At 67.7% G+C, this 450470-nt stretch carries 422 protein-coding genes, 3 tRNA genes, 1 other RNA gene, 5 pseudogenes and 1 riboswitch (2 of these 432 cut by a window edge); of the genes and pseudogenes, 232 read left to right on the top strand and 199 right to left on the bottom strand.

Annotated features, from left to right (window positions below; genetic code table 11):
• Positions 1–710, top strand: the final stretch of a protein-coding gene (locus XAN126_RS0114940) for an amino acid permease (protein ID WP_024279393.1). 793 nt of this gene lie to the left of the window's left edge; 710 of the gene's 1503 nt are visible here — the last part of the coding sequence; its start codon lies off the left edge, out of view; the stop codon is at positions 708–710.
• A 43-nt stretch (positions 711–753) separates the two neighbouring features.
• On the opposite strand, the gene XAN126_RS0114945 is transcribed toward XAN126_RS0114940, so the two are convergent.
• The gene (locus XAN126_RS0114945; protein WP_024279394.1) at positions 754–1128 is read right to left on the bottom strand and encodes a hypothetical protein; all 375 of its coding nucleotides are present in this window, start codon (positions 1126–1128) and stop codon (positions 754–756) included.
• 299 nt (positions 1129–1427) lie between these two features.
• Here XAN126_RS0114945 and XAN126_RS0114950 point away from each other — a divergent pair, with 299 nt between their 5' ends.
• The 4 genes from XAN126_RS0114950 to XAN126_RS0114965 all read left to right on the top strand — a co-directional run bounded on the left by XAN126_RS0114950 (position 1428) and on the right by XAN126_RS0114965 (position 4716).
• Positions 1428–1787, top strand: coding sequence for a hypothetical protein (locus XAN126_RS0114950; protein ID WP_155982315.1), 360 nt, complete (start codon positions 1428–1430; stop codon positions 1785–1787).
• 172 nt (positions 1788–1959) lie between these two features.
• Entirely contained in the window at positions 1960–3363 is a 1404-nt protein-coding gene (pabB, locus tag XAN126_RS0114955; RefSeq protein ID WP_024279396.1) for an aminodeoxychorismate synthase component I, read from the top strand.
• Positions 3360–4151: an aminodeoxychorismate lyase gene (locus XAN126_RS0114960; RefSeq protein ID WP_024279397.1), complete on the top strand. Its 792-nt coding sequence runs from the start codon at positions 3360–3362 to the stop codon at positions 4149–4151. Before pabB ends, XAN126_RS0114960 begins: the two co-directional genes overlap by 4 nt.
• Before the next feature lie 10 nt (positions 4152–4161).
• The gene (locus XAN126_RS0114965; RefSeq protein WP_024279398.1) at positions 4162–4716 is read left to right on the top strand and encodes a GNAT family N-acetyltransferase; all 555 of its coding nucleotides are present in this window, start codon (positions 4162–4164) and stop codon (positions 4714–4716) included.
• Here XAN126_RS0114965 and XAN126_RS0114970 read toward each other — a convergent pair.
• The 4 genes from XAN126_RS0114970 to crtY are packed head-to-tail and all read right to left on the bottom strand — an operon-like array spanning position 4691 to position 9565.
• Entirely contained in the window at positions 4691–5956 is a 1266-nt protein-coding gene (locus XAN126_RS0114970) for a glycosyltransferase (RefSeq protein WP_024279399.1), read from the bottom strand. The two genes, XAN126_RS0114965 and XAN126_RS0114970, sit on opposite strands and share 26 nt — an antisense overlap.
• Positions 5953–6894, bottom strand: coding sequence for a phytoene/squalene synthase family protein (locus tag XAN126_RS0114975; protein WP_024279400.1), 942 nt, complete (start codon positions 6892–6894; stop codon positions 5953–5955). The genes XAN126_RS0114970 and XAN126_RS0114975 overlap by 4 nt, the downstream gene beginning before the upstream one ends.
• Positions 6891–8408 carry a phytoene desaturase gene (locus XAN126_RS0114980; RefSeq protein ID WP_024279401.1) on the bottom strand — a complete coding sequence of 506 codons (1518 nt, stop codon included), beginning with the start codon at positions 8406–8408 and terminating at the stop codon, positions 6891–6893. The genes XAN126_RS0114975 and XAN126_RS0114980 overlap by 4 nt, the downstream gene beginning before the upstream one ends.
• On the bottom strand, positions 8408–9565 hold the full coding sequence (gene crtY / locus XAN126_RS0114985; protein WP_024279402.1) for a lycopene beta-cyclase CrtY: 1158 nt from the start codon (positions 9563–9565) through the stop codon (positions 8408–8410). The genes XAN126_RS0114980 and crtY overlap by 1 nt, the downstream gene beginning before the upstream one ends.
• 242 nt (positions 9566–9807) lie before the next feature.
• Between crtY and XAN126_RS0114990 the strand changes: the two genes are divergently transcribed.
• The gene (locus XAN126_RS0114990) at positions 9808–10215 is read left to right on the top strand and encodes a DUF983 domain-containing protein (protein WP_024279403.1); all 408 of its coding nucleotides are present in this window, start codon (positions 9808–9810) and stop codon (positions 10213–10215) included.
• A 6-nt stretch (positions 10216–10221) separates the two neighbouring features.
• On the opposite strand, the gene XAN126_RS0114995 is transcribed toward XAN126_RS0114990, so the two are convergent.
• From XAN126_RS0114995 to XAN126_RS0115010, 4 genes are all read right to left on the bottom strand, one after another.
• A complete protein-coding gene (locus tag XAN126_RS0114995; RefSeq protein ID WP_024279404.1) occupies positions 10222–11628 on the bottom strand; it encodes a TRAP transporter large permease in 1407 nt (468 codons plus the stop codon).
• Between the two features lie 3 nt (positions 11629–11631).
• Positions 11632–12213 carry a TRAP transporter small permease gene (locus XAN126_RS0115000; protein ID WP_024279405.1) on the bottom strand — a complete coding sequence of 194 codons (582 nt, stop codon included), beginning with the start codon at positions 12211–12213 and terminating at the stop codon, positions 11632–11634.
• A gap of 264 nt (positions 12214–12477) precedes the next feature.
• Positions 12478–13467 (bottom strand): sialic acid TRAP transporter substrate-binding protein SiaP, encoded by a 990-nt coding sequence (locus XAN126_RS0115005; protein WP_029877228.1) that lies wholly within the window; start codon positions 13465–13467, stop codon positions 12478–12480.
• Between the two features lie 200 nt (positions 13468–13667).
• On the bottom strand, positions 13668–14978 hold the full coding sequence (locus XAN126_RS0115010) for an N-acetylmuramoyl-L-alanine amidase (protein ID WP_245272259.1): 1311 nt from the start codon (positions 14976–14978) through the stop codon (positions 13668–13670).
• Between the two features lie 728 nt (positions 14979–15706).
• On the opposite strand from XAN126_RS0115010, the gene XAN126_RS0115015 reads away from it, so the two are divergent.
• The 6 genes from XAN126_RS0115015 (at position 15707) to XAN126_RS0115040 (ending at position 27220) form a co-directional block, all read left to right on the top strand.
• Positions 15707–19018, top strand: coding sequence for a ribonuclease E/G (locus XAN126_RS0115015; protein WP_024279408.1), 3312 nt, complete (start codon positions 15707–15709; stop codon positions 19016–19018).
• Positions 19019–19445: 427 nt separating this feature from the next.
• Positions 19446–21869: a penicillin-binding protein 1A gene (locus XAN126_RS0115020; protein WP_024279409.1), complete on the top strand. Its 2424-nt coding sequence runs from the start codon at positions 19446–19448 to the stop codon at positions 21867–21869.
• Between the two features lie 359 nt (positions 21870–22228).
• On the top strand, positions 22229–24721 hold the full coding sequence (locus XAN126_RS0115025; protein WP_038226284.1) for an EAL domain-containing protein: 2493 nt from the start codon (positions 22229–22231) through the stop codon (positions 24719–24721).
• Positions 24722–24820: 99 nt separating this feature from the next.
• Positions 24821–25951 carry a peptide chain release factor 2 gene (gene prfB, locus XAN126_RS0115030; protein WP_024279410.1) on the top strand — a complete coding sequence of 377 codons (1131 nt, stop codon included), beginning with the start codon at positions 24821–24823 and terminating at the stop codon, positions 25949–25951.
• A 146-nt stretch (positions 25952–26097) separates the two neighbouring features.
• A complete protein-coding gene (locus XAN126_RS0115035; protein WP_024279411.1) occupies positions 26098–26526 on the top strand; it encodes a Rieske 2Fe-2S domain-containing protein in 429 nt (142 codons plus the stop codon).
• Between the two features lie 154 nt (positions 26527–26680).
• On the top strand, positions 26681–27220 hold the full coding sequence (locus XAN126_RS0115040) for a hypothetical protein (RefSeq protein WP_024279412.1): 540 nt from the start codon (positions 26681–26683) through the stop codon (positions 27218–27220).
• A 48-nt stretch (positions 27221–27268) separates the two neighbouring features.
• Here the strand turns inward: XAN126_RS0115040 and XAN126_RS0115045 are convergent, their stop codons facing one another.
• On the bottom strand, positions 27269–28177 hold the full coding sequence (locus XAN126_RS0115045) for a reverse transcriptase domain-containing protein (RefSeq protein WP_155982316.1): 909 nt from the start codon (positions 28175–28177) through the stop codon (positions 27269–27271).
• Positions 28178–28584: 407 nt separating this feature from the next.
• Complete coding sequence (locus tag XAN126_RS0115050; protein ID WP_024279414.1) at positions 28585–32313, bottom strand: vitamin B12-dependent ribonucleotide reductase; 3729 nt, start codon at positions 32311–32313, stop codon at positions 28585–28587.
• A gap of 626 nt (positions 32314–32939) precedes the next feature.
• On the opposite strand from XAN126_RS0115050, the gene XAN126_RS0115055 reads away from it, so the two are divergent.
• The 4 genes from XAN126_RS0115055 to sseA all read left to right on the top strand — a co-directional run bounded on the left by XAN126_RS0115055 (position 32940) and on the right by sseA (position 37946).
• Positions 32940–34286, top strand: coding sequence for an MFS transporter (locus XAN126_RS0115055; RefSeq protein WP_024279415.1), 1347 nt, complete (start codon positions 32940–32942; stop codon positions 34284–34286).
• Positions 34287–34377: 91 nt separating this feature from the next.
• On the top strand, positions 34378–35853 hold the full coding sequence (locus XAN126_RS0115060; RefSeq protein ID WP_024279416.1) for a deoxyribodipyrimidine photo-lyase: 1476 nt from the start codon (positions 34378–34380) through the stop codon (positions 35851–35853).
• Between the two features lie 124 nt (positions 35854–35977).
• Entirely contained in the window at positions 35978–37006 is a 1029-nt protein-coding gene (locus XAN126_RS0115065; protein ID WP_024279417.1) for a cysteine synthase A, read from the top strand.
• A gap of 67 nt (positions 37007–37073) precedes the next feature.
• Positions 37074–37946, top strand: coding sequence for a 3-mercaptopyruvate sulfurtransferase (gene sseA / locus XAN126_RS0115070; protein WP_024279418.1), 873 nt, complete (start codon positions 37074–37076; stop codon positions 37944–37946).
• 166 nt (positions 37947–38112) lie between these two features.
• Here sseA and XAN126_RS0115075 read toward each other — a convergent pair whose 3' ends face one another.
• The 3 genes from XAN126_RS0115075 to XAN126_RS0115085 all read right to left on the bottom strand — a co-directional run bounded on the left by XAN126_RS0115075 (position 38113) and on the right by XAN126_RS0115085 (position 40201).
• Positions 38113–38670 (bottom strand): HNH endonuclease, encoded by a 558-nt coding sequence (locus XAN126_RS0115075; RefSeq protein WP_081762648.1) that lies wholly within the window; start codon positions 38668–38670, stop codon positions 38113–38115.
• A 161-nt stretch (positions 38671–38831) separates the two neighbouring features.
• Positions 38832–39536: a prolyl oligopeptidase family serine peptidase gene (locus XAN126_RS0115080; protein WP_024279420.1), complete on the bottom strand. Its 705-nt coding sequence runs from the start codon at positions 39534–39536 to the stop codon at positions 38832–38834.
• A gap of 14 nt (positions 39537–39550) precedes the next feature.
• Positions 39551–40201 (bottom strand): DNA-3-methyladenine glycosylase, encoded by a 651-nt coding sequence (locus XAN126_RS0115085; protein WP_024279421.1) that lies wholly within the window; start codon positions 40199–40201, stop codon positions 39551–39553.
• 57 nt (positions 40202–40258) lie between these two features.
• Between XAN126_RS0115085 and gluQRS the strand changes: the two genes are divergently transcribed.
• On the top strand, positions 40259–41179 hold the full coding sequence (gluQRS, locus tag XAN126_RS0115090; protein WP_024279422.1) for a tRNA glutamyl-Q(34) synthetase GluQRS: 921 nt from the start codon (positions 40259–40261) through the stop codon (positions 41177–41179).
• Here the strand turns inward: gluQRS and XAN126_RS0115095 are convergent.
• From XAN126_RS0115095 to rpoZ, 3 genes are all read right to left on the bottom strand, one after another.
• The gene (locus tag XAN126_RS0115095; RefSeq protein WP_024279423.1) at positions 41158–42099 is read right to left on the bottom strand and encodes an AEC family transporter; all 942 of its coding nucleotides are present in this window, start codon (positions 42097–42099) and stop codon (positions 41158–41160) included. The two genes, gluQRS and XAN126_RS0115095, sit on opposite strands and share 22 nt — an antisense overlap.
• An 11-nt stretch (positions 42100–42110) precedes the next feature.
• Complete coding sequence (locus XAN126_RS0115100; protein WP_024279424.1) at positions 42111–42428, bottom strand: hypothetical protein; 318 nt, start codon at positions 42426–42428, stop codon at positions 42111–42113.
• Positions 42429–42773: 345 nt separating this feature from the next.
• Positions 42774–43163 (bottom strand): DNA-directed RNA polymerase subunit omega, encoded by a 390-nt coding sequence (gene rpoZ, locus XAN126_RS0115105; protein ID WP_024279425.1) that lies wholly within the window; start codon positions 43161–43163, stop codon positions 42774–42776.
• Positions 43164–43378: 215 nt separating this feature from the next.
• Here rpoZ and XAN126_RS0115110 point away from each other — a divergent pair, with 215 nt between their 5' ends.
• The gene (locus tag XAN126_RS0115110) at positions 43379–43987 is read left to right on the top strand and encodes an NYN domain-containing protein (protein ID WP_024279426.1); all 609 of its coding nucleotides are present in this window, start codon (positions 43379–43381) and stop codon (positions 43985–43987) included.
• A 20-nt stretch (positions 43988–44007) separates the two neighbouring features.
• Complete coding sequence (locus tag XAN126_RS0115115) at positions 44008–44664, top strand: uracil-DNA glycosylase (RefSeq protein WP_029877235.1); 657 nt, start codon at positions 44008–44010, stop codon at positions 44662–44664.
• Positions 44665–44682: 18 nt separating this feature from the next.
• Here the strand turns inward: XAN126_RS0115115 and XAN126_RS0115120 are convergent, their stop codons facing one another.
• Genes XAN126_RS0115120 through smpB form a run of 3 tightly spaced genes read right to left on the bottom strand, consistent with a single transcriptional unit; the run spans position 44683 to position 46146 of the window.
• A complete protein-coding gene (locus XAN126_RS0115120) occupies positions 44683–45255 on the bottom strand; it encodes a peroxiredoxin (RefSeq protein WP_024279428.1) in 573 nt (190 codons plus the stop codon).
• A complete protein-coding gene (locus XAN126_RS0115125; RefSeq protein WP_024279429.1) occupies positions 45252–45656 on the bottom strand; it encodes a VOC family protein in 405 nt (134 codons plus the stop codon). The genes XAN126_RS0115120 and XAN126_RS0115125 overlap by 4 nt, the downstream gene beginning before the upstream one ends.
• 13 nt (positions 45657–45669) lie before the next feature.
• Positions 45670–46146, bottom strand: a complete 477-nt coding sequence (gene smpB, locus XAN126_RS0115130) for an SsrA-binding protein SmpB (RefSeq protein ID WP_024279430.1) — start codon at positions 46144–46146, stop codon at positions 45670–45672.
• 9 nt (positions 46147–46155) lie between these two features.
• Between smpB and XAN126_RS29055 the strand changes: the two genes are divergently transcribed.
• A complete protein-coding gene (locus XAN126_RS29055; RefSeq protein WP_024279431.1) occupies positions 46156–46371 on the top strand; it encodes a hypothetical protein in 216 nt (71 codons plus the stop codon).
• A 116-nt stretch (positions 46372–46487) separates the two neighbouring features.
• On the opposite strand, the gene XAN126_RS0115140 is transcribed toward XAN126_RS29055, so the two are convergent.
• Both XAN126_RS0115140 and dapA read right to left on the bottom strand, forming a co-directional pair.
• The gene (locus tag XAN126_RS0115140; RefSeq protein WP_024279432.1) at positions 46488–46730 is read right to left on the bottom strand and encodes a hypothetical protein; all 243 of its coding nucleotides are present in this window, start codon (positions 46728–46730) and stop codon (positions 46488–46490) included.
• A gap of 24 nt (positions 46731–46754) precedes the next feature.
• Positions 46755–47645, bottom strand: coding sequence for a 4-hydroxy-tetrahydrodipicolinate synthase (gene dapA, locus XAN126_RS0115145; protein ID WP_024279433.1), 891 nt, complete (start codon positions 47643–47645; stop codon positions 46755–46757).
• Between the two features lie 381 nt (positions 47646–48026).
• On the opposite strand from dapA, the gene XAN126_RS0115150 reads away from it, so the two are divergent.
• Positions 48027–50354: a lytic transglycosylase domain-containing protein gene (locus tag XAN126_RS0115150; protein WP_029877236.1), complete on the top strand. Its 2328-nt coding sequence runs from the start codon at positions 48027–48029 to the stop codon at positions 50352–50354.
• A 7-nt stretch (positions 50355–50361) separates the two neighbouring features.
• Here XAN126_RS0115150 and XAN126_RS29380 read toward each other — a convergent pair whose 3' ends face one another.
• From XAN126_RS29380 to XAN126_RS0115180, 5 genes are all read right to left on the bottom strand, one after another.
• Complete coding sequence (locus XAN126_RS29380) at positions 50362–51000, bottom strand: hypothetical protein (protein ID WP_024279435.1); 639 nt, start codon at positions 50998–51000, stop codon at positions 50362–50364.
• Positions 51001–51097: 97 nt separating this feature from the next.
• Complete coding sequence (locus XAN126_RS0115165) at positions 51098–53290, bottom strand: OmpA family protein (RefSeq protein WP_155982318.1); 2193 nt, start codon at positions 53288–53290, stop codon at positions 51098–51100.
• A 142-nt stretch (positions 53291–53432) separates the two neighbouring features.
• The gene (locus XAN126_RS26405; RefSeq protein WP_024279437.1) at positions 53433–54752 is read right to left on the bottom strand and encodes a porin; all 1320 of its coding nucleotides are present in this window, start codon (positions 54750–54752) and stop codon (positions 53433–53435) included.
• Positions 54753–55139: 387 nt separating this feature from the next.
• The gene (locus tag XAN126_RS0115175) at positions 55140–56615 is read right to left on the bottom strand and encodes a porin (RefSeq protein ID WP_024279438.1); all 1476 of its coding nucleotides are present in this window, start codon (positions 56613–56615) and stop codon (positions 55140–55142) included.
• 594 nt (positions 56616–57209) lie between these two features.
• A complete protein-coding gene (locus tag XAN126_RS0115180; RefSeq protein WP_024279439.1) occupies positions 57210–58076 on the bottom strand; it encodes a DMT family transporter in 867 nt (288 codons plus the stop codon).
• Positions 58077–58220: 144 nt separating this feature from the next.
• Between XAN126_RS0115180 and XAN126_RS0115185 the strand changes: the two genes are divergently transcribed.
• On the top strand, positions 58221–59588 hold the full coding sequence (locus tag XAN126_RS0115185; protein ID WP_024279440.1) for a PLP-dependent aminotransferase family protein: 1368 nt from the start codon (positions 58221–58223) through the stop codon (positions 59586–59588).
• A gap of 9 nt (positions 59589–59597) precedes the next feature.
• Here the strand turns inward: XAN126_RS0115185 and XAN126_RS0115190 are convergent, their stop codons facing one another.
• Together XAN126_RS0115190 and XAN126_RS0115195 are read right to left on the bottom strand one after the other, a co-directional pair.
• Complete coding sequence (locus XAN126_RS0115190) at positions 59598–59972, bottom strand: VOC family protein (RefSeq protein ID WP_024279441.1); 375 nt, start codon at positions 59970–59972, stop codon at positions 59598–59600.
• A gap of 66 nt (positions 59973–60038) precedes the next feature.
• Entirely contained in the window at positions 60039–60734 is a 696-nt protein-coding gene (locus tag XAN126_RS0115195) for a YafY family protein (protein WP_024279442.1), read from the bottom strand.
• A 283-nt stretch (positions 60735–61017) separates the two neighbouring features.
• On the opposite strand from XAN126_RS0115195, the gene XAN126_RS0115200 reads away from it, so the two are divergent.
• The 9 genes from XAN126_RS0115200 (at position 61018) to XAN126_RS0115240 (ending at position 73099) form a co-directional block, all read left to right on the top strand.
• Positions 61018–62658 carry an ABC transporter substrate-binding protein gene (locus XAN126_RS0115200; protein ID WP_024279443.1) on the top strand — a complete coding sequence of 547 codons (1641 nt, stop codon included), beginning with the start codon at positions 61018–61020 and terminating at the stop codon, positions 62656–62658.
• Between the two features lie 4 nt (positions 62659–62662).
• A complete protein-coding gene (locus tag XAN126_RS0115205; RefSeq protein ID WP_024279444.1) occupies positions 62663–63694 on the top strand; it encodes an ABC transporter permease in 1032 nt (343 codons plus the stop codon).
• The gene (locus XAN126_RS0115210; protein WP_024279445.1) at positions 63691–64536 is read left to right on the top strand and encodes an ABC transporter permease; all 846 of its coding nucleotides are present in this window, start codon (positions 63691–63693) and stop codon (positions 64534–64536) included. The genes XAN126_RS0115205 and XAN126_RS0115210 overlap by 4 nt, the downstream gene beginning before the upstream one ends.
• Positions 64533–66176 (top strand): ABC transporter ATP-binding protein, encoded by a 1644-nt coding sequence (locus XAN126_RS0115215; RefSeq protein WP_024279446.1) that lies wholly within the window; start codon positions 64533–64535, stop codon positions 66174–66176. Before XAN126_RS0115210 ends, XAN126_RS0115215 begins: the two co-directional genes overlap by 4 nt.
• A gap of 28 nt (positions 66177–66204) precedes the next feature.
• Entirely contained in the window at positions 66205–68208 is a 2004-nt protein-coding gene (locus tag XAN126_RS0115220) for a hydantoinase/oxoprolinase family protein (RefSeq protein WP_024279447.1), read from the top strand.
• Positions 68205–69791, top strand: a complete 1587-nt coding sequence (locus XAN126_RS0115225; protein WP_024279448.1) for a hydantoinase B/oxoprolinase family protein — start codon at positions 68205–68207, stop codon at positions 69789–69791. The genes XAN126_RS0115220 and XAN126_RS0115225 overlap by 4 nt, the downstream gene beginning before the upstream one ends.
• 13 nt (positions 69792–69804) lie before the next feature.
• Positions 69805–71313 (top strand): PLP-dependent aminotransferase family protein, encoded by a 1509-nt coding sequence (locus XAN126_RS0115230; protein WP_197024045.1) that lies wholly within the window; start codon positions 69805–69807, stop codon positions 71311–71313.
• A gap of 92 nt (positions 71314–71405) precedes the next feature.
• Entirely contained in the window at positions 71406–72725 is a 1320-nt protein-coding gene (locus XAN126_RS0115235) for an aspartate aminotransferase family protein (protein WP_024279450.1), read from the top strand.
• Positions 72722–73099 carry a nuclear transport factor 2 family protein gene (locus XAN126_RS0115240; RefSeq protein WP_024279451.1) on the top strand — a complete coding sequence of 126 codons (378 nt, stop codon included), beginning with the start codon at positions 72722–72724 and terminating at the stop codon, positions 73097–73099. Before XAN126_RS0115235 ends, XAN126_RS0115240 begins: the two co-directional genes overlap by 4 nt.
• Here XAN126_RS0115240 and XAN126_RS0115245 read toward each other — a convergent pair.
• Complete coding sequence (locus tag XAN126_RS0115245; RefSeq protein WP_024279452.1) at positions 73075–74085, bottom strand: MFS transporter; 1011 nt, start codon at positions 74083–74085, stop codon at positions 73075–73077. The genes XAN126_RS0115240 and XAN126_RS0115245 overlap by 25 nt on opposite strands.
• Entirely contained in the window at positions 74009–74467 is a 459-nt protein-coding gene (locus tag XAN126_RS0115250; RefSeq protein WP_024279453.1) for a MerR family transcriptional regulator, read from the bottom strand. Before XAN126_RS0115250 ends, XAN126_RS0115245 begins: the two co-directional genes overlap by 77 nt.
• Positions 74468–74658: 191 nt before the next feature.
• Here XAN126_RS0115250 and trbG point away from each other — a divergent pair, with 191 nt between their 5' ends.
• The 7 genes and pseudogenes from trbG to XAN126_RS27820 form a co-directional block, all read left to right on the top strand.
• Positions 74659–75624 (top strand): P-type conjugative transfer protein TrbG, encoded by a 966-nt coding sequence (gene trbG, locus XAN126_RS0115255; RefSeq protein ID WP_081762848.1) that lies wholly within the window; start codon positions 74659–74661, stop codon positions 75622–75624.
• Positions 75621–76844 carry a TrbI/VirB10 family protein gene (locus XAN126_RS0115260; RefSeq protein WP_024279455.1) on the top strand — a complete coding sequence of 408 codons (1224 nt, stop codon included), beginning with the start codon at positions 75621–75623 and terminating at the stop codon, positions 76842–76844. The genes trbG and XAN126_RS0115260 overlap by 4 nt, the downstream gene beginning before the upstream one ends.
• A gap of 1 nt (position 76845) precedes the next feature.
• Complete coding sequence (locus tag XAN126_RS0115265) at positions 76846–77088, top strand: DUF2274 domain-containing protein (RefSeq protein WP_024279456.1); 243 nt, start codon at positions 76846–76848, stop codon at positions 77086–77088.
• Between the two features lie 126 nt (positions 77089–77214).
• Complete coding sequence (locus tag XAN126_RS0115270; protein ID WP_029877242.1) at positions 77215–77514, top strand: hypothetical protein; 300 nt, start codon at positions 77215–77217, stop codon at positions 77512–77514.
• Positions 77511–77867: a DUF6516 family protein gene (locus XAN126_RS0115275; protein WP_024279458.1), complete on the top strand. Its 357-nt coding sequence runs from the start codon at positions 77511–77513 to the stop codon at positions 77865–77867. Before XAN126_RS0115270 ends, XAN126_RS0115275 begins: the two co-directional genes overlap by 4 nt.
• The gene (locus tag XAN126_RS0115280) at positions 77864–78253 is read left to right on the top strand and encodes a helix-turn-helix domain-containing protein (RefSeq protein ID WP_024279459.1); all 390 of its coding nucleotides are present in this window, start codon (positions 77864–77866) and stop codon (positions 78251–78253) included. Before XAN126_RS0115275 ends, XAN126_RS0115280 begins: the two co-directional genes overlap by 4 nt.
• Positions 78250–79902: pseudogene (locus XAN126_RS27820) on the top strand (recombinase family protein); the annotation flags it as partial. The gene XAN126_RS0115280 and the pseudogene XAN126_RS27820, both read left to right, overlap by 4 nt.
• Here the strand turns inward: XAN126_RS27820 and XAN126_RS0115295 are convergent.
• The 7 genes from XAN126_RS0115295 to XAN126_RS0115325 all read right to left on the bottom strand — a co-directional run bounded on the left by XAN126_RS0115295 (position 79873) and on the right by XAN126_RS0115325 (position 86174).
• Positions 79873–79964, bottom strand: a tRNA-Ser gene (locus tag XAN126_RS0115295). The pseudogene XAN126_RS27820 and the gene XAN126_RS0115295 overlap by 30 nt on opposite strands.
• 143 nt (positions 79965–80107) lie before the next feature.
• The gene (locus XAN126_RS0115300) at positions 80108–82075 is read right to left on the bottom strand and encodes a tetratricopeptide repeat protein (protein WP_024279462.1); all 1968 of its coding nucleotides are present in this window, start codon (positions 82073–82075) and stop codon (positions 80108–80110) included.
• Between the two features lie 57 nt (positions 82076–82132).
• The gene (locus XAN126_RS0115305; RefSeq protein ID WP_024279463.1) at positions 82133–82846 is read right to left on the bottom strand and encodes a glutathione binding-like protein; all 714 of its coding nucleotides are present in this window, start codon (positions 82844–82846) and stop codon (positions 82133–82135) included.
• A 93-nt stretch (positions 82847–82939) separates the two neighbouring features.
• Positions 82940–83404: a GNAT family N-acetyltransferase gene (locus XAN126_RS0115310; RefSeq protein ID WP_024279464.1), complete on the bottom strand. Its 465-nt coding sequence runs from the start codon at positions 83402–83404 to the stop codon at positions 82940–82942.
• A 14-nt stretch (positions 83405–83418) separates the two neighbouring features.
• Positions 83419–84951, bottom strand: coding sequence for a glycosyltransferase family 39 protein (locus XAN126_RS0115315; protein ID WP_024279465.1), 1533 nt, complete (start codon positions 84949–84951; stop codon positions 83419–83421).
• Between the two features lie 104 nt (positions 84952–85055).
• Positions 85056–85346, bottom strand: a complete 291-nt coding sequence (locus tag XAN126_RS0115320; protein ID WP_024279466.1) for an acylphosphatase — start codon at positions 85344–85346, stop codon at positions 85056–85058.
• Between the two features lie 6 nt (positions 85347–85352).
• Entirely contained in the window at positions 85353–86174 is an 822-nt protein-coding gene (locus XAN126_RS0115325) for a cell envelope integrity EipB family protein (RefSeq protein ID WP_024279467.1), read from the bottom strand.
• 132 nt (positions 86175–86306) lie between these two features.
• Between XAN126_RS0115325 and XAN126_RS0115330 the strand changes: the two genes are divergently transcribed.
• The 4 genes from XAN126_RS0115330 to XAN126_RS0115345 all read left to right on the top strand — a co-directional run bounded on the left by XAN126_RS0115330 (position 86307) and on the right by XAN126_RS0115345 (position 89657).
• Positions 86307–86771: a RidA family protein gene (locus XAN126_RS0115330; RefSeq protein ID WP_024279468.1), complete on the top strand. Its 465-nt coding sequence runs from the start codon at positions 86307–86309 to the stop codon at positions 86769–86771.
• A gap of 12 nt (positions 86772–86783) precedes the next feature.
• The gene (locus XAN126_RS0115335) at positions 86784–87533 is read left to right on the top strand and encodes a glycerophosphodiester phosphodiesterase family protein (protein WP_024279469.1); all 750 of its coding nucleotides are present in this window, start codon (positions 86784–86786) and stop codon (positions 87531–87533) included.
• Positions 87534–87597: 64 nt separating this feature from the next.
• The gene (locus XAN126_RS0115340; RefSeq protein ID WP_024279470.1) at positions 87598–88770 is read left to right on the top strand and encodes a GNAT family N-acetyltransferase; all 1173 of its coding nucleotides are present in this window, start codon (positions 87598–87600) and stop codon (positions 88768–88770) included.
• Positions 88771–88886: 116 nt separating this feature from the next.
• The gene (locus tag XAN126_RS0115345; RefSeq protein WP_024279471.1) at positions 88887–89657 is read left to right on the top strand and encodes a proteasome-type protease; all 771 of its coding nucleotides are present in this window, start codon (positions 88887–88889) and stop codon (positions 89655–89657) included.
• An 81-nt stretch (positions 89658–89738) separates the two neighbouring features.
• On the opposite strand, the gene XAN126_RS0115350 is transcribed toward XAN126_RS0115345, so the two are convergent.
• The 5 genes from XAN126_RS0115350 to XAN126_RS0115370 form a co-directional block, all read right to left on the bottom strand.
• A complete protein-coding gene (locus tag XAN126_RS0115350; protein ID WP_024279472.1) occupies positions 89739–90197 on the bottom strand; it encodes a peptidylprolyl isomerase in 459 nt (152 codons plus the stop codon).
• A gap of 95 nt (positions 90198–90292) precedes the next feature.
• Complete coding sequence (locus tag XAN126_RS0115355) at positions 90293–90853, bottom strand: peptidylprolyl isomerase (protein WP_024279473.1); 561 nt, start codon at positions 90851–90853, stop codon at positions 90293–90295.
• Positions 90854–90923: 70 nt separating this feature from the next.
• On the bottom strand, positions 90924–91433 hold the full coding sequence (gene coaD / locus XAN126_RS0115360; protein ID WP_029877244.1) for a pantetheine-phosphate adenylyltransferase: 510 nt from the start codon (positions 91431–91433) through the stop codon (positions 90924–90926).
• Positions 91434–91522: 89 nt separating this feature from the next.
• Positions 91523–92239 carry a metal-dependent hydrolase gene (locus XAN126_RS0115365; RefSeq protein ID WP_024279475.1) on the bottom strand — a complete coding sequence of 239 codons (717 nt, stop codon included), beginning with the start codon at positions 92237–92239 and terminating at the stop codon, positions 91523–91525.
• Positions 92240–92353: 114 nt separating this feature from the next.
• Positions 92354–93085 (bottom strand): cytochrome c biogenesis protein CcdA, encoded by a 732-nt coding sequence (locus tag XAN126_RS0115370; RefSeq protein ID WP_024279476.1) that lies wholly within the window; start codon positions 93083–93085, stop codon positions 92354–92356.
• 183 nt (positions 93086–93268) lie between these two features.
• Here XAN126_RS0115370 and XAN126_RS0115375 point away from each other — a divergent pair, with 183 nt between their 5' ends.
• Positions 93269–94282, top strand: a complete 1014-nt coding sequence (locus XAN126_RS0115375) for a TIGR01620 family protein (RefSeq protein ID WP_024279477.1) — start codon at positions 93269–93271, stop codon at positions 94280–94282.
• Here XAN126_RS0115375 and XAN126_RS0115380 read toward each other — a convergent pair.
• The 4 genes from XAN126_RS0115380 to XAN126_RS0115395 all read right to left on the bottom strand — a co-directional run bounded on the left by XAN126_RS0115380 (position 94268) and on the right by XAN126_RS0115395 (position 98467).
• Complete coding sequence (locus XAN126_RS0115380) at positions 94268–94852, bottom strand: hypothetical protein (RefSeq protein WP_024279478.1); 585 nt, start codon at positions 94850–94852, stop codon at positions 94268–94270. The genes XAN126_RS0115375 and XAN126_RS0115380 overlap by 15 nt on opposite strands.
• Positions 94849–96021, bottom strand: coding sequence for a VWA domain-containing protein (locus tag XAN126_RS0115385; protein WP_024279479.1), 1173 nt, complete (start codon positions 96019–96021; stop codon positions 94849–94851). Before XAN126_RS0115385 ends, XAN126_RS0115380 begins: the two co-directional genes overlap by 4 nt.
• 218 nt (positions 96022–96239) lie before the next feature.
• Positions 96240–97391 (bottom strand): polysaccharide biosynthesis/export family protein, encoded by a 1152-nt coding sequence (locus XAN126_RS0115390; RefSeq protein ID WP_024279480.1) that lies wholly within the window; start codon positions 97389–97391, stop codon positions 96240–96242.
• A gap of 317 nt (positions 97392–97708) precedes the next feature.
• The gene (locus XAN126_RS0115395; RefSeq protein WP_245272260.1) at positions 97709–98467 is read right to left on the bottom strand and encodes a metallophosphoesterase family protein; all 759 of its coding nucleotides are present in this window, start codon (positions 98465–98467) and stop codon (positions 97709–97711) included.
• Positions 98468–98637: 170 nt separating this feature from the next.
• Between XAN126_RS0115395 and cbiB the strand changes: the two genes are divergently transcribed.
• Positions 98638–99603, top strand: coding sequence for an adenosylcobinamide-phosphate synthase CbiB (gene cbiB / locus XAN126_RS0115400; protein ID WP_024279482.1), 966 nt, complete (start codon positions 98638–98640; stop codon positions 99601–99603).
• A 4-nt stretch (positions 99604–99607) separates the two neighbouring features.
• Here the strand turns inward: cbiB and XAN126_RS0115405 are convergent, their stop codons facing one another.
• The 8 genes from XAN126_RS0115405 to XAN126_RS27225 form a co-directional block, all read right to left on the bottom strand.
• Positions 99608–101062 (bottom strand): cobyric acid synthase, encoded by a 1455-nt coding sequence (locus XAN126_RS0115405; RefSeq protein WP_029877247.1) that lies wholly within the window; start codon positions 101060–101062, stop codon positions 99608–99610.
• Positions 101062–101631 carry a cob(I)yrinic acid a,c-diamide adenosyltransferase gene (gene cobO / locus XAN126_RS0115410; protein ID WP_051460891.1) on the bottom strand — a complete coding sequence of 190 codons (570 nt, stop codon included), beginning with the start codon at positions 101629–101631 and terminating at the stop codon, positions 101062–101064. The genes XAN126_RS0115405 and cobO overlap by 1 nt, the downstream gene beginning before the upstream one ends.
• A 59-nt stretch (positions 101632–101690) precedes the next feature.
• Complete coding sequence (cobU, locus tag XAN126_RS0115415; protein ID WP_024279485.1) at positions 101691–102242, bottom strand: bifunctional adenosylcobinamide kinase/adenosylcobinamide-phosphate guanylyltransferase; 552 nt, start codon at positions 102240–102242, stop codon at positions 101691–101693.
• An 839-nt stretch (positions 102243–103081) separates the two neighbouring features.
• Positions 103082–104095, bottom strand: coding sequence for an ADP-glyceromanno-heptose 6-epimerase (rfaD, locus tag XAN126_RS0115420; RefSeq protein WP_024279486.1), 1014 nt, complete (start codon positions 104093–104095; stop codon positions 103082–103084).
• Positions 104096–104182: 87 nt separating this feature from the next.
• Entirely contained in the window at positions 104183–105193 is a 1011-nt protein-coding gene (gene waaC, locus XAN126_RS0115425) for a lipopolysaccharide heptosyltransferase I (RefSeq protein ID WP_024279487.1), read from the bottom strand.
• Positions 105190–106212 carry a lipopolysaccharide heptosyltransferase II gene (gene waaF / locus XAN126_RS0115430; protein ID WP_024279488.1) on the bottom strand — a complete coding sequence of 341 codons (1023 nt, stop codon included), beginning with the start codon at positions 106210–106212 and terminating at the stop codon, positions 105190–105192. The genes waaC and waaF overlap by 4 nt, the downstream gene beginning before the upstream one ends.
• A 100-nt stretch (positions 106213–106312) precedes the next feature.
• Positions 106313–106783: a phasin gene (locus XAN126_RS0115435; RefSeq protein ID WP_024279489.1), complete on the bottom strand. Its 471-nt coding sequence runs from the start codon at positions 106781–106783 to the stop codon at positions 106313–106315.
• Positions 106784–107025: 242 nt separating this feature from the next.
• Positions 107026–107568 (bottom strand): phasin family protein, encoded by a 543-nt coding sequence (locus XAN126_RS27225; protein ID WP_024279490.1) that lies wholly within the window; start codon positions 107566–107568, stop codon positions 107026–107028.
• 203 nt (positions 107569–107771) lie between these two features.
• On the opposite strand from XAN126_RS27225, the gene XAN126_RS26410 reads away from it, so the two are divergent.
• From XAN126_RS26410 to XAN126_RS0115465, 6 genes are all read left to right on the top strand, one after another.
• Positions 107772–110174 carry a PAS domain-containing protein gene (locus XAN126_RS26410; RefSeq protein ID WP_024279491.1) on the top strand — a complete coding sequence of 801 codons (2403 nt, stop codon included), beginning with the start codon at positions 107772–107774 and terminating at the stop codon, positions 110172–110174.
• Between the two features lie 199 nt (positions 110175–110373).
• Complete coding sequence (locus XAN126_RS27825) at positions 110374–110607, top strand: (2Fe-2S)-binding protein (RefSeq protein ID WP_081762651.1); 234 nt, start codon at positions 110374–110376, stop codon at positions 110605–110607.
• A gap of 127 nt (positions 110608–110734) precedes the next feature.
• The gene (bfr, locus tag XAN126_RS0115450; protein ID WP_024279492.1) at positions 110735–111217 is read left to right on the top strand and encodes a bacterioferritin; all 483 of its coding nucleotides are present in this window, start codon (positions 110735–110737) and stop codon (positions 111215–111217) included.
• A gap of 245 nt (positions 111218–111462) precedes the next feature.
• The gene (locus XAN126_RS0115455) at positions 111463–112488 is read left to right on the top strand and encodes an extracellular solute-binding protein (RefSeq protein WP_024279493.1); all 1026 of its coding nucleotides are present in this window, start codon (positions 111463–111465) and stop codon (positions 112486–112488) included.
• Positions 112489–112494: 6 nt separating this feature from the next.
• The gene (locus XAN126_RS0115460) at positions 112495–114216 is read left to right on the top strand and encodes an iron ABC transporter permease (protein ID WP_024279494.1); all 1722 of its coding nucleotides are present in this window, start codon (positions 112495–112497) and stop codon (positions 114214–114216) included.
• 137 nt (positions 114217–114353) lie between these two features.
• Positions 114354–116270, top strand: a complete 1917-nt coding sequence (locus XAN126_RS0115465) for an AsmA-like C-terminal region-containing protein (protein ID WP_024279495.1) — start codon at positions 114354–114356, stop codon at positions 116268–116270.
• Positions 116271–116361: 91 nt separating this feature from the next.
• Here the strand turns inward: XAN126_RS0115465 and XAN126_RS0115470 are convergent, their stop codons facing one another.
• The 6 genes from XAN126_RS0115470 to XAN126_RS0115495 all read right to left on the bottom strand — a co-directional run bounded on the left by XAN126_RS0115470 (position 116362) and on the right by XAN126_RS0115495 (position 123555).
• A complete protein-coding gene (locus tag XAN126_RS0115470; protein WP_024279496.1) occupies positions 116362–116913 on the bottom strand; it encodes an invasion-associated locus B family protein in 552 nt (183 codons plus the stop codon).
• A 206-nt stretch (positions 116914–117119) separates the two neighbouring features.
• Entirely contained in the window at positions 117120–119414 is a 2295-nt protein-coding gene (gene xdhB / locus XAN126_RS0115475) for a xanthine dehydrogenase molybdopterin binding subunit (RefSeq protein WP_024279497.1), read from the bottom strand.
• The gene (xdhA, locus tag XAN126_RS0115480) at positions 119411–120826 is read right to left on the bottom strand and encodes a xanthine dehydrogenase small subunit (RefSeq protein WP_024279498.1); all 1416 of its coding nucleotides are present in this window, start codon (positions 120824–120826) and stop codon (positions 119411–119413) included. Before xdhA ends, xdhB begins: the two co-directional genes overlap by 4 nt.
• A gap of 4 nt (positions 120827–120830) precedes the next feature.
• Positions 120831–121604, bottom strand: coding sequence for an ABC transporter permease (locus XAN126_RS0115485; protein WP_024279499.1), 774 nt, complete (start codon positions 121602–121604; stop codon positions 120831–120833).
• Positions 121605–121608: 4 nt separating this feature from the next.
• Positions 121609–122391, bottom strand: a complete 783-nt coding sequence (locus tag XAN126_RS0115490) for an ABC transporter ATP-binding protein (protein ID WP_024279500.1) — start codon at positions 122389–122391, stop codon at positions 121609–121611.
• 156 nt (positions 122392–122547) lie between these two features.
• Positions 122548–123555 (bottom strand): ABC transporter substrate-binding protein, encoded by a 1008-nt coding sequence (locus XAN126_RS0115495; RefSeq protein WP_029877250.1) that lies wholly within the window; start codon positions 123553–123555, stop codon positions 122548–122550.
• Between the two features lie 251 nt (positions 123556–123806).
• Between XAN126_RS0115495 and XAN126_RS0115500 the strand changes: the two genes are divergently transcribed.
• On the top strand, positions 123807–124985 hold the full coding sequence (locus XAN126_RS0115500) for a hypothetical protein (RefSeq protein WP_024279502.1): 1179 nt from the start codon (positions 123807–123809) through the stop codon (positions 124983–124985).
• A 6-nt stretch (positions 124986–124991) separates the two neighbouring features.
• On the opposite strand, the gene XAN126_RS29065 is transcribed toward XAN126_RS0115500, so the two are convergent.
• Both XAN126_RS29065 and XAN126_RS0115510 read right to left on the bottom strand, forming a co-directional pair.
• Entirely contained in the window at positions 124992–126017 is a 1026-nt protein-coding gene (locus XAN126_RS29065) for a FecR family protein (protein ID WP_024279503.1), read from the bottom strand.
• A 13-nt stretch (positions 126018–126030) separates the two neighbouring features.
• On the bottom strand, positions 126031–127353 hold the full coding sequence (locus XAN126_RS0115510; RefSeq protein ID WP_024279504.1) for a tetratricopeptide repeat protein: 1323 nt from the start codon (positions 127351–127353) through the stop codon (positions 126031–126033).
• A gap of 420 nt (positions 127354–127773) precedes the next feature.
• Here XAN126_RS0115510 and XAN126_RS0115515 point away from each other — a divergent pair, with 420 nt between their 5' ends.
• Complete coding sequence (locus tag XAN126_RS0115515; protein WP_024279505.1) at positions 127774–128706, top strand: ring-cleaving dioxygenase; 933 nt, start codon at positions 127774–127776, stop codon at positions 128704–128706.
• A 68-nt stretch (positions 128707–128774) separates the two neighbouring features.
• Complete coding sequence (locus XAN126_RS0115520; RefSeq protein WP_024279506.1) at positions 128775–129437, top strand: alpha/beta hydrolase; 663 nt, start codon at positions 128775–128777, stop codon at positions 129435–129437.
• Positions 129438–129453: 16 nt separating this feature from the next.
• Here XAN126_RS0115520 and XAN126_RS0115525 read toward each other — a convergent pair whose 3' ends face one another.
• From XAN126_RS0115525 to XAN126_RS0115540, 3 genes are all read right to left on the bottom strand, one after another.
• Positions 129454–130239: an SGNH/GDSL hydrolase family protein gene (locus XAN126_RS0115525; protein ID WP_024279507.1), complete on the bottom strand. Its 786-nt coding sequence runs from the start codon at positions 130237–130239 to the stop codon at positions 129454–129456.
• A gap of 118 nt (positions 130240–130357) precedes the next feature.
• Positions 130358–132034 carry a B12-binding domain-containing radical SAM protein gene (locus XAN126_RS0115530; protein ID WP_024279508.1) on the bottom strand — a complete coding sequence of 559 codons (1677 nt, stop codon included), beginning with the start codon at positions 132032–132034 and terminating at the stop codon, positions 130358–130360.
• A gap of 244 nt (positions 132035–132278) precedes the next feature.
• Entirely contained in the window at positions 132279–132932 is a 654-nt protein-coding gene (locus XAN126_RS0115540) for a hypothetical protein (RefSeq protein WP_024279510.1), read from the bottom strand.
• 421 nt (positions 132933–133353) lie between these two features.
• On the opposite strand from XAN126_RS0115540, the pseudogene XAN126_RS29070 reads away from it, so the two are divergent.
• The 8 genes and pseudogenes from XAN126_RS29070 to XAN126_RS0115570 all read left to right on the top strand — a co-directional run.
• A pseudogene (locus tag XAN126_RS29070) lies at positions 133354–133610 on the top strand (SOS response-associated peptidase); the annotation flags it as partial.
• A 224-nt stretch (positions 133611–133834) separates the two neighbouring features.
• Positions 133835–134875 carry a hypothetical protein gene (locus XAN126_RS28370; RefSeq protein ID WP_155982319.1) on the top strand — a complete coding sequence of 347 codons (1041 nt, stop codon included), beginning with the start codon at positions 133835–133837 and terminating at the stop codon, positions 134873–134875.
• A 618-nt stretch (positions 134876–135493) separates the two neighbouring features.
• Entirely contained in the window at positions 135494–137365 is a 1872-nt protein-coding gene (locus tag XAN126_RS27235; protein ID WP_155982320.1) for an AAA family ATPase, read from the top strand.
• A gap of 16 nt (positions 137366–137381) precedes the next feature.
• Entirely contained in the window at positions 137382–138494 is a 1113-nt protein-coding gene (locus XAN126_RS0115550; protein WP_024279512.1) for a tyrosine-type recombinase/integrase, read from the top strand.
• Positions 138495–138590: 96 nt separating this feature from the next.
• Positions 138591–141599, top strand: a complete 3009-nt coding sequence (locus XAN126_RS0115555) for a DEAD/DEAH box helicase family protein (RefSeq protein WP_024279513.1) — start codon at positions 138591–138593, stop codon at positions 141597–141599.
• On the top strand, positions 141599–144436 hold the full coding sequence (locus XAN126_RS0115560; RefSeq protein ID WP_024279514.1) for a site-specific DNA-methyltransferase: 2838 nt from the start codon (positions 141599–141601) through the stop codon (positions 144434–144436). The genes XAN126_RS0115555 and XAN126_RS0115560 overlap by 1 nt, the downstream gene beginning before the upstream one ends.
• On the top strand, positions 144433–144855 hold the full coding sequence (locus tag XAN126_RS0115565; RefSeq protein ID WP_024279515.1) for a DUF6508 domain-containing protein: 423 nt from the start codon (positions 144433–144435) through the stop codon (positions 144853–144855). The genes XAN126_RS0115560 and XAN126_RS0115565 overlap by 4 nt, the downstream gene beginning before the upstream one ends.
• Before the next feature lie 10 nt (positions 144856–144865).
• Positions 144866–146695, top strand: coding sequence for a 3'-5' exonuclease (locus XAN126_RS0115570; protein ID WP_024279516.1), 1830 nt, complete (start codon positions 144866–144868; stop codon positions 146693–146695).
• A 23-nt stretch (positions 146696–146718) separates the two neighbouring features.
• On the opposite strand, the gene XAN126_RS0115575 is transcribed toward XAN126_RS0115570, so the two are convergent.
• From XAN126_RS0115575 to XAN126_RS28740, 6 genes are all read right to left on the bottom strand, one after another.
• A complete protein-coding gene (locus XAN126_RS0115575; protein ID WP_024279517.1) occupies positions 146719–147909 on the bottom strand; it encodes an integrase arm-type DNA-binding domain-containing protein in 1191 nt (396 codons plus the stop codon).
• Between the two features lie 572 nt (positions 147910–148481).
• Complete coding sequence (locus XAN126_RS27835; RefSeq protein ID WP_081762654.1) at positions 148482–150416, bottom strand: AAA family ATPase; 1935 nt, start codon at positions 150414–150416, stop codon at positions 148482–148484.
• Complete coding sequence (locus tag XAN126_RS28375) at positions 150403–150924, bottom strand: ABC-three component system middle component 5 (protein ID WP_155982321.1); 522 nt, start codon at positions 150922–150924, stop codon at positions 150403–150405. Before XAN126_RS28375 ends, XAN126_RS27835 begins: the two co-directional genes overlap by 14 nt.
• A complete protein-coding gene (locus XAN126_RS28380; RefSeq protein WP_155982322.1) occupies positions 150921–151490 on the bottom strand; it encodes an ABC-three component system protein in 570 nt (189 codons plus the stop codon). Before XAN126_RS28380 ends, XAN126_RS28375 begins: the two co-directional genes overlap by 4 nt.
• Positions 151491–151505: 15 nt before the next feature.
• Entirely contained in the window at positions 151506–151712 is a 207-nt protein-coding gene (locus tag XAN126_RS28385) for a hypothetical protein (RefSeq protein WP_155982323.1), read from the bottom strand.
• A gap of 458 nt (positions 151713–152170) precedes the next feature.
• A complete protein-coding gene (locus tag XAN126_RS28740) occupies positions 152171–152431 on the bottom strand; it encodes a hypothetical protein (protein WP_197024046.1) in 261 nt (86 codons plus the stop codon).
• A gap of 19 nt (positions 152432–152450) precedes the next feature.
• Between XAN126_RS28740 and dnaN the strand changes: the two genes are divergently transcribed.
• From dnaN to XAN126_RS28390, 4 genes and pseudogenes are all read left to right on the top strand, one after another.
• Entirely contained in the window at positions 152451–153542 is a 1092-nt protein-coding gene (gene dnaN / locus XAN126_RS0115595; RefSeq protein WP_024279520.1) for a DNA polymerase III subunit beta, read from the top strand.
• Positions 153543–153544: 2 nt separating this feature from the next.
• Positions 153545–153688 (top strand): annotated as a pseudogene (locus tag XAN126_RS27845) (single-stranded DNA-binding protein); the annotation flags it as partial.
• Positions 153689–153850: 162 nt separating this feature from the next.
• Positions 153851–154189: a hypothetical protein gene (locus XAN126_RS0115605; protein WP_245272261.1), complete on the top strand. Its 339-nt coding sequence runs from the start codon at positions 153851–153853 to the stop codon at positions 154187–154189.
• Between the two features lie 155 nt (positions 154190–154344).
• Positions 154345–155075 (top strand): annotated as a pseudogene (locus tag XAN126_RS28390) (IS5 family transposase).
• Positions 155076–155089: 14 nt separating this feature from the next.
• On the opposite strand, the gene XAN126_RS0115620 reads toward XAN126_RS28390, so the two are convergent.
• Together XAN126_RS0115620 and XAN126_RS0115630 are read right to left on the bottom strand one after the other, a co-directional pair.
• Entirely contained in the window at positions 155090–155551 is a 462-nt protein-coding gene (locus tag XAN126_RS0115620) for a thermonuclease family protein (protein WP_197024047.1), read from the bottom strand.
• Positions 155552–156358: 807 nt separating this feature from the next.
• On the bottom strand, positions 156359–158017 hold the full coding sequence (locus XAN126_RS0115630; protein ID WP_024279526.1) for a Na/Pi cotransporter family protein: 1659 nt from the start codon (positions 158015–158017) through the stop codon (positions 156359–156361).
• 768 nt (positions 158018–158785) lie between these two features.
• On the opposite strand from XAN126_RS0115630, the gene XAN126_RS0115635 reads away from it, so the two are divergent.
• The 3 genes from XAN126_RS0115635 (at position 158786) to XAN126_RS28395 (ending at position 161374) form a co-directional block, all read left to right on the top strand.
• Positions 158786–159559: an SOS response-associated peptidase family protein gene (locus tag XAN126_RS0115635; RefSeq protein WP_024279527.1), complete on the top strand. Its 774-nt coding sequence runs from the start codon at positions 158786–158788 to the stop codon at positions 159557–159559.
• A 585-nt stretch (positions 159560–160144) separates the two neighbouring features.
• Entirely contained in the window at positions 160145–161017 is an 873-nt protein-coding gene (locus XAN126_RS27855) for a caspase family protein (protein WP_081762659.1), read from the top strand.
• 33 nt (positions 161018–161050) lie between these two features.
• Positions 161051–161374, top strand: coding sequence for a hypothetical protein (locus tag XAN126_RS28395; protein WP_155982325.1), 324 nt, complete (start codon positions 161051–161053; stop codon positions 161372–161374).
• Positions 161375–161653: 279 nt separating this feature from the next.
• On the opposite strand, the gene XAN126_RS0115645 is transcribed toward XAN126_RS28395, so the two are convergent.
• The 5 genes from XAN126_RS0115645 to XAN126_RS0115655 all read right to left on the bottom strand — a co-directional run bounded on the left by XAN126_RS0115645 (position 161654) and on the right by XAN126_RS0115655 (position 164866).
• Entirely contained in the window at positions 161654–161896 is a 243-nt protein-coding gene (locus XAN126_RS0115645) for a PsiF family protein (RefSeq protein ID WP_024279529.1), read from the bottom strand.
• Between the two features lie 418 nt (positions 161897–162314).
• Positions 162315–162974, bottom strand: coding sequence for a hypothetical protein (locus tag XAN126_RS28400; RefSeq protein WP_155982326.1), 660 nt, complete (start codon positions 162972–162974; stop codon positions 162315–162317).
• 2 nt (positions 162975–162976) lie between these two features.
• Positions 162977–163591, bottom strand: coding sequence for a hypothetical protein (locus XAN126_RS28405; RefSeq protein WP_155982327.1), 615 nt, complete (start codon positions 163589–163591; stop codon positions 162977–162979).
• Complete coding sequence (locus XAN126_RS28410) at positions 163584–164456, bottom strand: hypothetical protein (protein ID WP_155982328.1); 873 nt, start codon at positions 164454–164456, stop codon at positions 163584–163586. Before XAN126_RS28410 ends, XAN126_RS28405 begins: the two co-directional genes overlap by 8 nt.
• 334 nt (positions 164457–164790) lie before the next feature.
• Positions 164791–164866, bottom strand: a tRNA-Phe gene (locus XAN126_RS0115655).
• Positions 164867–165272: 406 nt separating this feature from the next.
• Between XAN126_RS0115655 and XAN126_RS0115660 the strand changes: the two genes are divergently transcribed.
• The 5 genes from XAN126_RS0115660 to glnT all read left to right on the top strand — a co-directional run bounded on the left by XAN126_RS0115660 (position 165273) and on the right by glnT (position 170526).
• Positions 165273–165929: an XRE family transcriptional regulator gene (locus XAN126_RS0115660; protein ID WP_024279530.1), complete on the top strand. Its 657-nt coding sequence runs from the start codon at positions 165273–165275 to the stop codon at positions 165927–165929.
• A gap of 148 nt (positions 165930–166077) precedes the next feature.
• On the top strand, positions 166078–166977 hold the full coding sequence (locus XAN126_RS0115665; protein WP_024279531.1) for a glutamine amidotransferase family protein: 900 nt from the start codon (positions 166078–166080) through the stop codon (positions 166975–166977).
• Positions 166974–167681, top strand: a complete 708-nt coding sequence (locus XAN126_RS0115670) for a protein glxC (RefSeq protein ID WP_024279532.1) — start codon at positions 166974–166976, stop codon at positions 167679–167681. The genes XAN126_RS0115665 and XAN126_RS0115670 overlap by 4 nt, the downstream gene beginning before the upstream one ends.
• Before the next feature lie 72 nt (positions 167682–167753).
• Complete coding sequence (locus tag XAN126_RS0115675; RefSeq protein WP_024279533.1) at positions 167754–169091, top strand: FMN-binding glutamate synthase family protein; 1338 nt, start codon at positions 167754–167756, stop codon at positions 169089–169091.
• Between the two features lie 79 nt (positions 169092–169170).
• Positions 169171–170526, top strand: a complete 1356-nt coding sequence (glnT, locus tag XAN126_RS0115680; RefSeq protein ID WP_245272262.1) for a type III glutamate--ammonia ligase — start codon at positions 169171–169173, stop codon at positions 170524–170526.
• Between the two features lie 73 nt (positions 170527–170599).
• Here the strand turns inward: glnT and XAN126_RS0115685 are convergent, their stop codons facing one another.
• The 4 genes from XAN126_RS0115685 to XAN126_RS0115700 form a co-directional block, all read right to left on the bottom strand.
• Positions 170600–171040, bottom strand: a complete 441-nt coding sequence (locus XAN126_RS0115685) for a cupin domain-containing protein (protein ID WP_024279535.1) — start codon at positions 171038–171040, stop codon at positions 170600–170602.
• A 159-nt stretch (positions 171041–171199) separates the two neighbouring features.
• The gene (locus tag XAN126_RS0115690; protein WP_024279536.1) at positions 171200–171811 is read right to left on the bottom strand and encodes an OmpA family protein; all 612 of its coding nucleotides are present in this window, start codon (positions 171809–171811) and stop codon (positions 171200–171202) included.
• 44 nt (positions 171812–171855) lie between these two features.
• Positions 171856–172203: a cysteine rich repeat-containing protein gene (locus XAN126_RS0115695; protein ID WP_051460615.1), complete on the bottom strand. Its 348-nt coding sequence runs from the start codon at positions 172201–172203 to the stop codon at positions 171856–171858.
• Positions 172204–172481: 278 nt separating this feature from the next.
• Positions 172482–173444, bottom strand: coding sequence for a LysR family transcriptional regulator (locus tag XAN126_RS0115700; protein WP_024279538.1), 963 nt, complete (start codon positions 173442–173444; stop codon positions 172482–172484).
• Positions 173445–173549: 105 nt separating this feature from the next.
• On the opposite strand from XAN126_RS0115700, the gene XAN126_RS0115705 reads away from it, so the two are divergent.
• The 12 genes from XAN126_RS0115705 to XAN126_RS0115760 all read left to right on the top strand — a co-directional run bounded on the left by XAN126_RS0115705 (position 173550) and on the right by XAN126_RS0115760 (position 186432).
• Positions 173550–174818: a sarcosine oxidase subunit beta family protein gene (locus tag XAN126_RS0115705; RefSeq protein WP_024279539.1), complete on the top strand. Its 1269-nt coding sequence runs from the start codon at positions 173550–173552 to the stop codon at positions 174816–174818.
• A gap of 179 nt (positions 174819–174997) precedes the next feature.
• On the top strand, positions 174998–175282 hold the full coding sequence (locus tag XAN126_RS0115710; protein ID WP_024279540.1) for a sarcosine oxidase subunit delta: 285 nt from the start codon (positions 174998–175000) through the stop codon (positions 175280–175282).
• Complete coding sequence (locus tag XAN126_RS0115715) at positions 175279–178233, top strand: sarcosine oxidase subunit alpha family protein (RefSeq protein ID WP_024279541.1); 2955 nt, start codon at positions 175279–175281, stop codon at positions 178231–178233. The genes XAN126_RS0115710 and XAN126_RS0115715 overlap by 4 nt, the downstream gene beginning before the upstream one ends.
• Positions 178226–178834, top strand: a complete 609-nt coding sequence (locus tag XAN126_RS0115720; RefSeq protein ID WP_024279542.1) for a sarcosine oxidase subunit gamma family protein — start codon at positions 178226–178228, stop codon at positions 178832–178834. Before XAN126_RS0115715 ends, XAN126_RS0115720 begins: the two co-directional genes overlap by 8 nt.
• A 91-nt stretch (positions 178835–178925) precedes the next feature.
• Complete coding sequence (gene purU, locus XAN126_RS0115725; protein ID WP_024279543.1) at positions 178926–179795, top strand: formyltetrahydrofolate deformylase; 870 nt, start codon at positions 178926–178928, stop codon at positions 179793–179795.
• A gap of 72 nt (positions 179796–179867) precedes the next feature.
• The gene (locus XAN126_RS0115730) at positions 179868–180086 is read left to right on the top strand and encodes a hypothetical protein (protein WP_024279544.1); all 219 of its coding nucleotides are present in this window, start codon (positions 179868–179870) and stop codon (positions 180084–180086) included.
• A gap of 191 nt (positions 180087–180277) precedes the next feature.
• The gene (gene atzF / locus XAN126_RS0115735; protein ID WP_024279545.1) at positions 180278–182062 is read left to right on the top strand and encodes an allophanate hydrolase; all 1785 of its coding nucleotides are present in this window, start codon (positions 180278–180280) and stop codon (positions 182060–182062) included.
• A gap of 116 nt (positions 182063–182178) precedes the next feature.
• A complete protein-coding gene (locus XAN126_RS0115740) occupies positions 182179–182469 on the top strand; it encodes a hypothetical protein (protein WP_024279546.1) in 291 nt (96 codons plus the stop codon).
• Entirely contained in the window at positions 182466–183206 is a 741-nt protein-coding gene (gene aztA / locus XAN126_RS0115745) for a zinc ABC transporter ATP-binding protein AztA (RefSeq protein ID WP_024279547.1), read from the top strand. The genes XAN126_RS0115740 and aztA overlap by 4 nt, the downstream gene beginning before the upstream one ends.
• Before the next feature lie 240 nt (positions 183207–183446).
• Positions 183447–184319 (top strand): metal ABC transporter permease, encoded by an 873-nt coding sequence (locus XAN126_RS0115750; protein WP_024279548.1) that lies wholly within the window; start codon positions 183447–183449, stop codon positions 184317–184319.
• Between the two features lie 11 nt (positions 184320–184330).
• Complete coding sequence (locus tag XAN126_RS0115755) at positions 184331–185305, top strand: zinc ABC transporter substrate-binding protein (protein ID WP_024279549.1); 975 nt, start codon at positions 184331–184333, stop codon at positions 185303–185305.
• Between the two features lie 62 nt (positions 185306–185367).
• Positions 185368–186432: a GTP-binding protein gene (locus XAN126_RS0115760; protein ID WP_024279550.1), complete on the top strand. Its 1065-nt coding sequence runs from the start codon at positions 185368–185370 to the stop codon at positions 186430–186432.
• A gap of 89 nt (positions 186433–186521) precedes the next feature.
• On the opposite strand, the gene XAN126_RS0115765 is transcribed toward XAN126_RS0115760, so the two are convergent.
• Both XAN126_RS0115765 and XAN126_RS0115770 read right to left on the bottom strand, forming a co-directional pair.
• Complete coding sequence (locus tag XAN126_RS0115765; protein ID WP_024279551.1) at positions 186522–187709, bottom strand: CaiB/BaiF CoA-transferase family protein; 1188 nt, start codon at positions 187707–187709, stop codon at positions 186522–186524.
• A 178-nt stretch (positions 187710–187887) separates the two neighbouring features.
• Complete coding sequence (locus tag XAN126_RS0115770; protein WP_024279552.1) at positions 187888–189081, bottom strand: acyl-CoA dehydrogenase; 1194 nt, start codon at positions 189079–189081, stop codon at positions 187888–187890.
• A gap of 239 nt (positions 189082–189320) precedes the next feature.
• Between XAN126_RS0115770 and XAN126_RS0115775 the strand changes: the two genes are divergently transcribed.
• Positions 189321–189890, top strand: coding sequence for a TetR/AcrR family transcriptional regulator (locus tag XAN126_RS0115775; protein WP_024279553.1), 570 nt, complete (start codon positions 189321–189323; stop codon positions 189888–189890).
• 7 nt (positions 189891–189897) lie between these two features.
• On the opposite strand, the gene miaA is transcribed toward XAN126_RS0115775, so the two are convergent.
• Positions 189898–190845 (bottom strand): tRNA (adenosine(37)-N6)-dimethylallyltransferase MiaA, encoded by a 948-nt coding sequence (miaA, locus tag XAN126_RS0115780; RefSeq protein ID WP_024279554.1) that lies wholly within the window; start codon positions 190843–190845, stop codon positions 189898–189900.
• Between miaA and serB the strand changes: the two genes are divergently transcribed.
• The gene (gene serB / locus XAN126_RS0115785; protein ID WP_024279555.1) at positions 190844–191743 is read left to right on the top strand and encodes a phosphoserine phosphatase SerB; all 900 of its coding nucleotides are present in this window, start codon (positions 190844–190846) and stop codon (positions 191741–191743) included. The two genes, miaA and serB, sit on opposite strands and share 2 nt — an antisense overlap.
• A gap of 213 nt (positions 191744–191956) precedes the next feature.
• Here the strand turns inward: serB and XAN126_RS26420 are convergent, their stop codons facing one another.
• Together XAN126_RS26420 and dctP are read right to left on the bottom strand one after the other, a co-directional pair.
• Entirely contained in the window at positions 191957–193132 is a 1176-nt protein-coding gene (locus XAN126_RS26420) for a DUF2865 domain-containing protein (RefSeq protein WP_081762849.1), read from the bottom strand.
• Between the two features lie 166 nt (positions 193133–193298).
• On the bottom strand, positions 193299–194387 hold the full coding sequence (gene dctP / locus XAN126_RS0115795; protein WP_024279557.1) for a TRAP transporter substrate-binding protein DctP: 1089 nt from the start codon (positions 194385–194387) through the stop codon (positions 193299–193301).
• 203 nt (positions 194388–194590) lie between these two features.
• On the opposite strand from dctP, the gene XAN126_RS0115800 reads away from it, so the two are divergent.
• Complete coding sequence (locus XAN126_RS0115800; protein WP_024279558.1) at positions 194591–195145, top strand: CreA family protein; 555 nt, start codon at positions 194591–194593, stop codon at positions 195143–195145.
• Between the two features lie 76 nt (positions 195146–195221).
• Here XAN126_RS0115800 and XAN126_RS0115805 read toward each other — a convergent pair whose 3' ends face one another.
• A complete protein-coding gene (locus XAN126_RS0115805) occupies positions 195222–195953 on the bottom strand; it encodes a carbonic anhydrase (RefSeq protein ID WP_024279559.1) in 732 nt (243 codons plus the stop codon).
• A 203-nt stretch (positions 195954–196156) separates the two neighbouring features.
• Positions 196157–196474: a hypothetical protein gene (locus XAN126_RS0115810; protein WP_024279560.1), complete on the bottom strand. Its 318-nt coding sequence runs from the start codon at positions 196472–196474 to the stop codon at positions 196157–196159.
• 398 nt (positions 196475–196872) lie between these two features.
• Here XAN126_RS0115810 and cysS point away from each other — a divergent pair, with 398 nt between their 5' ends.
• Genes cysS through cimA form a run of 4 tightly spaced genes read left to right on the top strand, consistent with a single transcriptional unit; the run spans position 196873 to position 200848 of the window.
• A complete protein-coding gene (gene cysS / locus XAN126_RS0115815; protein WP_024279561.1) occupies positions 196873–198261 on the top strand; it encodes a cysteine--tRNA ligase in 1389 nt (462 codons plus the stop codon).
• Positions 198258–198761, top strand: coding sequence for a GNAT family N-acetyltransferase (locus XAN126_RS0115820; protein ID WP_024279562.1), 504 nt, complete (start codon positions 198258–198260; stop codon positions 198759–198761). Before cysS ends, XAN126_RS0115820 begins: the two co-directional genes overlap by 4 nt.
• Positions 198742–199194 carry an endonuclease domain-containing protein gene (locus tag XAN126_RS26425; protein ID WP_024279563.1) on the top strand — a complete coding sequence of 151 codons (453 nt, stop codon included), beginning with the start codon at positions 198742–198744 and terminating at the stop codon, positions 199192–199194. The genes XAN126_RS0115820 and XAN126_RS26425 overlap by 20 nt, the downstream gene beginning before the upstream one ends.
• A gap of 55 nt (positions 199195–199249) precedes the next feature.
• Positions 199250–200848 (top strand): citramalate synthase, encoded by a 1599-nt coding sequence (gene cimA, locus XAN126_RS0115830; RefSeq protein WP_024279564.1) that lies wholly within the window; start codon positions 199250–199252, stop codon positions 200846–200848.
• Positions 200849–200941: 93 nt separating this feature from the next.
• Here the strand turns inward: cimA and thiC are convergent, their stop codons facing one another.
• Positions 200942–202816, bottom strand: a complete 1875-nt coding sequence (gene thiC, locus XAN126_RS0115835) for a phosphomethylpyrimidine synthase ThiC (protein ID WP_024279565.1) — start codon at positions 202814–202816, stop codon at positions 200942–200944.
• 81 nt (positions 202817–202897) lie between these two features.
• A riboswitch (TPP riboswitch) is annotated at positions 202898–203031 on the bottom strand.
• A gap of 153 nt (positions 203032–203184) precedes the next feature.
• On the opposite strand from thiC, the gene bioB reads away from it, so the two are divergent.
• Positions 203185–204144: a biotin synthase BioB gene (gene bioB / locus XAN126_RS0115840; protein WP_024279566.1), complete on the top strand. Its 960-nt coding sequence runs from the start codon at positions 203185–203187 to the stop codon at positions 204142–204144.
• Positions 204145–204372: 228 nt separating this feature from the next.
• Here bioB and XAN126_RS0115845 read toward each other — a convergent pair whose 3' ends face one another.
• The gene (locus tag XAN126_RS0115845) at positions 204373–204636 is read right to left on the bottom strand and encodes a hypothetical protein (RefSeq protein ID WP_024279567.1); all 264 of its coding nucleotides are present in this window, start codon (positions 204634–204636) and stop codon (positions 204373–204375) included.
• Positions 204637–204927: 291 nt separating this feature from the next.
• Here XAN126_RS0115845 and XAN126_RS0115850 point away from each other — a divergent pair, with 291 nt between their 5' ends.
• From XAN126_RS0115850 to XAN126_RS0115865, 4 genes are all read left to right on the top strand, one after another.
• Positions 204928–205722 carry a thymidylate synthase gene (locus XAN126_RS0115850; RefSeq protein WP_024279568.1) on the top strand — a complete coding sequence of 265 codons (795 nt, stop codon included), beginning with the start codon at positions 204928–204930 and terminating at the stop codon, positions 205720–205722.
• A gap of 23 nt (positions 205723–205745) precedes the next feature.
• A complete protein-coding gene (locus tag XAN126_RS0115855; RefSeq protein WP_024279569.1) occupies positions 205746–206345 on the top strand; it encodes an alpha/beta fold hydrolase in 600 nt (199 codons plus the stop codon).
• 183 nt (positions 206346–206528) lie between these two features.
• Positions 206529–207650 carry a DUF533 domain-containing protein gene (locus XAN126_RS29290; RefSeq protein ID WP_024279570.1) on the top strand — a complete coding sequence of 374 codons (1122 nt, stop codon included), beginning with the start codon at positions 206529–206531 and terminating at the stop codon, positions 207648–207650.
• A gap of 207 nt (positions 207651–207857) precedes the next feature.
• The gene (locus XAN126_RS0115865) at positions 207858–208766 is read left to right on the top strand and encodes a protein-methionine-sulfoxide reductase heme-binding subunit MsrQ (protein ID WP_024279571.1); all 909 of its coding nucleotides are present in this window, start codon (positions 207858–207860) and stop codon (positions 208764–208766) included.
• Positions 208767–209014: 248 nt separating this feature from the next.
• On the opposite strand, the gene XAN126_RS0115870 is transcribed toward XAN126_RS0115865, so the two are convergent.
• From XAN126_RS0115870 to XAN126_RS0115880, 3 genes are all read right to left on the bottom strand, one after another.
• Positions 209015–209521: an acetone carboxylase subunit gamma gene (locus XAN126_RS0115870; protein ID WP_024279572.1), complete on the bottom strand. Its 507-nt coding sequence runs from the start codon at positions 209519–209521 to the stop codon at positions 209015–209017.
• Between the two features lie 168 nt (positions 209522–209689).
• A complete protein-coding gene (locus tag XAN126_RS0115875) occupies positions 209690–212020 on the bottom strand; it encodes a hydantoinase B/oxoprolinase family protein (protein WP_024279573.1) in 2331 nt (776 codons plus the stop codon).
• A gap of 209 nt (positions 212021–212229) precedes the next feature.
• Positions 212230–214383 (bottom strand): hydantoinase/oxoprolinase family protein, encoded by a 2154-nt coding sequence (locus XAN126_RS0115880; protein ID WP_024279574.1) that lies wholly within the window; start codon positions 214381–214383, stop codon positions 212230–212232.
• Between the two features lie 427 nt (positions 214384–214810).
• Between XAN126_RS0115880 and XAN126_RS0115885 the strand changes: the two genes are divergently transcribed.
• Positions 214811–216715 (top strand): sigma-54-dependent Fis family transcriptional regulator, encoded by a 1905-nt coding sequence (locus tag XAN126_RS0115885; RefSeq protein WP_024279575.1) that lies wholly within the window; start codon positions 214811–214813, stop codon positions 216713–216715.
• Between the two features lie 95 nt (positions 216716–216810).
• Entirely contained in the window at positions 216811–217362 is a 552-nt protein-coding gene (locus XAN126_RS0115890) for a glutathione peroxidase (RefSeq protein WP_024279576.1), read from the top strand.
• Between the two features lie 40 nt (positions 217363–217402).
• On the opposite strand, the gene XAN126_RS0115895 is transcribed toward XAN126_RS0115890, so the two are convergent.
• Positions 217403–218344 carry an ornithine cyclodeaminase family protein gene (locus XAN126_RS0115895; RefSeq protein ID WP_024279577.1) on the bottom strand — a complete coding sequence of 314 codons (942 nt, stop codon included), beginning with the start codon at positions 218342–218344 and terminating at the stop codon, positions 217403–217405.
• A gap of 197 nt (positions 218345–218541) precedes the next feature.
• On the opposite strand from XAN126_RS0115895, the gene XAN126_RS0115900 reads away from it, so the two are divergent.
• The 3 genes from XAN126_RS0115900 (at position 218542) to ligD (ending at position 222520) form a co-directional block, all read left to right on the top strand.
• Complete coding sequence (locus tag XAN126_RS0115900; RefSeq protein ID WP_024279578.1) at positions 218542–218826, top strand: hypothetical protein; 285 nt, start codon at positions 218542–218544, stop codon at positions 218824–218826.
• Between the two features lie 223 nt (positions 218827–219049).
• Positions 219050–219928, top strand: a complete 879-nt coding sequence (locus tag XAN126_RS0115905) for a Ku protein (RefSeq protein WP_024279579.1) — start codon at positions 219050–219052, stop codon at positions 219926–219928.
• Between the two features lie 3 nt (positions 219929–219931).
• Positions 219932–222520, top strand: a complete 2589-nt coding sequence (gene ligD, locus XAN126_RS0115910; protein ID WP_024279580.1) for a DNA ligase D — start codon at positions 219932–219934, stop codon at positions 222518–222520.
• A 12-nt stretch (positions 222521–222532) separates the two neighbouring features.
• Here ligD and XAN126_RS0115915 read toward each other — a convergent pair whose 3' ends face one another.
• Genes XAN126_RS0115915 through XAN126_RS26430 form a run of 3 tightly spaced genes read right to left on the bottom strand, consistent with a single transcriptional unit; the run spans position 222533 to position 223755 of the window.
• Complete coding sequence (locus tag XAN126_RS0115915; protein ID WP_024279581.1) at positions 222533–223333, bottom strand: Ku protein; 801 nt, start codon at positions 223331–223333, stop codon at positions 222533–222535.
• A gap of 14 nt (positions 223334–223347) precedes the next feature.
• Complete coding sequence (locus XAN126_RS0115920; RefSeq protein WP_024279582.1) at positions 223348–223536, bottom strand: DUF3008 family protein; 189 nt, start codon at positions 223534–223536, stop codon at positions 223348–223350.
• A 12-nt stretch (positions 223537–223548) separates the two neighbouring features.
• A complete protein-coding gene (locus XAN126_RS26430; RefSeq protein WP_024279583.1) occupies positions 223549–223755 on the bottom strand; it encodes a DUF2934 domain-containing protein in 207 nt (68 codons plus the stop codon).
• 127 nt (positions 223756–223882) lie between these two features.
• On the opposite strand from XAN126_RS26430, the gene XAN126_RS0115930 reads away from it, so the two are divergent.
• Together XAN126_RS0115930 and eda are read left to right on the top strand one after the other, a co-directional pair.
• The gene (locus XAN126_RS0115930; protein WP_024279584.1) at positions 223883–225415 is read left to right on the top strand and encodes an aldehyde dehydrogenase family protein; all 1533 of its coding nucleotides are present in this window, start codon (positions 223883–223885) and stop codon (positions 225413–225415) included.
• Between the two features lie 65 nt (positions 225416–225480).
• Positions 225481–226128 (top strand): bifunctional 4-hydroxy-2-oxoglutarate aldolase/2-dehydro-3-deoxy-phosphogluconate aldolase, encoded by a 648-nt coding sequence (gene eda, locus XAN126_RS0115935; protein ID WP_024279585.1) that lies wholly within the window; start codon positions 225481–225483, stop codon positions 226126–226128.
• Positions 226129–226206: 78 nt separating this feature from the next.
• On the opposite strand, the gene accC is transcribed toward eda, so the two are convergent.
• The 5 genes from accC to XAN126_RS0115960 form a co-directional block, all read right to left on the bottom strand.
• Entirely contained in the window at positions 226207–227565 is a 1359-nt protein-coding gene (gene accC, locus XAN126_RS0115940) for an acetyl-CoA carboxylase biotin carboxylase subunit (protein WP_024279586.1), read from the bottom strand.
• 70 nt (positions 227566–227635) lie between these two features.
• A complete protein-coding gene (gene accB / locus XAN126_RS0115945; RefSeq protein WP_024279587.1) occupies positions 227636–228115 on the bottom strand; it encodes an acetyl-CoA carboxylase biotin carboxyl carrier protein in 480 nt (159 codons plus the stop codon).
• Positions 228116–228166: 51 nt separating this feature from the next.
• Positions 228167–228607 (bottom strand): type II 3-dehydroquinate dehydratase, encoded by a 441-nt coding sequence (aroQ, locus tag XAN126_RS0115950; protein ID WP_024279588.1) that lies wholly within the window; start codon positions 228605–228607, stop codon positions 228167–228169.
• Between the two features lie 143 nt (positions 228608–228750).
• On the bottom strand, positions 228751–229551 hold the full coding sequence (locus tag XAN126_RS0115955) for a DsbA family protein (protein ID WP_024279589.1): 801 nt from the start codon (positions 229549–229551) through the stop codon (positions 228751–228753).
• A 35-nt stretch (positions 229552–229586) separates the two neighbouring features.
• Positions 229587–230927 (bottom strand): M48 family metalloprotease, encoded by a 1341-nt coding sequence (locus XAN126_RS0115960; RefSeq protein ID WP_245272265.1) that lies wholly within the window; start codon positions 230925–230927, stop codon positions 229587–229589.
• Positions 230928–231288: 361 nt separating this feature from the next.
• Between XAN126_RS0115960 and XAN126_RS0115965 the strand changes: the two genes are divergently transcribed.
• Both XAN126_RS0115965 and aat read left to right on the top strand, forming a co-directional pair.
• Positions 231289–232458, top strand: coding sequence for an aminotransferase class I/II-fold pyridoxal phosphate-dependent enzyme (locus XAN126_RS0115965; RefSeq protein WP_029877265.1), 1170 nt, complete (start codon positions 231289–231291; stop codon positions 232456–232458).
• A gap of 115 nt (positions 232459–232573) precedes the next feature.
• On the top strand, positions 232574–233245 hold the full coding sequence (gene aat / locus XAN126_RS0115970) for a leucyl/phenylalanyl-tRNA--protein transferase (protein ID WP_024279592.1): 672 nt from the start codon (positions 232574–232576) through the stop codon (positions 233243–233245).
• On the opposite strand, the gene XAN126_RS0115975 is transcribed toward aat, so the two are convergent.
• The 4 genes from XAN126_RS0115975 to speB all read right to left on the bottom strand — a co-directional run bounded on the left by XAN126_RS0115975 (position 233182) and on the right by speB (position 236686).
• A complete protein-coding gene (locus tag XAN126_RS0115975) occupies positions 233182–233853 on the bottom strand; it encodes a DUF2155 domain-containing protein (RefSeq protein ID WP_024279593.1) in 672 nt (223 codons plus the stop codon). The genes aat and XAN126_RS0115975 overlap by 64 nt on opposite strands.
• A gap of 160 nt (positions 233854–234013) precedes the next feature.
• On the bottom strand, positions 234014–234424 hold the full coding sequence (locus XAN126_RS0115980; RefSeq protein ID WP_024279594.1) for an NADH:ubiquinone oxidoreductase subunit NDUFA12: 411 nt from the start codon (positions 234422–234424) through the stop codon (positions 234014–234016).
• Between the two features lie 82 nt (positions 234425–234506).
• Positions 234507–235604, bottom strand: a complete 1098-nt coding sequence (locus XAN126_RS0115985; RefSeq protein ID WP_024279595.1) for an ionic transporter — start codon at positions 235602–235604, stop codon at positions 234507–234509.
• 101 nt (positions 235605–235705) lie between these two features.
• Positions 235706–236686 (bottom strand): agmatinase, encoded by a 981-nt coding sequence (gene speB, locus XAN126_RS0115990; protein ID WP_024279596.1) that lies wholly within the window; start codon positions 236684–236686, stop codon positions 235706–235708.
• Between the two features lie 293 nt (positions 236687–236979).
• On the opposite strand from speB, the gene XAN126_RS27245 reads away from it, so the two are divergent.
• Positions 236980–238191 (top strand): GGDEF domain-containing protein, encoded by a 1212-nt coding sequence (locus tag XAN126_RS27245; protein ID WP_024279597.1) that lies wholly within the window; start codon positions 236980–236982, stop codon positions 238189–238191.
• A gap of 7 nt (positions 238192–238198) precedes the next feature.
• Here XAN126_RS27245 and XAN126_RS28415 read toward each other — a convergent pair whose 3' ends face one another.
• The 3 genes from XAN126_RS28415 to XAN126_RS0116020 all read right to left on the bottom strand — a co-directional run bounded on the left by XAN126_RS28415 (position 238199) and on the right by XAN126_RS0116020 (position 241077).
• On the bottom strand, positions 238199–239968 hold the full coding sequence (locus XAN126_RS28415) for a hypothetical protein (RefSeq protein WP_155982331.1): 1770 nt from the start codon (positions 239966–239968) through the stop codon (positions 238199–238201).
• A gap of 10 nt (positions 239969–239978) precedes the next feature.
• The gene (locus XAN126_RS0116015; RefSeq protein ID WP_024279600.1) at positions 239979–240518 is read right to left on the bottom strand and encodes a sigma factor-like helix-turn-helix DNA-binding protein; all 540 of its coding nucleotides are present in this window, start codon (positions 240516–240518) and stop codon (positions 239979–239981) included.
• Positions 240519–240681: 163 nt separating this feature from the next.
• Positions 240682–241077 (bottom strand): flagellar export protein FliJ, encoded by a 396-nt coding sequence (locus tag XAN126_RS0116020; protein ID WP_024279601.1) that lies wholly within the window; start codon positions 241075–241077, stop codon positions 240682–240684.
• Positions 241078–241545: 468 nt separating this feature from the next.
• Here XAN126_RS0116020 and XAN126_RS0116025 point away from each other — a divergent pair, with 468 nt between their 5' ends.
• On the top strand, positions 241546–242247 hold the full coding sequence (locus tag XAN126_RS0116025; protein WP_024279602.1) for a response regulator transcription factor CtrA: 702 nt from the start codon (positions 241546–241548) through the stop codon (positions 242245–242247).
• Between the two features lie 91 nt (positions 242248–242338).
• Here XAN126_RS0116025 and XAN126_RS0116030 read toward each other — a convergent pair whose 3' ends face one another.
• The 3 genes from XAN126_RS0116030 to XAN126_RS0116035 form a co-directional block, all read right to left on the bottom strand.
• Entirely contained in the window at positions 242339–242674 is a 336-nt protein-coding gene (locus XAN126_RS0116030) for a DUF305 domain-containing protein (RefSeq protein WP_245272379.1), read from the bottom strand.
• A gap of 185 nt (positions 242675–242859) precedes the next feature.
• Positions 242860–243315, bottom strand: coding sequence for a hypothetical protein (locus XAN126_RS28420; protein WP_155982332.1), 456 nt, complete (start codon positions 243313–243315; stop codon positions 242860–242862).
• Between the two features lie 22 nt (positions 243316–243337).
• Positions 243338–243991: a histidine phosphotransferase family protein gene (locus tag XAN126_RS0116035; protein WP_029877269.1), complete on the bottom strand. Its 654-nt coding sequence runs from the start codon at positions 243989–243991 to the stop codon at positions 243338–243340.
• 194 nt (positions 243992–244185) lie between these two features.
• Between XAN126_RS0116035 and cysQ the strand changes: the two genes are divergently transcribed.
• The 4 genes from cysQ (at position 244186) to XAN126_RS0116055 (ending at position 247770) form a co-directional block, all read left to right on the top strand.
• Positions 244186–245028, top strand: coding sequence for a 3'(2'),5'-bisphosphate nucleotidase CysQ (gene cysQ / locus XAN126_RS0116040; RefSeq protein WP_024279605.1), 843 nt, complete (start codon positions 244186–244188; stop codon positions 245026–245028).
• A 258-nt stretch (positions 245029–245286) separates the two neighbouring features.
• Complete coding sequence (locus XAN126_RS0116045) at positions 245287–245841, top strand: DUF1134 domain-containing protein (protein WP_197024119.1); 555 nt, start codon at positions 245287–245289, stop codon at positions 245839–245841.
• Between the two features lie 144 nt (positions 245842–245985).
• Positions 245986–247311: a hypothetical protein gene (locus XAN126_RS27250; RefSeq protein ID WP_024279607.1), complete on the top strand. Its 1326-nt coding sequence runs from the start codon at positions 245986–245988 to the stop codon at positions 247309–247311.
• Between the two features lie 48 nt (positions 247312–247359).
• Complete coding sequence (locus XAN126_RS0116055; RefSeq protein WP_024279608.1) at positions 247360–247770, top strand: DUF1801 domain-containing protein; 411 nt, start codon at positions 247360–247362, stop codon at positions 247768–247770.
• A 3-nt stretch (positions 247771–247773) separates the two neighbouring features.
• On the opposite strand, the gene XAN126_RS26435 is transcribed toward XAN126_RS0116055, so the two are convergent.
• A complete protein-coding gene (locus XAN126_RS26435) occupies positions 247774–248454 on the bottom strand; it encodes a DUF2865 domain-containing protein (RefSeq protein WP_245272380.1) in 681 nt (226 codons plus the stop codon).
• A 396-nt stretch (positions 248455–248850) separates the two neighbouring features.
• A complete protein-coding gene (locus XAN126_RS28425) occupies positions 248851–249012 on the bottom strand; it encodes a hypothetical protein (RefSeq protein ID WP_155982333.1) in 162 nt (53 codons plus the stop codon).
• Positions 249013–249286: 274 nt separating this feature from the next.
• Here XAN126_RS28425 and XAN126_RS0116070 point away from each other — a divergent pair, with 274 nt between their 5' ends.
• From XAN126_RS0116070 to XAN126_RS0116095, 6 genes are all read left to right on the top strand, one after another.
• Positions 249287–250216 (top strand): LysR family transcriptional regulator, encoded by a 930-nt coding sequence (locus tag XAN126_RS0116070; protein WP_024279610.1) that lies wholly within the window; start codon positions 249287–249289, stop codon positions 250214–250216.
• A gap of 272 nt (positions 250217–250488) precedes the next feature.
• Complete coding sequence (locus XAN126_RS0116075) at positions 250489–250983, top strand: formate dehydrogenase subunit gamma (RefSeq protein ID WP_024279611.1); 495 nt, start codon at positions 250489–250491, stop codon at positions 250981–250983.
• Positions 250983–252545, top strand: coding sequence for an NADH-quinone oxidoreductase subunit NuoF (locus XAN126_RS0116080; RefSeq protein ID WP_024279612.1), 1563 nt, complete (start codon positions 250983–250985; stop codon positions 252543–252545). Before XAN126_RS0116075 ends, XAN126_RS0116080 begins: the two co-directional genes overlap by 1 nt.
• Positions 252546–252562: 17 nt before the next feature.
• Positions 252563–255394: a formate dehydrogenase subunit alpha gene (fdhF, locus tag XAN126_RS0116085; RefSeq protein WP_024279613.1), complete on the top strand. Its 2832-nt coding sequence runs from the start codon at positions 252563–252565 to the stop codon at positions 255392–255394.
• Between the two features lie 68 nt (positions 255395–255462).
• The gene (gene fdhD / locus XAN126_RS0116090; RefSeq protein ID WP_081762664.1) at positions 255463–256329 is read left to right on the top strand and encodes a formate dehydrogenase accessory sulfurtransferase FdhD; all 867 of its coding nucleotides are present in this window, start codon (positions 255463–255465) and stop codon (positions 256327–256329) included.
• Positions 256319–256549 carry a formate dehydrogenase subunit delta gene (locus XAN126_RS0116095; RefSeq protein WP_024279615.1) on the top strand — a complete coding sequence of 77 codons (231 nt, stop codon included), beginning with the start codon at positions 256319–256321 and terminating at the stop codon, positions 256547–256549. The genes fdhD and XAN126_RS0116095 overlap by 11 nt, the downstream gene beginning before the upstream one ends.
• Positions 256550–256578: 29 nt before the next feature.
• Here XAN126_RS0116095 and XAN126_RS0116100 read toward each other — a convergent pair whose 3' ends face one another.
• From XAN126_RS0116100 to XAN126_RS0116130, 6 genes are all read right to left on the bottom strand, one after another.
• Complete coding sequence (locus XAN126_RS0116100) at positions 256579–257535, bottom strand: cation diffusion facilitator family transporter (protein ID WP_024279616.1); 957 nt, start codon at positions 257533–257535, stop codon at positions 256579–256581.
• 82 nt (positions 257536–257617) lie between these two features.
• Positions 257618–258391 (bottom strand): 3-oxoadipate enol-lactonase, encoded by a 774-nt coding sequence (gene pcaD, locus XAN126_RS0116105; protein WP_024279617.1) that lies wholly within the window; start codon positions 258389–258391, stop codon positions 257618–257620.
• Between the two features lie 89 nt (positions 258392–258480).
• The gene (locus tag XAN126_RS29085; RefSeq protein ID WP_024279618.1) at positions 258481–258867 is read right to left on the bottom strand and encodes a DUF3126 family protein; all 387 of its coding nucleotides are present in this window, start codon (positions 258865–258867) and stop codon (positions 258481–258483) included.
• Positions 258868–258936: 69 nt separating this feature from the next.
• Complete coding sequence (gene cysE / locus XAN126_RS0116120; protein WP_024279619.1) at positions 258937–259794, bottom strand: serine O-acetyltransferase; 858 nt, start codon at positions 259792–259794, stop codon at positions 258937–258939.
• Between the two features lie 105 nt (positions 259795–259899).
• Positions 259900–260652, bottom strand: coding sequence for an alpha/beta hydrolase (locus XAN126_RS0116125; protein ID WP_024279620.1), 753 nt, complete (start codon positions 260650–260652; stop codon positions 259900–259902).
• Positions 260580–261989, bottom strand: coding sequence for a hypothetical protein (locus XAN126_RS0116130; RefSeq protein WP_051460618.1), 1410 nt, complete (start codon positions 261987–261989; stop codon positions 260580–260582). Before XAN126_RS0116130 ends, XAN126_RS0116125 begins: the two co-directional genes overlap by 73 nt.
• A 208-nt stretch (positions 261990–262197) precedes the next feature.
• Between XAN126_RS0116130 and XAN126_RS0116135 the strand changes: the two genes are divergently transcribed.
• Genes XAN126_RS0116135 through XAN126_RS0116145 form a run of 3 tightly spaced genes read left to right on the top strand, consistent with a single transcriptional unit; the run spans position 262198 to position 266078 of the window.
• Entirely contained in the window at positions 262198–264030 is a 1833-nt protein-coding gene (locus XAN126_RS0116135) for a type I secretion system permease/ATPase (protein ID WP_081762665.1), read from the top strand.
• Between the two features lie 7 nt (positions 264031–264037).
• Positions 264038–265381: an HlyD family type I secretion periplasmic adaptor subunit gene (locus tag XAN126_RS0116140; protein ID WP_024279622.1), complete on the top strand. Its 1344-nt coding sequence runs from the start codon at positions 264038–264040 to the stop codon at positions 265379–265381.
• A 55-nt stretch (positions 265382–265436) separates the two neighbouring features.
• Positions 265437–266078: a glutathione S-transferase family protein gene (locus XAN126_RS0116145; RefSeq protein WP_245272266.1), complete on the top strand. Its 642-nt coding sequence runs from the start codon at positions 265437–265439 to the stop codon at positions 266076–266078.
• Between the two features lie 18 nt (positions 266079–266096).
• On the opposite strand, the gene XAN126_RS0116150 is transcribed toward XAN126_RS0116145, so the two are convergent.
• Both XAN126_RS0116150 and XAN126_RS0116155 read right to left on the bottom strand, forming a co-directional pair.
• The gene (locus tag XAN126_RS0116150) at positions 266097–266846 is read right to left on the bottom strand and encodes a sulfite exporter TauE/SafE family protein (RefSeq protein WP_024279624.1); all 750 of its coding nucleotides are present in this window, start codon (positions 266844–266846) and stop codon (positions 266097–266099) included.
• A 139-nt stretch (positions 266847–266985) separates the two neighbouring features.
• Positions 266986–267693, bottom strand: coding sequence for an aspartate/glutamate racemase family protein (locus XAN126_RS0116155; RefSeq protein WP_024279625.1), 708 nt, complete (start codon positions 267691–267693; stop codon positions 266986–266988).
• 253 nt (positions 267694–267946) lie between these two features.
• Here XAN126_RS0116155 and XAN126_RS0116160 point away from each other — a divergent pair, with 253 nt between their 5' ends.
• The 9 genes from XAN126_RS0116160 to XAN126_RS0116200 all read left to right on the top strand — a co-directional run bounded on the left by XAN126_RS0116160 (position 267947) and on the right by XAN126_RS0116200 (position 277142).
• Positions 267947–269641 (top strand): ABC transporter substrate-binding protein, encoded by a 1695-nt coding sequence (locus tag XAN126_RS0116160; protein ID WP_024279626.1) that lies wholly within the window; start codon positions 267947–267949, stop codon positions 269639–269641.
• A 212-nt stretch (positions 269642–269853) separates the two neighbouring features.
• Complete coding sequence (locus XAN126_RS0116165; RefSeq protein WP_024279627.1) at positions 269854–270798, top strand: ABC transporter permease; 945 nt, start codon at positions 269854–269856, stop codon at positions 270796–270798.
• Between the two features lie 8 nt (positions 270799–270806).
• The gene (locus XAN126_RS0116170) at positions 270807–271688 is read left to right on the top strand and encodes an ABC transporter permease (RefSeq protein WP_029557972.1); all 882 of its coding nucleotides are present in this window, start codon (positions 270807–270809) and stop codon (positions 271686–271688) included.
• Positions 271685–272746 carry an oligopeptide/dipeptide ABC transporter ATP-binding protein gene (locus tag XAN126_RS0116175; protein ID WP_024279629.1) on the top strand — a complete coding sequence of 354 codons (1062 nt, stop codon included), beginning with the start codon at positions 271685–271687 and terminating at the stop codon, positions 272744–272746. The genes XAN126_RS0116170 and XAN126_RS0116175 overlap by 4 nt, the downstream gene beginning before the upstream one ends.
• A complete protein-coding gene (locus XAN126_RS26440; protein ID WP_024279630.1) occupies positions 272743–272958 on the top strand; it encodes a hypothetical protein in 216 nt (71 codons plus the stop codon). The genes XAN126_RS0116175 and XAN126_RS26440 overlap by 4 nt, the downstream gene beginning before the upstream one ends.
• Positions 272955–274397 carry an Asp-tRNA(Asn)/Glu-tRNA(Gln) amidotransferase GatCAB subunit A gene (locus XAN126_RS0116185; protein WP_024279631.1) on the top strand — a complete coding sequence of 481 codons (1443 nt, stop codon included), beginning with the start codon at positions 272955–272957 and terminating at the stop codon, positions 274395–274397. Before XAN126_RS26440 ends, XAN126_RS0116185 begins: the two co-directional genes overlap by 4 nt.
• On the top strand, positions 274394–275422 hold the full coding sequence (locus XAN126_RS0116190; RefSeq protein ID WP_245272267.1) for an ABC transporter ATP-binding protein: 1029 nt from the start codon (positions 274394–274396) through the stop codon (positions 275420–275422). Before XAN126_RS0116185 ends, XAN126_RS0116190 begins: the two co-directional genes overlap by 4 nt.
• A complete protein-coding gene (locus tag XAN126_RS0116195) occupies positions 275422–276672 on the top strand; it encodes a Zn-dependent hydrolase (protein WP_024279633.1) in 1251 nt (416 codons plus the stop codon). The genes XAN126_RS0116190 and XAN126_RS0116195 overlap by 1 nt, the downstream gene beginning before the upstream one ends.
• A complete protein-coding gene (locus XAN126_RS0116200) occupies positions 276669–277142 on the top strand; it encodes an ureidoglycolate lyase (RefSeq protein ID WP_029877279.1) in 474 nt (157 codons plus the stop codon). Before XAN126_RS0116195 ends, XAN126_RS0116200 begins: the two co-directional genes overlap by 4 nt.
• A 6-nt stretch (positions 277143–277148) precedes the next feature.
• On the opposite strand, the gene XAN126_RS0116205 is transcribed toward XAN126_RS0116200, so the two are convergent.
• The 11 genes from XAN126_RS0116205 to XAN126_RS0116255 form a co-directional block, all read right to left on the bottom strand.
• Positions 277149–278312: an acyltransferase gene (locus tag XAN126_RS0116205; protein WP_024279635.1), complete on the bottom strand. Its 1164-nt coding sequence runs from the start codon at positions 278310–278312 to the stop codon at positions 277149–277151.
• 120 nt (positions 278313–278432) lie between these two features.
• On the bottom strand, positions 278433–279377 hold the full coding sequence (locus tag XAN126_RS0116210; RefSeq protein ID WP_024279636.1) for a nitronate monooxygenase: 945 nt from the start codon (positions 279375–279377) through the stop codon (positions 278433–278435).
• 56 nt (positions 279378–279433) lie between these two features.
• Complete coding sequence (locus tag XAN126_RS0116215; RefSeq protein WP_024279637.1) at positions 279434–280357, bottom strand: enoyl-CoA hydratase-related protein; 924 nt, start codon at positions 280355–280357, stop codon at positions 279434–279436.
• 3 nt (positions 280358–280360) lie between these two features.
• Positions 280361–281569 carry an acetyl-CoA C-acetyltransferase gene (locus tag XAN126_RS0116220; protein WP_024279638.1) on the bottom strand — a complete coding sequence of 403 codons (1209 nt, stop codon included), beginning with the start codon at positions 281567–281569 and terminating at the stop codon, positions 280361–280363.
• A 24-nt stretch (positions 281570–281593) separates the two neighbouring features.
• On the bottom strand, positions 281594–283399 hold the full coding sequence (locus XAN126_RS0116225; RefSeq protein ID WP_024279639.1) for an AMP-binding protein: 1806 nt from the start codon (positions 283397–283399) through the stop codon (positions 281594–281596).
• A 10-nt stretch (positions 283400–283409) separates the two neighbouring features.
• Complete coding sequence (locus XAN126_RS0116230) at positions 283410–284231, bottom strand: ABC transporter ATP-binding protein (RefSeq protein WP_024279640.1); 822 nt, start codon at positions 284229–284231, stop codon at positions 283410–283412.
• Between the two features lie 5 nt (positions 284232–284236).
• Entirely contained in the window at positions 284237–285418 is a 1182-nt protein-coding gene (locus tag XAN126_RS0116235; RefSeq protein ID WP_024279641.1) for an ABC transporter substrate-binding protein, read from the bottom strand.
• Positions 285419–285462: 44 nt separating this feature from the next.
• A complete protein-coding gene (locus XAN126_RS0116240; protein WP_024279642.1) occupies positions 285463–286506 on the bottom strand; it encodes a branched-chain amino acid ABC transporter permease in 1044 nt (347 codons plus the stop codon).
• Positions 286506–287384 carry a branched-chain amino acid ABC transporter permease gene (locus XAN126_RS0116245; RefSeq protein ID WP_029557956.1) on the bottom strand — a complete coding sequence of 293 codons (879 nt, stop codon included), beginning with the start codon at positions 287382–287384 and terminating at the stop codon, positions 286506–286508. The genes XAN126_RS0116240 and XAN126_RS0116245 overlap by 1 nt, the downstream gene beginning before the upstream one ends.
• On the bottom strand, positions 287384–288238 hold the full coding sequence (locus XAN126_RS0116250) for an ABC transporter ATP-binding protein (RefSeq protein WP_024279644.1): 855 nt from the start codon (positions 288236–288238) through the stop codon (positions 287384–287386). The genes XAN126_RS0116245 and XAN126_RS0116250 overlap by 1 nt, the downstream gene beginning before the upstream one ends.
• Before the next feature lie 126 nt (positions 288239–288364).
• Positions 288365–289126: an FCD domain-containing protein gene (locus XAN126_RS0116255; protein ID WP_024279645.1), complete on the bottom strand. Its 762-nt coding sequence runs from the start codon at positions 289124–289126 to the stop codon at positions 288365–288367.
• A 409-nt stretch (positions 289127–289535) separates the two neighbouring features.
• Here XAN126_RS0116255 and XAN126_RS0116260 point away from each other — a divergent pair, with 409 nt between their 5' ends.
• Both XAN126_RS0116260 and XAN126_RS26445 read left to right on the top strand, forming a co-directional pair.
• Entirely contained in the window at positions 289536–290147 is a 612-nt protein-coding gene (locus XAN126_RS0116260) for a hypothetical protein (protein ID WP_024279646.1), read from the top strand.
• A gap of 66 nt (positions 290148–290213) precedes the next feature.
• Positions 290214–290699, top strand: a complete 486-nt coding sequence (locus tag XAN126_RS26445) for a nuclear transport factor 2 family protein (protein WP_024279647.1) — start codon at positions 290214–290216, stop codon at positions 290697–290699.
• Positions 290700–290726: 27 nt separating this feature from the next.
• On the opposite strand, the gene XAN126_RS28750 is transcribed toward XAN126_RS26445, so the two are convergent.
• The 5 genes from XAN126_RS28750 to XAN126_RS0116285 form a co-directional block, all read right to left on the bottom strand.
• Positions 290727–290864 carry a hypothetical protein gene (locus XAN126_RS28750; protein WP_197024048.1) on the bottom strand — a complete coding sequence of 46 codons (138 nt, stop codon included), beginning with the start codon at positions 290862–290864 and terminating at the stop codon, positions 290727–290729.
• Between the two features lie 19 nt (positions 290865–290883).
• On the bottom strand, positions 290884–291198 hold the full coding sequence (locus XAN126_RS27865; RefSeq protein ID WP_081762668.1) for a BrnT family toxin: 315 nt from the start codon (positions 291196–291198) through the stop codon (positions 290884–290886).
• 148 nt (positions 291199–291346) lie between these two features.
• Positions 291347–292366 (bottom strand): ketol-acid reductoisomerase, encoded by a 1020-nt coding sequence (gene ilvC, locus XAN126_RS0116275; RefSeq protein ID WP_024279649.1) that lies wholly within the window; start codon positions 292364–292366, stop codon positions 291347–291349.
• Between the two features lie 162 nt (positions 292367–292528).
• Positions 292529–293044 (bottom strand): acetolactate synthase small subunit, encoded by a 516-nt coding sequence (ilvN, locus tag XAN126_RS0116280; RefSeq protein ID WP_024279650.1) that lies wholly within the window; start codon positions 293042–293044, stop codon positions 292529–292531.
• 130 nt (positions 293045–293174) lie between these two features.
• Positions 293175–294935, bottom strand: a complete 1761-nt coding sequence (locus tag XAN126_RS0116285) for an acetolactate synthase 3 large subunit (protein WP_024279651.1) — start codon at positions 294933–294935, stop codon at positions 293175–293177.
• Between the two features lie 426 nt (positions 294936–295361).
• On the opposite strand from XAN126_RS0116285, the gene XAN126_RS0116290 reads away from it, so the two are divergent.
• The 7 genes from XAN126_RS0116290 (at position 295362) to lpxK (ending at position 301079) form a co-directional block, all read left to right on the top strand.
• Entirely contained in the window at positions 295362–295844 is a 483-nt protein-coding gene (locus tag XAN126_RS0116290) for a hypothetical protein (protein ID WP_024279652.1), read from the top strand.
• 10 nt (positions 295845–295854) lie between these two features.
• Complete coding sequence (ubiA, locus tag XAN126_RS0116295; RefSeq protein ID WP_024279653.1) at positions 295855–296820, top strand: 4-hydroxybenzoate octaprenyltransferase; 966 nt, start codon at positions 295855–295857, stop codon at positions 296818–296820.
• 84 nt (positions 296821–296904) lie between these two features.
• Positions 296905–297756 carry a 3'(2'),5'-bisphosphate nucleotidase CysQ gene (locus XAN126_RS0116300; RefSeq protein ID WP_081762669.1) on the top strand — a complete coding sequence of 284 codons (852 nt, stop codon included), beginning with the start codon at positions 296905–296907 and terminating at the stop codon, positions 297754–297756.
• Positions 297753–297998: a DUF4170 domain-containing protein gene (locus tag XAN126_RS0116305; protein ID WP_024279655.1), complete on the top strand. Its 246-nt coding sequence runs from the start codon at positions 297753–297755 to the stop codon at positions 297996–297998. The genes XAN126_RS0116300 and XAN126_RS0116305 overlap by 4 nt, the downstream gene beginning before the upstream one ends.
• Positions 297999–298058: 60 nt before the next feature.
• Complete coding sequence (locus XAN126_RS0116310; protein WP_024279656.1) at positions 298059–298757, top strand: lysophospholipid acyltransferase family protein; 699 nt, start codon at positions 298059–298061, stop codon at positions 298755–298757.
• A gap of 10 nt (positions 298758–298767) precedes the next feature.
• Positions 298768–300063 (top strand): 3-deoxy-D-manno-octulosonic acid transferase, encoded by a 1296-nt coding sequence (locus XAN126_RS0116315; RefSeq protein ID WP_024279657.1) that lies wholly within the window; start codon positions 298768–298770, stop codon positions 300061–300063.
• Positions 300063–301079, top strand: coding sequence for a tetraacyldisaccharide 4'-kinase (gene lpxK / locus XAN126_RS0116320; protein ID WP_245272269.1), 1017 nt, complete (start codon positions 300063–300065; stop codon positions 301077–301079). Before XAN126_RS0116315 ends, lpxK begins: the two co-directional genes overlap by 1 nt.
• A gap of 12 nt (positions 301080–301091) precedes the next feature.
• Here the strand turns inward: lpxK and XAN126_RS0116325 are convergent, their stop codons facing one another.
• Positions 301092–301463 carry a DUF423 domain-containing protein gene (locus tag XAN126_RS0116325; RefSeq protein WP_024279659.1) on the bottom strand — a complete coding sequence of 124 codons (372 nt, stop codon included), beginning with the start codon at positions 301461–301463 and terminating at the stop codon, positions 301092–301094.
• A gap of 287 nt (positions 301464–301750) precedes the next feature.
• On the opposite strand from XAN126_RS0116325, the gene acs reads away from it, so the two are divergent.
• Positions 301751–303703 (top strand): acetate--CoA ligase, encoded by a 1953-nt coding sequence (gene acs / locus XAN126_RS0116330; RefSeq protein ID WP_024279660.1) that lies wholly within the window; start codon positions 301751–301753, stop codon positions 303701–303703.
• A 294-nt stretch (positions 303704–303997) separates the two neighbouring features.
• Here the strand turns inward: acs and XAN126_RS0116335 are convergent, their stop codons facing one another.
• The 3 genes from XAN126_RS0116335 to XAN126_RS0116345 form a co-directional block, all read right to left on the bottom strand.
• On the bottom strand, positions 303998–304270 hold the full coding sequence (locus tag XAN126_RS0116335; protein ID WP_024279661.1) for a hypothetical protein: 273 nt from the start codon (positions 304268–304270) through the stop codon (positions 303998–304000).
• 105 nt (positions 304271–304375) lie between these two features.
• On the bottom strand, positions 304376–304777 hold the full coding sequence (locus XAN126_RS0116340; protein WP_024279662.1) for a TIGR02301 family protein: 402 nt from the start codon (positions 304775–304777) through the stop codon (positions 304376–304378).
• Between the two features lie 59 nt (positions 304778–304836).
• On the bottom strand, positions 304837–305301 hold the full coding sequence (locus XAN126_RS0116345) for an NUDIX hydrolase (protein ID WP_024279663.1): 465 nt from the start codon (positions 305299–305301) through the stop codon (positions 304837–304839).
• 196 nt (positions 305302–305497) lie between these two features.
• On the opposite strand from XAN126_RS0116345, the gene XAN126_RS0116350 reads away from it, so the two are divergent.
• The 3 genes from XAN126_RS0116350 (at position 305498) to XAN126_RS0116360 (ending at position 307972) form a co-directional block, all read left to right on the top strand.
• Positions 305498–306061, top strand: coding sequence for an HD family hydrolase (locus XAN126_RS0116350; RefSeq protein ID WP_024279664.1), 564 nt, complete (start codon positions 305498–305500; stop codon positions 306059–306061).
• On the top strand, positions 306058–306564 hold the full coding sequence (locus XAN126_RS0116355) for a tyrosine phosphatase family protein (protein WP_024279665.1): 507 nt from the start codon (positions 306058–306060) through the stop codon (positions 306562–306564). The genes XAN126_RS0116350 and XAN126_RS0116355 overlap by 4 nt, the downstream gene beginning before the upstream one ends.
• 223 nt (positions 306565–306787) lie before the next feature.
• Positions 306788–307972 carry an MFS transporter gene (locus XAN126_RS0116360; protein WP_024279666.1) on the top strand — a complete coding sequence of 395 codons (1185 nt, stop codon included), beginning with the start codon at positions 306788–306790 and terminating at the stop codon, positions 307970–307972.
• Between the two features lie 5 nt (positions 307973–307977).
• Here the strand turns inward: XAN126_RS0116360 and XAN126_RS0116365 are convergent, their stop codons facing one another.
• On the bottom strand, positions 307978–308913 hold the full coding sequence (locus XAN126_RS0116365; RefSeq protein ID WP_024279667.1) for a methyltransferase domain-containing protein: 936 nt from the start codon (positions 308911–308913) through the stop codon (positions 307978–307980).
• Positions 308914–308990: 77 nt separating this feature from the next.
• Here XAN126_RS0116365 and XAN126_RS0116370 point away from each other — a divergent pair, with 77 nt between their 5' ends.
• The 4 genes from XAN126_RS0116370 (at position 308991) to XAN126_RS0116385 (ending at position 312608) form a co-directional block, all read left to right on the top strand.
• Complete coding sequence (locus tag XAN126_RS0116370; protein WP_024279668.1) at positions 308991–310040, top strand: ligase-associated DNA damage response exonuclease; 1050 nt, start codon at positions 308991–308993, stop codon at positions 310038–310040.
• Complete coding sequence (locus XAN126_RS0116375; RefSeq protein WP_024279669.1) at positions 310037–310333, top strand: GIY-YIG nuclease family protein; 297 nt, start codon at positions 310037–310039, stop codon at positions 310331–310333. The genes XAN126_RS0116370 and XAN126_RS0116375 overlap by 4 nt, the downstream gene beginning before the upstream one ends.
• Positions 310334–310531: 198 nt before the next feature.
• Positions 310532–312163 carry a cisplatin damage response ATP-dependent DNA ligase gene (locus XAN126_RS0116380; RefSeq protein ID WP_024279670.1) on the top strand — a complete coding sequence of 544 codons (1632 nt, stop codon included), beginning with the start codon at positions 310532–310534 and terminating at the stop codon, positions 312161–312163.
• Between the two features lie 34 nt (positions 312164–312197).
• The gene (locus XAN126_RS0116385) at positions 312198–312608 is read left to right on the top strand and encodes a hypothetical protein (RefSeq protein WP_024279671.1); all 411 of its coding nucleotides are present in this window, start codon (positions 312198–312200) and stop codon (positions 312606–312608) included.
• Between the two features lie 15 nt (positions 312609–312623).
• Here the strand turns inward: XAN126_RS0116385 and XAN126_RS0116390 are convergent, their stop codons facing one another.
• Entirely contained in the window at positions 312624–313310 is a 687-nt protein-coding gene (locus tag XAN126_RS0116390; RefSeq protein WP_024279672.1) for a helix-turn-helix transcriptional regulator, read from the bottom strand.
• Positions 313311–313547: 237 nt separating this feature from the next.
• On the opposite strand from XAN126_RS0116390, the gene XAN126_RS0116395 reads away from it, so the two are divergent.
• Positions 313548–313898 carry a DUF952 domain-containing protein gene (locus tag XAN126_RS0116395; protein WP_024279673.1) on the top strand — a complete coding sequence of 117 codons (351 nt, stop codon included), beginning with the start codon at positions 313548–313550 and terminating at the stop codon, positions 313896–313898.
• 84 nt (positions 313899–313982) lie between these two features.
• Here the strand turns inward: XAN126_RS0116395 and XAN126_RS0116400 are convergent, their stop codons facing one another.
• From XAN126_RS0116400 to XAN126_RS0116410, 3 genes are all read right to left on the bottom strand, one after another.
• On the bottom strand, positions 313983–315305 hold the full coding sequence (locus tag XAN126_RS0116400; RefSeq protein WP_024279674.1) for an MATE family efflux transporter: 1323 nt from the start codon (positions 315303–315305) through the stop codon (positions 313983–313985).
• Between the two features lie 4 nt (positions 315306–315309).
• Positions 315310–315579 (bottom strand): DUF6460 domain-containing protein, encoded by a 270-nt coding sequence (locus XAN126_RS0116405; RefSeq protein WP_024279675.1) that lies wholly within the window; start codon positions 315577–315579, stop codon positions 315310–315312.
• 66 nt (positions 315580–315645) lie between these two features.
• A complete protein-coding gene (locus XAN126_RS0116410) occupies positions 315646–316536 on the bottom strand; it encodes an alpha/beta hydrolase (protein WP_024279676.1) in 891 nt (296 codons plus the stop codon).
• A 415-nt stretch (positions 316537–316951) separates the two neighbouring features.
• Here XAN126_RS0116410 and ffh point away from each other — a divergent pair, with 415 nt between their 5' ends.
• From ffh to XAN126_RS0116425, 3 genes are all read left to right on the top strand, one after another.
• Positions 316952–318508: a signal recognition particle protein gene (ffh, locus tag XAN126_RS0116415; RefSeq protein ID WP_024279677.1), complete on the top strand. Its 1557-nt coding sequence runs from the start codon at positions 316952–316954 to the stop codon at positions 318506–318508.
• A gap of 89 nt (positions 318509–318597) precedes the next feature.
• Positions 318598–318972, top strand: coding sequence for a 30S ribosomal protein S16 (rpsP, locus tag XAN126_RS0116420; protein WP_024279678.1), 375 nt, complete (start codon positions 318598–318600; stop codon positions 318970–318972).
• A 232-nt stretch (positions 318973–319204) separates the two neighbouring features.
• Positions 319205–320701 carry a leucyl aminopeptidase gene (locus XAN126_RS0116425; RefSeq protein WP_024279679.1) on the top strand — a complete coding sequence of 499 codons (1497 nt, stop codon included), beginning with the start codon at positions 319205–319207 and terminating at the stop codon, positions 320699–320701.
• A gap of 258 nt (positions 320702–320959) precedes the next feature.
• Here the strand turns inward: XAN126_RS0116425 and XAN126_RS0116435 are convergent, their stop codons facing one another.
• Complete coding sequence (locus XAN126_RS0116435) at positions 320960–321262, bottom strand: hypothetical protein (protein WP_024279680.1); 303 nt, start codon at positions 321260–321262, stop codon at positions 320960–320962.
• A 17-nt stretch (positions 321263–321279) separates the two neighbouring features.
• Between XAN126_RS0116435 and XAN126_RS0116440 the strand changes: the two genes are divergently transcribed.
• Positions 321280–321732: a DNA polymerase III subunit chi gene (locus XAN126_RS0116440; protein ID WP_024279681.1), complete on the top strand. Its 453-nt coding sequence runs from the start codon at positions 321280–321282 to the stop codon at positions 321730–321732.
• Between the two features lie 188 nt (positions 321733–321920).
• Here the strand turns inward: XAN126_RS0116440 and XAN126_RS0116445 are convergent, their stop codons facing one another.
• Positions 321921–322370 carry a phage holin family protein gene (locus XAN126_RS0116445; protein WP_024279682.1) on the bottom strand — a complete coding sequence of 150 codons (450 nt, stop codon included), beginning with the start codon at positions 322368–322370 and terminating at the stop codon, positions 321921–321923.
• Entirely contained in the window at positions 322367–322621 is a 255-nt protein-coding gene (locus tag XAN126_RS0116450) for a hypothetical protein (protein ID WP_024279683.1), read from the bottom strand. The genes XAN126_RS0116445 and XAN126_RS0116450 overlap by 4 nt, the downstream gene beginning before the upstream one ends.
• Before the next feature lie 188 nt (positions 322622–322809).
• Here XAN126_RS0116450 and XAN126_RS0116455 point away from each other — a divergent pair, with 188 nt between their 5' ends.
• Positions 322810–323454 (top strand): 2-hydroxychromene-2-carboxylate isomerase, encoded by a 645-nt coding sequence (locus tag XAN126_RS0116455; protein WP_024279684.1) that lies wholly within the window; start codon positions 322810–322812, stop codon positions 323452–323454.
• A gap of 100 nt (positions 323455–323554) precedes the next feature.
• Positions 323555–324034, top strand: coding sequence for a hypothetical protein (locus tag XAN126_RS27260; RefSeq protein WP_155982334.1), 480 nt, complete (start codon positions 323555–323557; stop codon positions 324032–324034).
• Between the two features lie 261 nt (positions 324035–324295).
• On the opposite strand, the gene XAN126_RS0116465 is transcribed toward XAN126_RS27260, so the two are convergent.
• A complete protein-coding gene (locus XAN126_RS0116465) occupies positions 324296–325252 on the bottom strand; it encodes an alpha/beta hydrolase (RefSeq protein WP_024279686.1) in 957 nt (318 codons plus the stop codon).
• 123 nt (positions 325253–325375) lie between these two features.
• Here XAN126_RS0116465 and XAN126_RS0116470 point away from each other — a divergent pair, with 123 nt between their 5' ends.
• From XAN126_RS0116470 to XAN126_RS0116480, 3 genes are all read left to right on the top strand, one after another.
• Positions 325376–325849: a secondary thiamine-phosphate synthase enzyme YjbQ gene (locus tag XAN126_RS0116470; RefSeq protein WP_081762670.1), complete on the top strand. Its 474-nt coding sequence runs from the start codon at positions 325376–325378 to the stop codon at positions 325847–325849.
• A gap of 105 nt (positions 325850–325954) precedes the next feature.
• Complete coding sequence (locus XAN126_RS0116475; RefSeq protein WP_024279688.1) at positions 325955–326629, top strand: response regulator transcription factor; 675 nt, start codon at positions 325955–325957, stop codon at positions 326627–326629.
• 138 nt (positions 326630–326767) lie between these two features.
• Entirely contained in the window at positions 326768–328126 is a 1359-nt protein-coding gene (locus tag XAN126_RS0116480; protein WP_024279689.1) for an MFS transporter, read from the top strand.
• Positions 328127–328135: 9 nt separating this feature from the next.
• Here XAN126_RS0116480 and XAN126_RS0116485 read toward each other — a convergent pair whose 3' ends face one another.
• From XAN126_RS0116485 to leuS, 4 genes are all read right to left on the bottom strand, one after another.
• Positions 328136–328588, bottom strand: a complete 453-nt coding sequence (locus XAN126_RS0116485; protein WP_024279690.1) for a hypothetical protein — start codon at positions 328586–328588, stop codon at positions 328136–328138.
• 326 nt (positions 328589–328914) lie between these two features.
• Entirely contained in the window at positions 328915–329940 is a 1026-nt protein-coding gene (gene holA, locus XAN126_RS0116490) for a DNA polymerase III subunit delta (protein ID WP_024279691.1), read from the bottom strand.
• A gap of 4 nt (positions 329941–329944) precedes the next feature.
• Positions 329945–330529 carry an LPS assembly lipoprotein LptE gene (gene lptE / locus XAN126_RS0116495; protein ID WP_024279692.1) on the bottom strand — a complete coding sequence of 195 codons (585 nt, stop codon included), beginning with the start codon at positions 330527–330529 and terminating at the stop codon, positions 329945–329947.
• Positions 330516–333203, bottom strand: coding sequence for a leucine--tRNA ligase (gene leuS, locus XAN126_RS0116500; RefSeq protein ID WP_024279693.1), 2688 nt, complete (start codon positions 333201–333203; stop codon positions 330516–330518). The genes lptE and leuS overlap by 14 nt, the downstream gene beginning before the upstream one ends.
• A 417-nt stretch (positions 333204–333620) precedes the next feature.
• On the opposite strand from leuS, the gene XAN126_RS0116505 reads away from it, so the two are divergent.
• Positions 333621–335054 (top strand): sodium:proton antiporter, encoded by a 1434-nt coding sequence (locus tag XAN126_RS0116505; RefSeq protein WP_024279694.1) that lies wholly within the window; start codon positions 333621–333623, stop codon positions 335052–335054.
• A gap of 242 nt (positions 335055–335296) precedes the next feature.
• Here XAN126_RS0116505 and XAN126_RS0116510 read toward each other — a convergent pair whose 3' ends face one another.
• From XAN126_RS0116510 to fabD, 4 genes are all read right to left on the bottom strand, one after another.
• Positions 335297–336571, bottom strand: a complete 1275-nt coding sequence (locus tag XAN126_RS0116510; protein WP_024279695.1) for a cyclopropane-fatty-acyl-phospholipid synthase family protein — start codon at positions 336569–336571, stop codon at positions 335297–335299.
• Between the two features lie 193 nt (positions 336572–336764).
• Entirely contained in the window at positions 336765–339206 is a 2442-nt protein-coding gene (locus tag XAN126_RS0116515) for a hypothetical protein (RefSeq protein WP_155982335.1), read from the bottom strand.
• 185 nt (positions 339207–339391) lie between these two features.
• Positions 339392–340135, bottom strand: coding sequence for a 3-oxoacyl-[acyl-carrier-protein] reductase (gene fabG / locus XAN126_RS0116520; RefSeq protein ID WP_024279697.1), 744 nt, complete (start codon positions 340133–340135; stop codon positions 339392–339394).
• Positions 340136–340268: 133 nt separating this feature from the next.
• Complete coding sequence (fabD, locus tag XAN126_RS0116525; RefSeq protein ID WP_024279698.1) at positions 340269–341255, bottom strand: ACP S-malonyltransferase; 987 nt, start codon at positions 341253–341255, stop codon at positions 340269–340271.
• Positions 341256–341482: 227 nt separating this feature from the next.
• On the opposite strand from fabD, the gene XAN126_RS27265 reads away from it, so the two are divergent.
• The 6 genes from XAN126_RS27265 (at position 341483) to XAN126_RS0116555 (ending at position 346276) form a co-directional block, all read left to right on the top strand.
• Positions 341483–342553: a polysaccharide deacetylase family protein gene (locus XAN126_RS27265; RefSeq protein ID WP_155982336.1), complete on the top strand. Its 1071-nt coding sequence runs from the start codon at positions 341483–341485 to the stop codon at positions 342551–342553.
• A 494-nt stretch (positions 342554–343047) separates the two neighbouring features.
• Positions 343048–343500: a 30S ribosomal protein S6 gene (rpsF, locus tag XAN126_RS0116535; protein WP_024279700.1), complete on the top strand. Its 453-nt coding sequence runs from the start codon at positions 343048–343050 to the stop codon at positions 343498–343500.
• Entirely contained in the window at positions 343500–343766 is a 267-nt protein-coding gene (gene rpsR / locus XAN126_RS0116540) for a 30S ribosomal protein S18 (protein WP_024279701.1), read from the top strand. The genes rpsF and rpsR overlap by 1 nt, the downstream gene beginning before the upstream one ends.
• A 138-nt stretch (positions 343767–343904) precedes the next feature.
• Positions 343905–344858: a DUF2232 domain-containing protein gene (locus tag XAN126_RS0116545; RefSeq protein ID WP_024279702.1), complete on the top strand. Its 954-nt coding sequence runs from the start codon at positions 343905–343907 to the stop codon at positions 344856–344858.
• Positions 344859–344899: 41 nt separating this feature from the next.
• A complete protein-coding gene (gene rplI, locus XAN126_RS0116550; RefSeq protein WP_024279703.1) occupies positions 344900–345481 on the top strand; it encodes a 50S ribosomal protein L9 in 582 nt (193 codons plus the stop codon).
• A gap of 375 nt (positions 345482–345856) precedes the next feature.
• Positions 345857–346276, top strand: a complete 420-nt coding sequence (locus tag XAN126_RS0116555) for a hypothetical protein (RefSeq protein WP_024279704.1) — start codon at positions 345857–345859, stop codon at positions 346274–346276.
• A 20-nt stretch (positions 346277–346296) separates the two neighbouring features.
• Here XAN126_RS0116555 and XAN126_RS0116560 read toward each other — a convergent pair whose 3' ends face one another.
• Positions 346297–346626, bottom strand: coding sequence for an SMR family transporter (locus tag XAN126_RS0116560; protein ID WP_024279705.1), 330 nt, complete (start codon positions 346624–346626; stop codon positions 346297–346299).
• A gap of 174 nt (positions 346627–346800) precedes the next feature.
• Here XAN126_RS0116560 and XAN126_RS0116565 point away from each other — a divergent pair, with 174 nt between their 5' ends.
• From XAN126_RS0116565 to XAN126_RS0116590, 6 genes are all read left to right on the top strand, one after another.
• Positions 346801–347298, top strand: a complete 498-nt coding sequence (locus XAN126_RS0116565; protein WP_038226369.1) for a PaaI family thioesterase — start codon at positions 346801–346803, stop codon at positions 347296–347298.
• Positions 347298–348011, top strand: coding sequence for a DNA/RNA nuclease SfsA (gene sfsA / locus XAN126_RS0116570; RefSeq protein WP_024279707.1), 714 nt, complete (start codon positions 347298–347300; stop codon positions 348009–348011). The genes XAN126_RS0116565 and sfsA overlap by 1 nt, the downstream gene beginning before the upstream one ends.
• A gap of 94 nt (positions 348012–348105) precedes the next feature.
• On the top strand, positions 348106–349110 hold the full coding sequence (locus XAN126_RS0116575) for a L,D-transpeptidase (RefSeq protein WP_024279708.1): 1005 nt from the start codon (positions 348106–348108) through the stop codon (positions 349108–349110).
• Entirely contained in the window at positions 349110–349985 is an 876-nt protein-coding gene (gene mepA, locus XAN126_RS0116580) for a penicillin-insensitive murein endopeptidase (protein WP_024279709.1), read from the top strand. Before XAN126_RS0116575 ends, mepA begins: the two co-directional genes overlap by 1 nt.
• Positions 349986–350107: 122 nt before the next feature.
• Positions 350108–350395 (top strand): HdeA/HdeB family chaperone, encoded by a 288-nt coding sequence (locus XAN126_RS0116585; protein WP_024279710.1) that lies wholly within the window; start codon positions 350108–350110, stop codon positions 350393–350395.
• An 89-nt stretch (positions 350396–350484) separates the two neighbouring features.
• On the top strand, positions 350485–351396 hold the full coding sequence (locus tag XAN126_RS0116590) for an alpha/beta hydrolase (protein ID WP_024279711.1): 912 nt from the start codon (positions 350485–350487) through the stop codon (positions 351394–351396).
• 5 nt (positions 351397–351401) lie between these two features.
• On the opposite strand, the gene XAN126_RS0116595 is transcribed toward XAN126_RS0116590, so the two are convergent.
• On the bottom strand, positions 351402–351845 hold the full coding sequence (locus tag XAN126_RS0116595) for a nucleoside deaminase (RefSeq protein WP_024279712.1): 444 nt from the start codon (positions 351843–351845) through the stop codon (positions 351402–351404).
• 80 nt (positions 351846–351925) lie between these two features.
• Between XAN126_RS0116595 and XAN126_RS29295 the strand changes: the two genes are divergently transcribed.
• Complete coding sequence (locus tag XAN126_RS29295) at positions 351926–353908, top strand: pseudouridine synthase (RefSeq protein WP_024279713.1); 1983 nt, start codon at positions 351926–351928, stop codon at positions 353906–353908.
• 16 nt (positions 353909–353924) lie between these two features.
• Positions 353925–354476, top strand: coding sequence for a 16S rRNA (guanine(966)-N(2))-methyltransferase RsmD (gene rsmD, locus XAN126_RS0116605; RefSeq protein ID WP_024279714.1), 552 nt, complete (start codon positions 353925–353927; stop codon positions 354474–354476).
• A 9-nt stretch (positions 354477–354485) separates the two neighbouring features.
• Here the strand turns inward: rsmD and XAN126_RS0116610 are convergent, their stop codons facing one another.
• A complete protein-coding gene (locus tag XAN126_RS0116610; RefSeq protein ID WP_024279715.1) occupies positions 354486–354761 on the bottom strand; it encodes a metal-sensitive transcriptional regulator in 276 nt (91 codons plus the stop codon).
• 141 nt (positions 354762–354902) lie between these two features.
• Here XAN126_RS0116610 and XAN126_RS0116615 point away from each other — a divergent pair, with 141 nt between their 5' ends.
• From XAN126_RS0116615 to XAN126_RS0116635, 5 genes are all read left to right on the top strand, one after another.
• Positions 354903–357452, top strand: coding sequence for a heavy metal translocating P-type ATPase (locus XAN126_RS0116615; RefSeq protein ID WP_024279716.1), 2550 nt, complete (start codon positions 354903–354905; stop codon positions 357450–357452).
• 59 nt (positions 357453–357511) lie between these two features.
• On the top strand, positions 357512–358303 hold the full coding sequence (locus XAN126_RS0116620; RefSeq protein WP_024279717.1) for a ComF family protein: 792 nt from the start codon (positions 357512–357514) through the stop codon (positions 358301–358303).
• A gap of 63 nt (positions 358304–358366) precedes the next feature.
• Positions 358367–358621, top strand: a complete 255-nt coding sequence (gene grxC, locus XAN126_RS0116625) for a glutaredoxin 3 (protein WP_024279718.1) — start codon at positions 358367–358369, stop codon at positions 358619–358621.
• Positions 358622–358750: 129 nt separating this feature from the next.
• Positions 358751–359668: a carbon-nitrogen hydrolase family protein gene (locus tag XAN126_RS0116630; protein ID WP_024279719.1), complete on the top strand. Its 918-nt coding sequence runs from the start codon at positions 358751–358753 to the stop codon at positions 359666–359668.
• The gene (locus XAN126_RS0116635; RefSeq protein ID WP_024279720.1) at positions 359665–360168 is read left to right on the top strand and encodes a DUF1178 family protein; all 504 of its coding nucleotides are present in this window, start codon (positions 359665–359667) and stop codon (positions 360166–360168) included. The genes XAN126_RS0116630 and XAN126_RS0116635 overlap by 4 nt, the downstream gene beginning before the upstream one ends.
• 3 nt (positions 360169–360171) lie before the next feature.
• Here XAN126_RS0116635 and ubiG read toward each other — a convergent pair whose 3' ends face one another.
• The 13 genes from ubiG to tkt form a co-directional block, all read right to left on the bottom strand.
• The gene (gene ubiG, locus XAN126_RS0116640; protein WP_024279721.1) at positions 360172–360915 is read right to left on the bottom strand and encodes a bifunctional 2-polyprenyl-6-hydroxyphenol methylase/3-demethylubiquinol 3-O-methyltransferase UbiG; all 744 of its coding nucleotides are present in this window, start codon (positions 360913–360915) and stop codon (positions 360172–360174) included.
• A gap of 81 nt (positions 360916–360996) precedes the next feature.
• Positions 360997–362031 carry a tryptophan--tRNA ligase gene (gene trpS, locus XAN126_RS0116645; protein ID WP_024279722.1) on the bottom strand — a complete coding sequence of 345 codons (1035 nt, stop codon included), beginning with the start codon at positions 362029–362031 and terminating at the stop codon, positions 360997–360999.
• A 131-nt stretch (positions 362032–362162) separates the two neighbouring features.
• A complete protein-coding gene (locus XAN126_RS0116650; protein WP_024279723.1) occupies positions 362163–363704 on the bottom strand; it encodes a lipid II flippase MurJ in 1542 nt (513 codons plus the stop codon).
• Between the two features lie 156 nt (positions 363705–363860).
• Positions 363861–365783, bottom strand: a complete 1923-nt coding sequence (gene ftsH, locus XAN126_RS0116655; RefSeq protein WP_024279724.1) for an ATP-dependent zinc metalloprotease FtsH — start codon at positions 365781–365783, stop codon at positions 363861–363863.
• Between the two features lie 114 nt (positions 365784–365897).
• Positions 365898–366998: a tRNA lysidine(34) synthetase TilS gene (tilS, locus tag XAN126_RS0116660; protein ID WP_029877297.1), complete on the bottom strand. Its 1101-nt coding sequence runs from the start codon at positions 366996–366998 to the stop codon at positions 365898–365900.
• 5 nt (positions 366999–367003) lie between these two features.
• The gene (ybgF, locus tag XAN126_RS0116665; protein WP_024279726.1) at positions 367004–367960 is read right to left on the bottom strand and encodes a tol-pal system protein YbgF; all 957 of its coding nucleotides are present in this window, start codon (positions 367958–367960) and stop codon (positions 367004–367006) included.
• A 200-nt stretch (positions 367961–368160) separates the two neighbouring features.
• Positions 368161–368652 carry a peptidoglycan-associated lipoprotein Pal gene (pal, locus tag XAN126_RS0116670; protein ID WP_024279727.1) on the bottom strand — a complete coding sequence of 164 codons (492 nt, stop codon included), beginning with the start codon at positions 368650–368652 and terminating at the stop codon, positions 368161–368163.
• A gap of 407 nt (positions 368653–369059) precedes the next feature.
• Positions 369060–369950 (bottom strand): tetratricopeptide repeat protein, encoded by an 891-nt coding sequence (locus tag XAN126_RS0116675; RefSeq protein WP_197024049.1) that lies wholly within the window; start codon positions 369948–369950, stop codon positions 369060–369062.
• Between the two features lie 254 nt (positions 369951–370204).
• The gene (locus XAN126_RS26455) at positions 370205–370837 is read right to left on the bottom strand and encodes a thiamine phosphate synthase (RefSeq protein ID WP_024279729.1); all 633 of its coding nucleotides are present in this window, start codon (positions 370835–370837) and stop codon (positions 370205–370207) included.
• Positions 370838–370965: 128 nt separating this feature from the next.
• Complete coding sequence (locus XAN126_RS0116685; RefSeq protein WP_029877301.1) at positions 370966–371988, bottom strand: class I fructose-bisphosphate aldolase; 1023 nt, start codon at positions 371986–371988, stop codon at positions 370966–370968.
• 224 nt (positions 371989–372212) lie between these two features.
• Entirely contained in the window at positions 372213–373406 is a 1194-nt protein-coding gene (locus tag XAN126_RS0116690; protein WP_024279731.1) for a phosphoglycerate kinase, read from the bottom strand.
• Between the two features lie 21 nt (positions 373407–373427).
• Complete coding sequence (gap, locus tag XAN126_RS0116695; protein ID WP_024279732.1) at positions 373428–374435, bottom strand: type I glyceraldehyde-3-phosphate dehydrogenase; 1008 nt, start codon at positions 374433–374435, stop codon at positions 373428–373430.
• A 105-nt stretch (positions 374436–374540) separates the two neighbouring features.
• Positions 374541–376547 (bottom strand): transketolase, encoded by a 2007-nt coding sequence (tkt, locus tag XAN126_RS0116700; RefSeq protein WP_024279733.1) that lies wholly within the window; start codon positions 376545–376547, stop codon positions 374541–374543.
• A 374-nt stretch (positions 376548–376921) separates the two neighbouring features.
• Between tkt and XAN126_RS0116705 the strand changes: the two genes are divergently transcribed.
• The 6 genes from XAN126_RS0116705 to XAN126_RS0116725 all read left to right on the top strand — a co-directional run bounded on the left by XAN126_RS0116705 (position 376922) and on the right by XAN126_RS0116725 (position 380247).
• A complete protein-coding gene (locus XAN126_RS0116705) occupies positions 376922–377227 on the top strand; it encodes a DUF4164 domain-containing protein (protein WP_051460620.1) in 306 nt (101 codons plus the stop codon).
• A 4-nt stretch (positions 377228–377231) separates the two neighbouring features.
• Complete coding sequence (locus XAN126_RS0116710; RefSeq protein ID WP_024279734.1) at positions 377232–377615, top strand: cell division protein ZapA; 384 nt, start codon at positions 377232–377234, stop codon at positions 377613–377615.
• A 54-nt stretch (positions 377616–377669) separates the two neighbouring features.
• Positions 377670–377824, top strand: a non-coding RNA gene (gene ssrS, locus XAN126_RS27870) — 6S RNA.
• A 32-nt stretch (positions 377825–377856) separates the two neighbouring features.
• Positions 377857–378468, top strand: a complete 612-nt coding sequence (locus XAN126_RS0116715; RefSeq protein ID WP_024279735.1) for a 5-formyltetrahydrofolate cyclo-ligase — start codon at positions 377857–377859, stop codon at positions 378466–378468.
• 42 nt (positions 378469–378510) lie between these two features.
• Positions 378511–379332 (top strand): TIGR00282 family metallophosphoesterase, encoded by an 822-nt coding sequence (locus tag XAN126_RS0116720; protein WP_024279736.1) that lies wholly within the window; start codon positions 378511–378513, stop codon positions 379330–379332.
• Positions 379333–379500: 168 nt separating this feature from the next.
• Positions 379501–380247, top strand: a complete 747-nt coding sequence (locus tag XAN126_RS0116725) for a YebC/PmpR family DNA-binding transcriptional regulator (protein WP_024279737.1) — start codon at positions 379501–379503, stop codon at positions 380245–380247.
• Between the two features lie 96 nt (positions 380248–380343).
• Here the strand turns inward: XAN126_RS0116725 and XAN126_RS0116730 are convergent, their stop codons facing one another.
• Complete coding sequence (locus XAN126_RS0116730) at positions 380344–380784, bottom strand: MerR family DNA-binding transcriptional regulator (protein WP_024279738.1); 441 nt, start codon at positions 380782–380784, stop codon at positions 380344–380346.
• Between the two features lie 596 nt (positions 380785–381380).
• On the opposite strand from XAN126_RS0116730, the gene XAN126_RS0116735 reads away from it, so the two are divergent.
• The 4 genes from XAN126_RS0116735 (at position 381381) to ruvA (ending at position 385631) form a co-directional block, all read left to right on the top strand.
• Positions 381381–383963 carry a tetratricopeptide repeat protein gene (locus tag XAN126_RS0116735; RefSeq protein WP_024279739.1) on the top strand — a complete coding sequence of 861 codons (2583 nt, stop codon included), beginning with the start codon at positions 381381–381383 and terminating at the stop codon, positions 383961–383963.
• A gap of 65 nt (positions 383964–384028) precedes the next feature.
• Positions 384029–384538: a crossover junction endodeoxyribonuclease RuvC gene (ruvC, locus tag XAN126_RS0116740; RefSeq protein ID WP_024279740.1), complete on the top strand. Its 510-nt coding sequence runs from the start codon at positions 384029–384031 to the stop codon at positions 384536–384538.
• A 30-nt stretch (positions 384539–384568) separates the two neighbouring features.
• Entirely contained in the window at positions 384569–385000 is a 432-nt protein-coding gene (locus XAN126_RS0116745) for a DUF1772 domain-containing protein (RefSeq protein ID WP_081762672.1), read from the top strand.
• A 10-nt stretch (positions 385001–385010) separates the two neighbouring features.
• Entirely contained in the window at positions 385011–385631 is a 621-nt protein-coding gene (ruvA, locus tag XAN126_RS0116750; protein ID WP_024279742.1) for a Holliday junction branch migration protein RuvA, read from the top strand.
• 5 nt (positions 385632–385636) lie between these two features.
• Here the strand turns inward: ruvA and XAN126_RS0116755 are convergent, their stop codons facing one another.
• Positions 385637–386167, bottom strand: a complete 531-nt coding sequence (locus tag XAN126_RS0116755) for a flavin reductase family protein (RefSeq protein ID WP_024279743.1) — start codon at positions 386165–386167, stop codon at positions 385637–385639.
• A 168-nt stretch (positions 386168–386335) separates the two neighbouring features.
• Here XAN126_RS0116755 and ruvB point away from each other — a divergent pair, with 168 nt between their 5' ends.
• The 9 genes from ruvB to XAN126_RS0116800 all read left to right on the top strand — a co-directional run bounded on the left by ruvB (position 386336) and on the right by XAN126_RS0116800 (position 394112).
• Positions 386336–387367 carry a Holliday junction branch migration DNA helicase RuvB gene (ruvB, locus tag XAN126_RS0116760; RefSeq protein WP_024279744.1) on the top strand — a complete coding sequence of 344 codons (1032 nt, stop codon included), beginning with the start codon at positions 386336–386338 and terminating at the stop codon, positions 387365–387367.
• Between the two features lie 45 nt (positions 387368–387412).
• On the top strand, positions 387413–388045 hold the full coding sequence (locus XAN126_RS0116765; RefSeq protein WP_024279745.1) for a TetR/AcrR family transcriptional regulator: 633 nt from the start codon (positions 387413–387415) through the stop codon (positions 388043–388045).
• 83 nt (positions 388046–388128) lie between these two features.
• Positions 388129–388536 (top strand): DUF2852 domain-containing protein, encoded by a 408-nt coding sequence (locus XAN126_RS0116770; RefSeq protein ID WP_024279746.1) that lies wholly within the window; start codon positions 388129–388131, stop codon positions 388534–388536.
• Positions 388537–388661: 125 nt separating this feature from the next.
• Complete coding sequence (ybgC, locus tag XAN126_RS0116775; protein ID WP_024279747.1) at positions 388662–389171, top strand: tol-pal system-associated acyl-CoA thioesterase; 510 nt, start codon at positions 388662–388664, stop codon at positions 389169–389171.
• A gap of 298 nt (positions 389172–389469) precedes the next feature.
• Positions 389470–390276 carry a protein TolQ gene (gene tolQ / locus XAN126_RS0116780; protein WP_024279748.1) on the top strand — a complete coding sequence of 269 codons (807 nt, stop codon included), beginning with the start codon at positions 389470–389472 and terminating at the stop codon, positions 390274–390276.
• A 3-nt stretch (positions 390277–390279) separates the two neighbouring features.
• Positions 390280–390738: a protein TolR gene (gene tolR / locus XAN126_RS0116785; protein ID WP_024279749.1), complete on the top strand. Its 459-nt coding sequence runs from the start codon at positions 390280–390282 to the stop codon at positions 390736–390738.
• Positions 390739–390750: 12 nt separating this feature from the next.
• Entirely contained in the window at positions 390751–391698 is a 948-nt protein-coding gene (locus XAN126_RS0116790) for a hypothetical protein (RefSeq protein WP_024279750.1), read from the top strand.
• A 181-nt stretch (positions 391699–391879) separates the two neighbouring features.
• Positions 391880–393172, top strand: coding sequence for a Tol-Pal system beta propeller repeat protein TolB (gene tolB, locus XAN126_RS0116795; protein WP_029877303.1), 1293 nt, complete (start codon positions 391880–391882; stop codon positions 393170–393172).
• Positions 393173–393323: 151 nt separating this feature from the next.
• On the top strand, positions 393324–394112 hold the full coding sequence (locus tag XAN126_RS0116800; RefSeq protein WP_024279752.1) for an inositol monophosphatase family protein: 789 nt from the start codon (positions 393324–393326) through the stop codon (positions 394110–394112).
• 162 nt (positions 394113–394274) lie between these two features.
• Here XAN126_RS0116800 and mutL read toward each other — a convergent pair whose 3' ends face one another.
• Positions 394275–396122, bottom strand: coding sequence for a DNA mismatch repair endonuclease MutL (gene mutL, locus XAN126_RS0116805; protein ID WP_024279753.1), 1848 nt, complete (start codon positions 396120–396122; stop codon positions 394275–394277).
• A gap of 198 nt (positions 396123–396320) precedes the next feature.
• Between mutL and map the strand changes: the two genes are divergently transcribed.
• Together map and radC are read left to right on the top strand one after the other, a co-directional pair.
• Positions 396321–397148 (top strand): type I methionyl aminopeptidase, encoded by an 828-nt coding sequence (gene map / locus XAN126_RS0116810; protein ID WP_024279754.1) that lies wholly within the window; start codon positions 396321–396323, stop codon positions 397146–397148.
• Positions 397149–397157: 9 nt separating this feature from the next.
• On the top strand, positions 397158–397862 hold the full coding sequence (radC, locus tag XAN126_RS0116815) for a DNA repair protein RadC (protein ID WP_024279755.1): 705 nt from the start codon (positions 397158–397160) through the stop codon (positions 397860–397862).
• Between the two features lie 24 nt (positions 397863–397886).
• On the opposite strand, the gene XAN126_RS0116820 is transcribed toward radC, so the two are convergent.
• From XAN126_RS0116820 to petA, 4 genes are all read right to left on the bottom strand, one after another.
• Positions 397887–398423 (bottom strand): adenine phosphoribosyltransferase, encoded by a 537-nt coding sequence (locus XAN126_RS0116820; RefSeq protein WP_024279756.1) that lies wholly within the window; start codon positions 398421–398423, stop codon positions 397887–397889.
• Positions 398424–398593: 170 nt separating this feature from the next.
• Entirely contained in the window at positions 398594–399439 is an 846-nt protein-coding gene (locus tag XAN126_RS0116825) for a cytochrome c1 (RefSeq protein WP_024279757.1), read from the bottom strand.
• Positions 399440–399459: 20 nt separating this feature from the next.
• Positions 399460–400734, bottom strand: coding sequence for a cytochrome b/b6 (locus XAN126_RS0116830; protein WP_024279758.1), 1275 nt, complete (start codon positions 400732–400734; stop codon positions 399460–399462).
• 37 nt (positions 400735–400771) lie between these two features.
• Complete coding sequence (petA, locus tag XAN126_RS0116835; RefSeq protein WP_024279759.1) at positions 400772–401299, bottom strand: ubiquinol-cytochrome c reductase iron-sulfur subunit; 528 nt, start codon at positions 401297–401299, stop codon at positions 400772–400774.
• Positions 401300–401769: 470 nt separating this feature from the next.
• Here petA and XAN126_RS0116840 point away from each other — a divergent pair, with 470 nt between their 5' ends.
• The 5 genes from XAN126_RS0116840 (at position 401770) to XAN126_RS0116860 (ending at position 405851) form a co-directional block, all read left to right on the top strand.
• Positions 401770–402981 (top strand): beta-1,3-glucanase family protein, encoded by a 1212-nt coding sequence (locus tag XAN126_RS0116840; protein ID WP_024279760.1) that lies wholly within the window; start codon positions 401770–401772, stop codon positions 402979–402981.
• A gap of 42 nt (positions 402982–403023) precedes the next feature.
• On the top strand, positions 403024–403488 hold the full coding sequence (locus XAN126_RS0116845) for a tRNA (cytidine(34)-2'-O)-methyltransferase (RefSeq protein ID WP_024279761.1): 465 nt from the start codon (positions 403024–403026) through the stop codon (positions 403486–403488).
• Between the two features lie 80 nt (positions 403489–403568).
• The gene (gene hemF / locus XAN126_RS0116850) at positions 403569–404495 is read left to right on the top strand and encodes an oxygen-dependent coproporphyrinogen oxidase (RefSeq protein ID WP_245272270.1); all 927 of its coding nucleotides are present in this window, start codon (positions 403569–403571) and stop codon (positions 404493–404495) included.
• Between the two features lie 74 nt (positions 404496–404569).
• The gene (locus tag XAN126_RS0116855) at positions 404570–405574 is read left to right on the top strand and encodes a hypothetical protein (protein ID WP_155982338.1); all 1005 of its coding nucleotides are present in this window, start codon (positions 404570–404572) and stop codon (positions 405572–405574) included.
• Between the two features lie 67 nt (positions 405575–405641).
• A complete protein-coding gene (locus XAN126_RS0116860; RefSeq protein WP_024279764.1) occupies positions 405642–405851 on the top strand; it encodes a DUF2158 domain-containing protein in 210 nt (69 codons plus the stop codon).
• A 3-nt stretch (positions 405852–405854) separates the two neighbouring features.
• On the opposite strand, the gene XAN126_RS0116865 is transcribed toward XAN126_RS0116860, so the two are convergent.
• Genes XAN126_RS0116865 through XAN126_RS0116880 form a run of 4 tightly spaced genes read right to left on the bottom strand, consistent with a single transcriptional unit; the run spans position 405855 to position 408605 of the window.
• Positions 405855–407093, bottom strand: a complete 1239-nt coding sequence (locus XAN126_RS0116865) for a CCA tRNA nucleotidyltransferase (RefSeq protein ID WP_024279765.1) — start codon at positions 407091–407093, stop codon at positions 405855–405857.
• Positions 407090–407350, bottom strand: a complete 261-nt coding sequence (locus XAN126_RS0116870; protein WP_024279766.1) for a DUF6111 family protein — start codon at positions 407348–407350, stop codon at positions 407090–407092. The genes XAN126_RS0116865 and XAN126_RS0116870 overlap by 4 nt, the downstream gene beginning before the upstream one ends.
• On the bottom strand, positions 407350–408027 hold the full coding sequence (locus tag XAN126_RS0116875; RefSeq protein ID WP_024279767.1) for a CoA pyrophosphatase: 678 nt from the start codon (positions 408025–408027) through the stop codon (positions 407350–407352). Before XAN126_RS0116875 ends, XAN126_RS0116870 begins: the two co-directional genes overlap by 1 nt.
• Entirely contained in the window at positions 408027–408605 is a 579-nt protein-coding gene (locus tag XAN126_RS0116880) for a DUF1285 domain-containing protein (RefSeq protein WP_024279768.1), read from the bottom strand. Before XAN126_RS0116880 ends, XAN126_RS0116875 begins: the two co-directional genes overlap by 1 nt.
• Before the next feature lie 440 nt (positions 408606–409045).
• On the opposite strand from XAN126_RS0116880, the gene XAN126_RS0116885 reads away from it, so the two are divergent.
• The 5 genes from XAN126_RS0116885 (at position 409046) to XAN126_RS29300 (ending at position 416188) form a co-directional block, all read left to right on the top strand.
• Positions 409046–410047 (top strand): MoxR family ATPase, encoded by a 1002-nt coding sequence (locus tag XAN126_RS0116885; RefSeq protein ID WP_024279769.1) that lies wholly within the window; start codon positions 409046–409048, stop codon positions 410045–410047.
• Between the two features lie 20 nt (positions 410048–410067).
• Positions 410068–411045 (top strand): DUF58 domain-containing protein, encoded by a 978-nt coding sequence (locus XAN126_RS0116890; protein ID WP_038226378.1) that lies wholly within the window; start codon positions 410068–410070, stop codon positions 411043–411045.
• Positions 411045–413876 (top strand): DUF4159 domain-containing protein, encoded by a 2832-nt coding sequence (locus XAN126_RS0116895; protein WP_029877307.1) that lies wholly within the window; start codon positions 411045–411047, stop codon positions 413874–413876. The genes XAN126_RS0116890 and XAN126_RS0116895 overlap by 1 nt, the downstream gene beginning before the upstream one ends.
• A 16-nt stretch (positions 413877–413892) precedes the next feature.
• Positions 413893–415959, top strand: coding sequence for a membrane protein (locus XAN126_RS0116900; RefSeq protein ID WP_024279772.1), 2067 nt, complete (start codon positions 413893–413895; stop codon positions 415957–415959).
• Between the two features lie 94 nt (positions 415960–416053).
• Positions 416054–416188 (top strand): hypothetical protein, encoded by a 135-nt coding sequence (locus XAN126_RS29300; protein WP_280938290.1) that lies wholly within the window; start codon positions 416054–416056, stop codon positions 416186–416188.
• Positions 416189–416236: 48 nt separating this feature from the next.
• Here XAN126_RS29300 and XAN126_RS0116910 read toward each other — a convergent pair whose 3' ends face one another.
• The 3 genes from XAN126_RS0116910 to XAN126_RS0116920 are packed head-to-tail and all read right to left on the bottom strand — an operon-like array spanning position 416237 to position 419142.
• On the bottom strand, positions 416237–417052 hold the full coding sequence (locus XAN126_RS0116910) for an ABC transporter permease (RefSeq protein WP_024279773.1): 816 nt from the start codon (positions 417050–417052) through the stop codon (positions 416237–416239).
• Positions 417049–417966: an ABC transporter permease subunit gene (locus XAN126_RS0116915; RefSeq protein ID WP_024279774.1), complete on the bottom strand. Its 918-nt coding sequence runs from the start codon at positions 417964–417966 to the stop codon at positions 417049–417051. The genes XAN126_RS0116910 and XAN126_RS0116915 overlap by 4 nt, the downstream gene beginning before the upstream one ends.
• A gap of 9 nt (positions 417967–417975) precedes the next feature.
• The gene (locus XAN126_RS0116920) at positions 417976–419142 is read right to left on the bottom strand and encodes an ABC transporter ATP-binding protein (RefSeq protein ID WP_024279775.1); all 1167 of its coding nucleotides are present in this window, start codon (positions 419140–419142) and stop codon (positions 417976–417978) included.
• Between the two features lie 243 nt (positions 419143–419385).
• On the opposite strand from XAN126_RS0116920, the gene XAN126_RS0116925 reads away from it, so the two are divergent.
• The 10 genes and pseudogenes from XAN126_RS0116925 to XAN126_RS0116970 all read left to right on the top strand — a co-directional run bounded on the left by XAN126_RS0116925 (position 419386) and on the right by XAN126_RS0116970 (position 426840).
• Positions 419386–419460, top strand: a tRNA-Thr gene (locus XAN126_RS0116925).
• 90 nt (positions 419461–419550) lie between these two features.
• Positions 419551–420726 (top strand): DUF6538 domain-containing protein, encoded by a 1176-nt coding sequence (locus tag XAN126_RS29095; RefSeq protein WP_024279776.1) that lies wholly within the window; start codon positions 419551–419553, stop codon positions 420724–420726.
• Positions 420692–420964: a hypothetical protein gene (locus XAN126_RS0116935; RefSeq protein ID WP_348550910.1), complete on the top strand. Its 273-nt coding sequence runs from the start codon at positions 420692–420694 to the stop codon at positions 420962–420964. Before XAN126_RS29095 ends, XAN126_RS0116935 begins: the two co-directional genes overlap by 35 nt.
• A 29-nt stretch (positions 420965–420993) precedes the next feature.
• On the top strand, positions 420994–421545 hold the full coding sequence (locus tag XAN126_RS0116940) for a phage tail assembly chaperone (RefSeq protein ID WP_155982339.1): 552 nt from the start codon (positions 420994–420996) through the stop codon (positions 421543–421545).
• A gap of 36 nt (positions 421546–421581) precedes the next feature.
• Positions 421582–422202, top strand: a pseudogene (locus tag XAN126_RS0116945) (terminase TerL endonuclease subunit); the annotation flags it as partial.
• 125 nt (positions 422203–422327) lie between these two features.
• A complete protein-coding gene (locus XAN126_RS0116950) occupies positions 422328–422801 on the top strand; it encodes a branched-chain amino acid ABC transporter permease (protein ID WP_024279780.1) in 474 nt (157 codons plus the stop codon).
• A complete protein-coding gene (locus tag XAN126_RS0116955) occupies positions 422798–423748 on the top strand; it encodes a branched-chain amino acid ABC transporter permease (protein WP_024279781.1) in 951 nt (316 codons plus the stop codon). The genes XAN126_RS0116950 and XAN126_RS0116955 overlap by 4 nt, the downstream gene beginning before the upstream one ends.
• Positions 423745–424518: an ATP-binding cassette domain-containing protein gene (locus tag XAN126_RS0116960; RefSeq protein ID WP_024279782.1), complete on the top strand. Its 774-nt coding sequence runs from the start codon at positions 423745–423747 to the stop codon at positions 424516–424518. Before XAN126_RS0116955 ends, XAN126_RS0116960 begins: the two co-directional genes overlap by 4 nt.
• A complete protein-coding gene (locus XAN126_RS0116965; protein WP_024279783.1) occupies positions 424505–425215 on the top strand; it encodes an ATP-binding cassette domain-containing protein in 711 nt (236 codons plus the stop codon). Before XAN126_RS0116960 ends, XAN126_RS0116965 begins: the two co-directional genes overlap by 14 nt.
• A 71-nt stretch (positions 425216–425286) precedes the next feature.
• Positions 425287–426840: a PLP-dependent aminotransferase family protein gene (locus XAN126_RS0116970; RefSeq protein ID WP_024279784.1), complete on the top strand. Its 1554-nt coding sequence runs from the start codon at positions 425287–425289 to the stop codon at positions 426838–426840.
• A gap of 64 nt (positions 426841–426904) precedes the next feature.
• Here the strand turns inward: XAN126_RS0116970 and XAN126_RS0116975 are convergent, their stop codons facing one another.
• The 7 genes from XAN126_RS0116975 to XAN126_RS0117005 all read right to left on the bottom strand — a co-directional run bounded on the left by XAN126_RS0116975 (position 426905) and on the right by XAN126_RS0117005 (position 433526).
• Positions 426905–428083, bottom strand: a complete 1179-nt coding sequence (locus tag XAN126_RS0116975) for an iron-containing alcohol dehydrogenase (RefSeq protein ID WP_024279785.1) — start codon at positions 428081–428083, stop codon at positions 426905–426907.
• A 10-nt stretch (positions 428084–428093) separates the two neighbouring features.
• Positions 428094–429563 (bottom strand): aldehyde dehydrogenase, encoded by a 1470-nt coding sequence (locus tag XAN126_RS0116980; RefSeq protein WP_024279786.1) that lies wholly within the window; start codon positions 429561–429563, stop codon positions 428094–428096.
• A gap of 5 nt (positions 429564–429568) precedes the next feature.
• Complete coding sequence (locus XAN126_RS0116985; protein WP_024279787.1) at positions 429569–430438, bottom strand: alpha/beta fold hydrolase; 870 nt, start codon at positions 430436–430438, stop codon at positions 429569–429571.
• A complete protein-coding gene (locus XAN126_RS0116990) occupies positions 430431–431018 on the bottom strand; it encodes an amino acid synthesis family protein (RefSeq protein ID WP_024279788.1) in 588 nt (195 codons plus the stop codon). Before XAN126_RS0116990 ends, XAN126_RS0116985 begins: the two co-directional genes overlap by 8 nt.
• 74 nt (positions 431019–431092) lie before the next feature.
• Complete coding sequence (locus XAN126_RS0116995) at positions 431093–431821, bottom strand: amino acid ABC transporter ATP-binding protein (protein WP_024279789.1); 729 nt, start codon at positions 431819–431821, stop codon at positions 431093–431095.
• 49 nt (positions 431822–431870) lie between these two features.
• Complete coding sequence (locus XAN126_RS0117000) at positions 431871–432566, bottom strand: amino acid ABC transporter permease (RefSeq protein ID WP_024279790.1); 696 nt, start codon at positions 432564–432566, stop codon at positions 431871–431873.
• 93 nt (positions 432567–432659) lie between these two features.
• A complete protein-coding gene (locus XAN126_RS0117005; RefSeq protein WP_051460622.1) occupies positions 432660–433526 on the bottom strand; it encodes an ABC transporter substrate-binding protein in 867 nt (288 codons plus the stop codon).
• A gap of 164 nt (positions 433527–433690) precedes the next feature.
• On the opposite strand from XAN126_RS0117005, the gene XAN126_RS0117010 reads away from it, so the two are divergent.
• Positions 433691–434377, top strand: coding sequence for a GntR family transcriptional regulator (locus XAN126_RS0117010; protein WP_024279792.1), 687 nt, complete (start codon positions 433691–433693; stop codon positions 434375–434377).
• 247 nt (positions 434378–434624) lie between these two features.
• On the opposite strand, the gene XAN126_RS0117015 is transcribed toward XAN126_RS0117010, so the two are convergent.
• On the bottom strand, positions 434625–435602 hold the full coding sequence (locus XAN126_RS0117015; RefSeq protein ID WP_024279793.1) for a LysR family transcriptional regulator: 978 nt from the start codon (positions 435600–435602) through the stop codon (positions 434625–434627).
• Between the two features lie 455 nt (positions 435603–436057).
• Here XAN126_RS0117015 and glsA point away from each other — a divergent pair, with 455 nt between their 5' ends.
• From glsA to XAN126_RS0117080, 13 genes are all read left to right on the top strand, one after another.
• Positions 436058–437053: a glutaminase A gene (gene glsA, locus XAN126_RS0117020; RefSeq protein ID WP_024279794.1), complete on the top strand. Its 996-nt coding sequence runs from the start codon at positions 436058–436060 to the stop codon at positions 437051–437053.
• Between the two features lie 41 nt (positions 437054–437094).
• On the top strand, positions 437095–438750 hold the full coding sequence (locus tag XAN126_RS0117025) for an MFS transporter (RefSeq protein WP_155982341.1): 1656 nt from the start codon (positions 437095–437097) through the stop codon (positions 438748–438750).
• 513 nt (positions 438751–439263) lie between these two features.
• Entirely contained in the window at positions 439264–440184 is a 921-nt protein-coding gene (locus XAN126_RS0117030; protein ID WP_024279796.1) for a LysR family transcriptional regulator, read from the top strand.
• Positions 440185–440301: 117 nt separating this feature from the next.
• Entirely contained in the window at positions 440302–441108 is an 807-nt protein-coding gene (locus XAN126_RS0117035; RefSeq protein WP_024279797.1) for a carbon-nitrogen hydrolase family protein, read from the top strand.
• Between the two features lie 14 nt (positions 441109–441122).
• A complete protein-coding gene (locus tag XAN126_RS0117040; protein WP_024279798.1) occupies positions 441123–441791 on the top strand; it encodes an RraA family protein in 669 nt (222 codons plus the stop codon).
• Between the two features lie 77 nt (positions 441792–441868).
• Entirely contained in the window at positions 441869–442915 is a 1047-nt protein-coding gene (locus XAN126_RS0117045) for an ABC transporter substrate-binding protein (protein ID WP_024279799.1), read from the top strand.
• Between the two features lie 8 nt (positions 442916–442923).
• Entirely contained in the window at positions 442924–444018 is a 1095-nt protein-coding gene (locus tag XAN126_RS0117050) for an ABC transporter ATP-binding protein (protein ID WP_081762851.1), read from the top strand.
• Positions 444015–444890 carry an ABC transporter permease gene (locus XAN126_RS0117055; protein ID WP_024279801.1) on the top strand — a complete coding sequence of 292 codons (876 nt, stop codon included), beginning with the start codon at positions 444015–444017 and terminating at the stop codon, positions 444888–444890. Before XAN126_RS0117050 ends, XAN126_RS0117055 begins: the two co-directional genes overlap by 4 nt.
• A gap of 11 nt (positions 444891–444901) precedes the next feature.
• Positions 444902–445696, top strand: coding sequence for an ABC transporter permease (locus XAN126_RS0117060; protein WP_024279802.1), 795 nt, complete (start codon positions 444902–444904; stop codon positions 445694–445696).
• A gap of 99 nt (positions 445697–445795) precedes the next feature.
• The gene (locus XAN126_RS0117065; RefSeq protein ID WP_024279803.1) at positions 445796–446539 is read left to right on the top strand and encodes an aldolase/citrate lyase family protein; all 744 of its coding nucleotides are present in this window, start codon (positions 445796–445798) and stop codon (positions 446537–446539) included.
• Between the two features lie 32 nt (positions 446540–446571).
• Positions 446572–448617 (top strand): hydantoinase/oxoprolinase family protein, encoded by a 2046-nt coding sequence (locus tag XAN126_RS0117070; protein WP_024279804.1) that lies wholly within the window; start codon positions 446572–446574, stop codon positions 448615–448617.
• Positions 448618–448638: 21 nt separating this feature from the next.
• Entirely contained in the window at positions 448639–450333 is a 1695-nt protein-coding gene (locus XAN126_RS0117075) for a hydantoinase B/oxoprolinase family protein (protein ID WP_024279805.1), read from the top strand.
• Positions 450330–450470 carry the start of an Ldh family oxidoreductase gene (locus XAN126_RS0117080; protein ID WP_029877317.1) on the top strand. 891 nt of this gene lie beyond the right edge of the window, so the window shows 141 of its 1032 coding nt (coding positions 1–141); it begins with the start codon at positions 450330–450332; its stop codon lies off the right edge, out of view. Before XAN126_RS0117075 ends, XAN126_RS0117080 begins: the two co-directional genes overlap by 4 nt.

Below are 450470 nucleotides of genomic sequence, written 5' to 3' on the forward strand. Positions count from 1 at the left end.
CGACGCTCATCGTCTCCGCCTTCATGATCCTCTGGCTCAATTCCTCGGTGGCCAATGGCTCCTTCGGCCTCTCCACCTCACTGGAGCCGCTGCTGGACGGCTTCAAGGCCATCTATGGCGACGGGCTGGCGAAGCTTCTCGCGCTGGTGGCGGTGATCGGGCTCATCGCCTCGTTCCACACCATCATCTATGCCCAGGGCCGGCAGATCTATTCGCTGTCGCGAGCCGGCTACTTCCCGCGCGGCCTCTCCGTCACCCATGGCGGGCGCAAGACCCCGCATGTGGCCATGGTGGCCGGCGCGCTGGTCGGCCTCGTCATCATGCTCGGCATCTGGTTCGCGCTGGGGGCGGAAGCGGGCGCGGCGGCCATCGGCGGCACGCTGCTGAACATGGCGGTGTTCGGCGCCATGCTCTCCTACGTGATGCAGGCCATATCCTTCATCCTGATGCGGAAGAACATGCCGCACATCGAACGGCCCTATAAGAGCCCCTTCGGCATCCCGGGCGCGGTGGCGACCATCGTGATCGCCATCGTCACCATCTGGTTCCAGCTCTCCGACCCGATCTACCGCAATGGCGTAATCGGCGTGGCCATCTGGTTCGCAGCCGGCATCGCCTATTTCGGCATCTGGGGTCGGCACAAGCTGGTGCTCTCACCGGAGGAGGAGTTCGCCCTCTCCAAGGGCTCGGCCGAATACAAGAGCTACTGAAGGCGCCGCGGTCCGCCTTTCCCGGCGGACCGCACTGCCCGGATCAGACCACCGAAACCACGCGGAAGGTGTGCATCTCGTCGTCCTCGTGGACGGAGACATACTCGCCCACCTCGAACCGCTCGTCGCCGAAGCGGTAGCCGGCCTCGTCATCGTCGGCGCCGGAAATGTCGTAGCGAAACGCCCAGCTGCCGCCGGGCCGGCGCACCAGATGGCCCACCTCGTCGGCCTCATCGGGGCGAAACTTCACCACCCGGCAGCTGTCGCGGTGCTTGGCCCACTCCGCCGCATCGATGCGGCCGGCGCTGTCGAGGGGCGCCACGAAGCTGTAGCCGGAATTGCGGGCACCGTCCGGATGCCCCTTCTCACGGGCAAGCTCCATGCGGATCTGACGGAAGCCGTGCGGCAACTGGGTCATGCTTTTTTCTCCCCGACCTTGCGGCCTGTGGCTCCGTCCCGAGCGCGGACATCACGATGCGTTGACGGAAGCCTGATTCTCGCCCCGCCTCCCGGTGCGGCCATAGGCAGCAAGGCGGCGGAGTGCGATGATGATGTCGCCTCGAAGGGCAACGGGTGGAAATGTGATTTTCCCCGATCCGGCACGCAAGGCATTTGACCTTCCGCAACGCCGAAGTCTCACATCCGTGAAACGGTAAATCCAATGGGCGCTGGGGGCTGCTCAGGTCCGGGGGTCATCGTCAGACGGGAGAAATGGACATGAACGACTCGGTGATGTTCCAGGGTCTCGCCCGCGCGCTGTCGCCCGCCACGCCGCCTATGGCTTGGCCGGTCGCCGCGTGGAAGAACCTGTTCTTAGATTGCCCGATCGCGGTCAGCACGCATCTGCAGCAGTTCGTCGGCCGGCAGATGCAGGAGCAGATGGAGTTGCTCAGCCAGCTCTCGCGCGAGCAGAACCCGTCCGCCTTCGTCACCCGCGAAGCAGCCTTCCTGCAGCAGTCGGCTCTCGCGTGGAGCACCGAGCTGGTCGCGGTGGGCGAGATCGTCCAGTCCAAGCTGCTGAACGCCACCCAGGCCGAGCAGCCGGAAGACCAGCCGCCGTTCGCAAAGGCGGCCTGAGGTTTCCGGGTAAGCCGCATTTATCGTTTCCCCCGGTTTGCCGGTCGAATTCGTGTGGTGACCACCGGGCCGTCGGTCGCGGCACAGCCTGCGGCCTCTCGCCCGTCCGGATTGCCCCAGCGGCGTCGTGGCGCCATGGTGGGACCGAAGCGTTCTGAATCGGTCGCCCCCTGTGCTTATCGTTGAAATCCCGTACCGCGACCCGTTCGCCGCGTTCCAGGCCTTCGCCGACGCCCCCCACTGCGCCTTTCTCGACAGCGCTGCGGAGGGCGACGTGCGGGCGCGCTGGTCCTATATCGGCGCGGATCCCTATGCCTTCATCACCTCCGGCCCGGACGGCGTCCGGCTGAACGGCACCCTTGTGCCAGGAACGCCGTTCGACGTTCTGGCGCGCGCGCTCAATCCCGGCGATCTGCCGCCCTGCCTCGGCCCCTCCTCCGCGCCGGTACCGTTCCTCGGCGGCGCCATGGGCTATCTGGGCTATGAGCTGGGCCGGCATCTGGAGCGCCTGCCGCCGCCCCGGCCGGCGACGCCTTCCGTGCCCGAGATGGCCATGGGCCTCTACGACGCCATCCTCGCCTTCGACGGGTTGGAGAAGCGCGCCTTCATCGTCTCCAACGGCCGGCCCGAAACCGGCGATGCGGCCGAGGCCCGCGCCCAGCGCCGCGCGCAGGAGCTGTTCGACCGGCTCGCCACGGCACCCGCAGCGGCGCCCGCCCCCGATTTCAGCCGGACCGGCACGTTTGCGCCCGACCAGTCCCGCGCGGACGTGGAAGCGGAAGTGGCGCGGGTGATCGAATACATCCGCGCGGGCGACATCTTCCAGGCCAACCTCACCCACCAGATGCGCGCGAAGGTGCCGGAAGGCCTGACCGACCTTGCCCTCTACACCCGCCTGCGCGCGTTGAGCCCCTCCCCCTTCGCCGCCTTCCTGCGTGCCGGCGACGATCTCGCCGTGCTGTCCGCCTCGCCGGAGCGCTTCCTCTCCCTGTCCTCGGATGGGCGGGTGGAGACGCGCCCCATCAAGGGCACCCGCCGCCGCAGCGCCGATCCCGCTGAGGACAAGGCGCTGGCTAACGCGCTCCTCGCCTCGGTGAAGGACCGGGCGGAAAACCTCATGATCGTGGACCTGATGCGCAACGACCTCTCGCGGGTCTCGCAGGTGGGCAGCGTGAAGGTGCCAGTGCTCTGCGGGCTGGAGACGTTCGCCAGCGTCCATCACCTCGTCTCGGTCATCGACAGCCGGCTGAAGCCCGGCCTTGGCCCGGTGGACCTTTTGAAGGCCTGCTTCCCCGGCGGCTCCATCACCGGCGCGCCGAAGATCCGCGCCATGGAGATCATCCACGAGCTGGAGCCCACCCCGCGCGGGGTCTATTGCGGCTCGGTGGCGTGGATCGGCTTCGACGGAGCGATGGATTCCTCCATCGTCATCCGCACCATCACCCGCTCCGGCGACACGCTGCTGACCCAGGCGGGCGGCGGCATCGTCGCGGATTCCGATCCGGCGGACGAATATGAGGAGAGCCTCGTGAAGCTCTCGCCCATGCTGCGCGCGCTCTCGGGAGAGGGCCCATGAAGCTGTTCCTCGGCACCGGGCTGGTGGATGAGGCGGAGGCGACCGTCTCGCCGTTCGATCGCGGCTTCACTCTGGGCGACGGACTGTTCGAGACGCTGCGGGTGAAGGGGGGCCGGGTGCAGCGCATCGAGGCGCACCTTGCCCGCCTCGCGGCCGGCGCAGGGGTGCTGGGAATGCCCCTGCCGTCTCTCGACCTTGCCGAGGCGCTGGCACAGACCGCCGACGCCAATGGCCTGTCGGACGGCGTGCTGCGCCTCACCCTCACCCGCGGCACCGGCCCGCGCGGCGTGCTGCCGCCGGCCGAGCCGAAGCCCACTTTGGTCATCACCGCCGCACCCCTCTCCCCGCCCCTGCCAGCCGCGCGCCTCGTGATTGCGCAGGGCACGCGCCGAAACGATCGTTCCCCGCTCGCGCAGGTGAAGTCGCTGAACTATCTCGACGGCATCCTCGCCCGGCAGGAGGCCTCGCGACGCGGCGCGGACGATGCCATCCTGCTCAACACGCGCGATGGTGTGGCGGAAACGTCCATCGCCAACCTGTTCGTGGTCATCGACGGGGTGCTTGTCACGCCGCCTTTGTCCGAGGGCGTCCTGCCCGGCGTGATGCGGGCGGAGGTGATCGCCGCCGGAGCGCGGGAACGGCCGCTGACGGTGGAGGACCTAGCATCGGCCGAAGAAATCCTGCTCACCTCTGCGCTGGGCATCCGCTCTGTCGCATCGCTGGAGGGGCGCCCCCTCCCCTCCACAGTCGCAGCCGACCGCCTGCGCGGCCTGATCGAGGGCGCATGAGACGGCGACCATGAGCATACAGGCGCTCACCACCGCCCGCCTCACGCTGCGCCCGTGGCGGCCATCGGATCGCGATGGATTGTGGCGGATGCAGTCCGACCCGCGCACCATGGAATTCCTCATGCCGGTGGCCGACCGCACCGCGAGCGATGCAGTGGCCGATCGCGCCGAGGCGCATTTCGCCCGCCACGGCTTCGGCCTGTGGGTGGTGGAAGTGCCGGGCGTCACCGCCTTCGCCGGATATTGCGGGCTGGTGCATGTGCCCTATGCGGAGCACTTCACGCCGGCGGTGGAGATCGGCTGGCGCTTCGATCCCACCTTCTGGGGCCGGGGCTGTGCCACCGAGGCGGCGCGGGCGGCGCTGGATTTCGGGTTCGCGACGCTGGGGCTGGAGGAGATCGTCGCCATCACCGTTCCGGCCAACCTTCGCTCGCGGGCGGTGATGGAGCGGCTCGGCATGGTGCGGGACGAAGGCGGGGATTTCGATTTGCCGTCCACGCCGCCGGGACACCCGTTGCGGCGGCAGGTGCTTTACCGGCTCAGACGGTCACAAGCGCGGACCTGACCACCGCCGCCTCAATGAGATCGGCGGCATCGGTTACGCCGCGCCCGTGCGCCATCTCGGCCGCGATACGCCGGGCATTCTCGCCATAGCCCGGCTGTTCCAGCACCGCCCGGAGCGCTGCCGTAAGCCGCTTCTGGCTGGCGCGGCCGGCGGGCACGACCTCGGCCACACCGGCATAGGCGAGGCGCGCGGCCGTGGCCGGCTGCTCGAAGGCGATGGGCATGGCGACGAGCGGCACGCCCTCGGCCATGGCATCGAGCACCGTGTTCATGCCGCAATGAAGCACGGCCGCCGCACAGCGCTTCAGCACCTCCTGCTGGGGCACGAAGGCGCGCACCTCGGCGAGGTCGCTCAGCCGGCCAATCTCGGCCTGCGAAAGAAGCCCACCGTGGGCGATCAGCAAGCGCACGCCCACCTCCCGCGCCGCCAGCGCCACCTTGCGGAAGAGGTCCACCCGCGCCCCCTGCAGCGTGCCCAGCGAGCAGAAGACGAGGGGCTTGCCCTCTGCCTCCGGCAGCGGCGCCGTTGCGGCCGGGATGGCGGCGAGATCGCGCCAGGGGGCGCCATAGTGGAAGGTGGCGGGCAGTTCGGTGCGGGGAAAATCCAGCCCCTTCGGCATCTGCGCAACCGTCAGCAGCGGCGAGAACCCGCCGTCGGCGAACGGATCGAGGCCAAAGGCTTCGCCATGCCGCGCCAGCACCTTGCGCATGGACGACATCAGGAAATCAGTGACGCGATAACCGCCCTTGTTGCGAACGAGCGCCTTCTCCCCCGCCTCATAGGGCCACGGCACGAACGGCGGCGGCACGCCCACCTCGCGGTTCAGCAGCAGCGCCGTCGCGGTGGAGATCACCGGCAGGCCGAGATGGCGCGCCACGAGCGTGCCGGCGGCCTCCGTCTGGTCGGCGATCACCGCGTTCGCACCGATGTCGCGCAGCACGCCGGGCAGGTCTCGGCAGAGCATGTCTGTCTGCGCAGCGGTCGCGCGCAGCGTGCCGAGAAGGCCGAACAGGCCCGTGGGCTTGGCGAGGCGGTTCACATAGGTGTCGAGGGCGCCAGCGGGATAATCGCGCGCGCCCACCGCAGCGAAGCCCGCACCCTTGCCCTTCACCAGCCGCTCCGCATCCGCCATGTGGACGAAGGTGACGCGATGGCCCCGCGCGCCCAGTTCACGCGCCAGCACCAGCAAGGGGTTGTAGTGCCCCGGCAGCGGCGGGGCGACGACGGCGAAATGGGTCATCGCGGCCGGGTCCACAAATGCTTCGGGCGCGGCGGCTGGGGGCCGCTGCGGCGCGTGGCGAGGGCGAGGCCGATGCCATGCATGAGATAGCCGATCTTCTGCGCCTTGGTGGTGGAGACGCGCGCATCCCACGCCTGCGCTCCGCGCCGGCGCACCTCGGTGCCGATGGCGCGGTAGACGCAGCGGGCCGCACCCACGGCGGCGGCGGCGCGGAACGGCAAGGCGCCCATGCCGATCACCGCCTGTTCGTAATAGGGCTCGGCCACGTCGAGCAGGCGCGCGACGGCGGCAGCCACGTTGGCGCGGTGCTCGGGGTCGGCGATCCCGGCCTCGGGCACGCCTTCCATGTCGAGGAAGGTGCCCGGCACATAGATGCGGCCGATACCGGCATCCTCGATCACGTCGCGGGAGATGTTGGTGAGCTGGAAGCCGAGGCCGAGGTCGCTCGCCCGGTCCAGCACCACCTCGTCCCGCGCCCCCATGATCAGCGCCATCATCACCCCCACCACGCCGGCCACATGGTAGCAGTAGGTGAGCGTGTCATCGAGGGTGTCGTAGCGGCGGCCTTCCACATCCATGCGGAAGCCCTCGAGCAGATCGAGGGGGTGGCGCTCGGGAATGTCATTGCGCCGGACCACCTCGGCGAAGGCCGCGAAGGCGGGATGGGAGGACGGCACGCCGCGATAGGCCCGGCGGGTCTCCTCGAACAGGGCATCGAGCCGCTCGGCCGGCGTCTGGGCGCTCGCGATGCGGCCGTAGCCCAGCTCCTGCCCGTCCACCAGGTCGTCGCAGTGGCGGCACCACGCATAGAGCATCACCGCGTCTTCGCGCATGCGCGGGGCGAACAGCCGGGCGGCGGCGGCGAAGCTCTTGGAGCCCTTGGCGATGGCCTCCTCGCTTGCGCCCACCACATCCGGAGCGGCGTCCGCCCCGCTCATGCGGGCGACCGGGCGGGGATGCCGAGATCGGCGAGAATGAGGCCGGCCGTCGCCTTGGCCGAGCCCACCACCCCCGGCACGCCCGCGCCGGGATGGGTGCCGGCACCAGCGAAATAGAGGTTGGCGATCTTGTCGTCCCGGTTGTGCGGGCGGAACCACGCCGACTGGGTCAGGATCGGCTCCACCGAGAAGGCCGAACCGAGATGGGCGGAGAGTTCGTCGCGGAAGCCGAAGGGGGTGAGGATGCGCGTGGTGACGAGGCTTTCCTTCAGCCCCGGCAGCAGGCGCTGCTCCAGATGGCCGAGGATGCGGTCGCGATACTTCGGCCCCTCCACCTCCCAGTCGATGTCCGCCTTGCCGAGATGCGGCACAGGGGAGAGCACGTAGAAGGCGGTGGAGCCCTCCGGCGCCAGCGACTTGTCGGTCACGGTGGGCGCGTGGAGATAGAGCGAGAAATCGTCCGGCAGGCGCGGGCCCTTGAATATCTCGTCCACAAGGCCGCGATAGCGCGGGCCGAACAGCACCGTGTGGTGCTGGAGGTGGTCCCAGGTGCGGTTGGCGCCGAAATAGATGACGAACAGCGACATGGAATGCCGCTTCTTCGCGAGCTTGGCGCCCTCCGCCTTCCCCCGCGCGCTGTTGCGCATGAGGTGGGCATAGGTGTGCACCACGTCCGCGTTGGAGGCGACTAGGTCGAACGGGCGCATCTCCCCGCCGACGCGCACGCCGGTGGCGCGGTCGCCCTCCACGACGATCTCATCGACCTTGGCGGAGAGGTGGATGGTACCGCCGAGGTCGGTGAACAGCTTCACCATGCCGCGCACCAGCGCGCCGGTGCCGCCGCGAGGGAAGAACACGCCCCATTTGCGCTCCAGCGCATGGATGAGGGCGTAGATGGACGAGGTGGAGAAGGGATTTCCCCCCACCAGCAGCGAGTGGAAAGAAAAGGCCTCGCGCAGGTGCTCGTCCTGGATGAAGCTCGACACCATGGAATAGACCGAGCGCCACGCCTGGAGCTTCGCCAGCTGCGGCCCAGCCTTCATCATGTCCGAGAAATTCAGGAACGGCACGGCGCCGAGCTTGAGGTAGCCCTCCTCGAACACCGCCTTGGAATAGGCGAAGAAGCGCCGGTAGCCTTCCACATCAGCCGGGTTGAAGGCGGCGATCTGGGCGTCGAGGGCGGTCTGCTCGTTCACATAGTCGAACTGCCGGCCATCCGACCACAACAGCCGGTAGAAGGGCGAGACCGAGATCAGGTCCACATAGTCGCTGAGGCGCCGGCCGGCCGCCTCAGCGACCTCTTCCAGGCAGGAGGGATCGGTGATGACGGTCGGCCCGCCATCGAAGGTGAAGCCCTTGTCCTCGTAGACATAGGCCCGGCCACCGGGCTTGTCCCGCTGCTCGAAGATGGTGGTGGCGATGCCGGCCGCCTGCAGGCGGATGGCGAGAGCGAGCCCGCCGAAGCCGGACCCGATGACGGCGGCGCGGCGGGGAGACTTGGTGACGTCGAGCATTATCTGGGACCGGTCGCGGATTTCGTCTCGGGGAGGCAGGAAAGCGCCTTCAGCACCGATACGGGCGGACGGCCCGTAAGGATGCGTGCCTTGTCCTTGAAGGTGAGGCGATCCCCGTAGAAGCGTTGGATCAGGTCCTCGGGCAAGCGGTAAAAGCGCTCGAGGATGGCATAGCGGCGATCCGGCGCGGCCGCGCGGAACAGCATCCGGTTGAGCAGCCGGAAGAACCCGCGGCTCTCCCAGCGTCGGGCCGCGTGCTGGCGCACGAAGGCTGCGATCGCGGGGCCAGAGATATCCGGCAGCTCGCTCACGAGGTCCGCGAGTTCCAGTGCATCCGGCAGCGAATAGCCGGTGGTGGGGTGGAACAGCGCGGCGCGCAGCCCGACCCGCGCGACCCCCTGGGGCGCCTCGGCCAGGAAAGCGCCGATATCGCCGCCAAGGGCGATGGGCAGGACGCCTTCCTCTTCGCGCACCACGTGGTCGATCTCCCAGCCCTGCCCGGCGGCGTAGGCGGCGATGCGCCCGCGCAGGGTCTCGATGGGGAGCTCCGCGCCGCTGGAATAATAGGTGTCCTCGATCAGCACCGTCTGCGGATCGAGCGGCAGCACATAGACGAAGCGATAGCCGTCGATCTGCTCCACCCGCGCATCCATGATGAAAGGCCGGTGCAGGCCGTGCGGACGGGTGAGTTGCACCTCCTGGCCGAGGAACTTCTGAAAGCCGAGGTCAAGGTGGCGCGACGAAACCGGCCCGCGCCCGTCGATCACCGCCCCCGCATCGATGCGCTCGCCGCCGGAGAGGACGACATGGTCCGCCGCCACATGGGCCACCTTGGCGTTCAGGCGGATGGATGGATGGAGGCGCTCGTGGATCACCTGCGACATGCGCTCGGAGGTGATGGTGCCGTAATGGCCCTTGAGGATGCGCGAGTAGGCCGGGAAGTGCACGTCGTGCCCCATCCACACATGGGCGCGGAACGGGCTGAGGAAGGCGTGCTGCATGCGGCCGAAATCGCTGGAATGATAGGACCAGCTGTGGTTGCCGCCGACGCTTTCGCCGGCCTCCAGCAGCAGCACCCGCACGCGGCTGCGCCGTTCGGCGATGCGGGCGGCGATCAGGCAATTGGCGAGCCCGGCACCGACGAAAACGATATCCATGCCCGCCCCGTTCCGTTGCCCAATTCCCTTGGGTTGCGCCTCCTGAAACCCGAATAAAGGGCGGCCGGCCGCGTGTCACCCCCTGCATCAGCATGGATGCGGCCTGGTGCCGCTGCGACTCGGTCTCACTTGCGGGTGGCTCGGTCGAGACTTACCTCACGGGAGCACACTGCGCCGGCGAACAATCGCCCGACCCGCGTGACGCCGGATGGGCAGACGCCCGCACCGGCCCGGGAGAAGACATGAACGAACAACATTGGCCGAGGCTCTCGCCCCTTTCCACGGGCGTGAGAGGCCGTTGCCCCCGCTGCGGCGAGGGCCACCTTTTCAATGGCTTCCTGACGATTGCCCCGGGCTGCGAAGTCTGCGGGCTCGACTATTCCTTCGCCGATCCGGCGGATGGGCCGGCCTTCTTCGTCATGTGCTTCGCCTGCGTGCCGGCGGTTCTCTTCGCCATCTGGCTGGAGGTGGCCTTCCAGGCGCCCTACTGGGTCCACCTCGTGACCACGCTGCCCCTCTTGCTGCTCACCTGCATCCCGCCCCTGCGGCCGTTGAAGGGCTGGCTGGTGGCGAGCCAGTACTATTACAAGGCCGAGGAAGGCCGCCGCGTCATCGCCCCGTCCGCCCCCGAGGGACGGACGGGCGCCTGATCGCCCTCAGCGTCCGAGCCCCATGGCGTGGGGCAGCCAGAGGGTGAGGCCGGGAATGTAGGTGATCGCGAGCAGCGCGATCATCAACGGCACCAGCCAGGGCAGGATGGCCATGGTGGTGCGTTCCACCGAGAGCCGCGCCACCCGCGCCAGCACGAACAGCACCATGCCCAGCGGCGGGTGCAGCAGCCCGATCATCAGGTTCAGCGTCATGATGAGCCCGAAATGGATCGGGTCGATGCCGAGCTTGAGCACGATGGGCAGCAGGATCGGCACCAGGATCGTGATGGCCGCGATGGTGTCGATGAAGCAGCCCACGAACAGGATGAGCAGGTTGGCCAGCGCCAGGAACACCCACTTGTTCTGGGTGAAGCCGAGGATGGCGTCCGACAGCATCTGCGCCGCCTGGCTCGCCGTGAGCAGCCACGCGAAGATGGACGCCGCGGTGACGATGAACAGCACCGAGGCCGTCGTCTCGATGGTGTCGAAGGTCGCCTTCGCCAGCGTCTTCAGCGTCATGGAGCGGTAGCGCACCAGCCCCAGGAACAGCGACCAGATCACCGCCGCCACCGCCGCCTCGGTGGGCGTGAACCAGCCGAGGGTCATGCCACCGATGAGGATGACCGGCGTCATCAGCGCCATGACGGCGGAGAAGTCGAAATACCAGTCGAGGGCCACGAGCACCGCCAGCGCGATGAGCACCGCCTGGTTGGTGGAGAGCCCGAGGGCCATCATCACATAGACCGCCGCCGGGAACGCCAGCACGATCACCACCTCGACGCCGGCCGAGAGCAGCTTCCCCCATTCGAACGCCGCATCCGAGCCCCAGCCGTTGCGCCGGGCGAAATAGGCGACCGTCGCCATCATCAGCAGCGTCATCACGGCGCCGGGCACCACCCCGCCGAGGAAGAGCGCGCCGATGGAGACGTTGGCGAGCATTCCATAGATGACGAACGGCAGGCTGGGCGGAATGATCGGCCCGAGCGTCGCCGAGGCGGCGGTGACGCCCACCGAGAACTCCGTCGAATAGCCATGGTCCTTCATGGCCTTGATCTCGATGGTGCCGAGCCCGGCGGCATCGGCGATGGCGGTGCCGGACATGCCGGAGAAGATCACCGAGCCGATGATGTTCACCTGCCCCAGACCGCCCCGCATCCAGCCCACCAGCGCCACGGCGAAGGCATAGATGCGCCCGGTGACCCCGGCGATGTTCATGAGGTTGCCGGCGAGGATGAAGAACGGCACCGCCAGAAGCGGAAAGCTCTCCACGCCAGCGATCATGCGCTGGGCGATGACCACGTCCGGCACGGTGCCGCTGACGAGGATGTAGACGAGCGACGCGCCGGCCATGGCGATGGCCACCGGCACGCCGCAGAGCATCAGGAAAAGGAACCCGCCGACGAGCAGCCACATGGCTCAGTCCCCCTTGTGATCGTAGGTGCCTTCGAACGCCTCGGGGCGTTCGAGCACGCTGTAGCCGCGGCGGATATTGCCGATGGCGACCTGCACCGAGCGGATCAGCATCATCACGAAGCCGAACAGGACCGCGTAGTAGACGACGCTCTTCGGCGCATCGACCATCACCATGGGCTCGTCGCCGACGAGGGCGATGTAGCGCACCATCAGCCACACGCCGTAGGCGATGAAGCTGGTGCGCACGAGGTCCACGAACAGCGAGAGCACCCGCCCCGCCGGCTCTGGAATGAAACGGTAGATGAGATCCACCTGGATGTGCCGGGAGAGCCGCACGCACATGGCCGCGCCGATGAACACCACCGCCACGAGGCAATAGGTGGCGAGTTCCTCGGTCCACGAAAAGCTGTCGTTCAGCACGTAGCGGGTGAAGAACTGGGTGAAGACCAGCCCCGCCATGATCCAGAAAATGGCGAGGGTGATCCAGTCCTCGAAGGCGTAGCCGGAGAGGTCCACCTCCTCCTGCTGCTCGAACGTATGGGCGAGTTCCTCGCCGGTGACGCGGGTGTGGACTTCTTGGGCCATGAAGGGGTCCGGGCTGAGGGAACGGGAAGAAGAGGGAGCGCGACCGCGAGCGCGGACGACAGTCAGACCCTACCGGCCAGCCCGTTCGCCTCCCCTCTCCCCTTGCGGGAGAGGGGCCGGGGGTGAGGGGTAGCGGTGCCGGAGTGGTCAGGGACCTCGGCGGTTGGGACGAGCGGACACATCCCCCTCACCCCAGCCCTCTCCCGCAAGGGGAGAGGGAGCACTGCGGGACCACGGCGGGAGCAGGCGCCCCCGCCTGAGCCCTCACATGTTGCCCTTGATGGCCTGGATGCGGTCCCAGTCGGCCTTGCGATAGCCGAAGCTCTCGAAGGTGATGTTCTTCATCACGGTGTTGCGGAAGTCGTCCGTGTCCACCTCGATGACGGTGAGGCCCTTCTGCTTGAAGATGTCGAGCAGTTCCTTCTCCCGCTGCGCCACCTCGGCCGTGGCCTTGGCGGCCGCCTCCTGCGTGACCTCGGTGAAGATCTTCTGGTCCTCCGGCGAGAGCTTCTTCCACAGACTGCCGGAGATGATCGTGTTGAGGTGGTCCACGATGTGGCCGGTCAGCACGATATTCTTCTGCACCTCGTAGAATTTCTTCGCCTCGATGGTGGTGAGCGGATTTTCCTGCGCATCCACCGTGCCGTTCTGGAGAGCGAGATAGACCTCGGCGAAGGCGATGGGGGTGATGTTGGCGCCGCAGGCCTTGGGCATGGCGAGATAGGCGGGGGCATCCGGCACGCGGATCTTGAGGCCCTTCATCTCTGCGCAGGTCTTGAACGGCTTGTTCGAGGTGGACTGGCGCACGCCGTAATAGGTGACGGCGACGATATGGTTGCCGGTCTTGTCCTCGTAGCCCTTGGCGAGATCCTTGAACACGTCGCTCTTTGCGTAAGCGAGCAGGTGGTTCGCATCGCGGAAGGTGTAGGGGTAGTACGTGACGCCGATGGGCGGATAGGCCTTTCCGGCGAAGCTTGAGCCGGAGATGATCATGTCCACGGTGCCGAGCGTCAGCCCCTGGTTAATGTCACTCTCCTTGCCGAGCTGCGAGGAGGGATAGACATCGATCTGGTAGCGCCCGTTGGTGCGCTTGGCGATCTCGCCCGCGGCCCAGACGGAGGCGGTGTGGAAGGGCTCGGACGGCTCGTAGACATGCGCCCACTTGAGCTTGGTCTGGGCGCTGGCCGGCCCGCCGAGCGTGAAGGCAGCCGCAAGGGCGAGCGCGGCCGCAAGGCCACGGCGACGGTCGATCATCAATTTCCTCCCACACGGAATGCGGCGTCTTTGTCCGCTTTGTGCTTGATGCAGCGTGGTTGCCGGCCGGAGACTAAATCGTTTTGACTCTCGGCCGGACGCCGCTCTTCCCCATGGTACTCGGTCCAAAGCGCGGGGCAAGGCTCATGTCGACACGAGTCACATTTGCGCTTCTGACGCGCACACGGAGCCGCACTCGCCTAGCGGCCGGGAGCCGGCGCGCCGTCGTCCACCGCCTGATGCCCCGCCGCCCCCTTGTGCGCGAAGAACTGCGTGACACCTGCGGCGATGGCATCCGCCATGCGGTCGCGGCCGGCTTCGGAGGTGAGCTGCTTGAGGTCGTCGGGGCTCGACATGTAGCCGAGCTCCACCAGAACGGACGGCACGTCGTGGGCCCGCAGCACGCGGAAGCCGGCGGATTTCAAGGGCGTGCCATGCATCCGCGTCGCCGCCTTCATGCTGCCGACCAGCGTGCGGGCGAACAAGGCGGAGAAATTGCGCGTCTCCCGCTGAGCGAGGTCCACCAGAATGCCCGCGACCTCGTCGGTCTCGTCGGAGAGATCGACGCCGGCGATGAGGTCCGCCTTGTTCTCCTTATCAGCCAGATGGGCGGATTCGGTATCGCTGGCGGTCTCCGACAGGGTGTAGATGCTGGCGCCGCGCGCCCTGCCGTCGCCCCGGGCGAGCGCATCGGCATGGATGGAGATGAACAGGTCGGCCCGGTTGGCGCGGGCGATGCGCACCCGGTCGGCGAGCGGGATGAAGGTGTCGGTGGAGCGCGTCAGCACCACCCGGTAGCCGCCCGCTTTCTCCAGGCGGTCGCGCACGGCGAGGGCTGTTTCCAGCACGATGGTCTTCTCGACAAAGGCCGAATAGCCGGACGTGCCGGAATCGATGCCGCCGTGCCCGGGATCGATGACGACGACCGGGCGCGTGTCGCCGGCCGGCGGCGCGGCAACGGGCGCAGCCGGTAGCGCGGTGCGCTGTTCGGCTTCGGTGGCGATGGAACGGGCGAAGGCGTCCGCATCGGCCTTGACCAGATCCACCACGAGACGGGCCGGCTGGTCATCCACCGCATCCAGCACGAACGCCTTGTCGATGGCGACCGGTCCGGACACCTCCAGCACCATGCGCGCCTTGCCCGGGGCGAAGACGCCGAATCGGTAGGCCGTCACCAGCCCCCGTCGCAATTGGCTGGCCTCGGGCCTCAGGGCGAAGGTGACGTCGGAGAGGTCGAGAATCACCCGGGGCGGGTTGGCGAGGGTGAAGGCCCGGAAGGCCGGGGCACGGTCGAGGTCGACGATCAGGCGCGTGCGCTTGGCGTCGCCGGCGAGCCGCGCCTCACGCGCCAAAGCCGGTGCCGGTGCCGCTGCGCCCCCCTCCCCCTGCGCCCGGGCGAGGCCGGTGGCGAGTGCCACAAAAGTGAACAGGAACAAGAAAGCGGCAGCGCCGCGCAGCCCCCGTGGCGGGACAACGGACAAGGCGGCGGGGCCGGGCCGGCGTCGCATCATCGCAATCTCACCCTCGTTGGGGCTGCCCTTCGGCAGCATCCGGAGCGGGCCACAAGAGAGGGGCAGGCATAAGGCGGGGCGTGTAAACGAGCCGTTGACGGAGCGTTATAGCCGTCCGGCGCGAGGTTCAGGACGCATGATCCTTGCCAAGCGGGAAGTCGGGCGGGTAAGAAGGGAACCGTACACAGTTCGCGTTCCGGAACAGGCTCTTCGGCCCCGGTTGCCGCGGCTGCCGCAGGGTGTGTCGAGAATCCGGGCGGGTCGCTGCGCATGCGATAGCCCGGGATCAAGGCAACGCCCATTGCCGATGGCGGCACCCTCAGGGACGATCCCCCGTCACCGAGGACCCTTTAGGCAAGCGCCGGACCGGCGCGGGCGGCATGCCTCGAAGCCAGCTTTGCCGATGGTCCGCGAGGGGACGATCTGGGGAATCGGGCGAGTGTGTACCGTGGTCGGAACGAGGCGCCCGCCTCCGCCCCGGCCTGAACCCTTCATCGAGGAGCGGGTAGCCGAGGGCATGGATTTTTTTCCGCACGACATGCGCGCTGAGCGCGCTTCCGTGTGCCCCGCCCCCGAGCGTGCGAGCGACGCGCTTGGGCGTACCTGTGCCTCCCCTTCTTCCTCACGTCATCACATCCGGCGCCAGAACGGCGTCGCGGCAGCGCCCGCAGGGGTCGAGCCGCGGCCGTCGCGGAGCATTGCTCCCGGCGCCGTGAAGAGAGATTTCCATGGCCAACAAGATGCTCATCGATGCGACCCACCCGGAGGAGACCCGGGTCGTGGTCGTGCGCGGGAACCGGGTCGAAGAATTCGACTATGAGTCCGCATCCCGCAAGCAGTTGCGGGGCAACATCTATCTCGCCAAGGTGACGCGCGTTGAGCCGTCGCTCCAGGCGGCCTTCATCGAGTACGGCGGCAACCGCCACGGCTTCCTCGCCTTCAGCGAGATCCATCCCGACTATTACCAGATCCCGGTCGCCGACCGCCTCGCCCTGATCGAGGAGGAGGAGCGCGCCGCGCGCCTTGCCGAGGACGAGGCCGACCTCAAGGATCGCCGCCGCGAGCGCAGCCGCGCCAGGCGCTCCCAGCCGGACCAGAGCATCAGCACCGCCGTCGAGCCGGCGGAGCACCCGGTCCCCGAGGCCGGCGAGACGCTTGCCGCCGATGGGTTTGAAGTCGCTGAAGACGCGGCGCCCGCGCAGGACGCCGTGACCGAGACCCCCGCCGAGGCCGTGTCGGCTCCGTCCGAGCACCATGCCGAGCCGATGAGCGCGCTGGTCGCCCCCGCCGAGGCCGCGGAAGCCGCTGCCGCCGTGGTCGAGGCTGCCATGGACGCGCCGCTGGGCACCCCCCTCCCCGCCCCGCAGGAGCAGTTGGCGGATGACGAGGACGCCCTGCGTCGCCGCGAGGCAGCCGAGGGCGAGAGCGATCCCGCACCGATCCTCGAAGGCGAAGCGGTGATCCGCGAGGAGGTCGCCTTTACCTCCGCGCCGGGCGAGGACGAGGCGCCCCAGTCCGAGACCGACGAGGACGAGGACGAGGACGCCGAAGAGGACGAGGACGAGGACGAGGACGAGGACGAAGAGGATTCGGACGAGGCTTCGGAAGAGAAGGCCCCTGAGGAATCCGCGCGCGAGGAGCGCTCCAACGACGAGGAGCAGCCCCGCTCCCGCCGTCATCGCGGCCGCCGGCATGATCGCAAGCGCGACAAGGACGAGGACGAAGACGAGGACGACAGCGATGTCGACCAGATCGACGAGGAAGAGGAAATCGAGCACCTCGGCGCCGACGAGGACGCCCTCGAGGAGGTGCCGGAGCGCGCGCCGCAGCGCCGCGCCCGCAGCTACAAGATCCAGGAAGTCATCCGTCGCCGTCAGGTGATGCTGGTGCAGGTGGTCAAGGAAGAGCGCGGCAACAAGGGCGCGGCCCTCACCACCTACCTCTCCCTCGCCGGCCGCTATTCCGTGCTGATGCCCAACACCGCCCGTGGCGGCGGCATCTCCCGCAAGATCACCAATGCCGTTGACCGGAAGCGCCTGAAGGAAGTTGTGCAGGATCTGGAGGTGCCGGAAGGGATGGGCATCATCCTGCGCACCGCAGGCGCCAACCGCACCAAGACCGAGATCAAGCGAGACTTCGAATATCTCCTGCGGCTGTGGGAGACGGTGCGGGAGATGACGCTCTCCTCCACCGCGCCGAGCCTCGTCTACGAGGAAGGCTCGCTCATCAAGCGCGCCATCCGCGACCTCTACAACAAGGACATCGACGACATCCATGTCGCCGGCGAGGAGGGCTTCCGCGAGGCCCGCGACTTCATGCGCATGCTCATGCCGAGCCATGCGAAGTCGGTGATGCCCTATCGCGAGCCGCAGCCCATCTTCGCCCGCTATGGCGTGGAGCAGCAGCTCGATGCCATGTTCTCCCCCGTGGTGCAGCTGAAGAGCGGCGGCTACATCGTCATCAATCCCACCGAGGCGCTCGTCTCCATCGACGTGAACTCGGGCCGGGCGACCCGCGAGCACCATATCGAGGACACCGCCCTCAAGACGAACCTCGAAGCTTCCGAGGAAATCGCCCGCCAGCTGCGCCTGCGCGACCTTGCCGGCCTCATCGTGATCGATTTCATCGACATGGAGGAGAAGCGCAACAACCGGTCGGTGGAGCGCAAGCTCAAGGATTGCCTCAAGAACGACCGCGCCCGCATCCAGATCGGACGCATCTCGCACTTCGGCCTGCTGGAGATGTCGCGCCAGCGCATCCGCACCGGCGTGCTGGAGAGCTCCATCGAGGTGTGCCCGCACTGCGGCGGCACCGGGCACGTGCGCTCGGCGGCCTCCGTCTCGCTCCAGCTGCTGCGCGCTCTGGAAGAGCAGCTGCTGCGCTCGCAGACCCACAATCTCGTCGCCCGCACCCGCACCGAGGTGGCGCTCTACGTTCTGAACCAGAAGCGCGCTCATCTGCGCGAGCTGGAGGAGCGCTTCAGCGTCACCCTCTCCGTCGCGGCGGACGAGAGCGTCACCGGTCACCAGCCCTTCATTATCGAGAAGGGTGATCTGGCCGCCCCCGCGCCTGCCGCCCCGCGGCCGAGCACCGTGGTGCAGCCCGACTCCATCCTGCCCGACGAGGATTTCGTCGAGGAGGACGAGGAGGAGATCGTCGAGGAAGCCGAGATTGAAGCCGAGGCTGAGGCCGAGGCGTCCGAAGGCAATGGCGAGCGCTCCGACGAAGCCGGCCGCAAGCGTCGCCGCCGTCGCCGCCGGCGGCGGGGCGATCGCGAGGAAGGCCGCGAGAGCGCCGAGGGAGCCGAGGGCGAGGAGGAGGATGACACCTCCGCCGAAGGTGCCGAGGCCCAGGATCATGCCTCCGATGGCGCGCGCGACGACAGCGCCCGCGAGGATGACGAGCGTGACGACGAGGAGCGCGGCGAGGATGACCGCGCCGATGGCGAGCGTTCCGACGACGAGAACGGCGACCGCCGTCGCCGTCGCCGCGGTCGCCGGGGTGGACGCCGCAACCGCCGCGAGCGCGACGATGACGCTCCGGGAAGCGCTGACGGCGAGAGCGATGGCTCCGATGAGACCGACGACGAGCAGCCGGTGGCTGCAGAGTCTGAGGTCGCGGCAGCCCCCGTCACCGCGCCCACCTTTGCCGAAGCCCCTGCAGAAGCCCGGGCCGTGCCTGTCGCCGAAGTCCCCGCCACGCCGGCCCCTGCGCCCGAGCCGGTGGCGGAGAACGCCGAGGCGGCACCCCGCCGTCGTCGCTCCACCATTCGCGAGAAAGCGCCGGTGATCCTGTCCGAGGGCGGCATCGCCACCACGGCCGCGCCCGTTGCGGCGGAAGCCCCTTCTGAGCCGGCCGTCGAGCCCGCTCCTGAGGTGGCAGCTTCTGAGGCTGCGGCGCCCGATGCGGAAACGCCCGATGCCTCTGCCGCTGCCGAGCTTGCCCCGGCACCCGAGATGCCCGCCGCGCCGGCCGAAGAGACCGCGCCCCCCGCCAAGCCCCGCTCGGGCTGGTGGCAGCGCAAGCTGTTCGGCGGCTGACGGCCATCCGGCCTGACTTGTCCTGAATGTGAAAGGGCCTCCTTCGGGAGGCCCTTTTCATGTCGGGTGTCCGGTTCGGAGGGAGCCTTGCGTCCCTCAGCACCCTTCCGTCGCGAAGAGGCCACGTTTCGCCCCCATAGCGGTGGCCGTGCGAGTCCATGAGGGCAGACGCGGTGGGGGTCCGTGCAGACCCCTTTACCGTGACGGAGCGTCAAGGTCTGAGCGGGTGGGGTGAGCGGTTGCCTTGGGACTTCGCGTTTCCCAATGTAGTCGCTTCGCATCGACGCCAAGTCGGGTTATGGCAAGTCGCGCTCAGGCAGATCGCGGCCATGACGGAGCTGGCTGTCGTTGGTGGTCGGCTCGGACAGCGTGCGGTCAGTGCCCGGCTTAGGGCGTCCCTCGGGTTGCGGCGGGAGGAAGCTGCGAGATGCGGGTGATTTTGAGGTTCCTGGGTTTCCTGTTCGCGCTCGCGACGCTGGTGCTGCTGGCAGGCGCGGCGGGAGCAACCTATCTGGTCTGGAAATATTCCCAGGACCTGCCCGACTACTCCCAGTTGCAGAATTACGAACCGCCGGTCATGACGCGCGTCCATGCGGCGGACGGCGCGCTGGTAGCCGAGTATGCCAAGCAGCGGCGCCTCTATATTCCCATCCAGTCCGTGCCGCGGCTCGTGATCGAGGCGTTCCTCTCGGCCGAGGACAAGAATTTCTATGAGCACGGCGGCATCGATCCCACCGGCATCTTCCGTGCGGCACTGACCGCCGCGCAGAATTACGGCAAGAACGTCCGCGCCCAGGGCGCCTCCACCATCACCCAGCAGGTGGCCAAGAACTTCCTGCTCACCAACGAGCGCAGCCTCGACCGCAAGATCAAGGAGGCCCTCCTCGCCCTGCGCATCGAGCGGGCCTATTCCAAGGATCGCATCCTCGAGCTGTACCTGAACGAGATCTATCTCGGCATGGGCGCCTACGGCATTGCCGCGGCGGCGCTGGTCTATTTCGACAAGTCGGTGGACGAGCTGAACGTGCAGGAGGCGGCCTATCTCGCCGCCTTGCCGAAGGCGCCGTCCAACTACAACCCCTTCCGCGAGCGCAGCCGCGCCACCGACCGCCGCAACTGGGTGATCGATCGCATGGTGGAGAACGGCTTCGTCTCCCAGCAGGAGGGCGAGGCGGCCAAGAAGGCCCCGCTGGAGGTCACCCCCCGCGCCTCGGGCGCGCAGATCTTCGCCGCGGAATATTACGCGGAAGAGGTGCGTCGGCAGATCTATGAGCGCTACGGCGAGCGCAAGCTCTACGAAGGCGGCCTCTCCGTGCGCACGCCGCTCGATCCCAAGCTGCAGGTGCTGGCGAAGAAGACTCTCACCGACGGCATGGTGCGCTACGACGAGGAGCGCGGCTGGCGCAAGCCCGTTACCCACATCGAGCTCGTGCCCGGCGACGATTGGGGCGTGAAGTTGGGCGAAGTGCGGGAATGGACAGACATTCCCTGGCGCCTCGCCATCGTGCTCGACGTGAGCAAGGACAATGCCCGCATTGGTCTCCAGCCGTCGCGCACCAAGTCCGGCCAAAGGTCCATCGAGCGCGAGATCGGCCTGATCCCGGCCGAGGGTGCCAAGTGGACGCGCAAGCCCATCAACCAGGTGCTGAAGCCCGGAGACGTGGTCTATGTGGAGCCGCTCGGCGGCGCCGGTGGACAGTGGCGCCTGCGCCAGCCGCCCGGCGTCGAGGGCGCCATGGTGGTGATGGAGCCCACCACCGGCCGCGTGCTGGCCCTTTCCGGTGGCTTCTCCTACGACGAGAGCCAGTTCAACCGCGCCACCCAGGCCATGCGGCAGCCGGGCTCCTCGTTCAAGCCCATCGTCTACTCGGCCGCCCTGGACAACGGCTACACGCCGTCGACCATCGTCATCGACGCCCCGTTCGAGCTTGAGCAGCAGGGCCAGGAAACCTGGCGGCCGGAGAACTACTCCAAGAAATATTACGGCCCGCAGACGCTGCGCTTCGGCCTTGAGCAGTCGCGCAACGTGATGACGGTGCGCCTCGCCAACGACGTGGGCATGCCCATCATCGCCGAATACGCCAAGCGCTTCGGCATCTATGACGACATGCCGCCCTACCTCGCCATGGCGCTCGGCTCCGGCGAGACCACGCTGATGCGCATGACCGGGGCCTACGCCATGATCGCCAACGGCGGCCGCAAGGTGACGCCGTCGCTGATCGACCGCATCCAGGACCGCTATGGCCACACCATCTATCGCCACGATGAGCGCGAGTGCCGCGGCTGCGAGGCGACCAAGTGGGAGAACCAGCCCGAACCGTCGCTGATCGATCGGCGCCCGGTGGTGCTCGATCCCATGACCGCCTACCAGATCACCTCCATGATGGAGGGCGTGGTGCAGCGCGGCACGGGCACGGCGCTCAAGGAACTGGGCAAGCCCATCGCCGGCAAGACCGGCACGACCAACGACGAGAAGGACGCCTGGTTCATCGGCTTCACGCCGGAAATCGTGGTCGGCATCTATCTCGGCTACGACAAGCCCAGGCCCATGGGCAAGGGCTCCACCGGCGGCCTCCTCTCCGCGCCCATCGCGCGCGATTTCATGAAGGTGGCCATTGCCGATCGTCCGGCCATTCCGTTCCGGGTGCCTGCCGGCATCAAGCTGGTTCGCATCGACCGCAAGAGCGGACAGCGCACCAGCGCGGGCGACGGCAATGCCATCCTCGAAGCCTTCAAGCCGGGCACCGCCCCGCCTGACGGCTATTCGGTGGCTGGCTATGCCGGCACCGACGGGTCCAATCCCGAACCCGTCACGCCGGTGGCCCGAAGCGGCACCGGCGGCCTTTACTGAGGCTCTTGTCGTACTCCTGATGCTCCGCTGTCCCCTCCTTCGCGGCGGCAGCGGAGCCATAGGCCGGCCCTTGAGCGTGGCCGTGCGTCAGTATGCTGCAACGCCGGCGATGGCGGTCCTGCGGGGCCGTATCCGCAAGGCTTCTCAGCGGATGCGGTGCCATAGCGACCGCGTCCCGGGACGCCCCTGCGAGCCCGGATTTTGACGCAGATTAACCTCATTCTTGTACCGTTCCTGTACAAGCGCCCAGAGATAGGTAAGCTAGTCACGCATGTCACTGGGTAAGCTGAAGATGTTGCGGGCGGACGGCCCGATGGCGTCCTCTTGACGCTTGGGGCCCACGGCCGGGAGCTTCAGCCATGGACGGGAAAATGGCGGATCGCCCAGCAGCTGCCCGCGCCCAAGGCCGCGAGGCCGTTGTCTTCTTCGACACGAACAACCTCGTCACCTTCATCAACACGGCGGCCGAACGCCTGTGGGGATTGAGTCAGGCCGAGGCGATCGGGCGCGACGTGGGCGAACTCATCCCCGGCGCAAGCGAGGAACGCAGGGGGGAACTTCCCCTCTCCATCGTGCGTGACGACGGCTCGCTCCTGGAGGGAGTCGTCTCCGTCACCCGCGCCCAGCACAAGCGCGAAACCTATTACATCGCCTTCGTGCGCCCCGCGCTGAGCCCGGTGGCGCCGCAGATGAGCCTTAGAATCCTGGCCGCGGTCGCCGAAAAGACCGACCGGGGCGTCCTCGTCGCCGACGCGCACGGCAAGGTGATCTACGCCAACTCCGCGTTCCATGACATGCTGGACGCCGGTATTGAAGGGCCGACCGGCCTCACCCTGGCCGAACTGTTCTGCGGACGGCTCGGAAACGGCGGCTTCGCCGAACACATCAAAGACGCCATGGAACGGCGCATCTCCCTTGCGGAGGATGTCTCGCTCAAGGGCAAATCCGGAATGGAGGTCTGGGTGTCGGCAAACGTCACTCCGGTCATGGACCGCCAGACGGGCGAGCTGGAGCAGGTGGTCGCCGTCATCGCCGACATCACCCACACCCGGCTCGTGGAAGACTTGCAGCGCCAGGTGCTCGGCGCGCTGGCCGCCGATGCGCCCATTGCCGACATCATGGACATCCTGTGCCGCAAGGTGCAGGGCCTCGCGCCCGACGCGCTCTGCTCCATCCTCGGCGTCACCGCGGACGAGCGCCTCACCGTGCTCGCCGCCCCGAGCCTTCCGGCGGAATTTTCCGCTGCGGTGGAGGGGGTCGCCATCGGCCCCAAGAGCGGCAGCTGCGGCACGGCCGCCTTCCGCGGGGTGCCGGTGCTGGTGGAGGATATCGCCACCAGTCCCCTCTGGGAGGACTTCCAGGACCTGCCCATCCCGCCCGGCATCACCGGCTGCTGGTCCATCCCGGTGAAACTGCGCGGCGGCAAGGTGGCGGCCACCTTCGCCTTCTATTTCAAGACCGCGCGCGGCCCCACGCCGTGGCTTGAGAACGTCGTCGCCGCCTGCTCCGATCTCTGCGCGCTGGCGCTGGAGCGCTTCGAGGCCAAGAAGCGCATCGAGATGCTGGCCAACGTGGACACGCTGACCGGCCTCGCCAACCGGCGCCAGTTGCACGCGATCCTTGAGGAATTGCTGGTGGAGGCCCGCACGCTGGAGCAGCCGCTCGCCGTGCTCTACCTCGACATCGACCACTTCAAGGATGTGAACGAGACGCTCGGCCATTCCACCGGCGATGAGCTCCTGGTGGAGGTGTCGCGCCGGCTCAAGGCGCAGCTTCGCACCGGCGACGTGCTCGGACGGACCGGCGGCGACGAGTTCCTCATCATCGTGCACGACTGCACCGCGGAGGAGGCGGCCCGCATCGCCCGGCGGCTGCTGGAATATGTGGCGGCGCCCATCACCGCGCAGGCGCTCCACCTCACGATGTCCGCGTCGGTCGGCATCGCGCTCTTTCCCGAGCACGGAGCCGATGCGGAGACACTGCTCAAGCACGCAGATACCGCCGTGCATGAGGCCAAGCGCAAGGGGCGCGGCAAGTTCCATTTCTTCACCGAGGAGCTGAACCGGCGGGTGCTGGACCGGCTCGTGCTTTCGGTGGCGCTGCGCGAGGCGATCCAGAACCGCGCCCTGCGCCTCGTCTACCAGCCGCAGGTGCTGCTTGCGTCCGGCGCGCTCCATGGCGTCGAGGCGCTCTCGCGCTGGACGGATCCGATCCACGGCGATGTCCCCGCCACCCGCTTCATTCCGCTCGCCGAGGAATACGGCCTCATCGAGAGCATCGACGAATGGGCGGTGGAAACCGCCTGCCAGCGCATCGCTGCCTGGCGCGCGGAGGGCGTGGACGTCCCGCACGTCTCGGTGAACCTTTCGCCGCTCAGCTTTCGCGGCGGCGATATCGTCGGCTTCATCTCCGGGGCGCTGCGCGAGTACGACCTGAAGCCGTCGGACCTCAGGGTCGAGATCACCGAACGGGTGATGATGGACCAGCACCCGAACTCCTTCGCCACCGCGCGGGCCATCGAGGCGCTCGGCGTGCGCATCGCCATGGACGATTTCGGCACCGGCTATTCCAGCCTCAGCGCCCTCTCGCGCCTCCCCATCGCCGAGCTGAAGATCGACCGCTCCTTCATGCTCTCCATCGAGCAGGACCAGAATGCCCAGGCGCTGGCCACGGCGGTGATCCGCATCGGCCACAGCCTCGGCATGACCGTGGTGGCGGAGGGCGTGGAGACGCAGGCGCAGGCCGATCTCCTGCGATTCCTCGGTTGCCACGCGGCGCAGGGCTTCCTTTTCGCCCGTCCTATCGAAGCGGCGGACCTCGGCACTTGGCTCGCCGCGCAGCGAGCCCGGTGAGCCATTTCTCCGCCTGATCCCCTTCCCCGCCGGCCCGGCGTTTACACCCGCGCGCCCCGCCGCTATTTTCCGCGGCCCTCAGCCGGAGAAAGATGAGCCATGCGCGCGGAACTCGCCGCAAAAGTCGACGAGATCAAAGCCTCCCTCGACCTGTTGCGGTCCCACCTCGACGTGGACCGCTCGCGCCGGCGCCTGGCCGAACTCAACGCCATCGTTGAAGATCCCAAGCTCTGGGACGATCCCGAGCGGGCGCAGAAGCTGATGCAGGAACGCACCAGCTTGGAGGACGGTCTCGGCGCCATCGATCGGGTGGAGCGCGACCTTGCCGACAATATCGAGCTGATCGATCTCGGCGAGTCGGAAGGCGACGAGGGCGTGATCTCCGAGGCCGCAGCATCCCTCGACGGGCTGAAGGCGGAACTCGCGCGGCGCGAACTGGAGGCATTGCTGTCCGGCGAAGCCGATTCCAACGACAGCTACCTTGAAGTCCATGCCGGTGCCGGCGGCACCGACAGCCAGGACTGGGCGGAGATGCTCCTGCGCATGTACCGTCGCTGGTGCGAACGCCACGGCTTCAAGGTGGAGTTGATGGACGAGAGCCAGGGCGAGCAGGCCGGGCTGAAGTCCGCCACCATCCAGGTGAAGGGCCACAACGCCTACGGCTGGCTGAAGACCGAGGCGGGCGTGCACCGGCTGGTGCGCATTTCCCCGTTCGATTCCAACGCGCGGCGGCAGACGTCCTTCGCCTCGGTGGATGTCTATCCCGTGGTGGACGACCGCATCGTGGTGGACATCAAGGAAGCCGACGTGCGGGTGGACACCATGCGCTCCGGCGGCGCGGGCGGCCAGCACGTGAACAAGACGGAATCGGCGGTGCGCCTCACCCATATCCCCACCGGCATCGCCGTGGTGAGCGAGGGTGACCGCTCCCAGCACAAGAACCGCGCCACGGCCTGGAACATGCTGCGCGCCAAGCTCTACGACCTCGAGCTGAAGAAGCGCGAGGCGGAGGCCATGGCCGAGCAGGCGGCCAAGACCGACATCGGCTGGGGCCACCAGATCCGCTCCTACGTGCTCCAGCCCTATCAGCTGGTGAAGGACCTGCGCACCGGCGTCACCTCCGGCACGCCGCAGGAAGTGCTGGACGGCGATCTCGACCCCTTCATGCAGGCCGCTCTCGCCCAGCGCGCCTATGGCGGCGGGCCGGAGAGCGTCGACGACGTGGACTGAGTCTCCTCGCAGACATCAGTCCGGCCGACGGCTATCCCACTCCCGCGCGGGCTTTGTCGGAGACGCGACATTAGGGCCGCCGAGACGGCGGCTCGATTCTTGCTTAAGCTTTCCCGCCCCTGTTCGGGCTTGGGAAAGCTGTTGTGATGACCGAACTCTTCGCCATCTGCGCCACCTACGAGATTCAGGATGGCGACGCCCGCGGCTTCGTGCTCGCGCGGCTCGACGAGGACGGCAACAAGAAGGCGTGGCCGATCTTCATCGCCCGCCGCGGCAACAGCTTCCACGGCTACGAGAATGTCTGCCCGCACGAGGGCAAGCGGCTCGACGCCTATCCCGGCGAGTTCCTGGACCGCGAAGCCAATTTCCTCGCCTGCGGGCGACATCAGGCGAAGTTCGACCCCGACACCGGCGTCTGCTTCATTGGCCCCTGCAAGGGCAAGTCTCTCACCCCCATCGAGATCGTCGTGGATGACGGCGACGTCTGCCTCGTCAACGTCCCCCTCGCCGAGGAGGACGGCCTGGACGTGGAGGACCCCAACGAGATGCCCGAGGTGTTGATTACCGGCGATTGAGGCGCATCGCCTCCGCTGGACCAGAGGTCGTGTCCGAAGGGCACGGCAGACCGGGGCCTCGTGCCCGGTCCGGCCCTCCATGGCCGGCACACGAGGTTCTCCACGGCACGCCTTTTGGGGCACGCCCATAACGACCTCACCCAAGGAACTTCCCATGACCGCTGTTGCTGACACGCCTTTTGCCAAGCTGAGCACCGAGGGCCGCCTGCTGAAACCGACTCTCAACGCCGACACCCATGTGGCCGGCCGCTTTGGCTTCCGCGGCGAGATTTCCTATGACGGCCCGGAGACGGTGCTGAAGGAGGTGTTCTCGGTCGCCGAAGACGGCAAGCCCGCCATCGGCTTCCTCGCCGGCTCCATCACCAGCTACGAAGACCTGCCCAAGCTGGTGGAAACGCTCGGCGCCGCGCTCGATGCCGACGGCAAGTATTTCGTCTATATTTCGGACCTGCCCCAGGGCAACCGGTTGCTGATCCGCTTCGGCGACGTGAAGATCTTCGCCATCTTCATCGACGACACATCGGTCTACAACGAGCTGATCGACACCTTCTACGTGGACAAGGTGAAGCTCAAGAAGTTCGACACTGCCGCCAAGCTCGACGCCCTCGCCGACGTGGGGCTGAAGTATGATGAGGTCTCGAACTACAAGGAAGTGTCCTACGAGGACGGCCTGAGCATCAAGAACGCTGCCTGACAGGGCGATTTTCGGGGACGGAGGGCTGCCCCGCCTCCGTCTGCCGGGCTAACGGCCTTGAACGACCACCGTCGAGAGCGCTTTCGCGCTAGCGATGTCCCGGCTCTTCTGCACGTACAGCCGGAAGCGCCTCCGAATCTGCTCCTTCAGCTTCCTGACCTGTTTTATTGCCGGACGACCATCCACCTTCATGGTCGCCTCGATCTTCCGAACGTACGTCCAGAAAGTCCAGCCCGACTTGTCCTCGACCGTTTCGAAGTTGCGAACTCTCAGGAAGCGACAGTATAGATCCGAATAGTTGAACTGCTCGCAGATCTGAGCGACCGACGTGGTGGGATACCGGCGAGCCGCGGCGAAGGCTTCTCGCCTGGTTACGGCTGCGATCTTCTGGACCAAGCCGGACAGGGTGGAATCCCGGATCCTGACCTTGCACCCGTCATAGCTGAAGCCCAGGTACTCGAACCGCTTCGAGGGCCGAGCTTCGTCGACGTTGCGACAGTCCTGTCCCTTGTTCGCCGGGATGAAGCGGTGGATCGAAGTCTTGTCATCTGCGATGCGCAACGTGTCGCCGTAATCGCTGATCGAGAGAGAGATCCGCTCGACGAACGCCTTAGCATCGATGCCGTCGGCGGGGATGACGAACAAGATGTCGTCGCTGTAGCGCATGTAGACTCCGCCCTTTGCCTCGGCGAGACCCTTCATCTCCCGATCGAAGTCCAGCATGTACATGTTGGCAAGCAGATCGGAGATCGGAGTACCCTGCGGGATGCCGTAGGCCTCCGTCCGGACCTCGTTAATTCTCTCATGCTTCCCGCTATCGCCGAATACGATCTGCCGCATGGTCTCGGAATCGCACAGCCGCTTGGGGATTTTCAGTGGGTCGACAAGGTAGCCCTCGACCGGGCTAGTCCGACCGCTTACGGTCTTCCTCCCCCAGATTCCGAGGCGCCGGTACACCTCAAGTAGGTCGGCCTGGACATACTTCGTTAGGCTTCGGAACACCCGTGCCGATGTGCAACGCAGTCGAGTACGCTAGACGAGCAACCCTCATCGGGCTGTCGGCCATCCTGCCAGGATGTTTCGTCGATCCGACCACGGAGATGACCTTGACAATCATCAACCTGATCTTCGCGGCGAGCCTTGACAGGCTTAACTCGCAACTCGCAGGCCTTCACCTGCGATCCGTAAAAGGGGAAGCGGACCACTCGACTGAGCGGCGGTACTCGACCCCAATCCCATGGCGAACCTTCACAAGTGGCGGCCGCCGCGCCGCAGGCCAGTCCGCGCGTTTGGCGAACAGGCCTGCAGTTTAAACTCTGGATTGGAATTCCCAACTTTGGGTCTCCCTCTAAAGATAAAAACTCTCAGCTACACCCCGTCGTCCCACCGCAGGTGTCGCACTTCAGGCAGGTGCCGTTGCGCACCATGGTGAAGTTCATGCACTCGGGGCAGGCTTCGCCCTCATAGCCCTTGGCCTTGGCCTCGGCGCGAGCTTCGGCCTTGCGGGCCGTGGCGGACCAGGGGAGCGACTTCTCCATCAGGCTTTCGACCGCTGCCTCCAGGTGCTCCACTTCGGGCGAGGCCTCGGCGAGTTCGGCGGTGTCGGTCTTCAGCGCGGTCGCGCCGAGGGTGGTCGCACGGAGCATGGTCACGTTGTCGGTGCCCGAACGCGGCTCGGGGGCCACCGGCTGGGACACCAGCAGGTTCACGGTCTTGCCGCGCACGAGACCCTTGGAGACGATGCGGGCCGACGGATTGGTCGGCGCCTTGCCCTCGTCCACGCCCTTGCCGAGGGCGTCGAAGCCGGTCTCGGAGAGGTCCACGTGGCCGAGATCGTTGCGGCCGAGATAGCTCACCGCCAGCTCGCGGAACACATAGTCGAGCATGGAGGTGGCGTACTTGATGGTGTCGTTGCCCTGCACCGGGCCGGCGGGCTCGAAGCGGGTGAAGGTGAAGGCGTCCACATATTCCTCAAGCGGCACGCCGTATTGCAGGCCGAGCGAGATGGCGATGGCGAAGTTGTTGAGGAGCGAGCGGAGCGCCGCGCCCTCCTTGTGCATGTCGATGAAGATCTCGCCGAGGCGGCCGTCATCATATTCGCCGGTGCGCAGATAGACCTTGTGGCCGCCCACCACCGCCTTCTGGGTGTAGCCCTTGCGGCGGTCGGGCATCTTCTCCCGCTCGCGCACGCGGTGCTCGACGATGCGCTCCACCACCCGCTCGACGATCTTCTCCGTGACCGACGCGGTGCGGGCCGCGTTGGGCTGGGCGAGCACGGCGTCCAGCGCGTCGTCCTCGTCCTCCTCGTCCGCCACCAGCTGGGCGTTGAGGGGCTGGGAGAGCTTGGAACCGTCGCGATAGAGCGCGTTGGCCTTCAGCGCGAGGCGCCAGGAGAGCAGGTATGCCGCCTTGCAATCCTCGACGCTGGCGTCATTGGGCATGTTAATGGTCTTGGAGATGGCGCCCGTGATGAAGGGCTGCGCCGCCGCCATCATGCGGATGTGGCTCTCCACCGAGAGGTAGCGCTTGCCGATGCGGCCGCACGGGGAGGCGCAGTCGAACACCGGCAGGTGCTGCGGCTTGAGGAAGGGCGCGCCTTCCAGCGTCATCGCCCCGCAGACGTGCACGTTCGCGGCGTCGATGTCGGCCTTGGAGAAGCCGAGGAAGGCGAGCAGGTCGAACTTCGGGTCGGCAAGCTGGGCCGCCGGCACCTTCAGGCTGTTGGCGAGGAATTCCTCGCCGAACGTCCAGCGGTTGAAGGCGAACTTGATGTCGAACGCGGTCTTCACTGCGGCCTCGGCCTTGGCAATGGCCGCGTCGTCGAAGCCCTTGGCGCGCAGAGAGCCGTGGTTGATGGCTGGCGCGTTGGCGAGCGAGCCGTGGCCCACCGCATAGGCCTCGATCTCGGCGATCTCGGCTTCCTTGTAGCCGAGGGTGCGCAGCGCCTCGGGCACGGCGCGGTTGATGATCTTGAAGTAGCCGCCGCCGGCCAGCTTCTTGAACTTCACCAGCGCGAAGTCGGGCTCGATGCCGGTGGTGTCGCAGTCCATCACCAGGCCGATGGTGCCGGTGGGGGCGATCACCGAGACCTGCGCGTTGCGGTAGCCGTGCTTCTCGCCCAGCTCCAGCGCCTTGTCCCAGGCCGCGGTGGCATGGGCGACGAGGCGGGTGTCCGGGCAGGAGAGGTGATCGAGCGGCACCGGGGCGATGGAGAGGCCCTCATAGCCCTCGGCGATGCCGTGGGCGGCACGGCGGTGGTTGCGGATCACCCGCAGCATGGACTGCGCATTGGCCGAATAGGCCGAGAACGTGCCCAGCTCCTTCGCCATCTCGGCGGAGGTGGCGTAGCAGACGCCGGTCATGATGGCCGAGAGCGCACCGCAGATGGCACGGCCCTGCGGCGAGTCATAGGGAATGCCGCTCGTCATGAGCAGGCCGCCGATATTGGCGTAGCCGAGGCCCAGCGTGCGGTACTCGTAGGAGAGCTCGGCGATGCGGCGCGAGGGGAACTGCGCCATCAGCACGGAGATTTCCAGAACCACGGTCCACAGCCGCACGGCGTGCTCGTAGCTCTCGACGTCGAACCGCTTCTCGGCGTCGCGGAACTGCAGCAGGTTCAGCGAGGCGAGGTTGCAGGCCGTGTCGTCGAGGAACATGTATTCCGAGCACGGATTGGAGGCGCGGATTTCGCCGGCCGCCGGGCAGGTGTGCCAGTCGTTCACCGCGGTGTGGAACTGGATGCCGGGATCGGCGCAGTGCCACGCGGCCGAGCCGATCTTCTCCCACAGCTCGCGGGCCTTGATGGTCTTCGCCACCTTGCCGTCGGTGCGGCGGATGAGCTTCCAGTCCTCGTCGGCCTCGACAGCGCGCAGGAAGTCGTCGGTGACGCGGACGGAATTGTTGGAGTTCTGGCCGGCGACGGTGATGTACGCCTCGCCATCCCAATCGGTGTCGTAGATGGCGACATCGATGTCCTTGTAGCCCTGGCGGGCATACTGGATCACCCGGCGGATGGCAGCGTCGGCCACCGCCGCCTTGCGGGCGGCCTTGATCTCGCGCTTGAGAGCCGGGTTCTTCTCCGGGTCGAAGCAGTCGTCGCCATTGCCTTCGCAGTTCACACAGGCCTTGAGCACGGCCTTGAGGTGCTTGGCATTGAGCTTGGAGCCGGTGACGAGGGAGGAGACCTTCTGCTCCTCGATCACCTTCCAGTCCACATAGGCCTCGATATCCGGATGGTCGGCGTCGACCACCACCATCTTGGCGGCGCGGCGGGTGGTGCCGCCGGACTTGATGGCGCCCGCCGCGCGGTCGCCGATCTTGAGGAAGCTCATGAGGCCGGACGAGCGGCCGCCGCCGGACAGCTTCTCCCCCTCGCCGCGCAGCGCGGAGAAGTTGGAGCCGGTGCCGGAGCCGTACTTGAACAGGCGCGCCTCGCGCACCCACAGGTCCATGATGCCGCCGTCGCTCACCAGATCGTCGCTGACGGACTGGATGAAGCAGGCGTGCGGCTGGGGATGCTCATAGGCCGAGGTGGAGGCGGTCAGCTCGCCGGTCTGGTAGTCCACATAGAAGTGGCCCTGCCCCGGCCCGTCGATGCCGTAGGCCCAGAACAGGCCGGTGTTGAACCACTGCGGCGAGTTGGGCGCGGCCATCTGCATGGCGAGCATGTAGCAATGCTCGTCGAAGAAGGCCTGCGCGTCGGCCTCGCTGTCGAAATAGCCGCCCTTCCAGCCCCAGTAGGTCCAGGTGCCGGCCAGACGATCGAACACCTGCTTGGCCGAGGTCTCGCCGACAAGGCGCTCCTTCTCGGGCAGGCCCGCAAGCGCCTCGTGGTCGGCCACGGAACGCCACAGGAAGGAGGGGATGGAATTCTCCTCCACCTTCTTCAGGCGCGCGGGCACACCGGCCTTGCGGAAATATTTCTGGGCGAGGATGTCGGATGCGACCTGCGAGAACTGCGCAGGCACCTCGATGCCCTCCTGGCGGAAGACCACGGAGCCGTCGGGATTGCGGATCTCGCTCACGGTCTCGCGGAACGGAATGTCCGCGTAAGGGGAACGACCCTCTTGCGTGTAGCGGCGTTCAACGCGCATGACCGGTGCTCCTTCGGCTCGGCCCCGCTCGGGCCGATCAGTCTACAAGACGAATATGGCGGACGTGACAAACCGACGGGCATGGCGCAGCGCGCCGCGCCAGGCGGGTTGGAAATTCGCGGGTTCCGGGAGGCCCGCCAGCATCCACCGATACGTACCCGTGGGATGCCGGCTGCCGAGGACCGAACGCTAGTGCGAGTCTGGCCCGCCGGTCAAACCCCTCCTTGACACCATTTGGGGGCCATTGACCCCTCTTCCTACTATATATGGTGCCTACCCGCAGGTTATCAAATTCCTAACGGGCCTTGCGCCGGCTCGATTTTCACCAGTCTGTGACAGGCTGGAGCCCGGTGGCCGTAGCGGAGAAGTCATCACCGTCATCCACAGCTTGCGATGGGGGATGGGGATGATCGCCGCCGGGCCGCCATGCGCTGCCCGCAGGGCGGCCTCTCGCCGGCTCAGGACGCAAGCACTGGCGAAGGTGGACACAATAAATTATCAGAATCCGCAAACAGCCTGCGCGCCGGCCTTCTCTGCCCCCTGCCGTCGCGACAGAAAATTGCCGGACCCTTCAGCCGCCGCCAACGGCTCCCGGCCTTTACGGGGCGCAGTTGGAAAGTACCGGCATGTCCACGACCTTCGCCGCAGACGCGGTGCCTGCAGCCAATCCCCGCTCCCGCGTCATCCTCGCGAGCCTGATCGGCACCACCATCGAGTTTTACGACTTCTACGTCTACGCCACGGCGGCGGTGCTGGTGTTTCCGCACCTGTTCTTCCCGGCCGGCAATGACACGACGGCGCTCCTCGCCTCCTTCGCCATCTTCGGCGCGGCCATGGTGGCGCGTCCGCTCGGCGCCATCTTCTTCGGCCACCTCGGCGACAAGAAGGGCCGCAAGATCACGCTGGTGGGCGCGCTGCTCACCATGGGCATCGCCACCTTCCTCATCGGCCTGCTGCCCACCTTCCAGACCGCCGGCTGGTTCGCGCCCCTGCTGCTGGTGATCCTGCGCCTCGCCCAGGGCTTCGCGCTGGGCGGCGAGTGGAGCGGGGCGGCGCTGGTCGCGACCGAGAATGCGCCAGCGGGCAAGCGCGCCGTCTACGGCACCTTTCCGCAGCTCGGCGCCCCCATCGGCTTCATCATCGCCAACGGCCTGTTCCTCGCCATCGCGGCGCTCATGCCATCGAGCGATCCCTCCCGCCCGTCCGACGCCTTCCTGTCGTGGGGCTGGCGCCTGCCGTTCCTGTTCTCGGCGGTGATGGTGATCGTGGGCCTGTGGGTGCGCATGTCGCTGGTGGAGAGCCCGGCCTTCGCCAAGGCGCTGGAGCACGGCCGCATCCAGAAGCTGCCGCTGGCCGCAGCGTTCAAGACCCACTGGCGCGAGCTGATCCTCGGCACCTTCTACATGCTCGCGACCTACGTTCTGTTCTACCTGATGACCACCTTCTCGCTGAGCTACGGCCGCGCGCCCACGACGGCGGCGGTACCGGGACTCGGCTATGACTACCGCACCTTCGTGCTGATGATGATCGGCGGCGTGGTGTTCTTCGGCATCTTCACCCTGGTGTCCGGCCCCTGGGCCGACCGCTGGGGCCGCCGCCGCACGCTGATCGGCATCACAGCCGCCATCGTGCTGTTCGGCCTTTTGTGGGTGCCGATCCTCTCCGCCGGGCCGGTGGGCGTGATGGCATGGCTCATCATCGGCTTCACCCTGATGGGCCTCACCTTCGGTCCCATGGGCGCGCTGCTGCCGGAGCTGTTCCCGGCCAACGTGCGCTACACGGGCTCGGGCATCTCCTACAACGTCTCGTCCATCCTCGGCGCGGCGGTGGCCCCGTTCATCGCGGTGGCGCTGTGGAGCTATGGCGGCGGCAGCCCGTTCTGGGTCGGCGTCTATCTCTCCGTCATGGCGCTGCTCACGCTCACAGCCCTGCTCATCGGCAAGGAAACCCGCGACGTGAACATGGACCACTGAGGGCCTGACGCGCCGCACGTCACGCGCCTCTTGCGCCGGACGGGAAAAGGGAGTGAACCTCCCGGGTCCCGTCCGCGTAGGAAGGTGCGTCATGACAGCCGCTCCATCCCTCCTGTGGTTCCGCGACGATCTGCGCCTGGCCGATAACCCGGCGCTGAACGCCCTCGCCGAGGCCGGCGCGCCCATCGCCGCGCTCTACGTCCTCGACGAGGACAGCCCCCACATTCGCCCGCTCGGCGGCGCCGCCCGCTGGTGGCTCGCCCAATCCCTTCGGGCGCTCAGGGCAGACCTCTCCCATCATGGCATCCCCCTGATCCTGAGGCAGGGGCCGGCCACCCGCATCGTGCCGGAGGTGGCAGCCGCGCTGGGCGCCGCCACCGTCGCGTTCAATGATCGGGCGGGTGAGGCCGAGGGCAAGCTGGACCGGGCCATCACCGCCCGGCTGGCGGCCGAGGATCGCCGCGTGCTGTGCTTCTGCGCCCACCTGCTGCATCCACCCGGAACGGTGCTGGGCGGATCGGGGCGCATGCCGCGCACCTTCTCCTCTTTCCATCGCGCAGCCCTGCGCGAACGCGATCTCTCCCCGCCCCTTCCCGCCCCGAAGCGCCTCAAGGGCGTCACCCGTGCGCCGGAGGGCGACACGCTGGAGAGCTTCGCACTGGAGCCGGAAAAGCCAGACTGGGCCGGCGGGCTCCGCGCGGCATGGAGCGTGGGCGAGGCGGCGGCGCGGGAGCGGCTTTCCGCCTTCATCGCCCACGGCCTCAAGGGCTACGCCACCGGCCGCGACCGGCCGGACCTCGAGCACGTCTCCCGGCTCTCGCCGCACCTGCGGTTCGGCGAGATGTCCCCCCGCCAGATCCTCTTCGCCGTCCGCCACGCGTTGGACGCAGGCGAGGTGCCGGGAAGCGACGCGGCCAAGTTCGAGGCCGAACTCTACTGGCGGGAGTTTTCCTACCATCTCCTCGCCGAGGAGCCGGACATCGCCCGGCGCAACATCCAGCCGAGCTTCGACGCGTTCCCCTGGCGCGAGTGCTCCGGCGAATTGAAGGCGTGGCGGCGCGGCCTGACCGGCTATCCGCTGGTGGATGCGGGCATGCGCCAGCTCTGGCAGACGGGCTGGATGCACAACCGGGTGCGGATGGTGGTGGCCTCCTTCCTCGCCAAGCACCTACTCATCGACTGGCGCGCCGGCGAAGACTGGTTCTGGGACACACTGGTGGACGCGGACGCCGCCAACAATGCCGCGTCGTGGCAATGGGTCGCCGGCTCCGGCCTCGATGCCGCGCCCTATTTCCGCATCTTCAATCCGGTGATGCAGGGCGAGAAGTTCGATCCCGAAGGCACCTATGTGCGCACCTATGTGCCCGAGCTGAAGCGCCTGCCGGCGAAGCTCATCCACCACCCGTGGACCGCCCCGCAGGACACCCTCGCGGCCGCCGGCATCCGGCTGGGCCACACCTATCCCAAGCCCCTCGTGGACCACGCCGCCGCCCGCGACTGCGCCCTGCGCGCATTCGAACATCTGCGGCACGCGGCCCCCGCTGAAGCGCGCGCGGCCGTCCGCTGACGCCTCTTCCTGGCGCGATCCCATGAGTTTGCGCCGGCCCTGCAACGCCGCTATTGAGGGGAGACGCGCGCCGAGGCAGCATAGGGCCCATTAAATTTCACATTGCGATGAAGGTATTTCTTCCATGATCCGTAACGGCCTTGTGGACTCCATCGGAAACACACCCCTTATCCGTCTGAAGCGGGCCTCCGAGGAGACCGGCTGCGACATCCTCGGCAAGGCGGAGTTCCTCAATCCCGGCCAGTCGGTGAAGGACCGCGCGGCGCTCGGCATCATCCAGGATGCGGTGGCCCGCGGCGAGCTGAAGCCCGGCGGGGTGATCGTGGAGGGCACGGCCGGCAATACGGGAATCGGCCTCGCGCTGGTGGCCGCGCCGCTCGGCTTCCGCACCGTGATCGTCATTCCCGAGACCCAGTCCCAGGAAAAGAAGGACATGCTGCGGCTCGCCGGCGCGACGCTGGTGGAAGTGCCGGCCGTCGCCTACGCCAATCCCAACAATTACGTGAAGGTCTCCGGCCGCCTCGCCGAAGCGCTGGCCAAGACCGAGCCCAACGGTGCCATCTGGGCCAACCAGTTCGACAACGTGGCCAACCGGCAGGCCCATATCGACACCACGGGCCCGGAAATCTGGGAGCAGACGCAGGGCAAGGTGGACGGCTTCATCTGCGCCGTCGGCACCGGCGGCACGCTGGCCGGCATCGGCATGGCGCTGAAGGCCCGCAACAAGGACATCAAGATCGGCCTCGCCGATCCCATGGGCGCCGCGCTCTATTCCTACTACACCACCGGCGAACTGAAGGCCGAGGGCTCCTCCATCACCGAGGGCATCGGACAGGGGCGCATCACCGCCAACCTCGTCGACGCGCCGGTGGATGCCGCCTTCCAGATCCCGGACGAGGAGGCGCTGCCCGTGGTGTTCGACCTGCTGGAGCACGAGGGCCTGTGCCTCGGCGGCTCGTCGGGCGTGAACGTCGCCGGCGCCATCCGCCTCGCGAAGGAGCTGGGGCCGGGCCACACCATCGTGACCATCCTCTGCGACTATGGCACCCGCTACCAGTCGAAGCTGTTCAACCCCGAATTCCTGCGCTCCAAGAACCTGCCGGTGCCGGCGTGGCTGGAGCGCAAGGCCGAGGTGCCGAACGTCCTCGTCTGACGGCTTGACGCGGGGCGCGTTCCAGCCGAGGAAACCGCGCCCCCGCCCGAACGCGAGCGAGATCGTCATGAGCACTGCGTCCGAGACTACCCTGCCGGTGGACACCCCCGAGAGCCCCTTCGTCTCCACCGAGTGGCTCGCGGCCAATCTCGGCGCGCCGGACCTCGTGGTGGTGGACGCCTCCTGGCACATGCCGAATTCCGGCCGCAGCGGCGCCAAGGAATATCTCGCCGAGCACATTCCCGGCGCGGTGCATTTCGACATCGACACTATCGCCGACCACTCCACGCCCCTGCCCCACATGCTGCCGGACGCGCACAGCTTCGCGGTGGCGGTGGGGGCGCTGGGCATCGGGGATGGCTTGCGCGTTGTGGTCTATGATTCCGTCGGCCTGTTCTCCGCGCCGCGCGTGTGGTGGACCTTCCGCGCCTTCGGCGCGGGCGACGTGAAGCTGCTGGATGGCGGCCTGCCCAAGTGGAAGGCCGAAGGCCGCCCGCTGGAGGATGGCCCGGTGCGTCGTCTGCCGGCGAGCTTCACCCCGCGCTTCGACCATTCCCTCGTCGCCGACATCGAGCGGGTGGATCAGGCGCTCAAGACCGGCTCCGCGCAGGTGCTGGACGCCCGCCAGGACACCCGCTTCCGTGGCGAGGCTCCGGAGCCGCGCGAGGGCCTGCCCTCCGGGCATATGCCGGGAAGTTTCAACCTGCCGCACGGCCTGCTCGTGAAGGACGGACGCCTCGTGCCGCCGGCCGAGCTGCGCAAGGCCATCGACGGCTCCGGCCTCGACCTCGCGCGCCCGGTCATCACCTCGTGCGGCTCTGGCGTCTCCGCCGCCATCCTCTGGGTGGCGCTGGAGATGGTCGGCAAGCAGCCCCTCGCCCTCTATGACGGTTCGTGGACCGAATGGGGCGCGAGCGGCAAGGAGATCGCCGTCGGCTGACGGCGCGCAACCTGGAGCGGGGCCGCGCCTGCGGCAGCGTCGTTCTGAGCCTGTTCCAGCGGAGCCGGCTCCGGAACGTTTCGCATCCCAAATTGAACCGTGTCCGCGCTTGCGGGATCGCCGGCACACGCGCTGAAGCCGCCGGATCCCGGCGAGGCGACATCGCCTACGGATCGAGTTCAGTATCCCAGTAGAGATAGTCCATCCAGCTCTCATGCAGGTAGTTCGGCGGGAAATGCCGGCCGTTCTGATGGAGATCGTGGACGGAGGGCTGGAACGGCGTCTGGGCGGGCCACATCCCCGCATCCGCCGGCATATGGCCGCCCTTGCGCAGATTGCAGGGGGAGCAGGCGGCGACCACGTTCTCCCAGGTCGTCTGGCCTCCCTTCGAGCGCGGAATCACGTGGTCGAAGGTGAGATCCTCGCGGGAGCCGCAATACTGGCAGGAGAAGCGGTCGCGCAGGAAGACGTTAAAGCGGGTGAAGGCGGGCTGCCGGGTCGGCTTCACGAAGGTGCGCAGTGAAACGACGCTGGGCAGCCGGATTTCAAAGCCCGGACTTCGCACCGCCTTGTCGTAATATTCGACGATGTTCACCCGGTCGAGAAAGACCGCCTTGATGGCATCCTGCCAACTCCAGACCGACAGCGGGTAATAGCTCAACGGGCGGTAGTCCGCGTTGAGCACGAGCGCTGGCCAGGCACCTGGTGACAAAGCAGTGGTCAAGGACCGAACTCCTCGTCTTCGCACCCGAATCGCGCCTGACGATCCCGGTGCGCGGCGGATACTCTATATGCTCCGTGTCACTGTTGTGAAGCCGAGGCCAAACCACGGCCATTTCCGGGCATTTACTCGCTCCACGGCCAGTGCCTGCTTCCGTTACCGTCTCAGCGCGGCTTTGCTGCGAGGGACTCGGCGAGGAAGGCGCCACCATGGGCGAGGCCGCCATCGTCGATGCCGTGCCCGAGCCCCTGGCTGAGGTGCCACTCCACCGGCACGCCGGCATCGGCGAGGCCGCGGGCGGAGGCGAACAGGGCCTGGGCCGGTATCACTTCGTCCTCCGTGCCGTGCACCAGAAGGATGGGCGGGCGCGTGCGGAGTTGCAGGTCGCGCGGCACCCCGCCCGCAGCCTCCACCCACAGCCCCGAATAGGCGACGACGGCGGCCGGTGCGACGGCGGCGGTGGTCGCTATCTTCAGCGCCATCATCGCGCCCTGGCTGAAGCCGACCAGTGCCAGCCGCGACGGCGGCAGATCGTATTTCGCCAGCTCCACCTCCAGGAACGCCGCCAGCACGGGCGTCGCAGCCTCGGCACCGCGGGCCAGTTCGTGGGGGTCACGGAAGCTCAGCGGAAACCACTGCCGCCCCACCGGCGCCTCCCCGCAGGGGTCCGGCGCATGGGGCGAGATGAAGGCGGTGCCGGGGAGCAGATCAGCCCAGGCATTGCCGAGGTCGATGAGGTCGCGCCCGTCCGCGCCATAGCCGTGCAGCAGGACCACGAGGCTGTCGGGATCGCCGCCGTTTCGCGGGCGCAGGCGCGGGCCGTCGAGAACGGGCTCGTCGAGGGAAACGCCGTCGAGGGGAAAGGACATGGGGCACGCTCTTCTCAGGCCGGGGCGCCGAGGCGGGCGCGCCGCGCACCATAATACGCCCACAGCAGATGAGCCGCCACGCCACGCAGAGGCCGCCAATCCTCGGCGATGGCGCGCAGGCCGAGGGGCGTGCAGCGTCCACCCAGTTCGAACGCATCGCCCATCGCCACCTGGAGCGCGAGGTCGCCATGGGGAAAGGCATCGGCGCGGCCGAGGCAGAACAGGAGGTAGATGTCGGCGGTCCAAAGCCCTATGCCGGGCAGCCGCGTCATCACCTCGGCCGCGGCATCCGCCTCCATGCGCGCCACGGCCTCAAGGTCCACCTCGCCTTCCGCAAGAGCGCGGGCGATGCCGGTGAGGGTGCGGATCTTCGGTGCGGACAGACCAGCTGCGCGCAATGTCTCCACCGGCGCGGCCAGCATGGCCTCCACCGTGGGCGTCCCGCCCATCGCGGCCTCGAACCGGGCGGAGATAGCCCGCGCCGAGGCCACCGACAATTGCTGCGCGATCACCACCGCGCACAGGCCGGCGAAGCCGGGCGGCCGGCGGCGCAGGGCCGGGCGGCCGGCCACCTCCGCCACCGGAACGAGGCGATCATCAAGCTCCAGCAGTTGCGCGAAGGCGCGGTCGAACACGCCTTGGTCGGTGAGCAGCGGCTCCTTCATCACGCAAACCCACAGGCTTGTCTGTCACAACGGGATATCGCTCTAATAGCGGACGCCATGCCCCAGCCTCCCCTTCCCTTCGTCTGCCGCTTCGCACCGAGCCCCAACGGCCGGCTGCATCTCGGCCACGCCTTCTCAGCGCTGGTGAATGCCGAGGCGGCGGCCCGCACGGGCGGCACCTTCCTGCTGCGCATGGAGGACATCGACACCACCCGCTGTCGACCCGAATTCGAACAGGGCATCCTCGATGACCTCGCCTGGCTCGGCATCGTGCCCGCCGCACCGCCGCGGCGCCAGTCCGAGCACTTCGCGGACTATGCCAAAGCAATGGCGCGGCTGGTGGTCATGGGCCTCGTCTATCCCGCCTTCGAGAGCCGCTCCGACATCGCGCGCGCAGTGATCGAGGCCGAGGCGAAGCGGGGGCACCCGGCCCCACGGGACCCGGACGGGGCGCCACTTTATCCCTTCCTGCGCTCAGGGCTGTCCGATGGGGAGCGCGCGCAGCGGCGGGCGGCGGGCGAGCCCTATGTGCTGCGGCTCGACATGGCGGCGGCGATGGAGGCTATCGGCAACGGGCCGCTCTTCTGGCCGGAAGCCCGGGATCTGCCGGAAGGTCCGGCCGTCCCGGCGCCAGCCGATCCGGCGCAGTGGGGTGACGTGGTGCTGGCGCGGCGGGACGTGCCGACGTCCTATCATCTGTCAGTGGTGGTGGACGACGCGCTGCAGGGCATCACCCGCGTCATCCGCGGCATGGACCTGTTTCCCGCCACCTCGGTCCACGTTCTGCTGCAGCGGCTGCTTGGCCTTGCAACGCCGGTCTATCACCACCACCGGCTGATCCTCGACGGCAGCGGCCACAAACTCTCCAAGAGCAATTCGGCCACCAGCCTCCTGGCGCTCAGAAACTGCGGCGCGACACCAGACGACATCCGCGCGCGGCTGGGGCTCGATCCGCTTCAGCCGACCCCGAGGATGTAGAGCCAGAACGCCACGGTGACCACCGCAAGCCCCGTGGAGAGCGAGACTGCGCTGGTGGAGGTGGCCACCCCCACACCATAGCGCTGCGCCAAAAGATAGCCGTTGACGCCGCTCGGCATGGCCGCGAACAGCACCGCCACGCCGGCCCACACCGGCGGCATGCTGAAGACCATGGTGAGCGCAAACACCGCTGCCGGATGGACGATGAGCTTCAGGAAGCTGATGAGCGCCGAGGGCAGGAGATCGCCCCCCGCCATGCCGTAGCGCTTCAGCGACAGGCCGAGGGAGATGAGCGCGCAGGGCGTCGCGGCGGCGGAGAGAAGGTCGATCATCTGCTTCGGCACGCCCACGGCCTGGACGCCCACCACCTTGGCCAGCGCCCCGGCATAGATGCCGAGCAGGATGGGGTTGAAGGCGAGCGCCTTGCCGAGCCGCATCATGGTCGCGCGGGAGAAGCCGTGGCTGCCCTCCAGCATCACGGTAGCGGCCACCAGCATCACCGGCAGGTGGATAGCGATGAGCAGGAACAGCGGTACCGCTCCGGCCTCGCCATAGGCCTTCAGGATCAACGGCACGCCGACGAACACGGTGTTGGCCTGGCCCGCGGCGAAGCCGTGGATGACCGCCTCCTGCCGCCCCCGCCCGAACAGCCGCTCCGCCGCCACCATGGCGATGGCGAACACGAAGAAGGCGCCGGCGAAATAGGCGATCCAGTAGCCCCACGGCTGGGCCTCGGGCAGCTTTGATTCGGTCAGCGTCTTGAAGATGAGGACCGGCACAGACAGGCTGAACACGAACTCCGCCAGCCCGTCCGTCGCCCGTTCGCTGACGAGGCCGACCCGGGCGGAGATGTAGCCCACCAGCACCATGCCGAACACCGGCAGGACGATGACGGAAATGTCCGCAAGCGTGTTGAGCATGGCCGTTTCCGTCAGGCCGCCCGCATCTGCGCCGTCTCCTCGGCGGTCGTGAGGTCCGCCGTGCGGACGCCCACCATGACGCCGAGCCTCTGGCCGAGGCGTACGGCGACGGCCTCCTCCGCGGCGAACGCGATGGTGACGCTGAGGGTGTCTGCGTCCGTCCGGCAGTCGACGCGGCTGGGCAGGACGTCGTGGATCACGAACGGCTCAAGCAGACGCAGCAGCAGATTGGTTTCCGGCTCGGCCGCGACGGCGAGACGGTACGAAGACTGTTGGGGACGGACAGGGGAGGAGCCGTCGCGATGAGCGGCGGGTTCACGGCTGGACATAGGGGGCGATCCGGACTGGTGCGGGCCTTGCCGCGCAATTCTCTGGGCAGTCACCTGATGGGCCTGCCCCGGCGGAGGATCGCGCCGCGGCCGTCGACGGCCTCAGGCGCGCAAGTCTACCCGGCCGACAGGGTCGACCGGGCGAGGAATTCGCCGAAGGGCCGGAAGGTGGGCCGGCATATGGCATCCGGAACGAAGCATGGCGCGGACGTTAGGCTCCCCGGAAGGGGGCGTCAACCGATGGGCAAATCGTTTTAGCCGTGAAATGCCAATGACGGGCGCCCAAAACGCAAACGGCCGGGCAGTGCCCGGCCGCGAATGCTGGGTCCGTCGCCAAAGCGGCGATCAGCCCTCGTCGTCGTCGTTGTGCTCGGGCGGCACAAGGCCCTGCAGGCCGGCGAGCAGCTCTTCCTCGGTCATGCGGTCGAGCATGACATCGCTGTCCTCGCCACCGGAGCTGTCGCTGGACGCGATGAGCGGCACGGCCTCGGGCTCGGGCTCATCCACCTCGGTGTACTTCTGCAGCGAGTGGATGAGGTCTTCCTTGAGATCCTCGGGGCTCACGGTCTCGTCGGCGATCTCGCGCAGGGCGACGACAGGGTTCTTGTCGTTGTCCCGGTCGATGGTGATCTGCTGGCCGGACGAGATCATGCGCGCGCGGTGGGCGGCGAGCAGAACCAGCTCGAACCGGTTGTCCACCTTGTCGATGCAGTCTTCTACGGTGACACGGGCCATCGGCTCGTCACTCCCTTATGCGCGATGCGCACAGAATACAGGCCTTGAGAAGAGGGCGTCGATACAGCAATTCGGCCAAAGGGGCAACCCCGCCGGCCAAGCGCCGCGCCTTTTTCGCTTGCCTTGAACGGTTCTTCGTCGGAGAAAGGCGACAGGACGACGTGGTTTGCAGCCGTTCCCGTTCTGCCCTTCCCATTCCATCGGCGGACCTTTGTATGCAGGGCCAGGAAAAGATCGCTCTTCTCATTGATGGCGCCAACCTTTATTCCGCGACCAAGGCGTTGGGCTTCGATATCGACTACAAGCGGCTCCTCAAGGAGTTCCAGAGCCGCGGATACCTCCTTCGCGCGTTCTACTACACGACGCTGATCGAGGATCAGGAATATTCCTCCATCCGGCCGCTGCTCGATTGGCTGGATTACAACGGCTATTCGGTGGTCACCAAGCTCGCCCGCGAGTTCACGGACGCGCAGGGCCGGCGCCGCGTGCGCGGCAACATGGACATCGAGATCGCCGTGGACGCCATGGAGCTCGCCGAGCATGTGGACCACATCGTGCTGTTCTCCGGCGACGGCGACTTCCGCTCGCTGGTGGAGGCGCTGCAGCGCAAGGGTGTGCGGGTCTCGGTGGTGTCCACCATCTCCACCCAGCCGCCGCTGATCGCGGATGACCTGCGCCGTCAGGCGGACGTCTTCATCGATCTGGTGGACCTCCAGCCCAAGATCGGCCGCGACCCGTCCGAGCGGCAGGGCCGGATGCAGGAGACGCCCCGGTTCCTCGAGCGGCGCAGCGCCACGACCGCGGCCGGCGACAGCAACGACTGACGCCGCCGGTGTCCGCCAAGATGGCTGCCAAAGCGGCCGCCGCAGCCCCGGCCTCAGAGCCGGGGCGCGACTGCCCGCTGTGCCCGCGCCTCGTGGACTTCCGCGAGGAATGGCGGGCGAATGAACCCGCATGGCACAATGCGCCCGTGCCCGCCTTCGGTCCGGTCGACGCGCCGCTGCTGATCGTCGGCCTCGCGCCGGGCCTGCGGGGTGCCAATCGCACGGGCCGCCCGTTCACCGGCGACTATGCCGGCGACCTGCTCTACGCGACGCTGATCGAATACGGCTTCGCGCGTGGCCCCTATGCGGCGCACCCGGAAGATGGCCTGACCCTCACCGGCGCGCGCATCGTCAATGCCGTGCGCTGCGTGCCGCCCCAGAACAAGCCGACGCCCGAGGAAATCCGTACCTGCCGGCCCTTCCTCTCCGCCGCCATCGCCGAGATGCCGGCGCTCCGGGCCATCGTCACGCTGGGCAAGATCGCCCACGATTCGACCCTTGCCGCGCTCGGCCAGAAGGCCTCGCGGCTCAAGTTCGGCCATGGCGTCTCGGACGAGGTGGGCAGCGTGCGGCTGTTCGCGAGCTACCACTGCTCGCGCTACAACACGAACACCGGCGTGCTGACGCCCGAGATGTTCCGGTCCGTCTTTTCCGCCGTCCGCGCGAATCTGGGCTGAGCTGCCTGGGCTGAGTGCTCAACCCTCCCGCCCCCGGCGCAAATGGGCCAGCACGTCCGCCGCGTTCCGGTCCGGCGGGAACACCGGATAGAAGACGTGGCTGATCGCGCCCTCCTCGATGATGAGGGTGATGCGCTTCAGCAGCTTCGCGCCTTCCACCTCGAAGGTCGGCAGGCGGATGGCCGTGGTCAGCTCATGCCGATGATCGGAGAGCAGCGGGAATGGCAAATGGAGCCGCTCCACCGCCTCGCGCTGATAGTCGCTGTCCTGCAGGGACAGGCCGAACACATGCTCCACGCCGGCGTCGCGCAGATCGGCGAAGTGGTCGCGGAAGGCGCAGGATTGGGGCGTGCAGCCGCGCGCGCCGGGAATGGCGTTCCAGCCCTCCGGCAAGGGCTGGCCGGGCACGCCCGTGCGCGGATAGGCATAGACCACCGTCAGACCCGAAAGGCCGGACAGATCGATGTGCCGGCCGTCCGTCGCGGGGAGGTTGATGATGGGCAGCTCCAGCCCCGGCAGGTGCGCGGCGAGGCCGTCGTCTTCCGGCGACGGGAGGTCATCGGGCAGGCTTGTGTAGCCGGAAGTGCTCATGACGCGTCCCCCTGAGAGGTTTCGTAGGAGATGAATTCGAGCAGCGACCCGTCCGGATCGCGGAAATAGACGCTGGTGCCGTGGCCACGGGCGCCGAAGCGACGCACCGGGCCGAGTTCGGGCGTGATGCCATGAGCGGCGAGGTGCGCCACGGCCTCCGCGATCGGGCCATCCCAGCGGAAACACAGATCGGAATTGCCCGGCTGCACCGGCAGACGCGCCACCGGCACCGGATCGACGCCCGGCCCATGCAGGTTCAGCTGGCGGTCTCCGAAGCGGTAGGCGAAGCCCGTGCCCACCGTCACCACCTCCGCGCCGAGCACGGAGGCATAGAAGGCGTTGGAGCGGGCGAAATCGCTCACATGGACGACGCAATGGTCGAAGGCGATCTTGCCCGGCATGACGCCCCTTCCCTTACCCGCGCTCGCGCATCAGGCGCGCCTTGTCGCGCGCCCAGTCGCGTTCCTTGGACGCCTCGCGCTTGTCATGCGCCTTGCGGCCCTTGGCCAGCGCCAGCTCCACCTTGGCGCGACCGCGATCGTTGAAATAGATCTTGGTCGCCACCACGGTCATGCCCTCGCGCTCCACGGCCTGCCCGAGCTTGGCGATCTGCCGCTTGTGCAGCAGCAGCTTCCGCGGCCGGCGGGTCTCGTGGTTGAAGCGGTTGGCTTCCAGATATTCGGGGATATAGGCGTTGTAGAGCCACATCTCGCCCTCCTTCTGGGCGGCGTAGCTCTCGCCGATGGTCGCCTTGCCGTTGCGCAGGCTCTTCACCTCGGTGCCGGTGAGGGAGATGCCGGCCTCGAACGTCTCGCCCAGCTCGAAATCGAAGCGGGCGCGCCGGTTGTCGGCGGCGATCTTGCGGGGGGCTTCGGTCTTCTTGGATGTCATGATGGGGGAATGTGGTCGCAGCGCACCGCCGAAGCAAGCGGCAAGGGAATGGGCAGCCAGCCGTCAGGGGCGTCGGCGAGCGGTGTGGTAGATGCCGAGCACGGTGAGAAGGTCTTCCGCTGGTTCGATACGATAGACGATGACGTAAGGCCGCTGGCGGACAACCCATTCGCGGGTGCGATCTACCTCTCCACGCCGTCCGACATTGGGAGCGATCTGCAATAACGTAACCGCTTTTCGGATCTCGCCCAGGACTCGGGAGGCCGCAGCGGGATTATCCGCTGCTATGAAACTGTGAATCTCGTCGAGATGGCGCAGCGCGGGTGCCGCAAACCTGACCCTCACAGCCCGAAGCGAGCCCACACAGCAGCCATCTCCTGCTCGCTGACAAATTCCATCGTGCCCGCCTCGATGGCGCGGAGCGTCGCCTCGATTTGCGCCACCTGCTCCGGCGTCAGCCGGTAGTTCGCGGCGTCGTCATCCTGCTCGTGCGCGAGAGCGAGAAGCAGGGCCGCGGCGCGGTCCTGCTCGGCGTCGGGCAGCTTGCGGATTTCCGCTATGGCTTCATCCAGCAACTTGGTCATGGGCGAAGCATAGCAGATGCCGCCTCAGTTGATGAGGCCGGCCTGCACCATGGCGCTGCGCACCACGGCGCGGGTGGTCTCGGAGACCGGCACCATGGGGAGGCGCGCCTCCTCGCTCATCTTGCCGAGGAGCGAGAGGGCATACTTGGTGGGCGCCGGGTTGGTCTCCACGAACAGCGCCGTGTGCAGCGGCATCAGCTTGTCCTGGATCGCCAGCGCCGCCTTGAAGTCGCCCGCGAGGCAGGCCAGCTGGAACTCCGAGCACAGGCGCGGCGCGACGTTGGAGGCAACCGAGATGCAGCCGTGTCCGCCATGGGCCATGAAGCCGAGGGCGGTCGCATCCTCGCCCGAGAGCTGGATGAAGTCCGGCCCCAGCACCTGCCGCTGCAGCGACACGCGGGTCATGGAGGCGGTGGCGTCCTTCACGCCGGCGATGTTCTTGATCTCGAACAGCCGGGCCATGGTCTCGACCGACATGTCGATCACCGAGCGGCTCGGGATGTTGTAGATGAAGATCGGCAGGTCCACGGCGTCGGCGATCGCCTTGAAATGGCGATAGAGGCCTTCCTGCGTCGGCTTGTTGTAGTAGGGCGTCACCACGAGGAGCGCGTCGGCGCCGACCTTCTGGGCATGCTCGGCCAGCGCGACCGCCTCGGCGGTGTTGTTGGAGCCCGCGCCGGCCATGACCGGAACGCGGCCGGCGGCCTGCTCCACGGTCCATTCCACCACGCGGTTGTGCTCCTCATGGGAGACGGTGGGGCTTTCGCCCGTGGTGCCGACCGGGACGAGGCCGTGCGTCCCTTCGGATATCTGCCAGTCCACGAAGGCACGGAACGCCTTCTCGTCCAGCGCGCCGTCGCGGAACGGGGTGACGAGGGCGGTGAACGAGCCGCGGAAACGGGACGCAGACGGGATGGGCGACATGGCGAACGCCTTGGGTTCCTGGGAGCTTGTGGTTGGCCGGGACCTGCCGCGAACGACTGGCCCGGCGCCGCGCCGGCTCGGGAGAGCGGCGGGTGCGGACCTTGACCCTTATCCTTTTGCCGCCCGGCCGGAAAGGGGGATGCGCTGCTACGATCGTTGCCATGAGGGCAAAATGCCCTTCGGGAATGGTAGCAAACTGCCGCAAGGGGGTAGCCTGCGGCAGATTTGCCCCGGAACAACCGCCAAGGTCCCGAAAGCCGTGGTTTCGCCCGGTTTTCGGACTTCATTGAGGTTAGGGTTTCGTCAACGCCGGTGGCCGAACATGCGGGTGGGGGAATACGCCACCACAGCCCGCGCCCGCGAGGAAGCTTCATGTCGTCTGTCTCGAGCCTGATGTCCGTGAGCGCGCTTGCGCTCGCCCTCGCCTGGAGCGGGGCGATGCCGGCGGTTGCGGAATCCGCGCCGACACCCCCGGCCAAGCCGTCCGCGTCCACCTCCAAGGATTCGAAGTCGACCGACGCCAAGTCGAAGGATGCCCACGCCAAGGACGCGAAATCCAAGGACAGCAAGGCGGCTGATTCCAAGGCCAAGGATGCCAAGGCAAAGGACGCCAAGGCCAAGGACACGAAGTCCAAGGACGCGAAGTCGTCCACGCCTGCGAAGCCTGTCACGGCCGCAAAGCCCGCGGCGAGCAAGAGCGCGTCCACCAAGCCGTCCGCCGGCAAGCCCGCTGCGGCACGTGTTGCGCCCACCGTCCATCAGCCAGCGCCGACGGTCGGCGCGTCGTCCAGCATCCCCGGCGGCGACCTCGCCGCGTTGAAGGTCGCGGTGAACGCCGCCCGCAACGGCCGCGCCGCCGAGGCCATGGGTGCGGCCCAGCAGCTCGACGATCCGGTGGCGCGCACGCTGGTGACATGGCTCGTCATCCGCCATGCCCCCAACGATCTCGGCTTCAACGCCATCAACGAATTCATCCAGGAAAAGCCGGGCTGGCCAACCCAGTCCACCCTGCGCCGTCGCGCCGAGCGCGTGCTGTTCCAGGAAAACAAGGACCCGGCCAAGGCGCAGGCCTTCTTCGCCGATCAGGCGCCGCTCTCCGGCGAGGGCAAGGTGGCGCTCGCCCGCTATCTCGTCTCCATCGGCAAGCGGCAGGACGCGGCCGAGTGGGTGCGCGACGCCTGGCGCAACGACGAGCTGAACGAGCTCTTCGAGAGCAAGATCATCGACGAGTTCTCCGGCTTCCTGACCCGCGCCGACCACAAGCTCAGGGCCGACCACTTCAGCTACAAGCCGGACACCGACCGCGCCCTGCGCGCCGCCGCGCGCGCCGGTAGCGATATCGTGGCGCTCACCAAGGCGCGCATGGCGATCGCGCGCAAGGAGGCGAACGGCGAGAAGCTGCTCGGCCTCGTGCCGTTCACGCTGTCGAGCGACCCCGCCTATCTGTTCGCCAAGTCCCAGCTGCTGCGCCGGGCCGACAAGCCTCAGGAAGCGGCCCGCGCCCTGCTCGCCGGCTCCAGCTCCGATCAGGTGCTGGCGGACCCGGACGAATGGTGGATCGAACGCCGCCTCGTCGCGCGTGAACTGCTCGATGCCGGCGATTTCCAGACCGCCTACAAGGTCGCCGCCACAGGCGTGCCGCCACAGGCCGACAATTATCGGGCCGAGCAGCAATGGACCGCCGGCTGGATCGCCCTGCGCTTCCTGAAGGACCCCAGCCGGGCAGCCCAGCATTTCGCCAAGGTCGACGACGACCAGAAGCACCCCATCACGCTGTCGCGCGCCTATTACTGGCAGGCCCGCGCGGCCGAGGCGATGGGTGATCGTGGCCGGGCCAATGCCGGCTATCAGGCGGCGGCCAAATTCCCGGCGACCTATTACGGCCAGCTCTCGCGCACCAAGCTCGGCATGGCCCCCGTAGTGCTGCGCGGCGCACCCTCCCCGTCCTTCGGCGCGCGCGACACCTTTGCCCGCCTGGAGCCGGTGAAGGCGATCCACATGCTCTATGCCGTGGGCGCGCGCGACATCCCGCTGACCATCTATTACGACCTCGCCTGGCGGATGGAGGATTCGAGCCAGCTCGCCATGCTCGCGACACTGGCGGAATCCAACAGCGATCCGCGCGGCGCGCTGGTGGTGGGCAAGGAGGGACTTGCCGAGGGCCATCCGCTAGAGGCCGAGGCCTTCCCGACCTTCGGCCTGCCCAATTACAGCCCCATCGGCGACCCGGTGGACAAGGCGGCGGTCTATGCCATCGCCCGTCAGGAGAGCCAGTTCAATCCCGCCATCGTCTCCAGCGCCAAGGCCATGGGCTTCATGCAGGTGACGCCCGAGGCCGGCCGGCAGGTCGCCAAGACCACCGGCGTCGCCTATGACGAGCGCCGGCTCATGAGCGACCAGTCCTACAATGTGCAGTTCGGCGCCGCCGAGCTGGGCGAGTTGGTGGCGCAATATGGCGGCAATTACGTGCTGGCCTTCGCAGCCTATAACGCCGGGCGCGGCAGCGTCGCCAAGTGGATCGCCCGCTACGGCGACCCGCGCGACCCCGACGTGGACGTGGTGGACTGGGTGGAGTGCATCCCCTTCTCCGAGACCCGCAATTACGTGCAGCGAGTGATGGAGAACTACCAAGTCTACAAGGTGCGCTTCAACATCCCGAGCAAGCTCCAGATGGAAGCCGATCTGCGCGGCGGGCGCTGAGCCCGGCTCACCGCCGCCGACGCGGCGGCGGTGCTCCACCCTCGATGATGGCTTTCGCCTGCCCCATCCAGTCCTCTCGCTCGATGCGGCCGGGGAAGGCGAGATAGCTGCCGACCCAGGCGGCCTCTTCCGGCGTCCACGCGGCGATCTGCCGAAGATGGAAGATGCCGATCTCGTTGAGCCGCAGCTCGTTATGCGGGCCGATGCCCTTCAATTGCTTGAGATCATCCGCCCCCTCGCCCTCCGGCGCATCGAGGGCGGTCGGGCGCACCCCCGGCAGGCTCTCCGGCGGGCGCCGCCGGGCGCGCGGAGCGGGGCGGATCGGCGACTGCGTGGCCGGAGGCGGCGGCTCGTCTTCCTCCTCTTCATCCAGAGGCGGCACCGCATTCATGTCGGCGATGCCGAGCCGCGCGAACAGGTCCTGCTGGGGCGAGGGCGCGGGCTCGACCAGGACAGGCGGTTCCGGCTGGGGCTGAGGCGCGGCAGGAACGGACGGACGCTCCACGACGGCGGGAGGTGGCAGGACTTCGGTCTGCACCGGTGGTTCGGCTGGGCGGTGCTTCCGGCCGAGGCGATAGCCGACTGCCAGCGCGGCAGCGAAGACGAGGGTGAGGAGCAGGGCCACCTCGATGGCAAAGGCGGTCATGGCCGGCTCCCCCCATTCCGCCCCAGCGCGTAGCCGGTGGCGAGGCCGATCGCGGCCGCGCCGATCACGTAAGGCCAAAGAGCGATGGCGAGATAGATCATGGCGCGCGCTCCTTCACCTCGATCTCGATGCGCCGGTTGAGCGCCCTGCCCGCCTCGGTGTCGTTGGGCGCCACCGGCTGGCCGGAGCCGAGCCCTGCCGCCGTCAGCCGGTCGGAGGCTATGCCTTCCGCGGCAAGTGCGGCGACCACAGACTTCGCCCGCGCCTCCGACAGGCGCAGATTGGCCGCTCCATCGCCGACGCCGTCCGTATGGCCGGACACGCGCACCAGACTGTCCGGGCATCGCTTCAGAACGGCGGCAATACGATCCACGAGGCCGCGGCTCAGGGCATCGATGTCCGCAGTGGCGCCGACGAAACGGACCGTTCCCCGCGACAGCAGCTCGCCGACCAGCCGGCCGCATTCCGCGACGCTCACCGGCGGGGCGGGCGGGGCGAGCTGGAGCGCCGTCTCGATCACGAACGGCGGCCGCGCCGCGCGCTTGAGCGCGGCCTCCACCTCCCCGCCCACGGTCGCGTCGAGCACCGTTCCGCTCAGGCGCATCTGTGCATCGGCGACGCTCAGTTCGCCGGAGGAAAGACGGGACAGCTGAGCGAGCCCGGCGAGCACCGCATCGCGGAAGCCGGACGGCGCTCCGCCGCCGACCGCCGAGACGTCATTGACCTTTTCGCGCAGGAAATCGCGCTCCAGCGCGGTCTTGATGGCGACGTGCGCCGCCTCGTCCGGATAGAAGCCGGAGACGGTCAGCTCGCCTGCCTCCCGCCGCACCGAGAAGACGTAAGGCGAGATGGACGGCGGCCGCACGCCCCTGGCATCGACCGTGACGCCGGCCGGCGGCGTGCGTACCGCTTGCACCACGGCGAGATAGCCCGCGGAATCGGCCGCCTCGCCCGACAGCACCATCCGCGTGCCCGTCACCTCGGCCGAGCCGGCATGCATCCGGGCCAGCTGGGCGACGGCAAAGCTGGCGGCGCTCGCCCACACTTCGGGCGCCGGGCCACCGGAAGCGAGCTGCAGATCGTCGGCGACCGGCATGCCCTGAAAGCCCGAACGCGCGGCATCCAGCAGCAGGCGGCGGGCCTCTTCGGACGGCGCGAAGCCGGAAAGCTGCACCTGCTCGGGGTTGCGCTCGATCTGCCAGGTAAACGGGGAGGCGCGCGGCGGCTCGACCGCGAAGCGCACGATCTGGAAGCCCTCGGGCGGCTGCCGGCGCAGCGTGAGGAGGATGTCGAAGGAGGTGAAACTGGGCGCGACGCCCTCGATCGAAAGGGTCGAATCGGAGAGCGTCACCCGGCCCTCCGGAAGCTGGGCCAGGGCCGAGCCGGCAAAGCGCACCGCCCGCATCCAGAGCTCCGCGCTCGGCGCGCCGTCGGCGAGCAAAGTGTCGTCCTTGATGCCGATGCCCGGCACGGTCGAGGACAAGGCCTTTGCCACTTCGGCCCGCACCTCGGCCGAGGGAACGTAGCCGCTGAGCCGCAGCACCGTGCCATCGCGCACCGCCGACCACAGGAACGGGGCGGCGACCGGCGGGCGCACCTCGAAGCGCGCGAGCACCATGCCGCCGGGCAATGGGCCGTGCAGGGTCTGGGCCAGTTCATCATAGCTCGCGAGGTCGCGCGCCCGCCCCTCCAGCGCAATCGCGCCATCCGACAGGGTGAGCCGACCGGACGGCAGGCGCTTCAGCTGGCCGAGACCGAAGATGACCAGCGCGGCGAAATCACCGGGCGGTGCACCGCGGGCCCGCACCAGCCGGTTCTGCCCTGTCACCTGGTCCCCGCCGCTGCGGGCGGCCGCGACGATCCGCACCAGGCCATCGGCGGAGGGAACGTAGCCATCAACGGCGATCGTGCGTCCGTCCTTCACCGCGCTGAAGGTGAACGGGTGCCGCTCCGGCAACAGGGTGGTTGCGTCACGCACCACGCGAACGCCGAACAGGCCTTCCAGCGAGGCGCGCACCTTGGTCCGCGCCTCCTCGGCAAGGGCCTCGCCCTCCATGGTGGCATCGCGGCCCTGGAAGCGGGCGGAGGCCCAGGATTCCCCCGTGCGCGCGAGAACATCCCGCGCCGCCGAATCGAGATCGGCCTCGATGGGGCCGCGGGCGAATAGGATGGTGAAGACCGTAAGCGCGACGAGCGCTGCGAGGCCAGCCACCAGCGGCCACAGTCGCTGCCAGCCCTTGCCCCGGCGCGGCTGGACCTGCCGGAGCCCGTCCTCGCCCGCTCTTTTCACCTCGCCTTGCCGCACCACGCACACCCCGCTGTCCGCCCCGCTCTCGGGAGCCGGAAGGGGACTTCAGCATAATTCGCCGTCGCACCGGAAGCCTCGCGGGCGAAGACGGCATTAGAGGGGCGAGGCGGTGCGCCGGACGCCCTCAGAAATCGCGGGAGATGAACAGCAGCACCTGTTGCGCCCCCACCGAAGATTGCGCCGGCGAGAAGGGCGTTAGCCTGTAGTTCGTCGCGGCATTGGAATTGTAATCGTATTGTAGGGCAATTGTGAATTGCTTCACCGGCGTGAAGGCTAGGTAGCCGCCGACATTGAGGTTCGTGCCACCGGATGCGCCGTATGAGGCCTGCACGCCAGTATTGTTGAAGTCGTAGGCTGCATAGCCGCCGAAAAGGGCCGAACTCCAACGCTCGTTCCAATTGTGCAGGAACGAGGCCGTGGCGCTCCAGCCGGACACCTTGTGCACCTCGCCGAAGGCACCGAGGAAGGCGTCCGGCGGGTCGTAGGCCCCGGAGGGGTCCTGCAACCCCAGATAAGAGGTGGCGCCCTTCGCGTACGCCGCCTGGAGATAGAGCGTGTCGCCCTCGCCGAACGCGGGCAGGTTGAACATGGCGCCCGCCTGAAGCGCATAGCCCCAGCCGCCATTCACCGTGGCGAGGGGTGTGTCCAGCGTAGTCGCGCTGACCTGATGCAAGGCGCCGGACAGCTGGAGGGTCCCCCAGGACGCCTGAGATTTCAGGTTGGCCACCACGTCCGGAGCCCCCTCCCCGGCCTGGTAGTCAGCCGGGCCGAAGAGGCTGGGGCCGCGGGCAAGAATGCCGCTCTGGCGGTCCGCCGCGTCTTCCAGGGCGAGCGTCGTGCTGAGGCTCCGCGAGAACTCGTAGGTGTAGGCGATCAGGTTCAGGCGCGTATCGTCGCCAATGGTGGCGGCGTCGGTGCCGAACACGTTGGCGTTGCCGTAGAAATCGAAGAACGACTGGGTGTGGCCGACGGTGAAGCCGGCGAACTGCACGTAGATGTCGCGCAGGTCGAGCTGGGCGGATTTGTTCCCGGTCGGTGTGTTCGGGCCATCGGACCAAGGGTCGGACGTGCGCCACTGGTAGCGGGTTTCGAAATAGCTTCGAACGACACCATATTCCGTGTCGGTACGGGTATCGATGATGAGGGCGCCCGTGGCGATCGAATATGTCTTGTCGTAATTCGGCGGGTAGGCGGAATAGGTGTTGTAATAACCCTCGACCCAAAGGTATCCGCCGATACGCAGGCAGGTGTCTGTGCCCGGGATGAAGAAAAACCCCGGCCCTTGTGCCGTGCAGGCCCTCACGCGACCGTCGGTTGCAGGGGGCGAGAGCAAGTCCGCGGCCGCCGCCTGCCCCTGCGCCCAACCGTCCGCGATCCCGCCGACCGCTCCGAGAAGGATCAGGCAGGGGAGACAGCGCATTCGGATGGCGCGGGCGACCGGCATCGACCCCTCTCGCGGTACTCACAAGCGGCCAGCAGCGGGCTCAGCGTGTGCAGACGCGCAAATCCGTCGTTGCCAGCTCTAGATGCAATCACAGAACAACCCGCGCGGTCCGCGCTGGAAGCAGCAAAATGAAAACGCCGCGCCGCGATCCGCTCATCGCGGAAACGCAGCATAACGTGAAGTAGATTCGAGCGATGCCGAAATCATGCGGGCGCCAGAACTTGGTGGCGCGACCGGCAAATCAACGCGCACTGTAGGGCGCGACCTAGTCTCGCATGAAAGTCGTACTGGCTCACGAAGACGAAAAACTCCTGCAGGGTGCAGGAGTGCAGACAAAGAAGAACCCCGGTGGTTGCCCACCGGGGTTCTTCGTCCGATCGCGAAGGATCAGAAGTTGCGCTGCACCCGGATGCCGCCCGACCAGATGTCGGTGGAGCCGCCGCTGAGCGAACCGATGGTCTTGGACTTGCCGAGGCCATTGTTGTCGATCGCAGCGTACTGAGCGAGCGGGTTGGAGCCGTCAATGCTGGAGTACAGAACTTCGGCGCCGATATCGAGGTTCTTAACCGGCGACCAGATGGTGTTGAAACCAACCTGCCACATGTTGAAGTTCTGAGCGGCGACGATGTTGGTGGGAACCTCGTAGCCGAGGTAGCCAGCGTAGATCGCCGAACGCAGGCCGGGGGTCCAGTAGTGACGGAACTGACCCTGGACGGCCCAGCCGGTGGTGAGCGAGGGCTGACCGGTCAGGTCGGCCACGGCGTCAGCCACGGTGTAGAAGGCGCCCGTGGCGAACAGCGAACCACCGATCTGGGTCAGGCTGACGGAGCCGACCGAGGTGGAGCGCCCCTGGGCAGTGCCAGAGAGGCCAATGTAGGAGACCGCGCCCTGCTCATAGTTGGCCTGCAGGTAGAGGCTGTCGCCAGCGGCGAGCATCGGGAGCTTGAACTCCGCGTACGCGCCGAGAGCCCAGCCCCACTGGCTGGTGGTGCCCATGCCCGGGTAGAAGCCGGCATAGAGCGGAAGCTCGGCCACGACTTGGTGCAGGGCGCCAGAGAGCTGGACGCTACCCCAGGCACCATCATAGCGCAGGTTGGCGACGATGTCGGGAGCCTGCTGACCGCCCTGGTAGTTGGTGTAGGTCAGGCCGGTGGCGCTGGTGGAGACGTTGAAAACGGGCTGCGCGGTGGAGCCGGTCATCTGCACGCCGGTCGTGCGGTTGGCCGCGTCCTCAACCGACAGGGTCGCCGAGAAGCCGTTGCCGAACTGCGCGGTGTAAGCCAGCGTGGTGGTCCACATGTTCGAACCCGCATACGGGGTGGTCAGCATATAGCTGGTCCCGGTGTCGAAGAACGACTGCGTGTAACCGAACGTGAAGCCCGAGAACTGGATGAACGCGCGCTCGAAGTACGGGTTGTTCGCCGGACCGACGCCAGCGCCCGAAGACGAGTTCCACTCGATGCCGAAGCGCACGTAGGAGCGCAGCGTGCCGTAATCGGTCTGGGTGCGGGCATCGATATCCATGACGCCGCGGACGCGGGTCAGATAATCCGGATCATCACCGTCCTTGAAGGGATAGGCGAAAGTGCCAGCGCCGGGACCGTTGAAGTAGGTGCCGGTGTTGGAGGAGATGGCCGGGTTGAAGGTGCCGACGGAGTTCACATAAGTATCGAAGCGGGCGTAGCCGCCGATCTTGATGCAGGTGTCGGTGCCGGGGATGTAGAAGTAGCCCGCGCCGTAAGCAGAGCAGACCTTCACGTATTCAACCGGCTTTGCCTTGACAGGCAAGTCGGCGGCCTGGGCTCCAGCGACCGCGACGAGACCCGCCGCGCTGCCGAGGAGAAGGCTCTTCACCATCTTCATCGTGACCTCCAAGTTTGGTTCCGAGGGAGCGAGTTCCGCTTCGCCGGTGCGGCTGCACCCCGAGAGGGTTCTTGCCCCGATTCCCATTCCGCGTTCAGACCCCCCGAACGCGGACCGGTCGACCGGGGACTGCCCCCCTTCGTCGCAAAGCCAACATACAAAAGGCCAACCTGTGATCAATCCAAACCACGCCGTTCACGGCCTCGCGAGGGTGCTTTTCCAGCGGGTGTTGCAGGAATAGCACGCTGGGTCATGGCCTACCTCGATACCAAACCCCGGACCAGGAGCTGCGGGGGATGATTAGGGTTAAGCTATTGATCAAAATTGTGTATTTTTGCAACACTGGGCTCTGCGACGTGCTTGAACTGAACCATTGAGGCTGCCCGTTCTCTCCGGCCGGGGCACCCACCATGGTGCCGCCGTCTTGGACCGCTGAGCCGGCTCCGGACCCTCGCGCGGCCCCGGTCGGGGCGACGGCATAACGGCCTGGTGACCTGCGATTGCGGCAATCGTTTTCGCCGCCGAACCATACCGTGCAACGGTTTCCCTTATGGCAGCCCGGCTCGAATCGCGACGCCCAGTTCGCCCAGCCCTTCAGCGGTGGGCGAAGTGCCGGGCACCGGCCACGCACAGCACCACCACACCGGTGGCGGCGAGCATGGGCCACGCGATGCTCTCCCCCAGTACCGCAGCCGCCAGCATCAGCCCGAGGAAGGGCTGCAGCAGCTGCAACTGCCCGACCCCGGCGATTCCGCCCAGTGCGAGGCCGCGATACCAGAAGACGAATCCCACCAGCATGCTGAACACCGAGACGTAGGCGAGGCCCGCCCAGGCCGGCAGCCCGATTCCCGCCCAGCTGTCGGGGCGTACCGTCAGGGCGATCACCGCCATGAACGGCAACGCCAGCAGCAGCGCCCATGAGATGACCTGCCAGCCGCCCAGACGCCGCGAGAGGGTCGCGCCCTCGGCATAGCCGAGCCCGCAGAGCACGACGGCGCCGATCATCAGCAGGTTTCCGGACAGGGAGCCGTCCGCACTGCGTGACAGGGCGAATCCCGCCACGGTCGCCGCTCCGACGCAGGAGAACAGCCAGAACGCTGGCTTCGGCCGCTCACCGCCGCGGACCACGCCGAAGATGGCGGTCGCGAGCGGCAACAGGCCGATGAAGACGATGGAGTGCGCCGCCGTGATGTGCTGCAGCGCCAGTCCGGTAAGCAGCGGAAAGCCGACCACCACGCCGATGGCGACGATGGCGAGAGAGAGAAGGTCACCCGCGGCCGGCCGCACCTGGCGATGTGCCGCCAGAAATACCCCGGCGATGAGCGCGGCGATGACGGCCCGTGCGGAGGTGAGGAAGAGCGGCGAGAAGTCGGCGACGGCGAGCCGCGTCGCCGGCAACGAGCCGCTAAAGATGACGACGCCGAGAAATCCACTGCCCCAGCCGGCTACATTGCGTTCCATTGTGCCTCGCTTTCGCGGCCCGCGATACGCCCGCACCGGTAGCGGAGACAGCCACACTCACATACAATTCCGCTAAACTGTATTAGTTCACGGAGCCAAACAGTGGCCTTGCCAAAGCTCGCTACGACGCGCACCGAGGCCCTGATGGCGGAGATTTGGGGCCGCATCGCGGGCGGCGCCCTTACGCCCGGCGACCGGCTGCCGTCGGTCCGCCGCTTCGCCACGGCGATGGGCGTCTCTCCTTCCACGGTGGTGGAGGCCTATGACCGGCTGGAAGCGGAAGGTGTCATCCGCGCGCGCCGAGGCTCGGGCTTCTACGTGACGGGCGCGGGCCTGCCACGGCGCGATCCGCCGCTGATGGCGCTGGGCCAGACGGATGCGCCGCGCGCGCCCGATATCGACCCCTTCTGGGTGTCGAAGCAGTCGCTCGATGCCGGGCCGTCCGTGCTCAAGCCCGGCTGCGGCTGGCTGCCGGACGACTGGATGCCCGTCGCCGCCCTGCGGAAGGGTCTGCGAACGCTCGCCCGCACAGACGGCGCGCTGCTTACGGAATATGGCAGCACGCGCGGCCCGCTGGCGCTGCGCCGGCTGCTGCTGGGGCGGTTCGCGGAGGAGGGCATCGGTGCAACGCTCGACCAGGTAATGCTCACCGGTTCGGGCACGCAGGCCATCGATCTCGTCTGCCGGCTGCTGCTGCGGCCGGGCGATGCCGTGCTGGTGGATGACCCCTGCTATTTCAATTTCCATGCGCTGCTGCGCGCCCACTCCGTCCGTATCATCGGCGTGCCCATGACGCCCGCGGGGCCGGATCTTATCGCCTTCGAACAGGTCCTCGCGGAAGAATCGCCCCGCCTCTACATCACCAACTCCGCGCTCCAGAATCCGACCGGCGCCACCCTCTCCCCCCAGACGGCCCATCGTGTCCTGACGCTCGCGCAGGCGCGCGGGCTCACCATCGTAGAAGACGACATCTTCGCTGATTTCGAGCCGGCCTCCTCCCCCCGTCTCGCCATCCTCGACGGGCTGAGCCGGGTGATCCGCATCGGCAGCTTCTCCAAGACCCTCTCCTCGGCCATCCGCTGCGGCTACATCGCGGCACGGCCGGAGTGGATCGAGGCGTTGAGCGACCTGCAGATCGCCACCAGCTTCGGCGCCGTCAGTCCCGTGGCGGGCGAGCTGGTGGCTGGCATCCTGACCGGCGGCGGCTATCGCAAGCACATGGAGGAGGTGCGTCACCGCCTGACGCGCGCCCGGCTGGCGGCGGCCGAACAACTCGGCCGGCTCGGCATTGTCCCGTGGCTGATGCCGCGGGGCGGCTTCTATCTGTGGTGCCGCCTGCCGGAGGGGCTTGAGTCCGCGACGATCGCGGCACGTTGCCGGGGAGAAGGGGTGATCCTCGCCCCCGGCAACGTCTTCAGCGTGGCCCAGTCCGCCGGCGCGTTCCTGCGCTTCAACGTGGCGCAGATGAGCGATCCCAGGGTTCACGCGTCCCTGGCCCGGGCCATGGGGTGAGCCGGGCGCCTACATCTCCTCGTTCAGGGCATAGACGCGCAGACGGTGCCCGTCCGGATCGAGCGCGACGAAGCTTCGGCCGAATTCGAGGTCGATGGGCGGCAGGGCGATCGCAGCGCCCCTGGCCAGCCATTCGGCGTGCCTCGCATCGACCGCTTCGGGGGCATCCACCTTGAAGCCGATTTCACAGCCTCCGCCGGCGGCGACCGGCACAGGCTTCACGCCGCTGCGTCCCCACAGGCCGAGGCCCAGGCCCGACGGAAGGATGAACATGGCGAAGGTCGGGCTCGCCTCGACAGGCGGCGTTCCAAGGAGCGTCGCGTAGAAGGCGGCGCTCGCCGACGCATCGGCGACGTAGAGGAGAATGTTGTTCTTGCTGGCCATTTGCGGGTTCCTGTCGTGATGGACAGGCGAGACCCTAGTGTTCACCACTGCCAGATTCCGGCAGTATCACGCGTCCGGGCGGCCCTTTTTCTGCGCGATCCGCCATTGCTTCAACAGCGCCTGACGACGCGCGGGATAGCGCTCCTCCAGCAGGTCCGCGACGGCGATGCGGTCGGTGCGGAAGGAGCGGAAGTCCTGGCGCAGCTCGCACCACCCCAGCAGCACGCGCACATGGTCAAAGAAGGCCAGCGCGAATGGCCAGACGACACGCTGCGACGGCGCACCGGAACCGTCGCGATAGGACATCGACAGCTTGCGTTCCGTCCTGATCGCCTTTCTCAGAACCGCAGGATCGATTGCATCGGCCGGAATATCCGCACGCGGGGCGATCAGCAGGGAAGATGCGTCCAGTTCGTCCCGCAGGTCAGGCGGCAGCACGGCGGCGATGCGCGCCAGCGCGCTCAGGGCCGCATCGCGCAGGTGGCCGTCCGCCCGCTCCGCCACCCAGCGGGAGCCGAGGACGAGCGCCTCGATCTCCTCTGTAGAAAACATCAGCGGCGGCAGGAAGAAGCCGGGCTTCAGGACATAGCCGACGCCGGGCTCGCCCTCGATGGTCGCGCCCTGCGCCTGGAGGCTGGCGATGTCGCGGTAGAGGGTGCGGATGCTGACGCCGACCTCATCCGCCAGAACCTTGCCGCTCACCGGGCGACGATGGCGCCGCAAAGCGTGGAGGAGGTCGAGGAGGCGTTCCGAACGGGACATGCCCGCAAGTCTACACCGCCGCCTGCTGCCAGAAAGTGGCAGGTTGGCCATGCCGGCCCCAACGCGCAAAGGGTTGTGGATCCGCCATCAAATTTCACCATGCCCGAGGCTATTTTAGTGCCGAGGGTCCATCGCTGGCTCACGGCATCGGCCAATCTGGCACATTCTTTTGAGCCAATTCTGGACCTATCGATTAGCCGTAGAGCTGTCATGGTCTGAGCCAGAAAAAGATCCGAACGTCGAATGACGTCGAACCTTCCTTCCGACCAGAGGGGTCTGGACCATGAGTTTCGATCGCTTCGCCTTCACCAGAAGGCAGGGCCTGAAAGCCGTACTCGCGTCCGCAGCCGGAGGAGCCCTGGGTGCATTCGGGCGTCTTGATGCCGCGCAGGCACAGACCCGCGCCGAGACCCTGCGCCATGTGCTCGCCGGCACGGTGAACACCCTGGACCCGACCACGCCGGGCGCCACGCGCGAATCCTTTGGCCTCTCCACCGCCGTGTATGATCGCCTGGCCTCCTATGGCCGCAAGCAGGTCAACGGCTCCTGGGTCTTCGACTTCGACAACATCCGCGGCGAGCTGGCGGAGAAGATCGACCGCTCGGCCGACGGGCGCACCTTCACCTTCCACCTGCGCAAGGGTGCCACCTGGCACGATGGCGCCCCGGTCACGGCCGAGGACGTGAAATGGTCGCTTGATCGGGCCGTTTCGGCCAAGTCCCTCGCGGCAGGGCAGATCGCCACCGGCTCGCTGACGAAGCCGGAGCAGTTCAAGGTGGTCGGCGAGGGTGTGGTCGAGGTCTCCCTCGACCGGCCCGACCGGCTCGCGCTGGCCAATCTCGCGGTGCCGCTCTCGCCCATGTTCAACAGCACGCTGGCGCGTCGCAACGCCACTGCGGATGATCCGTGGGCGCAGAACTGGCTCAAGGAAAACACCGCCGGCGGCGGCGCCTATATGGTGGAGCAGTACAAGTCTGGCCAGCAGACCATCCTGAAGCGCAACGAGGCGTGGAAGAACGGTGCCGGCGGCGCCCTGCCCTACTTCAAGCGGGTGATCGCCCAGACCGTCCCGGAAGCCGCCACCCGCGCGAACCTTCTTGAGCGCGGCGACGCGGACATCGCCATCGATCTCCAGTCCAGCGACATCAGCGCGCTGGAGGCCCGCGGCAAGATCAAGCTGGTGGCGACGCCGCAGATCAACGGCTTCACCGCCATCGTGTTCAACACGCGCATGGCGCCGTTCGACAATCCCAAGGTGCGGGCCGCGGTCGCGGCGGCGCTGCCCTACGAGGCCATGTTCGAGGCCGCCCTGTTCCGCCGGGGCCGCCCCCTGTTCGGCGCCACGTGGACCGACGCGCCGAACGGCGCCTTCCCCCAGCCCCTGCCCTTCAGGACCGATGCCGCCAAGGCCAAGGCAATGCTGGCGGAAGCCGGCTTCCCTGACGGGTTCAAGACCACCTTCTCGTTCTCGGCGGGCGTCGCCGCCGTCGCCGAGCCCATGGCGACGCTGATCCGCGAAGCCCTCGGCGCAATCGGCGTGGATGTCTCCATCCAGAAGCTGCCCCCGGCCCAGATGGCCAGCATGGAAGTGGAGCGGCGGGTGCCGTTCTTCATTTCGGCCGGGACGGCCTGGCTGCCGGCGCCGGACTATTTCCTGCGCAACTATTTCACCGGCGACCACCGCTGGAACTTCAGCGGCTTCTCCAACCCGAAGCTGGACGCGCTGGCCCAGGCCGCGCGCTTCGAGGCCGACGCGGCCGCCTATGAGGCGACTTGTCGCCAGATGGTCGACATCGTGGCCCGCGACGTGCCCATGATCATGGTCTGGCAGCCCAACCAGGACGCGGTGATGGCGCCTGTCATCGACGGCTACACCTACTGGTTCCATGGGCAGGTGGATTACCGAGACCTGCGCAGGGCCTGAGGGCATGTCCACGCTGCTCAACATCGGTCGCAGGGTGGGGAGGCATCTTCTCGCCTCCCTGCCGGCGCTCTTCGGGGTGGTCCTGTTCACCTTCCTGCTGATGCGCGTGCTGCCGGGCGACCCGGCGGCGTTCTTCGCCTCCGGGCCGAATGCCGGACAGGCCGAGATGGCCCAGATCCGCGAGACGATGGGCCTCGACCGGCCCATTCCCGAGCAGTTCCTGCGCTATGTGGGCGATCTGGCCCGCGGCAATCTCGGGCAGTCCATGACCACCGGCCAGCCGGTGATCGCCGATCTCGCCGAGCGCATGCCCGCCTCGCTGGAACTGACGCTCTTTGCGCTGGTGCTGGCTTTGGCGCTGGCGCTGCCGCTCGGCATCGTCGCGGCGCTGCGGCCGAACTCGCTCATCGATCACGGGGTGCGCTTCCTCTGCACCCTCGGCGTGTGCGTGCCGACCTTCGTCACCGGCCTGCTGCTGATCTACGTCTTCTACTATCTGCTCGGCCTCGCGCCGGACCCGACGGGGCGCATCGATATCTTCGCGGCCCCGCCGCCGGGGATCACCGGCTTTCTGCTGGTCGACTTCCTCCTGGTGGGGGATCTGGCGGGCTGGAAGGCGGCCTTCGGGCAGTTGATCCTGCCGGCCTGCACCATGGCTCTTTTCGTGCTCGCGCCGCTGGCGCGCATGACACGGGCCTCGCTGCTGGCGGTGCTCGGCTCGGACTTCATCCGCACCGCGCGCTCGGTGGGCATGTCGGACTGGCGGGTTGTCGTGGTCTATGCGCTCAGGAACGCCCTGCTGCCGGTGCTGACCATCATCGGCATCGTCTTTTCCACCATGCTCGGCGCCAACGTGCTGGTCGAAAAAGTGTTTTCCTGGCCGGGCATCGGCTCCTACGCGCTCGACGCGCTGCTGGCCTCGGACTATGCGCCGGTGCAGGGCTTCGTGCTGCTCATCGCGGTCATCTTCGTGATGGTCAATCTCACCATCGATGTCCTCTACGGCATCGTCGATCCGCGGATCTCCCTGAAATGAGCGCCACGCTTCGCCATGCCGGATGGGTGCTGCGCGGCAACCCGGTGACGGCCGGCGCGGCGGCGGGCGCCCTGGTGCTCGTCACCATCGCCATCCTCGCGCCGTGGATCACCCCTTATGATCCCATCGCCTCCAACGTCCCCGTCGCGCTCCAGCCGCCCTCCGCGGCCCATTGGGCGGGCACCGACCAATTGGGCCGTGACATCTTCAGCCGCCTGATCGCCGCGACGCGGCTCGATCTCGGCATCGCCGTCTCCGCGGTGCTCCTGTCGTTCGTGGCAGGTGCCACCATCGGCGCCCTTTGCGGCTATGCCGGCGGCCGCATCGACCGGTATGTCGGGCGTCTGGTGGACGTGCTGATGGCCTTTCCCCTGTTCGTCCTGGCCATGGCGCTGGTGGCCGCGCTCGGCAACCGGGTGGAGAACATCGTCATCGCCACGGCCCTCATCAACCTGCCCTTTTACATCCGCTTCGCCCGCGCCGAGGTGAACGTGCGCCGCCATGCCGGCTGGGTGGAGGCCGCCCGTGCCGGCGGAGAAAGCCACGTCACCATCGTGCTCGCCTATCTGCTGCCCAACATCCTGCCGGCCATGGCGGTGCAGATCTCGCTCAATCTCGGCTGGGCCATCCTGAACGCGGCGGGCCTGTCCTTCCTCGGCCTCGGGGTGCAGGCCCCGACCCCGGAATGGGGGATCATGGTGGCCGAAGGCGCCCGCTTCATCGGCAACGGCCAATGGTGGCTGGTGGCCTTTCCCGGTCTAGCGCTGATGCTGGCCGTGCTGTGCTTCAACCTGCTCGGTGACGGCCTGCGCGACATCCTCGATCCGAGGATGCGCACATGAGCGGCCCCCTCCTCGACATCCAGAACCTGCACGTCGCCTTCAGCACCCGCGAGGGACTGGTGGAAGCGGTGCGCGGCATCGACCTCAAGCTCGCGCCGGGCGGCACGCTCGCGGTGGTGGGCGAGAGCGGCTCTGGCAAATCGGTCACCGCCTATGCGGTGACGCAGCTCCTGGATCGGGCCGCGCGCATCCCCAAGGGGCGCATCCTGTTCCGGGGCGAGGACATCACCCGCGCCGATCCGGCGCGGATGAAGGCCCTGCGCGGGGCCGCCATCTCCATGGTGTTCCAGAGCCCGCGCACCGCCCTCAACCCCATCCGCTCCATCGGCCTGCAGGTCATGGACGCGATTGCCGCCCATGAAAACCTGCCCAGGGCGGTGCTACGGGCCCGCGCGCTGGAGTTGCTGGAGGCGGTGCGGATCCGCGATGCGGACAAGAGGTTCGACGCCTATCCGGCGGAGCTATCGGGGGGCATGTGCCAGCGGGTGATGATCGCCATGGCCATCGCCTGCAACCCCTCCCTGCTCATCGCCGACGAGCCGACCACGGGCCTCGATGTCACCACCCAGAAGACGGTGATGGATCTCATCGCCGGGCTCACCGCCGAGCGCGGCATGGCGCTCATCCTCATCACCCACGATCTGGGGCTGGCCGCCAGCTATTGTCGGGATGTGATGGTGATGCAGCAGGGCCGCGTGGTCGAAGCCGCCCCCGCCGTCGACATCTTCCGACATCCCTCCCATCCCTATACCCGCAGGCTGGTGGCCGCCTCCCCCACGCCGACCTCCACCGTCGAAGAACTGGTGGGCGAAGCATCACGCGCCCCGCGCGCGATCCCGAGGGGCCCCCGCGAGGCGCGGGTGCTGCTCGATGTCTCGAACATCGTGAAGCGCTTCGACAGCACGCTGGCGGTGGAGGATGTCTCCCTCACCCTGAAAGCCGGCGAGAGCCTTGGCCTGGTGGGCGAATCCGGCTCGGGCAAGAGCACCCTGTCGCGCATCGTCTGCCGCCTCGCCGATGCGGACGGTGGACGGATCATGTTCGATGGGGTGGACATCGGCGCCATCCCTCTGCGGACGTTCCACGACTCCCCCTGGCGGCGCGAGATCCAGATCGTGTTCCAGGACCCGCACGAGAGCCTCAATCCCCGCTTCACCGCCTTCGAATGCATCGCCCGGCCAGTGCGGCGCCTCGCCAAGCTCACCGACGCCGCGCAGGTGAAGCGGCGAGTGGAGGAGGTGGCCGAACGCTGCGGCCTGTCGCGCGACCTGCTGACGCGCTTTCCCCATCAGCTATCCGGCGGCCAGAAGGCCCGCATCGGCATCGCCCGCGCCATTGCGGTTGAGCCGCGCCTCTTGGTGCTGGACGAGCCCACGGCGGCCCTCGACGTTTCCGTTCAGGCGGTGGTGCTGAAACTGCTCGACGATCTGCGGCATGACGAAGGGCTCTCGTTCCTCTTCGTCAGCCACGACCTCAACGTGGTGCGGATGATGTGCGAGCGCACCATCGTCATGCGTCACGGGCGCATCGTTGAAGAGGGGGAAAGCCACGCCCTCTTCCGCAATCCGCAGGCCGCCTACACCCGCGACCTGCTCGGCGCCATCCCCCATTTCGAACCCGTGCAGACCGCCACCGCCTGAGGCCGTGGCGAGGCAGGAGAGAACCGACGTGACGACGAGGCTATGGGACATCGGCACAGACATCGGCGGCACCTTCACCGATATCATCGCCGTCAGGCCCGACACCAATGAGACGCGGATCGCCAAGGTTCCTTCCCGACCCGACGCGCCCGTCACCGCCATGCTGGAAGCCCTGGCGGCGGTAGGCGTCGCGCCGGAAGCAGTGCGCCGCTTCGTCCATGGCACCACCCGCGTCACCAACGCGCTGGTGGAGGAGCGGCTGCCGCGGGTGGCGCTGGTGGCGACGGCCGGCTTCGAGGACGTGCTGGAAATCGCCCGCTACCGTCGCGAGGAACTCTACCGCCTCGACATCCGGCCCAAGGCGCTGCCGCTGGTGCCGGCGAGCCTGTGCTTCGGCATCTGCGAGCGCCTCGACCCCACCGGCAAGGTGATCGAGGCCCTGGACGCGGCCGAGATCGAGCGCCTCAAGGCGTGGCTCGTGGAGAACAAGGTCGAGAGCGTCGCGATCTGCCTGCTGCATTCCTATGCCAACCCGGAGCATGAAAAGCAGATCGCGGCGGCCATCGAAGGCGTGGTTCCGCACGTCTGCGTGTCGCACGAGATCAATCCCGAGGCGCGCGAGTACGAGCGCGCCTCCTCCACGGCCTTCAACGCGGCGGCCATGCCCATCGCCGTGGAATATCTCACCGAGCTGGAGCGCCGCCTGCCCATCGGCGCGGGCCTGCAGGTGTTCCATTCGGCCGGCGCCATGGTTCCCGTACCGGCGGTCAAGCGCCGACCGCTGGTGATGGCCATGTCCGGCCCCGCCGCCGGCGTGTCCGCCTCCGCCCGCATCGCCCGCACCCTCGACCGGCCGCGCGTGCTCACCTTCGACATGGGCGGCACCACCACCGACGTCTGCCTGATCGTCGATGGCGTCGCCGAGATGACCGACACCCGCATGATGGGCGGGCGCCCCCTGCGCCAGCCCATGCTCGCGGTGCATTCCATCGGCGCCGGTGGCGGCTCCATCGTCACGCTCGGACCGGGCGGCCTCGCGGTCGGGCCAAAGAGCGCGGGCTCCATGCCCGGGCCGGCCTGCTACGGGCGCGGCGGCGACCGGCCCACCATCACCGACGCCAATGCGGTGCTGGGCTATCTCGATCCCGAGGCGCGGCTCGGCGACACCATCCAGATCGACGTGGAGGCGGCGCGGCAAGTCATCGTGCCCATCGCCGCCGAACTGGGCTTGGGCATCACCGAGACCGCGCTGGGCATCGTCAAGGTGGCGGGTGCCGCCATGGCCCGGGCCCTGCGGCGCGTGACGGTCGAGCGGGGCGTGGACGGGCGCGACTGCACCCTGCTTGCGTTCGGCGGCGGCGGCCCCATGCATGCGGCGGGGCTCGCCGACATGTACGGCCTCTCGGAAATCATCGTGCCGGCCGCCTCCAGCGCGTTCTCGGCGCTCGGCTGCCTGACCGCCGACTTCTCCTTCCTCCAGCAGGGCACGGTGCGGATGCCGCTCGCCGACTTCCCGCACGCGGCCTTCGCGGCGCGGGTCGCGGAGCTGTCGGGCGAAGCGACCGGGCCGCTGCTGGCCAACGGCATCGCGCGGGAGGAGATCGCCGTGGAGCATGTGGCGCTGATGCGCTACAGCGCCCAGAGCGACAGCATTCCCATCCCCTTCGTAATGCCGCTGGACCTTGCGCGGCTCGAGGCCGACTTCCATCGCCGCCACCGCGACCTGTTCGGCTACGCGACGGACGAGGCGTGCGTCATCGAAGCCCTCCGCATCCAGGCGCTGAAGCCTTCGTCGGTTCCCTTCTCGCGTCCGGACGTGGGCCGCGCGCAGGGGACGGCGCGCACGCGCCTGTGCGTGTTCGACGCCTCCGGCCCCGTTGAGACGTCCATCCTGCCGCGCGAGACCTTGTCCGGCGTGGTCCATGGCCCGGCCATCATCGAGGATGCGTGGTCCACCGTGGTGGTGCCGCCCGGCTGGCAGGTTCGCCCCGACGATCTCGGCAATCTCTTCATGACGCGGAGCGCAGCATGAGCATCCTGGACCCCTTCGTCGTCGAAGTGATCCGCCACGGCCTTTCGGCAGCGGCGGAAGAGATGAGCCTCGTCATGACCCGCTCCGCGCGCTCGCCGCTGCTGCGGGAGGCCGGGGATCTTTCGTCCGCCATCATGGATGCGGCCGGCGGGCTCGTGGGACAGGGCCGGGACATCCCCATCCATCTCGGCGCCATGTGCTACACGGTCCCGGAACTCCTGAAGGTCTATCCCGCCACGACCATGCGGGAGGGCGATGCCATCGTCTACAACGTGGGCGCGCTCGGCGGGAATCACCTCAACGACGTGAAGGTCGCCCGCCCCGTGTTCGTGGACGGCCGGCTGGTGGCGTTCGCCCTCAGCCTTGCCCATTGGCCTGATGTGGGCGGCACCTGGCCGGGCAGCTATCTGGCAAAGGCGGTGGACACCTTCCAGGAGGCCATCCGCATTCCGCCGCTGCTGATCGCCGACACGGACGGCGTCAACCGCCCGGTGCTCGACTTCATCCTCGCCAATGTCCGCGACCCGGTGTCGTGCGAGGGCGACCTGCTGGCGCAGCTCGCGGCCACCAGCGCGGCCGAGCGGCGCATCCACGAAATGTGCGCGCAGCACGGCACCGACACCTTCGTCGCCGCGATGGCGCGCCTCCACGACCTCTCCGAAGCCGAGATGCGGGCGGCCATCGCCGACCTGCCGGACGGCACCTATGAGGGCGAGGATTTCCTCGATGACGGCGGGCCGGACGACGCCCCCTCGCGCATCCATGTGCGCATCGAGATTCGCGGCGACGAGGCCACGTTCGACCTCTCCGGCTCCGCCGACCGCGTCGCCACCTTCTGCAACACCACCCCCTTCATCGCCCGCTCCGCCGTGGTCTACGCGGCGCGCATCCTGAGCGGGCGTGACATGCAGCAGAATGCCGGCGCCCTGCGCCCGCTCACCATTCTCACCCGACCGGGCTCCATCCTGGAGCCGGGCTGGAAGGCGGCGGTGGCGGCCGGCAACCACGAGACCTCCATGCGGGTCGTGGATGCGGTGTTCCGGGCCATGGAGAACGTCATCCCCGAGCGCCTCTCGGCGGGTGGCCCCGCCACCTCCGGCCTCCTCGCCTTCGCCGAGCCCCTGCCGGACGAGAGCTGGCGGATGCTCTACGAGGTCCATGGCGGCGGCGAGGGCGCGCGGCACGACCGCGATGGCGCGCCGGCCACGCGCGTGCACCTCGCCAACACCTCCAACACCCCGGCCGAGGTGATCGAGGCCAACTACGCCATCCGCGTGGAACGCCAGTCCATCCGCCGGGGCGCCGGCGGGAAGGGCCGGCACGTGGGCGGCGACGGCATTGTGCGCAGCTACCGGGTGCTGGCGCCCTCCATGTGGTTGACCACCTGCGTGGAGCGCACGAAGATTCCGCCCTATGGCCTGCAAGGGGGAGAAGCGGGCGCGCCCTATGTCATCACCCTCGAGCGCGGCGGGGTCGTCTCGGCCCTGCCAGGCAAAGCCAACCTTCTGCTTGAGGCGGGCGATCTCGTCACCATAGAGGGATGCGGCGGGGGAGGCTTCGGGGCGCCCCCGCCTTCGAGCTGAGGAGCGCGTAACGGTGCCGAGCCAACCCAGGGAACGCCGCGCCGCCGGGCCTGCTGCCGCCGGGCGTCGCATTTCCATGGCGGGGCTCGGGCTGGACCGGAGTTCCGACCTGCCGCTCTACCAGCAGGTCGCCGCCCATCTGCGCAATCAGGTCCTGGACGGCCGGCTCAAGGCCGGCACGCGGCTGGCGGGGTCGCGCACGCTGGCGGAGGAGCTGGGGTGCTCGCGCGCCATCGTCCTCACCGCATTCGACCTTCTGTATTCGGAAGGCTACCTGCGCTCGGTGCCGCGCGGCGGCGTCGAGGTCGCGGCCGTGGCCAAGTCCTCGGGCGCGGCCGTGCCGGTCGCCGAAGCCGGGGTCGACGAGGACTGGCTGTCCGACGCCTGGCTGGCAGTACTGGAGACCGGCTACGAGTTCGACCTCGGTTCGCCCTTCAGCCCCGGCGCCCCGGACCTCTCCACCTTCCCGTTCGAAGTCTGGTCGCGCATGCTGCGCCAGAGCTGGGCGAACCCGCCCGCCTCGGCCTGCATCGACATGTCGCCGCTCGGCTGGGGACCGCTGCGCGAGGCGACGGCGGAATATCTCGGCGCGGTGCGCGGCCTGCTGTGCCAGCCGGATGAGGTGGTCATCACCTCCGCCAGCTCCGGCGCGCTCAACCTGTGCAGCCGGATGCTGCTCAATCCCGGCGACGAGGTGTGGGTGGAGGAGCCCGGCTTCATCGAGGCCCGCTGGAGCCTGAAGGCCGCCGGCGCGAAGCTGGTGCCCGTACCCGTGGACGACAAGGGGCTGGTGGTGGAGGAAGGCATCCGCCGCGCGCCCAACGCCAAGGTGGCCGTGGTGACGCCCTCGCACCAGTTTCCCCTCGGCGTGCCCATGGCGCTGGAGCGGCGGCAGGCGCTGCTGGAGTGGGCCAACCGGCACGGCAGCTGGATCATCGAGGACGACTACAATTCGGAATTCCGCCACCGCGGCAGCATGACGGCCTCCCTCAAGTCGCTCGATCGCTCGGGGCGGGTGGTCTATCTCGGGACGTTTTCCAAGGTCATGCTGCCGAGCCTGCGCATGGGCTATCTGGTGGCGAGCCCGCGCTTCGTCGACGCTTTCGGCCGGGGGCGCGCGCGGGTGGACGTGCATCCCGCAGGTACGGCCCAGCTCGCCCTCGTGCGGTTCCTGCGCGAAGGCCACCTGCTGCGCTACCTCAGACGCATGCGTAAGGTCTACGGGGAACGGCAGAAGGCGGTGATCGACGCTGTCGATGCGCTGCTGGGCGACAAGGTGGAAATCGCCTCGCTCCCCGCCGGCCTGCACCTGACGGCACAGTTCCGTCCGGGCCTTGCGGACCGCATCAGCGACACGGACATTTCGCGCCGCAGCCTGGGGACCGGTCATTTCGTACAGCCCCTCTCCCAATGCTACGTGGGGCCGGCGGACCGTCAGGGCCTCATCATCGGCTATGGACGGCTCCCCAAGGAGGAGGCGTTCTCCAAGCTCTCCGCCGTCGCCGCTCTCTTTCCGGCCTAGGATTCTGGCTCACCGATTATCCCTGAAACTGGAGCTGTCACGATCCAGCGCCCCTTCCTAGGTTCGCTCCCATGACGGGTAAGGAACGCGCAATGAGCAGGCTGCTTCGGACGGGTCTTAACGCTGGCTCAGCCGCGCCGCTGGTGGTGGGGGGCGAGGGCGTCTATTTCCATCTCAGCGACGGACGCAAGGTTCTCGACGGCAGCAATACCGGCGGCCCTCTGGGCCATGGCCATCCGCGCATGGCGGCTGCGCTGCGCGAGGCCGCCACTCTGCCCATGGTGAGCGAGGGCTGGAACTGGCGCGGGCGGGACGCCGCCGCCGAGCGTCTCTTCGAGGTGGGGCTGAGCGAAGAGGCGCATTGGGCGGGCGCGGTCCGCTTCTGCCTGAGCGGCAGCGAGGCCAACGACCTCGCCCTCTCCCTGTCGCAGGCCCTGACGGGAAGAAAGGCCATCGCCACCCGCGAGCGCGCCTATCACGGCCTCGTCGGCCTGAGCCGCGACGTCACCGTCCAACCGCACTGGCATGGCGGCCTCGCCTCCCCGGGCGAGACCAAGGTGCCCCCGCCCGGCGCCCAGGTGCACGTACTGCCCGCCCCCGACGGCGCGCTCTATCTCGCTGATGCCACCCCGTCTGCGGGCTCCGCAGCCGAGCGCCTCGCGGGCGAGGCCGGCAAGCTGGCCCAGTCGGCCGCCGTGATCGTCGACTACACCCAGGGCGGCTTCTACCATGACGCCGCCTACCAGGATGCGATGGCCGAACTGGCACGCCGCAACGGCGCGCTCTGGATCGCCGACGAAGTGGTGACGGGCCTCGGCCGCGCCGGCCGCACCTTCGCCTTCACCGGAGGCCATAGCCGGCCGGATATCGTGACGCTGGGCAAGGGCCTCGGTGGCGGCATGGCGCCGGTTGCGGCCATCATCCTCTCCAGGGATGTGCTGGCCGAGCTGGACGGCAAGAGCTGGCAGAATTACGGCACCTTGCGCGGCCATCCCATGGCCATGGCTGCCGTGTCCGCCTATCTGGACATCCTTGTGGAGGAAGACCTGCTGGCCCGCGTCGCGGCGCTGGAGACGCTCTTCGCTCGCCGCCTGCGCGAGATCGCCGGCCGCCATCCCAGCGTCGCGCGGGTTGCCGGACAGGGGCTCCACTGGACGATCGAATTGTTCGGCCCCGACTGGCGCGACTGGCGGGCCGACACGGTTGAGGCTCCCATCGCCTCTCGGGTCGCAGCGGGCGCGCTGGCCCAAGGCGCGGTGATCGGCACCAGCGGGGAGCAGGTGTCCCTCTTCCTCGCGCCGCCCCTCATCATCTCGGAGCAGGAAGCCGAGACGCTTCTTGGCATCCTCGATGAAAACCTCTGCCTCGCGGATCGCGAGCACAACATGACAATGGAAGGCGCTCGGGGATGAACGAGATCGAAAACATTCTTGCCACGGTGCAGGGCTATTTCGATGCGCTTTACTTCGGCAGCGTCGAAGGCTTCCGCAAGGCGTTTCATCCGCAGGCGCAGCTCTTCTCGTCCGAGGGTGGGAACACCGCAGCGCTGGGTATGGACGCCTATATGGAGCGCGTGGCCGGACGGGTCGCCCCGGCCTCCCGCAACGACCCGCGCCATGACGAAGTGATCGCCGTGACGCTGACCAGCCCCTCCACCGCCCATGTGCGGGTGCGCGACGCCCTGCTGCCCAACCACTTCGTCGATGACCTGCTGCTGGTGAAGTATGCCGACGGCTGGAAGATCGTCTGCAAGGCCTGGGCTTACGACCCGCTCGCCAGCGCGTAGGGCGGACGAGAGGGCGCGGTACCCATTCGATGCCGGCGTGATGCGGTGAGGCCCGAGGCAAAGCCCCAGAGAGCGAGAAGGCCGATCGCCAACGCAAGGCTCGAGCCGATCGCCAGGAAGGCACTCTGCGTTACGGAGATGAGGGCGATGGCGAAGATGAGGATGGTCTCTGGACGTCCGGCCCACCCAGTGAGGCGCCCAATGGCGAGATTGCCGGCCGCGAGACCGATTCCGAAAGCGGTGACGGAGAGCCCGACCATGCTGGTGGAGAGACCGTAGCGGTTACGCAGAACCTCGCCGGAGATCAGGAACCCGGCAATGGCCGCGCCGAGCCAGAAGCCCTTGGAGAGGTTGGGCCGGAGGATCGCGCCATCGAGCAGGCGCGCCGCCGAGGCTTTGAGCGGTCGGCCCTGCCGCGCCACGGAGGGAGGCAGAATGCGCGCGGCCAGCACAAGGACGGCGAGGCAACCGCAGGCGACGGCGATGAACGGCGCCTGCCAATCGAAGGCATCGGTGAGAAGCCCCGCGAAGGTCGGCCCGGTGGCTATACCCAGGGTCAGACCGAAGAGGACGAGCCCCATGGCGCCGGCTTGCCGTTCCTCCGGCACGATCTCGGCGATGAGGGCGAAGGCGGTCGGCGTCAGGGCCGCCCCCGCTGCGCCACCGAGAATGCGGGCGATGATCGCGAAGGTGAGCGACGGCGCGAAGGCGACGGCCAGCGCATCGGCGGCAAAGAGTGCCAATGCTGGGAGAAGCAGGCGCCGCCGGCCAATCCGATCGCTGAGGAGGCCGATGAGCGGGGCGAGCACGGCGTAGGACACCGCATAGGCCGATACGAGCCAAGCGATATCGGCGGGTTTCGCGGCGAAGGCCGACGCCAGCGGCGTCAGCATCGGCGCGAGCATGAATTCAACCGCGCCGACGAAATAAACGGCGAGCGCCAGCGTTGTGAGGATGAGTGAAGGCGATGGGACTGGTTTCGGCATGGGCAAGCATCTCCGGTACGCTGGTGTCGTCCTGACCGGAGGCAGCCTTCAGGGTGATGAGAAGCTTCTGGCGACGGGTTTCGAGATCGGCCATCTGCCGTTCGATCGCCTCAAGCTTCAACCGATGAGCAGCGGCCACCTTCGGACAGGCGGTGACCGTGGCGGGATCGTCGACGATGCAGTTGAGAAAGGTTGCGATTTCCTCGGTGGTGAAGCCGAGTCGGATCATCCGGCCGATGCGGCGCACCAGAAGCACATCGGCTTCGTCGAAATCGCGGTAGCCGTTCTCCTCGCGGGTGGCGCGGATCAGGCCGACCTTCTCGTAATGACGGATAGAGCGCACGCTCGCCCCCGTCCTTTTTGCAACGTCTCCGATCTTCATCCGCCCTCCTGCTGCATCTCGTAACCCCTGACATCAATGTCAGGGTCAAGGGCAAATCGATCAAGGAGCAACCGCGTTCTTTTCCGTGCCGACCGGGTGCTGCATGCGGGAACTGACCGCGATGCGGTTCCAGATGTTGATGGTTCCGATGGCGATCGTCAGTTTTCCGGAAATCCGGTTTGCCGCTTCTGATGATTTGCGCTTCCGCACTCGCCGGCTGCGCCACAGCGCAGAAGCCGCCGGAAATCTCCTATGACGATGCGATGCCTGCAGTTCAGACCGCCGATCCGCCGGCGCCGGTTCGGGTGGTGGAACTGCCGAAACCGCTGCCGTTGCCCGGCCAATTGAAGCCCGTCGGCAAAGACGGCAAACCGGCGCCGGAACTGCCGGACCCGGCGGCGCGGGTGAACGAGGCCAATGCCGCCGCGCGGATGCAGCCGGTCCGGAACGGCTTCATCAACGCGATCCAGCTCTATCCCTTCGTCGATGGCGCGCTCTATCAGGTCTACACCGCGCCCGGGCAGATCACCGACATCGCCTTGCAGCCCGGCGAAACGCTGGTCGGCGCCGGTCCGGTCGCCGCCGGCGACACGGTGCGCTGGATCATCGGCGACACCGAGAGCGGTGTAGGCGCGACGAAGCAGGTCCACATTCTCGTCAAGCCGACGCGGCCCGAACTGATGACCAATCTCGTCATCAACACCAATGCGCGCACCTACCATATGGAGCTGCGCTCGACCGAGAAGACCTACATGGCCTCGGTATCCTGGCAGTATCCACAGGACCAGCTCATCGCGCTGCGCCGCCAGAACGCCGAGGCGCAAGCCGTCCAGCCGGTGGCGACTGGCATCGATCTCTCTCGCGTCAACTTCCGCTACGAGGTGACCGGCGATCGTGCGCCGTGGCGGCCGCTGCGCGCCTTCGATGATGGCCGCCAGGTCTTCATTGAGTTCCCGCGCGGTATCGGCCAGGGCGAGATGCCGCCGCTCTTCGTCGTCGGCCCGGAGGGCGACACGTCGGAGCTCGTGAACTATCGCGTGCGCGACAACTACATGATCGTCGACCGGCTGTTTGCCGCCGCCGAGCTGCGTTTCGGCGCGGCGAAGGATCAGAAGCGCGTTCGCATCTCCCGCACCGACGGGAGGCCGGCGTCGTGAGCGAGATTGAGCCCGATCGTCAGAAGCAGGACGCGGATGAGGATGCCCGGCCGCTGACCGGCGAGGCAGCCGCGCCGATGCGGTTGCGGCCCGAACCGCCGCGGGTGACGCGCCTGTCGCGAAAGGTGCTGATCGCCCTTGGCCTGCTTGCCGGTACCGGTATCGGCGGCACGTTGATCTACGCGCTTCAAACCCAGCGCGGCGGCAAGACGAACGAGGAGCTGTATTCGACCGACAACCGGACGACGCCCGATGGGCTCGCCGGCCTGCCGAAAGATTATACCGGTATCCCGAAGCTCGGTCCGCCGCTGCCGGGCGACCTCGGCCGCCCCATCCTCAGCGCCCAGAATGCCGGACAGCCGGTGCCGACACCGGGGATCGCGACGCCCAATCCGGGGATCAGTCAGGAAGAGCAGCGCCGCATCCAAGAGCTGGAGGCCGCGCGGACGGCCCGTCTCTTTGCTTCGACCGAGACGCGGCCAGCCAGCACCGCTGTCCCGCAGCCGCAAGCGGTGGTCACGCCGCAGACAGACCTCGCCAGCCTCGGGCTCGCACCACCGCCCGCGACACCGTCCGCGCAGGATCGTCAGCTCGCGTTCCTCAATCAGGCACCCGACAAGCGCACGGTCTCACCGGATCGTGTCGCCGCTCCTGCGTCGGCCAATGTGCTTCAGGCGGGGGCGGTGATCGCGGCAGCACTCATCACCGGTATCCGTTCCGATCTTCCCGGTCAGATCACCGCGCAGGTGACGGAGAACGTCTATGACAGCCCGACCGGGCGCATCCTGCTCGTGCCGCAGGGCACGCGGATCATCGGCCAGTACGACAACGGCGTCGGTTTCGGTCAGCGCCGCGTGCTGCTGGTCTGGAACCGGCTGATCTTCCCCAATGGCCGCTCGATCGTGTTGGAGCGCCAGCCGGGCGCGGACGCCGAGGGCTATGCCGGGCTCGAAGACGGCGTCGACTACCATTGGGGTGAGCTGTTCAAGGCTGCGGCGCTGTCGACGCTGCTCAGCGTTGGCACCGAGGCGGGATCATCCGGTCAGGAGAGCGATATCATCCGTGCGCTGCGCAACGGCGCGTCCGACAGCATCAATCAGACCGGCCAGCAGATCGTGCAGCGCCAGCTCAACATCGCGCCCACGCTGACCATCCGGCCGGGTTTCCCCGTCCGGGTGCTTGTTACGCGCGATCTTTTGCTCGAACCCTATGGAGGTTGACATGGCGAAGTTGAAGCTCAGCCCGATCGCCGACGAGAAGCCGGTAAAGGTCACGCTGGAACTGCCTGCGAGCCTTCATCGCGATCTGACGGCCTATGCCGAAATCCTCGGCCGCGAAGCAGGGCAAGCCGCTGCCGATCCTGTTCGCCTGATCGTGCCCATGTTGGAGCGCTTCATCGCTACGGATCGCGCGTTTGCGAAGGCGCGGCGGGCGGCCCCATCGACTGGCACTCCGATCACATGATGCGATCAAGGTATCGCGATATGCCCACTTCAGTTCATCATCGAGCTTCGCAGGATCATAAGGTGGTGACATGCCGTAAATCACGGCCCTGTGATCCAACGACAGCTTTTCCCAAACGGTGACGCCATGTCTCGACGCCGCGTCGAAAGCTTCGGGCGTCGGGCGCGTGTCGCTTCTTGCGCCCTGCCTGACGACCTCTACGACTACTATACGGACGAGCCGGAGCCGAGGCTCGGCCCGCCGCCGGTCGAAGACCCGAAGACGTGGCGCGTCGTGGACGACTGGCCCGATAGGGTGCCCGTCACCGAAGCCGAAATCGAAGTCTTTGAACGTTGGTTCGCCGACATATTCGACGAACTGTTCGGTCCGACACAGCCGGATGAGGGCTTGACGATGTTATCTCAGTATGATAACAAAAATCCATGAGCGAGGGTCGCGATCCGAGCCTCGACACGCTGCTGGATCTCGACGGGCAAGTGCTCGTCGTCGATCCCGAAGGCGGCCATTGGGTTAAGTTCGCGGTCACGCGCGTTTCGGTTTCACCGGAAAAGCCGCACGGTCTCGATTACTCGCTCACGCTTCACGGGCCTTCGGGCGAACGGCTGGTCGGCTTCGACAATGCCCACCCCGTCGGTCGTCAGAAGAAGGGCGAGCCGCAAGACCATCGCCATCGGCTCCAGACCGTGAAGCCCTACGCCTATCAGGACGCCGGCGCGCTACTGGCCGACTTCTGGGCGTTGGTCGATGCGGTATTGAAGGAGCGGGGCGTGATCCCATGACGACGCTGAAGGTTGGAATCGCCGACTATGAGGAGATGAAGGCCCGCACCCTGCGGATCGCGCGCGGCGAGGAAAAACCCGTGCCCAACGATCCGAAGGTGTGGTTCACCTCGACCGAATCCTTCGCCAAGGTGCTTTCCGCTGGCAATCGCGATTTGCTGCGCATCATCGCCGAGCAGGCGCCGGGCTCGTTGGAGGAACTGGCCGAGATCACCGGGCGGGCCAAGTCCAACCTGTCGCGCACACTCAAGACCATGGCCGGCTACGGACTCATTCGCATGGAGCCGGGCCGGGGACGCAAGCTCGCACCTAAGGTCATCCATGACCGCGTTGAGCTGGAGCTGCCGCTGACCGAGCGTCGCGCTGCCGTGGGAGTCCGGTCATGAACGCCGAAACACCGATCCTCGCGGCAACCCGTGCTGCGCTCTATTTGCGCGTCTCGACCGTCCGGCAGGCCGAGCATGACGTGTCGATCCCCGACCAGCGCAAGCAGGGTGAAGCCTATTGCGCCTCTCGCGGCTATCAGCTTGTCGACACCTTCGTGGAAGCCGGCGCATCCGCCACCAATGATCGTCGCCCCGAGTTCCAACGGATGATCGAGGCAGGCACGTCGAAGCCCGCGCCCTTCGATGTCGTCGTGGTTCACAGCTTCTCGCGCTTCTTCCGCGATCACTTCGAATTAGAGTTCTATGTCCGCAAGCTGGCGAAGAACGGCGTGAAGCTCATCTCCATCACGCAGGAGATGGGCGACGATCCGATGCACGTCATGATGCGGCAGATCATGGCGCTGTTCGACGAATACCAGTCGAAGGAGAACGCCAAGCACGTCCTGCGCGCTCTGAAGGAGAACGCCCGGCAAGGCTTCTGGAACGGCGCGTTGCCACCGATCGGCTATCGCATCATCGCGGCCGAGCAACGCGGGTCGAAGACCAAGAAGAAGCTGGAAATCGACCCGCTTCATGCGGACACCATCCGCCTGATCTATCGACTCGCACTGGAGGGTGAAGGCGACACCGGCCAGATGGGCGTCAAGGCGATCGTCAAATACCTCAATGGCCACGGCATCTTCACCCGCGATGGCGGCCGTTGGGGCGTTGGGCAGGTTCACCGCATCCTGACGCGTCGGACCTACATCGGCGAGCATCAGTTCAACAAACGCTCCAAGAAGAAGGAGTTGAAGCCTGTTGCTGAGGTCATCTCGGTGCCTGTGCCGTCGATCATCGATCAGGAGACGTTCGATGCCGTGCAGTCGCTGTTGGTGGCCCGCAATCCCAAGACGGAACTGCCCGCCCGCGTCATTCTCGGGCCGACACTGCTGACGGGAATTTGCTTCTGCGGTAACTGCGGCGGCGCCATGACCGTCCGCACCGGCAAGAGCGGCCGCTATCGCTATTACGCCTGCTCGATCAAGGCGCGGCAGGGCGAGACCGGGTGCAAGGGTCGGGCGATCCCGATGGACAAGCTCGACGGTCTTGTCGCCAGCCATATTGAGGAACGGCTACTGGACCCGAAGCGGCTGGAGGACATTCTCGCCACGGTACTCGACCGCCGGCACGAGCAATCGGAACGTCGGCGTCAGCATATCGCCGAGCTAAACCGTCGTGCCGCCGAATCGGAGCTGCGCCTCAAACGCCTGTACGACGCCATCGAGTCCGGCGTCGCCGACCTGGACGATCCGGCGTTGAAAGAGCGCATCGCTGGCTTGAAGGCCATCCGCGACCAGTCGAAGTTGGACGCTGAGCGGGCGCAAGCCATGCTTGAAAGCTCCGGCCACAACGCCGTCAGCCCGGCCATGATCCGTCGCTTTTCGCAGGCGGCCCGTGAGCGCATCCGGCTCGAAGGAGGCGGCTACCGGCGGGATCACCTGCGTGCGCTGGCGCAGCGCGTGGAGGTCGGAGACGACGAGGTCCGTATCATGGGGTCGAAGTCGGACCTGCTCAGAACCCTCGTGGCCGCGCAAGGCGGGAAATCGGCGGCTCTCGGCGTGCCCAGAGGCGGACTGAAATGGCGGAGACGGAGGGATTCGAACCCTCGAGACCCTTTTGGGGGTCTGCTCATTTAGCAAACGAGTGCCTTCAGCCTCTCGGCCACGTCTCCAGCGCTCCCCTCCTATGCCGGACCGCTGCGACCTTTGCAAGGCATGCCGGCTACCGGCATGTGAGCTTCTCCCCGTCAAACGTGCGGGGCTGCACCTGAACCCTCACGCCTTGGGCGGCCCGAAGGGCGCAAGGGACGGGGAATCACACCATGGCGCGAACCTCGGCCGCCAATGCGTCGAATACCCCTCCCCAGTCTCCCGCTCTGGTCTGCCGGAACAGGCGCACGCTGGGAAAGAACACGCTGCGTTCGCCGGAATATCCCCAGCGCCAGTCGGGCACAGCCCGCAATGCCGCAAATGCAGGGAAGGCCCGCGCACCACAGAGGTGGATCAGCGCCGTGTCGCTTGAGACGACCAGATCGAGGTGATGGAGTACGCCGACCGTATCGAGGAAAATACCGTCCGCGTTGAAGCCGTTGCCGAGCTGGAAGATCGAGTCGGCAAACGGCACCTGCCGAAGTTGCTCGGTGCCCTCTCCATGCTGGAGGCTCACGAGTCGGACGCCCGGCAGTCTGGCCAGCGGCTCGAACGCCGCCAATGGAATGGAACGGCCCACGTCGACAGCCCGCGACGGGTTGCCCTGCCAGTTGATGCCGATCGTAAACGTCCCCTCCTCCCGCACCCATCTCCACTTCGCGATGCGATCGGCCGGTGCCGTGAGATAGGGCGCAGCCGGCCATTTCGTGGGATCCGGCTGGAGCAGAAGCGGCAGACTGCCGGCTGGAATCCAGCGCACGCCCGGCTGTGTGGTGTCGAGCTCCGAGAGGTTGCCCACCACGGTCACGCGCGCGTCGAGGTTCCGCATCAGCGGCACCAGCCCGGGACGCGTCAGCAGCACCGTGCGGATGCCGCCGTCGGCCAGCAACCGCACCAGCCGGCCGAAAAGCAGCTCGTCTCCGATGCCCTGTTCGCCGACGACCACCAGCAGTTCCGGCCGCTCCTGCCCGTCCCACCGGATGAAATCCAGCGGCCGGTAGGGCGGAGGGAGAAGGTGCTCGCGCGATTCGTAGGCGGCCCATCCCCGCTCCCAGCGCCCCCGCGCGAGTTCGTCGGCCGCGGTCATGAAACGGCCGTTGGGCTCCTGCGGATCCACTTCAAGGGCTGCGTCCAGGGCCGGACGGATCTCCTCCGTCCGGCCGAGGTCGGCGAACAGCCGGGCGCGCGTCACATGAGCCGGTGCGAGGCGGGGATCGATGGCGATGGCGCGCTCCACATCGGCCAGCGCACCGGCGAAATCGCCTTCCGCCCGGAGCACCTCGGCCCGGTGCTCGCGGAAAAGAGCCGCCTCGGGCGATTGCGCGAGCGCGAGGTCGCACTGCGCGAGGGCGGCGGGAAACTCCTCCAGATGCCGCAGCACGAAAACGAGCACTTCGCGCGCCTTCATGTCCTTGGGGTCTCGCTCCAAGGCCGCGAGAAAGCAGTCGCGCGCCTCGCGCAGCTGCCCGCTGGCCATGAGGCTCCGGCCCTTGATGACATAGCCCTCCGCTGCCCTCGGGGCGAGCCGGATCGCCTGCGTCGCGGCATTGGCGGCCTCGCTCTGTCGATCGAGTGTAAAGAGCGTCGATGCCTTGTCCGTCCAGAATCGCGCCTCGCCCGGACGCTGGGAGATGAGGATGTCGAGATCCTTCAGCGCGGCCTCCGCCCGGCCGAGCCGCTGCAAGGCAACCGAGCGGTTCGCCCGTGCCTCGACCGATTTTGCGTCGATCTCCAGAACCCGGTCATAGCGGGCCACCGCCTCTTCGAGGCGATCGAGCCGCGCCAGTGTGTTGGCCGCGAGATAGTGGGCCTCCGAGAGGCCCGGATCGAGTTCAGCCGATTTCTCGAACGCGCCGAGGGCGCGGTCCCATTTCTCCTCGGCCTGATAGACCGCGCCCATGATGAGCTGGGCGTGCGGGTTGGATTTGTGGCCGTCTCGCGCCTTGCGCGCGACCGCGTGAGCCTCCTTGGGCCGGCCGGACTGGAGAAGCGCCAGCGTGAGCAGGCGCGCGACCTCGAAGGAATTCGGCGCGTCGCGCAGGATCGCACGGTAGATGGGGATCGCCTGATCGAGGCGCCCCTCCCGATGCAACGCCCCAGCGCGCGCGAGGTCGGCCCGGAAATCCTTCTGCATCGCGCCCCCCAATGGCGTGTGTGGTACGTCCGCGAGGTCGCGCGATCCGGGCTGCCCTCAGGTGCGGGCGCGCTGGCCGAACAGGATGCTCTGGGCTTCCTTGTCCTTCGAGAGGTCGTGCTTGGCGCGCTCCTCCTGGTTCACCGCAAGGCCCCGCTGCACCGCGGGCCGGGCGAGCACGCGCTCCAGCCACGCCTTGAGGTGGGGAAATTCCTCGATGTGCTGGCCCTGCCGCTCCCACAGCTTGGCCCATCCGATGCAAGCGATGTCGGCGATGGAATAGTCGCCGGCGAGATACTCCCGGTCCTTCAGGCGCGTGTTCATGACGCCGTAGAGCCGGTGCACCTCATTGGTATATCGCTCGACCGCATAGGGAATCTTTTCCGGCGCATAGATGCGGAAATGGTGCGCCTGCCCGGCCATGGGGCCGAGGCCACCCATTTGCCAGAACAGCCACTGCTCCACCTCGACCCGCTTGCGCTCGTCGGAGGGATAGAACTGCCCAGTCTTGCGGCCGAGATACTGGAGAATGGCACCCGACTCGAACACCGAGATGGGAGCGCCGCCGGGGCCGTCGGGATCGACGATGGCGGGCATCTTGTTGTTCGGGGAGATGGCGAGGAAGTCGGGCTGGAACTGGTCGCCCTTGCCGATGTTCACGAGCTTCACCGTGTAGGGAAGCCCGCACTCCTCAAGCATGATGCTGATTTTGTAGCCGTTAGGCGTCGGCCAGTAATAAAGCTCGATCGGCGAAGACTCGACTGCGGCCATCATGCCCTCCCTGCGGCCTGTGCCGCCGCTTCGGTAAGACGTAGACACCCCCCGGTGTCGGGGCAAGGGGGGACCACCGAAGGCGCCCGCCTCCTAGGCCAGAACGATCTTGAAGCCCTCGTGGGAGTTCGCGAAGCCGAGCCGGCGGTAGAATCGGTGCGCGTCGGTGCGGAGCTTGCTGGAGGTGAGCGCGAGCGTCGCCGCGCCTTCCGCAGCGGCCTTCTCGATGGCGAACCGCACCATGGCCTCGCCGATGCGCCGGCCGCGCAGGCTTTCGTCCACCTGCACCGCCTCGATAAGCGCCCGCTTCGCTCCCCGCCCCGGCAGGCTGGTCACGAACATCAGCTGGAACGTGCCCACGACACGCCCATCCAGTTCTGCCGCGTAAAGGCGCGCCCGCGGATCGTCCGCGATGGCGGCAAAGGCGGCGCGATAGTGATCCAGCGCCTCCGGCGCGGTTGTGTCGCCGTGGCCGCCCAGCGTGTCGGAGGCGAACAGCGCCACCAGCGCGGGAAGGTCCTCGGCGCGGGCCTCGCGGATCTGGAGGCCGCCGGGCACGGCCGGCTCTGGCGTCACCGGCACAGCGGATCGTCCGGCGGGAGAATGGTCATCTGCCAGTCGCTCCAGCGGTGGGGATTCATCCACGGGGACCACCATTTCACCGATACTTCGATGGTATTTTGATCCGCCGGCGGCAGGAGCAGCTTGGGCAGGCCGTTGAAGATGCCGGTGACGCGGGCGCAGCCGGTGGTGGGGCGCGACGGCGGCCGGTACTGGTTCTCGCGCACAATCACCACCCGCGCGCCGGGAATGGCCGCCCTGAGCCGGCCTGCGGACGTGCGATCGTCGGCCACGAGGGTCGGCGCGTCGCCGAGCTTGTTCGCGACCGCCACCTGGAGCTTGTAGAGTGGCTCGGCCGCGATGCAGCGCCCGCACAGCCGCGGATCGGGCCACAGGGGCACCACCATCCGCGAGATCATGATGCCGCCGCTGACCACCGCCAGCAGGGTGAGATAGATCCACACCCTTGGACGCCAGCCGCCGAGCCGTTCCAGCTCGGCGAACAGATAGACCGGCAGCAGCAGCAGGAAGACGTGGAAATAGCGGTCGCGCAGGCTCGCAGTGCCCATGGCCAGCGTCGAAGCGAAAGTGACGACGATGCCTATGACGATGATGGACCGCAGCACGCGCCGCGCGGCGCCCCGCTCGGGGGCGTCGGGCGTGGCCCCATCGCCGCGATTGTAGGGAAGGAACACCAGCGCGACGACCAGCACCAAAGGCAGCACATAGCCGAACAGGGCGCCGACCATGGTGGAGACCACCGCGTCCCATCCCGCGCCGGTGATGCCGATGGTCTGGGCCGTGGCCTCGGCCACGTTCTGGCCGTAGTGCCAGAGGGCGAAGCCGTAGATGCCGAGGGGCACCGCCGCCACCACGAACGTGACGAGAAGGCCGGGATCGAGAATCACCTTCCGGTACGTCGGCTCCAGCAGGCAGGCCACCACCAGCACGCCGAGGAAGGCCACGAAGCCGAACTTGCCGAGCGTGCCGGCGGCGATCCAAAGGCCGAGCCCGGCATAAAGGCCAAGGCTGCGATGGCGGCTCAAAGCCATCACCGTGAGGAAGGCGCCGGCAATGGCGACGATCATCACGTTGGAATGGGTCAGGATGCGATGGCTGTGATAGCCGAGCACCCAGATGAATGAGAGCGAGAAGGTGGCGAGCGCCTGCAGACGTGGATCGGCGATCATCCGCCGCGCCACCCGGTAGACCAGCATGGCGCAGGCGAACAGCAGCGTGTAGCGCAGCACCGCGAAGGACAGGGTGCCGACGCCGAGCACGCGCTGCAGGGCCCACAGGAGCCAGTCGAACAGCGGCGGGTTGCGCGGGACGTACGACAGCTGCAGCGACTGCACCATGTAGCTCTCGATGGCGTCGTCCGCGTTCACTGCGATCTCGAACACCACCGCGATCACCGCGTGCAGCACCATCCAGAGGCCGACGATGAAGGCGACGCCTTCGGGCCGGGCCCAGAAGGGAACGGCCCCCTGCACGCCAGCCGCTGCAGGCGCGGACGCATCCCTGTCGAGATAAGTGTCGGTCACGGGGCACTCCTCATCAGCGCCTCTATACCGGCGTGCCGCCTGCTGCGCCACCGCGTGGAGCGCGGGGCTGCGGCGGCCAGCGATGCCGGAACGGCCGGGGAAAACTAGAGGGTTTCGAGCACGATGAAGCGCTCGCGTCCGCCGGCGGCCAGCGCCGCGTCGGAGACCTCATGCACCAGCATTTCATCGACGCGGGCGCCGGCCGGGCCGGCGCGGCACGCCGCGAGCATGGCCTCGACCACGTCCGGGGGACCTGCGAAAACCGCCTCCACGGCGCCGGACCGGCGGTTGCGCGCGAAGCCGAGGAGACCGCGCCCCTCCGCCTCCCGCGCGCACCAGGCGCGATAGCCGACGCCCTGCACCCGCCCGCGCAGCATCACATGGACATAGCGCATGGGCGCCTATTCCGTGCAGGCGCTGGGCGGGTTCAGCGCCTCGAACGAGGCCATGGCGCCGACCAGGGCGAAGCGGCCATAGTCGATCTTGAGGCTCCCGACGACGCCATTGTCATAGAGCGAGAAGCTCATGACATAAGCGGGCGTGCGGTCCACGCCGCCCTCATCGAAATAGCTGATGGTGACGGGATAGAAGGTGCGCCCGGCGAGCGTCGCCTTGGCCGGCGCCGCGAGGCGGGTCTCATCCGTGCTGGGACGGCCGATGATGGCCAGCGTGTCGAACACCTTCTGCGGGTCGCTCGCGCCGTCATAGACCTTGGCCTGATAGACGCTTTCCCCGGCTGCGGCCGCGGCCAGCACCTTCTTCACGTGCTCGGTGGGCATCAGGATGTCGCCCTTGAGGGTGAAGGTGGCCGACTCGGGCTTGGTGACGACGACCCTCAGGGCCGGCGGCTCCTGCCGCTCGACATTGGCCTCAAGCTCCAGCCCGTCGTCGTCGCCGCCCTGAGTGGTGGCGAGGAAGCGATAGGATTTGCCGGCGCCGTCTTCCCAGGCCTTGGAGGTGACGGTCTGCCGCAGCGGCTCGCCGCCGGTGGAGGCGGCGCTCTGCTGGCTGGTGACGGTGGTGTAGCCGGCGCAGGCGTCGCCGGTGATCTCGTAGCGAATCTCGCCGTTCATCTCCTCGAGCTGGCCCGAGGGCTTGGAACCGTCGAGGGAGAGGCGGTAGGTCGCCTTGTGCGGCAGCAGGTTCACCGCGCCGGCGGGCAGCGCGGAGAAGCACCACAGGCCGGCCATCGTCGCCGCGGCGAGGCGCAAATGCTTGGTCATGTCTCAACTCCTTCCGGGCGTCCGGCGCGGACAACGCATGCGTGCCGCCCGCTTATCGCGTTGCTTGCGCCGGCGCGGCTCTTCGGCGAAGAGGATGGCTTAATTGCGCGCTGCATATGGCAGGAGGCCATCATGACTTCATCCGTCGAAAAGAAGCTCGCCGAACTCGGAATCACTTTGCCGAGCCCCAAGCCGCCCATCGCCAATTATGTGCCGGCGGTGCGCACCGGCAACCTGCTGTTCATATCCGGGCAGGTTTCCGTCGACGGCGAAGGCAAGATCGCCACCGGCAAGCTCGGCGCCGGCGTCAGCATCGAAGCCGGACAGGCTGCCGCGAAGCTCTGCGCCATCAACATCCTCGCCCAGGTGAAGGCCGCCATCGGCGACCTCGACAAGGTGGTGCGGATCGTGAAGCTCGTCGGCTTCGTCAATGCCACGGGCGAATTCACCGACCACCCCAAGGTCGTGAACGGCTGCTCCGACTTCTTCGTCGAGGCGCTGGGCGATAAGGGCCGCCATGCCCGCTCGGCCGTGGGCGTCTCCGGCCTGCCCTTCGACGCCTCGGTGGAAGTGGAAGCCATTGTCGAGATCGCCTGAGCGGAGAAAGACATGGGCGTCCTGAGCTGGATCACTGCCCGCCCGGTCGCCCATCGCGGCCTGCACGACAAGGCCCATGGCCGCATCGAGAACTCCCTGTCGGCCGCCGAGGCGGCGGCCGTCGCGGGCTATCCCATCGAGTTGGACATCCAGATCAGCGCCGATGGCGAGGCCATGGTGTTCCACGACTTCACCCTTGATCGCCTGACGGCGGCCAAGGGCGCGGTCTCGGCGCTGAGCGCTGCGGAGCTGGGGCGCACGGCGCTGGCGGGTACAGCTGACACGATTCCCACGCTCGCCGACTTCCTCGCCCGCGTCGGCGGGCGGGTGCCACTCTTCATCGAGATCAAGAGCGCGTTTTCCGGCGACACGCGGCTCGTGGCGCGAGCGGTGGAGGTGCTCAAGGGCTATGGCGGCAAGGTCGCGCTGATCTCCTTCGACCCGCAGATGCTGGCCGAGGCGAAGGCCCGGGCTCCGCACATCCCGCGCGGCATCATCGCCCAGGCCCGCTATGACGGCGCCCAATGGCCGGGCATGACGCCCGAGCGCGCGCGGATGCTGGCGGACATGGATCACCACGCCTCCAGCGGCTACGATTTCATCACCTATCACTTCACCGATCTGGACCATCCCGCGCTGATCGCGGCCCGCGGGCGCGGCGTGCCCGTAACCGCCTGGACGGTTCGCAGCCCGAATGATGCCGCCCGCGCGCTGGTGGGGGCGGACCAGATCGTGTTTGAGGGGTTCACGCCGCAGGGATAGGGGCGTAAATCTGCGGCGTCCTGTCGCGGTGGTCAGTCTCTGCCGCAATGCACACTTAAGCTCGATGCCCGACGCCCACATCCGCATCCTGCCCAACCTGTCCGAGATCAAGGCGGCCGAATGGGACGCCTGCGCGGCGGGTGGGGCGGCCCGCCCCGAACCGTTTGTGAGCCACGCTTTCCTCTCCGCCTTGGAGGAATCCGGCTGCGCCGCCGCGCGCACCGGCTGGCTGCCGCAGCACCTCGTGCTCGACGGGCCGGACGGCAAGGCCGCAGCAGTCTGCCCCGCCTATCTGAAGTCCCACTCGCGCGGGGAATATGTCTTCGATCAGGGCTGGGCCGACGCCTATATGCGGGCCGGCGGCGAATATTATCCCAAGGTGCAGGTGGCGGTGCCCTTCACCCCCGTCACCGGCCGGCGCCTGCTTCTGAAGGATCCCGACGATCCGTTGGGCCGGCTGGCGCTGGGCGCCGGCATCAAGCAGTTGGTGCGGCTGCGCGGCGCGTCCTCGGCCCATGTGACCTTTTCCACCGAGGAGGAATGGGAAGAACTGGCGTCCCTCGGCTTCCTCAAGCGCACCGACCGGCAGTTTCACTGGACCAATGCGGGCTATGCCACCTACGACGATTTCCTCGCCGAACTCGCCTCGCGCAAACGAAAGGCGCTGAAGAAGGAGCGGCGGGAGGCCATCGCGGATGGCATCTCCATCGAGTGGCTCACCGGCAAGACCCTGACGGAAGAGGCCTTCGACGCCTTCTTCATGTTCTATCTCGACACCGGCGGCCGCAAATGGGGCACGCCCTATCTCAACCGCCAGTTCTTCCAGCGCGCCGCCGAGCGGATGGCCGACCAGATCCTGCTGGTGATGGCGCGGCGGGACGGGCGCTACATCGCCGGCGCCCTGAACTTCATCGGCGCCGAGACGCTCTATGGCCGCTACTGGGGCGCGGTGGAACACCACCCCTTCCTGCATTTCGAGGTCTGCTACCATCAGGCCATCGACTATGCGATCGCCACCGGCCTCAAGGTGGTGGAGGCCGGAGCGCAGGGCGAGCACAAGCTGGCGCGGGGCTATCTGCCCAAGGCCACCTATTCCGCTCACTACATCGTGCACCAGGGCCTCGCGGGGGCCGTCGCGCAGTATCTGGAGCGCGAGCGCACCCACGTGGAGGAGGATTCGGCCGTACTGACCGAGCTCGGCCCGTTCCGGCGGTGCGTGGAGGAAGAGCAGGACTGAAGGCCCAAGGCGGCCTCACGCTTCCGTTCCCCCTCTTCCCCACGCGACATCATCCGCCCGGTTGCCCGGCTCACGCGCGGGTCGCTATAGTCCCCCCGCCAATTTGGGGACAGGCGATGACGTATTGCTGTGGGGTTCTGGTCCGGGACGGTCTGGTGCTGATCGCCGACACGCGGACCAATGCGGGCCTCGACAACATTTCCACCTTCCGCAAGCTCCACATCTTCGAGGAGCCGGGCCATCACGTGCTGGGCCTTGCCACGGCTGGCAACCTGTCCGTCTCCCAGTCGGTCGTGAGCATGCTGCACGAGGGCGTGGAGGACCACGAAGTCGGGGAGCGCAGGCAGCTGCGTGACTGCCGGACCATGTTCCAGGCCGCCCAGCTTGTGGGCACCGCCATCCGTCAGGTCCACAAGGTCAACGGCGCCTTCATGGAGCAGTCGAACGTCAGCTTCGACGTGTCCTTCCTGCTCGGCGGCCAGATCGCCGGCGACAGCCTGCGGCTCTACATGGTCTATTCCGCCGGCAATTTCATCGAATGCACGCAGGACACCCCCTTCCTGCAGATCGGCGAGCACAAATACGGCAAGCCGGTGCTGGACCGCGCGGTGAACTACGACATGGAGATTTCCGAGGCGCTGAAATCGAGCCTCATCTCCATGGATTCCACCATGCGGTCCAACCTCGGCGTGGGCCTGCCCATCGACGTCATGGTGGTGACGCCGGATTCGCTCCGCTCCGAGCTGATCTATCGCATCGAGCCCGGCGAGCCCTATTTCCACGATTTGCGGGAGCGCTGGTCGGCCGCGCTGCGTTCGGCCCACGCCTCTATCCCCAAGCCCCCCTACCTCAAGAACGGCCGCCCGCGGGTGGTCAACGAGGCCTGAGGCAAGCGCAAGCTAAGGCCGAATGAAAAAGGGCGCCCCAACGGGCGCCCTCTTCACTTCTGCGGCCTCGGAGGCCGTAGATCAGGCCGCCTTGGGGGCGAGCTTGGCGGTGACGATCTTGTCCGGATCCTTCACGGGTTCGCCGCGCTTGATCTGGTCGATGTTGTCCATGCCGTCGATCACCTCGCCCCACACCGTGTACTGGCGGTCCAGGAAGCGGGCGTCGGTGAAGCAGATGAAGAACTGGCTGTCGCCGGAATCGGGGTTCTGCGCGCGGGCCATGGAGCAGGTGCCACGCACGTGGGGCTGGGCGTTGAACTCCGCCTTCAGCTTCTTGCCCGAGCCGCCCATGCCGGTACCGGTCGGATCGCCGGTCTGGGCCATGAAGCCCTCGATCACGCGGTGGAACGGCACGCCGTTATAGAAGCCCTCGGAGACCAGCTCCTTGATACGGGCGACATGGCCGGGGGCCAGATCGGGGCGGAACGCAATGGTCACCGGCCCCTTGGTGGTTTCGAGGATCAGGACTTCATCGCTCATCAATCTCTTCCTTCACAGGCGGCGCACCGGGCGCCGGTCGGGGGAATCGTTTCCGCCGGCTGAGCCGATCGGAGGGGGCATCTTCTGGCCGGTGCCTACTTGGCGTCGGCGGCAACCTGCATCTTCACGATCTTGTCGGGATTGGACACCGAGCCGCCGGCTCCGGAGCCCTTCTTGATCTTGTCCACGAACTCCATGCCCGACACCACCTGGCCCACCACGGTGTATTGGCCGTTCAGGCTCGGGGTCTCGTCGAACATGATGAAGAACTGGGAATTGGCGCTGTTGGGCGAGGAGGCGCGGGCCATGCCCACCACGCCGCGCTTGAACGGCACGTTGGAGAATTCCGCCGGCAGGTTCGGATACTTCGAGCCGCCGGTGCCGTTGCCATACTGGCCGTCGCCGGTCTGGGCCATGAAGCCGTCGATGACGCGGTGGAACGGCACGTTGTTGTAATAGCCCTCGCGGGTCAGCAGCTTGAGCCGCTCCACGTGCTGCGGGGCAAGATCGGGGCGCAGGGCGATGACGACGCGGCCATAGGGCGTGTCGAGATAGAGCGTGTTCTGCGGGTCCGGCTTGGTCTGGGCCGCCGCCGGCAGCGCGAAGGCGAGCACGACGAACGCTGCGGCGAGGAAGCGGCCGAAAAGGCGCGTCATATGGGTCTCTCCCGGAAAGCCCCGGCCTCGGGGCGGTTTGGCCGCATTGGCGCGGCGGCGAATGAGGGCGCTATCGCTTGAACTTGGCATCGAGCCGCGCCAGCACCGGCGGCGGCACGAAGGCGGAGACGTCCCCGCCCATGGACGCGATCTGCCGCACGAGAGTGGCGGTGATGGGGCGCACGCGGGGCGAGGCGGGCAGGAAAACCGTCTGGATGCCCGGCGCCAGCGTGCCGTTCATGCCGGCCATCTGCATCTCGTAGTCGAGGTCGGTGCCGTCGCGCAGGCCGCGGATGAGCAGCGTGGCACCGAGCCGCTGGGCGGTGGTGATGATGAGATTGTCGAAGGTGACAGCCTCCAGCGTCGCGTTCTCCTCCGCCGCCACCGGCCCGCACACCTCGCGCAGCATGGCGAGCCGCTCCTCGGCGGCGAACAGCGGCGCCTTGCCGGGATGGATGCCCACCGCCAGCACCAGCCGGTCGGCAAGGCGGCAGGCGGAGCGCACCACGTCCAGATGGCCGTTGGTGAGCGGATCGAAGGAGCCGCCATAGATGGCGGTGCGCAGGGTATGTTCGCTCATGCGGCCTGTCTTCAGCCTGTTCTGATCCCGCAAGGCCTAGCCTTGCGGGCGCCGGGACGCAATGGGGGGCGGGAAAGCCCCCTCCCCGCTCAGACCTCGAACGAGCCGCCGCTCTCCGGCACCACCACCTTCACGGGGTGGCCCTTCAGCGCCTCGACGAAGGCGGAGGCATCGGGCACCAGGATGGGGAAGGTGCCGTAGTGGATCGGCACTACGATCTCCACGCCCGGGAGGAAGCGCTTCACCGCCAGCGCGGCGACCTCCGGCCCCATGGTGAAGCGGTCGCCGATGGGGATGAACACCACCTTCGGCGCATGGATCTCGCACAGCAGGGCCATGTCGGAGAAAATGTCCGTGTCCGCCATGTGCCACACGGTCGGCTCGCCCGGCGCCTTGATGATGAGGCCGGTGGGATTGCCGAGATATTCGGACGGCGCCGCGGGGCCGCCCGAGGAGTGGTCGGCGCGCACCATGGTCACGCTGAAACCGCCAAGGTCGAGCTTACCGCCGGTGTTCATCATCTGCGGCGCATTGCCGGCGCCCTTGGCCGAGAGGTAGGCGCACAGCTCGGGATTAGCCACCACCGGCAGGGTCCGGCTGGCGTCGGCGGCGTCCTCCACCAACGAGAGCGTGTCGCCGATATGGTCGCCGTGGCCGTGGGTGAGCAGGATGTGCGTCACCCCGCGCGAGGCGTCCTCCACGGTGGAGCGGAAGCTGGGGTTGCCGGTGAAGAAGGGATCGATGAGGACGGCCTTGTCGGCGAAATCGAGCCGGAAGGCGGCGTGGCCGTACCAGGTGATCTTCATGGGATTGCCTCTGGTGGCTTCATGCGTGCGCGGGATGGTCCGGCATGGCGCCGGCGCGCGAGGAAGGGTTCGGGGCGCGGAGTATCCCGGAAGCCCCGCGAACGCGCAATCTCCTCAGCCGATGGTGGACAGCGAGGGGAAGGTCTCGATCAGCCAGTAGCTCGCATGGGCGATCCAGCCGGACATGAAGGCGATGCCGGTGAGCACCAGCAGCGCGCCCATGGCCTTCTCCACCATCGGGAGCATCTTGCGCATGTGGACAAGGCCGCGCAGGAACGGCCGCACGGCGAACGCCGCCGCCAGGAAGGGCACGCCGAGGCCCAGCGAATAGACGGCGAGCAGGCCCGCGCCCTTGGAGACCGTCGCCTCCGACCCCGCCACGGCGAGGATGGCGCCCAGTACCGGACCGAGGCACGGCGTCCAGCCGAAGGCGAAGGCAAGGCCCATCACGAAGGCGCCCCACAGCCCCGTCGGCGCATGCACATGCGCCCGCGCCGTGCGGTGCAGCAGGTGAATGCGGAACACGCCGAGGAAATTGAGCCCCATGATGATGATGGCGAGCCCGGCGATGATGGACAGCACATCGAGGTGGGCGCGCAGAAGGTCGCCAATGGCCGAGGCCCCCGCCCCCAGCGCCACGAACACCACGCTGAAGCCCGAGACGAACAGCGCCGCGCCGACCAGCGCCCGCCGCTCCACCTCCTTCACCGGCTCCGCTCCGGCAAGGTCCTCCAGCGTGCTGCCGCCGAGAAAGCACAGGTAGGGCGGCACCAGAGGCAGGACGCAGGGGGAGACGAAGCTCGCAAGGCCGGCGAGGAAGGCGGCAGGCAGGGTCACGTCGGCCATTCTTGGGTCGCGGCTCTCTTCTGGTGGATGGGAACGCCCCTTCTTTGCGCTCCTATTGAAGCCCCGCGTCGGCCGGGGCAAGCCACACATCGCCGCGCTCGCCGGCTTGTGAGCGGCGGCCTGCGCGGTTCGCGCGCGCTCCCGGCCCTTGCGGGCGCCGCAATTCGGGGACATCTCAAGGGAATGAGCGACGAGCGCACTTCCCCCCGGCGGCCGCAGGTGTTCCGCCTCGACGAGGCGAACATCACCCTGGCCCCGCCCGAGATGGCGGAGGTGGAAGCCGCCCTGCCCGTTCCCGTGCCGGTAAAGCCGAAGCGGGGCTGGGGCCTGTCCCTTGCCGGGCTGTTCTGGTCGGCCCTCGGCGGCGTCCTGAGCCTTGCCGCCTATGTGGGGCTGAGCAAGCTGGTCGAAGACCTTTATGCCCGCGCGCCGTGGCTCGGCTGGGTTGGCATCGGCGTCACCGCCCTCCTGCTCACCGCCGCCGTGCTGATCGTAGCCCGCGAGGTGGCGGGGCTTTCGCGGCTGGCCCGCCTCGACGACATCCGCGACCGGGCCGAGCGCGCCCTGGCCGAGGACGACCGGCCGCTCGCCGAAGGCGTGGTCAAGGACGTGCTCAAGCTCTCGTCCCACGCCCCCACCCTCGCCCGTGCGCGCATGGATCTGGAAGGGCATCTCTCCGGCATCATCGACGGCGCCGATCTCGTGCGCCTCGCCGAGCGCACGCTGCTGCCGTCGCTGGATTCGCAGGCGCGGCAGATGGTGTCGGATGCCGCCCGCAACGTCTCCGTCGTCACCGCCGTATCGCCCCGCGCGGTCGTGGACCTCGCCTTCGTGCTCTACAGCGCCGTGACGCTGATGCGCCGGCTCGCCTATCTCTATGGCGGACGGCCCGGCACGCTCGGCACGTTCCGCCTCGTGCGCCATGTGCTCGGGCACCTTGCCGTGACCGGCGGCATGGCGGCGGGGGACACGCTGGTGCAGCAGCTCGTCGGTCAGGGCCTTGCCGCGCGCCTCTCCGCCCGGCTGGGCGAGGGGGTGGTCAACGGCCTGCTCACGGCCCGGCTCGGCCTTGCCGCCATCGCCGTGACACGGCCGCTGCCCTTCACCGCTTTGCCCGCCCCGCGCCTCGCGGACGTGGCCACCGGGCTGATGCGCAAGGCCGAGGAAGAGGAAGCGGTCGTCTCACGCCGGCAATAGGTGTCGCGGCAACGCCTCGGGCGTGTAGGTGACGGGCCGGTTGCGCCAGATCATCTCGGCGGTGGGCCACACCACGAAAGCGCCCAGCGCACCCAGGAACAGGGCGAAGGCCCATTCCTGCTGCAGGATGGCGAAGCCGAAGACCGCAAGAAGGCCGGCGAGCGCAGCAAAGCCCGCCGCAACCATCATCCAGAAGCGCAGCGGGGCATATCCGCCGCGGCAGCGAGGCGCCACGGACGAGGCGGCCAGCGCCCGGTGCAGGGCCCGGACGAACGCCGCGTAATCCTCCCGCTGGTCGCGCACGCCGGTGAGGGAGATGCGCGAGGCGGAGCCCGCCTTCAGACGCGTGCCATCGCGCCCGGCGATCTCCATCTCGAAGCTCGGCGCGGCGAACTTGGCCGGCAGGAAACGCAATTGCACCGAGGTGATGTCCACCAGTCTGAGCCGGCCCTCGCGCGGGCCGATGCTCCAGAGCAGCGCCTCCGGCACCAGTTCCAGCCGCACGCCCGCGCCGCCGAGGCGGGGCAGATGCGCATAGACGATCGTTCCCGCGGGATATGTGGCCGTCACGTCAGCTCCCGCATGGCGGTGTCGATGCCGTGCACGGTAAGGGGGAACATGCGGCCTTCGAGGATGTGGCGGACGAGGCGGATGGATTCCGTATAGCCCCAGTGCGGCTCCGGGACAGGGTTCAGCCACACGGCCTTGGGATAGGTGGTGAGCAGGCGTTCGAGCCACAGCTTCCCCGGCTCGGCGTTGTTGTGCTCCACCGATCCGTTGGCGAACGTGATCTCGTAGGGGCTCATCGAGGCATCGCCGACGAAGATCAGCTTGTAGTCGTGGCCGTAGGTGTGCAGCACGTCGAACAGGGGGATGCGCTCGGACGCACGGCGGGCATTGGATTTCCACACGCTCTCATAGACGCAGTTGTGGAAATAGAAGTGCTCCAGGTGCTTGAACTCCATGCGCGCGGCGGAGAACAGCTCCTCCACCTGCTCCACATGCCAGTCCATGGAGCCGCCCACGTCCAGGAACAGCAGCACCTTCACCGCATTGCGCCGCTCCGGCCGCAGCTTCACGTCGAGATAGCCCTGGCGGGCGGTCTCGCGGATGGTGCCGTCGAGGTCCAGTTCGTCGGGGGCGCCGATGCGGGCGAACTTGCGCAGCCGGCGCAGGGCCACCTTGATGTTGCGGGTGCCGAGTTCGACCCCGTCGTCGAGATCCTTGAACTCGCGCTTGTCCCACACCTTCACCGCGCGGAAGTTGCGGTTGCCGTCCTGCCCGATGCGCACGCCCTCGGGATTGTAGCCATAGGCGCCGAAGGGCGAGGTGCCGGCGGTGCCGATCCACTTGGAGCCGCCCTGATGGCGTCCCTTCTGCTCCTCGAGCCGCTTCTTGAGCGTCTCCATGAGCTTGTCGAGGCCGCCCATGGCCTCGATCTGCGCCTTCTCCTCGTCGGTGAGGTGCTTCTCGACGAGCTTGCGCAGCCACTCCTCGGGGATGGACTGCCCCTCTTCGCCCAGCGCCTGCTCAAGCCCCTTGAAGCAGCGGCCGAACACCTGGTCGAAACGGTCGAGGTGGCGCTCGTCCTTCACGAGGCTCGCGCGGGCGAGATAATAGAAGGCGTCCACCTGCCGGCCGGCCACGTCGCGGTCCATGGCCTCCATGAGGGTGAGATATTCCCGCACCGAGACCGGCACGCCTGCTGCCTTGAGCGCCTCGAAGAAGGCAATGAACATCGCGCCCTGACCCTTCCAACGCGGTATGTCGCGGAGCCGTTTCGCCCACCGGGAACGGATCATAGCGCGCCCGCTCGCCACCACGCAAAATCGCCGGCCGAGCGCATCCCGCCAAGTGACACCGCAAAAAATCACACTGAAAAAGAAAATGCCCCGGCACCGGCCGGGGCATTTTCTTGTCTGGAGAGGTCCCGCCGCCCTTGTGGCGGCGGAAATCCTCAATTCAGGCCGTAAAGGTTGTTGTTGGTGCTGGACATGCTTTCCACGGTCAGCGCGCCGAGGAGCACGAGGTTCAGCAACTTCGTGAGTTCCACCGAACCGGCGTTGCCGATGTAGAGGACGTCCTTGTCCCGCATGGGCACCTTGGTGGAGAGCAGGTAGCCCGTCGGCTCGCGGAAGTTCACCTGATAGATGGTGGCGATCCGCTTCTCGGGGAGGTTCGAGACGTCCACACCCATCCGCTCCAGCGTGGTGCGGTTCTCGATGCGGAACAGGAAGGCCGACTGCGGGTCCGCCTGCGCGTCCACGAGGCCCGACGCCTTGGCCACAGCCTCGCTGAGGCTGATGGCGTCGTTGTCGAAGTTGAACTGCCCCTGCTTGCCGGTCGCGCCGAAGGCCAGGAAGGTCCGCGGGCGGCTGAAGATGTAGATGGTGTCTTCGGGCTGCAGATAGACGTTGTTCGCGGGCTCACGCACCAGCCGGTTGAAGCTGATGGTCGCCTCGCGGCCGCCGCGCTGCAGCGTCACGAACAGGTCGTAGCCCTTGCTGGAGGTGGCGCCGCCGCGGCTCACGGCGTCAAGCACGCGCTCACCCGTGGGGGTGAGCGGGAAGCGCACCGGCGCGCTCACTTCGCCGATGACCGTCACCGAATTGGAGCGCTGGGACTTCACCGAGACCACCGCCTGGGGCTCGATGGCGCGATTGCGCAGGCGATCGACGATTTCCTTCTCCACCTGCGCGGGCTGCAGGCCGGCCGCCTTCACCTGCCCGGCATAGGGCACGGAGATGTTGCCGTTGACGTCCACCGTCTGGGTGGGGATGTCGACGAAGTTGCCGGCGCGCGAGGCCGCCTCGGCAGGGATGAAGAGACCGCCCGAGGAGGCTTCGAAGATCGACACGCCGACGATGTCGCCGACGCCAATCTTGATGTCCGGAACCGGACGGCGATCGTTGCGGAAGGTGCCGATCAGGCCCTGGGAGTCCATCGTCGAGAGCACGCTGACCACCTGGGCGGTCAGCGGCACGAGCTTATAGCTCAGGCCATCGGTGTCCTGCGTCGAGGGATTGGTCACCTCGACCGAATAGGGCCCGGATGCGGGAAGGAGATTGCAGCCGGCCAATGCGACGGACACGGCGACCGATACCGCCATCCCCGTCACGCGACGGAACCGTCCAAGCCAATTTTCGGTGGCAAAATGCACTGCCTGAGCCCCCGTGGGATACGTCCTTTTACCTACCACGAGGGGCCCGGAGAGCATATTGCAGAGCAGCACGGAAATGGCTCAACGACGCCGTTTCCACCGCCTCTGTGGCTCATTGGCCACATGAAAAACCGTACTCGAGTAGGGCTGGATCGAGGGAAAAAGGTTAACGCTGGCAATGGGCTGCTAGTCTCGCTTTTTGCAAGCGGCGACGCAGCCGCGACTCAACGCGCACGCACGCTTGCAATGCAGCGCCATCGTCGCGCTCAGGTTGCGATGAGAAAGCGGTCCGCGCCTTCAAGCACCAGGCAGGTCAGATGGCCGGTGGCATAGGCGCCGGTGTCGATGTTGATCCGGTTGCTCAGAACTTCCGGGTCCTTCATGGGCGTGTGCCCGTGAACGATGCAGTGGCCGAACCAGTCCGGATGATCCAGGAACTCCCGCCGGATCCACATCATGTCCTCGCGGCTCTGCTCTTCCAGCGGGATCCCCGGGCGCAGGCCGGCGTGGACGAACGCGTAATCCCCGCAGACGAAATAGCTGGTGAGCTGGCGCAGGAACGAGATGTGCTCGGCGGGCACGGCGGCGCGCCACTCGTTCCAGAGCCGGGCCTCGTCCGCACCGGCTGCGGGACGCACATAGGAGAAGACGGTCTCAAGCCCGCCCATGCGCAGCCAGCGCGAGAAGGACTCCTGCGACAGCAGGGATTCGAGCATCACCGCTTCATGGTTGCCGGAGATGCAGATGGCCTTGTGGTCCTTCTGCCGCTGCATCAAGGCATCCAGCACGCCGGACGACTGCGCGCCACGGTCCACATAGTCGCCGAGATAGACCTCGACGCAGTCCGGGCCGGGGTGAGCGGCCATGTCCTCGTCGATGGCGGCCTGGAGCGCGGTGAGCAGGTCGAGACGGCCGTGGACATCGCCGACGGCATAGATGCGCATATGGTCCGGGACGAGCGGAATGGCCGGGTCGCGATAGTGTTCTGTCACGGTGCTGTTCGGGCGGATCTTCAGCATCGTCATGTCCGCAACATCCCTGCTGGTGTCAATGCCCCCGCACGAACCACTGGCAAGCCCCTAATATAACGCACAAGTTCGATTCTGGCGATCTTTTAGTTGCAGCGCAACAACAACAAGACACACAGACGTGAAGCCGTGCAATAATTTACCGCAGTGCGGTAGCGGGGGAGAGAATGACGTTCGAGCTTGCGGCACTGGCGGTCCTTTTCGAGGCCCTGCTGGGGTATCCGGCCGGACTCGTGCGGCGGATCGGCCATCCCGTGATCTGGATCGGCCGCCTCATCCTTGCACTGGATCACCGGCTCAACCGCCCGGGATTCGCCCCCGGCCGGCGGCGCCTGATGGGTGTCGTGACGGTAGCGCTGGTGCTCGCCGCGGCCGCCCTGCCGGCCCTGGCGCTGGAGGTGGCTCTGCGTCCCCTCCCCTTCGGGCTGCTCATCCTTGGGCTGGCAGGGTCCAGCCTCATCGCGCAGCGCTCCCTGCACTGGCATGTGGCGCGGGTTGCCGACGCACTGGAGACCGGCAGCCTCGATGCCGCGCGCGAAGCCGTCGGCCATATCGTCGGCCGCGATCCGCAGACGCTGGACGCCTCGGGCGTCGCCCGCGCCGCCATCGAAAGCCTCGCCGAGAACTTCTCCGATGGCGTAGTGGCCCCGACCCTCTGGCTGAGCGTGGCGGGCCTTGCGGGCGGCGCCGCCTACAAGGCCCTCAACACCGCCGACAGCATGATCGGACATCTCACGGAGCGACACGCCGCCTTCGGCTGGGCGGCCGCGCGGGCGGACGATTACGTAAACCTGCCGGCCTCGCGCCTTGCGGGAATGCTCATCATCGCCAGCACAGCGCTGACGCCCGGCGCCCATCCCCGCCATTCCTATCGGGCGATGCTGCGCGATGCCCCGCGCCACCGCTCCCCCAACGCCGGCTGGCCGGAGGCGGCCATGGCCGGCGCGCTCGGGCTGCGACTGAACGGCCCGAAGGTCTACGCCGGCGTGCTCACGCAGGACGCCTATATGGGCGACGGCCGGCGCGAGGCGACAGCGCACGATGTGCGCATGGCGCTGAAGGTCTACCGCCGCGCGGATGCCCTGATGATCCTGCTGGTGCTGGCCGGCGCGGGCGTGACCCTGCTGGTTTGAGGGCTCACCGCGCCAGCGCCAGCAGACGGTCGAGGTCGAGATGGGCGGCGAGATGGGCCGCCAGCGCATCCAGCGTCGCCTCCACGCCGTCCTCATAGGCGATGCCGCCGCCCGCCCCGCCCAGCCGACGGAGCACGGCGGCGCGGAAGGCATCGGAGGCGAACAGGCCGTGCACATAGGTGCCAGCAACGCGGCCCGAGGCGGAGCGCGCGCCCTCCGGCCGCCCATCGGCGAGAGAACCGAACGGCCGCTCGCAATCCGCACCATGGGTTGCGCCCATGTGCATCTCGTAGCCGTGGAAGGGTGCGCCCTCGGCGGTGCCGCGCACCTCCTCCAGCCGCTTCTCGCCGGTCAGCACCGTATGGACATTCAGCAGGCCGAGGCCGCGGGCGATCCGGGCCTCCCCCTCCACGCCCTCGGGATCGGCGATGGTCTGCCCCAGCATCTGGTAGCCGCCGCACAGACCCATGACTGCCCCGCCGCGCCGGGCGAAGGCGAGGATATCGTGGTGGAGGCCCCCGGTCTTCAGTGCCGTGAGGTCGGCGATGGTGGCCTTGGAGCCTATCAGCAGCACCAGATCGGTATCGAGCGGCAGGGTCTCATGGGGGCGGATGCGGCGCACCTCGACGCCCGGCTCTGCATCGAGCGGGTCGAGATCGTCGAAATTGGAGACGTGGGGCAGGATCGGCACGGCGATGCGCAGCCGCGCCCCGGCCTTGGGCGGCGGCGGCGCGGACAAAGCCAGCGCATCTTCCGCCGGCAGGCGGGCCGCATCGGGAAAGTGCGGCACGAGGCCGAACGCATCCCAGCCGGTGAGGTGCGCGATCAGATCCATGCCGGAGGCGAACAGCGCCGGGTCGCCCCGGAAGCGGTTCACGATGAAGCCGCGGATCATGGCCGCATCGGCCGGATCGATCACCGCTTTTGTCCCGGCAAGGCTGGCGATGACGCCCCCCCGGTCGATATCGCCGATGAGCACCACCGGCACGTCCGCCGCCCGAGCGAAGCCCATGTTGGCGATGTCGGCAGCGCGCAGATTGACCTCGGAGGCGCTGCCCGCCCCTTCCACCAGCACGAGGTCGGCCTCGCCCTTGAGCCGGGCAAAGCTGTCCAGCACGGCCGGCATGAGCGTCGGCTTGAGGGACTGGTAGGCGGCGGCCTTGGCTGTGCCGTGGACCTGCCCCTGCACCACCACCTGCGCGCCGGTCTCGCCCTGCGGCTTCAGCAGCACCGGGTTCATATGCACGCTCGCGCGCACCCGCGCGGCCCGCGCCTGCAGCGCCTGCGCCCGGCCGATCTCCCCGCCGTCCGCAGTCACGGCGGCATTGTTGGACATGTTCTGCGGCTTGAACGGCCGCACGGCGAGGCCCCGGAGCGTGAAGGCGCGGGCGAGGCCGGCGACGATGAGGGACTTGCCCACATCCGAGCCGGTGCCCTGGAACATGAGGGCGCGGGCCATCAGAACTCGATGCCCGCCTGCGCCTTCACCCCGGCGGCGAAATGGTGCTTCACCAGCCCCATCTCGGTCACGAGATCAGCGGCGGCGAGAAGCTCGGGCTTCGCATTGCGTCCGGTGACGACCACATGCAGACCGGGGCGCCGCGCCGCGAGGGTGGCCACCACCTCGGCGAGATCGAGATAGTCGTAGCGCAGGGCGATGTTCAGCTCGTCGAGGATGAGGAGGGAGATGGTCTCGTCCGCCATCAGCTCGCGTGCCTTGCCGAAGGCGCGGGCGGCGGCGGCCTTGTCGCGGGCGAGGTCCTGCGTCTCCCAGGTGAAGCCCTCGCCCATGGTGTGCCAGCTCACGCGATCACCGAAGGCCTGAAAGGCGTCCTGCTCGCCCGTCTGCCAGGCCCCCTTGATGAACTGGACCACGCCGACCCGTCCGCCACGCCCCAGCATCCGCAACGCAAGGCCGAAGGCCGCCGTGCTCTTGCCCTTGCCGGGGCCGGTATGGACCACGAGCAGGCCCTTCTCGATGGTCTTTTCCGCCACCTCCTTGTCCTGCACCGCCTTGCGCTTTTCCATCTTGGCGCGATGGCGCGCGGCGGCGGTGTCATCGACGGAGGACGGGGGGACGGGATCGCTCACGGCGTCACTTCCTTCACGGTCAGGGGCAGGCCGGCCACCACCAGCACCACCTTGCGGGCGCGGACGGCGAGGCGCTGGTTGAGGAGGCCGGCGGCGTCACGGAAGCGGCGGGCCAGCGCATTGTCGGGGACGATGCCGAATCCGACCTCGTTGGCGACGCAGATGGTCGGCCCCGGCCGGGCGGCAAGGGCGGCGTCCAGCGCCGCCGCCTCGGCGTCGAGGTCATGGTCGGCGAGGAGATGGTTGGTGAGCCAGAGGGTGAGGCAATCCACCAGCACCGGCCGATCCGGCGGAAGCGCGCCAAGCGCGGCGGCGAGATCGAAGGGCGCCTCCACCGTCTCCCACCCCTCGCCCCTTCGGCCGCGATGCTGCGCGACGCGCGCCTCCATCTCAGGGTCAGGCTGGCCGCCATAGCCGAGCTGGGCCGTGGCGACATAGGTCCAGGGGCCGGGATGGCGCACGGTCTCGCCTTCCGCGAACCGGCTCTTGCCGGAGCGGGCGCCGCCGAGGACGAGAACGAGATCGCCGGCCGAAGCAGCCCCCGCCATCAGGCGCGCACCATGGCCGGCACGCCGAGGCACCGGTGTGAGGCGCGGCTTGCACGGCCGGCCCGGCACAGTCTCATCACGTCTCCTCCCCGCCACCTCCGGCGAAACAGCCGCGACTATAGGCATGGGTCCCCCGCCCGCAAACCGACGCCACGGTAAATGCCAGGCGCGTGGATACCTCCGCAAACACCACCGCCGTGCCGCTCCCATCCCGATCGGACGGACGAGGCAGGGAAAGCTTCGCGACGCCGTCTGGCGGGTCGGGCGCACTCGAAGTCACTTTAAGAGAACGATATTTTTCATATAAATCAGTTATTTATCGTTAATATTTAACGTTAACTTGCACGCCTGAACGCAGAAGGCGCCACGGTAAGCACATATTTCATTATAAAAATCAATAGACTAATGAGCGCACCTGATAATATATGGTTTCATAATACCTCTTAACATATTACATTAATACATCCATTTATTCAACTATCATATTGATAAATAATGATTTTTTGATTAAAGGAAAATATTCCTGCACAGACCGACAGCCCGCCCAGTGACGGGAGAGACGTGCCCTCCCCTCCCGCACTCCGTTTTTCCGTAATGTCTGCTGATTTTGGCTCGGCAATGGTGCTCCAGCCCCTGCCCTTACTCTCGAGGCGTTGACCGGCAACGCTGCAAGCGCTTACAGCTGGGCGCGACCGCTTGTATTCGCGGGCCGACACGATGTTACGGGCAAAACGGCGCTGCCCCTGCCCGTAGAGGTGCCTTTATACCAATATTCAGGTGTCAGCTTTTGTGAAACGGGCGCCCGTTCCAGCACCGGAGCGGCTGAGCCGCCCTGCCCCTCACCCTGCCGTGTTGCGCGGCTTCAGATGGCGGTTCACATAGGCCGAAACGCCGTCCTCCAGCGAGGTAAACGGCCGGGTGAAGCCGGCCGCGCGGAGCTTGGAGACGTCGGCCTGGGTGAAATACTGGTAGGCCTTCTGCAGGCTCTCCGGCATGTCCACGTAGGTGATGTTCGGCTCTTTGCCGAGCGCGGTGAACACGGCTGTTGCGAGATCCGCGAAGGAGCGCGCCTCGCCGGTGCCCACATTGAAGATGCCGGACACGTCCGGGCTCTCCAGCAGCCAGCGCACCACTTCCACGCAGTCGCCCACATAGACGAAGTCGCGCAATTGCCCGCCATCCGTATAGCGCGGGTCGTGGGACTTGAAGAGCGTCACGCTCTCCCCCGCCTCGGCGTTCGGATAGATCTTGTGCACCACCGAGCGCATGTCGCCCTTGTGAGCCTCACCGGGGCCATAGACGTTGAAGAAGCGCAGGCCGGCAAACTGGGGCGGCCGGGGCCGCCCTTCGGCGATGTCCGCCATGATGCGGCGATCCACGAACAGCTTGGACCAGCCATAGGGATTGAGCGGCGCGAGCGCGGCGAGATCGGCCCCCGCCTCGGAATCGCGGAAGCCCGAGGTGCCGTCGCCATAGGTCGCGGCCGAGGAGGCGAAGATCAGGCCCAGCGCCTTCTGCGCGCACAGGTCCCAGAGGTCGAGCGTCGCGCGGATGTTGCGGGCGACGATCTTGTCGGCGTCGCGCTCGGTGGTGGCGGAAATGGCGCCCATGTGCACCACCGCAGCCAGCCGCCCGCCTTCCTTCTCCACGAAGTCGTTGATCGTCTCGGGACGGATCACGTCATGGAGCGGGATGTCGGAAATGTTGCGCCATTTGGGGCCGTCTTCCAGCCAGTCGGCCACGACCACGCGATAGCCGTCCTCCGCCGCCGCGCGGGCGATGTTGGAGCCGATGAAGCCAGCGCCGCCGGTGACGAGCAGAAGGTCACGACTCAACGCCACCGATCGGGTCATAGCGGGCATCCCATCCAGTCCATCGGACGCTGGGTGTGCCACCCCGCCGATAGCTTGTCCATCTCGACCATGGCCGAAGCGCCTGTATCAGGCTGCCGTGCCCAGCCTGGCAAGCGCCTGCCAGACCTCGGCGGCGGAGATGTCGGAAAGGCAGGGCGGCCCCTCGATGGTCTCGGGCGCGATGCGGCAGCGGGCCTTCTCGCAGGGCGCGCAATCGCGCCGCGCCTTCAGTTCCGTGACGCACGGGCCGAACAGGCCGGTGAGCACCGGGTTGGTGGGTCCATAGAGACCGACGGTCGGCACCCCGTAGGCCGCGGCAAGATGGCCGAGGCCGGTGTCGACAGTCACCACGCCCGCCGCTCCGGCGATCTCAGGGGCGAGCCCCTCCAGCCCCTGGGGCGGCAGCAGGCGCACATTGCCCTGTCCGGCAGCGATGGCCTCGGCGCGGGTCCGTTCTTCGGCGCCGTGGGCGAACAGGCGCACCTCCACCCCCGCCGCCCTCGCCAGCGCCGCCAAGGCGCGCCAGCCGTCGAGGGTCCAGGTCTTGGTCGGCCACGTGGTGCCGTGAAGGAAGACGAGATAGGGCACGCCGCCGGGAGCCGGCCGCAGGCCCGTGTCGGCAGGCAGATCTTCAAGGCGATAGCCGAGCGCGGCCGCGAACAGCTTCCGAAGACGCACCGCCATGTGCTCCACCTCGGGCACATGATGGCGCGTGCCATAGAGCAGGCTCGCCAGCCCTTCGCGCGCGCTCGCCCGGTCGAAGCCGTGGCGCGGGCCACGGGCGAGCGCGGCCACGGCGGCGCTCTTCATCAGCCCCTGGCCGTCGATGACGAGATCGTAAGACTCGCCCACCAGCGCCGCCCTCACCCGCATTGCCTCTCCACCCGAAAGCGCACCGAGCGGCCGGCGCGACAGGCGGCGGAGCGGAACGGTGATGGTGCGGCGGACGGCGGGATGGAGCCGGGCGACCGGCGCGAAGGCCTCCTCCACCGCCCAGTCCACCGTCAGCCCGGGCACGCGGGCGGCGGCGTCCGTCAGCGCGGGGAAGGTGTGGACCACATCCCCCAGCGACGACAGCTTCACCAGCAGCAGCTTCATCGGCGCATTTGCTCGGCCGCGGCCAGCACGTCCTCGGCGGCGATGCCTTCAAGGCACGCCAGCGTCTTGAGCGGGCATTCCCGCTTGTGGCAGGGCCGGCACGGCAGGTCGCGGGAGACCACCCGGGCGAAGGGCGAGGCCGGGGGCGTCATCTTCTCGGACGACGCGCCGTAGATCACCACCAGCCTGCGGTCGAAGGCGCCGGCGATGTGCATCAAGCCGGAATCGTTGGAAATCACCACGTCCGCCCCCGCGAGGATGGCGGCGGCCTCGATGAGGGTGGTGCGACCGACGAGATTGTCCACCGGCACGCCGGCCGTCTCCTCGATGGCACGCGCGGCTTCGGCATCCTTGGGCGAGCCGAGGATGCGGATGCGATAGCCGTCCTTCACCGCAAGTGCGGCAAGCGCCGCGAACTTCGCCGCCGGCCAGCGTTTGGCAGGGCCGTACTCGGCACCGGGGCAGAGCACCATCACCGGCCCGTCGCCGGCGAGGGGATACTTGGCGGCGGCAACATCCACGGCACCGTCGGGCAGCATCAGGCGCGGGCGCGGCGCGCGGGCGATGGAGCCCGGCGGCAGGCCGAGGGCGACGAAGCGGTCCAGCGTGCGGGCGGTCTTGCGATCCGGGTCGGGGCGCGCGTCGGTCAAAAGGGCGCTGCGCAGCTCGGCGCGATAGCCGACACGCTCGGGAATCTCGGCGGCGAGCGGAACGATGGCAGCCTTGAACGCCCGCGGCAGGATGATGGCCTTGCCGTAGCCTTCGCCGCGCAAGGCGCGTCCCGCCTTCCAGCGGGCGAGCAGGCCGAGTTCGCCATGGCCCAGCCCCAGCAGGATGGTGCGGCGAACGCCTGGGATCATGCGGGCGACGGGAAGGGAGGCGGGCGGCGCCAGCACATCGATGGGCCGGCCGGGCTCGCGCAGGCGCAGCACGTCCACAAGGCTCGCCGCCATAACCATGTCACCGACCCACGAGGGGCCGATCAGCAGGAGCGGCGAGACTGAACCAAGGGCACGCATGCGATAACTCGCGGGGTGGAACGCCCCGCGTCATGACAAGGCGGACCCGCCGCGTCAAGCACGCTGGCCCGGACGCGGCGGTCGTTGAGGGAGCAAAAGCTCAGGCGGTCGGACGGATCTTCTCGACCGACGACTTGATCGGCTCGGACGAGTCCGCGGCGACCTTCTGCGCGAGGGCGGACAGATCCTTGGCCTGGCCGGTCAGCGTCTCGAACTGCTTGCGGACGTGGCCGGTGGAGAGTTCCACCGCCTCGGCGAGCGTCTTGGCCGTCAGGAGCGAATTGAAATAGTCAAAAGCCGAGTTCACGTTCGATTGAACCGCCTCAAGCACCTTGGCATTATACTGGGCCACGCCCTTGGAGGCAGTGGTGGCGCTTTCCTCGAGGGCGGAATTCACCTGCTCGGCGGCGGACTTCAGCTTGCCGTAGTTCTCGCGGTAGGCGGCGAGACCCTTTTCGGCGATTTCGCGCACCGCCGGCGGCACTTCGACGGCCGGAACGGCATGAGTCGAGAACGCCTTTTTCGCCGCCTCGATCTGATCCTGATAAGCCTTGATGAAGGTGTCGTTCATGTCATCCTCGGAAACGGGGCATGGCGATCCGTGCCGAGGTGCATTGCTGCAGTGCCACCAGAATGAAACGCGAGGCGCAGCGCCGTGCAACGCTTGCATTCCGGACATTCTAGGTGAGCTGTGTTTACCCCGACGATAGGGTTATACAGCAGTAAACGTGCAGCGCAAAATGAAATTCTGCGCTGCACAAGTCAAGCTTTCGCGCGCACCGGGGGTACGCGCGGACCGGTAGAGTAATCCCGTCAGCCCTTCTGGTTGGGATCGGTGGCCTTGGCCGCGGCCGCCTGGGCTTCGCGCACCGCGGTCTCGCCCACCGTCTTCAGGTCCTGGGCGACAGCCTGGGCGCTCTGGGCGGCGGACGCGGCGAGGGCCTTCAGCCGCTCGGCGAGGGTGCGAGCGTGCTCGTCCATGGTGCGCACGGCGTTCTCGCCGAGGGCCTTGGCGTCGTCGCCGAAGGCCTTCGCCTGCTCGGAAACGGTCTTCAGCTGGTTGGTGAGGAACTCGGCCTGCAGGCTCATCATCTCCTGCGGGCTCTTGGCCGCGACCAGCTTGTGCAGGAAGTCGAAGCTCGCCTCGACATTGGCTTCCATCAGCCCGATGGCCTTCTGGCGGAAGTCCTTGATGTTGGAGCGAACCTCCTCGATATGGCCTTCGCTCTCGCCGACCGTTTCACGCGCATTCTGGAACAGCGTCTCGAACGCCTGGCGAGCCTGCGCCACATTCTTCTCGGCAATGGCACGCATTTCAGGGGGCAGCTCCAGCTCCGGACCGAACTTCGTCGTCATGGCCGTCTCTCCTCCGGGTGTCGGGCGGCGCAAGCCACCGCACAGCGACCGATCTTAATCTACGGTAGTGCCGCTTCGCCAATATGAATGGCAGGCGCGCGGCGAAGTTGCACTGACGTTAATCAATGGCAGTGAGAATATGAGCCGGCGGGGTGATCCCGCCTTTGTTCCCTCCTCCTCCGCAAGGTGCGATCCTGCAAACGATGACGCAGCACCACGGCAGCCCGGACGACCCGTCTCTCCTCTCCGGGGAGAGCGTGGAGGCCATCGCGTCCGCTCTTCCAGGCGCGGAGGCGGTGCTGGCGCCCCTCGCGCGGCAGGAATTCGTCTCCTTCCTTCTCGATCTCGGCACCGGGCGCATGCTGGCGGCGACGTCGGCGGCCGCCCGGCTCGCGATCGCGCCCGGTGAACCGGCATCCGAGCCGGTGATGACGGCGGCCACCCGCCTCGCCCGGCGCACCGCCGCCGGCTTCGGCGTGGCGCGGCTGCGCCTGCCGGGCGACCTCTCGCCCCGCACCCTGCGCTTTGCCGCCCTCGCTTTGCCCTCCGGCCCCGCGCTCCTGTTCGCGGACCCGGCCGCATTCGCGCCCGCCGCACCCTCACCGGCGCCCTCCGTGGCGGCCCCGGCCGTGCCGGCGGCGCTGCGCCCGCTTCTGGCCCAGCCGCTGCGCGTGACTTGGGAGAGTGATGCGGAGGGACGCCTGCGCGCACTGTCCCCCCTGTTCGCAGCGGCGCTCGGCAGCCGCTCCGGCATCTTCCTCGGCGCGAGCTTCGCGGATCTTGAGCGTGACGGACACCTGACCGACGCCGATGCGCTCATCGACGCCATGGCTTCGGGCGAAAGCTTCACCGAGCGCACGGCGACGGTGCCGCCGGTGGGCGTCGAATCCCCGCTCGATCTCAGCCTCGGCGGCGCGCCGCTGTTCGATGCGGAGCGCCGGCTCAAGGGCGTGCGCGGCTTCGGCATCGTTTCGGCGGCGGAGACGCCTCTTCCCCAGCCGCCGAAAGCGCCGCAGGCAAGCGCACCGGCTCCTCAGCCCCAGGTCGCCTTCGGCCGCAACGTGGTACCGCTCCGGCAAGGCAGCCTGTCGCCGCAGGAAAGCTCCGCCTTCCGCGAGATCGCCCGGACCCTCGCCGCGGCCATCGAGGACTGGCCGAGAATTCCGCCGGACACCCATCCGCCCGACCAAATGGACGCCGCATACGCCGAGCCCGAGCCCTCGCCCGCCTCCGGCGACGAGGCGGAATTGCTGGACAAGCTCCCGGTGAGCCTGCTGGTACAGCAGGAGGGCGAGCTGGTGCACGCCAACCGGGCCTTTCTCGCCCTGACCGGCTGGAGCGGACTGGACGCGCTGGCGCAGGCCGGCGGGCTTGAGCGGGTTCTCTCCCGCGAATCCGGTGCCCTCCATGTGCTGACGCCCGACGGAGCCCGCCTGCCCGTGGAAGTGCGCCTCGTCGCCGCGCCGTTCCTCGGCCGGCCGGCGCTGATTCACGTCATCCGCGCCCTCGACACCACCGACGACGACCGCGAGGCCCGCGCGAGCGCCCGCCGCGCGGCGCTCGACATGGTGCCCTGGCCGGTCTTCCTGCTGGAGATGGACGGCACCATCCGCCTCGCCAATTTCGCGGCGGCCGAGCGGCTGGGCTTTCCAGCCCATGACCTTGCCGGCGAGCCCTTCACCATCGCCGTCGCCCCGACCGACCGCGCCGACGCCGTGGCCACCCTCGACCGCGTGCGGGACCACGGGGCCTCCGCGCAGGTCGCGCTCGCTCTGCGCAATCGCGAGGGCGAGATGCTGCCGGGGCTGGCGGCCGTGACCCGCGCCGGAGCCGAGGACCAGATCCTGTGCGTCGTCATCGGTCCGCTGCCGCAGCAGCCCGAGCCGGCGCCGTTGGCGGTGCCCGTTGCGGTGCCCGAACCGGAACCGGCGGTGAACCTCCTGCCGCGCCTCGCCGGCCGACTGCGTGCCGGGCTCGAAGGCCCCATGGCGATCCTGCGCGAAGCGCCCGCCGAGGCCCTGAGCGATCCCCTGCGGGACGCTCTCAAGTCCCTCAACGCCACCCTCGACGACCTCAACGCCCTCTCGCAGCCGGCTCAGACGGCGGAAGCCGTCACCTGCGACGTGTCGGCGGCGGTGCGCGCCGCCGTGGCCACGCTTCTTCCGGCCGCCCGGCGGCGGCGGCTGGCGCTGCGCCTCGACGACGCCGGAGGGGTCACGGCCCTGGCCGCCGAAGCCCCGCTCGCGGAACTCGTGGCAATGCTGGTGGAAGAGGCCGTGGCGGCCACGCCAGCCGGCGGCGCGGTGGCCGTCTCGGTCTTCGCCGAGGACGAAGGTGATGGAGGACCGCGCGCCAAGGTGCAGCTGAGTGATGCCGGCGCGGGCCTTGACGCAACGGCGGCTGCGGCGGCCCTCGATCCGCTGTCCGGCCTCTCGCGGGACGACCGCTTCGCTGCGGACGGTCGCCCACTGCGTCTGACCCGCATGGCGGAAGCTGCGCGGGCGCTGGGCGGGTCACTCGAGATCGATCCGGTCGGAATGTCTCAGGCCGGTGAAGACCTGGGCCGGCGTCGCGGCATGATCGCGCGGCTCACCTTGCCAGCCTGAGCCTGCGAAGGTGTTCAACCACCAATCGGGTGGTATCCGCACAATGGAACTACTCCATTGTGCTGGCAAAAGCCTGTCTGAACGGCCCTCGACCCACCATGTCGCATATGTACGGAGTTGACGGGTCCGGCCGTCCTCTGCGAAAAATGCAATAGAAACAAGTTTTTAGAAGCCTTCCAAGTTAGCTTCGGGCCGTGCCATGATCGTTTGTTCATGCAACGTCTTTTCAGACCGGCAGGTGCTTGATGCGCTTGCGGGAACCCCATTGCGCTCCCCCAGCGAAGTTTATCGCTGCCTCGGCTGCTCGCCCCAATGCGGACGCTGCGCCCGGACCATCCGCACGCTGATGGATCAGGTGCAGGCGCACGATTGCGGTGCCTGCGCGGACGAATGTCCCGTTGCGGGACTTACCGGAATGGTCGCCGCCGAATAAGCTTCCTAGAAGGGTGCCCGAACGCCCGGCGAACAACCGGCGTTGTGGTCGGGTACCTTGCCACCACATTAGAATTAGTCTAACGCTTAATCCAAACTAACTGTCCTTATGGCATCAGGAGCTGAGAATGAAGGGCGATCCGAAGGTTATTGAATACCTCAATCGGGGCCTGCGCTCTGAGCTGACCGCCATCAATCAGTACTGGCTCCATTACCGGATGCTCGACAATTGGGGCTACAAGGCGCTGGCTAAGAAGTGGCGCGCCGAGTCCATCGAGGAGATGGTGCACGCGGACAAGTTCACCGACCGCATCCTGTTCCTCGACGGCTTCCCGAACATGCAGGTGCTCGATCCCCTGCGAATCGGCCAGGACGTGAAGGAAATCCTCGACTGCGATCTCGCCGCCGAGCTCGATGCCCGCGCCCTCTACCAGGAAGCGGCCGCCTACTGCCAAACGGTGAAGGACTATCCGAGCCGCGACCTCTTCGAGGAGCTGATGGCGGACGAGGAAGGCCACATCGACTTCCTTGAGACCCAGCTCGACCTCGTGTCCAAGCTCGGCCTGCAGCTGTACGCCCAGCACCATATCGGCGAGCTCGACGAGGACTGATCCTCCTCCACCCGTCCGATATCAACGCAAAGCCCGGCTCTCACGCCGGGCTTTTTGCTTTGTGAGGCCCGATAATCTGGAGAAAGTATAAACTGGCTCCACTGCGCGCAAAGCGTTTCGGAATTAGATGATTTCCAATGTTTCCGGGCTCACGTCCTTCTTCATTGACCCTTCGTAATGCGCCGGGCTAGCCAATTCTCCATCGTCTTGTCGTGCTCGCTCAGAGCCCGCGTGTGGGGATTTCAATGGGTCGCTTTCATCTCTTGCGCAGCCTTCTCGCCGGTGGCGCACTGCTTGTCGCGGCGCAGGGCGCCAGCGCGCAGCAGGTCGTCAACGTCTACACCACCCGCGAGCCCGGCCTTGCAGCCCCCCTGTTCGAGGCCTTCACCAAGGCGACGGGCATCGAGGTGAAGAGCGTCTTCATCAAGGACGGCCTTGCCGAGCGGGTGAAGGCGGAGGGCGCCAGTTCCCCCGCCGACGTGCTGATGACCGTGGACGTGGGCAATTTGCTCGACGTGGTGGACGCTGGCGTCACCCAGCCGGTGACCTCCCCCGCCCTCTCCGCCATTCCCGCCAACCTGCGCGATCCGGCTGGCAACTGGTACGCCCTCTCCCTGCGCGCCCGCCTCGTCTATGCGGCGAAGGAGGAGGTGAAGCTCTCCGCCATCACCTATGAGGATCTTGCCGACCCCAAGTGGAAGGGCAAGGTCTGCATCCGCTCTGGCCAGCACCCCTACAATGTGGGGCTGGTGGCGGCCTACATCGTCCATCACGGTGAGGAGAAGACCGAGGCTTGGCTGCGCGGCCTGAAGGCCAACCTTGCCCGCAAGCCCGCTGGCGGCGACCGCGAGGGCGCCCGCGACATCCTCGGCGGCATCTGCGATCTGGCGGTGGGTAATTCCTACTATGTGGGCCTGATGCGCTCGGGCAAGGGCGGTGCCGACCAGAAGAAGTGGGGCGACGGCATCAACGTGCTGCTCCCCACCTTCCAGGGCGGCGGCACCCATGTGAACGTCTCCGGCGCAGCCGTGGCCAAGAACGCGCCCCACAAGGACGCCGCCGTGAAGCTGCTGGAATTCGCCGTCTCCCCGGAGATGCAGGCGATCTACGCCAAGCAGAACCTGGAGTATCCGGTGATCGCCTCGGCCGAGGTCGATCCCATCATCGGCGCGCTGGGGCCGCTCAAGGTTGATCCCATCCCGCTGGTGGACATCGCCAAGAACCGCAAGCGCGCCAGCGAGCTCATCGACAAGGTCGGCTTCGACAACTGACGGCCGATGGCTGAGACCGCATTGACCGGCGAGCCGCGCGCGACGCGGCTCCGCCTCCCCCGCCACCTCTCCCCGCTCCTCATGGCGTCGGGATTGGTGGCTCTTTTCGTTCTGCTGCCGCTCATCGCCCTCGCCGGCATCGCCGCGCGCGGGTCCGGCGATATGTGGCCCCACCTCATCGCCACCGTGCTGCCCGACGCGCTGGCCGAGACCGGGCTGCTGGTGCTCGGCGTCGGCGTGGTCACGCTGGTGGTGGCCGTGCCGTGCGCCTGGCTGGTGGCCACCTGCACCTTCCCCGGCCGCTCGGTGCTGGAATGGGCGCTGCTGTTGCCGCTGGCCGTGCCGGGCTATATCGTCGCCTTCTCCTATCTCGACGTGCTGCACCCCCTCGGGCCGGTGCAGGAGGCGCTGCGCGCGATGCTCGGCATCGCCAGCCCGCGCGGCCTGCGCCTGCCGGATGTGCGCTCCACCGGCGGCTGCATCCTCGTGCTCTCGGCGGTGCTCTACCCTTACGTCTACCTCTCGGCGCGGGCGAGCTTCGTGCTGCAATCGGCGGCCGCGCTGGAGGTGGCGCGCACGCTGGGCGCCAGCCGCTGGCGCGCCTTCCTGCGCATCGGCCTGCCGCTGGCCCGCCCGGCCATTGTGGCGGGCCTGACGCTGGTGCTGCTGGAAGTGCTGGGCGACATCGGCGCCTCCGAATTCCTCGGTGTGCGCACCCTCACCGTCTCCATCTATTCCACCTGGGTGAACCGCTCGAACCTGCCCGGTGCGGCGCAGATCGCACTCGTCATGCTGGCCCTCGTGCTGGGGCTGATCCTGCTGGAGCGGTGGGCGCGGCGTGCCCGCCGATTCGTCGCCACCGGCTCGGCCCGTCCGCAGGCGCCGCTGCGGCTGACCGGGGTCCAGGGCCTCGCCGCCACCGCTTTCTGCGCCCTGCCGGTCATGCTCGGCTTCCTCGTGCCGTTGCTGCATCTCTCCATCTCGGCAGCGCGGCGGATGGCGGAGACCGGCTTTCCCACCCGGATCCTCGGAGAGGCCGCCACCACCGCCGCCCTCGCCGCCGGCACGGTGACCCTCGCCCTCGGCCTCGGCCTCGTGGTGGCGCTGGGGCAGCGGCTGACGCGCGCGCCGCTCGCTTCCGGCTTCGCGCGGGTGGCGAGCCTCGGCTATGCGGTGCCGGGCACCGTGCTCGCCGTCGGCCTGCTCAGCCCCCTCGCCGGCTTCGACAACTTGCTGGATGCCGCGATGAAGCAGGCCTTCGGCATCTCCACCGGCCTCCTGCTGTCGGGGTCGGGGGCCGCGCTGGTGGCGGCACTCGCCATCCGCTTCCTCGCCATCCCCGTCGGCGGCATCGAGGCGGGATTCGCCAAGCTTTCCCCGCATCTCGACATGGCCGCCCGCAGCCTCGGCTCGTCGCAGCCGCGCACCGTGCGCCGGGTGTTGCTGCCGCTGCTGCGGCCGGCGCTCGCCACCGCCGCCCTTCTGGTGTTCGTGGATGCCATGAAGGAGCTGCCGGCCACCCTGCTGCTGCGTCCACTCGGGTTCGAGACACTGGCCACCCACGTCTATGGGGAGGCGGCGCGCGGCACCTATGAGGATGGAGCGCTGGCGGCGCTGGTGATTCTGCTCGTCGGGCTGGGGCCGGTGATGCTGCTGGCCCGCATGTCCTCGTCCGCCCTAGGCGCTTCAGCGGACGGCACGCGCGGCAGCGCCTCGGCACGCGACTGACCGGCGCGCCGACCCACCCCGAAGCCCCCAGCCATCAAAGCGACACAGAGCCCGCTAAAGGTGCGGCCACGATCCAACGTGGCCTCAGGCGTCGCGCGCATCGCCCCGCCTGCTCCCTCGGAGACCTCTGTATCTTCATGCTGCGTGTCGGCCAGAACACCCGCCGGGCCGGGCTCATCGCTGCATCCGTGCTGGGCGCGGGTGCCGCGCTGCTGCTCGTCGCCATGGCGGTGCTGCCCCTGCTGGTACCGGCTGCCGAGCTGCGCCGGGTGGCGGCGCAGGCGCTCGCCGGTTCGACCGGCCAGAAGGTGGAGATTCTTGGCGAGCCGGCGATTCGCCTCTTCCCCTCGCCGCGCGTGGTGCTCGGCAAGGTCAGCTTCCCGCTCCCCGCAGGCCAGTCGCTCGATGCCGAGAACGTGGTCACGCGGCTCGATCTGCTCCAGCTTGTCGCCGGACGGGTGGCGGTGAACGACGTGATCGTCGAGCATCCGACCCTCGTCCTCACCGGCGAAGGCATGGCGCCCGCCCTCGGGATCGCGCCGGTGCTCGCCGCCACCGACCGGCCGGAGCTGCGCATCATCGACGGCACCATCGCCTGGCGCTCCAGCAGCGGCCTGACCCGTGAACTCGTCAGCGGCATCACGGCGAGCCTCGACCGGGTGCTCGACCGCGCCGGCATCGCCGTCGCCGTCCAGTTCGACTGGCGCGAGCAGCCGGTGAACGCGACGCTGTTCATCGACGACATCACCGCCTTCATGGCCGGCACACCGGCGCCCATGCGCGTGACCGTGGCGACGGACGGCGCCAAGGCCCGCTTCCACGGCCGCGCCGCCCTCGGCAAGGCGCCCACCATGGACGGCGCGGTGACGGCGGACGCCGATTCGCTGCGTGACCTGTTCGACTGGGCCGGCATGGAAGCGCCCACGCGCAGCGGCTTCGGGTCCTTCTCCCTCGCCTCCCGCCTGAAGCTGGAGAAGGGCGAGGTGGCCCTGACCGAGGCGAGTGTCGATCTCGATGGCAACCGAGGCGACGGCGGCCTTCTGGTCAAGGTCTCCGGCCCGCGCCCGCTCATCCAGGGCACGTTCGCCGCCGATCACATCACGTTCGCTCCCTACGGCGCCATGCGCCTGACGGGCGGCGAGCGGCAGGGCTGGGACCGGGGGGCGGTCGATCTCTCCGCCCTCGGCGCCTGCGACCTCGACCTGCGGCTTTCAGCGGCCCGGGTGGACGTGGGCGACACCGCGCTCTCCACCGTCGCCGCCAGTGCCGTTCTGACCGCTGGCCGGCTCGTGCTCGCCATCGGCGAAGCCCATGGCTGGGGCGGCGTGCTGCGCGCTTCCCTGACCCTCGCCCCTACTGCATCCGACGCGACCGCCCCCCAGGCCCGCCGCTCGGCGGGCGCTGAGCTGCAGCTTGAGGCGGAAGCAAACGATGTGGAACTCGCCCGCGCCCTCGACGACATCGGCGGCTTTCGCCGCATCGACGGCACCGGGACACTTCAGCTCGACGTGACGGGGGCCGGGCGCAGCATCCAGGACATCGCCGCGAACCTTCAGGGCAGCGCCGCGCTGAGCGCGGCCAACGGCTATCTCAACGGCTTCGACGTGGCGCAGCTGCTGCAGCGCATCGAGCGGCGGCCCCTCTCCGCGGCCAGCGACTGGCGTGGCGGACGCACTGCTTTCACCGAACTCAACGGCCGCATCGCCATCAGCGACGGTGTGGGCACGGTGGAGGAGCTGGTCATGCGCGGGCCGCGCGCGCAGATCGACATGACCGGCTCGCTCTCTATCGCCCAGCGCGCGCTGGACCTCGCTGGCCACGCCGCGCTGCCGGCGACCAAGGGCGCGAAGACCGGCGCCATCGACCTGCCGTTCAGCGTCCGCGGCCCCTGGGACGAGCCGAGTATCATGGCCGACCCGCTCAGCCTCATCGAGCGCTCCGGCGCGGCGCTGCCGCTGCTGGAGGCGGTGAAGGCCCGTTCCGCCGCCCCCGCCGCCGAGCGGGCGATGGATGGCGGCGCAGCGGCGAACCCGCAGCAGCCTCCGGCGAACTGACGGCGCTCGCACCAGACAGAACGCAAGCGGAAACGAAAAAGGCCGGCGCGTTGGCACCGGCCTTCAATCCTGTTTGCCTGCGGCAGAGAAATCAGCCCTTGAGGCTGGCCTGCATGGCGGCGCCGAGGCCCTTGAACGAGAGCGGCAGGATGACCGGGCGGCGCGAACCGTCCTCGAACACGATCTCACCCTTGCCGGAGCTGGCCTTGAGCGCCGTCAGCTGATCCTGCGTCAGCTCGGCGGAGGCGACGCAATGCTGGCCGCAGCGCTTGAAGGTGAGCACCACGTCCGCCACGCCCGCCACCTTCAGCGCCACGTTGGACGGCAGCCACACGCCGGGCGGGGTGAGGACGATGAGGCGCACCGGCCCACTCTTCTCGGCCCGCACCGCGACATGGGCGAGGATGTGCGCGAGGTCAGGGGTCTGCAGCGTCTGCACCGCCTCGCAGCCGCGTTTGTCGTCCTTGCCCTTGCAACGCACGGTCCAGTCGTCGTGCACCGAGCGGGTCTCGGTGGGATCGGCAGGAGCGGCAGCAGGCGCGGCGGCCGTCTGGGCGGCGGCGGGAAGGGCGAAGGCCGATGCGGCGAAGACAGCAGACAGGAGCGAGAGACGGAGGGAAGGGATGAGACCGGTAAGCGCCATCTTTTACATCCTCTCAATCGCACCCGCGCCCCGCAGCGGTGCCTCGCCGGGACATACCGACACCGGCCCCGCGAGGCAACGCAAATCGCGGCGGGACACCCCCTGACACTGGGGAAGGCGGCGCCCAAAGCACCGTCCCGCAAGGACCGTCCGGCGCGACAATGGTATCGAATTACAGGATACCGCACGCCCCGACGTCTGGGCGTTCACCCCCGCGCCCTGTCCTCGCGCCGAACGGCCACCGCGGCCAGAACACGCTCTGGTGTCGCCGGAGCGTCGAGCTTCACGGGACCCGCGCCCGGCAGGCCGGCGATCGCGTCGCGGATGGCCAGCCACACCGAAATGGCGAGCATCAGCGGCGGCTCGCCCACCGCCTTGGAGCGCAGCACCGTCTCTTCCGCATTGGGCTTGTCGAGGAGATGGACCTTGAGCACGGGCGGCACGTCGCGCGAACCGGGGATCTTGTAGGTGGAGGGGCCGCGCGTGGCGAGGCGGCCGCAGGCGTCCCACTTCAGTTCCTCGCAGGTGAGCCAGCCCATGCCCTGCACGAAGGCGCCCTCGATCTGGCCGATGTCGATGGCCGGGTTCAGCGAGCGCCCGCAATCCCCGACGATTTCCGCCCGCAGCACCCGCACCGCGCCGGAGAGCGTATCCACCGCCACCTCGGCCGCAGCGGCGCCGTAGGTGTAATAATAGAAGGGCCGCCCTTCCGACTTCACCATGTCGAAATGGATCTTCGGCGTCTTGTAGAATCCGGTCGCCGAGAGCGGCACGCGCTGCTGCCACGCCATGTGCGCCGCTTCGCCGAAGGAGAGGCTGCGATTGCCCACGCTCACGCGGCCTTCGGCGAACACCACCTCCTCCACCGGCGCATCGAAATGCGCCGCCACCACGCCCGCCATGCGGCCCCTGATCTCCTTCGCCGCGATCAGCGCCGCCATGCCGTTGAGGTCGGAGCCCGAGGAGGCCGCCGTGGGAGAGGTGTTGGGCACCTTGGCGGTGCTGGTGGCGGAGACGCGCACATGGTCGAGCGGAATGCCGAAGGCGTCCGCCACCACCTGCGCCACCTTCACGAACAGCCCCTGCCCCATCTCCGTGCCGCCGTGGTTTAAATGGACCGAGCCGTCCGTGTAGACATGCACCAGCGCCCCCGCTTGGTTCAGCGTCGTCAGGTTGAAGGAGACGCCGAACTTGATGGGCATGGTGGCGAGGCCCTTGCGGATCACCGGGCTCGCGGCATTGAACGCGTCGATTTCGGCGCGCCATGCGGCAAGGTTCGCCTTGGCATCGAGAAGGGCCATGGCCTCGACGATCAGGCTGTCCTCCACCTCCTGCCCGTAGGGCGTGATGTTGCGCGGGGCATCGCCATAATGGTTGGCGGCCCGCACGGCCTCGATGGACTTGCCGAGGTGGCGGGCGATCTCGTCCATCACCGCCTCGATGGCGAGCATGCCCTGTGGCGCGCCGAAGCCGCGGAAGGCGGTGTTGGAGACGGTGTTGGTCTTCACCAGCACGCCGCGAAAGCGCGTCGCCGGGATGAAATAGCAATTGTCCACGTGGCAGAGCGCGCGGGAGACCACGGCGGGCGAGAGGTCCGCCACGTTGCCGCAATCGGCGGCGAATTCCATGCCAAGCCCGGCAATGCGGCCCTCCGGATCGAAACCTGCCTCCCAGCGCACCCGGAAGGGATGGCGCTTGCCGGTGGCTTCCATGTCCACCTCGCGCGGCAGGCGCAGCTTTACCGGCTTGCCGGCGTGATGGGCGAGCAGGGCCGCGATGGCGGCGACGATGGTCGCCTGGCTCTCCTTGCCGCCAAAGGCGCCGCCCATGCGCCGCACTTCCACCGTCACGGCCGCGAACGGCAGGCCCAGCACATGGGCGACGCCGTGCTGCGCCTCGGTGGGATGCTGGGTGGAGGAATAGACCTGCATGTCCCGGTCCTCGCCGGGAATGGCGATGGCGATCTGCCCTTCCAGATAGAAATGATCCTGCCCGCCGCAGCGCACCTGGCCGGAGAGGCGCAAGGGCGCGCCGGCCAGCGCGGCCGCCACATCGCCCCGCCCCACCTGCTGGTCCGGCGTGACGCGGGCGCCGGCCTCATAGGCTGCATCGAGATCGAGCAGCGCGGGCAGCGCCTCATATTCCACCCGCACCAACGCCGCGGCAGCGCGGGCGGCATCGAGGGTCGGCGCGGCCACGGCGGCGACGGGATGGCCCACATAGTCCGCCTCGCCCTCGGCCAATAGCGGCTCGTTGCTGCGGATGGGGGCGATGTCGTTGACGCCGGGAATGTCGCCCGCCGCCACCGCCACAACGCCCGGCAGAGCACGGGCTGCGGACAGGTCGATGGAGACGATGCGCGCGTGGGCATGGGGGCTGAGCACCAAGGTCGCGTGGAGCAGGCCGGGGGGCTCCGGCATGTCGTCGAGATAGACGGCGCGGCCGCTCACATGGGCGTTGGCGCTCTCGTGACGGGCGGGGACATGGACGGCGCGGGTCATAGCGCCTCCAGCTCCAGCGGCACGCCGGGGCGCGTGGTGGCGAGGTGGAGGCGGCGCACCAGATTGGCGGCGGCCGCCTGGCGATAGGCGGCGCTGGCGCGATGGTCGGAGAGGGGCGCGAAGTCAGCGGTCAGCGCAGCTTCGATGCCTGCGGGCGGCGCATCGCCCCATGGTGCGCCGGTGAGGAAGGCTTCCAGAGCCGGCGCGCGCTTGGCCCGCTCCGCCATGCCACCGAAGGCCGCTGCGAGAGCCGTGATCCGTCCGCCGTCCACCCGCACACGAAAGGCGCCGAGCAAGGTGGAGATGTCCTGATCGAAGCGGCGCGATAGCTTCCAGGCGAAGAGTGCTTCGCCCTCCGCGAGGCGCGGCAGGCGCAGCGCGGCGATCACCTCGTCCGGCGCCAGCGCGGTCTGGCGATAGCCGGTGAGGAAATCCGCGACCGCCATGCGTCGCACGCCGGAGAGCCCGGCAAGCTCCACCTCCGCATCCAGCGCCAGCAGCACCGGCAGCGTGTCGCCCACGGGCGAGGCGGTGCCGAGATTGCCGCCGAAGGTGCCCATGGTCCGGATCTGCCGCGATCCGATGCGGCGGATGAGGGCGCCGAAGGCGGGAAAGGCCGCCTCCACCGTCGCCAGCCCGTCCGCATAGGTGACGGCGGCGCCGAGGACGAGCACGTCGCCCTCCCATCCGATCCGCTTCAGCTCCGCCACGCGGCGGGTGGAGATGGCGAGGGGGAAGCCCTGCCGCTTCTTTGCGGGGATCAGGCCGAGGTCGGTGGCACCGGCGATCAGAACCGCGTCCGGATAGGCGCTGCGCAGCGCCACCAGTTCCGAAAGTGTCTGCGGCACGAGATGCAGTTCCCCCTGTGCCGCGATGCGCGTGCCGGCCACCGGCGGGACGCGCGCAGGCTCCGCCGGCGGCGGAGCGGCGCAGAGCGCGCGGGCGGCATCCACGATGGGGCGATAGCCGGTGCAGCGGCAGAGATTGCCGGCCAGCACCTCGTGGATGTCAGACTCGTTGATGGGAGCATCAGCCGTGCGGCTCTCGCTCATCGCATAAAGCGACATGACGATGCCCGGCGTGCAGAAGCCGCATTGGGTGCCGTCGCTTTCGGCCAGCACGGTCTGGACGGGATGGAGGCCGGACGGCCCGGCGAGCCCCTCCACCGTCTTCACCTCGGCGCCGTCGATCTGGGACAGAAGCAGGATACAGGAATTGGCGACCTGCCAGCGCGCCGCCCCGTTGTTCTGCCGCCCAATGGCGATTGTGCAGGCGCCGCAATCGCCTTCCGCGCAGCCTTCCTTGGTGCCGGTAAGGCGGAGGCGGGTGCGCAGGAAGTCCAGCACCGTCATGGAGGGGGCGGCATCCGCCACCTCGATCCGCTCGCCGTTCAGGACAAAGGCGATGGCCACGCTTTCAGCCTCCCGCGCTCTGGGACGAGCGGAAGGCCCAAGCCACCATGCGCCGCTCGAACACGGCGAAGATCGCGTACATGAGGATGCCCTGGATGGCGAGGGAGATGAGCCCGGCGAACACCAGCGGCATCTGGAAGTTGGAGCCAGCCTGCACCATGAGATGGCCCACCCCCGCATTGGCGCCGATGGTCTCGGACACCACCGCGCCCACAAAGGCGAGCGTGATGCCCACCTTGAGCGCCCCGAAGAGATAGGGCCCGGTGCGGGGAATGCCAACCTTGCGCATGATGTCGAGCTTGGAGGCGCCGAGCGCCCGCAGCACGTCCTCCAGTTCCGGCTCGGTGGTGGCGAGGCCGGTGGCCACGTTCACCACGATGGGGAAGAAGGAGATCAGGAAGGCGGTGAGGATGGCCGGCACCTCGCCGATGCCGAACCACATGATGAGGATGGGCACCACCGCCACCTTGGGCACGGAGTTAAACCCGATCATCACCGGATAGAGCCCGCGATAGATGGTGCGCGACCAGCCCACCACCACGCCGAGCGCGATGCCGAACACCACCGCGATGGCAAAGCCCGCCATGGTGGTCCACAGGGTGACGAACGAGTTCTTCAGCAGCGGCCACCAGTATTTCACCATGGCGGCGAAAATCTCGGTAGGCGCCGGCAGGATGAAGGTATCGATCTTGAAAAGCCGGCAGGCGGCCTCCCAGATCACGAACAGAGCGACCGTGAAATAGACAGGGGCGAGGTTCTCAACGGAGAGCTTTTTCATCATCTCACGCCGCCTGCCGCACTTCGGCGATCTTGTTGCGCAGCTCGTGGACCAGACCGGTAAACTCGGGCCGGTAGCACACGTCGAGATCGCGCGGCCGGGGGAACGGCACCTGCCGCGTCTCCACGATGCGGCCGGGGCGCGCGCTCATGACGTGGATGGTGTCGGCGAGGAAGGCCGCCTCACGCAGATCGTGGGTGACGAGGATGACGGTGAAGCCGAATTCCTGCCAGAGGTCGCGCAGCACACACCACAGCTCCTCTCGCGTGAAGGCGTCCAGCGCGGCGAAGGGTTCGTCCAGCATCAGCAGCGCCGGCTGGTGGATGAGGGCGCGGCAGAGCGAAGCGCGCTGCTGCATGCCGCCGGACATCTCCCACGGGAAACGATCAGCGAAGGCGCCGAGGCCCACCACGTTGAGCAGCGCCATGGCCTTGTCCTGACACGCGGCCTTGTCGCGGGAGAAGCGGCGGCGATAGGGCTCGACGATCTCCAGCGGCAGCATCACGTTCTGCAGCACGGTGCGCCACGGCAGGAGATTGGCGTGCTGGAAGGCCATGCCCGCCACCTTCACCGGCCCCTTCACCTCCTTGCCGTCGATGGAGACGGTGCCGGAGGTGGGGCGGATGAGGCCGGTGACGAGCTTCATCAGCGTGGACTTGCCGCAGCCGGAGGGGCCGACCACCGCAGCGAACTCGCCCTTGCGCACGGTCAGCGTGGTGCCGGCCAGCGCCGTCACCGGGCCGGTGCGCCCGGGATAGGTCAGGGTCACATTGTCGAGGACGATCACGGGGAGGCCCTATTCTGCTTTGTCGCCGTCATCCCCCGGCTTGTCCGGGGGATCCAACCGGGCCGACAGGCAGGTCCGGCGCGCCGTTGCCACCCTCTGGCCGAGGAGTGGATGCCCCGGACAAGCCGGGGCATGACAGATTAGAGAAAGATCAGGTCACATCTTCCGTTCGCTCGCCGGCGGCAGGTATTCGCTGGTGAAGATATCCGCGGCGGTGGGCTTGGCCTTGAATTCGTAGGTGATGCCCACCTGGTCGATGGACTTCGCCAGCCGCGCGGGGTCAACATCGCCAGTGCCGTTGGCCTTCACCCAGTCGGTGACGATGTTGTCCTTCAGCGCCATTTCGAGGCGGGCCAGCTCGATGGCCTCGTCGGCCGTCTCGTTGCGCTTCATGACGGACTTGATGGCGCTCTTGGGATCCTTGGCGGTGTCGATGATGCCCTTGATGGTGGCCTTTACGAAGCCCTTCACCACCTCGGGACGGGCCTTGGCGAAGTCGGGGTTCACCATGATGGCGTTGCCGTAGAGCACCAGGCCGTGCTTGGACATGAGCATCACCGCGATGTCGTCCGCCGGCACGCCCTTCTGGCGCAGATTGAAGAAGGAGGAGAAGGAGAAGCCGGTGATGGCGTCCACCTTGCCGTCGGCCAGCATGGGCTCGCGCACGGGGAAGCCAATGTTCTCGATCTTCACCTTCTCGGCGTCGATGCCGTTCTCCTTCACGAAGGCCTTCCACTGGGCGAAGGCGCCGTCCGGCGCGGGGGCGCCGAGGATCTTGCCCTCGAGGTCCTTCGGCTTGGTGATGCCGGTCTTCTTCAGGCTGACGATGGCGAAGGGCGGCTCGTCATAGACCATCTGGACGGCGACGACCTTCTTGTCCGGGTTCTGGTCGCGGAACTTCATCAGCGAGTTGATGTCGAAGAAGCCGATGGGATAGGTGCCCGCCGCCACACGGGCGATGCCGGCCACCGAGCCGGGACCGCTGTCGATGGTGACGTTGAGGCCCTCGGCCTTGTAGTAGCCCTTGTCCAGCGCCACGAAATAGGGGGCGGACGGCCCCTCGAACTTCCAGTCGAGCGCGAATTTCACGTCGGTCTCAGCCAGCGCGGGCGCCGCTGCCAGGGTGGCGAGAACGGCGGCGAACACGGAACGCATCAGGCCCATGAAAAAGCTCCTCGGTTTCGCTGCCGTGGACTGCAACCGCCATGCCAGCGGCCCCGCACGCCGTAGCGGCAGGCCACGGGCGCCCCGACCGTCGCGGATCGGCCACTGCCGCACGATGAGGCAGGCAGCCTCTGCCCTCAAGATCGGCAGATTGCTTAGGCCATGTGCAAACCGCGCCCTTTCCCCCTGCTGGACAGATCCCGCCGCCTGGGCCACTCCATCGATGACAGATGCCGACAAGCGGAGGGGCCATGGCACGGCGGGTGCTGCTCACCTGGGAACAGGGCGCGGGGTTCGGCCACACCATCCAGTTGGCACGGCTCGGCCGGCGGCTCCTTGAGGCGGGCGCTGAGGTGGTGGCCGCGGTGCGCCATCTGCAGAATGCCGGGCCGCTGGTCGAGGCCGGCATTCGCCTGATGCAGGCGCCGCCATGGCCCGCCCCTGCCCCACGCGCTGGCGACCACATCCCGGCCTCGGCGACGCTGACCGACAGCCTCGCCCGCGTCGGCCTGCGCGATCCCGACAGCGTGCGCCCGGTGCTGCGCGCGTGGCGCGACCTGATGGATGTGGAGCGGCCGGACCTGATGGTCTGCGACTATGCCCCCCTCGCCGGCCTCGCCGCGCGCGGGCGCTGCCCGGTGATGCAGGTGAGCACGGCCTATTGCCTGCCGCCGGCGGATCTCGAAGCCATGCCGGTGTTCCACGATTTCATGCCGTCCCAGCATCCGGATGGCGAAGTGGTCGCGGCGGTCAACACCGCGCTGGCGGATACGGGCCTTGCCCCCATCGACCGCGTCGGTGCCCTCTTCACCGGCGATGACGCCTTCGTGCGCAGCTTCCAGTTGCTCGATCCCTATGCGGACCTGCGCAGCCGGCAGGCGGAAGGCCCGGTGATGACCGAGGCCATGCGCGAGGCGTCCCCCGATGCCCGCACCGTCTTCGCCTATGTCCACACCGACGTGGCCTCACGACCGGACATAGCCGCCGTGCTGATGGCGCTGGCCCCACGGCTGGAAATCTTCGTGCCGGGCGTTGACCCCTCCTGGCTGGCGCCGCTTTCGGCGGCCGGGGCCATCGTGCATGGGCGGCCAGTGTCCATGGCGGAGGCCATGACCCGAACTCGCCTGCTGATCCATCAGGGCAGCGCCGGGGTGGCGGCGGATGCGCTGGCGGCGGGCGTGCCGCAAGTCACCTTCTCGGTGCATGTGGAACACTGGCTGAACGGCGAGGCGCTCGCCGCCGCCGGGCTCAGCCGCAACTTCCCGCTGTTCCATCCCAATGCACGGGTTGCGCCGGAGCCGGTTCTGGCCGCGCTGGAAGACAGGGACATGGCCATGATCGCCGCGGCGGCCGGCCGGATGCACCGGTCCGAACTCGCCGCCCGCGATCCTCTGGACGCACTGACGGCGCGCTGCCGCGCGCTGCTCTAGGCTCGCTCAATAGCCGATCGGCCCACCACCGCCACCGCCAATAGGTCCACCGCCGCCACCGGGGAAGCCCGGAAAGCTCGGGATATTCGGGAAGGTCGGCAGGTTGGGGAAGCTCGGGAAGCCGCCACCGCCGCCATAGCCGCCGGGGAAGCCGCCGCCACCACCACCGTAGCTATAAGGCGGCGGGGTGACGGGAATGACGACATTGCCCTGGTTCTGCTGGGAGGCCTGCTGGGCGATGGTGTCCGCCTCGCCCTGAAGCTCGGTGTTCACGGACCGGCAGGTCGCCGCCGCGAGGTCCATGGTGGTCTGGCCCTGCACCGGCACGCCGCACGGATGGCTGGACCCACGGTCGAGGCCAGTCGTGTCCGCGACCGGGCCGCGGCGCCCGCCGGTCTGGCCGGTCTGGCTGCGGGTCTGGGCGATGACCGCATCGATCTGGGCCTGCGACACCCGCACCGGACCGGTCATGCCGCCGCGCCCAACCGTGACCATGAAGCCGGGCCGGCGGATCACCACCGTCTCCCCGCCCGGCCCCACCACGGTGAGGGTGCCGAACTGGAGGATGGCCTGGGTCTCGCCGTCGCGGTGGATGATGGCCGCGACGCCGCCACGGATGCCGATGGTCGCCACCGGCGTCTTCACCTCGGCCCCACCGGTGTGGCTGGCATTGCCACCGACGAAGCGCGCCGCACCCTTGGTGAGGGTGAGCGCCATGGATCCGGCCTTGGCGTTCGGGTCGTAGACGAACTCGTCGATGACGAGGTTCGAGTTGGGGCCGATGTTCAGCGTTGTCTTGTCCACGAAAAGGACCTGAACGCTGCCGGCGGAGCTGGTCTCGATGCGCTCGCGGTGGATGATGCTGGAGCCGAGCTCCAGCGTCCGCACGCCAGACCCGGCATTGCCGGTGGAGCGGGGATTGACCGCGGCGGCCGTGCCGACGCTGTTCTGCGCAAGGGCCGGGCCGGTGGCGGCCACGATGGCGAGGGAGGCGACGGACGCCAGGAGACGGGCGGGGGTGCTGATGGGCATGATGCGTTGCTCCTCAGAACCGCACGTTCGGGCCAATGGAAACGCTGAAATTGTCGAATGCATAGTTCGGCAAGGTCGAGGTGGACCAGCTGTACTGGACCTGCGTCAGCAGCCCCCACTGCTCGTGGACCGGCACATCGAGCGCGAGGCCGACCCGGTACTGGTTATCCTGTTCCGTGATGAACCGGGTGATGAACGGGTTGGGCGCATCATAATTGTAGCGCGTGTAGCCGACGCTCGGGATGACGATCCAGCGCTTCACGCCCCACAGGCCCTGGAACTCGAACGGCAGCGCGAGGTCCACCGCGAAGGTGTTGTAGGAGTACCAGGGCAGGTCGCCCGAGGCATCGTTGTAGGAGAGCCGCGCGCGCCAGCGCCAATCGTCGGTGATGCGGCCGAAGGCGTTGCCGCCCACCGTCCACATCTCGCCGCTCTGGAACGACGCGGTGGGATAATCCTGCGACGACTGGTAGTCGCGCTGGCGGATCTCCGCGAAGGGCTCGAGCCCGAACCAGGCGCTGAACGGCAGATAGAGCGAGACGCCCGCGCCATAGGTGCCGAGATAGCCGCTGCCGCCCAGCGCCACGCCGCCGGCGAGCACATAGGCGCGGATGGACGAGCCCGGCAGTGCGTCCGGCGCCAGCGCGAAGCGCGGACCGGTGTTGAATTCGGCAAAGCCCAGGTTCAGCTGCTGCAGCTGGAACTGCTGCGAATAATAGAGATTGAGGTTGGTTTCCCAGACATCGCCGCGCTGGTTGCCGAAATCGTAGACGTGGCGGATGGAGGCGAGCGCGAAGGCGTTGCCGTCCGCCTGCGCGGCCGCGCTCGGCGGCAGCAGAGCGCCCACGTCCTGCCCGATCACGAGGCGGCTGGAGGGGCCGTAATTGGCGTTGGACTGGTAGCGCACGCCCACCTGCCCGTAGACGCTCCACTGGTTGGTGGAGAGGCGGCGGTCGATTTCCACCAGATAGGCGGCGATGTTGTCCCGCTCCTGCCCGGTCAGTTCCGGCGACTGGGCGATGGGCTCGAAATAGGCGCGCGCGGATTCATAGGAGCCGAGCCGGTAATAGAGCCGCGCCAGCTCGAGGCGCACGCGCACCAGCTTGGGATTGTAGAAGAGGATGCGCTCGTAGACGCCGATGGCGGCCTCGTAGTCGCCCACCTCAACCGCACGCCGGGCAAGGCGGAAGGCCAACTCCACGTCCGCAGGACGCTTCATGGATTGGTCGAACAGGGTGTTGAATTCAGGGTCGGAGTCCGCCAGCACGGTCTGCTGCGCTGCCAGCGCCGGTCCCGCCAGCACGCTTAGCGCCATAGCCAGCACGATGCCGCGCACGGACGCCCCCGCCCCCAAGCTACCCCTGCTCGGGTCCGCAACCCGAGTATTGTACCGCTTCACCAGCATGCCTGACCATCCGGCTTTTGCTGGCAAGGCCCCGCCCCTTGCCCATGCTGCGATCCTTACCATTGCGGGTGCCGGAAGGGGATTCCGCGCGCCGGACAAGCCAAGGATTCATGCGCATTTCCGTGACGTAAAAGCATTTTTGCCACAGGCGCCTAGGCGACGCGCCAAGATCATACCGCCACGCAATCCTGTCCTCGCAATTCGCAGGACAGCGCGCCTGGGACCGCCAAAACCCCTCGCATTTTCAGATTGCACGGATGCAATGAACATAGACTTTCATTCCATCAATGCTTGCATAAGTTGATCTCAACGGCGGCCACGGTGCCGCCCAGAGGATCAAGGAGCAGACCCATGCGCAGCATCGGACTTCACCACGTCACCGCCATCGCCGGCCCCGCCCGTCGCAATCTGGACTTCTACACCCGCACCCTCGGGCTGCGGCTGGTGAAGAAGACCGTCAATTTCGACGATCCCGGCACCTATCACTTCTATTTCGGCGACGCCGCCGGCTCGCCCGGCTCCATCCTTACCTTCTTCCCCTGGGAATCCGCCGGCATCGGCCGGGCGGGCGTGGGCGAGACGCAGGAGACTGCGTTCCGCATCCCCGAGGCGGCGGTGAGCTACTGGACCGAGCGCCTCGTCACCGCCGGCCTTTCGCCGGACCTGCCGGAGAAGCGCTTCGGTGAGACGGTGATCGCCTTCAAGGACTCGGACGGAATGCGCATCGCCCTCGTCGGCGTCCCCGGCATCGAGGCCGAGCCCGCCTGGGGCGGCGGCGAAGTGCCGGAGGCGCACGCCATCCGCGGCATGCATTCCGTGACCCTCCTGCTGAAGGAGGCCGGCGCCACCGCGGACATCCTCACCGACGTGTTCGGCTTCGAGGAGGCCGGGCGCGAAGGCACCCGCATCCGCTACCGGGCGCCGGGGGTTGCGGTCGGCGGCATCGTGGACATCCGCGAAGCTGGCGGCTTCCTCTCCGGCCGGCAGGGACGCGGCAGCGTCCACCACATCGCCTTCCGCGCCGCTGACGACGCGGCGCAGGCCGAGATGGTGGAGAAGCTGACGGCCCGCCACGGCCGTCACGTCACCGAGCAGCGGGACCGGAACTACTTCCGCTCCGTCTACTTCCGCGAGCCCGGCGGCGTCCTGTTCGAGATTGCCACCGACGATCCCGGCTTCGCCGTGGACGAGGCGCCCGAGCATCTCGGCGAGGCGCTGAAGCTGCCGGCCCAGTACGAGGCGCACCGCGCCGAGATCGAGCGGGTTCTGCCGCAGGTCGCCTGAGCGGACAGGCCCGACACCCCATCATCGCCCGGCCGCGCCAGCGGCCGGGCCGGAAAGGAACTGCCCCAATGACCACCGTTCCTGATGCGCTTGCCGCCCCCGCGCGGAGCGCCCTCTCCTTCACCCACCGCTTCGTGCCCGCTACCGATCCGGCCGCCGCACCGCTGCTGCTGCTCCACGGCACCGGCGGCGACGAGAATGATCTCATCCCCCTCGGCCGGATGCTCTCGCCCGGCGCGGCGTTGCTGTCGCCCCGCGGCAAGATCAGCGAAGGCGGAATGCCGCGCTTCTTCCGCCGGCTGGCGGAAGGCGTGTTCGATGAGGAGGACGTGGTGCGGCGCGCCCACGAGCTGGCCGATTTCATCGGCGAGGCGCGCGCCGCCTATGGCCTTGCCGCCCCGGTGGCGGTGGGCTTCTCCAACGGCGCGAACATCGCCGCGGCCGTGCTGATGCTGCGTCCGGACGTGCTCTCCGGTGCGGCCCTGCTGCGGGCCATGGTGCCGCTGGCGAACCCGCCGGCGGGCACCCTTCCGGGAACGCCGGTGCTGATGCTCTCGGGCGCCGCCGACCCCATCGTGCCCGCGAACAACGCGGCCCGGCTGGCTGCCCAGCTGGAGCAGCGGGGCGCCCGCGTGGAGCACCACACGCTGCCGGGCGGCCATGGCCTCACGCCCACCGACATGACGACCATGCGCGACTGGCTCACGCGGACCGGCGCGGCGGCGGCCTGAGGCTCAGCGCGCCGGTTCAGCGCGCCGACTTGGCCGAAGCCGTGCCGCCGCCACCGCCCTGCTTCGCCGCCGCGATGATGGCGGGCGCCAAGGCATCGGCGAGGCAGGCGTAGCCGGCGTCATTCATGTGAAAGCTATCCCACGACAGGGTGCCGCGGAATCCCTTCGGGTCTTCCGCGGCCCACTGCTTCATCATGGCGTAGCGGCGCAGCAGCGGCACGCCGCGCGCCGAGGCCGCCGCATTCACCGCCGCGACGAACGCCTCATAGCGGGCGAGATCGTTGATGCCGGGGAAATACTGCTGGTCGATGACGACCACCGCCGCGCCCGATGCCGCGATGGCGGCGAGGCCATCCGCGACCGTGGCGCGCAGCCGGGTCGGATCGCCGCCGAAGATCACGTCGTTCGTCCCCACCTGCCACAGCACCAGTTGAGGCGCCGGCTGGGTCTGCACGAGCGACTTGAGGCGCGCCAGCGTGGACGGCCCGGTCTCCCCCGAGACGCCGGCATTCACCATGGCGACCCGCCCTTCGCCCAGTGCCGCCGTCAGGCGATGGGCGAGCTGGCTCGGATAGTTGGTGTCGCCGCTCGATGCGCCCACGCCCGCCGTGGTGGAGGAGCCGATGGCGAGGATGCGCAGGGGCTGGCCCTCCCTGAGCGCCTTGACGCCGGCAGGCATAGACAGCGCCGGCGAGGGCCGCGCCGTGCAGCCCGCGGCATTGGCGGCATTCGGCCCGCCGGCAACAAGGATACCGCCCAGAACGGCGAGCAGCGGGACCGCAAGGAAACGAAGGCAGCACATGGGGAAGGACCGATCCGGAAGAAACGGAGCCCGCCGGGCGGGCGCCGGGGCGGATTGAACCCAAGGCGCGCGCGACGTCAACAGCAAAGCTCCACGGGACGCCTCACTCCGCCGCGCCTCACTCTGCCGCGCGCATGGGCGCTGCCCCCTCTTGCGGCCGCCCATCCTCCCTCTCCCGGGGATCGGTCCAGCGGCCCGCCTCGATCTCGGCGATCTGCCGCGAGACGTCGCGCACCACCTTCCGGGAGAAGGGGCCGAGATGCATGTAGAACAGCGCCAGCGAGAGCAATTGCTCCAGCCTGTCCAGCCGCTTGAGCCCGCGCAGCGCCACCGGCCAGATGTGCACCGCCGCCTGCGGATGGCGCCAGGTGACGGTGGCGAGCACGCCGAACAGCCGTCCGAGATCGGCGACCATCTGCCTGACGTCGATGGGCGCCGGCGGGGCCGGCGGCTCGGTCGCGGCGGGCGGCTTGGTCGCGGCAACCGCCCCTTCCTGCCGCCCGACGAGTTCAGAAAGCCGGCGGATGCGGCCGAAGAAGGCGCGCGGGGCATAGACCCTGGCATAGACCTCGCGGTAGCGCCGCAGCACGTCGATGCGCGGCTCCAGCGTCGCGAAATTGAGGCCGGCGCCGGTCTGGTCCCCGTGGCGGAAGTCCTCTTCCTTGATCGGGAACATCCGCCCTTCCCGCTCAAGCCGGCGGGAGAGCTGGGTATCGGGAAGCGCATAGAGCAGGCCCAGCGAAACCACCGGGATGGCCGCCTCCTCGATCAGTTCCGCCATGGCGTCCGCCGCGTCGGGGGACTCATTGTCGAAGCCGACGATGAAGCCCGCGATCACCACGATGCCGGCGGCATAGATGCGGTGGACGCTGGCGGCGATGTCGCGCTTGGTGTTCTGCTTCTTCTGCGTGGAGCGCAGGACCTCGGGATCGGGGCTCTCGATGCCCACGAACACCAGATAGAATCCGGCCTCAGCCATCTGATCCAGCAGCGCGCTATCGTCCGCCAGGTTGAGCGAGGCCTCGGTGGAGAAATGGAACGGGTGGCCATGCGCCCGCTGCCATTCGATCAGGTGCGGCAGGAAGGCCTTAACCGCCTTCTTGTTGCCGATGAGATTGTCATCGACGAAATCCACATGGCCGCGATAGCCGAGCGCGTACAGCGCATCCAGCTCCGCCAGCATCTGCGCCGCCGTCTTGGTGCGCGGCACCCGGCCGTACAGCTCGATGATGTCGCAGAACTCGCAGGTGAAGGGGCAACCACGGGAGAACTGCACGCCCACGAACAGATAGTCCGGCAGGTGAAGCAGATCGAAGCGCGGCACCGGCGTTTGGGTCACGGCCGGCCGCTCCTCGGGCGTGGTGATGAGGCCGGAGCGGGCACCACTCTCCCAGGCTTCGACGAAGGCGGAGAGCGTCGCCTCCGCCTCGCCGAGGACACGGAAGTCGGCGGCCGCATAGGCTTCGGGGCTCGAGGACACGTCCGGTCCGCCCACCACCACCACCTTGCCCGCCGCCTGCATGGCGGCGACGGCGGCCAGCGCCTCCTGGCGCTGGGGCAGCATGCCGCTGACGAACACCACGTCCGACCATTCGAGATCAGCCGGGTCCAGCGCACGGGCGTTCAGGTCGCAAAGCCGGGCCTCCCAGTGCGCCGGCAGAAGCGCCGCAACGGTGATGAGGCCCAGCGGCGGCGCCATGCAGCGCGCGCCCTTGAGCCGCGCCAGCTCCAGATTGCGCCAGAAGCTGTCCTGCGCGAACCGAGGATAAAGTAACAGTACCCGGACGCTCGACATCGCCGCCCCTATCGCCGCCCACGTGATTCGCAAATGACCATAGGGCGGTTGCGGGACCGTGTCATCGCAACGGACGATGTGGCCTCAAGGGCAAGCTGGATCGCGGCCACGGCTTGCGCGGCCACGGACGCGTCAGGGTCGCTTCCCCCCGTTTGGTTGTCGTCCGAGATGGCCCCGTCGCGCACGAGATGGGTCGGCCCCATATGGGCATCGAGATGGGAGATCATGCCAACCCCCACCTATCCTATATTTTTATTTCCTCAAGAAATAACGGGAAGTGCGCCGCGATTTCGTCGGCTTCGATGATGTGATAAATGTTGAATCTGTAGGCTGCTCCAAGATCAACCTCCGGAGGCGTAAAGGGAAAGGCCAGATTCCCTGCGGTCGACATGCGACCCTCGAACCCCAGATGCAGCAGATATTGCTTTGTCGTTCGCATCACTTGCATGGCGCGATCCGGGTTTGGCGAGAGACACTCACCGAGTATGAAGACTTCATGGGGAGATGGCGGCACGCCGTCGACGTCGAGCGGACGAACGCCGTCGATGCCGTAGAGGCGGAACGCGAGCTGGTAGTCTTCAGGCGCGTTCTCGCACACCAGGTCACGCACCACTTCCTTGATCCGGTCCACGACCCCCGCGATGTGGAGGATGAAGTTGGGATCCTCCGCCGCGCACAGCAGCACGGCCCGCGATCCGACCGCGACGGCCCCCTCCAGCTTGATGGTCTGGCGCGAAGCGGGGCGATCCGGCGCGAACATTTCGTGCGCGGCAAGTCCATCAAGGAGATTGTGCGGGAGACCGGTCGCAAGCTCACGCACATCGCGCGGAATGCGACGCATATAGTGCTTGTTCTGCGTCCCCTTGCGGTTCATCGGACGGACCAGCCGAAAGAGCATTGATGCACACCCGTGTATCACAGCCGGGCAGGCGCAACACCCTGAGGTGGCTTATCCTTCTACGATCATGCGATTTTTGGAAGGAATGGTGCCCAGGGGCGGGGCGCTGTGGGCTCGGAAAATCAATCTCCTGTAGCTGAGTGGGAAAGCTAGTTATTTCACCCAACCGCAACAGCTCGCAGTGGGCTTTTTCTCACCAAATGCCCCGCCCTCGCCATTCAAGGAAAAGTGAATCCTTCAATTAGTGCCGAACTATAGCTTTAGCTCCGCATCTCTGACGTCAATGGGGGTGTGCTCGGCGGGCTGGAAAGGGGCTGGTGTCGGCGCGGCGCTGTGCGGTAGCTCCGCCCCATGTGCAATCTCTAAAGCCACGCCTCGGACGTCCAGGCGATCCTTGATCTGACGCCCTACGCGGAGCTTGGTCGGCAACCTACCCCCTCAACCGAGCACATTCCCGGGCTACGAGGCACCCATTGTGCCGACGGGCTCGGACGGCGCACGCGAGCTTGCCATGGCGCGATGGGGAATGCCGTCGTCGCAACCGGCGCTGATGGAGGCAACCAAGAAGCGCGCCGCGAAGCTGGAGGGCAAGGGCCAACGGGTCGATTTAAAGGGATTGCAGCGGTTCCGCCGGATAGCGGGACAACGAACATCCGCAACACGTCGAGCACGCGCCGGTAGCGCTGACTGGGGCCGGAAAACCGCTGCGTAGCGCCGTTCACTAGACCAACCACCGAAAGCTGCTTCTTTCTCTCGACTCTCGGTTGCACTATCTTCAAAATGAAGAAGTAGGACGGGAAACGTTCCGAAGGTTGTTATTGAGGAAGCAGCGCGCCTATCGGGGACGGGCACCCGCGGGCGTCTAGCGTCGTTCTCGAATGAGCCAAACAGGGGGGAATCCAATGGCCAAGAGACTTGTTGCACAATCTAGCGCGGACGCTATTCGAGCTAAGTACCCAGACTACAGCACATTTGAAGTCCTTACTATCGTTTATGCGATTGTCGCGCTTTCCGAGGCATATCGTGCGATACGCAATTCAGAGCAGGGCTCCGATGGGTTCATGCGGCAGCTCGACAAAATTCAAGACATGCTATCGGGAATATCTAGCAAACTCAGTGATATAAGCAATAGAATCGCGCAAATCGAAAATATTCTTATAAACCTACCGCTAGTTATCAGAGGCGAGCTAAAGGGCAACACCCTCGCAACACTCTTCGGAGAGGCCAACTCTATATGCCAACGACTTCACGACAATCTTGATCCGCGCTATATAAACGATAGCATTCCCGATATCAAGAGAGACTCGGATCGACTACATGACATTATCGGCTCTATACGTGGCGTCGATGGCGTTACGGGACTTTTCACAACCGCACCACTGGCTTCCCTCTGGCTAACTGCAAGGGTCGCGATTGAGAAAGTAAAAAGCCAGCAATCCACCTATGTCCCTAGATCTCCATGGGCTGAGTCGTTCATGACAGACTCACATGCGCGTTTCGTGTCAGCCTACAGCCTCATTCGCAGACAGGACGTTGAATATAATACACAGATAATTCCGCATTTTCCAAAGTATAACTCAAGACAAAATGTCACAACAAAGGGAATTAGAAATATTTTTGTGCCTGCTCCGAAAATTCCAAAGATCGGGCCGAACCATCCGAAAGTTTATAGCGTCACGCAAACTCTTCAGGGAGAATTCCTAGAAGTCGAATACGTTTTGACTGATTTTCCTAACCCGCCAACAAACGCTTGGAAACGCGTGAATCTGAACATGCCAGCTAAAGGCGAGGAGTCAGGGCGGGATGCATATCAAACCTTCGTGACAGATCGGCGCGAGTCGATCGCCTTCTATGATTGCGTACCAAGTCTGTATAGCAATGAAGCGGATTTAATGAGCAGTTTTGTCGAGCCACCAGACTTCTGGGTTCGCAAATTAAAGTAATGGCGCTGATTTGACACCGCCTCCTTGGACCGCGAACCGGCGCACGGAGATGTATCCCCACTCGCCACTACGCTTGCCTTAAACCGGGCAGGACAGGGGCCAAGCTGCGGAGGCCTTTGTAGACCGTGGCATGCTTGGTAGATCGCGACGATGTAAACCAAAAGATAGCCGAACCTATGCAACAGCTTGCGCACCAACAGCTTGCGGGCCGTGCCCTTCCGTCGAACGGCCCGCATAATTCGACTACGAACTGGGTCAACCTGCATCGCTGGAGGACAGCGTGAAATCGTCGATTGAACCGCCTCTCAAGTTAGGAGAGGCGGGCTCCTTACCACCGAGCTGCGCGGGCCGGTCGCCAGCATCTACCCGAAGGCCATGCCCGTGATCCTCACGAAGCCGGAGAAACTGAAAAATGGATGACGGTGCCGCAGGAATAGGCGAAGGCACTTAGGCCTCCAATTATGGCCGGCGCGCTTCAGATAGTCGCGCGCGGAGTGAAGAAAGATCCCCTTTAGCAAATTTACTCAATTCTGTATTGATTAGGAGAAGTATATCGGCTGCGGCAGCTCCGCCGCGCACCTCGGATCAAGACAAATATTATCGCAAACGAGGAAAATGATGGCCAAGAAAATGACAAATCTAGAATTTGATGAAAATGTAAGTTTCGACATTAATCTAGAGGCATTTAAAGCTCATATCACTAAAATAGACTCAAATTTGGCGTCAGAACTATGTATAATACTTCCTTCTATAATCAATAATATCCACAAAACTGACGAAATATGGAATCTACTACTTAAGGCTTGTGAGGCTGAACCAGATAATGGAGCGAAAAAATCAGCCGGCGTCATTGCGGCGGCTGGCAGCGCTACGCCGCCGGCACCGCAACAGTCACCGCTTCCGACGGTAACCGGATGGTTGTTGGAGGGAGTTTCAATCGAGGGATTCCGGGGGGTCAACAACGAAGGTCAGCCTCTCGAACTAAAGTTTAACCCCAACACGGTCAGCAGCGTCTCGGCCGTTAACGGCGTGGGCAAAACGTCAGTTTACGACGCAGTGCGCTATGCGATCACCGGTACCCTGCCGTGGTTGGACGATTTACCCGCTACTGAACGGGAGAGTGACTACTACCATAACCGCTTTCACTCGACGGGACAGTCGACTATCAAGCTCCGGCTAGTCGCGGAGCCCGGCGCACAAAAGTGCGAAATTACCGTCGTCCGCAGCCCGCTCGGACAGCGGACCGTGAGCGCCACCGGGTCGTGGGATGCCCAGTCGATATTGACTGGGCTCGACAGGGAATTTGTGTTTCTCGACGGGCCAACATTCCAGAAGTTCATCGCCGCGCCGCCACTTTCCAGGGGGCGCACGTTTTCCGGCCTCCTCGGCCTCTCAGCATACAGCGATCTTCGTCAAGCTTTGGCTAGTTTGTCAAACACTCGGGCATTTAACAACCACTTCGAAACCACCCAGCGCACCCAAGCGAAGATGAGGGAGGAACGGGCTTCGGAGGAATTGTCGGCCGCCATCGCCAAGGATTATGACGCACTCATAGGCGCACCGCTGGAAAAACTCGACTTCGACGCCGCCCGGGCCAAATGCCACGAGGCGCTGGTGCAGATCGCGCCTCTTAAGCCACACTGCGAAGGAAAAGAGTTCAACGCGATCGACATCGATGGCTGCATTGACGCCATTAAGGATGCCGAGGGAGGCCCCAAGCGTGAGCGCCTCGGTGCATGCATTCGAATGCGCGACGACCTCTCAAAGCTCAATCACCACGCCCCTACGGAGGAACGTGCTAAGCAGCTCGCGGCGCGCGCCTTGGAGAGAGATGACACACTGGCAAAGACGGCGGGCGATCTGATGCTTCAGCTGTACCAAGCTGGTACTAAAGTTATCGATAGCCCCGACTGGGAAGATCCACATCATTGTCCGCTTTGCGACCGAGAAGGCTCCGAAAGCCTCAAGGATCACCGTCTGGCGCGTGGAAGACATCCGCGCGCTCATCGAGACGGGCGCGCGCTGACCATGGCGATGAGCCGGATCAACCCGCGGCGCATCCATATGCATCTGCCTTATACGGTGGAGCAGGTGGCGGATGCCCTGAAGGTCCACAAGAACACGGTGCGCCTGTGGATCAAGCAGGGGCTGCCGGTGGCCGACACCCACCGCCCCGTCATCCTCGCCGGTGCCGACGTCCGCACCTTCCTCCTAGAGCGCCGGGCCGCCCGCAAGCACCCGACGGGACCGGGACGCTTCTATTGCTTCCGGTGCCGGGAGTCTGTCCGTCCTGCCGGCGACATGGCCGATCTGGTGCCGCGCAACGATCGACTCGGCGCTCTTCAGGGGCTTTGCCCCCGGTGCGGCGCGCTCATGCACCGGGCGGTGGCCATGACGCGGTGGCGTGTGGCTGCGAGCGATCTGGACGTAAAGATTTTGCAGGGGCCATCCACGCCTAAGCGAGATGACACCCCCCATGCTCAATCGTGACTTGAGAGATACCGAAATGCCCAGCCTGAAATCCAGGCGCCCGAACGAGCGGATCAAGCGCAAATATCTCGAATTCCAGCGCCTCGCCCTCGGCCGCAGCGATGCCTCTATCTCCGCAACGGCCGAAGCACTCCACCGCTTCGAGCACTATACATCCTACCGCGACTTCAAGAGGTTTCACATCGAGCAGGCCAAGGGCTTCCGCGACCACCTCGCCAAAGCGGCGAACGCCCGCACCGGCGAGAAGCTTAGTGCCGCCACCGTCACCTCGACGCTGACGGCCCTGAAGCGGTTCTTCGCATGGCTCGCCATGGAGCCGGGCTATCGCCGGGTCCTCACGCCGGCCGACGCGGACTATTTCACCCCCACCGCGCGCGACGCCCGCATCGCCACCGCGCGCCGCGAACGTCCCGTGCCCAGCCTTGAGCAGGTGCGGGCGGTGCTGGAGCGGATGCCGGCCGAAACCGACATCGAGAAGCGCGATCGGGCGCTGATCGCCTTCCTCATCCTCACGGGCGCCCGTGACGGCGCGCTTATCACCTTCAAGCTGAAGCACATCGATGTGGCCACGGGCCGGCTGGAGCAGGACGCCCGCGAGGTTGCGACCAAGCGGGCGAAGACCTTCACCACGTTCTTTTTCCCGGTGGGCGACGACATCAAGGCCATCGTCGCCGAATGGGTGCGCTACGTGCGGATCGAAAAGCTCTGGGGCGAAAACGATCCGCTGTTTCCCGCCACCGAGACCGCGGCCGATCCCGCCCGCGGCTTCCACGCGGTGGGGCTCGCGCGGCAGCATTGGACGAGCGCCGGCCCGGTCCGCAAGATCGTCCGCGCGGCCTTCGAGGCGGCGGGCCTGCCCTATGCCAACCCACACAGCTTCCGCCACACCCTCGTGCAACTCGCCTACAAGCTCCAGCTGCCGCCGGAAGCCTTCAAGGCGTGGTCCCAGAATCTGGGCCACGAGGACGCCCTCACCACCTTCACCAGCTACGGCACGTTGCCGGTGCATCGGCAGGGGGAGGTGATGCGGGGGATTGGGGAGCGGCGGGAGATCGGGGGACGCCGGGAGATTGCCCCGAAAGACATTGCTGCAGCAATCGCAACCTTGGCCGGATTGCAACAACCATAAGTCGCCTTGCCTAGGATGCTCCCTGGGAATTCGAAAGCGTTGGCATGAGGAGGTGTACCGATATGATGCCGGTTGCATTCTGAGGGGATTCGCACCTTGTCGAGCTTCTACGAGCGGCCGATCCTGAATTCGCCCTATCGCCCGCCCGCCTTGCACCACCCGCTTGATCCGCATGGGCAGCCGCTCGATGGCGCGCCGCGGCCCGGGCGACGGCCGGCGCGATTCATTGCGCCCGTTCCCTCGTCGCGGAAGAAGGCGTCGGCGGGCCAGGGCGCCCTCGATCTTGAAACCTATACGGACTATGCCCTCATCAACGAGATCCGCGGCTACCTCGAAATTTGGCGCGCCCTGCGCAACCCTGCCGACTGGGGCGTGACGGCGGCGACGCAGCGCCTCCTGGAGCACTGGCGGCACCACAATTTCAACGGCCCGAAGCCGTTCTTCTGCCAGATCGAGGCGGTGGAGACCATCATCTGGCTGACCGAGGTCGCCCCCCGCCGGGCGGCGACGAAAGGCATCCTGGACCAGCTGGCCAAGGCCAACGAGGAGGCCAACCCGGCCCTCTTCCGCCTCGCCATGAAGATGGCGACGGGCACCGGCAAGACCACCGTGATGGCCATGCTGATCGCCTGGCAGGCGGTGAATGCGGCGCGCAAGGCGTCGAAGGATTTCTCCCGCGCCTTCCTCATCATCGCGCCCGGCATCACCATCCGCGACCGGCTGCGCGTGCTGCTGCCTAGCGAGCCGGACAATTATTTCGAGACGCGGGAGATCGTGCCGCCGGAGATGCTGCCGGACATCCGCCGCGCCGAGATCGTCATCACCAACTACCACGCCTTCCAGCACCGCGAGACGCTGGCGCTGCCGAAGGTGGCGCGGAGCTTCCTGCAGGGCAATGCACCCGAGCCCATCCGCACCACTGAGACCGATGCGGAGATGCTGGACCGCGCCTGCGGCAAGCTCCTGAAGTTCGAGCGCGTCAACGTCATCAATGACGAGGCCCATCACTGCTACCGCCACAAGGTTGGCGGCGACGACGAGAGCAAGCTCACCGCCGAGGACCGGCGCGAGGCGGCGGAGAATGAGGAGGCCGCGCGGCTGTGGATCAACGGCATCGAGGCACTGGACCGGCAGCTCGCCAAGGGCGGACGCGGGCGTGGCGTGCGCGCGGTCTATGACCTCTCCGCCACGCCCTTCTTCCTGCGCGGCTCGGGCTATCCGGAGGGCTATCTGTTCCCCTGGGTGGTGTCCGACTTCTCTTTGATGGACGCCATCGAGAGCGGCATCGTGAAGTTGCCGCGCGTACCCGTGAGCGACAATCTCGCCCAGACCAACACCGTGGTGTTCCGCAATCTTTGGACGGCGATCAGCAAGAACCTGCCGAAATCCGCCTCGGGCGCCGGCAAGCTCAGCCCGCACGACCTGCCGAACCTGCTGAAGACCGCCCTCAATGCCCTCTACAGCCATTATGAGAGCGTGTTCGCGGCGTGGGAGCGGGCGGGCATCGGGGTGCCGCCCGTCTTCATCGTGGTGTGCCAGAACACCGCCATCTCCAAACTGGTGTTCGACTGGATCGCCGGCTGGGAGACCGGGGGCGAAGGCGAGCGGGCGGGCTTCTTCCCCGGCCATCTGGAGCTGTTCCGCAATTATGACGACCACGGCGCCCGCCTGCCGCGTCCGCGCACCTTGCTCATCGACAGCCGGCAGATCGAGGCCGGCGGCAGCCTGGACAAGAGCTTCCGCGAGGCGGCGGGGCCGGAGATCGAGCAGTTCAAGCGCGAACTGCAAGCGCGCCAGGGCGCCGGCAGCATCGGTGCGGAGGTGGATGAGGCGGACCTCCTGCGCGAGGTGATGAACACCGTGGGCCGCCCCGGACGCCTCGGCGAGCAGATCCGCTGCGTGGTCTCGGTCTCCATGCTCACCGAGGGCTGGGACACCAACACCGTGACGCACGTCCTCGGCGTGCGCGCCTTCGGCACGCAGCTTCTGTGCGAGCAGGTGGTGGGCCGCGCGCTGCGCCGGCAATCCTATGAGGAGAACCCGGCCACCGGCCTGTTCGAGCCGGAATATGCCGACATCATGGGCATCCCCTTCGATTTCGCCTCCACCCCGCAGGAGACGAAGGTGGCGCCGCCCAAGCCGGTGACGCGCGTCCACGCCATCAGGGAGCGCGGCGCGCTGGAGATCGTCTTTCCCCGCGTCAGCGGCTACCGGCGTGAACTGGAGAGCGAGCGGCTGGAGCCGACCTTCTCGGAGGACAGCCGCCTCGTCATCACGCCGGAGGATATCGGCCCCACCTCCGTGCTCATGGAGGGGATCGTCGGGGCGGGCGTCACCATCTCGCCCACGGTGCTGGCGCGGCTGCGCGCGTCCGAGATCAGCTTCAACCTCGCCAAGCACCTGCTCTATTCGCGCTTCCGCGACGAGGACGACGTGCCCAAGCAGCACCTCTTCCCGCAGATTCAGCGCATCGCCCGCCGCTGGATCGAGGAGGGCTATCTGGTGACGAAGGACGTGCCCATGGGCGTCCTGCTCTATCAGGACCAGCTCGACCGCGCGGCGGAGAAGATCGACATCGCCTTGACCCGCGGCGGCGGCGGGCGGGTGGTGGCGGTGCTCGACCCCTACAATCCGAAGGGCTCCACCCGCTTCGTCAATTTCATCACCGCGAAATCCTGCTGGCGCACCGGGGCGCAGCCGCCCAAGTGCCAGATCAGCCATGTGGTGCTGGATTCCGGCTGGGAGGAGCGCCTCGCCCTGGCGCTGGAGGCGCATCCGCGCGTCCTCGCCTATGCCCGCAACCAGGCGCTGGGCTTCGAGATTCCCTATCTCGACGCCGGCGTCATGCGCCGCTACGTGCCGGATTTCCTCGCCCGCGTGGATGACGGCGGGGCGGAGCCGCTCAACCTCGTCATCGAGGTGAAGGGCGAGCGCAACGAGACCGACAAGGCGAAAGCCGAAACAACGCGCGACCTGTGGGTGCCCGGCGTGAACGCGCTGGGCAGCTTCGGCCGCTGGGCCTATGCCGAATTCCGCGACGGATCGTCCATGGCGCAGGACCTCGACGCCTTCATCGCGCAACACATCAAGAAGGGTGCCGCGTAATGGCCCGCTCCCCCCGTTCGTCCGGCACCAAAGCCGCGAAATCCGTCGATGCGCTCAAGCACAATGAGGCGACGCGCATCAATATTCCCACGGCGGAGATGGAAAGCTTCTTCCGGCGGGAGGAGGATGCCGCGCCCATGGCGCCGGTGTCCTATCCCCGCGCGCGTCCGCTCGCCGAAGGCGAGACGCGCACGGGCGAGGAGCCGCGGCAGCCGGAGCTGATCTGGAACGGGGCGAAGATCACCATCACGCCGGCGCAGATGGAGGAGCTGGCGCGCACCGGCACGCTCACGCTGTCCGACGCGCAACTGGTGTGGCGGGGCAAGGACCGGCAGGATTGGTCGGACCTCGTGGTGAACGTGCCGCCGCTCTACATTCAGGAGAAGATCCACCCGAAAGCCATCATCGACGACCTCAAGCGCCGCACGCAGGCGCGGCGGGAGGCGGAAAGCGATGCGCCGGACCTGTTCGGCGATTTCAACGGCCTGAAGCCGGACCAGCGGGCGGAATTCTACCAGCACGACCAGCACTGGTCGAACCGCATGATCCTCGGCGACTCTTTGCAGGTGATGGCGAGTTTAGCTGAACGCGAGAGCCTGCGCGGCAAGGTGCAGGCCATCTATTTCGATCCGCCCTACGGCATCAAGTTCAATTCCAACTGGCAGGTCTCCACCCTCTCGCGCGACGTGAAGGACGGCAAGCAGACCGACATCTCCCGCGAGCCGGAGCAGGTGAAGGCCTTCCGCGACACCTGGAAGGAGGGCATCCACTCCTACCTCACCTATCTGCGCGACCGCCTCACCGTGATGCGGGACCTGCTGACGGAGAGCGGCTCCATCTTCGTGCAGATCGGGGATGAGAATGTCCACCGCGTGCGGGCGGTGATGGATGAGGTGTTTGGGGAAAAAAATCAGATTACTACAATAATCTACAAAACAACAGGAAACCAAAAAGGTGGAAAGCTCGAACCCATTAACGACTATATAATTTATTACGCAAAGTCGAAAATTTCTTGCAAAACCAGATCAATTTTCTTGGAAAAAGAGTGGTCTGATCAAGACAGCGCAAACCCGCTGATCGGAGGCGGAGAATTTAAAACACAATTATATTCTGTGTTTATGGAGGGTCGAGAATTCCGGCCTGCCCCCGGAAATAGTTGGAAAGTTAATTCAGAAGGTATGTCTCGCCTAAATAAAGCAGATAGGCTTTGGTCAAAAAAAACAAGCCTTCGCTACCGCGCGAAGGAGTCTGATTTTGGCCTGACTCCACAGACGAATTTGTGGTTTGATACCATGGGATCAAAAGATAAGTCATATATTGTGCAGACTGCTCCGAAGATTATCGAGCGCTGCCTATTGATGGCCACTGATCCGGGCGACCTCGTACTTGACCCCACATGCGGCTCAGGCAGCACGGCCTATGTTGCCGAGCAATGGGGCCGGCGCTGGATCACCATCGACACCTCCCGCGTGGCGCTGGCGCTGGCCCGCACCCGGCTGATGGCGGCGCGCTACCCCTGGTATCTGCTCGCCGACAGCCGCGAGGGCCGCGCCAAGGAGGCCGAACTCACCAAGCGCCCGCCCGCCGACACCCCGGTGCACGGCGACATCCGCCAGGGCTTCGTCTACGCACGCGTACCACACATCATGCTCAGCGATATCGCTCGCAATGACCTCATCGACGACATCTGGGAGAAGTGGCAGCAGGTGCTGGAGCCCCTGCGCGCCGCCCTCAACGCCGCGCTCGGCACCGCCCACGAGGAATGGCAGGTGCCGCGCGAGCTTCCCCCCGGTGCGCCCGCCTCCGCGCGGGAGCCGCACGCCAAATGGTGGGAGGCGCGCATCGCCCGCCAGAAGGAGATCGACGCCGCCATCGCCGCCCGCGCGGAGGTGGAATATCTCTATGACAAGCCCTATGCGGACAATTCCCGCGTGCGCGTCGCCGGCCCCTTCACGGTGGAGAGCCTCTCCCCCCACCGCGTGCTGCCGGCGAGCGAGGAGGAACTGATCGACCTCATCGAGGCCGAGGAGGGCCGCCGCCCCGCCGCAGACGCCGATCTTGCGGGGCAGGATTTCTCCGCCATCGTCATCGATTACCTCAAGGCCGAGGGCGTAAAGCAGCAGGCCAAGGGCGACCGCATCACCTTCGAGAGCCTCACCCCCTGGCCCGGCCAGTGGATCGGCGCCTGCGGCACCTTCATCGAGGGCGAAGGCGGCCCCGAGCGCCGCGCCGCCATCCTCATCGGCCCGGAATACGGCACGGTGGGCCGGCAGGACATCGTCGCCGCCGCCCGCGAGGCGGTGGACGCGCGCTTCGACGTGCTCATCGCCTGCGCCTTCAACTTCGACGCCCACTCCTCCGAACTCGGCAGCCTCGGCAGCCTTAAGATATTGAAAGCCCGCATCAATCCCGACATGCACATGTCGGACGAACTGAAGAACACCGGGCGCGGCAACATGTTCGTCGTCTTCGGCGAGCCGGATGTGAAGATTTTGGACGACGGCGGCCCGGACCTTCGGGTGAAGGTCGAAGGCATGGACGTGTTCGACCCCAACACCGGCGAAATCCGCTCCAACGACACCTCGGGCATTGCCGCCTGGTTCATCGACACCGACTATAATGAGGAAAGCTTCTTCGTCCGCCACGCCTACTTCCTCGGCGCCAACGACCCCTACAAGAGCCTCAAGACGGCCCTGCAGGCGGAGATCGACGCGGAAGCCTGGGCGACGCTCTATTCCGACACGTCGCGCCCTTTCCCGCGGCCCGCGGGGCGCAGGATCGCGGTGAAGGTGATCAGTCATTATGGGGATGAAGTGATGAAGGTTTACACGCTATGACACGCGAAGACCTGCAAGCACTGGCCGATTTTGTCCCGAAGTTCCGCGACCCCACCTTCAAGGCCGGAGAATGGGCGGGCGGCGAGGAGACGGAACCGCGCGTCTTCCAGATGCCCTACGTCGTCTACGCTCCGGAAGTTAGCGCCTTCATCGAGGCGGCTGGCCAGCATTCGTGGATCAGGCGCGATTTCGACTGGCCCGCATGGGTCAGGTCTCCGGAAGCCGCATCCCTCTTCGAGAGCCCGGACCTCGCGTCGGCGACCGCCGATGACCTCGCCTGCCTGATGACCGCCTGCATCCGGCAGGATCATTTTGCCGAAGGCGCGCTGCTGGAGCATTTCGAGTCGGGTCTCATCCTGCGCATCTGCGAGCGCGCGGCCGCGCTTATCGATGAAGTGCCGCCTGCAACACCAGCCTGACGCGCAGCCAATGACCTTCCTCATCGCCGAGACCTTCACCTCCGCTTTCAACCGCCTCGCCGGTCCCGACCAGAAGGCGGTGAAGGCGAGCGTGTTCGATCTGCAGATGGGGCCGGCCGGCAACGGGCTGCAACTGCACCGCATCGACAAATCCAAGGACCCCAATTTCTGGTCGGTGCGCGTCAACCGCGACATCCGCCTCGTCGTCCACAAGACCGGAGACAGCCTGCTGCTGGCCTATGTGGACCACCACGACGCCGCCTATGCCTGGGCCGAGCGGCGGCGGATCGAGGCGCATCCGCGCACCGGCGCCATCCAGATCGTGGAGGTGCGCGAGCGTGTGGAGGATGGGGCCGCGCCCGCCACTCCGCGCCCCGCCCCGGCGCCCCTTCCCTCCCTCTTCGCCGGCCTCGACGACGACACCCTCCTCTCCCTCGGCGTGCCGGCGGATTGGCTGGCCGACGTGCGCGCGGTCAATGAGGACGGCTTCTTCGCCCTCGCCGCCCATCTGCCCGCCGAGGCCGCCGAGGCGCTGCTGCAATACGCCACCACCGGCCGCCTTGCGCCGGCGCCGGTGCCCGCCGCCGACCCCTTCGCCCATCCCGATGCCCAGCGCCGCATCCGCCTCATCGCCAACCAGGAGGAGCTGGAGCAGGCCCTCGCCTTTCCGTGGGAGAAATGGGGCGTCTTCCTGCACCCCTCCCAGCGGGCGCTGGTGGAGCGCAGCTTCAACGGCCCCGCCCGCGTCGCCGGCCAATTGGAGCACGGCGTGCGCCCGCGCATCGCCTCGGACGTGGTGCTGCGCGCCCGCCTGAACGCCGCCGCCGCCGAGACCGGCCTCAAGGGCTTTTCCGAGCGTTTCCTCCTCTCCGAATGGACCCATGTGGTGGACGCGTGGGGGCTATCTTCTCTCGATGCCTACACCAGCGTGCCGCGCATGGGCCGCAAGAGCCGCCTCGGCCCCAACCAGCGCGCCCGCCTCTGGCCGGTGTTCGCGGCCGTGCGCACGGCGCTGGCGGCCGAGCGCTACACCACCTGGGCGCAGGTGTTCTCCTCCCTCGCCGATGCGCTGGCCGCCCGCGCGGCGCGTCCGTTCGACCATGTGGTGATCGACGAGGCGCAGGACCTCGCGCCCGCCGAACTGCGCTTCTTCGCGGCGCTTGCCCCCGCTGGCGCGGACGGGCTGTTCCTCGCCGGCGATGTCGGCCAGCGCATCTTCCAGCATCCCTTCTCCTGGGCCGGTCTGGGCGTGGAAGTGCGGGGGCGGTCACATACCCTGAAGGTTTGCTACCGCACCTCCCAGCAGATCCGCCGCGCCGCCGACCGCCTGCTGCCCACCGTGCTGCGCGACGCCGACGGGCTGGAGGACGAGCGGCGCGGCATCGTCTCCGTCTTCGACGGGCCGGCGCCCGAGGTGGCGCGCCTGTCCTCTACCGAAGCCGAGGCGGAGCGCGTGCAGGGGGCGGTCTCCTCCTGGCTCGCCGAGGGCATCGCGCCGCAGGAGATCGGCGTATTCGTGCGCACGGAAGAACTGGTGCCCCGCGCCCGCGCCGCCCTCGCCAGCCTCGCCGGAGCCGAGCGCATCACTACCGCGCCCATGAGCCTCGCCAAGGGGTTAGAATTCCGCGCCGTGGTGGTGATGGCCTGCGACGAGGGCACCCTGCCCCTCGATGAGCGCATCGCTGACGCCGCCGACGAAGCCGAATTGGACGACATTTACGAGACCGAGCGCCGCCTGCTCTATGTGGCGGCGACACGGGCGCGAGAGCATCTCTTGCTGTCGGGGGTCGCGCCGACTTCGGAATACCTCGTCGATTTCGCAGGTGGGGAGAACGCCTGACGCGCAAGGCAGGGGGTAACGATTCACCCCTCCCCCTTCCACGCCTCCAGCTTGTCCGCCCACCACTGCATCATCCGCACCCGCTCCTCCCAATGCTCCCCACGGGCATAGGCGCGGCGGATGGCGTCGGCGTCCTCGTGGGCGAGCTGGCGTTCGATGGCGTCGGCATTCCACTGGCTGCTTTCATTCAGCAGCGTGGACGCGGTGGCGCGGAAGCCGTGGGCGGTGACTTCGTCGGTGGTGTAGCCCATGCGGCGCAAGGCGGCGTTCAGCGTGTTTTCCGAGATCGAGCGCAGGGTGGACCGGACAGAGGGGAACACGAGCCGGCCGGTTCCCGTATGCAGGTGCAACGCGCGCAGGAGCGCCACCGCCTGTCTCGGCAAGGGAATGCGGTGGGGACGGCGCATCTTCATGCGTGCGGCGGGAATGGTCCAGACGGCCTTCTCTAGATCGAATTCCGCCCATTCGGCCGCGCGAAGCTCGCCGGGACGGGGGAAGAGCAGCGGGAGCAAGGCCAGCGCCGTGCGCGTTGTCACCTGCCCATCAAAGGAATCGAGCGCGCGCAGGAAAGCGCCGAGTTGCGCGGTACCGATCAGAGCGGCGCGGTGCTTCACCTTGGGAGCCACCAGCGCGCCGCGCAGGGCGAAGGTCGGATCGTTCTCGGCGCGCGCGGTGGCGATGGCATAGCGGAAGACCGAGCCCACTGTCGATCGCAGCCGCCGGGCGCTCTCCCGTCGGCCGCGCTGCTCCACCTTTCGGAGCACGGCGAGCACCTCGGCCGCGGCAATCTCCGAAATCGGGCGCTCGCCGAGATCGCCATAGGCGAAGAACAGCAGCCACTCGACCTTGGCCAGAGTGGCCGGCGCCCGGCCTTCGCGCCGCAGCTTGTCGAGATATTCCTCAGCGACAAGGCGGAAGGTGTTGCCGGAGGTGGCCACCGCCGCGATGCGCGATTCGCGCCGGGACTTCGCGGGATCGATGCCGTCCGCGAGTTGCGCCTTGGCTTCGTCCCGCTTCTCGCGCGCCTTGGCGAGTGTGACGATCGGGTAGCTGCCCAAGGCTAGGAGCTTCTCCTTGCCCTCGAAACGGTACTTCAGCCGCCAGAGGCGCGAGCCGTTCGGATTGACGAGGAGGTGCAGCCCACCGCTGTCAGACGCCTTGAACGGCTTCTCTGCGGGCTTGAGATTGCGAATGGCAAGGTCGGTAAGCGCCATCGGTGGGGGTATCGCCGCTGGGGGTATGGAGCCGATACCCCCAAAGCTACCCCCAGATTTGCCGGATGCAACCGCACCTTCCCGCACCATGCCGGACGGGCAAAACAAGCTAAGCTATTGATTTTTCAGGACTGAAGGATTGCTTCGGACGCTATTGGAGCGTGAAATGGTGCCCAGGGGCGGGGCGCTGCAGGTTCGAATAATCAGGCCGTTAGAGCTATGTGAGAAAGCGAAATATTTCACCATTATTCAAAGACTCGCAGCCAGCTCTTTCTCACCAAAATAGCCGCACCCTCGCGGAGCATCCGAGCCTGTTAATTGGTTTTGTGACCGTCGCTCTAGGCTCCCGGACGTTCTTGCTCGGCCCATCATCACAAAACCGGCGAGAGGTGACCACCGAAGAACGTGGGAGCAATGCCCACAAGAAGAACGGCCCACGTTGAGTTGGCGCAGGATCATTGAGCCGATGGCCACGATAGCTTTTCCGCAAGAAGCCATTTGAAAGAAGTTAACACGGTGGGCCGCGCTCAGTCGAGATGGGCATCGACGGGAACGAAGAATGCCATCATCTTTCACCCCAGCCCTCCAACGACGGATCCGCGCAAATTTATAGTCGGGTTATCCAGAGTTGAATAATTACCAACCGTTAACTCAGGAATATCGAGCTCAGGAGCAATCATTGCAGTCGCGAATATTATTTGATGCTCTACATCAAGCCTTTTCGATCTTTCCATTATCAAACGTTGAAAATTGTGACTCCGGGCAGGCTCCATCCCCTTATCCTCAATTGTATCGAGAATACAAAATCGAGGATGCCGAAACATCTTATCCATCCTTGCCGCCTGCAAGAACCCGACATAAAAACTGCTTTTCAATATCACTCGGGAGCTAGCAGAAAAATACTTCGTGCCGTCAACCGATATACTATTTAACGCAAAATCAAACTGCACATGCTTCGCGTCAATGAATGCATCTTGACGACGGAGATCCCCCTTAAGAAGGCCCACGACTTCTCGGTCAATTAGATTATAAGCTAGCTCTCGGCGCTTCTCCAAAGTAAACGAGATCCGCTCGTTTCGATTTCGAAGGGATGCAATTTCGGCGTTCAGCGACTCCTTCTCGCTCGATAGCTTTTCAATTTCCTTGGCCAACGCCGCCTTTTGCTCAAGATCCTCCGCTTGACGGTCGAGGTAGCCTGCCTCACGCGTCAATTTCCGAAGCTCCGCCCTGGCCGACCCGGACGGCAGCGACTGAGCCTCCGACAGCTTACGCGCGGCATGCGTCCATTCTTCAGACAAACGCCGAACTTCGTCCTGCAACCGCACAAGGTCCTGCCTTCGCCGCTCCTGCAGCACAGTTGACTGCTTTAGCTGCCTGCCCGCCTCGTTGACGAGCGCAACTAGCCGATTCTGAGCTGAGCCGGAATCAAACGGCGTTTTGCAAAGGTGGCAGGCATGGTCATGCTCCATTTCTTCGACTGGGGCGTAGCAGGCTGGACAGGAACGAAACCGAACGGCGCCCAAATTCTCGACCACTGCCTTTGAATCAGCCAATGCGCCAAGTTTGTCTTTTAGGTTTGAAATAAACAGGTCAGAATCAGCGATAACGAGAACCATCTGATCGCGCTTTTCCTGTGCAGATCCAAGCTCTCGCTGCAGGCGCTGGACCTCAGCATAAGCATCCTCCTGCGCCTTCAGTGAAAGTGAATCCTGGATACCTGATGTATATAGTGACGCTTCGACGCGCGCGATCTCAAACTGAATTTTAGAACGCTGCGCCTCTAATGAGGCTCGTTGAGCATCTATCCACTCCAGAGTATGAGCTTGCTCAGCCCTACCTAAGATGGAAAAAAGACTACGTAGTTCAGCACTAATTCCATCAAATCTTTTGACAAGCGATTTTATTTTGATGTCATTATTGTAGGTTTCACTATCGTAAGCTCCGCATAGAAGTCGCCCAACAGCATCCCGGAGTGCAGGCGGATCAAAGCGCTCAAATTTAAATATTTGCTCTATCGGACTGAGCTGATCAGCGTAAAGAAGACGAAGTATCTGGTGTATAGTTACATTTCCTGTTTCATCATTTGAAACCTCTGGAATACCCAAAAGCCGAAATATCACCTGAGAGAAACTTTCCACGCTCGCAGAGCGCCGATATGGATACCGCTTCCATTCAGACATAGGAGCGACGCGCGCATTATCGTAATCTCCAGCGAAAACATCCATCGGACGTCCCGGCTCAGTCGAAATTTCTCGCGCGAGTGTTGCCACCAGCCCGTTGAATGACGCTTCGACGACAACTTTAGAGCACAGTTGGGCGACATCGCTCCAGTCGGTCAAATCTCCACCAAGCCCATAGAATATGAAGTTTAAAATTGTCGATTTCCCAGACGAATTATCTCCTCGAAGAATATTTACTCCGACATGAAACTTTTCATCATACACCGTATTGCCATCGCGCTCGATGACTAAGCGATTGAGGATGAGGGTAGGACTAAATCGCGTCATATCGATACTCCATCAATCCCGAGCGCTCCTTCAATCCCGCCCCACCCACCAACTCATAGTCCCTCGCGAGGACTGCCAACAGGCGCAGGAGCACACCCTCTCGCTCATTGATAGCATCAATCCGAGCTGCCAGATCGGCCGCCAATGGCACCTCGGTTATCTGGACGATCCCCTGATCGAGGCGATCCCCCTCGACCAAGCCGTTAGATGCCAACGTCTGTAAGGCTGCCAACTGGATTGGTTCTATCCGCTCGAAAATGGCCTTGCTTTCTGGCTGCTCGCTATATGGCACCGGCCAGGGAAATTTGGTCACAGCATTTTTTAGCCCTCGATGTTCCGGCCTAAGTCTCAGATCAGATACACGACGTGGAAAGGCCATGAAAAAATCTAAGATACGGACGTGATCGACGGGAAGCGCCCCCGCCTCGCGCAAGGCGGAACGAAGACGCAAAAGGCGAAACATTCCGTGAAATGGATCGAGAGCGGGCTGGAACGAGATCTGGATCATAGATGCCACCGGATGAAACACTGCTCCGCCAGCCAATAGATCATCCCCATGACCACGCTATGGGTAATATCTAACGGACCCATTCCACACTCATAGACGATTGGATCGATAATTTTCTCAGTAATCAGCTCATCTATATCAGCTTTATCTAATGTCTCGATCTTGCAGTGAACAGAAATGGAAAATTGATGCTCTGCCTTGGCTAAAATATAAGCAAATATCTTTTGAGCAGATTCGTACAAAGAGTATTTTTCAAGTATCTTTACAAACAATTCCTTCTTTTCATAAGCTATGAAAAGCTCATCGCTGCGATTAGCAGCAGCAAGCTTTGCTTCAAGTCCAACTATTCCGTCTTTCGCAACTTTTGAGTGGTAGAACTGAAGGCTGTCGAGGATGGTTTCTGCCGTCTTGTTTTCTTTTATCTCTTTGGCAAGACGCTCCATCAATCGTTCGACAATACTCGGCGGCAGCGCTGGCGAAGCGCAATAAGTTATTTTATTTCCCGCCACAATATCGCCAGCCGCATTCGCGTGAGACTGATCGATTTTGGAAATTTCTCTCGACATGAATTCCAGCCAAATTCACTTTTTATTTATGCGTGAATCTTTGTTTCCCCCGACGATGTCGCCACCGGCATTTGCACCGCTTTGGTCCACGATCCGCCCGCCACCGCTACTCTGCTTACGGCTGATCTGGAATTTCACGAATGTTACCGTAAGCCCCCCGGCGAGATAGCCGAGAATTGCGCTCCACACTTCCGATGCATGCGCGGCCCAAAATTCCGTCATCGCATTTGCCCCCCCGCATAACAAATCGGATACAACCCCACGTCGAGCTTGGCAACGAGGTATATGGCTCGATATGGCGGCGGCCAAGCACGAACCCGACCAGCCCCTCTGTCGAGGGAACGGGCAAGATCAGGAATCCCTAATGTGGGCAGTCGAAGCCGCTGCGGCTGGCGTCCCGTTACGAGCCGCGATGAAGTCGGCGCCGGCCACCGTGATTCGATCCGTGATCGAAGATCTGTGGTTAGCGATAACGCGCGGTAGTGCAGCTCGCCCTAGCCGGACTGGCGATTGTGCAGGCGCTGCTATCGTTCTTTCGTGACTGAAGCCACGCCTCTGCGGCTTCCTTCATGATCCGCACGGTGTCGTCAACTGACAGGCGTATCTCCTCTGCCGCCTCCCCCGGCCGGGTCACGGATGCGAACGCGCCGTCCGCATCCCAGTCGATTCGCAGGCGGACCTTAGGGCTGCTTGAGTACATGCGTCTTGATCCCCAGCCAAAACACAGTCAGGGCGCCGCCGACCAGCACCGTGAGAACGGCAGTTCCGATTACGAGCGCCGCCCTGTTCCACATGCGGCGGAAGCGGCGCAGGTGTTCGATGTCCGCCCTCGCCTCCTCGATCCGCGCTTCGTCCGAGGTGGAAAGGCCGATCTCCTTCAGCACCTTGCGGACGGCCTTCTCGGCCGCGTCCTCGGCCACCTCCACCACCATCAGCTCCAAAGCCCGCTCTGAGATGATGATGGCCCCACTCGGCGCACGCGCGGCGGCCGGAACCTCCCCCGTCATCGCTCACCTCCACCGCAAGGCGGACGGCACCGGCGAGCTTCTGGTGATCAGCACCAACCTCGATCAGTCCGTGACCCTGCGCGTGCCCGCCGAGGTGACGGCACCGGGCTCGGCCACGGTACCGGCGAAGATCCTCGCCGAGACCATGAAGAAGGCCCCCGACAACGCGACGGCCACCTTCAAGGTGAAGGACAACGAGTTGCACCTCTCCTATGGCCGCAGCCGCTTCCGGCTCGCCACGCTGCCGGCGGCGGACTTCCCGACCTTCGGCACACCGCTCGATCCCGTTCCCCAGGTGGGAGAGGGCAAGGCGGTTTTCACGCTGGAGGCCGCCACCCTGTGCGACATGCTCGACGCAGTGGATGCCGCCATCTCGAAAGAGGCGACCCGCTATTACCTGTGCGGCGTCTATCTGCATCGCCATGGTGACCGGCTGCGCGCCGTCGCCACCAACGGCCACGTGCTCGCTTTGCGCGAGGTGCCGGCGCCGGAAGGCTCCGAAGCCTTGGCCGGCGGCATCCTCCCGCCGGACCTTTCCCGCATCGTCTGCAGCCTGTGGGCGAAGTCGAAGGACGTGCTGAAGATCTCCATCGACAAGTCCCGCGTCCTCATCGAGGGCGAGGCCGTGGCGGTGTGCAGCAAGCTCATCGACGGCACTTATCCCGACTATGAGCGCGTGGTGCCGAAAGGCGGCACGTCCACGCTTGCCATCCCCGCCGCGCCGCTCGCCAGCGCCATCGAACGCATCGTCACGGTGGACACCGGCAAGACGCGCTCGATCAAGATGAGCATGGATGGGGGCGAGATCTCGCTCGCCTCCCGCCACGAGGGATCGGACGCCAGCGAGACGCTGGACGGCGCCACCCCGACCGAGATCGCGGACGGCTACGCCATCGGCTTTTCCGCCCGCTACGCCCTCGATGCCCTGCGCTCCCTGCCGGGCGAGGCCGTCGAGATCCAGATGTCCACCCCCGGCGATCCCATGCTCTGGCGCAACCCGGCCGAGGCCGGCGCCCTGTGGGTCGTCATGCCTCTGAGAGTGTAACCATGGCCGGCGTCAACAAAGTCATCCTCGTGGGCTATCTCGGCCGCGATCCCGAGATCGCCACCACGCAATCCGGCTCGAAGCTGGCGACCCTCAATGTCGCCACCTCCGAAAGCTGGCGCGACAAGGCCACCGGCGATGCAAAGGCGCTTTAACGACCGCTGCCGCCCGGCGCCCTACGTATTGTGGCAAGGGGGATGAAAGGAGACGGGATCGATTGAATAGCGCGGTGCAATCGATGACTGCAAACGAACGAAGGCTAGGCGGCGTGGACAAATTTATGCCGCGATAAAGTACCTGGTTGCCGCATGGCCAGCTTTCTGCGATCAGTGAATCTTGAATGGCGAGGCGGCATGCATGACAAACTTCTGAGTAGAACTATTGCGATGGCGCTGGGTGAATTGGAGCGCGATGGAGAGTTGGTGATCACCTCTCCGAGCGTTGAGCCGGTGGCCGATCGCATAGCGGAAGCCGTGCTTGCCGTTGTTCCGAACACGAGCCTATCGCATTTGGAGCTTCTAGGCGTCAGGAGTTTGGTACTTCATGCAATCTCTGACAAACGCTTCTTCGACTGGGAAATGCCTACCTTGACCGGTTTTACGGCGGTCGAATTTGAAGGTATCGCGGAGAAGCTACCCCGAGATTAAGGGGGGGCACAGAGGAGTTTGGTTAGGTCATATTCCCGCGAGCAGGATGCGAGGCTTGACCCGACCTGAGAGGATTGATTCAAGGCTGCTTTTTGGAGGCAGGCTTGAGCAGGGGCGATCTGACAGAAGCAGAATGGCGGGTTCTGAAAGGCCTGTTGCCCATAGAGCCTGAGAACCGTGGTCGAGGCAGGCCGCCCGCGCAGAACCGTGCGATCATCAACGGCATCCTCTGGCGGCTTCGCTGCTGCGCTCCATGGCGTGACGTGCCACCGAAGTACGGTAGCTGGAACACCATCTATCGTCGGTTCCGGCGATGGAGTGAAGCCGGGGTCTGGGAGACCGTGGCAGTGATGCTCGCCGAGGTCATGGCGGACAGCGGCCACTACACCATCGACAGCACAACCGTTCGCGCCCACGTCTCGGCAGCGGGCGGAAAAGGGGGGCTCATCGGCGCGCTCTTGGCCGCTCGCGGGGCGGGTTCACCAGTAAACTTCACTGCCTGGCCGATGCCCTCGGACGACCGCTCGCCTTCCATTTGACGGTCGGCGAGGCGGCAGATTGCAAGGCCTATGACGCTCTGATCGGTCTGCCCGAGCGCGCACCTGGCGCTTTGCTCGCCGACAAAGGTTACGACGCCGACGCGATCCGCACCGACCTTGCCGAACGGAATATCGAGGCCGTCATTCCTGGTCGGTCAAACCGCCGCGTGAAAATCGAGCATGATCGGGCGCTCTACAAGCAGCGCAATCGCATCGAACGCATGTTCGGACAGCTCAAAATCAACCGCGCCATCGCCACGCGCTACGACCAGCTTGCCAACAGCTTTCTCAGCATGGTCCATATCGCTACGGCCAGATACTGGCTCAAATTTGTCCACGCCGCCTAGCCTTCCCCCCACAGTCATCGCACGCCCTTCCGCCAGTCCCACGGGGCCACGACCACCATGGCCCACATGCCCGCGCCGGCGGTGCGCGCCTCTTCTTCCTGCGGCAGATATTCCCGGCTGTAACGAACGAAAGCGAGGGCCCAGCCGGCGCGGACCATAGCGGCCCCCACATCCTGCCCTTCCACCTCGCAATGGGCGAGGGTCCGACCGTAGCGGTCTTTCCCAGCCTCCGTGCAGGTGACGGCGTGCTCAGCCAGCAGGTCGGCGAGGAAGAAGGCCGCCTTCTGCCCGCAGCGGACCACCTCACCCGTCTCCTTGGCCATGCACGTCTGCCGGCTTTCCGGTGCGTCGATGCCCTCCAACCGGATCCGGGTGCCATGGATCTCGATGGTGTCGCCATCGATCACCGACGCTCGGCCGGCGAGCGGCTCGCCTGAGTAAGCCGGGAAAGCCAGCAACACACCGAAGGCCGACACGGCCGCCCGGATCATTGCCCCTTTACTCGCGTTTGGGGTGTCGGAACTCTGGAAGCAGGCGGATCCGAGTCGTCGGTGTCGTAGCGCCCGCCCTCGTAAGTGCGGCAATCCTGCTTGGACGCGCTGGTGGAGCTGTCCTGGCAGACGAACATGGCACCGCGGCAATGCGATATGCCGCCCTTCTTGCCCGAGCAGGGCGTGTTCGTGGCCGCAGCGGGAAAGGCTACGAGGACAAAGATCAATGCGATGAGTGGTCGAAACACGTGCGCCCCCGTCGAAGCCACGTCACCGCCGCCAGGAGGCACACTTGCCATTTGCCTTCCGGTAGCCTGGGCCGCCCCGCGAACCGCAAGCGGCGAATTGGTCTCCGGTGGCCCGCTTTGACACAGCCGGCGACGCGTCGTGCGTCGCCGAGACGAGAGAAGCTTGAGCTGCGGTGGCCGCTGCTGCAAACGTGAAGATGGTAGTGAGAACGAGCCTGACCACATGCGCCCCCAAATTGCAGAGGCGCCGAAGTTCGCGCGGAATACGGCGCGCGTCTACCCTTACGTTCGCCTAGCCGTCGCGCACCAGTTCGCCTTGCGAGTGGCGCATGAACGCTCGCACTTCGTCCTCCTTCCCGAAGCATACGGCGACACGGTGCTCCGGTGGCAGTGCGCGAGGGCTTGAAGCTGCACCCGGAGCCCGGCCGGCGTCGTTGCCACCAACGATGCGACAGGGAAGGGCGCCGGAAGTGAGCGTGCTCCTGACTCCGGGGGAGCAGGCATTGGCCCGATGGCAACCACCTATCGCTGTGGTCCGCTTAGGTCATTCCGGGTCCGCCAGCCGGGTTTCGCGCAATTCGCCGGAACGAGCGAGCACGGGATAGGCTGAGGCCGCCACCACGTGGGAATTCACGAGTTTCAGGTCGCGCACGATGTCGGCGCTGAGACCACTGGCTTCCGCCTGGGCGGCGAGACCATGACGCAACCGGTCGAAATGGAGGCGGGCGGCCGCCGTCTCGCTCTCTCGAAAAGCGGCCTTCTCCATGGCCAGCAGGCGCGCCGCTCGTGGATCGGCCGTCATGAAGAGGGAGGCAGCGAGGCGCACGTTGGCCTTCAGCCGTTCTATGAGCGCGGAAATCTCCCGTTCCTCCGTTGTCGAGAAGGCGATGCCGCGCTTCAGCCGCTTGCCGGCCTCAGCCATCAGCCGGCCGCAGACCACGTCCGCCGCCTGCTCCAGGTTGGCGGAAAAGGTGAGGATCTCCTCCACCCGCCGCCGGTCGGATGCCGAAAGGTCGTCGGGGTCCAGAGAGGCGAGATAGGATCGAATTTCCCTGTTGAGCCGGTCGAGCACGTCGTCGCCGTGGCGGGTCTCCGCGATGTGCCGCCGCGCGCCGTCGAGAAGGGCGCGCGACGCGGTGTCGAGCATTTCCTCGAGCGCATCGGCGAGGCGCAAGGCCTCGCGGGTCGCGGCGCCGAGCGCCACCACCGGCGTTTCGGACACGGCCGGGGCAAGGTAGCGCGGCCGGGTGGGATCGTCCGCGAGCTCGCGGTCAGGATAGAGGCGTTCGAGCAAGCGCGCGAACGGAACGAGCAGGGGCAGGAAGACCAGCGCGGTGACAATATTGAAGAGGGTATGGAAGTCGACGGCGACCCGCGCAAGGTCGGGCTGCCACAGCACCATCTGCCGGCCGATGGGCTCGATCAGCGCCACGCCCGCCGCGACGCCGATGGCGCGGTTGATGAAATTGCCCATGGGCAAGCGCATGGCAGCGGGGTCGTCCTTGCCCATGGCTTCAACGACAGGCGCGATGGCGCTGCCGAGATTTGCCCCCAGCACGAGGGCGATGGCGGCATTGGGCGGCACCACGCCCTGCGCGGCTAGCGAAGCGGTGATCAGCACCGCGGCGACCGAGGAATGCACCGCCCATGTCAGGATCGCTGCCAGCATCACGTCAAGCAGCGGCACGGTCGCAATGGCACCCAGCAGCATGCGGATGCTCGGCGCATCCTCCAGCGGCCGGAGTAGGTCGACGAGGGCGTGCAGCGCCAGCACGATGAGGCCGAGGCCGATCAGCACGCGGCCGAAGTCACGCATGCTGGTGCCGGCACCGCGGCGGAACAGGATGAGACCGCCGAGGAAAGCCGCCGGGGCAATGGCTGCCACATTGAAGGACAGGGCCTGCACGATCAGGCTCGTGCCGATGTTGGCTCCCAGCATAGCGGCCAGCGCCGGCACCATGGCCACGAGCCCCGCCGCCGTGAAGCTGGACACCATGAGGGCGGTGGCGGTCGAACTCTGCAGCAGAGTGGTGACGACCGCGCCGGCGCAGAACCCTCTCAGCGGCCCCGCTAGGGCGTGGCCGAGCACCATCTTCAGCCGCGGCCCAAGCGCGCGCATCACGCCGCTCTGGACCATATGGATGCCCCATAACAGCAGGGCTGCGAAACCCGCGAGGTCGAGCAGGGTGACGGAAAAGCTCATGCCACGCACCTCCGTGGGCGATCGGCAATGATGGTCGGCCAAGTATCAGGCTGGCCGTTCGAACGAGCAATATGACTGCACAATCTGGCAGCGACACGGCGCCGACAGCAGAGGTGGAAGCAGCCATGCGCCCAAGGCACAGAGCACAAAGATCATTTTCCAGGCCCGCACTTCCAGCGTGGCGCACCAGGCGATGTCCAAGGCTGATCGTCCATCTGCCCTTCCCTCCTAGAATTGGTTTCCTCCCGGCTTGGTCCACCGCAGATCGAGGAACACACCAGCGGCGTTCACCGCATCCAAGAGATCCGAAAGCGCGCGGTATTCTGGCGAGCCTATTGGCGCGCGGCCGTTCAGGCGAATTATGCCTCTGCGTGCCGTTTCCACGACCGCCACGAAGGCCACTCTTTCCATCTCCCCCCAATGTCGCTTCGATCGCTGGATCACGCTCCGTCCCCCAATGGGTGCCGGCGGCGGCGGAAGCCGGACGACGCATCCGCCTGGAGGCGAGACATCTCGTGCTCAAGGTAGGCCTGTCCGACGAGGAGCGCGCGGATCGTCGCGCGGGGGTTTCCCTCACAGGCGGCCAAGGCCTCGTCTATCTCCGCATCGCTGACGTCAAAAGGGGGTTACTCGGCGGGCTGGGGCTCGCTCGACATGTGTCATCTCCGGCGCTGATCTCCTCCTATGGATTTCATGAGAACAAAAAAAGAACAAGCCACGAGATATAGGGGCTGGCGCGCGGCCGGCGCTGTGCCGAAGCCTCGGCCCATGTGCAACCTCTATAGCCACACCTCGAACGTCCAAGCGATCATCGACCTGACGCGCGCCACGCGGAACCTCGTGGGCAACCTGCCGCCGCAGCCCGGCATTTTCCCGGACTATGAGGCGCCCATCGTGCGCACCGGCGCCGACGGTGTGCGCGAGGTTGCCATGGTGCGCTGGGGCATGTTGTCCTCGCAACTGGCGCTGATGGAGGCGGCGAAGAAGCGCGCAGCGAAGCTGGAGGCCAAGGGCCGGCCGGTCGATTTCAAGGAGCTGCTGCGCCTGGAGCCGGACAGCGGCACGACGAACATCCGCAATACGTCGAGCAAGCACTGGCAGCGCTGGCTCGGAACGGACAACCGCTGCCTTGTTCCCTTCGCGAGCTTCAGCGAGTTCAATAAGGCCCCCGGCGGAGACGTGTGGTTCGCGTGCTCGGAGGCCCGCCCGTTGGCCGTGTTCGCCGGGATCTGGACGCCCGGCTGGACCTGCGTCCGCAAGATGAAAACGGGCATCGAAACCGCGGACCTGTTTGGCTTCCTCACAACGGAGCCCAGCGAGCCGGTCGCCAGCATTCACCCCAAGGCCATGCCGGCGATCCCGACAGGGTCTAAGGAAATGGACCGATGGATGACGGCCCGATGGCAGGACGAGAAAGCGCTGCAACGGCCATTGCCGGACGGCGCGCTACAGATCGTAGCGCGGAGCGCGAAGAATGACGGCCGCCAGCATATGAAGGGGCCTGGACAGCGCCCCGCTCAGAGCGATCGAACTCAGATATAAGGACATTTGCCAGCACTGCCTGAAGGCCCCGTGCTCAGCCTCAACAGAATAATCTCAATCGTCGCGACTTATGACGTGAATGCGGTATTATATTGCCACAATTCGGCGCGTTACTGTTTTTTCCAAAGTTCCCTTACGTAAGGATTATGTCGGAATCCAATATCTTGCAACTTTAACATTGGCATGCACCTCATACCGCTGATGGAATCATATTGTGATTCCAGAGACTTGCGATGAACTGATCGGATACAGAGCATCCCCTGCCATCTCAAAATTTTTCAAGTGCAATTTCTTAGGGAATATGAGAGAGTGCGCAATCTCGGATGATGGCCACCACAAAATAGCATAGACACCAGTCCAAATGCCTCAAATTTGTCGGACGGACCACTCAATTATCACAACCGGAGTCTAGAATATGATAACTTGATAAGTTGTCATAGTATATATTTTTATTCAATTATCGATTTATATTATGTTCCAATATTATTGTATTCGCATCACACACAACAGTTGTTACGGCCCCGACTACACTAATTGTTTCGATAAAGCTGCGCGTTTATATGTGAGCCCTCGGAGGAAGAAAAAATGGCAATAGGAATCAGCATACATCTTGGCCTAAACTCCGTCGATCCAACACATTACCAGGGATGGAACGGCCCGCTTAATGCTTGTGAATTTGATGCAAAAGATATGGCCTTAATTGCTAATTCATGTGGATTCAAAGCAACTACATTTCTGACCAAGTCCGCCACGCGATCTAATTTGTTGTCGTCGATTTCTAATGCCGCCAAAACTCTATCACGCGACGATTTTCTTCTCGTTACTTACTCAGGCCACGGCGGGCAGCTGCCCGACTTAAATGGCGATGAAGATGATGGACTTGACGAAACATGGTGTCTTTACGATGGGCAGCTTGTTGATGACGAGCTATATCACGCTTTCTCCGCGATTAAGCCCGGTGTGAGGATACTGACTCTTGCCGACAGCTGCCATAGCGGCACGTCAGTCAAGGAGCGCCTCTTGATGGATACCTTTGTCAATTTTCATCCGTTTATTACATCAGCAATGAAAGATATTTCTGGCAATTCATTGCATATTTCTCGATCAGTATATAAAGCAATGCCATCGGATATCGCCTCTCGCGTGTATTTGGGAAACAAATCTTTCTACGATCCCATTCTAAGAAATCCAGATCTAAAAGGCTCACTAGGAACTGTTACTGCGTCTGGCATTCTTATTTCGGGCTGTCAAGATTATCAGCTATCGGGAGATGGCCCCTTTAATGGCGTTTTTACTGGGAATTTGAAGGCCGTTTGGAATGGAGGAAAATTTTCTGGTAATTATAAGTCTTTCTGCAATTCTATTTCAAATAGGATGCCCCCAGACCAGACACCTAATTTGTTTTTATTTGGTGATAGTCACAATAAATTCGCAGTCCAGACGCCATTTTCACTATAGACAATGATCACGATGTAAAAATGGAGGCTTATCATGACTACTGTTAACGGTCTTGTAATCATCAACGTGAAGAATCTCGGCATATCGTCTGAGGATGACCTCGCCCAATCTCTCACTTGGCTTATCCCCTCGATTGCCAAGCAGGTCTACAAAGACCTGTCGTCGAAGAGCAGAGTGACGCCAAAGGTCGATATATCGGGGACAGTAACTGGCGCCGGCCCCGGAGGTGTTTCAGGAACCGTCAGCGCTTCAGGTACCGTTGCAGGCGGAACTGTAACTGGAACTATTAGCGGAGGGACCGGCGGAGGGACCGTCGGCGTAACTGGCGGCTCCGTAACCGGCACTTGGCATTTTTGAACTCGACCGGGCGGCGCGGCTGGTCGTGCCATGCCTCCGTGCCGCCCGATCCCCTCTCCCCCTCCCGTATAGATTATGCGGTTAAGCAACGCGATCGTGGGCGGAGTAATCGGGCTTGCCGCCGACGCGGCATCCGGAGCGACCCTGGAGCACACCCCGAACCCGCTGCGGGTCATCCTCTATCCGAAGGGGAAGAAGCCTTCCGACGCCGCACCGAACATCGTCTTGCCGCAGGAGCACGCGCCCGCGGCCCAGCCGGCGAGCTGACCGGCCGAGGGATCACTGCCCCACAGCATCCTTCACGCACTTCGTGGTGAAGCTGGTCTGGGCAGCGCCGTGCAGGTTCTTCTCGCTCGCCTGGGTGTTGCACGCCGCGGTCGCGTCCTTCTGGCACTTGGTGATGAAGCTGGTGCGCGCGGCGCCAGCAAGCTTCCTCGCGTCGGCGTTAGCGACACAGGTGTCCGCGGAGGCGGCGGCGGCAGAAAGCGAAAGCAGGGCAAACGCGATTGCGAGCGTCTTCATGATTCCCTCCCTCAGATGGTGACGGGAGGCTATCACCGGCTGAGACGACGCACGATGGTGCCGGGCGTTAGACCCCGAACCACCAATGCCAGAGCCGAACTATTGGATCGAGGAGCAGCCGAATCCGCGCCCCGATGATGCAGAACGTCAGGATCAAGTTCCCGGCCCATCACTTCCAGCGCGGCGCGTCAGGCGAAGTCCATGGCTGATCATCGCGCGCCATCGATGCCGGCGGCTCCTCGATGTGATCGGGTGCACGTAGCGGCCACTAGGATGCTTTGACCGGCAGCTCGACGTTTTGCACATCCCCGTGGCAAGGCCAATCGCCTTCGGATGGAAGCAGGCAGTGCCGGCAATCGAAGTTGCCAGCAGCAGGGCTACGGTTCAGAGAGCCGATACCGGTGAAAAGTTCGATCCACTAAAAGCGAATAAAATCGCCCGCCAAAGATCTTTCATTTAGTCGAGCGATTAAGCCGTCGCGAAACTCGTCTACCGGCACTCTTTCCGAGATAAAAAGCCTTCTGATATCAAGCTGGATGTCCTTATGCAACTTTCGCTTTACATCTTTATGTGGATTCAAAAGTCGCGAGAGCACAATTCCATGGGTCCTGACCGGTTCAGCCTCACTATCAAATACTCTTGGAACAAGCTGATCATAAATACAAAACTGTCGAGGATCTACGATGGGCATGGGATGCCATATCGACCTAATATCTACACATCGAGCCTTGAATAAGCATATTATTTTTTTAAAAGGCCGCCCTTCTTTTACACTTAAAATATCGATTATTAGATTACTGATCTCCTCATTTGTGGAGGAATCTCGAAAAACACTCAGTCCAGATTCGTGCGCGCTACGAAAAGCGTCGGCGCTCACATCTCCTGTTTGTTCGTCGACATCAGCCGGATCGACAAAAGCTCGAAAAACTATCTCTTCATCTTGGATGCGGCCAATGGACGATAAGCTGACAGCCATAGCCTCGCATTGGCAGCCGGGCGCCTGCTCTTCCGCATCACGCGCAAGCTTGCCCGATAGGCTGTCAATCGAGAAAAGCTTTGTGCAAACGTCGCAGCTCATAGCTAAATGGCATAAATCTGCAGATGTTGTGCAAGGAAGGAGCGAGCCTCCGGGGAAGCAAGAGCTCCTTCGAAATAGTCCGAGGGGTTACTAGCATGTCTGCTATAAATTTCGACGTCCAAATCAGACAGAAAAGTGATAGAAGAGAACTTGTCTTCGGCACCGTCCTCTAGCTGCAACACTGCGAAGCCATCTCGGTCGACAGTTGCAAAAGGCCGCGGATGCCAAGGCCGGAGCTTTTGAGCAAAATCAATCGCAGCATTCAGGGAGTCGGCCGAAGGGGCTTTTGCACCCATGCCATCCCAATCATCTTCATAGAGTTCGAATTGTCGCAGACGAGAGACAGCCCGCTCGGAATGCCTCCCGAAATGGGCCGAAATGGCAGGGATGCTTCGGCTAAGACTTGAGGCTGTGGCAGTTGGAGCCAGGCAGAGATCGCCAGCCAACATTGACAAAACGACCGTTCCAGCCATTGCGGCTACGGCTCTTGCCGGCGGGACGAAAGACGAATGGGCGAGGCTTCGCTTTGACTCGGAGGGGCCAATAGGCCGAGTGGTATGGGACGGCATTGCGTCAGTAGGGGTGCGCAGCCCGCGGATGTTCAGATCATCAAGCATGACTACTCCTTCGACCCACATCCATTCCAACCCGCGATGCCGTTTGATCATTAACGATTTGCGCAAATAACGAATGAGCCGCATCGTGAAGCTCTTGAAATCTGCTAACGACCAATTGGGAGGCTGCGGAAGGATCGTCAACCACCTCCTCGCTAAGGAAGCCGACACCGAGGTTATCTTGGACCACCGTAAGTATGCCAATTGACCTTTTAGCCTCATCCGCGATGAGGAGATCGGCCACATCAATCATGATTTGAATCAGTCGCCTGTCCGCACCAGATGCATCACAGAAAAATCCGGTGTGAGAATGCCAAAGGTCCTTCCTACTAAAGGCGTGCGACGCAATATACGCAGAGGACTCTCTCAAGAGATCAGACGGAAGAGCCTCGCTTTTCTCTCCATCAAAAACAAATCTATCTCGATATTCTATTCTAACATTCTGAGGGCGAACGCCCACCAAAGCTTTACCAAGCAACTCCCCAAAAAATAACGTCATCTGCTGTAAGAACGGCACCCATCGCGAGTATTGATAAGAAATGTATTGAATAGAATCTCTACCAACAATCAATTCTTCTGCGATATTTCCTAGCGCCTGGTTTCCGCCGTCGATATCAACGGCTATACGCTGAAAATGGACTAGGTTTCTGTGCTCTTCATTACGCGCTACAGGATTGGGGCCGCCAAATGAGATATGCAACGCAGATGGCGATACAACGTTAGTCAGGCCGGCAGCGGGCGCCACTTCCTCGGCCGTACGCAACATACGACGCCACAACGTCTCGTTGACGCTCTCAGAAAACGCAACCGACACCCCGACCGCTTCGATCGAATGGGCTTCATGCCAAGGTACCCATTGGCCGGTCATATCAAGAGCCTTTCCCGACCTCGATTCACTCGCTTACGCTGGTTAGTTCGCCACCAAGATGCGGTCAATGCAAGCTTGCTACCTGCGCATTCAGGAGCCTTGTGTCAAATAGATCAGACTTGCCAATCCCTGGCAGTGCGTCGGAAAGGCGAAGCATTAAGCTCCGCAACCAGTGCGCGCTGAAAACGCTTCCCTCCGCCGGAGGCTGGCCAACGCCTCCTGCGACATATTGGCATTGGGCGGATCTGCGTCCCCGGCGTGTCCCGATGAAAAAGCAAGCCCAGCCCCAGTCAAGCACATGAGCAGTAAGCATTTGTTTTTTCAGGTGAAAAAATGGTGCCCAGGGGCGGAATCGAACCACCGACACTGCGATTTTCAGTCGCATGCTCTACCAACTGAGCTACCTGGGCATCCGCCGGGCCGGGGCCCGGGTCCGGAGGGGCGTCAACCCCTTCGGAGCGGCGAGTGTATAGGGAGGAAATCGGGTCGTGTCCAGAGCCGGCATGCAGTCTGTAGGGCGGCGCGTGGGAGCTGTGGACAAGCCACGGCGGCGATCGCCTCGATGCGTTTCGGGACAAGCGTTTCCGCCCCCCTGCCACCGGACACGCACGCGATCGCGGGACGGGCGCCCGCCGTCCTGAGCGGGTTGCAGACAGCATCTTTTCTCCGCCCGCGCGCCATCGCGCGAGTCGCCAACGGTGCGATGCATTCTTGCGCGGAAGCTGGCACAATGGCCGGCAAATCACCGCCCGGATGCAGCATCACGGCTGGGGCGGATATGCGGGAACGACGGGGGATGGTGTGCCCGAGCGCAAGATGAAGAGCGTCGCCGAGCCGAAGAGCGTCGACCAGGAGGCAGCCGACTATGTCACCGGGTCCAGCGCCCCCGCAGCGGAGGCGGTCACGCTGGAGGAGGCTCTGGGCGTGCAGGTGCGCTCCATCCGCCGCGAGCTGGACCTGACGGTTTCCGACCTCGCGGGCGCGGCCGGCATCTCGGTCGGCATGCTGTCGAAGATCGAGAACGGGCAGATCTCGCCATCCCTCGCCACGCTGCAATCCATCTCCAAGGCACTCAACGTGCCGCTCACCACGCTGTTCTCCGCCTTCGAGGAGCGGCGCGACTGCTCCTTCGTGAAGGCGCAGCAGGGCGTCATCATCGAGCGGCGCGGCACCAAGGTCGGCCATCAGTACGAACTGCTGGGCCACGGCCTCGGCGGCGACATCGTGGTGGAGCCCTACCTCATCACCCTCACCGAGGAGGCGGCGCCCTACACGGGCTTCCGCCATGCGGGCGTGGAGTTCATCTACATGCTCTCCGGCGAGGTGCTCTACCGCCACGCGGACCGCACCTATCATCTGCGCGCCGGCGATGCCCTGATGTTCGATTCCGGTGCCGCCCATGGCCCGGAAGACCTCATCAAGGCGCCCATGACCTACCTGTCCATCATCGTCTACGGCCGCGACCGGCACTGAGCCGGCGCGCCCTTCTCACCCTGACGATCGGCGAAGTTTTCCTCCAGAGAAAATTATATTCTCTGACGATTGACGCCCCTGCCTAACGGGCGTACTCCTTTGTGACAAGGCCGCAGCGGCGGCCCGCAATGGAGTAAAATCGAACGCCATGTGCGGCATCGTCGGACTTTTCCTCAAGGACCCGAAGCTCGAAGGCGAGCTGGGTGCCATGCTCGCGTCCATGCTCTGCGTCATGACTGATCGCGGCCCCGACAGCGCGGGCTTCGCGGTCTACGGCGCCGGCGGCAAGGACAGTGTGAAGCTCTCCCTGCGCGCCGCCCGGGGCTATGATTTCGAGGGCCTCGCCGCCGGCCTGTCCGGCCCGGCGAACGGCATGCCCGCCCTCGTCCTCCACGGCACCCATGCGGTGGTGGAAATCCCGCAGGTGCGTGAGGCCGCCGTGCGCGCCTTCCTCGCCGAGCGCCATCCCGAGGTGGCGGTGGTGGGCACCGGCTCGCGCATGGAAATCTTCAAGGAGGTCGGCCTGCCCTCCTCCGTGGCGCAGACCTTCGGCCTCGCGCAGATGCGCGGCACCCACGGCATCGGCCACACCCGCATGGCCACCGAGAGCGCGGTGACCACCGCCGGCGCGCATCCCTTCTCCACCGGCGCCGACCAGTGCCTCGTGCACAACGGCTCGCTGTCCAACCACAATGCCCTGCGCCGGCAGCTGAAGCGCGAGGGCATCGCCATCGAGACCGAGAACGACAGCGAGGTGGCCGCCGGCTATCTCACCTGGCGGATGCGGGAAGGCGCCTCCCTCGGGCAGGCTCTGGAAGCCGGCCTGAAGGACCTCGACGGCTTCTTCACCTTCGTGGTGGGCACCGAGAGCGGCTTCGGCGTGCTGCGTGATCCCATCGCCTGCAAGCCCGCCGTGATGGCCGAGACCGACCAGTATGTCGCCTTCGGCTCGGAATACCGCGCGCTCGTCGACCTGCCCGGCATCGCCAAGGCCAAGGTCTTCGAGCCCGAGCCCGCCACCGTGTATTTCTGGGAGCGCGCACAGTGAACGCCATTGCGCCGGACGTGACCTTCGACCTCGCCACCACGCCGCTGCGCGAGCTGAACGAGGCCCTTCACAAGGCCACCGCTGAATCCAACGCCCGCCGCTGGCGGGTGCTGAACCCCAACGGCCGCCACGCGGTGGCGGTGGGGCTGGCGATGCCTCTCACCGTCGAGATCGAGGGCAATGTCGGCTACTACTGCGCCGGCATGAATGCGGAAGCCTCCGTCATCATCCACGGCAATGCCGGTCAGGGCGTCGCCGAGAACATGATGAGCGGCTTCGTGCATGTGCGCGGCGATGCCAGCCAGTCGGCCGGCGCCACCGCCCATGGCGGGATGCTGGTGGTGGATGGCAATGCCTCCGCCCGCTGCGGCATCTCCATGAAGGGCGTGGACATCGTTGTGAAGGGCTCCATCGGCCACATGAGCGCATTCATGGGTCAGTCCGGCTCCCTCGTGGTGCTGGGCGATGCCGGCGAGGCGCTGGGCGACAGCCTCTACGAGGCGAAGCTCTTCGTGCGCGGCACGGTGAAGAGCCTGGGTGCGGACTGCATCGAGAAGGAGATGCGGGACGAGCACAAGGCGCTCTTGGCCCAGAAGCTGAAGGCCGCCGGCCTCGAAGGCGCGGTCGATGTCTCGGAGTTCAAGCGCTACGGCTCCGCCCGCCAGCTCTACAACTTCCACGTGGACAACGCGTCCGCCTACTGACGCGCGCCGCCGTCGCGCCCGCCACGGGCGGGACGCACCGACCGCATTTGAACTTTTCCGGGTGAGGACCCTATGACCGCCCACAACAACACGCCGCGCACCCCGCCGCGCTTCTCCGCCACCTTCGATCCGGCGACACTGGCCGAGATCCGCCGGGCCGCGGCGACCGGCATCTATGACATCCGTGGCGCCGGCACCAAGCGCAAACTGCCCCACTTCGACGACCTGCTGTTCCTCGGCGCCTCCATGTCGCGCTATCCGCTGGAAGGCTATCGCGAGAAGTGCGGCACCGAGGTCACCCTCGGCACCCGCTTCGCCAAGAAGCCGATCACGCTGAAGACCCCCGTCACCATCGCCGGCATGAGCTTCGGTGCGCTCTCCGCGCAGGCGAAGGAAGCGCTGGGGCGTGGCGCCTCCACGGTGGGCACCTCCACCACCACCGGCGACGGCGGCATGACGCCGGAGGAGCGCGGCCAGTCCAAGACCCTCGTCTACCAGTACCTGCCGTCCCGCTACGGCATGAACCCGGTGGACCTGCGCAAGGCCGACGCCATCGAGATCGTCATCGGCCAGGGCGCCAAGCCCGGCGGCGGCGGCATGCTGCTCGGCCAGAAGATTTCCGATCGCGTGGCCGCCATGCGCACCCTGCCCAAGGGCATCGACCAGCGCTCGGCCTGCCGCCATCCCGACTGGACCGGCCCGGACGACCTCGAGATCAAGATCGAGGAGCTGCGCGAGATCACCGATTGGGAGAAGCCGATCTATGTGAAGGTCGGTGCCTCGCGGCCCTATTACGACACCGCGCTGGCGGTGAAGGCGGGCGCCGACGTGGTGGTGCTCGACGGCATGCAGGGCGGCACCGCGGCGACGCAGGACGTGTTCATCGAGCACGTGGGCATCCCGATCCTCGCCGCCATCCGCCCGGCCGTGCAGGCGCTCCAGGACCTCGACATGCACCGCAAGGTGCAGCTCATCGTCTCCGGCGGCATCCGCACCGGCGCGGATGTGGCGAAAGCGCTGGCCCTCGGCGCCGACGCGGTGGCCATCGGCACGGCGGCCCTCGTCGCGCTCGGCGACAACGATCCCCAGTGGGAAGACGAATACCAGGCGCTCGGCACCACCGCCGGTGCCTATGACGACTGGCACGAAGGCCGCGACCCCGCCGGCATCACCACCCAGGACCCCGAGCTGTCCAAGCGGCTCGATCCGGTGAAGGCCGGCCGCCGCCTCGCCAACTATCTCTCGGTGATGACGCTGGAGGCGCAGACCATCGCCCGCGCCTGCGGCAAGAGCCACCTGCACAATCTGGAGCCGGAAGACCTCGTGGCGCTGACCGTGGAGGCCGCCGCCATGGCCGGCGTTCCGCTGGCCGGCACCTCCTGGGTGCCCGGCAGGACCGGCGGATACTGATCCGAACCTTCAAGCCGCGCCGCTCGACCGGCGCGGCTTTTTTCAAAGAATACCGCTTCCAAATTCCGGGGAATTTCGCATGGACCACTTCCGTACGCCGCTCCGCGAGGCCGAAGGCCGCGCTTCCGCCGCTGCCCAGATCGACCTCGCCAAGGTCGCGAAGGACCGCGGCATCAAGTATTTCCTGATCTCCTACGTGGACCTGTTCGGTGGCCTGCGCGCCAAGCTGGTGCCCGCCTCCGCCATCGGCCCCATGCAGAAGGAAGGCGCCGGCTTCGCCGGCTTCGCCACCTGGCTCGACATGTCGCCGGCCGATCCCGACCTGTTCGCCGTGCCGGACCCGACCAGCCTCATCCAGCTGCCCTGGAAGGAAGAGATCGGCTGGCTCGCCGCCGACCTCTACATGGGCGGCAAGGAAGTGGAGCAGGCGCCCCGCACGCTGCTGAAGAAGCAGCTCGCCGCCGCCGCGCGCCTCGGCTACGAGATCAAGACGGGCGTCGAGTGCGAATACTTCCTCATCACCCAGGACGGCAAGTCCATCTCGGACACCGCCGACACCGCCGAGAAGCCCTGCTACGATCAGGCCGCCCTCATGCGCCGCTATGATGTCATCAAGGACATCTGCGACGCCATGCTCAAGCTCGGCTGGGGCGCGTACCAGAACGACCATGAGGACGCCAACGGCCAGTTCGAGATGAACTGGAACTACGACAACGCGCTCCTCACCGCGGACCGCCATGTCTTCTTCAAATACATGGTGAAGTCGATCGCGGAGCAGCATGGCCTGCGCGCGACCTTCATGCCGAAGCCCTTCATCAATCTCACCGGCTCGGGCTGCCACGCCCATGTCTCCATGTGGCAGAAGGGAAAGAACGCCTTCTCCGATCCCAAGGGCGAGCTGGGCGTCTCCGAGCTGGGCTACCACTTCATCGGCGGCCTCATCCACAATGCGGACGCGCTGTGCGCCCTCACCAATCCCACGGTGAACTCCTACAAGCGCATCAACGCCCCGCGCACCATCTCCGGGGCCACCTGGGCGCCGAACACCGTCACCTACACCGGCAACAACCGCACCCACATGATCCGCATTCCCGATGCGGGCCGGTTCGAGTTCCGCCTCGCCGACGGCGCGGCCAACCCCTACCTGCTCCAGGCAGGCCTCGCGGCCGCCGGCCTCGACGGCATCGAGAACAAGCGCGATCCGGGCAAGCGCCTCGACATCAACATGTACACCGACGGGCACAAGGTGAAGGGCGCCAAGCGCCTGCCGCTCAACCTGCTCGACGCCATGCGCGCGCTGGAGAAGTCCAAGGTGCTGACGGATCGCCTCGGCAAGCCGTTCGTGGACGGCTACCTGAAGCTGAAGACCGTGGAATGGAACGCCTTCTCCCGTCACCTCACCCAATGGGAAAGGGACAACACCCTCGACATCTGAGCCCTGCTCTGTCGGTTGTCCCCGGGAGCCCGGCGCATTCCCCTGCGCCGGGCTCTCACCTTTTTTGAGCACCTCACTCCGGCGCGGGCGTCGCCAGCGGCTTGTCCTTCTCGACGATGTAGGTGATGGCGAGCTTCGTCTTGTCGCCCCCCACCTGGAAGGCGTGCGGCACTTCGGGCGGAATCTGGAAGCCGTCGCCCGGCGCCAGCGTGCGGTCGGGCTGGCCCTTCACCGAGAGCACGCCGCCCCCGGCCATGAGATAGGTGCTCTCGACGCCCGGATGGGTGTGACGCGCCACCTTGAGGCCGCCGTCGAACTCCGCCTCCATCAGGATCGCGACATACTTGTCGCCCGGCATGTCGGTGCGGCCGAGCACCTTGCGCGAGATTCCGGCGGGCGCCGCGGCGGGTGCTGATTGGCCCTGTGCCATGGCCTGCGTGCCGCCGACCTCAATCGCGGCGAACCCCGCCAGCGAGCAGATGGCGCAGGAGATGAACCGGCGTCGAGCGAGCATGATCCTGTCCTCCCAATATTGGCCCGCGCGCCGCGCAGGCCCCTCAGGATAACGGGATTTCCGCGCGCGGCGAGAGGCTGCGCCACCGGCCCGGACGCAACGAAAAAGGCGCCGCCCCGGCCGGGAGCGGCGCCTTCTTCATGCACGATCGTCGGTGCTTCAGCGCTGGGCGACGTACGGCGCGAGGCGGCCCACGGTGAAGATCTGGACGCGCCGGTTGATGGGGTCGGTCGGCCGCTTGGGATCGAGCAGCACTTCCTCGCCCAGCCCCACCGCCTCGAGGCGGGTGGGATTGATGTTGAACACGCTGACCAGCGCGCTCACCACCGCATCGGCGCGGGCCTGGCTGAGCTTCAGGTTCACCTCACGCGGGCCGGTGACATCGGTGTTGCCGGTGACGATGAACTTGTAGCCATGCAGGATCGGGTTGTGCATGGCATCGGCGATGGCACCGAGCGTGCCGTAGGACGAAGGCTCGATGATCGCCGAACCGAGGCGGAACTGGATCTGCACGTTGATCTGCGGCAGCTGGTCGAGCTTCAGCGCCAGCGAGGGACGGCTGAGCTGCTCGCCCGGATTCTGGGCCATGTGGGTCTGGACCATGGAGCGCAGCTGCTGCGCGGTGATGGTCGGGGCCTTCTCACTCAGGCCTTGCAGCCCCTGGAGGATCTGACCGTCGGAGAGGGCGGTCTGGGCATAGGCGGGGGCGATCGTCGGCACGGCGGCAGCGAGCAGCGCGGCCAGTGCAAGGCGGGTCAAAGGCGATGTCATCGCGAAACGTCCTTCGTTCGAGTGCGAGGATGTGAGGAGGACGCTCAGCGGTAGCCGGCGTTGGTGATCGCGGCGTTGCACTTGTCGCTCACCACCCGCGTCGCCTGGAGCAGGCAGGAAAGCAGGTTGCCGTCCTGGGGCACCATGCCGGGGCACAGGCGCGCCGTGTCCGCCGAGCAGACTTCCTGGATGGAATCCTGCGCCGCATCACGCTCGGCGATGGAGGCCTTCGCCGTCGCATAGTCGGCTTTGCACTTGGCGCTGACCTGATTGATCTTCCCGTCCATGCAGGCGAGCAGCTTGCCCTCGCCCAGATTCACATTCGAACAGAACTTGTTGATGTCCGCGCCACAGCTGCGCGCCAGAAGGGCGCCGGCCTGCGCGTAGCTCATGGTCTGCGCGCTTGCCGCAGAGGCAGACCCAGCCAGGATTACCGCTGCAAATAGAACTCCGCCGATCCGCATTGTTGCCCCACCCCGTCTTCAAATGAATGCCCCGACACGACGTAGGGGTATCATCAAACGGTCGCGGCCGACAGCGGGCGGTGGTGCCTCCGGGATCGGACTTTTCAACACAAACTTAACGTCAGGCCGAAAACTCAACTTCCACAGCTTGGCAATTGGCCGCCACGAAGCTTGACCCTCAGCAGTTCCACGCGTTGCCGCGCCTTCTATCCGAGCGTGTCGCCCACCCATGGCAGGGTGGCGCGCAGGACGGGCAGAACCGCCTCGTCCAGGGTCTGCCGGCAGAAGCCCGCGACCTCCCGCGGCAGGCGGCCGAGTTCCTGCCGGCGGCCGATCAGCGTCATGCTGCGGGAGAAGGCCGGCCCCGGCAGTGGCGCGTAACGGACCCGATCGCGATCCAGCCCCGCCTCGAAGATGCAGAGCGGCGTCGTCACCGCGAACCCCTCCCCCGCCGCCACCATGGCCGAGACGCCGAAGGGCGTGTCGAACTCCAGCCGGCGCGGCAGATCGAGCTTGAGGCGCCTCAGGTGCCGGTCCACCTCGATGCCCGTGCGCGAGCGGGCGGAGAAGCGCACCAGCGGCAGACGCTGCGCGAGGCGCGCCACCTCCTCCACCCGCTCGGGCGCCGTCTCGCCGGCGGGGAGCAGCAGCACATAGGGCTCGGTCAGAAGCGGGAAGCGCTCCAGCCCCTCGATGTCGGCAAGCTCGTCCACGCCCACCAAGAGATCGAGCTGGCGGGAGAGCAGCGCGCTGGCATGGGCCGCCGTGAGGCCGGCGAGCAAGGACACTTCCTCCGCCACCGCGCACAGCCGCCCGGCGAGAGGCGCCGACAGGGCGCGGGAGAGGGAATCGACGAGGCCCGCGCGGATCAAAGGCAGGCGGCCGTGCTCAGTCTCCTTCAGCGCCGGCACGATCTGCCGGGCCTCGGAGAGGAGCGCACTCGCCTTCTGCCTGAGCACGCCGCCCGCCGCCGTCAGCCCCAGCGGCCGCACGCTGCGATCGAACAGCGCGACGCCCATGCGCGTCTCCAGCTCCGCCACAGCCTGAGAGACCGCCGGCTGGGTGAGTCCGAGCCGTCGCGCCGCACCGGCCATGGCGCCGGCCTCGCAGACGGCGAGGAAGATTTCCAGCGCCTTCAGATCGAACGGCAGAAGCTCGCGCACCGTCATCCCCACAGAATAAGCAGGATTTATATTACCTGTGGTTTTCGGCGGGGCTATATCTTTTCCAAAGGGGTGCAGCCGTGTCCGCGCCGAAGGGTCCCGAGGGGTTCTATGTCCGCTCAATCTGGTTCCCGCTATTCCGTATTCAGCCTGATCGCCAACGCGCTCAACGGCCAGAAGGGCTGGACGCCCGCCTGGCGCGATGCGGTGCCCAAGCCGGCCTATGACGTGATCATCGTCGGCGGCGGCGGGCATGGCCTCGCGACCGCCTACTACCTCGCCAAGGAGCACGGCATCCGCAACGTGGCGGTGCTGGAAAAGGGGCATATCGGCTCCGGCAATGCGGGGCGCAACACCACCATCATCCGCTCCAACTACCTGCTGCCCGGCAACGAGCCGTTCTACGAGTGGTCCATGAAATTGTGGGAGGGCCTGGAGCAGGACCTCAACTACAACGCCATGGTCTCCCAGCGCGGCATCATCAACCTCTATCACTCGGACGGCCAGCGCGACGCCTATGCCCGGCGCGGCAATGCCATGCGCCTCGCGGGCGCGGACAGCGAGCTGCTCGACCGCGAACAGGTGAAGGCGCTCTGCCCCTTCCTCGATTTCGACAACTCCCGCTTCCCCATCAAGGGCGGGCTGATGCAGGCCCGCGCCGGCACCGCCCGCCATGACGCGGTGGTGTGGGGCTATGCCCGCGCCGCCGACCGGCTGGGCGTGGACATCGTGCAGAATTGCGAAGTCACCGGCTTCATCCGCGAGGGTGACGCGGTGGTGGGCGTGGAGACCAATCGCGGCCCCATCCGCGCCGGCAAGGTCGGCCTCGCCGTCGCCGGCTCCACCTCGCGGCTGACCAAGCATCTCGGCCTGCGCCTGCCCATCGAGAGCCATGTGCTGCAGGCCTTCGTCTCCGAAGGGCTGAAGCCGCTGGTGCCGGGGGTCGTCACCTTCGGCATGGGGCATTTCTACGTCAGCCAGTCGGACAAGGGCGGCCTCGTCTTCGGCGGCGACATCGACGGCTACAATTCCTACGCCCAGCGCGGCAACCTCCCCGTGGTGGAGGACGTGGCCGAGGGCGGCATGGCGCTGATGCCGCTGATCGGGCGGCTGCGGATGCTCCGCTCCTGGGGCGGCCTCGTGGACATGTCCATGGATGGCTCACCCATCATCGACGTAGGGCCCCTGCCCGGCCTGTTCCTCAACACCGCGTGGAACTATGGGGGCTTCAAGGCGACGCCCGCCTCCGGCTGGTGCTTCGCCTGGACCATCGCCAAGGAAGAGGCGCACCGCTTCAACGCCGCCTTCCGCCTGGACCGTTTCCGCACCGGCCATGTGATCGACGAAAAGGGAGTCGGCGCCCAGCCGAATTTGCACTGATGGGCGCGGACACAAGATTGGCCGTCGTGCTCCGGCTTGACCGGAGCACCCATCTCTCCGCCAGGCACAGCGCCCGGCCCCAGCATGGACCCTCCGGTCAAGCCGGAGGGCGACGGCGGAAGGCGGGCGGAACGCCGGCTCTGCCACTCCCCCCTCACCCCTCCACCCGGACCTGACCCATGCGCATCACCTGTCCCTATTGCGGCGCGAGGTCGTCCCATGAGTTCGCCTATCTCGGCGATGCCGCGCCCACCCGGCCGGACCCGGCCGATCCCGAGGCGCCGGACGCCTTCAACGCCTATGTCTACGAGCGCGACAACGTCGCCGGCGTGATGGACGAGCTCTGGTACCACGCGGGCGGCTGCCGCCGCTGGCTCACCGTCACGCGCGACACCCGCACCCACGCCATCACCGCAGTGCGCTTCACGACCACGCGCTTCACCGGGACGGAGGCGGCCGAATGACCCGGCTTTCCGCAGGGGGGCTGATCGACCGCAGCCGCACCCTCTCCTTCAGCTTCGACGGCAAGAGCTACACCGGCCATCCCGGCGACACGCTCGCCTCCGCGCTGCTCGCCAACGGCGTGCGGCTGGTCGGCCGCTCCTTCAAGTATCACCGGCCGCGCGGCATCGTCACCGCAGGGTCCGAGGAGCCGAACGCGCTCGTCGAGCTGCGCTCCGGCGCCCGGCGCGAGCCCAACACCCGCGCCACCACCATTGAGCTGTTCGACGCGCTGGAGGCCACCAGCCAGAACCGCTGGCCCTCGCTGGACGTCGATCTCCTCAGCATGAACCAGCTCGTGTCGCCCTTCCTCGGCGCGGGCTTCTACTACAAGACCTTCATGTGGCCCGCCGCCTTCTGGGAGAAGGTCTACGAGCCCATGATCCGGCGCGCCGCCGGCCTCGGCCGCGCGGCCGAGGCGGCCGACCCGGACCATTACGAGAAAGCCACCCATTTCTGCGACGTGCTGGTCATCGGCTCCGGCGCGGCGGGCCTTGCGGCGGCGCTGGCGGCCGGGCGCACCGGCGCGCGGGTGGTGCTGGCGGACGAGGACTTCCGCCTCGGCGGCCGGCTGCTCTCCGAGCAGGCCGAGATCGACGGCGGCAGCGCGGCGGATTTCGTGACGCGGGCGCTCGCCGAACTTTCGAGCCTGCCCAACGTCCGCCTCATGCCGCGCACCACCGTGTTCGGTGCCTATGACGGCGGCGAATTCGGTGCGGTGGAGAAGGTGAGCGACCATCTCGCCGTCCCCGCCCCCTTCCAGCCCCGCCAGCGACTGTGGCGCTTCATCGCCAAGCGCTCCGTGCTGGCCGCGGGCGCGTTCGACCGGCCCATCGTCTTCCCCGGCAATGACCGGCCGGGCGTGATGTCGGCGCTGGCGCTCGCCACCTATGCCACGCGCTTCGGCGTCGGCGCGGGGCCGCGGGCAGCCGGCTTCACCAACAACGACCACGCCGTCGCCGCGCTGCTGGACGCCGCCGCGGCCGGCGTGAAGCTGGAAGCCATCGCCGACGTGCGGGAGGCTGTCGCCCCAGCGCTGGCCGCGCGGGCGAAGGCGTTGGGCGTCGATCTCCTCACCGGGAGCGAGGTCATCGCCACCTCCGGCAAGTGCCTGTCGAGCGTCACGGTGCGCACGCCCAAGGGCGTTCGCACGCTCTCCGTGGAGGCGCTCGGCGTCTCCGGCGGCGCGACGCCCAATGTGAACCTCACCTGCCATCAGGGCGGCAGGCCCATCTGGTGCGAGGACATCGCCGCCTTCGTGCCCGGCGCACTGCCGGTGGGCATGGCGGTGGCGGGCGCGGCGGCCGGGCACCTCACGCTCGCCGAAAGCCTCGCCGATGGCACCGCGCTGGGCGCCGCTGCGGCCGAGGATGCGGGCTTCGCGCCCGTCGCGGCTCCCGCCCCCGTGGCGGGCGATGCGCCCAACGGCCTCAAGGCCTTCTGGCAGGTGCACGCCAAGGGCCCCGCCTTCGTGGACCAGCAGAACGACGTGACCGCCAAGGACGTGGCCCTCGCCCATCGCGAAGGCTTCCGGGCGGTGGAACTGCTGAAGCGCTACACCACGATGGGCATGGCCACCGATCAGGGCAAAACCTCCAACATGGCGGGCCTCGCCATCATGGCGGAGCTGACCGGCAAGGGCATTCCGCAGACCGGCACCACCGTATTCCGCCCGCCCTACACGCCCGTGGCCCTCGGCGTGCTCGCCGGCCACCATCGCGGCGTGGACTTCAAGCCGAGCCGCCCCACCCCCACCCACCAGTGGGCGGAGGAACAGGGCGCGGTGTTCGTCGAGACCGGACAGTGGCTGCGCGCCGCGTGGTTCCCCAAGGCCGGCGAGGACTGGCAGGCGGCGGTGAACCGCGAGGTGAAGGCGACGCGCGAAAGCGTCGGCGTCATCGACGTGTCCACCTTCGGCAAGATCGACCTTCAGGGGCCGGACGCGGGCCGGCTGCTGGATCGCGTCTACATCAACATGTTCTCCACCCTCGGCGTGGGCAAGGCGCGCTACGGCGTGATGCTGCGCGAGGACGGGATCGTCATGGACGACGGCACCACCGCCCGCCTCGCCGACGACCATTATGTGATGACCACGACCACCGCCAACGCCGCCAAAGTGTTCCAGCATCTGGAATTCTGCCTGCAGGTGCTGTGGCCGGAGCTGGACGTGTGCCTCGCCTCCATCACCGAGCAGTGGGCGCAGATCGCCGTCTCCGGGCCGCGCTCCCGCGACGTGCTGGCGAAGCTGGTGGATGGCGCGGATGTCTCCAACACCGGCCTGCCCTTCATGGGCGCGCTCCAGACCACGGTGATGGGCGGCATGGAAGCGCGCGTCTTCCGCCTCTCCTTCTCCGGCGAGCTCGGCTACGAGATCGCGGTGCCCGCCCGCCACGGCGACAAGCTGATGCGGGCGATCATGGCGGCCGGCGCGCCCTACGGCATCACGCCCTACGGCGTCGAGACGCTGGCCGTGCTGCGCATCGAGAAGGGCCATGTCTCCGGCAGCGAGCTGAACGGGCAGACCTCCGCCCGCGATCTCGGCCTCGGGCGCATGGCCTCCACCAAGAAGGACTTCATCGGCCGCGTGATGGCGGGGCGCCCCGCCTTCACCGATCCAGACCGGCCCACCTTCGTCGGCTTCCGGCCGGTGGACCGGAGCGCGCGGCTCAAGGCCGGGGCGCATTTCCTGCCCCTCGGCGCGGCCCCCACCACTGAGAATGACGAGGGCTACATGACCTCCGTCGCCTGGTCGCCCATCCTCGGGCACTCCATCGGCCTCGGCCTCCTCAAGCGCGGGCCGGAGCGCATCGGCGAGAAGCTGCGCGCCTATGACCCGGTGCGCGGCGGTGACATCGAGGTCGAGGTGTGCTCTCCCCACTTTGTCGATCCCGAAGGGGAGAAGCAGCGTGTCTGACCTCTTCCAGTCCCTCTCCCCCGCCCACCTCGTTCCGGCCGGGCACTATGGCGTCGCAGGCGCCACCGGCGTCACGGCGCAGGTGGTGACGAACCTTGCCGCCGCGACGCTGGTTGCCCGCAAGGGCAAGACCGCAGCGCTGATCGCCGCCGCCACTGCCGCCGGCCTGCCTCTGGCGGATGCGCCAAAGGCGAGCGTCGGCGCCGGCCTTGAGGCCATCGGCACCGGCCCCGGCAAGTGGCTGGTGTTCGCCGAAGCATCGGACGGCGCCGCGCTGCGCCGGCGTCTCGAAGAGCTGGCGGCCGGCCTTGGCGCCGTCACCGACCAGAGCGACGCCAATCTCGTGCTCGATATTTCCGGCCCCAAGGCGCGCGAGGCGCTGGTGAAGGGCGTGGCGGTGGACCTCGATCCCCGCGCGTTCCAGCCGGGCGATGCGGCGACGACGCCGGTCTCCCACGTGGGCGTCACCTTCTGGCAGCGGGACGCGAGCCCCAGCTATCGCTTCGCGGTGGGCAACACCTTCGCCCCCGCCTTCCTGCGCTGGCTGGCGGCGAGCGCGGCGGAATACGGCTTCGCGCTCTCCGGCACCGATCGAGGTTGACGGCAGCGCGGCGCGCGCCTCCTCTCCCGCACCGATTTTCTGAACAGGGCGCCCGGCTGCATCGGTCGCGCGGCGCCATAAAGGACGCATCATGACCAGCCCCAACGAGCCGATCATTCTCGCCTTCTCCTGCCCTAACCGGCCCGGCATCGTCGCCGGCGTCTCGACCTTCCTGTTCGAGAAGGGCTGCAACATCCTGGAGGCGCAGCAGTTCGACGACACCGAGACCCGCCGCTTCTTCATGCGCGTGGTGTTCAACGTGGTCGAGGGCGAGGCCAGCCTCGCCGAAATCCGCTCCGGCTTCGCGGCGGTGGCGCAGACCTTCTCGCTGAGCTTCACGCTCCGCCCCGTGTCGGAAAAGCGGAAGGTGCTGCTGCTCGCCTCCAAGTTCGACCACTGCCTCGCGGACCTGCTCTATCGCTGGCGCATCGGCGAGATCCCCATGGAAATCTCCGGCATCGTCTCCAACCACCCGCGCGAGACCTATGCCCACCTCGATTTCGACGGCATCCCCTTCCACCATCTGCCGGTGACCAAGGCCACGAAGCTGGAGCAGGAAACGCAGGTCTGGGAGATCTTCCAGTCCTCCGGCTCGGAGCTTGCCGTGCTCGCGCGCTACATGCAGGTGCTGTCGGATGGGCTGTCGGCCAAGCTCTCGGGCAAGTGCATCAACATCCACCACTCGTTCCTGCCCGGCTTCAAGGGCGCCAAGCCCTATCATCAGGCCCATGCGCGCGGCGTGAAGCTCATCGGCGCCACCGCCCACTACGTGACCTCGGACCTCGATGAAGGGCCGATCATCGAGCAGGACGTGGAGCGCATCTCCCACCAGGATTCGCCCGAGGATCTCGTGCGCAAGGGTCGCGACATCGAGCGCCGGGTTCTGGCGCGGGCCATCTCCTGGCACCTGCAGGACCGGGTGCTGCTGAACGGTTCCCGCACCGTGGTGTTCCGGGACTGACCTCAAAAAAGGGAACCCGGCACCGGGGCCGGGGCGTTGAGGGGGCGATATCCACCAAAAGGAGAGAGCCCCATGCAACGCCAGGGCATGCTCGTCGCCGCGGCATTCGTGCTGGTCCTCGCGCTGGTCGCGGCGAATCTGTTCTCCAACCGCGGCAGCCCCGAACCGAGCGAGACCGCGCCGGAGAACATCACCGTGCCGCGCGGAAATCCCCCGCCCATGACCACCGCACCCGACGCGCCTCCCGGCCGGACCCTTTCGCCGGCGGAGCAGAACCGGACGAGCCAGTAACGCCTGCCCACTTTCTGGGCATAAGGTGCACATCCTGCGCCCCGCAGTGGCAAATCAAGCCGCTGCGGGGCGCAATTCATTTGCATCAAGTATCTGATATTTATGTGTTTATCAGAAATTGCATACAAGTGGCGCGCTTCCTGCTAGACCCCTGCCATCAGGCGCGTGGAGCGCCGTCATCAGGGTAGACCATGCAGACCGTCGCCAGCCTCCTCGAAGCCCACAGGTCCGGCCTCCGCTCCGTCTCGGATACGGTGCGTGGCGTCTATGCCCGGCTTGCGGTGCATGACGACCCGGCCATGTTCATCACCCTGCGTGACGAAGCCGATGTGCTGGCCGAGGCGGCCACGCTGGAGGCCGCCGGCAATACGGCGCTGCCGCTCTACGGCGTCCCGGTGGCGGTGAAGGACAATATCGACGTCGCCGGCCTGCCCACCACCGCCGCCTGCCCGGCCTTCGCCTATGTGCCGGCGCGCGACGCCACCGTCGTGGCGCGGCTCAAGGCGGCGGGCGCGCTCATCATCGGCAAGACCAATCTCGACCAGTTCGCCACCGGCCTTGTGGGCGTGCGCTCGCCCTATGGCATCCCGCGCAACTCGGTGAACCCGGAGCTGGTGCCGGGCGGCTCCTCCTCCGGCTCGGCGGTGGCGGTGGGCGCGGGCATCGTGCCGGTGTCGCTGGGCACCGACACGGCGGGATCGGGCCGCGTGCCGGCCATGCTGAACAACATCGTGGGGCTGAAGCCCTCCCTCGGCCTTGTGCCCAACACCGGCCTCGTGCCCGCCTGCAAGACGCTGGACTGCATCTCCATCTTCGCCCTTACCGTGGACGACGCCATGGCGGTGCTGAACGTCATCTCCGGTTTCGACGCTGAGGATGCCTATTCCCGCGACCTGCCCATCGGCCCGCTCACCGCCGCCCCGCCCGCGCCGGTGCTGGGCATCCTGCCCGTGGCGCAGCGGGAGTTCTTCGGCGATGCCGAGTCGGCGGCCGCCTATGAGGAGGCGCTGGCGCGCTTCGCATCGCTGGGCGCGGTGCTGAAGGAGATCGATTTCTCCGCCTTCGCCGAAACCGCGCGCCTGCTCTATGAGGGGCCGTGGGTGGCGGAGCGCTGGATCGCCGCCGAGCACCTTTTGACCACCGATCCCGATGCGGTGCATCCGGTGACACGGGCCATCACCGAGCCCGGCGGCAAGGCGAGCGCGGCGGATGCCTTCCGCGCCATGTACAAGCTCAAGGAGCTGCGCGCCCGCGTCGCCCCCATCCTCGGCGGCATCGACGCGCTGCTGCTGCCCACCGCGCCCTCCGCCTATACGGTGGAGGAGGTGCTGGCCGACCCCATCCGCCTGAATTCGCGCAATGGCACCTACACCAATTTCGTGAACCTCATGGATCTGTGCGGCATCGCCGTGCCGACCAAGATCACCGCCGCCGGCGTCCCCTATGGCATCACCCTCCTCGCCCCCGCCGGGAAGGATGCGGAGATGGCGGCGCTGGGCCGCGCCTATGTGGCGGCGGGCAATCTGCCGCTGGGCTGCGGCCATGCGCCCGCGCCGGCCCTGCCCCCGCTTACGGCCGCGCAGGAGCCGGGGCGGCTCGATGTGTGCGTGTTCGGCGCCCACCTCTCCGGAATGCCGCTCAATGGCGACCTGAAGGCCATGGGCGCGCGCTTCGTGCGCGCCGCCAAGACGGTGCCGTCCTATCGCATGAAGCTCCTCCCCGGCGCCGTGCCCCGCCCGGGCGTGGTGCGCGTGACTGCGGACGGCGCGGCGGTGGAGGGGGAGGTGTGGTCCCTGCCCTTCGAGGGCGTCGGCCGCCTGCTCGCAACCATCCCGGCGCCGCTCGGCCTCGGGCAGGTGGAGCTGGAGGACGGCAGCCGCGTCACCGGCTTCCTGGCCGAGGCGGCGGCCCTCGACGGGGCGCGGGACATCACCCGGTTCGGCAGCTTCCGCGCCTTTGCCGCAGCCGCCGAATAGGCGCTCCGACTGACTGAAGGGAACCGCACAAAAGCGTGCGGGGGGTGTCGGCGGGCTGGACAAGGTCGAGCGATACACTGTATCAACTGGCCATCGAAACCAGCGCGCCGGCCCCCATGTCCCTGTCCCTTTCCCCTTCCGCAGCGACGCCGCCGGCCCGCGAGGCGACCGGCCGGCAGGACCGCGCCGCGCCCGTCGGCGCCGCCGGTGCCGTGGGGGGACACGACCAGGGCGATCATGGGCACGGCCATCACACCCATGCCGCTTCTCCGGCAGGCCGCAGGCCGCCCGTGCGCATCGGCGCATCGGTGCTGCGCATGTCCCTAGCGGGGCGGCTCGCGCTGGTGTCGGTGCTCCTCCTCGTGCTGTGGAGCGCCGTCCTGCTGGTGACGGGAGGCGGCGCATGACCGCGCAGATTTCGTTCCGCAACCTCACCCTCGGCTATGAGCGCCACCCGGCCGTCCACCACCTCTCCGGCGATGTGGAGAAGGGTGCGCTGCTCGCCATATGCGGCGCCAACGGCGCCGGCAAGTCCACGCTCCTCAAGGCCATCGGCGGCGCCCTGAAGCCGCTCGGCGGCACCATCGACCGTCACGGCCTCGACCCGCGCGAGATCGCCTACCTGCCGCAGGGCGCCGAGATCGACCGCAGCTTTCCCATCCATGTCTACGACATGGTGTCCATGGGCCTGTGGCGGCGCGCCGGCCTGTTCGGCGGCATCGGCCGGGTTGATCGGGAGAAGATCGAGCACGCCATCGCCGCCGTCGGCCTCGAAGGGTTCGAGAACCGTCCCATCGGCACGCTCTCCGGCGGGCAGATGCAGCGCACTTTGTTCGCCCGCCTGCTGCTGCAGGACGCCCGCGTGATCCTGCTCGACGAGCCGTTCACCGCCCTCGACGCCAAGACCGTGTCGGACCTCGTGGAACTGGTCCGCCGCTGGCACGGCGAGAAGCGCACCGTCATCGCGGTGCTGCACGATTTCGATCTGGTACGCGCGACCTTCCCGCAGACGCTTCTCCTCGCCCGCACGACGGTCGCCTGGGGTCCGACGGCGGAAGCGCTCGACCCCGAGAACCTGCTCAAGGCCCGCCGCATGGGCGAGTCATGGCGGGACGACGCTGTCCCCTGCTCCGACGCGGCCTGATCCGACTTTCACCGACCGGCATGCGCCGGTCTGATCCTGACCAAGCATTCACCGACCGGCCCCGCCGGTTCCATGGACGCACATCACTGCTTTTGCGCTTGGCCGGGGACCACGGGCTCCGTCCAAGGCCGGTCCGGTTCCTCCAACCCACCGGATCGGCTCCCCGGCCAAGCGCAAGGGCAGGACGATGACAGATCCGGCCGGCCGCCCTGAACGCGGCCCGCAGCCCGGGATGGTTCGATGAGCCTCTATGATACCTTCATTTCTCCCTTCGTGGAGTTCGAGTTCATGCGGCGGGCGCTGGCCGGCGTGTTCGCGCTGTCGCTCGGCGCGGGGCCGGTGGGCGCGTTCCTCATGCTGCGGCGCATGTCGCTGACGGGCGACGCCATGGCCCACGCCATCCTGCCCGGCGCGGCCATCGGCTTCCTGTTCGCCGGCCTCAACCTCTACGCCATGACTGCGGGTGGCCTTGCCGCCGGCCTTCTGGTGGCGGTGGGCGCGGGCGTGGTGGCGCGGGCGACGGGGATGAAGGAGGACGCCTCGCTGGCCGCCTTCTATCTCATCTCGCTGGCGCTGGGCGTGCTCATCGTCTCGCTGCGCGGCTCCAACGTGGACCTGCTGCATGTGCTGTTCGGCACGGTGCTGGGCATCGACGACGCGACGCTGGTGCTCATCGCCGGCATCACCACCATCACGCTGCTCACCCTCGCCGTGGTGTGGCGGCCGCTGGTGCTGGAATGCGTGGACCCCACCTTCCTCGCCTCGGTGAGCCGCAGCGGCGGCATCAGCCACATCGCCTTCCTGTCGCTGGTGGTGCTGAACCTCGTGGGCGGCTTCCACGCCCTCGGCACACTTCTCTCGGTGGGGCTGATGATGCTGCCGGCCGCCACCGCGCGCTTCTTCGTGCGCGACCTCACGGCGCTGGTCACCACCTCGACGCTGATCGCCTTCGGCTCAGGCGTCGCGGGGCTGCTCGTCTCCTACAATCTCGGCACGCCGTCCGGCCCGTCCATCATCCTGGTCGCCGGGCTTGCCTATGCCGGTGCCGTCTTTTTCGGGCCGATCGGCGGGCTTGCCGGCCGCCTCGTCCCTCGCCGTCACCTCGAAGCCTGATGAGGACTTTCATGATCTCCAGACGTCTCCTTCTCGCCGCCGGCATGGTCGCCGGCCTTACCGTGGCCGGACCGGCGCTTGCGCAGGCCCCGGCGCAGAAGATGCCCGTGGTGGCCTCTTTCTCCATCCTCGGCGATTTCGTGAAGCAGGTGGGCGGCGACCGCGTGGCCGTGACCACCATCGTCGGCCCCAATGGCGATGCCCACGTCTACCAGCCCACCCCCGCCGACGCGAAGGCGGTGGCGGCGGCCAAGGTGGTGTTCGTCAACGGCCTCGGCTTCGAAGGCTGGATGGATCGCCTCATCAAGGCCTCCGGCACCAAGGCGCCCATCGTCGTCGCCACCAAGGGCATCACGCCCCGCACCGGCTTCGTCGATCATGACGACGACGAGAAGCCGAAGGGCAAGGGCAAGGACAAGCACGACCACGCCAAGGAAGAGGGCGGCCACGACCACGGCGGCATCGATCCCCACGCCTGGCAGTCCATCGCCAACGCCAAGGTCTATGTGGCCAACGTGCGCGACGGCCTGATCGCCGCCGATCCGGACGGCCGCGACGTCTACACCGCCAATGCCGCGGCCTACACCGCCAAGCTCGATGCGCTGGAGACGGAAGTGAAGTCCGCCATGGCCAAGATCCCGGCCGAGCAGCGCCGCATCATCACCTCCCACGACGCCTTCGGCTATTTCGGCGAGGCCTACGGCCTGGTGCTGGTCGCCCCCGAGGGTGTCTCCACCGAGAGCGAGGCCTCGGCCAAGGACGTCGGCCGCATCATCCGCCAGATCAAGGCGCAGAAGATCCCGGCCGTGTTCGTCGAGAACGTCACCGACCCGCGCCTCATCCAGCGCATCGCCAAGGAAAGCGGCGCCAAGGTGGGCGGAACGCTCTATTCCGACGCGCTGTCCGATGACAAAGGCCCCGCGAGCACCTACATCGACATGATGCACTCCAACGTGCGCGAACTCTCGTCCGCTCTGTCGAGCTGAGGGGACGCCCGTTTCCTTCCGGCGGCCGCCTCGCGCGGCCGCCGCAGTACCAAGGTGAAGCCATGGCTGAAACGCAGGCCGAGAAGATCCCCGTCACCGTGCTGACCGGCTATCTGGGTGCCGGCAAGACCACGCTGCTCAACCGCATCCTGTCGCAGCCCCACGGCAAGAAATTCGCCGTCATCGTCAACGAGTTCGGCGAGATCGGCATCGACAACGACCTCGTGGTGGGCGCCGACGAGGAAGTGTTCGAGATGAACAACGGGTGCATCTGCTGCACCGTGCGCGGCGACCTCATCCGCATCATCGACGGCCTGCTGCGCCGCAAGGGCGGCTTCGACGGCATCATCGTCGAGACGACCGGGCTCGCGGACCCCGCCCCCGTGGCCCAGACCTTCTTCGTGGACGAGGAAGTGCAGGCCAAGACCAAGCTCGACGCCGTGGTCACTGTGGCCGACGCCAAGTGGCTCTCCGACCGCCTGAAGGACGCCCCCGAGGCGAAGAATCAGGTGGCCTTCGCCGACGTGATCCTCCTCAACAAGACCGACCTCGTGACCGGCGCGGAGCTGGACGCGGTGGAAGCCCGCATCCGCGGCATCAACCCCTACGCCAAGCTCTACCGCACCCAGAAGTCCGAGATCGACATCGCCAAGGTGCTGAACCAGGGCGCCTTCGATCTTGAGCGCGTGCTGGAGCTGGAGCCCGCCTTCCTCGAGGAGGACGAGCACCACCATCACCACCACGCCCATGGCGAGGCGTGCGGCCCGGACTGCGGCCACGATCACCACGATCATGACCACCATCACCACGGGCTGAAGGCGGTGCATGACGAGGAGATCCAGTCGGTCTCCTTCTCCACCGACAAGCCGCTGGACCCGGACAAGTTCTTCCCCTGGGTGCAGAACATTGTTCAGGTGGAGGGGCCGAACATCCTGCGGTCCAAGGGCATCCTGTCGTTCAAGGACGATCCCGACCGCTTCGTGTTCCAGGGCGTCCACATGATCCTCGACGGCGATCACCAGCGCCCGTGGAAGGACGATGAGAAGCGCCTCAGCCGCATCGTCTTCATCGGCCGCCAGCTCAAGCGCGACCTGCTCGAAGAGGGCTTCCTCTCCTGCGCGGCGTGAGGGCCGTTTGATCGGGGCACGACGCGCCCGATCGTCATTCTCGCCCTGCGCCGCCCGGTCCGGCCGGCGCAGGGTTTCGGGAGAGCCTGTCAGTTCCCCGTCAGCGCCTTCAGCGCCGCGAGCACCTGTTCCGTATCCGCCCCCAATCGCGGGCTGGCGCTCTTCGCCACCTGCCGCACGCCGTCGAGCACGATGGGGCTTGCCACGGCGGGAATGGTGCCGCCGCCGGCCTCCGCAAGGTCCACGCGCAGGCCGCGCGCCTTGACCTGCGGATCCTCGAACACCTGCGAAACCGTATTGATCGGCCCCGCCGGCACGCCCTTCGCCTCCAGCGCGGCGAGAAGGTCGTCGCGGGCGAACGCCATGGTCAGCGCGGTGAGCTTCGGCACCAGCACGGCGCGGTTGGCGACGCGGGCGGGATTGGTGGCGTAGTCGTCCTGATGCGCCAGCTCCGGCGCGCCGAGCACGGCGCAGAAGCGGGCGAACTGGCCGTCATTGCCGATGGCGGCGATGAAATAGCCGTCCGCGCAGGGGAAGACCTGATAGGGCACGATGTTGGGATGGGCATTGCCCATGCGCTTCGGCGCCTTGCCGGAGGTGAGATAGTTCATGGCCTGATTGGCCAGTACGCCCACCTGCGTGTCGAGCAGCGCCATGTCCACATGGCCGCCCGTGCCGGTCTCGTCCCGCCGCCGCAGCGCCGCGAGGATGCCCACGGTGGCATAGAGGCCGGTGAAGATGTCGGCGAAGGCGACGCCCACCTTCTGCGGCTCCCCTTTCGGCGCGCCGGTGAGGTCCATGATGCCGCCCATGCCCTGCACGAGGAAGTCATAGCCCGCGCGCGGCGCATAGGGTCCGTCCTGCCCGAAGCCGGTGACGGAGCAATAGATAAGGCGCGGGTTCTCTTTCTTCAGGCTCTCATAGTCGAGCCCGTACTTCTTCAGGCCGCCGACCTTGAAGTTCTCGATGAGCACATCGCTCTGCCGGGCGAGATCGCGGATGATCTGTTGCCCCTCTTCCGTCTCGAAATCCACCGCCACCGAGCGCTTGCCGCGGTTGGTGGAATGGAAATAGGCGGCGCCGAGGTCCGCCCCGTCCGCCCCCTTCAGGAAGGGCGGGCCCCAGGTGCGCGTATCGTCCCCACCGCCCGGCCGCTCCACCTTGATGACCTCCGCCCCGAGATCGGCGAGCAACTGCCCGCACCAGGGTCCCGCGAGGATGCGGGCGAGTTCAAGGACGCGAAGGCCGGCGAGGGGAGCGGAGGCAGGGGAGGACATGGGAGGACTCGTGTTGACGAATGAGCCGGACGACGATGCCGGCACCGCAGCGTCCGCTGTCATCCCCCGGCTTGTCCGGGGGATCCACTGTGCCGTTTGTCAGGCGGCCGGCCAAGTGGCGCGGTGGATGCCCCGGACAAGCCGGGGCATGACGGTCTTTTGTGGCGGGTGGGCGCTCTCAGAAGAACGCCTGGATCCCGGTGATCGCCCGGCCGAGGATCAGCGCGTGGATGTCGTGCGTGCCCTCGTAGGTGTTCACCGTCTCCAGGTTCGCCGCGTGGCGGATGACGTGGAATTCCGCGGAGATGCCGTTGCCGCCGTGCATGTCGCGGGCGACCCGCGCGATGTCCAGCGCCTTGCCGCAATTGTTGCGCTTGAGGAAGGAGATGGCCTCGATGGGCAGCGTGCCCTCATCGAACATCCGGCCCGCGCGCAGCGCGAGCTGGAGGCCGAGGGCAATCTCGGTCGCCATGTCCGCGAGCTTCTTCTGCACCAGCTGGGTGGCGGCCAGCGGCCGGCCGAACTGCTTGCGGTCCAGCGTGTACTGGCGGGCGGCGGCATAGCAGGCTTCCGCCGCGCCCATGGCGCCCCAGCCGATGCCGTAGCGGGCGCGGTTGAGGCAGCCGAAGGGGCCGGGCAGGCCGGCGGCGTTGGGCAGGAGGTTCTCTTCCGGGATCTCCACGTCCTCCAGCACCACCTCGCCGGTGATGGAGGCGCGCAGCGAGAGCTTGCCCTCGATCTTGGGGGTGGAGAAGCCCTTCATGCCGCGCTCCACGACGAAGCCCTTGATGGCGTTGTCGTGCGCTGCGGACTTCGCCCACACCACCGCGAGATCGGCGATGGGCGAATTGGTGATCCACATCTTCGCGCCGTTGAGGCGATAGCCGCCGTCGATCTTCTCGGCGCGCGTGCGCATGCCGGCGGGGTCGGAGCCGGCGTCCGGCTCGGTCAGGCCGAAGCAGCCGACCCACTCGCCGGTGGCGAGCTTGGGCAGGTACTTCTTGCGCTGCTCTTCGGTGCCGTAGGCGTAGATGGGATGCATGACGAGGGAGGACTGCACGCTCATGGCCGAGCGGTAGCCCGAATCCACCCGCTCCACCTCGCGCGCGGCGAGGCCGTAGGCGACATAGCCGAGGCCGGCGCCGCCGTATTCCGCCGGAATGGTGGGGCCGAGCAGGCCGAGCTCGCCCATCTCGTTCATGATCTCGCGGTCGAACCGCTCGTCGAGATAGGCCGAGGTCACGCGCGGCAGGAGCTTTTCCTGCGCATAGTCGCGGGCGGTGTCGCGCACCAGGCGCTCGTCCTCGGTGAGCTGGCTGTTGAGATCGAAGGGGTCGGCCCAATCGAAGATCGGCTTACCGGATGCGGCCATGGTGCGTCTCCCGCGCTAGAAATCACCGCCGGATGGCGGCGGGCATTTACATTCCTACCAGTCGGTATATAAATAAAAGCCAATCGTCAAGGAGCACGACGCTGCAGGATCGAGGCGACCACGAACAGGATGCGCCGGCCCGCCCGGCCCCCGCCCGGCGGCGCGGCCGTCCGCCGAAATCGGCGGCCCTGCGCGTCGCGGCGGACGGCGACGGCGCGCGCCTTGGCCGCCCGCCGATGATGAACGACCCGCGCGCGGAAATCCTGCGGCAGGCCGCGCAAATGTTCGCGCAGAAAGGCTATGTGGATTCCTCGCTTAGCGAGGTGGCGCGGTCGCTCAATTATTCCAAGGGCGCCATCTACAACTATTTCTCCTCCAAGCAGGAGATCTATGACGCCATCATCATCTTCACGCTCACCGGGCTTAACGACGCGTCAGCCGCGGCGGTGAAGCGGGAGGACCCGCCGGCCGAGCAGTTGAAGCAGTTCATGGTCGCCCACGCCCGCTTCCTGGCCGACAATTACGATTGCTTCGTCACTATGCTGGTGGGCTTCTCCGGCATGGCCAATACCGGGCTGAAGGGCGATGCCCTCGCCTTGCGCGATGCCCATGAGGGGCTGCTGCGCCGGATTATCGCCGATGGCGTGGCGGACGGCTCATTCCGCGAGGTCGGCGCGGCCATGACCGGCCGTGCGGTGCTTTCGCTGCTGAGCTGGATGGTGCGCTGGTTCAAGCCCGGCGGCGGCAAGTCGGCCGAAGAGGTCGCGCTGGAATATCACGATCTGCTGGTGCGCGGGCTGGTGGCCTGAGCGGGCGTCACCCCCCTCCCCCCTCCATGCTCTTCATCAGCACATCGAGCCCTTCGTCGGGCGTTGCCGTGGGCCAGTCGGGCATCTGGTGGCGGAAGAAGGTGGCCTGCCTTTTGGCATAGCGACGGGTGTCGCCCTGGCCTTCGGCGATGGCGTCGGCGAGGGACATCTCCCCCTTGAGATAGCGCGTGAGGGCCGGCGCGCCGTGGGCCTTCAGCACCGTGCGGTCGGGGGCGAGGTTGCGCGCGGCGAGCGCACGCACCTCCTCCAGCGCCCCGGCGGCGATCATCGTCTCGAAGCGCGCGTCGATGCGCTGGCGCAGTGTCTCCCGGTCCACCTCCAGCACGATCTTCGCGCAGCGCGCCGCATCGAGCACCGGCGGCTGGGCGTCCTTCTGCCAGTCGGTCAGCGAGCGGCCGGTGGCGTGGATCACCTCCAGCGCGCGCAGCACCCGCTGGCGGTCGTTCACCTTCAGCCGTTCGGCGCTTGCGGGATCGACCGTGGCAAGTCGGGCGTGGAGCGCGACGCTGTCCAGCGCCTCGGCCGCGCCGCGCACCTCGGCGCGCACGGCTTCGGGAATGGCGGGAATTTCGGCAAGCCCCTGCGTCAGCGCCCGGAAATAGAGCCCCGTGCCGCCCACGAACACCGGCAGGCGCCCCGCCGCCTCCGCCTCGGCGAGGGCGCGCTTGGCGTCCTCCAGCCAGCGGCCGACGGAATAGTCCGTGTCCGCATCCACATGGCCGTAGAGGCCGTGGGGCACCCGCGCCATTTCCGCGACGGTCGGCCGCGCCGTGAGCACCCAAAGATCGCCATACACTTGCATGGAATCTGCATTGAGGACGATGCCGCCCGTCCGCTCGGCGATGCTGAGCGCGAGCGCCGACTTGCCGCTGGCGGTCGGACCTGCGATGAGCACCGCCAACGGTTTTCCCCCTTTGAGCTTTGAAAATGCCATGGCCTACGTCGCGACGCTGATTTCAAACCCATCTGCCCCGGCTTTGACCTACGAGGCAATCCATGCCGCCCTTTCCGTGCTGCCTGAGGCGCAGGATCCGGTGGTGCTGGACGACGGCGTGGCCGTGGACATCCATTTCGTGCCGGAACTCGCGGCCGATGCGGGCGCGCTGGCGGACGCGGTGCGCGGCGCGCTCGGGGACGCCCCCATCGACGTGGTGGTGCAGCTTGAGACCGGCCGGCGCAAGCGCCTGTTCCTCGCCGACATGGATTCGACCATGATCGGGCAGGAGTGCATCGACGAGCTGGCCGACCTCGTGGGCCTGAAGGCGCACGTCTCCGCCATCACCGAGCGCGCCATGCGCGGCGAGATCGCCTTCGAGCCGGCCCTGCGCGAGCGCGTGGCCCTGCTGCGCGGCCTGTCGGCGGGCGTGGTCGGCGACGTGCTGCGCGAGCGCATCACGCTGACCCCCGGCGGGCCGGAGCTGGTGGGCACCATGAAGGCCAACGGCGCCTATGCCGCCCTCGTCTCCGGCGGCTTCACCTTGTTCACGCAGGAGATCGCCGCGCGCATCGGCTTCGACGAGAACCGCGCCAACGAACTGCTGGTGGAGGACGGCACGCTGCTGGGGGCGGTGGCCGAGCCCATCCTCGGCCGCGACGCCAAGCTCGCGACGCTGGTGGAATTGCGCGACCGCCTGCACCTTGCCCCGTCCGAGACCATGGCCGTGGGCGACGGCGCCAACGATCTCGCCATGCTGGGAGAGGCGGGCCTCGGCGTCGCCTATCACGCCAAGCCCGCGGTGGCGGCGGCGGCCCATGCCCGCATCGACCACGGCGACCTCACCGCGCTGCTCTACATGCAGGGCTACAGAAGCAGCGAATTCCGCACGACCTGAGAGCTTGCCGGCCCCTCAGTATAGGGGGCCGTCATCGCCCTGCGCGTGCCGTCATCGCCCTGCGCGGCCGGGCGATCCACGGGGCGGCCGGGTCGGACGATCGTGGAGCACGCAGGCGGATGGATGGATCGCCCGGACAAGCCGGACGATGACGCTTTGCGATGGGCCGATCGCGGCCCCCGCTGGAGGCGGGTCAGACTCCCGCCCCGCACCTTACTGCGCCGTCCCCTGCCCTGCTGCGGCGGCGCCCTGCTGGTTCTGGGCGTTCTGCGAGCGGGGCAGCGGGATGATGCGCACCTTGCGCTGACCCGGCTGCTCGGAGGCGGGTGCGAGCGGCGCGGCGACGGTGGCGGCCACCGGACCACCGGCGGCGGCTTCGGCGGCAGCGGTGCTACCCGCGGGCGGCTTCGCGGCCGCCTTGCCGCCCTTGGTCGGCTCGGCGGGACGCGGCGCGGACATTTCGCGCGCCTGCTCCTCGGTCACGAGGATGTCGCCCTTGCGCAGGGTGGTCTCGTCCTCAAGCCCGGCGAGGGCCTGCGCCCACGACTGGCCGGCCGGCTTGCAGGTGCAGGAGGGCACCAGTTCCTTGCGGTAGCGCAGGGCGTTGGGCAGCGACATGTAGGACTGGCCGGAGATGCTCACCGCCGACTTGATGTCGCCGCTATAGGTGAAGAGCTGCGCATCCGAGCCCGGGCACAGCCGCTTGCAGAGCTGTTCGTCCTGCGCGTAGCGGCTGGAATTGGTGGCGCTCGCCATGGGGAAGAAGTAGCCGTCGCAGGTCCTGACGCACACGGTGCGCGAGGAATAGGTCTTCGGCGTCTCCAGCGGCATCAGGTCGAGGTCGGGCGAGGTTTCCTCGCTCTGGGGCTGCTGGGTGCCGAAGATGGCCTCGAAGAAGTTCTTCGGCTTGGCCGGCTCGGCGGCGCGGCGGGCGGCCTGGACGGCGGCGGTGTATTGCGGGCCGCAATTGTTCTGGGCAAGGGCGATGATGAGCGCCCGGCGCTGGCCGCCATTGTCGGTGCCACCGCGCTCCAGCCCGGCGATCTGCGACCTCAGGCGCGAGACCTGATCGTCGATCTGGTCGCACTGGGGCGGACGGGGCGGGCCCTGGAAGATGAGGAAGCCGCGCGGCGCATCGCAGCCCATGCCGCGCGCCTGGGCGGACAGACGGTCGAGATCGCCACGGAGCTTGGCGGCCTGCGCCTGCTGGTTGGCGACGCCGCCGGCGCTGCGGTCGAGGGCCATCAGCGAACCTTCGAGCTGCTGGCAGGTGGGGCTGCCGGCCTGCGCCAGCGCGGTGCCCGCGGTGGTGAGGGCGACCATGAGGCCCAGCGCCAGACGGCGCGCAGCACCTCGCGCAGCCTTTCCACGGGCTGCAATCCGGGCCATCCGAATGGCGCCGATCCCTCGCGCGGACTCCATCCTCAGCTCTTCTCTCCACTGGCGCCGTGCCGATCCGGCGCCCCTCTATAGACCGACAGCGGGGGACAATGGTGACGAAACTGTGGCCCCTCTCCGGAAGGTGAGGGGCCGGCCCGGTTGCGTTCCCGCGCGCTCAGCCGCGGCCGCGCGCGCGGATGTTGTAGCTGTCGTAGGCGTATTCCGCGATCTGCCACCACACCAGCTGATCGGCGCGGATGGCGAGCATGGAATCGAGCGCCTGCTTGAACGCCGGGTTGGTGGCGGCCAGCTCGTTGTACAGCTCGAACGACGCCTTGTAGCCGGCCTCCATGATGGACGCCGGGAACGGCTTCAGCTCCACACCCTGCTGCACCAGCCGGCGCAGCGCCGGGGGGTTTACCGAATCGTACTTCGCCAGCATCCAGTTGTTGGCGGCCTCGGCGGCATTGCGGACGATGGCCTGGTAGTGCTTCGGCAGCGCGTTCCACTGGGCGTTGTTGATGACGAGGTGCAGCATGGCGCCGCCCTCCCACCAGCCGGGGTAATAGTAATACTTGGCCACCTTCACGAGGCCGAGCTTCTCGTCGTCATAGGGGCCGACGAACTCCGCCGCATCGATGGAGCCGCGCTCCAGCGCCGGATAGACGTCGCTGGGGGCGATCTGCTGCGGCACCACGCCGAGCTTCGCCAGCACCTGCCCGCCGATGCCGCCGATGCGGAACTTCAGGCCCTTCAGGTCGGCGACGTCGTTCAGCTCCTTGCGGAAGAAGCCGCCCATCTGGCAGCCGGAATTGCCGAGCGGCATGCCGGTGACATTGTACTTGGCGAGCACGCCGTTGATGATTTGCTCGCCGCCGCCGAAGAACCACCAGGAGTGCTGCTGGCGCGAGTTGAAGCCGAACGGCACGCCGGTGCCGAAGGCCAGCGCGGTGTCCTTGCCGGTATAGAAATAAGTGGCGGTCTGGGCGCACTCGACCGAGCCGGTGGAGACCGCATCGAGCGCCTGCAGGCCCGGCACCAGCTCGCCGGCCGGGAAGGTCTGGATCTGGAAGCGGCCGTCGGTGGCCTCGGCCACGTACTTGGCGAAGATCTGCGCCGTGCCGAAGATGGTGTCGAGGGAGCGCGGGAAGGAGGAGGTGAGGCGCCACTTCACCTCGGGCTGGGTCTGCGCGAGGGCGGGGGCGGCGACCGCGCTGGTGGCGAGCGCGGTGGCGGACGCGCCAATGAAATGGCGGCGCTTGATCTCCATGGATGTGCTCCTCGGGCCGTTGATCGGGCTCTATGGGGTAGGGCGAAACCTTGCGATGGGGCGAAAGGGGTGTCACGCGGCGCGTCGGCCGTCAATGTCGGCAATCGCCGGAGGAGTGATATTGCGCCGCTCTTCCGCTGCGGCCGGGGCATCCCATATGTCGGGGGCCCGCCTGTGGCAGCTTTCCGGGGAGTTCCATGACGCACGCTTTCTCGACCACCCGTCCCAGCCTCACCCGCCGTCTCGGGCGCCTCGCGCTGGCCGGCGCGCTCGGCGTCGCGGCGCTCGCGGGCGGGCCGGCGCTGGCGCAGGAGCCGAACCTTATCTTCCGCAAGTCCACGGTCTGGAAGTTCCTGACCCCCGACGACAAGCTCGCCGTCTACGGCATCGACGACCCGGTGGTGGAGGGCGTCGCCTGCCACTACACCACCCCCGAGAAGGGTGGCGTGAAGGGCATGGTGGGCCTCGCGGAGGAAGTCTCCGACATCTCGCTCGCCTGCCGGCAGGTGGGGCCGATCTCCTTCAAGTCGAAGTTCGAGCAGGGCGACGTGGTGTTCCGCGAGAGCCGCTCCTTCTTCTTCAAGAAGATGCAGATCGTGCGTGGCTGCGACACCAAAAGGAATGTGCTCGTCTATCTCGTCTATTCCGACAAGCTGATCGACGGCAGCCCGAAGAACTCCACCTCCACCGTCCCGATCATGCCGTGGGGCGGCAATACAGACGTGCCGAAGTGCGCGGACTTCCTGAAGTAACGGGAAGAGAAACGCCGCGCGCACAGGCGGGAGAGCACCTCAGCCCCGGGCGCGCGGCGCATGCGTCAGAAGCAGGTCAGAGGAAATTCACCTTCCCGGTGCCGATGTCATACATGGCGGCGGCCGACTTCAACCTCCCGGCGGCGGCCCGCTCCGACAGGATCGGTGCCGCGGTCTGCGCCAGCTTGGCGTTCATCTTCACGTTCATGTCGCTGGCGGCGGCGAGGAGATCGGACGGGTTGCTCCGCATGGCCTCATAGACGGCCGGGCGGATGGCGTTGACCAGGCTCGGCAGGTGGCCGGGCGGCAGGGTGTTGTCCTTGATGGACGTGATGGTCGCCTGCACCGCGCCGCACGAGGCGTGGCCGAGCACGAGGATCAGCTTCACGCCGAGCACCGCGGTGGCGAATTCCAGGCTCGCCAGACCGTTTTCATCGATGAAGTTGCCGGCCACGCGCACGATGAACAGCTCGCCCGGCCCCTGGTCGAACACCAGTTCCGGCACCACCCGCGAATCCGAGCAGGCGACGATGGCCGCGAACGGCTGCTGTCCCGTCGCGCGCTTCAGGCGGCCGGCGGAATAGTCCGCCTCCTGGGGCGTGCCGGCCACGTAGCGGGCATTGCCGTCCACCAGGCGCTTCATGGCCTCGTCCGGCGTGACCGGGGTCGCCGTGCCATATCCACCGCTGGTCTGGGCGAAGGCGGAGGCGGCGAACAGCGGCGCGGCCGCAAGGGCCAGTCCACCCGCCAGCCCGCCGGCAAGCAGGCGTCGGCGTCCGATGGAAGGTGATGAGCACGTCTCGCACATGGGCGATCCTCTCCCGGTCAGTCTGTTTCAGGCATGTTTGGACCCGCCCGCAGCGGTGCCGCTGGGGCAGGCCGGGGCCGAACATAGCTGATCCGGGGGCGATGGACCGTACCCGGCGATCACAAATCGCTGACCTAAAGCTTTGCCTTAAATCGCCATTTTCGCCCTCGGGGCGGCGGCCGGGACGGCCCGCCGGAGCCGGGCTAGCGCGAGCAGGTGATGGCCACCGTTTCCGGGCAGAGCGGGCCGGTGCAGGTCGTCGCCGGCGAGGCGACGCTGGAGGGGGTGAAGGCGGAGGCGGGCACCGCCACGCGGCCGAAGTCGATGACCTGCGTGTAGGCGTGGCTGCGGCACCAGGCTTCCGCCACCTTCCGCCCGCAGGGCGCGCCGGAGGCGAGGCAGGAATCGATGCTGGAGCCGTCGGAATTGTCGATGAGGAAGATGCGCGTCTCCGCCATGGCCGGCGCCATCAGCGACAGGCTCGCCACGGCAACGGCGGCGAGGGTTCGGATCAGCGGCATGGACAGGTCGGCACCTCTTTTACAGGCGCGTCCCGAACGCGGCGGTGCGCTTTCGGGTCACGGGCGGGATCATCGGATGCGCCCCGACCCCCGCCCGGCGCAACTCAGCCGGGGATAGACGCTCACGAAGGGGCAGGTCAAGCTGGGGAAGATAACGATATCCGGAGGTGCGGGGCCGCGCCGGTCGGCGTGAAACATCTTGACGAGCGCCCGCGCCCGAACCATTGTCCCGCGCCATGAACGGCGGTTTCATCACCATCTGCGCCATCGCGGCGATTATTTGCGGTTAGCCGAAAAGCTGGCCGCGGCCGTCCTTTGCTCATCTTCTTAGACAAGGATCTGGACGCCCCGGCCGGTGGACCGGCTTGGCGCTTTTGCGCCATTCGGGGGAACGATCCATGGAGCTGAGGCTCTACAACACGCTGACCCGCTCGAAGGACCTGCTGCGTCCGCTCGATCCCTTGAACGTGCGCATGTATGTGTGCGGGCCGACGGTCTACGACCATGCCCATATCGGCAATGCCCGCCCGGTCATCGTCTTCGACGTGCTGTTCCGCCTGCTGCGACGCCTCTACGGGGCGGAGCACGTCAAGTATGTCCGCAACATCACGGACGTGGACGACAAGATCAACGCCCGCGCCGCCGATCGCGCCATCTCCATCCGCGACCTGACGGAAGAGACCTACCGCTGGTTCCGCGAGGATACGGCGGCGCTGAACTGCCTGCCGCCCACCGTGGAGCCCCGCGCCACCGAGCATATCGAGGAGATGCGCATCCTCATCGAGCGGCTCGTCGCCTCCGGCCACGCCTATGTGGCGGAGGAGCACGTGCTGTTCCACGTGCCCTCCATGCCGGACTACGGCCGCCTCTCCCGCCGCTCGCTGGACGAGATGATGGCCGGCGCCCGCGTGGACGTCGCCCCCTACAAGCGCGACTCCATGGACTTCGTGCTGTGGAAGCCCAGCGCCGAGGGCGTGCCCGGCTGGCCGTCCCCCGCCGGCATCGTCACCCCCGGCCGCCCCGGCTGGCACATCGAGTGCTCGGCCATGAGCTGGAAGCACCTGGGCGAGACCTTCGACATCCATGGTGGCGGCATCGATCTCGTCTTTCCGCACCACGAGAACGAGATCGCCCAGACCCGCTGCGCCTTCCATTCCGGCGTCATGGCGCAGATGTGGATGCACAACGGCTTCCTGATGCTGGAAGGCGAGAAGATGTCGAAGTCCCTCGGCAACTTCGTCACCATCCGCGAGCTGCTGGACGAGTGGCCCGGCGAGGTGCTGCGCCTCGCCATGCTCTCCACCCATTACCGCCAGCCCATCAACTGGACCCGCCAGGGCCTCGGCTTCGCCGCCAAGACGCTGGACAAGTGGTATCGCGTGATCGGCGACGTAGAGGCCGAGACCGGCGACGCCAACCCGTTCGAGACCGAGATCGCCGACCGCCTGTCCGACGACCTCAACACGCCCTCCGTCATCGCCCATCTGCACCACCTCGCCGAGGTGGCGGAGCACGAGGACACCTCCTCCGCGCTCCGCCGCCGCTTCAAGGGCGCGGCCAACCTGCTGGGCCTGCTCGGCGATACCGAAACCGGGTGGCGCGCGCGGCAGAAGGAGGGCATTGCGCTGGACGAAGGGGTGATCGCCGGCCTCATCGCCGACCGCATCGCCGCCCGCAAGGCGAAGGACTTCAAGCGCGCCGACCAGATCCGCGAGGAGCTGGCGGCCAAAGGCATCGTGCTGATGGACAACAAGGACGGGACCACGAGCTGGGAGGTGTCGCGATGAGCGCCGCCGCGGTCTCCCTGCGCCCCTATCTGCCGGCCGATGCGCCGGCGCTGGCCGACCTGTTCCGCGCCGCCATCGCCGAGCTGACCGGCGAGGATTACGACACCGAACAGCAGGAGGCGTGGGCCGCCAAGGCCGACGACGCCGAGGCATTCGCCGCGCGCCTCGCCGCCAGCCTCACCCTCGTAGCCCTGCGCGGCAAGGAGGTGGCCGGCTTCGTCTCGCTCAAGGACAATGCCCACATCGACATGCTCTATGTGGCGCCCGACGCCGCCGGCACCGGCGTCGCCAAGGCTTTGTGCGACGCCGCCGAGACGCTCGCCAAGGCACGCGGCACCCGCAAGCTCACGGTGGACGCCAGCGACACCGCCCTCGGCTTCTTCCAGAAGCGCGGCTACGAGCCCCAGCGCCGCAACATGGTGCCGCTGGCCGACACCTGGCTCGCCAACACGGCGATGACGAAGACGCTGGGGGAGGACGATGCCGGCCCCCGGCACTGAGGCACCCGCTCCGGCGAAGCGGTCTCGCGCCCGTGCGCTGCGCGAGACGATGACCGATGCCGAGCGGAAACTATGGCAAGTGTTGCGCGACCGCCGGCTCGAGGGCGCGAAGTTCCGCCGTCAGATGCCGGTGGGTCCGTATGTGGCGGATTTCCTGACCTTCCAGCACCGGCTGGTGGTGGAAGCGGACGGTGGGCAGCATGCGGAGTCGGCGCGGGACGCGGTGCGCGATGCGTATCTGGCGGCCAATGGGTTTCGCGTCCTGCGGTTCTGGAACAACGACATCCTCCTGCGGACCGAGTCCGTTCTGGAGGCGATTTATCAAGGTCTGAGAGCCACCCCTCTCCCGCAAGGGGAGAGGGGTGGCAGGACGGGGAGACCCCTCTCCCCTCGCGGGAGAGGGTGGATCGCGGCGCAGCCGCGAGACGGGTGAGGGGGCTGGCGCCGCAAAAGCCGATGCCCGAGGCGGACGGGGGAAAGAGAAAACAATGCCGACGAAAGAACGCCTCTACCTCTTCGACACCACCCTGCGCGACGGGGCGCAGACGAACGGTGTCGATTTCACCGTGGCCGACAAGCTCAGGGTGCTCGCGCTGCTCGACCGGCTGGGCGTGGACTATGTGGAGGCCGGCTATCCCGGCGCCAATCCCACCGACACGCAGCTGTTCGCGCAGAAGCACGAGGCCAAGGCCCGCGTCACCGCCTTCGGCATGACGAAAAGGCCGGGCCGCTCGGCCTCCAACGATCCCGGTGTCGCGGCGCTGCTGGCGGCCAATGCCGATGCCATCTGCTTCGTCGCCAAGTCCTCCGCCTATCAGGTGCGGGTGGCGCTGGGGACCACCAAGGAGGAGAACCTCGCCTCCATCCGCGAGAGCGTCGAGGCAGCCATCGCCGCCGGGCGCGAGGCGCTGGTGGATTGCGAGCATTTCTTCGACGGCTTCAAGGAAGACCCGGACTTCGCCCTCGCCTGCGCCCGCACCGCCTATGAGGCCGGCGCGCGCTGGGTGGTGCTGTGCGACACCAATGGCGGCACTCTGCCCCATGAGGTGGAGGCCATCGTCGCCGAGGTGGTGAAGGTGGTGCCGGGCACCAATGTCGGCATCCACGCCCATAACGACACCGAGCAGGCGGTGGCGAATTCGCTGGCTGCCGTCCGCGCCGGCGCGCGGCAGATCCAGGGCACGCTGAACGGCCTCGGCGAGCGCTGCGGCAACGCCAACCTCTGCTCGCTCATCCCCACGCTGCTGCTGAAACAGGATTATGCGGCGCGCTTCGACATCGGCGTGGGCGAGGAGGCGCTGGGCGAGCTGGTCCACGTCTCCCGCACGCTGGACGAGATGCTGAACCGCGCCCCCGACCGCCACGCGCCTTACGTGGGCGAGAGCGCCTTCGCCACCAAGGCCGGCATCCACGCCTCGGCCATCCTGAAGGACCCCGCCACCTACGAGCACGTCGCCCCGGAAAAGGTGGGCAACCGCCGCCGGGTGATGGTCTCCGACCAGGCCGGCCGCTCCAACGTGCTGTCCGAGCTGGAGCGCCTCGGCGTGCCGGTGGACAAGAAGGACCCGCGCATTTCCCGCCTGCTGGAAGAGGTGAAGGAGCGCGAGGCGCTGGGCTATTCCTACGAGGCAGCGGATGCCTCCTTCGCCCTGCTGGCGCGGCGGATGCTGGGCTCCGTGCCGGACTATTTCGCGGTGGAGCGCTTCAAGGTGAATGTGGAGCGCCGCTACAACGCGCAGGGCGAGCTTGTCACCGTGGCGGAAGCCATCGTGAAGGTGAAGGTGGACGACGAGACCATGATCTCCGCCGCCGAGGGCAACGGCCCGGTGAACGCGCTGGACGTGGCCCTGCGCAAGGATCTCGGCAAGTACCAGCCCTTCATCTCCGGCCTCCACCTCACCGACTATCGCGTGCGCGTCCTCAACGGCGGCACGGAGGCGGTGACGCGGGTGCTGATCGAGAGCGCGGACGAGACCGGCGATCGCTGGACCACGGTGGGCGTCTCCCCCAACATCATCGACGCCTCCTTCGAGGCGCTCTTGGATTCCATCACCTGGAAGCTGCTGAAGGAAGGCGCGCCGGCCTGACGGGCTCGCGAGCCGGAATGTAAAAAAAAGCCGGGCTGTGAAGGCCCGGCCTTTTCTTTTCAGTCCTGCGCTGGCGCCGTCAGCGCCCTGCCCTCACTCCGCCGCGGCGGGCGGAGGGGGCGCGACTTCCGGGGCGGGCGTGTAGATCAGGCCGCCGCCGTCGCGGAACTTCTGGGCCATTTCGGCCATGCCCGAGGAGGCGAGGTTGTCGGCCTGGGCGCGGGCGATGTCGCCGGCTTCCAGCTTCAGCTCCTGCGATATCTTCATGGAGCAGAACTTCGGCCCGCACATGGAGCAGAAGTGCGCCACCTTGGCCCCCTCGGCGGGGAGCGTCTCGTCGTGGAAGCGCTCGGCCGTCTCCGGGTCGAGCGAGAGCGCGAACTGGTCGCGCCAGCGGAAGGAGAAGCGGGCCCGGGAGAGCGCATCGTCGCGGATGCGCGCGGCCGGGTGGCCCTTGGCGAGGTCGGCGGCGTGGGCGGCGATCTTGTAGGAGATGACCCCGGTCTTCACGTCGTCGCGGTCGGGCAGGCCGAGATGCTCCTTCGGCGTGACGTAGCAAAGCATCGCCGTGCCGAACCAGCCGATCATCGCCGCGCCGATGGCGGAGGAGATGTGGTCGTAGCCGGGGGAGATGTCCGTCACCAGCGGGCCGAGGGTGTAGAACGGCGCCTCGTGGCAGACCTTGAGCTGCTTCTCCACATTCTCGCGGATGAGGTGGAGCGGCACATGGCCGGGGCCCTCGATCATCACCTGGCAGTCGTACTTCCAGGCGATCTCGGTGAGCTGGCCGAGCGTCTCCAGCTCGGCAAACTGCGCGGCGTCGTTGGCATCGGCGATGGAGCCGGGGCGCAGGCCGTCGCCGAGGGAGAAGGCCACGTCATACTGGGCGAGGATCTCGCACAGCTCTTCGAAGTGCTCGTAGAGGAAGCTCTCCTTGTGGTGTGCGAGGCACCACTTGGCCATGATGGAGCCGCCGCGCGAGACGATACCGGTGACGCGGTTAGCGGTGAGCGGCACGAAGGGCAGGCGCACGCCGGCGTGCACCGTCATGTAGTCCACGCCCTGCTCGGCCTGCTCGATCACCGTGTCGCGGAAGACTTCCCAGGTCAGGTCTTCGGCGACGCCGTTCACCTTCTCCAGCGCCTGGTAGAGCGGCACGGTGCCGATGGGCACCGGCGAGTTGCGCATGATCCATTCGCGGATGGTGTGGATGTTCTTGCCCGTGGACAGGTCCATCACCGTGTCGGCGCCCCAGCGGGTGGCCCACACCAGCTTGTCCACCTCTTCCGCCACGCCCGAGGTCACGGCCGAATTGCCGATATTGGCGTTGATCTTCACGAGGAAGTTCCGGCCGATGGCCATCGGCTCGGTTTCGGGGTGGTTGATGTTGTTGGGGATGATGGCGCGGCCGCGCGCCACTTCCTGCCGCACGAATTCCGGCGTGATGTCGGAGGGGATCGCCGCGCCGAGGCCCATGGCCTGATGGTGCGGATGGGCGCCGCCATTCACCTTCGCGAGGTTCTCGCGGGCGGCGACATATTCCATCTCCGGCGTGATGATGCCGGCGCGCGCATAGGCCATCTGGGTCGGGCGCTTGCCCGCCTTGGCGCGCAGCGGCTTGCGGCCGGAGAGATCGAACTGCGGCAGGGTGGAGGACTGGCCCTCCTTCAGGCCGTTATCCTCGGGGCGGACGGCGCGGGCCTCCACCTCTTCCACGTCGCCGCGCTCGCGAATCCACTGGGCGCGCAGCTGCGGCAGGCCCTTGGTGAGGTCGATGACGGCATCGAGGTCGGTATAGGGGCCGGAGGTGTCGTACACCTTCACCGGCGGCTCGGACGGGTCGGTCAGCGAAATCTCGCGCATGGCGACGCGCACGTCCGGCCGGGTGGCGGAGACGAACACCTTGCGCGAATGGGGCAGCGGCCCGGTGGTGACTTTCAGGGAGGACGTCGAGGCTTCGTCCAGCATTGCGGATCTCCGTTCAGCTTGCGCTTTCAACGAGACCCGGGGTGTAGAGCTAGGAGACGGGTGCGGGGCGACGCTGAGCGCCGGGAGCACAAGTTCCGATCCCTTCGCCGGTATGACCCGGATCAGGTTCGAAGGGTCATCGCGGCGCCGCGGAAGTCTAACTTCCGCGAACTTGCGATATCTCAGCCCCTTCCGGGGCCCCCCTTGGAACGGGGACACTGTGATGTATACCAAAGCCCAATGTCAACGCTGCACTGCAGCGAACGCATAGGTCAAGTCACCCATTTGGGAAGACCGGCGGTATTGGAACGCGCCGCAAACACGATTAGACCGGCCCTCCCACATCGCGCGGAAGCAGGAGCATGGGCATGGCCAAGACTGAGGATGGCACGATCCGCCACGACTGGAGCGTTGACGAGATCGCGGCGCTCATGGACCTGCCCTTGCTGGAGCTGGTGGGCCGGGCCAATGCCGTCCACCGCGCCAACCACGACCCCAACGAGGTCCAGCGCGCGAGCCTGCTCTCCATCAAGACCGGCGGCTGCCCGGAGGATTGCGCCTATTGCTCCCAGTCCGCCCGCCATGCGGAAGTGGATCTGACGCGGGAGAAGTTCCTCGATCCCGCCTCCGTCATCGCCCTCGCCGAGCAGGCGCAGGCCAACGGGGCCGAGCGCTTCTGCATGGGCGCGGCGTGGCGGCGGGTGAAGGAAGGGCGCGAATTCGACGCCGTGCTGGAGATGGTGCGCGGCGTGCGCGGCCTCGGCATGGAAGCCTGCGTGACGCTCGGCATGCTGGAGCCGCATCAGGCCCAGCGCCTCGCCGAGGCCGGGCTCACCGCCTACAACCACAATCTCGATACGGGGCCGGATTTCTACGGCGAGATCGTCACCACCCGCACCTATGCGGACCGGATCGACACCCTCACCTCGGTGCGCGCGGCGGGCATCGAATTGTGCTCCGGCGGCATCATCGGCATGGGCGAGACCATGCGCGACCGCGCCGCCATGCTGCAGGTGCTGGCGGGGTTCGATCCGCATCCCGAAAGCGTGCCGGTGAATGCGCTGGTGGCGGTGGAAGGCACTCCGCTGGCCGATCGCCCGCCGGTTGACCCGCTGGAGATCGTGCGCATGGTCGCCACCGCCCGCCTCGTCATGCCCGCCTCGCGGGTGCGCCTTTCGGCCGGACGCGCGGCGCTCAGCCGCGAGGCGCAGATCCTGTGCTTCCTCGCGGGGGCGAATTCGGTGTTCTACGGGGACACGCTGCTCACCACCCCCAATGCCGGCCTCGGCGCGGATGCCGCGCTGTTCGAGGCCATCGGCGGCGCCTGATTGGCGCGGGTAGGCGGAGATCAGGAGACCCTCGCACCCCGGACGCATGCAGCGATCAGCGGAATGCGAGCCGGGGTCCAGCGCAAGAGACCGCCGCAGGCGCTTCAATTCAATGGATCAGGAGAATCGCCGGCTGCGCCGGACTATCCCCTGGTCCCCGGCTCAGCGCTCCGTCTGCGCCGTCGCTTGGCCGGGGAGCGAGGCAGCCATGGGCCGCCTCGCCACGTTTCACGCCGCGAGGTGAGCGTGGTGCAGGCGCACCCGGTCGTGGTTGCGCGACTGGGCGCGGTCTTCCTTGTTCGGGCGCTGCTGGGCCTTGACCAGGCGCAGCACCTCGTCGAGCCGGGTGAGGGCATCGCTGGCGGCGTGCTCCTCCCGGCTCGATCCCGCCTCCCAGGCGGCCTCGTTGCGGAAATCCTCGGCCTGCGCTTCCTGCGCCAGATAGGCGCGAACCTCGAGCAGCGCTGCCGTGAGGTTGGTTTGGGAGCTCATGTGTCTTGCCCTTGATCGTCAACTTGAGCGTTCAATGCTGGTCTAATACGGCTACGTCGTGGCGAAAAAGGGGGTCTCCAAGGGTCATACGCAGCGGAAATCACTCACTTTTTCGCCATCGATCCCGCCACGCCACACGTCCCGCAGGGGCAGCATGGCGTTAGGAAGCGGGCAAGCATGTTCTCTCGCACGTGTGGACGGCCGCCGCCGCCGGCTGGCTGCCTTGCAGCCCGCACGCTAGACTGGGCCGGCGAAAGCCTTATGGCGCTTGATCTTGGCCGGACATACCTAATGGAAGCTTACCATCAGCTCCTGCGCCGCATTCTCGATGAGGGCGTGCGCAAGGACGACCGGACCGGCACCGGAACGCTATCGGTGTTCGGGCACCAGATGCGATTCGATCTGGCGCGCGGCTTCCCCCTCGTGACCACCAAGAAGCTGCACCTGAAATCCATCGTCCACGAGCTTCTGTGGTTCCTCGCCGGCGACACCAACATCCGCTACCTCAAGGAAAACGGCGTCTCCATCTGGGACGAGTGGGCCGACGCCAAGGGCGATCTCGGCCCGGTCTACGGCCACCAGTGGCGCTCCTGGCCGACGCCGGAGGGCGGCGTGATCGACCAGATCGCGCAGGTGGTCTCCGACATCCGACGCAATCCTGATTCGCGCCGCCTCATCGTCACCGCCTGGAACCCGGCGGACGTGGCGAAGATGGCGCTGCCGCCCTGCCACTGCCTGTTCCAGTTCTATGTGCTGGAGGGCAAGCTCTCCTGCCAGCTCTACCAGCGCTCGGCGGACGTGTTCCTCGGCGTGCCGTTCAACATCGCCTCCTATGCGCTCCTCACCCACATGGTGGCGCAGGTGACGGGGCTCGGCGTCGGCGATTTCGTCCATACGCTGGGCGATGCGCACCTCTATGTGAACCACCTCGATCAGGCCCGCGAGCAGCTCTCCCGCACCCCGCGCGCCCTGCCCTCCCTGCGGCTGAACCCGGTGGTGAGCGACCTCTTCGCCTTCCGCTACGAGGACATCGAGATCGTGAACTACGATCCCCACCCGGCCATCAAGGCCCCGGTGGCGGTCTAGCCGCCCGCAGCCATCCGCAAGCCATGATCGAGACGCTGTTCCTGCCCGGCGCAACGGGAGACGCCGCGTTCTGGAAGCCCGTCGCGGCGCGGGCCGCATGGGAGGGCACGTTCTTCTCCTGGCCCGGGCTGGGCCGCCAGCCGGCCAGCGCGGACGTGAACAGCATCGATGATCTCGTCGGGCGGGTCGCGGACCAGATGCGCCAGCCGGTGGCCATCGTCGCCCAGTCCATGGGCGGCTATATCGCGCTCAAACTGGCGCTCGCCTTCCCCCACCTCGTCAGGACGCTCGTTCTGTGCGTCACCTCCGGCGGGGTCCCGGTGGCCGACCTCGGCGGGGAAGACTGGCGCCCGGATTATTTCGGCGCCTTCCCGCACGCGGCGCGGTGGATCGCCGATCCCGTCGAGGACCTGTCCGACCGGTTGCCTTCGGTCCGCGCGCCGACGCTGCTGCTGTGGGGCGACGCCGATCCCATCAGCCCGGTGGCGGTCGGGGAAAGGCTGGCGCGCCTGCTGCCAAACTCGCGCCTGTGCATCCTGCCGGGGGCGGGACATGATCTGGCGCAGACCCACGCGGCGGCGGTAGCGGACGAGATCCGGCGTCATCTGATCGCGACTTCGTAAGCCTATTGAGCCGGGGCGGAGCATCTTCGGGCTTGTCCGGGTGCGGACTTCGTCCTTAGCTCACGCGCGGGCTCGGGAGGCCCCATAAGCAAGATCGTGCCCGCATTTGGACTCAACAGGGCTGTAGCAGCCCGATCGCGGCCGGGCCTTGCCCCGCGCAGCGGCACCTTGAGGGAGGAAGCCATGGCCGGAACGGGTGATCTTCTGGGACAGCTCATCGGCGCGGCGCTCGGCTCGGGCAGCGTGCGGGGCGGCGGCGCGCAGCAGACCGGGGGCGGACTGCCGGGCGGGCTCGGCGACATTCTCGGCCAGGTGCTCGGCGGCGGCGCGGGCGGCAGTGGCGCGGGCGGTGGCGCGCAGGGCGGCGGCGGCCTGCCGGGCGGGCTGGGCGACATCCTCGGACAGGTGCTCGGCGGCGGCGGTCAGCGCGGCGGAGCGGGCGGAGCGCCGTCGGGACTGCCCGGCGGCCTCGGCGACATCCTGGGGCAAGTGCTCGGCGGCGGACGCGGAGCGCCGCAGGGTGGTCCGTCCGGCGGCGCATCGGGCGGTTCCTCCGGCGGGCTGGAGGACATTCTCGGCCAGATTCTCGGTGGTGGCGCGGGCGGGCCGTCCGGCGGCTCCACGCAGGGGGGCGGCATGTCCGGCGGCGCGGGGGGAGGTCTCGGCGATCTCGCCTCGGAGGCCCTCGGCCGCGGCGGCTCGTCCACGGCCGGCGGCTATCCCCAGCCGGAGCCGGTCCCGCCCTCCGATTATCGCCAGCCGCAGCCCTCGCCCCAGCCCGGCCATCAGCCCTCTTCATCGGGCGGCAGCGACCTGATGCGATATGGTGGCCTCGCCATCATGGGGATGCTGGCCTGGAAGGCGTACCGCAAGTGGCAGGCGGGGGCCGGCGGACGCGCGGCCTTCACCTCCGGCACGCCAGACGCCGCCTTCTCCCCCGCAGCCGCGCCGGGTGGGCCGGAAGCCTTCTCCGGCGTGCTGCTCTCGGCCATGGCCGCCGCCGCGCAGGCCGACGGCGAGATCGACGAGGAGGAGGTCTCGCGCATCGGCGGCGGGCTGGAGCGCATGGGCGCCGGCTCTCCCCAGCGGGATGCCCTCGTCGCCATCCTCACCACGCCGGTGGACCCCAACGAGGTGGTCGCCGCCGCGACGACGCCGGAGGCGGCACTCCAGATTTACGCGGCCTCGGCCCTCGCCATCCGGCCGGACAACGACGCCGAGCACGCCTATCTGGACTGGCTCGCCGGCGCGCTGGGCATCGAGCCCGGCCTCAAGGCGCAGATCGAGGGCGAGCTGAACGCCTGAGGGAGTCCGCCACGCTCAGGCGCCGCGCGGAGTCGGGGCTGACGCTCAGGCGCCGCGCGGGCTTGTAGTTTGCCTCCGCTCAGGCGCCGCGCGGGCTTGAAGCTCACGCCATCGTGCAGGCCGCGGCCGTAACGCTGCCGCAGGGGCCGGCGTAAGGGGAAGCAGGCGCCGGGCGGGCGCCTGCACAGCTTTGCCGGAAAGGTCCCGATGCCCCTGTTTCACGAGCGGTCCGGCCGTTTCAGCCCCGAGAAGACCCTGTTCCTCGTTTCCAGCATCCTGCCGGCGGTGTGGCTGGTGGGCCTTGCCGCCAACGGCCAGCTCGGCGCGCGGCCATGGACCGAGGCAATCCATTTCACCGGCCTGTGGGCCATCCGCTTCCTGGCGGTGACGCTGGCCGTGACGCCGCTGCGTCGGCTGTTCAACATGCCGAAGCTCTATTTCGGCCGGCGCATCTTCGGCCTCGCGGCGCTGGGCTACGCGGCGCTGCATCTCACGCTCTACATCATCGATCAGGGCTTCGGCCGGGCGCTGAGCGAGATTGTGCTGCGCATCTATCTCACCATCGGCGCGGTGGCGGTGACGCTGCTCGTGGCGCTGGGCGCCACCTCATTCGACGGTGCCATCCGGCGGCTCGGCGCGACCCGCTGGAACCGGCTGCACATGGCCGTCTACGCCATCGCGGTGCTGGGCACGGTGCATTTCTTCATGCAGTCGAAGCTGGATGTGACCGAGCCGGTGCTGATGGCCGGCATTTTCCTGCTGCTCTTCGCCTTCCGTGTGGCCGGACGCGGCGGGAAGAGAGTGACGCCGCTCGCCATGGCCGGGCTCTCGGTGGCCGGGGCGGCGCTGACCGCGGGCGTGGAAACGCTCTGGTATGCGCTGGCGACGCGGGTGGACCCGTTTCTGGTGCTGGATGCCAATTTCACCCTCGACCTCGGCCCCCGCCCGGCCGTGTGGGTGCTGGTGATCGGCCTCTGCGTGGCGGCGTTGGCCGCCATCAACCCGCCCGCCCCCCGTGCCGCCGGCCGCCGCGCGGCGATGACCGGCAAGGCGACGACTGGAAATACGATGACCGGAAGTACGATGACCGGAAATACGGAAGGCGCCGGCGCCTGAAACGGCGAAAGGAAGGGGTGCCCTGAGCCCCCTTCCTCCCGCGTGACGCCGGGCTCCCGGCGAAAGAGCCCGGCGAGGCTCGCAAGGGACTCCCCTCTCCCCTTGCGGGAGAGGGGTTGGGGGTGAGGGGTATTCTTCCGCTCACCCCGCCCCCGCGGCGCTTCGTGCGGACCATCCCCCTCACCCGTCTTGCGGCTACGCCGCGATCCACCCTCTCCCGCGAGGGGAGAGGGGAGAGGAGACCGCCCTCACGCCGCGGCGCGTTCCGGCACCGGCAGGCCGAGCCATTCGGTGTAGAAGGCGTCGATGTCGGGCTGGAAGTCGTGGATCACCGGATACCAGGGGGTGGGTGCCTCCACGTCGTGGAGCGTGCCGCACTCGGGGCAGAAATATTCCCGGATCACCTGCCACGAGGGCGTCGGGGCCATGAGGCGGGGATAGATCTCCTCCATCTTCTGCGGCGTATCGCGGACATGCACGCGGGCATGCAGCTTCCAATTGTCCTTCCAGTCGCAGAAATCGTGGCCGCACTCGCAGCGCACGGTCCACTTCTTGGAGACCTTCTGTTGCACGATGTAGAGCTTCGGGCCCAGCGGCAGGATGATCTTCTCATCCCACGGAACGCGCTCCTGCAGGATCTCCACATAGGTCACGAACCGCTCGGGGTCCTTCGGCGTGGACAGCATCTGGTGCAGCGTATCGGGATCGATCTTGCCTTCCACGAGATCGACGATCTTGGCGCGGGTATAGGACATGGTTTCCTCCTGAATTGAATTTCATTGAGGCGTCATCCCCCGGCTTGTCCGGGGGATCCACGGTGCCGATGGACCGCTATCAGGCATCGGGCACCGCTCTCGCCGCTGGGTGGATGCCCCGGACAAGCCGGGGCATGACGGCAGTTCGAAAGGGAGAGACCGTTCCCCTCACTCCTCCACGAACTGCACGGTGCGCACGTCCGGCAGCTCGGAGATGTCCATGGAGTAGCGCGAGCCGTAGGTGGGGATGCCGATGTCCTCCTCGTTCAGCACCCAGCTCTCCGGCAGGTCCCAGAAGCTGCGGAACTCGCGCTCGAACTTCGGGCCCAGCTTGAAGGAGGCGGCGAACATCTGCTGCACCTGGGTGCCCGCATCCTTGGCGAGGATCTTCTCGCGCTCGCCCTTCATCCACTCGCGGGTGGGGACGGACTTGGCGAGGCGCGCCTTACGGATGTCGGCGCGGGCGGCCTTGGTCGCCGCCTCGTCCACTACCACGAGGCCGCCGGCCCCCTTCTTCACCACCACGCCGTAGACATCGCCGGCGAGGCGCTCCAGCACGTAGCCGCCGTTGATGTCGTCGGCCACCGCCTGCGGCTCGCGGTCGAGCGGATCACCGAAGCCGGGGCCGCCGCGCATGTAGTTGAGATAGAGGTCGTAGTCGGAGAACATCTCCTCGGTGGTGATGGCCTGCTTGTCGCGCTTGATCTGCGCCTTGGGCAGCATCGCGTCCCAGGTGGGGTTCTCCGGGTCCGTGTCGCCGCCGAGCGGGATGTCGGCGCCGGAGGCGATCAGCTCCTTCAGCCCGGTCTGGTGGGCGGCGAAGCGATAGCCGGAGGCGGCGGGATAGCCGCCCATCAGGCCCCAATCGGACGAGATGTGGCCATTGCCCATGAAGAACATGGTCCAGTCCTTGGCGTTCCAGACCATGCGCAGGCTCTCGAAGCCGCAGCCGCCGCGATACTTGCCGGAGCCGCCCGAGGAGGCCTTGATCTGCCGGCCGAGATAGATCAGCGGCTCGGCCAGTTCCCAGATCTCCATGTCGCCCATGTCGCCTTCCGGGTTCCAGATGGCGGCGGCGTGGGAGAGGCCGTCCTGCACCGCGGTCGCCCCGGTGCCGTTGGCGGCGCACTCGAACGAGTTCACGGCGTGGATCTCGTCATACTGGTTGAAGCCGCCGCCCTGCAGCCAGTTGGAGGTGTTGGCGTTGCCCGCATTCACCTCCTCCAGATAGCCGCGGCCGAAATAGGAGCGCGACAGGCCGCGCCACAGGGCCGTCCAGGCGGAGACCAGGAAGTGCCAGGAATAGGAGAAGGCGACGCGGCGGTCGTCCGGGTTCATCCAGGTGCCCTTGGGCAGGCGGAACTCGGTGCCGTAGGCGGCGCCGTCGTTGATCATCTCCGAGGGGATGAGCGTCTGGGTCATCATCACCCAGATGCCCGAGGTGAAGCTCACCTGATGGGCATTGTAGGTGTGCCAGCCCCAGCGGCTCGCCCCCTCGAAATCCAGCCGCCATGTGCCGTCCTTGCGGATGGTCATCTCGCAGGGGGCGTGCATGATGGTGTCAAGCTTGGCGAAGTCGGAGGGCACCCGCACGTCCTCATGGGCGTAGGGCACGTCCACGAAGCCCACCTGCCGGTAGGTGCCGGGGATGGTCATGGCCTTGATGCGGGCCTGAAGGCCGAGGCGGCCATGCTCCACCGCCTCGTAGGCGAACTTCCAATAGGCCTCGATGCCCTCTTCCGAGACCACCTCCTCCACCAGCCTGCGGATCATGTGGCAGCCGGCGATGCGGGTGCGCTCGTCCAGCATCCAGTAGCGGGTGGTGCGCACCATGCGCTGGCTCTCGTGCAGCCAGTCGCGGAACAGTTCGTCATTGGCGCCCACCTTGCGGCAGGTGATCTGGTAGCCGTCGCCGAAGCGCTGCACCTGCCCGGTGGCCATGGAGCCCGGCCCCACCGCGCCGGTGTCAATGACGTGGGTGACGCCGCCCACCCAACCGATCAGCTCCCCTTCCCAGAAGATGGGAACGATGGTGTGGATGTCGCAGGGGTGGACGTTACCGATGAGGCAATCGTTGTTGCAGAAAATGTCCTTGTCGCGAACGCCGGGATTGGCCTCCCACTCGTTCTCGATCATGTATTTGATGGCCGCACCCATGGTTCCCACATGGATGATGATGCCGGTGGAGGTGAGAAGGCTGTCGCCCGCCGCATTGTAGAGGGTGAAGCACAGTTCGCCCTCCTGCTCGACGATGGGCGAGGCGGCGATCTTCTTGGCGGTCTCGCGCGCATCCACCACGCCAGCACGCAGTCGGGAGAACAGCTTGTTGTAGAGGATGGGCTCGCTCTCGCGCAGCTCCAGCTTCTTCAGGCCGGCATAATGGCCGGTGGCCTTGGTGGCCGTCATCAGCCGATCGCGATGCTCTTTGAGCGTCTCGCCGCCACGGACGATGCCGCGGGTGGCGCCCTCAAGGCTGGTCTGCTTGACGTTGACGTTCATGGGTTCGTTTCCTCTTGAGATTGTTTGGGTTTGCTCCCCTCTCCCCGTGCGGGAGAGGGCCGTTTCCCGTTCCTCCCCTCTCCCCTTGCGGGAGAGGGGGCGGGGGTGAGGGGTGGGCGGCGCCGCATGTCCCCGGCTTCGGAGCTAAGGGAGGGACACCCCTCACCCCAACCCTCTCCCGCAAGGGGAGAGGGAGTAACCGTGCTCCCTCACACCTCCCTCAGGTGGAAGAGCCGATGCCCGTCGAGCCAGGTCTCGAAGCCGTCGGGCACCACGAAGGTCGTCGCGTCGGATTCGATGATGGCGGGGCCCATGACGCGGTTGCCGGGGCGCAACGCTTCCATCTTGTAGAGCTGCGCATCCACCCACTTCTTCTTGCGATAGAACTTGCGGGTGCCGATCTTTGCTTCTTCCGGCGGGGTCTCGCCCTCTTCCGGCTCCTTGGGGATGCGGGGCTTGGGGATCGGCACCATGCCGCGCATGATGGCGCCGGTGACCGAATAGCCCAGCTCCGGCGAGCGGGCGGATGCCGCATAGACGCGGCCATAGGTGGCGTTGAAGGCGTCGGTGAGCTGGTCCCAGTCGCCGGCGGTGGCGGCGGAGGCCATGGGGCTCTCGATCTCCAGATCGTTGAGCTGCCCGCGATACTGCATGCGGTAGCCGGGCTGGAGCGTCACCTGGTCGGCCGAATAGCCGTTCAGCTTGAACTCCTCCAGCACGTTGTGGGTGAGTTCTTCCCACGCCGCCTGAAGCGTCTCGGCCGCCTTCACCTTGTCCGCCTCGGGGGCGTCCGGGGGCATGTTGATATCGAGGGACTTGTCGTAGCGATATTCGAAGTCCGCCGCCGCGCAGCCGAAGGCGGAGAAGCCGGCCGCCCAGGCGGGCACGATCACGTCCTCGAAGCCGAGGCCTTCCGTATAGCCGTAGGTGTGGACGGGCCCGGCGCCGCCATAGGAGAAGCAGACGAAGCTCTGGGGCGAATAGCCCTTGCCCGAGATCATGGAGCGCAGGTAATCGCGCAGATCGGAGTCCAGCAGCTCGATGATGCCGGCTGCCGCATCTTCCACGGAGAGGCCGAGCTTGTCGGCGATCTGCACCTTGATGGCATCCACCGAGCGCTGCCGGTCCAGCTTCACGGCGCCGCCGAGGAAGTTGTCGGGGTTGAGATAGCCGAGCACCATGTGGCAGTCGGAGATGGTGACGGTCTCGATGCCGCTCTCCTTCCAGCACACGCCCACCCGGTAGCCGGCCGAATCCGGGCCGAGCTTGATGGCGCGGGTGTAGGGATCGAGCCGGATGAAGGAGCCGGCACCGGCGCCCACGGAATCCATCGCCACCAGCGGCAGGGAGAGCACGAGCCGGGCCATGTCCGGGTCGTTCTTGATGGTCATCTCGCCCTGGGTGATCAGCGCCACGTCGAACGAGGTGCCGCCGATGTCCGAGCAGGCGATATTCTTGTAGCCCAGCACCTCGCCGAGATACTTGGCGCCGATCACGCCGCCGATGGGGCCGGAGACGATGGTGCGGGCCAGCTCCTTCGCCTTCCAGGAGATGGTGCCACCATGGGTCGCCATCACGCGGAAGTCGAACTTGGTGCCGCGCTCCTTGAAGGCGTTGGAGATCTTGGAGAGCGTCTGGCGCGAGGGCTCGGCGGCGTAGCCTTCGAGGATGGTGGTGTTGGTGCGGTGGGTTTCCTTGCGCACCGGATAGTAATCGGCCGAGGCGAAGACCGGGATCTTCTTGCCACTCTTCTCCACTTCCTCGGTCACGATATCGCGCACGCGGCGCTCGTTCACCGGGTTCTTGTAGGAGTGCATGAGGGAGATGACGATGCCTTCCACATCCTCCGCGATGAGGTCGCGGGCCGCCTCGCGGGCGCTCGCCTCACGCAGCGGGATCACCTGCGTGCCCATCATGTCGGTCCGCTCGATCACGCCGCGGGTGAGCTGGCGGGGCACGAGCGGCGGGTCGTAGCGATGGGTATTGAGGTGGATGCGGTCTTCATAGGCATAGCCGAGGTGGCTCTGCACCGCGCGGCCCATGCGGTGGAAATCCTCCATGCCGCGATTGACGATGAGGCCGCATTTGAGCCCCTTGCGCTGGACCACGCGATTGAGCATCGCGGTGCCGGAATAGACGCCCGTCTGGAGCTGGGCGAGGGCCTCGTGGAGCGACATGCCCCAGTTGGCGAGCCCGTCTTCAGAGGAAGCGATGAGGCCGAGGGCCTCGTTCTGCGGCGTGGACTGGGCCTTGCCGACGACGAAGTCGCCGTCCTGGTCCACGAAGAAGGTGTCCGTCATGGTGCCGCCGGCATCGATGCCGAGCACCTGGACGCTGCGCAGGTTTCCCACGGGAACGTTCACGCTGGTTTCCTCCCTGTCGTGCCGGCGTTGGCTTTTCGGTGCCGGCTCGCGGCATGAGGGGCAGGATGCGTGCCAGCCGCGCTCGACTGTATAAATGCGAGGATTCTCCTGATCTTTGTGCAATGCGTCATGTAATCTGGAAGTCTTCGACTGTCCGATTTCCGGACACTTGTTGTCCGCCGCCGGTCGTTTCAGACGACGACTGCCCCGCACGGCCCGGCCGGACTTGCGAGAGGCACGACATTGCGCGTATTCTCCCGCCAAAGCCGCCGCTGCCGGCCTCGATGCCGGCGGTCAGAACGCGGCATTTCAGGGAGTGAACCCGCCTGCGGGCACCTCGGCCACCGGCCAAGGCGGCCTGCCGGCCAATGGCTCAGGCGGCGCGACCACGGGAACGCCGCGCCGCCCAGCCCGGAGGGCAGAGCTGGTGCCACATCGCGAGATCGCGCGTGCCTGGGAACAGTTTCACCAGGACGGCGCCGCCTCCGCCGTCATCCGCCCGGCGGTGATGGCGTCGTGGCAGCGCTCCCGCCTTCATCTGATCGCCGCCGACCGCGCGGCCGCCCCCGTGGTCAGCGAGGCGGAGCTGTTCCGCCGCCGCCACCAGAACAACCGCCTCGTCACCGCCGCGCGCCTCGCCATGGAGGAGGCGCGCCACCTCCTTTCCGACGCCCATTCCATGCTCATCCTCTCCGATCCGGACGGCACGATCCTGGAGGCGGAGGGCGATGCCCGCGCCCTCGACACCGGGCAGGAGGTGAAGCTCCAGCAGGGCGGCCTGTGGTGCGAGGCCGAGATCGGCACCAACGCCATCGGCACCGCGCTCGCCTGCGGGCGCCCGGTGCAGATCCATGCCGCCGAGCATTTCTGCGCCCCGGTGCAGCGCTGGACCTGCGCGGCGGCGCCCGTGCGCCACCCGCTCGACAAGGAGATCATCGGGGCGGTGGACATCTCCGGCTCCACCGACACCTTCAACCCGCAGAACCTCGCCCATGCGGTGGCTCTCGCCCACCAGATCGAGGCGGTGCTGGGCCGGCGCATGGAGATGGAGCACGAGCAGGTGCTCCGCCATTTCCTCTCCAAGCGATCGCTCTGGCTCACCGAGGAAATCCTCGCCTTCGGCCGCTCCGGCGCGCTGATCTATTCCACCGACCGCGCCCTGAAGGAGGCCGCGCGCCGCTCGGATCGTCTGATCGCCGATGGCCGCCTGACGGCGCTCAAGGACGTGACGCCCGATGCCTGGGCCGCCCGCATCGCCCAGCTGCTGCCCGGCGCCAGCGTGGAGATCGTGCGCGAGGATGGCGAGGAGATCGGCGGCGTGGTGGTGCTCCACGCCGCCCGCCGGCCCAAACCCGCCCCCCGCGACACCTCCCAGCGCGATCCCGGCCGGGAGCTGGAGCCCCTCGCCTTCGACGCCATCATCGGCGAGAGCGCCATCATGCAGGAGGTGAAGGCCAAGGCCCGCCGCATGGCGGAGAGCGGCCTGCCCATTCTGCTGGAAGGCGAGACCGGCGTGGGCAAGGAGGTGTTCGCCCGCGCCATCCACGGTGCGCGCGCCCCCGCCGGCCCCTTCGTGCCGCTCAATTGCGGTGGGCTCCCGCGTGATCTCATCGCCAGCGAGCTGTTCGGCTACGAGAAGGGCGCCTTCACCGGCGCCGACACGTCGGGCAAGCAAGGCAAGGTGGAGGCGGCGGATGGCGGGCTGCTCTGCCTCGACGAGATCGGCGAGATGCCGCTGGAGCTGCAATCCTACCTGCTGCGCGTGCTGGAGGACGGCGTGGTCTACCGCGTCGGCGGCCATACCGGGCGGCGGGTGGATCTGCGCCTCGTCTCCATGACCAACCGCGACCTCACCGGCGAGGTGGCGGCGGGGCGGTTCCGCAAGGACCTGTTCTACCGCATCGCCGCCTTGCGCCTGCGCATCCCGCCGCTGCGCGAGCGGGGGGACGACGTGCTGCTGCTGCTCGACCACATCGGCCGCAGCGCCGCCGCCCGCGCCGGCCTTCCCGCCCCGCGCTTCACGGACGCCGCCCGCGCGGCGCTCGCCGCCTATGCCTGGCCGGGCAATGTGCGCGAGCTGCGCAACGTGGTGGAAATGCTCATCGCCATGGGCAGCGCCGACACGCCCATCGATGTCGCCGACCTGCCGCCGGAAATCGCCACCGCCGCTGCGGCCGCGCCCCCCGCGACGGACCTTCGCACCGTGGAGGAAGCCGCCATCCGCGCCGCCGTGGACGCCTGCGGCGGCAACCTCACCCGCGCCGCCCGCCGCCTCGGCATTGCCCGCTCCACCCTCTACATGCGCCTCGCCGCGCTGGAGCGCGACGCCTGACCGCCTGACGCTGGGTGATCTGCGCAGGTAACGGAGGGCGTGCTAGCCTGCGCGCCGACGCAACGCATCGACGCAACACATCCCTGCAGGCTCCCATGTCCCAGACGCTGTTCGACATCCCCCTGAAACGCATCAACGGCACGCCGGCGACGCTCGGCGATTTCAGGGGCAAGGTGCTCCTGGTGGTCAACGTCGCCTCCAAATGCGGGCTCACCGCGCAATATGCGGCGCTGGAAAAGCTGTATGAGGCGCGCCACGGCGAGGGGCTCGAAATCCTCGGCTTCCCCGCCAACGATTTCGCCGGTCAGGAGCCCGGCACCGAAAGCGAGATCGCCAGCTTCTGCAGCCTGACCTACGGCGTCACCTTCCCCATGTTCGAAAAGATCTCGGTGACGGGCGCCACCCGCCACCCGCTCTATGACGCGCTGGTGGCGGCCCGGCCCGAGGCCGAGGGCGCCGAGTCCATGCGCGCGCTCTTGTCCAGCCGCGGCCGCGCCGCACCCGCCACGTCCGACGTGATCTGGAACTTCGAGAAGTTCGTGGTGGGCCGCGACGGCCGCGTCGTCGCCCGCTTCGCGCCAAACGTGCCCCCCGACGACGAGCGCGTCATTGAGGCGCTCGACGCCGCGCTGTCGGCGACCGCCTGAACTCCAGCCCGGCGCAACGAGCGGGGGTGGCGGGCGCCTCCTACCCCCGCCGTCCCGCCACCATCTCCGCCGCCACCAGATCCTCGATGGCCGCGCCCACGGACTTGAACAGGGTGATGGCCTTGGGGTCGGTGCGCCCCTCCTTCGTGCCGCCGCACAGCTCGTAGAGGTCCGCCTTCACCTGATCGGTGGACCACACCCCCGCCGCCACCGGCAGCAGCAGGTCGCCGGCCTCGCCGAGGGCGCCGGCATAGGTGTCGACATAGACGTCGCTGCCGCGGATGAGGGCGTCGTCGCTCTCGCGCATGGTGGGGGTGAAGGCCCCCACGAGGTCCACATGGGTGCCGGGCTTCACATCCTGCCCGAGCACCAGCGGATCGTCGGAGGTGGTGGCGCTGGTGACGATATCGGCGGCGGCGACGGCGGCGGACAGGTCGCTCACCGGCTCCGCCGGCAGGCCCAGCGCCGCGAGATCGGCGGCCATGGCGGCGGCGCGCTCGGATGAACGGCCCCACACCAGAACGCGGCGGATGGGCCGCACGGCGCAATGGCCCTGCGCCAGCTGGAAGGCGAGATTGCCGGTGCCCACCACGGTGAGCGTCTCGCTGTCCATGCGCGAGAGGAAGGTGGAGGCGAGCGCCGAGGTTGCCGCCGTGCGCCGGTTGGTGAGTGCATCAGCCTCGATGATGGCGGTGGGGATGCCCGTGGCGCCGTCGAACAGGGCATAGACGCCGTGCACCGCGCCGAGCCCACGCGCGCCGTTGGTGGGGAACACGTTCACCAGCTTCACGCCGAACACCGCGCCCGGCCGCCACGCCGGCATGGTGAGCAACCGGCCGGGCGTCTCGTCATTGCCCACATGGTGGACGCCGCGCACCGGCGATTCCACCTCGGCCGCCGCGAAGGCCGCCCGCAGTGCCGGCACCAGACGCTCATAGGTCAGCGCCGCCTCGACCTCGCTTGCATCGTAGAACGCGACCATGCCACCTCTCCCGTCCGGAAACCTCTTCTACAGCATGGGCCGCCAAGCGCCGCAACGGCGCAAAAACGATGGGCTCCGCCGCAACGGCGCGGAACCAAAGGGCTCTGCCGAGACGGCGCCAAATCAAAGGCCTCCGCCGCACCGGCGCGGAACCAAAGGGCCGCGCGGCCACTTGGTTCTGCAAAGGAGACTTGACCATGCACCACGATGGCGCGAGCCGCGGACCCGTCCGCCATTTTTTCCACGAAGCCGGCAGCTTCTTCCACGCGCCGCCCGGCTCCGAGCCCATCCTCGAATGGCGCGCGCAGGCGCCGGGCACCGAGGTGCTGGTCTGCGACGGCATGCCCGTCGCCCGCCTCGACTGCCACGACCGCCGCTGGACGTGGCGCGTGCTCGACGACGCCTCCGCCCCCATCCGCGCCGGCTCGGAGGCCGAGGCGCGGCTGCTGGCGACCTTCTATGCGCGACGGCTGCATGGGTGAGGCTCTCCCTCCCTTTGCACCGGCGTCATCCCCCGGCTCGTCCGGGGGATCCACGGTTCGGTGGGGTCGGTTCTGCGATCTCACGCACCCTTTTCGCGGCGGAGTGGATGGCCCGGACGAGCCGGGCCATGACGGCTCCTGAAAGAACCGAATTCCCTTGCCCGCGCCCCCGCGCGGGTGTGCTCTGAGCGGCGTTGAGAGAAAGCCTGCAACGAGGGGCGAAATGGCGCCACGGGCGAGCTGGAAGGGGTTTCTCACAGTCGGCGCGCTGAGCTGCGCCGTCGGCCTCTATGCGGCCGCCTCCACCTCCGAGCGCATCAGCCTGCACATGGTGAGCCGCAAGAGCGGCCATCGCCTGCGCCGGCAATATGTGGACGAGGAAACCGGCCAGCCGGTCGAGACCGACGATCAGGTGCGCGGCTACGAGGTCTCCAAGGGCGAATACGTGACCATCGCGCCGGAGGAGGCGGCGGCGGTGCTGCCGGACAACGACAGGACCATCTCCATCGACGCTTTCCTGCCGTGCGACGGCATCGACACGGTCTGTCTCGACCGGCCTTATTTCCTCGCCCCCGTGGACGAGGCCGCCGCCGAGGTGTTCGACCTTTTGAGGCGCGGGATGGCGGCGCAGAAGGTGGCGGCGCTGGGCGAGGCGCTGCTGTTCCGCCGCGTGCGCAAGCTGCTCATCCGCCCCGCCGGGGAAGGCGGCGCGCTCCTCGCCTCCACCCTGTCGTTCGACTACGAGGTGCGCTCGGCGGAAGAGGCTTTCGCCGATGTGCCTGACGTGAAGATCACCGGCGAGATGCGGGAGCTGGCCACCCACATCATCAAGACCAAGGCGGGCACCTTCGATCCCGACGCCTATCAGGACCGCTACGAGACCGCTCTCGCCGAGCTGGTGCGCGCCAAGATGGAGGGCAAGCCTTTGCCCAAGGCGGCGCCGCGCAAGGAGGAGAAGGTGGTGGACCTGCTCGCCGCCCTGCGCGCGAGCGCGAAAGCAACGGGTGGGAGCGGCAAGACGGCGCCTGCCAAGGGCAAGTCTGCGAAGGCGTCCACCGACAAGCCCGCGACGGCCCGCAAATCCACCCGCAAGGCGAGCTGAGCCATGGCCGACCTTGACCGCTACCGCGCCAAGCGCGACTTCGCCGCCACCCCCGAGCCCTCCGGCACCAGGAAGCGCAAGGGCAAGGGAGAGGCCGCGCGGCCGGAAGGCTCGTTCGTCATCCAGAAACATGCGGCGCGGCGGCTGCACTATGATTTCCGGCTGGAGATGGACGGCGTGCTGAAGAGCTGGGCCGTCACCCGCGGCCCCAGCCTCGTGCCCGGCGAGAAGCGCCTCGCCGTGCATGTGGAGGACCATCCCCTCGACTACGGCGGCTTCGAGGGCACCATCCCCAAGGGCCAGTATGGCGGCGGCAACGTCATCATCTGGGATCGCGGCACCTGGACCCCCATCGGCGACCCGCACAAGGCCTATGCCAAGGGCCACATGGAATTCACCCTCGACGGCGAAAAGCTCCACGGCCGCTGGCATCTGGTGCGCATGGCGCCCCGCAAGGGAGAGACGAAGGAGAACTGGCTGCTCATCAAGGCGGAGGATGAATTCGCCCGGCCGGACGGCGCGCCGGACATATTGGAGGAAGAGCCTCTTTCGGTGGTCTCCGGCCGCGACGTGGAGGCCCTTTCGGCCGATGACCCGCCGCCAAAGAAGCGGGCCGCGAAGTCCGGGATGAGTGCGAAGAAGGCCGCGCTAAAAACCCCCGCGGCGAAGTCCCCCGCCCCGCCCGCCGACGATCCCCCGCCCGACGGTGCGAAGGGCACCAGCGGCACCCCCCTCACCCTGCCCAAGGGGGCGAAGGCCGCCCCCCTGCCCGCCTTCGTGCCTCCCGCCCTGGCCACGTTGGCGACGAAGGCGCCGGCCGGCACACGTTACCTCCACGAGATCAAGTTCGACGGCTATCGCATCCAGGCTCGGGTCGAAAACGGCAAGGTGCGGCTGCTGACGCGCACCGGACTCGACTGGACTGACAGGTTCGGCACCGGCATCCCTGCCGAACTCCACCGATTCCCCATTCGAACCGCGCTTTTCGACGGTGAAATCGTCGTGGAATCCGGCAATGGCGCGAGCGATTTCTCCGCCCTTCAGGCCGATCTGTCGGAGGGGCGGAGCGACCGCTTCGTCTATTACCTCTTCGATCTTCTCCACCTCGACGGCCACGACCTGACGCCCCTTCCCCTCAAGGATCGCAAGGACTTGCTGGAAAAACTGGTGGGACAGGACGGGGACAAGGTGCGCTACAGCGCCCATTTCGAGGACGACGGCGCCCTCGTCCTCTCCCACGCCTGCCGCCTGAGCCTGGAAGGGGTGGTCTCCAAGCTCAAGAACGCCCCCTACCACAGCGGCCGGACGCGCGACTGGATCAAGTCCAAGTGCCTGGAACGACAGGAGTTTGTGGTGGGCGGCTTCGTCCCCTCCACCACCTCGCGCACCGCCATCGGCTCGCTGGCGCTTGGGGTGTTCGAGGACGGCAAGCTGCGCTACGTGGGGCGGGTCGGAACCGGCTTCACCCAGCGGGTCGCGGCCGATCTTCATAAGCTCTTAGCCTCTGAAAAGACTGAAGTTTCACCCTTTTCCGACAAGCTCACCGCCGAGGAGACGCGGGGCGTCACCTTCGTCGAGCCGCTGCATGTGGCGGAGGTGGAGTTCGGCGCCTGGACCGGTGACGGCCACCTGCGCCACGCCGCCTTCCGCGGCCTCCGCGATGACAAGCCGGCGAGCGAGATCGTGCGGGAAAGTCCTTCTCAAACAAAGGCATCCGATCCAGACACGCCGAAGCGCCGGGTGCGCCTTACCCACCCGGACCGGGTCTACTGGCCGGATGTCGGCCTCACCAAGGAGGGACTGGCGGACTATTATGCGCAGGTCTGGCGCCATATGGCTCCCTTCGTCACCGGACGCCCGCTGGCGCTGGTGCGCTGCCCGGAAGGCATTGACGGTCAACGCTTTTTCCAGAAGCACCCGTGGAAGGGACTGGACAGGAACATCCTTCAGGTCCCCGACCCCAAGGCGAAGGACGAAGCCCCCTACCTCGCCATCCGCGACCTCGACGGCCTGACCGCCCTGGTCCAGGGCGCGGCCCTGGAAATGCACCCTTTCGGCGCCACGCTGGCGGACTGGGAGCGGCCCGATCTCCTCACCATGGATCTCGATCCGGGCGACGACGTGCCGTGGCAGGACGTGATTTCCGCCGCCGAGGAGGTGAGGCAAAGACTTGAGAAAAAAGGGCTTTCTGCTTTCGTGAAAACCTCCGGCGGCAAGGGCCTGCACGTCTGCGCACCGCTCTCGCCCAATGCGGACTGGCCCCGGCTGAAGGCCTTCACGAAGCAGATGGCGGAGGAGATGGCAGGGGACAGCCCAGAGCGTTTCGTCGCCACCATCACCAAGTCCAAGCGCAAGGGCCGGATTCTTATCGATTATTTGCGCAATCAGCGCGGTGCGACAGCGGTGGCGCCTTATTCCACACGGGCTCGGCCGGGGGCGCCGGTGTCCATGCCGTTGGCCTGGGATGAGCTGGGCGAGGCCATCGGCCCGCAGCATTTCAACGTGGGCAATGCCTTGGCAAGGCTGATGAATCTCGGCCACGACCCGTGGGGAGACTTCCGCGCCGCAGCGGTGCCGCTGCCGGGCGCGTGAGGCGGGCGCGCCCTATTTGCGCTTGCCCTTCTCCGCCGAAAGGCTCCGGCGCAGCGCATCCATGATGCTCACCACATTGCCCCCCGGCGGCTCCTCCGCCGCGGCCTTGGCCGCCTTCTTCGCCGGGCGCTTCTTGCGCTTGGAAGCTATGAGATCGATGAGCCCTTCCTGCACCGGATCGTGCACCATCTCGGGCTCAAACGCTTGGGTTCGCTCGGAAATCAGCTTCTTGACCAGACCCAGCGCCGCCTTGTCCGGCGCCTCCTCCGCTTCCGGCGCACCATCGAAATGGCGCACCTCGTCGCCGTAACGCAGGGTCCACAGAATGAGCCCGCGCCCGCGCGGCTCCAGCATGACGCCCCGCTCGCGGCGATACATGACAAGGCGCGAGAGCGCCGCCGTCTTCGTCTCCTCCATGGCGGAGCGGATCACCGCGAAGGCTTCCGCTCCCACCTCGTCGTCGGGCACGAGATAGTGCGGCTTGTCCAGATAGACCCAGCCGATGCTGTCCCGCGCGACGAAGCTCTCGATGTCGATCGTGCGGGTCGTCTCCAGCGCAACGTCGTCGAGTTCTTCATCCTCGACAAGGACATAGCTGTCGTCGCCGGTCTGGTAGCCGCGAGCCTCGTCCTCCTCGGAGACCGGCTTGCCGGAGACCTCGTCCACATAGCGGGAGACGATGCGGTTGCCTGTCGCCCGGTTCAGGGTGTGGAAGCGCACCTTCTCCCGCTCGGAGGTGGCCGGTGTCATGGCCACCCGGCAGGTCACGAGGGAGAGCTTCAGATAGCCCTTCCAGAAGGCACGCGGCGCCATGGCCGCCTCACCGCTCAGTCATTGGAGGCATGGGAAGGCTTGCCCTTCTGCTTGGTGGCGGCAAGGTCATGAAGCTCCTTCTCGCTCATGGAGTCCACCATCTCGCGGGAGGCGCCCTTGAGCGAGGATTTCTTGCGCTCGCCCCGTTTGGCGGAGAGGGCGGCACCCGCCGCCATCTGCTGGGCCTTTGATTTTGCTGGCATAAATAGCCTCCGTCAGTAGGAGCGTCGGCCTTTCAGGATTTCCAGCTCCGCCCGCTCCCAGTATTCCCGGTCGCGGCCCTGCGGGCAGCCGTCCTCCCGCCAGAGCGCATGGGCACGCCAGCGGATGCGGTCGCGTTCAGTGTCGGAGAGGCCCTGCAACGCGTTGGCCGCATGAGCGGGATCGGTGCCGATGGATGCGGGGTTAGTGGCGTGGGGCATTTTGGTTCCTCCGCGCAAGTTGAAGGGCGCGCCTCGCCCCCCTCGGCTGAAACCCCGGCCGCGCCCAATGGTTCCCGCCGGCCGAGAGGACGGCTAGAACAGGGCAAATCAGAACGAGGAGACGACCATGGCGCGCTTTCCCGGCACCGGCGAGATCGAAGCGGATGCAGATGCCCTGCTGGCGCGCCTCGGCATCCCGGACGACCGCCTCAAGGGCGGGCGCGAGGCGGTGACGCCGCTGACCGGGGAAGTCATCGCCCGCATCGCGGAGATGGACGCCCCAGCGGTTCAGGAAGCCATCGGCCGCGCCCATTCCGCCTTCCTCGACTGGCGCATGGTGCCCGCGCCGCGGCGTGGCGAACTGGTGCGCCTGTTCGGCGAGGAACTGCGGGCGGCGAAAGCCGATCTTGCCGCGCTGGTGACGCTGGAGGCCGGCAAGATCACCTCCGAGGGCCTCGGCGAAGTGCAGGAGATGATCGACATCTGCGATTTCGCCGTCGGCCTCTCCCGCCAGCTCCACGGCCTCACCATCGCCACCGAGCGGCCGGACCACAGGATGATGGAGACGTGGCACCCCATGGGAGTGGTCGGCGTCATCTCCGCCTTCAACTTTCCGGTCGCGGTGTGGGCGTGGAATGCCGCGCTGGCCCTCGTGTGCGGCAATTCCGTCGTGTGGAAGCCGTCTGAGAAGACGCCGCTCACCGCCCTCGCCGTGGACGCCATCTTCGCCCGTGCCGCCGCCCGCTTCGGCGGCGTCCCGGAAGGGCTTTCGACGCTGGTGCTGGGCGGCCGCGCCGCCGGCGAGGCACTGGTGGACGATGCGCGGGTGCCGGTCATCTCCGCCACCGGCTCCACCGCCATGGGCCGCCATGTGGGGCCACGCGTGGCGCAGCGCTTCGGGCGGTCGATCCTGGAGCTGGGCGGCAACAATGCCGCCATCGTCTGCCCCTCGGCCGACCTCGATCTGACACTGCGCGCCGTCGCGTTCTCCGCCATGGGCACGGCCGGCCAGCGTTGCACCACCCTGCGCCGGCTGATGGTGCACGAGAGCGTCTACGACGCGCTGCTGCCCCGCCTGAAGGCCGCCTATGCCTCCGTGAGCGTCGGCGATCCGCGCGAGGAGGGCACGCTGGTGGGTCCGCTCATCGATGCCGGCGCGTTCGAGGCCATGCAGGTGGCGCTGGAGGCGGCGCGCGCCGCCGGCGGCACCGTGATTGGCGGCGAGCGGCTCGGAGCCGAGTTCGCCCTCGATGCCTACTATGTCCGTCCGGCGCTGGTGGAGATGCCCGCCCAGACGGACAGTGTGGCGGCAGAGACCTTCGCGCCCATCCTCTACGTGCTGCGCTATTCGGACATCGCCGACGCCATCCGCCTCAACAACGAGGTCCCGCAGGGGCTCGCCTCCGCCATCTTCACCACCGACCTGCGCGAGGCGGAGCGGTTCCTCTCGGCGGCAGGCTCGGATTGCGGCATCGCCAATGTGAACATCGGCCCCTCCGGCGCCGAGATCGGTGGCGCGTTTGGCGGCGAGAAGGAGACCGGCGGCGGGCGCGAGGCGGGCTCCGACAGCTGGAAGGCCTACATGCGCCGCGCCACCAACACCATCAATTACGGCGACCGCCTGCCGCTGGCCCAAGGCGTGACCTTCGACGTGGGATGACCGGAGCGATTGGGGCTCGACACGACGGCAGGACTGCGCTTCAAACGATTTAACGGAGATACCTCATGAGCCTTCCGAGCCCCCTTCCCTTCATCGCCAAGGCCCCGGTGGTGCCGGTCGTGGTCATCGAACGCCTGGAAGACGCCGTTCCCCTCGCCCGCGCGCTGGTGGAAGGCGGCCTGCCGCTGATCGAGGTGACGCTGCGCACCCCGGTGGCGATGGAAGCCCTGCGTCTGATCGCGGCCGAGGTGGAAGGCGCCATTGCCGGCGCCGGAACCGTCACCAGCCGCGCGCAGATCGAGGCGACCATCAAGGCCGGCGCCACCTTCCTCGTCAGCCCCGGCACCACGCCGGAGCTCGCCGCCGCCTTCACCGAGGCACCGATTCCGATCATGGCCGGCTGCGCCACGACGTCCGAGGCCATGCGGCTCGCAGAATTGGGCTTCGAAGTGCTGAAGTTCTTCCCGGCGGAGGCCTCAGGCGGCGCGAGCTTCCTGAAGTCCATCGCCGGCCCCCTGCCCCACCTGCGCTTCTGCCCTACCGGTGGCATCGGCCCGGCGAACGCGGGCGATTATCTGGCCCTGCCCAACGTGGTGGCGGTGGGCGGCTCCTGGGTGGTGCCGACCGACGCCATCCGCGCCGGCAATTTCGCCAAGGTGCGGGAACTTGCGACGGCGGCTTCCCAGCTCAAGCGGGCGGCCAAGTTCGGCTGAGGGGAGGCGCCTTTTCATAAGCAAAAGCCCGGCACTTGGCCGGGCTTTTTCATTTGTTGGGGCTCAGTTCGCCTTGGCTCAGCCGACGTTCTTGCCTTCTCCCTCCGCGAGGAAGTGCTCCAGCCAGTGGATGTCGTACTGGCCCTCGGCGACGTCGCGGGTGCGCACCAGCGTACGGAACAGCGGCAGGGTGGTGTCGATGCCATCCACCACGAACTCGTCCAGCGCACGGCGCAGGCGGCGCAGGCACTCGTCCCGCGTCTTGCCGTGAACGATAAGCTTGCCCACGAGACTGTCATAGGTGGGGGGAATGACGTAGCCCTGATAGGCGTTGGAATCGACGCGGATGCCGAGGCCGCCGGGCACGTGATAGTGCGTGATCTTGCCGGGCGACGGGCGGAAGGTGGTCGGGTGCTCCGCATTCACGCGGCACTCGATGGCATGGCCCTCGATCACCACGTCCTTCTGGGTCAGTGTCAGCGGCTCGCCCGCCGCCACGCGGATCTGCTCGTTGATCAGATCGATGCCGGTGACCATTTCCGTCACCGGATGCTCCACCTGGATGCGAGTGTTCATCTCGATGAAGTAGAAGTTCCCGTTCTCGTACAGGAACTCGATGGTACCGACGCCGATATAGCCGAGCTTGCGCATGGCCGCGGCGCAGGTCTCGCCGATCTCGGCCCGCTGGGCCGCGGTGATGACCGGAGACGGCGCTTCTTCCCACACCTTCTGGTGGCGGCGCTGGAGCGAGCAGTCGCGCTCGCCGAGATGGATGGCGTGGCCCTTGCCGTCGCCCAGCACCTGCACCTCGATGTGACGCGGGGTGGAGAGATACTTTTCCAGGTAGACGGCATCGTCGCCAAAGGCCGCCTTGGCCTCCGTGCGGGCCGTGGAGAGGGCCTGCGACAGGTCGTCGGCGGTCATCGCCACCTTCATGCCGCGCCCGCCGCCGCCGGCAGCCGCCTTCACCAGAACCGGGAAGCCGATCTCGGCCGCGACGCGGTGGGCTTCCTCGTCCGAATGGATGCCGCCATCGGAGCCGGGCACCACGGGGATGCCGAGGGCCTGGGCCGTCTTCTTGGCCTCGATCTTGTCGCCCATGATGCGGATGTGCTCCGCCTTGGGGCCGATGAAGTGGATGTTGTGATCGGCAAGGATCTCGGCGAAGCGGGCGTTCTCGGCGAGGAAGCCGTAGCCCGGATGCACCGCATCCGCCCCGGTGATCTCGCAGGCGGCGAGCAGCGAGGGGATGTTGAGATAGCTCTCGCGGGCCGGCGGCGGGCCGATGCACACGCTCTCATCCGCGAGGCGCACATGCATGGCGTCGGCGTCGGCGGTGGAGTGCACCGCCACCGTCGCGATGCCCAGCTCCTTGCAGGCGCGCAGGATGCGCAGCGCGATCTCGCCGCGGTTGGCGATGAGGATTTTTCTGAACATCAGCGGTGCGTACCTTTTGGGTGCCTGCCTCGTGGGTGCCTGCCGGTGTGTGCGTGCCTCGCGGGCGCGCTCATTCGATGATGAGCAGGGGCTCGCCGTATTCCACCGGCTGCGCGTTGCCCACGAGGATGCGCGTGACGGTACCGGACCGCGGCGCGGGAATGGCGTTCATGGTCTTCATCGCCTCGACGATGAGCACGGTCTGCCCCTCGCGCACGCTGGTGCCCACCTCGATGAATGGGGGGGCACCGGGCTCGGCGGCGAGATAGGCGGTGCCCACCATGGGGGAGGCAACGACGCCCGGATGCTTGGAGAGGTCCGCCGGGGCCTCGGCCGCGACAGCCGGGGCAACCGCCGCGACGGGCGCGCCAGCCGGATAGGGCGCCGCGTAGGGTGCACCCTGGGCGATGGTAACCGAGGCGGGCGCGCGCACCACGCGGATGCGCAGGCCCTCGTGCTCCACCTCGATCTCGGTCAGGTCGCTGCCCGAGAGGAGATCGGCGATCTCCTTGACGATGGCGGTGTCGATGGGAGGGTTGGAGGGCTTCATGATGTTCCTGGCTCTGGCTGGCCGTCGGGCCGCGCGAGGGCGTTGGGGGATCTAAGGGGTCTGCGGCAGGCCGGCGATGGCGCGCAGGCCCAGCACATAGCTCTGCGGTCCGAAGCCGCAGATCACTCCGCGGACGACGGGCGACAGGTAGGAATGGTGGCGGAAGTCTTCCCGCGCGAACACGTTGGACAGATGGACCTCAATGGTCGGCACCCCCACCGCGGACACCGCGTCGCGCAGCGCGACGGAGGTGTGGGTGTAGGCAGCGGCATTGAGGACAATCCCCCGCGCTCCACGGGCCGCCTGGATGAAATCCACCAGCGCGCCTTCCGAATTGGTCTGGCGGAAGACGATGTCGAAGCCCAGCGCCTCGCCCTCGGCCCGGCACAGCGCCTCGACATCGGCAAGCGTCGCCGCGCCATAGATGCCGGGCTCGCGAGTTCCGAGCAGGTTGAGGTTGGGCCCGTTCAGGACGTGGACAGTGTCTGTCATCCGTGCGTGATCTGCCACCGGCCTCCTGTCGGCCGGGTCGCAGCCTTATAGGGGTGCGCGCGCCCGATGGAAAGAGTGCCCGCGGGACGGTCTGCCATGTGAAGGCTAGACCGAGTCCGCAGGCATTGGGCGGGTTGCCCCTCTTATTTCGCCGCCGGCTGCTTGCTGCGGACGTTGGCGATGGCGGCCTTCAGCTTGTCGAAGCCGACGGCACCGATCACCACCTGATCACCGATCACATAGGACGGCGTGCCGTTCAGCGACAACGCCTCGGCGATCTTCATGCTCTCGTCGAGGGTCGCGTTCAGCTCGGGCGAGGTGGCCTGCTTCTGGATCAGCGCGGGGTCGATGCCGACCTCCTTGGCCGCCGCCAGCGCCTTGGCGCGATCGGCCTGGCCACGGCCGCCGAGCAGGGCCTGATGGAAGGCCATGTACTTCTCGGGGGCAACCATGCGCACGGCCACGGCCACCTGCGCCGCCTCCACCGAGCCCTGGCCGAGGACCGGGAATTCCTTCAGCACCACGCGCAGCTTCGGATCCTGCTTGATGAGGTCCTGAAGGTCCGACAGCGCCTTTTTGCAATAGCCGCAATTGTAGTCGAAGAACTCGACCAGCGTGACGTCACCCTGCGGGTTGCCGGCGACGATGCCGCGCGGGCTGGACAGGAGGAGCGGCTTCAGTTCGGCGACCGCCTTGCTGCGCTGGGTCGCATCGGCCACCATCTGCCGGCTTTCCAGCACGGAAATGGCTTCCTGGAGGACTTCCGGATTCTGGATCAGATACTCGCGGATGATGCCGCCGAGTTCCTTCTTCTCCTCGTCCGTGAAGGCCGCGGCCGGGGTGGCGGCGAGGAAGAAGGCCGGTACGGCAGCCAACGCCAGCGCGGAGAGGCGGGCGGCGAGGTGCCGGAAGCCGGTGCGGGCCAGGCCCGTGGGGGAGAACATGCGGGGCTCCTTGGGTGAAAAGCTGTCTTTGGGCATCAGCGCTGGTTTGCGGCAGATGCGGGCGGTTTGAAATTCACGAGATCGTCGGCCTTGAGCCAGCCGGGCGCCCCCTGCGGAAACTTCGTCCGGGCGCGGGCCGCGAGTTCCCGGCCGAGCTTGAAGTCACCGGACGCGAAATAGGACTGCGCCGAGGCCAGGTCTGCATTGGCAATGTCACCGGTGCGGCCGTAGGCGAGCGCGAGGGAACGCCAAGCCGAGGGCGAATTGGGATCGCGCTGCGTCGCCTGGATCAGCTCCCGGATCGCCTCCTGGGTGTTCGCCTGATTGCCCGACTGTACGAGCGCCTGCCCCAGCATCGCCCGGATGAGCGGAGCGCCGTTGGTTATCTGCACGGCCTTGCGCAGCGGACCGACCGCATCGCCCGCCCGTCCCGCCTCCAGCAGCGCCTGGCCTTTCAGCTCCTGGAAATAGGGATTCGAGGGCTCCTTGGCGATCAGCGCATCGATCTGACGGATGGACGAATCGACGTTGCCAAAACGGTAGGCCGAGATGGCGCGCGCATACTGCGCTGCCATGGAGGTATCTGACGGCGGGTAGCGCCGCACCACGGCCTCCGGCCGCTCCATGAAACCGATGAGCTTCGCCCGCATCATGTCGTGGCGCGCCTGCAGGGCCGGCGGGTCCTTGACGTTGTAGTAGGGGCTGGACTTGGCGAGCTGTTCCAGCGCGCCGATACGCTCGCGCGCCATCGGGTGGCTCAGGACGTAGGGATCGATCCGCTGGCTGATGAAGAGCTGGTCGTTCTGGAAGCGCTCGAACGTCTCCAGCATGCCCTTGGACGACTGACCGGTGGCATTGAGATACTTCACCGCCGACCGGTCGGCGGCCGCCTCCTCGCCGCGCTGGTAGGAGAGCAGCGAGCGGCGGATCATCTCCTGCGGTGCTGATATCGCGGCCGCGCCCACATTGCCCACGTCCCGGCCGTTCATGCCGCTCGCCGCGCCGGCCGCGACACCGCCCGCCGCCAGAAGCATGGCGACGATGGCCATGGTCTGGGCGCCCGCCAGCTGCTCGCGCATGCGGGCGAGGTGGCCGCCGGCGATATGGCCGGTCTCGTGGGCGAGCACGCCGATGATCTGGTTGGGCGTCACCGAATCGACGAGCGCGCCCGTGTTCACGAAAATGCGCCGGCCGTCCGCCACGAAGGCATTGAAGGCGCGGCTGGAGATGAGCACCACCTCCACATTCTGCTGAGCGAGGCCTGCGGCCTTCAGGATCGGACGGGTGTAGTCCTTCAGCAGGGCCTCGATCTCGGTGTCCTGGATGGTCTGGGGCGCCGAGCGGGGCGCCTGCTCCTGCGCCTGGGCAGCGCCCATCCATGTCGCCTGGAACGGCAGAGCGGTCGCGGCGGCGAGGCAAAGCATGCGTCCGGCGGCACGAAGCCCGTACCGGGCACGCTTTCCAGTTCCGATCCGCATATCCGCTCGGGTTCGATCCATTCCGTCAACCACCACGCAAGCCGCCATTCACGCAGGGACCACAGCAATATCCGCCTTGGCTCGCTCCGGGGCACAGGCTACGAGACTGCCGGACACTGGCTTTGGCAGATGCCAAGGTCAATCCGCAGGCCTTCACGTTGGGGCGAACCCGCCTCAGGGACAGGCAGAATAAGGCGGCAGCACGGCAACGCGGGCATCTGCGCGGCGCACGCCGCACGAGCGCAACGGAAATTCGACTATGCGGAACAGTCTCCCTCTTCTCTCCCGGCGCAGCGCCGTCGAGCCCTTCATCGTCATGGACGTGATGGAGCACGCCGCCCGGATCGAGGCGCAGGGCGGGCATGTGATCCATCTGGAGGTGGGCCAGCCGGCGGCCCCCGCCCCGCTCGTGGCCCGGCAGGCGGCGGCGACGGCGCTTGCGGCCGGACAGGTGGGCTATACCGCCGCCCTCGGCATCCCTGCCCTTCGGGCGCGCATCGCCCGCCATTACGCGGAGCAGCACGGCGTCTTGGTCGATCCGGAGCGGATCGTCGTGACCAATGGGTCGTCGGGCGGCTTCATCCTTGCCTTCCTCGCGCTGTTCGAGCCGGGGGATCGCGTCGCCATCGCCGCACCGGGCTACCCGCCCTATCGTCACGTCCTGTCCGCGCTCGGCTGCGAACCGGTGCTGATCGAGACCCGCGCCGAGGACCGCCACGCCCTCACCCCCGAGCGCCTCCTGGAGGCGCATCGCGCTGCGCCGCTCAAGGGCGTTCTGGTGGCGAGCCCCGCCAATCCCACCGGCACCATGATGGACCGGGCTGCCCTGACGGCGCTCCATGCCTGCGCCCGCGACCTCGGCCTCGCCTTCGTCTCCGACGAGATCTACCACGGCCTCGACTATGCCTTCCCGGCCGTGAGCGCGGTGGAGATCGGCGAGGACGTCACCGTCATCAACTCCTTCTCCAAATACTTCTGCATGACCGGCTGGCGCGTCGGCTGGATGGTGGTGCCGCCCGGCGTCTCGCGCACCATGGAACGGCTGCAGCAGAACTTCTCCATTTCCGTGCCGACCCTGTCGCAGATCGCCGCCGACGCCGCCTTCGAGGGGCGCGCGGAGATGGATCAGGTGAAGGCGACCTATGTGGAGAACCGCCGCATCCTCACCGAGGGGCTGCCCGCTGCCGGTCTCGGTCGCTTCCTGCCGGCGGACGGCGCCTTCTACCTCTATGCCGACGTCTCCGACTTCACCGACGATTCGGCGGCCTTTGCCCGCAGCCTGCTCGATGCCGCCCATGTGGCGGCGACGCCCGGCGTGGATTTCGACCCGTTCCACGGCCGCCAGTTCCTGCGCTTCTCCTATGCCGGCTCGGGGGCGGACATGGCGGAAGCGGTGCGGCGCATCGGCGACTTCCTCAAGCGGGGGTGACGTCGCCGACCCGTTTGCGCGCCGCGCGTGTCAATGGGTCGCGGTTGGCCCGGGGAGACCGCCGGCACGCCGCCGCGCCACACGGCCGCTCGATTTGCTGGTAGGATGACCCGTCATGAGCCGGCCGAACGACCAGATCGTCGAGATCACGCCCGATGTGCTGCTGAAGGCCTATGCCTGCGGCATCTTCCCGATGGCCGAGAGCGCCGATGATCCCGGCCTCTACTGGATCGAGCCCGAGCGGCGCGGCATCATCCCCCTCGACGCCTTCCACGTCTCCTCCCGCCTCGCCCGAACGGTGCGCGCGGACAAGTTCGAGGTGCGCGTGGACAGCGATTTCGAGGCGGTCATCGACGGCTGCGCCGAGCCGCAGGAAGGCCGCGACAAGACCTGGATCAACGATCCCATCCGCCGCCTCTATGGCGAACTGTTCGCCCGCGGGCGCTGCCACACGGTGGAAGCCTGGCGCGACGGGAAACTTGTGGGCGGCCTCTACGGGGTGCGGCTGGGCGGCGCGTTCTTCGGCGAGAGCATGTTCCACCGCGAGCGGGACGCCTCCAAGGTGGCGCTGGTGCATCTGGTGGGGCGGCTGATCGCCGGCGGCTTCCGGCTGCTCGATACGCAATTCGTCACCAGCCACCTCAAGACCTTCGGGGCGCTCGAGGTGTCGCGGCGGCACTATCACAAGCTGCTGGAGAACGCCCTCGAGGTGGAGGGCGATTTCTACTGCTGGCCCCGGGCGGTGACGGGTGAGGCCGCCTTGCAGCCGATCAGCCACACGTCATAGATGGGGTGCTCCACCGCGTGCAGGCCTGGGCTCGCGGCGAACATCCAGCCGGTGAAGATGCGCTTGGCCTGCCCCTGCAATGTCACCTCGTTCACCTCGGTGAAGGAGGTGGTGTTCTGCGTCTCGGTGGCGGGACGCGTGTAGCAGACGCGCGGCGTCACCTGCAGAGCGCCGAACTGGGCCGTCTCGCCGATGGCGATATCGAACGAGGTGATGCGTCCGGTGATCTTGTCGAGGCCGGCATAGACCGCATAGGCGTTGGCGATCTTCTGAGTCGGCGGCTGCACCACCACCACGTCGCCCTCATCCCCGGGAGGCGCGGGCTGCATGCCAGCGGGGGGCTGCTGGGCAGCGGCCGGAGGCGGCGGGGGCGCTGGACCGCGCTGGATTGCGGCGGGGGCCGCCGGTCGCTGCGCGGGCGCCGTGGGCGGGGCCACGATCACCGGAACGCTGTTGGGCACCTGGGGTAGTGGACGCTGGTTGGGAATGGTTCCGGGCGGCGGCAGCGGGGTCTGCTCGATGGTGCCGCGGCTCTGCGCCAGCGCCTGAGGCGTCGCGGCGGCGATCAGGCCGGCGGCCAGCAGCGAAACGGAGCAAAGGAAGCGCATCAGTCTGTGAACCCGTGGAATAAAGGCGGCAACGCCGGGAAGCGGGCCGGCCCTTCTCCCCTTCTGACCGCCTGAATCGGGCGGTGGCAAGGCGGCGCCCGGAGGAGCCTTCACAGAAAGGAGACCGTGCAGAAGTACCGCGGGACGCCGAGGCGCCGGCCTATTCGCCGGGCGTCCAGGCCTTGTAGTCGCCGGTGACGCGGGGACGCAGGCCACCGGCCAGCACCGAGCCCTTGGGACGGTAGGCACCGGGCGTGCCGGTCATGTTGCGGCGGTGCGGCTTCTGCCAGGAGCGGGCGGTATAGGTCTCATCCACCGGCGGCGTATCCACACGGTGGTGCATCCAGCCCCACCAGCCCGGAGGAATCGTCGAGGCTTCGGCATAGCCGGGATAGATGACCCAGCGGCGCTCGAAACCCAGCGTCGGGTCGATCTTGCCGCCCTTGGTGCGATAGTAGCGATTGCCGAACTCGTCCTCGCCCACGAGTTCGCCGAAGCGCTTCGTCCACCACATGGTGCCGACGGTCTGCTTGTTCCACCAGGTGAAGATGTAGAGCAGAAAATTCTTCACGGCCCGCGCCTCGTTCAAGTCGCGCGGAACATGCCACTCGCCCCGCCCGATGTCCACCGCCGGACAGCCACCGACCAGCTCTTTAGGGGGCGAACAGCAGCATCACATAGACGCAGAACACGATGAGGTGGATCACCCCATTGAGTGCATTGGTCTTTCCGGTGCCGAAGGAGAGCACGGAGAGGACGAAGGTGAGCAGCAGCATAGTGCGGTCCTCGTTGTCGAGGCCGAGCACCATGGGCCGTCCGATCATGACGCTGATGAACGCCATGGCGGGAATGGTCAGCGACACCGTGGCGAGCGCCGAGCCGAGGGCGATGTTGAGCGAATGCTGCAGGTGGTTGCGCCCGGCGGCGCGCACCGCGCTGATGCCTTCCGGGAGAAGTATGAGGGTCGCCACCAGCGCGCCGATCACGGCATCCGGGTCGCGCAGGGCGAAATGGGCGAGGAAGTCCTCGAAGGTCATCGCCACCCAGCTGGAGAGCGAGACCACCGCAGCAAGGCTGGCCAGCAGCATGACGATGGCGAGGATGAAGGCCGGCAGTTCCGGCAGATCCTCCGCATGCCCCTGCGGCTGGGCATCGAAATGCTCCCGGTAACGTACGGTCTGCATGTAGAGAAAGGCGGCATAGAGCGCGAGCGCGATCGCCGACATGTAGATGAGCTGGAACGGCGAGAAGATGCCGGTGGCGCCGGCGCGAGTCTCGCTGGGTAGGATGAGCAGCATCACGCCGAGCGCGATCGTCGCCGAGAGATAGCCCGAGACGCCCTGCTGCTGGATGGTCTGCTCGCGATGGCGGATGCTGCCGAGGAGCAGGCACAGCCCGACGATGCCGGCATTCACGATCATCAGCACGGAGAGCACCGATTCGCGCGCCAGCGTCGGGTTGTTCTCCCCGTTGAGCATCAGGGAGGCCATCACCGAGACCTCGATGACGGTCACCGAGAGCGTCAGGACCAGGGTGCCCCAGGGCTGGCCGAGCCGCGCCTCCACCACGTCCGCATGGCCGACGGCGGAGAAGGCCGAGCCGCACAGCAGGGCGATCGAGCCGAAGGCCAGCACTCCGGGCAGGACGCCCGATGCCGCAGGCGAAAGGCTCGGCCACAGGAAGAAGGTCAGCGCCAGCAGGATGCCCGAAGCGGGCAGGACATAGGCCGAGACGGCGGACCGCTTTCCCATCTCTCCCCTTCCTGAAGCTGGCAATGGCGTCCGGTGAGCTTGCCTTCCCTTATCCTGCCCGTCCGCCAAAAGGTATAGCCATCCTCCGTGCGCCTTTCGGTTTACAATCCCGGCGAGCGTCCGCCCTCCTTGCGCTCCGCCAGGAGGCACAGATACAGCGAGGCGAGCGTCGCGCCGGCGAGTGCCGTGATCTCCGCATGGTCATAGGGGGGCGACACCTCCACCACATCGAAACCCTTGAGGTCGAGGGCGCCGAGGCGCCTGAGGCAGGCGATCACCTCCCGCGTGGAGAGCCCGCCGCAAACCGGCGTTCCGGTGCCTGGCGCGAACGCGGGATCGAGGGCGTCGATGTCGAAGCTGAGATAGACCGGCGCATCCCCAACCCGCTCGCAGATCTGCCGCGCGAGGGCCGCAGGCCCCATCTCGCCCGCGACATTCCCGTGCACGATCTCGATGCCGTAGCTGCGGGGCGCATGGGTTCGGATGCCCACCTGAATCGAGCGGTCCACCCGGATCAGGCCGTCCTTCACGGCGCGGGTGATCATGGTGCCGTGGTCCACGCGGTCCCCGTTGTCGTCCCATGTGTCCTGATGGGCATCGAACTGCACCAGCGCCACCGGCTGCCCGAGCCGGGCCGTCAGCGCCCGCAGGATGGGGTAGGTCAGGAAATGGTCGCCGCCGAGGGTTACGAGATGGCTGCCGCGGGCGTAGTGCGCGGCAGCTTGAGCGGCGATGGCGCCAGGGATGCCCGCCGGCAGGCCGTAGTCGAACACGCAGTCGCCGCCATCCGCGACGTCCAGCGTCTCGAACGGGTCGAAGCCGAAGGGATAGAAGGGATCGCCGTCGAGGATGGAGGAGGCGGCGCGGATGGCGCGCGGCCCGAAGCGGGTGCCGGGCCGGTTCGACACCGCCACATCGAGCGGCACGCCCCACACCACCACCTCTGCTCCCCCGCCGTCGCGGGCATAGCGACGGCGCAGGAAGGACGTGACACCCGAATAGTTCGGCTCGGTGGACTGGCCGTGGCGGAAGCCCGGATCCAGCGCGCGGTCGACGGGGCGGGGAAGGGTCGGATCGGCCATATTGTCCTCGCTGGCACTTTTCGCGCACGGCACAGCGCCGCCGGCCCATGCGCGGTTGCATCATAGCGAAGGCCGGGCGCCCCGAAAGCACGGCCAAGAGACGCCTGTGCCGTATTCACCCGCCGCGGGCACTCCTCCGCAATCTGCGGAAACAAAGTCAGCCATCGGAAACAAAATTACGCCGTACAATAGTAGGACGACCGACTTGTGCGCACGTCGACTACACGCTATTGGCGCATACAACCTATTTTTCTCCCCGCGTGTGGTTCAACGCCCCCGGAGCGGCCCCAGACATGGATTTTCAGGTCCAGACTGTGCTGTCGGTCTCGGCCGTGGTGGGCCTGCTTCTGGCTGCCCTGCAACTTCTGGCGGGATGGCGCTTGCGGCAGTCCTGCGTGTTCGTGTGGTCGCTCGCCAATCTGTTCCTCACTGCCGGCTGCGTTTTCCTTGCCGCGCGCGTCGACATCGGTCTTCCGGCGAGCGCGCTGATCGGCAATGGCTGCATCCTCATCGGCATGGGGCTCATCTACAGCGGCATCCGTGTCTTCGATGAGCGCCCACCGGGGCTGGCCGCCGTCGCGGCGGTGGCGCTGCTCGGCACGGGTCTTCTCGGCCTGTCGCTGTGGAGCGGCAACAACATGGCCGACCGTGTGACCATCAGCTCCATTCTCGTCGGCTGCTGGAGTGCGATAGCCGGACGCGCCCTGCTGCAGACGCCGGGCTGCGGGCCGATCATTTCGCGTGTCGCATCCGCCATTGTCCTGATCATGGTGGCCGCCGGCTACACGATCCGGGGCGTCGGCGTGCAATTCGGGCTGCTGCCGTTGCCGGGCAATGGCGGCCCGGCGGAGGTGCTGGTCGTCATCGTCGGCCTCGGCCTCGCCATCTGCTGGACCTTCGGCAGTCTGTACATGGTGCTGGAGAAGGTCGCCTCCCTCGACGACCTCACCGGCCTGCTCAATCGCCGCGCCGCCCTCCAGCGGGGCGAGGAACTGCTGCGCTTCGCCCGTACCCGGCGCCAGCCATTCTCGCTGCTACTCGCCGACCTCGACCATTTCAAATCGGTCAACGACCGCTTCGGCCACGACGTGGGCGACCTCGCACTCAAGCGCTTTGCCAGTCTGGTGCCCCAGAGCATCCGCGCCAACGATGTCGCTGGACGGTACGGGGGCGAGGAGTTCTGCATCCTGTTGCCAGGGGCGGAAGCGAAGGGCGCCTTCGCCACCGCCGAACGGCTGCGGTTGCAGGTGGAAGAGCAGCTCCGCGACATCGCGGGCCACGACATCGGCGTCACGCTCACCGTCGGGGCGGCGACCTATCTGCCGGGAAGCAGTGGGCCGGACACCATCGCCAACCTCATCATCGCGGCCGATGGCGCGCTCTATTCCGGCAAGGCGCTGGGCCGCAACCGCACCGCCATGGCGCAGTTGCCATCGGGTGAGGTCCCGAGCGCGCCGCGGGACACGCCGGGTCACGGCGCGATCGCCGCGGAGCCCTCGCGCTAGAGGGCACTCATTCCGGCACCAGCCGGCCGCGATAGACCACGGTTGCCTCAGGCCCCTTTGTCGTATCCGGCCGGTCGGCCGGCTCACGCGTCACCACCAGCTCGGTGCCCGAAAGCCCCTTCCGGCCAAGCCGCGCGAGTTCGGGCACGCGTTCGGACAAGCCTGACGAGAAGGCGCCGATCAGCCGCGCGCCGGCGGTGGAAGAGACCAGCCACAGGCGATAGGTCTCGCCGTCCGGTGGCGCCGGAGCGAACGACCGCACATGCACGGCGCCGCTATCGGGGTCGATCCGCACCGACACCGCGGGCAGCGGCTCCGCCTGCATCACCGCAACCCAATAGCCCTCACCCGGCCAGACCCATTCGCGATAGGCCGCCACTCCACCCAGCCCCAGGCAGAGCAGCGCGAGGAGAAGGGAAATCCCGCGCCAGGGACCATGACGCACGACGACGCGCGTGGGCGCGCTCGGCTCGTCCGGCAGCGCCGACACCTCACCGGAAGCGACCTCGGTTGCCCATCCGGGCAGCGGCGCCTCCTCGGCCTTCTCCCCGGCGGCAGGATCAGCCGACGGGGGCTCGCTTGCCGGCGCGTCCTGAGGGGCGGCCTCAGGGGAAGACACCTCGGCGGCATCTGCGAGCACGGCAGGCGGCGCCTCTTCGTCCGGCTTCTGCTCCGTGGCCTCGATCACGTCCAACGCCATGGGCGCTGCGACAGGTTCAGGCACCCCTTCAGCGACGGGCGGCAGAGCGGCCTCCATGGCGGCCGGCTCCGTTTCAACCGGCGTCGGCGCAGGAACGGGGGCGACGGGCGCGGGCTCGGCCGCATCGGGGGCGCCCTCGGAAACCGCTGGAGCCGTCAGCTCAAGCACCACGGGCGGCACAGAAACGACCGCGTCCGGCTCCGCCACGGATCCGGACGCCGGTAGGCTCTCCGCCGCCGGTGCCGCTTCCATAGGCGCGCCGTCCCCGACCGGCGGGGGCGACGCCTCCGCGACGGGCTCCGGCTCTGGCGGCGGATCGGGCTCCAGGAACATGAAGGCTGGCGGCGGCGTGAGCGGCTCGGGCGACGGGCGGGGGCGGGGCGGAGGCGCGACCAGTTGCAGGGGCGCGCTCGGCTCCGGCAACCGCGCAGCCGTCGGCACAGTCCCCGACCCGGGCGACGGGGGACGGGACAACTGGGACGTCACATGAGGCAACAGGCCCGCCGACCTCGTGTCGCGGATCGGCCCGGCGGGCACCCGTGGGGTCTCCATCGATTGGTACGGCCCCATCGGACCGGCTTCGAGCGGCGGGAAGGCCCGGCGGCGGGACGGCCGCTCCGCTCCACGCGAAGGCTCGACACGCCCCGGCTCGGCGCCCCGGCCAAGGCCGAACAGCCGGCGCACCCGTTCGACTGCGCCCTCCCCCGTCCCTGCCGCCGAACGCAGCGGCCGGCCTTCCGGCATGGCCGGCCGGCGGGGCGGATCGGGCGAGGGCGACATGCCGCGCGGCAGGGTGGCCCCGCGCAGCGCCGGCGGGGCGCTCCTCAGATCCGAGGCGATAGCCCGCCAGATCTCCGGCGAGGGAATGACCGGCACGGCCAGTTCATGCAGCGGCGCAAGCCGGCGCTCCCACAGGCGGACCAGAGCGGCGAACTGCGGCTCCGCGGCGCAGCGGGCACGCACCCGGCGACGGTCCTCATTGTCGAGGGTCCCGAGCACATACTCGGCGGCAAGGATGCGGTCCGCATCAGGCTGCGCCACACGCTCGGGCAGGCGATCGGGTGAGGCCCGGCTCATGGGGTGAACCTCATGACCGCCGCCCCAGGAACTCGCCCAGCTGGTGGATGCTGCGGGCCATCCAGGCGCGGATGGCCGGCGCGGGCGCGTCGAAATAGACCGAGAGCGCCTCGTAGCTCCAGCCGTCATAGAAGGCGAGCAGCAGCATCCGGCGCCGCTCCTCGGGCAGTCGCCCGAGGCAGGTCAGGAGGCGCGTCAAAGCCGGGCTGCGGTGCGGCGAGGCGATCGGATCATGGCCGCGCTGGGCGACGTCGAACGGCTCGAAGGCGTCGCCTACCGGCCGCTGCCAGGCCATATCGAGGGCGCAGCCGCGGGCGATGGAGACCATCCAGCACACCGGGTCTTCATTCTGCCGCAGGGTATGCGCCTCGGACCGCACCCGCCGGTAGGCCTGCCGCATGGCCTCCGAGGCAAGCTCGGGCCGGCGCAGCAGGCGCAGCACGATGCCGTAGAGCTTCGGGCTGGTCAGCCGGTAAAGCTCTTCGAACGCGCGCAGGTCGCCCGCGGCAACCGCGTCGACGAGGGCATGGACCTTGCGGTGGGGAGTCACGGAACACTCGTGCTCGGGGTTTGGCCGAGCAGAAGGTACCGGAGCGGTAGACCCGAATGGAAGCCTCAAGGTTGCAGGAACCGCCCGCGGACGAGAAAAATCGTCTGCCGCACCGCAGCAAAGGCTACCTGCCTACCCCCTTGAAACTCAAGCCATACCGCGTTCAGAAGCGCACAGGCGCGGCGGGCCTGAGCGGCGGGCGGCGGGTTGCGTTGTCCACACGCGCGGAACGGTCCATCTCTCCGGCCGCCTCCACCAGCGCGAGGTCGGCTTCCGCTTCGGTGAGCGTGGCCTTGGCCTCGTCCTGCTGCACCTTAAGGTCGTCCGCGGAGCGGCGCAGATTGTCCCGGCGGTTGCGCGCGGCGAGCGCCAGCGGCGGATAGGCGAAATGGCGCGGATCGGTGATGCCGGAGCGCGCCTCCTCGGCGGCGATGTCGCGGTCGAGTTCCTGGGCCATGCGCTCGAACTCGGCGATCATCGTATCGATCTGCGCGAGGCGCCGGCGCGCATCGTCGATCTGGAACCGCTTGGCACGGATCAGGGGGTCACGCGACTTCATCGGCGTCTACTCCGGTACAAATGACGCAGCCCCTCAACGCCCGCCCGTGTGCGCCTGAGGCCTCCGGGAATGAGAATGTCCTGTGCTGGTTGCCCTTTCCTTACCTTCGGCGTCGCCATGGCAGGAAAATCGTACGGATCACGCCGTCGGCAACCAATCGTTTACCGCCTTCGTTAATGATGACGCTACGGTTCGGGTGATGCGCCGCCGCGCGCTCAGCCGGACGCCGGATCAAGGGGCTCGGGCGAGGGGTGGTCGGGCGGTTTGCGTGAGGGCTGTGGAAAAACCTTAAGTGCCTGAAACAGAGTCAGTCTTGACTCTCATGCACAAAGATTTTTGCGCAGACTCTTGTGGGCAGGAATCGAGTTCTGTTAACGATTCTACACACGTAACGCGAATCACCCCGATGGCCGAGCAACGAAAGTCGGCGCCGCCGCCTTTCGGCTAGTTGCGAGGAAAGGGATAGCCATGCGCGTCTTGCTCATCGAGGACGACAGTGCTACGGCCCGAGGCATCGAATTGATGCTGAAGACCGAGAGCTTTAACGTCTATACGACCAACCTCGGTGAGGAAGGCGTGGACCTCGGTAAGGTCTACGAGTACGACATCATTCTTCTGGACCTGAATTTGCCCGACATGTCCGGGTTCGAGGTCTTGCGCTCCCTTCGCGTGGCGAAGGTGAAGACGCCGATCCTCATCCTCTCGGGTCTCGCCAATACGGAAGACAAGGTGAAGGGCTTCGGCTTCGGTGCCGATGACTACCTGACCAAGCCCTTCCACAAGGACGAGATGGTCGCCCGCATCCACGCGATCGTGCGCCGCTCCAAGGGCCATGCCCAGTCGGTGATCCAGACCGGCGATCTCATCGTCAACCTGGATACCAAGACCGTCGAGGTGGAGGGCAACCGCGTCCACCTCACCGGCAAGGAATATCAGATGCTGGAGCTGCTCTCGCTCCGCAAGGGCACCACCCTCACCAAGGAGATGTTCCTGAACCATCTCTACGGCGGCATGGACGAGCCCGAACTCAAGATCATCGACGTGTTCATCTGCAAGCTGCGCAAGAAGCTGGCGAACGCGTCGGCCGGCAAGAACTACATCGAGACGGTCTGGGGCCGCGGCTATGTGCTGCGCGAGCCCATGCACGGTGCCGAGCGCATCGCCGTCTGACCTGACTGCCCTTTCCCTTTCCTTCTCGTCATGAGGCCCCGCTCCGGCGGGGCCTCATGCGTTTGAGGCCTCTTGCCTTTCGGGGCTTGGGCTACTTCTTCCCCGGTGCGCGGGCCTCGGCGCGGGCGAGCCAGGCCTTCATGAAGGCGATCTCCTCCTCCTGGGCCTTGATGATCCCCTCCGCGAGCTTGCGGATCTCGGGATCCTTGCCGAAGGCGAGTTCAACCTTGGCCATGGCGACCGCCCCCTCGTGGTGGGGGATCATGCCGCGCACGAAGTCCACGTCGGTATCGCCGGAATAGGCGATGTCCATGTCCTTGTGCATCTGCGCCCCGGCGGCCTTGAACGCGGCCGTGGAGGGGGTGTCGGCCGCAGTGGAGGCCGGGCCGCCCATGGCGTGGGGCATGTTCTGCATGTCGTGCATCATCGGACCGCCGGGCATGGCCGACTGGGCCGCCGCCGGGCTGACAGACAGAAAGCTGGCGACAACGACAGCAGCGAAGGTGAAGGGCACGGCCGCGCGAAAGCGCGCCGCGAAAGTGCGGGACCGCATGGGGTCTCTCCTGTTCGATGGAATGTCCGTTCCGGCACCCTCGGCCGGCGCCGTGGCCTTCAGGCCCGATATCGCGGCGGCGGGAGCTGGACTTCCGGCCCAAGGGCGGGCCGCTCGTGCGATGGGGCGAAGCCCAGACGCTGGCCGGCTCCGTCCGGCCGCGGTGCGAGGTCGAGCGCCGGCGTCACCCAGTGGCAGGTCATCAGGCAGCCGGTGCCGAAGCAACAAGACGCGCCGGACGGCACGGAGGCGCCGCCCGAATGGCCAAGGTGGGTCGTCGTGACAGGCCGCGCGGGTCGATGCGATGGGGCGTGCTGTTCGGGCGAAACGGCAGCTGCCAGGGTCGCAGCCACGGGGGCGGTCACCTCGTCAGGGCTCGCCTTGGCTGGCGCGCCCTGCGCTGCTTCGTGATGACAGGCGACATTGGCGAATACCGCACCGCTTGTCGCACCCGCCAGCCCCAGCGCGCCGCAGAGCAGCGCGACAAGCAGGAGAAGTCGAGCGGCCAAGCTCATGGAGCCACGTCCTCGGATACGATCAGGCGGCGGTCAGAGTAACCGTATCGCCGTCCTGGGTGAAGCCGATGGAAAGGCTGCAGTCACGGGCGAGAAGCCCGGCATAGAAAGGCTGGACGGAATGGGCGTCGAGCCCACCCTCGGGAAGAGTGCCCTTGGCCAGCGCCTCGATGCCCTGGGGGATGCGGGCGCTCTGGCCGGTGGAGGCGAGGGCAAAGGTCACGTCGTCCCCCTCCCCCGCCCCGGTGACGCGGATGACGCCCCCGCGCGGAACGGTGGTGCCGGCCAGCAGCACGAGGTTGAGCAGCAGCTTCACCCGGTTCTTGGGCAGCAGCACGCGCGGCAGCGTCCATTCCAGCGCCGTGCGCTGGTCCTCGATGACGCCGCGCACCACCTGCTCGGCATCGCCCGTGTCGAGCCGCGCACCGGCCGAGCCCGCCGCGCCGAAGGCGAGCCGGGTGAACTGGAGACGGGCCGAGGCCTGCCGGGCGCTCTTGGCGATGAGGTCGAGGGCGACGTCGCGCATGTCGGCGGCGTTCTCGTCCTCCAGCACCTCGAGGCCATTTACGATTGCGCCCACCGGGCTGATGACGTCGTGGCAGACCCGCGAGCACAGGAGCGCGCCGAGATCGAGCGCGGAGACTGCGAGCGGAATGCGGGGGGCGTCGGCGGACATGACGTTTCCCGGGCGGCGACGGAGACGGCGCCGGGCACCGCATGCGTCTCGAAATGGCGAATCCGTCTCGAAGGACGGCCGGCCCTGATACACCGCCGCCGGGAAGGGCCACAAGCCGCGCGACCCTCCCGCCGCATCGACACGCGGTCCGCGCCCGTCTAGAGACGGCCGAAACGAGCCCATCGAGACCCATCATGACCCAGCGCCCCCCCCGCTCCCCCGCGCCCACCGACGCCGCCATCCTCGCGGGGCTCGCCGAGGCGGCGCTTGAGGCCGGCGTCGCCATCCGGCGCATCGAGGCGGAGGGCATCGATCCCAGCCACAAGGCGGACCTCAGCCCGGTGACGGCGGCCGACCATGCGGCGGAGGCGATCATCTGCGCCGCGCTAGCCCGCATCCTGCCCGGCGTGCCGGTGGTGGCGGAAGAGGCCATGGCGCTGGGGGCGCAGGTCGATTGCGGCAACCGTTTCGTGCTGGTCGACCCGCTCGACGGCACCAAGGAATTCATCTCCGGCAACGGCGAGTACACGGTGAATATCGCTTTGGTGGAGGACGGCACGCCGGTGCTCGGCATTGTCTATGCCCCGGCGCGGGCGCTGCTGTTCGCCGGCCGGCCCGGCGCCGCCTTCCGCGCCATCCGCGCGCCGGGCGCGGCGGTGGATGCGCAGGACTGGACGCCCATCGCCTGCCGCCAGGTGCCCGAGGGGCCGATCGTGGTGGCGGCCAGCCGCTCCCACGGCGACCCCGCCACGGACGCGCTGATCGGTCGCTATGAAGTAGCCGAACGCATCTCGGCCGGTTCGGCCCTCAAGTTCGGCCTGCTCGCCGAGGGCAAGGTGGACCTTTATCCCCGCCTCGGGACCGTGATGGAGTGGGACAGCGCCGCCGGCCATGCCCTCGTCGCCGCCGCGGGCGGCAGCATCACCCGTCCGGACGGCAGCCCGCTGACCTACGGCCACGCCGAGACCGGCTACAAGGTGCACGGTTTCATCGCCTGGGGCGCCGGCGGCCCGGCCCGCGCGCGCACCGCCGATTAACGCTCCGATAACACGCAATCACCATGGTGATTATGATGCAACGGCTCGGGACAAGCGACGGCGCGCCTTTGCGCGGTCACACTGGTCGCCATAATCGAACCGATTCGTCCCGCTGTTTGCGAATTTCACCGCCCGCCCGCTGAAGCCCTCCGGCCGAAGCCCACCGCGAGAGACCCCATGCGCTTTGCTTCCGTGCGCTTCTCTTCTGTCCGCTTCCCCCGGAGCCTCCTGAAGACCGCCCGCGCACTCGCGGTCGCCATGGGCGTTGTCTCTGGGCTGCCGCTCGCCGCCGGGCTCACCCCGGCCGCCGCACAACAGGGGCCGGCGCCACAGAACTATTCAACCAACGAACTGGTGAGCAAGGGCCATTCCTTCTTCGGCAGCGTCTCCCGCGGGCTTGCGCTGTCCATCGAGAAGGCGGTCGGCCAGTGGGGCCAGCCCAACGGCTACATCCTCGGCCAGGAGGGCGCCGGCGCCTTCATCGGCGGCCTGCGCTACGGCGAGGGCGTGCTCTACACCCGCAACGCTGGCGACCTGAAGGTCTACTGGCAGGGCCCCTCGGTGGGCTGGGACTTCGGCGGCGACGGCGCCCGCACCATGATCCTCGTCTACAATCTCAAGAGCGTGGAAGACATCTTCCGCCGCTTCGGCGGCATTTCCGGTTCTGCCTATCTCGTCGCGGGATTCGGCATGACCGCGCTCGGCGCCGACGGGATCGTGGTGGTTCCGATCCGCTCGGGCGTGGGCGTGCGCCTCGGGGCCAATCTCGGCTACCTCAAGTTCACCCCCAATCCCACCTGGAACCCCTTCTGATCGCATTGGGGGCCTGACGGCGCTGGCACGCGCGCGCGGGCCATGGCATGAATGGCGCTGGCGCCCGCCTGCGACGGCGGGCGGAAGGCTCGGTCGCAGGGCGGCTCCGCCGATGTGGCCTCTAGGCAAAGGGCGAGTGCGCGCGTGATCGAGCAGATCATGTACTTCATGCTGGGCGTGCTGATCGCAACGCTCGTGGCTTTGCTCGTGCTGCCCGCGGTCTGGCACCGGGCCGTCCGGCTCACCACCAAAAGGGTGGAGGCGGCGGTGCCTATCTCCATCTTCGAGGTGCAGGCCGACAAGGACCAGCAGCGCGCGTTCTTCGCCCTAAACCAGCGGCGGCTGGAACTGCAATCCGACGCCATGCGCGACACCATCGTCGCCAATGCCGCCACCATCGAGACCCAGCGCCAGCGCACCTTCGAGCTGGAGGGCGAACTGAAGACCCTCCAGGCGCAGCACACTTTCCTGCAAGCCACCAGCGCCGAGCGCGATGTGCTTTTGGGCGAGACGCAGGACCAACTCGCCGACCGCACCGCCACTGTCGCCCGCCTGGAAGAGGCGCTGGCGGATCGGGTCGCCGCCCTCGCCGCACTGGAAGCCGCCCACGGCACCCTCACCGGGGATGCCCGCGCCCAGGCCGAGGCTTTGAAGGCCCGCGAGGAGGCGCTTGCCGCCGCCCGCACTCGCGTTACCGCCATCGAAGCGGACGTGGCGAGCCTCAGCGCGCGCCTCACCGACACCGCCCGCCGGCTCGAGGAAACGTCCGCCACCCTTGAAGCCGAGCGCGCCGCCACCCTTGAGGCCCGCGCCATCGCGGCCCAAGCTGCGACCGAACTTTCCACCGATCTCACCGAGGCGCAGGAAGCCCTCGCCCTCAAGGTGGTCGAGAGCGAGGCGCGGGCTCAAACCATCGCCGCGCTGGAGGCCGAGCGCGACCGGCTCGCCCAGACCCTCGCTACGGCGGAGGTCGACCTCGACGCCAACCGCTCCGTCGTCCACGCCTTCGAGCAGCGGCGCGCCAGCGAGTTCGTCGCGGCCGAGGCCGAGAACCGGCGGCTTGAGGATGCCCTGCGCATGCTCAAGGCCGACCATGCCCTTATGGAAGAGGCCGTGCAGCGCCGCCGGGACGACGGCAGCGCGGTGCCCGCCCCGCTGGCGAGCGAAGTCGCTGCTGCCGACGGCGCTGGCAACGCGATCCTGCGCGAAAGCATGACCGACCTCGCGGCGCGCCTTGCCGCCCTCACCGCCCGGCTGGAGGGTAATGGCTCGCCCATCCGCCAGGCCGTGGCGGAGGGCGCCGCGGGCGACCTTGCCGCGCGCATCCGTGCCCTGCTCGATCCGGCCGACGGCAGCGCCGAAGAAGAGGCGTCCGCGGGCGAGGCTCCGGCGATCGAAGCCAATGCCGTACCTTCCGATGGCACCGTCCGTCGCAATCGCAAATCCGCGCGCAGCCGGGCGGCCGTCTAAGTCATCCGGTCGGACACGATCCGCCTCTCGCACAGCCGAAGAGGATGAATGAGCGACCTCGATTCCCCTGCGGCCCGCATCGACGCGAAGATTGCGGGACTGAAGGAGTGGCGCGGCGACGCCCTCGCCCGCGTGCGCGCCCTGATCCACGAGGCCGATCCGCAAGTGACCGAGGCGGTGAAGTGGGTGAAGCCCACCAATCCGTCCGGCGTGCCCACATGGGAACATGACGGTATCCTCTGCACCGGGGAGGGCTACAAGACCTATGTGAAGCTGACCTTCGCCCACGGCGCGGCGCTGGATGATCCGAGCGGGCTTTTCAATGCCGGCCTCGGCGGCGGCACCCGCCGGGCCATCGACATTCACGAAGGGGAAGAGGTGGAGCCCGAGGCGTTCAAGGCCCTGATTCGGGCCGCCGTGGCCCTCAACGTCGCCCGGCAGGCATCGAAGCGCCGGTAACGCCTATCGCGAGGCCACCGTGAGTTCGTCGAGGCGCGCCCGCATGGAGCGCGGCAACTCGGGGAAACGGGACGGCTCGACGAAGTCCGCCGCGCGATAGGGCGGCCCCTTGGTCTTGCCGGTGAAGACGCGGGTGCCCTCGGCGGTCATCACCACATCGCCGCGCTTCAGCGTGGGGTCTTCCATGACATCCAGATGGGTGAGGCCGCCAACCTTGCCGTTGCAGGTGCAACCCTCGACGAGGCGCTGACGGTAGACATAGGCATTGGGCAGTTCCGAATAGGGCTTGCCCTCGCGGGTGACGGCTCCGTCGATGCCGCGCGCGGGATCCGAGGTGCTCACCACGGTCATCTTCGCGGCCGGACAGAAGGCGGCGCATTGAGCGAGATCGCTCTTCTCCACCCCGGCGCGGCCGGCGAGCGGGAAATACCGCCCGTCGCAGGTGCGCACGCAGTAGCCGTGGCCACCGCCGCTGTAGCCCGGTGCCGCATCAAGCATGCGCGGGGTGACGATGATGCGGGGCTGCTCGCTGGACCGATAGGTCGGGCGAGCGCCGAACAAGGCTGAGAAAAAGTCCGTAAGGGGCGACCCGCCATGCGAGGGGAAGATCCCCCGCGACTGCGCTCTGGCATCGCTGCCGAAGGGCACGAGCGCCAGCGCGAGGCCCAAGGCGAAGGCCACCATCAGCGCCACCAGCCCGTCCTCCCGGCCGCGTGCCGATGGAAGCGCACGCGCGCCAGTATTTTCGGCCTGTGGTGCACCTTGCCCCGATTGTTCTGCCATTTTCCACCCCATCCCAGGCTCTTCGCATCCCAGGCGTCTCCGCGCGACCGCGAGCCGTCTCGAGGCCATGGCTGGCGAGATGCCCGCTCAGGCCCAAGACAATGGCGGCGCTCCGATCGTTCCGCCCGGCGTTGGATGCCGTTCAGGGCAGCGGACGCTCGGGCCGAAGGCGCTGGTATCGAATTTGGCGCGGTTCCCCACGCGTGAAGATGCCCCGGGGCATGGGGCTCAGGACGTGCGGTATCGCCCGGAAGCCTGGCCGCGCAAGCCACGCACAAGTTCCATCGCGATATGATCTCAGGCGAATGCGGATACGCTGCGAACAGGCGGCCTGGGCGTTTCGGACGGGCGCTCCTGCGGATGCGTCAGGAAGGCAAGGGTAGGCGTCGCCACCAGCAGGGTGGCGAACAGCATCACGACCACGGAAATCAGAACAGACCCATTGGCTACGCGGGGCATCTCGGGACTCCCTCTCCCCGATTCCGGCTGATGGTCCGCCGCACCATCACCATCCCTAATATAACCTTAATTCATGGTGGACGGTTCCTGTGCTTAAGGTCACGTTCGCGAGAGGAGGGGTTGTGCGACTCAGCGAATGCACCTTCCGCCTACCACCGCCGACGGCAGCGATGTTTCCCATTTCGCGCCGTGGCAGTGGATGACCTTCGCCAGCGCTGCGGTGCGGCAACGAAGCCGCCTTGCGCGCCACCGCCCGGCGCACTGATATGGCGGCATGATAGACAAGCTCGAATATCTGATCGCTCTTGCCCGTGAACGTCATTTCGGCCGGGCCGCCGAAGCCTGCGGCGTCACTCAGCCCACCCTCTCCGCCGGAATCAAGCAGCTGGAGGACACGCTGGGGGTGCTTTTGGTGCAGCGCGGCTCCCGTTTCATGGGCTTCACCCCCGAGGGCGAGCGGACGCTGGAATGGGCGCGGCGCATCGTGGCCGATTCCCGCGCCATGCGTCAGGACATCGACGCGCTGAAGCGCGGCCTCGCCGGCCCCCTGCGCATCGCCGCCATTCCCACGGCCCTGCCCATGGTGGCGGCGCTGACGACCCCGTTCCGCGCCCGCCATCCGGACGTGCGCTTCACGGTGATCTCGCGCACCTCCATCGAAATCCTGAACCACCTGGAAAATCTGGAGATCGACGCTGGCCTCACCTATCTCGACAACGAGCCGCTCGGCCGGGTGAACACGGTGCCGCTTTATCGCGAGCGCTACCGCCTCGTGACGGCCGCCGATGCCAAGTACGGCGACCGGGAGAGCGTGACCTGGGCGGAAGTGGCGGAGCTGCAGCTCGCCCTCCTCACCCCGGACATGCAGAACCGGCGCATCGTGGACAATCTCCTCGCCGCCGCCGGTGCCAGCCACAAGCCGACGCTCGAATCCAATTCCATGATCGTGCTGTTCACCCATGTGCGCACGGGGCTTTGGTCGAGCGTGATGCCGGCCATGCTCGCGGATTCGCTGGGGCTGACCTCCACCGTGCGGTCGATTCCGATTCTGGAACCGGACATCTCCCACTCCATCGGCCTCGTGGTGCCCCATCGCGAGCCGACCACGCCGATCACGGCAGCTCTCGTAGCGGAAGCGCGACGCATCGCTCCGAAGCTGGAGCAGGCCACGGTGACCGACCCGGCAATTGCTGCGATGCAATAATTCGGGGCGGCCATGGCCGCTCCCAAAACCGTGTCCGCATAGAAAAACACGATCAATATACCAAGAACCATCCCAGACTGACCGGAATGACGCAGGCCAGCGCCTTGATTTCCGGTTCCGGCGCGTCTCGAACGGGCGCCGCTTGATAGAGATGTTCTATCGCAACATCCCACAGCTGCCTTGATTGAAGGGCCGCGTATGACACACTTTCCCCCAAGCAACACGAAGCAGCGGCAACGCGGCCTCGGTCAGTTGGGGAAAGTGAGACGTCCATGGCGGTCTATGAGGATTGGAGCACCGAGCGCGCAGCGCAGGTGATCGCGGAGCACAAGCATCTCGACGGGGCGACCATGCCGATCCTGCACGCCCTGCAGGAGACGTTCGGCTTCGTGCCCGATCCCGTGGTGCCGATGATCGCGGAGACGCTCAACCTCTCCCGCGCCGAGGTCTACGGCGTCCTCACCTTCTATCACGACTTCCGACGCGAGCCGCCGGGCCGCACGGTGGTGAAGCTCTGCGCCGCCGAGGCGTGCCAGTCCATGGGCAGCACTGCCCTCACCGCCTATGCGGAGCAGAAGCTGGGCGTCTCCATGGGCGAGACCTCGGCCGACGGCCGCGTGACGCTTGAGCCCATCTACTGCCTCGGCCTGTGCGCCTGTGCCCCCTCCGCCCTCGTGGACGGGCAGCTGGTCGGCCGCCTCGACCGCGCCACGGTGGACGAAATCGCCGAGTGCGTCGCCGCCAGCAAGCACTTCGGAGAGGTGTGATGAAGTCCCCCCGCATCTTCGTTCCCAACGACGCCACCGCCATCGCCTGCGGCGCCGACCGCGTCGCCAAGCGGCTTGAAGCCGGCCTTCTCGCCCGTGGCATCACCGCCGACATCACCCGCAACGGCTCGCGCGGCATGTTCTGGCTGGAGCCGCTGGTGGAGATCGAGACCGAGCGTGGCCGCATCGGCTACGGTCCCGTCACGCCCGCCGAGGTGGACGAGCTGCTGCACGCCGGCTTCCTGCATGGCGCCGACCATCCCAAGTGCATCGGCGTGGTGGATGAGCTGCCCTGGCTGAAGAAGCAGACCCGCCTCACCTTCGCCCGCATCGGCATCATCGACCCGCTCTCCCTCACGGAGTACGAGGCGCACGGCGGCTATCGCGGCCTGAAGCGCGCGCTGGAGCTGGGGCCGTCCGGCACGGTGGAAGAGGTGTTCGAGAGCGGCCTGCGCGGCCGCGGCGGCGCCGGCTTCCCGACCGGCATCAAGTGGCGCACGGTCGCCGCTGCCCCGGCCGACCAGAAGTACATCGTCTGCAATGCCGACGAGGGCGACAGCGGCACCTTCGCCGACCGCCTCATCATGGAGGCGGACCCCTACTGCCTCATCGAGGGCATGACCATCGCCGGCCTCGCCGTGGGCGCGACCAAGGGCTTCGTCTATTGCCGCTCGGAATATCCCCTCGCCTTCGTGGTGATGGAGAAGGCCATCGAGAAGGCCCGCATGGCGGGGCTGCTCGGGGACAACATCCTCGGCTCCGGCGTCTCCTTCGACATGGAAATGCGCATGGGCGCCGGCGCCTATGTGTGCGGCGAGGAGACCTCGCTGCTGGAAAGCCTGGAGGGCAAGCGCGGCCTGGTGCGCGCCAAGCCGCCGCTGCCGGCGCATGTGGGCCTGTTCGGTAAGCCCACCGTCATCAACAACCTCGTCTCGCTCGCCACGGTCCCGGTGATCCTCGACAAGGGCGGCAAGTTCTATCGCGACTTCGGCATGGGCCGCTCGCGCGGCACCATGCCCATCCAGCTCGCGGGCAACATCAAGCATGGCGGCCTGTTCGAGACCGCGTTCGGCATCTCGCTGGGCGAGCTCGTCAACGAGATCGGCGGCGGCACCGCCTCCGGCCGTCCGGTGAAGGCGGTGCAGGCGGGCGGGCCGCTCGGCGCCTACCTGCCGGTGCACCAGTTCGACACGCCGTTCGACTACGAGGCCTTCGCGGCCAAGGACGCGCTCATCGGTCATGGCGGCATCGTGGTGTTCGACGACACGGTGGACATGGCCCACATGGCCAAGTTCGCCATGGAGTTCTGCGCCCACGAGAGCTGCGGCAAGTGCACCCCCTGCCGCATCGGCTCCACCCGTGGCGTCGAGACCATCGACAAGATCGTCGCCGGCGAGAAGCGCGTTGAGAACCTCGCCCTGCTGGAAGACCTCTGCCACACCATGAAGCTCGGCTCGCTCTGCGCGCTCGGCGGATTCACGCCCTACCCCGTCGTCAGCGCCCTCACCCATTTCCCGGAAGACTTCGGCGCCACGCCGAAGCTCCCGGTCGCGGCCGAATGACCGTAAAGGAACGCCCCATGTCGCTCGTCCATGAAATCGACTACGGCACGCCGGCTTCCAAGTCGGAGAAGCTGGTCACGCTCACCATCGACGGCATGACCGTGCAGGTGCCGGAAGGCACCTCCATCATGCGCGCCGCGATGGAAGTGGGGAACCAGATCCCCAAGCTCTGCGCCACCGACATGCTCGACGCCTTCGGCTCCTGCCGCCTGTGCCTCGTCGAGATCGAGGGCCGCAACGGCACGCCCGCCTCCTGCACCACGCCGGTGGCGGACGGCATCGTGGTGAAGACCCAGACCGAGCGGCTCAAGAAGATCCGCAAGGGGGTGATGGAGCTCTACATCTCCGACCACCCGCTGGACTGCCTGACCTGCTCCGCCAACGGCGACTGCGAGCTGCAGGACATGGCCGGCGTCGTCGGCCTGCGCGACGTGCGCTACGGCTATGAGGGCGAGAACCACACGAAGCTCGGGAAGGACGAGTCCAACCCCTACTTCACCTATGAAAAGTCGAAGTGCATCGTCTGCAATCGCTGCGTCCGCGCCTGCGAGGAAGTTCAAGGCACCTTCGCGCTCACCATCTCCGGGCGCGGCTTCGACAGCCGCGTCTCGCCCGGCATGGACGAGAGCTTCCTCTCCTCGGAGTGCGTCTCCTGCGGCGCCTGCGTGCAGTCCTGCCCGACCGCGACGCTGAACGAGAAGGCCATGTACAACATCGGCACCCCCGAGCATTCGGTGGTGACGACCTGCGCTTATTGCGGCGTGGGCTGCACCTTCAAGGCCGAGATGCGCGGCGACGAGCTGGTGCGCATGGTGCCCTACAAGGACGGCAAGGCGAACCGCGGCCATTCCTGCGTCAAGGGCCGCTTCGCCTATGGCTATGCCGTCCACCAGGACCGCATCCTGAAGCCCATGATCCGCTCCTCCATCCACGAGCCGTGGAAGGAAGTGAGCTATGAGGAGGCGATCGCCTACGCCGCCTCCGAGTTCAAGCGCATCCAGGAGAAGTACGGCAAGCGCTCGGTGGGTGGCATCACGTCCTCGCGCTGCACCAACGAGGAAACCTACCTCGTCCAGAAGCTGATCCGCGGCGGCTTCGGCAACAACAACGTGGACACCTGCGCCCGCGTCTGCCACTCGCCCACCGGCTACGGTCTGTCGGTGACCTATGGCACCTCGGCCGGCACACAGGACTTCGACAGCGTAGAAGCCTCCGACGTGGTGCTCATCATCGGCGCCAACCCGACGGATGGCCACCCGGTGTTCGGCTCGCGCCTCAAGAAGCGGCTGCGCCAGGGCGCCAAGCTGATCGTGGTGGACCCCCGCCGCACCGACGTGGTGCGCTCGCCCCACATCGAGGCGGCCTACCACCTGCCGCTGCGCCCCGGCACCAACGTGGCGATCGTCACCGCCATGGCCCACGTCATCGTAACCGAGGGTCTGGTGAACGAGCAGTTCGTGCGCGAGCGCTGCGACTGGGAAGAGTTCCAGGAATGGGCCGCCTTCGTCGCCGAGGAGCGCCACTCCCCCGAGGCGGTGGAGAAGTACACCGGCGTTCCGGCTGACGCGGTGCGCGGCGCCGCCCGGCTCTATGCCACCGGCGGCAACGGCGCGATCTATTACGGCCTGGGCGTGACCGAGCACTCGCAGGGCTCGACCACCGTCATCGCCATCGCCAACCTCGCCATGGCCACCGGCAACATCGGCCGCAACGGCGTGGGCGTGAACCCGCTGCGCGGCCAGAACAACGTGCAGGGCTCGTGCGACATGGGCTCGTTCCCGCACGAACTGCCGGGCTACCGCCACATCTCGGACGACGCCACCCGCGCTTCGTTCGAGGCCCTGTGGGGCGTCGGGCTCGATGACGAGCCGGGCCTGCGCATCCCGAACATGTTCGATGCGGCCGTGGAAGGCACCTACAAGGGCATGTACGTGCAGGGCGAGGACATCCTCCAGTCCGACCCCGACACCAAGCATGTCTCCGCCGGCCTTGCCGCGCTGGAGTGCCTGGTGGTGCAGGACCTGTTTCTGAACGAGACCGCCAACTACGCCCACGTCTTCCTGCCGGGCTGCTCCTTCCTCGAGAAGGACGGCACCTTCACCAATGCCGAGCGCCGCATCCAGCGCATCCGCAAGGTGATGGCGCCGAAGAACGGCTATGCGGACTGGGAAGTCACCCAGATGCTGTCCAACGCCCTGGGCTTCCCCATGACCTACAGCCACCCCGGCGAGATCATGGACGAGATCGCGGCGCTCACCCCCTCGTTCGCCGGCGTGAACTACAAGCTGCTCGACGAGATGGGCTCGGTGCAGTGGCCCTGCAACGAGAAGGCGCCGGAAGGCACCCCGATCATGCACATCGGCGGCTTCGTGCGCGGCAAGGGCAAGTTCATGCTCACCGAATACGTGCCCACCGACGAGAAGACCGGGCCGCGCTTCCCGCTGCTGCTCACCACCGGCCGCATCCTCAGCCAGTACAACGTGGGCGCCCAGACCCGGCGTACCGAGAATGTGGTTTGGCACCCGGAGGACGTGCTGGAGATCCATGCCCACGACGCCGAGGTCCGCGGCATCCGCGACGGCGACTTCGTGAAGCTGGACAGCCGCGCCGGCTCCACCTCGCTCCGTGCCGTGATCTCCGATCGCGTCGCCCCGGGCGTGGTCTACACCACCTTCCATCACCCGGTGACGCAGGCCAACGTGGTGACGACCGACTATTCGGACTGGGCCACCAACTGCCCCGAATACAAGGTGACGGCGGTGCAGGTCTCGCCCTCCAACGGCCCGACCCAGTGGCAGGAGGAGTACGAGAACCTCAGCCGCACCAGCCGCCGCATCGCGGCGGAGTGAGGGCCGGGGGCACCGCCCCCTGCTCCCCCTTCCGGGTGCCCTCAGGTGTTCCCATCTGAATGGACGAGATGACCGACGAGCCTGCCTGCCCCCTGCCTGCTGACCTCCCCGCGCCCCCTTCGGCGCGGCGGGTGGAGCGTGTGCAGCTGCGGGACAGGCAGGTCTCCTCCGGCACCCGGGCGGTGCCGGAGGAAGTGCCGGTCGCCCTCACCTTCAACGGCACCACCCATGCGGTGATGATGGCGAGCCCCACCGACATCGCCGCCTTCGCGCTGGGCTTCGCCCTTACCGAGGGCATCGTCGCGGCGAAGGAGGAAATCCTCTCCCGCGATGTGATCGTCGTCGACGAGGGCATCGAGGCGCGCATGTGGATCGCCGAGGAGAAGATGAAGCATCTCTCCGCCCGGCGCCGGGCGCTCGCCGGCCCCACCGGCTGCGGCCTGTGCGGGGTGGAGAGCCTCGCCGAGGCGGTGAAGCCCGCCGCCCATGTCACCGCCACGGCCGTCTTCGCGCCGGACGTGGTGCTGGGCGCCATGGCCACCCTCGGCCCGCTTCAGGCGCTGAACCGCGAGACCCGCGCGGTGCACGCCGCCGCCTATTTCGAGCCCGGCCGGGGCATCCTCGCGCTGGCGGAGGATGTGGGCCGCCACAACGCCTTGGACAAGCTCGTCGGCATGGCTGCCGACGCCGGCTTCGACACCGCGCGCGGCCTGCTGCTGCTCACCAGCCGCGTCTCCATCGAGATGGTGCAGAAGGCGGCGGTGCTGGGCGTGGGCGTCATCGCCGCGGTGTCCGCCCCGACTTCCCTCGCCATCCGGACGGCGGAGGCAGCGGGTATCACCCTTGCCGCCATCGTGCGCGATGACGGCTTCGAGATTTTCACCCATCCCGGGCGCATCGCGCCCGCTTCATCGGAACGGGACCATGTCGCATAACTCCACCGAGAAGCTGGTCTATATGGCCAACCAGATCGCCACCGCCTTCGCCGCGCAGAAGCACGAGGCGGCCGTGGAGGCGACGCGCACGCACATCAAGAAGTTCTGGGACCCGCGCATGCGCTCCAAGATCGCCGAGCATGTGGCGCACGGCGGCGAGGGACTTCAGCCCATCGCCCGAGAGGCACTGGAAGGGTTGCAGGCGCCGAAGGCGGCCTGACTTCGCCCGCCTCGTGCGGGCGATCGGCTTTACACCACGTCCCTCGGCGCGAGGGCGCATTGCATGCGACCCTCCTCCACCTGCAGCACCGGGTGGACGATGCCGAAGCGGGCTTTCAGTTCCGCGCACGTCTCCGACAGGAAATCATCGTCCAGCGTCGCGCCGGGCCGCACCAGATGGGCGCTGAGCGCCACCGAGGTGGTGCTGAGGCCCCAGATGTGCAGGTCGTGCACCTCGCTCACGCCCGGCCGCGCGGCGAGATAGGCCTCCACCTCGGCCGCGTCGACGCCCGCCGGCACCATGTCCATGGCGAGGTTCACGCTGTCCCGCAGCAGCCCCCATGTGCCCGCGATGATGGCGACGGAGATCGCCAGCGACACCACGGGGTCCAGCCACAGCCAGCCGGTCAGCGCGATCACCGCACCGGCGATGACCACCCCCAGCGAAATCGCGCCGTCCGCTACCATGTGCACGAACGCCCCGCGCACGTTCAGGTCGCCCTTGCGTCCGGCCATGAACAATAGCGCCGTGCTGATGTTCACCCCGACGCCCACCAGCGCCACGATCATTACCATTCCGGTCTCGATGGGCGCGGGATTCGCGAGGCGGCCGAAGGCTTCCAGGATGATGCCGCCGGTCGCCACGAGCAGCAGCGTTGCATTAGCGAGCGCGGCGAGGATGGAGGACCGGCCGTAGCCGTAGGTGCGCTTGGGCGTGGGTGCCCGTCGCGACAGCCACGCGGCGCCCCAGGCGAGCAGCAGGCCGAGCACGTCGGAGAGATTGTGGCCCGCATCCGCCAGAAGGGCGAGCGAGCCGGACATGAAGCCGAACCCCGCCTCGATGACGACGAAGCCAAGGTTCAGCCCGGCGCCGATGGCGAAGGCCCGCAGCGAATCCGGCGGGGCGTGGGAATGGCCGTGGCCACCGTTGCCCTGCGAATGGTCGGCGTGGTCGTCGTGATCCGGATCGCTCTGATGGGATGCCATGCCGCGCCTCCATGCATTCGCGCGGCATCTTCCACAAGCGCCGGGCGATGTCACGCCCGGCCGGCGCGGCGCGAGCGCGCGCCTATCCGAGGAAGGCCGAGACGGTCCGCGCGAACGCTTCCGGCTGCTCGATGGCGGAGAGGTGCCCGCCCGGCAGGCGCGCCAGCTTTGCTCCGGGGATGGCGGCGGCGATGGCCTCGCCCCAAGCTGGCGGCGTCGAGCGGTCGCCATCGGAGACGATGACCAGCGTCTGGGTGGCGATGCGCGCAACGTCGGCGCGGAAATCCATGTCGCGCATGGCGGCGCTGGTGCCCATGTAGCCGGCGGGCTTCGCTCCCGTCACCATCGCGCGCACCTCGGCCACCCGGGCCGGACGCTGCGCCTTGAACTCGGGCGTGAACCAGCTGTCGATGACGGAATCGGCGATCGGCTCCGTCCCGTCCTTGCGCACCGCCTTGATGCGGTGATCCCAGAAGCGCGTCGGGCCCGCATGGGCGGTGGTGTTGGAAAGGATGAGGCGGGTGAGGCGCTGCGGCGCGTTCAGCGCCAGCCACTGGCCCACCATGCCGCCGAGCGACAGGCCGCAGAAATCGGCGGTGGCGAGGTTCAGGCGGTCCATCAGCGCCAGCACGTCGCGGCCGAGGTCGCCCATGGAATAGACCTGGTCGGGCGCGGCGCTCTCGCCATGGCCGCGGGCGTCGTAGCGGATGAGGCGGCGGCCCGGGAACAGCGGCACCACCTCATCCCACATGCCGAGGGTGCAGCCGAGGGAATGGGAGAGGATGAGCGGCGGCGCGCCCTCCGGCCCCGTCACCTCCACCCTGAACCGCTCCCCGGAGATCTCCAGCAGCGCCACGGCGCCCTCCCCTCTGGATTCAATATGCCAGAGGTGTAGCGCGTTCAGGGCCAGGCGCAAGCTCCCGCTTGGGGGCTGCGCCTATCGCCTCACTCGAGGTCGGTCTCGAAGATGGCCATGCGGAAGTTCTGCGTGGCCTTCCCCTTTTCCTCGTCCTTGGTGAGGGTGCCGATGGCATCATCGCCGAGATAGACCTCGGCAGTGTCCTTGGACTTCGCGAAGGCGACCACCTTGAACTTCGGGTTGCCGAACTTGGTGCGGAGGTAGCTCGGAGCGTCCTTGTCGAGAACCGGCATGCGGAAATGATAGGAAAGCTCGCCGTCCTCCTCGTCCTTGTCCAGAGTGCCGATGGCTTCCTCGCCGAGGAACACCTCGGCGCTGCCCTTCGGCTTCGCGCGGGCTGCCACGTTAATCTGCGGATTGTTGAAGAGGTTCCGCATATAACGCTGCACCTGCTCGATCTCGGTCTTGTCCAAGGGGTGGTCCTCCTGAGAGCGGATGGCCGCCTTATGGCCGCCATCGGGCGTGCGTTCAAGCCGGTCGGGTCAGATGTCCGCACCAGACCAGATGTTGTCCTCGAACATCTGGTCCATGGAGCGCGAGGGCTCGGCGCAGCCGGCCTCACCCACCACCTTGGCCGGGATGCCGGCGACGGTCGAATTGCGGGGCACGGGCTTCAGCACCACGGAGCCGGCGGCGACGCGGGCGCAGCGGCCCACCTCGATATTGCCGAGCACCTTGGCGCCGGCGCCGATGAGCACGCCGCGGCGGATCTTGGGATGGCGGTCGCCGCTCTCCTTGCCGGTGCCGCCCAGCGTCACGCCCTGGAGGATGGAGACGTCATCCTCGATCACCGCCGTCGCGCCGATGACGATGCCGGTGGCATGGTCGAAGAACACGCCGCGGCCCATGGGCACCTGCGGATGGATGTCCACGGCGAAGACGGATGAGGCGCGGCTCTGGAGGTAGAGCGCGAAATCCTTGTGCCCGTTGTTCCACAGGAAGTGGGCGAGCCGGTGCGACTGGATGGCGTGGAAGCCCTTGAAATAGAGCACCGGATCCAGCGTGCGGTCGGCGGCGGGGTCGCGGTCCACCACGGCCATCACGTCGGCACGCAGGGCCTGGGAGATGTCCTTGTCGCGGGCCACCGCATCGAGCCAGGCGGCGCGGATGGCCGAGCCCGGCAGGTCGGTGTCGCCGAGTCGGGCAGCGATGCGCTCGCCGATCACGGCTTCGAGGCTGGGCTGGCCGAGGATGGCACTGGTGAAGAAGCCGGCGAGCAGAGGCTCGCGCTCGGCGGCCTCCTCGGCCTCGTTGCGCAGGCGCGCCCACACGGGGTCCACCACATCGTGCCAGCGCTCGGTGCCAAGGCGCGTCACGCGCGGCGCGGCAAGCTCCGGCATCTGGGAAACCATCGGCACTTGCGGCATCTCTGCCTCCTCGGGGATCAAACTTGCCCCTGTTCTAGCACATGCTGCGGCAAGGCGAGAGGCTCCCGCCGGCCGGCGTCAGGGCCGGGACTTCAGGAAGTCGAGAGCGCCCTGCTTGAACACCTTGTCACCCACGGCGGGATTGTGGTCGCGGTTGGGGATGTCGAGCTGGGTGCCGTCCGGCAGCAGCGCCACCAGCGGCGCGGCGGCACCGGCCACCGCATCGCGGGTGCCGATGGCGACCATGACCGGCTGGAAGATGCGCCCCACCTCCTCGCGCGTCAGCACCTGCCGCGAGCCGCGGATGCAGGAGGCCAGCGCCCTGAGGTCCGCCTTGTTGGCATCGGCGAAGGCGCGGAACATGCGGCCCATGGGGTCCGCAACGTCGTCGAGGCTCGGCGCCTCCAGCGCGTCCGCCACCGTCTGCGGCAGGCCCGCGCCTTCCACGAGGTGGATGCCGAGGCCGCCGAAGATGGCCGAGCGCACCGCATGGGGAAAATGCAGCGCCATCTGGGCAGCCACCCGCGCGCCCATGGAGTAGCCGATCACATCCGCCCGCTCGAGGCCGAGATGCCGGAGCAGGTTGTGGGCGTCCTCCGCCATCAGGCGGGTGTCGTAGAGGGCGGGATCATAGAGCTTTTCGGATTCCCCATGGCCGCGATGGTCGAAGGCGATGACGCGGTAGCCGGCCTCGGTGAGCGTCTTCGTCCAGGAGGGGCCGACCCAATTGATCTCCTTGGTGGAGGCGAAGCCGTGGATCAGGAGGACCGGCTCGCCGGCACCCTGATCGAGATAAGCGATATCGACACCGTCGGAGGAGAAATGGGGCATGAGGGACCTTCGCGGGGAACGGCGAGCAGGGGAGCTGCGCGCCGCTCGGGCGCGCGGGCGGGGAAACTAGAAGGTCCCTCCCCGCCTGCCAACACCCCGCCTGCCTCTCCCTCCCGCCCGAGGGCGCGTACTGCCTCCGTGGCTGCCAGCACGTCGCGGGTGGCGGCGGCGATGACATCGGCGGCGGCAATCGCGGGAACGGCGACCTCCGCCACGGGCGCAACGGCTGGCGTGCGCCGCACGAACAGCTTTCCTGGCGACGGTGCGCCGGGCGCCGCGTGCGGGCGCCCCCGGCGCAGCTTGTGCCGCCACGTCCGGCGGGCGCAGGCGACGCAGAAGGAATTGAAGCTGGACACCAGCGCGAACAGATAGAAGGCCGCGAGGAAGCCCCACCAGATGAGGTGGAACAGCAGGCTGGTGATGGTAATGGCACCGCGCCCCAGCGCCTTCAGGATGGCAAGCGTCTGCACGCCCTTGGCGTCGGCGAGCCGAGCGACGCGGGAGAGGTCGCGGCCCCCCTCGGCCACCTTCAGCCCTTCCAGCGCGGCGCGGGTGCCGGCCTTGGCCTCGATGCGGGCGGTGTCGTCCAGCATCCGGGTGAGGGTGGCGAGGCGATCGGTGCGCACCACGCTCTTCACCGCCGCCCCGTCCACCGCCGTCGCGCCGGAGAGAAGGCGGCGCAGGGCCACGAAGTCCACGCTCTCCCGTGCAGCACGGGTGAAGCTGCGCAGCAGGCCGGCGGAGAGGCGACCGGTGCGCTTCGCCACCTTCACCAGCGAGATGCCCATCCGTACCGGCAGACTCGCCCCCACGGTGGCGTAGGTGCCGGCGGTGACCGCAATGCCCACGGCCGACAGGCCGAGGATGAGCTGGTCCGGTTCCTCGCCGCGGGCCATCTTGAGGCCCTCGCGTCCGGCGTCGCGGATGTCGCCCCACACCATGAGATCGCTCGTTGCCGCCCCCGCGAGACCGGCGAGATCGGTGGGTTGGCCCGTCACGAAGCCCATGCCGAACGCCTTGGCGGAATGCAGCGCCTGCTCCGCCCCGCCGTTGGCCACCTCCACCTGCTTGCGCAACTCCGGCGAAACAGCGAGGTGCCGGGCATCGGCCAAAGCGAGGTAGGAGGTGGCGAGGGCGGTATCGTCCTCCGCCAGCGCGGCCTCGATGGCGCGCGTCGCATCCTCGCCGGTGAAGCCCTTGAGGCCGAGATCGGCGAGGGCGGCGGGATCGTCACGGGCGGCGATCAGCTTCGCGCTCTCCTTCGCCACGGGCACGAGCCAAGGCGCCGCGCCCAGCAGCGAGATGAAGACAACGAGGAAGGCGAAGATGCGAGCCATGGTCTTTCCGTTCCGTCATCCTCGCATCCCATTGTGGCGAAGTCGAAGGCGTTCGCGACCGGACCAGCCTACCCTAACGGCAATGCAAATTGAGCCGCGGCTGCCCCTTCCACCGCTTCCGCCGGCCGCTCCCGCCGCATAAAAGGAAGGCTTGGCGCCCTGCGCGCCATACGAGCATTGGCCCCAGCCGGGCCGGAGACGCCGGGGCATGAGCGTAACGGGATCGAGAGAGCCAGCCGCCTCGGGCGCACCGACGGCGCTGGACCGTGCTCTGCGGACGATCCGGCCGGCCTTCGTCAGCGTCGTGGTGTTCAGCTTCTTCATCAACCTCCTCGGCCTCAACGCCTCCATCTACATGATGCAGGTCTATGACCGGGTGCTGGGCAGCCGCAGCATCGAGACGCTGGTGCTGCTCACCCTCATCACCGCCTTCCTCTATCTGGTGTGGGCGGCGCTGGAAGGGCTGCGGTCCCGCCTGCTGGAGCGGGCCGGCATCGCCTTCGACACCAAGGTGGCGGCGGATGTGTTCGATGCCGTGCGCCGCATGGCGCTGCGCGCGCCAGGCAATGGACAGGCGCAGGCGCTGCGCGACCTCGACACCGTGCGCGATTTCTATGCCGGCGCAGGCCTCGCCGCTCTCTGCGACGTGCCGTGGGTGCCCATCTACATGATCTGCGCGACCCTGCTGCATCCCTATTACGGGGTGCTGGCGGTGGCGAGCTGCCTGTTCTCCGGCTTCCTCGCCGTCCTGAACAACCGCGCCACCCGCCAGAGCCTCGCGGAGGCGGGCCGCGCCGGCATCAAGGCCAATGCCCTCGCCACGGCCACCCTGCGCAATGCGGAAGTGCTCAAGGCCATGGGCATGTCCCAGGCGCTGCGCGCGCGCTGGAACGCCGCGCACGAGGACGCCATGGGCTGGCAGAGCCGGGCCGGCGACCGGGGGGCTCTTCTCATCGGCATCACCAAGTTCAACCGGGCGCTGGTGCAGAGCGTCGTGCTGGGGCTCGGCGCGTGGCTCGCCATCCAGAAGCAGATCTCGCCCGGCATGATCATCGCCGGCTCCATCCTGGTGGGGCGCTGCATCCAGCCCATCGAGCAGGCGGTGAGCAACTGGAAATCGGTGGTGAACATGCGCACCGCCTATGGGCGCATCCAGATGCTGCTGCGAGCCGCCCCTCCCCCGCCCGAGCGGCTGCGCCTGCCGGAACCCACGGGGGCGGTGAGCGTGGAGAACCTGTTCGTGCGGGCGCCGGGCCGCGAGACGGCGGTGCTGCGGCAGCTGTCGTTCCGGCTCGACGCCGGCAGCGTCCTCGGCGTCATTGGCCCGACGGCGGCGGGCAAGTCTACCCTCGCGCGAGCGCTGGTCGGCGTATGGCCGGCCGCGTCAGGCGCAGTGCGGCTCGACGGATCGGACCTCGCCCATTGGGACGAGGAGCAGCTCGGCCGCCATGTCGGCTACCTGCCGCAGGATGTGGAGCTGTTCGCCGGCACCATCGCGGAGAATATCGCCCGATTCACCGCGGCCGAGCCGGAGTCCGTGGTGGCGGCGGCGCAGCTCGCCGGGGTCCACGAGATGATCCAGCAGCTGCCGCAGGGCTACAATACCGAGATCGGCGACGGCGGCCTCGCCTTGTCCGGCGGGCAGCGCCAGCGCATCGGCCTCGCCCGCGCGGTGTTCGGCCTGCCGGCGCTGATCGTGCTGGACGAACCCAACGCCAGCCTCGATCCGGCCGGCGAAGCCGCGCTCACCGAGGCGCTGAAGCAGTTGAAGGCGGCGCGCCGCACGGTGGTGCTCATCACTCACCGGCCGGCCGCCCTCGCCCAGTGCGATCTCGTGCTCGCGCTGAAGGATGGCGCCGCCCTCGCCTTCGGCCCGCGCGACGAGGTGATGAAGCGCGTCGCCCAGGGTTCGGCGCCCACGCAGATGCCCCAGCCCGCAGCCTCTGCCGGGGGTGGCGCACCGACTGTTCGCGTCCGCAAATCCGTCGCCGGCCTCGGCACCGCACCGGCCTCTTCGGCCGGCCCGGCGAACCAGCCGTGAGGCGCGCATGACCTCGCCCGCCTTTCCCGACCGTCCCTTCGCCGGCGCCTCGCCCCGGCCACCCTCGGGCTATCGCAGCGTCGCGCTCGCGGGCTACGCCCTGATCGCCGTCACCTTCCTCGGCTTGGGCGGGTGGGCGGCGATGGCCCGCGTCGACGGTGCGGTGGTCGCGCCGGGCGTGATCGGCGTGGAGAGCAAGCGGCAGGTGGTGCAGCATCTGGAAGGCGGCATCGTCGCCGCCATCCTGGTGCAGGAGGGGCAGAAGGTGAGTCGGGACGAAACCCTGTTCCGGCTCGATCCCACGCAGTCGCGGGCCAATGACGAGGCGGCCCTCGCCCAGCGACGCGCCGCTCTGGCCCTGGAAGCGCGGCTCGTCGCCGAACGGGACGATGCTCCCGCCATCACCTTCCCGCCCGAGCTTCTGGAACTCGCCCGCGTGCCCGCCGTCCGGGAGGCCATGGCCGACCAGATCGCCCAGTTCCGCGACCGCCGCGCCGCCTTCCAGAGCCAGATCGACATCCTGAACGGCCGCATCGTCCAGCTCGGCCATGAGCTGGAGGGACTTGCCCAGGAACGCGCCTCGGCCCGGCAGCAATTGGCCTTCGTCGAGGACGAACTGACCGCCGTTCGCGAGCTGGAGCGCAAGCACCTCGTCAACAAGTCGCGCGTCTCCTCGCTGGAGCGGGAAAAGGCGCGGCTGGACGGGCTCGTCGGCCGTAATATCGCTGACGAGGCCAAGGCGCGCGGCTCCATCGGCGAGCAGAAGATGCAGATCGTCCAGCTCACGCAGCAGCGGGCGGAGGATGTCGGCTCCCAGTTGCTCGACATCCGCGAGAAGCTGGCGGAACTGAAGGAGAAGGTCCAGGTCACGCGCAGCGTGCTGGAGCGCATCGAGATCCGCGCCCCCAGCAGCGGGATCGTGCAGAACATCAACCCGCGCATCTACACGGTGGGCGCCGTGGTGCGCCCCGGCGATACGCTGCTGGAGATCGTGCCTGTGGACGCGCCGCTGGTGGTGGAGGCCCGCGTGCCAGTGCAGGACATCGACCGCCTCGACCTCCATGAGGCGGTGGAAGTGCGCTTTCCCGCCTTCCATGGCCGCACCACGCCCATGGTGCTCGGCCATCTCGCGTCGGTGTCGCGCGATCGGCTGGTGGACGAGACCACCCACCAGCCCTATTTCCTCGCCCGCGTCGGCGTGGACGAGACGGACGTGCCGGCCGATCTGCGCAGCCGGCTCCAGCCGGGCATGGATGCGGAAGTCGCCTTCCACACCGGCTCGCGCACGGTGCTGAGCTATCTGCTCCGCCCCCTCGCCGATGCCATGGCCCGCGCCTTCACGGAGCGATGACGCCCTCGCGCCGAAAAGCGAACGGGACTAGAAGGGCGCCGAAAGAGGACGGGATATGACCATGCTGAAGGTCTGGGGCCGCATCAATTCCGTGAATGTGGAGAAGGTGATCTGGACCGCGCAGGAGCTTGGCTTGCCCTTCGAGCGGATCGAGGCCGGCGGCGCGTTCGGCGTGGTGGATACCCCAGAGTTTCGCGCCAGGAACCCGGTGGGCCGGGTGCCGGTGATCGACGATGACGGCTTCGTGCTGTGGGAATCCAACGCCATCGTGCGCTATCTCGCCACCCGCCACGGGCTCGGCACGCTGATGCCCGTCGACCCGCGCGCGCAGGCCGAGGCCGGGCGCTGGATGGATTTCCAGCTCGGCACCGTCGCCGCGCCGCTGAGCGCGCTGACATGGGGCATCGTGCGCACCGCGCCGGAGAAGCGCGATCCGAAGGCCCTCGCCCCGGCCTTTGCCAATCTCGGCGCGGCGCTGGCGATCGTGGAGGCGGGGCTCGCCGGCCGCACTTATCTGGTGGGCGAGAGCCTCACCGTCGCCGACATTCCGCTCGGCTGCTGCGCCCACCGCTGGTTCAACATGCCGCTGGAGGGCACCGGGCTGGAACGGCCCGACCTGCCCAACCTTGCCGCCTGGTATGGACGACTGAAGGCGCGGCCGGCGGTTGCGGGACTGATGCCGACGCCGCTCACCTGAGGCGCGGGTGATGCGCCTTCAGAAGTGCGTCACCCCATCGTAGATCAGCTTCACGCCGACCACCGCGAGGATGGTGTAGACAAGGCCGAAGAAGCGCGCCGGTGAGACGCGACGCACCAGCCAGACACCGGCCATGGTCGACACCACGGCAATGGGGATCAGCGCAGCCGAGGTGGCGAGATTCTCGAATGAGATCTGGCCCAGCGCGAGGAAGAACGGCAGCTTCACCCAGTTCACCACCGCGAAGAAGGCCGTGGCCGTCGCCGCGAACTGCTGCACGGGAAGCGGGCGCCGGAGCAGATAGATCATCAGCGGCGGGCCACCCGCATTGGCGATCATGCTGGTGAAGCCGGAGACGACGCTCCACACCGCGGCGGCGATGGGACCCGACTCCCCCGGCGTCCGCTTCAGCCGCCGCGACAGGAAGGCGCGTGCCGCCTCCACCACCGAGAGCACGCCGATGCCGCAGGCCACCGCCGCGTCGGACACAGAGGCCGCAAGCAGATAGCCGAGCACGATGCCGGCAAGAGCGCCCGGAAGAGTGCGCAGCAGCTCCTTCCGGCTCCAGCGGCGCCAGTAGGCGTAGAGGCTCACCACGTCCTGGACGATCAGCACCGGCAGGATGATGGCGGCCGCCTGGATGGGCGACATCACCAGCGCCAGAATGGGCTGGCCCAGCACCGAAAGGCCGGTGAAGCCGCCTTTGGAGAGGCCCACCACAATAGTGGCCGGCACGGCGGCGGCATAGAAGAGGGGATCGACGATCAAGGGGGAACTCGCTGCGGCAGCCGCCCCTCACGCGGGGACGGGCACCGGTCGCGCGGAGGCGCCGGCCTGCCGCCTATAGCAGCCCGCCCGGCGCGGCACGACAGAAAATCCCCTGCAAGGCCAAGCCCCAGTAAGCCCCTCAGCGCCTCTCCCTACGGCATGAGCCGAGCCGGGCGATGGCCAGCGCCTGCTCGAATCCGGCTTCGAGGGAATCGATGATGGGCGGGGACGCGGCGACCTCGATCTCGGCCGCATAGCCGGCGAGGGCCGCGCCGCCGAGGATGAGCACGTCCGGCGCCTGCGCCGCTATGGTCTCCTCCACCACCCGCGCCACCGCCCAGGTCTTGTCCGAGGAGCCGTCCGCATGGCGCGCGGACAGCGCGAGGGCATCGCCGGGGACCATGGCGATGCCGGCGCAGCGCCCGTCCAGATGGGTGCGGCGCATCAGCTCGCGCAGCATGGCGGGCCATTCGCCGTGCGGCACCACGATGGAGAAGCGTTCGCCCAGCTGGAGCGCGGTGAGGATGCTCGCCTCGGCCATGCCGGCAAAGGGGAAGGCGAACGCGCCCCGCAGCGCCTCCAGGCCCGGCTCGCCGAAGCAGGCATAGAGGGCGGCATCGAAGGGGGCGCGCCCTTCCTCCTGCTCCTTGGCCACCGCCGCAGCCACCGCCTCCAGCGCCGCATGGCCCGCCACCGCCGCGGATTGGCGCGTGGTGACATAGGGCTGGCCGAAGCTGGCCGTGACGCCGGCAAGCTCGACGCCTGCGGGCGCGCGACGGTTAAGCGCCGCCACCATGCGATCGGTCACGGCCTCGCTGGTATTCGCGTTCAGGACCAGAATCTTCAAAGCGCCCTCCCCCTGCCCGCCCCAAAGGAAGCATCCGGGGGCCGCCCTGAAAAGCGTCCCGCACGCCTCTCGACCCAAAATGCATGCGATGAACCGAACTTGCCCAATTAATGAGCAATCTGGCAATTTGTCGATGATTTGACGACGAACTGTTTCACGCATTCCGCAGCGGCATAAAGGATCGGGACGGCTTCCGCGCCGTGGCACAGGGGTTGCTAGCCAGCATGGGCATCGCGCCGAAGAGGACTCGACGATGCTCAAGAAAGACCTGCGCAACAGCCCGGCCAGCCGCCTCCTGAGGACGGCCGCCTTTCTCGTGGCCACGGGCGGCTTCGTCGCCGTCCCGGCCCTTCTGGCACCAGGCTTTGCCGCTGCGGAGACCACCCTGCGCATCGGCATGACGGCGGCCGATATTCCGCGCACCCTCGGCCAGCCCGACCAGGGTTTCGAGGGCAACCGCTTCACCGGCCTCACCATGTATGACGCGCTGTTGCTGTGGGACCTGTCCTCGGCCACCAAGCCCAGCGTCCTCGTTCCCGGCCTCGCCACCGAATGGAAGGTGGACGATCAGGACAAGACCAAGTGGATCTTCAAGCTGCGCCCCGGCGTGACCTTCCACGACGGCTCGCCGTTCAACGCCGATGCCGTGGTGTGGAACGTGGACAAGGTGCTCAACAAGGAGGCACCCCAGTTCGATGCCAGCCAGGTGGGCGTCACGGCCTCGCGCATGCCCACCCTGCGCTCGGCGAAGAAGATCGACGATTTGACGGTGGAGCTGACCACCGCCGAGCCCGACTCCTTCCTGCCCTACAACCTCACCAACCTGTTCATGGCGAGCCCTGCCCACTGGCAGAAGCTCTATGAGACCGCCGAGGGCGCCGACGCGAAGGCGAAGGCCGCCGCGGCCTGGACCATCTTCGCCCGCAGTGCCTCCGGCACCGGCCCGTGGAAGATGGCCGCCTTCGTGCCGCGCGAGCGACTGGAGCTGGTGAAGAACGCCGCCTACTGGGACAAGGACCGCATCCCGAAGACCGACCGCATGGTGCTCCTGCCCATGCCCGAGGCCAACGCCCGCACCGCCGCCCTCCTCGCCGGACAGGTGGACTGGATCGAGGCGCCCGCGCCCGACGCCCTGCCGCAGCTGAAGTCGCGCGGCTTCAAGATCGAGGCGAACGAGCAGCCGCACGTCTGGCCCTGGCAATTCTCGCGCATCGAGGGCTCCCCCTGGAACGACATCCGGGTGCGCAAGGCGGCGAACCTGTGCATCGACCGCGAAGGGATGAAGGAGGGCCTGCTCGGCGGCCTCATGGCTCCCGCCACCGGCACCGTGGAGCCCGGCCATCCCTGGCGCGGCAACCCCACTTTCCAGATCAAATATGATGTGAAGGAAGGCCAGAAGCTGATGAAGGAGGCCGGGTTCGGCCCCGACAAGAAGCTGAAGGTGACGACGCAGACGTCGGCCTCGGGGTCGGGCCAGATGCTGCCCCTTCCCATGAACGAATACCTGCAGCAGGCGCTGGCCGAGTGCTATTTCGACGTGAAGCTCGACGTGATCGAGTGGAACACGCTGTTCACCAACTGGCGCAAGGGCGCGAAGGACCCCTCCGCCAACGGCTCCAACGCGGTGAACATCACCTATGCGGCCATGGACCCGTTCTTCGCCATGGTGCGCTTCCTCCAGTCGGGCATGGCACCGCCGGTGTCCAACAACTGGGGCTACATCAACAACCCCAAGTTCGACGAGCTGGTGAAGAAGGCGCGCAACTCCTTCGATCCCGCTGCGCGCGACGCCGCCCTCGCCGAGCTGCACGCCGCCTCGGTGGACGACGCGGCCTTCCTTTGGGTCGCCCACGATGTCGGCCCGCGCGCGCTGAGCCCGAAGATCAAGGGCTTCGTGCAGCCCAAGAGCTGGTTCGTGGACTTCTCTCCGGTGTCCATCAGCGAGTGAGGCGGTTCCCTTCTCCCCTCGCGGGAGAAGGGAGCAAACAACTGTCATGCCCCGGCTTGTCCGGGGCATCCACGGCCCGGCCGGGGCCAGTCTCGGGAGACTTGCTCCGGCGGCACGGTGGATCCCCCGGACAAGCCGGGGGATGACGAGGGTAAAGACCCCAGCGCGGAGCCGCCCACCCCGCGCCCTTCCAACACAAGCAGGATCGCCCCGTGCTGGTCTATGTCCTCAGGCGCATCGTCTATGTGATCCCCATCGTCGTCTCGGTGGCGCTGGTGTGCTTCCTCTTGGTGCACATCACTCCCGGCGACCCGCTTGTGGCGGTGCTGCCGCCGGACGCCTCGGCGGAACTCGCGGCGCAGTTGCGCGCGGCCTATGGATTCGACCAGCCGCTTCCGGTGCAGTTCGGCCTGTGGGTCTGGCATGCGCTGCATGGCAACCTCGGCACCTCCATCGCCACAGGCCGGCCGGTGCTGGGCGAGGTGACAGCGGCGGTCGGCAACACCTTCATCCTGGCGGTTTCGGCCGCCGTCATCGGCTTCGCGCTGGGGGCCTTCTTCGGCCTCATCGCCGGCTATTTCCGCAACACCTGGGTGGACAAGCTCGCCACCTCCGTCGCGGTGGCCGGCGTCTCCGTGCCCCATTACTGGCTGGGCATGGTGCTGGTCATCATCTTCTCGGTGTGGCTCAACTGGCTGCCCGCCGTGGGCATGGGGCCGGGCGGATGGTCGTGGGACTTCGAGCACCTGCGCTTCCTCATCCTGCCCGCCGTCACCATGTCGGTGATCCCCATGGGCATCGTGACGCGTACGGTGCGGGCGCTCACCGGCGACATCCTCTCGCAGGATTTCGTGGAGGCGCTGCGCTCCAAGGGCCTGCGCGAGACCCAGGTGTTCCGCCATGTGGTGAAGAACGCCTTGCCCACCGCCATCGCCGTCATGGGCCTCCAGCTCGGCTACCTGCTGGGCGGCTCGATCCTCATCGAGACGGTGTTCTCCTGGCCGGGCACGGGCTTCCTTTTGAACTCGGCGATCTTCCAGCGCGATTTGCCGCTGCTCCAGGGCACCATCCTCGTGCTGGCGCTGTTCTTCGTCTTCCTCAACCTCGTGGTGGACATCGCCCAGGCGGCGATCGATCCGCGCATCAAGAGGGCCTGATCGTGGCGATGACCAGCGATGCCGCCCTTGAGGCGGCCCCCGTCGAGAAGGCCCGCGGCTACTGGGCGACGGTGGCCCGCCGCATCTCCCGCGACAAGGTGAGCATGGCCTGCGCGGCCATCCTCATCCTCATCGTGCTCGCGGCGATCTTCGCGCCCTGGCTCGGCCTCGCCGATCCCTACCAGGGCTCAATGATCCGCCGGCTGCGCCCCATCGGCACGCCCAACTATCCGCTGGGCACCGACGAACTCGGCCGCGACATGCTCTCCCGCCTCGTCTATGGCGGTCGCCTCTCGCTGCTCATCGGCATATTGCCGGTGATCCTCGCCTTCGGCATCGGCACCAGCCTCGGGCTGCTGGCGGGCTATCTCGGCGGCAAGGTCAATACGATCATCATGCGTACGATCGACGTGTTCTATGCCTTCCCCTCGGTACTGCTGGCCATCGCCATCTCGGGCGTGCTCGGGGCGGGCATCGTCAATTCCATCGTGTCTCTCACCGTGGTGTTCGTGCCGCAGATCACCCGCGTGGCGGAGAGCGTCACCACCTCGGTGCGCTCGCTCGACTTCGTGGATGCGGCGCGGGCGTCGGGCGCCTCGGCGCTCACCATCATGCGCGTGCACATGCTGGGCAACGTGCTGGGGCCGATCTTCGTCTATGCGACGGGCCTCATCTCCGTCTCCATGATCCTCGCGGCGGGCCTCTCCTTCCTCGGCCTCGGCACAAGGCCGCCGGAGCCCGAATGGGGCCTGATGCTGAACACCCTGCGCACCGCCATCTACGTCAATCCGGGCGTGGCAGCGCTGCCGGGCGTGATGATCTTCGCCGTCTCCATCTGCTTCAACATGCTCAGCGACGGGCTGCGCAGCGCCATGGACATCCGCAATTGAGCACCATCGAACCTCTTGAGGACCTCGGCGGACCGGCCCAGCCGCTGCTCGCCGTCAACAGCCTCACCAAGCACTTCCCCATCGGCGGCGGCCTGTTCGCCGAAAAGAAGACCGTGCGGGCGGTGGACGATGTGTCCTTCGCCGTCGCCAAGGGCGAGACGCTCGGCATCGTGGGCGAGAGCGGCTGCGGCAAGTCCACCACCGCGCGCCTGCTCATGCACCTTATGCCGCGCACCTCCGGCGAGATCCTGTTCGACGGCCAGGTCGTCGGCTACAGCCTCTCCATGCGCGAGTTCCGGCGCGGGATGCAGATGGTGTTCCAGGACAGCTATGCGTCCCTGAACCCGCGCCTCACCGTCGAGGACAGCATCGCCTTCGGCCCCAAGGTCCACGGCGTCTCCGACAAGGAGGCGCGGGCGCTCGCCCGCGAACTGATGGGCAAGGTGGGCCTGCGCCCGGAAGTGTTCGCCAACCGCTATCCCCACGAGGTCTCCGGCGGCCAGCGCCAGCGCGTGAACATCGCCCGCGCCCTCGCTCTGAAGCCGCGGCTCGTCATCCTCGACGAGGCGGTCTCGGCGCTGGACAAGTCGGTGGAAGCGCAGGTCCTGAACCTGCTCACCGACCTCAAGCGCGAGTTCGGCCTGACCTACGTGTTCATCAGCCACGACCTCAACGTGGTCCGCTACATCTCCGACCGCGTGCTGGTGATGTATCTCGGGCAGGTGGTGGAGGTGGGGCCGGTGGACGAGGTGTGGGAGGCTCCTGCCCACCCCTATACGCGCGCTTTGCTCGCTGCCATGCCGGCCCTCGACCCGGACAAGCGCACCGAGACGCCGCCGCTCTCCGGCGATCCGCCGAACCCCATCGACCCGCCCGCCGGCTGCCGCTTCCACACCCGTTGTTCCTTCGCCGAAGAGGTGTGCGGCCGTATCGGCCCGGCGCTCTCCCCGGCGACGCCGGGCGATACGGCGCCCGACGCCCATCTCGCCGCCTGCCACATGGTCATTCCGGGCTCCGGCCACAGCCGCGCGCCCGCCGCGACGGAGGTCGCCGCATGAGCCAGCATCTTTCACCTGAAGACGCCGCCGCCATCATCCGCGCGGCCGGTCTCGATCTTTCCGCCGCCGACGCCGCGCGTATCGCTTCCGGCATTTCGCCCGGCCTTGCCGCGTTCTCCGCCATCGCCGGCACCCTGCCGTTCGATCTGGAGCCGGCGACCTTCCTCGCGGTGCAGCGGCCCTGCGCGGAGCCGAAGGAGGGCGGCCAATGAGCCTGTCGCTCCGCCCCTCCGCCGGCACACCGGCCGATCCGGCGCTGATGACGCTGGCGGAAGCCGCCATGGCCATACGCGCCGGCGTGCTCTCCTCCCGCGAGGCGACGGAGGCGTGCCTGGCCCGCATCGCGCGGCTCCAGCCCGCCATCAACGCCTTCATCGCCATCGAACCCGAAGCGGCGCTGGCCGCCGCCGATGCGGCCGATGCCGCGCTGGCGCAGGGCGAGGTGAAGGGCCTGCTGCACGGCCTGCCCCTCGCCCACAAGGACATGTTCTACGAGGACGGCCGCGTCTCCACCTGTGGTTCGAAGATCCTGCGGGACACCGTGGCGACGACCTCCTCCACCGCCCTTGCCCGCATCAAGGCGGCGGGCACGGTGCGGCTCGGCGCGCTGCACATGGTGGAGTTCGCCTATGGCCCCACCGGCCACAACGCCCATTTCGGCGCCGCGCGGAACCCGTGGAACACCGCCCATGTCACCGGCGGCTCCTCCTCCGGCTCAGGGGCGGCGGTGGCGGCGCGGCTGACCTATGGCGCGCTGGGCTCGGACACCGGTGGCTCCATCCGCATGCCGGCGCATTTCTGCGGCGTCACGGGGCTGAAGACCACGGTGGGCCTCGTCAGCCGCTACGGCGCCATGCCGTTGTCCTTCTCCCTCGACACCATCGGCCCGCTGGCACGGACGGTGGAGGATTGCGCCATCCTGCTTCAGCTGATGGCCGGACACGACCCGCTCGATCCCACCACCGCCACCGCCCCGGTGCCGGACTATCTCGCCGCCGCCGAGGGGAGCCTCAAGGGCCTCACCATCGGCATTCCCGATGCCTTCTATGTGGATGATCTCGACCCCGAGGTCGCCCGCGTGCTGGACGAGACCATCGCCACACTGAAGCGCGGCGGCGCGCGCATCGTCACCGTCTCCCTGCCGGACCAGATGAAGCTCTCCGGCGCCTCGCAGGTGGTGCTGAACTGCGAGGCCTCCGCCAGCCACAAGCCGTGGCTTCTGGAGCGGCCGCAGGACTATGGCCCGAGCATCCGCGCGCGGCTGGAGAACGGCTTCGCCATTCCGGCCGTCACCTATCTGGAAGCGCTGCGCTGGCGCGGGCCGGCGCTGGCGGAGCATCTGGCCGCAGTCGCCGAAGTGGATGCCGTGCTCGCCCCCACAGCCCCCATGCCCGCCCCCACCATCGCCGAGACCGACACGGACGGCGGGCCGGGCGCGGAAGCCATGATCCAGCGCATCACCCGCTTCACCCGCCCGGTGAACTATCTGGGCCTGCCCACGGTGAGCCTGCCCTGCGGCTTCACCGCCACGGGGCTCCCGATCGGATTTCAGATGATCGGCCGGCCGTTCGCCGAGGCGACGCTGATCCGCATCGGCGCCGCCTTCCAGCGCGAGACCGACTTCCACGAACAGATGCCGGAGGAAGCATGAGCGAAGCTGCAAGCGAAGCGACCGGCGCACGAACGATGGCCGACGCCTCAAAACCCCTCATCGACATCCGCGATCTCACCATCCGCTTCACCGGCGAGCGCACCGTCCATGCGGTGAACGGCGTGTCCCTCTCCCTCGGCGAGGGCGAGGTGCTGGGGCTGCTGGGTGAATCCGGCTCAGGCAAGAGCGTCACCATGCGCGCGCTCATGCGCCTGCTGCCCAAACGGCGCTCGGTGATCTCCGGCAGCGTGCATGTGGCGGGGCAGGATGTGCTCGCCGTGGACGATGCCACGCTCTCCGACTTCCGCGGCCGCACCGTCTCCATGATCTTCCAGGAGCCGGCTCTGGCGCTGGATCCGGTCTACACCATCGGCCGGCAGATCTCTGAATCGGTGATGCGCCACGAGGGCGCGAGCCAGCGCGACGCCACCGCCCGCGCGCTGGAGATGCTGGAGCTGGTGCGCATCCCCTCGGCGAAGCGCCGTCTCGATGCCTATCCCCACGAGATGAGCGGCGGCATGCGCCAGCGCGCCATGATCGCTCTCGCCCTCGCCTGCCGCCCCAAGATCCTTCTGGCGGACGAGCCCACCACCGCCCTCGATGCCACCGTGCAGATCCAGATCCTGCTGCTGCTGCGCGAGCTGCAGCGGGAAATGGGCATGTCGGTCATCTTCGTCACCCACGACATCGGCGTCGCCATCGAGATCTGCGACAAGGTGGCGGTGATGTATGCCGGCCAGATCGTGGAGACCGGTACCCTGGGCCAGATCGTCCGCACGCCGCAGCACCCCTATCCGCGCGGGCTGCTCGCCTCCACCGTGCATGGGGCGGCGCGCGGGGCGCGGCTGGAGACCATCCCCGGCACGCCGCCCTCCCTCGACAAGGCGCCCGTCGCCTGCTCCTTTGCCCCGCGCTGTGCCTTCGTGCAGCCGCGCTGCACCGTCGCGCCGCCGCCGCTCGTCCATCTCGGCCCTGGCCGCGACGTGCGTTGTGTTCTGGCTGAACCCCCTGTCCCGGTGAACTGATGACCGCCTACGCCTCCAACCTGACCATCAACGCCGACCGCCTCTGGAGCACGATCATCGAGACCGCCCGCTTCGGCGGCACGGAGAAGGGCGGCGTGCGCCGTCTCACTTTGTCGGAGGAGGACCGGCAGGTGCGCGACTGGTTCCGCGCCGCCTGCGAGGCCGCCGGCTGCACCGTCACCGTGGACGGCCTCGGCAACATGTTCGCTTTGCGGCCGGGGAAGGACATGACCAAGCCGCCGCTGGGCATCGGCTCGCACCTCGACACCCAGCCCACCGGCGGCAAGTTCGACGGCGTGCTGGGCGTGATGGCGGCGCTGGAAGTGGTGCGCACGCTCAACGATGCCGGCATCGAGACCGAGACGCCCATCTGCGTCTGCAACTGGACCAACGAGGAAGGCTCCCGCTTCGCCCCGGCCATGATGGGCTCGGCGGGCTACGTGGCGGACCTGCCGGTTTCCGACATCCTCGCCCGTACCGATGCGGAGGGCATCAGCGTCGGCGCGGCGCTGGATGCCATCGGCTATCGCGGCGCGGAGGCGGTGGGCGCGCAGACGTTTTCCGGCTTCCTCGAACTCCACATCGAACAGGGGCCGATCCTGGAGGCGGAAGGCCTCCCCATCGGCGTGGTTGAGCACGGCCAGGGCATCATCTGGTACGACGGCCGCATCAGCGGCTTCGAGAGCCATACGGGCTCCACGCCAATGCATCTGCGCAAGGATGCGCTGGCCGCTTTGTCCGAAATCGTGCTGGCCATCGAAGCCCTCGCCAAGGCGCACGGGCCGAACGCGGTGGGCAGCGTCGGCGAGGCGGTGATCGCGCGGCCCTCGCGCAATGTGATCCCCGGCGAGATCGCCTTTTCCGGCGAGTTCCGCACCCCCGACGCCGGCATTCTGGACGCCTTGGATAAGGCGCTTCAGACGCAGGTGAAGGAGATCGCCGCGCGGCGGAAGGTGGACATCCGCCTCGACACCATCTGGCGCAAGGAGCCGACCCATTTCGACCCGGCCATGACCGGCGCCATCGCCGCCGCGGCCGACCGGCTGGGCCTGCCGCACCGGCCCATCGTATCGGGGGCCGGGCATGACAGCTTCCACCTCGCCACCGTGGTGCCCACCGCCATGGTCTTCGTGCCGTGCAAGGACGGCGTGAGCCACAACGAGCTGGAATCCGCCAAGCCGGAGGAGTGCGCCGCTGGCGCCAACGTGCTGCTGCACGCGGTGCTCGCGGTGGCGGGCGGCGGCGCGTGAGGCCTCTCGTCCCACGCCCGCTGACGGGGGAGGCCTTCGCACCCTATGGCGAGGTGCTGGCGGTGCCGCAGACGGTGGGGGTGCGCACCTCTTTCGACAGGGGCCTCGTGAACCTGCGGCCCGGCGTGCCCGCCAGCCTCTCCCTCATCCTCGCCGCGCCGGTGCCTCAGCCGGTGGCGGTGAGCGTCATCGAGCGGCACGTCTTCACCTCCCAGAGCTTCGTGCCCATGGCACCGGCGCGCTGGGTGATCGTGGTGGCGCCGGGCACGGCCGACGACGGACCGGACCTCGCGGCGGCGGAAGCCTTCCTGCCCGCGCCGAGACAGGGCATCACGCTCGCCCCAGGCACCTGGCACGCGCCGCTGACGGTGCTCGATGCCCCCGCCCCCTTCGCGCTCCTCATGTGGCGCGACTACGGACCCGACGACGAGGAGGTGATCGCCATACCGCCGCTGGCGGTGGCGCTATAATTCTTCTCACGCCTCGGCGAGCCGCGCCCGCCCCCATTTGCGCACGGCTTGCAGGCCATCCAGCACCGGCCGCTCCACCACGACGAGGAAGAGGCTGGCGGCGAGGAACGTCGCCAGCGCGGTGAGCGCGAACAGAAGCGCAAGCCCTCCCACGCCCATGGGCGCGAAATGCACGAAGGCCCAGGCCGCTGGGCCCACGATCAGCGGCACATGCACCAGATAGAGCGGAAACGAGAGCGCGCCGAGATGCTGCAGCGCCGGCCGCTCGAACAGGTCCCGCAGCCACGGCGTGGTGAGGAACGAGACGATGACGAGCAGCGCCCCGGCCTCCCGCCAGCCGTCGCCACCGAGGCGGGACAGCACGGCATCGGCAAGGCCCGGCCCGTCCGCATGGCCGGGATAGGTGGCGCCGAGCACGAGACCGAGGAGCGCGAGCAGCGTGCCCCGCATCGGCATCGGCTTCAGCCAACCGCGCAGCTCGAACAGCAGCGCCCCGCCGCAGAAGGCGGCGAGCGAGAAATCGACCGCAATCCCGAGGCCAAAGAGCCCAGCCACCAGCACCGGCACCCGCGCCCGCCCCCGCACGAGGGCATAGCCGCCATAGATGAGGATCGAGCCCATCAGCTCGATGCGCATGGTCCAGAGCGGGTTATTGAACAGCGGCTTGCCCGTCTCCACGAACACCTGAACCGCCCCTTCCCATGCCGCCTGCCACAGGGCCGGAATGGGCGGCTGGTGGGTCCAGCGAAACCACGTACTGCCGGAGAGCGCCTGCGCCGCCTTTCCGGCATCGGGAAAGCCGGCGATCCAGAACCATGCGATGAGCGAGGCCGCCAGCGCCGGCAGGGCGAGGCGGAAGTACCGGAGGCCGATCAACAGCGGCGCTTCCTTCAGCATGCGCGGGGCCGAGGCGGCCAGCACGAAGCCGCTCAAGGCGAAGAAGACGGCGACGGAAAAATGGCCGTTCCACAGAACCGCCAGCGGCGTGTCGGAGACCGAGAAACCCGTGCGGCCCCAGGAGCGGAAGGGGCCGGGCGTGAAGGCGTAGAAGAAATGGAAGATCGCCACAGTGCAGGAGGCAAAGCCCCGCAGGCCATCGAGACTTGTCACGCGCCCCAGAGGAGGCTCGACATGGGGCGGATCGACGAGGTGCGTTCCGGAAACGGGCATTGGGCAGGCATCAGGGGCAGCAAGCGGGAGCCAGACCGTAACCCCGGCGTCGGCGCGGGTCCATCACCTGCGCCGACGTGCCCCCGGCTCGAACCGAGCCCCATTCCGCCACTTGGCTGGTCAGGCCCCGGCGAACGCATCCGAGCAAAGCGCCTTGAGCGCCGCGCGATACTCTTCCCGAAGCCGCGCGCAAAGCTCGGCCGCGCCCGGCAGGTCGGCGATGCCGCCCACGCCCTGCCCCGCCGACCACACGGTCTTCCAGGCCTTGGCCTCGTTCGACATGTCGAGCTTGGCGTGGCCCTGAAGGTTGTCCGGGTCGAGCCCGGCGGCCCGGATGCTCGGCTTCAGGAAATTGGCGTTCACGCCGCTGATGGCCGGCGTGTAGAGGATGTCGGCAGCTGCGGAGGACAGGATCATGTCCTTGAACTCCTGCTGCACCATGGCCTCGCGCGTGGCGATGAAGCGCGTGCCCATATAAGCGAGGTCCGCACCCGCCGCCCGGGCGGCGAGGATCTGGGCACCGGTGTTGATGGCGCCCGCCATCAGGATGGTCCCCGCGAACACCTGCCGGATCTCGGTGACGAGCGCGAACGGGCTGATGGTGCCCGCATGGCCGCCGGCACCGGCGGAAACGGCGATGATGCCATCCACTCCTGCCTCGGCGGCCTTCTCCGCGTGGCGGCGGCTGATGACGTCGTGGAAGACCACGCCGCCATAGGCATGGACAGCCTTCACGAGATCGGACACCGCGCCGAGCGAGGTGATGATGAGCGGCACCTTTTCCTCGGCGCAGATGGCGAGGTCCGCCTCCAGCCGCGGGTTCGACTTGTGGACGATGAGATTCACGCCGAACGGCGCTGCATCCGCCGTCTCCGCCAGGCGCGCCTTGATCTCGCGCACCCAGTCGCGGAAGCCCTCGCTGGTGCGGCAGTTGAGCGCCGGAAAGGTGCCCACCATGCCCGAGCGCGAGACCTCCACCACGAGATCCGGACCGGAGGTGAGGAACATGGGCGCGGCCACGGCGGGGATTTTCAGGCGGCCCTCGAAGGCGGCGGGAAGCGGCATGGAATAGTCCTTGTCTTGGGGCGGCTGCGCCGCGTGTCTCGAAGCTTTGTTGCCAATCAAACCGTGGCTGCCGCGCCGCCGGCCTTCTGAGCCTGACGGGCGAAGAAGGCGGCGATCTTCTGCTGCGCCTGTGCACTCCGGATGAGGCCGGCGCAATAATCGCGCTCCACCTTCAGCGCCTTGTCCATGGGCAGGCGCGCCCCCTCGAACAGGCAGGAGAGGATGGCGCGCGGCGCAGGGTCTTCCCCCCGGGTCCGGGCCAGCACCCGGGCATTCCACAAGGCGAAGAGGTCGCCCGCGGCGGTGCTGGTCGGGGCGAGGCCGGGCAGGCGGAAGCCCTTGGCGTCCCACGGCGCGACGGGGTTCACCCGCCCCTCGCGCAGGGCGGCTTTGGCCGCGCCGATCAGTCCGTCCGCGGGAACCAGGGCATCGATCAGCCCGGCCTCCAGAGCCTCGGCGGCGGTCATGGCACGCCCCTCCAGCAGCATGGGCAGGGCAGCGGCGATGCCGAGGCGGCGCAGCACGCGCTGGGTGCCGCCGGCGCCGGGCAGGATGCCGAGCGTCACCTCCGGCAGGCCGAACAGGCCCTTCGGATTGTCGGCCGCGAGCCGGTAATGGCTGGCGAGCATCAGCTCCAGCCCCGCCCCCAGCGCCGTGCCCGGCGCGGCGGCGATGACCGGCTTGCCGCACGTCTCCAGACGGCGGAACAGGGCGCCCATGCGGCCGATGCGGCGCGCCGTCTCGGCCAGCGCCAGCTCCGGCGCGGCAAGGCCGTTCATGATGGAAAGGTCCGCCCCCGCGAGGAAGGAGGACTTGCCCGAGGTGACGATGATGCCGGAGACGGCCGCATCCCCCGCCAGCCGCTCCACCTCGGCCTCCAGTGCATCGACAAGCGCCCAGCCGAGCGTGTTCACCGGCCGGCCCGGCTGGTCGAGGGTAAGGGTGGCGATGCTGTCGCCGTCGATCTCGGTGCGCAGCATAGCTCAGACCCGCTCGATGATGGTTGCGACGCCCATCCCGGCGCCGATGCACAGGGTGGCGAGCGCCGTGGCCTTCCCCGTCCGCTCCAGTTCGTCGAGCACGGTGCCGAGGATCATGGCTCCGGTGGCACCCAGCGGGTGGCCCATGGCGATGGCCCCGCCGTTGACGTTCACCTGCGCGGGGTCGAGCCCCAAAGCGTCGATGAAGCGCAGCGCCACGGCGGCGAAGGCCTCGTTGATCTCGTAAAGGTCGATGTCGGCGGCGCTCATGCCCGCGCGCTTCAACGCCTTCTCGGCGGCGAAGGAGGGGGCGGTGAGCATGATGGTGGGTTCCGAGCCGATCTCCGCGAAGGCGCGGATGCGCGCGCGCGGCCTCAGGCCCGCCGCCGCCCCGGCCTCCCGCGTGCCAATGAGCACGGCCGCCGCTCCGTCCACGATGCCGGAGGAATTGCCGGCGTGGTGGACATGGGCGATCTCGCCGACTTCGGGATAGCGCAGGCGCGCGATGGCGTCGAAGCCGGGGTCCGCCCCCATGGCCGCGAAGGCGGGCTTGAGGCGGGCGAGATCGTCCATGCTGGAATTGCCGCGCACCGTCTCATCGCGATCCAGCATCACCTCGCCGATAGCGTCGGTGACGGGCACGATGGAGCGGGCGAAGCGGCCCTCCGCCCACGCCCGCGCGGCGCGGTGATGGCTCTCCACGGCGAAGGCATCCACGGCGGCGCGGTCATAGCCCCATTTCGTGGCGATGAGATCGGCGCTGATGCCCTGCGGCACGAAACGGGTGGCAAAGGCCACGTCCGGGTCCTGGCTCCACGCCCCGCCGTCCGAGAGGATGGGAATGCGCGACATGCTTTCACAACCCGCGCCAATAACCATGTCCGCCTGCCCGGCCATCACCTTGGCGGAGGCCATGTTGACCGCCTCCAGCCCGGAGCCGCAGAAGCGATTGATCTGAACGCCCGCCACCTCGTCGTCATAGCCCGCGCGCAGCGCGGCGATGCGCGGCAGGCACTGGCCCTGCTCACCGATGGGCATGACGACGCCCATCACGATGTCGCTCACAACCGCCGTATCGAGGGCGCTGCGGTCGCGCAGGGCGGAAAGCACGGTGGCGGCGAGATGCACGGGCGTTGCCGCATGCAGCGCACCATCCGGCTTGCCGCGGCCGCGCGGGGTGCGCACGTGGTCGAAGATATAGGCGTCTGGCATGGAGGGTCCTTGCAGCCGCGCCGCTCAGGCGTAGAGGCCTTCGATCTCGGTGGCGTATTTCTTCTGGATGTTGGAACGGCGGATCTTCATGGTCGCCGTCACCTCATCGTCGTCGTGGTCCAGCTCCTTGGTGAGGAGGTGGAAACGGCGGATGTGGGAGACCTGCGCCAGCTCCGCATTGGCCTTGGCGACCTCGCCCTCGATCAGCGCGCGAACCTGCGGGTTTTCGACGAGATTGCGGAAATTGGTGTAGGCGAGCGACTTCTCCTCCGCCCATTTGCCCACCGTCTCGAAATCGATCTGGATGAGCGCGGAGACATATTTGCGTGCCTCGCCGATGACGATGCATTCCTTGATGAAGACGCTGGACTTCGCGACGTTCTCGATCTCCGATGGGCTCAAATTCTTGCCGCCCGCCGTAATCATGATGTCCTTGAGGCGATCCACGATCTTCACCTGATCGCCCACCATCTCCACCACGTCGCCGGTGTGCAGCCAGCCGTCGCGAAGCGCGGCGGCCGTCGCCTCCTCGTTGCGGTAATAGCCGGCGAAGACGAGGTCGCCCTTCACCATGAGTTCCTTGTGCGGGCCGAGCTTCACCTCCACGCCCTCCGCGGCCGGACCGACGCAGCCGGGGCGGAGATCGGTGAGGCGCTGGCCGGTGCACATACCGGTGGTCTCGGTGGCGCCGTAGACTTCCACAAGAGGCACACCGAGCGTGCGGAAGAAGCGCACGATGTTGGGCGAGATGGGCGCCGCGCCGGTCATCGCAACCTTCGCGCGCCTGAGGCCGATGAAGTTCTGCAGCGCCCGGAAGAAAAGCAGGTAGGCAACGAAGAAGAGCGCCCGCTCCTTCAGCGAGCGCTTCGACGGGTGCTTCTCGGCGAACGGCTCGCACGCCTTCACGAGGCGCTCGTAGAGCTTTCGGCGCAGGCCTCCGGCTTCCATCATCTTGATGGTGATGGAGGCAGCCAGCTTCTCCCAGATGCGCGGCACGCCGAGGAACATGGAGGGCGCGACCTCCCGCAGATCCTCCTGGATGGTGCGGATGCTTTCGCCGAAATTCACCTGCGAGCCGAGATAGATGGGCGCCATGGTGGTGAGCATCTGCTCGGCCACATGGCAGAGCGGCAAATAGGAGACGTGTGTTGTCGTCTCGTCGAGCCCCAGCCGCTCGGACAGCGCGATCGCCTCGGCGCGCAGGTTGCGATAGGTGAGCATCGCCCCCTTGGGCTTTCCGGTGGAGCCCGAGGTGTAGATCATCAGCGCCACATCGGAGAGGGACTGACGCGCCAGCGCTTCCTCGATGAGGCCGGGGTGCGCGGCGCGGTGGGCAGCACCCATCTCGATCATCGCGTCGAAGGCGATGACTTCGCCGCCCGCATAGGTGCGCAGGCCCTTCTTCTCCACCACCACGATGCGCCGGAGCTTCGGCAGTTCCGCCCGCCGCTCCAGCACCTTGTCCACCTGCTCCTGGTCCTCGCAGACGACGATCTCCGCCTCCGCATGGCCGAGCACATAGGCCACCTCATTGGCCGGGCTGGTGGGATAGACGCCCACCGTGACCGCGCCGAGGAGGCCGGCGCCGAGTTGCGTCAGCACCCATTCGATGCGGTTTTCCGAGAGCACCGCCACATGCCCGCCCTCGGGCAGGCCGAGCGCTCGGAGACCGTGGCCGGCAAGCGCCGCGCGCTCGAAATAGGCCTGCCACGACACCGGATTCCAGATGCCGAAATCCTTCTGGCGGATGGCGGTACGCGCGCCCACGCGCTCCGCGTTGAGGCGCAACATCTGCGGCAGGGTGAGGTCGGGGAAGGTGGGTGCGGTCATGGTCGCGCGCTCATGAAAGCCAGCGCTTGCGGCGCTTGTAATGCTTGATGTCGCGGTAGCTCTTCGCCCCCGCCTCCCCGGCCATGCCGAGGTAGAACTCGCGCACGTCCTGGTCCGCCATCAGCCGCTCGGTGGGGCCGTCCAGCACGATCTTGCCGGTCTCCATGATGTAGCCGTAGTGCGAGACGGCGAGGGCCACCGCCGCGTTCTGCTCCACCAGCAGCATGGAGACGCCCCGCTCGCGATTGATGCGGGCGATGATGGTGAAGATCTCCTCCACCAGCTTGGGCGAAAGCCCGAGGGAGGGCTCGTCCAGCAGGATCAGCTTCGGCTCCGCCACCAGCGCGCGGCCGATGGCCAGCATCTGCTGCTCGCCGCCGGAGAGATAGCCCGCACGGCCGTTGCGGCGCTCGTGAAGGCGGGGAAAATACTCGTAGACCGCATCGAAGGACGAGGACGCCTTGCCGGAACTGGCCCTGCGCCCGGTGAGCGCATAGGTGGCGGCGACGAGGTTTTCCTCCACCGAGAGATCCTCGAAGATGCGCCGCCCCTCCATCACGTGGAACAGGCCGCGGCGCACGAGGTCGTGCGGCTTCAGCGCGCCGCTCGGCGCGCCGTCGAAGGTGATGGCGCCGGAGGTGACGTCGCCGTCTTCCAGCGCGAGAAGGCCGGAGATTGCCTTGAGGGTGGTGGACTTGCCGGCGCCGTTGGAGCCCAGCAGCGCCACCACCTTTCCGGCCTCCACCTTCAGCGACAGGCCGCGCAGCACCTGGATCGTCTTGTTGTAGACGACCTCGATGTTGGAGATGTCGAGTATGGCGTGCGCGGTCATATCAATCATTTCTTCAGGCTGATCCAGTCGGACGCCGGCTTCATCTGCTTGTCGGCGGCGTTGAACTGGTAGATGCGGCCGACGGGGACAGAATTTCCGGGCACCGAGATCGGCACGCCGATGATGCCGCCCGTGTCGAAGTCCTTGATGGAGTTGAGCGCGGCCTTGAGGGTCTTGCCGTTCAGCTCCTTGCCGGCCGCCAGCGTGCGCTTGGCCGCCTCGCCCATGAGCATGGCGGTGAGGAAGCCCTGCATGTAGCCCGTCGCCTGATAGGTGGGGCGCAGCTTGCGGATCTTTTCGAGGATCGGCGCGTCGGGCGAGGTGTCGTAATAATAGCGATACGGCATCACGCCCATGAAGCCGTCCGCCGGCGCGCCCACATTGGCCCAGAGCGAGTTGTCCATGGACCAGAAGGTGCCCATGAACTTGGTCTTCAGCCCGAGCTGCTTGGCCTGCGACATGAATTCCGGCAGCGGCGCCAGCACGTAGCCGTGGAAGATGGTGAAGTCCGGATTGGCGCGGCGCAGCTTCAGCACCTCGGTGGACACGTCCACCGCGGTGGGCGGGGTGACGATCTGCGCCACCACGTCGAGGCCCATCTCCTTCGCCCGCTTCACGCTCGCCTCGATGGGGTCACGGCCGAACTCGGTGTCCGAATTCACGAAGACGAGCTTCGCGCCCGGCTGCGCCTTGGCGATGTATTCGAGCAGGATAGCGAACATCTCCACATAGTCCGGTCCTGCCATGAACTGGAACGGATACTTCTCGGAATTGTTCAGCTCGCTGCCGAAGGACGCGCCGGCCATGAGGATGCTGCCGCGGCGGTTCAGCTCCTCATTGATGGTCTTGGCGAAGCCGGTACTGTCGCCATAGTAGAGATGGATGTCGTTCTGGGTGGTGAGCTTGTTGAACACCGCCACCGAGGTATCCACCTTGTAGGCGGTGTCCTCATAGGCGAGGCGTAGCTTGCGCCCGGCGATGCCGCCCGCCTCGTTGGTGAGCTTCACGTAGTCCGACATCCCCGCCTCGATGGCCACGCCGGCGAAGGCGAACACGCCGGTGAGGGGGATGGACCCGCCGATGACGATCTCCTTCTCCTGCGCATAAGCGGTGAAGCCGGGAAAGGCGGAGGCAAGGCCGGCGCTGGCGGCGAGGCCCATGATCTGGCGTCTGTTGAGACTGGTCATTGGCGTTTTCTCCCTTGGATATTTTTACTTGGTCTTTTCTTGTGTCATGTGCGGAACGGCCACAGATGGAAGAAACGGCGGGCACGGCGCACCATTTCCGCCAATCCATGCGGCTCGAAGACGAGGAACAGGATGATGAGTGCGCCGAACACGATGGTGCGCACCGGCGAGAGCGCCGCCCCCGCATTGGGGAAGATGGGTGCGAGCCAGTCCACCACGTATTTCAGCATCTCCGGCATCAGCGTCATGAAGGCCGCGCCCAGCACCGAGCCGATGATGGTGCCGAGCCCGCCCACGATCACCGCCGCGAGGAAGAAGATGGAGGTGGCGAAGGGGAAGCTTTCCGGCGTCACCACGCGGAAGAAATAGGCCCACATGCCGCCCGCCACGCCCGCGTAGAAGGACGAGAGCGCGAAGCTCATGAGCTTGTAGCGGAGCAGCGGGATGCCCAGCACCTCGGCCGAGATGTCCCGGTCGCGGATGGCGATGAAGGCGCGGCCGATGCGGGTGCGGAACAGGTTCGCCGCGCCCAGCACCATCAGGCAGGTGATGGGCACGATGAGGAAATAGAGCGCGAACGGGCTCGCCAGTTCCAACCCGAACAAGCGTGCCGGCGCGACATTGATGCCGCGCACACCGCCCGTCACAAAGACCCAATGGGTGAAGACGAAATGCAGGATCACCGAGGCTGCGATGGTGGCGATGGCAAGATAAAGCCCCTTCACGCGCAGGCTCGGGATGCCCACCAGCACGCCCACCAGCGCAGACACCAGGCCGGCGGCGAGGATGTTGAGGAGGAAGGGCGTGCCCACCTGCCCCTCGAAGAAGGCGACCGTATAGGCCCCCACCGCCATGAAGGCCGCCTGCCCGAGGCTGACGAGCCCGGTGAAGCCGGTGAGGATGTTCAGCCCCGTGGCGCTCGCCACGTTGATGGCGACGAGGCAGGCCAGATAAAGCCAGTATTGGTTGAGCACGAAGGGTGCGAGCACCAGCATCGCGAGGAGCACGCCCATCCACGCCCGCTGCGTCGAGGTGACGAGCAGGCCCTCGTCGGCGATGTAGGTTTCCTTGGCGGTTGCGATGCGCATCAGAGCCGCTCGATCTCCACGGTGCCGAACAGGCCGTAGGGCCGGATCATCAGCGCCGCGATGAGGATGGAGAAGGTGGTGACGAGCTTGTACTCGCCGCCGAGGAAGGTGCCGGCCCAGGCCTCCACGAGGCCGATGAGGATGCCGCCGACGAGCGCGCCGAGCACGCTGTCCAGCCCGCCGATGATGACCACCACCAGCGCCGAGAGGCCGAACACGCCCATGGTGGGCGAGATGCCGCCGATGGCCCCCACCAGCAGCCCCGCCCCGGCGGCGGTGGCGCAGGCCACCATCCAGGCCAGCGAGAACACCGCCGGCACGTTGATGCCGCAGGAATAGGCCGCCGCCTGGTCGGTCGCCGTGGCGCGCAAAGCGACGCCGCCGCGCCAGAAGCGGAACAGCAGCAGGAACAAGGCGATGACCAGCGCCGACACCACGAAGCCGATGGCGATTTTGCGCGAGACATAGGCCTCGCCGATGAACACCGGCGCCTGCCCCATGAAGTCCGGCAGCGCGCGCGGATCGGTGTTCCAGATCAGTTCCGTGGCACCGATGAGCACGGACCCGAGCCCCACGGTCAGCATCAGCACGGAGATGGAGCTTTCCCCCAGCATGGGCCGGATGAGCGTGCGCTCCACCACGAAGCCGAACAAGGCGCCGCCGGCGATGGCGAGCGGAATGGCGAGCCAGGTGGCGAGACCGAAAGCGGTGACGAAGGCGAAGAAGAGATAGCCGCCCAGCATCAAGATCTCGCCCACCGCGAGATTGATGACGCGCGTCGCCTTGTAGATCAGAACGAAGGAGAGGGCCGTCAGCGACAGCAACGCGCCGGAGCCGAGGCCGGCCAAAGTCACCTCGGTGAAGAAGAGCCAATCCATCAGGCCGCCTCCCCCACGCCCGAGAGACGCCGCATCAGTTCAGCCGGATCGCCCGAGCCGAGATAGGCGGCGGCGACTTCCGGATTGCCCTGCACCTCGGCCGGCAGGCCCTGCGCGATGACCTTGCCGAAATTCAGCACCACCACATGGTCGGAGATGTCCATCACCATCGCCATGTCGTGCTCTACCATGAGGATGGAGATGCCCCACTCCTCCTTCACGTCGAGGATGAAGCGGGCCATGTCCTCGGTCTCTTCCCGGTTCATGCCGGCGACGGGCTCGTCCAGCATCAGGAGGCGCGGGCGCATGGCGAGCGCGCGGGCGAGTTCGACGCGCTTCTGGAGGCCGTAGGAAAGGGAGGCGACGGGCTTGTTGCGGATGTGGTCGATTTCCAGGAAGTCGATGATCTGCCGCTCCACCTCGGCGCGCAGCTCCATCTCCTCGGCCCGGGCCGCGCCCCAATAGGTCAGCGCCTGCAACAGGTTGGTCTTCATGTGGGCGTGCCGGCCGAGCTTGATGTTGTCGAGCACGGTCATGCCCTTGAAGAGCGCGATGTTCTGGAAGGTACGCGCCAGCCCCGCCTTCGCCCGCTCCGGCGGGTGGGTGCGGGTGATGTCCACGCCGTCGAGGCGGATCGCCCCGGCACGCGGACGGTAGAAGCCGGAAATGCAGTTGAACAGCGAGGTCTTGCCGGCACCGTTGGGGCCGATCAGGGCGGTGATGGTGCCCTTCTTCACCTCGAAGGACACATCGGTGAGCGCCCTGAGCCCGCCGAACCACAGGCCGAGGCCGTCCACCGCCAGATGCGCGGCGACGGGCGCAGGCGTTGCCGCGGGGGCTGGTGCGGCGTTCATGCGCCCTCCCCCGGCCGCGGACTGGCGCACGGGCGCCGCCCGGCCACAGGGACCGAGTTGACGTATTCCAAGGCTGTCCCTCCAAAGCCGCCGGTTTTCCGGCGATCATCTTGGCTTTACTTCACTTCAACCCTGCGACTTGCTCAGTGCGTAGCGCGCGAAGATGCGCTCCACTGGCTCGTCGATCTCGCGGCCCGCGCGCACGAAGCCCTTGCGCCAGTCCACCAGATGCCGGCGCATCCAGGTGCGGGAAAGGTCGAGGTCTCGGGCCCTGACGGCGTCGATGATGAAGCGGTGCGCCTGCGCCATGCGCCCGGCGCCCTCGGGCACCCTCCGGCAGATCATCTCCGTGGAGGGAAAGAACAGCAAGGCAGCGGGCTCGCGCGCCATCTCCAGTACGCGGTTGCCGCAGGCACGGGCGAGGAGCGCGTGAAATTCTGAATCCAGCTCGGCCACGACGACGGGATTGTTCACCGCCGCCTCGAGGCGCTCCTGGTTGTCTTCCAGCGCCGCCAGCATGTCCGCATCCGCATGGACGACCGCGCCTTCGACCGACCCCACTTCCAGCACCATGGCGGTGTCGAACAATTCGCGAAAGGTCACGTCCTGCAGCACCAGCGCGCGGCTGATGCGGGTGGAGAGGCCGCCGGCCCGCGGCTCGCAGACGAATAGCTTGCGGCTCGCCTCCCGCCGCACGAGGCCGCCCTGCTCCAGCACGCGGATGCCCTCGCGCACCGTGGAGCGGTTCACCCCGAACTGCCGCACCAGCGCCGCCTCGGTGCCGATCTCATCCCCCGGCCGCAGCCGGCCGGACACGATCTCGGCCTCGATGGCCTCGGCGACCATCTCGTAGGCGGAAGGGACCTTGATGCGGTCGAACCGTTCCATCGTGGGCGGGAAATCCTCAAAAGGAGGCTTTGTCGGACAAAAGGCTATTTGTCGCGAAATGGGTTGTCAACGGGGAGAATTGGAAATGCACTTTACGGCATAAATAACTGATAAAAAACATTTTTCCTTTCCCTTACAATTTCGCCCGACATTTTTTGCATTGCATCATTGCAGGCGCACACTGATGCGATCCTCGATCGCGCGACACGTCGTATCCACCCGTCCCGGACAGTCCCCGGCCCTATTCTTGCGTCGCTCGCCATCGCGCGATCCGAACGCGCGACGTGCCTTGGACGGGTCTAGCCATGCCATTGTTTTTCCAACGAAGTTTCTCACGTGGAGGGCGCACGCCCGGCGTGTCGCAAAGCACACGACGTGCAGCGGTCCCCTGCTTCGGGATGGCCGCACGATGACGGCCGCCCCGCCCGAGCCGCTGCGTCGCTTTTGCTGGGACATCCAGTCCATGGTGGAACTGGCGGACGATCCGCGCGAGATCCTGATGATCGGCCGCGACCTCATGGGCCGGCTGGTGGCGCAGGACGATTGGCTGCCGGAGGTCTTCGCCCGGCTCGACGGCGCACCGTTCCGGCAATACCAGCTCTATGCGGACCAGATGACCCGCTTCACGGTCATCGCCACCGTGCTCGCCCCCGGCGCCGCGCTGCCGGTGAGCCAGCAGACGGTGTGGAAACTGGCCGGCGTGCTGCGCGGCGAGGTCGTGCGCCAGCGTCTTGCGCTGCCGGACGGCGTACCGCCGGTGGCGCGGTCGGCGTCGAGGCGCCTCGGTGCGGGCGCGGTGGATGCCTTCTCGCCCAAGGACGGAGACGGGCTCGCCATTGCCAACGGCTCATCCACCGCACCCGTCATCCTGATCGAGGTGCATGGCGCGGAGATCGGCGACCAACCCCGCCACACGGTCGCGCCGGACGGGACCGTGGGCAGCTTCACCACCGTCTACGCCAACCCGCCGGAGGCGCCGGCCTGGGACATCCTCACCATCCAGGCACGCATTGTGGACTGACGGTTGCCGGCCGGCGGGCGGCGGTGCTCTAGTCGCTCTGCGCCCGCCGGCGCGGAGACCTGCGAGATGCTGCGCCGCGCCGTCCTTGTCCTCGCTCTCCTCCTCGCGCCGCCCCTCGCCCATGCCGAGGACCGTTCGGCGGGGGACCGCGCCGCCGAAGCCGCCATCCGCGCCCGCCTCGCCGCCTGGACCGAGGCGTTTAACCGGGGCGACGCCGCCGCCACCTGCGACCTGTTCGCCGACGATCTGAAATCCGATGTGCAGGGTGCCCCTGCGGGGGACAAGGCCGCCGTCTGCGCGCGTCTCGCCAAGGCGCTGGCGAAATCGCCCGGCAAGCTCGCCTATGTCTGCCAGATCCACGAAATCCTGGTGTCCGGCGACCTCGCCATGGTGCGCCTCACCTGGGTGCTCACCGAGCGGCCGGGCGGCAATGCGCTTTCGCGCGACGAGGGCATGGACATCCTCCGCCGCGACCCCGACGGCCTCTGGCGCATCGCGCGGTTCATGGCGTTCACGGCGGAAGGCGAGGACGCTCGAGGCGCAGCGAAATAGGCAACGAAGCCTATTTGAGGGAGAGACCTATTCCGCCGCCTCCTTGGGCGGCTTGCGGCGGCTCTTGGCGGGAATGACGAGATCGAACTCGGCGAGATCCTCGTCGGTAGGCCAGGTCATGTCCTTGTCCCACGCCCAATGCGCGCGGATTTCCTCGTCGCTCATGGCGTCGAACTTCGCCCAATCAACCGTCTTTGCGAGACGATCGGCCTCTTCCAATTGCTTCTTGGTAGGCACGGCGTTCACTCCGATGGGCGATCCTCAGGGAAATGATGCGGCGCCGTTCGCCGTTCCACTTCCACACGCAGAATAGCACACGCCCCTCATATTCGGCCAACGTCTCGAAACGCACCTCGCCATCGGGCGACTTCGGCGAAACGTCGTCGACGCGCGGCCGTCCGTCGAACAGGCGCGCGGCGAGAGGAAGGGGCAAACCACGCAGATCGCGGTTCGCCCCGTCCTTTTTGTCATCCCATTCGAGGTCGTCGGTCTCGCCCATTGGACTACCTTTGCATATCGCAAAGGAACCCTAAGCGAGGCGCACTGCGTCAGCTAGGCGCTCAATGTCAAGATCCCCATCATCCCCACTTTGTGTGGATCGATGTGGATATCTCGGGCCTAGCCAACACTCCGTTCCTCGCCCGTTCTCAGTTCTTGGACTTGTCCACGAGGGCCTTGGCCTTGATCCAGGGCATCATGGCGCGCAGCTTCTCGCCCACTTCCTCGATGGGATGGGCGTTGACGCGGGCGCGGGTGGCCTTGAAGGAGGCCTGGTTGACCTTGTTCTCCAGCATCCAGTCGCGGGTGAACTTGCCGGACTGGATGTCGTTCAGCACGCGCTTCATCTCGGCCTTGGTCTCGGCGGTGATGATGCGGGGGCCGGTGACATACTCGCCGTATTCGGCGGTGTTGGAGATCGAGTAGTTCATGTTGGCGATGCCGCCCTCATAGATGAGGTCGACGATCAGCTTCACCTCGTGGAGGCACTCGAAATAGGCCATCTCGGGGGCGTAGCCGGCTTCCACCAGCGTCTCGAAGCCGGCGCGGATCAGCTCCACGAGGCCGCCGCAGAGCACCACCTGCTCGCCAAAGAGGTCGGTCTCGCACTCTTCCTTGAAGGTGGTCTCGATGACGCCGGCGCGGCCGCCGCCGATGGCGGAAGCGTAGGAGAGGCCGAGGTCATGGGCATTGCCCGAGGCGTCCTGGGCGATGGCGATGAGGGTCGGCACGCCGCCGCCACGCTGGTACTCGGAACGTACGGTGTGGCCGGGGCCCTTGGGGGCGACCATCAGCACGTCGAGGTCCTTGCGGGGCTCGATGAGGTTGAAGTGCACGTTGAGGCCGTGGGCGAACAGCAGCGCCGCGCCGTGCTTCATGTTGTCGGCGAGGCTCTCGCGATAGATGTCGCCCTGCAGCTCGTCGGGGGTGAGCATCATCACCACGTCGGCGATCTTGGCGGCTTCGGCGGGCGCCATCACCTTGAAGCCCTCGGCCTCGGCCTTCTTGGCGGAGGCCGAGCCGGGACGCAGGCCGATGATGACATCCTTCACGCCCGAGTCGCGCATGTTGAGCGCATGGGCATGGCCCTGGCTGCCATAACCGATGACGGCGACCTTCTTGCCCTTGATCAGGTTCAGGTCGGCGTCGCTGTCGTAATAAACGCGCATCGTGGTCTCCTTATGGGCGTTATCTCGAATTGGGGGATGGCCGCGGCTCCTTTGCACCGGATCGCGGCAAATGGAAACAGGCGTTTCGCCCGGCACCGCTGCCGGTGAACGCCTGTTTCCGATCGGTCACATTGTCAGGCCGCGGTCCTCACATGGCCCATTTCACATGGCATCCGGGCCGCGGGAGATGGCCACCACGCCGGTGCGCGCCACCTCCACCAGGCCGAGCGGCTCCATGAGCCAGGCGAACTGGTCGATCTTGTCCGACTTGCCGGTGATCTCGAACACGAAGCTCTCGCGGGTCGCATCGATGACGCGGGCGCGGAACGCTTCAGCAAGCCTGAGCGCCTCGCCGCGGGCCTCGCCCACGCCGCGCACCTTCACCATGGCCAGCTCCCGCTCCAGCGCCGAGGCCTCCACGGTCAGGTCGCGCACCCGGTGCACGGGCACGAGGCGGTCGAGCTGGTTCTTGATCTGCTCGATCACCATGGGCGTGCCGGTGGTGACGATGGTGATGCGCGAGAGGTGCCCCTCATGGCTCACCTCCGACACCGTGAGGCTGTCGATGTTGTAGCCGCGGCCGGAGAACAGGCCGATGACGCGCGCCAGCACGCCCGGCTCGTTGTCGACCAGGACGGAGAGGGTATGGCGCTCGATGGGCTCGGAAGAGTTGGGCATGGGTGTCTCGGATGGACAGGCGTAAAGACGCCGGGAAGAGGCTCCCTCTCTCCTAGCGGGAGAGGGTGGAGGTGAGGGGTATGTCGCGGTCCGTCAGGCGCCGGGCGGTTCCGCCCGGCGGCCTTGCGCCTCACACCAGCATCTTGCCCTCGTCGGTGATGGCCTCGTCGAGGTCCACGGCCATGTCGCCGAGGATCATCTCGTTGTGGGCGCGGCCCGAGGGGATCATCGGGAAGCAGTTTTCCTGCTGGTCCACGATGCAGTCGAAGATCACCGGCCGCTTGATGGCGATCATCTCCTCGATGGCGGCGTCCAGATCCGAAGGCTTGTCGCAACGGATGCCCACGCCGCCATAGGCGTCGGCGAGCTTCACGAAGTCGGGCAGCGCCTCGGAGTAGGAGTGCGAGTAGCGGGCGCCGTGCAGCAGTTCCTGCCACTGGCGCACCATGCCCATGTACTTGTTGTTCAGGATGAAGATCTTCACCGGCAGGTCGAACTGCACGGCGGTCGACATCTCCTGCATGTTCATGAGGATGGAGGCTTCGCCGGCGATGTCGATGCACAGGGCGTCGGGGTGCGCCTTCTGCGCGCCGATGGCGGCGGGCAGGCCGTAGCCCATGGTGCCGAGGCCGCCGGAGGTCATCCAGCGATTCGGCTCCTCGAAGCGGAAGAACTGCGCCGCCCACATCTGATGCTGGCCCACCTCGGTGGAGATGTAGACGTCCTTGTCCTTGGTGAGATTGTAGAGCCGCTCGATGGCATATTGCGGCTTGATGATCTCGTCCGACTGCCGATAGGCGAGGCAGTTGCGCCCCCGCCAGCGGTCGATCTGCGTCCACCACCCATCCAGCGCCGCCTTGTCGATGGACAGGTCGCGGGCCTTCCAGGCGGCGAGCATGTCGGCGAGCACGCGGGTGCAGTCGCCGATGATGGGCAGGTCGACCTTGACGTTCTTGTTGATGGACGAGGGGTCGATGTCGATGTGGATCTTCTTGGAGCCCGGCGCGAAGGCATCGAGGCGGCCGGTGATGCGGTCGTCGAAGCGCGCGCCGATGCAGACCATCACGTCGCAGCCGTGCATGGCCATGTTGGCTTCATAGGTGCCGTGCATGCCCAGCATGCCCAGCCACTGGCGGTTGGCCGCCGGGAAGGCGCCGAGGCCCATGAGGGTCGAGGTGACGGGCACGCCGGTGAGGCGCGCCAGCTCGCGCAGGATACGGCTCGCCTCGGGACCGGAATTGATGACGCCGCCGCCGGTGTAGAAGATGGGCCTCTTCGCCCCGGCCAGCATCTCCACCGCGGCCGCGATCTGCGGCGCCTCGGCGTCGAGCTTCGGACGGTAGGTCTTGTGCTGGATGTTCTCGCGGCCGACATAGGTGCCGGTGGCGAACTGCACGTCCTTCGGAATGTCGACCACCACCGGGCCGGGCCGGCCGTTCTGGGCGACATAGAAGGCCTCATGCAGCACGCGCGCGAGGTCGTTCACGTCCCGCACGAGGTAATTGTGCTTGGTGCAGGGGCGGGTGATGCCGACCGTGTCGCATTCCTGGAAGGCGTCGTTGCCGATGAGGTGGGTGGCCACCTGCCCGGTGATGCAGACGATCGGGATGGAATCCATCAGCGCGTCGGTGAGGCCGGTGACCGCATTGGTGGCGCCGGGGCCGGAAGTGACGAGCACCACGCCGACCTTGCCGGAGGAGCGCGCATAGCCCTCGGCCGAATGCACCGCCGCCTGCTCGTGCCGCACCAGGATGTGCTCGATGTGGTTCTGGTGGAACAGCGCATCGTAGATCGGCAGCACGGCGCCGCCCGGATAGCCAAAGATGTGCTCGACGCCCTGGTCGGCGAAGGCCTGGATCACCATCTCGGCGCCGGTCATCTGCTTGCTCATGGTGCAACTCCCTGCGGGATCCATCCGGTCCCGGCCGGCGCACTTCGCCGGACTTTTATCCTTGTCTCCACCCGGCCTGCAGCCCGGCTCGATCCTGAAATTCCGCGCCGGCGCCCCGGCTCAGAAACGACGAAGGGGCCCGAAGGCCCCTCGTCACGCGCCACTTCATTCGCCACGGCCTCAGGCCGGACGGAAAGTGGCGCACCACCCTACGAGAAGAATAACGATCTTGCGCATGGCCGCGCTGTCCCTTTCAAAAGTTGCGCGAAATTACCCACGCGCAAGGGGTCCGTCAAGCGCCGATGCACTCCGTTAGGGAATGCATGGTAGCTTTCCGCGCGTTCCGCCGTGATATTGCCCAAAGTTGGGGGTCTGTATATCAAACCTGCGGTCCGAGAGGATCCCGATGAGGAGGGGCTCTGCCTCATGAAGAAGTTCACGCTCGCGATTTCGACCACTCTGGTCGCAACTGCGCTGTCCGTCGGCGTCGCGCTCGCGGATTGCCAGACCGATGTCGCGTCGGTTCGCGGTGAACTGGAGGAAAAGGGCAAGGCCCTGCAGGCGGTGGTGAACAAGAAGGAGAAGGACCCGCAGGTGCTCTGCCCCGCGTTCCGGGCCTTCGCCGCCGCCGAGCAGAAATGGGTGAAGTTCCTCGCCGACAACAAGGACTGGTGCCAGATCCCGCAGCAGGCGATCGACCAGGCCAACGCCTCCAGCAAGAAGACCGTGGACATCCGCAACCGGGTCTGCGAGGCCGCCGCCAATGGCGCCACCGGCGTCGGCGGTCCCAACAAGCCCCCGCCGCAGGGCTCCATGTCCAGCGCGCTCGGTATCACCACCGGCTACAGCATAGATGCCGGCAAGAACACTGGCGTCTTCGGCACCCTCAACGGCAACGCGCTGAAGTGAGGTCGCCGGATTGAGTGCCCGCGAAGGGGCTGCCGCCCCGCCGATCGCCGATGCCCCCCGTGGTAACTGGGTGGAGCGCCTGGCCCCTGGCCCGGTGCGGCCATACCTGCGACTCGCGCGGATGGACCGTCCGATCGGGTCCTGGCTCCTGCTCCTGCCCTGCTGGTGGTCCACGGCGCTCGCCGCCATCGCGAATGACGACCCCTATCCCTCGCCCAAGCTGCTGGTGCTGTTCGCCATCGGCGCCGTCGCCATGCGCGGGGCGGGATGCACTTGGAACGACATTCTCGACCGCAAGATCGACCGGCAGGTGGCGCGCACCCGCGGCCGCCCCATCGCATCCGGGCAGGTGAGCGTTCCCGCCGCCTTCGCTTTCCTCGTGTTTCAGGCCCTTGTCGGCCTCGCGGTGCTGCTCTCGCTGCCGCATTTCGCCATCGTCACCGGCATCGCCTCCCTCGGCGTGGTGGCTGTTTACCCGCTGATGAAGCGCGTGACCTCGGTGCCGCAGCTCATTCTCGGCATCGCCTTCTCCTGGGGCGCGCTGATGGGCTGGGCGAGCGTGATGCGCACCATCGCCGATCCCGCCCTGCTGCTGTTCGCCGGCTCGGTGCTGTGGGTGTTCGCCTACGACACCATCTATGCCCATCAGGACAAGGAGGACGATGCCATCGTCGGCGTGCGCTCCACCGCCCTCCTGTTCGGGCGCAGCACCGGCCTTGCCGTGTCGCTGTGCTATGCGCTGGTGGTGTTCCTGTTCGCCGCGGCGCTCATGTCGGTACCGGTGGGGCCGTTCGCCTATCTCGGGCTGATCGGCTTCGCCATTCACCTGTGGATGCAGGTGCGCCGGCTCGACATCGACGATCCCGAGCGCTGCCTCGCCGTCTTCAAGTCGAATCGCGATGCCGGCCTGATCCTGTTCGTGGGCCTCGCCCTCGACACCCTGCTGCCCAACACCATCCTCCCTCTCCTGCCGTAAGGACACCCTTCGGGGCGGTCCGATTGACGCGGTGCAGCATGAGATGGCTTGCCTCGCGGCGTCCGCGCCCCTATTTGGCAGGCAATGAGCACCGAACCGACGCGCGCCGGCGGCGGGGATCATCCCCGTTTCGCCATCGACGACGCCTTCGCCCGCCGTATGGTCCATACGGTGGCCGAGGCCGGCGAGATGGCGCGTGGCATGTTCGCGGCCGGCGTGAAGACCTGGACCAAGGGCAACAATTCCCCCGTCACCGAGGCCGACATGGCGGTGGACGCCTTCCTGCGTCAGCGCCTGACGGCGCTTGATCCCGCCGCCGGCTGGCTGTCCGAGGAATCGGCCGATACGCCCGCGCGCCTCTCCGCCTCGCGCCTGTGGGTGGTGGACCCCATCGACGGCACCCGCGCCTTCATGGCGGCCGGCAGCGACTGGGCGGTGTCCGTGGCGCTGGTGGAGGCGGGACGGCCGGTGGCCGCCGCCTTGTTCGCCCCGGCGACCGACGAGATGTTCACCGCTATTGCCGGCGCGGGTGCCTTCCACAATGGCCGCGCCCTCGCCGTCGCCTCCCGCGCGCGGCTGGAAGGGGCCCGGGTCGCCGGCCCGCCGGCCGATCTCGACCGCATCGCCCGCGCCGCCCCCATCGAGCGCCTGCCGCGCATCCGCTCGCTGGCGCTGCGCCTCGCGCGGGTCGCCACCGGCGAAATCGACGTCGCCTTCGCCGGCGGCAATTCCAATGACTGGGATCTGGCCGCCGCCGACCTCGTGGTCACGGAGGCGCAGGGCCGCCTCACCGGCCACGACGGCATGGCGCTGCGTTACAATGCGCCAATTCCAAGCCACGCCCCCCTCGTCTGCGCCGGTGCGCCGTTGCACCAGGCCGCGCTCGAGGCGATGGGCGCACCCGTTTCTTTCAAAGCCGCATTGGATACGCCATGACCGAGACGAAGAAGCAGTTGCCCCACCTGGTTTTCGGCGGGGAGCTCACCGCAATCGACAGCGCCGAGTTCAAGGATCTGAGCAAGCTCGACATCGTCGGCATTTATCCCGACTATGCCAGCGCGACGGCGGCCTGGAAGGCCAAGGCGCAGCAGACGGTGGACAACGCCATGATGCGCTACTTCGTGGTACACCTCCACCGCCTCCTCGATCCGGAAACCGGCAAGGTTCAGGGCGGGTGAAGATCGGGTTCCTCGTCCCTCACCCGGTGCGGGACGCAACAACAGTGGGCAAACCATAAGATGTGGCGGCGACTGAGGACAAACCGCGCCTTCAAGGTGGCAGCGGGAACGACGTTTGCGTCCTATTTCAAGCTGGTGGCGCATACGACCGATTTCGTCGTCGAGCCCCCGGACGTCTTCGACACCATCGACGAGCACCTGCCGGTGATCGTCACCTTCTGGCACGGGCAGCATTTCCTCACCCCGTTCGCCATGAAGCCCCACCACAAGGCCAAGGTGCTGATCTCCCGCCATGCGGATGCGGAGATCAACGCCATCGCCGCCGAGAAGCTGGGCGTCGGAACCATTCGCGGCTCCGGCGCCACGTCCAAGCGCGACTTCCACCGGAAGGGCGCGGTCTCCGCCACCTACCAGATGCTGGACACCCTAGCGGAAGGCATCAATGTGGCTATGACCGCCGACGTGCCCAAGATCGCCCGCAAGGTGGGCATGGGCGTCGTTACCATTGCACGCTACTCGGGACGCCCTATCATCCCCGTCGCCATGGCGACCCATAATCGCATCACATTGAAGAGCTGGGACCGTGCCAGCCTGAACCTGCCGTTCGGGAAGGGTGCCGCGGTCGCCGGTGCGCCGATCTGGGTCGACCGCAACGTGGACGAGGCCGGCCTCCTCGCCGCCCGCGATCAGGTGCAGGCCAGCCTCGAGGACGTGACCCGCCGGGCCGAGGCGCTGGCCGCACGGACCTCTCGTCGATGAAGGCCTCGACATGAAGGGGCGCAAGCTGCCTCTCACCCTCCGGGCCTACCGGCGGGCGAGTTCCGTGGCGGCGCTGCTGGCGCCGGCCTGGCTTTCCTATCGCGTCCGCAAGGGCAAGGAAGACCCGGCGCGCATCGCCGAGCGGCGTGGCTATGCCAGCACCGAGCGCCCCCCGGGACCGCTGGTGTGGGTGCACGGCGCCAGCGTCGGCGAGGTCATCTCCGTCCTGCCGCTGATCGAGCGGCTGAGCCAGCGCGGCTTCCGCGTGCTGCTCACCTCCGGCACGCTCACCTCCAGCCGCGTGGCCGAACGGCGGGCGCCCCCCGGCGTCATCCATCAGTTCGTGCCGCTGGATGCCCGCGCCTTCGTCGCCCGCTTCCTCGACCACTGGTCGCCGGACCTCGTGCTGCTCGCCGAATCCGAACTGTGGCCGAACCTGCTCGCGGAGCTGGGCCGCCGCGGCACGCCCGTCGTGCTGGTTAATGGCCGGCTGTCAGAACGCTCCGCCACCCGCTGGAAAAAGCTGCCCAAGAGCGCGCGGGCGCTGCTCTCCCGCGTGGATCTGTGCCTCGCCCAGAGCGAGGAGGACGGCGCGCGCTTCCGGGCGCTGGGTACGCCGCGGGTGGAAGTCTGCGGCAATCTGAAATTCGACGTGCCGCCCCCCTCCGCCGACACGACCGAACTCCAGCGGCTCGACAAGGCGCTCGGCAAGCGGCCGATCCTTCTCGCCGCCTCCACCCATGAGGGCGAGGAGGCGCTGATGATCGAGGCGCACGAGATCCTCACCTCCAAGATCCCGGAGCTGGTGACCGTCATCGCCCCGCGCCATCCCGAGCGCGGGCTGGATGTGGCGGCGCTCGCCCAGGCGGCAGACCTCGCCACCCGCCAGCGCAGCCTCGGCGAGCTGCCGGACCGGGAGACCGACATCTATATCGCCGACACCATCGGCGAGCTGGGCCTGTTCTATCGCATGGCGCCGGTGGTCTTCATGGGCGGCTCGCTGGTGGAGCATGGCGGGCAGAACCCCATCGAGCCGGCGAAGCTCGGCGCGGTGGTGCTGCACGGCCCCCATGTCTGGAACTTCGCCAACATCTACGAGCGGCTCGATACCGACGAAGGCGCGGCGGAAGTCACCGATGCGCTGGGCATCGCCCGCGCCGCCTACGCCCTCATCAAGGACCCGCAGCTGCACGGCGAGATGGCGGATGCGGCCCACGCCGCCGTGACCTCGCTGGGCGGCGCGCTGGACCGCACGCTGGTCGCCATCGAGCCCTATCTCGTCCACATCCGCCTGCAGGCCCGCTGATGCTGCGCGCGCCCGCCTTCTGGTGGCGCGACCGGCCGGGCCTTGCCGCCGCTCTGCTCTCGCCGGTCGCCGCCGTCATCGGCGGCGTGGCGCTGCGCCGGCTCGGGGAGGCCGGCGGCATGGTGGACGTGCCGGTGATCTGCATCGGCAATCCCACGGTCGGCGGCGCGGGCAAGACCCCCACCGCCATCGCCCTCATCGAACGGCTCAAGGCGCGCGGGGCGCAGCCCTTCGCCTTGCTGCGCGGCCATGGCGGCAAGGCCAAGGCCCCCCTTCGGGTCGATCCAGCCTCCCACACCGCGGCGGACGTGGGGGACGAAGCCCTGCTGCTCGCCAATCATGCGCCCACCATCGTCGCCGGCGGGGACCGGCTGGGTGGCGCGCGGCTGGCGGTGAAGGCCGGCGCGAGCCATGTGGTGATGGACGACGGCTTCCAGAACCCCTCCCTCCACAAGGATTGCACGCTGCTGGTGATCGATGCCGGCGTCGGCGTGGGCAACGGCTGCGTCACCCCGTCCGGGCCGCTGCGCGCGCCGCTGGCCCCGCAGATCGAGAAGGCCGATGCGGTGCTGGTGATCGGCGATGGCGCGGCCGGCGAGGGGGGGGCCGACCTGGCGCGCGCGGCGGAGCGCTCCGTGCTGCGCGGTCATCTGGCGCCGGACCCGGCTTCGGTCGCGGCGCTAAAGGGCAGGCCCCTCGTCGCCTTCGCCGGCATCGGACGGCCGGAGAAGTTCTTCGCCACGCTGGAGGCGGAAGGGCTCAACGTGGTCGCGCGCCACGCCTTCCCCGACCACCATCCCTACCGGACGGACGAGATCGCCCACCTCGCGGCGGAGGCGCGGCGCCTCGGCGCGCGGCTGGTGACGACGCAGAAGGACTTCGTCCGGATCGGCTTCGCGTTCACGGTCAGCGCGAAGATCGCGAACCTGCCCGTCAGCCTCGTGCTGGACGGGGGCGATCGGCTCGACGCCCTGATCAGCTGGGCCGAGGCCCGCGTCGCCGCCCGCAGGCTGTAGGGCCGGACCGGCTCAGTGCCGCCGGGCGAGAAGCGCGGTCGCCGCCACCATCAGCCAGCCGAGGATCATCAGGCTGCCGCCGAATGGCGCGCTCCCGCCCAGGAGCTTGACGTCCATCAAGGCCCGCGCGGCAAGATCGCCCGAAAAGAGAAGCGTGCCGAGCGCGATGGCGCTGGCCCCCACCTTCAGCAGCACGCCCCCGCGCGTGAGCTGGAGGGCAAGAGCAACCAGCGCCGCCAGCGTCGCGGCGTTGAACAACAGGAAGTGCGACGCGGTCTCAAGGTTGGTGCCCCCGCCCACATGGGCCGCAGCAGCCGCGGCCGCGACACCGGCCGCACCGAACAGGCCGGCAAGAAGGACGAGAAGACGGGTCCAGAGGTCCATCGGGTGTATCCTGTCGGGCGTTTGCCGGGGCGTTTCTTGCGGGCGCATCGCGGGCGTTTGTCTATACGCCCGGCGGGCGGATCGCGGGAGCCGCGCCGGCTGCGGCATCGCGCGCCGCCACGGCGGTGCGCACCCCGGGGACCAACCAAGGGCTATGAGCCCAAAGTCTTGACCGGCGGTGCCTTGTGAAGCGTCGAGGCGCTCAGCATAATCCGCCCCAACCAAGGCGGGTACCGCCGTGAATGATGGACAGCGGACGAAGCGGTCCGCGCGAGGGAGGCAGAAGAATGTCCGACAAGGTCTATGACGTTCCGTCCCAGTGGGCCCAGAAAGCCTATGTGGACGACGCGCACTACCAGTCCATGTATGCCGCCTCGGTCAACGACCCGAACGCCTTCTGGGGCGAGCACGGCAAAAGGATCGACTGGTTCACGCCCTACACGAAGGTGAAGAACACTTCGTATGACCCGGGCCACGTCTCCATCAAGTGGTTCGAGGACGGCGTGACCAACGTCGCCTACAATTGCGTGGACCGGCACCTTGAGACCCGCGGCGACCAGGTGGCCATCATCTGGGAGGGCGACAGCCCCGACGAGAGCCGCAAGATCACCTATCGCGAGCTGTCCTCCGAGGTGAACAAGCTCGCCAACGTGCTGCGCAACCGCGGCGTGGAGAAGGGCGACCGCGTCACCATCTATCTGCCGATGATCCCCGAGGCGGCATTCGCCATGCTCGCCTGCGCGCGTCTCGGCGCCATTCACTCCATCGTGTTCGGCGGCTTCTCGCCGGACAGCCTCGGCGGGCGCATCGCCGATTGCGGCTCGAAGGTCGTCATCACCGCCGACGAGGGCCTGCGCGGCGGCCGCAAGGTGCCGCTGAAGGCCAATGTGGACGCGGCCGTGAACCAGATCGACGGCGGCGTGGACCACGTGATCGTGGTGCGCCGCACCGGCGGCAAGGTGGACATGACCCCCGGCCGCGACGTCTATTACGACGAAGCCGCCGCCATGGTGACGGACGAATGCCCGGCCGAGCCGATGAATGCGGAAGATCCGCTGTTCATCCTCTACACCTCCGGCTCCACCGGCAAGCCGAAGGGCGTGCTGCACACCACCGGCGGCTATCTCGTCTATGCGTCCATGACGCACCAGTACGTGTTCGACTATCACCCCGGCGACATTTACTGGTGCACCGCCGACGTGGGCTGGGTGACGGGTCATTCCTACATCGTCTATGGCCCGCTCGCGAACGGCGCCACCACGCTGATGTTCGAGGGCATCCCGAACTATCCGAGCGTGTCCCGCTTCTGGGACGTGATCGACAAGCATCAGGTCTCGATCTTCTACACCGCCCCCACCGCCATCCGCTCGCTGATGCAGGCGGGCGAGGAGCCGGTGAAGAAGACCTCCCGCGCCTCCCTGCGCCTGCTCGGCTCGGTGGGCGAGCCCATCAATCCGGAAGCCTGGGAGTGGTACTACCGCGTGGTCGGCGAGGAGCGCTGCCCCATCGTCGATACCTGGTGGCAGACCGAGACCGGCGGCATCCTCATCACCCCCCTGCCCGGCGCGACGAAGCTCAAGCCCGGCTCGGCCACCCGCCCCTTCTTCGGCGTGCAGCCGGAAGTGGTGGATGCGGCGGGCGGCGTGCTGGAAGGCGCCTGCGAGGGCAACCTCGTGATCGCCGACAGCTGGCCGGGCCAGATGCGCACGGTCTATGGCGACCATGAGCGCTTCGAGCAGACCTACTTCGCCACCTATCCCGGCAAGTACTTCACCGGCGACGGCTGCCGCCGCGACGCGGACGGCTTCTACTGGATCACCGGCCGCGTGGACGACGTCATCAACGTCTCCGGCCACCGCATGGGCACGGCGGAGGTGGAAAGCGCCCTCGTCGCCCATCCGAAGGTGTCCGAGGCGGCCGTGGTCGGCTTCCCGCACGACATCAAGGGCCAGGGCATCTATGCCTATGTCACCCTGATGGACGGCGAGGAGCCCACCGAGGAGCTGCGCAAGGAGCTGGTGGCCTGGGTGCGCCGGGAAATCGGCCCCATCGCCTCGCCGGACCTCATCCAGTTCGCGCCGGGCCTGCCCAAGACCCGCTCGGGCAAGATCATGCGCCGCATCCTGCGCAAGATCGCGGAAGACCAGTTCGACAGCCTCGGCGACACCTCGACGCTGGCCGATCCCGGCGTGGTGGAAGACCTCATCAGCAACCGCCAGAACAAGCGCGACGCGGCCTGAGGGCGCGTCTCAGGCGCCCTTCATCGTCACCGTCATGGCCCGGCGCGTCCGGGCCATCCACCGGGCCGATGGAGCGGTGGGACGGACGAAGATCCAGTCCGGCCGCACCGTGGATCCCCCGGATGAACCGGGGGATGACGGCGGTGAAAGCGAAACCAAAACCAAGCCGGCGTCCCTCGGGGCGCCGGTTTTCTTTTGGCACCGGCGCACAAGAAAAAACCGGACGTTCGCGAGAACGCCCGGCGGGAGGAATGCGACGATCATGGAAGCGGCGAGGGGGGCTCGCCGCGCCGCTCAGTGCGAGCGGCTGACCACGGTGTATTCGCCGGCGGCGACCCGCTCGGCGACGCGCGCCATATATTCGGAGCTGGCGGCCTCGCCGTAGGTGGCGACGAGGCTGCGCAGGGCTGTGAAGAGCGCGGCCTGCACCAGGCAGTCCTCGTCCAGCCCTTCGCGCACGGCCTCGACCCACGCATCGTTCAGATAGGTCAAGGCGGCGTGGCGGTCATCGGCGGCCATGTCCGAGATTTCGGGCAGGTCGATGACGGGGTTGGTCAAGGTGGACACGTTTGGCTGCCTCCGCGCCGCAGAACCGAACGGCGCACCGGATATCTAGCACTTCACGCTGGGGGATTCAGGCGAGTTCTGACCAAAAGGTTAACACGAAAGGGGTCAATTCCCCCCATACCTCACCACGATTTCGTGAGTGAGGCGCCCGCCCTCGTCGAGCTGGCGATCCACCGCCATGCGCGCCGCCGGCGTGCAGCTGCGATAGACCTCGGCATAGCTGGAATAGCCGCGGTTGAAGCTGGCGATGATCTTGGAACGGCGGGCGTCCGAGGGCTGCTCGGTATCGATGAGCGCCTGCATCTCGTTGCGCCAGCGCTGCGCCTCGGCGGTGACGCCGCACAGGGGCCGCAGGTAATGCAGGGCGCCGAGAATTTCCGCGAGGCGCATCAGGTCGCCGTCATAGGGCGGCGGCGCGCCTTCCGTCGGCCCGGCGGCGCGGGACGCGGCAGGGCCGGCGAGCACGAGGCCGGCAGTCAGGAGAAGGGCGAGCGCGCGCATCATCATGGTTCCGCCGCCACTCCTGCGGCGCGCGGCGCGCGCGGTCAAGGGGGCCAACCGGCGGTTCACATCTCGCCCATCAGGAGCGCGGCCTTGGCCACCACCTCGGCGAGCCCCTCGGTGGTGGTGAGGGCGGCGACCTCGTTGGGCCGGAACCAGCCGACCTCGGCCGCCTCCTCGCCGGGCTTCGGCTCCCCGCCGCGCCAGCGGGCGGCGTGGGCGAGGACCACGAAATGGGCCTTCAGCTCCCCCTCCCGGTTGCGCACGATGATGTCGCGGGCGGCGGCAAGGCCGACGATCTCGGCCTCGACACCCACCTCTTCCATCAACTCGCGCACGGCAGCCTCGGCCACCGTCTCGCCCGGCTCCACCCGTCCACCCGGCAGGCTCCACAGGCCGGCGCCGGGATTGGCGGCGCGGCGGGCGAGCAGCACGAGAGGGCCGCGGAACACGGCGGCGCTGGCGGCGAGCGTCGGGCGCACCTCCACCCGCGGGGGAACGGCCGTTTCGCTTTCCAGGGTGTCGGACATGAAGGATCTCGGGCGAGGCAAGGCAGCCGGAGCCGTGACGGGCGGCTTGTGAGGTTTCGGCCGGAGCTTACCTTTCCCCGATCCGAGGAGCACGCGATTCGTGACTGAGCCTGACGTCCCCGCCAAACCCGTTGCCAAGCCCGTTGCAAAGACCGCCCCCCGCCGCGCAGGCGCCGCGCCGCGCGCATGGCAGCGCATGCTCTCCGGCCGCCGGCTCGATCTGCTCGATCCCTCCCCCCTCGACGTCGAGATCGAGGACATCGCCCACGGCCTCGCCCGCGTGGCGCGCTGGAACGGCCAGACGTCCGGCGCCAACATCTTCTCTGTGGCGCAGCACTCTTTGCTGGTGGAGAAGATTTCCCGCCGCACCCATCCGGACCTCGACGCCCGCTGGCGCCTGTGCGTGCTGCTGCACGACGCACCGGAATACGTGATCGGCGACATGATCTCCCCGTTCAAGGCGGTGCTGGGCGGCGACTACAAGGCGGTGGAGGCGCGCCTCCTCAGCGCCATCTGCGTGCGTTTCTCGCTGCCGGTGGGCTGGCCCGATCAACTTTTGAAGATCGTCAAGGCGGCGGACCGCGCCTCCGCCTATTTCGAAGCGACGCGTCTGGCGGGATTTGCGGAAGAGGAGGCGAAAGCCTTCTTCGGCCGCCCCGCCCGCCTCGACGCTGGGGTGGAAAAGGACTATCTCACCCCATGGAAGGCGGAAACGGCGAAAGCCCGTTTCCTCAAGAGATTCGAGGAGCTTGCGCCATGATCCATGTCTGCTCCCTCGCCAAGCTGCACGATACGGTCGCCACGACCGGCGCGCGGCATGTCATCACCCTCATCAATGGCGGCACGGTGCTAACCCGGCCGAGCAACGTCGACCCCACCAACCATCTCTTCCTCGGCATCAACGACATCGCCGAGGAGATCGAGGGGCTGGTGGCGCCGGGCGAGGCGCACATGCTCGAGCTGTTCGAGTTCGTACGCGCCTGGCCGCGCCAGACGCCGCTGGTGATCCATTGCTATGCCGGCATCTCGCGCTCCACGGCGGCAGCCTATGCCACGCTCTGCGCGCTGCTGCCGGATCGCGACGAGATGGAGCTGGCCCAGCGCCTGCGCCACGCCTCGCCAACGGCGACGCCAAACCCGCGTATCGTGTCTCTCGCCGATGCAGCGTTGCAGCGGGAGGGCCGGATGGTTGCCGCCATTCACTCTATCGGTCGCGGCGCCGACGCCTTCGAGGGTGAGCCCTTCTCCCTGCCGGTGGCCTGAGGGGAGCGGTCGCCGTCCCCGGGGACGGGGTTTCGCGCGAGCTTTCAGGTCTGCACCGGGCGCGTGGCCCGGAGAGCGGCTGCGCGCGGGCGCAACTCGCCTGCCTTACGGGCGTGGGCTATGTTGCGCCGCAACTCATCCCCGAAAGACCGGGCATCGGGCACCCTGCCTGCCACCCCACGCTCTGTCGCCCTGCCCCAGCCGCCCCGGCCAGAGACCATTCATGCCCGCTTCTGCCCCGAGCCCGAACCAGCTTGGCTTCGCCCGCATCTTCGCCATGGCCGCCGCCGCCGGCGTCGCCGTGGCGAACATCTATTACAACCAGCCCATGCTGGCGGTGATGGAGGCGGACCTGCCCGGTCCCCTCACGCCGCTTGTGCCCACCGTGACGCAGCTCGGCTATGCCGCCGGCCTGTTCCTGCTGGTGCCCCTGGCCGACCAGATGGAGCGGCGGCGGCTCATCGTGGTGCATTTTGTCGCCGTGGCAGCGGCCGCCGCCTTGTCGGCCCTCGCGCAGGGCGCACTGGCGCTGCTCGCAGCCTCGCTGCTGCTCGGCCTCGGCTCCACGGTGGCGCAGCAGATCGTGCCGTTTGCCGCCCATCTCGCGCCGCCGGAAAAGCGCGGGGCGACGGTGGGCACGGTGCTGTCCGGCATCCTCGCCGGCATCCTGCTCAGCCGCACGCTGGCCGGCTTCGTCGCCGCGCACGCGGGCTGGCGCGCCATGTTCTGGCTGGCGGTGCCCATGGCGCTCGCCGCCGCGGCGCTGATGGCCGCCATGCTCCCGCGCAGCAAGCCGGAGGGCGGACATAGCTATGCCAGCCTCATGGGCTCGCTCTTGGGCCTGTGGAAGGAGTTCCCGACGCTGCGTCGCGCGGCGATCACCCAGGCGCTGATCTTCGCGTCGTTCATCGCCTTCTGGACCATCCTCGCCTTCCGGCTGGAGGGGCCACCGTTCGGCCTCGGCTCGGAGGCGGCCGGCCTGTTCGGCATCCTCGGGCTGGTGGGCGTACTCGCGGCGCCGCTGTTCGGTCGCTTCACCGACCGGCGGGGACCGGCCAGCGTGGTGGTGCTCGGCGCAGTGCTCGCGCTCGCGGCGTGGCTGTTCTTCTCGCTTTGGCCGCAACTGGCGGGTCTTGCCGTGGGTGTGGTGCTCATCGACCTCGGCATCCAGAGCGCGCTGGTGGGCAACCAGCACCGCATCTTCGCCCTGCGGCCGGCGGCGCGGGCGCGGCTCAACACCATCCTCGTGGGCACCATGTTCCTCGGCGGCGCCTTCGGCTCGGCCGTCGCGACGATGGCGTGGACATGGGGCGGATGGGCCGCCGTCTGTGCCACCGGCCTCGGTCTATGCGTCGCGTCGCTGGCGATCACGCTAATCACTGGCCGCGCGGCCTCGGCCAGAGGCTGAACGCCTCAGCCGGCCGAAAGCACGCCCACGAGGCCCGGCACCGGGGCGCCTTTCTCCGAGCGGGTGGAGGCCCGCTCCAGCAGGACGACGTCGAGGCCGGCGTCCTGCGCGAGCGCACGGACATAGGCCTCCGCATGGGCATAGCGCAGCGTCTCGCGCAGCAGCACGCCTTCGCCCTCGTGCGTCTCCAGCGTGAAGGCGAAGAGGCCGCCCGAGGCCAGCGCCGCACGGGCGGCGTGGAAGATGGGGGCGAGGTCGCCCACATAGCAGAGCGCATCGGCGGCGAGGACGAGATCGAGGCCGCCGGCCGGCATCGCCCCCAGCGCCGCGCCCATCTCGCCGGCTTCGAGCGCGGCATAGAGGCCGAGCGCCCGCGCCTTCTCCAGCATGGCGGGGGAGAGGTCCACCCCGTCGAGCCGCTCCGCCAGCGGCGCGAAGAGCACCCCGGCGAGGCCCGTGCCGCAGCCGAGATCCAGCGCCGCGCCGAAGCGCAGCTCCCGGCCGAGGGCATCGCAGGCGGCCCGCACCGCTTCCAGCAGCAGCTCGGGGCCGCGATAGGCGAGCTTCTCGCGCAAAGCGGTATCGAAGCGGTCGGCATATTGGTCGAACAGGGTGCGCACATAGGCCGCCGACATGGCCCCTTCCGCCCCTTCCGGCGCCCCGCCGAGCCGCGCGCGCCGCAGCCCCGCGCCCAGCCGGTCGGCGGGATCGAGCGCCAGCGCCCGGCCATAGGCCTCCCGCGCGGCCTCGCTTTCCCCCTGCCCTTCCCGCGCCTCGCCTAGTAGGAACCAGGCGGCGGCGAAGCCGGGCGCCGCCTCCACCGTCTCGGCCAGAAGCTCGGCGGCGGCGGCGAAATCGCCCTCCGCGAGGAAGGCGCGCGCCCAGTCGAGCCGTCGGTCGAGGACGGGATCACCGGAGGTGTCGAAGGCAGCAGCGGACAAGCTCGATCTCGCAGTTGGGGAACCTCGCGCAGGCGCGCAAGTCTCCCCATATAGTGGTGAACCCGCCCGATAAAGTGATGCGCCCGGAAGACCTCCTCTGCCCCTCGCCCAAGGGCCTCTACAGCCCGGCCGGCGACTTCTATGTGGACCCCACCCGCGCCGTGCCGCGGGCGGTGATCACCCACGGCCATTCGGACCATGCCCGCGCCGGCCATGCCCATGTGCTCGCCACCCGCGAGACGCTGGACATCATGGCCCTGCGCATGGGGCCGGGCTTCGCGGGGGCGACGCAGGCGCTGCCCTATGGCGCGGAGATCACCCTCAACGGGGTGAAGGTGAGCCTCCATCCCGCCGGCCATGTGCTCGGCTCGGCGCAGGTGCGGCTTGAGAAGGACGGCCTCGTGATCGTCGTCTCCGGCGACTACAAGGACGCCGCGGACCCCACCTGCGCGCCGTTCGAGCCCATCCGCTGCCACGTCTTCGTCAACGAGGCGACGTTCGGCCTGCCGGTGTTCCGCCATCCCCCGGCGGCGGGGGAGGTGGACAAGCTGCTCGCCTCGGTGCGCATCTTCCCCGAGCGCACCCACATCGTCGGCGCCTACTCCCTCGGCAAGGCGCAGCGAATGATGGCGCTGATCCGCCGGGCAGGCCACGACGCGCCGATCTATGTCCACGGCGCGCTCATCAACATCACCGACTACTATCAAAGCTGCGGCATGGATTTCGGCGAGATCCTGCCGGTGAAGGGCGCGCCGAAATCCGCCTTTGCGGGCGCCATCGTCATCGCCCCGCCCTCCTCCATGACGGACCTCTGGGCGCGGCGCTTCGCCGATCCCATCACCTGCTTCGCCTCCGGCTGGATGCGCGTGCGCGCCCGCGCCCGGCAGCGGGGGGTGGAACTGCCGCTGGTGGTGTCCGATCACGCCGATTGGGACGGACTTTGCGCCTCCATCCGCGCCACCGGCTGCGAGGAGTTGTGGGTGACGCACGGCGCCGAGGACGCCCTCGTCCACTGGGCTCACACCCGCCAGCTCCGCGCCCGGCCGTTGCACATGGTCGGCTATGGCGAGGAGGACGAGGAGGCGGTGGCGCCGGCACCGGAGGGGGACAAGGAGGCGCGGGAATGAGCGCGGCCTTCTTCGTCTACATTCTCACCAGTGAACCCAATGGAACGCTCTACATCGGGATGACGAACGACCTCGTGCGCAGAGTCTTTGAGCATCGTAGCGCTGCGGCGAAGGGCTTTACGAAGACCTACGACATCAAGCGGCTCGTTTATTTCGAACAGCATGACACAGCCTATGCCGCCATCACACGCGAGAAGCGGCTGAAGAAGTGGCCCCGCGCGTGGAAGATGAACCTCATCGAGCGGGGAAACCCGCATTGGCTGGACCTCTATGATGACATCGCCCGGCCCTGATCGCGAGGCGAGCCACTCCCTCTCCAGCCGTCATCCCCCGGCTTGTCCGGGGGATCCACCGCGCCGCAAGTCCGCCGCCTCCCTTCCGGGCACCCCTCCGGCGGAGGAGTGGATGGCCCGGACGAGCCGGGCCATGACAGCCGAGAGGATTGCGCTTCAAGGGGCGAGATCGGTCGCAGTTGGACAAGGCAGGCGCCCATGAACCGCTTCGCCGCGCTGCTCGATCGCATGTCTTACGAAGCCGGGCGCAATGCCAAGATCCGGCTCATGGCGGACTATTTCCGCTCGACGCCGGACCCGGAGCGCGGGCTCGCGCTGGCGGCGCTCACGGGCGCGCTGTCGTTCGCCAATGCCAAGCCCGGCGTGGTGCGCACGCTGATCGCCGAGCGGGCGGACCCGGTGCTGTTCGAGATGTCCTATGACTATGTGGGCGATCTCTCCGAGACCGTCGCCCTGATGTGGCCCCGGCCGGAGGGCGCGCGGCCCCACGCGCCGCTGCTGTCGGAGATCGTCCACGGCCTCTCCACCTTCTCCAAGGTGTCCCTGCCCCGGCATCTGGCCGACTGGCTGGATGGCCTCGACGAGACCGGCCGCTGGGCGCTGCTCAAGCTCATCACCGGCGCCATGCGGGTGGGCGCCTCCGCGCGCCTCGCCAAGACCGCCGTTGCAAGCCTGGGAGAGGTGACGCCGGACGAGGTGGAACTGGTCTGGCCCGGCCTTGAGCCGCCCTATGAGGAGCTGTTCGCCTGGGTGGAGGGGCGCGGGCCACGGCCGGAGACATCGAACCCCGCCCCATTCCGCCCAGTGATGCTGGCCCATGCCATCGAGGAGACGGATTTCACCGCCCTCGACCCCGCCGATTTCCGTGCCGAATGGAAGTGGGACGGCATCCGCGTGCAGGCGGTCGCGGGCACGGGCCCGGACGGCGCGCGGGTGGTGCGGCTCTATTCGCGCACCGGAGAGGACATCTCCGGCGCCTTTCCCGATATGGCGGAGGCCATCACCTTCGACGGCGCCATGGACGGCGAATTGCTCATCGTCCGCGACGGTCGCGTGGAGCCGTTCAACGTGCTGCAGCAGCGGCTGAACCGCAAAACGGTGACGGTGAAGATGCTGGCGGAATTCCCCGCCCACATTCGCGCCTATGATTTGCTCGTGGACGGCACGGACGATTTGCGCGACCAGCCCTTCGCAGCCCGCCGCATGCGGCTTGAGGCGCTGGTCGCCCGGCTCCAGACCCCGCGCATCGACCTCTCCCCCATGGTGCCCTTCTCCACCTGGGACGAACTGACCGCCGCCCGCCGCGACCCCGCCTCGGCCGGCGCGGGCGCGGATGCCGGGGCGGTGGAAGGGGTGATGATCAAGCGGGCGGACAGCCTCTATCTGCCCGGCCGCCCCAAGGGGCCGTGGTGGAAGTGGAAGCGCGATCCGCACACGGTGGATGCGGTGCTCATGTATGCCCAGCGCGGGCACGGCAAGCGCTCGTCCTTCTATTCGGACTACACCTTCGGGGTGTGGACCCAAAGCGAGGAGGGCGAGGATGTGCTGGTGCCGGTGGGCAAGGCCTATTTCGGCTTCACCGACGAGGAATTGAAGCAGATCGACGCCTTCGTGCGCCGCGCCACCATCAACTGCTTCGGCCCGGTGCGCGAGGTGGTGCACGAGAAGGACGAGGGACTGGTGCTCGAAGTGGCCTTCGAGGGCCTCGCCCGCTCCACCCGCCACCGCTCCGGCATCGCCATGCGCTTCCCCCGCATCGCGCGCCTTCGGTGGGACAAGCCGCCGGGCGAGGCGGACCGGCTGGAGACGCTGGAAGCGCTGCTGGGGTAGGATCGCTTGATTCCTGAGACTTGGGACGCTGGTGATGTTCGATCGAGATGACGCATTTCGGCCGGTCGTCTACCAGCGCATGGCTTGGGCCGCAGCCGCGGCGAGCGTCTCGCTCTGCCTCGTCGCGCTCTTGATCCTGTCGAATCTCGATCCAGACGCCCATGGCGCCGCTTGCCGCAAGGCAAGCGTTGGCGCGTGGAACATGCTCGTCATTGTTAGCTTGGCGGCGCTCTGGGCCTGCGTTCAAGCGGCTTTAGCTCACCGGCAAAGCAAAAAAATAGCAGATCACGTTGTAAGAACCGGTGATCGGCCAAAGATTTACGGTTTGGGTTCTCCGATCCCGACTTCGTTCACCCTGTTCTTTATCGCTCTCGGTTGCGTGTGGACGATGTTCTGCGCCATCCCGCTCATCGTCATCGCAGTGAATTGTACATTTATTTTTTGAGGAACCGGCCCGCTCCTACTGGCTCGCCCACACGATCCGGGCGATCCAGTCCACCTGATCGAGGGGAATCTGCCGGTCCTCGTGGGCGGGGTTGAGGGAGCGCAGCTCGATGTGGCGGGCGGTCTTGCGCACCAGTTCCTTGGCCAGCACCTCGCCCTCCTTGGTCTTCAGCACTACCCGGTCGCCGCGCCGCGGTTCGGAGGCGGGGGAGACCACCACCACGTCGCCGTCGCGATAGACCGGCTCCATGGAATCACCGGCGATCTCCAGCGCATAGGCGTGGGCGTCGTGGACATCGGGAAACACGATCTCGTCCCAGCCGGCGCCCACCGGGAAGCCCGCATCGTCGAAGAAGCCGCCGGAGCCGGCCTGGGCGAAGCCGATCTGCGGAATGGCATTGAGCGGCCGCGTCGGGGGTGGGGGCGCATCTTCGGCGAAGCCCGCGCCGCCGCCATGGGCGGCGGTCCGGTCGGAGCCGTCCAGCAAAGAGAAGAAGTGCTCCGGGCTTGTGCCGGTGGCGGCAAGCGCCTTGGCGATGCTCTCGGTGGAGGGCCAGCGCGGCCGGCCGTCGATGGTCACGCGCTTGGAGCGGTTGAAGGTGGTGGGGTCGAGCCCCGCCCGCCGGGCGAGGCCGGAGGTGGACAGCCCGTGCTGCTCGGCGAGTTCATCGACGGCACGCCAGATCTTACCGTGGGTCAGCATGGGAAAGACGTTCCTTGCTCGACGTTCCTTGGCCTCGAGCTTCCTTGGCCTCGACAGCGAATCCGGATGCGGACCGGGGCCACCCGCGCGACACCACGCCCCCCGATGCGTGGAAGATATGAATTTGTTCCCCATTTGTACAGGACTTCAGTCCGTATGCAACCATAAGGCGAACACAGTTGCCCTTTCGTTCGTGCCGGCCTATGTGCGTCGCCGATCCATTGAGGAGCATCGCCCGTGACTGCCGCCCCCCTCATCTACAAGATCGCCCCCGCCGCGTTGTGGGCCGCCGCCGAGCAAGCGGGCGTGTTCACCGGGGCGCCCGTGGACGTGGCAGACGGCTACATCCATTTCTCCACCGCCGCGCAGGCGCGCGAGACGGCGGCGAAGCACTTCGCCGGGCAGGCCGACCTGAAGCTGGTGGCTGTCGAGGCGGCGGCGCTGGGCGCTGCGCTGAAATGGGAGCCCTCGCGCGGCGGCGCCCTCTTTCCCCATCTCTATGCACCGCTGCCGCTCACCGCCGTGACATGGGTGCGCGACCTGCCGCTCGGGGCGCACGGGGCGCACGTCTTCCCCGATCTGGACTAAGGCTCATGCCATCGGCCTCGGTGTTCGACCGACGCCGAGCGGGCGACGCTCCAGCGCCGCGCGGACTTGTGCGCGGGCTTGGCATCAGCCGAAGGTCCGCCGCTCCAGTGCCGGCAGGCGCAGGGCCTGGAAGCCGCCGCGCGCGAGGAGGAAGGCGAGCATCGCCAGCCACAGGCCGTGATTGCCCAGCGGCCGCAGGGCGAGGAACACGCCGAGATAGACGCCCAGCGAGGCCAGCATGAGGTTGCGCATGTCGCGCGACCACAGCGCGCCGATATAGACGCCGTCGAAGGCATAGGCCGTCACCCCCGCCACCGGCAGCAGCGCGGCATAGAGGAGATAGATGCGCGCCTCGGCCCGCACCTCGGGGCTGGTGCTCATGGCGTCCACGATGGCCGGGCCGGTGACGAGGTAGACCGCCCCCGCCAGCACCGCGAAGGCAAATCCCCACACGATGGAGAGCCGCACCCCGGCGGAGAAATCCGCCCGCCGCCGCGCACCCACGGCCGAGCCGCAGATCTGCTCGGCGGCGGTGGCGAAACCGTCGAGGAAATAGGCCGCCACCATCACCATGTTCTGGAGAATGGCGTTGGCGGCGAGGGTCACGTCCCCCGCCCGCGCGCCCTGCGCGGCGAAGAAGGAGAAGGCGAACATCAGCGCCGCGGTGCGGATCATGATGTCGCGGTTGAGCATGACGGTCTGGATGAGGCGCGCCTTGTCGAGCAGCACCGCCTTCGCCACCCCAAGCCGCCCGCCCAGCAGCACGGCGCACAGGACGAGCCCGGCCGCCGCTCCGATGATTTCGGCGACGAGAGTTCCCGCTGCCGAGCCGGCGACGCCCCAGCCGGCGCCAAGCACGAGCGCGGCCGAGAGCACCATGTTGAGGACATTGATTCCCAGCTGGAGCACCAGCGCCCGCCCGGTGCGGCCGAGGCCCACCAGCCAGCCCAGCACCACGTAATTGGCCAGGGTGAAGGGCGCGGCGAAGATGCGGATGGCGTAATAGTCGCGCACCGCCGCGTTCACCTCCTCGCTCGCTCCCGCCAGCGACAGGGCCGCGCTCTCGATGGGTGCGCGCAGGAGCACGATCAGGAGGCCGAGCGCGCCGGCGACCAGCAGGCCGCGCGCCAGCACCGCCCGCTCCTCCACCGCATCGCGCCGCCCCACCGCCTGCGCGGCGAGGCCCACCGTGCCCATGCGCAGGAAGCCGAACACCCAGAACAGCATGTCGAAGATGATGGCGGCGAGCGCCACGCCGCCGAGCAGCGACGCGCTGCCGAGCCGGCCCACCACCGCCGCATCCACCACGCCCAGCATAGGCGTGGTGAGGTGCGCCAGCGTCATCGGCAGCGCGATGGCGAGCACGCGCCGGTGCGTTACGTCCCCCGAGACAGCCGCGAGCGACACGGCCTCAGCGCCGGCCGAACACGCGCATGAGCAGCCAGAGCGGAATGACGATGACGGCACCGAGCAGGAAGTAGCGCCACATGCGCTCCACCGCCTCGAAGCTGAAGCTGAACAGGTTGCGCAGCAGGCGCTGGAGGCTGGTGAGAATGTTCATCGGGTCGAGCCCGAGGGCGGCGAGGATCACGCCCACCACCACCGAGAGCAGCACGAGCCGCACCAGCACCCAGGCGGGCGACCCGCCGAAGAAGCGCGTCAGATCGTTGTTCTCGGACATGGGCGGGCCTCCTGTGACGGCCGTGGTTTAGCACGGCCGTCGCGCAGGGGGGAGACGGAGCCTGCCTCAGCCCGCCCGCAGGAAGTCCGTCACCAGCGCGACGGTGGCGGCGGGGTTCTCCTCCATGATCCAGTGGCCGCTGCCGGGCACCACGTCGCCCGTCACGTCGGTGGCGGCGAAGCGCATCACCTCGGCCATGCCGAGACCGAAGGAATGCTCGCCGCCCAGCGCCAGCACCGGCATGGCGAGCTTGCCGTAGGTGAGGAATTCCGCGTTGTCGAGGGCGTCCTGGTCGAAGGCGGCGAACTGGGCAAAGCCCGCGTGCATGGCGCCGGGCTGGGCGTAGAGCGCGGCGTAATGTGCCCGCGCGGCTTCGCGGAAGTGGCTGGGATCGGCGGAAAACTCGTTCCAGAAGCGATCGAGATAGATGCGCTCGCGCCCGGCGACGAGGCGCTCCATGTCCGGCCCGCCGAAGCGGAAATGCCAGAGCAGCGGGTTCTTGAGCACCTCTTCCCATGGCCCGACGCCCGGCAGCGGCGCGTCGATGAGCGCGAACTTCGTCACAAGGTCGCGGTGGAGCGCGGCGAAGGCGAAGCCCACCATGTTGCCGATGTCGTGGGTGACGAGGGCGACCTTGTCGATGCCGAGGGCATCGAGCACGCCGGCCATGTCCGCGCCCTGGGTCTTCTTGTCGTAGCCGCCGGGCGGCTTGGCCGAGAGGCCCATGCCGCGCAGGTCCGGCACGACGACGGTGTGGGTGGGCGCCAGCGCCTGGGCGAGGGCGCCCCACATGTCGCCGGTCTCGCCATAACCGTGGATGAGCAGCACCGCCGGCCCCTGCCCGCCCGTGCGGACATAGAGTGTGGTGCCGTTGGTCTCGATCTCCTTGGTGCGGAAATCGGCGGGAAAGGGAACGATCTGGCTTGCTTCGGGGGCAGTCGAAGGCGTCTGGTGCATGGTTTCCTCCCCGCCGCTGGCCGGCGGATGCGCGAGATGCGCTAAGGGAAAGTATGGTCTGTTCCGAGGACGACCAGTAGTGGTGTTGCGTGCAAACTTCGCTTGTGCGGCGAACCTTGCCGCATCGTGATGGCGGGCGCAGAATGGGTGGGCGCAGCGGTGGCGCGCCCTGCCCCGACGGCGGCGAATTTGCCTCCCGCGCCCAAACCTGCTAACAGCCCCAGCTTCACACGGACGGCCATGCCGATCCCGCCGACCGGACCAAGAGCCCGGAGGCCCCCGCCCGACAGCGCGTTGCGCCCTCGGGCGTGCTTTGCGTTGGCTTGATGCGGCTCCTTTGGAGACGACCTCATCCGGTCCGCGCGGCGCGGGAGATCATCGCCGTCCGATGTGAAGCTGCAACACCCGGGTGCCCATGTTCGATACCCTTTCCGACCGCCTCGGCGGCATACTCGACAAGCTGAAGCGGCGCGGCGCTCTCACCGAGGCCGACGTCGGCGAGGCCATGCGCGAGGTGCGCCGCGCGCTGATCGAGGCGGACGTGGCGCTGGACGTGGTGCGGTCCTTCACCGACCGGGTGCGCCAGCGCGCCGTGGGCGTGGAGGTCATCAAGTCCGTCACCCCCGGCCAGATGGTGGTGAAGATCGTCCACGACGAGCTCGTGGCGACTCTCGGCTCCGACGCCGACCCCATCGACCTGAACGCCCCCGCCCCGGTGCCGATCCTGATGGTCGGCCTGCAGGGCTCGGGCAAGACCACCTCCACCGCCAAGATCGCCAAGCGCCTCACCGAACGCGGCAAGCGCAAGGTGCTGATGGCCTCGCTTGACACCCGCCGTCCGGCGGCCATGGAGCAGCTGGCCACCCTGGGCAAGCAGGTGGAGGTCGCGACCCTTCCCATCGTCGCCGGGCAGTCTGCCGTGCAGATCGCCAAGCGCGCCATCGAGGCGGCCAAGCTCGGCGGCTACGACGTGGTGATGCTCGACACCGCCGGCCGCGTGACGCTGGACGAAGGCCTGATGGCCGAAGTGGCCGAGGTGAAGGCCGTCACCAAGCCGCATGAAGTGCTGCTGGTTGCCGACAGCCTCACCGGCCAGGACGCGGTGAACACCGCCAAGGCCTTCGACGGCCGCGTCGGTCTCACCGGCATCGTGCTGACCCGCGCCGACGGCGATGGTCGCGGTGGTGCGGCTCTTTCCATGCGCGCCGTCACCGGCAAGCCCATCAAGCTGCTCGGCACCGGCGAAAAGATGGACGCGCTGGAGGATTTCGATCCCCACCGCGTGGCGGGGCGCATCCTCGGCATGGGCGACGTGGTGGCCCTCGTGGAGCGGGCCGCCGAAAATATCGACATCGAGAAGGCGAAGATCACTGCCGAGCGCATGCGCAAGGGCACCTTCGACCTTGACGATCTGCGCGGCCAATTGGAGCAGATGGCCAAGATGGGCGGGCTCGGCGGGCTCATGGGCCTCATGCCCGGCGTCGCCAAGGTGAAGAACCAGATCGCCTCGGCGAACCTCGACGACAAGGTGTTCAAGCGGCAGGTGGCCATCATCAATTCGATGACCCCCAAGGAGCGCCGCGCGCCCAAGCTGCTCGACGCCTCGCGCAAGCGCCGCATCGCCGCCGGCTCCGGCACCAAGGTGGAGGAGATCAACCGCCTCCTGAAGATGCATCGCCAGATGGCCGACGTGATGAAGGCCATGGGCGGCGCCGCCGGCAAGCGCGGCCCGCTGGCGGGTCTCGCCGGCATGATGGGCTTCGGCGGCGGTGGCCCCTCCCCCGAGATGCTGCAGGAAATGGCGGAGAAAATGGGCAAGGGTGGCCCCGGCGGAATGCCCGGCGCGCCCGGCGGCCTGCCGCCGAACTTCCCCGGCCTGCCCGGCGGCGGCCTGCCGTCCAAATTCCCCAGCGGCCTCCCCGGCCTGCCGAAGGGCTTCCCTGGAGTGGGAGGGCCCGGCAAGAAGAAGTAACGCCTACGCCCCCTGCCTGCCCGGGCGACGGCACCAGAGATCAGCCCGAATACGACACTCAAGACACTGACTTAAAAAGGAAGAAGACCATGTCCCTCAAGATCCGTCTCGCCCGTGGCGGCGCCAAGAAGCGTCCCTACTACCGCATCGTCGTCGCCGACGCCCGCGCCCCGCGCGATGGCCGCTTCATCGAGAAGATCGGCACCTTCAACCCGCTGCTCGCCAAGGATTCCGAGACCCGCGTGGTGCTCGACGCCGAGAAGGCGAAGGCCTGGCTCGAGAAGGGCGCCCAGCCCACCGACCGCGTGGCCCGCTTCCTCGACGCCGCTGGCCTGCTGAAGCGCGACGCCCGCAACAACCCGAAGAAGGCCGAGCCCGGCCAGAAGGCCCAGGAGCGCGCCAAGGAGAAGGCCGACAAGGCCGCCGCGGCCGCCGCGGCCGCCGGTGGCGAAGCCGCCGAGTGAGGCTTTCCTTTCGGGAAGATGAGGAATGGGGGCGCCTGGCGCCCCCTTTTCTTTTGGGAGAACGGTTCACAAGCGCGCCCCGGCACCTATCTAAGCTCCAGTCCCGAAAGCTCGGGCGCGGCGGCACCACCGTGACGCTGAGGGCGGTTCCCCCTGTCCGCCGACCGGGCTAGACAAGGGCGACGCATATTCTGAATCCATTCTGCCCCTCCCGCTGCTTCTGGAGCGCCTGATGTCCGATCCCGTCACCGTCTCGTTCGCCCGGCTCACCGCCGCCGCCAAGGGCGTCCTCGTGGTGCTCACCGACGAAAGCCTCGCCTTCGGCACGCAGGCGCAGAAGCTGGTGAAGGGGGCCGACAAGGCGCTGACCCGCGCGTTCGACGCCGAGAAGTTCAAGGGCAAGGCCTGGAGCGGGCTGGACCTGCTCGCCCCCGCCGGCATCGAGGCGCCGCGCCTCATCATCATCTCGGTGGGCAAGGCGGCGGACCTGAAGCCCAAGGATTTCCTGAAGCTCGGCGGCCTCATCGCCGGCAAGCTGCCCGCCTCCGCCCGCGAGGCGAGCGTGGTGCTCGACCTGCCCGGCACCAAGATCTCCGCCGATGCCGCCGCCGAGGTGGCGCTGGGCCTCTCGCTGCGCAGCTACAGCTTCGACCGCTACAAGACCAAGAAGAAGGACGATGCCGAGCCGACCGCCCGCACCGTGACCCTCCTCGTCTCCGACGAGGCCGGAACCAAGCGCGCCTATGCCGCCCGGCAGGCCGTGGGCGACGGCGTGCTGTTCGCCCGTGATCTCGTGAACGAGCCCGCCAACGTGCTCGACCCGCCGGAATTCGCCCGCCGCGCCGAGGAGCATCTTTCCGGCGTGGGCGTCGAGATCGAGGTGCTGGACGACGCCGCCCTCGCAGAAGCCGGCCTCAAGGCGCTGCTCGGCGTCGGCCAGGGCTCCATCAAGGAGAGCCGCGTCGTGGTGATGCGCTGGAACGGCGGGCCTGAGGGCGAGGCCCCCGTGGCCTTCATCGGCAAGGGCGTCACCTTCGACACGGGCGGCATCTCCATCAAGCCGGCCGCCGGCATGGAGGACATGAAGGGCGACATGGGCGGTGCCGCCTGCGTCACCGGCCTCATGTATGCGCTGGCCGCCCGCAAGGCGAAGGTGAACGCGGTGGGCCTCATCGGCCTCGTGGAGAACATGCCCGACGGCGCCGCCCAGCGCCCCGGCGACATCGTCACCTCGCTGTCCGGCCAGACCATCGAGATCATCAACACCGATGCCGAGGGCCGGCTCGTGCTGTGCGACGTGCTCTGGTACGCCAAGGAGCGCTTCAAGCCCAAGTTCATGATCGACCTCGCCACCCTCACCGGCGCGATCCTGGTGGCGCTGGGCTCGGAATATGCGGGCCTCTTCTCCAACGACGACGAACTGTCCGAGCGCCTCACAAAGGCCGGTCAGGAGACCGGCGAGCGGGTGTGGCGCCTGCCGCTCGGCCCGGAATACGACAAGCTGATCGATTCCAAGTTCGCCGACATGAAGAACACCGGCGGCCGCCACGCCGGCTCCATCACCGCCGCCCAGTTCCTCGCCCGCTTCGTGGACAAGACCCCGTGGGCGCATCTCGACGTGGCCGGCACGGCCATGTCCTCGCCTGCGAGCGACATCAACAAGAGCTGGGGCTCGGGCTGGGGCGTGCGCCTGCTCGACCAGCTGGTGAAGGACCACTACGAGGGGTGAGCGCCTCTCTCACATCCGTCGCCCTCCGGCTTGACCGGAGGGCCCATCTCCCCGCTTGAGCTGACGCGGGGAGGGAGAGGCGAACGGCGCCATGGGTCCTCCGGTCAAGCCGGAGGACGACGGCGGATGAGACAGGAAAGCGCTATTCCGCAGGCCCGGCGTGGGGCGGGTGCTTGGGCTCGGTCAGGCGCACGGCGGCATAGCCCATCGCGATCACCGCGAGGGGCATCACCACATAGGCATAGAGCCAGAGGCCGGTCATATCAGTCGTCCGAGCACGCTTCGTGCCATGAAATGTAGCACAGCGGCGGCAACCAGCCAAAACACGCTGCCCAAGGCGATGAGCGCGCCATGGGACGGCGCCGCCGAACCCATCCCGCCAAGTCCATAGAGCGAGGCCACCGCCGGCCCGAGCGCTCCGACCGTGAGGCAGGCGGTGGATGCCCGGTCGAGGGCATTGGCCGTCAGCTTGGTGCGCTCGTTCTGGATGAGGCTCATGCCCGGCATATGGAAGGCGCGTGGGCACCGGTCAAGCAGGAGCGCGACGCGGTGCGAACCCATGTGCTAACCTTCCGCCGATGACCGAAATCCTATTCTACCACCTTGAGCGCCGCCCTCTCGAGCAGGTGCTGCCGATGCTGCTGGAGAAGTCGCTGGAGCGCGGCTGGCGGTGTGTGGTGCAGTGCGGGTCGGCGGAGCGGCGGGACGCGCTCGATTCCCATCTGTGGACCTATAGCGAGGCGTCCTTCCTGCCGCACGGCACGGAGGCGCAGCCGCTGCCCGAGCGCCAGCCGGTGCTCATCGCCACCTCCGAGGACAATCCCAACGGCGCGCAGGTGCGTTTTCTGGTGGATGCGGTGCCGCTCGCCGATGCCTCGCCCTATGCGCGCGTCGTCCACCTCTTCGACGGGCGGGACGACGAGCAGGTGGCCAAGGCCCGCGAGCGCTGGCGCGAGGCCAAGGCCGTGGCGGGCAACGAACTCACCTATTGGCAGCAGGACGAGAACGGGCGCTGGGTGCGCAAGGCGTAGGCTTTGGACCTGTCATCGCCCGGCTGGTCCGGGCGATCCACGGCTCGACCGGGTCGAGCATTTGAACATCGCTCAAGCGGCAAAGTGAATCCCCCGGAACCCGGCTGCAACCGGGGTCCGCCTTTGCGAACGGAAGTCAGCAACAGCCGACTTCCGGACTAGCCGACGGATGACGGCACCTGACCCCCTCAAGCCCGAGGCTGGCGGCGGAACAGGCGGGTGAGCAGCGTCAGCACCGGCAGCACCAGCCCCGGCACGGCGGCGAGCGAGGCGTAGGAGGCGACGTTGGCCTGGGTGGCGCGCAGGTCCGCGGCCACCGCATCCATGGCCGACTGGCTCACCTGATTGGCCAGCGCCAGCTCGCGGGAGGGCTTCAGCATCGCGCCGATGATGGCCACGATGAGCGCGAGGAAGAGCCCGCCTCCGCCCACCACCACGGCCGCCCAGATCGGCCCCATGGATTGCTCCAGCGCCAGGAACAGCGCGACGCCCAGCATCACCACGCCGAAGCTCGCCACCAGAGCGGCGAAGGCGAACAGGCCGGCGCGGGCCGCGATGTGGCGCAGGTGGATTTCGGCAATGATGGTGTTGGTGCGCAGCAGAATCTTCAGATTCCGCATCAGCTGGTCGAAATTCATCCCGCGTCCCTTCCTCTGCGCACAACCCTGACCGGCCGGAGCAGCGAGCCTGCCACCGCACCCGCCAGAAATGACACGGCCATCCACGCCAGGGGGTTCATCCGCACGGCCCGCCGCGCCTTCGCGCCGCCCGCCGCCTCAGGTCCGCCCGGCGGATCGCTCGGCGGTCCCTTGGCCATGGCCGCCTTCAGCGCCACCCCTGCCAGCTCGCTCTTCAGCCCGACCAGCTCGGATTCCCGTTCGTCGCCCATGCCGCCTCCCGGATCATATCCGGGCGCCTGAGAGGGAAGCACCGCGCGCGCCCCTGTCAAGCCGCCCTGCGCAAGGACAACTTCCGGATCGGTCGATTGATCCCCGCGCCCGGGCTTCAAGGCGACGGAAAGAGGCTCTAGCATCGCCCTCCCGCCCAAGGACGATCCCAAGAGAAGGCCTGCCCCCAATGAGCCCGCCCCCCGCCGCGCCGCGCACCCTCGACTATTTCTTCTCCAGCGTGAGCCCCTGGACCTTCCTGGGCCACGCCCCGGTGATGGCGCTCGCCGCGCGCCATGGCGTCAATGTGCGCTTCCATCCGGTGGCCCTCGGCCCCGTCTTCGCGGAAACCGGCGGCCTGCCGCTCGCCAAGCGCGCCCCGCCGCGCCAGCGCTACCGCATTCTCGAGCTTCAGCGTTGGCGGCAGAAGCGCGGCGTGGACCTCAACGTCCATCCCGCCCACTGGCCGTTCGACGGCACGCTGGCGGACCAGACCATCCTCGCCACCATCGAGGCCGGGCACGCGCCCGGCGCGCTGATGGAGCGGATCTTCTCCGGCGTCTGGGTCCGGCAGGAAAATCTCGGCCTGCCCGAGGTCATCGCCGCCTGTGCCGATGCGGTGGGCCTGCCCGGCGCCGAGCTGGTGGCGGCGGCGGGCGAGGAGAAGATCGCCGCGCTCTATCTGGAGAACCGCGCCAAGGCGCTCGCCGCCGACGTGTTCGGCGCGCCGTCCTATGTGCTGGATGGCGAGGTGTTCTGGGGTCAGGACCGCATCGACCTGCTGGACGACGCCCTCACCTCTGGACGCGCGCCCTACCGGCCGGACGTGGCCTGAAGCCCCCTGCCCCCTTCCGGCCCCGATCGGCGTGATTATCTAGCGGGAATGACGCGGCGGAACGGGCCGCGGGACGTGAAGGCGGGATTTGGAGGCGCGCATGGTCTTCCCGGCTCATCCGGCGCATTCGGCCGGTCTCTCCCTCGTGGCGGCCCTCGCCGCGAGCCTTCTGGCGGCGCCTGCCCTCGCGCAGGCGCAAGTTCTGCCCGCGCCGCCCGGCGATACCACGGCGCCGCGCTTCTCCTTCGCCCCGGTGGAGGGCGGCGCGCTGAAGCTCGACCGGGAAACCGGCCGCGTCTCCCTGTGCGCCAAGCGCGGCACCGCCTTCACCTGCGAGGCAGTGCCTGACACGCGCGATGCCTATGAGGCGGAGATCGCCCGCCTTCAGGGGGAGGTGGACACCCTGCGCCGCTCGGCCCAGCTTCCACCGCTCCCGCCCCTGCCGCCGACGCCGGGGCCGAACGCCAACCCCGACACATCAGACATGGACCGCGCCCTCGACTATGCCGAGCGCTTCTACAAGCGCCTGCGCGGCCTCATCGACGAATTCCGCGCGCCCAACGGGCAGGAGAAGCTCTGAGGGGCGACCTTGTGCCCCCGGACAGTAGCGAGCAACAGCCGTCGCCCTCCGACTTGATCGGAGGGCCCATCGCTGCTCTGGAGCAAGCCTTCGAACACCGGGGCAGACGGCGTTATGGGTCCTCCGATCAAGTCGGAGGACGACGGCGGGAGGGTCCGCTCCCGGATGAGCAGCACCAGTGGGGTGCCGATGCCAGACAGCGCAAGACTGCCCGCGATGGGGAAAATGCCCTCCGAGCGAGCAAGGCCAGACCCCCTCCCCTCAGAACTCCGCCAGATACCCGTCGATCCGCTTCAGCGCCTGGTCGGCGATGGTGCCGGGGAAGGCGATGAAGACGTGGCAGCCGCCGGGATAGACCTCCAGCTCGGTGCCATTCCCCGCCGCCGCCCATGCATTGGCCATGAAGAGGGTGTCGTCCACCAAAGGATCGCGGCCGCCGACGATGAACAGCGCCCTGGGCAGGCCCTTGAGGCGCGCCAGCAGCGGCGACACGTCCGGGTCGTCGGCCTTGCCTTCAAGGCGCAGGTAGTTGTCGACGAAGAACTGGATGTCCCGCGTGTTCAGCACCAGCGGCAGGTCGCCCCAGTTGCGGACGGAGGGGGTCAGGCGCAGGTCGTAGCAGCCGGCGGTGAGCACGGCGGCGGAGAAGGGGCTGAGGCCGTGGCGATCGCGCAGCCGCACGAGGGTCGCGACCGCCAGCGTGGCGCCGCCCGATTCCCCGCCGATGGCGAAGCGCTCGGTGCCGAAGCGGGCCTTCGCCTCCTTCACCAACCAGAGGGCGGCCGCCTCGCAATCGTCCGGGCCGGCGGGATAGGGCACTTCCGGCGCCAGCGCATAATCCACCGAGACCACCGCCAGCCCGCAATTGGCGGCGATGCGATCGAGCAGCGCCTCGTTCTCGCGCGCCGAACCCAGCGTCCAGCCGCCGCCATGGATGTGGAAATAGACGCCCCTGGGCGCGCCGTCCGGCTTGTAGATGCGAACCGGCACCGGGCCGCGCGGGCCGGGAATGGTCTCGGCCGTGGCGCGCGGGCTTTCCGGCGCCAGCGGGAACACGCCCTTGCCGGCAAGGCGGGCGGCGCGAATCTCGGGCAGCGGGGTGGCCCACCGGTCGGGGATGGCGGACAGGACCTTCACGATGGCATCGTTGACCATGCGCGTGTCGGGCGCGATGGCCGCATCGGCGAACACGGCGGGATCGAGAACCAGCTTCGACATGGAAGAACCCTGATCGTTGGGCGTCGCCGCCCGAAAAGGCGGCGCGGCAGGCCGTGAACTGGTACGTGGCGGGCGAACACCGCGCAAGAAGCGAACACCGCGCAAGCAGGAGGAGAGATCACCATGGCGCGCACCAGCCGCACCCCGGCGAGACTGAGCGGAGCCGTGCGCCACGCCGAGGCGACGCTCGCGGTGGAGACGCCCGGCGAGGGCTTCACCGACATCACCCGCGAGGCCACCGCCTTCCTCACCGAGATTTCGGCCGGCGACGGCGTGCTCACTGTCTTCTGCCGGCACACCTCGGCCTCCCTCACCATCCAGGAAAATGCCGACCCGGACGTGCAGACCGATCTTCTCACTGCCCTGCGCACCCTGGCGCCGCGCAATTTCCGCTGGGTGCACGACACCGAGGGGCCGGACGACATGCCAGCCCATGTGCGCACCATGCTCAGCGACGCCAGCCTCTCCATCCCCGTGCGCGGCGGACGGCCGGGGCTCGGGACGTGGCAGGGGATCTATCTCGCGGAGCACCGAGAGAGGCCCCACCGGCGCGAGGTGGTTTTGACTTTCACCGGAACGCTTGGTCAATTTCCCTGATCGGCTTGTCACCGCTTCGCCACGGATTGATGATCGCAGAATCGATTCGCGCTAACGTTGTGGCGACCGCGCGACAAGAAGCTGAAGCCTTGCGGGGGAGGAAGCATGGTGGAAGATGCCGGGAACGGACTGCGCCTCGTCATCGCCGACGACCATCCCCTGTTCCGCGGTGCCTTGCGGGAAGCGGTGCTCGGCCGCAGCGCCGATGCCAGGATCGAGGAGGTCGGCACCTTCGACGACCTGACGGCGCTCTTGGAGCGCGACCCCGAGTTCGACCTGATCCTGCTCGACCTCACCATGCCCGGCGCGCGGGGCTTTTCCGGCCTCATCTATCTGCGCGCCCAGTACATGGCGATCCCGGTGGTGGTGGTCTCCGGCAACGAGGAGCCGGCGGTGATCCGCCGCTGCCTCGATCTCGGCGCCTCCGGCTTCATCCCCAAGAGCATGAGCGTCGGCAACATGCGCGATGCGGTGGCGCAGGTGCTGAAGGGCGAGACCTTCCTGCCGCCCGACATCAACGTGACCACCAAGGCGGATGCCGAGACCGACGCCATCATCGCTCGCCTCTCCACCCTCACGCCCCAGCAGGTGCGGGTGCTGATGATGCTGGCCGAGGGCCGGCTCAACAAGCAGATCGCCTATGAGCTGTCCGTCTCCGAGGCGACGGTGAAGGCCCACGTCTCCGCCATCCTGCAGAAGCTGGGCGTGGAAAGCCGCACCCAGGCCGTGATCGCAGTGTCCAAGGTGGAACAGGGCCTGTGGAGCCATCCGCAGGCGTGAGCACGGACCGGCCCGTTCTGCCACGGTAGGAACCTCTTCACCGGTCACGCTCATAAAGCAGGGCGAGGACCGGGATGCCGCGCGCAGCATCCCGCAGCGGCACGCCACCGGCGTTCCGGGAATGGCGGAAGGATCGAGATGACCGAGCAAAGCCTCAGCCCGACCGGCTCCGAAGCCCCCCGGCGGCGCACCCTGAAGGAGGCCGTCGCGCTCTATACCCAGCGCGACGTGCTCTCCGTCAGCCTGCTCGGCTTCTCCTCCGGCCTGCCGCTGGCGCTCACCGGCGGCACGCTCTCGCTGTGGATGAAGGACGTGGGGGTGACGCTCACCGCCATCGGCCTGTTCAGCCTCGTGGGCCTGCCCTACACGCTGAAGTTCCTGTGGGCGCCGGTGCTGGACGCGGTGGACGTGCCGATCCTGTCCCGCCTGCTCGGCCGGCGGCGCGGCTGGCTTCTCACCTGCCAGATCGTGCTCATCGCCGCCATCGCGGCGCTCGCGCTCCAGGACCCCATCAGCGCCCCCTTCGGCGTCGCCGCCTGCGCGCTGGCCGTCGCCATCGCCTCAGCGACGCAGGACATCGCCGTGGATGCCTTCCGCGTGGAACGGCTGGAGAGCGCGAGCGAGCAGGCCGCCGGCATGGCCGGCTACGTCACTGGCTACCGCATCGCCATGCTGGCCACCGGCGCCGGCGTCATCGCGCTGGTCGCCTATCTGGAAACGGCGCTGGGCCTGCCGCGCGGCACCAGCTGGTTCTGGGGCTACATGATCGCCGCCGGATGCGTCGCCATCGGCCTCGTCGCCACCCTGTTCGCCCGCGAGCCGAAGGCGCCGGTGCGGGCACCGGATGAAGGCACCGGGCACCGGCTCGTCGCCACCACCGTGGGTGCGTTCGGCGAGTTCCTGCGCCGCAACCAGGCGGTGATGATCCTGCTGTTCGTGATGCTGTTCAAATTCTGCGATGCCTTCGCCGGCGTGCTCACCGGGCCGTTCGTGCTGGACATCGGCTTCTCGAAGGCCACTTACGTGGAGATCGTGAAGGTGGTGGGCTTCGGCGGCACCATCGCCGGCAGCTTCGTGGGCGCGTGGATCGCCCGCGAGCGTCCGCTGGTGACGTGCCTGTGGATCTCCGGCGTGCTGCAGATCACCTCCAACCTCGGCTTCACGCTCCAGGCCTATGTGGGCCCGAACGAGGCGGTGCTGACGGGCGTCATCCTCATCGAGAACTTCACCAGCGCCATCGGCACGGTGATCTTCGTGGCCTATCTCTCGGCCCTGTGCGGCGCGCGGGAGCACACCGCGACCCAGTACGCGCTGCTGACGGCGCTGACCGCGGTGGGGCGGACCCTGCTCGGTTCCTCCAGCGGCGCCATCGCCGAGGCGTCGGGCTGGCCGCTGTTCTTCATCCTCACCGCCGTCGCCGGCCTGCCGGGCCTCGCCGCCCTCGGATGGCTCCAGATGAAGGGGCACTTCGCCGAACTGGCGCGGGACAGGGCCTGACCGGCCCCGTCAGCGCCGGCCGAAGGCGGGCCGGCTGAAGAAGAGCAGCACGAGGGCGAGCGGGATCATGATGTGATCCAGGATCTTGCCCGGCGGGGCGTGGGTGACATCCAGCGGGCGCATGTGGCCGAGCAGGTAGCGGCCCGCGTATTCCACGACGATGAACACCAGCAGCAGCGGGATCAGCGCCCGGTAGCGCGCCAGGGCGACCGCATAGAGCAGCCCCATGATGAGCTGCGACAGGCCCCAGAGCGCGAACACGAAGATCACCGCCTGCCCTGCCTGGACCGGCGAGAAGGTGTCGAGCGGAATGTGCGCCACCGACTGCGCCCCGCCATCCGGCGCCAGCATGTGGAACAGGCTGCGCCCGATGGTCATGGCGGTGATCGCCGCGAACACCGCCACCACCGCACGGTGGCCGGGGAAGTGGTTGTCGATGCGTTCCGGCAGGATCCAGTTCATGCGACGCTCCGGGCAGAAACAGAGGCGGCACGCGAGACGAAGCCGCCGCCCGGACTTATGGCATCGCTTGGCGCCCGGACCCGATGGCGGAAAATGGCCCGAAGGCAGCCCCTCCCTGCCGTCATCGCCCGCCTTGAGCAAGGCCCCTCCCCTCTGTCCGCCGTCATGCCCGGGCTTGTCCCGGGTATCCACGTCGGGCCGATGGAGTAGGTGTCCCAGAACTATTCCCGGCCGAGCCACGTGGATGGCCGGGACAAGCCCGGCCATGACGGATGCTAAGCGTCGCGAATGTGGCTCTGCGAGCCACCGCGAAAAAGGCCCCGCTGCTACCGCCGCCGGCCCGCCTGCTGGGCCACCTGCAACACCACCCGCTCGCAGATGGCGGGGGCGAGCGGCGCGTTGCGGCGGGCGGCGAGGACCGCGTCGTCGACGGCGAGGAGCGCCTTCATGCAGCGGTCGGGGTCGAGGCCGCGCAGGGCCTTTTCCAGCTTGGGCTTGCGCGAGAAATGCACCGGCGGGCGCGCCGAGCCCACCACGCTTTCGGGGCTCGATCCCCCCGCCACGGCGAGGGTCATGGGGTGCAGCGCGGTGAGCGCGCGCAGCAGGCCGCCCAGCACGGCATCCGGCCGCGTCGCCGCGCCGAAGGCCTTGGAGAGGGCCGCCAGCGCATCCCGCGTCTCGCCGGCCAGCGCCGAATCCACCACGTCGTCCAGCGCCAGAGCCGAGGCATCGCCGACGATGAGGCGCACGTCCTCCAGCGTCACGCGCTCGGTGCCCATGGCATAGAGGATGAGCTTGGCGATCTCCCCGCGCGAGGCCAGCCGGTCGCCACCGATGAGGGAGACGAGCAGCTCGCGCGCGTCGCGATCGATGGAAAGGCCGGCCTCCGCCATCATCTGATCGACGAGGCGGGCGAGGTCGCGCTCGCTGTCGGCGTAGCAGGCGATGGCGAGGGCGTTCTGGGCGTTTTCGCACAGGGTGCGGAGCGGCGCGCCCTTCTTCAGGTCGCCGGCCTCCACCACCACCAGCGCGTCGCAGGGGTTGGAGAGAACCGGCTGGATCGCGGGCACGATGTTCTTGGAGCCGGCGCGCACCCACACCACCCGCTCACCGCCGAACAGGCCGATGGTGGAGGTCTCGTCGATCAGCCGGCGGGGATCCGAGGCGATCTCGTCGCCCTCCAGCCGCACCAGCGCGAAGGGATCGTGGGCATCGGGCACGGCGCGGCGCACCAGTCCCTCGGCGCGCTCGCGCACGAGGCCGGTGTCGGGGCCGTAGATGAGGATGACGCTCTTGGACCGGTCGCGCCGGGCGAGCGCCGCGTCGGCGTCGCCGGGCCGGACCGCGACCATCCGCTCAGCTCGCCGAACGGGCCGGCGGCGCGTTGCCGGTGCGGATGAACCACGCGGCAAGCTGCGCCTTGATCTGGTCCGCCACGGAACGGGCGGCCCGCTTCTCGGCGTCGATCTGGGCGCTGTAGTTGGCGAAGCGCTGGTCGCTGGTGTCGATGGTGGCGGAGCCGGTGGCGGCGCCTTCCACCTGGGTGATCTTCTTCTTGTCGTCCGCCTTGATAATGCGCCAGTTGGCGGTGACGCGGATGATCTGGTTCTCGGGCAGGCCCGAGGAGGAATTGATGAGCGCGGTGGAGGTGGAGCTGTCCACCGTGATGATCATCTGCAGCGGCGCGCCCTTGGGATTCCCCTCGCCGCCGGTGAGGGCGAAGATCAGGTCGTTGCGCAGGTCGTTGCCGAGCCGCCCCTGGATCTGGACGATCTCCACGTCCTTCATCTTGTCGAGCAGCGCCGGCCCGCCGGTGGTGGAATTCTCGGCATAGAGCGGCTGGAAGCAGCCCGCGAGCGCCCCGGAAAGGGCGCACACCAGCATCAGCCGCCCCAGAAGGGCGGCGGGGCGCATGCGGAAGGACGGATCAGGCGACGACATTCACGATCCTCTGCGGCACCACGATGATACGCTTCGGCGCGCGTCCGTCGAGTGCCCGCTGGACGCTTTCCAGCGCGAGCACGGCGGCCTCGACCTCGGCCGGGGTCGCCTCGCGCGGGACGACGATATCGTCGCGCTTCTTGCCATTGATCTGGATCGGAAGTGTGACCGTGTCACGGCGCAGCAGATCGGCCTCGGTGGCCGGCCAGGCGGCCTCCGCTACCAGCGACCCGTGGCCGAGAGCGACCCAGCACTCCTCGGCGAGGTGCGGCGTCATGGGCGCCACCACGCCCGTCAGCATCTCGGCGGCTTCGCGGAGCGCGAAGGCGAGGTCTTCCGGCACCTCGGGCGCCGAGCGGGCGGCAGCGACGGCCGAGCCGAACACGTTGGCGAACTCGTGGACATGGGCCACGGCCACGTTGAAGCGCAGCCGCTCGATGTCCTCGGCCACCGTCGCAACGAGGCCGTGGGCGGCGCGGCGCAGGCCGAGGGCCTGCTCACCGAAGGTCGCGGGGCGGCCGGCGCCGGAAGTTGTACCCGGCTTGGCGCCCAGCTCCACCGCCTCGTTCACCAGACGCCACACGCGCTGCACGAAGCGCCAGGCGCCCTCGATGCCGCCCTGCGTCCACTCGCTGTCGCGCTCGGGCGGGGTGTCGGAGAGCATGAACCAGCGAGCGCAGTCCACGCCGTAGGTATCCGCCACCACCTCGGGCGCCACCACGTTGCGCTTGGACTTGGACATCTTCTCCGGCGGGGAGACGGTGACGGGCGTGCCGTCCGAAATCCGCACCGCCTTGCCGTTGCCGAGGAGCTTCACCTCCTCGGGGAAGAGCCACTTGCCCTCGGTATCCTTGTACGTCTCGTGGACGATCATACCCTGGGTGAAGAGGCCGGCGAACGGCTCCTCCAGGTCCACCCGGCCGCAATGCTTCAGGGCGCGGGTGAAGAAGCGGGAATAGAGCAGGTGCAGGATCGCGTGCTCGATGCCGCCGATATACTGGTCCACCGGCAGCCAGTGGGAGACCGCCGCCTTGTCCAGCGGCTTCTCCACATTGTCGGAGGCGTAGCGCAGGAAATACCAGGACGAATCCACGAAGGTGTCCATGGTGTCCGTCTCGCGCCGGGCCGGCTTGCCGCACTTGGGGCACGGCACGTCGCGCCACGCCTTGGCGCGGTCCAGCGGATTGCCCGGACGGTCGAAGGTGACGTCATCCGGCAGTTCCACCGGAAGCTGGTCGCGGGGCACGCCCACCGGGCCGCAGTCGTCGCAATGGATGACCGGGATGGGGCAGCCCCAGTAGCGCTGGCGCGAGATGCCCCAGTCGCGCAGGCGGAAGTTCACCCGCCTTGTGCCCTGCGGCTCGCCCGCGACGCGGAAGCGCTCCAGCTGGCGGGCCACCGCCTCCTTGGCCTCGGGCACGCTCATGCCATCGAGGAAGGCGGAGTTGAACAGGGTGCCGTCGCCGTCATACGGCCCCTCGGCCACCGAGAAGGTGGCGGGGTCCGCGCCCTCGGGCAGCACCACGGGGGTGATGGCGAGGCCGTATTTGGTGGCAAAGTCAAAGTCGCGCTGGTCGTGGGCCGGGCAGCCGAAGATGGCGCCGGTGCCGTAGTCCATCAGCACGAAGTTGGCGACATAGACCGGCACGGTGCGCGTGGCGTCCAGCGGATGGACGACGCTGAGTCCGGTGGCGTAGCCCTTCTTCTCCTGCGTCTCGATCTCTTCCGCCGAAGTGCCGCCGCGCTTGCACTCGGCGATGAAGGCGGAGAGCTGCCCGTCCGTGCCGGCGAGGTGCTTGGCCAGCGGATGGTCGGGCGAGAGCGCGAGGAAGGAGGCGCCGAACAGGGTGTCCGGGCGGGTGGTGTAGACCTTCACCGCCTTGGTGCCGGCGGGCAGCTTCTCCGCACCCGCCTTGGCGAACTCGAACAGCACTTCGAGCCCTTCCGAGCGGCCGATCCAGTTGCGCTGCATGAGGCGCACCTTGTCGGGCCAGCGGTCGAGCGTGTCGATGGCGTCGAGCAACTCCTGGGCGAACTGGGTGATGCGCAGGAACCACTGGGACAGCTTGCGCCGCTCCACGATGGCGCCGGAGCGCCAGCCGCGGCCGTCGATGACCTGCTCGTTGGCGAGCACGGTGTTGTCCACCGGGTCCCAATTGACCTCGCTCTCCTTCCGGTAGGCGAGGCCGTTGTCCAGGAAGTCGAGGAAGATGCGCTGCTGCTCCACGTAATAGGACGGGTCGCAGGTGGCGATCTCGCGGTTCCAGTCGAGCGACAGGCCGAGCAGCTGGAGCTGCTCGCGCATGGAGGCGATGTTCTCGTAGGTCCAGCTCTTGGGGTGGATGCCGCGCTCGATGGCGGCATTCTCCGCCGGCAGGCCGAAGGCGTCCCAGCCCATGGGATGGAGCACGTTGAAGCCCTGCATGCGCTTGTAGCGCGCGAGCACGTCTCCCATCACATAGTTGCGGCCGTGGCCGATATGGATGCGCCCCGACGGATAGGGAAACATCTCCATGACGAAGAATTTCGGACGCGGGTCGTCGTTGCGCGTGCGGAAGATGCCGCGCTCGGCCCAGGTCTTCTGCCACTTCGGCTCGGCTTCGCGGGCGTTGTAGCGGTCTTGAGTGCGGTCCTGGGTGCGTTCTTGCGCGCGCTCGGGGGCGTGCTCCGTCATGGGATCTTGGGTCATGGGTCCGTCAGGCGTCGAAACGGCCGGGACTAGGACAGAAACCAACCCTGCGGTCAACCGTCCCGCACCGCCGAAGGTGCCCGGACCAGCGACGGCGCAGCCGGAGCCCCCCGTTCCCCGGACAAGCGACACCGAAGGTGGAATGCTGAGCCCGGGTCCAGCGCAAGACTCCCGCGCAGCGGGGCCGTCCCTCCCCTCTCCCCTTGCGGGAGAGGGGGCACGGCCAGCACCTTCCGTCGACGCTGCATGCGTCCGGGGCACGATGGCGGTGCAAGCGCCCCCCCGCGCATTTCACTGAAGGACGACGGCGGCCGGTTTGGCCTTGCCACATGCCGGCCCATCGTCCATCAAACCGTGGGGACATCAATCTGGAGGGTGGCGATGACGGCGCCGGGTCGCGGGATGAGAGTCGCTTCGGGAATTGCCGCAACACTCCTCCTGACCACCCTATCAGCCGCGCCTGCGCTTGCGGCGGACGGGGTTCCCGCCCTCAACGGCGCGAAGCTCCCGCTGCTCTGGGGCATCCCCTTCGCCGGCATGCTGCTGTCGATCGCCCTGTTCCCGCTGCTCGCGAACCACTTCTGGCACCACCATTACGGCAAGGTGGCGCTGTTCTGGGGGCTGGCCTTCGCGGTGCCCTTCTCGCTCACCTATGGCCCGTCGGCGACGGCGCACGAGGTGGTGCACACGGCGCTGCTGGAATACATCCCCTTCATCATCCTGCTGTTCGCCCTGTTCACCGTGTCCGGCGGCATCCTCGTCACCGGCAATCTCAAGGGCACGCCGCTGGTCAACACGGTGATCCTGGCCTTCGGCACGGTGATCGCCAGCCTCATCGGCACCACCGGCGCCTCCATGGTGCTCATCCGCCCGCTGCTGCGCGCCAATGACGACCGCCGGCACAATGTGCACACGGTGGTGTTCTTCATCTTCCTGGTGTCGAACATCGGCGGCTCGCTGACCCCGCTGGGCGACCCGCCCCTGTTCCTCGGCTTCCTGAAGGGCGTGAACTTCTTCTGGACCACGACCCACCTGCTGCACGACACGGCGGTGATCGCGGCCATCCTGCTCGTCGCCTATTACCTGCTGGACCGCTTCTTCTACGCCCGCGAGGACGAGGTGATCCGCAATCCGCCGGACCCCACCCCGGCGACCGACAACCTCGGCCTGCGCGGGGCGCAGAACCTGCCGCTGCTCGGCGGCATCATCGGCGCCATCCTCATCTCGGCGCTGTGGAAGCCGGGCATCAATTTCGACGTCTACGGCACCCATCTGGAGCTGCAATGGGTGGTGCGCGATGTGCTGCTCGTGGTGTTCGCGCTGATCTCGCTCGCCATCACCCCGGCGCTGGTGCGCGAGCGCAACGGCTTCGACTGGGAGCCCATCCTGGAAGTGGCGAAGCTGTTCGCCGCCATCTTCCTCACCATCATCCCGGTCATCGCCATCCTGAAGGCCGGCGCCAGCGGCGCCCTCGCCCCGCTCGTCAACCTCGTCACCACGCCGGACGGCCAGCCGGTGAACGTCTGGTACTTCTGGCTGACGGGCGCGCTCTCCGCCTTCCTCGACAATGCCCCGACCTATCTCGTGTTCTTCAACCTCGCCGGCGGCGATCCCCACCAGCTCATGGGGCCGCTCGCGGTGACGCTGGAGGCGATCTCGGCCGGCGCGGTGTTCATGGGCGCGCTGACCTATATCGGCAACGCACCCAACTTCATGGTGCTCTCCATCGCCCGCCATCGCGGCGTGAAGATGCCGAGCTTCTTCGGCTACATGGCGTGGTCGTTCAGCTTCCTGCTGCCGCCCTTCGCGCTGATCACCTGGCTGTATTTCGTCTGAGGGGTGGGCAGGACGGTGGCATACGCACCACCCTCGCGCCCCGGACGCACGCAGCGTTAGCGGAATGCGAGCCGGGGCCCAGCGCAAGGGACCGCCGAAGGCGCTTCCGGGCCTTACGATCCTCGGGCTTTGCCCCGCTGCGCAGGGAGTCTTGCGCTGGCCCCCGGCTCGGCGCTCCGGCTTTCGCCGTCGCTGGTCCGGAGAACAGGCCGCCGGCGTGGCCGGCGCCCGTCAATGCCCCCCTACTCCCCCGCCAGCCGAAGCGGCGCGCCCTGCGCCGCTTCCGCCCGCCTGAGCCGCGCCTCGGCCTCGGCGATGTAGCCGCGGGTGAGCGGCACCGCCTCCTGGCGGCGCGCAAGCTGGATCTGGAACACGTTCAGGCCCTGATGGCGGAAGCCCATCTCGCTGGCCGCGAGGTAGAAGTCCCACATGCGGCAGAAGCGCTCATCGGTGAGCCGCGCCGCCTCCTCCCGGCGGGCGAGGAAGCGCTGGCGCCACGCCTTCAGCGTCTGCGCATAATGCAGGCGCAGCAGCTCGATGTCGGTGACGACGAGCCCGCTCTTCTCGATATGCGGCGTCACCTCCGACAAAGCGGGAATGTAGCCGCCGGGGAAGATGTATTTGGCGATGAACGGGTTGGTGACGCCGGGCGGGTCGGAGCGGCCGATGGCGTGCAGCAGCATCACCCCGTCCTCCGTCAAAAGGCTACGCGCCTTGCGGAAGAAGGCGCCGTAATGGTCCACGCCCACATGCTCGAACATGCCCACCGAGACGATGCGGTCGAACGGGCCGTCCACGTCGCGATAATCCCGCAGAGCGAAGGAGACATACCCCGCCATGCCCCGTTCGTCAGCACGGGCGGTGGCGAGCGCCAGCTGCTCCTGCGAGAGGGTGACGCCGGAGACCTGCGCCCCCGCCATCTCCGCGAGATAGAGGGCGAGCCCGCCCCAGCCAGAGCCGATGTCCAGCACCTTCAGCCCCGGCCGGTCCAGCACGAGCTTCGCCGCGATGTGGCGCTTCTTGGCGAGCTGGGCGTCGTCGAGGCTCTGCCCCTCATGCTCGAAATAGGCGCAGCTGTATTGCCGGTCGTGATCGAGGAAGAGGGAATAGAGCCGGCCGTCGATGTCGTAATGGTGCGCCACGTTGCGCCGCGACCGTTCAGGCGGGTTGAACTGGGCGATGCGCCGGCTCAGCCGCCGCAGCACATGAAACGCCTTGGCCGGCACGCTCGGATTGAAGGCGGCGGGCTGGGACATGAGCAAAGCGAGGAGATCGGCAATGCTGCCGGCGTCCATCACCAGCGTGCCGTCCATATAGGCCTCGCCGAGCTTCAGCTCGGGATCGAGGACGATGCCCCGCTCGGCCTCGGCGCTGGTGAAGCGCACGGCGAGCGGCGCGGGGATCGGTCCGGCGCGGGGGGAGCCCTTCACGGTGAAGGTGCGGCCCGAGGCCGTCGTCACCTTCAGCGCGCCATCGACGACGACACGACGCAGAAGTGTCTCCAGCAACCGTTCCATCGGCCGCCTCCGGTTTCGTCCGCTCGATCCTTTCCCGCTTCCCGGCAACGGATGGTTCGGGCCACCCCCTGCGCCCCGAAGTTCCCGGCCTGAAGCGCCGCAACCTCGAAATGAAAACACCAACCGTGCCGCACCGCAATACGGCACGCGACGATTTGACCCGCGGGGCGCGTGCGGGCCGGATGAGCCCGCTTCAGGGCGTCGGGCCGGTGCAGGCTTCCGAGCGGGTGGCGAGGGCGGTCCACACCTGCTCCACAGCGGTGCGGTTGTTGCAGCGGTCGGCGGTGGGCTCCAATTGCTCGTGCAGGTTCATCTGCACGGGCTTGGAGAGCCACCAGCTCATGGAGACCTGCCGGATCTTCTCGGGCGTCGCGGTGCCCACCGGGCAGTGGCCGGTGCTGTCCTCGGGCCAGACCTTGATCTGCACGAGGCTGACCGGGCAGCGCCCGCCGAAACGGGCATCCAGCCAGGCGGCGGCATGGGCGACGGCGAGCCGGCCGCGCCCGCTGCGCACCGCGCCGATGGCGCCGAACGGGCCGGCGACCTCTGGCAGGAAGCTGTGTTCGGCCGCGTCGGGCACCACCACGCCGCGGGCGGTGCGCTCCTCGGTGAGCACGCTCTGGGGGTCGTTGGAGACGACGAGGACGAAGGGCGCCAGCGCCGGCTCCACGTCCACCATGGCCTGCGCCAGCTCGAGCGCGCTCTCGGCCCCGAAATTCTCGAAATAGCCGCCGTCCACGATACGGTCCACCACGTCCGTGTCGACCTGATAGATGGAGCCCGGCGGCGAGATCACCGGGAAGCGGGCGGAGTTGGTGGCCGCCGTGGAGAGCCGCACGTCGAGGTCCGAGCGCACGAGGCTGTGGAAGTCGATGGCGTGGGTGAAGATCGGGCATTCGGCGGTGGGGCCGCCGCTCGGGCAGCGGCTGGAGGCCGCGTAGGTCGGCAGGATGTCGGTGGTGATGATGCGCTGACCGGTCTCCACCGACGTGCCGTTGAGCACGAGATAGGGCACCCAGTGCTCGGGATCGCGCGGGGCGCCGAGGAACGGTTCCGAGAGGCGGCGCGCGGCGCCGGGGCCGGCATTGGCGCCCGCCGCCGCCACATGGCGGGCGAAGCTCGCCTCCCAGGCCTCCTCCAGCAGCGCGGCGCGATCGCGCAGGAAGAGCTGCACCTGATCGTGGAAGGCGAGGCCGAAGAAGGTGGCGGTGAGGAAATCGTCCGCCGTCATGCTCTCCAGGCAGTCGCGCCAGCCGTGGATGGCGCCGCCGAACCAGTGGGCGGGCGCCGCGACGGGGCACGGCGGCGCCTTGCCGGTGCGGGCGGACAGGGCGGCGGCCACCACCGCCGCGCCGTAGGAGCCGCCCGAGACGCCGGAGATGGCGAAGAGGTGGGTGGCGATGCCTTTCCCCTCGCGCTCCCGGCCGTCGAGCACGCTCTGGATGGCGGGGGTGAAGCGCCCGTCGTCCCGCGCCGCGCGGCTCACCTTCGAGCCATCGGCGCGGGTGAAGCTAAAGGCCTGCTTCTGCCGGTCGTAGTCGAGGAAATGGCCGATCACGCTGGCGGTGAAGAAGCCCGCCCGGCTGGCCCCGCCCGCGGCGGCGACGATGATCGGGCGCGGACAGGACGAAGGCTGCTCCGCGCAGCCATTGGCCTGCATCCACAGATGGACGGCCTGGACGAGGCCGGTGCGCCGGTACGCCGGCTCGTCGGCGGTCACGGTGCGCACCGCATGGTTGTCGCCGAACACATAGACGCCGACGGCCCCGGCGATGAACAGGCCGGTCAGGATCGGCACATGGAAGCGCCGCCCGACCGAGGACAGATAGGCGAGGATCGGCACCCAGCCGCCGAAGATCAGCGGCACCGCATAGGCGAGCGGCAGGCGCGCGGCGAGCCAGTGCGGGCTCGCCACTAGGACCGCCACCACCAGCAAAGCGTAGAACAGGAGGGCGAGGCGGCCGGAGGCGTGGAGCTGGCCTTCCGCATCGTCCCGCCGCGGGGCGATGCCGAGCAGGCCGAACACCGGCTGCAGCCAGCGCCCCAGCATGCGGTCCAGCGCGGCGAGGGCTCTCACCTGCGTCAGCCGCCCGCGCAGCACGCAATAGAGATAGAAGAACGGCACCGCCGCCAGCATGGTCCAGACGAGCAGCACCAACTGGTGGTGGGCGGCGTCGATGGCGGGGCGGTCGGCCAGCGTCGGCAAATTGCCGATGGCCCCGTTGGCACCGATGGCGAAGGCGAGGAAGGGCGCAAGGCCGATGAGGCGGGGCACCTCGCGCACCATGGCCGCCATCAGCCGGTCACGCCCGGCGACGCCGCGACGGCCGGCCGAGGCATTGCGCCGGGCGACCAGAACCGCGAGGCCGTTGTCCGTCTCCACCAGCAGGCGCGCGGCGTAGTGCACCGGCATGGCCCACAGCAGGAAGACGGCGCCGACGAGGGAGAGAATGGCACGGGAGAGGCCGGCCGCCGCACCCACCGGCGCGCCGGCCATGGCGACGTCGAGTGTCACGTCCTGCGCCTGCGTCACGCCCGCCATCAGCGCGAGGCCGAGGAGGGCGCTCAGCAACGGAACGCGGACCACCCACAGCACGAGGGTGAGATCGAGGATACAGCCCCAGAAACGCGACACGATGCCCTTCGGCTTCTGCCGAAGCGGAAAATCCGCCGGCCGAGAGCCCGCGCGCACCCGCTCTATCCTCATGCGTGCCTCCCGTCCCCCGCACGCAACTTTAGGATAGATCAGTTCCGATCCCGCTTACAACGTCCGCCCGGTTGAAGGGAGCGGGCGGACGTGCGGTTTGCGGAACGCCGGGATCAGATCATCGCCATGCCGCCGTTGACGTGCAGCGTCTGGCCGGTGACGTAGGCGGCTTCATTCGACGCGAGGTAGACGCAGGCGGCGGCGATGTCCTCGGGGGTGCCGAGCTTGGCGGCCGGCACGGCCTTGAGGATGCCCTCGCGCTGCTTCTCGTTGAGCGCGTCGGTCATGGGGGTGGCGATGAAGCCGGGGGCGATGCAGTTCACCGTCACCCCGCGCGAGGCGACTTCCTGCGCCAGCGACTTGGACATGCCGATCATGCCGGCCTTGGCGGCGGCATAATTGCCCTGCCCCGCATTGCCGGTGACGCCGACGATGGAGGTGATGGAGATGATGCGGCCGGAGCGGCGGCGCATCATGGTGCGCACGGCGGCGCGCGACAGGCGGAAGGCGGCGGTGAGGTTCACCGCGATCACCTGATCCCACGCCTCGTCGCTAAGACGCATGAAGATGTTGTCGCGGGTGATGCCGGCATTGTTGACGAGGATGTCCACATGCCCGCCCAGCGCCTCCTCGGCGGCGGGGATGAGCTTCTCCACCTCTTCGGTGTTGCCGAGGTTGCACGGCAGCACGATGACGCGCTCGCCGCCCATCTCGGCGGCGATGGCATCGAGCGCTTCGCGGCGGGTTCCGGAGACGGCGACCGTGGCGCCCTGGGCATGCAGCGCCTTGGCGATGGCGCCGCCGATGCCGCCGGTGGCGCCAGTCACGAGCGCGGTCTTGCCGGTCAAATCGAACATGTCAGCCCCCAGTTTCTTTCGGGTGTCGCGGCTTTTGCGCCGCCGGTTGTATCGGCTTGGTCGGGTGGTGTCCCGACACAAGGGCGCCCTCGCCCGGATTTTTCCGGGGAGGGCGCCCGTCGGTGAGAAGATGTCAGGCGGCGGAAGCGGCCGCGTTGCGGGCGGCGATGAAGGCGGCCACGTCGTCGGGCGTGCCCACGGCGCTCGCCGCGATCTGCTTGTCGATGCGCTTCACAAGGCCGCAGAGCACCTTGCCGGCGCCCACCTCGACCACGCGGTTCACGCCCGCGCCGGCCATGTAGATCACGCTTTCGCGCCAGCGCACGGTGCCCGTCACCTGCTCCACCAGCAGGCGCACGATCTCGGCCGGATCGGTGACGGGGGAGGCGCGCACGTTGGCCACCAGCGGCACGCGGGGCGTCATCACGGTGGAGCCGGAGAGGGCCACTTCCATGGCCTCGGCTGCCGGACCCATGAGGCGGCAATGGAAGGGGGCGGACACCGGCAGCAGCACCGCCTTCAGCGCGCCGCGCTCCTTGGCGATGAGGATGGCGCGCTCCACGGCGGCCTTGGTGCCGGAGACCACTACCTGCCCGGGGGCATTGTCGTTGGCCGCCTCGCACACGTCGTCGCCGGCGGCTTCCGCCGCCACCGCGACGGCCTGGTCGTAGTCGAGGCCGAGCAGGGCGGCCATGGCGCCCTCGCCCACCGGCACCGCATCCTGCATGGCGCGGCCGCGGATGCGCAGGAGCCGCGCCGCCTCGGTGACGGTGAGGGCGCCGGCGGCGGCCAGCGCCGAATATTCGCCCAGCGAATGGCCAGCGACGAAGGCCGCCTCGCGGACAAGATCAAGCCCCGCTTCCGACTCGAGAACCCGCAGCGCGGCAATGGATACCGCCATCAGTGCCGGCTGGGCGTTGGCGGTGAGGGTCAGTTCGTCGGAAGGGCCTTCCCACATCACCCGCGTCAGGCTGTCGCCGAGGGCGGCATCCACTTCCTCGAACACGGCCTTGGCGGCCGGGAAATTGTCGGCGAGGGCCTTGCCCATGCCCACGGCCTGGCTGCCCTGACCGGGAAAAATGAAGGCAGTCTGGGGTGTTGTGCGCGACCCTTCGGTCATGGGCGGCCTCCGGCTGGAAATTGGCGAGCGGAGAGACACCGGGATTGTGGGCGAGTCAAGGCAAGGGGGTGGCAAAGGCCGCACCGGGGCGATTCTCGAATCGCGTGTCAACCTGTCCTTACGATAAGGAAACTGGGGGTTGGCCATGCCCGCTTCACAATTTATCCATAACGAGCGATGGACATTGGGCGCCGATACGTACGTCCGCATCAGAAAGTGGTTCCGCCGTGAAGCCTGAAGTGAAGGCCATCCGGGGATTTCCGGCGCTTCTTGCCGCCGCTCTCCTCTCCGCCACCGTCATCGTCCCCGCCTGCGCGCAGACACTGACGCCGTCCGGAACCGCGCCTTCCGCGCCGCCCACATCGACCTTCACCGCGCCGCACCCCGCGCTGATGACCGGGCCCGTGCCCTCCTCCATGATGGAACCGGCCCCGGCCAACCTGTCGTCGGGCTCCGGCATGTCGGCGCCCGCCGCGGAGCCAACGGGCACCAACCCGCACAATCTCATCGCCTATTCGTCGGCGACGGTCGATGGCCCCTACATCGCCATGACCTTCGACGATGGCCCCAACCCCGAGACCACGCCGCGCCTGCTGAAGATGCTGGAGCAGCGCGGTATCAAGGCCACCTTCTTCGTGCTCGGCAGCCGCGCCGTCGCCTCGCCCAACATCATCAAGCAGATGATCGCGCAGGGGCACGAGGTGGCGAACCATTCCTGGGATCACCCCCAGCTGCCCAAGATCCCCGTGGCCGCCGCCGACAAGCAGATCGGCGACACCAACGCCGCCATCGAGCAGATCACCGGCCTCAAGATCCACAATGTGCGCCCGCCCTACGGCGCCATGACCCCGGCGCTGCGCGCGCATCTGCGCGAGAAGTTCGGCTCCACCTTCATCTACTGGTCCGTGGACCCGCTGGACTGGAAGGACCGCAACGCGCAGGTCATCCACGACCGCATCCTGAAGAATGTACATCCGGGCGCGATCATCCTCTCCCATGACATCCACGCCACCACGGTGGACGCCATGCCGAAGACGCTCGATGACCTCATCGCCAAGGGCTACAAGTTCGTCACCGTCTCCCAGCTCATCGCCATGAACAAGGCGATGCCGGAGCCCAAGGTCGCCTCGCTCAACCCGGCGCCGAAGAAGAAGCCGAAGCCCCAGGGCGCGGCCGCCGCCGCCAACACCACCGGCTCCACCGGCACGAAGCCCGGCTCCACCGCGACCGCCAAGCCCGTGAGCGCCAAGCCGGCCTCGACGGCCCCCCGCCCGCCGGCGAGCGTCGGGCTGTATTGAGGGCTGGGGCGGGACAATCAGCCTGCCACCCCCTTCGTCCTCCGACACCACCTTCGTCCTCCGACACCACCCTCGCGCTCCGCCACCATCGTCGTCCTCCGGCTTGACCGGAGGCCCCATGGTGCCGTTTGTCCCGGTGGCCCGTCGTCCGCTCCGGCGGAGGAATGGCCCCTCCGGTCAAGCCGGAGGGCGACTGGGAGAGCGGTTAGCGCTGGTCCCCGGATCGGCGCTCCGGCTACGCCGTCGCTGGTCCGGGGCTCCTTGCCTTTCCGCCGAAACCTGCTATACGCCCCGCTTCCGTCGCACCCGGCCGGGGGCTGAACGGACGGTCTTCTTGTGCCGCGGCCCATCCCACGGGTTTGGCCAAGGTTGAGGAAGACAGGGCGAAAGTCCGTCGTCCCGTGTCCCCGCCTTCCGAGCTTCGCGCCTTTCCGAAAGGCAAGAAGGGCTTGGCGCCGGTGGACGGAAGAGTGAAACCGAAAGGCAGTGAACACATGCCGCTCTACGAGCACGTGTTCCTCGCGCGCCAGGACGTCACGGCGCAGCAGGTCGAGGAACTCACCACCCGGTTCAAGGGTGTCATCGAGGCGAATGGCGGCTCGGTCGGTAAGACCGAGTATTGGGGCGTGAAGTCCCTCACCTATCGCATCAACAAGAACCGCAAGGCCCACTTCACCCTCCTGAACATCGACGCCCCCGCGGCGGCGGTGCAGGAGCTGGAGCGCCAGCAGCGCATCGACGAGGACGTCCTGCGCATCCTCACCCTGCGCGTCGAGGAGCACGAGGAGGGTCCCTCCGCCATGCTCCAGAAGCGTGACCGGGACGACCGTGGCGAGCGCGGAGAGCGTGGCGACCGCGGTGATCGTGGCGACCGCTTCGGCGGCCGTGAGGATCGGCCGCGCCGTCCGCGTCCGACCGATGAAGTGCAGGCCGAGGAGGGCAACTGATGGCTTTCGCATCGTCCGGTGGTGCCGGCGCCGGCGGCGGTCAGCGCCGTCCCTTCTTCCGCCGTCGCAAGACCTGCCCCTTCTCCGGCCCGAACGCGCCGAAGATCGACTACAAGGATGTGCGTCTCCTGCAGCGCTACATCTCCGAGCGCGGCAAGATCGTGCCCTCGCGCATCACGGCGGTCTCCGCCAAGAAGCAGCGCGAGCTCTCCGCCGCCATCAAGCGCGCGCGGTTCCTGGGCCTGCTGCCCTTCGTGATCCGCTGATCGCCTGATCAGCTGATTGGGGCGCCCCCTTCGGGAGGGCGCCCTTCCTTTAGCGACGCGCTTCGGGGAATGACCCCCGGAGCGTCTGCTGGGGCGGAAAATCCGCCTCTAACCGCACCCGCGGGACAGCTTGTCGAGATGGTGTACCTTCTTCTCACAGGCGTGGCTGCCGGCCTCGCATCCGCCCTTCTTGCCGCCGGAGCCGCGGCGGGATCGGCGCTGGCCGTGCCCCTGTTCTATCTCTCGCCTTTGCCGGTGATGATCGCCGGCCTCGCCTTCTCGCCGCTCTCGGCGCTGGTGGCGCTTGCCGTGGGCGCTGCGGGGCTCGGCCTCGGCTTCGGCGGAACCCTCCTCCTGACATACTTGGTCAGCCTCGGCGGACCGGCCTTCGCCTTGTCCTATGCGGCGATGTTGGCGCGGCCAGATCCGGCCGGACGGGACGGGCTGGTGTGGTTCCCGGTGGGCGGGCTGGTGCTGCTCTCCGCCGCCGTCTCGACGCTGGCGGTCATCATCGCCCTGTTCACGGTCGCCGGCGATTACGAAAGCTACCGCAAGGCGGTGATCGCCGCGTTCGAGACGCTGCTCTCGGGCCAGGTGCTGCCGGGCGCGGAGCCGACCGATCCCGCCGCCGTGGGGGCCATCGTGGCGCGCCTGCTGCCGGGCATGGCGGCGGTGATGTCCATGGTCTCGCAGCTCGTCTGCCTCTATCTCGCGGCCCGCGCCGCGCTGATCTCCGGCCGCCTCAGGCGTCCGTGGCCGACCCTATCGGCCTTCCGCCTGCCGCCCGTCACCTCGCTGGTGCTGGCGGTGGCGATCGCCTTGTCCATGGCCGGGGCGATGGTGGGACTGTCCGCCTCCGCCGCGGCCGCGACACTGGTGTGCGCCTATGCGCTCGCGGGCTTCGCCGTGGTCCATGCCGTGACCATCGGCCACTCGGCCCGCTTCCTCATCCTCGCCGGGCTGTGGCTCACCACGGCCGTGCTCGGCTGGCCGGTCATCGCCATGGCGATGCTCGGCTTTGTCGACGCCATGTTCGACTTCCGCTCGCGCATGGGCTCCGGGCAAAGCCCGCCCGCCGCGAACGACCGCTGAAAAACACCGTAAATCCAACGATCAGAGACAGGAGAACCAAAATGGACGTCATTCTTCTCGAGCGCGTCGCCAAGCTCGGCCAGATGGGCGAAGTGGTGAAGGTGAAGGACGGCTTCGGCCGCAACTACCTGCTGCCGAACGGCAAGGCCCTGCGCGCCACCAAGGCGAACAAGGAGCGGTTCGAGACCATGAAGATCGAGCTCGAGGCCCGCAACCTGGAGCGCCGCAAGGACGCCGAGGCGGTGGCCGAGAAGCTCGCCGGCCAGGCCGTCATCATGATCCGTCAGGCGGGCGAGAGCGGCCAGCTCTACGGCTCGGTCTCCACCCGCGACATCGCCGAGGGCTTCACCGCCAACGGCTTCAGCCTCGACCGCGGCCAGATCGTGATGAACCACCCCATCAAGACCCTGGGCCTGCATGTGGTGCCGGTGAGCCTACACCCCGAGGTCGAGGTGACCGTGCAGGTCAACGTCGCCCGCAACGCGGAAGAGGCCGAGCGCCAGGCCCGTGGCGAGGACGTGCGCACCGCCCGTGACGAGGACGCCGAGATCGAGGCCGAGCTCGCCATCGAGCGCGCCGCCGTGGCCGCCGAAATCGCCGCCGAGGAAGGCGAGGAAGCCTGATTCTGGCCTGAGGCCTGCGGCACCGGCGCCCCGGCGCCGGTTGCACGCTTTGAACACGGCGTCCCGGCCTCACCGCCGGGGCGCCGTTTTCGTTTGGGGGATCGCCCCGCGTCCCGGACGCATGCAGCGAAAGCGGAATGCGAGCCGGGACCCAGCGCAAGAGACCGCCGAAGGCGCTTCCTTGCCCAACCACCCTCAGGCTTTGCCCCGCTGCGCGGAACCCTTGCGCTGGACCCCGGATCAGCGCTCCGGCTACGCCGTTGCTTGTCCGGGGATCGGCGGATTCCGTCTCCCGCAGGAATCCTCTAAACTCCCGCCGTTTCATCGCCGCCGGCCCGACCGGCCCCCATATTTCAATCCTTGGAGCTGCCCGCCATGGCACGCGCCCGTACCGCCTATCTCAACCGGGCCGATGTGCCCGACCGTGCCGCGCTTCAGGCGGCGCTCGATGCCTTCAAGCTCAAGCTGGTGCTGGATGACGGCTATGTGCCGCTGGAAACCTCCGGCTACCTGCCCTGCACCCTCCATGGCGAGGATGCCGGCTTCACCCTGCGGTTTCGCGACGTGGGGGAGGATGGCGGCAAATCTCCCGCCCTCGCCCCGGTGCTGGGCGCGCGGGACGTGGCCGCCGACATCAAGTGGACCGGTGACATCCGCGAGGAGGTGAGCGCCATGGCGGTGCTCGCCGCCCTCGCCGGCTCATTCGGCGCCGTGGTGCACGACCCGGAGAAGGACGCGCTCATCGCGGCGAAGACGCTCCTCGCCCGCGCCAAAGAGGGCGCCGAGGAGCTATAGGCGTCTTGCCGGCGCTCGCCTCAGTGGGCGACGCTCTTCGACAGGAGGTTGATGACCACCACGCCGGCGATGATGAGCCCGAGGCCGATCAGCGCCGCGAGGTCCAGCTTCTGGCCGTAATAGATCCAGGCGAAACCCGTGACGAGCACGATGCCGACGCCCGACCAGATGGCATAGGCGATTCCCACCGGCAGGGTGCGGAGCGTCAGCGACAGGCAGAAGAAGGCGATGGCATAGCCGATCACCACGATGACCGAGGGGCCGAGCTTGGTGAAGCCTTCCGCCGACTTGAGGGCCGAGGTGGCGATGACCTCGGCGACGATGGCGATGAGAAGATAGACGTAGCTCATGTGACCGGCCCCCATGCCGCGGCATTCCGCGACCCCAGCGCAGCAAAGGCGCCGGCCCCGCTGGTGTCAACGCGGGGAAACTCCGCAGCGCCGGGCGGCCCCGCCTTTCAGTTGGAGGTGCCGTCATCGCCCGGCTATGCTCCCTCCCCTCCCCTTCCCAGCATGACGGCCACCGTGACCGAGCCCTTCACCCCCCGCGATCCCGCCTTCGAGACCAAGGTGCGCGACAGCTTCGCCCGCCAGCCCTTCATGACCCTCATCGGCGCCACCCTAGGCGCGGTGGCGCCGGGACGGGTGGAGATCGTGCTGCCCCATGCGGAGAAGGTGACGCAGCAGCACGGCTATTTCCACGGCGGCTCCATCGGAGCCATCGCCGACACCGCCGGCGGCTATGCCGCCTACAGCCTGTTCCCGCCGGATTCGACCGTGCTGACGGTGGAGTACAAGATCAACATCATGGCCCCCGGCAAGGGCGAGCGGCTGGTGGCCGTGGGCGAGGTGACGCGGGCGGGGCGCACCCTCACCGTTGCGAAGGTGGAGGTCTATGCCGAGGCGGGCGGCACCCGCACCCATTGCGCCACCGCCACCCAGACCCTCATGTGCCTCGCCGGCCGCAGCGACGATCGCGATGCGGCGCCGACCCACGCCCCTTCCGGCGGCGCGACGGCCTGATGCTGTTCGCCGCCCCCCTGCTGCCGGGCCGCCTCGTGCGGCGCTACAAGCGCTTCCTTGCCGACGTGGTGCTGGACGACGGCACCGAGACCACCGCGCATGTGGCCAATTCCGGCGCCATGCTGGGGCTGGATGCCCCCGGTAGCCGCGTGCTCCTCTCCCGCTCCCTCAACCCCGCCCGCAAGCTGGCCCTGAGCTGGGAGCTGGTGGAGGCGGATTTTGGCGCCGGGCCGGAGTGGGTTGGGGTGAACACCATGCACCCCAACCTGCTGGTCGCCGAGGCCATCGCCGCCGGCCAGGTGCCCGCCCTCGCCGGCTACGCCCGGATGCGGCGGGAGGTGAAATACGGCAAGGCCAGCCGCGTCGACATCAAGCTGGAAGACGACGCTCGTCCGGACTGCTTCGTGGAGGTGAAGAACGTCCACCTCATGCGCGCCCCCGGCAAGGCCGAGTTCCCCGATTGCGTGACCGCCCGGGGTGCAAAACATCTGGAGGAATTGGCCGGCGAGGTGGCGGCCGGGCGGCGGGCGGTGATGGTCTATATCAGCCAGATCGGCTCGGCCGATTCCATCGCCCTCGCCCGCGATCTCGACCCCGGCTATGGGCGAGCCTTCGACCGGGCGCGGGACGCCGGGGTGGAGGCGATCGGCCTCGCCTGCCGGATCACGGCGAATGGTATTAACGTTGAGCGAACCGTGCCCATGCTGGGATGAGGTGTCGATTCGAGAGCTGACACCATTGGACAGGCCCCGAACCCCGGGCGAAAACGTGGTGAAACCCGATTCGGAAACCTGGGGTGAATCGCCGATGGCCGTCCCGTTCAGCCTCTCCCGCCGCGGAACCCTGAAGCTCGCCGCAACCCTCGCCGGTGCCCTTGTGGCGGACTCCCTGCTGCCCGCCACCGCCGCCGACGATCCCGACCTTGCCGAGATTAAGGCTCTGAAACCAGGGACTTACGTCTGGTATCCCGAGCGCTCGCCCGACGGCTTCGTGGCCATCGTGGTGAACCTGTCGGACCAGCTCTGCTTCGTCTACCGCAACGGTGTCCGGATAGGGGCCTCCACGGTCTCGACCGGCAAGGAAGGGCATGAAACCCCTACCGGGGTATTCACGATCCTGGGCAAGGACGTGGACCACCATTCCTCGCTTTATAACGACGCATCAATGCCTTACACGGAGCGCCTGACATGGTCCGGCGTGGCGCTGCACGCAGGCGGCCTCCCTGGATACCCCTCCTCCCACGGCTGCGTGCACCTGCCGCTGGCCTTCTCCAAGCTGGTCTTCGGCATCACCCACCTGGGCACCCCGGTCATCATCGCCGACCGCCATTCGGCGCCAGAAGATGTTGTGCATCCGGGACTTATCATGAGCGAGGGTCTGGAGCAGCAGCTCGCCACCTCCGCCACCGGCGAGGGCGCCCCGCAGGATGCCACCGCCGCCCCGGAGCCCGTCTCCATGGTGGTGAGCCGGGCCGACAGCTCCATCACCGTCCTCAAGGGCGCACAGACCGCCGTGCAGGGTCCGGTGAGCATCCGCGATCCTCAGAACCCCTTGGGAAACCTCGTCTATGTGCTCATGAGCAAGGACGGAGCCGCGCCCCGCTGGAGCGCCGTTTCCTATGAGGGGAACGGCGTCGTGGCCGGTCTGGCGCAGGATGCGCTGGCCCGGATCAGCGTCGATCCCTCCATCAACAAGCAGGTGGCCACGCTGGTGACGCCGGGCACGACCTTGTTCCTCACCGACCTCCCAGCCCACCCCGGCACCCGGAGCGACGGCGGATTCGTCGTGATGGCACAGAAGGTTACGAGCTGATGCGCCGGCTCGCCGCGGCGGCAATCCTCGCCCTCCTCGGCACCGCCGCGTACGCCCAGAACAAGCCCGCAGCCCCGGTGCCGGCCAAGGAGCTGTTCGGCCGCGCCGCCCAGCCCGCCCCCATGGCCGCGCGCAGCATCGGTTTCTATTCCAAGGGCTGCCTCGCCGGCGCCCAGGCCTTGCCCGTCAACGGTCCGAACTGGCAGGTCATGCGCCTGTCCCGCAACCGCAACTGGGGCCACCCGGACCTCGTCGCGTTCCTGGAACGCTTCTCGGCGAAGGTGCCGCAAGTGTCTGGCTGGCAAGGCATTCTCGTCGGCGACATGGCCCAGCCACGCGGCGGCCCCATGCTCACCGGCCATGCCTCCCACCAGATCGGCCTAGACGCCGACATCTGGCTCACCCCCAGCCCCGGCCGCGAACTTACCCGAGAGGAGCGGGAAAAACTGTCCGCCTCCATGATGGTGCGCGCCGACCGCAAGGACATCGATCCCGCCAACTGGCGCCCGGACACCTGGAAGGTGATCCGCGCCGCCGCCGTCGAGCCGCGGGTGGAGCGCATGTTCGTCAATGCCGCCATCAAGAAGGCGCTGTGCCGGGAGGCGACGGGCGACCGGTCCTTCCTCGCCAAGGTGCGGCCCTATTGGGGGCACGACTACCACATGCACATCCGCCTCACCTGCCCGGCCTCCAGCCCCGACTGCCGACCGCAGGAGGCCCCGCCGACGGGCGATGGCTGCGGATCGGAGCTGGACTGGTGGTTCACCGACGCGGTGCTGCACCCCAAGCCGGAGAAAGAACCCTCCAAGCCCAAGCCGCCCCTCACCCTCGCCGATCTGCCCGACGCCTGCGCCGCCGTGCTCGACGCACGCTGACGACGGCCGGCCTCGCGCGAACGTGCTCGGCCGGGGAGACGGCCTCCGGCTGGTGCCGCTCCGCTCCCCGGCGCATCATACCAGTGCAGGCCGGAATGGCCGCAGCATCCTGGGAGGGCGCAATGCTGAAACGTCTGAGCGTCGGGGCCATCGTCCTGTTTGTGGGCCTGAGCCCCGCGGCGGCGGAGAAATGGGATCTTTCGACCATGACCTGCCAGCAATTCCTGCAGGCGGACAAGGATACGATCACCATCATCCTCACGTGGCTCGATGCCTACTACAAGGACGACGACGCGCCGCCGGTGATCGACACGGACAAGTTCGTGAAGAATGCCGAAAAACTTGCCGGATTCTGCGCGTCCTCGCCGAGCCTCGGTCTCATCACGGCGGCCGACAAGGTGTTCGACTGATCCCGGAACCCGCCGCCTTAATCCCGTCTTGAAGAGCTGTCCGCAATTCCGGCCGCCCCGGCCCACGGGACGGCGAGAGGGAGGTTCATGTGTCCGATCTGTCTGATCTTTTTCCCGGATTTGCCTCGCACTACGTGGATACGAAGGCTGGTCGCATGTTCCTGAGGCAGGGGGGGACGGGTTCTCCCCTGCTTCTGCTCCACGGTTTCCCCCAGAGCCACGTGATGTGGCACCGCGTGGCGCCGAAGCTCGCCGAGCAGCACACCCTCATCATTCCCGATTTGCCCGGCTACGGCTGGAGCGCGGCGCCGGAGGGCGGGGCCGATCATTTCCCCTATTCCAAGCGCGCCATGGCGGCCGCCATGGTGGAGGTGATGGAAAGCCTCGGCTTCGCCCATTTCTCCGTCATGGGCCATGACCGCGGCGCGCGGGCCGCCTACCGGCTGGGGCTGGACCATCCCGGCCGCCTCGACCGGCTGGTGCTGCTCGATATCGTGCCCACCTACCTGATGTGGCACCGCATGGACCGGGCGCGGGCGCTGCAGGTCTATCACTGGGCGATGCTGGCCCAGCCCAAGCCCCTCCCCGAGAAGCTGGTGGGTGGCAATCCCGCATGGTTTCTCGACTGGACCATGGCGAGCTGGACGGCGCACAAGGACCTTTCGGCCTTCGATCCACGCGCCATGGCGGCCTATCGCGCGGCGATTTCCTCGCCCGACCGGCTGCACGCCATGTGCGAGGACTATCGGGCCGGGGCCACCATCGACCTCGCCCATGACGAGGCGGACATCGCCGCCGGTCGAACCCTCTCCTGCCCGACGCTCGCGCTGTGGGGCGCCGCCGGAATCCCGAGCCGGGGCGCCAGCCCGCTGGAGGCCTGGAAGGCGTTTGCGCCGCAGGTGGAAGGACAGACCATCGAGGCCGGCCACTTCGTGGCGGAGGAGGCCCCGAAGGCGATGCTCGATGTGGCCATGCCCTTCCTGGCGCAGGGACGGCCGTAGACCGACTACCGGCGTTCCTGGAAGAACGCCCGCAACACCTCGGCCGCCTGCCGCTCGGCGATGCCGCCATAGACTTCCGGCGCGTGGTGGCAGGTGGGCTGGGAGAAGAAGCGGGGACCGTGCTCCACGGCGCCGCCCTTGGGATCGGGCGCGCCGAAATAGAGCCGGCGGATGCGTGCAAAGGACAGCGCCGCCGCGCACATGGCGCAGGGTTCAAGCGTCACGTAAAGGTCGCAGTTCATCAGACGCTCGGTCTTGAGCTGCGCGCCCGCCGCGCGGACCACCAGCATTTCCGCATGAGCGGTGGGATCGTTCAGCTCGCGCGTGCGGTTGCCATTGCGGGCGACAACCTCCGACCCGCGCACGAGAACTGCGCCGACCGGAACCTCGCCCCGCTCGGCTGCCGCGCGCGCTTCGTTGAGCGCCATCTGCATGAAGGTTCCCGACATGGTGCTTGTAAACCGCCCCTGATCTCGCCCGGCCCATCGCCGCGCTCGCCGCGCAGCCTGCGCTGTGCTAACTCCCCCTCATGCCGCGCACATCACCGCCCCGCAAGGGCAAGAACCGCGTTCCGCGCCAGAAGCGCGAACTCCCCGCCGCCCCTCAGAAGGAGGCAGAGCGCGTCGCCAAGGTCGTCGCCCGCGCCGGCCTCGGCTCGCGTCGCGAGATCGAGGAATGGATCGAGGCCGGCCGCGTGGCGGTCAACGGCGAGGTGCTCACCAGCCCTGCCGTCACCGTCACGCCGGCTGACGCCATCACCATCGACGGGGAGCCACTCCCCGAGCGGGAGCGCACCCGCCTCTTCCTTTACCACAAGCCCAAGGGCGTCGTGACCACTAACCGCGACCCGGAAGGCCGCACGACGCTGTTCGAGATCCTGCCCAAGGGCCTGCCGCGCCTCGTCAGCGTGGGCCGGCTGGACCTCAATTCCGAGGGCCTGCTTCTGCTCACCAATGACGGCGGCCTCGCCCGCGTGCTGGAATTGCCCGAGACCGGATGGCTCCGCCGCTACCGCGTGCGCGCCAACGGCGAGATCGATCAGGCCAAGCTCGACACGCTCATCAAGGGCATCACCGTGGATGGCGTCGAGTACGGCCCCATCGAGGCTGAGCTCGACCGGGTGCAGGGCGCCAATGCCTGGATCACGGTCTCGCTCCGCGAGGGCAAGAACCGCGAGATCCGCAACGTGCTCGGCGCGCTCGGCCTCGCGGTGAACCGGCTGATCCGCGTCTCCTACGGTCCGTTCCAGCTGGGCGAGATCCCCGAGGGCAGCGTCGAGGAAGTACGCACCCGCGTGCTGCGCGACCAGATCGGAGCTGACCTTGCCACTGCGGCCGGTGCGGATTTTACCGGTCTGCTGGTGGAGCGGGAGATTGAAGAAATCCCCGTGCGTCCCGCCTACCGTCCCGCGGGACGCCGGCAGGCCGAGGCCGACAAGGCCGGCGGGCTGAAGGTGCCATCTCGCCGCGCCAGCCGCGAGCGGGAGGAGTTCGACGCGCCGGTTGAGGATGTCATCCGCCCCGCCGCGCCGCGGGTGCGCCGTCGCGCCAGCGAGGAGCACGGCACCGAGCGCGTGGGCACCGTCGCCGACCGCAAGGGCCGTTCCGTGAAGGTCGAGCGTGTCCGCGCGCCCAAGGACGAGGCGCCGCGCCGCGCCCGTCCGGCGGCAGGCGAAGGCGAGGGCCGTCCTTTCCGTCGCAGCCGGGACGAAGGAGCCGCCGAGCGGCCGCGCCGCGAGGGTCGCCCCTCCTTCCGCGATGACGCGCCGCGTGGACGCGGCCCGCGCGAGGAAAAGGAAGATTTCCGCCGCCGCCCCACCCGCTCCGGGGGCGGCGACGAGCGGCCGCGCCGTTACGAGGATGACGGCGGCTTCAAGCGCTCCGGCCCCCGCCGCGAAGGCGATCGCCCCCAGGGTGACCGTCCGTTTCGCTCCCGCCCTGAGGGACGTGGCGGCGATTTCGGCGACAGGCCGACCCGCAGCCGCAGCTTCGGTGGCGACCGGCCCGAGGGCGAGCGCCCGGCCCGCGCCCGGCCCCGGCCGGAAGGACGCGGCGGCGACTACGGCGACAAGCCCGCCCGCGGCCGGAGCTTCGGCGGCGAGAGGGCGGAGGGCGAACGCCCCGCCCGTGCCCGGCCCCGCCCGGAGGGACGCGGCGACTATGCCGACAAGCCCGCGCGCAGCCGCAGCTTCAGCGGCGAGCGGACAGAGGGCGAACGCCCCGCCCGTGCCCGGCCCCGGCCGGAAGGTCGCGGCGATTTCGGGGACAGGCCGCCGCGCGAGCGCAGCTATGGCGACAAGCCGGCCGGCCGCACCCGTTCGTTCGAGGATCGTCCGGGCGGCGGAAAGCCGGCGGGCCGGCCGGGGGGCAAGCCCGGCGGCTTCGGCGCGAAGGGGCCGGGCAAGGGATTTGGGAAGCCCGGCGGTCGTCCCGCGGGTGGCAAACCCGCTGGCAAGCCCGGCGCTGGACGCTCCGGCCCCGGCAAGCCGGGCGGTCCGCGCGGCAAGCGCTGACGGGAACGTCTGACCCATGCGCATCGTGGGTGGCCGCCTCAAGGGACGGGCTCTGAAAGGCCCGTCCTCCAGCCTCACGCGCCCCACCTCCGACCGGCTGCGCGAGAGCCTGTTCAACATGCTCGCCCACGCCTATGGCGATCCGTGCGACGGCGCGCGGGTGCTCGACCTGTTCGCCGGCACCGGGGCGCTCGGAATCGAGGCGCTGTCGCGCGGCGCGCGTTTCGCTTTGTTCGTGGAGGAGGCCGCGGAGGCGCGGGGGCTCATCCGCGACAATGTGGAGGCCCTCGGCCTCACCGGCGTCACCAAGGTGTTCCGCCGCGACGCCATCCGGCTCGGCGAAATGGGACCGGGCGAGCCCTACGGCCTCGTCTTCTGCGATCCGCCCTACGGCAAGGGCCTCGCCGAGCAGGCGATCGCCGCGGCGGTTGATGGCGGCTGGCTCACCCCCGACGCGCTGCTGATCATCGAGGAGCGCACCGGCCTGTTCGTCACACCGGACGGCTTCCGCGAAATCGAGCGGCGCGCCTATGACGAGAGCGAGCTGACGTTTATCGAGCGGGCCTGAGCCCCTCCATCACCGCTCGCTGCGGACGATGACCTCCATCAGCTCCGCCACCTTGCGACGCTGGTCCTCCGCGTCGCCCGAGCGGATGGCATGCTCGACGCAATGCCCCACATGATCCTTCAGCACCTCCTCCTCCACCCGCCGCAAGGCGGCGCGGACGGCGGAGAGTTGGGTGATGATGTCGATGCAATAGCGGTCCTCCTCCACCATGCGGGAGAGGCCGCGCACCTGGCCCTCGATGCGGCTCAGGCGCTTCTGGACTTGCTCTTTGGTCGGGCTGCGCATGGCTTGCCATATACCCCCTATGGGTATAATGGACAAGAGATAATACCCCCGGGGGGTTTATTGACGCCTTGAACATGAGCCAGCGCAAGGCCACCTGCCCCGATGCGGCCTAACGCTGGCAGCCGGATTTGCGGAGCCGCCATGGCACAAGACCACTCGTCACACGACCATTCCTCGCACGGCGGCGATTGCTGCGGCGGCAAGGCCCCGCCCCCGCTCGACTTGTCGGCGGTGGCCAAGCCGGCCTTGCCCGAGACGGTGAAGGATCCTGTCTGCGGCATGGACGTGAAGACCGACCCGGCGGCCGGCAAGCCCACGACCGAGCATGAGGGTCGCACCTATTTCTTCTGCTGCAACGGCTGCAAAACCAAGTTCGAGGCGGCGCCGGAGACCTATCTCACGCCAGTGAAGGACCCGGTGTGCGGCATGATGGTGTCGCCCGGCACGGCCAAGTACTCGGCCCGGCACGAGAAGAAGCCCTATTTCTTCTGCTCGTCCTCCTGCGAGACCAAGTTCAAGGCCGACCCCGTACGCTACGTGGGCGGGGCCGCGCCGCCGCCGCCCGTCGAAGTCCCGGCCGGCACCATCTACACCTGCCCCATGGACCCGGAGATCCGGCAGATCGGGCCCGGTATCTGCCCCATCTGCGGCATGGCGCTGGAGCCGGAGGTCGTCACCCTCGACGAAGGGCCGAACCACGAGCTGGTGGACATGACCCGCCGCTTTTGGATCGGCCTCGCCCTCACCCTGCCCGTCTTCGTGCTGGAAATGGGGAGCCACCTTTTCGGCTGGTCGCCGCTGCCGCAACAGATCTCGAACTACGTCCAGTTCGCCCTTGCCACGCCCGTGGTGCTCTGGGTGGGATGGCCGTTCCTCCAGCGCGGCTGGCTGTCGCTGAAAACGCGGCATCTCAACATGTTCACCCTCATCGCCATGGGCACGGGGGTGGCCTATCTCTATTCGCTGGTGGGCACCTTCGCGCCGGGACTGTTCCCGCACGATTTCCATGCCCATGGCGGCGGCGTGCCCGTCTATTTCGAGGCGGCGGCGGTCATCACCGTGCTCGTGGCCCTCGGTCAGGTGCTGGAGCTGCGCGCCCGCGAGCAGACCTCCAGTGCCATCAAGGCCCTCCTCTCCCTCGCCCCCAAGACCGCCCTGCGCATCCGCGCCGACGGCTCGGACGAGACCATCGACCTCGGCCTCGTCGCCCCCGGCGACCTGCTCCGCGTGCGCCCCGGCGAAAAGGTGCCGGTGGACGGCACGGTGGCGGACGGCCGCGCCGTGGTGGACGAAAGCCTCGTCACGGGCGAGTCGCTGCCTGTCTCCCGCGAGCCCGGCGAGAAGGTCATCGGCGGCACGGTCAACGCCTCCGGCGTCTTCACCATGAAGGCGGAGAAGGTCGGCCGCGAAACCCTCCTCTCCCAGATCGTGCAGATGGTGGCGCAGGCGCAGCGGTCGCGCGCGCCGATCCAGCGGCTGGCGGATCAGGTTTCCGGCTGGTTCGTGCCGCTGGTGTTCGCCGCCGCCGTCGTCGCCTTCGCGGTGTGGATGGCGGTCGGCCCTGAGCCCCGGCTCACCTTCGCGCTGATGGCGGCAGTGAGTGTGCTCATCATCGCCTGCCCCTGCGCCCTCGGCCTCGCCACGCCCATGTCGGTGATGGTCGGCGTCGGCCGCGGCGCCCAGCTCGGCGTGCTGGTGCGCAACGCCGAAGCGCTGGAGCGCATGGAGAAGGTGGACGTGGTGGTGGTGGACAAGACCGGCACCCTCACCGTCGGCAAGCCCAAGGTGATCGCCGTGCGCGCCTTCAACGGCCGCAGCGAGGATGAGGTTCTGCGCCTCGCCGCCGCGCTGGAGCGGGCGAGCGAGCATCCCCTCGGCACCGCCATCGTGCACGAGGCTGCGGCGCGGGAGCTCGTCACATCCGAACCGTCCGGTGTTGAGAGCCCGGCGGGCAAGGGCATCGTCGGACAGGTGGAAGGACACACGATCGCCGTGGGCCATGCCGCCTTCATGAGCGAAATCAGTGTCCACACCGACCACCAGACGGCCATGGCCGAGAGCTTCCGCCGCGAGGGGGCGACGGCGGTGTTCGTCGCCATCGACGGCAAGGCGGCCGGCCTCGTGGCCATCGCCGATCCGGTGAAGGACACGACCGAGGCCGCGCTGAAGCGGCTGCAGCAGGACGGCGTGCGTGTGGTCATGCTCACCGGCGACAACCGCACCACGGCCCTCGCCGTGGCCAAGCGCCTCGGCATCGTCGAGGTGGAGGCAGAAGTTCTGCCTGCCCGCAAGGCCGAGGTGGTCGAGCGCCTGCGCAAGGAGGGACACGTGGTGGCCATGGCCGGCGACGGGGTGAACGACGCCCCGGCTCTTGCCGTCGCGGACGTGGGCATCGCCATGGGCACGGGCACCGATATCGCCATGGAGAGCGCGGGCATCACCCTGCTCAAGGGCGACCTGGCTGGCATCGCCCACGCCCGCGCCCTGTCGCGTGCCACCATGGCGAACATCCGGCGCAACCTGCTGTTCGCCTTCCTCTACAATGCGGCGGGCGTGCCCATTGCGGCCGGCGTGCTCTACCCCAGTCTCGGCCTGCTCCTGTCGCCCATGGTGGCAGCGGCAGCCATGGCGCTCTCGTCCGTCAGCGTCATCGCCAACGCCCTGCTGCTGCGGGCCTTCACGCCGCGCTGAGCGGCAACGCGCCTTTACAGGCCTCGCCCCCGGACGGAAGATCGATCCGGGAGGCGGCCATGGAGCTTTCGGCAGCGGGCATTTCGGAGCGGATCGGCCGGGCCGGCGCCGTGGCGCGCGGCTTCGGCTCCGCCCTACTCGGGCTCGCATTGCCGCCCACCTGCATCGCCTGCGGCAGCATCACCGGCGCGGCGGGGGGATTGTGCGGGCCGTGCTGGGGCAAGCTCTCCTTTATCAGCCGGCCCTATTGCGAGCGGACCGGCGCACCGTTCAGCCACGATCCAGACCGCGTGTTCGGCGATGGCTGGCTCTCGGCCGAGGCGCTCGCCGATCCTCCGGCCTATGATCGCGCCCGTGCGGCCGTCACCTTCGATGACGTCGCTCGCGGCCTCGTACACAAGCTGAAATATGCCGACCGCCTCGATCTCGCAGCGCCCATGGCGCGGCTGATGCTGCAGGCCGGCACCGATCTTACGGGCTCAGCCGAGATCATCGTGCCGGTGCCGCTCCATCCGATCCGGCTGTGGCGGCGCAAGTTCAATCAGGCGGCGCTCCTCGCCCGGCATGTGGCGGCTGCCACGGCCTTGCCCGTCGAGGCCGGCGCGCTGGTGCGGCGCCGCCGGACGCCCTCGCAGACCGCTCTGGGGCGCAACGCGCGGCGGGCGAATGTCGCCGGCGCTTTTGCAGTGCCGCATGGTGCGGCGCATCGCATCGAGGGCCGTCGCGTGCTTCTGGTCGATGACGTGTACACGACGGGTGCGACGCTCGACGCCTGTGCGCAGGTGCTCCGCCGCGCCGGTGCCGCCGGTGTCGATGCGCTCACGTTTGCGCGGGTTGTCGAATTCGGCTGACCCCTTATGATGCGACGCTTTCGTGACGGCACGCCCCCGCGCCGTCCCACCTGTCGTGACATCATGAAGCCCATCGAAATCTATACCAAGAGCTGGTGCCCCTATTGCCATTCCGCCAAGGAATTGCTGCGGCGCAAAGGCTTGACCTTCACCGAGATCGACGTGACCACCGACGCCGAAGGCCAGCAGGAGATGATCCGCCGCGCCAATGGCCGCACGTCCGTACCGCAGATCTTCATTGGCGAGACCCATGTGGGCGGCTGCGACGACCTCTACGCTCTGGAGGACGCCGGCCGGCTGGACGCCCTCGCAGCCTGACCCTGCACGGGGCGTGCGAACGGCAGGCCCCGTGCATTCCCGCCGGGAAGAGCCTATCTGTCGGAGATCGCGCCCCGCCGGGCGCGAAACGGCGATCCAGGCTCCGGCGGCAGCGAAAGAGCAAGCCCCATGACCACCTCGGAACCGACCCCGGCCAAATCCGCGCCCGAAGCGCGCACCGGCAAGACCCTCCGCGTGGGCCTGATCCAGCTGCGAAGCGGCCGCGAACCGGCGGCGAACCTCGATGCCGCGGCCGCCCTCATCCGCGAGGCGGCCCGGGAGGGCGCGCGCTATGTCCAGACGCCGGAAGTGACCAACATCATGGAGCTGGATCGCAAGGTCCTGTTCGAGAAGCTCCAGGAAGAGGGCAACGACGCCACCCTCGCCGCCCTGCGCCAGCTGGCGCGCGAACTGGGTATCACGCTCCATATCGGCTCCCTCGCCCTGAAGGTTTCTGATGCGAAGGCAGTGAACCGCGGATTCGTCATCGACCCCGATGGCGAGATCACCGGCCGCTACGACAAGATCCACATGTTCGACGTGGACCTCGGCAATGGCGAGAGCTACCGCGAGTCGAACGCCTACCGGCCGGGCGAGCGTGCCGTGCTGACCGATGTGGACGGTATCCGCCTCGGCATGACCATCTGCTACGACCTGCGCTTCCCCTCGCTCTATCGGGCTCTCGCCGAAGGCGGCGCCAAGGTGCTCACTGTGCCGTCGGCCTTCACTCGGCCCACCGGGGAGGCCCACTGGCACATTCTGCTGCGCGCCCGCGCCATCGAGAACGGCGCCTATGTCCTCGCCGCCGCACAGGGGGGACGGCACGAAAACGGCCGCGACACCTATGGTCATTCGCTGGTGGTCGACCCCTGGGGCCGCGTCATCGCCGAGGGCGGGACCGACCCGGGCGTCATCCTCGCCGAGATCGACATCGCGGAAGTCGCCGCGGCACGGGCGCGCGTTCCGTCTCTCACCAACGGCCGCCGGTTCGAGATCGCCGAGCCGGGGCAGATCGGCCACCTCCACGTGGTGCGTGCCTCCTCATGATCCGCTACACCCTCAAGTGCGACGACGGCCACGAGTTCGAGAGCTGGTTTCCCTCCTCCACCAGCTACGACACCCAGCGTGCACGCGGCCTCGTCACCTGCCCCACCTGCAATTCAGCCAAGGTCGAGAAGGCCGTGATGGCCCCGTCCGTCGCGCGCACCGACAAGGGGATGCCGGACAGGGAGCCTGTGGGCGCGCCCGCGAGCGGTCCCGACGCTGGTGCGGCCGCCGAAGCGCCTTCCGCCGAGGCGACGCCCGTGGCGATGATGGCGCGGCCCGACAGCGAGTTGCGCACGCTGATCCGCCAGTTGCGCGACCATATCGTCGCCAACTCGGATGATGTCGGTGACAGCTTCGCCGACCTCGCCCGCAAAATGCATGACGGAGAGATCGAGCATCGCCCCATCCGCGGCGAGGCGACGGTGGAAGAGGTGAAGGCCCTACGCGAGGACGAGGTGGAGGTGTTCCCCCTGCCCGTGCTGCCGGAAGATCGGAACTGAGGCCTAGACCTCGCGCTCCGCCACCATGAAATAGTTCACCGAGAGATCCTCGGTCAGGCGGAAGTCGCCAGAGAAGGGCTCGTAGGCGAGGCCCACCTTCTCCCGAGCGGCAAAGCCGGCTGAAGCGAGCGTCGCCTCCAGCTCTTCCGGCGTCACGAACTTCTCCCAGCGATGGGTGCCGGGCGCCAGCCAGCGCAGGACGTATTCGGCACCGACGATGGCGAGGGCGAAGCTCTTGGTCGTGCGGTTCAAGGTGGAGAGCACCAGCACGCCGCCATCCGCCACCAGACGCCCGGCGGTGCGCACGAACAGGCCGACATCGGCCACATGCTCCACCACCTCCAGCGCCACCACCACATCGAAGCGGGCGCCGCGCTCGGCCAGCGCCTCGGCGGTCTCGGCCTCGTAGGTTACGGTGAGGCCAGACTGCGCGGCGTGGGCGCGGGCGATGTCCACATTGCCGGGAGCCGGGTCGATACCCGTCACATCGGCGCCCATGCGGGACAAGGGCTCGCTGAGCAGGCCCCCGCCGCAGCCGATGTCCACAAGGGAAAGGCCCTTCAGCGGGCGCAGCGCGCGGGCATCACGGGAGAAATGCCGCACCAGCGTGTCACGGAGGAAGGCGAGGCGCGCCGGATTCATGGCGTGCAGGGGCGCCATCTTGCCCTTCACGTCCCACCATTGGGCGCCGAGCGCCTCGAAGCGGGAGACCTCTTCCGGATCGACCGTGGCGTTCATCTGCGGCATCACGGCCTCCTCGTCGGCGGGCAACATTCCCCACACTTAGGCGCCGCATCCGGCGCGGGCAAGGCCGCGCCGGCGGCCCTGTCAGCGCACCATGCCGACGATGTCCTTCACGTCGCGGATGGTCTGGTCGGCGATCACCCGGGCGCGGTCGGCTCCGTCGATCAGAATGGCATCGATCGCAGTCGGATCGGCCATCAGACGCTGCATCTCGGTGCCGATGGGGCCGAGCTTCGCCACGGCCAGATCCACCAGCGCGGCCTTGAAGGCCGAGAACTGGGCGTTGCCATAATCCGCCAGCACCTGCGCCTTGGTGGTATCGGACAGGGCCGCGAAGATGCCCACGAGGTTGTCCGCTTCCGGGCGCCCCTTCAGCCCCTCTTCCTCCGAGGGCAACGGCTCAGGATCGGTCTTCGCCCTGCGCACCTTGCCGGCGATGGCGTCTGCATCGTCGGTGAGGTTGATGCGGGAGAAGTCCGAGGGCTCCGACTTCGACATCTTCTTGGAGCCGTCGCGCAGGCTCATCACCCGCGTCGCCGGCCCGGCGATGAGCGGCTCGGTGATGGGGAAGTAGCCGTCACCATGGCCATTGGAGGCGATGGAGGGGGCGAAGTCCGTGTTGAACTTCTGCGCGATGTCGCGCGTCAGTTCCAGATGCTGCTTCTGGTCGTCGCCGACCGGCACATGGGTGGCGCGATAGAGCAGGATGTCGGCGGCCATCAGGGTCGGATAGGCGAAGAGGCCCACGGAGGCGTTCTCGCGGTCCTTGCCGGCCTTCTCCTTGAACTGCGTCATGCGGTTCAGCCAGCCCATGCGGGCGACGCAGTTGAACACCCAGGCGAGTTCGGCGTGGCCGGACACCTGGCTCTGGTTGAACACGATGTGGGCCTTGGGATCGATGCCGCAGGCGATGAAGGCGGCCGTCACCTCGCGGGTGTGGCGCTTCAGCTCTTCCGGGTCCTGCCAGACGGTGATGGCGTGGAGGTCGACCACGCAATAGATGCACTCGTGGCTCTTCTGCAGCTCTACGAAGCGCTTGATGGCGCCGAGATAATTGCCGAGATGCAGGTTGCCCGTGGGCTGCACGCCGGAAAATACGCGTTCTGCGACCGCCGCCATGGCGAACTCCCCAAAGAGCGGCGCGCCGCTCGACCTGAACACGGGCAACGGCCCGCGAAAGTGAATGCGGCGCGTCATGCCACCTGGGGCGGCACGGCGCAAGGGCACGGCCCGCAACGCTGCTGCCCGGCTCAGATGCGGCCCGTCCAGGCCTTCGAGACGGCCGCCTTCACCATGAGCGCGCCGGCGCCGTAGATGCCGCCGCCGCTGGAGACGAGCCCGACCAGACGCAGGATGCCCGCCAGCGTCCCCTCCGGCACGGGCCACGTTGCGGCGAGCGCGCCGACCCCGGCCCCCATGGCGAGGCTCGCGGCCGCGAGGCCGGCGGCCGAGAGCACCATCGGCGTCGAGAAGCGCAACGCGCCGCGGGCGATGAGGACGCCACCCAAGGCCAGAATCGATGCCGCAGCCGACAGCGCCACAGCCCCCGCCGCTATCAAGGGGCCGCCGACCGTTCCGAGCCCAGCAGCGGCGACGATGCACAGCAGCAGCGAGCCGAGCGCGATTCGCTCCGCCGCCTTGATCTGTCCGGACGTGGAGGCGGCGGCCGAGAGGATGCGCTCCAGCCCCTGCGCCGGCAGCGAGAACGAGAGGACGGCCAGCAGCGCGGCGGTCAAGCGGGCGTCTTCGCTGTCGAAGCTCCCCCGCTGGAAGAGCGTGACGACGATGGGGTCGGCCAGGACCGCAAGCCCGACCGCCGCAGGCAAAGCGAAGGCAAGCGCCGCCAGCACCGCCCGGCCGGCATCGTCCGCGGCCTCTGCCCTTCCGCGCCGGAGCAGGGCCGGCACAAGGACCGCCCCCGCGCTGGCACCGACGAGGCCCAGCGGGAGGTCCATCAGCCGCTGGGCATAGTTCAGGGCGGCGGCGGCGCCAGGGCTGGCGGACACGGCTGCGACCACGATGATGAAGCGAAGCTGGCTCAGCCCTGCAAATAGCAAGGCGGGCGACGCCGCCCGAAGCACACCGAGCGCCGCCCGGAGATCGCGAAACGTCAGCACGCGGAACAGCGGAAGCGCCGGACAGCCCCTTGCAGCCAGCCTCATGATGGCAAATTGAGCGCAGCCCGCCCCCACCTGCGCTGCCGCGATAGCAAAGGCGGCGGTGTCGCTTTCCATCAGCCCCTTGGCGAGCAAAACGCCGATGACCGCGAGCACCGTGACATTGGCCGCTGCGGGAGCCAATGCCGGCAGCAGCACGCGATGGGTGGCATTGGCGATGCCGCCGAAAATCGCTGCGAGCCCGGCGAGCGGGATGTAGAGCACCACCACCCGACCGCAGAGGATGGCGACGTCCGCCCGCTGCCCGCCCGCCTCGAAGCCCGGCGCCATCAGGCCGATCACCTGCGGCATGAAGAGCGCGACGATAGCAGCGAACACGAGGAGGAGACCGCAGAGCAGCAGCAGGGTCGCGCCCGCGAGCCGGCCAGCCGCTTCATCGCCCGTTCCCACGGCTTCGTTCGTCGTCCGGGCAAGCGCCGGAATGAAGGCGAGATTGAACGCGCCCTCGGCCAGCAGCCGGCGCGCCAGCAACGGCAACGCCATGGCCGCAGCCAGCGCATCTGCCACCGGCCCGACGCCGAGCACGGCGGCCGTGGCCGCATCCCGCGCAAAGCCCATAACACGGGATGCGAGGGTTGCCGCCGAGACGATGGAGGTTCGGGCGAGGAGGGACATGAGCCCTGCCTATGACTCGCGCGGCCGGTTGTGTCGATGGGCTCTGCGCAGAACGTGCCCTCCGAGCCCTGCCCAGGGCGCACGCTGCGAAGGAGAATCCCCGTCACAAACGAAAAACGCCCGCTTGCGCGGGCGTCTTCCGGTCGATCATGCGTCTCAGGCCTGGGGCTGAGGCTCGATGGAGCCGCCGGCACCGCCGGGGCGGGGGCGCTTCGTGGTGGGGATGGCCGAGCCACGCGGGTTGGACGGCTCAAGCACGCTCTCACGGTTCGGCGTCTTGCCGTCGAGGAGGTCCACGATCTCGTCGCCCGAAAGCGTCTCGTATTCGAGCAGGCCGCGGGCAAGAGCTTCGAGGTCGTCGTACTTCTCGGTGAGGATGCGCTTCGCCTCGGTATAGCCCTCGTCCACGAGCCGCCGGACCTCCTTGTCGATGGTCTGGGCAGTGGCCTCGGACACGTTCTGGTGGCGCTGCATCGACATGCCGAGGAACACGTCCTCGTTGTTCTCCCCGTAGGCCACCTGACCGAGCAGGTCGGAGAAGCCCCAGCGCGTCACCATCATCTTGGCGAGGCGGGTCGCCTGCTCGATGTCGGAGGCGGCACCGGACGTCACCTTGTCGTGGCCGAACACGAGTTCCTCAGCCACGCGGCCGCCCATCATGATGGCGAGACGCGAGGTCATCTGCTCGTAGCTCATGGAGAGCTTGTCGCGCTCCGGAAGCTGCATGACCATGCCGAGTGCCCGGCCACGGGGGATGATGGTGGCCTTGTGCACCGGATCGGTCGCCGGAACATTGAGGGCGACGATGGCGTGGCCGCCCTCGTGATAGGCGGTGAGCATCTTCTCTTCCTCGGTCATTACGAGGGAGCGACGCTCGGCACCCATCATCACCTTGTCCTTGGCGTCCTCGAACTCGGCCATGGTGACCATGCGCTTGTTGCGCCGGGCCGCCATCAGCGCCGCCTCGTTGCAGAGGTTCGCGAGGTCCGCGCCGGAGAAGCCGGGCGTGCCGCGGGCGATGGTCTTGAGATTCACGTCGGGGGCAACGGGAATCTTGCGGGCATGCACCTTCAGGATCTGCTCGCGGCCGACCACGTCCGGGTTCGGGACGATGACCTGACGGTCGAAGCGGCCGGGACGCAGCAGCGCGGGATCGAGCACGTCCGGACGGTTGGTCGCGGCGATGAGGATGATGCCCTCGTTCGCCTCGAAGCCGTCCATCTCCACCAGCAGCTGGTTGAGGGTCTGCTCGCGCTCGTCATTGCCGCCGCCGAGGCCGGCGCCGCGGTGGCGGCCCACCGCGTCGATCTCGTCGATGAAGATGATGCACGGCGCATTCTTCTTCGCCTGCTCGAACATGTCGCGCACGCGGCTCGCGCCGACGCCCACGAACATTTCCACGAAGTCCGAGCCCGAGATGGTGAAGAAGGGCACGTTGGCCTCACCCGCGATGGCGCGGGCGAGCAGCGTCTTGCCGGTGCCGGGCGGGCCGACGAGCAGCACGCCGCGCGGGATGCGGCCGCCGAGGCGCTGGAACTTCTGCGGGTCGCGCAGGAATTCCACGATCTCGGTGAGGTCGCTCTTGGCCTCGTCGATGCCGGCCACGTCGTCGAACGTCACGCGGCCGTGCGCCTCGGTGAGGAGCTTGGCGCGGCTCTTGCCGAAGCCCATGGCCTTGCCGCCGGCGCCCTGCATCTGGCGCGACAGGAAGATCCACACGCCGATCAGCGCCAGGAAGGGCAGCCAGGAGAGCAGCAGGCTCACGAACCACGGCACGTTGTCCGACGGCGCGCGCGCAGTGATCTGCACGCCCTTGCCATACAGGCGCTGCACGAGCGAGGGGTCGTTCGGCGCGTAGGTCTGGAAGGAGCCGGAGCGGTCCTGATAGGTGCCGGTGATGTTCGGCCCCTCGATCATCACCTCGCGCACCTTGCCGGCGTCCACGTCGTTGAGGAGCTGCGAGAAGGAGATTTCGTTCGCATTGGTGCGCTGGCCCGGGCTGTTGAACAGCGAGAACAAGGCCAGCAGCAGCAGGACGATGATCACCCAAAGGGCGAAATTACGTAGATTGGCGTTCATTGAACCCTCGTGGGGACAGAAGGTCGGTTCCGTTTCGACGCCTCACCATACGGAAAGGATACCTCCGCACAGCACTGCCGCCGGTGGAACCTCCCGCACCGTCCAGCGCCTAATTTAGGAGCGAGGCCCCGTCTTGCCAAGGAGAGGCGCCTTTTCCGCACTTGAATTCGTCGCGATGCCCTCGGTCGGGCGCCGGGGTGGTGCGCTGGATACGAGCACCCGCCCCTTCCGGACGGCCACACTGGCACCCGCCAGGGTGCGGCGAAATGGAGCAGCCGGCAAAGCGAGCGCGGCCAAAAGTGCGGCCAGCAGAACCTCAAGCTTGGCCAGTTCAACCGGGCCTTCCCTCCCCTGCGCCGCTACGCAGCGGCCGAGAAGACGCAGGGCGATTTCCTCCGGCAGTTCGGCAAATCGAGCGGCCTCGATGGCGACGCCCGATCTGTCGATGGTAACAAGATCCGCCTCCACCCTTTCCGTCACCGCCTCCAGGGCCGAGTCGGCACGGGCGAGACGGCGGGCGAGGCGGGCGAGGCCGCGCGCGTCGAGGCCCTCCTGCGCCAAAGCGGGAGCGAGCGACCTCAGGCGCGGACGTGCGAAACGGGCATCGAGATTGGAGGGGTCGCTCGCATAGGCGATGTTGGCAGCATCAAGCGTCGCCACGAGGCGCGCCTTCGGCAGACCGAGGAAGGGGCGCAGAAGAATGAGTTCACCCCGTGCCGTCTCGGCGCTCATTGCCGCGAGGCCGGCAAGGCCGGAGCCCCGCACCATGCGGAACAGCACGGTCTCGGCTTGGTCGTCGCAGGTATGGGCCAAAGCAAGCGCCGACGCGCCGACCCGATCCGCCTCGGCCGTGAGCAGCGCATAGCGCGCGTCCCGCGCCGCCTCCTGCAGGCCGCGATCGGGCTTTTCGCCCTGCCAGCGAAGCGTGCGATGAGGCACGTTCAATCGAGCGGCCAGACGCGCCACGTCGGCCGCCTCCTCGGCTGCCGCCGGCCTCAATCCATGATCGACGGTCGCCGCAAACAGCCGCGGTCCACCCGGGGACTGCGCCCGCCAGCGGGCGGCGAGATGGAGCAGCGCGGTGGAATCAGGCCCGCCGGAAACGGCGAGGAGAATGGCTGAACGGCCGGAAAAGCTGGAAAAGAGGACTTCGAGTTCGCTGTCGGCGACCGCCGCGCGGGAGTCGGGAGACAGGCTTGCGGAATCCGCCGCCATCGGCCTCAGCAACCGACGCGCTTCTGCTCGCGCTCGACGGCCTGCCGGACGGAGGAGGCGGTGCGAGGATATTTCCGGTCCACCTCCTGGAAGGTGGCACAGGCCGTCTCCTTCTCGCCGAGGCCGGCGAGCGACTGGCCGAGCCGCAGCAGCGCCTCGGGCGCGCGGGCGGAATTCTGGTACTTGGTGGAAACCTCGAGGAACGAGGCTGCCGCATCGGAATAGTTCTGCCGCAGGAACAGACTCTCCCCAAGCATGAAGGTCGCGTCGGCGATCAGCCGGTCGTTGGGAGAAGACTGGATGATCTGGCGGAAGGTCTGCTCGGCGCCGGCATAGTCCTGTCGCTGAAGCTGGGACTGGCCGGCATCGTAGAGCTCGCGCACCGTGGCCCCGGCGGACGGCAGCGCGGCCACCTGCTGGCCGGCGGCCGGGCGGATGGGCGCGACGTCCACCGCGCGCGGCGCGGGCGTGGCGCTCGCGGGAGAGCCGAGCGGCTGGGGCGCGCCCGGCGCGGCCGGGTCCATGTTGGGATCGAAGGCGTCGGAGCGGCGCACCGGAGCGGCGGGCGCTGCCGCCGGACGGCCGGAGGGAAGCACCGCCGGCGCCTGGACCGGCGCGGCCACGGGCGCCGCGGACGGGCCGCCGGACGGACGGCCGCCGCCGGCCTCCTCCAGCCGGCGCACCTGCGCCTCAAGCTGCTGGTTGCGATACTGCAGTTGCTCGACCTGTCCGGTGAGCTGACGCAGGGTCGATTCCAGCCTTTCCATCCGCTCCATCAGCTCCGGATCCTCGCGCGGAGCTTCCTGCGCGGGCTGGGGCGACTTGAACAGATTGCCGAAGAGGTTGCCGTCGTTCTGAGCAGCCGCGGGCGCTGCCGTGCCGAGGGCCGCAGCAAAGGCAAGGCCGAACAGGACGGCATAGGTGCGAACAAGAACACCGACCGGGCGCAGGCGCATCTTCATATGACTTTTGCTTGGGGCTGGTGGCGAGGAGCACGTCCGGAACACTGCCGGTTCGAGCCGTGCAACTTTACCCCGCCGATCGCGTCCAAAGTGTGACCCGGCAACGACTTGCCGTGGACCGATCGAGGCTCTGCGGGCGCTGGACGTACAAAGGCCGGCACCCGTGGGCGCCGGCCTTCGCGAGACATTCGGAAGCAGGATCAGGCGCCGCCGCCGTTCAGCACCGTCACCGCGCGACGGTTCTGAGACCAGCACGAGATGTCGTTGCACACCGCCACCGGGCGCTCCTTGCCGTAGGAGATGGTGCGCATCCGGGCCGGGTCAATCCCGCGGGAGGCGAGGTAGTCACGCACGCTCTGGGCGCGCTTGGCCCCCAGCGCGATGTTGTATTCGCGGGTTCCGCGCTCGTCCGCATGACCTTCGATTGTGAAGGTGTAGCGGTTGTACTGCTGGAGCCACTGGGCCTGACGGTCCAGGGTGGCGCGGGCCTGCGGGGTGAGATCGGTCTGGTCGCTCTCGAAGAACACGCGATCACCGACGGCGACCACGAACTCCTGAGGGGAACCGGGAGGGCCACCCGCGCCGCCGACGCCGGCATTCTGGTTGGGATTGTTGGCGCACGCGGCAAGCGCCAGCGCGAAGCCAAACAGAGCCGCGAACCGGAAGCCGCGAGCAAGGCTGAGGAAACGCATCCGGTAACTCCCTTCTCAACGCTGCACCGGAGGCTTCGGGTCTAAAGCCGTCCGGTTAAGCGAACGTTCCGTACGCGGCCTCTTGGCCGCTCTGAGAGCCGAAAACCGGAGGATGCGGACCACTCCCGCTTGCCATGGTTTCCGGGCCGTTATCATCGCCCTTCGGGCGGGTACGCGCCTCCCTCTCCCGCGTGCAGAAACCAGCACGGCAGGTGAATGAGGTGTTTGCCCGAAAGGCCGGGAGAGGCGACGACGCCCCTCGTCCGACACGTCCTTCACTGATGCCGGGACGTGGCGTCATCATGGCGCGGAGGTGCAGGGGTGAAGGCAGCGCAACGGCGGTGGTGGGCGTTGCAAAAGAGCCACAACCGAGCCCTTGCTCGGCCCCGCCCCTCATCGCTCCGCCTTCAGGAGCGGCCGGATTCCCAGCGGGCAGCCTGCGCCTGCGCCTTCTTGCGGTCTGCCTCGGGCAGCTTGGCCACCACGTCGTCCAGCATCGGGTCGCCGAGGCCACGGCTCTTGGCGAGGAGGTGCCAGGCAGCCGCCTTCGTCTTGTCCTCCGGCACGCCCCGTCCAACCGCGAGCAGCCGCGCATAGCGGTTCTGAGCAATGGCATTGCCGGCCAGCGCCGCCTTGCGGAACATGGCGGCAGCGGCGGCCTCGTCCTTGGGCACGCCGGTGCCGTTGAACTGCATGATGGCGAATTCCACCTGCGCCGTGACGTGACCGAGTCGGGCGGCGGCGCCCATCATGCGGGCGGCCGCGGCGACATCCTTGTCGACGCCATTGCCCTCCTTCAGCAGCACGCCGAGGGCATACTGGGCATCTTCCACATCCTTGGCCGCGGCGATCTCGAACCAGCGCGCGGCCTCCGAAGGCTCCTTGGGGACTTTTCTGCCCTGGAGATAGAGCAGGCCGAGATTGTACGCAGCGCCTGCATTCCCCTTCTCCGCCGCCTGACGGAACAGCTGTGCCGCCGCGACCTCGTCCATGGGAATGCCGCGGCCGGCGAGGGTCATGTTGCCGAGCGCGAAAAGCGCTCCGGTCGAGCCGGCATCCGCCGCCTTGCGATACCACTCGATCGCCTTTTTGGGGTCGAGGGGAACACCGAGGCCTTCGGAATAAAGCTCGCCAAGCAGGGTCATAGCCGCCGGATCGGTTCCGGCGCGGGCGCGCTTCAGGGCCTCGTTGAAGGCGGAAACGTAATAGCCGCGCTGGTACGCGCCATAGGCGAGATCCCCCGAGCCGCCCGGCGTATCGAGGCTGGGATAGGAGATCTGCTGGCCCAGGAGCGGCATGGGCGCGGGTTCGCGCGGACGCTGAGGGGCCTTTGGATCCGGCTTTGCGGACGGCTTGTTGCCGGCCTTCCCATCGGGCTTGGCCGGCTTGGTCGCAGGTTTGGCCGCAGGCTGAGTGGAGGACGCAGCCCCGCCGGGCTGCTGAGCCTGCGCATACGCCAGGGACGGCGCCAGAGCCACCGCGAGGGCGAGCAGCACGGCGCAGCCTGGAACGGCGAACCTTAGCCTGCGGAATGGCGCGCGGACGGCCGACATCATTGCGCGTCGTCACCCGATACAAGGCGTGCCTGCGCGGCCGCCACCACCTTCGGTGCGTCGCCGTCCGACGCCAGAAGCGTCTCCGACAGGGCGATGAAATCAGCTCCGGCTTCGGCCAGCGCCGTCACCTCGTCGAGGGAAGAGGCGACGCCGACGCAGGGCACCTCGAACAGTTCGGCCCACCATTCCACAAGATCGCGCACACGGAAAAACTCGCCCGGCTCCGGGGCGAGCGCGCCGAAGGCGACGTAATCGGCCCCGCTCTCCCCTGCGATCATGGCTTCATGGCGCGTGGCAAGCCCAGCGGCACCAACAATGGCCGCAGGCTTCAGCAGCCTCAGAGCCGAATCGAGCGCCGGTCCGGCCGCAACGTGCACGCCGTCGAGACCGGCGCTGGCGACGAGCCCCTCGGAGCCTTCGAGGAGTACGGCTGCATCATGCCGCTGCGCCGCTCCCGCGATCTCGGCGAGCCGCGCCAGATCGAGCTTCTCGCCGGCAGGGGTGCGCAGCACCACGCAGGCCACGTCGCCCGCTCGCACCGCGGCCTCCACCATGCGCGGGTCGAGCGCAGGCGTGACGGTGAAGACGAGCATGAGGCGGGCGCCGGTGGCGGGCGGAGGATTGGCCATGGGTCTGATCGGTCTGCCAAGAAATCGGCGAATTGGGGGCACGGACGCGGAATGTCGTCGGCTTTCGCCAGACCATAAGAAAAGGGCCGGCGCAAGCCGGCCCTTCCTGAACGTGATGCGCCCGATGCTCAGGCGGCCTTGCGCTCCTCCTCGGCCGACCACTTGCCGAGGGCCGCGAGGGAGTTCATGTGCGCGCGGTGGGCGAAGGCGGCCTGCGCCTTGGCCACGTTCTCCGGCTTGCCGGACCACGCCTTCTGCGGCGCGGCCTGCAGGGCGCGGCCGTAGGAATAGGTGAGCTTCCAGGGCAGGCCGCCCAGCTTCACCATGGCGTCGAGGTGGGCGGTGGCGTCCTCGTCGGACTGGCCGCCGGAGAGGAAGGCGATGCCGGGCACGGCGGTGGGCACGCAGGCCTTCAGCACGCGCACGGTCTTCTCCGCCACCTCGGCCACCGAGGCCTGCACCGGGCTCTTCTTGCCAGGCACGATCATGTTGGGCTTGAGCACCATGCCTTCCAGACGGACGCGCTGGTAGTACAGCTCCTCGAACACCGTCTTCAGCGCCCATTCGGTGACGCGGTAGCACGCGTCGATGTCGTGGGCGCCGTCCATGAGCACTTCCGGCTCGACGATCGGGACGATCTTCGCTTCCTGGCACAGCGCCGCATAGCGGGCGAGCGCGTGGGCGTTGGCGCGGAGCGAGGTGTAGGACGGGATGTGCTTGGTGGTGTCGATGTCGATCACCGCGCGCCACTTCGCGAAGCGGGCGCCGAGGTCGTAATACTCCTTGAGGCGACCGGCAAGGCCGTCGAGACCCTCGGTGATGGTCTCGCCGGGGCAGAAGGGCTGCGGCTTGGCGCCGGCGTCTACCTTGATGCCGGGGATGGCGCCGGCCTTCTCGATGACGGAGACGAGCGGGGTGCCGTCCTTCGCCTTCTGGCGGATGGTCTCGTCATAGAGGATGACGCCGGAGATGTAGTCCATGCCCTGCGAGCGGAACATCAGCTCGCGGTAGTCGCGACGGTTCTCCTCGGTGGATTCGACCCCGATGGCATCGAACCGCTTCTTGATGGTACCGCCGCTCTCGTCTGCCGCGAGGATGCCCTTGCCGCCGGCCACCATTTTCTGCGCGATCGCGTCGAGCTCCGCCGTCATGTTCTTCACCTGCCTTGTTGCCGCCCCTCGGCGGGCATGGACGCCGGAGCGTGGCACTCCGGCAGATTGATTGTCTTTGCGCGCCCGAACCGCGGCGCATCTGTCTGCGCGCCTGCAAGTCCCGGAGCCGGCACCGGGTTCCCGACCGGTGCCCTACCCGAAAAGCGCCCGCCGCGGAGGGCCGGGCGGGCGCAATCTTCGTCATTTTATCCCGCAGCGCAATATCAGCGCCGCAGGGCCTCCACGCCCGGAAGCGCCTTGCCCTCGAGCCACTCGAGGAAGGCACCGCCGGCCGTCGAGACGTAGGAGAAGCGCTCCGCCGTCCCCGCATGGTTCAGCGCGGCCACCGTGTCACCTCCGCCCGCAACCGACAGCAACCGCCCCTTGTGGGTGAGGTCGCCGACATAGCGGGCCACGGCCACCGTCGCCGCATCGAACGGCGTCATCTCGAACGCGCCGAACGGCCCGTTCCAGACCACCGTCTTCGCCCCGTCGAGCTTCTGCTTGACGATGCCGACCGTCTCCGGACCGGCGTCCAGCATCATCTCGTCGTCCTTCACGTCATCGACGCTGGTGACGCGGTGCGCGGCATTGGCCTTGAACTCGGTGGCGACCACCGCGTCCACCGGCAGGACGATCTCGCATCCGGCCGCCTCGGCCTTCTTCAGGATGTCCCGCGCGGTGTTGGCCAGGTCGTGCTCGCAGAGCGACTTGCCCACCTTCTTGCCGAGAGCGGCGAGGAAGGTGTTGGCCATGCCGCCGCCGATGACGAGGATGTCCACCTTCTTCACGAGGTTGCCGAGCAGTTCGAGCTTGCTGGACACCTTGGAGCCGCCGACCACGGCGAGCACGGGGCGCTGGGGCGCCTCGAGGGCCTTGGTCAGCGCCTCGATCTCGCTTTCCATGGAGCGGCCGGCATAGGCCGGCAGCTTGCGGGCCAGCCCCTCGGTGGAGGCGTGCGCGCGGTGGGCGGTGGAAAAGGCATCGTTGACATAGATATCGCCGAGGCTCGCGAGGGCTTCGATGAAGTCCGGCGCGTTCTTCTCCTCGCCCGCATGGAAGCGGGTGTTCTCCAGCACGATCACCTCGCCGGAGGCGAGGCGGGAGACGGCGCTCTTCGCCTCGTCGCCGATGCAATCAGAGGCGAACGCGACCTTGCGGCCGAGTTCACCCTCGAGGGCCTTGGCGACGGGGGCGAGCGACTGGCTTTCGTCGCGGCCCTTGGGCCGCCCGAAGTGCGCCAGCAGGACGGCCTTGCCGCCCTTGCCGGTGATGTCCCGAATGGTGGGCAGGATGGCCTTGAGACGGGTGGCGTCGGTGACGCGCCCGCTCTCCATGGGAACGTTGAGGTCGACACGGACGAGGACCCGCTTGTCGGCGAGGTCCACGGCGTCATCGAGGGTGCGGAAGGCGATCATGATGGCGCCCCCTTTTCCCGGTCAGCCCAGCTTGCCCATGGCGACGGCCGTGTCGCTCATGCGGTTCGAGAAGCCCCACTCGTTATCGTACCACGACAGCACCCGCACCAGCGTGCCTTCCATGACCTTGGTCTGGTCGAGGTGGAAGGTGGAGGAGTTGGGATTGTGGTTGAAGTCGATGGAGACATTGGGCTGGTCGGTGAAGCCGAGGATGCCCTTCAGCTGCTGCGAGGCAGCCGCGATGATCGCCTCGTTGATCTCTTCCTTGCTGGTCGCGCGCTTGGCGACGAACTTCAGGTCGATCACCGAGACGTTCGGGGTCGGCACGCGGATGGAGGTGCCGTCCAGCTTGCCGGCCAGCTCAGGGAGCACGAGGCCCACCGCCTTGGCGGCGCCGGTCGAGGTGGGGATCATGGACATGGCCGCCGCGCGGGCGCGGTAGAGGTCCTTGTGCATGGTGTCCAGCGTCGGCTGGTCGCCAGTGTAGGCGTGGATGGTGGTCATGAAGCCCTTCTCGATGCCGACGGCATCGTTGAGGACCTTGGCCACCGGGGCGAGGCAGTTGGTGGTGCAGGAGGCGTTGGAGACGACGAGGTGCTCGTTCGTGAGCTTCTCGTGGTTCACGCCGTAGACCACGGTGAGGTCCGCGCCATCGGCCGGGGCCGAAACCAGCACGCGCTTGGCACCGGCGGCGAGGTGCGCCGCAGCCTTGTCACGCGAGGTGAAGATGCCGGTGCATTCCAGCGCGATGTCCACGCCCAGCTCCTTGTGGGGCAGCTCGGCGGGGTTGCGCACTGCGGTGACCTTGATGGGGCCGCGGCCCACGTCGATGGTATCTCCGGCGACCTTGACCTCGCCGGGGAAGCGGCCATGCACGCTGTCGAAGCGGAAGAGGTGGGCGTTCGTCTCCACCGGGCCGAGGTCGTTGATCGCCACCACCTCGATGTCGGTGCGGCCCGATTCGATGATGGCGCGCAGCACATTGCGACCGATGCGACCGAAACCGTTGATGGCCACCTTGACGCTCATATTGGGTCCTCCTGAGCCGGCTTGAAGCCCGGCCTCCCTGAATTGCGTTGCGCGCCCGCGGTTCACCCGCGGCGCGGTCCTCTCGCGCCCGCCGTGCGCCGAACCTCAGGCCTGCCGGAGCTGATCGAGCGCGCGCGCCGCGACCTGCTGGGCAGTAATGCCGAAATGGGCGTAAAGCTCCTTTGCGGGCGCGCTGGCGCCGAACGATGTCATTCCCACGAAGGCGGCGTTCGAACCGACGATGGCGTCCCACCCCATGCGGATCGCGGCTTCCACCGCAACCTTGGCCGGAGCGTCCCCGATCACCTTTGCCCGCTCTGCGGCGGGCCTTTCGAGGAACAGTTCGAACGAGGGGATGGAGACGACGCGGGTGGGAACACCCTGCGCCTCCAACAGCTTGGCGGCTTCAACCGCCAAGGACACTTCCGAGCCGGTGGCGAACAGGCTCGCCTGCGCCGGCCCGGACGCAGCGAGGATTTCGTAGGCACCTTCCGCCGACCGGTTCACGGCCGTGGCGTCGGTGCGCAGGAGCGGCAGGTTCTGGCGCGACAGGATGAGCGCCGAGGGCCTGTCGGTGGACTGTAGCGCAATCTGCCAGCATTCCGCCGTCTCCACCGTGTCGCAGGGGCGCATCACGAGGAGGTTGGGAATGGCGCGCAGCGCCGCGAGGTGTTCCACCGGCTGGTGGGTGGGGCCATCCTCGCCGAGGCCGATGGAATCGTGGGTGAGCACGTGGATCACCCGCTCGCCCATGAGGGCCGCGAGGCGGATGGCCGGGCGGCAATAGTCCGAGAACACCATGAAGCCGCCGGAGAATGGGATGAGCCCCTTGTGCAGCGCCATGCCGTTCATGGCAGCGGCCATGCCGTGCTCGCGCACGCCGTAATGGATGAAGGAGCCGGAGAAGTCGTCCGGCGTCACGGACTTCGCGCCCTTGGCCTTGGTGTTGTTCGAGCCGGTGAGGTCGGCCGAGCCGCCCACCATCTCGGGCACCGCCGGGGTGATGAAGTCCAGCACCATCTCGGACGACTTGCGGGTGGCGACCGCGCCACCATCCTTCACCGCCTTTTCCTTGACGGCGACGATGGCGCCTTCCAGCGCCGCGGGCAGCGTGCCGGCGACCCGGCGCTCGAATTCCGCACGCTCCTCGGCCGGGCGGGCGGCGAAACGGGCTTCCCACGCCTCGCGGGCGGCACGGCCTGCGGCACCGGCGGCACGCCAACCGTTGAGCGCATCCTCGGGCACCACGAAGGCCGGCGCTTCCCAGCCGAGGGCAGCGCGGGTGGCGACGATCTCCTCAGCGCCCAGCGGCGAGCCGTGGACCTTCTCGGAGCCGGCCTTCTTGGGAGAGCCGAAGCCGATGGTGGTGCTGCAGGCGATCAGGGTCGGACGGTCGGAGGCCTTGGCAGCCTCAAGCGCGGCGAGGATGGCCTCGGGATCATGCCCGTCCACGGCTGCCGTCGCCCAGCCGGAGGCGGCGAAGCGCGCGAGCTGGTTGGTGGAGCCGGAAATGGAGGTGGGGCCGTCGATGGAGATCTTGTTGTCGTCCCACATGACGATGAGCTTGGACAGCTTCAGGTGGCCGGCGAGGTCCGCCGCCTCCTGGCTGATGCCCTCCATCAGGTCGCCGTCGGAGGCGAGGACGTAGGTGTAGTGGTCCACCACATCCGAACCGAAGCGGGCGGCGAGCAGGCGCTCGGCCATGGCCATGCCCACGGCGGTGGCGATGCCCTGCCCCAGCGGGCCGGTGGTGGTCTCGATGCCTTCGGTGACGAAATTCTCGGGGTGGCCGGGCGTCAGCGAACCGAGCTGCCGGAAGCGCTTGATCTCGTCGATCGTCACCTTCTCGTAGCCGGCGAGGTGCAGCACCGAATAGAGCAGCATGGAGCCGTGGCCGGCGGAGAGCACGAAGCGGTCGCGATCCGGCCAGAACGGACGCGAGGGATCGTACTTCAGCACCTTCGTGAACAGCACGGTGGCGATGTCCGCCGCGCCCATGGGCAGGCCCGGATGGCCGCTGTTGGCGGCCTCGACGGCATCGATCGCGAGGAACCGGATGGCATTGGCCAGACGATCGTGACTCGTGACGCTGTCGCTGGTGCGGCTGGACATGTTCCCGTATCTCCGGTGCCGGCGCTCATGGCAGCCGGCCGGCTAGAGGCAGTCAGGGTTTCACGGGCCCGGCGGCCCGGGTCCGTCGGCAATGCTGGCACGACCACCCGGACCCGGGGCCGGCCTTTGAGCCGCCTTGTACCAAGGCTCACTGCGCTGTCAAACCTGCCTGATCTCCTCGCGTCAAGGCGACGGGCGTGGAGCCACCCGCGCTGCATCGTCGCGGCGACGCAACATAAGGGATGAGCGCGCGTGCGCCGCACGGGCCGCCTCGCGCCTCGGTTGCGGGTTGCCTCCTCAGGGCGCCGCATTCATGTTGACAGACTGGAAAGAGCGGCGTTCCGCCGCCCGTCCGACTCGGCTAAAGTCTCGTCATGTATGCGCTGAAGCAACGCCCGCCGCTGCAGGACGCCCCCATCGAGGCGGCGACCCGGCGCCTCCACGCCGCGCTCGACGCGCTGACTGACGCCATCGATCGCCGGCGCGACGCCGATCGCCATCAGGAGGCTTTGCTGGCCCAACTCCACGCCCTCGGCAATGACCGCGCCCGGCTCGCCGCCGAGCTGGACGTGGCCCAGGCGGAGGCTGGCGAGGTGGAAGAGGCGGGGCGCGAGATCATCCGCCGCCTCGACGTGGCCATGAGCACCATTCGCGACGTGCTCGCGACCCACGGCGGCTGAGGCTATGCCGCACGTCTCCGTCACCATCGCAGGCCGGCAATACAGGATGGCCTGCGACGAGGGGCAGGAAGAGCACCTCATCCGCCTCGCCCGGGACATCGACGACCGCATCACGCAATTGCGCGGCGCGTTCGGCGAGATCGGCGACCAGCGCCTCGTCGTCATGGCCGCCATCACCATCGCGGACGAATTGGCCTCGGCCCGCGGTCGCATCCGGGCGCTGGAAAGCGACATCGAGAGCCAGCGTGACGCCCGCGCCTCCGCCATGGCCCGCATCGAGGCCAGCGAGGAGGAGGTCGCCCGCACCATCGACGCCGTGGCCGAGCGCATCGAGCGCCTCGTGGCGGAACTCGCCCCGAAGGAGCGCGGAACGGTGGGGATGGGCTGAAGCTTCAGGCCGAAGGGACTGGCGCCGCGTCCTTTTCGTCCCTACATTGGCAGTGCGGGGCTGCGGGGCTCGTTAGGAGACATTTCCCCGGGGCCTTATCGATCCTTAAGGGAGCTGTCCCTGACCTTGCCTCCGGGCTTGGACATATGGCGCCCACCTACGTTGTAGGTTTCCCGGGATCGACCTCCGACGGCTTTTGTGGCTCCGCACGTCTTCCCTTCATCGACACGCTTCAAACGACATGGCCTGTGAAGATGCGGCCGGCGAAAGTCTGGCCGCCGAGAAGAAGCGCCTGCGCCTCCTGGCCCTCGGACGGCGCGCGGCCCTGGGGCCTCAGGCCCGCGCCGCTGCATCCGAAGCCGCGGCTCGGCAGGCCTCCGCCGCTCTGGGCGACATCTCGGGCCTGACCGTCTCGCTCTTCTGTGCCTTCCGCGATGAGATCGACACCGCCCCGCTTGCGGCCGAGCTGCGCGCCCGGCGCGCACGGCTCGCCTTGCCTGTCATCCTCGGGCGCGACCGACCGCTGCTGTTCCGACTGTGGCGCGCCGAAGACGCGCTGATCCCCGCAGGAGCCTTCCGCATCCCCGAGCCGCCCGCCGATGCCGAGGAGGTGGTTCCGGACGTGCTGATGGTGCCCCTCGCCGCCTTTGACCGGCGCGGCTTCCGGATCGGCTACGGCGCCGGCTTCTATGATCGTACCCTTGCACTCCTGCGTGCGCGGCGCCCTGTCCGGGCTCTGGGGTATGCATTTGCGTGCCAGGAGGTCGAAGAGGTTCCCGCCGAACCCCATGACGAGCCGGTGGACATGATGATAACGGAAAGGGAATCTTTCTGCGTGACGGCGCGGCCCTGACGCCCGTCCGCTGCCCCTCGATCGTGCCTGCCGGAAAAGTTCATGCGCATTCTGTTTCTTGGCGACGTCGTCGGCCGCTCGGGCCGCGAATGCGTCGTGTCGCACCTGCCGGGCCTCGTCGCCCAATGGTCCCTCGACCTCGTTGTGGTGAATGGCGAGAATGCCGCCGGCGGCTTCGGCATCACCGAGGCGATCTATGACGAGCTGCGCGCCGCCGGCGCCGACGCCATCACCCTCGGCAACCACTCCTTTGACCAGCGCGAAGCACTCGTCTTCATCGAGCGCGCCCCCGCTCTGATCCGGCCGCTGAATTACCCGCCGGGCACGCCCGGCCGCGGCGCGGCTCTGGTCGAAGCGCGCAACGGCGCGCGGGTGCTGGTGCTGAATGTCATGGGCCGCATCTTCATGGACCCGCTCGACGATCCCTTCGCCGGCCTCGACCGCGCGCTGGATGGCGCCACGCTGGGCGAGATGGTGGATGCCATCGTGGTGGACGTTCACGCCGAGACCACCAGCGAGAAGCAGGCCATCGGCCATTTCTGTGACGGCCGCGCCTCCCTCGTGGTGGGCACCCACACCCATGTCCCCACCGCCGACTACCGCATTCTCTCCGGTGGCACCGCCTACATGACCGACGCGGGCATGTGCGGTGCCTATGACGGCGTGATCGGCATGGACAAGGAAGAGCCGCTGCGGCGTTTCACCCGCAAGCTTGCCTCCGGCCGGTTCGAGCCGGCGTCCGGCCCTGCTGCGCTGTCGGGCGTCGCCGTTGAGACGGACGACCGGACCGGCCTTGCGGTGAAGGTCGCGGCCGTGCGCCTCGGCGCCGGGCTTGAGCCGTCCCGTCCGACCTTCTGGGACTGACGCCCCCTGCCCTAGCGGCAGGAAAAGCCCGGCAGCGCCATGCTGCACCCGCTTCCTTGCCCTTTTCCCGTCGGCCCGCCTATAAGGCCGGCTCCAGTCAACAGGATCGGTCCGGGCGGCGCCGCTTGCGCGGCGCGCGGGGCGGGTCCGCACAACGGGACGGTGGCCATGGCCGGGCATTCACAATTCAAGAACATCATGCACCGCAAGGGGCGGCAGGACGCGATGCGTTCCAAGCTGTTCTCCAAGCTGGCGCGCGAAATCACGGTCTCGGCCAAGATGGGCCTGCCGGATCCCAACATGAACGCGCGCCTGCGCGCCGCCATCCTCGCGGCCCGCGCCGAGAACATGCCCAAGGACAATATCGACCGCGCCATCAAGAAGGCGGCCGGGGCAGACACCGAGAATTACGACGAAATCCGCTATGAGGGCTACGGCCCGGGTGGCGTCGCCGTGATCGTCGAGGCCCTGACCGACAACCGCAACCGCACCGCCTCGGAAGTGCGCTCCTATTTCACCAAGTCGGGCGGCAACCTCGCCGAGACCGGCGCGGTGTCGTTCATGTTCGACCGGGTGGGGCGCATCGAGTATGCCCCCGGCAAGGCGGATGCCGACACCATGATGGAAGCAGCCATCGAGGCCGGGGCGGACGACGTGACCTCCAGCGAGGACGGTCATGAAGTGATCTGCGCCGCCGAGAGCCTGGCGGAAGTGCAGCGGGCGCTGGAGCAGAAGTTCGGGGAGCCGAACAAGGCGGCCCTCGTCTGGCGGCCGCAGAACACCGTGGCGGTGGACGATGAGACCGGCGAGAAGCTGATGCGCCTCGTCGAGACCCTCGAGGACAATGACGACGTGCAGACCGTCACCGCCAATTTCGAGCTGTCCGACGCCCTGCTGGCGAAGCTCAGCGCCTGATCCGGCGCCAGTTTTTAGGAAAATGAGCGCCCGGCAAGGCCGGGCCGCTCGCATTCGGGTACCCTGAGAGGCGGCACAGCCGCCTCTCCTCAGGCCTCAGGCGGCGAACGCCGTGGCCATGGACTTCAGCTCGGCGATGGCGGTGTCGATCTCGCCGCGCTGACGCTCGAGCTGGGCGATCTGCGACAGGCAGCGATCGCGCGACAGGGACAGCTCGCTCTCACCACCCTCATGGGCCGCCACCAGCGCCCGGATCTCCGCCAGGGTGAAGCCGAGGTGCTTGCCCTTCAGGATGACCGCCAGACGCTTGCGATCGGATTCGGAATAGAGCCGGGTCATGCCGTCGCGGCGGGGCGAGATGAGGCCCTTGTCCTCATAGAAGCGCAGGGCGCGCAGGGTGATCCCGAACTCGCGGGAAAGGTCGCCGATGGTGAAGACCACGCCCTCGCGGTAGGCCTCAGCAGCCACATGAGCCTGCGAAGGAACGACGGATCCCAGTCCGTGGTCGAAAGTCTTCTCGAACGTGTTGGCGTCCATGCCTCTATTCCCCTTATCGCGATCCTGTCCGCGGCACGGACGGATGGCCTGTGACGACCTGTCGTGGTTGCAGCGCCCCCCACGCACGCAGCGTGCGCTTCCCCAGGAGCGGAACCGGCTGTCTCGGGCTGGCTGGAATGAACCAGACCGGACCGGAGGTGCCGCTGCGCCACTATGCCTACCGTCGGGATGACGGACTGGGGAGGTTCTGAGGGATACCGTAGGGGAAAGTAACAGTTACAACTCAATTAAATCATACACTTATGCGGCCACACCAAATGCGATAAAGGCGAAGGTCACGCTTCGCGAGGTTGCCGCTGCGGAGGGTGCGGCAGACGTTTGGGGGACGTTAGGGCGTGCTACCTGACCGAGGTGGAGCCCTGCGCAGCCTGCTCCAGCGACAGGCGCTCCTGTCCACGACAAGCTGGACGACCTCGCGTGGCTGCCTTTCCCCGCGATTTCCACCGCCGCGCCGCAGCGGAGATGATTAACCGGCGATTTACCTTGATCCGAAATTCTGTGCTGAAGACATCACCGAATCGGGGCATGGTACTTTGACACCTCAAGGTCATCCGTTCGCCCCGCGGGAGGCCGGAATGGAGCGTTTTGAGCGCACGGCCCGGACACGCAAGGGCTTCGAGAGCCATCACGGCTTCGATCCCTATGCGCAGGCCGAACAGCCGGACGTCCCCGCATGGGACGTCTTCGATCTTCCGGCTTCGGCAATCGAAGCTCTCCGGGGGGAAATCGGCATTCTGCGCGAACGTCTGGCGACGGCCGCCCCCAAGCGGGCCGTCACCGAGATGGACCGCGCGATCACGCTTCTGTCTCGCCGCGTCGACGATTTGCGCGAGGCTGGCGCGACCCGTGAGGGGTCGGACCAGGCCATCCTCGACGAACTCGCCTCCATTCGTAGCAGCCTTGGCGAGGTGGGGTGCAACGAGCGCTTTGCCGAGCGCTTCAAGGTGGTCGAATCAGGCATCGATGCCCTCGGCCGCAAGATCGATCTTCTGGGCGCCCGCGCCGTGGACCCGGTGGAGGTCGCCCGGCTCCAGAGCCAGATGGGCGAAATGCGCGATCTTGTGCAGCGCCTCGTCACCGGTCCGCAGGGACAGGACGCCATGGCGAAGCTGGCCCAGCGGCTCGGAGCCTGCGCCGAGAGCGTTGCCTTGGCCGGAGAGCAGGCAGCACAGCGCCTGACCGACGCGGCCGGCGATTTCGAGCGCAATGCCGATGCCCTGCTGCGGCGCTTCGCGGATCTGGAAGCCCGCGGCCGCGCCGGCGATGCGGAGGCAACCGAGCGCCTGCGCGCCTCGCTCCTCGAATCGGTCAACGGTGTTCATGCCCGGCTCGATCACATGTCCGGGCAGATCGCCGATCAGGCGGCGAGCGTCTCGCCCGCGCTCGGCCTTGAAATCTCGCAGCGGCTCGGAGCCATCGCGGCGCGCCTTGCCGCGGCGGAGGAAAGCGGCCGGTCGGGCAGCTCCGTCGTCGATGCGATGGAGCGGCACCTGTCCGGCCTGTCGGACCAGCTGCGCCAGACTCACGACCGGCTCGGCCGCCTCGACGAGATCGAGACGGGCTTGCGGCGCCTGAGCGAGGAGGTCCGCAACGTCCGCGAGGATACCCGCTCGGTCGCCAACGAGGCCGCCGCGGCCGTGGCGGCCAAGGTGTCCGACAATCCCGACGGCGCCGCCGTGCTCGGCTTGAAGCGCGGCCTGGCCGCCCTCGAAGCCCGTCAGGACGAGATGGAGCGCCGGGCCGGCGAGCTTATGGCCGCCGAGCTGGAGCAGCAGCTGGACAGCATTTCCGTTGCCCTCGCCCAGGAGGGAGACGGCACCTACGCCCCCCGGTCCGCCGCGGGACGGACGCCGACACAAGACGCGGCCCATGAAGCTGCCTATGAGGAGGCTGCGTACCAGGAGGCCGCGTACCAGGAGGCTGGGTATTATCAGGAGCCTTCCTACGAGGAGACGCCCCAACCCCACGGCTCCTACCAGGAGCCGGAATTCCAGCCCGCTCCCGAGATCCGCGCCGAGGATGCCGCGCCCCAGCCGCAGCGCCGCGCCGCGGGTGACGCCACCGAGGCCGACGCCCTCGAAAGCGCCCTCCGCGCCGCCGCGACCGATGTGCCGTGGCCCCGCCCGAACCGCCGCGTCGACTGGGGCACGCCCCCCGCGCACGCAAAGGAAGCGGAGGAGGAGCGTCCGCGCCTCGAAAAGCGCGCCCGCAAGGCGGAGAAGGCCCGCGAACGCCGTCCGCACGCGCCGGGTGTGTTCGCCGGCCTGTTCGCGCGGCGCCGTCACATTGCCATGGTGGCCCTGATCGCGGGGGCGACCACTGTCTTTACCGGCCTCAGCGTGGGCATGGCCGTGCGCAACGGGCCGGAGATCGTCACCGGGCTGACCGAAGCCCTGCGCCGGCTCGCCGCACCTGCCATCGCCGGGGTGGCTCCGACAGAACTGCCGCCGGCCATCGGCCCGTCCGCCTTGCAGACCGCCGCCCGCGACGGCGATCCCGCCGCTGCGTTCCTCGTGGCCGGCCGCTATGCGGAAGGTCGCGGCACGGACGTCGATCTCGATGCCGCCACCAAATGGCTCGGCTATGCGGTGCAGCGCGGGTCCGCCCCGGCCGCGCTCAGGCTGGGCGCACTCTATGAGTCGGCCGGCAAGGACATGGGCGAGGCGCGGCGATTCTACACCTGGGCCGCCGAGCAGGGGAACGTGCGCGCCATGCACGCCCTCGCCATGCTTCTGTCCGAAGGTACCCTGCCCGACCTCAACGGCAAGCCCGACTGGGCCGGCGCGCTCAAGTGGTTCCGCACCGCCGCCGATCTGGGCCATCGCGACAGCCAGTACAATCTCGGCGTCATCTATGCCCGCGGCCTCGGCGTGAGCGCCGACGCGGCGGAAGCCTGGAAGTGGCTCGATCTCGCCGCCCGTCAGGGCGACGACGACAGCGCCCGCAAGCGCGACATCCTGAGCCGCGACGCGGATCCCGCCGTGCTGGCCAAGGCCCAGCAGGCCTCCACCGCCTTCGTTCCCGCGACGCCGGTGGCCGCCGCCAATACGGTGACCATCAAGCCGGAATGGCAGGAGCAGGCCCCCGATGTGGTGGCCGGCGCCGCCCCGGCCAAGGCTGCCACGCGGGTCGCAAGCTCCGCCGGCACCACGCGCTGAGGGATGGGGTGCCGGTCACCCGGCATCCCCTTTCCCCGGTTCGCCCGCTGGCGCACCTTGGCCGCATGGACCTGAACGCGATTCGCATCCTCGGCCTCGATCCCGGCCTGCGCCGCACGGGCTGGGGCGTCATCGACGTGCTTGGCTCGCGGCTCTCCTTCGTCGCCTGCGGCACCATCCTCCCCCCCGAGGCGGGCGAGATGGCCGAGCGGCTGGCCTTCCTGCACCGGGGCCTGGTGGACGTCCTCCTGCGCTTCGCCCCGGCCGAGGCGGCGGTGGAGGAGACCTTCGTGAACATGAACCCGTCATCGACCCTGAAGCTCGGCCAGGCCCGCGGCGTCGTCATGCTCGCCCCGGCGCAGATGGGGCTGCCCGTTGCCGAATATGCGCCGCTGCTGGTGAAAAAGAGCGTGGTGGGCGCCGGGCGGGCGGAAAAAGCGCAGGTCCGCATGATGATCGGCATCCTCCTGCCGAAGGCGACGCCCGAGACCGACGACGCCTCCGATGCCCTCGCCATCGCCATTACCCATGCGCATCATCGTGGCGCGGCTGCGCGTGCGCGCGCGGCGCTGTAAACTCCCTGCCGACACCGGGGGATGCTCGCCATGATCTATGGACAGCTGGCGCTCGTCACGGCGGCCGTCTTCACCGGCGCCGCCTTCTATATCAATGCGGTGGAGCAGCCGGCGCGGCTGATGCTGCCGGACGGCGCGGCGCTCGCCCAGTGGAAGCCGGCCTATCGGCGCGGCTTCGCCATGCAGGCGACGCTGGCGTTGGCCGGCGCCCTGCTGGGTGCCGCCGCCTTCGCCACGGACAACGACTGGCGCTGGCTGGCTGGCGCGGTGCTGATGCTCGCCAACTGGCCGTTCACGCTGGTCGGCATCATGCCCACCAACCGTGCGCTCATGGGCGCGCGGGAAGAGGAAGCCGGGCCGCACACGCGCCGGCTCATCGCCAACTGGGGGCAACTGCACATGGTCCGCACCGGCCTCGGCGCCCTTGCCACCTTCGTCTTTTTCACCGCAGCCACGGGCTGAAGGGTCGCACATGATCGGGAAGCTCAAGGGCGTGGTGGACGAACTTAACGAGGACCACGCCATCATCGACGTGCATGGCGTGGGCTATCTCGTCCATTGCTCCGGCCGCACCCTCTCCGCCCTGCCCCGGGCGGGCGAGGCGACGGCGCTGTTCATCGAGACCCATGTGCGGGAGGACGCGATCCGCCTGTTCGGCTTCGCCTCGGCGGCGGAGCGGGACTGGTTCCGCCTGCTGCAGGGCGTGCAGGGCATCGGCACCAAGACGGCGCTGGCGGTGCTCTCGACCCTCACCGCCTCGGAGCTGACGCAGGCCATCGCGCTGGGCGACAAGACGACGGTGGCGCGCGCCCCGGGCGTCGGCCCACGGGTAGCCACCCGCATCGTGACCGAGCTGAAGGACAAGATGCCGGGCTTCGGCGCAGGCTCGGTTTCCCTCGCCGACATCGGCGGCGCCCCTGCGGCGGCCCCGGTCGCCGGTGGCGCGGCAGCGGATGCGATGTCCGCCCTCGTCAATCTCGGCTATGGCGCACCCCAGGCCAACGCCGCTATTGCCGCCGCCTTGCGCTCGGCCGGTGAGGACGCCAAGACCGAAACGCTGATCCGCCTCGGCCTGAAGGAACTGGCCAAGTAGGCCGCTCACGGCATGCGCGAAGCGATCTTCAGTTCCTCGCCATCGACCGTGAAGGTGCCGTAGCCTCGGTGATGAATGGTGCGCGGCGCCTTCTGCGCCGGGTCGCGCCACGCCTTCAGTACTTCCAGCACGAACAGATTGAAGCGGTTGACGAGGCGCGTCTCCACAACGCGGCATTCAAGGTTGGCGAAGCACTCCGCCACCAGTGGCGCCTGAACCAGCGCTGCCGGAACGGGCGTGAGCCCGACAGTGGAGAACTTGTCCACCTCTTCGCCGGAACAGTTGCCCACGGCCGCCACCTTCTCCGCCAGCGCCACGGCGGGAACGGCGATGACGCATTCCTTCGTCGTGCGCAGCGCACTGAAGCTGAAATCGGCGGAGGAGACGATGCAGGCGATGAGCGGCGGGGTGAACTCCACCATCATGTGCCAGGACATGGCCATGACGTTGGCCCGCCCCCGCGCCGCCGTCGTGAGCAGGACCACCGGCCCCGGTTCGATCAGCTTGTAGACCTCCGCGAGCGGAAGCTCCTTCATGGCACGGCCCATGGCGACCTCCTGAACTGGAGACGGCAGCTTTCCACGTGCAGCCTGCGCGCGCATTAATCCAGATCACGCCGAGCCGGTCCGTTCCCCTTCCGTACCCGGCCGGCAGGCACTACAGTCGCGCGAGTCGCTGGTCCCGAGGCGCGCAAGGCTCTCGTCATGAACACCCGCCTCCTCTCGGGCGAAAAGCGCGGCGATGATGCCGCCGATTCCACCCTGCGCCCGCAGCTCCTCTCGGAGTTCGTCGGTCAGGCGCAGGCGCGCGCCAATCTGGAAATCTTCATCAAGGCGGCGCGGGCGCGTGGCGAGGCGCTGGACCATGTGCTTTTCGTGGGGCCGCCGGGCCTCGGCAAGACCACGCTGGCCCAGATCATGTCGCGCGAGATGGGGGTGGGCTTCCGCTCCACCTCCGGCCCGGTGATCGCCAAGGCGGGCGACCTTGCCGCCATCCTCACCAATCTCGAAGAGCGCGACGTACTCTTTATCGACGAGATTCACCGCCTCTCGCCGGCCGTGGAGGAAATCCTCTATCCGGCCATGGAGGATTACGAGCTGGACCTCGTGATCGGCGAGGGCCCGGCCGCTCGATCGGTGAAGATCTCGCTGCCGAAATTCACGCTGGTGGGTGCCACCACCCGCTCCGGCCTCCTCACCACGCCACTGCGCGACCGCTTCGGCATTCCCGTGCGCCTCCAGTTCTACACGGTGGAGGAACTGGAGAAGATCGTGGTGCGCGGGGCGCGGGTGATGGGCATCGCCATCGCCCCGGACGGCGCCACGGAGATCGCCCGCCGCGCGCGCGGCACCCCGCGCATCGCCGGGCGGCTTCTGCGGCGCGTGCGCGATTTCGCTCTCGTGGCCGAGGCCGAGCGGATCGATCGCAAGATCGCCGACCGCGCCCTCCTCGCCCTGGAGGTGGACGCCGCCGGGCTCGATGCCATGGACCGGCGCTATCTCACGGTCATCGCCGAATTCTACGGCGGCGGCCCGGTGGGTGTGGACACGCTCGCAGCCGCCTTGTCGGAGCCGCGCGATGCCATCGAGGAAATCGTCGAGCCTTTCCTCGTGCAGCAGGGCTTCATCCAGCGCACCCCGCGCGGGCGGATGCTGACCGGCGCGGCCTTCCGGCACATGGGGCTGGCGGAGCCGCCATCGGTCAAGCAGATGCCTCTGTTCGACGAAGGCGATTGACAGACGAGTCGACGGCGGCGCGCGCGGAATGTAAAGCACATTGACATGAGCTGGACCCGGAACGGCGAGACGCGCTCCTACCATCACGGCAACCTGCGGGAAGCCCTGATGCAGGCAGCGCTTGACCTCGTGGCCGAGAAGGGCGTCGCCGGCTTCACCTTCGCCGAGGCGGCCCGCCGCGCCGGGGTGAGCCCCGCCGCCCCCTACCGGCATTTCCGCGACCGGGACGAACTGCTCGCAGCCGTTGCCACCGCAGGGTTCGACCGTCTGACCGAGACCTTGCAGGCCGCTTGGCAAGGCGGCCGCCCCAAGGCTTCCGAAGCCTTCGAGCGGGTCGGCCGCGCCTATCTCGCCTTCGCCCGCAGCCGGCCGGCGGAATATGTGGCCATGTTTGAATCCGGCCTTTCTCCCGATCGTCACGAAGGTTTGAAGCAGGCGGGGGACAAGGCTTTCGGCGCACTGCGCGAGGCCGCCGAAGTTCTGGTCTCTCACATTCCCGGCCCCGGCCGCCCGCCCGCTCTGATGGTGGCGCTGCACACCTGGTCCCTCGCCCACGGCGTCGCCTCGCTGTTCGGCCGCGCCGATGGCGGACGGCGCAAGCTGCCCATGGACCCGGACGACCTTCTTGAGGCCGGATTCCTCGTCTATCTGAAGGGCCTCGGCGCCCCCTCCGAGTGAGGCGTCGGCAGGCGCCCATTGACAAGGAGCGTTCCGCGATCTATCTATGTAAATGTTATTTACATTAACCGGGAACGACAGCCATGGAGCTCGCTTACAAGCTCGACAGCTACGGTAAACCGGCGTGGATCGCGCTCACGGTACTGGGCTTCATGGCCTGGTGGCCGCTGGGCCTCGCCATCCTCGCCTTCGCCATCGGCAGCGGACGGTTCGGATGCGGCAAGCGCAGCTTCGCCCGCTGGCAGGAACAGGGAGGAGAGACGATGAAGGGCTTCGGATGCTGGACCCGTTCGGCTCCCTCCAGCGGCAATCGCGCCTTCGACGAATATCGCCAGGACACCCTGCGCCGCCTTGAGGAGGAGCAGAAGGAGTTCCGCGACTTCCTTGATCGCCTGCGTCAGGCCAAGGACAAGGCCGAGTTCGACCAGTTCATGGCCGAGCGCCGCCGCCGCGCCGACGAGCCGCAGCCGGACGCTTCCGGCAACGGCTGACCGCCCGACCGGCAGGACTGTCGGTCAAGAACGTCGGTACGGTCGCCAACGCCCCCCAGGTTCCGTACCGGCCGAACCGCGCCCTTTGTTCACAAGGGGCGCGGTCTCGTTTATGGGAAGGCGCCATGATCGAGCGTCCGACTCCCTCCCCGTCCGACAAGAACCTCCACCTCGCCGGCCGCCTCATTCCCGGCGGCCATGCGCTGGACGTGCGCGTCTATTACGAGGACACGGATTTCTCCGGCATCGTCTATCACGCCAACTACCTGCGCTTCATGGAGCGCGGCCGTTCCGACTACATGCGGCTTCTGGGCGTGGTGCAGGGCGAACTGTTCGCCCAGGCCGCGGAGGAAGCCCCCGGCTTCCATTTCGTCGTCCGCGCCATGCAGATCGACTTCCTGAAGCCCGCGCGCATCGACGATGTGCTCCAGATCGTCACCCTGTCCAAGGATGTGGCCGGTGCCTCCATCACCCTGCTTCAGCAGGTGAAACGCGACGACGAGTTGTTGGTCTCCGCCACGGTGCGGGTGGCCTTCGTCTCCGAGGGTCGTGCCAAGCGCATCCCTGATTCCCTGCGCCAGGCAACCCTCGCGGATGCCCGTGAGGCAGAGGCGCTCGGTGAAATCCGCCGCTGACGCTTGGGAAGGCGCGACTTTCGTTACCGCCACGGCGCTGCGCTAACGCAGCATTAAGCGTGTTCATGCACAGCTTCATCCGGCTGCGGCGCTTTCGCACCGCAGCGCAGACCGGCACGCCCGTCAAAGTTTGGACAGTTTCGCCCGGTCAAAGGGCCGCCAAACTATGAACGCGACGTCCGGCGCTCGAAACCCGCGCGGCCTCAAGCCGGGGCGGGAGCCGGATGCTCCGGGCGGGCACGCCCCCTCCCGAGCGCAGAAGCGGTCCCTCCTCAAGGAGCGCACCGCGGAGCCGAGGATGATTGATGTGACGAGCCGCACCGGCACCGTTTCCCGCCTGACGCCGGCGATCGCCACGGCGGCGGGCCTCCTCCTTCTTGGCACCCTGCCCGCGCTCGCCCAGGATCCGATCGGCAGCGCCGTTGCGCCGCCCGCCGCGGACTTTTCCTTCCTCGGCCTGTTCCTGCAGGCCCATATCGTCGTCAAGCTGGTGATGATCGGCCTGATCGTGTCCTCGATCTGGGTCTGGGCCATCATCATCAACAAATGGATGCTGTTCTCCCGCAACAAGCGCGAGATGGACCGCTTCGAGCAGGTGTTCTGGTCCGGCCAGAGCCTCGAAGACCTCTACCGCACCCTCGCGGGGCGCTCCAACCACGGCATGGCCGCCATCTTCGTCGCCGCCATGCGCGAATGGAAGCGCACCTATGAGGGTGGCGCGCGCTCCCTCGCCGGCCTCAACCAGCGGATCGACAAGGTGATGAACGTCACCATCGCCCGCGAGGTGGAGCGGCTGGAGACGGGGCTGCTGGTGCTGGCGACCGTGGGCTCGGCCGGCCCCTTCGTCGGCCTGTTCGGCACGGTCTGGGGCATCATGACCTCGTTCCAGTCCATCGCCGCATCCAAGAACACATCGCTCGCCGTGGTGGCGCCGGGCATTGCGGAGGCGCTGTTCGCGACCGCGATGGGCCTCATTGCCGCCATCCCCGCGACGATTTTCTACAACAAGTTCATTTCCCAGACCGGGCGTCAGGCCCAGCGGCTGGAGGGTTTCGCGGACGAGTTCTCCGCCATCCTCTCGCGCCAGATCGACGAGCGGGGCTGAACCATGGGCATGTCGGGCGGAGGGGCGGCAGGATGGCAGAGCCGGCGCTCGCGCCGGCGCACCGCCCCGGTCATGGCCGAAATCAACGTGACGCCCATGGTGGATGTCATGCTGGTGCTGCTCATCATCTTCATGGTGGCGGCGCCGCTGCTGACGGTGGGCGTGCCCATCGACCTGCCGCAAACGCAGGCGAGCGCGGTGAACCAGGACAACAAGGAGCCGATCACCCTCTCGGTGCGGCCCAACGGCCAGATCTTTCTCGGCGACAGCGAGATCAAGTACGAGGATCTGGTCTCGAAGTTGCAAGCGGTGACGCAGGCGCGCGGCGGTTTCGAGGAGCGCATCTTCGTCCGCGGCGACAAGAACGCCAATTACGGGCAGATCATGCGGGTCATGGGCCGCCTCTCTGGGGCGGGCTTCAAGAAGGTGGCTCTGGTCACCGAGGTCGAGCAGGGAGGCTGAGCCATCAATCCCATGCGCAGCAGCCTCGCGGCATCGACGGCGCTCCATGTGGGCGTTCTCGTCCTGACCCTGGTGAGTTTCTCCGGGGCGAAGCCGCTTGACCCGACGTTGCAGGACATCCCCGTCGACGTCATCACCTCCTCCGAGTACACCAAGCTCACCCGGGGGGCGCTGACGGGCAAGAAGACCGAAAAGCCGAAGCAGGTGGCCGAGAAGGTCGCCGACCCCACTCCCATCGAGGATCCCAAGCTCAAGGCCAGCGAGAAGCCGCCGGTGGAGGCGACCACCCCTCCCCCGCCGCCGCCTCCCCCGCCGCCGCAGAAGGCCGAGCAGCCGACCCAGCAGAAGGCCGAGCCTGCGCCGCCGCCCAAGGAAACGGCGGAAGTCGCGCTGAAGAACGAGCCGAAGAAGCAGGAGCAGCCGCAGGAACAGGCCAAGGCCGAGGCGGCTCCGCCCCTGCCGCCGCGCAAGCCGGCGCCGCCGCGTGAGCAGCCCAAGCCCATCGAGGCCAATGCGCAGTCGCGCGAGTTCAACACCGACCAGATCAAGGAACTGATCGACAAGCGCACCCCCACCCGGCAGGTGGCGAGCGCGGGCGAGATTTCGAACACCTCCTCCATCGGCGCGCCGAGCGGTCAGGCGGCGACCCTGAGCGTGAACGAGATCGACGCCTTCAAGCGCCGCCTGAAGACATGCTGGGGCACCATGCCGGGCAACCTCACCGCGCCGCCGCCCGTCGACGTGGACATCTTCTTCAACAAGGACGGCACCCTTTCGGCGCAGCCGCGGATCGTTCCCGGACAGGCGAACGCCGGCAACCCGGCCTTCCAGGCGGTGGCGAGCATCGGCATCCGGGCCATCATCCAGTGCCAGCCCTACACGATGTTCCAGCCCGAGAAATATGCCTCTTCGTGGAAGACGCTCGGCATCACCCTCAGCGACAAGCTCTTCACCCAATAGCAGGCCGGCGCCCCCGGCGGCACGCGCCGCCGGCCCCTCGGGCGCGGCGTGACCCGAAAGAACGAGGACGAAAATGACGCGGTCCGGACGCCCGGAAGCCTTCCAGCGCCCACACGATGATGGTCCCGCCGGCTCCCCGGCGGGAGGGCCCGCGCAGGGCCTTGGCCGTCGCGCCTTCCTGATGACGGGCATGGCCGCCGGCGCCGCGGGGATCCTCCATAGCGGCCTCGGCGCGGCCCAAGCCCAGGCCGCGCGCATCGAGATCACCCCCGGCGCCTTCAAGCCGATCCCCATCGCCATCACCGACCTCCTGGGCGAGCCGGAACTCGGGCGCAACATTTCCGGGGTCATCACCTCGGACCTGCGCCGCTGCGGCCTGTTCGCGCCCATCGATCCGAAGGCGTTCGTCGAGCAGATCACAAATCCCGACACTCCGCGCTTCCAGGACTGGCGCGTCATCAACGCCCAAGCGCTACTCACCGGCCGTGTGACGCGGCAGGCGGACGGGCGGGTGCAGGTGGTGTTCCGCCTGTGGGACGTGTTCGCCGGCCAGCAGCTGGCCGCCCAGCAGTTCGTGGCGCAGCCGGAGAACTGGCGGCGCATCGCCCACATCGTCGCCGACGCCATCTATGAGAAGATGACCGGCGAGAAGGGCTATTTCGACACCCGCATCGTCTTCGTGGACGAGAGCGGGCCGAAGGAGCGCCGCATCAAGCGCCTCGCCATCATGGACCAGGACGGCGCCAACGTGAGCTATCTCACCCGCGGCGACAGCCTGGTGCTGACCCCGCGCTTCTCGCCCACCAGCCAGGAAATCACCTACATGTCCTACGGGCAGGGTGATCCCAAGGTGTTCCTGCTCAACATCGAGACCGGCCAGCGGGAGATCGTCGGCAATTTCCCCGGCATGAGCTTCGCGCCCCGCTTCGCGCCGGACGGCCAGAAGGTCATCATGAGCCTCCAGCAGGGCGGCAACTCGAACATCTTCGTCATGGACCTGCGCTCGCGCGCCACCACCCGCCTGACCGACACGGCGGCCATTGATACCGCCCCCTGCTATTCGCCGGACGGGCGGCAGATCTGCTTCGAGAGCGACCGTGGCGGTACCTCGCAGATCTATGTGATGAATGCGGACGGCTCCGGCGCCAAGCGCATCTCCTTCGGCAATGCCCGCTACTCGACGCCGGTGTGGTCGCCCAAGGGCGACTGGATCGCCTACACCCGGCAGGCCGAAGGCCGCTTCGCCATCGGCGTCATGCGCACCGATGGCTCGGGAGAGCGTGTGCTGACAGAGGGTTATCACAACGAGGGGCCGACCTTCTGCCCCAACGGCCGCGTGCTCATGTTCTTCCGCGATCCGGGCGGCGCCTCCGGCCCCTCCCTCTATACCGTGGACGTGACGGGCTACAATGAGCAGCGCCTGCCGACCCCGAGCTACGGCTCGGACCCAGCCTGGTCTCCGCTGCGGTCCTGAGCTTAGCTGGCTACCTCCCATTTCTGTTGGGGCGCGGCTGAACGCGCCTTGACGGGGGCAGCCAAGGCGGGCAAACGCAGGTTCAATCGCTTTCCCTGCCCGCTGCCCCGTCGCCGGGCGCGCCGGCTTTCGGCCTCACGTCAGGTACTTCATGATCCGCTCGCCCCTCATCACCGTCATGGTCCAGGCTGTCCGCAAGGCTGGACGCACGCTCGCCCGCGATTTCGGCGAGGTGGAGCAGCTTCAGGTCTCCATGAAGGGCCCCGGAGACTTCGTCTCCGCCGCCGACCGCAAGGCCGAGGACACCCTCTTCGCCGAGCTGTCCCGCGCCCGGCCGAACTACGGCTTCCTCATGGAGGAACGCGGCGCGGTGGAAGGCACCGACCCCGCCAACACCTGGGTGGTGGACCCCCTCGACGGCACCACCAACTTCCTGCACGGCATCCCGATCTTCTCCATCTCGCTGGCGCTGGTGCGCAACGGCGTGCCGGTGGCGGGCGTCGTCTACAATCCGGTGAGCGACGAGCTCTATGTGGCCGAGAGCGGCCAGGGCGCCTATCTCAACGAGCGGCGCATCCGTGTCGCCGCACGGCGCAAGCTCGCCGAATGCGTCGTGTGCTGCGGCGTGCCCCACATGGGCCGCGGCGACCATGCCCAGTTCAACCGCGAGCTTGAACTCGTCCAGCCGCAGGTCTCGGGCATCCGCCGCACCGGCTCCGCCGCCATCGACCTCGCCTGGACCGCCGCCGGACGCTTCGACGCCTTCTGGGAGCGCAACCTCTCGCCCTGGGACATGGCGGCCGGCATCGTCCTCGTGCGCGAGGCGGGCGGCTATGTCTCCGACATGGACGACGGCGAGAAGATGCTGGAGCGCGGCCACATCATGGCCGGCAACGAACTGATCCGCCGCGACCTGCAGAAGCTGCTGAAGAAGGCCTGAGGCGGGCGGGCCTTCAGTCGCCAATAGGGCTCCCTCACCCGCTGTCATCGCCCGCCTTGTGCGGGCGATCCACCGTTGGGCTGGGTGCGGTGTCCATCCTGTCAGAACAGGACCTGCGGATGAGGGGATCCCCCGGACGAGCCGGGGGACGACGGCGGCACCTTACCGCCGCGCGAACAGCTTCTCCACGTCCTTCAATGAGAGCGTCACGAAGGTCGGCCGGCCGTGGTTGCACTCGCCGGCGTTGGGCGTCTGCTCCATCTCCCGCAGCAGGGCGTTCATCTCCTCCACCCTGAGCCGTCGCCCCGCCCGCACCGAGCCGTGGCAGGCCATGGTGGCGGCGACGTGCAGCAGGCGCCGCTCCAGCGGCAGCGCATCGTCCCATTCAGCCGCGTGCTCGGCGAGGTCGGTGACTAGGCGGGTCACGTCCGCGTCCTTCAGCAGGGCCGGCACCTCGCGCACCAGCACCGCGCCGGGTCCGAAGGGTTCCAGAACAAGCCCCAGAGCGGCGAGGTCGGACGCCCGCTCCGTGAGTCGATCCGCATCGGCGGGATCGAGATCCACCACGGCCGGAATCAGCAGCCCCTGCCGCGCCACGCCGTCCCGCTCCATGGCCGCCTTGAGCTTCTCGTAGACCAGCCGTTCGTGGGCCGCGTGCTGGTCGATGAGGACCAGCCCCTCGCGCGTCTGGGCGACGATATAGGTCTCGTGCAGCTGTGCGCGGGCCGCCCCGAGAGGCCGGTCGAGATCGACGGCAGAGACGGGCGCGGCGTCTGCGCGGGCATCGGCTGAAGGCTCGGCGATCTCAAGACGCACCTGCTCCTCGCCCGAGCGGAAGGGCTCGGGGCGCGTGGGCGACTGCCGCCAGTCGTAATCGAGCCGTGGCGCCGGGCGGAAGCCGGCGAAGGCGCCGCCGCGCTCCGGCTCCCCAAGGCCCGCGGAGGTGCGGGACGGAAGGCTGGGCGTCTGAGCCAGCGCCACGAGGCGATCCGCCATGCTGGCGGCGGTGGACGGGATGCGGGCGGCCAAGGCATCGGAAAGCGTGCGGACGATGAGCGCCCGCACATTGCCCCCGTCGCGGAAGCGCACCTCGGTCTTGGCGGGATGGACGTTCACGTCCACGTCGCGGGGATCAAGGGTGAAGAACAGCGCCAGCACGGGATAGCGATCGGACGGCAGAAGGTCCGCATAGGCCGCGCGCACCGCGCCCATCAGCAGCTTGTCGCGCACGGGACGGCCGTTCACGAACAGGTACTGGCTCAGCGAATTGGCCTTGGAAAAGGTCGGCAGGCCGGCAAGGCCATCGAGCCGAACGCCTTCCCGGATGCCGGAGACGGCGATGACATTGCGCCCCGCATCGGCACCGAGCACGTCCGCGAGCCGCTGCGCCCGGCCGGCCTCATCATCCGCTCGCGCGGGAAACGTGACCGGCGCGCGCTCATCGGTGGCGAGGGTGAAGGCCACGTCCGGGCGGGCGAGCGCCAGACGGCGCACCACGTCCGCCGCGGCCGTCCCCTCCGCTCGATCGGACTTCAGGAACTTCAGGCGCGCGGGCGTCGCGTAGAAGAGATCGCGCACCTCCACCCGCGTTCCGCGCCCGAGCGCCGCCGGCCGGGGCGGCGTCACCACGCCGCCATCCACACGCACCTCGAAGGCATGGGCGGCCTCCGGCGGACGGCTGGCGATGGCAAGGTGCGCCACCGCGCCGATGGAGGGCAGCGCCTCGCCGCGAAAGCCGAGGGTGGCGATGGCGAGCAGGTCCTCGCCGGACAGCTTGGACGTGGCGTGGCGCTCAACGCACAAGGCAAGATCGTCCGGCCCCATGCCCGAGCCGTCGTCGCTGACGCGCACGAGGCGCCGCCCGCCGCCCTGGATCACCACCTCGATGGAGCGCGCGCCGGCGTCCAGCGCGTTCTCCACCAGCTCCTTCACCACCGCAGCCGGCCGCTCCACCACCTCGCCGGCGGCGATGCGGTCGATGAGCACGGGCGGTAGGCGGCGGATGGACATGGCACTCATCGCGATTCGGATGGGGCGATCTTATCGGCTCCCGCCAGCCGCACGAAATCGCCGCAAACCCGCCCAAGGCCGCGCTTCTGCAAGGCCGGGATGACGACCAAGCTTGCTTTGACGCCGGCAAGGACTAATTGTGTAGATTGAATTCCGAGATTGAGGACGGCTCCGCGCGTCGTCCGTGAAGGCAGCGTCATGAACTATGTTGAGGCGGCAAACGCGCCGCTGCGCAAGACCGGCCATATCAAGCTCTACGGGCCCGAAGGCTTCGAGGGCATGCGGCGGGCCGGCGCGCTGACCGCCAAGGCGCTCGACGCCGTGGCGGAAATGATTGGGCCGGGGGTGACCACCACCGCCATCGACCAGCTCATCTTCGACTTCGCCATGGACCATGGCGCCTACCCCGCCACGCTCATGTACCGCGGCTACCGCTACTCGGTCTGCACTTCGGTGAACCACGTGGTGTGCCACGGCATGCCAAACGCGCGCCCTCTGCGCGACGGCGACATCGTGAACGTGGATGTCACCCTGGTGCTCGACGGCTGGTACGGCGATTCGAGCCGTATGTTTCCGGTGGGCGCCATTCCGCGCCGGGCGGAGCGGCTGCTGGACGTGACCTATGAGTCGATGATGCGGGGCATCCGCGCCATTCGTCCGGGCGCGCATGTGGGCGACATCGGCGCCGCCATCCAGGAGTTCGTGGAGCCGCAGCACATGAGCGTGGTGCGCGACTTCTGCGGTCACGGCGTTGGGCAGGTGTTCCACGACGAACCCAACATCGTGCATGTGGGCCGGCGCGGCGAAGGACCGAAGCTGGTGCCGGGCATGATCTTCACGGTGGAGCCGATGATCAACCTCGGCCGCCCGCATGTGAAGGTGCTCTCCGACGGCTGGACCGCGGTGACGCGGGACCGCTCGCTCTCCGCGCAGTTCGAGCATGCCGTTGGCGTGACGGAGACCGGCGTCGAGATCTTCACCCTGAGCCCCAAGGGCTATCACAAGCCGCCTTACATCACCGCCTGAGGGAGCCGGATGGCCGAAGCGCCGGAAGACGGCCTGAACGAGGCGCCCCACTTTCACGGGCATCGCGACCGGCTTCGCGCGCGCTTCCGCTCGGCCGGGTCGCAGGCGCTGGCCGACTACGAGCTGCTGGAGCTGGTGCTGTTCCGCGCCGTGCCGCGGCGGGACGTGAAGCCGCTCGCCAAGGCCCTCGTGGACCGCTTCGGCTCCTTCGCCGAGGTGGTGGCCGCGCCGGTGCAGTTGCTGGCCGAGGTGCCCGGCGTGAAGGACGCCATCATCACCGAGCTGAAGGTGGTCGAGGCAGCCGCCCAGCGCCTCGCCAAGGGGCAGGTGAAGCGGCGGCCGGCGCTGTCGTCCTGGAGCGCGGTGATCGACTATTGCCGCACCGCCATGGCCTATGCCGACCGCGAGCAGGTGCGGGTGCTGTTCCTCGACAAGCGCAACCAGCTGATCGCCGACGAGGTGCTGCAGACGGGTACCGTGGACCACGCGCCAGTCTATCCCCGCGAGGTGGTGAAACGGGCGCTGGAGGTGTCTGCCTCCGCCCTCATCCTCTGCCACAACCACCCCTCGGGCGACCCAACCCCCTCGCGCGCCGACATCGACATGACCCGCCGCATCATCGATGTGGCGAAGCCGCTGGGCATCGAGGTCCACGACCACATCATCGTCGGCAAGGATGGGCACGCGAGCCTGAAGGGCCTTCGGCTGATCTGAAGGCTTCCGGGACAGGCACCCGGATCAGTGGCCCTCGAAGGCCACCAGCGTACGGACCGCTACGCCCATCCCCCGCAGCTTCTCGGAGCCCCCGAGGTCCGGCAGGTCGACGATGAAGCAGGCCGCCTCCACCACGGCGCCGCAGGTCTGAAGGAGCTTCACCGCGCCGGTGGCAGTGCCGCCGGTGGCGATCAGGTCATCCACCAGCAGCACCCTTTGGCCGGGGGTGATGGCGTCCACATGCATCTCGATCTCGTCCTCGCCGTATTCGAGGGCGTAGGCCATGCGCACGGTCTGGTGGGGCAGCTTGCCCTTCTTGCGGATGGGCACGAAACCGGCGGAAAGCTGATGGGCCACCGCGCCGCCGAGGATGAAGCCCCGCGCCTCGATGCCGGCCACCTTGTCGATCTTCGCGCCCGCCCAGGGCTGCACCAGTTCGTCCACCGCCCGGCGGAAGGCGCGGGCGTCGCCGAGCAGGGTGGTGATGTCGCGAAACAGGATGCCGGGCTTGGGATAATTCTCGATGGTACGGATGGAGGCGGCGAAATCGGCAGGGGTCATGACAGGCTCCGGTTTGGCGGAGAAGCTAAGGCGGCGGCGGCGCAGGGGAAAGCAGCACAGCGGCCAAAAGCGCCGATGCCGCGCAGTCGTGATCGGCGGGGAGCCCACATGAAAAAGGGCCCCTGACGGGGCCCTTGATCGTTCGGCGTACTTACGGTCAGCGCACCTGATCAGTGCGCCACGTTCGACCAGACCTTCTTCTTGGTGAAGTAGAGAAGGCCGCTGAGCACGATCAGGAAGATCATGACCTGAAACCCGATGCGCTTGCGCTGGTCGAGGTGCGGCTCTGCCACCCACATCATGAAGGCCGCCACATCCTGGGAATACTGGTCCAGCGTCTGGGGTGAACCATCCGTGTAATCCACCTGGCCGTCGCTGAGGGGCTTCGGCATGGCGATCTGGTGACCGGGGAAATACTCGTTGTAGTTCAGACCCGGCTGCACATGGACACCGGCGGGGGCCTCCTCATAGCCCGTGAGCAGAGCGTGGATGTAGTCCACGCCGTGCTCCTGGTACTGGATGAAGGCGTCGGTGATGAAGCCGGGGAAGCCGACGTGGTAGGAGCGGGCCTTGGCCAGCACCGAGAAGTCCGGCGGCAGGGCGCCGCCGTTGGCGGCGCGGGCGGCGTTGTCGTTGGGGAACGGCGCCGGCCAGTGATCGGACAGGCGCCCCGGACGCTGGAACATGTCGCCGGCGTCGTTGGGGCCGTCGGTGATCTGGTACTCGCTCGCCACCTGCTTGGCCTGCGCTTCAGTGAAGTGCGGGCCGCCCTCCTGGGCGAGGTTGCGGAAGTACAGGTAGTTGGCCGAGTGGCAGGCGGCGCAGACTTCCTTGAACACCTTGAAGCCGCGCTGCAGCTGCGCCGGATCGTACATGCCGAAGGGACCCGCGAAGGACCACGACATGCGATGCGGACGCGGCTGGGCGTGCGCATCCTCGGCACGGGCGCCGGCGGCGCCCGCTGTCAGGAGCAGTGCCGCCGCGACGGCACCGAAGAGAGAGCTACGAATGGTCATTGCTGTTCTCTCCGCGCCGATCACTTGGTCTCGGGACCGGCCGCCCCGGCGACCACCACCGCTCCGCCCTTCGACTTCGCGAGCACGGCATCCGCGATGGAGGCCGGCACGGGCTTGGGGCGCTCGAACAGGCCGAGCAGCGGCAGGATGACGAGGAAGTGGATGAAATAGTAGGCCGTCAGGATGCGCGAGATGATGAGCGCGCCACCCTCGGCGGGCTGGGAGCCCATGTAGCCGAGGAGGACGGCAACCACCGCGAACACCCAGAAGAACTGGCGGTACAGCGGACGATACTTGGCCGAGCGCACCTTGGAGGTGTCGAGCCAGGGCAGGAAGGCCAGCACCGCGATCGCCGCGAACATGGCGAGCACGCCGCCGAGCTTGTCCGGGATCGAGCGCAGGATCGCGTAGAACGGCAGGAAGTACCATTCAGGCACGATATGCGCCGGCGTGGAGAGCGGGTTGGCCGGGATGTAGTTGTCCGAGTGGCCGAGATAGTTCGGGATGTAGAAGATGAACCAGGAGAAGAAGATCAGGAACACCACCATCGCGAACGAGTCCTTGATCGTCGCGTAGGGGGTGAAGGGCACCGAGTCCTTCGCCACGCTCTTGATGTCCACGCCGTCCGGGTTGTTCTGGCCCACGTGGTGGAGCGCCCAGATGTGGAGGCCGACCACGCCGGCGATCATGAAGGGCAGCAGGTAGTGCAGCGAGAAGAAGCGGTTCAGCGTGGGATCACCCACCGAATAGCCGCCCCACAGCCACTGCACAATCGTGTTGCCGACCCACGGAATGGCCGAGAACAGGTTGGTGATGACGGTGGCACCCCAGAACGACATCTGGCCCCAAGGGAGCACGTAGCCCATGAAGGCGGTGGCCATCATGAGGAGGTAGATGATGACGCCGAGGATCCACAGCACCTCGCGCGGGGCCTTGTAGGACCCGTAATACATGCCGCGGAAGATGTGGATGTATACCGCGATGAAGAACATCGAGGCGCCGTTGGCGTGGATGTAGCGGACCAGCCAGCCATAGTTCACGTCGCGCATGATGTGCTCGACGCGAGCGAACGAGACCGGGGCATAGGCCACGTAGTGCATGGCCAGCACCACGCCGGAGACGATCTGGCAGACGAGCATGAAGCTCAGGATCGCGCCGAAGGTCCACATGTAGTTGAGATTCTTCGGCACCGGATAGGCGATGGCCGAGGAATGGATCAGCCCGACGATCGGCAAGCGGCTCTCGAACCACTGCGCGACCTTCCCCTTGGGCTGGTAGGTGGAATGTCCTTCCATGAGTCCAACCTTTTTGAAAGCGGCGACGATGCGCGCGTCAGCCGATCACGATCTTGGTGTCGGTGGTGAAGGCGTAGGGCGGCAATTCGAGATTGAGCGGCGCCGGTCCCTGCCGGATGCGGCCGGAGGTGTCGTACACCGAGCCGTGGCAGGGGCAGAACCAGCCGTTGTACTGGCCCTGGTGGCCGAGCGGCACGCAGCCGAGATGGGTGCAGATGCCGATCACCACCAGCCACTGGTCCTTGCCGGCCTTCACACGCGCCGAATCGGGCTGCGGGTCTTTCAGGTCAGACAGGGGAGTGTCCACCGCCGACTTGATCTCCGCCGGCGTGCGGTGGGAGATGAAGATCGGCTTGCCGCGCCACTGCACCGTGACGATCTGGCCTTCGGCGATGGGGGAGAGGTCCACTTCGGTGGTGGACAGCGCGAGCACGGACGCATCGGGCTGGAGCTGGGAGATGAAGGGCCACGCCATGGCGGCGGCACCGACGGCGCCCACGGCACCGGTTGCGATGTAGAGGAAGTCCCGACGCGTCGTCGTGTCCGACGTCTCCGTATGTGCCACGGCGCAGTCCCCGATAGTGTTGTCGTCCCGACGCACGTCCCGCAACCGCCGGCCGCGCGCAATGCTGCGGCCGCACGGACCTGCGAGCCGCCAATTTCAAGCGCCTCTAATTGCACCCTAGCCCCATCTTGTCCAGATCATGGCGATGCGGCACGCGGTCCTGCACTGCGACAGATCCATGTCGTTGCGCAAGGTCACGTGGAGAAGGAAGCCGGGCAGCCCGCCGGCCGGTCGCGCTCCAAGATTGCGCCCGCGGATATCAAGATTGCGCCCGCGGATATAAAGCGGCCCCAGCACCCGACTTATGGCTAAGATCAAGCATTGCGCGACGTTCGGCCGACCGGTAGCTTGGCAGTGCTTTCCGTTTGCGCACTCTGCCTCGTCGCGCCCACGTCGGCCCCACCCGCCGGGACCGCGAAGGCGAGTGTGCCCTGCGCACCGCACAACCATATGATCCCGGGGAGAAACTCATGACGAAACGTATTCTGGCATGCCTCGCGGCAGTGGCCGGCATCGGCGCGGCGGGGGCCGCCCATGCCCAGACGGTCCCGGTGACGATCGTCAACAACACCGGCATTACCGGCAAGATCTACATCACGGTCTATGGCCAGGACCCGGCCAACCCGACCTCCTATCTGGTCAGCGACGCCACCGGAAAGACCAAGCAGCTGAACACACAGAACAACACGCCGACTGATTATGGCTTCAATACTGCATCGACCAGCACATATACGTTCAACGTTCCGCGCCTGAATTCCGGGCGGATCTATATTTCCTTCTGCCAGCCCTCCTATCTCACGGTCACTCCGACGGGCAACGGCAGCGGCCCTCTGGCACCCAATTCGCCGGCGCCCTGGAATACGTCCAGCAAGAACCACACCTCGGTGATCGACTTCGCCGAATACACCTGGGGGCCGGACAACAATTTCAACGTCAACACGACGCAGGTGGACTCGCTGGGCATCCCCATGAAGATGGTCCTGCAGAACGCGTCGCAGACGGTGACGGCCGGCTTCACGGATGCCAATTCGTCGCAAACCGTCGTCAAGACGCTTGTCGCCACGCCGCCATGGAGCACGCTTCTCATCACGGACAGCAAGGGGCGCCCGACCCAGGTGCTCAGCCCCAACCATGGCATGGAAGCGGGGTACAAATTCCCCACCAATTACTGGGACAGCTACGTCAACCTGGTCCTCGCCACCTATTCCAAGGCCGGGAAGAGCTTCACCCTGAACAACCAGATCGGGAGCGTCACGACCCCGTACACTGGAACGACCTCCGCCACCCAGATCACGCTGACGCCCACGGGGGGCACCAACAAGACGGTCTTCAACAAGCCGACGTCAAAGGACCTCTGGCAGAATGGTCCCACATTCGCCAGCGGCGATGCGGGGCCGGTTCCGAGCCTGCAACGGTGGATGCAGGCCGCGTTCCTCCGCTCGACCTTCATCAACAGCACCAACAGCATCTCGAACTGCTCTGTGAAGCCGTACCAGGGGCTACCGCAGAACCTCTATTCCCAGACCATCCACGCCGCATCGCTCAACGGAAAGGCCTATACCTTCCCTTATGACGATGTGTGCGAGCAGAGCAGCTACAACTCGGTCCCCGCGCCGACCAAGCTGACGCTCACCCTGTTCCCGCTCAATTCGACGTGGAACAAGATGACCTGCAGCAACTGACCCGACGCCCCGCTCCGGCGGCGTCCCCGCCGGAGCCTTTCCTTGACCCTGCGTATCGCCCTCTATTGCCCGGACATCGCGCAGAATGCCGGTGCCATCCTGCGCACCGGCGCCTGCCTCGGGGCAGAGGTGCACATCATCGAGCCCGCGGGCTTCCCGGTGGGCGACGCCGGCTTCCGCCGTGCGGGGATGGACTATATCGACCAGGTGGTCTGGCGGCGGCACGCCTCTTTCGCCGCCTTCGATGCGGAGCGGCGTGCCGAGGGCCGGCGCCTCGTCCTCCTCACCACCACCGGTGCGGAGCCGCTGTTCGGCTTTCCCTTCCAGAGCGACGACGTGGTCCTGTTTGGCCGCGAGTCCGCCGGCGTACCGCCCGAGGTTCATGCCGCGGCGGATGCGCGCGTGCGCATTCCCATGCGGCCGGGCGTGCGCTCGCTCAATGTCGCTGTCAGCGCCGGCATCGTCCTCGCCGAGGCACTCAGGCAGACCGGCGGCCTGCCTGCCTGAGCTTTCTTCCGCCGCGGGGAGGCGATAGAAGCGCCGCCAGCCAGAAGAACATCGGAGGCGGAACGCCCATGGAAAACCCCGTGCCCCCCGTTTCCGCCCCCGCCGAGGCCGGCGACGCGCTGCTCGATGCCCGCCGTGCCGGGGCCCGCGCTTGGTTCGAGGACTTGCAGGGCCGCATCATCGCCGCCTTCGAGGCGCTGGAGGACGCCGCCGATCCCGCGCTCTACGGCCCCTCCCCTGCCCGCTTCGTCCGTACCCCCTGGGTGCGCACCGATCACACCGGCGCGCCGGGCGGCGGCGGTACCATGGCACTCATGCGCGGCCGGCTGTTCGAGAAGGTGGGCGTGCATACCTCCACCGTATTCGGGGAGTTCGCCCCCGAGTTCCGCGCCCAGATCCCCGGCGCGGCGGAGGACCCGCGCTTCTGGGCCTCGGGCATTTCGCTCATCGCCCACATGGCGAACCCGCACGTGCCGGCCGTGCACATGAACACGCGCTTCGTCGTCACCACCAAGGCGTGGTTCGGCGGCGGGGCGGACCTGACCCCGGTGCTCGCCCGCCGCCGCACGCAGGAGGATGCAGACACCATCGCCTTCCACAAGGCCATGGAAGCCGCCTGTACCGCCCACAGGGTGGCGGACTATGCCCGCTACAAGGCGTGGTGCGACGACTATTTCTTCCTCAAGCACCGCAACGAGATGCGGGGCATCGGCGGCATCTTCTACGATTATCTCGATTCCGCCGCCGCCGGCACCGGCCGCTGGGAGGACGATCTCGCCTTCACCCGCGACGTGGGCCTCGCCTTCCTCGACGTCTATCCCCGCCTCGTGCGCGCCAACATGGCGACGCCATGGACTGAGGAGGACCGCGAGGAGCAGCTCATCCGCCGCGGGCGGTACGTGGAATTCAACCTGCTCTACGACCGCGGCACCATCTTCGGCCTCCGCACGGGCGGCAATGTGGATTCGATCCTCTCCTCCATGCCCCCGGTGGTGAAGTGGCCGTGAGCGGGTCCCCAATTTAGGGGATGCAATCACAGGTTTAACTTTCCAATCTTTCCCGTCAGCTTTGGGGGCGGGCAATGGCACAGGGTGAAAGCGACGATACGCATCGTTCGGGAAACGAAAAATCCACGGACAAGAGCGATCCGAAAGATGCTCCGCCGCCGCTCACGGGCTGGCGGAAAGCCCTTTCGGATCTCGATGGACCGCTGACGTTCATCAAGAATTTGAGCCTGTTCAGCCTCGTCGCGGTGATCGCAACCGCATTCTTTCAGTTCAATCAGTGGTCGATCGACAAGACTCTCGATCGGGCGAAAAGCGATTACGCTCTCGCGACACAGACATTCGATGAGCTTATTGGGACGCTGGCCAAGGCGCAGAACCTTCAGCAGATGGTGTACTTCCTGTACAAGGCCGCAGCGAACGCTCCACAAGATCAAGCGGTCTATTTCCATCAGCAGGCGCAAACTATTGCGGCTGAATACGCCCGAACACGCATGGAACTGAGAACCGGCATCGACCGCCTGTTCTACAAGGCCCAGCTTTATATCGACTGGGCGAGCGACCTTGATGATAATCGGACACTGGCATCGACGCGATACAGTTTTGCCCGCGTGGGCTCAAACGTCGCCCCGAGCGGGGCCAAGGCCGACACCCTCAGCGACGGCAAACTGGACGGCGCCGGTTTCAAGTGCGCCGACAAGAAAACGGTGCCGGACTATGTGGTGTTTACTGACCTGAAGCCCGTTCCGATGGGGCCCATAGTCGTAGACTGGCGCAGCGCCAAGCACCAGCTCGTGATCTTCTACCACTGCTTCGATGAACTGCACCAGGCGATCCTGCCCGCCCGCATTTGGGCGGCGACCGATTCTGCGTCGCCCGGCACGGGGCAGCCATCCAAGACCGCGGCGTCGGCGCTCGCAGGGGCGGTGGAAGCGGCGATGGACAACCAGGTCATACGCATCAACGGTCTATCCATGCTCGTCATGACCCGGATCGAACAAATCCGCCGGCTCAACGCGCTTCCCTCCTTCCTGGATTACTATCTGCGCAACCGTGATCGCATCGTCACACAGCCCGGCTAAGCCTGCCCGCGTTGCTTCGGCAGGGAAAATCCGCTGCCGGTCGCGCAAGACAGCGGGAGACACAGCCATGGCGTTCGCCCCCGGAGACATCGTCCAGCTCAAGTCCGGCAGCCCCGCCCTCACCGTCGTCACCGCCTCCGAAACGGAGATTTCGGTGGTGTGGTTCGCCGAGGACGTGAGCGAGTTCCGCAAGGACACCCTTCCCGCCATCGCGGTGGAGAAGCTCGAGATCGCCGATTTCGAGGAAGAGGACGAGGAAGAAGACGACGAGGACTAGGGTCTACGACAACCCGTCATCCGCGGCGATCGCCGCCCGCAGCAGGGCGGCGATGGACCCGGGCTCCTCGGGAAAGCCAGCGTCGATCCAGTCCGCCTCCGCCCGTCGCAAGGTGGCTCCGAGCGCCCGTCCCGGCTTGAGGCCCAGCGCCATCAGGTCAGCCGAACCGAACGGCGGACGCGGCACCGCCCATTCAGCGGCGAGCCGGCCGATCCGCTCCATGCCCGGCCGCCCGTGCGCCGCCGCCAGCAGGGCGCGCTCGCGCGCCGCTTCCGCCCCTGTCCGGTAGATGAAGGCCCGAGCCGCCGCGTCGTCGGCCATGTCCGGCACAGGGCCGGCCATGAGGGCGAGGCGCCGCCCCTCGGCATTGGACAGGCGCAGCTTTCCGCGCAGCCGCTCGGCATCGTCCGGCACCCGCACCGCAAGGACGGCGAGACGGCGGATGGCATCGGCCGGCACGTCCCAGCCCTCCCCGCGCCACAGCGCCTCGATCTCCACCAGCCGCGCAAACGCACGGGCATCGGCGATGCCGCCGATCAGCGGCTGGATCAGGCCCGCGTCGCTCATGACGGCAAGGGTCGCCGCCGCTCCGGGGGCGAGGAGCAGCTTCAGCAATTCGGCGCGCACCCGCTCGTGGGACAAGGCGAGCAGGCCCTGCCGAAGGCGCACGGCACCGGAAAAGGCCGCCTTGTCCACCGGGCCGGCTCCATAGGCCGCGTGAAAGCGGAACAGACGCAGGATGCGCAGGTAATCTTCGCGGATGCGTGCGTCCGGCGAGCCGATGAAGCGGATTTTCCGCGCATCGAGGTCCGCAAGGCCGCCCACGAGGTCCACCACCGTCCCGTCCGGCGCCGCATAGAGCGCGTTCAGGGTGAAGTCCCGCCGCTCGGCATCGTGCTGCCAGCTCCGGCCGAAGCGCACCACCGCCCGCCTGCCGTCCGTCTCCACGTCCTCGCGCAGGGTGGTGACCTCGTATCCGTGATGGCCGGACACCACGGTCACCGTGCCGTGCTCGATACCGGTCGGCACCGCCTTGAGGCCGGCGCGGGTGGCGCGGGCGACGACCTCCTGTGGCAGGGCGGTGGTCGCGATGTCCACGTCGATCACCGGCAGGTCGAGGAGAGCGTTGCGCACCGCACCGCCGACCACGCGCGCCTCCTCCCCGCCGCCATTCAGCACGGCGAGCAGGGGCGAAAGGCCCGGTGTGGTCCAGAACGGCGCGCCGGCAACGCTGACAGTCATTCGAAATGCCCCGGCACGAACGCGCCATCTTTGGTCTGGGCGGGAACGTAGTGGGCGCCGGGCGGAGCCACGCGATCATGTTCGAACAGGAACAGGCCCAGCGCCACCAGCCCGACGGCCGCCACCGAGGCCACCGCGAGGGCGCGGGGCGACCAGTTGGCCGGCACGACCGATCCCTTTGTCGCGAGCAGCAGGGCGCCGTAGAGCAGGAACGGCGTGAGAAAGAGAGCGAGTTCGATGAGCAGGCTGCGCGCCATCAGGCGTAGACCTTCTCGTAGAGATTGCGCAGCATGCCCGCTGTCGCGCCCCAGATGTTATGACCCTCGAACGGCATCACATAGAAATGCCGCAGCGTGCCCTTCCATTCCCGCGACTGGCGCTCGTGGTTGCGCGGGCTCATGAGAAAGCCGAGCGGCACCTCGAACGCCTCGTCGACTTCAGCGGGATTGAGCGTCAGCGTATAGGCGGGATCGACCAGACCCACCACCGGAACGATCCAGAATCCGGTGCCGGAGAGGTAGCCGTCGAGAAAGCCGAGGGGCCGCACCAGCGCCGAATCGAGACCCACCTCCTCGCGCGCCTCGCGCAAGGCGGCGTCGATCTCGTCCTTGTCTCCGGGATCGATGCGCCCGCCGGGAAAGGCCACCTGCCCCGCATGCTGTGAGAGGTGCGACGATCTGAGCGTGAGCAGGATGGTCGGCTCCGGCCGGGCGATCACCGGCACGAGCACGGCGGCGTGCCGCGGGCGATCCTGCGGGATGAGGCTCACCTTCTCCGGCTGCAAGGCATGGTCGCCGTTCAGCGCGAGAAAGTCGCTTTCCGAATACAAGGGAGGCGGCTCCCGCGACAGGCGCTCACCCGCACGGCGCAGGAAGTCGGCGAGGCTGTCACTGGCGCTGTTGGCCTCGGAAAATGCATCATCGGACACCCGCATCAGTCCAGTCCCAGTTCGGCTGCCGGAAGAATGGGGAAGAAGAGCCCGCCCGACGCCACGCCGAACATGGGGACGCCGCCCTCCTCCCGCACCTCCCCGAGGTCCATCAGGTCGAGATGGACGGCGCGCGACAGCCGCGCCTCCAACCCCCGCCGGACTTGCAGGTAGGGGACCACCTCGCCCACCCCGTCGCCGCGGGCGAACCGCAGCTCGTGGCCCGGGCCACAGCGCACCACGTCGTCCAGATTGGTGCGGAAGACGAGGGTGCGATTCGGGTCGTTGCCCCCGGCCGCATCCGGCTCCGGCGCCGATTCCACCGCCAGATCCACGGCAAGAAACGGAGCATCCTCCACCCGAATGCCCACCTTCTCCACCGGCGTCTTCAGCACGAAGCGCTCGCCCTCCCGTGCCAGCACGGAGGCGAACAGCTTCACCAGCGCCGGGCGGGTGATGGGGGTGCCCATGTAGGTCCAGCTTCCATCGGCGCGGATCACCATGTCCATGTCGCCGCAATCGGGCGGATTCCAGAGTTCCACCGGGGCCGGGCCCTTCCCGCCGCCGTCGCGCGCAGCCGCCATCAGCGCCTCCAGCCGGCCCGACGCCGATGGCGCATCGGAAGTGGAGGGCGTGATAGCTGGCGTATCTGGCGCTGGGGCAGGCATCTGGTCTCCTTGGACCCGGTCACGCCGCAAAAGGCGGAAGGCTCGCGATGACGTGAGTGCGCCGCACCCGCGCCACCTCCGCGGGGGCTCGACGGGCGCGCATCATATCGTAAGCTCTCTGTCCGGGTGGCGCGACGTTTGCAAGACTTCGCGAGATGGGCGTGTTCCGCTCCGTCCCAGACCGGCGCGTGGACCGGCCCGCCCGATGCCCGTTAAACAGGCAAAGGGTGGATCAGACCGGCGGATGGGAGCCGGAGGCGTTTTGTTGCCGCTTTTGGCAGCAAGCTTGCGGTGCGTGTCCGGCGTGCAGGCAATTATGGCGTGCGGTTCGTGTTTGGCGTGTAGGAGATGAGCATATGTCGGCTGCCGGCGAGACCTTTGACCTCGACCAGATGATCATCCGCAACGCGGAAGCCGCCGCCGCCCATGTGAAGGCTGCCCGCGCGGCCATCTCGAACGTCATCTTCGGCCAGGAGACGGTGGTGGAGCGCGCGCTCATCACCATCCTCGCCGGCGGCCATGCACTGCTCGTGGGCGTGCCGGGCCTCGCCAAGACCAAGCTCGTGGACACCATGGGCACCGTGCTCGGCCTCGACGCCCGCCGCGTGCAGTTCACGCCGGACCTCATGCCGTCCGACATCCTCGGCGCCGAGGTGCTGGAGGAATCGGCCGGCGGCCGCCGCGCCTTCCGCTTCATCAAGGGGCCGATCTTCGCCCAGCTGCTGATGGCGGACGAGATCAACCGCGCCTCGCCGCGCACCCAGTCGGCCCTGCTGCAGGCCATGCAGGAATACCATGTCACCGTCGCCGGCGAGCGGCACGATCTGCCCAAGCCCTTCCACGTGCTCGCGACCCAGAACCCGCTGGAGCAGGAAGGCACCTATCCCCTCCCCGAAGCGCAGCTCGACCGCTTCCTGATGGAAATCGACGTCGATTATCCCGATCGCGACGCCGAGCGGCGCATCCTGTTCGAAACCACCTCGGCGGAGGAGCAGAAGCCCCGCGCCGCCATGACGGTGGACGATCTCGTGGCCGCCCAGCGCCTCGTCCGCCGCCTGCCCGTGGGCGAATCGGTGGTGGAAGCCATCCTCACCCTCGTCCGCTCGGCGCGCCCCGGCGCCGAAGGGCCGGAGCAGGCCTACATCGCCTGGGGCCCCGGCCCGCGCGCCAGTCAGGCGCTGATGCTGGCGGTGCGCGCCCGCGCCCTGCTGGACGGGCGCTATGCCCCCTCCCTCGACGACGTGGTGGCCCTCGCCGAGCCGGTGCTGAAGCACCGCATGGCGCTGACCTTCGCCGCCCGCGCCGAGCGCCAGAGCGTCACCGGCATCATCCGCCGCCTCACCGAGCGGCTCGGGTGAGCGCGGACCGGCCCGCGCCCATGGCCGCTGCCATGGCCAACGCCCCACAAAAAGGCGCGCCCGAGGACGCGCAGCGTCACGCCGTTGAGACGTCCGCCCTCGCCGCCGCAGACCTTGCGGCAGCCATGCCGCGCCTCGTCCTGGAGGCGCGCCGCATCGCCATGAGCGTGCAGCACGGCCTGCACGGGCGCCGCCGCTCGGGCACGGGTGAGAATTTCTGGCAGTACCGCCGTTTCGTGGACGGCGAGCCGGCCAACCGCGTGGACTGGCGCCGCTCCGCCCGCGACGATCATCTTTATGTCCGCGAGCGCGAGTGGGAGGCGAGCCACACGGTGTGGATCTGGCCCGATCTCTCGGCGTCCATGGACTACGCCTCCCGTGGGCAGCCGCCGAAGCGCGAGCGCGCGCTGGTGGTGGCTTTCGCCCTCGCGGAGCTTCTGGTGAAGGGCGGCGAGCGCGTGGGCATTCCCGAATTGATGCGCCCCTCTGCCAACCGCCGCATCGTCGAGCGGATGGCCGAGGCCGTGGTGCTGGCGCCGCGCCTGCCTGCGAGCCTGCCGCCTGAGTTCGGCCCCTCGCCGCTCTCCGAGATCGTGCTGCTGAGCGATTTCTGGAGCCCGGCCGAAGAGGTCTCGGCCCGGCTTCACATGCTGGCCGCATCGGGCGCCCACGGCCATCTGGTGCAGATCGTGGACCCGGCGGAGGAGACGTTTCCCTTCTCCGGCCGTATCGAATTCCGCGAACCGGAGGGCGGCGACCGCCTCACTGTCGGCCGGGCCGAGAGCTGGAAGGCCGACTATGACGTGAAGCTGGCGGACCACCGCGCCCGTCTCCGCGCCGCCGCGGAACGGCTCGGCTGGAGCTTCGCCATCCACCGCACCGACCGGCCGGCGAGCGAAATGCTGCTCGCCCTGCACCAGCGCATGAGTGTGGGGGGCGGCCCGTCCGCCTTCCCGAAGGACGGCGGCCATGCTTTCGTTTCCGGAGGACCGGCCTGATGTTCGGTCTTCCCCTCGCCTTTTCCGCGCCGCTGCTGCTCACCGCCTTCCTGGCGCTGCCGCTGCTGTGGTTCCTGCTGCGCGTTGTACCGCCGAAGCCGCGCGAGGTCAGTTTTCCGCCGCTGCGCCTGCTCCTGGGCATCACGCCCAAGGAGGAGAGCGCGGCGCGCACGCCGTGGTGGCTCACCGCGCTGCGGATGATGCTCGCGGCCCTTGTGATCCTCGCCGCCGCCGGCCCCATCTGGAACCCGCCCGCGACGGCGCCGACCGGCTCGGGTCCGCTTCTCATCGTCATCGATCAGGGCTGGCCCGCCGCCGCGAGCTGGGAGGCCCGCCGCAGCGCTGCGGCCGCCCTCATCGACGAGGCGGAGACCAACGGGCGCGGCGTCGCCCTCATTCCCACCGGCGACGTGCCGCGCGAGGCGACCCTCTCCACCCCCGCCGCCGCGCGTGACCACCTGCGCTCGCTGGAGCCGGTGCCCTATGCGCCCGCCCGCAAGGACGCGCTGGCGCTGGCCGGGCGCCTCCTCGGCACCGAGCCCAGCGCTGGCATCGTCTACATTTCCGATGGCGTGGACCTTGGTGCCGATCCCGACACCGCCCGCGCCTTCGCCGATCTCGGCGCCGGCGCACGCCTGCTGGTGGTGGGCGGCGGTGTCGCCGCGCCGCTCGCCTTGGCCGGTGCGGAGAATGCCGCGGAAGCGCTCACGGTGAAGGTGCTGCGGCCGACCTCCGGCGCCCCGCGCTCCGGCCGGGTGACGGCCCGCGACATGCGCGGCCTCGTGCTGGCCGAAGCCCCCTTCACCCTGCCGGAGGGCGCGAGCGAGGTGGACGCCCGCTTCGACTTGCCGGTGGAACTGCGCAACGAGGTGGCGCGGCTGGAGATTGCCGGCGAGCACTCGGCCGGCGCCGTTCAGCTTCTCGACAAGAGATGGAGGCGGCGCTCCGTGGGCGTCGTCTCCGGCACCTCCACCGACACCGGGCAGCCGCTGCTGGCGCCGACCTATTACCTCTCCCGCGCCCTCGGCCCGTTCGCCGACCTGCGCGTGGCGGAGACGGGATCGGCCACCGAGAACATCAATCGCTTCCTCGACCAGCGACTGCCCGTGCTGGCGCTGACCGACGTGGGCACCATCCCCCCCGCCACCCGCAACCGCCTCGCCAGGTTCGTGGAAGACGGTGGCGTGCTCATCCGCTTCGCCGGGCCCCGCCTCGCCAATGCGCAGGACGATCTCCTGCCGGTGCGCCTGCGCCGGGGTGGCCGGGTGCTCGGCGGCTCCCTCTCGTGGGAGACGCCGCAGAAGCTCGGCTCCCTGACGCCGGAAGGCCCCTTCCGCGACATCAAGCCCGCCGACGACGTGACGGTGAACCGGCAGGTGCTCGCCGAGCCGGACGGCACGCTGGGAGACCGCACCTGGGCGACGCTGGCCGACGGCACGCCCCTCGTCACCGGAACCCGCCGGGGCAAGGGCGCGCTGGTGCTGTTCCACGTCACCGGCGACACATCCTGGTCGAACCTCCCCCTTTCCGGCACATTCGTTGAGATGCTGCGCCACGTGGTTGCCCTGTCCGATGCCCCGCCCCCGCCCGAGACGGCACCGGCGGACACCGCCATTCATCCCGCCGGCCGGCCGGATGTGGCGGCGCTGCCGCCCGCCCGCGTTCTCGACGGCTTCGGCGCCTTCCGGCCCGCCGGCCCCACCGCCCGCGCTTTGCCCGCCGATTATCGCGGCCGCTCCACCGCCGACCATCCGCCCGGCTTCTACGGCCCGCCGGACGGCCTCGTGGCGGTCAACACCCTGCTCCCCGCCGACCGGCCCAAAGCGCTCGACCTCGCCGCGCTGGGCGGGCGCATGGAGCCGTTGCAGGAGAGCGCGCCGCGCGACATGCGCGGGCCGATCCTCATCGGCGCCATGCTGCTGCTGCTGCTGGATGCGCTGGCCGTGCTGTTCCTCGCCGGCGGGCTCTCCCGCATGGGCGGAACGGGGCCCCGCCGCGGCGCCACCGCCGCGCTGCTCGCCGCCGTGATGCTGGGCGCCGCCGCCGGCGCCTTCCTCCCCGTCGCGGCCCGCGCGGACGACAGTTTCGCCCTGAAGGCCACCACGCAGACCCGCTTCGCCTATGTGGTGACGGGCGACAGCGAGGTGGACGACATCTCCCGCGCCGGCCTCGACGGCCTCGCCACCTTCCTCGCCCAGCGCACCGCGCTACAGGCGGGCGAGGCCATGGGGGTGGATATCGGGAAGGACGAGCTTGCCTTCTTCCCCGTGCTCTACTGGCCCATCCTCGCCAACACGCCGGTGCCCGCGCAGCCGGTTCTGGCGCGCATCGACGCCTACATGAAGCAGGGCGGCACGGTGATCTTCGATACCCGCGACGCCATCGAATCCCCCGGCGGGCCCGGCGCGCCGCTCACCCCGGCGCAGGCACGGCTGAAGGAGATCCTCTCCCGCCTCGACATTCCGGAACTGGAGCCGGTGCCGCGCGACCACGTGCTCACCAAAGCCTTCTATCTCCTGAAGGATTTCCCCGGCCGCTTCACCGGCGGCACCACCTGGGTGGAAGCTCTGCCCGCCGCCCGCGACGATGCCGACCGCCCCGCCCGCGCCGGCGACGGCGTGTCCCCCGTCATCATCACCTCCAACGATCTGGCCGGCGCCTGGGCCGTCTCGCGCTCGGGCGAGCCCATGCTGCCGCTCACCCCCGGCGAGCCGCGCCAGCGGGAGATCGCCTTCCGGGCCGGCGCCAACATGGTGATGTACGTGCTGACCGGCAACTACAAGGCGGACCAGGTGCACGTGCCTGCGCTTCTGGAACGGCTGGGGCAGTGAGGAAGACATCCATCCGATGAGCTACGGCCTCACCTTCTCCCCCTTCCTGCCGCTGCCGGCGCTGATCGCGGTGGCGATCGCGGCCGCGCTGCTGGCGGGACTGCTGATCTATTCCCGCACCCGCGGCTCGGTGTTCCGCGCGCTGGCGCTGGCGGTGGGCCTGCTGGCGCTCGCCAACCCCTCCTTCACCCGCGAGGAGCGCGAGCCGCTGTCTTCCGTGGTGGCGCTGGTGGTGGACAAGAGCCAGTCCCAGTCCTTCGGCGAGCGCACCCAGCAGACCGAGGCCGCGCGCGCCCAGCTCGCCGAGCGCCTGGGCAAGCTCCCTGGCGTCGAAGTGCGGACCATCGAGGCCGATGCGGGTGACGGCTCGGTGGACGGCACGCGCCTGTTCTCCGCCCTCTCGGCCGGCCTTGCCGACGTGCCGCCGGAGCGGGTGGCCGGCGCCATCATGATCACCGATGGGCGGGTCCACGACACGCCGGAGAATGCCGGCGCGCTGGGCTTTTCCGCCCCCGTCCACGCCCTCATCACCGGCCGCGCCGGCGAGCGGGACCGTCGCGTGGCGCTGGAGAAGACGCCGCGCTTCGGCATCGTCGGCCAGAAGCAGACCGTGACCTTCAAGGTGACGGACGAAGGCGCGCCCGCCGGCGCCCGCGTGCCCGTCACCATCCGCCGCGACGGCGAGGTGATCGGCCGCCCCACCGTCACCACCGGGCGCAGCGCCAGCATCGATGTGGACATCACCCACGCCGGCCCCAACATCGTCGAGTTCGAGGTGCCCCCGCTCGAGGGCGAGCTGACGCAGGTGAACAACCGCACCGCCGTCGCCATCGACGGCGTGCGCGACAAGCTGCGCGTGCTCCTCGTCTCCGGCGAGCCGAACGTGGGCGAGCGCACCTGGCGCAACCTCTTGAAGAGCGATGCCAATGTGGACCTCGTCCACTTCACCATCCTGCGCCCACCGGAGAAGCAGGATGGCACGCCCATCAACGAACTCTCGCTGATCGCCTTCCCGACCCGCGAGCTGTTCCAGACCAAGATCAAGGATTTCGACCTCATCATCTTCGACCGCTACGCCCAGCAGGGCGTGCTGCCGCAGATCTATTTCGACAACATCGTGCGCTACGTGCGCGCCGGCGGCGCCGTGCTGGTGGCGGCGGGCACGGACTTCCTCGACACCGGTTCGCTCTACAACACGCCGCTGGAGGAAATCCTTCCCGGCATACCGCGCGGCGAGGCCACCGACGCGCCCTATCACGCCAAGCTCACGGACCCCGGCAAGCGCCATCCCGTCACCCGCAACCTGCCGGGCTCGGAGAGCGACCCACCCCACTGGAGCCGCTTCTTCCGCGTGATCGACGCGCAGGCGCGCTCCGGCACCAGCCTCATGTCCGCGCCCGGCGACAAGCCGGTGCTGCTGGTGGACCGGGTGGGCGAGGGCCGCGTCGCCCTCCTCCTCTCCGACCACATCTGGCTGTGGGCGCGCGGCTATGAAGGCGGCGGCCCGCACATCGACCTGCTCCGCCGCCTCTCCCACTGGCTGATGAAGGAGCCGGACCTGGAGGAGGAGCGCCTCAAGCTCACGGTTTCCGGCCGCGATCTGGTGGTGGAGCGCCAGACCATGGCGGACCAGGTGCCCCCCACCACCGTCACCACGCCCTCCGGCGCGCTGCGCACCCTCACCCTCGCGCAGGTCGAGCCCGGCCTGTGGCAGGCCAAGACCCCGGCGGACGAACTGGGCCTGTGGCGGGCACAGAATGGCACGCTGAACGCCCTCGCCAATATCGGCCCCCTGAACCCCAAGGAATTCGCCGAGGTGACGAGCACCCGCGACGTGCTCGCCCCCATCGCGGCGGCCACGGGCGGCGGCGTATGGCGGCTCGCCGATCTCAACGGGCAGGTGCCGCGCCTCGTGCAGGTCTCCGCCTCGGACCGGCTGGCCGGCGAGGACTGGATGGGGCTGAAGACGCGGGACGTCTCGGTGGTGCGCGGCATCGGCCTGTTCCCGATGTTCGCGGGTCTCTCAGGCCTGCTCCTGCTGCTCGGCGTCATCACCGCCGCCTGGGTGCGCGAGGGCCGCTGAGGCTGCCTTCCGGGCGCGGGATGCCGAAACTTAAGGTTATGGTTAACGATTTGCTGCCACGCTCCCGGAAACTCGCACACCGGGAGCATGTTGCATGGCGTCCGCCGCCTCCGTATCCGCCGACCGCAACTGTGGGATCGCGCTGCTGATGGGCGGAGCGATGCTGGCTGGCGGCCTGCTGCTCATGGTCCAGATCGTGACCGCCTTCAGCGCCTTTGCCGCCGTCTGAAGGGACAGCACCGGGAATGGGCGCGCTGCGCGCCCTCGCGATGCCCCCCTATTGCAGCGCCGCCCGCTCCTCGGCCTCACGCTGGCTCTCGGCCCGCTTGGTGACGATGGAGGCAATGATGACCACCACCGTCACGATGGCGATGAGGATGGTGCAGACCGCGTTGATCTCCGGCGTCACGCCGAGGCGCACCTGCGAATAGATGCGCATGGGCAGCGTGGTGGCGCCGGGTCCGGTGGTGAAGCTCGCAATCACCAGATCATCCAGCGACAGGGTGAAGGCCAGCATGAAGCCGGACACCACCGCCGGCAGGATGAGCGGCAGGGTGATCTTGAAGAAGGTCTGGAAGGGCGGGCAGCCGAGATCCAGCGCCGCCTCCTCCAGCGTGCGATCGAAGGTGACGAGGCGTGACTGCACCACCACGGCCACGAAGCACATGGTGAAGGTGATGTGGGCGAGCAGGACGGTCCAGAAGCCGCGGTCGAAATTCACCGCCACGAACAGCAGCAGCAGCGACAGGCCGGTAATGACCTCGGGCATGACGAGGGGCGCGTAGATCATGCCCGAAAACAGCGTGCGCCCGCCGAACCGCCCATAGCGGGTGAGCGCCAGCGCCGCCATGGTGCCGAGCACGGTTGCCGCCAGCGAGGAGAAGAAGGCGATGCGCAACGTCACCCAGGCAGCATCGATGAGCTGCTCGTTCTCCAGCAAAGACCAGTACCATTGGGTGGAAAAACCGGCCCATACGGTGACAAGTCTTGACGCGTTGAAAGAGTAGATCACCAACAGAATGATCGGAATGTAGAGGAAGGCGAAGCCCAGCACGATGGACGTGACGTTGAACCAGGTGAGGCCTTTTCTCATTTGCCTGCCTCCAGTTCGCGCTGCTGGATGTTCTGGTAGATCACGATGGGGATCACCAGCACGAGCAGCAGCAGCACCGCCACCGCCGAAGAGACCGTCCAGGAGCGGTTCACGGTGAACTCGGTCCAGAGCGACTTGCCGATCATCAGCGTGTCGGAGCCGCCGAGCAGATCGGGGATCACGAACTCGCCCACCGCCGGGATGAAGCACAGCAGCGCTCCGGCGGCGACGCCGGGGAGGGAGAGCGGGAAGGTAATCTTCCAGAAGGCCTTCACGGGGGGACAGCCGAGATCGGCCGCGGCTTCGAGAAGCGTGAGGTCGAGCTTCTCCAGCGCCGAATAAAGCGGCAGCACCATGAACGGCAGGTAGGAATAGACGATGCCGATATAGACCGCGAGATTGGTATTCAGGATCTCCAGCGGCGTGTCGATGACCCCCAGCGCCATCAGCCCCTGATTGAGCAGCCCCTCCGGCGAGAGGATGCCGATCCAGGCGTAGACGCGGATGAGGAACGAGGTCCAGAACGGCAGGATCACCAGCATCAGCAGCGTCGGCTGAATGGAGCGCGGCGCCCGCGCCATGGCGTAGGCGATGGGATATCCAACCAGCAGCAGCAGGATCGTCGAGATGGAGGCGATGATCAGGCTGGAGCCGTAGGCGGCGAGGAATTCGTTCGAGAAATCCAGCACGTAGCCGTAATTGGCGAGGGAAAGCTGCGACAGGAAGTCGGTCAGGCCCGAAAGGCCGTTGGAGAGATCGAGCTGAGGTGCGTAGGGCGGCTGGGCCACCACGTCCTGCGACAGCGAGATCTTGAAGACGATGAGGAAGGGCGCCAGGAACAGCGCCAGAAGCCACAGATAGGGAACCGCTATCACGAACCAGCGGCCCCGTCCCTTTTCTCCCGCCATGGCCATGACTGCCTCCTAACGGGTCAGAAGGACGCCGGCGTCGGGATCAAACGTGACCCACACCTTGTCCTCCCAGGAAATGGGCCGCGCCACCCGGCGCGACAGGTTCGGCTGGGACACCTTGAGGCGCTGACCGCAGGCGAGCTCCACGTGATAGATGGAGAGATCGCCCAGATAGCCGATGTCCCAGATTTCCCCGGCGAAGACGTTCTCCGTCCCCTCAGGCGGCGGATCGAGCGAAATGCGCAGCTTCTCCGGCCGGATGGCGATGCAGGCCTTGCCGCCGGGCCCCGCCTCGCAGGGATGTGCCACGGTCAGCGGCGACGGCGTCACTTCGGACGTGAGCCGCGTGGTCTCGCCTTCGCAGGCGGTGACGGTCGATTCGATCAGGTTCACCTCGCCGATGAAGTCCGCGATGTAGCGCGTGGCCGGCTGCTCGTAGATTTCCGCCGGCGGGGCGACCTGCGCCAGCACGCCGTTGTTCATCACGGCGATTCGGTCGGCAACGGTCATGGCCTCCTCCTGGTCGTGGGTCACGATCAGGAAGGTCATGCCGAGGGACATCTGCAGGTCCATCAGCTCGAACTGGGTCTCCTCGCGCAGCTTCTTGTCGAGGGCGCCGAGCGGCTCGTCCAGCAGCAGCACCTTGGGGCGCTTGGCGAGCGAACGGGCGAGCGCGACGCGCTGGCGCTGGCCACCGGAAAGCTGGTGCGGCTTACGCTTGGCGAACTGCTCGAGCTTCACCAGTTCCAGCATCTCGGCAACGCGGGCGTCGATGTCCGCCTTCGGCATCTTGTCCTGCTTCAGGCCGAAGGCGATGTTGTCGGTGACGTTCATGTGCGGGAACAAGGCGTAGGACTGGAACATCATGTTCACCGGCCGCCGGTAGGGCGGCACGCCCGCGAGATCTTCACCCGCGAGCGTCAGGCGGCCGGAGGTCGGTTCCTCGAAGCCGGCCAGCATCCGCATGAGGGTGGTCTTGCCGCAGCCCGAGGGGCCGAGCAGCGCGAAGAACTCCCGCTCATAGATGTCGAGGCTGACATTGTTGACCGCCGTGAAGTCGCCGAAGCGCTTGACGACGTTCTCAAAGCGGATCAGCGGCGTCTGGGTAGGATCCTTCCAAGGGGCGAATGTGCGCCGGACGGCGCCGATGGTTTCCTTGCGCGCCTTGTCCGCAGCCATGACTTCCCCCATCCAGGCCTCGTAGCTGGAGGCTAGCCGCGTAGAAGGAAACGCTCAAGCCGCAAGCAGGCGCAATTTTTCGGCGCCCGGAGCCTGCCGAGCGCCCAACCGTGTCTGCCTGGCATGTCATCCACCGCCATCGGCGCCGAGCCCCTTGCACCGCAGCGCCGCATGTACTAGAGGAGCGCTCCTGACGACGGCACACCCGTCTCCGCGGTCCCCTCCTGGTGCGGCCGCCGGCACGCTGCGGTAGCTCAGTGGTAGAGCACTCCCTTGGTAAGGGAGAGGTCGAGAGTTCAATCCTCTCTCGCAGCACCATCTCAAAGCGTTGCAAACGCTAGAAACCCTTGCAAATCCTCACCTCTTGTCCAAAGCTCCGTCCAAAGTTTGTCCAAAACCGAGGCGGACATGGCCGGTAAGGCGAAGCATCTGCGGCAACGGGGCACCACCTTTTTCGTGCGCATCGGCGTGCCGAAGGAGCTTCGGGAGATCGTCGGCAAGAGCGAGCTTCATGAGGCCCTTGGCGGCAACCGCCGCGAGGCTGAACGCCGCTCCCATGCCGTGCTCGCGCGATTTCACGGCATCCTAGACGAGGCCCGCCTGAAGCTTGCCCAAGGCACAGACGCCCCGCCCCGGCTCTCCCGCGCCTTAGACACGCCCGGCATTGCCCGGCACCACTACCAATCGGAGTTGGACCTGGACGCGGCGCTTCGGGATGCCGGCGCCTTCGCAGCGTCCGGCTTCGATCCAGCCGCCTACGAGCGCCTGTTCGCCCCTGCCTACATGGCCGCGCTCCGGGAAGTCGCATCCGGCGCGGCACCAGACGACAAGATCGCCGCGACCATCGGATGGGCGATAGACGCCCACACCCGCGCCAAGCTGGTGAAGGTCGAACCCGGCACCGCCGAATGGCGGACCATCGCCCGCACGCTGGCAGGCGTGCAGATCGAAGTCATGAAGCGCACCAGCGAGCGCAACGCGGGCGAACCTGAAGCCGAGCCCGCTCACCCTGCGCTGAAGCCGGATGCCCAGCCGGCCCCTGCCCCACGCGAGCGCGTCCGCATCCTCGATCTGTTGGACGGCTACCTTGCCGAGCTTCGCGCGTCCGGTCGTGGCGCCGAAGCGGAGAAGCGATGGACGCCCGGCTTCAAGGCATTCATCAAGCACCTCGGTCATGACGACGCTTCCCGCCTCACCAAGGCGGACGTGGTGGCGTGGAAAGACGCCCTGCTCGCCACCATGTCGCCGAAGACGGTTCGTGACACGAACATCGCGGCCCTTCGCGCGGTGTTTCAGTGGGCAGTCGATAACGACCGGCTGAAGACGAACCCTGCGCGCGAGGTGAAGGTGCGCGTCCTGAAGAAGGTGCAGAACCGCGAAAAGGGATTCACGCTGAAGGAAGCCAACGCCATCCTGAAGGCCGCGCGCGACCATGAGCCGAAGCCTCATGAACAACGTGGGCGTGGTGCAGGCCATCGGCCCCGCCGTCCTTTCCGCCACCGTCACCGGTCCGGCCCTCGACCTTTTCGGCTTCAACAGCGCAGTGCTGGTGCTGAACACCGGAGCCGTCGCCGGCTCCGGTAACTTCACCGCGAAGCTTCAGGAGAGTGACACCACCACGCCCGGCGACTTCACCGATGTGGCCGCCTCGTACCTGCATGGCGCGTTCCCGGCGAGCCTTTCGGCCGACGCGATGCTGAAGGTCGGCTATCGCGGCCACAAGCGCTACGTCCGCGCCGTCATCACCAAGAACAGCGGTACGAGCATCGCGGCTGGCGCCGTGCTGGTGAAGGGCGACGCCGCATTGCGTCCCGTGGCCTGATCGTGCGCCTTCTGAACGAAGAGGAAACCTTGAAGCTGGACGGGTTCACCGTCCGGCTTCGGCCCTCTCTGCGGTGCGCCCTCGCCATCGCAGAGGAGCACGGCCCGGAACCGTCCGACTTCTGCGGCAAGCTCTTCAAGGGACACCTCGGCATCATCACCGATCTGTTCGCCCACGGCATCGAGGATGACGAACAGCGCGCCTGTGCGCTTGCGTGGCTGGCTGGCTCCGGCCCGCTCCGCAAGCGCGTGGAAGCCGTTTCCCTGCCCCTGTATCGGTTCACGCTGCGGCTTGCCGGCGCCGATCCAGACGACATGCCCCGCGCCCTGCCGCCCGGCGTACCTCGCGCACCGATCACGTTCGCCCAATCCCTCGCTGAACTGTTTGCCGCAGCTACCGGCGTTCTGTGCTGGCACCCTGAAGTCGCATGGCGCGCAACGCCCCGTGAAATCATCCAGGCAGTTGAACGGTGGGGCAAGACGCACAGCGGCGAAATCTCGGAAGAGGACCGCGCAAGAAGGGCTCTTTCGGAGAGCTTGGACCGCTCCGGCTTTGAAACACTGAAGAAAATGACGGCTTAGGGAGCCAACTCATGACGGCGCCGTGACTCGTCGAACAACCGCGATCTGACGGCCGTAGTGGCGTGCTGGCGCGATCCCGAGCGCGAAGACGGCTACATCGTGCATCCTTGGTACTTCATGCCGGCCGCGAACGTGGATAGCCGGAAGGTGCAGGGCGAACAGTATGCGGACGCCTATCGCAAATGGACCGACGCGGGGCTGATCGCGGCCACGCCCGGCAACGTGGTGGATTTCCGCGCGGTGCAGGCGGCGATTTTCGATATCTGCGATCAGTTTGACGTGAAGCTGATCGGCATCGATCCATGGAAGGCCCAATCGACCATGCAGGCCCTTCAGGACAAGGGCTTGCCGGTTGTCGAATTCCGGCAGGGCGCCGCATCCATGGTGCCAGCCATCGCAGAGCTTGAACGCGCCATCGTGGGCGAACGCTTCACCCACGGCGGCAATCCGGTGCTCCGCTGGAATTTCCAAAACATCCGCACCGTGCGGAATAAGAACGACAACATCGAATTCCACAAATCCAAGAGCATCGACAAAATCGACGGCGCCGTTGCTGCGGCCATGGCCGTAAAGCTCGCCTTTGATAGCGAGTTGCCCGGCCGCGCCATCGATGATGCTGACTTCCTTCGCGGCTTCTACAAAGATCAGGCGGCATAAATGGCAGAGAACGACGGCAAACTCACCTCCTCGCTCTCCGGCCTTCTGACGGGCACGCAAACGGTTTCCGAGGCGTTGGACAACCGCGGCTGCTCGGCGATCTGCCATCGGTCTACGGCACACTCGTGGTCGGCGAATTCACCTTCCCGGTCTACAACCTGCTGGTGATGGCGAGCGCGCTGGTGGTGGCCGGCCTGCTCTACTGGCTCATCGAACGCACAAGTCTCGGCCACGTGGTGCGGGCCACCGCCGAGAACGGCCGCATGGCGGAGGCGCTGGGCGCCAACACCCGCCGCATCAACATGCTCGTGTTCGTGCTCGGCTCCATGCTCGGCACGGTCGGCGGCGCGCTTGTCATTTCCACCACGGCGGCCTCGCTGGAAATGCCCATCGCGCTCATCGTCGAAGCCTTCGCGGTGGTGGTGATCGGCGGGCTGGGCAGCATCCGCGGCGCCTTCCTCGGCGCCATCATCGTCGGCGTGCTCAGGGCGCTCTCGCTCACCTATTTCCCGGAGCTGGAGGTGATGTCCATCTATCTTGTGGTGATCGTCGTCCTCGTGGCGCGGCCCTACGGACTGTTCGGGAAGGCCGAGGCATGAAGACCATCGTCGCCTTCCTCGCCGTGCTCGCGGCCTTCGTCGCCGCCCCGTTCGCGCTGGGGTCCTACTACACCACACTCATCATCCCGATCCTCGCCTACGCCATCGCTTTGACCGGCCTCAACCTCCTGTTCGGCTACGGCGGGCTCCTGTCCTTCGGCCACGCCATGTTCCTCGCGATCGGCGCCTATGCGAGCGCGGTGATGGGAGCGAAGCTCGGGGTTCGCGCGTTCGAGGCGCAGCTCATCGTGGCGATGCTCGCGAGCGGCACGGTGGCGGCCCTCATCGGCCTCCTGTGCCTGCGCTATACGACCATCTTCTTCTCCATGCTGACGCTCGCCTTCGGCATGATCTTCCATTCCTTCCTGTTCAAGTTCTACGACCTGACCGGCGGAGAATCCGGCATCTCCGTGCCGCGCCCCAGCCTGTTCGGCGCCAGCTTCGCCTCCATGAGCAAGACCGCCTTCCTGGTGGGGCCGTTCTACTGGTACGCGCTCGGGCTGTTCTCGGTCATGTTCCTCCTCATGGCGTTGATCGTCTCCTCGCCCCTCGGGCTCGCGCTGAAGGCGGGGCGGGACAATGAGCGCAAGACGTCGTTTCTCGGGGTGCCGGTGTTCAAGGTGCGCTACGTGGCGTTCATCCTGTCCGGCATCTATTGCGCGGTCGGCGGCGCGGTGCTGGCGGTCAGCATCGGCGCCGCCGATCCGGAGCTGTCCTACTGGACACAGTCCGGCAACATGATCTTCATCATCATTCTCGGAGGGCTCGGGCAATTGTTCGGCCCGATCGTCGGGGCAGTGTCCTTCACCCTGCTGCAGGACACGCTGATGGCCAACACCGAGTACTGGCGCTTTGCCCTCGGCGCGATTCTCGCGCTCATCATCATCTTCGCCCCGCGCGGTATTCTCGGACTCATCACGCGTGCACTGGAATGGAGGCGGCGATGACCGAGATGCTGCTGCGCGCGTTGAACATCACCAAGCGATACGGTGCCTTCACCGCGCTCGCGGGGGTGTCGTTCGATATCTCGAAGGGGGAGGTGGTGGCGGTGGTCGGCCCCAATGGCGCCGGCAAGACCACGCTGGTGAACACGCTCTCCGGGCTGTTCATGCCCGACGAGGGCGGCGTGATGTTCGAGGGGCGCCCGGTGGCGGGGCTCGGGGCCAGCGCGCTCGCGTTGCGTGGGCTGGCCCGCTCCTTCCAGCTCGTCACCATCTATCCGAGTTTCACCGTGGCCGAGATGATCTCGGTCGGCGCCTTCGCCCGCGCCGGGCAGACCTTTCGCCTGCTGAGGCCGTCCGCCACCTGCCGGCGCGAACAGGCGCAGGTCCGCGAGGTGGCCGCGGCCTTCGGCCTGGAGCACCGGCTTGAAACCACCTGCTCCGCCCTTTCCCAGGGCGAGAAGAAGCTGGTGGATATCGCGAGCGCGCTCACCCTGCGTCCGCGCCTGATGCTGCTGGACGAGCCGACCAGCGGCATCTCCAGCGCCGACAAGGACCGCATCATGGAGACCCTGCTCGCGGCGGCCCAGCGGCTCGGCGTCGAGAGCCTCGTCCTTGTGGAGCACGACATGGAATTGATCGCGCGCTACGCCACCCGGGTGATCGGCCTGAAGGCCGGCAGTCTCGTCGCCGACATGCTACCTGATGCCTTCTTCCGGGACCCGGCGGTGATCGAGACCCTCGTCGGCAAGGTGCCTCACAATGCTCTCGGTTGAACGCCTCAGCGTCGACATCGCCGGAACGTCGATCCTGCGCGCCATCTCGCTGGACGTGGCCGCCGGTGAGATCGTCTGCCTGGTCGGCCGCAACGGGGCCGGCAAGACAACGTTGCTCCGCGCACTCATGGGGCAGCTCGTGCCCCGCGCCGGCACCGTCCTGTGGCACGGGAAGGCGCTGGCCGGGCTTCCGCCGCACGAGGTCGCCCGGCGCGGCATCGGCTTCTCGCCCGAGGAAAGCGAGGTGTTCGCAAGCCTCTCCGTGGCCCAGAACATCGCCTTCGGCACCTGGACGCGGCCATCGCGGGAGCGTCCTGCGGCCGATCGCATCGCCTTCGCCTATGAGGTCTTTCCCAAGCTCCTCACCTACATGGCGCGCGGCGGTGCCGAACTCTCCGGCGGCGAGCGCAAGATGGTGTCCATCGCCCGCGCGCTGGCCCTCGATCCGGACCTGCTGCTGCTCGACGAGCCATTCGAGGGCCTCTCGCCCGCCATCATTCCCACCATCGCCGCCGGCATCGCCTCCATCCGCGCCTCGGGCCGGGCGGTTCTGATGGCGGAATCCAACGTCCAGCATATTCCCGACTATGTTTCGCGCATCTATGTGATTGAGCGGGGGGAGATCATCTTCCACGGCAGCCTGGAGGCGGCGCGGGCGGCCCCCCTGGTCCGGCAGGTGGCTTCGGGCCTCGCCTGACGGGGATCTGGAGGCGTTGGATGGCACGTGAATTGCCTTGCTCACCCTTAGGGCAAGGATCGAGCAGGCACATGATTCCACTGCATCTGGACCCGGCCGCGGGCGTCACGCTCCAGGAGCAGGTCTACGACCAGGTCCGCGCGGCCATTCTCGCCCGCACCCTGCCGCCGGGGGCGGCACTGCATTCGACCCGGGAACTGGCCCGCACGCTCAAGGTGTCGCGCAACACCATCGTGCTTGCGTTCGAGCGCCTCGCCAAGGAAGGCTACCTGGTGATGCGCCCGGGCGCCGGCACCTTCGTGTGCGAGGTGCTGCCGGAGGCCTGCGTCGGCCTGTCGGGATCGCCCAATCCTGAGGCATCGAGCCCCTCGCCGCGCCGGCCTGAGCCCACAGTCTTGCACCCGCCGGTGCTGCTGCGTGCAGCGCCGCTGCGCATGGTGCAGACCGGTCCCACCCGCATGCAGGTGGATTTCTGGTACGGCAGCGCCAACAGCCGGAATTTTCCGATCCGTGAATGGCGGCAATTGCTGCTGGAGAACCTTTCGCGCGCGTCCGGCAACCTGTCCGGGTACGGTCCGCCGGAAGGCGCGATCGAGCTGCGCCGCGCCATCGCCAGCCATGTCTCGGCAAACCGCGCCATTCCGGCCGAGCCGGATCAGGTCATCATCACTGCCGGCGCGCAGGAGGGCTTCAACCTCATCAGCCGCCTGTTCGTGCAGCCGGGGGTGAAGATCGCGATCGAGGACCCCTGCTATGCCGGCGCGGCGCATGTCTTCTCCAGCTTCGGCGGCGCGCTGGTCCCGGTGCCCGTGGATGCGCAGGGCCTGTGCACGGAGTATCTGGCGGGCTGTGGCGCATCGCTCGCCTACGTCACGCCCTCCCACCAGTTCCCCACCGGCGTCACCATGTCGTTCGGGCGCCGCCGTGAACTTCTGGCCTGGGCCCGCGGCAGCGGCGCCTATGTGGTGGAGGACGATTACGACAGCGACTTCCGATATGACGGTGCCCCGCTCGCCGCGCTGGCGGGCCTCGATGCCAACACTTCGGTGATCTATCTCGGCACCTTCTCCAAGTCCGTCGGCGCCGGCATCCGCACCGGCTACATGGTGGTTCCGAAGCAGCTGGTCGGGCCCGTGCGGCAAGCCAAGAGCCTTGCCAACTACGGCCATCCCTGGCTCGACCAGATCGTGCTCGCGGACTTCATCGACCAGGGCCGCTTCGCCCGGCACGTGCGGCGCATCCGCCAGACCTACAGCGAGGCGCGCCAAGCGTTGGTGGAAAGCCTGAACAGCCATTTCGGGCCTACGCGCATCTCCGGTGCCGATGCCGGCATGCACGTGATGTGGACGCTGCCGGACCACCTCCCGCCGGTGCGCGAGGTGGCGCGGATCGCGGCCGATGCGGGCGTCGGGATCTACACGCTGGAGGCGGCGGGCGCCCACGAGATCGTCCCGTTCCGCTATCCCCGCGCCGTGGTGCTGGGATATGCGGCGCTGACGCCGGAAGCGATCCGCAAGGGCATCGCGCAGCTTGCATCCGCTTTGTCCCGGGAGGGCGTTGACCTCTCCCCCCGCTTCGTGCGGCAGCGGCCGAGCGTGCTGGCGGCGCCGGGACCGCAGCGATAGCGCGTCAAAGCTCCTCCCGCCCGTCCACACGGCAACCGGGTGCAACGCAAATGTTGCCCCGCCATCACCCGCCGATGGCTCCGCCGTCCCAGGCGATCTCGTAGAGACGAACGATCTCGTCTTCGAACGGAATGCGCGGATTGTTCCGCGGTGTGCCGGAAGCGAGGGCCTGGCGGGCCATCTCCGGCCGCAGGCGGAAATAGGTCTCCTCATCCACGCCATAGGCCTTGGGCGTGGGAACCTCGAGGCGGGCGTTGAGATCCCGGAAGCCCCTCACCAGGGCATGCCCGGCCTCTTCATCCCCCATGGTCGCCGGCGCCCAGCCGAGCGCGCGGGCGGCCGCAGCGTAGCCGGCGGGCGCAGCGGAGAGGGAATATTCCGTAACGAGCGGCAGGAGCATGGCGTTGGAGAGGCCGTGCGGCACATGGAAGAAGGCGCCGATGGGCCGGCTCAGCCCATGAATGAGGGCGGTGGACGTGTTGGACACCGCAAGCCCCGCATGGGTTGCCCCCAGCATTATGGCCTCGCGCGCGGCGCGATTCGACGGTTCGCGCGCGACCGTCTCCAGATTCGCGCCGATCAGCCTGAGCGCTGAGAGCGCCAGCGCTTCAGCGTGGGCGTTGCCGTTGCGATTGATGAGGGCTTCCAGCGCATGGGTCAGGGCATCGAGCCCCGTGTCCACTGTGACGCGGAACGGGCAGGAGAGGGTCAGTTCGTAGTCAACGATGGCTGCGGCCGGAAGGGCCGCGGTACCGAGGATCAGCATCTTCTCCTGCGCAGCCGTGTCGGACACGACGCAGGCGCGGGTGACTTCGCTGCCGGTGCCGGCGGTCGTGGGGATGGCCACCAGCGGCATCACCTGAAGATCCACGATGCGCGGCACTTTCAGGGCATGCACGTCCTCGCCCGTGCTCGCGAGGATCGCCGCCGCTTTCGCCGTATCGATGGCGCTGCCGCCGCCGAAGCCGATGACGCCATCATGGGAGCCGGAGCGGATCTCGTCGGCCGCCGCGATCACGCTGGTGTCGGTCGGATCTTCCACCACGGCGGAGAACACGCCGAGGCCCAGCCCCGCCTCCCGCATTGCTCCGATGGCCGTATCGGCGAGGCCCAGCCTGAAAATGGTGGGGTCGACGACCAGCATGGGCCGTCTTACGCCGAGGCGGCCCAGCAAAGGCACGAGCTGGGCGAGGCTGCCGCCGCCGATCAGAAGCTCGCGCGGGGTCAGGATGCGGTTGATCATGCGGCGGTCCTCAGCGCATCACGAATGGATCGGGGATCGGGGCGTCGGACGTGTTGATCCACACCGATTTTGTGCGCGTGTAGTCGCGGATGGAATCCATGCCCGCCTCGCGGCCGAGGCCAGACATGCCATATCCGCCGAACGGCACCATGGGCGAGACGGCGCGATAGGTGTTCACCCAGACGATGCCGGCATGGATCTTCGCCGTCATGCGATGGGCGCGTGCGAGATTGGTGGTGAAGACACCGCTGGCGAGGCCGAAGACGGTGTCGTTCGCCTTGGCGACCGCCTCCTCCTCCGTGTCGAACACGGTGGCGCTCAGGACCGGACCGAAGAACTCCTCGCGGAAGCAGGGCAAGTCGGTGTCGTGGGAAAAGAGGATGGTGGGGGAGACGTAATAGCCCTGGGAGAGGCCCCGGGGCCGGCTGCCGCCCGTGATGCACTCGGCCCCCTGCACGATGCTGGCGGCCACCGTGCGCTCCATGTGGGCCACCTGCCGCGCGGTCGCGAGCGGGCCCATCTCCGTCTCCATCCGCTGCGGATTACCGATGCGGATGGCGCGAGCCTTGTCTGCCAGCAGTTTGAGGAAGGGCTGTGCGACCTTCCGCTCCACCAGCAGTCGCGAACCCGCCGTGCAGCTCTGCCCGCTGGCGGCGAAGATGCCTGCAACCACGGCGTTGGCGGCGCTTTCGAGATCGGCGTCGTTGAACACCACGACGGGAGACTTGCCGCCCAGCTCAAGGGTCGTGAAGGCGAGGTTCTCCGCGCTGTTGCGCACGATATGCCGCGCCGTCGCCGGCCCGCCGGTGAACGCGATGCGGGACACGAGCGGATGGGTGGTCAGCGCTTTCCCGCACTCGGGCCCGAAGCCGGTCAGGATATTGACCACGCCCGGCGGGAAGCCGGCCTGATGCACGAGCTTGGCGAAGGCGAGAAGCGGCGCCGGGCCATCCTCGGACGCCTTCAGCACCACGGCGCAGCCGGCGGCAAGCGCGGGCGCGAGCTTCACCGCTGATAAGAAGAGCTGCGAGTTCCATGGCACGATGGCCGCGACCACGCCGATGGGCTCGGGACGCAGCGTGACGTCGAGGTCCGGCTTGTCGATGGGCACGACAGCGCCCTGGTGCTTGTCCGCAAGGCCGGCGAAGTAACGGTAGTAAGCCGCCACATAGCCGATCTGCGCCTTGGTCTCGCGGATGATCTTGCCGGTATCGCGGGTTTCCAGCTTGGCAAGCTCGGCCGCGTTATCTGCCACGAGGTCGCCGAGCTTGTAGAGCAGACGCCCGCGCTCGGTGGCGGTCATGCGCGCCCAGGGCCCTTCATGCATGGCACGACGGGCGGCGGTGACGGCGCGGTCCACGTCCGCCGCGTCGGCTTGGGGCATCAGCGCCCACGCTGCCTCGGTGGACGGGTCCACGCTCTCGAAACGCTCGGTGGGATAGGAGAAGACACCGTCGATATAGTGCTCGAATGTCTGCAAGGCGTTCATGGCTCGGCCCTCGCAAGGCTCGCGGCAGGCGCCTGCGCTTCGGCCAGGAAGGCGAGCAGGCTGCGGTTGACGGCATCGGGATGGGTGAGGGCCATCATGTGACGCGCGCCGGCGAGAATTTCCGCCCGGCCACCGGGAGCGCGGGCTGCCATCTCCAGCGACATGGCCGGGGAGGAATTGGCGTCGTGCTCGGCCGTGAAGAACAGGGCCGGCGGCCCGAGTTGCCGGAGCGCCTCGGCAAACACCGCATCGGAACTGGCGAACAGCCGGTAGGTCAACCGATAGCCTTCGGGCCGCACCTGCTCCAGCGCAGCGCGGGTCAGGGCCGAGGCCTCGACGAGATCGTCCGGCACGGGATCGCCGAACCAGCGGGCCAGGGTCGGATCGATGGAGGCGGCGACGCCCTTTTGGTCCAGTTCGTCGGCGCGGGCCTCAACGGCGCGCTTCAGTTCCGGTGGCCGGCAGAAGACGGCGTTCATCGCCACCAGCCGGGTGACGCGCGCGGGATGGCGCAAGGCCACCTGCATCGCCACCAAGGCCCCCATGGAATGCCCAACCAGGGCCGCCCGCTGGATGCCCAGCGCATCAAGCAGCCCGACGACCGCCTCGCCATAGTCCTGAAGGCGGGCCGGGTCCGGCGGCAGGGTGCTTTCGCCGTGACCGGGCATGTCCATGGCAATGACGTCATGATGCACCGCGAGGGCGGTCATCTGAGGCGCCCAGACATCCGCATTCATGCCGACGCCATGGATCAGCACCACGGGCGCGCCCTGACCCGCCCGAAGATAGGCGACCGAGCCCTCCACGGCGCCACCGCGCAGCCGGACGGTGGCGTGGCGGCGACCTGCGTCTGCGACCTCAGCCATGGAGGTCCTTCAGGGTCTCGAGGTCCTTGTAGCGGTCGCCGATGCGATGATGCGGTCGCCCGCCGATGGAAGCGCCGAGCGCAATCACCAGCTCGTCCGGCGCGGGAGCGTCGGAGATGGCGAAGTGGACCGTCAGGTAGTGCGAGCGCCGGCCCTCGTCCTGCTTGTCCATCAGCGGGATCATGATGGAGCAGCCCGGCCCGCCGCGGACGTTGGTGAAAGCGAGATAGGTCTTCGCCCCCACCGCACGGCGGAAGTGATTGCCGAAATGCAGGGTATGGATGAGCGCGGAGGCGTGCTCGATTTCGCCGGAGGTACCGCACAAAGCGGCCTTGCCGTAGCCTTCCACCGCGTCGCCGGAGCCGACGCGGCGCAGGATCTCGTCAGTCAGGAGCGCACCCAGTTCCGGCGCGATGGCCATGATCTCCGGCTTGAGGTCGTCGACGAAGCCGCGGCCGGCCCAGGGATTAGCGATCACCGCCGCCGCACCGAACAGATGGAGGGGGGTCGGCGCCGCCTTGCCACCCTCGATAAGCACCTTCTCGTCGTAGCCGACGACCTTGCGAATCTTCAGCATGATCTCTTTTCCAAATTCCGGATTACGGCATGCCAGGACAGGAGGCGCGCAGGGGCATGGCACCGCCCCCGACAGCCTCAGTGAGACAGGATCTTGGAGAGGAACGCCTTCGCCCGATCGCTCTGCGGATCTTCGAAGAAGCGCGCCTTCGGCGTGTCCTCGACGATCTCGCCGCGATCCATGAAGACGACACGATCCGCGACCTTTCGCGCGAAGCCCATCTCGTGGGTCACGACCATCATCGTCATCCCCTCCTGGGCGAGGGAGACCATCACGTCGAGCACCTCGGTGATCATCTCCGGATCAAGCGCCGAGGTCGGCTCGTCGAACAGCATCGCGATGGGGTCCATGGCGAGCGCGCGGGCGATGGCGATGCGCTGCTGCTGGCCGCCCGAGAGCTGGAGCGGATACTTGCCCGCATGGGCCGTCATGCCGACGCGCGCGAGCAGGCCCATGGCCTTGTCGCGTGCCTCCTCGCTCTTGCGCTTCAGGACCTTCTCCTGGCCGATGCACAGATTCTCCAGCACGCTCATATGCGGGAACAACTCGAAGTGCTGGAACACCATGCCGACGCGGGCGCGCAGCTTCGACAGGCTGGCCTTGCCGTCGGTGATGGAGGTCCCCTCGATGAGGACGTCGCCCGTGTTCACCGGCTCCAGTGCGTTCACGCACTTGATGAGGGTGGACTTGCCCGAGCCGGAGGGCCCGCACACCACCACCACCTCGCCGCGCGCCACCGAGAGCGAGCAGCCTTTCAACACCTGGAAGGTGCTGTACCATTTGTCGACGCTGCGGATTTCGACCACGGGTGTGGTGGCGCGGGAGGATGTGCCGTCAGATGCATTCATGGCGCCCTCACCTCTGCTCGACCAGGCCGGCCTGGGGATCGTAGGCCCGGCCGAAGCGGCGCTCGATGCGGCGCTGGATGAACTCCCAGGCGGTTGTCATGATGAGGTAGTAGATCGCCGCCACCACGAAGAGTTCGAGCACCAGGAACCGTTCCTGAATGAGCACCTGCGTGCGCCGGAGCAGTTCCTCCATGGAGATGATGGAGGCGATGGAGGTGGTTTTCAGCACCCCGTTCACCGAGTTGCCGAGCGGCGGGATGATGATGCGGAAGGCCTGCGGCGCCACCACGTAGCGCATCACCTGGAACGGCGTCATGCCGATGGCCCGCGCTGCGTTCACCTGGCCCCGGGACACCGCCGCGATGCCGGCACGCACGATTTCCGAGAGGTAGGCCGCCTCGTTCAGCGTAAGTCCGATGAGGGTGGATTCCACCACGGTGAACTTGATGCCGAGCTGCGGCAGGCCCGTGTAGATGATGATGAGCTGCACCAGAAGGGGCGTGCCCCGCATGATCCAAGTGTAGAAATACGCGGGAGCAGACAGTAGTTTGTAGCTCGACATGCGCATCACTGCGATGACAAAGCCCAGGATGAGCCCGAAAAATATGGAAAAGACGGTGAGTCCGAGTGTCACCAGCGCACCCTCTATGAGGTAGCCGTTGGTGAGATACTCGAAGAAGCCGTCCCAATGCCAACCCTTCACGTCAGCCTCGCGGGAATGAGAGAGGTCTCGGGCTGCGCGGGGCGCCCGGCGAGGCGGCGGGGACGAAATCCCCCGGCCGCAATGAGGAAGACGTCATGTATTGGGGCCGAGAACGCGCACCCCGCCCTCGGCCCGGCCGACGCCGTATTCGCCGAGCAGCTTGTCGAGATAGCCGTCCTTCTCCATGTCCTTCATCACCTCGGCGACGGCGTCCGCCACCACCTTGTCGCCGAAGGCCAGAGACCCGGGGGTGGGGTACAGACGCGACAAGGCGTGGGTGAACTCGCCACGGTCCTGGTACTGCTTCGCCACCGGATCGATGGACACCGCAGCATCCACCTGCCCGGCGCGCAGCGCCTGATAGACGGTGGCGTAGCCATCGAAGAGATTGATGGTCATGGGCTTCAGGCCCCGCGCCTCGAAATCCTTGTTGAGGTCGCGCATCTTCCTCTCGGCATAGCCGCCGATGTCGGTGCTCACGGCCTTGCCGGAGAGGTCGTCGAGCTTGGTGATGGGCGCGCCCGACTTCACCGCCGTCGAGATGGAGATTGCGAGGTTCTCATACGGGATCATGTAGAGAATCTTGGTGCGCTCGGGCGTCACGAAGAGGCCGGCGTTGATCATGTCCCAGCGCTTGCCCTGGAGACCGGGAATCATCGCTGCATACTCGGCGCTGATGTATTCCGGCTTCAGGCAGAGGCGCTTGGCCACCTCATAACCGAGTTCGATCCTGAGCCCTTTCAGCACGCCTTTCTGGTCGGCATAGGCCATGGGCGGCAGGGTCGGACTCGTCGCCATCACGAACGTGCCAGGCTTGACGAGATGACTGTCGGCGATCTTCGGCTGACAGGTCTCCGCGCGGGCGAGCCCGGCCGTGAGGCAGACTGCGGCCGCCGCCGCGAGGGTGGCCGCACGGCGCGCGGACCGGGACAGCGAGGTCGGAAGCGTGATGGGGGCCATGAGTTCACCCTGAGGAATATTATTGTATGCCGTACTATGGCATACCATAATCTCACGTCAATCGGCCTCGGCCGGCGACGATTGGTTTTCTGAGATGGCGCTGGGTTGAGTTGAATATTCGGCGCGGCTGCGGCACCAGTGCCGGCAAGAGGGAATGCGAGAAGATGAACGCTGCCACTGAACCCCTGAGAGTTGATCGCCCCGCCAAGACGCTTCGCGAGCTGACGCTTGAGAAGATGCGCGAGGCCATCTTCTCGCAGCATTTCCGGCCGGGCGACCGGCTGGTGGAGCGCGACCTGTGCGAGCGTCTGGGGGTGAGCCGCACCATCGTACGCGAGGTTCTGAGGCATCTGGAGACGGAGGGCCTGGTCTCCAATCTTCCGGCGCGTGGTCCGATCGTCTCGCGCACCACGGCGGCGGAGGCCTTGCAGATCTACGAGATCCGGGGGGCGCTTGAGGCCATAGCCGCGCGCGCCTGCGCCGAGGCCCGGCACCCCGCGACGATCGCGGCCCTCGACGCCTGCCTCGCCCGCATCCTCGCCGGCTACGCCCGGGGCAACTCAACGTTGGTCCTGGAGGCCACCTCGGACTTCTACCGCACCCTATTCGCCAGCTCCGGCAAGGAGGTCGCCTGGAACATCGTCAACGCCCTGACGATGCGCATCAACCACCTCCGCTCGATGACGATCAAGACGCCAGGCCGAGAGGTGGAAGGCCCCAGGCAGATGCAGCGCATCGTGGAGGCGATCCGCGCGGGCAAGGGGGAGGAAGCGCATGCTGCCGCTCTGCAGCACGTCGCGAGTGCCTCGGCCATTGCTCAGCGCCTGTTGCGGGAGCGGGAGGGCGGGTGATTGAGATTGGGTGCAGGCGCCCCGAGGGCCCGTAGGAAAATCGGCGGACTGAACCACCCCTGGATTCACAGGCGCCTTCTTCCCTGGGGGGCCGGACCCTAACGCCCGGCTGACGGGCGCTCCGTGCCGCTCTTGGCCTCCAGCGAAGCGCTCACCACGTTCCTCGCCGGACCATGACCAAGCCACGGAAGGGCAGATGACCTATGACGCCACCAAATGGCGGCATCTTACCAGGCTCGCGCCCACCTCAATTACTCTTCAATTGATCTTCTGCACCCGCCACATCTTCAAGATTCTTCAACAGCCATTCCAATCCTGCATCTCGGATGCCCCGCTGATGCCAGATCGCTTCGACTACGGCTTCTTGCGGAGCGTGAGGGAGAGACAGCATCACATGGTGCCCCGCTTCAACCAGGCGACGGGCGAAGCGCTCGGGCAACGTGGCCACCATGTCCGTACGCGACAAGATATCCGCGACGGAGGCATAGTGCGGCAGGGAGACCGCGATATGAGCTACGGCCGCGTCATCTTCGTCCGCCTCCATGAGCAGGCGATCGATCCAAACCCTCCGCCAAACTCCGCGCTCATCGAGGAACCCGTCGGCGGACTGATCGCCTGAGCCGGTCAGTTCCACCACAACGAACGGGTAAGAGAACAACCGCTCCCGGGTCACGGCGCTTCCTTCCAGTGGATGACCGCGCCGGGCCACGAGCGCCTCTTTGTCTTTGAGCAACGGCGACCGGTGGATGCGTTCAGGGAGCTCCGAAAACCAGCCTATTACCAAGTCGAGTCGCCCTTCGTCCAAATGCTGGACGACGTCGATGCGGCTGTAGGGAAAAATTCGGAGTTCAAGCTGGGGAGCCAGTTCCGCGATGCGCTGGACGAGGCCCGGAAGGATAATGCTGCTGCTATACTCGCTGGCGGCGACACGGAAGGTTCGCACGGCTTGGCACGGTGAAAACGGCGTCGCTGAAATCGCCTCATCGAGGCGCCCGAGACCGTCGCGAACCATGGGGGCGAGTTCGCGCGCCCGCGCCGTCGGAACCATGCCGTCATCACCATAAATGAACAGATCGTCCCCAACCGCAAGGCGCAGGCGCGCCAGCGCATGGCTGACAGCAGATGCCGTCACGCCCAGTTCCCTGCTGGCGCCGCTCACGCTGCCAGTGAGCATGATCGCATCGAAGACGCGGAACAGGTTGAGATCAACGCGCTTCAGAGACATTCGCCACCCTGTGATTGAAATTCATTGCTGCACTGAAGCAAATTCAGCGTTTACGGCCCCGCTTCACATTGGCATGGTTCGCTCGCGAGAAAAATGGCGGTAGCAGCGTGCGAGAATCGAGTGGCCGGCCCATAAATCGCGAGGCGGGTGTCCTGAACATCGGCCCCGCATCAAGGTAATCCGCGATATCAGCAACGCCCTTCGGCGAAACCTCTACTGCAGCACAGTATAAATACACCGCAACGCAATATATATCTGAAATCATTATAATTCAAAAATGAATGGCGGGTTGAGACTCTCTGCCTCCGGGCATAAGCTTCGGTTTGAGGCTTGGCATCTGACCTGCCCGTCGTTCGCGTTTTTGCTCGAGTTTGAAGGAGAAAGGCAACACGCCGTCTCGGCGAGGCCCGATCAGGCTTCATCAAAACACGCCCAAGAAAAACGAGGAAACGCTCATGTTCAGCGACGACGATTTGCCTTCGCCCGCGTACATTTCCACGGGGCACCTACCCGAGGCAGACGAGGTCGAGCGCCTTGTGCGGCGGGCTCACGCGCGTTTCAAGGACAATGACGAGGGGGAGAACTCCAAGGTCTATCCGGCGCTGGAGCGGGTGCCGCGCGACCTGTTTGGCATCTGCGTCGCCGGAACGAGCGGGCGCATCTATGCCGCCGGGGATGTCGAGCACGAATTCACCATCATGAGCGTGTCGAAGCCGTTCATCTTCGCCCTCATCTGCGAACTCATCGGCCCGTCGCAGGCGCGTGCGAAGCTTGGCGCAAACGCCACCGGCCGCGCCTTCAACTCGCTCGCGGCGATCGAGGCCATGCCGGGCGGCATCACCAATCCCATGGTCAATCCGGGCGCCATCGCCGCCACAAGCCTGGTTCCCGGCGCGACCAGCGAGGAGAAGTGGGCGTTCATCCACGGCGGGCTCTCGCGCTTTGCCGGCCGCGCGCTTCCTTTGAACGAAGAGGTGTACGCCTCCGCTATCGCGACCAACTTCCGCAATCGCTCCATCGCCCGCATGCTTCAAAGCGTCGGCGCCATCTACAGCGATCCGGACGAGGCGACCGAACTCTATACGCGCCAATGCTCCCTCAATGTGAACGCGCGCGACCTCGCCGTGATGGGCGCGACGCTGGCCGATGGCGGCGTCAACCCCATAACCAAGGAGCGCGTGGTGGAGCCGGACGTGTGCCACTACGCCCTCGCCGTGATGGCGACCGCCGGGCTCTACGAGACCTCCGGCGACTGGCTCTACGAGATCGGACTTCCGGGAAAGAGCGGCATCGGCGGCGGAATCCTCACGGTCTCGCCGGGCAAGGGCGGCCTCGGCACCTTCGCGCCGCCGCTCGATGCCGCGGGCAACAGCGTGAAGGGGCAGTTGGCCGCGCGCTACCTCTCCCAGCACCTCGGCATGGATCTGTTCGTCTCGCGCCCCGAAGAGTGACGGCGCCGCGGACCAACACCAAATTTCGGAAGGAAAAGCCCATGATAGGTTCGACCCCGGCGCAATCGCTGGCGGGCCAGCCGGCCGGCCAGGACGTCAAGGAGAGCTGGGTGCCGATGATCGCCATCGCGCTCGGTCAGGTGATCATGTCTTTCAACGTCGCCTCGCTGCCTGTCGCGATGGGCGGCATGGTGAAGAGCTTCAACGTGCCGCCCACCACGATTGCCACGGGCATCGTGATGTATTCCATGCTGGTGGCCGGCTTCGTGATGCTCGGCGCCAAGCTCAATCAGCGGTTCGGCGCGGTCAATGTCTTCCGTGCCACGGTGGTCCTGTTTGGCTGCGCCCAGGTGCTGATGACCTTCAGCCCCAACGCGACGGTCATGATCACCGCGCAGGGCCTGTCAGGCGCGGCGGCGGCGGCCATCGTGCCCTCGCTGGTGGCGCTGATCGCGGAAAACTATCGCGGCACCCAGCAGGCGACGGCGCTCGGCGCGCTGGGCTCGGCCCGCGCGGCGGCCGGTGTCGCCGCCTTCCTCATCGGCGGCGTTCTCGGCACCTTCATCGGCTGGCGCCCCGCATTCGGTATCCTCATCGTCCTTTCAGCGGTGGTGTTCGTCCTGAGCTTCCGTCTCAAGGCGGACCATGGCCGGCCGGAGGTGCAGATCGACCTGGTGGGCGTGGTGCTGGCGGCTGCCGCCATCGTGCTCATCTCGTTCGGCTTCAACAACCTGAACCGCTGGGGCCTCGCGGTTGCGACGCCGGCCGCGCCCTTCAGCATCGCGGGTCTTTCGCCCGCGCCGGTCTTCATCGTGCTCGGCATCGTGCTCGGCCAGTTGTTCGTGCGCTGGACCAAGCGGCGGCAGGAAGCCGGGAAGACGCCGCTGCTGGCGCTGGAGGTCATCACCTCCGGCCAGGAACGCGCGGCGGTGATGGCCATGTTCGCGGTGGTGGCGCTGGAGGCGATGCTGAACTTCTCGGTGCCGCTCTACATTCAGATCGTGCAGGGGCGCTCTCCCCTCGCCACCGCCATCGCCATGATGCCGTTCAACCTCACGGTGTTCTTCTCGGCGATGCTGATCGTGCGCTTCTACGACAAGCTCACCCCGCGCCAGATCGGTCGCTACGGCTTCATGCTCTGCACGGTGGCCCTTGTCTGGCTCGCCTTCGTCGTGCGCAACGACTGGAGCGCGGTTCCGGTGCTGTTCGGCCTCGTCGTGTTCGGGATCGGCCAGGGATCGCTGGTGACGCTGGTATTCAACGTTCTCGTCACGGCCTCGTCGAAGGAGCTGGCCGGAGATGTCGGCTCCTTGCGCGGCACCACCAACAACCTTGCCGCCGCCGTCGGTACGGCTGTGGCCGGAGCGCTGCTCGTCGGGCTGCTCTCCACCATCGTGCTGGGCCGCGTCGCGGCGACGCCGGAACTGACCCCAGAGGTCCAGGCCATGGTCAACCTGGACAGCATCAACTTCGTCTCCAACGACCGCCTGAGGACGACGCTGGAAACCGCCGGCGCGACGCCTGAGCAGGTCACGGCCGCTGTCGTGGTGAACGCAGAATCCCGGCTGAGGGCCCTGAAGATCGGCTTGCTCATCATGGCCGCTATAGCGCTCCTCAGCATCATTCCCGCCGGACGCCTGCCGGACTACAAGCCCGGGGAAATACCCGATCCAGACACGACGCCGCCCGCCAAATAGGGCAGAGTCTGCCGAGGTGCGCCCTGCATATTCAACAGCACCTCGGCAGGCCCAGGAAAGGCGACGGCTCGTCATGGGTATATTGGCCCAACGAGAAGAGGTGGCCTCGGTCGGCAAAGCCCCCCAGGCGCCTTCCTCGGCCTCTTGGATTTGATACCTAGACGGTCGTCGCAAAGCGCAAAGGGCAAAGAAGGTCCGCCCCGTGGCAGGGTCGAAGCAGCCCTTTGGTTGCTTGATTTTTGGATAGCGCGAAGGGAACTTCAATCCTCTCTCGCAACACCATCCTAAAGCGTTGAAATTGCAAGATGCAGAGGTTCGAAACGGCACAGCGCGTGCCTGTTTGTGATCCCCCGCGTGGCCCGTGCGCGCGCACTTTCCGGCCCGCCACGACAGGCATGCCAGCTGCCTTTCCGTACGGCACCCATGGTTCGCGCCCGGAAAGGCTGAGGTTGCAGTTCTGGCGACAAGGGGCATGATCGCGCCCTTCGGTCGCGGCGGGAGCCTTCAGGGCGCATGAACATAAGGTTCCTCGAAACCTTCCTCTGGGTCGCCCGGCTGCGCAGCTTCTCCAGCGCGGCGGACCGGCTCTGCACCACGCAGGCGGCCGTCTCCAATCGCATCGCGACGCTGGAGAAAGACCTCGGCGTGCGGCTGTTCGACCGCGACCTGCGCAACGTCAGCCTCACGCCGGCCGGCGAGCGGGCGCTGGCCCAGGCGGAGACCATCGTGCGACTCGCGGCCGATCTCAGGCTCGGCGTGGGCGACCCCCAGCGGCTGCGCGGGCGGGTGGCCATCGGCACCATCGATACCGTCGTCTATGCGTGGCTGCCGCGTCTCGTGGAGCATGTGAAATCCATCTATCCCGAGGTGGACCTGGACCTCACCGTGGACAACAGCCTCACGGTGGCGCGCATGCTGCTCGAAGGCCAAGTGGACCTTGCGCTCATCGCCGGCCCGGTCCTGGCACCGGGCTGCCGCAACATCGAACTGTGCAGCTACGGCTGCGTCTGGGTCGCCTCCCCGCGCCTCGCCCTGCACGGTCGCCGGCTGTTGCTGGAGGACATCGTGACCCAGCCCATCTTCGCCTTCTCGCGCGGGTCGCAACCGCACCAGAACGTGCAGAAGCTGGTGGAATCCTCCGGCCTGGACCCGCACCTCGTCCGCATCCTCAACTCGAACTCGCTGGCGACCATCACACGCCTCGTCCGCGACGGCATGGGCGTCGCGGTTCTGCCGGATGTGGTCGTCGCCGAGATGCTGGAGCGGGAGGAACTCGTTCTGCTGGAGGTGGATGCGCGCATTCCCCCGTTGAACCTGCACGCCATATTCCGTGATGAACCCGGCAGCCCCCTGCCCGGCCTGATCGCCCACATGGCCGCCGCGATCGCCGCGGGCGACCCTCTCGATGGGCATGCTGCACTGCACACAGAATAAGCAGCCCCCGCCTATGCCGCTCTCATAAGCATTGCTTGTCACGGCGGACAATTATTTCGCGTTTGTCGGACCTTGGTGGCTCTGCTCTGCTTGCCTCACCAGCAAGGAGGCAGGTGCGTGAAGGTTTCGCTCATCCAGATGAACAGCCAGGGCGACAAGGCGGCGAACCTCAGCGCCGCCAAGGCCCTGATCGAGGAAGCGGTCGCTCTCGAACGTCCCGACCTCGTGGTCCTGCCGGAATATTACGCCTGCCTCGGCGACACGCCCGAGGAGACTCAGGCCTCCGCCGAGACCTTCCCCGAGGGGGAGGCGTACCAGCTCATGTCCGGCCTCGCGCGGCGCCTGAAAGTGGCGATCCATGCCGGCAGCGTCGCCGAAAAAGACGGCAACGCCTTCTACAACACCACCTTGGTGTTCGGCCCGGACGGCAGCGAGATCGCGCGCTACCGCAAGATCCACCTGTTCGACGTGGAGATCACCGGCGGCACGGTCTACCGCGAATCCGACACGGTCAGCCGCGGTGACGAGGTGGTGACGTACAGGATCGGCGACACCACCGTCGGCTGCGCCATCTGCTACGATATCCGCTTCCCCGAACTGTTCCGCAAGCTGGCCGACAAGGGCGCCGACGTGATCGTGCTGCCCGCCGCCTTCACCCTGATGACCGGCAAGGATCATTGGGAGGTTCTGGCCCGCGCCCGCGCCATCGAGACCCAGACGTGGTTCCTCGCGGTGGGCCAGACCGGCTCGCATGCCGGTGGCAGGAAGTGGTGCTGGGGCCATTCCATGGTCATCGACCCCTGGGGCCACATCGCCGCCCAGTGCTCGGATGGGGTGGGCTTTACCTCCGCCCGCCTCGACTTTTCCTACACCGGCAAGGTGCGCGCCAACGTTCCCGTTGCCCGCCATCACGTCCTCGCCTGAGCGGAGCCTGCCCCATGTTCATCGTCAACCCCATGCCGGAGCAGATCGCGCCGGACCTCGCCGCCGAGCTTGAGAAGTGCGAGGTGGCGACCATCGGCCACGTGCTGCATTCCGGCTTCGTGGACCCTGACATCCGCGCCGTTCTGCCGGGCAAGCGGGTGGCCGGCACCGCCGTGACCCTGCGCATTCCCCATGCCGATTCCACCCTGCTGCACTATCTCACCGCCTATGTGCGCCCCGGCGACGTGGTGGTGATCGAGCGCTGCGGCGATGCGCGGCACGCCTGCTGGGGCGGCGTCATCACCAATGCCATGAAGATGGCCGGGGTGAAGGCGGGCGTCATCGACGGCCCGGCCACCGACTTCTCGGAGATCGTGCGGGTGGACATGCCCATGTGGTGCCGTGGACCCTCGCCCATCACCACCAAGCTGCTCGGCCTCGAAGGCGCGCTGAACGTGCCGGTGAACGTGGGCGGCCAGACCGTTTCGCCCGGCGACGCCGTGCTCTGCGACGAGAGCGGCGTGGTGGTGCTGAAGCCGGCCGAGGCGCCGGCGGTCGCGGCCCGCGCCATCGCCATGCAGGAGGCGGAGGTCGTCCTCCTGTCGCGCCTCGCGGCCGGCGAGAAGCTTCCCGACATCTCCGGCGCCCGCGCCATGGTGGAGGCGAAGCTCCTCTCCGCCTGAGCCCGCCCAACCGCTGATTCAACACTTCACGAGAGGCCGCCCGAGCGGCCCGGTCACCTTTCCAGAGGGACAACGAGATGAACGCAGCACACAAGTTCGGAACCCTGTGCCTCCTCGCCGCCGGCCTCATGGCTGGTCCGGCCGCAGCGGAAACCAACCTGACGGTGATGGCCTATTCCGGCCTGTTCCAGGAGCGCTACACGAAGGCCGTGATCGAGCCTTTCATGAAGGCGCATCCGGACATCAAGGTCACCTTCTTCCCCCTGCCCTCCTCCGCCGCCATGCTGGGCAACCTGCGCGCCCAGAAGGCCGCGCCGCAGGCGGACGTGGTGATCATGGACGTGTCCGTCTCCAAGGCCGGCACGGATGAAGGCCTCTTCACCAAGATCGACGAGACCAACATCCCCAACGTGAAGGATCTCTACCCCAACGCCCGCATCCCCAGCGTCGCCGGCGTGGGCGTGACCTTCGACAACCTCGTGCTGCTCTACAATGCCGAGCAGGTTAAGGAGGCCCCCAAGTCCTGGATGGAGATGGCCAAGGCGCCCTACAAGGGCAAGGTGGTGATCCCCGGCGTGCCTGATATCCAGGGCCTCGGCCTCGTGCTGATCCTCAACAAGGCCAATGGCGGCACCGATTATCTCGCCAACGTGGACAAGGGCCTCGCCGCCGTGGCCGAGATCGCGCCCAACGTGCAGACATGGGAGCCCAAGCCCGAGGTCTACGCCCCCATCATCACCGGGCAGGCGGCGCTGGGCGTCGGCTACAATGCCCGCGCCCAGGTGAACAGCGAGCAGTCCGGCGGGAAGATCAAGGCGACCATCCCGCAGGAAGGCACCATCTTCCAGATCAACACCATCAATCTGGTGGCCGGCGCCCCCGCGGCCGACGCGGCGAAGACCTTCGTGAACTACGCGCTCTCCCCCGAAGCGCAGAAGAGCTTCACCGAGACCATGTTCTACGCCCCCACCAATTCCAAGGCCGAGATCACCGGCGCCGCGCTCGACCGCACCGCCGTGAAGAACCTCGATAAGGTGATGTCGGTGGACTGGATCGCCCTCGCGCAGGTGCGCGACAAGATCGCGGAGCAGTGGCGCCGCCGCGTCCTGCCGGCGAGCCGGTGAGGGCAGCCATGATCCACGCCGAGCCCGCCGAGATGACGCGCCTGGCGCAGGGACAGGGCTTCCTGTCCCTGCGGGGCCTCACCCGCCGCTATGACCATTTCACCGCGGTGGACGACCTCAATCTCGACGTGGCCAAGGGCGAACTCGTCGCCTTCCTCGGCCCGTCGGGCTGCGGCAAGACCACGTCGCTGCGTATGATCGCCGGGCTGGTCCCGGCCTCCTCCGGCCATATCGTCGTGAACGGCCGGGACCTTACCGGCGTGGCGCCCTACAAGCGGGACATGGGGCTGGTGTTCCAGTCCTATGCCCTGTTCCCGCACATGGACATTGCCCGCAACGTGGCCTTCGGGCTGGAGATGCGGAAGGTGCCGAAGGCGGAGGCGGCGCAGAGGGTGAAGGAGGCCATCGCCATGGTCCGCCTCACCGGCCGCGAGCACCATCGCCCCGCCCAGCTTTCCGGCGGCCAGCAGCAGCGGGTGGCGCTGGCCCGCGCGCTGGTGGTGCGGCCCTCCATCCTTCTGCTGGACGAGCCCCTCTCCAACCTCGACGCCAAGCTGCGCGACGAGATGCGCACCGAGATCCGCGACATCCAGAAGCGGCTCGGCATTACTGCCATCTTCGTCACCCACGACCAGATGGAAGCCCTCACCATCTGCGACAAGGTGGTGGTGATGAACCACGGCCGGCTGGAACAGGTCGGCACGCCCCACGAGATCTACGAGCATCCCAAGAGCGCCTTCGTGGCCGGCTTCGTCGGCCGCATCAATCGCCTGCCCGGCCGGGCCTCCGGCGGTGTGGCGCAGGTGGCGGGGATCACCGTTTCCGCCCCCGGCTTCGAGGGTGATGTGGACGTGATGGTGCGGCCCCACCGCATGATCCTGTCCACCGGCCCGGCGCCGGCCGACGCGGGGCTGCACCAGCTTTCCGGCACCGTGACCCGCGCCACCTTCGCCGGCGATATCCTCGAATATGAGGTGGAGGCCGCCGGCACGCTTCTGAAGACCGAGGCATCTACCCGCGGCGGCGAGGCCCTGCTCGCCCCCGGCACGCCCGTCACCCTGTCCTGGCGCCCCCAGGACACGTTCGTGTACCCCGCGTCATGACGAGCCTCGCCCTCTCCCACGCGGAGCCGCGACGGCTCGGCCCCCTCGGCACGGCCAGCGCCCTGCTGCTGCCCATCGCCGTGGTGAATGCCATCGGCTTCCTGTGGCCGGTGGTGAATTTGCTGAAGATGTCGTTCCGCGAGGCGCAGGCCTCCGGCGCACTCGGCACGGGCTACGATCTGGACACCTGGACCAACGCCCTCACCGACAGCTTCACCCTGGAGCTCATCACCAACAGCGTCGGCGTCAGCCTCCTCATCACGGTGCTGACGCTGATCGCCTCCTATCCCATCGCGCTCTACCTGCACCGATCCACCGGCACGTGGCGCACGGTGCTGATGGTGCTGGTGGTGGCGCCGCTCCTCACCTCCGCCGTGGTGCGCACCTATGGCTGGATCGCCATCCTCTCCGACCGGGGACTGGTGGCCAACGCGCTGATGGCCCTTGGCATGGCGGAGCCGCCGCGCCTGATGTTCAACCTCACCGGCGTCGTCATCGGCCTCACCGAGATCCTGATGCCCTACATGATCCTCGCGCTGCTCTCCGGCTTCGGCCGGCTCGATCCGCGATTGGAGGAAGCGGCCCTGACGCTGGGCGCTTCGCCCCTCAAGACCTTCTGGCGGGTGGTGCTGCCGCTCACGGCGCCGGGCATGGCGCTGGGCGGGCTCCTGTGCTTCGTGCTCGCCATCTCCTCCTTCGTCACGCCGAAGCTGCTCGGCGGCGGGCGCGTGTTCCTGCTCGCCACCGAGATCTACGACCAGGCCATCGTGACCCTCAACTGGCCGCTCGCCGCCGCGCTGTCCATGATCGTGCTCGTGGTGTTCGGCATTTCCCTCTCGCTCTACGCCCGCGCCCTGCGGCGCATCGCCTGAGGAGGAGAGACATGGACGAACGCCCCGTCTCCCCGGCCCTGAAGATCGCCGCCGGACTGATGTTCCTGTTCCTGCTGGCGCCGCTGCTGGTGGTGCTTCCCATCTCCTTCAGCGGCGACGACTTCATGGCCTTCCCGCCGTCCAGCTGGAGCGTGAAATGGTATGGCGCCATCTTCGCCAATTCGGTGATGATGAACGCCTTCTGGATCAGCCTCGCGCTGGCCTTCGTGGTCACAGTGCTGTCGCTCGGCATCGGCCTGCCGGCGGCCTATGCGCTGGTGCGCCTCAAGCCGCCCGGTGCGGAAGCCCTCGCCAACCTGTTCTCGGCGCCGCTCCTCCTGCCCACCATCGTGCTCGGCCTCGCCTTGCTGCTGGTGTTCGCGCCCATGGGCCTCATCGGCTCCTTCCAGGGTCTGGTGGCCGCCCATCTGATCGTCACGCTGCCCTATGCGGTTCGGGTGCTCTCGACGGCGCTGGCCAACCTGCCGCTCACGGTGGAGGAGGCAGCCGGGATGCTCGGCGCGCGGCCGCTCACCGTGTTCTTCCGCGTCACCCTGCCCATGATGCGCTCGGGGCTCGTCTCCACCACGGCCCTGTGCTTCCTCGTCTCGTTCGACGAGGTGGTGCTCTCCCTGTTCATGACCGGACCGCGCCTGCAGACGCTGCCGGTGGCCATGTACAACCACGTGGATCAGCAGGCGGACCCCATGGCGGCCGCCATCTCGGTGCTGCTCGTGGTGCTGACCCTCGCCGTCGTGCTCGTCGTGGACCGCACCGCCGGCCTCACCCGGACCTTCGTGAAATGATCCCGGCCGGCGGCTGACGCCGGCCCCTTCCCACCGCTTTGCTACCGGCCCGCCTTGCGCGGGAACGGGAAAGCCTTGCCTGACGCCTGGAGCCCTGACGTGACCTCCTCCCTCGCCTCCTTCGCCTTCTGGCTCACCGCCCCGGTGTTCCCGCACATCGAGATCGCGCGGGATGCCGGCTTCACCGCCGTGGTGCTCGACATCGAGCACGGCACCTTCAATCTCGACGACCTCGACCGGGTGATCCCCTTCTGCCGGGCGCTGGGCATCAAGGTCTACGCCAAGGTGCTCGGCCCGCTCACCGAGCCGATCCAGCAGGCCCTCGATTTCGGCGCCGACGCAGTGATCATCCCCCACATCGGCGGCGTGGACCACGCCCGGCAGGTAACGGGCGCCGCCAAGTATCCCCCGCTCGGGGTGCGCTCCTACGCCGGTGGCCGCACGGTGATGTATGGCCCCGCCTCGCCCACCTACGCCTCGGACGAGAACGCCCGGGTCAAGTGCTGGCCGATGATCGAGAGCCGGGAATCCCTCGCCGATGTAGAGGCCATCGCGGCCCTGCCGACGGTGGACGGCCTGTTCGCCGGCCCCACCGACCTCGCCATGGCGGCGGGCAACGAGCGCTACACTTTCTCCGACGCCGACAAGGCCGACATCGCCCGCATCGCCGCTGCCGCGAAGGCGGCCGGCAAGCCCTGGGTCATGCCCTGCTGGACCCAGCCGGAGCGCGCCTTCGCCAAGGCGCACGACGTCTCCGTCACCGTGGTGGGCGCGCAGTTCTACATGGTCCGCGCCGCCTTCGCGTCCCTGGTGGATGGCCTTTCCGCCGAAAGCCTCATCTGACCCGCCCCTTCATCCAGACATCGAGTGACCCCATGAGCACCCCCTCCATCCGCATCGCCGTGGACATCGGCGGCACCTTCACCGACATCGAGATCCTCGACGGGCGCACCGGCGAGATCCACCAGATGAAGACGCCGAGCACGCCATCCGATCCGTCCATCGGCCTGCTCACCGGCATCAAGCAGGCGAGCCAGCGCTTCGGCTTCTCCCTGGATGAGGTTCAATACCTGCTGCACGGCACCACCATCGCCACCAATGCGGTGCTGGAGCGCAAGCTGCCGCTGGGCGCAGTAGTGACCACCGCCGGCTTCGAGGACGTGATGCAGATCGGCCGCCACGGCCGCACCGATGTCTATGCCATCACCGCCTCGCCCCAACCGGCGCTGGTGAAGCGCCGCTTCTGCTACGGCCTCAAGGAACGCATCGGTGCCGACGGGCGCGTCATCACCGCCCTCGACGCGACCGAAGTGCGGGCGCTGGCGGGCCAGCTGAAGCAGGCCGGCGTGAAGTCGGTGGCCGTCTGCTTCCTCAACGCCTATGCCAATCCCGCCCACGAGCAGCAGGCCGGTGCGATCCTGCGCGACCTCCTGCCGGGCATCGAGATTTCGCTCTCCTCCGACATCTCCCCCGAGCTGCGCGAATACGAGCGCATGTCCACCACCACCCTGAATGCGCTGCTGGTGCCGGTGGTGAAGACCTACACCGACCGCCTCGCCGGCAAGCTGAAGGAAGAGGTACCGCAGACGCAGGTCTATCTCGTCCAGTCCAACGGCGGCGTGGCGGGCCTTGCCAAGGCCGGACGAGAGCCGGCCCGGCTTCTGCTATCCGGCCCCTCCGGCGGCGCGGCGGCGGCCAAGCGCCTGTCGGTGGCGCTCGACGAACCGAACCTCGTCGCCGTGGACATGGGCGGCACCAGCTTCGATGTGTCCGTTGTGCACGAAGGCAATGTCTCCATGGTCAATGAGGGCGAGGTGGACGGGCTGCCCGTGCGCCTGCCCATGATCGAGATGCGCACCATCGGCGCCGGCGGCGGCTCCATCGCCTGGGTGGATGATGGCGGTCGCCTGCGCATCGGCCCCCACAGCGCGGGCGCCGAGCCGGGCCCGGCCTGCTACGGCCGCGGCGGGAAGCGCCTCACCGTCACCGATGCCAACCTGCTGCTCGGCCGGCTCGACGGATCGAGCTTCATGGGCGGCGGCATGGGCCTCGATCGCGAGGCGGCCGCGCGGGCGGCGGACGAGGTATCGGGCAAGCTGAAGCTCTCGGTCGAGGAGACGGCGGCGGGCGTCATCGCCGTCACCAATTCCAGCCTCGCCACCGCCATCCGCCTGTCCCTGTTCGAGAAGGGCATGGACCCGGAGGATTTTGCCCTCCTCTCCTTCGGCGGCGCCGGTGGCGTCCATGCCTGCGAGGTGGCCGAGGAGCTGGGCATGAACAAGGTGATCTTCCCCGCCCACGCCTCGACGCTGTCGGCCTGGGGCATCCTGTGGTCGGACATCACCCACGATCTCTCCTCCACCCAGATCGGGCTTCTGGCGGACCTCGGCGACAGCCTCGCCCAACGCGCCGTCCAGCTGGCGCAGGATAGCGACCGGCTCTTGGCGGAAGATGGCGTCGCGGCCGAAAATCGCGGCTTCGAATGGGCGCTGGACCTGCGCTACCAGGGCCAGGCCTTCGACCTGCGCGTGCCGCTCGATGAAGCCGACTTCACCGCGCAGGGCATCGCCCGCGCCACCGCCGCCTTCCACGCGCTGCACCGCCAGCGCTTCTCCTATGACGAGCCGGCCGTGCCGGTGGAGGTGGTGGCGCTGCGCCTGTCCGCCATCGGCCGCCTCGCCAAGCCGACGCCAGCTCCGGCGGTGGCGGGCGTCGGCGCCGCGGACCAGTCCCGCTCCGTCTATGGCCGGGGCGGCTTCGTGGACACCCGCGTGGTGGCCCGCGAGGCGGTGACCGCCGAGGGCGTCTCCGGCCCGGCCGTGGTGGAGGAGGTCTACACCGCCACCTACCTGCCCGCCGGCTGGACCATCCGCTCCCATGCCACCGGCGCGCTCGTGGTCGAGCGCACCCAGCGCCACTGATACCTTGAGGACACTCGAATCATGACAACCATCGATCCCGTCCGCCTCGAGGTGATCCGCAATGCGCTGGTCGCGGCCTCCGAGGAAATGAGCCTCACCATCTGGCGCACCAGCCGCTCCACTGTGGTGCGTGAAATCCTCGACTTCTCCACCGCCGTGTTCGATGCCGAGGGCCGCAACATCGCCCAGTCGGCCCGCATCCCGGTGCATCTCAATTCCATGTCCGACTGCCTGAAGACTGTGCTGGAGAAGTTCATTCCGCTCGAAAGCTGGAATGAGGGCGACGTCATCGTCACCAACGATCCCTATGCCGGCGGCCAGCATCTGCCGGATATCCAGACGTTCCGCCCGGTGTTCGTGGATGGCAAGCGCGTCGCCATCGTCGGCACGCTCTGCCACCATGTGGACGTGGGCGGCGGCGCGGCCGGCTCCTATTATGCGGCGGCCACCGAGATCTTCCACGAAGGCATCCGCATTCCCCCGCTGCGCCTCGTGGAGAAGGGCACGCTCAACGCCGGCGTGTTCGAGATGCTGCTCTACAATGTGCGCCAGGCGGAAGAGACCCGCGGCGACCTCAACGCCCAGATCGCGGCGCTGGGCATCGGCGCCAAGGCGGTGGCGCGCATCGCCCGCAAGTATGGCGCCGACACGCTGTCCGCCGCCATGTCGGCCATCCTCGACGGCTCCGAGCGCATGATGCGCGCGGCCATCGCCGCCCTGCCGGACGGCACCGCATCGTTCGTGGAGACGGTGGACGACGACGGCCAGTCGGAGGAGCCCATCCGCCTCGAGGTGACAATCACCAAGGTGGGCGATGCCATCACCCTCGACTTCGCCGGCTCCAGCCCGCAGGTGCGCGGCCCGGTGAACAACACGCCGGCCATGACCTGCTCGGCGGTCTATTACGCGCTGCTCGCCGCCCTCGGCTCGGACATCCCCGCCAATTCCGGCTGCTACCGGCCGGTGAGCGTCGTCCTGCCCGAAGGCAGCGTGGTGAACGCGCAATTCCCCGCCCCCGTGGCCGGGCGCATGGTGGTGAACCACCGCATCGCCACCGCCGTGTTCGGGGCATTGGCGCAGATCGCGCCAGAGCGCATTCCGGCGGCGTACTACGCCATCTCCTACGTCTATGCTGTCTCGCTGGTGCGGCCGGATGCCAAGCGGCAGGTCTATTTCGACATCGAGGTGGGCGGCTGGGGCGGCCATGCGGGCGGAGACGGCGCGAGCGCCTTGTCCTGCGGCCTCCACAACAACACCAACGCGCCCATCGAGATGGTGGAGGCGAAATATCCCGTGGTCTTTACCCGCTACGGCCTTCTGCCGGACAGCGGCGGCGCGGGCGAGAACCGCGGCGGGCTCGGCCTCGTGCGCGAATTCCGGCTTGAAGCGCCGCAGGGCTCCCTCTCCACCAATTTCGAGCGCTTCCGCTTCCCGCCCTACGGCATCAAGGGCGGAAAGCCCGGCTCCCTCTCCTCCACCACCGTGACGCGGGCGGATGGCTCCGCCGTGAGCCTCAATTCCAAGGTCTCGGGCCTTCCGCTGCAGGCCGGCGACACGGTGACCATCAAGACCTCCGGCGGCGGCGGCTTCGGCAACCCGGCGAATCGCGATCCGGCACGCATCGCCGAAGACATCGCCGAGGGTCTCGTGACGGAGGCCGCCGCCCGCACCCTCTATGGCTACGCCCGTGCGGTGGAAAAGGGAGAAGCGGCGTGAGTGCCGCGTCTTCCGTGCCCATGGTCTGCCTCAGCCTCAAGGAGGTGGAGGACCTGACCTTCCGGGCGCTGACCGCCTGTGGTGTCAGCCCGGCCAACGCCCTCTCGGTCACCGCCTCGGTGGTGGCCGCCGAGGCC

This window comes from Xanthobacter sp. 126 (genome assembly GCF_000526175.1).
GTDB lineage: Bacteria > Pseudomonadota > Alphaproteobacteria > Rhizobiales > Xanthobacteraceae > Xanthobacter > Xanthobacter aminoxidans.

Bases quoted from the DNA above. Each gene is read 5' to 3' on its own strand.
- XAN126_RS0114945 (WP_024279394.1), bottom strand. From the start codon at position 1,128: ATGACCCAGTTGCCGCACGGCTTCCGTCAGATCCGCATGGAGCTTGCC.
- XAN126_RS0114950 (WP_155982315.1), top strand. From the start codon at position 1,428: ATGAACGACTCGGTGATGTTCCAGGGTCTCGCCCGCGCGCTGTCGCCC.
- XAN126_RS0114960 (WP_024279397.1), top strand. From the start codon at position 3,360: ATGAAGCTGTTCCTCGGCACCGGGCTGGTGGATGAGGCGGAGGCGACC.
- XAN126_RS0114965 (WP_024279398.1), top strand. From the start codon at position 4,162: ATGAGCATACAGGCGCTCACCACCGCCCGCCTCACGCTGCGCCCGTGG.
- XAN126_RS0114970 (WP_024279399.1), bottom strand. From the start codon at position 5,956: ATGACCCATTTCGCCGTCGTCGCCCCGCCGCTGCCGGGGCACTACAAC.
- XAN126_RS0114975 (WP_024279400.1), bottom strand. From the start codon at position 6,894: ATGAGCGGGGCGGACGCCGCTCCGGATGTGGTGGGCGCAAGCGAGGAG.
- XAN126_RS0114980 (WP_024279401.1), bottom strand. From the start codon at position 8,408: ATGCTCGACGTCACCAAGTCTCCCCGCCGCGCCGCCGTCATCGGGTCC.
- crtY (WP_024279402.1), bottom strand. From the start codon at position 9,565: ATGGATATCGTTTTCGTCGGTGCCGGGCTCGCCAATTGCCTGATCGCC.
- XAN126_RS0114990 (WP_024279403.1), top strand. From the start codon at position 9,808: ATGAACGAACAACATTGGCCGAGGCTCTCGCCCCTTTCCACGGGCGTG.
- XAN126_RS0114995 (WP_024279404.1), bottom strand. From the start codon at position 11,628: ATGTGGCTGCTCGTCGGCGGGTTCCTTTTCCTGATGCTCTGCGGCGTG.
- XAN126_RS0115000 (WP_024279405.1), bottom strand. From the start codon at position 12,213: ATGGCCCAAGAAGTCCACACCCGCGTCACCGGCGAGGAACTCGCCCAT.
- XAN126_RS0115005 (WP_029877228.1), bottom strand. From the start codon at position 13,467: ATGATCGACCGTCGCCGTGGCCTTGCGGCCGCGCTCGCCCTTGCGGCT.
- XAN126_RS0115010 (WP_245272259.1), bottom strand. From the start codon at position 14,978: ATGATGCGACGCCGGCCCGGCCCCGCCGCCTTGTCCGTTGTCCCGCCA.
- XAN126_RS0115015 (WP_024279408.1), top strand. From the start codon at position 15,707: ATGGCCAACAAGATGCTCATCGATGCGACCCACCCGGAGGAGACCCGG.
- XAN126_RS0115020 (WP_024279409.1), top strand. From the start codon at position 19,446: ATGCGGGTGATTTTGAGGTTCCTGGGTTTCCTGTTCGCGCTCGCGACG.
- XAN126_RS0115025 (WP_038226284.1), top strand. From the start codon at position 22,229: ATGGACGGGAAAATGGCGGATCGCCCAGCAGCTGCCCGCGCCCAAGGC.
- prfB (WP_024279410.1), top strand. From the start codon at position 24,821: ATGCGCGCGGAACTCGCCGCAAAAGTCGACGAGATCAAAGCCTCCCTC.
- XAN126_RS0115035 (WP_024279411.1), top strand. From the start codon at position 26,098: ATGACCGAACTCTTCGCCATCTGCGCCACCTACGAGATTCAGGATGGC.
- XAN126_RS0115040 (WP_024279412.1), top strand. From the start codon at position 26,681: ATGACCGCTGTTGCTGACACGCCTTTTGCCAAGCTGAGCACCGAGGGC.
- XAN126_RS0115050 (WP_024279414.1), bottom strand. From the start codon at position 32,313: ATGCGCGTTGAACGCCGCTACACGCAAGAGGGTCGTTCCCCTTACGCG.
- XAN126_RS0115055 (WP_024279415.1), top strand. From the start codon at position 32,940: ATGTCCACGACCTTCGCCGCAGACGCGGTGCCTGCAGCCAATCCCCGC.
- XAN126_RS0115060 (WP_024279416.1), top strand. From the start codon at position 34,378: ATGACAGCCGCTCCATCCCTCCTGTGGTTCCGCGACGATCTGCGCCTG.
- XAN126_RS0115065 (WP_024279417.1), top strand. From the start codon at position 35,978: ATGATCCGTAACGGCCTTGTGGACTCCATCGGAAACACACCCCTTATC.
- sseA (WP_024279418.1), top strand. From the start codon at position 37,074: ATGAGCACTGCGTCCGAGACTACCCTGCCGGTGGACACCCCCGAGAGC.
- XAN126_RS0115080 (WP_024279420.1), bottom strand. From the start codon at position 39,536: ATGTCCTTTCCCCTCGACGGCGTTTCCCTCGACGAGCCCGTTCTCGAC.
- XAN126_RS0115085 (WP_024279421.1), bottom strand. From the start codon at position 40,201: ATGAAGGAGCCGCTGCTCACCGACCAAGGCGTGTTCGACCGCGCCTTC.
- gluQRS (WP_024279422.1), top strand. From the start codon at position 40,259: ATGCCCCAGCCTCCCCTTCCCTTCGTCTGCCGCTTCGCACCGAGCCCC.
- XAN126_RS0115095 (WP_024279423.1), bottom strand. From the start codon at position 42,099: ATGCTCAACACGCTTGCGGACATTTCCGTCATCGTCCTGCCGGTGTTC.
- XAN126_RS0115100 (WP_024279424.1), bottom strand. From the start codon at position 42,428: ATGTCCAGCCGTGAACCCGCCGCTCATCGCGACGGCTCCTCCCCTGTC.
- rpoZ (WP_024279425.1), bottom strand. From the start codon at position 43,163: ATGGCCCGTGTCACCGTAGAAGACTGCATCGACAAGGTGGACAACCGG.
- XAN126_RS0115110 (WP_024279426.1), top strand. From the start codon at position 43,379: ATGCAGGGCCAGGAAAAGATCGCTCTTCTCATTGATGGCGCCAACCTT.
- XAN126_RS0115115 (WP_029877235.1), top strand. From the start codon at position 44,008: ATGGCTGCCAAAGCGGCCGCCGCAGCCCCGGCCTCAGAGCCGGGGCGC.
- XAN126_RS0115120 (WP_024279428.1), bottom strand. From the start codon at position 45,255: ATGAGCACTTCCGGCTACACAAGCCTGCCCGATGACCTCCCGTCGCCG.
- XAN126_RS0115125 (WP_024279429.1), bottom strand. From the start codon at position 45,656: ATGCCGGGCAAGATCGCCTTCGACCATTGCGTCGTCCATGTGAGCGAT.
- smpB (WP_024279430.1), bottom strand. From the start codon at position 46,146: ATGACATCCAAGAAGACCGAAGCCCCCCGCAAGATCGCCGCCGACAAC.
- XAN126_RS29055 (WP_024279431.1), top strand. From the start codon at position 46,156: ATGTGGTCGCAGCGCACCGCCGAAGCAAGCGGCAAGGGAATGGGCAGC.
- XAN126_RS0115140 (WP_024279432.1), bottom strand. From the start codon at position 46,730: ATGACCAAGTTGCTGGATGAAGCCATAGCGGAAATCCGCAAGCTGCCC.
- XAN126_RS0115150 (WP_029877236.1), top strand. From the start codon at position 48,027: ATGTCGTCTGTCTCGAGCCTGATGTCCGTGAGCGCGCTTGCGCTCGCC.
- XAN126_RS29380 (WP_024279435.1), bottom strand. From the start codon at position 51,000: ATGACCGCCTTTGCCATCGAGGTGGCCCTGCTCCTCACCCTCGTCTTC.
- XAN126_RS26405 (WP_024279437.1), bottom strand. From the start codon at position 54,752: ATGCCGGTCGCCCGCGCCATCCGAATGCGCTGTCTCCCCTGCCTGATC.
- XAN126_RS0115175 (WP_024279438.1), bottom strand. From the start codon at position 56,615: ATGAAGATGGTGAAGAGCCTTCTCCTCGGCAGCGCGGCGGGTCTCGTC.
- XAN126_RS0115180 (WP_024279439.1), bottom strand. From the start codon at position 58,076: ATGGAACGCAATGTAGCCGGCTGGGGCAGTGGATTTCTCGGCGTCGTC.
- XAN126_RS0115185 (WP_024279440.1), top strand. From the start codon at position 58,221: ATGGCGGAGATTTGGGGCCGCATCGCGGGCGGCGCCCTTACGCCCGGC.
- XAN126_RS0115190 (WP_024279441.1), bottom strand. From the start codon at position 59,972: ATGGCCAGCAAGAACAACATTCTCCTCTACGTCGCCGATGCGTCGGCG.
- XAN126_RS0115195 (WP_024279442.1), bottom strand. From the start codon at position 60,734: ATGTCCCGTTCGGAACGCCTCCTCGACCTCCTCCACGCTTTGCGGCGC.
- XAN126_RS0115200 (WP_024279443.1), top strand. From the start codon at position 61,018: ATGAGTTTCGATCGCTTCGCCTTCACCAGAAGGCAGGGCCTGAAAGCC.
- XAN126_RS0115205 (WP_024279444.1), top strand. From the start codon at position 62,663: ATGTCCACGCTGCTCAACATCGGTCGCAGGGTGGGGAGGCATCTTCTC.
- XAN126_RS0115210 (WP_024279445.1), top strand. From the start codon at position 63,691: ATGAGCGCCACGCTTCGCCATGCCGGATGGGTGCTGCGCGGCAACCCG.
- XAN126_RS0115215 (WP_024279446.1), top strand. From the start codon at position 64,533: ATGAGCGGCCCCCTCCTCGACATCCAGAACCTGCACGTCGCCTTCAGC.
- XAN126_RS0115225 (WP_024279448.1), top strand. From the start codon at position 68,205: ATGAGCATCCTGGACCCCTTCGTCGTCGAAGTGATCCGCCACGGCCTT.
- XAN126_RS0115235 (WP_024279450.1), top strand. From the start codon at position 71,406: ATGAGCAGGCTGCTTCGGACGGGTCTTAACGCTGGCTCAGCCGCGCCG.
- XAN126_RS0115240 (WP_024279451.1), top strand. From the start codon at position 72,722: ATGAACGAGATCGAAAACATTCTTGCCACGGTGCAGGGCTATTTCGAT.
- XAN126_RS0115245 (WP_024279452.1), bottom strand. From the start codon at position 74,085: ATGCCGAAACCAGTCCCATCGCCTTCACTCATCCTCACAACGCTGGCG.
- XAN126_RS0115250 (WP_024279453.1), bottom strand. From the start codon at position 74,467: ATGAAGATCGGAGACGTTGCAAAAAGGACGGGGGCGAGCGTGCGCTCT.
- trbG (WP_081762848.1), top strand. From the start codon at position 74,659: ATGATTTGCGCTTCCGCACTCGCCGGCTGCGCCACAGCGCAGAAGCCG.
- XAN126_RS0115265 (WP_024279456.1), top strand. From the start codon at position 76,846: ATGGCGAAGTTGAAGCTCAGCCCGATCGCCGACGAGAAGCCGGTAAAG.
- XAN126_RS0115270 (WP_029877242.1), top strand. From the start codon at position 77,215: ATGTCTCGACGCCGCGTCGAAAGCTTCGGGCGTCGGGCGCGTGTCGCT.
- XAN126_RS0115275 (WP_024279458.1), top strand. From the start codon at position 77,511: ATGAGCGAGGGTCGCGATCCGAGCCTCGACACGCTGCTGGATCTCGAC.
- XAN126_RS0115280 (WP_024279459.1), top strand. From the start codon at position 77,864: ATGACGACGCTGAAGGTTGGAATCGCCGACTATGAGGAGATGAAGGCC.
- XAN126_RS0115300 (WP_024279462.1), bottom strand. From the start codon at position 82,075: ATGCAGAAGGATTTCCGGGCCGACCTCGCGCGCGCTGGGGCGTTGCAT.
- XAN126_RS0115305 (WP_024279463.1), bottom strand. From the start codon at position 82,846: ATGGCCGCAGTCGAGTCTTCGCCGATCGAGCTTTATTACTGGCCGACG.
- XAN126_RS0115320 (WP_024279466.1), bottom strand. From the start codon at position 85,346: ATGCGCTATGTCCATGTGATGCTGCGCGGGCGGGTGCAGGGCGTCGGC.
- XAN126_RS0115325 (WP_024279467.1), bottom strand. From the start codon at position 86,174: ATGACCAAGCATTTGCGCCTCGCCGCGGCGACGATGGCCGGCCTGTGG.
- XAN126_RS0115330 (WP_024279468.1), top strand. From the start codon at position 86,307: ATGACTTCATCCGTCGAAAAGAAGCTCGCCGAACTCGGAATCACTTTG.
- XAN126_RS0115335 (WP_024279469.1), top strand. From the start codon at position 86,784: ATGGGCGTCCTGAGCTGGATCACTGCCCGCCCGGTCGCCCATCGCGGC.
- XAN126_RS0115340 (WP_024279470.1), top strand. From the start codon at position 87,598: ATGCCCGACGCCCACATCCGCATCCTGCCCAACCTGTCCGAGATCAAG.
- XAN126_RS0115345 (WP_024279471.1), top strand. From the start codon at position 88,887: ATGACGTATTGCTGTGGGGTTCTGGTCCGGGACGGTCTGGTGCTGATC.
- XAN126_RS0115350 (WP_024279472.1), bottom strand. From the start codon at position 90,197: ATGAGCGATGAAGTCCTGATCCTCGAAACCACCAAGGGGCCGGTGACC.
- XAN126_RS0115355 (WP_024279473.1), bottom strand. From the start codon at position 90,853: ATGACGCGCCTTTTCGGCCGCTTCCTCGCCGCAGCGTTCGTCGTGCTC.
- coaD (WP_029877244.1), bottom strand. From the start codon at position 91,433: ATGAGCGAACATACCCTGCGCACCGCCATCTATGGCGGCTCCTTCGAT.
- XAN126_RS0115365 (WP_024279475.1), bottom strand. From the start codon at position 92,239: ATGAAGATCACCTGGTACGGCCACGCCGCCTTCCGGCTCGATTTCGCC.
- XAN126_RS0115370 (WP_024279476.1), bottom strand. From the start codon at position 93,085: ATGGCCGACGTGACCCTGCCTGCCGCCTTCCTCGCCGGCCTTGCGAGC.
- XAN126_RS0115375 (WP_024279477.1), top strand. From the start codon at position 93,269: ATGAGCGACGAGCGCACTTCCCCCCGGCGGCCGCAGGTGTTCCGCCTC.
- XAN126_RS0115385 (WP_024279479.1), bottom strand. From the start codon at position 96,021: ATGTTCATTGCCTTCTTCGAGGCGCTCAAGGCAGCAGGCGTGCCGGTC.
- XAN126_RS0115390 (WP_024279480.1), bottom strand. From the start codon at position 97,391: ATGGCGGTATCGGTCGCCGTGTCCGTCGCATTGGCCGGCTGCAATCTC.
- XAN126_RS0115395 (WP_245272260.1), bottom strand. From the start codon at position 98,467: ATGACGATGCTGAAGATCCGCCCGAACAGCACCGTGACAGAACACTAT.
- cbiB (WP_024279482.1), top strand. From the start codon at position 98,638: ATGACGTTCGAGCTTGCGGCACTGGCGGTCCTTTTCGAGGCCCTGCTG.
- XAN126_RS0115405 (WP_029877247.1), bottom strand. From the start codon at position 101,062: ATGGCCCGCGCCCTCATGTTCCAGGGCACCGGCTCGGATGTGGGCAAG.
- cobO (WP_051460891.1), bottom strand. From the start codon at position 101,631: ATGGAAAAGCGCAAGGCGGTGCAGGACAAGGAGGTGGCGGAAAAGACC.
- cobU (WP_024279485.1), bottom strand. From the start codon at position 102,242: ATGGCGGGGGCTGCTTCGGCCGGCGATCTCGTTCTCGTCCTCGGCGGC.
- rfaD (WP_024279486.1), bottom strand. From the start codon at position 104,095: ATGACCCGATCGGTGGCGTTGAGTCGTGACCTTCTGCTCGTCACCGGC.
- waaC (WP_024279487.1), bottom strand. From the start codon at position 105,193: ATGAAGCTGCTGCTGGTGAAGCTGTCGTCGCTGGGGGATGTGGTCCAC.
- waaF (WP_024279488.1), bottom strand. From the start codon at position 106,212: ATGCGTGCCCTTGGTTCAGTCTCGCCGCTCCTGCTGATCGGCCCCTCG.
- XAN126_RS0115435 (WP_024279489.1), bottom strand. From the start codon at position 106,783: ATGAACGACACCTTCATCAAGGCTTATCAGGATCAGATCGAGGCGGCG.
- XAN126_RS27225 (WP_024279490.1), bottom strand. From the start codon at position 107,568: ATGACGACGAAGTTCGGTCCGGAGCTGGAGCTGCCCCCTGAAATGCGT.
- XAN126_RS26410 (WP_024279491.1), top strand. From the start codon at position 107,772: ATGACGCAGCACCACGGCAGCCCGGACGACCCGTCTCTCCTCTCCGGG.
- XAN126_RS27825 (WP_081762651.1), top strand. From the start codon at position 110,374: ATGATCGTTTGTTCATGCAACGTCTTTTCAGACCGGCAGGTGCTTGAT.
- bfr (WP_024279492.1), top strand. From the start codon at position 110,735: ATGAAGGGCGATCCGAAGGTTATTGAATACCTCAATCGGGGCCTGCGC.
- XAN126_RS0115455 (WP_024279493.1), top strand. From the start codon at position 111,463: ATGGGTCGCTTTCATCTCTTGCGCAGCCTTCTCGCCGGTGGCGCACTG.
- XAN126_RS0115460 (WP_024279494.1), top strand. From the start codon at position 112,495: ATGGCTGAGACCGCATTGACCGGCGAGCCGCGCGCGACGCGGCTCCGC.
- XAN126_RS0115465 (WP_024279495.1), top strand. From the start codon at position 114,354: ATGCTGCGTGTCGGCCAGAACACCCGCCGGGCCGGGCTCATCGCTGCA.
- XAN126_RS0115470 (WP_024279496.1), bottom strand. From the start codon at position 116,913: ATGGCGCTTACCGGTCTCATCCCTTCCCTCCGTCTCTCGCTCCTGTCT.
- xdhB (WP_024279497.1), bottom strand. From the start codon at position 119,414: ATGACCCGCGCCGTCCATGTCCCCGCCCGTCACGAGAGCGCCAACGCC.
- XAN126_RS0115485 (WP_024279499.1), bottom strand. From the start codon at position 121,604: ATGAAAAAGCTCTCCGTTGAGAACCTCGCCCCTGTCTATTTCACGGTC.
- XAN126_RS0115495 (WP_029877250.1), bottom strand. From the start codon at position 123,555: ATGGGCCTGATGCGTTCCGTGTTCGCCGCCGTTCTCGCCACCCTGGCA.
- XAN126_RS0115500 (WP_024279502.1), top strand. From the start codon at position 123,807: ATGGCACGGCGGGTGCTGCTCACCTGGGAACAGGGCGCGGGGTTCGGC.
- XAN126_RS29065 (WP_024279503.1), bottom strand. From the start codon at position 126,017: ATGCCCATCAGCACCCCCGCCCGTCTCCTGGCGTCCGTCGCCTCCCTC.
- XAN126_RS0115515 (WP_024279505.1), top strand. From the start codon at position 127,774: ATGCGCAGCATCGGACTTCACCACGTCACCGCCATCGCCGGCCCCGCC.
- XAN126_RS0115520 (WP_024279506.1), top strand. From the start codon at position 128,775: ATGACCACCGTTCCTGATGCGCTTGCCGCCCCCGCGCGGAGCGCCCTC.
- XAN126_RS0115525 (WP_024279507.1), bottom strand. From the start codon at position 130,239: ATGTGCTGCCTTCGTTTCCTTGCGGTCCCGCTGCTCGCCGTTCTGGGC.
- XAN126_RS0115530 (WP_024279508.1), bottom strand. From the start codon at position 132,034: ATGTCGAGCGTCCGGGTACTGTTACTTTATCCTCGGTTCGCGCAGGAC.
- XAN126_RS0115540 (WP_024279510.1), bottom strand. From the start codon at position 132,932: ATGCTCTTTCGGCTGGTCCGTCCGATGAACCGCAAGGGGACGCAGAAC.
- XAN126_RS28370 (WP_155982319.1), top strand. From the start codon at position 133,835: ATGGCCAAGAGACTTGTTGCACAATCTAGCGCGGACGCTATTCGAGCT.
- XAN126_RS27235 (WP_155982320.1), top strand. From the start codon at position 135,494: ATGGCCAAGAAAATGACAAATCTAGAATTTGATGAAAATGTAAGTTTC.
- XAN126_RS0115550 (WP_024279512.1), top strand. From the start codon at position 137,382: ATGCCCAGCCTGAAATCCAGGCGCCCGAACGAGCGGATCAAGCGCAAA.
- XAN126_RS0115560 (WP_024279514.1), top strand. From the start codon at position 141,599: ATGGCCCGCTCCCCCCGTTCGTCCGGCACCAAAGCCGCGAAATCCGTC.
- XAN126_RS0115565 (WP_024279515.1), top strand. From the start codon at position 144,433: ATGACACGCGAAGACCTGCAAGCACTGGCCGATTTTGTCCCGAAGTTC.
- XAN126_RS0115570 (WP_024279516.1), top strand. From the start codon at position 144,866: ATGACCTTCCTCATCGCCGAGACCTTCACCTCCGCTTTCAACCGCCTC.
- XAN126_RS0115575 (WP_024279517.1), bottom strand. From the start codon at position 147,909: ATGGCGCTTACCGACCTTGCCATTCGCAATCTCAAGCCCGCAGAGAAG.
- XAN126_RS27835 (WP_081762654.1), bottom strand. From the start codon at position 150,416: ATGACGCGATTTAGTCCTACCCTCATCCTCAATCGCTTAGTCATCGAG.
- XAN126_RS28375 (WP_155982321.1), bottom strand. From the start codon at position 150,924: ATGATCCAGATCTCGTTCCAGCCCGCTCTCGATCCATTTCACGGAATG.
- XAN126_RS28380 (WP_155982322.1), bottom strand. From the start codon at position 151,490: ATGTCGAGAGAAATTTCCAAAATCGATCAGTCTCACGCGAATGCGGCT.
- XAN126_RS28385 (WP_155982323.1), bottom strand. From the start codon at position 151,712: ATGACGGAATTTTGGGCCGCGCATGCATCGGAAGTGTGGAGCGCAATT.
- dnaN (WP_024279520.1), top strand. From the start codon at position 152,451: ATGGCCCCACTCGGCGCACGCGCGGCGGCCGGAACCTCCCCCGTCATC.
- XAN126_RS0115605 (WP_245272261.1), top strand. From the start codon at position 153,851: ATGGCCAGCTTTCTGCGATCAGTGAATCTTGAATGGCGAGGCGGCATG.
- XAN126_RS0115630 (WP_024279526.1), bottom strand. From the start codon at position 158,017: ATGAGCTTTTCCGTCACCCTGCTCGACCTCGCGGGTTTCGCAGCCCTG.
- XAN126_RS0115635 (WP_024279527.1), top strand. From the start codon at position 158,786: ATGTGCAACCTCTATAGCCACACCTCGAACGTCCAAGCGATCATCGAC.
- XAN126_RS27855 (WP_081762659.1), top strand. From the start codon at position 160,145: ATGGCAATAGGAATCAGCATACATCTTGGCCTAAACTCCGTCGATCCA.
- XAN126_RS28395 (WP_155982325.1), top strand. From the start codon at position 161,051: ATGACTACTGTTAACGGTCTTGTAATCATCAACGTGAAGAATCTCGGC.
- XAN126_RS0115645 (WP_024279529.1), bottom strand. From the start codon at position 161,896: ATGAAGACGCTCGCAATCGCGTTTGCCCTGCTTTCGCTTTCTGCCGCC.
- XAN126_RS28400 (WP_155982326.1), bottom strand. From the start codon at position 162,974: ATGAGCTGCGACGTTTGCACAAAGCTTTTCTCGATTGACAGCCTATCG.
- XAN126_RS28405 (WP_155982327.1), bottom strand. From the start codon at position 163,591: ATGCTTGATGATCTGAACATCCGCGGGCTGCGCACCCCTACTGACGCA.
- XAN126_RS28410 (WP_155982328.1), bottom strand. From the start codon at position 164,456: ATGACCGGCCAATGGGTACCTTGGCATGAAGCCCATTCGATCGAAGCG.
- XAN126_RS0115660 (WP_024279530.1), top strand. From the start codon at position 165,273: ATGAAGAGCGTCGCCGAGCCGAAGAGCGTCGACCAGGAGGCAGCCGAC.
- XAN126_RS0115665 (WP_024279531.1), top strand. From the start codon at position 166,078: ATGTGCGGCATCGTCGGACTTTTCCTCAAGGACCCGAAGCTCGAAGGC.
- XAN126_RS0115675 (WP_024279533.1), top strand. From the start codon at position 167,754: ATGACCGCCCACAACAACACGCCGCGCACCCCGCCGCGCTTCTCCGCC.
- glnT (WP_245272262.1), top strand. From the start codon at position 169,171: ATGGACCACTTCCGTACGCCGCTCCGCGAGGCCGAAGGCCGCGCTTCC.
- XAN126_RS0115685 (WP_024279535.1), bottom strand. From the start codon at position 171,040: ATGCTCGCTCGACGCCGGTTCATCTCCTGCGCCATCTGCTCGCTGGCG.
- XAN126_RS0115690 (WP_024279536.1), bottom strand. From the start codon at position 171,811: ATGACATCGCCTTTGACCCGCCTTGCACTGGCCGCGCTGCTCGCTGCC.
- XAN126_RS0115695 (WP_051460615.1), bottom strand. From the start codon at position 172,203: ATGAGCTACGCGCAGGCCGGCGCCCTTCTGGCGCGCAGCTGTGGCGCG.
- XAN126_RS0115700 (WP_024279538.1), bottom strand. From the start codon at position 173,444: ATGACGGTGCGCGAGCTTCTGCCGTTCGATCTGAAGGCGCTGGAAATC.
- XAN126_RS0115705 (WP_024279539.1), top strand. From the start codon at position 173,550: ATGTCCGCTCAATCTGGTTCCCGCTATTCCGTATTCAGCCTGATCGCC.
- XAN126_RS0115710 (WP_024279540.1), top strand. From the start codon at position 174,998: ATGCGCATCACCTGTCCCTATTGCGGCGCGAGGTCGTCCCATGAGTTC.
- XAN126_RS0115715 (WP_024279541.1), top strand. From the start codon at position 175,279: ATGACCCGGCTTTCCGCAGGGGGGCTGATCGACCGCAGCCGCACCCTC.
- purU (WP_024279543.1), top strand. From the start codon at position 178,926: ATGACCAGCCCCAACGAGCCGATCATTCTCGCCTTCTCCTGCCCTAAC.
- XAN126_RS0115730 (WP_024279544.1), top strand. From the start codon at position 179,868: ATGCAACGCCAGGGCATGCTCGTCGCCGCGGCATTCGTGCTGGTCCTC.
- atzF (WP_024279545.1), top strand. From the start codon at position 180,278: ATGCAGACCGTCGCCAGCCTCCTCGAAGCCCACAGGTCCGGCCTCCGC.
- XAN126_RS0115740 (WP_024279546.1), top strand. From the start codon at position 182,179: ATGTCCCTGTCCCTTTCCCCTTCCGCAGCGACGCCGCCGGCCCGCGAG.
- aztA (WP_024279547.1), top strand. From the start codon at position 182,466: ATGACCGCGCAGATTTCGTTCCGCAACCTCACCCTCGGCTATGAGCGC.
- XAN126_RS0115750 (WP_024279548.1), top strand. From the start codon at position 183,447: ATGAGCCTCTATGATACCTTCATTTCTCCCTTCGTGGAGTTCGAGTTC.
- XAN126_RS0115755 (WP_024279549.1), top strand. From the start codon at position 184,331: ATGATCTCCAGACGTCTCCTTCTCGCCGCCGGCATGGTCGCCGGCCTT.
- XAN126_RS0115760 (WP_024279550.1), top strand. From the start codon at position 185,368: ATGGCTGAAACGCAGGCCGAGAAGATCCCCGTCACCGTGCTGACCGGC.
- XAN126_RS0115765 (WP_024279551.1), bottom strand. From the start codon at position 187,709: ATGTCCTCCCCTGCCTCCGCTCCCCTCGCCGGCCTTCGCGTCCTTGAA.
- XAN126_RS0115770 (WP_024279552.1), bottom strand. From the start codon at position 189,081: ATGGCCGCATCCGGTAAGCCGATCTTCGATTGGGCCGACCCCTTCGAT.
- XAN126_RS0115775 (WP_024279553.1), top strand. From the start codon at position 189,321: ATGAACGACCCGCGCGCGGAAATCCTGCGGCAGGCCGCGCAAATGTTC.
- serB (WP_024279555.1), top strand. From the start codon at position 190,844: ATGGCCTACGTCGCGACGCTGATTTCAAACCCATCTGCCCCGGCTTTG.
- miaA (WP_024279554.1), bottom strand. From the start codon at position 190,845: ATGGCATTTTCAAAGCTCAAAGGGGGAAAACCGTTGGCGGTGCTCATC.
- XAN126_RS26420 (WP_081762849.1), bottom strand. From the start codon at position 193,132: ATGGCCCGGATTGCAGCCCGTGGAAAGGCTGCGCGAGGTGCTGCGCGC.
- XAN126_RS0115800 (WP_024279558.1), top strand. From the start codon at position 194,591: ATGACGCACGCTTTCTCGACCACCCGTCCCAGCCTCACCCGCCGTCTC.
- XAN126_RS0115805 (WP_024279559.1), bottom strand. From the start codon at position 195,953: ATGTGCGAGACGTGCTCATCACCTTCCATCGGACGCCGACGCCTGCTT.
- XAN126_RS0115810 (WP_024279560.1), bottom strand. From the start codon at position 196,474: ATGCCGCTGATCCGAACCCTCGCCGCCGTTGCCGTGGCGAGCCTGTCG.
- cysS (WP_024279561.1), top strand. From the start codon at position 196,873: ATGGAGCTGAGGCTCTACAACACGCTGACCCGCTCGAAGGACCTGCTG.
- XAN126_RS0115820 (WP_024279562.1), top strand. From the start codon at position 198,258: ATGAGCGCCGCCGCGGTCTCCCTGCGCCCCTATCTGCCGGCCGATGCG.
- XAN126_RS26425 (WP_024279563.1), top strand. From the start codon at position 198,742: ATGCCGGCCCCCGGCACTGAGGCACCCGCTCCGGCGAAGCGGTCTCGC.
- cimA (WP_024279564.1), top strand. From the start codon at position 199,250: ATGCCGACGAAAGAACGCCTCTACCTCTTCGACACCACCCTGCGCGAC.
- thiC (WP_024279565.1), bottom strand. From the start codon at position 202,816: ATGCTGGACGAAGCCTCGACGTCCTCCCTGAAAGTCACCACCGGGCCG.
- bioB (WP_024279566.1), top strand. From the start codon at position 203,185: ATGGCCAAGACTGAGGATGGCACGATCCGCCACGACTGGAGCGTTGAC.
- XAN126_RS0115845 (WP_024279567.1), bottom strand. From the start codon at position 204,636: ATGAGCTCCCAAACCAACCTCACGGCAGCGCTGCTCGAGGTTCGCGCC.
- XAN126_RS0115850 (WP_024279568.1), top strand. From the start codon at position 204,928: ATGGAAGCTTACCATCAGCTCCTGCGCCGCATTCTCGATGAGGGCGTG.
- XAN126_RS0115855 (WP_024279569.1), top strand. From the start codon at position 205,746: ATGATCGAGACGCTGTTCCTGCCCGGCGCAACGGGAGACGCCGCGTTC.
- XAN126_RS29290 (WP_024279570.1), top strand. From the start codon at position 206,529: ATGGCCGGAACGGGTGATCTTCTGGGACAGCTCATCGGCGCGGCGCTC.
- XAN126_RS0115865 (WP_024279571.1), top strand. From the start codon at position 207,858: ATGCCCCTGTTTCACGAGCGGTCCGGCCGTTTCAGCCCCGAGAAGACC.
- XAN126_RS0115870 (WP_024279572.1), bottom strand. From the start codon at position 209,521: ATGTCCTATACCCGCGCCAAGATCGTCGATCTCGTGGAAGGCAAGATC.
- XAN126_RS0115875 (WP_024279573.1), bottom strand. From the start codon at position 212,020: ATGAACGTCAACGTCAAGCAGACCAGCCTTGAGGGCGCCACCCGCGGC.
- XAN126_RS0115890 (WP_024279576.1), top strand. From the start codon at position 216,811: ATGTCCCAGACGCTGTTCGACATCCCCCTGAAACGCATCAACGGCACG.
- XAN126_RS0115895 (WP_024279577.1), bottom strand. From the start codon at position 218,344: ATGGTCGCGTTCTACGATGCAAGCGAGGTCGAGGCGGCGCTGACCTAT.
- XAN126_RS0115900 (WP_024279578.1), top strand. From the start codon at position 218,542: ATGCACCACGATGGCGCGAGCCGCGGACCCGTCCGCCATTTTTTCCAC.
- XAN126_RS0115905 (WP_024279579.1), top strand. From the start codon at position 219,050: ATGGCGCCACGGGCGAGCTGGAAGGGGTTTCTCACAGTCGGCGCGCTG.
- ligD (WP_024279580.1), top strand. From the start codon at position 219,932: ATGGCCGACCTTGACCGCTACCGCGCCAAGCGCGACTTCGCCGCCACC.
- XAN126_RS0115915 (WP_024279581.1), bottom strand. From the start codon at position 223,333: ATGGCGCCGCGTGCCTTCTGGAAGGGCTATCTGAAGCTCTCCCTCGTG.
- XAN126_RS0115920 (WP_024279582.1), bottom strand. From the start codon at position 223,536: ATGCCAGCAAAATCAAAGGCCCAGCAGATGGCGGCGGGTGCCGCCCTC.
- XAN126_RS26430 (WP_024279583.1), bottom strand. From the start codon at position 223,755: ATGCCCCACGCCACTAACCCCGCATCCATCGGCACCGATCCCGCTCAT.
- XAN126_RS0115930 (WP_024279584.1), top strand. From the start codon at position 223,883: ATGGCGCGCTTTCCCGGCACCGGCGAGATCGAAGCGGATGCAGATGCC.
- eda (WP_024279585.1), top strand. From the start codon at position 225,481: ATGAGCCTTCCGAGCCCCCTTCCCTTCATCGCCAAGGCCCCGGTGGTG.
- accC (WP_024279586.1), bottom strand. From the start codon at position 227,565: ATGTTCAGAAAAATCCTCATCGCCAACCGCGGCGAGATCGCGCTGCGC.
- accB (WP_024279587.1), bottom strand. From the start codon at position 228,115: ATGAAGCCCTCCAACCCTCCCATCGACACCGCCATCGTCAAGGAGATC.
- aroQ (WP_024279588.1), bottom strand. From the start codon at position 228,607: ATGACAGACACTGTCCACGTCCTGAACGGGCCCAACCTCAACCTGCTC.
- XAN126_RS0115955 (WP_024279589.1), bottom strand. From the start codon at position 229,551: ATGTTCTCCCCCACGGGCCTGGCCCGCACCGGCTTCCGGCACCTCGCC.
- XAN126_RS0115960 (WP_245272265.1), bottom strand. From the start codon at position 230,927: ATGGGCGCTGCCCAGGCGCAGGAGCAGGCGCCCCGCTCGGCGCCCCAG.
- XAN126_RS0115965 (WP_029877265.1), top strand. From the start codon at position 231,289: ATGCGGAACAGTCTCCCTCTTCTCTCCCGGCGCAGCGCCGTCGAGCCC.
- aat (WP_024279592.1), top strand. From the start codon at position 232,574: ATGAGCCGGCCGAACGACCAGATCGTCGAGATCACGCCCGATGTGCTG.
- XAN126_RS0115975 (WP_024279593.1), bottom strand. From the start codon at position 233,853: ATGCGCTTCCTTTGCTCCGTTTCGCTGCTGGCCGCCGGCCTGATCGCC.
- XAN126_RS0115985 (WP_024279595.1), bottom strand. From the start codon at position 235,604: ATGGGAAAGCGGTCCGCCGTCTCGGCCTATGTCCTGCCCGCTTCGGGC.
- speB (WP_024279596.1), bottom strand. From the start codon at position 236,686: ATGGCCGATCCGACCCTTCCCCGCCCCGTCGACCGCGCGCTGGATCCG.
- XAN126_RS27245 (WP_024279597.1), top strand. From the start codon at position 236,980: ATGGATTTTCAGGTCCAGACTGTGCTGTCGGTCTCGGCCGTGGTGGGC.
- XAN126_RS28415 (WP_155982331.1), bottom strand. From the start codon at position 239,968: ATGAGCCGGGCCTCACCCGATCGCCTGCCCGAGCGTGTGGCGCAGCCT.
- XAN126_RS0116020 (WP_024279601.1), bottom strand. From the start codon at position 241,077: ATGAAGTCGCGTGACCCCCTGATCCGTGCCAAGCGGTTCCAGATCGAC.
- XAN126_RS0116025 (WP_024279602.1), top strand. From the start codon at position 241,546: ATGCGCGTCTTGCTCATCGAGGACGACAGTGCTACGGCCCGAGGCATC.
- XAN126_RS0116030 (WP_245272379.1), bottom strand. From the start codon at position 242,674: ATGATGCACGACATGCAGAACATGCCCCACGCCATGGGCGGCCCGGCC.
- XAN126_RS28420 (WP_155982332.1), bottom strand. From the start codon at position 243,315: ATGAGCTTGGCCGCTCGACTTCTCCTGCTTGTCGCGCTGCTCTGCGGC.
- XAN126_RS0116035 (WP_029877269.1), bottom strand. From the start codon at position 243,991: ATGTCCGCCGACGCCCCCCGCATTCCGCTCGCAGTCTCCGCGCTCGAT.
- cysQ (WP_024279605.1), top strand. From the start codon at position 244,186: ATGACCCAGCGCCCCCCCCGCTCCCCCGCGCCCACCGACGCCGCCATC.
- XAN126_RS0116045 (WP_197024119.1), top strand. From the start codon at position 245,287: ATGGGCGTTGTCTCTGGGCTGCCGCTCGCCGCCGGGCTCACCCCGGCC.
- XAN126_RS0116055 (WP_024279608.1), top strand. From the start codon at position 247,360: ATGAGCGACCTCGATTCCCCTGCGGCCCGCATCGACGCGAAGATTGCG.
- XAN126_RS26435 (WP_245272380.1), bottom strand. From the start codon at position 248,454: ATGGTGGCCTTCGCCTTGGGCCTCGCGCTGGCGCTCGTGCCCTTCGGC.
- XAN126_RS28425 (WP_155982333.1), bottom strand. From the start codon at position 249,012: ATGCCCCGCGTAGCCAATGGGTCTGTTCTGATTTCCGTGGTCGTGATG.
- XAN126_RS0116070 (WP_024279610.1), top strand. From the start codon at position 249,287: ATGATAGACAAGCTCGAATATCTGATCGCTCTTGCCCGTGAACGTCAT.
- XAN126_RS0116075 (WP_024279611.1), top strand. From the start codon at position 250,489: ATGGCGGTCTATGAGGATTGGAGCACCGAGCGCGCAGCGCAGGTGATC.
- XAN126_RS0116080 (WP_024279612.1), top strand. From the start codon at position 250,983: ATGAAGTCCCCCCGCATCTTCGTTCCCAACGACGCCACCGCCATCGCC.
- fdhF (WP_024279613.1), top strand. From the start codon at position 252,563: ATGTCGCTCGTCCATGAAATCGACTACGGCACGCCGGCTTCCAAGTCG.
- fdhD (WP_081762664.1), top strand. From the start codon at position 255,463: ATGACCGACGAGCCTGCCTGCCCCCTGCCTGCTGACCTCCCCGCGCCC.
- XAN126_RS0116095 (WP_024279615.1), top strand. From the start codon at position 256,319: ATGTCGCATAACTCCACCGAGAAGCTGGTCTATATGGCCAACCAGATC.
- XAN126_RS0116100 (WP_024279616.1), bottom strand. From the start codon at position 257,535: ATGGCATCCCATCAGAGCGATCCGGATCACGACGACCACGCCGACCAT.
- cysE (WP_024279619.1), bottom strand. From the start codon at position 259,794: ATGCCGGAGCTTGCCGCGCCGCGCGTGACGCGCCTTGGCACCGAGCGC.
- XAN126_RS0116125 (WP_024279620.1), bottom strand. From the start codon at position 260,652: ATGCCCCATTTCTCCTCCGACGGTGTCGATATCGCTTATCTCGATCAG.
- XAN126_RS0116130 (WP_051460618.1), bottom strand. From the start codon at position 261,989: ATGGCTCGCATCTTCGCCTTCCTCGTTGTCTTCATCTCGCTGCTGGGC.
- XAN126_RS0116135 (WP_081762665.1), top strand. From the start codon at position 262,198: ATGAGCGTAACGGGATCGAGAGAGCCAGCCGCCTCGGGCGCACCGACG.
- XAN126_RS0116140 (WP_024279622.1), top strand. From the start codon at position 264,038: ATGACCTCGCCCGCCTTTCCCGACCGTCCCTTCGCCGGCGCCTCGCCC.
- XAN126_RS0116145 (WP_245272266.1), top strand. From the start codon at position 265,437: ATGACCATGCTGAAGGTCTGGGGCCGCATCAATTCCGTGAATGTGGAG.
- XAN126_RS0116160 (WP_024279626.1), top strand. From the start codon at position 267,947: ATGCTCAAGAAAGACCTGCGCAACAGCCCGGCCAGCCGCCTCCTGAGG.
- XAN126_RS0116170 (WP_029557972.1), top strand. From the start codon at position 270,807: ATGACCAGCGATGCCGCCCTTGAGGCGGCCCCCGTCGAGAAGGCCCGC.
- XAN126_RS26440 (WP_024279630.1), top strand. From the start codon at position 272,743: ATGAGCCAGCATCTTTCACCTGAAGACGCCGCCGCCATCATCCGCGCG.
- XAN126_RS0116185 (WP_024279631.1), top strand. From the start codon at position 272,955: ATGAGCCTGTCGCTCCGCCCCTCCGCCGGCACACCGGCCGATCCGGCG.
- XAN126_RS0116190 (WP_245272267.1), top strand. From the start codon at position 274,394: ATGAGCGAAGCTGCAAGCGAAGCGACCGGCGCACGAACGATGGCCGAC.
- XAN126_RS0116195 (WP_024279633.1), top strand. From the start codon at position 275,422: ATGACCGCCTACGCCTCCAACCTGACCATCAACGCCGACCGCCTCTGG.
- XAN126_RS0116205 (WP_024279635.1), bottom strand. From the start codon at position 278,312: ATGCCCGTTTCCGGAACGCACCTCGTCGATCCGCCCCATGTCGAGCCT.
- XAN126_RS0116210 (WP_024279636.1), bottom strand. From the start codon at position 279,377: ATGCCGCTTCCCGCCGCCTTCGAGGGCCGCCTGAAAATCCCCGCCGTG.
- XAN126_RS0116215 (WP_024279637.1), bottom strand. From the start codon at position 280,357: ATGCTGCGCACCGAGATCGACGGCGACAGCATCGCCACCCTTACCCTC.
- XAN126_RS0116220 (WP_024279638.1), bottom strand. From the start codon at position 281,569: ATGCCAGACGCCTATATCTTCGACCACGTGCGCACCCCGCGCGGCCGC.
- XAN126_RS0116225 (WP_024279639.1), bottom strand. From the start codon at position 283,399: ATGACCGCACCCACCTTCCCCGACCTCACCCTGCCGCAGATGTTGCGC.
- XAN126_RS0116230 (WP_024279640.1), bottom strand. From the start codon at position 284,231: ATGACCGCGCACGCCATACTCGACATCTCCAACATCGAGGTCGTCTAC.
- XAN126_RS0116235 (WP_024279641.1), bottom strand. From the start codon at position 285,418: ATGACCAGTCTCAACAGACGCCAGATCATGGGCCTCGCCGCCAGCGCC.
- XAN126_RS0116240 (WP_024279642.1), bottom strand. From the start codon at position 286,506: ATGCGCATCGCAACCGCCAAGGAAACCTACATCGCCGACGAGGGCCTG.
- XAN126_RS0116245 (WP_029557956.1), bottom strand. From the start codon at position 287,384: ATGGATTGGCTCTTCTTCACCGAGGTGACTTTGGCCGGCCTCGGCTCC.
- XAN126_RS0116250 (WP_024279644.1), bottom strand. From the start codon at position 288,238: ATGAACGCCGCACCAGCCCCCGCGGCAACGCCTGCGCCCGTCGCCGCG.
- XAN126_RS0116255 (WP_024279645.1), bottom strand. From the start codon at position 289,126: ATGGAACGGTTCGACCGCATCAAGGTCCCTTCCGCCTACGAGATGGTC.
- XAN126_RS0116260 (WP_024279646.1), top strand. From the start codon at position 289,536: ATGACGGCCGCCCCGCCCGAGCCGCTGCGTCGCTTTTGCTGGGACATC.
- XAN126_RS26445 (WP_024279647.1), top strand. From the start codon at position 290,214: ATGCTGCGCCGCGCCGTCCTTGTCCTCGCTCTCCTCCTCGCGCCGCCC.
- XAN126_RS28750 (WP_197024048.1), bottom strand. From the start codon at position 290,864: ATGAGCGACGAGGAAATCCGCGCGCATTGGGCGTGGGACAAGGACATG.
- XAN126_RS27865 (WP_081762668.1), bottom strand. From the start codon at position 291,198: ATGGGCGAGACCGACGACCTCGAATGGGATGACAAAAAGGACGGGGCG.
- ilvC (WP_024279649.1), bottom strand. From the start codon at position 292,366: ATGCGCGTTTATTACGACAGCGACGCCGACCTGAACCTGATCAAGGGC.
- ilvN (WP_024279650.1), bottom strand. From the start codon at position 293,044: ATGCCCAACTCTTCCGAGCCCATCGAGCGCCATACCCTCTCCGTCCTG.
- XAN126_RS0116285 (WP_024279651.1), bottom strand. From the start codon at position 294,935: ATGAGCAAGCAGATGACCGGCGCCGAGATGGTGATCCAGGCCTTCGCC.
- XAN126_RS0116290 (WP_024279652.1), top strand. From the start codon at position 295,362: ATGAAGAAGTTCACGCTCGCGATTTCGACCACTCTGGTCGCAACTGCG.
- XAN126_RS0116300 (WP_081762669.1), top strand. From the start codon at position 296,905: ATGAGCACCGAACCGACGCGCGCCGGCGGCGGGGATCATCCCCGTTTC.
- XAN126_RS0116305 (WP_024279655.1), top strand. From the start codon at position 297,753: ATGACCGAGACGAAGAAGCAGTTGCCCCACCTGGTTTTCGGCGGGGAG.
- XAN126_RS0116310 (WP_024279656.1), top strand. From the start codon at position 298,059: ATGTGGCGGCGACTGAGGACAAACCGCGCCTTCAAGGTGGCAGCGGGA.
- XAN126_RS0116315 (WP_024279657.1), top strand. From the start codon at position 298,768: ATGAAGGGGCGCAAGCTGCCTCTCACCCTCCGGGCCTACCGGCGGGCG.
- lpxK (WP_245272269.1), top strand. From the start codon at position 300,063: ATGCTGCGCGCGCCCGCCTTCTGGTGGCGCGACCGGCCGGGCCTTGCC.
- XAN126_RS0116325 (WP_024279659.1), bottom strand. From the start codon at position 301,463: ATGGACCTCTGGACCCGTCTTCTCGTCCTTCTTGCCGGCCTGTTCGGT.
- acs (WP_024279660.1), top strand. From the start codon at position 301,751: ATGTCCGACAAGGTCTATGACGTTCCGTCCCAGTGGGCCCAGAAAGCC.
- XAN126_RS0116340 (WP_024279662.1), bottom strand. From the start codon at position 304,777: ATGATGATGCGCGCGCTCGCCCTTCTCCTGACTGCCGGCCTCGTGCTC.
- XAN126_RS0116345 (WP_024279663.1), bottom strand. From the start codon at position 305,301: ATGTCCGACACCCTGGAAAGCGAAACGGCCGTTCCCCCGCGGGTGGAG.
- XAN126_RS0116350 (WP_024279664.1), top strand. From the start codon at position 305,498: ATGCTCTCCGGCCGCCGGCTCGATCTGCTCGATCCCTCCCCCCTCGAC.
- XAN126_RS0116355 (WP_024279665.1), top strand. From the start codon at position 306,058: ATGATCCATGTCTGCTCCCTCGCCAAGCTGCACGATACGGTCGCCACG.
- XAN126_RS0116360 (WP_024279666.1), top strand. From the start codon at position 306,788: ATGCCCGCTTCTGCCCCGAGCCCGAACCAGCTTGGCTTCGCCCGCATC.
- XAN126_RS0116370 (WP_024279668.1), top strand. From the start codon at position 308,991: ATGCGCCCGGAAGACCTCCTCTGCCCCTCGCCCAAGGGCCTCTACAGC.
- XAN126_RS0116375 (WP_024279669.1), top strand. From the start codon at position 310,037: ATGAGCGCGGCCTTCTTCGTCTACATTCTCACCAGTGAACCCAATGGA.
- XAN126_RS0116380 (WP_024279670.1), top strand. From the start codon at position 310,532: ATGAACCGCTTCGCCGCGCTGCTCGATCGCATGTCTTACGAAGCCGGG.
- XAN126_RS0116385 (WP_024279671.1), top strand. From the start codon at position 312,198: ATGTTCGATCGAGATGACGCATTTCGGCCGGTCGTCTACCAGCGCATG.
- XAN126_RS0116390 (WP_024279672.1), bottom strand. From the start codon at position 313,310: ATGCTGACCCACGGTAAGATCTGGCGTGCCGTCGATGAACTCGCCGAG.
- XAN126_RS0116405 (WP_024279675.1), bottom strand. From the start codon at position 315,579: ATGTCCGAGAACAACGATCTGACGCGCTTCTTCGGCGGGTCGCCCGCC.
- XAN126_RS0116410 (WP_024279676.1), bottom strand. From the start codon at position 316,536: ATGCACCAGACGCCTTCGACTGCCCCCGAAGCAAGCCAGATCGTTCCC.
- ffh (WP_024279677.1), top strand. From the start codon at position 316,952: ATGTTCGATACCCTTTCCGACCGCCTCGGCGGCATACTCGACAAGCTG.
- rpsP (WP_024279678.1), top strand. From the start codon at position 318,598: ATGTCCCTCAAGATCCGTCTCGCCCGTGGCGGCGCCAAGAAGCGTCCC.
- XAN126_RS0116425 (WP_024279679.1), top strand. From the start codon at position 319,205: ATGTCCGATCCCGTCACCGTCTCGTTCGCCCGGCTCACCGCCGCCGCC.
- XAN126_RS0116435 (WP_024279680.1), bottom strand. From the start codon at position 321,262: ATGGGTTCGCACCGCGTCGCGCTCCTGCTTGACCGGTGCCCACGCGCC.
- XAN126_RS0116440 (WP_024279681.1), top strand. From the start codon at position 321,280: ATGACCGAAATCCTATTCTACCACCTTGAGCGCCGCCCTCTCGAGCAG.
- XAN126_RS0116445 (WP_024279682.1), bottom strand. From the start codon at position 322,370: ATGAATTTCGACCAGCTGATGCGGAATCTGAAGATTCTGCTGCGCACC.
- XAN126_RS0116450 (WP_024279683.1), bottom strand. From the start codon at position 322,621: ATGGGCGACGAACGGGAATCCGAGCTGGTCGGGCTGAAGAGCGAGCTG.
- XAN126_RS0116455 (WP_024279684.1), top strand. From the start codon at position 322,810: ATGAGCCCGCCCCCCGCCGCGCCGCGCACCCTCGACTATTTCTTCTCC.
- XAN126_RS27260 (WP_155982334.1), top strand. From the start codon at position 323,555: ATGGTCTTCCCGGCTCATCCGGCGCATTCGGCCGGTCTCTCCCTCGTG.
- XAN126_RS0116465 (WP_024279686.1), bottom strand. From the start codon at position 325,252: ATGTCGAAGCTGGTTCTCGATCCCGCCGTGTTCGCCGATGCGGCCATC.
- XAN126_RS0116470 (WP_081762670.1), top strand. From the start codon at position 325,376: ATGGCGCGCACCAGCCGCACCCCGGCGAGACTGAGCGGAGCCGTGCGC.
- XAN126_RS0116475 (WP_024279688.1), top strand. From the start codon at position 325,955: ATGGTGGAAGATGCCGGGAACGGACTGCGCCTCGTCATCGCCGACGAC.
- XAN126_RS0116480 (WP_024279689.1), top strand. From the start codon at position 326,768: ATGACCGAGCAAAGCCTCAGCCCGACCGGCTCCGAAGCCCCCCGGCGG.
- XAN126_RS0116485 (WP_024279690.1), bottom strand. From the start codon at position 328,588: ATGAACTGGATCCTGCCGGAACGCATCGACAACCACTTCCCCGGCCAC.
- holA (WP_024279691.1), bottom strand. From the start codon at position 329,940: ATGGTCGCGGTCCGGCCCGGCGACGCCGACGCGGCGCTCGCCCGGCGC.
- lptE (WP_024279692.1), bottom strand. From the start codon at position 330,529: ATGTCGTCGCCTGATCCGTCCTTCCGCATGCGCCCCGCCGCCCTTCTG.
- leuS (WP_024279693.1), bottom strand. From the start codon at position 333,203: ATGACGGAGCACGCCCCCGAGCGCGCGCAAGAACGCACCCAGGACCGC.
- XAN126_RS0116505 (WP_024279694.1), top strand. From the start codon at position 333,621: ATGAGAGTCGCTTCGGGAATTGCCGCAACACTCCTCCTGACCACCCTA.
- XAN126_RS0116510 (WP_024279695.1), bottom strand. From the start codon at position 336,571: ATGGAACGGTTGCTGGAGACACTTCTGCGTCGTGTCGTCGTCGATGGC.
- fabG (WP_024279697.1), bottom strand. From the start codon at position 340,135: ATGTTCGATTTGACCGGCAAGACCGCGCTCGTGACTGGCGCCACCGGC.
- fabD (WP_024279698.1), bottom strand. From the start codon at position 341,255: ATGACCGAAGGGTCGCGCACAACACCCCAGACTGCCTTCATTTTTCCC.
- rpsF (WP_024279700.1), top strand. From the start codon at position 343,048: ATGCCGCTCTACGAGCACGTGTTCCTCGCGCGCCAGGACGTCACGGCG.
- rpsR (WP_024279701.1), top strand. From the start codon at position 343,500: ATGGCTTTCGCATCGTCCGGTGGTGCCGGCGCCGGCGGCGGTCAGCGC.
- XAN126_RS0116545 (WP_024279702.1), top strand. From the start codon at position 343,905: ATGGTGTACCTTCTTCTCACAGGCGTGGCTGCCGGCCTCGCATCCGCC.
- rplI (WP_024279703.1), top strand. From the start codon at position 344,900: ATGGACGTCATTCTTCTCGAGCGCGTCGCCAAGCTCGGCCAGATGGGC.
- XAN126_RS0116555 (WP_024279704.1), top strand. From the start codon at position 345,857: ATGGCACGCGCCCGTACCGCCTATCTCAACCGGGCCGATGTGCCCGAC.
- XAN126_RS0116560 (WP_024279705.1), bottom strand. From the start codon at position 346,626: ATGAGCTACGTCTATCTTCTCATCGCCATCGTCGCCGAGGTCATCGCC.
- sfsA (WP_024279707.1), top strand. From the start codon at position 347,298: ATGCTGTTCGCCGCCCCCCTGCTGCCGGGCCGCCTCGTGCGGCGCTAC.
- XAN126_RS0116575 (WP_024279708.1), top strand. From the start codon at position 348,106: ATGGCCGTCCCGTTCAGCCTCTCCCGCCGCGGAACCCTGAAGCTCGCC.
- mepA (WP_024279709.1), top strand. From the start codon at position 349,110: ATGCGCCGGCTCGCCGCGGCGGCAATCCTCGCCCTCCTCGGCACCGCC.
- XAN126_RS0116585 (WP_024279710.1), top strand. From the start codon at position 350,108: ATGCTGAAACGTCTGAGCGTCGGGGCCATCGTCCTGTTTGTGGGCCTG.
- XAN126_RS0116595 (WP_024279712.1), bottom strand. From the start codon at position 351,845: ATGTCGGGAACCTTCATGCAGATGGCGCTCAACGAAGCGCGCGCGGCA.
- XAN126_RS29295 (WP_024279713.1), top strand. From the start codon at position 351,926: ATGCCGCGCACATCACCGCCCCGCAAGGGCAAGAACCGCGTTCCGCGC.
- rsmD (WP_024279714.1), top strand. From the start codon at position 353,925: ATGCGCATCGTGGGTGGCCGCCTCAAGGGACGGGCTCTGAAAGGCCCG.
- XAN126_RS0116610 (WP_024279715.1), bottom strand. From the start codon at position 354,761: ATGCGCAGCCCGACCAAAGAGCAAGTCCAGAAGCGCCTGAGCCGCATC.
- XAN126_RS0116615 (WP_024279716.1), top strand. From the start codon at position 354,903: ATGGCACAAGACCACTCGTCACACGACCATTCCTCGCACGGCGGCGAT.
- XAN126_RS0116620 (WP_024279717.1), top strand. From the start codon at position 357,512: ATGGAGCTTTCGGCAGCGGGCATTTCGGAGCGGATCGGCCGGGCCGGC.
- grxC (WP_024279718.1), top strand. From the start codon at position 358,367: ATGAAGCCCATCGAAATCTATACCAAGAGCTGGTGCCCCTATTGCCAT.
- XAN126_RS0116630 (WP_024279719.1), top strand. From the start codon at position 358,751: ATGACCACCTCGGAACCGACCCCGGCCAAATCCGCGCCCGAAGCGCGC.
- XAN126_RS0116635 (WP_024279720.1), top strand. From the start codon at position 359,665: ATGATCCGCTACACCCTCAAGTGCGACGACGGCCACGAGTTCGAGAGC.
- ubiG (WP_024279721.1), bottom strand. From the start codon at position 360,915: ATGCCGCAGATGAACGCCACGGTCGATCCGGAAGAGGTCTCCCGCTTC.
- trpS (WP_024279722.1), bottom strand. From the start codon at position 362,031: ATGGCGGCGGTCGCAGAACGCGTATTTTCCGGCGTGCAGCCCACGGGC.
- XAN126_RS0116650 (WP_024279723.1), bottom strand. From the start codon at position 363,704: ATGTCCCTCCTCGCCCGAACCTCCATCGTCTCGGCGGCAACCCTCGCA.
- ftsH (WP_024279724.1), bottom strand. From the start codon at position 365,783: ATGAACGCCAATCTACGTAATTTCGCCCTTTGGGTGATCATCGTCCTG.
- tilS (WP_029877297.1), bottom strand. From the start codon at position 366,998: ATGGCGGCGGATTCCGCAAGCCTGTCTCCCGACTCCCGCGCGGCGGTC.
- ybgF (WP_024279726.1), bottom strand. From the start codon at position 367,960: ATGAAGATGCGCCTGCGCCCGGTCGGTGTTCTTGTTCGCACCTATGCC.
- pal (WP_024279727.1), bottom strand. From the start codon at position 368,652: ATGCGTTTCCTCAGCCTTGCTCGCGGCTTCCGGTTCGCGGCTCTGTTT.
- XAN126_RS0116675 (WP_197024049.1), bottom strand. From the start codon at position 369,950: ATGCCGCTCCTGGGCCAGCAGATCTCCTATCCCAGCCTCGATACGCCG.
- XAN126_RS26455 (WP_024279729.1), bottom strand. From the start codon at position 370,837: ATGGCCAATCCTCCGCCCGCCACCGGCGCCCGCCTCATGCTCGTCTTC.
- XAN126_RS0116685 (WP_029877301.1), bottom strand. From the start codon at position 371,988: ATGACGGCGGAGCTCGACGCGATCGCGCAGAAAATGGTGGCCGGCGGC.
- XAN126_RS0116690 (WP_024279731.1), bottom strand. From the start codon at position 373,406: ATGATCGCCTTCCGCACCCTCGATGACGCCGTGGACCTCGCCGACAAG.
- gap (WP_024279732.1), bottom strand. From the start codon at position 374,435: ATGAGCGTCAAGGTGGCCATCAACGGTTTCGGTCGCATCGGTCGCAAT.
- tkt (WP_024279733.1), bottom strand. From the start codon at position 376,547: ATGTCCAGCCGCACCAGCGACAGCGTCACGAGTCACGATCGTCTGGCC.
- XAN126_RS0116705 (WP_051460620.1), top strand. From the start codon at position 376,922: ATGTATGCGCTGAAGCAACGCCCGCCGCTGCAGGACGCCCCCATCGAG.
- XAN126_RS0116710 (WP_024279734.1), top strand. From the start codon at position 377,232: ATGCCGCACGTCTCCGTCACCATCGCAGGCCGGCAATACAGGATGGCC.
- XAN126_RS0116715 (WP_024279735.1), top strand. From the start codon at position 377,857: ATGGCCTGTGAAGATGCGGCCGGCGAAAGTCTGGCCGCCGAGAAGAAG.
- XAN126_RS0116720 (WP_024279736.1), top strand. From the start codon at position 378,511: ATGCGCATTCTGTTTCTTGGCGACGTCGTCGGCCGCTCGGGCCGCGAA.
- XAN126_RS0116725 (WP_024279737.1), top strand. From the start codon at position 379,501: ATGGCCGGGCATTCACAATTCAAGAACATCATGCACCGCAAGGGGCGG.
- XAN126_RS0116730 (WP_024279738.1), bottom strand. From the start codon at position 380,784: ATGGACGCCAACACGTTCGAGAAGACTTTCGACCACGGACTGGGATCC.
- XAN126_RS0116735 (WP_024279739.1), top strand. From the start codon at position 381,381: ATGGAGCGTTTTGAGCGCACGGCCCGGACACGCAAGGGCTTCGAGAGC.
- ruvC (WP_024279740.1), top strand. From the start codon at position 384,029: ATGGACCTGAACGCGATTCGCATCCTCGGCCTCGATCCCGGCCTGCGC.
- XAN126_RS0116745 (WP_081762672.1), top strand. From the start codon at position 384,569: ATGATCTATGGACAGCTGGCGCTCGTCACGGCGGCCGTCTTCACCGGC.
- ruvA (WP_024279742.1), top strand. From the start codon at position 385,011: ATGATCGGGAAGCTCAAGGGCGTGGTGGACGAACTTAACGAGGACCAC.
- XAN126_RS0116755 (WP_024279743.1), bottom strand. From the start codon at position 386,167: ATGAAGGAGCTTCCGCTCGCGGAGGTCTACAAGCTGATCGAACCGGGG.
- ruvB (WP_024279744.1), top strand. From the start codon at position 386,336: ATGAACACCCGCCTCCTCTCGGGCGAAAAGCGCGGCGATGATGCCGCC.
- XAN126_RS0116765 (WP_024279745.1), top strand. From the start codon at position 387,413: ATGAGCTGGACCCGGAACGGCGAGACGCGCTCCTACCATCACGGCAAC.
- XAN126_RS0116770 (WP_024279746.1), top strand. From the start codon at position 388,129: ATGGAGCTCGCTTACAAGCTCGACAGCTACGGTAAACCGGCGTGGATC.
- ybgC (WP_024279747.1), top strand. From the start codon at position 388,662: ATGATCGAGCGTCCGACTCCCTCCCCGTCCGACAAGAACCTCCACCTC.
- tolQ (WP_024279748.1), top strand. From the start codon at position 389,470: ATGATTGATGTGACGAGCCGCACCGGCACCGTTTCCCGCCTGACGCCG.
- tolR (WP_024279749.1), top strand. From the start codon at position 390,280: ATGGGCATGTCGGGCGGAGGGGCGGCAGGATGGCAGAGCCGGCGCTCG.
- XAN126_RS0116790 (WP_024279750.1), top strand. From the start codon at position 390,751: ATGCGCAGCAGCCTCGCGGCATCGACGGCGCTCCATGTGGGCGTTCTC.
- tolB (WP_029877303.1), top strand. From the start codon at position 391,880: ATGACGGGCATGGCCGCCGGCGCCGCGGGGATCCTCCATAGCGGCCTC.
- XAN126_RS0116800 (WP_024279752.1), top strand. From the start codon at position 393,324: ATGATCCGCTCGCCCCTCATCACCGTCATGGTCCAGGCTGTCCGCAAG.
- mutL (WP_024279753.1), bottom strand. From the start codon at position 396,122: ATGTCCATCCGCCGCCTACCGCCCGTGCTCATCGACCGCATCGCCGCC.
- map (WP_024279754.1), top strand. From the start codon at position 396,321: ATGAACTATGTTGAGGCGGCAAACGCGCCGCTGCGCAAGACCGGCCAT.
- radC (WP_024279755.1), top strand. From the start codon at position 397,158: ATGGCCGAAGCGCCGGAAGACGGCCTGAACGAGGCGCCCCACTTTCAC.
- XAN126_RS0116820 (WP_024279756.1), bottom strand. From the start codon at position 398,423: ATGACCCCTGCCGATTTCGCCGCCTCCATCCGTACCATCGAGAATTAT.
- XAN126_RS0116825 (WP_024279757.1), bottom strand. From the start codon at position 399,439: ATGACCATTCGTAGCTCTCTCTTCGGTGCCGTCGCGGCGGCACTGCTC.
- XAN126_RS0116830 (WP_024279758.1), bottom strand. From the start codon at position 400,734: ATGGAAGGACATTCCACCTACCAGCCCAAGGGGAAGGTCGCGCAGTGG.
- XAN126_RS0116840 (WP_024279760.1), top strand. From the start codon at position 401,770: ATGACGAAACGTATTCTGGCATGCCTCGCGGCAGTGGCCGGCATCGGC.
- XAN126_RS0116855 (WP_155982338.1), top strand. From the start codon at position 404,570: ATGGCACAGGGTGAAAGCGACGATACGCATCGTTCGGGAAACGAAAAA.
- XAN126_RS0116860 (WP_024279764.1), top strand. From the start codon at position 405,642: ATGGCGTTCGCCCCCGGAGACATCGTCCAGCTCAAGTCCGGCAGCCCC.
- XAN126_RS0116865 (WP_024279765.1), bottom strand. From the start codon at position 407,093: ATGACTGTCAGCGTTGCCGGCGCGCCGTTCTGGACCACACCGGGCCTT.
- XAN126_RS0116870 (WP_024279766.1), bottom strand. From the start codon at position 407,350: ATGGCGCGCAGCCTGCTCATCGAACTCGCTCTCTTTCTCACGCCGTTC.
- XAN126_RS0116875 (WP_024279767.1), bottom strand. From the start codon at position 408,027: ATGCGGGTGTCCGATGATGCATTTTCCGAGGCCAACAGCGCCAGTGAC.
- XAN126_RS0116880 (WP_024279768.1), bottom strand. From the start codon at position 408,605: ATGGCGGCTGCGCGCGACGGCGGCGGGAAGGGCCCGGCCCCGGTGGAA.
- XAN126_RS0116885 (WP_024279769.1), top strand. From the start codon at position 409,046: ATGTCGGCTGCCGGCGAGACCTTTGACCTCGACCAGATGATCATCCGC.
- XAN126_RS0116890 (WP_038226378.1), top strand. From the start codon at position 410,068: ATGGCCGCTGCCATGGCCAACGCCCCACAAAAAGGCGCGCCCGAGGAC.
- XAN126_RS0116895 (WP_029877307.1), top strand. From the start codon at position 411,045: ATGTTCGGTCTTCCCCTCGCCTTTTCCGCGCCGCTGCTGCTCACCGCC.
- XAN126_RS0116900 (WP_024279772.1), top strand. From the start codon at position 413,893: ATGAGCTACGGCCTCACCTTCTCCCCCTTCCTGCCGCTGCCGGCGCTG.
- XAN126_RS29300 (WP_280938290.1), top strand. From the start codon at position 416,054: ATGGCGTCCGCCGCCTCCGTATCCGCCGACCGCAACTGTGGGATCGCG.
- XAN126_RS0116910 (WP_024279773.1), bottom strand. From the start codon at position 417,052: ATGAGAAAAGGCCTCACCTGGTTCAACGTCACGTCCATCGTGCTGGGC.
- XAN126_RS0116915 (WP_024279774.1), bottom strand. From the start codon at position 417,966: ATGGCCATGGCGGGAGAAAAGGGACGGGGCCGCTGGTTCGTGATAGCG.
- XAN126_RS0116920 (WP_024279775.1), bottom strand. From the start codon at position 419,142: ATGGCTGCGGACAAGGCGCGCAAGGAAACCATCGGCGCCGTCCGGCGC.
- XAN126_RS29095 (WP_024279776.1), top strand. From the start codon at position 419,551: ATGGCCGGTAAGGCGAAGCATCTGCGGCAACGGGGCACCACCTTTTTC.
- XAN126_RS0116955 (WP_024279781.1), top strand. From the start codon at position 422,798: ATGAAGACCATCGTCGCCTTCCTCGCCGTGCTCGCGGCCTTCGTCGCC.
- XAN126_RS0116960 (WP_024279782.1), top strand. From the start codon at position 423,745: ATGACCGAGATGCTGCTGCGCGCGTTGAACATCACCAAGCGATACGGT.
- XAN126_RS0116965 (WP_024279783.1), top strand. From the start codon at position 424,505: ATGCTCTCGGTTGAACGCCTCAGCGTCGACATCGCCGGAACGTCGATC.
- XAN126_RS0116970 (WP_024279784.1), top strand. From the start codon at position 425,287: ATGATTCCACTGCATCTGGACCCGGCCGCGGGCGTCACGCTCCAGGAG.
- XAN126_RS0116975 (WP_024279785.1), bottom strand. From the start codon at position 428,083: ATGATCAACCGCATCCTGACCCCGCGCGAGCTTCTGATCGGCGGCGGC.
- XAN126_RS0116985 (WP_024279787.1), bottom strand. From the start codon at position 430,438: ATGGCTGAGGTCGCAGACGCAGGTCGCCGCCACGCCACCGTCCGGCTG.
- XAN126_RS0117005 (WP_051460622.1), bottom strand. From the start codon at position 433,526: ATGGCCCCCATCACGCTTCCGACCTCGCTGTCCCGGTCCGCGCGCCGT.
- XAN126_RS0117010 (WP_024279792.1), top strand. From the start codon at position 433,691: ATGAACGCTGCCACTGAACCCCTGAGAGTTGATCGCCCCGCCAAGACG.
- XAN126_RS0117015 (WP_024279793.1), bottom strand. From the start codon at position 435,602: ATGTCTCTGAAGCGCGTTGATCTCAACCTGTTCCGCGTCTTCGATGCG.
- glsA (WP_024279794.1), top strand. From the start codon at position 436,058: ATGTTCAGCGACGACGATTTGCCTTCGCCCGCGTACATTTCCACGGGG.
- XAN126_RS0117025 (WP_155982341.1), top strand. From the start codon at position 437,095: ATGATAGGTTCGACCCCGGCGCAATCGCTGGCGGGCCAGCCGGCCGGC.
- XAN126_RS0117030 (WP_024279796.1), top strand. From the start codon at position 439,264: ATGAACATAAGGTTCCTCGAAACCTTCCTCTGGGTCGCCCGGCTGCGC.
- XAN126_RS0117040 (WP_024279798.1), top strand. From the start codon at position 441,123: ATGTTCATCGTCAACCCCATGCCGGAGCAGATCGCGCCGGACCTCGCC.
- XAN126_RS0117045 (WP_024279799.1), top strand. From the start codon at position 441,869: ATGAACGCAGCACACAAGTTCGGAACCCTGTGCCTCCTCGCCGCCGGC.
- XAN126_RS0117050 (WP_081762851.1), top strand. From the start codon at position 442,924: ATGATCCACGCCGAGCCCGCCGAGATGACGCGCCTGGCGCAGGGACAG.
- XAN126_RS0117055 (WP_024279801.1), top strand. From the start codon at position 444,015: ATGACGAGCCTCGCCCTCTCCCACGCGGAGCCGCGACGGCTCGGCCCC.
- XAN126_RS0117060 (WP_024279802.1), top strand. From the start codon at position 444,902: ATGGACGAACGCCCCGTCTCCCCGGCCCTGAAGATCGCCGCCGGACTG.
- XAN126_RS0117070 (WP_024279804.1), top strand. From the start codon at position 446,572: ATGAGCACCCCCTCCATCCGCATCGCCGTGGACATCGGCGGCACCTTC.
- XAN126_RS0117075 (WP_024279805.1), top strand. From the start codon at position 448,639: ATGACAACCATCGATCCCGTCCGCCTCGAGGTGATCCGCAATGCGCTG.